Genomic DNA, 461,373 nt, shown 5'->3' on the forward strand with positions numbered 1-461,373 from the left:
TCTCCATTGTATGGCATGTTTTCATCCTTCATTGGCGCATTCCACTCAAACATATCCTTATCTTCCATTTGCCATGCAACAGAATAAATCTGCTGATCACCAACTAATAAATCACCACTGACTTTAACACTATAAATACCAGGTTCCGGATTATTGATAGAGACAAGTTCCCCATTATTCAAAGTGTCAACTCCAGTAGAAACATTCCTCTCCAAGATTTCGGATCCAGGGGTCGGATCAGGAACACCGGGATAATATAAGGCTCCGTCTGGTCCTTCTATCACAATATCAAGATCATTCACCAGGGCTTTGTAGTCTCCTGGATTTGCAGGGACATCAATCCAAGATAACGCTACTCGAATAGTATTTACATTAGCCGGAATTTCAAGTTGAAAAGTCCTTATTTCATTATCAGATAACGAATCAACATGAATATTTTCGTTTTCCACAATTTTAATCGCTTCATAGGCATTCACATTTCCATAACCCGAATGATAATCGGGCCCGGGTATTCCAATATCTTCAGCCGAAGCCATTAAAATAGATTTAACTGAAGAGAATGATGGAAGCTCATTGAATTTTTGCAAAAACCTCTGCTGGATAAGAATACAAACACCTGACAATAAAGCAGTAGAGTTTGAAGACCCGACATTGCTATATGTAACAAGTTCAGGCTTTATTCTCCCATCATAAGCCGGTCCTCTGGATACGAATTCAGGAAAATTAAATACTGTATCAGCCGATCCAATTGTCAGTACATTTTTTGCCTGCTTGTAATTTCCTGTAAGATTAGCAATCCCAGAAATGCCTTCATAAATACCCTCCGTTGCCGAATCAAAACCATTATTTCCGGAAGAAAAAACATGAATCAAGGTGTTGATATTATTAACGTTTTTATCATATTCGGCTGCAAATGCTCCGTAAAAATTTTCAATTTCTGTTCCGAAGGAATGATTTTGGACCGATACATTATAATCAACATAAAAAGAAGCCGGGTCAGGAATAATGTCTGAAAAATCTGATGAAACAAGAGCAGTTCCTTTAGCCACGCCCCTACCTGTAATAAAGCTATTCCCTTCACCGGCAGCAATAGTTGTCATTTCCGTAGCATGCCTTGAAATTTGATTGGATGCCCCTTCATATTCTATTACCCGGTTACTAAAATCAATATCATTGATATCAAATTTTTCTTCATGGATTGCCAGGGTTAAACCTTTGCCCGTTAGATCAGGATATTTTTGATGAAGTGTATTAACCAGGTTTGGCCTCAAATTCAAGTCAATAACCGGAGTTTCAACTTCCGGCTTTGTCGATTCAAGACCGACATAAAACACATTATTCAACGAAGCAATATTTTCGACTACATCATCTTTCCGGCCTCGAATTAATATTAATCCCCTTTCAATACCGGCTCATACCCAGAATCAATAAGCTTCATAGTGGTTTCCGGATTAGTTGACTTGACAACAAACCTCTTTACGCCGTTTACAGGTCCGATAATATTCGGACTTAGCTTCCATAAATCATTTACATAATACGCCTTTTTAACACCCGAAAAGTCTCCATGAGAATGGACAATTAGAATTTTATCAGAAATTTTCCGAATGACATTTATGTTTTTGAAATGATAACCTGTATGAGAATCGTTTAACTCTACTAGATAAAAATCTTCAGTTAATCTGGATTGACTTGTAAGTTCAACTTCACGCAAAACAAACTTTCCCCATGACGAATCCTGAGCGAAAAGCATACTTGAAAAAGTGATAAAAAGAATAACTCTGAGGAAAGCATCTCTCATATAAATCCGTCAATGATGGTTGATTCTACAAATATATAAAATATACTGAAAAGACATTGAATTTCATCTAAAACATAGAATAATATTCCGTCTTTTACGTCACGACAGAATTATTAATATGAAATAAATGCAAAATTATTTTTTTGTTAAAAAACTAATTTATACATTAGCGGCAATCTTTAACCAAATCAATTTTACAATGAAACAATTGAGAATCACTCTTTTATGTGCAGCAATGTTTGCTTTTGCACAAGTATTCTTCGTGTCATGTACAAACGAGGAAAATCTTTCACCAAACGACAAATTGGAAATTTCTGATGAAGTTAAAGCTCAATTTAAAGAGTTGGGTTTTGATGTCAGCGACATCAGAATGACTGATGATGTTGACCTTCTTGATCCTTCAAAGGAAGCAGGAAATTACCTGCTTGAAGGAGATATCGTTATTACTCCGGAAAACCTGGAAGCGATGCTTCAAAGTGACATTCATTATGAAGGTCCAAACTTTGAGCAGTACAGAACAAACAACCTTGTATCGTCTCCAAGAACCATCAATGTTATCGGTTATACCGGAAATAATTCCAACGGTTTGGATGGAACGATGAGAACTGCTCTACAGTGGGCGATCAACAATTACAACAGATTAAACACAGGTCTTACTTTCAACCTGACGTTTGGTACTAACTACAGTCCGTACGACATGGTAGTTTACCGAACTAGCGGTGGTGGCGGAGGTTCTGCCGGATTCCCTAGTGGTGGAAGACCTTACAAATGGATTCAAATCCAGTCTGGTACTTCAAACTACGGTACAAACGTTGTTGAGCATGTAATGACTCACGAGATCGGCCATGCAGTAGGATTACGTCATACTGATTACTTTGACAGATCTTACTCTTGTGGTTCTGGTGGAAACGAAGGTGACGGTGGTGTAGGTGCAGTTTATGTACCTGGTACTCCACAGGGAATTGATCCTAATTCAATAATGCTTGCTTGCTTTAGCTCAGGTGAGGATGGAGAATTTGGTCAGTACGACGTTGTTGCACTAGAGTATCTGTATTAAAAAATAATTAATACAGTAAAAAAATTAACCCTGGCGATTGCCAGGGTTTTTCTTATTTAAGTATATCTGTATTTATATTTTCTGCTCCGGCAAACTGTTCAAACCATTCGGCAGATTGCTTAAGCCAGAGTTCCAAATCGGCCTTTCCGTTAAAATCATAAAAAACCATTATCATTTTAGAGGTTGTAGGCTTAATACAAGTCCTGTCTGAATCAGAAGTCGGGGTACCAAAATAACCCAGATCATCTTTTAAAGCCGGAAGGCTACTTACATTAAGATCTCCTCTGCCGATAGCCTGGTAAGGCACACCCTCAGGAGCTATATCAAGATAAATATCACCGGTAACCTGATTTAAATCATAGGCACCAATTGAAAATCCCGAAACAAAAGAAAGCCAATTCACAATATCAACCGCATTGTTTACCTGGTATAAACCTTTTCCCTGCACGATTCTTCTGGATAATGCCTCAGCACTTGGTCTGTACCTGTTCGGGTCTTTTCCAAGGTTTTTATAGGCATTTCTCGTCGCCTCGATAATCGGCCTGTTTTTTATATCCTCAACTTCATATTTATTAAAAAGAATATCAATTTCCTGCTCCAGACGATCGTCCAGCTCGGAAATGCTGTTTACTACCCTGATTTCAGCTTCTAATAAGCCTAGCCTGATTTCCGGTAGTTTAGTTTTAATCTCATCACTTATAAAAATTCTTCTCATATCACACTGTCGTCTTACTTACACAACGGTAATTTAAATACCATATATTTTGATATCCACAAAAAAAATTGTTTTTATTACAAAAACATATTTTACTATGAAAAACATATTATTTGCAACAATTCTCTTATTCGGGATATTCAGTTGTACAGATAAAGATAACAATAACGATGCCGAAGAAGGGCTGATCAAGGAAAAACTTGTCGATAACAAAATCGAAACTTTAAGAGACAGCATAGAAGCTGTTTATAATGAAGATATTTTAAATAATGCCGGACACCTGACTTTTGATCTAAAATTGAACTTTGGTGGAAATGAACGATTTAACGGAAAAATCAGTCAGACACCTTCCTGTGATGTGGTTGAGATAGTATATAAAGATGGTAAAAAGGCAGTATTTAAAGATGACAACTTTTATATGTCCGTAGACAGTATGAATGCAAAATCATCTCGTTTTGATGTATTAACATGGTCTTATTTTTACATGCTTCCTTATAAATTGAACGACCCGGGAGTAATCTTTGAACCGATCGGTATAAAGGAAATGGAAGGTAAAGAATACAGGGTTGCTAAAATGACGTTTAAACCCGGTACCGGTGATGCCCCTGACGACTGGTACTATTTATATATTGACCCGGAAACTTTGCTAATCCATGCTGCTGCCTACATTGTTACCTATGGATCCGGTGATCAGGAAAAAGCAGAAGAAGATCCGCATGTCATCATTTATAATGATTTTGATAATTCGGCCAAACTACCCTATGCTAAAAATTGGGAATTCCGCTCATGGAAAGATTTTAAGTTTGGCGATAAACTTGGACAGGCTCAGATATCAAACGTAAATATTTTGGAAACACCACTAAATCCAAATATCGAAAACATGTCTCAGATCAATAAATAAAAAAATATTAATTTTTTAAGGGAAATACTTGCAAGAAACAAACAGTGTAACTACATTTACAACAGCTCTTTATTCATAGTTGATAAATTCCTAATAAGCGATCACGGCTCCCCGCCCTGATCGCTTATGCTTTTATAGGGGGTTAACTTTCCTGATTATTAGAAATTAGTTATTGGTTATTAGATGTTAGTTATTAGATGTTAGTTATTAGAGAATAGTTATCAGTTATTAGTTGTAAATCCCGAAATAAGATTGGCCGTTATTAGTATAGTTATTGATCATTTCAACGATTAGTCACATCCTTAAACTGGCGCCAGGGTCACGCTGGTGCCCTCTACCATTTATACTGCTGCTGTTCCAGAAGTTAGCGTAGCGTATCTGGAAGCATTGATAAACGAGATTTAAAATCCCGACTATTGAATAACTGTTTCGTGAGGACACGAACCAGGGCGGTTGATTTCGTGAGGACATGAAACAGGGCGGTAATTATATTGTAAGGAGACTAAAAATGGCCTACTAACAATTAATTCACCATCCCCAACTCCCATCTACTCCTTTAAAAGGTCCAACAACATCATCGGTAATCCAGCCACCGTAAAAACCTCCGGGTTGAGGAACTACAACCTCTTTATCCACAAGGCATTGATCCACTCTGCCTGCGTAAAAAGCAAGATAATTTTTAATCTCTTCAAATTCTTTTGTCGGATCATCATAATACCAGGCAGCATTTTCCGACCACTTCCCTCCTGCTTTCAAGTCATAATATCTTCCTTTACCTTTCCATTCGCAATGAGTTTCCAGATCTGAATCTAAAAGAAACTTTTTATTCACATCAGAAGGTGGAATGTAGAATTGGGGCGGATGACTGGTTTCCAACACCCTGTAACATTTATTGCTTCGGGCAATACATTCATTATTAAACCAGACTTCGATCAATTTACTCGTTCTTTCAAGCAACGGAGGCCTTGGGTAATCCCATACTGACTCCTGCCCCTTTCCCGTTTTTTCCGGATTTGGTTTCTTCATATTTCTTTAACAGGTTATTGAAGATTAAGTTATTGGATATTTGGGATTGATGATTGGTTATAAGAGATCAGTTATTAAGTTATTAGTTATTCGATTGACAGTGATGGGTCTGCTACATTTGACTGGACATTAAGATAAGCTAAAAAGATGGGTCTGCTACATTTGACTGGACATTAAGATAAGCTAAAATGATTAACTTACAGTCAAATGGCAAAACATCGAAGATAAATGCTTTCGCATTTTAATGCTATTCCAAATGTCTCATCTATAAACTAGCGCCAGCGTCGCGCTGGTGCCTTCTACAATAAAAAAATGATGCTATTACAGATGTTAGCGAAGCGCATCTGGAACTGAATAACTGTTTCATGAGGACACGAACCAGGGCGGTTTTGACTAATTCCGGATTCAAATCCGGCCTATTACCGGTTCGACATGCCCTGCGGAACATATCGAACAACTGCTTTTTTTAATGTGGCTACGTCTAATCAGGTTACAAATAAAAAATGATGCTATTCCAGATGTTAGCGAAGCGCATCTGGAATCGAAGATAAATAAGGATCTTTGATCCGTACCTTACTGATTCGAAAGGACACGAAACAAACTAAAACAATTTCTTAAAATACACCGCTAAGACGCAATGCACGCAAAGAAAAATGCTTTCGCATTTTGCTTGCTTCGTCCTAAAATAAGTTTACAGTTTAAAAGTATAGTCCAATTATATATTTACAATTTCACTGTAATCCTAAAATGGGTTGATTGTATTTTAGAATTTATAAACATTATGCTGTCTCTATTGTATTTAATACTATGATCTCACACGATGATAATTTCTGGATGAAAATGGCAATCGACATTGCCAAAGAAGCCAAATCTCCTTTTGGGGCTGTGTTAGTTGATTCGGAAGGACAGCAAGTGGCTATGCCAAATACTTCGAAATTTGACGGTCCAACAGCACATGCCGAGATGAATGTTTTAAGGAGAATGGATGAACTCGACTATGATTACCCGGAAGACCTGACCTTATACAGTACAGTTGAGCCCTGCCCGATGTGTATGGGGGCAATTATCTGGGCCGGAATCGGAACATTAATCTATGGAGCATCAATAAACGATGCAGCAAAACACGGAGATCAGATCATGCTTAGCTGTAATGAATTAGTACAAAGATCTGATACCGATATAGTCATTAAATCAGGACTCCTCTCAGATCAATGTCAGGCCTTATTTCACCAGAAATTATAGTCGGATAAGTGAGCTTAAGTCAATGATGTTTAATAACTTATTAAGTACCAAAACCAATAACTAATACTCGCATGAAAGCAGTTCAGATAGAAGAAGCCGGAGGTGACTTTAAAGTGGTTGACCGGGATGTACCCGAACCATCAGAAAATGAAGTACAGATAAAAATTGAAGCTTGTGGTATTTGCCACAGTGATATGTTCGTCAAAGAAGGTGCCTTTCCGGGTATCGAGTTTCCCAGAATACCCGGCCATGAAGTGGTTGGAAAAGTAACCAAGACGGGAAAAAACGTTGAACGTTTTAAAGAAGGCCAGAGAGTAGGTGTTGGTTGGCATGGTGGACATTGTTTTGAATGCGAACCATGCCGTAGAGGTGATTTTATCAGTTGCGAAAACGCTAAAATCTCAGGCATATCTTATGACGGAGGATATGCAGAGTACATGGTTGCTCCCCAGGAAGCAGTAGCGTCGATTCCCGATGAGATCGACTCTGTGGAAGCTGCACCTTTATTATGTGCAGGGATTACCACCTTTAATTCACTCCGCAACAGCCCGGCAAACCCCGGAGACGTGGTGGCCGTTCAGGGTATTGGCGGACTCGGCCATTTAGGCATTCAATTCGCAGCTAAAATGGGATATAGAGTAGTAGCAATTTCCACCAGTGAATCCAAAAAAGAACTGGCTGAAAAGCTGGGCGCGAAACATTTTATTGATACCAGTAAACAGGATCCAGTTGAAGAATTACAAAAATTAGGCGGAGCAAAAGTAATCTTATGTACAGCCCCAATACCGATGCGATTAGTAGCGTGGTAGATGGAATGGCTATTGACGGCCAGGTATTGATCGTTGCAGCTCCCGGAGATAGTATTTCGGTTGCTCCATTTTCTCTGATAATGGGAAGGAAATCAGTTGCAGGATGGCCAAGCGGTACTGCTCTCGATTCAGAAGATACTTTAAACTTCAGTGCTTTATCAGAAGTTAGGCCGATGATAGAAACGTTCCCGTTAGAAAAGGCGGCAGAAGCCTATGACAGAATGATTAATAATAAAGCAAGATTCAGAGTTGTATTAACGATGGATTAGAAAAGTATTTAATTCCAATTCAATTATAAGTTGCGCCCGGAGAGATTCGGGCGTTTTTATTAAACAAAACTCCAGGGATCAAAGTCTTTCATAAACTCCTGTTTATTAACTATTAAAACTTTCTTTATCCCCTTTTCATATTTTGGTGTAAAGGCATAATTAAAGCACAAATAGTAAACAGCACCATTCTTAGTTACATAAATACCGCTGAAATTTTCAAATCTGAAGCCCATACTATCCAGAACAGATTTACGCACAATAGTTTTTCCTTTGTAGCAGAGAGTCTTTAGAATACGACGATTATTTCTGACATAAGAAGTCAGGCTTCTGATCATCATTTCCTCATGATTATTATTTTGAAAATGATATGCACTTCTACAGTTGGCATCACAGAATAACTGGTCTGCACGGCCATGCAATGAATTGTTACATTGCTTGCATTTCCTGGTTTCAACAAAAGTTCCCGACATAGTATTAAATGATTGGTTGATATTAATAATAATCATTTTACAGATTAAAAATCAACCTTTAAGACTAATAATTACTAAGAAAAACATTCATAACCGTGAGATTATACGCATAATATACGTATATAAACGTTTAATCTTACAGCTAAGTCCAAAACATTTCGGTAATTAACAGCAGAATAATTTGACTATTTATGATTGAGATTCTGTTGAAAAAAATCGATGATAAAAATTGCCTGATATGTGAATTTGAATACGACAAAAGGATTATTGAATTAGTAAAATCGATTCCAGGGAGAAAGTGGCACCCGAAAAATAAATACTGGTATTTTGAAGACACCCCACGCAATTACCGGGAGATCAAAAAAGTATTAGCAAATTATCATTTACAAATAAGTCCTGAAATCCTTGAAAAATATGATTCAGATATGCTGAAAAGCAGTGTTTCACAAAAAACAAATACTAACAAAAAGAAAAATAAAAATCCTTTCACAAGAAAGAAGCGACGGGTCCCTGTACCTAAAGAATACATTCACAAACTGGAAACAGTACGATACAGTAAAAGCACAATTGATACATACATCTATTACTTTTCAGATTTTCTAACTTATTGTCAGATCGAAAATTCGGATACGATGACTGATGAGCAGGTTAAAAGCTATCTTTTATATCTTATTCATGATAAAAAGGCATCTCAAAGCACTCAAAACCAGGCAGTGAACGCCATAAAATTTTACCTGGAAAAAATAAAAGGAGAAGACCGGAAGTATTACTGGATAGATCGTCCCAGTAAGGAGAAAAAACTACCTGTGGTACTGAGTGAAGAAGAAGTGGTACGCATGCTTAAGACACCGATGAATCTGAAGCACCGGTGTATGCTGACGTTAATCTATAGTGCTGGACTACGAGTAGGTGAAATGATTGATATGAAAATTTCTGATATCGATGGTGATCGCATGTTAATTCATGTAAAAGGCGCCAAAGGCAAAAAAGACCGCACTACATTGCTGTCGGAGAAGACATTATTGCTATTGAGAGAATATTACAAAAAGTATAAACCCAAACGATGGTTGTTTGAGGGCCAGGGTGGGGAAAAATATTCTGCGAGTAGCTTAAGAAAAGTATTTCACAGGGCAAAAAAGAACGCTGGGATAAAAAAGGACGCAACTCTTCATACGTTGAGGCATAGTTTTGCAACGCATTTATTAGAAAGAGGGACAAATTTACGATACATCCAAAATTTGCTAGGCCATTCAAGCAGTAAAACAACAGAAATATACACCCATATCACAAGTAAAGGAATGAATGAAATTAAAAGCCCATTAGATAATTTAGAAATATGAAACCAGCCACATACTTGTTCAAACAGATTTTTGTAAATAGTGACTCAGGCATTATATTGCAAGGAAAACCAAATACATATATGGAATAAGAGCCACTGAGTGGCGCTTAGCCATTCGTTGTGGCGCATTATAGGAAACCAAGTACCATATGAGATTATTTAAACAGAATAAAGAAAGTTGGGGGAATTTTAGTGGGAATATAAACATCTACGATAATCTCAAAGATTCGGATATTCCAAAATTGATAAAAGAACCAAATATCCATTCAATTCAGTTTTATCAATTCAAGACCCCAAATGAAAAGACTTGGAAAGTTCTAAATAACTTCTACGAGCAATTTCCTGATATCAGATTGCATATTTTCTGGTACGATTTAGTGGACTTTGGATTCTTAAAACATTTACCAGCAGTAAAGAGATTTGCAGTTTCATCATTTATGACAAAGGATTTCACTCCGATTAAGGATTACCTTGATTTGACTGGGTTAAGTGTTGGAGAGACAAAATCTGTTGCGGTTGATTTAGGTTTTATTTCTGACTTTAAGGATTTGAAATACTTCTACGTTGATGGAATGAAAAAAGGACTTGCAAGTGTTTCACAGCTTAAAAACTTGGAGGTGCTAACATTACGTGGCGTAAAACTGCCAGACTTGGAGATAATTCAAGATTTAAGAAAAATTAGAGAGTTGAACCTATTGTTTGGCAGCTATAAAAACCTTGATGCTATTTCGACTCAAACTAATTTGCAAGAACTTGAGATTAGCAGAACACGACAGATTCCCAATTATGATTTTTTAAGTTCATTGAATAACCTTAAGACTTTGATTTTTGAAGGGATGTCGCAATTGGAATCATTGCCAAGTTTAAAAGGGCTTGATAGTTTAAGTAAAATCCAGATTGATAATAATAGCAGATTAGCTGACATTAATACTGTTCGGGATTTACAATCTTTAGAGACATTTTTATTGTTCTTTCCTGAAAATTTCAAGGCTGCATTAAAAAAGAAACTGATTGACCAAGCTTTCAAGATTATTTTAGACTCTAAAACGATTAATGCTACAAATATGTGGAGATTGGCTGATAATAAAACTAAACAGATTTTGAAAGACAAAAGATTGAATTTTGGGGTTATAATCCAGAAGTTGAATCGATATTTAATGAGAAATAACGACGCCACAACACGCAATATACGTAAGCCGGGGGATACGGGTATTTTAAAGTTTTGTACATTTACTCAAAATTGTAACGGTTTGATAGGTTGGAGCTCCGAATTCCCGGCCTCCGCATATTGCCATCCGTTAGCAGCAAGGTAAATAAATGAAATGGCAATAGATTACGAAAGACGACTACAGAATCTTCAAGCAAGACGATTCGATAAAGAATTGAATGAGTCTGTATTAACCAAATCATTCAGTTCTACCAGTATTCCAAAGAATATTAAGTATTTAATGGAATCTATGGTGAAAATAGATAAAAAATATAATGATCGAACTCTTGAAGCTGCTAAGAGAGTTCAAAAGCACCTAGAAAATGGATATGATTTGCACTTTTCTAGGGCTTATAGAACCCAAGGTTCGGTGACTACTTCTACAAATATTAAAGTGCATAGTGACTTTGATCTACTTACTATTATAGATCGTTACCATTTTAATGGAATTGGTGTTCCAAATAACAACCCATATACTGACTCTGAACCAAATTCTGATATAAAGAAACTCAGGAGTCAATCAGAGAAAATAATGGATAATATCTATGACGAAGTAGATAAGAGCGGGAAAAAGAACATTTCTATTTTCAATAAATCTTTGAACAGGAAAGTGGATATTGTTTTTTGCTTTTGGTTTAATTCCAAGAAATATGAAGATACACTTAACGAGTATTATCGGGGAGTTTATTTATTCGATTTTACTGAAGATGAAAGAATATTAGACTATCCCTTTGCTCACATAAGCCAGGTGAATACAAAAGGAGATAATACAAATGATGGTTCACGAAAAGGAATTAGGTTACTAAAGACTTTAAAAGCTGATAATGAAGAAATTGATTTAAGCAGCTTTCATTTAACAACGATTGTTCACTCGATTCAGAACAGTGAACTATATTTTCTTAAAGGTAAAGAAATTGATATAGCCAAAGCAATTAGCAACCAACTTCAAAAGTTAATAAATGATCCGGAATATCGAAGAAACGTTGAAAGCCCCAATGGCACTGAAAAACCTCTAAAAGATGATACTATTGATGGAATGAAAACAATTAAATCAGATTTAGATGAATTAATAGCTGATGTGCATAAGGAGCTTTACTTAGGCTATTTTCAAAAAGGAGAATTAATATATTCATAATGAGAAAGAAAAGAATTTTTATCGGCTCTTCTTCCGAAGAGTTGAAACTTGCCACTTCCGCAAAAGCAATTCTTGAAAAGGATTTTGAGGTAACTATTTGGAATGATAGTGTTTGGGACTCATCTATATTCAAAATAAATAATAATTTTTTAAATGACTTACTTAAAGCCTCTCTTCAATTTGACTTTGGTATTTTGTTAGGTACAACAGATGATAAAGTAGAATATCGAGAAAGTATTGTAATGCAACCTAGAGACAATGTTTTATTCGAACTGGGTCTTTTTATTGGACGGCTCGGACTTTCAAAGTGTGCATTTGTCGTAGATAAGGAATTAAAAGTTCTTTCAGATATATCAGGGATTTCATTAGCAAGATTTGAAAAAGGAGAAGTTTCAAGTTTTATCACAGCAATTTCTCAGGTTGCAGAAATGTTTAAAAGCCAAATTGATTCTGATATAAATTTTTTCCCTTCATCAACACTTGCTTCAGTATATTTTGAAAACCTTATTTCCCCAACATGTAAATTTATTATTGAGAATGGAGGATTTGAAGAAGATGGTAAGAAGTATTCCGAGTGTAAGATTCAAATCATCATACCAAAAAGATTAAATTCTGACGTTAACCTTCAGTTTGAACAGTTAAAAAGAGGGTTTAAGACTAAATCTGTATCTTTTAATTACGCAGGAAGACCCAGATTTATAAACCTTGAAACAGAAATTAAAGATGGGAAACTTATATTTATTGATTTCCCAACGGTTCTTTCGGGTATAAATTATGCGATTTCAAATTTACTTCCACAGGACTTCAATCAAATGAGTGCTGATTATGACCAAATAATTAATAGAGAGTTAGAAAGATTCATATATTCTATTAAACAACTTGCTTTAAGAAGCGGATTTGATGAATTTTTAGAAATTAAACGAGAGGACATAAAATAACAATCCCAGCTGCTAACATCATGTATGTAATCATAGCCGCGCAAGGCAATCGCACGAACCAAAGCTACAGATTCATACATTAAGCGTTATATGTCATTAGAGTTTAGTGCTCACCCGGGCTGTTTAGAGTCAAATTAATTCACTGCTTTTCTTTATTCTTTCCATAGTGGATTTCGGGGAAATCCACCACTTATACCATCAATTGAGTCCAGGAGAAAAATTTTTTTATTTTCGATCAGACGAATGATGGTTTTTATGAATCGGATTAAAGGGAATCTGAATTTATGATCTGGTACCTGCTTTTTGGCACTAAACTTTTTTCACCAGTTAGGGCTGTTTAAGGTAATGGATAGAGGATGAAACTAGCTGCCTGCCTCCTGCCCCGGCCTCTGCCATTCATATTGGATGATGTTCTCAGCCTTACCGGATGAAGAAACGACATATAACAATGGTTATGTCCCACCGTTTTGTTTTTCAGATGGAGCGATTATCTTTGAAGATCAGCTATGCGTTTTTTATGTAGCCGTATGTTTCGGCGGACACATAGCCTTGACGTTATAGATCATTAAAAATCAACTATGAAGAGATTATTTTTTATTTTTTTTGTGATAATAAGTTATAATTATTCTCATTCTCAAACACTAAAGGATATATTCATTCAATTATCGAAATATGACAATTTAAGTAAGGATGATAAAGAATTGATGATAAAAAACTTCTATTCTTATGAAAGGGGGTATGATCCAGGAGTAGGTTCACAAAAATATTATTTATCTATATATGAACCCAATAATGGATTTCTCTCATACGGTGGAGCAGGAGAATTTTATGTTGGACTTGTATATTGGAATTTATCAAATGGAGGGCAATTGATTGCTTATTATCATCAAACATGTGGACCAATATGTGATGAGAATATAAAGTTTTTTAGACGGCATAACTCAAAATTAATCTATCAAGAATTGTTCAATATTCTGCCTACAGTTACAATAAATGATTTTATAGATATTGATAAAATGATTAATGATGGTCTCAATGTTGACGAAATTATCAAATCATTTTATAGTTATGACTTGGGATTTATATTACCACAAAAAGGTAAAAATTTAATTATTGATTCTCAATATATTGAATTATTCTTCCCTAAAGAATACGAAGAATATAAACTTGGACAAACCATTGAATTGGTATGGAATGATGGAACATTTATAAAACAGGAATAAACGGATCTATAACAGCACCTAAGCATCATACCCCACCCCGAGGGATGGGGTACGCCGCTTAGCTTGAACGTTATGCTCAACATGAATTGACTCAAAATACGTCTTAATAGATTATTGACTTTTAACTTAAAATGGGAGCTCGTAAAATTTAACTGATAATATAGTTTTTGCTAAAACTTAAATAACAGTGGCACAAATTGATTTATATGGAGAAAGATCTTAAAAAAAATATAATTCGGATATTCTGCGACATAAGTATTCTTTTGTGCGGTTTATGGATTATCAATATTCTATTATTAGATGTGGAATCACACTATCTGGCTCCCTTATCTATTCTTATTATCCTCCCTTTAATAATATCACTTACTTTACTAAAGAACAGCATATTCAATTTAAATAAATCACCAATTATAAAACTCCTTAACATACTTGGGGGATTCATAATGACACTCCCATTAATCCTTTTTGTTTTTGGGAAATTAGGTAGATTTGATTGGTGGACTTTTGCGATGGTAGGGATTGCTCAAATATTTTTAATTGGACAATCAATATATTTATTTTTAAGTAAAAAATGATGAGCATAACAGCACCTATATGCCACCGTTTTGTTTTTCAGTTGCGGCTATTATCTTTGGGTGTCAGCTATGCGTTTTTTAAGTAGCCGTAGGTTTCGGCGGACACATAGCCTTGACGTTATGCTCAATGAAATAATGGATCAAGAAAAACATCTAACAAGCATAGTAGGATACCTAAGTGATTTCTTTGGAGTATTATCTGACGGATATAACCCAACGATAATATGGTTAAATATAGATTTAGAAAACAAACCTAACCCATCAGATTTATTTAAAGAACATTGGATAGGAGAAAATTCAATGGAAAATATTTTAGAAACTAAGACTGAACTTAAAAACAATTTTGAATCACATCTGAATCGCTATTTTGAATGGTCATTAGAACATCTTAAACTTGATAATAAAGCACCTGATATTTTCAAATCTGAATATCATTTAGAAAACTTGAACGAACTAATTAATAAGGTGAAATTGGAGATTCTTGAATACTTTGGAGAGAAAAAGTTAACCCTTACTGAATATACTATTGACAGTATTGATGGAAGCATAGTCAAATATCTATTTATAGACTTTGAAGATGGGAGTGCTCATTTCGCCTTTGGGAATTATGTACATTAAAAAGAGCATAACACGGTATATAGCAAATAGGGCGTTCAGTGGTTAACGAAAATTCTCTATTATTTACAACCACCGCCAAATCGTTGATTTGGCTTTTAAGAATGAATAAATTAAAAACAAAATACAACGTTTTGGCTCAGTGGAGACTTGAAAGTTTATTGCTTTCTACTGCCCTACTTGCCATATACTAAACGTTGATTTCCATTAGGATGAATAATATCGAATCACTAAATATAGAATTAAAAAACAAAGGATTAATTCAAACACGGAATATGGATCCTTTAGAAGTATTGGTGAATACAAATGTTTCTTCAAAACCTTATCAAACCATCCTGATAGAATTTATTGATTTATTATCAGGGAATGAATTAGAAATGGTAATTAGGGCTTTACCAGAAAAGGGGATTAAAGGAGTTTCTAAGAAATTAATAGATATTCTTAATAATTCGAACAATTATCCCAATTTGGATTTATGGACAGTTGGTAATGCCTTAAATATCATTGATGATAAATCTGTTTATAATGATATTCTTAAAATTTGTAGGAATAAGGATATCGGAATGGCTAGGCAAATGTTAATGAGTACTTTAAGAAAAATCAACACCGAAGAATCTTTTAATATATTAATAGAGTCTTTGCAAGATGAGTCTATTAGAGGTCATGCAATTGAGGAATTAGGTAAATGGGGAGATATCAGAGCAATTGAACCAATTCAAAATACAGAGGTTAAAAAGGGACTTTATGAAGCAAGGATAAAGAATAAAACAATTAAAAAACTGAAACAGGCAATCAACAATAGCTAAGAGTCATCCCCCACCCCGAGGGATGGGGTTCGCCGCTTAGCTTTTACGTTGCCAGCAATGCAAAGAGACATGAGAGTTCCAATAAACATATTGATATTTATTCTACTTGGTATTGGATTAAATTTAATAGCACAGGATAAAGAGCCGAATAAACTAGAAATGAATAATTTTCAGATTCTAGAAAATGCGGATATTAGAATAATAAATATTGACACTTTGTTCAATGATTCAACAGGTCTTGAGCGAATTATCGGATATGATAAGAACAACAAGATTGTGAAAATTACTTCTTTAAATAAGTATTCAAGCCTTGGATTAATGGGTAAAAGAATAGAGGTTTATAACATAGCCGAGAAAAAGGTTTTAGAGCAAAGTTTTGACTATAAAGGGATTTTATGGCATCAATATATTTACGAATATGACTCATTGAATCGGATAATAGCGAAAGAAGGATTTAGCTCAGGAGAATTAGGACATCGGATTGAATATATTTATAAGGCAGATACAATGGTCGGAGAAAATGAGTATAGAAATGGACAATTGGTTAACTCGAAAACATATTAACAATGATTAAGAAATTCATAACTGGTACACTATTGTCTGTTTTGGTATTCTTTTCAATTTCGTTCATAACCATCTTGACTCAAATAAATTCACCTCTTCATAGATACGAAAGCTTTGACCATAAAATAGGTTTCCCGTTTAACTACTATCATGAATTTATAGTAGATTGTCCAATCCCAAATTCAGGTTGGAATATTAATAACCTGATTATTGATTGTTTAATAACGTGGATTATTGTAACTGGATTATATTTGATAATAAAACATGAGAAATAAAGCACATGCTGGCAACACTAAATATAAGCAATAGCGGTTTCTGTGTGTGCTCGAGCGGTGGTGGTTTTAATCAGCCCCGCCAAATCTGCCGATTTGACTATTTAATTAAGGTGCAGCTTTGGCTACTTTGTAACTTGATACGAAACCGCTTTAAAGCCCGCTCTGCTCATATTATTACCGTTATGCACAACATGCTATGAAATCATTAAATTTAAAGCTGAGTCAAAAGATTCCAGATATTAAAAGTATCAGACTCTATGATGAGAATTTATGGGTTCATTATAATAATGGAGATCTAAGTTTGCTGAGTTTGAGTGGTTCACTTAACAAACACTTGTCTGATGTAGAATATTATGAAAAGTATGACAATAAAATATTCTACCAAAGCAAAAATCTGGAATCACTAAAATCTATTAACATAAAGACTTTAGAACGGAACGAAATAGAAGGGGAATTTTCACTTCTTGGATGTAATGTCTATGGACAGAATTTTTTCTACGTATTAAGCTTAGATTCATCTAAAACCAAGGTGCTTTCTGTTTTAAGTAAAGATTTAGTATTTCACAAACATATTCCTGGAGATTCAATTCCTGTATCAGAATTTGAAAATGGAATGATCTATTCTAAAAAAGGTGGTTTATCTTTTCTAAATATTGAAACAATGAGTACTGAATGGTATTTTGAGTTTTCAGAAAACGAAAAGTTTCAAAAATACCCTAATCAATTTCTAATTTCAGGAACCAACTTAATACTAAACATTAGTAAAAAATCTGGATTCGATACATCTCATTCACTATTAGCAATTGACTTAAAAAAAGGAGTCAAGAAATGGGTCCGTGATATTCCTTGGCTATTTTTTCAAGACAAGAACCGAATCTTTATTATTCAAGACAACAAATTAGTAGAAATAGATCCTGAAACAGGTAATGAAATTAATTCCTTGAAATTTAATTCTAAATCAAATTTTTCAATACCACTTACCAGTATTAAAAACGACAAATTAAACGCTTTTAGCAGATTTGATAAAAACCATTACAAAGACGAAATCCATTCAATTTCTCTGAATAACATGACTTACGAAGCGATTTACCAATTGGACAACATTGAAACATACAATTTCAAAAGTCCAATTATTGCTATGGATAAGGTATTTCTACACGAAACATTTACAAATCAACTTTTCGTTTATGAATGAAAAGTGCATAACACGCTGTATATTTCATGGCTGGTTAGTGGTTTCAGAGGCTTTGGTTCTTCGTAGAAATCCCGTCAATCTGCAAGATTGACTAGCTTTGGAGGATAAATTTAGGAAGTCAATCTTGCAGATTGACTCAGTGTTAAACCGAAATTTCACTACCTTTAATTCAGCCACGAAACATACAGTAATCGTTATGCCAAATTAAACTCAATTAATGGACACAAGAGTAAGATTATCATCAAACAATAAATTTCTAAATATATTTACCCCATTGTCATTATCAATATTTTTTATCTTTTACATTATAGAATTCAGTGAAGAATTAAAAACTGGGACCCCTTTAGTTGTAACAATAATAATTGGGATAATTCTGTTATTAACTATAATCAATGGATTTAAGGACAATAATGAAATTTACTATGATACTGATTACCTTTATATAACAAGAAATAAAGAGACCATTCAAATACCAATTAATAATGTACAGAATATTAATTGGACTACTAGGAAGCAAAAAATTTTGGGTATATTTTTATTTTACTTGTATGAAATTAATTATTTGAACAACAATGGAATTAATTCTGAAATCTCATTTTGGATTGGATCAGACTCTTCAAAAATTGATGATTTTAGAAACACAATATTGAATAGGAAAAAATAAACAACCTTGGCATAACAGCATGTATGCAGTTATGACGGCAGTAGAGTTAGCTCAAGCGACGGATTCTCGCTGGATTTCAATGTCCTATCGGACGCGAAATCGGCACGATAATCCGCCTCAACTCATACATCGAACGTTATGGGCAAGCTAAAATAAAATGAAACAGCTTCTAATTTCAATTATCATTATCATCACCTTAACCGGCTGTTCATACAATACAGACTTTTATATTTTTAACAACTCCGAACAGCCTTTACATGTGGAATATCAAACAAAAGAACATTCCAACTCCGAACCATTTGTAACGGACCCAAGAATTGTAGAATTTGATAAAGACATGAATATAATTGAAATAAAAAAAGCTTACGATTTCACATTTGAAAGTGAAACCAAAATAATTAGCTGTAAACTAAGTAGTGGTCAAGCATTGTGGATTGGACGTGATTTGAATTTTACATTAACAAATGAAGACGAAGCTAAAATATTGAAAGACAATATAAGGTATCTGAAATTACAGACTGATAATGAATTGATAAATGCAACTGAAGAAAATATCTTAGATCTATTTAAAACTTTTGATATTCAAACAGTTGGTATAGAAATTAAATAAAGCCACCCCATAACAATGGCGAGCATCCACAGCCCCGCAAGGGCCAGTACACTGACCCAAACTGCACAAGCTAGCCTGGCCGTTACCAGCAAGCTAAAAAGACGACACAACAGATAAAATGACACCTGAAGAATTTGCAAAGAATTTTTATTTAGAACGAAAATCCCTTGTGGACTTATATCTAAATTCAGACAGCGAAAGTGATGTTTCTAAACTGATTAAAGACTTAAAACTTGACGAGCAGAAGACTGAAAAAATTCGACAAATATTGAATGGCGTTCTAAGAGATGCATTTTATACAACTTTGTTAGGACTTGACGGTGAAGCTCAAATTGGAGAACGACAAGAAACATATAAAATTGAAGATGAAAACGGAAATGAATTGACAGGTGGTGAAATCGAAAGTTATGCTTGGGAATACTTCCACAACAACAAATTTGAGTCTGACCATTCAAAGGCTGACTTCATAGCAACATTAACATACAAGTCTACGGAACAAGGGGGACGAAAAACAGCAGCTAGATCAGGTTATAGACCGCAGGTAAAATTTGATTTTGAAGAAATGCAGACTTCGGGTCAACAAACCTTTATTGATAGAGAACTTGTTTTTCCTGGCGACACAGTCGAAGCAGAAATAAACATTTTATCAGCAGACTTTTTCGAAAATAAACTGAGTGAGAATATGGAATTTGAATTTAGAGAAGGAGCGACTGTTATTGGAACCGGAAGAATTAAGCAGATAATAAATGAAAAATTAAAAAAAGCCAGCAGGTAACACAGCATATAGCTTATGGCGGGTGAACGGCTGCCAGCAAGGTTTCGCTCCTTAGCTAGCATTGGTTTCGGCCGACAAGTAAGTGCTCCGAAACCGCCACAAGCCATATGCAAACCGTTAGGCTACATTAATTTTGACATAAGCAACTATTTACTTATCTTTAACGTTAGTAACGAATAGAGTAAGCATTGATAAAGACATTTGGAGATAAAGAAACTGAGAAAGTCTTTGATGGAGTAAGATCAAAAAAACTTCCAGAGGACATTCAAAGAATCGGCAGACGTAAGCTAAGAATGATTAACAACTCATTTTCAATAAATGATTTAAGAATTCCTCCTGCTAACAAATTAGAAAAACTATCTGGTGATCTTAAAGATTATCATAGTATTAGAATTAATAAGCAGTGGAGAATAATTTTCAGATGGGAAAACAATGATGCTTTTGATGTTTCAATTGTTGATTATCATTAATTATGAAAAAGCTACCTAATATACATCCTGGAGAAGTTCTTAAAGAAGAATTTTTAGAGCCTTTAAATATAAGTGCATATAGATTATCAAAGGAAACTTTTATTCCTCAGACAAGAATAAGTGAAATTATTCATGGTAGAAGAAGAATCACTGCTGATACTGCACTAAGGTTTTCAAAGTTTTTTGGGACCTCAGCTAAATTCTGGATGGGGTTACAGGACGATTTTGATCTAGAAGAACAAAAAGAGAAATCAAAACAAGAAATACAGGACATTAAAAATTATAGTAACGTAGCCTAACAGCATGTATGCAGTTATGTCGGCAGTACTGCCAGGTCAGGCACCGGATTCTCGCTGGATTTCACTGTCCTATCGGACGCGAAATCGGCACGATAATCCGCCACAAACTCATGCATCGGACGGTAGTAGTAATATAGAGCTATAATAGATGAGATTACTTTTATTAATTGGATTTTTTGCTTTTTATTCTAATTCCTATGCTCAGGATAAAGAAAATGGATCTTTATTTACTCGATTCGATTATTTCCATAGTGATATCATAAAAAATAGAATAAATGATATTATCAAAATTGATTCAACGAAAAAGGCTTGTGAGATAATTTTCAATTCATATGATAAAAATGACATTTTAGTGTCTCAGTTGAAATACAATCAATGTCAAAGCAACACAAAATTTGCCTATCATAGAAGGGAAATATATGACAAGAATGGAAAAATTCTTTTATAACAATAATGGACAAATAATAAAAAAATCTGGATTTGGTTCAGGAGAAATCGGCTTAACTATCAAGTATTTCTATTCAGATAATGGAGAATTAATTGATAGAAAAGCTTTTAGAATTGGGACTGAAGTGAAGGATTACTATAAATAAATAATACTACCAACACTACGTTAGCAAGCATTAAAAAACACTCGCAGATGAAAATTGCAAGATTATTGTTATTATTTATCATTTCATCAACAACATATGGACAGGAAGTAGATACACTAACTTTTTACTCAAAAGCATTTCAAGAAGTAAGAACCGTATATGTTCACAAACCAGATTTTTACAAATATAAATCGGATTCTGTAAAGCTTCCAGTAATATATTTACTTGATGGACAACATGAATGGTTTATAAATCCGATACTTTCAGACATAAAATATTTACAATATACGCACGAAATCCCAAATGCAATAGTAGTTGTTGTTCCTCATAAAAACCGGAAGAAAGAATGTGGAATTGTAGATTTAAAAAAAGAATTACCCCTTGATGCTTTCATTACGAAAGAACTTGACAAAAAGCTTTTAAAGTATAATCCAAGTAATATTAAAGTAATTATTGGTCACTCCTTTTCAGCATCATTTTCACTCTATTCATATTACAAACATCCAGACTATTACACTTCTGTAATAGCAAACACGCCACTTGATGAATTGGAGTTGTTAGTTACAAGTTTCCGAGAAAATAATAAAATTGAAAAAAGCAAAATTTTGATAAGTATAGGTGGAATATCACGAAGTAAAGACTACTATCATCGAAGAAAGTATAATGAACTAAAAATAAAGCATCCAGCCTTTTTTAATTCAATCAAAGTGTTTGAAGCCGACTATTCCGCACATAATGCTGTACCAATAGTATCAACACCAATTCTTCTAACAAGAGTATTTGAAAATTTTAGAGGTAGATTCTCGCATATTGCAAAAGTTAATGAAGAATATAAATTGATTTCTACACCCGAAAAGCCAGAAAATGAAGTTAAAAAAGTAATCGCAGCATCAAAAATTGGAAATTCTTTTTATCCAGCTGAAATAGCTGAAATTAATGGAATCGCTTCGAGATACTGGAATAGTGATTATATTGACATAACTACAGAAATATATAAATTGGGAATACAATATTACCCTAACTATTACGAATTTTATTTATCGCTCTACGAGTTAACAGCTAATAAAGACAAAGCAAAATCAAAAGAGTATTTAGAAAAGGCAGAGTTTCTTTTGGAAACAGTTGAAAATACTTGGGAAGGAAAGAGTGAAATTCTGAAAGAAATACGAACTGAAAAAATAAAAAACAGCTGGTAACAGCTTATATAATTTATAGCGGAAAAATTTTTAAATTTATGTTTTTTGCTTTTAAGTAAGTTTGTTGTAAGCCGAAAAGAAAGCACTCTAAAAACCGCCAAAGGTCATATACGCAAAACATTGTCTTTAATTATGCTAAATGATAAAGAAAAACATTTGATAAATTCCTTTGAAGGTAATAACAACCTTAAAAAATGGATAAAATCAATTAAAGAGTCTAACAACCCTTTTTTTCTCAAAGAAAGTGCTGAGACATACAACTGGGATGACGGATTTGAACTTCCCTCAATTATTGCAAATCATCCATATTGTGATAAAGGAACAGCTCTAACTTTGTTTTGGTTAGCGGAGGGTATTGTTTATCATAAAGGAGAAATAGCGAAGGATGAATACAATGGAGATTGGGTTAATTTTTGCGAAATGATTGGAGACAAATTAATAAATGAAACTTATAAGGAAGGCGCAGTTAGTTTCAATCCTGGACTAAGCAGGGTGTCAATATATAAATATAAAAAGTGTGGAATTCCAGAAGCACCTTATAAACCGGTAGAAGGAGTAAAAAACAGATAACAATGTATTACAAATCATGACTCCTTTCAAGCTACGCTTGTTATTTTAATTGTTGAACACACAGTAAAAAAATGAGTAGATATTTTTCAAATAGTAGAAAAGCCAGATATTCGAATGGACGAACGAACCTGATTGCAATAATAGTCCTCACAGCCATATTAAGTGGTATTCTACTCTATTTCACGAACGAAAGACAAAACAAACAAGTTCTTTACTCCTACTGCGGTGATTTTGGTTTTTATGGAAAGTCACTTGTCTTAATGAAAGACAGTACTTTCCGTTTCAGTTATCATGGTTGTAGCCAGGCGAATGGATTTATAGCAGGAAACTGGAATACAAATGGCAGGTTTTTAATCCTTTTACCAAAACAGACAAATGAACTCCTTGATAAAAAATACCAATTAAAGGATAACGAACTAATACCAATAAATAAACCAGAAGAGGATAAATTCACGCTTTGCAAGTATTATAAAAGCAAGTGGGAACGAAGTACCAAAATTAAGATCCCATAAAACAATAACAGCTTTTTGATTTTAAATTGAGGCTATTATTTTTGGATATCGTGCATTTTTTTCTGTTGATAAATAACCTGAAGGAAATAAAATCAATAAAATGTGAGTCTAAACGTATTAACAAAACCACTATTTATTTTTTCATTAGGGATATTGCTATTAAATGATCTTTATCTCAAATACGAATATTCAAATTTCTGGACAGGTAAATTTTCTGACCTTTCCGGACTTTTTTTGTTCCCTTATTTTTTATCTTCTCTTCGCATCAAATGGACGAAAGAAATTTACATAGGAACGGCGATATTATTTATTTTCTGGAAATCTGAGTTGTCTCAACACATTATTGATTGGTTTCAGCAGAATGGAATCGGTGTTAGCCGAATTGTTGATTATTCAGACTTATTTGCACTTCTTATTTTACCATTTTCTTATATCTATTTTAAAAAGCACATTGATGCCAATAAAAATATTCGCAAATCATTAGCAATACCAATAGTCGCGATTAGTATCTTTTCGTTTTGGGCAACGACTTTACCCAGGGAACAGGTCAAAATAGATTTTAAAATGAATCAAATATACCACATAAATAAGCCTAAATCAGAAATACTGGAATCGTTAAGTGCAGGACATCCATATAGTGAAAACCCGGACAAGAATTTAATTGATAGCCTTTTTTATATAAACTTTGATTTGATTGAAGATTACCGAGCTGATATTACTGTTTTATCTACCATTGTCTCAATAGATTCAAATAGAACTATAATAAAACTTGATTCTGTTTTATATGGTGAAATAACGGGCAATCTGGTAACAGGAGTTAAAAAAAGCTATTTGGAACACTTTAGATCATTGGACAAAAATGACTTTAAGGAACTTTTGATAAAACAGTAATATCTCCGATCAAAAATGAAGAATCACTGAAAGATGTTTATTTTGATAATAAAAGTATCCACGACAACTACTAATTAAATAACCTACTACCAATATTGTATAAGTTACTTCCCCTAATCTCAAGAGTTGAGAGTAGATGCTTAATCTTGAAGTCATTGATAATTAAAAAACACTAAATGAAAAATAAAGTAAATCTTTGGTTGACACTTGCGGGAATAATAATCGGGGCAATATCCTATTGGAGAATACCTTACGATGAGTTGAATTTATCAGAAAGCAATCTCTGGCTCATTGTTGGTACCGGAACTTTAATAGGATCTGTATTTTCAACCTTACTTTTTGATCAAAAGCCATGGAAAATCGCACTTCTAGTTACTCTTGGAGTCATTCTATCAATAATTCTTAGAATAATTTACGATGTGACATTTTGGGATCCATCATCACATAACTTTGCACCATTTGAAGTTATATTTTGCATTTTTCAGTCTTTACCCACAGCTCTTATTGGTGCTTATTTAGCTATGGCCATTAAAAAATTAAGAAAATAACTATTTCAACAATTTAAATACCACATTGCCAGGCTTTACAACTGTAACAGCATTCAAAAATATGAGACAAATAATATTTACTTTAATCGTAATCTCAATAATAATCGGATGTGATTCGAAACCATCCGGACAACGAAATTTTGAAAGTAAATCAATCCCTGAAGAAACTGGTAGAAATGAAAAGCCAGATAAAGAATACCCCTTTCAGTTCCCTGAATTACCAGAAAATGGCTTTGTAATAAAACCAAAAATTTACTCTGTTAAGTTTAGATCAAGGAGCCTTTACAAATCAGACTCAATCGAATTTGATGTATATGCTGAAATCGATACAACAGGAAATGGTCAAATAAAGCAAATAACTTTCTATCATGACGAAGATTCTTTTGATATAAGATATTTTAATTATCCTATATTTAGTATTGAGGATATTGTGAACTTTGAAAAGGGTCCTAAGGTCTATTTTGAAGACTATAATTTTGATGATTTCCCGGATGTAGCAATTCACAACAGGGAAGCAAGTGGTGTAAAGAATCAGATGTATACTGTTTACTTATACAATAGTGAAAGGAATAAATACTATAAAAATAAGTTTCTCTCAAAAGTCGTTAATCCATCTATAGATTACGAATCAAAAACCCTGACTACTTTCGGACAAGGAGGTATGGCAAGCCAGATATATTCTAAAAAATTATATAGATGGAATAACGGAGATTTCGAACTTATCAAATATGAAAACCAAACTTATTCAGACTCTTTGAATCGTTTTATTCGGACTACAAAGACACTTGAAGATTCAGGTTGGACTGTCAAAGTTGATACATTAAAAGATGAGTTGACCCGGTAATATTTTGATAGTATTCACCTTGATCTTAATGAGATAATCATATAGCTGAACAATTAAGGACAGACAAATATTCCCGAATTCACTTTTTCAATCAAAAAGAACATGAAAATTTAAATACGAGTAACCAAATGGTATATAAAAGACCATAAATTGCTCCTTAAATAGAATAGGATAATTATCCGGGATTTAGGAAAGTTAGTCCCAAGTGTTTAATTTCAAATAAGGTGAAGCTTTGTAGGATACAAAGATTAGTAATTCATAACCTTCGCTTTTTGTAGCAAAAAGTTACCAAGAATTATAAAAATGAATGATAATCAGAATAACCCATTTGAAGACTCAGCGCTAACTACCATTTTAGTGGTGTCTGATATCGACCAATCCAAAGCTTTCTATGTAGATGTATTAGGGGCAAAAATATTTCGTAAATACGGGGGTGATTCATTGGTCTTGGAGTTTTTGGGGAATTGGATTTTACTGGTGACCCCGGGAGGCCCAACAGAGGATAAACCCGACACTCATTTTGTAGTCCCTGTGAATAAAGATAAGGTAAGTCATTCTTATACCATTCGAGTGAAAGACTGCAATAAGTCCTACGAAATATTAAAAGATAAAGGAGCAGACTTCATAACACCTCCCTTTACCCGGGGAGCGGAAACCCGATGTTTCTTTCGGGATCCTGATGGCCATTTATTTGAGATAAGTGAATACAGAGGATAATAAAAAAACACTGTTGCTAGTCTCAGAATAAGGCAGACAAAACTCTACACATATACTTTTCAATTCATATATGCGATAAGGTGACAACTAAAAGACCAGCCCAAATCACATGCATTAATTAACCAATATCTACTTATTTTCCTGAAAAGTTATTCTTTAAAATCAGATTGACTTTAAAATTGAAGGGTTTGAAAAAATTATTATATATTAGTGATCATCAACTACACAACTATGAAATACATCCTACCAGCCCTTTTATTATTCACCTTATTTTCATGTGACGATAAGGAAGCAACACCCAAATATGAAACTCAAAATTACACCATCCTCTTTGGTGATAAGGAAGCAGGTTATTTCAATAGTTCAAAAACAGAAGACGGGAAGTACAATTTTGTTTATGAATTTAACGATCGCGGACGAGGTCCCCACCTGGAAGAAACTGTCATACTTAACGACTAGGGAATGATTAAATCTTTGGAGGTTCAGGGTCATAATTATCTGAAAGACACGGTAGCTGAAAGCTTTAAGATTAAAAATGGCAAGGCCAGTTGGGAAAGTAACTCCGAAACCGGACAAACGGAAAGTAAGAATGCCTTTTATATTGGGATCAATAGTACCCCGGGAAGTTGGGAACTATTGGTAAGAAAGTTATTAGAAGCCAATTCCGTTGACCTCTACCCGAATGGTAATACCAAATTGACTTCGGTTTCTGATCATTCAATTGGTGATACCCTCCAATTAAAGTTAGTTGAATTTGTCGGCATATCATTTGAGCCCAGCTATGTTTGGTTTGATGAAGACAATAGATTTTTCGCTTCCCCATCTTCGTGGCTTACTACTATAAGAAAAGGATATGAATCAATCGGCTCTCACCTATATAAGCTGCAAACTGCAAAGCAAAAAGAAAATTATAAAAGAATAGCAGATGAGCTTACTACCCAGCCAAAAGGAAAACTGGTAATCAAAAATGTCAATGTCTTTAATTCTGAAGACGGCTCAATGATGGAAAATAAAACTGTTATTGTTAACGGCAATACAATTGAACAAGTAACGGATGATGCTGATGTGGAAGAAAATGCTATGATAATTGACGGTAGTGGTAAAACACTAATGCCAGGTTTATTCGATATGCATGGTCACCTATCCCGATCAGACGGTATTTTAAATCTTGCAGGAGGTGTTACTTCTGTACGGGACATGGCAAATAATTTTGAGCTTCCCACTGTCAGAGATGAGTTTAATAAAAACACCGTGTTAGGTCCAAGGATTTTAATAATGAGTGGTTTTATCGATCAGGCAGGTCCTTATGCCGGTCCGACCGGTAAAATAGTGAAATCACTGGAAGAAGGATTAGAAGCTATACAGTTTTATCATGACCGGGGCTATCAGCAAATAAAATTGTATAGTTCTATTGATCCATCATGGGTGAAACCGATGGCAGAAAAAACTCATGAACTCGGCATGCGATTAAGTGGACATATTCCCTCCTACATGATTGCTGAACAGGCGATAAATGATGGATATGATGAAATCCAGCATATCAATATGATTGCCTTAAACTTCCTTGGTGACACCATTGATACCCGAACTCCGTTACGTTTTTCCATGCCGGGAAAATATGCTCATCAGATTGATATTGAAGGAGAAGAATTTCAGAAACTGGTTAAGCTTCTAAAAGAAAAAGATATAGTGATCGATCCAACAGTCTCGATTTTCGAAGGAATGCTTACCTCTAAGGCCGGTGAGCCCAATCCAAGTTTTGACACCATTTTAGACAGATTGCCTATTCAAGTAAAGAGAGCTTTCTATTCCGGTGGATTACCGATGACTGATGAAGAACGTCCGGTATATAAAAAGTCTTATGAACACATGTTAAAGATGGTAAAAGCGCTTCACGATGCCGGTATACGCCTCGTTGCCGGAACTGATTCGATGGTTGGCTTTGGCTTACATAAAGAATTAGAAAACTATGTAAGAGCTGGTATTTCTGTTGGCGACGTATTACAAATTGCTACAGTCAATGCCGCGAATATTACCGGTAATGATAATCTTGGAGTTATAAAGGAAGGCTATCTCGCCGATATGATCATCATAGATGGAAATCCCCTGGAAGATATTAGCAACATTCGAAGAATAGAAACGACAATTAAGGATGGTAAAGTCTATGATTGCAGTAAGCTTTATGAAGCAGTCGGTGTAGCACATTTTAAATAGGAAAACAACCGGAGCATTAAATAGAGGATATATCTTAAAAACAAAATATTCTAAATCTTTTATTACAGTAATGAAAAACTATCTATTAATATTAATTCTATCGACCCTATTAGGATGCCAATCAGATCAGGAAAAATCAATAGCTGAAAATCAAATGGAAAAGCAGACAATCTCTGAATTTGAATCAAATAATAGCGAAATATCCCGAGCGATAGAAAAAATCGCCTTAGAGTTATCAGAGGATGAGTTAGACAGCTTCTATGTGAGTGAAATCGACCAATCACCAGACTCTATAAAGATAATCCTTTACCATTACAAACTGATCTCGAAATTAAATTCAAAGGATCAGAGTGATAATGAATGGGTTGTGCTTCCTCCGTATAGCGCTATGCCCGAATGGGTCAAACAATATAAATATTCGATAGAGGAAGACGACTTAAGTAAAAATCCTATTAAATAGTTCTTTTACTTACATAAGAGAATAAGGGCCTGTGGCAAGGATTTTATTTTTTCCAAAAGGCTCAAAACATCCATAATATTATTTGTATTTACATGAAAAATTTTGATTTTAAAAAACGAAACCTGTCATCAGGCCCTCACCTACTCGGATTACTTCTAGTAGTGGCAGGTATATTTGTTTTGGTCAGTCCTTCCTTTCTGGAAAGTGGAAGTTCAACTGAAACAATATTAGCTGTAGGAATAGGAACATTGTTTATAGGCCTTTTAATTATCTCTTCTTATGGTGGAATAGTTATTGATCTTTCTCAAAAGAGGTTTAAAGAGTATTTATCAATTGGCGGTTACAAATTTGGAGAATGGACGGAACTACCTGAAATATTAAAAATAAAGGTGATTTCAAACAGCTACATAAATAGCAATACACCTAATGGAATAAGCCCGACTTTTTCAGGAAAAGTAACCGACTTCAAAACGCTCATTTACTCAAATTCCTCCAAACCAGTATTTTCATTTAAGTACTCAAATGCGGATGATGCAGTCAAAAATGCAAGGCACCTGGCTAATGATCTGAATGCTGACTTGGTTATAAATGTTAAATAAACAAACTGGAATTTATTACTTGAATAGTATTGATATATGTTAAATATACCATATATAATGACAGTGAATTTCAAAATAAAACAACGAAACAGCGAAAGTTCTATTCGTTGTTTCTGAAAATTTAATTTTACATACAAAAATCTTATTCCGGGTTAAAGAATTATCTTTCTATCTGCTTGAACATATCCTATCCCGTCAGTAATCTAATCGTCACAAATATGGCTCGTACCATTCGTAACAGTCAGATACCGTTTACATGGCAGTATGTAATACTGAAAAGGTTTAAGATTGGATTTTAAAAAGCTACTTTCGATTTTTATTAAAATATGAATAACCAAAAAAACAACCTTAAATAAGTAATTTTCAAAAGAATAAATCATGAGCAAATTAACTATCAACAACCTTTCTAAAACCTATCCCAACGGTGTTCAGGCACTTAAAAATGTTTCTCTCGAAATCGGCAATGGAATGTTTGGTCTCTTAGGTCCTAACGGAGCCGGAAAATCGTCGTTGATGAGAACTATTGCTACTTTACAAGATGCAGATACAGGGACTATTACCCTTGATGACCTGGATGTTTCTGAAAACAAGCAGCAAATCAGAGAGAAGCTGGGTTATCTTCCTCAGGACTTTGGATTATACCCTAGAATTAATGCCGAAGTAATGCTAGACCATATTGCTCAAATGAAGGGTATTGGGAATAAATCAGATAGAAAATATGTCGTTGAAAGTTTACTCAATAAGGTTAACCTTTATAGTCACCGAAAGAAAGGATTAGGTACTTATTCTGGCGGAATGCGTCAAAGATTTGGTATTGCCCAGGCCCTTGTTGGTGATCCATCTCTTATAATCGTTGATGAACCAACTGCAGGATTGGATCCATCAGAAAGAAATAGGTTTTACAACTTATTAAGTGAAATCGGAGAAAATACTATCGTTATTTTATCAACACATATAGTAGAGGATGTAACTACCTTATGTTCTAATATGGCAATTATTTGTGCCGGAGAAGTATTGATGCAGGGTAAGCCAAAAGAAGGAATTGAGAGTTTAGAAGGAAGAATTTATAAAAAAGCAATTCAGAAAGAAGACCTTGATGAATATAAAACGAACTACAATGTGATTTCCACGAAATTGATTGAAGGAAGTCTTAGTTTAAGAGTAGAAAGTGAAGAAGATCCTAAAAATGGATTTGAACCGGCAAAAGCTGATCTGGAAGATGTTTACTTCAGCTATATTTCAAAAAAAGTCGATCCTGTAACTCTTTAAACGAACTTAAACTTTTAACTCATGTTCTGGAATATTTTCACCTTTGAACTAAAATACAGGTTCACCAGACCTGCTACTTATATATATTTTAGCCTTTTAGCATTTGTTGCCTTTTTATTGATCGCTTCGGGAAACACACCCGCTTCAGAAAAAGTGTTTCACAATGCACCGGTAATGATTGCCGAATTACAATTACTCATTTCTTTATTCGCTATCTTTTTAGCCTCTGCAGTAATGGGAGTTCCTCTATATCGCGACCTTGAGCATAAAACAGGAACATTTATGTTTAGTTATCCGATTTCCGAAAGTGCTTATTTCATGGGCCGTTTTTGGGGATCTTTCGTCACCCTGGTTTTTATTTCATTGGGTGTGGCAGCGGGTATTTACCTGGGAAGTATAATCGGACCGGCTACCGGCTGGACTGAAGCCAGTCGATTTGGCCCTAATAGATTTGTCAATTATTTCCAGCCTTATTTTACTATGATGCTCCCTAACCTTTGGTTATCAGGAACATTATTCTTTGCATTAATCGTTTTTAAAAGAAATATCAAATCGATCTATTCTGGAGGTATAATTGTTTTTATAGTTTACCTACTGGCAAATTTTTTATCTCAGGATATAGAAAATAAGGACCTGGTGCAAATACTGGATCCATTCGCGCTTAACTCTTTTAATTACCAGACAAGATACCTGACAGCTTATGAGCAGAATAACTTCCTGCTAGCTGTTCAAGGCAATTTGTTAGCCAACAGGTTATTGTGGACCGGCGTAGGAATATTGTTCTTTGTAGCGGCTTATTTCAGATTCAGTTTTAATTACTTCTTTAAAACAAAGCAAAAGAAATCCAAGCAAAAAGAAGCCTCTAAATATACTGCCCTTAAAGAGCGTCTAGTAGGTGTTAGCTTCAAAGGTAGCTACCATTGGAACAGCTTAATTACATTGAGTAAAATAGAAGTTCGAAATGTATTAAAAGATGTTTACTTCAGATCGATCTTATTAGGAGGATTGGTATTTCTAGTCATTGACTTCTGGATTGGCCAGACTTTATATAGTGTTCCTTCACACCCGGTCACATCTGTTCTAATGGAGTATAAAGGATTTGATTACAGTATTTTTGTCTTTATCATCCTGGTATTCTTTACTGGTGAAACGCTTCACAGAGATAAAACAACCGGATACAGTAAAATTAATGATACTTTCCCGGTAAAAGATGGGGTAATAATCGGTTCTAAATTCCTGGGAATGGCATTTGTAGCATTTATATTAGCTACATTACCAATCATCGTAGGACTTGCAGTTCAAACTCTGAAAGGGTATCATGAATACCACCTGACAACTTATCTGATAGATTGTTACCTCATTACATTTCCTGATTACCTTCAAATGATAATGCTGGTATTTGCCGTGCACCTATTGGTAAATAATAAATTTGCAGGACATGCCGCTAGTATTGGAGTTTGGCTGATTATTATCGTATTAAGACAGTTTGCTGATTACAATTTCAACCTGTTTTTTTACTCCTATAAACCAAATTACAGGTGGTCAGAAATGAATGGCCTGGGTCATTTTGGTGAACCCCTATTCTGGTTTAATCTCTATTGGACGCTCTTTGGTATTTCCCTTGTCCTATTCTTTTCTATTTTCTACAACCGAGGAACAGAAAATAATTTTAAAAAGAGAATTCAAAATGCTAAAAGTAAGCTCTTCAACAAATCGACGGTTGTGGGTTATTTCTCATTCATTTTAGCCCTGGGAGTTGGTGCTTATATATATAATAATGTGGTATATGTAAATACTTATCTAACAGCCGATGAACAATTAGAAAGACAAGCGCATTATGAAAAGCAACTCAAAAAATATGAGTTTATCCCTCAACCAAAAATCATTGACATTAATTTAGCTGCAGACCTGTATCCAAAGAAAAGGGAAGCCTATTTCGATGCGCAGGTGACGATGGTCAATAAAACTGATACACCAATTGATTCAATTCACTTAGCTGGAGGGTCATTGTCTTCTTATGATTTAATATATGAAGATAAAGTATTAGACTATCGATACCCATTGAATTATAAAGCACCTAAATTCCAGGTTTTCGGTGAAGGAAATGAATATGAATGGTATAGAATATATAAAATGCCTTATACCCTTCAACCTGGTGACACGATTAAAATGCAGATCAAAAGTTCCATTACAAACAAAGGTTTTGCTAATAGTGGTTATAGCAGGGAAATAGTCTATAATGGTACCTTCATCGGTGGTGGAATACCGGATATAGGTTATTCTAGTCGATCAGAAATTAGCAGTGATGAAAAAAGAAGAGAATATAATCTTCCGGAAAAAGATTATGAATTACCACCTCATGATGATCCGTATGGTAGAAGAACACTCTTATTTTCAGATGAGGCTGATTTGATCAGTTTTGAAGCAACAATTAGTACTGAGCCTGATCAAATTGCCATTGCACCCGGTTATATTCAGAAAGAATGGACAGAAGGTGATCGAAGGTATTTCCATTATATCCAGGATACACCGATACAGGCGTTTTTTAATATTGTATCTGCAGATTATGAGGTTCATAAGGACGAAACCACTTTACCAAATGGTCAAAAGGTAGCGATAGAAATCTACTACCACGATAAACACGACTACAACCTCGATCGCTTCAAGGCTGCCTATAAAGATGGGTTAACCTACTTCTCAGAAACTTACGGTAGTTTCCAATTCAGGCAAATGAGATTACTGGAGTTTCCTCGTTATGCAGGTTTTGCACAATCATTCCCAAATACCGTTCCTTTCTCTGAAAGTTTTGGATGGCTGGCAGATTTTGATGATCCGAATAGTTTTGACTACACCTATTATGTAACGGCCCATGAGCTGGCACACCAATGGTGGGGTCATCAGATAACACCTAATTACACCAGAGGAGCCAACTTAATATCTGAAGCTTTAGCCGAATATTCAGCATTAGTGCTTACTGAAAGGAAATACGGCAAAGACAACATGAAACGCTTTCTAAAAGATGAGTTGGATGACTACTTAAGAGGCAGATCCGGTGAAAGTAAAAAAGAAAATACTTTTATCAACTGTAATAGGTCTTACCAGTGGTACAACAAGGGAAGTTTGATATTGTATGGATTAAGAGATCTCATTGGTCCGGTAGCTATAGATAGTGCTCTGAAAGAGTTCAGAAATGAATTCGCATTAAGAGAAGAACCTCCTTATCCGGGCAGTTCAGACTTATACAGACATTTAAAGAATCATACGCCTGATAGTTTACAGTATTATTTAGAAGATACCTGGAACAAAATCACCTTGTATGAGAATAAAACCAATGAAGCTACTGCTGAAATGTTAGCAGACAGCACCTATAAAGTAACCCTGGATATCTCTTCAGCTAAAATGTATGCAGACAGTCTGGGAATGGAAACAGCAGCGAATTATGATGCCGATTATATAGATATTGGTGTATTCGCTGAGGATGAATTAGACGAAAACGGCCGGACGAAGAAAGTCCCGTTATACTTGAAAAAACACAAGATATCGGCCGGGCAGCATACGGTGGAGATTATTGTAAATGAGGAGCCTGCAAAAGCAGGTATCGATCCATTAAATAAATTAATAGACCGAATTCCTGACGACAATCTCATAAGCGTATCTATAGATTAAAATCCATTTAATAAAAGAAAAAGAGGCAGCTTGAAAGCTGCCTCTTTTATTTTTACCCGGAGCAAAATAAACTGATAATGATATATCAAATACTATCGATTAAGGTCCGATCAATTCATCAACTAAAGTGTACTACCTATCTCAATATCATTGGTTTTGGAATGAAGATAAGATATGCCCTACCCTCTTGCTTTTAAAGACAAGCTCCGGGAAATTATGAGAATAAATTATAGAAGATAGAAGTTTAGATTTTTCAAGGTTGATCATTATCGAAAGATCATTGATTAAGCTGAAAAAATAAATGGCAAAATAGTCATTAGTAAACGGTAACAGACGGATATTAAAATATCCCGATTACAGTCGGTTACAAACGTTTACTAACGGGTATAAATAAAAAGGATCATTTGATTTTGAACTAGAAACAGCTATTTTTAGATTTTAAAGGAATTTATTAACTACCAATGCAACGGAAGCTATATAAGGAATAAGCGCGATAGAGTCGCGGTTAGCCATTCGTTACATGCAATGATATGTTTACCGCAGAAGAACTAAATAATGAAGGAATAAGAGAATGGAGAAATATTGAAAGTTTTTTCACCGACTGCCCTATTCTCCTAGGAAATGGATTCAGCTTAAATTTTAGTGAAACATTAAGGTATAAATTTCTGCATCAAAATTTTATTGAAAATTGCTCGGATGTAGCTAAAGAATTGTTTCAATCATTTGGCACACAGAATTTTGAACTCATCCTTCGGAATCTAGAAATAACTGAACGAGTTCATACAGCTTTAGAAATAAATGAACCAAGGATAATCGAATTTAGGAATGAGGTTAGACAAGGATTAATTGAATCTATAAGACGAATTCACCCAACACCAGCGAGTATTGATTACGAAAATTTGAGAGAGTTTAGTGAACAGCTCAGACCGTTTACAAACATTTATACTACCAATTACGATCTGTATTTATATTATCTAATTCTGGATACCAGAAAGTTTGGTGACTACTTTTTGGGAATCATGATGTTTTCTTTAATAAATTCCGAAGACCGGATGAGATGAAGAATAACCATATCTATTACTTACATGGTTCTTTATTCCTATTTGATAATGGTATAGATTCCTTAAAAATAAGAAGACTCAACGATAACTGGTTGCTTGATTTAATTACTCAACAAATTAATAGGTCAAATTATCCTCTTTTTATAAGTGAAGGCACATCCGAATCCAAACTAAAACAGATTAATTCAAATCAATATTTGAGTTACTGTTTCGAGAAATTAAAATCGGACTCTTCAGAAAATCTTATTATTTATGGACAATCCTTAGGCGAACAAGACAAACACTTGGCAGAATTAATTGATCATAAATTTAAAAAAGTAGCTATTTCAATAAAAACTGAATTTTATGATACAATGGGCTATCTAAAAGCTGAGAGGAATAGGCTTGCCTCGCTTTTTAATATAGCCGAAATCGAATTTTACAATGCAACAGATTTATTTAATTTCAACTAAAAGCATGTAACATCATGTATGAAATCATAGCCCCACAAGTCAAACGCACAAACCAAAGCTACGATTCATACATTAAGCGTTGTGGGTAATTATGGAGAAGTCAAAAGCTAAGATTGGACCAACATTATTAAAGTTGTTTTTGCTATTGCTAGGAACTGCATTTGCTATTTTCAGCACTATGATTTTAAATAACCTATTAGAAGATTTTGAATTTATTGGATTAACAGTGTTCCTTATGTTTTCTATAATTGCATTCATGGGGTTATATTTCGGAACAACTTCATTGAGAACAGTCATTATCGACCCAGAACGTAAACTGATAAACATTGTATATCTGTGGTTTTGGCGAACAACTCTAACAGAATCCGATATTAAAGGGTACATCACCTATCCTTTCTCGAACAACATCGGAACATATCAGGGTATTTTAATAGAACTTCAAAACGGCAAGCAATTTCAACTAAGTGAATTTGATATCAAGAACTTTTCGAATATCAAAGAAGCAATTTCAAAATTCATTCACCAGAATAGCCAACTGAAACTCAACATTTGGACGAATCTCAATAAGTTCGCTTTTGTCTACATGGGGATTTTCATAGCATTGCTAGGGTTAGGTAAACTTTTTGGATGGTGAAACTACCCACAACAAATATTATGAATGAACGGGGTTTTATCGGTCAGGATTATGGTGGGGATTGTAAAGTCCACCACAAGTTTTAAATTTAAATCAAGGCGTGACTATGTACGAGACGAGAGGTTAGTGCTTTCTAATCCCCACTCATCATAGCTGGACGTTGTGAATTTTTGATTGTTACTCGCTGCTATTGTGATTATTTTTTCTTGATTTTTGTTTTTTAGAAATTTAATTATCGGATCGCATAAACGACTTGCCATCACAAATGGGTGGCATGTCCGTTTTATGCTTTGTTATGTGCTTTCTTCTTATTCATATAAAAGTTTTCCTGCTGCATTCCCCATTAATTCATGGTTATGACCGACATTTGGAACAATTTCAATTTTCCATTTAAAATCAGCATTTAGGTCATTTGCTTTAACTTTTGAATATTCATAGAAATATTTAGCTCTCTCAAGTCTATTTGTCCCTTGTTTATCTGCAGTCTTTGATCTTAGAAGAGTTCCACCCTTTTCATTTTCGTTATCGAGTTCACCTATTAAAAGAATCAATTTGTTGTTAAATGATTGAATTAATTCTTCATCATGTGAATACAAACCTTGTATTCCAAAAGGCATTTTATTTTCAAAATCTGGAAGCGTATAAAACCCTGAATTTGATGATATTATATGATTTACTTTCATTTCACTTGTAAGTAAAGCAAGCCTATGCAGGATTTGTCCTCCTGCTGAATGTCCGAAAATATCATACTGGGTTTGGGAAGAATTTGTTGATTCAACAACTAAATCAAAAATTCTGTCAAAATCATAGAAAAGCCAATCATTTTGATTTGAATTTGTTTCAAAAGTGAATATTTCTTCATTTAAAAGAGCTTGATTTGTCCCCTTCATAAACTCTACAGACTCTATTAAGTTGGAGTCCTTGATTAATCCGCAAAGATGATATTCTTCGAATGGATACTGTTCTTCTTCATATATCGGTGATAGAATCAGAACATTGTATTTTTCAGATTCTTCTTTCCACGCATCTCTGTAACTGTCCCCATTTCTTCCCGCACCTGGGATTACCATTAATACTTTTGAATCGATAGTAAAATTTTTTGGTTTGTGATAATATACTTTGATTGTTTTTTCTTTTTTTCCTTCTGAACCTTCTATTAAGAATACACCAGAACCTGTTTTAATTTGAACATCATTTAATACTAAATCGGCCTCATTATTTAGGTCACTTTTTCTTATTAGGTTCATAGTACAATCAGGACAGATACCTGCTTTTTTAAACGATAATGTGTCACATGGTAAATCACATGGAGTACAGACATATTCTCCTTGTTTCTCATCACAAGAAATGAATATTACTATGCAAATTGCTATTGTTAAGATTTTCTTCATTTTTCGTTAATTGCACATAACTAATTAATATTTTCTGTTTTATTTATTTATTTTTTTAAGGAAAGACCGATTACCAAAAGGAAAAATTTAAAACCTTCACATACTTGGTTCCGGTAGGAGCTCTCTTAATAACCGTGCCTTCCCTTAAAATTTCGGAGATTAAACCCCTATACTGTAACTTTGAAATTTTTATCTGTAAGAAGTAGAGCCATACCAGCAATACAACAATATAAAGCTGTGTAAAAGTATTCATAGTCATTATGTGCAAAATGAGTTATCAATGCACCAATTGCAAATGGCAATAACCATAAAGTGGATAGGTTTTTAACTTGATGTATCCAAAACCCAACAACCAAACCAATTACGCCCAACAATTCGCCATAACCAATAGATAATGTCCATATTTTTCCAAAGCCAAAATTGCTCATGTTTTCCATCATACTTTGTTTTTGAAATACTTTAAAAAGACTTGCATAACCAAAGGCATAGATTAAATATCCATATGCTAACCAATGTGAAACTCGCACTAAATTTTTCATAATATTTAAGATTTAAATTATTTATAAAGTTTTTCGGTAATACACACCGAAAGATGTTTTTTCTATTGGATTGGGTCCATACTGGTTAAAGTCTGCACCAATGCCAAATTGGGTTTCCTTTGATAGATTACACCATACGGAATTGCTGAAAACTTCTTATATGCGTCTCGAATTTGCCCCATACGGTTTTAAACTGTCCGTTGACCCAAAGTGACACCTTATTATTCACCGGTATATTGAACTAATATTGTGCAAAGGCCTCGGCATAGCCAGCATCCATTTTTTCAGAATGGGCTACTGAAGGAATTACGACCAATAATAAGTGTATATTTTTAAGTATAAACTTTGTCGATAATCGTCTTGAATAACCTGCAATACTATTGTAGTATAAAGATGGACCAATTGAAATATGTTCGTTATTATTCCAGAATAAGGTAGGTTGGACACCTGCCTCATCAAAACCTTTATTTTCATCATCGTTATACTTCTGGAAGTAAGCCAATGTATTAATGCTTAGGGCTTTTCTTTCATTAATGAAGTAACTTGAGTTCGATGTGAAATCGGTTTTGTCAAAGCCTGAAATCAATTCAATCTGTGTGAATTGCGTCTGTAATGCATTTACGAGACCAACTGTAAATACAAATGAAATGATTCTTAACTTTTTCATGTTTCAAAGTTCCCATTTGAATACATGAAAAAAAATAAACTAGTTTAAGACTTTTACATTCTGTTGACCTTGGTAATGATTTTGCTCATAAACTCTGGCGTAATACCAATATAAGCAGCTAAATCTTTTAGGGTAATTCTATTGACAATGTGAGGATATTTCTTTTTAAACTTTATGTACCGCTATTCGGCCGGTAAGGATATACCGTGGTTAGAACGTCTTATGTAACTTATGAGCAATCTCTGGTAAAGTATGCAATAAAATCGTTCGAATTTTGATATCTCCTGGAAAAGTAATTCATAATTTGTTCTTGAAATTCCAAGTAATTCTGAATCCTCGGTAGCTTTAATAAAGTAACATGAAGGCTCTTTGGTCATAAAACTAGATAAATCTCCTGTCCAATAATCCTCAACTGAAAACATAGAGATATGAGGTGCGTCGTTTTCATTCAAGGTATATACTTTAAGGCAACCCTTTGTTATAAAGTATTCGTAATTAGTAATGTCTCTAGCTTGCATCAAAAATGCTTTCCTTTTAACGATAACTTTTGTAAGAAGGGAAAGTATTTCTGTTTTTCAATCTCGGTTAAATCGATAAAGTTGATGATATTATCAATAATGAGTTGATGCGAATATTCCAATGTATATTTAATTTCCTTAAAATTAAGCATTAGAGCATAACCACGAAAAAGCTTTGTGCCTTTTCTTAAGCACTTAAAACGTAAAAGCTTGCCTAAATTCAGGAAGGATATATCAAAACATAGATATATTAAAACTAAAAAACAACTGGAAATTATTTATACTCTAGAATCCAATCAGATATCTTTTTCAAGAAATCAGGGACAAAATTCTTTTCAAGTATGGCATATTCCTCACGCTTACCTGTTCTGGCTTCTTGAAAATAATGATTGGCCTTATCAAAGGTTATGAATTTATAAGGTGCTCCCGATTTAAGAAGGGCATTTTCCAATACATCTTTATTCTGGTGGATGGGTACTTGATAATCCAAACCACCGAAAAGACTTAAAACAGGAATGCTTAGTTTTTCCAAATCACTTGCCGGATCATAATAGAGATAAGAAGTTAACGATGGTAAGCCATAAATCATTTTATAGGTTTCTGCTTTTGCAATAGCCTGTTCTTTTATAGCTGAGGAATCCACCTTGGTTTCTGAATTTATTTCATATAGAATAGTTTCAGTGGTTTGAAGGAATAACTGATTGGCTTCTTTAATGGCCTTACCATCTTCAATAGCCCACATTAATTTGTTATGAGCGGATACATCGGCTTCAATCAATGAATTGGAAATATTAGTCTGATTATAGTCTTGTCTGACTTGATACAAAACCACCTCTACTAAAGGTACTGCTGGTGCAGCCATTAAAATTAGCTTTTTTACGGATGCATTTTCAACAGCAACTTTTCCAGCCAAGATTCCGCCTTGACTATGACCAAACAAAATAAAACTTTTAAAAGAATGTTTATTTTTGGTTTTGAAATAATCCATAATGCCTTCTAAATCCTTAGAGTGATTATCTAAAGTACTATTTACAAAGTCACCTGTACTTACACCTACCCCTCTATCATCATATCGAAACGAAGCAATACCTTTTGACGCCAAATGCTCAGCTATGACTTTAAAAATCTTAAACCCTTCTAAAGTTTCATCTCTATCTTGCGGCCCACTTCCTGAACTCATGATGACTAAAGAATTTGTCTTAAGATTTGATGGCATTATAAGTGTACCTCCAATGGATACATTTTCTAATTTTATAACTAAATCAATAGATCTTGAATCTTCATTAATTGCGTTTTCACTTGAGTGACAAATAAAAGTCACAATTAAAAACAGTATTAAAACGTGTAAATAAATTCGTGTTTTCATTTTGATGTATTATAATCATTTCGTATCGATACCTATAAACAATTGATCAACTTCTTGCTTCAAATAATCATTTGGTAGCACTCTGTAAAATTCTTCAAGTAAGTCTAAAGACGTTGGCTTTTTTGGATATTTGTTATGCTCTAAAAAACGTTTTAATGCTTCATTTACTTTATCCTCACCGATTAATTCAGATAATTCTACCATTGCAATCGCACCTTTGGAGTATGCTATATGAGTAGCGCCATAAGGTACTTTATATAAAGGTGGATCTCCGTAAAGTCCTTTTTCATTATCATAAATTTGTTTGTGAATCTGAACTCGTTGCCTCATGGTTTCTTTCCCATAGAGCTTTTTGTAAATCATCATCTCGGTATACATAGCCAAAGTCTCTGTGAGCATTGAAGCTCCTTCCCTTTCATCTGGATTTATTTGGCTATTTCCCCACCAAATATGAGCCAATTCATGGCCTGCCAATTCATTTATTACATCTTTACTTGGGTCACTATCTATATTGGTGTGAAAAATCATGTTTTCGGTCATAAAAATAGTGGCTGGATATGCCGTAGCCGCAAATCCACTTGTAAAAGATGAGACCTCAACAAAGCTTATCTTTTCAAATGGGTAAGCTCCAAAATTATCGGTACAATAATCTAAACTCAATTTGGCATTTTTTAGTAGTCGATCTACATTTTCTGGATGCTTTTCATCGTATAAAACTTCAATATTGATGCCTCTATGTGTTATGGATTTTTTTTGATACTTTGAAGATGCTACCGCAAATCGAAATGGAATACTATCAGCTTTATATTGTGTATATGTCCTATCGTTTTCAGTCCAAGTCTTAACTAAATCACCAATTCCCATTGGTGTTTGAGTACTTTCCGTAGAAACCACCATATCTAAATTGATAAAATCATTTTTAAAAACCCCTGGTGCTTCAAGTGTCTTTAAGGGTGTTGGATCCCCAAGTCCGTATGCTTCACGTTTTTGCTTGTCCTCTACCTCATTATACGGTTGGTACCCTAACGAAGGATAGTAATTACTAATTCTCATAAACGATCCATTTTCAACGATGGCATTAAAAGATTGATGCCCATTTACTGCATACCATTTATATGATAAATTAAACTCTAGAGTTGCTTTATCACTTGACATTAAAGGTTTATTCAGTTTAATCTCTGACACAATCCGATCTATTGAAATTTCATTATTGTGTATCCTGAGTATTGCATCCACAAATTCTAAGTCAGAATGAAAATTGAACAAAATCTTATATATTGGCTCATCTGATAGATTTTGAATTCTATATTTCCCTTTAATCTTATACGAATTTTCAGAAGGATACAAGTCTATTTTTGTATCCACATCTACAATCGTAGGCTGTGCTATAGTTTGATAATGACGGTAATTCTTTTCATAATGAACTGCTTTAATTAGTTCTGCATCCTCATTATTTGGTGCATAGCCACTCATAAAATTAAAGCCCCCAAAGACACCTAACCCCAAAAAAACAAGGACAACAACAGATTTTACTTTGGTCCATTGTTTTGATATCAAATACGAATTAAAAGTCCAAAATAGACCTAAAAGACCAATACCAAAAAGCAACCTATTTGAAAAGGCTGATAGGTATGCCCCATAACCATTTAGATCACTATACACTCCGTTGAATCCAGAGAACACGTGTAATAATGGATAGGACAACAACATCTTTATTAATGGTGTTGTAAAAACGACTACTGCTAATATTGAAATCCCTAAGGCTACATATTTGTTATTGATGATACTATTAATAAGAAGTAACAATGTACCAAAAAGAAAAAGCGGAATCGTATTGAATATGACAAAGCCAATATAAGCCAACCAATCAATTTGTTTATAGCCATAACCGATTTGAAACACTAATGCTAGTACTATAAGCAATACAGTTAAAAATACTAATAACACAGCCAATGACATTATGTGGCCTTTCAGCTTTGCTTTTGAAAAAAAAACACTGTCTTCAATGAGATAAAAATTGGCGGTACTACTTCTCCAGTACATATCATTAATAAAATACACCAACACAATTGCGCCTAATAAGTAAAAGCTCTGAGAAATGGAAGTCGCCAAAAGCCCTGAACTGGCATAATTATCTGGTAAACGTATACCTTTATCTATATCAGAATACATTTCCATACCAACAAAAAATATCATTAGCATGGAAACAGCCATTATAGTTACAGTTTTAAAAAGGTAAATTAAGTCAACCCTTGCAAAGGAAATAACTGAATTAAACTCTGACTTAAACCCAAAATTAAGAGTAGGTGTTTTAACCATTACCAATCTTGGTATTACCGCTTTAATTTTCCGTTGTTTGCGCTGCAATTCCTTTTTACTTGTCTTCTTATTGAAGGCATAAAAACGATAAGAAATAACCAAAAATAGTATCGACAATAACACATAAACGATACGATTGATAGCCCAAAACCCTTTAAACGAAACGATAAACTGATTTTTTTCAGTAACACTGTAGTCTTTAGCTTCAAAGAAATAAGCTGATGCGCCAAAAGGATCCAATAATGATGATATTTGTTGCACTTCTATAGATTGCGGAATGCTTCCAGCCATGAATGGTGAATTAGAAAACACCAATAAAACCATGTAAAGTACATATAGAAGTAAACCTCCAATAACCACCAATAACTTCTTACGGGTCGTATAGGCAACCATAAATAAAACGCTACAAACGAAAAAGCAGTTAATAACACCAAAAATCAAAAAGGGATAGAGATACGACCAAAAACTAAATCCTAACTGCATTTCGCTTCCGGTACGTAAGTTTTGACCCATGACAAAACCTATGATTAAAATTAAAAAGCTCAAAAATGTTTTCAATGTGAATCCAGCGAACTTCCCTATCAAATAGTGTTTAAGTGAAATTGGATATGAGAATAACATGATATCAAATTTTGTATCCCACTCTTCGAACAAAATCTCTAAGGCGAATAAAATAGCCAAAAATATCATGGATAGACTTAACAAAGCCATCATGAACCCTATGGTGTATGGAGAATTAAGATAAATACCTTCACCAGCAGTTAGGTTAAATTTATAACCACAAAACCAGCCAATAAAAAGTAATATTATACCTGATAAACTTAAAATATAACGGTTACCACTATGCTTTAATTGAAATTGAAGTACAGCATTCATAATTATTTGTTTTGAGAAAGCACATTAAAGTAGACGTGCTCTAGTATTGGATCAACTTGTGAAAACCCCTCAGGTTGGGTAGCTGCAAAAACTGTAATTTGAAGTTGACGCTCCATAAGTTGTTGACTAATAACTTTCAGACTTGATTGATACATTTCCAACTCATCATTTTCAATAAATTTTGACCACACTTTACCTTCTAATTCTTTGATTAATTCTTTGGGTTTTCCAGTTTTAAGAATTTGACCTTTATTCATTATAGTCATTTCAGAACACAGGTTTTTCACGTCTTCAACCAAATGAGTAGATAAAATCACAACAACTTCTTTACTAATATCACTGAGAAGCGTATTAAAACGATTACGTTCTTCTGGATCCAATCCTGCTGTTGGTTCATCTACAATGATGATTTTTGGGTTTCCCAGTAAAGCTTGGGCAACACCAAAGCGCTGTTTCATGCCACCCGAAAACTTATGTACCTCTTTATCTCTGAAGTCCAAAAGGTTGACTTTTTCTAATAAATATTGAATCTGTTTTTGACGTTCAGATTTGTAATTAATACCTTTTAAATTGGCTATATGATTTAATAAATCATAAGCATTTACTTTTGGGTACACCCCAAAATCTTGTGGTAAAAACCCTAGATTCTTTTTAATATAGTCCGTATGCTCAACAATATCTACATCATTAAATTCTATAGTCCCGGAAGATGGTTTCTGTAAACCTACAATAGTTTTCATTAAAGACGATTTTCCGGCACCATTAGGCCCTAATAATCCAAACATTCCGTTCTTAACCTCTAACGACATATTCTGTATGGCCTGATGACCATTTTTATAGGTAAGCTCTAGATTATTAATTTTTAAAATGTTCATGATTTTAAGTTTTAAATATTACTATTGCAATGAGTAGTTGTGCAATTAGATTTGTTTTCAACTTGGTAACTGTTTCAAAGTTTTATAGGATGTAGTAGTTACTTTTAGAAGCATTTAGAGCGTTAATCCGACTTCACCAAGTGCTGCAGCAACACCAACGATAAAGGCAGTGTTACCTTCATAACCCGGGACAATAAAATTCCCAGATAACCTGCAGCAGCATCTAGTAAAAGACCACCCAAGACTTTAGGAAATACATTGATTTTGTAAATGTGTATCCCAAGTAATTGACATTGTATCCCAAAAGAGGCTCCTGCAATGAGATAACCATAATGGTGAGCTTCCATAAAATAGATACTCCTGTCCTGAACTTGAGGTGTTCTAAATTAATTTGAAAAGCTACCATTTTCCAGTACTTTAAGCTCCATTTAGTGATTTAATAAATTTAAACTCCCTATATTGAGATTATAATCAATCTATTCAATAGCAATTTCAATAGAATCATGAAGATTAATCAATAGTTTTCTTAGCTTATTATTGGTAGCATAAATAATTCTATCAATAACTTCCTCCCCAACAACTATATAATCAGAAGAACTGTAATATTATACGGTATATTTTAAATAGAATAAGAACAACAAACGGATATGAATGAATAAATAGATTTCAATTCTATTCAAAATGATTTTATTTACCGATTTTAATTCCTTTAAAGATTAGATAGAATGTAAGCATCAATTCACCAAGGGCTGCAGAAATACCTACTACTAAAGCGAGCCATATTTCATTTCCGGGAAAAGAAAAGTTGCCAAAAGATTCCATCAGATAGCCAAGTCCACTACCCATAAGAAAACCTCCAAGAATACTTGGGAAACTCACCGAGCGATAAATTAGTATTCCAAGTAAAATACAGTGTACACCAAAGAATGCTCCGGCCAGTAAATACCCATAGTTATGCGCATCCAGAAATAACATCATGAAAGTTTCTTGCTTGCCATCAAACAATAACGAATAATTTTCTACCGAAATAACCTCTAAAGCAAGGTAATGATTGAGCAGATTTAAACTTGCAATAGCAGGATGAGCAATAAGCCTAAAAGCACTTGAAATTAATGCAAGCGTCTTTCCCGCAGGTTTTAATAGCTGATAGAGAAGAACAGAAATGACTGTGTCAAATATAAAAGCCAAAAGATCAGATGTGAGTCCAAGTCGAAAAAGACCAACATTATTCATGATATTTTGTGCTGTTGCATGTGCATCATCTGCAATAACTAAAGTACCTCTTACATATCCCTGGCTAAAACCGGCACATATTATAACCAGTAAATAAAACAGACCTGTTAATCTGGCGAGATTTTTTTCTTCTATTTCCATAATTTTCTTTAGAATGTTTTTAAACCATTGTTCGATTACAATAATTAGCCTTTTCAAAGTCTCTGATATTCATTGAAATAATAGGCACCTTGGGTAGCATGGTTTTAAGTGCTAAGACAATAGCTTTAGAGATTTTAAGTTTTTGTTCATCACTTCTACCTTCCATTATGTTACCAAATACATGGATGAAGCTATCCGAATCTCCAATGTTATAATATTTAAATTGGTTAATTCTTATCTTAATATCCCCTTTCGCAAAAAGATTTGATGCAACGGCAGTATCGTATACTTTTTGCATAATTATTTCCGGAGATTCCTGGTTCAATACATTTTCTGAACAATCAATTATAAAATGTGGCATTTGTTTTTTGTTTTGATTTGAGAATACAGCTATTGGACTTTTTCTTTTGTTTTTCTATTGAGTAACTCAGCGAAAGAAATTTAGTCTGATCAACCTATGATTATAAGTTATATAACTGTTTAAATATAAATTCTAAATAACTTTAAAATTGAAAGGCTATATAAAGCACATAATGAAATGGGTGCATCTTACTTTACCTGCACTATGCTATATACTGTCAGTTTGTTTAATAAAATCAACAATAACCTCACGTCTTGTGGCAATCAAATAAATATGCATCAACGCAACTCCCAAACCAGGTAAGATTCCGGGTAGATCCACCGACAGGTGAAACCCAAGAATACCAAACACTACTGGAATCATTGCAACTAACGCCACTATTACATATCGTCCTGATATCAGTAAAATTCCTGAAATAAATTCCACAACTCCTACAGAAGGCATAATAAATTTATTAGCCAATAAGCCATGGTAAGCAGTTATCAATTCTTCGGTCATAACATGACCATGAGGTACAAATTCAAAAAATTTGTCCAGTCCGAAAATTAGTAGGATGAGTCCGAGAATCACCCTCACGATAGTTTCTACTTTCTTTTTCATTTTATTATAATTAATTGATTTCTAATCATTTCCCATCATAATGAGAATAAGCATACCATTGGAGTATGCCATATTATTCAAATACACCCTTCTTCACTAGCTCAGCATATGTCTTATTGATCTTAATCTGACTAGTCAGCAAAGTATATTTAGAGGTATGTATGGAGCCTCTTCCAATCACCAAATCGTATTCAAACTTCTTCGCAGATCCCAATAAAAAGCTTGCACTGTGTTCTGAAGAAAATTCTACAGGTTGACTACCTTCTTGAAACACAATTAATTCTCCAACCGAAGCAAGGAGGTCGCCACTCAACTTTCCCTCATAAACTACCATCCATAAAACATCATGTGATTCAGGTGGTGTATAGGTCCATTTCTCATTTGGCCCCAGATTCACATCCAGGTAATTCATATCATTAGGAGATTCAATTTTACTCTTCAACCCTTCATGTTCTCCCAAAAGAACTTTAAAACGATCATTGCCAATTATATGGTCTGTAGTAAGATAAATACTCTTTGCATCAGCAGTTTCAAGTTCCGGTGGAAGACAAATCCAAAGCTGGAATCCAATAGTTGGTTGATCCTTTAATAGAATCCCCTTATGCCATGCCCCGGAACCGGCTTGCAGGTACTCAATATCCCCTGCTCTAAATGACACTTTGTTTCCGGTGCTTTCCTCAAGATCACTACCTCCTTCGATGTAATAGGTGAAAGTTGCAATACCGGAATGTGGGTGCCACCCAAAGCCTGCGCCTTGAGAGGGAACTCCATGTATATAGTCCAGAAATATAAATGGCTTAATATCCTGACCTATCCCGGATGGACCAACCAGATTGGTTATCATACCATGATGACCCTTACCTTTTGTTCGATATTCAATTGCCCTTTTCATTTTAATATCATTAAGCAGTTTTCACCATTTTAAATGATTTCTCAAAGAGGGCAATTTGTTCATCTAGCCTGGAGGCTAATTCAATGTTAGTAATTCCATAATTTGAGAAATTATCATAAAATGAGGGAAGTGAAAAGTCAGCCACAATGTTGCCATCCATAAATGGAAAATAAGATTTGGCTGCATTAAGCACGCTCTCGCCTCCACGTCCACCTGGGGAAGTTGCCATTAACAGCATAGGCTTTCCCTTCCATACTTTTATATCAATTCTGGACAGCCAGTCGATAAGGTTTTTAAAAACTGCAGTATAAGTGCCGTTGTGCTCAGCCAGGGATATCACTAATCCATCCGCAGTATTTATCAGCTCATTAAATTTATGGGCTCCTTCCGGTATACCATACTCCTCTTCTGAATCGACACTATACAATGGAAATACATATTCGTTTAGGTTGATCACAGTAATTTCAGCATCAACTAATTTACTTGCCGCATGAATGGCAAGCGTCTTATTAATTGATTTTTTACTACTACTTGCACCTAGTGTTATAATCTTTTTCATGACAATCTATTTTAATTGTTTACTTAATTGAGAATCTACTGCATACTTTCCACCTCCACTGAGCAAGACTGATACAGAGAGTCCAATAACCAACAGAGCATATTCATATCCTTCACCTGCTTGATTTCCAAACCAGTTCATAAAGAATCCATGCTCTAAGTGCGTTGTGAAAATTATTCCTGTAAATAGACCTGTAATAGCCAAAGACCATAATCTGCTTGCAAATCCAAGGATTAAGAAAATTGATCCAAAGAACTCTATCATGATTACAGCAAATGCAACTATCCATGGCAGATCCATTTGATTTGTAAAAGCATCCATCGTACCCAAATAGCCATATCCTCCGAACCAGCCCAACATCTTTTGAGCTCCATGAGGAAATAGAATGATTCCTAGCGTAAGGCGAGCGATTAGTGCTCCCCAATTACTTTCAGTGTTTAGAATTTTGTTAATCATCATATCATTCATTTTTTAATTATTTAGAAATATTTTTCGAATGAATACGCCTAGTGATGTTTTTGTTATAGGAGAATCACCATACTGGTCAAAGTCTATAGCCAGCCCAAATTGTGTAGTCTGTTTCTCAAATCCGGCTCTTATTTGTTGAAAGCTCCTGGTGTGATTAGAGAACTTTTCCCAATTAGAGAGCATTTGTGCGCTAAGCAGAAGTTTCCATTCAGTATTTAATGGTTGAGTCAATTGCATTTGTAAAAACATCTCACCATTAATCAACCCGGTCTTCTCAGCATGAGCGACTGTAGGAATTATAGTTAATATAAAATGTGGTGCTCTGATCGCATAGAAAATAGATAGCCTTTCTGAGAAGCCTGATACACTGTTATAATACAACCCTGGCCCAACCAAAATAGCTTTATTTATTTTCAGATAAAGCGTAGATTGTACACCTGCTTCATCAAACATTTGGTTTTCTTCCTCATGATACTTCTGAAAGAAGGCCAGCGTCCCAACACTAAAGTCCGAGTCTTGAGTAAGAGGCCTTAAAGAGAAAGATGTAAAGTCTGTTTTCTTAAATCCTGAGGCTAACTCCAGCTGGGTAATCTGGGCTTTACTCTCATAGCAAAGGACTATAAAAATAACGGTTATTAGGGTGGTTAACTTTTTCATAATACAAAAGAACGATCTTCTGTATCGAAAAAAATTAATCTAGTTTAAGAAAACTACTGTTTGCTCATCTTGCTACGAATCATACTTAAAAATTCCGGAGTAATACCGAGATAAGCAGCAAGATCTTTTTGAGTGATGCGATTAGCTATATGAGGGTATTTAGTTAGGAAAATTTCATAGCGTTCCTCTGCCGTTAATGAAATACCCTGATTAGCTCTTCTAATATAATTAGTCAATGATCTTTGATATATGTTTCTGTAAAAGCGCTCGAACTTTGGTATTTCCTCGAAAAGGCGCTCATAATTTTCTTTTGATATCATTAAAAACTCTGAATCTTCCAATGCTTTGATAAAGTAGGTTGAAGGTTGTTGAAGCATAAAACTTGCCATATCTCCGGTCCAGAAATCTTCAATTGCAAACATTGACACATGTTCAGCGCCATTTCGGTCGATAGAATATACTTTTAGACACCCTTTGGTTACAAAATATTCATACCTCGTAATCTTACCAGGTCTCAAAACGAATTCCTTTCGCTTGGCACTCCCTGATTTTAAAAGAGATTTATAGAGTTCTTTTTCTTCATCAGTTAGGTCTATAAAGCGACTAACGTTCTTAAAAATTAAATCATAAGCAGATTTGGAGTCATGAATTTTCATTAAATAAAAATAACTACATAATAGAATAAATCCCAATATGGATTAGAATTACATAGAGGAACTATTTTCTTTATTTACCCGGAAGTAAAGGCTTTTGGAGATGTGATAAAAAAAGCCCCCTAAAACATGTATCGTTTTGGAGATAGAAGAATTATTCCTTTTTTATGCAAAAGCCCTCGTTCGTTCAAAATTATGGAATATATCCGCCCAAATGGATCCGGAGGAATTCCCTTCAATTGGAAAAAAGCGAAACGGATGAAGCTCACCAAGCTTATTGGGATGTATGGAATAAAATGGAGAAATTCCAGGAACAGTTATAAACCTTTATTTAAATTAAAAAGTGATATGACAATCGATAACGAATCACAACTTAGAGATATCTATGGCTTTCCAAGTGGCAGAGCCAGTATCAAGGATATTGCATCACTTGACAAGCATTCTATAAATTTCATATCCAAGTCGCCTTTCGCCATTATATCCACTTGCAGTAAATCAGGAAAATTAGATGCTTCTCCCAGGGGTGGCGAACCGGGATTCGTTAAAATTTCAAACAACAATCTTCTGATTCCGGATTATAAAGGGAATAATCGATTAGACAGCCTGGTAAATATCACAGAAACTAATAGAATAGGATTATTATTTTTGATACCCGGAATAGATGAGACCCTAAGGGTTAATGGTAAGGCATCGATTACAATTTCACCAACCATACTAAATAAATTTAATACCGAATCAAAGACCCCTAAAACATGTATTGTGGTAGAGATAGAAGAATTATTACTTCATTGTGCAAAAGCCCTCATGCGTTCAAAATTATGGGATATATCCGCCCAAATTAATCCGGAGGAATTCCCTTCAATGGGAAAAATGCTAAAGGATCAATTAAAAAGTGAATCCCCAGCTGAGTCAAGACAAGACATGATTAATCGATATCGAAAAGATTTATAATTCTTACACTTGTACAAGATTAATGAGATTAAAGGATGAATAGTTCTATATAAATTGACTATCAAATAAAATAATTACAATAAATTCCCGAAATAGTTAAACATGTCTCGCTCATGGCTGTTGTTATCATGAGCAACAAAACAAAAGAAAAGGATGTAATCACCACTGTAAATCCTGCAACTGGCGAAAAGTTGAAGGATTACAATTTGATGAAAAAAGAAGAGGTTAACCAGGCCATCGAAGCTTGTCATAAAGCTTTTTTGGATTGGAAGTTTGTATCTCCTGAAGACCGAGCTAAAATCATTAAATCCATCGGTAAAAGCCTTAATGACAACAAGGAAGAGCTTGTTGAAATAATGGTTCAGGAAATGGGCAAATTAAAGAGACAGGGGAATTCTGAAGTTGAGCTTTGCGTTGGTATTTGCGATTATACAGCTGAGAATGGCCCGGATCAACTCAAAGATGACGAGCGGAAATTGCCAGATGGAGGCCATGGCTTGATCTCTTATTCACCAATTGGAGTTGTTTACGGAATCCAGCCCTGGAATTTTCCGGTGTACCAGGTAATACGATATACTATCGCCAACCTCATGGCTGGAAATGGAATACTTCTAAAGCATGCGAGTTCCGTAACAGGATCAGCATTATTACTCTCAGAAATCTTTAAAAAGGGAGGATTACCAGAAAATCTTTTTACGGTATTATTAATCGATCATGATCAATCAGATGCCGTGATTGAACATGATTTGGTTAGAGGGGTAACCCTTACAGGAAGTCCTGATGCAGGAACACATATCGGTAAAATATCCGGAGAAAATTTAAAGAAAACAGTACTAGAGCTCGGTTCAAATGATGCGTATATCGTACTGGAAGATGCGGATGTAGATGTAGCGATCAAGCATTGCGTAATGGGAAGGGTGTTTAATAATGGAGAAACCTGTGTCGCAGCCAAACGATTCATTGTGGTGGATAAACTCTATGAACAGTTTAAAAATGGATTTGTAGAAAAAATGAAAAACCTGAAATATGGTGACCCAACAGACGATGAAAATGACCTTGGTCCAATGGCTCGAGAGGATTTACGTGATGAATTACACGAACAAGTTCAAAACAGTGTAAAAAATGGGGCAAAAATACTTTGTGGTGGAGAGATCCCTGACCAAAAGGGCTTTTATTATCCTGCTACAGTATTGGGAAATGTAAAACCCGGTCAGCCTGCTTATGAAGATGAATTATTTGGCCCGGTAGCCTCATTAATTCATGCAAAAGATGATGAGGATGCAATACGAATAGCAAATGACAGCCGTTTTGGCCTTGGTGGCGGAATCTTTTCTAAAGATGAGAAAAAGCTTTCAAATTAGCAAAAGAGCATTTCGATACCGGAATGGTATTTATCAATTCTTTTGGATTAGCACAGCCTAATATGCCATTTGGGGGAGTGAAAAACTCAGGCTATGGACGTGAACACGGAGGTTTCGGTGTCAAAGAATTTGTGAATTCAAAAGCGATTATGAGTTTGTAAAAAAATGATTCGTATATACTGATTTATTCAATAATAAAATCAAAGGTGATGGATGGTTTTCAGAGATTTCGTTTTAAAAAAATCTAATAAATGAAATCTTTGAAAATTTCCCTCTTTGATCTTTTTGAAATTCCCCTTCAATAGTTCAATTAATAAACTATATTTATACTTTTCAGCACTTATAAATAGATGCTGAAATCATTTTTTTGTATATAAGTTATCATGAGTCTATTTACTTACCACCTGGTAAAAACAAATTACCTTTCTGCTCTTAAGGCATACCTCTTCCCTCCTACATCAAAGGAGGTCCCCGGATTGATTCATGCCGAATGCATGACCGCAATGACCCTGGGATCTAAAATATTTTCTCCTTCCAGAATGTTAATTCGCAAGGTAGCAGTATTTGCCCAATGGGAAAATGAAGCCGCACTGGAAAATTTTTTGGAACAAAATTCTTTTGGCAAATCCTTAAATAAAGGATGGCACACCCGGTTAATTTATTTACGACAATGGGGTAAGATTAGTGGTTTTGAAATCCCTGGTGCTCGTGATGAGGAAGACGATCCGGAAGCACCGGTAGTCGCCGTGACCCTTGCCAGGATGAAACTTCCCGAGGTACCAAGGTTCATTCACTGGGGAAGACCGGTAGAAAAACTAGTGCGTGACCATCCGGGTACTACTTTAGCCCTGGCATCAATCAGGCTCCCCAGGACAGTTTCTACCTTTTCTGTCTGGAAGAAGCAGGAGGATATGGTCAAAATGGTGCATGGTCATAGTGAGGTTCCCAGACCAAAACGTCATTCTAATGCAATGAAAGAAAAGGAACGAAAGGATTTTCATTTTGAATTCACAACATTGCGATTTAAACCGATCGCAGAATATGGTGTATGGGAAAACCGCTCTGATATAATTCCCGGCATTAAACAATCAGAACCAAAATGAGCCTGGCAGATCCTTTACAAAAGTTTCAGGACTGGTTTACCCAACAATGGGCAATCCTATGGGGAAGGAAAATAGATCCCGATTCTGTACCATGGTTGATGGGTCCATTTGGTAAAACAGACCTGGCGGGTGAAGATTTCATTAAACAACTGGCAGAGGACGAGGAATTAACAATACAAAGAAACACTACTTCCCAGGGTCTTATACCCTCAATCGACAAACTTAATCTACCAGATAAAGAACTTAAACGGCTCTCCCCGGAAGTAATTGATTTCTATGAAAACACAGCAAATTACTTTCTGAATTTTTCCGTAAAATGGAATCCTCCATTTAAATTTTTTGGTCATCTGGTTAATATATTATTTAGTAGCAGAATTAACCAGTTAAATGTTCCCATTGGCAATTTAAAAGCCTCAGAGCAGATAAATAGTGAAATAATAACCCTTTATAACCATAAGTCAGGTTTAGTTAAATACACATTTTGGTATCGTACCTTTAAATCTACCGGCCAGGTGCTATATTCAGGGATATACACTACCTGTATACTCCCGACTGGGGAAGCTTGTGTTAAGGCAATATTCCCTTTGCCAAAAGGCAACGCAACAGTTATTTTATCTCCAAAAGTAGGCTCAAATGGAGAACTTCAGCTTAAATCGTCTGGAAGAAATTTTGGCGATCCGGGATTTTATTTTTTACTTAACGACTCAAAAGGAAAGTTCTGGGCTCAATATGTGAGTTCGTTTCAGGATGAGCTAATCGTATTTGCACGGAATAATAAGATTTTTGCAGAACAGAAGCTTACTCTGTGGGGAATGCGTGTTCTTAAATTCAATTATGAAATTAATCATAAAAGTAAACAAGGGCATTCACTATCAAATCCCTCCATATCAGGTAAAAATAAATAAGAATGTATCCTCAATCTTTTCCTTTATTAATATACTTTTCTTCGATAAAATCGTCCTTCATGCCGAGCTTCACTTCGAAGCGGGGTTTTCTTTCTTCGTTATTCGGAGCTGAGATTTTTGACATATAAAGGTGTATTTCCGTAGTATCACGCTGACTTACTAAATAGTTCCTCAGGCTTTGGAAACGTGCACTATCCAGCATTGCCGACATTTCATCTACACTCTCCCTGTCAGCAAGACGAAGACAAGCTTCCTCTAATGAAAGTGTATCGGATTTTAATTGCCTTTCTACACGTTTTCTTAACCTCTTTTCATATTTATCATAATTCTTCTTTTCCTTAACACCCAATTGCTCTGCGACCAGATATTTAGCAATTTCCTGACGCTCGAGCAGTGAATCTTTATAATATATCAGATCGATCTTTAATTCCTCTTCATGATCCTCAAGCTTTAATAAAACATCTAATTGCTTTTGCCTGTGAGCGGTAAGAGTGGTATCCATATAGTCATATTTGATTCGTTTAATATCAGTATCAAAAACATTCAAGACTGCTCCGATAAACTTAAATGGTGTGGAAGCTACTTTCACTAATAATCCACTAAAAGTATCCCATATCATTTTACCTATCTCTGATCCAGATTCTCCCACTGGTCCTTCAATAGGCATTTCGATATTAACCACCTTGTCCTTATCTTTTAAAAGAAACATAGCAAATTTTACAGGTGGACCAATCATTTGCTGACGGCGACCGAATTTTATGTTATTAATTACTATTTCATTCTGACTTTTTATCGAGTCATTATGAACTACCGTTTCGGATTTCAAATACATATCTCCGTATAACAGTGGATAACCGGTTGCTTCCCTGCTGAACACGTCAAAATCTTCCAGCATCAAACTTGATATCGTAAAATTCATACTCATCTCCCCGGGATTGACCAGATCAACTAGTATATCACTCACCATCTTACCCCGATCGCTTAGATTCATACTTATATCTACATCGAGAGTAGGATCATCATTGCTTACAGAATCAGCGCTAACAAGGATATCAGAAATGTCATATTCAAATAATTTTTCATGGGTGCGGTCGACTACATCGATTTTTCCTTTCTCCAGTAAAAAAGTATTAATGCTTACGTAAAATTGTTGCGTAGTGTCATTTGAAATCGAGTCTTCCTCAATTTCCTCATATCGGGAACCATTTTCGGCTACTAATTCTTCTTCCTGTTGTACCGAATCTTGTTCTTCGGGTGCATGACACGATTTATAAATTGAGCTATATTACTTGTGGTATCATACGCCTCTAAATACAGCGTTGGCTCTAAAAAATGAATCGAATCAATCATAATCTTTTTTTCTTCAAGATTTAACTCCTTAACATCTATAAGTAAATGGTTTGCGCCTATCATTACATGATCCTTATCGTCATACAGAGCAAAGTCACTTAACTTAAAATTACTGGCAATCGTAGTTTGAAGCGGTTGATCAAGGTTGCCGTCAAAAATCATCTTTATATCCACTTTACCTTTGAATTTTCCGATTTCGACATACTTCTCCGCAAATTTCTGGTAGCCGGAAATATCATAATTACCCAATTCAAAATCTACTTTAAAATCACCACTTCCCGGATTGTAATCAACAACAGATTCGAAGTAACCTTTATTTTTGAAATCAAACCGGAGATCTGCTTTACTATCTTCCTCCTGATTCCAAACCAAATAAGGTAGAAAAAAATCAAAATTTTTCATCTCAATACTATCCTGTATTTCCGCATCCTGAATGATAAATTTCGCATCCCGTAGCTCCATATTTGACAATTCAAACTTCATTGGATCTTCATCTGTGGTGGGCTCCTCCTCTGCAACAGCTGTTGAATCATTTCCCAATTCCATCAAATCATCAAAATTAAAAGCAGAATCATACATAATCACATCGACGAACAAACCCTGCAGGTAAAATTGTTCTATCACAAAATTATTACCAATTAATCGATATGGCTCCGTATTGACAATAAGGGTATCAAAGCCCACAAAAACAGTCGAATCATCTTTTTCATATAAATCAAAATCATATAACCTAACGGTCCCGGTAAAATAATTGATTCTCATTTTATCAAGAGTAATTTTTCTACCTATCCATTCCTTACTGTTTTTCTCTATATAACCGGGAACAACAAAGGGAATTAATACAAGGACAAGCAGTATAATCGCAAAGAGTCCTGCAAGAGTATACAGAATGATTTTTTTTAACATAGGAATCTCTAAGGCTATTATATATAACAAATTTAAATTGATAAGCTACCCGGACTACCGTAGATCAATGTAAAAATTCCGTAGTAATGAAATGAAGATTCACATCAGTCAATAGCCAACCTAATTAAGTTAAGAATTCCAGGGTATAATTACAATGCTAAAGTTTAAAGGTTATTAATAAGAATTCGATTAATAAACTTATACTTTACTGGTGCTATATCAAACAATTGTACCATTATAAGTATGAAATAAATAATTAGTATCATTTCATTTCTCTTAGAACGCTATCGCCCTTCTATTTTTCAATTAAATCCATTATCAATTATATTTAAACAATTTAGAAATAGTCATTAATTGCAGATAAATATTTAATAAATATATACAATCGTATTAATGAATGTTATTCAATTTAAAAGTTAAGCGCTGAACGATTATATCAATTTATAATTAGATTATTTACACAGCTCCTCTTACAAAAAGACCTAACACATCAGGTGAATGAATTTAAAACCCATTATTACACAATCCACTGTAACAAAATAATATTTACAATTAGTTTTAACATAGAAATTATATTTATAAATATTCGTTGAATCCCAATATTACAGTAAGTAAAATTTATAAATAACTCCTTTTACTTAAAAAAATTTTATAATTTGATAAATAACGCAAAGGATAATCTGCTTTGCTTAAATAGTTTTACCTAAATAAACAACAAATGAAAAAGTTAAACCAAACTTTAACACCAAACAAAGCGCTGTATTATGGATTAATACTGGCTTTTTTATTTGCATTTACCGAAAATGTAAATGCACAAGATTTGAAGGAAATAACTGGTAAGGTAACTGATTTTGCTACTGAAGAACCGGTTATTGGCGCAAGTGTCCAGGTTCAGGGAACCACAAGAGGTACAGTTACTGAAACTGACGGTAGTTTTTCAATTAAAGCGAGCATAGGTCAGACTCTAGTTATCTCTTTCATTGGTTACGAAACTATAGAAGTGGAAGTCACCACAAAGAATAACTACAATATTATTCTGATAGAGGATATTTCTACATTGGAATCGGTGGTGGTTGTTGGATCACGTGGCAGACCAAGGACAGTTATCGAATCACCTGTACCAATCGATAATATCGATGCAAGTGAACTTATGGCAAGCGGTCAACCTAACATAGAAAAAATGATTGCATACCGGGTACCTTCTTACAACACCTCCAATCAAACTATTTCTGACGCAACTGCTCACTTTGACCCTTCTGAATTAAGAAACCTGGGGCCATCCAGAACCCTTGTTTTATTAAATGGAAAAAGGAAAAACCAGAGTGCCCTGGTATATGTTAATGACACTCCGGGTAAAGGTGAAGTCGGGGTAGACATGAAGAGTATTCCCACAGCAGCGATCGAAAGAGTTGAAGTTCTACGTGATGGTGCTGCAGCTCAATACGGTTCGGATGCGATTGCCGGTGTAATCAACGTCGTACTTAAAGATAACACCAAAGGTTCTGCTAATTTCACAACTGGAATTAGTGAACAGGGAGATGGTTTCATGTATGACCTTTCCATTAATAAAGGATTCAAATTCTCTGAAAATACCACTTTAAATCTTACTGCCAGTTATTATCATCAGGATGAGACAAACAGAGCAGGTGAACCGGGAGAAGATCCTTTATTTGGCATTGAAAGTGATGATCCGGACTGGAGTGACTGGCTGGAAGCTAATCCTGACTTAGGAATGATTGTAGGACAGCCGGAATTTGACAAGGCTTCTTTCTATGGTAATTTCGCTTCAAATTATGCTAATGACAAAGGACAGTTCTATGCTTTTGGAGGTTATACTTACCGCCAGGGAAAATCGTTTGCTCTCTACAGAGCACCATATTGGATTACGGACGATGCCGGACTATTAACTCCTCCCGGAGAAACTTATGATGGCTTTCAACCAACTTTCGAGACTGATATTGATGACTATACTTTCACTATCGGTAATAAATATGAGTTAGGTGAATGGAGAACCGATCTGAGTTTAACGACAGGTGGAAATAGTGTAGGTTATACAATTGGTAATACTATAAATGTAGACTTATTACCGAATAGCCCTACTTCTTTTGACGCCGGAGCCTATAGTTTTGGAACAACCATTGGTAACCTGGATATTTCAAGAACATTTGACAATCTGGAATTCTATTTTGGTACAGAGATAAGAAGAGAAGTATTTGAAGTAGAAGCTGGTCAACCGGAATCTTATGAAGGTGGCGGGGCTCAATCTTTTCCGGGTTTACAACCTGGCAATGCCCTTAAAGAAGACAGAAGTAATATTGGTGTATATGCCGGTGCCGACTGGGATGCCACTAAAAATTTCTTAGTAGGAGCTGCAATCAGATATGAGAACTATTCAGACTTTGGTAGCAATGTTTCATGGAAAGTTAACGCAAGACAACTTTTTGCTGAAGGTAACGGTGCGATCAGAGCTTCACTTAGTACCGGTTTCAGAGCTCCATCATTACATCAAATTTATTTAAGTAATGTTCAGACATTAGTATCCGGTGGTACTGTATCTAACCAGGGTACGTTTAATAATGTGGATCCGGTGATAAAGGCTTTAGGTGTACCAGCTCTTGATGCAGAAACATCATTTAATATTTCAGCCGGTATAACATACAGATTCTCTGAAAAATTCTCAGTTTCTGCTGATTATTATAACATCACTATTGATGACAGAGTATTGTTTACTGGTGAAATTGGCTTTGATGACGATGATGCAACAACCAATCCGGTAGAACAAATATTAATCGATAACAATGTTACAAGTATCAAGTTCTTTGTTAATGCACTAGATACAAGAACCCAGGGTGTTGATATAATTGCAGATTACACAAATATCATAATCGGAGACGGTACATTAGACTTGATTTTATCAATGAACTATAATAAAACTTCAATAGAAGGCTCTATTGAAGCTCCTGGTGTAATCGGTGAAGAAGGGTATGATATATTCAACAGAAAAGAGCAATCAAGAGTTACAACTGCCAGACCAAATACCAAAGTTCTTTTTGGTATAAACTATGAAGTAGGAAAATTTGGTGCCACTCTTAATAACACTTACTTTGGTGAAGTTACCTGGAGACACTTTGACAATGGACTTAATGGAGCTCCATTAGGTCCTGGAGGAACTCCTCTTCCAACTGAAGATGCAGCATATGACCAGGTTTTTGCCGGAAAGGTGATCACTGACCTGATACTGGATTACGATATCGTTGATAGACTAAATGTTAATGTTACTGTTAACAATTTATTAGATGTGTATCCTGATGAAATAGATACCAAAGGTGATTTTGTTACCGACCTTGGTGGAAGATTCAGATACCCCTGGGAAGTTAACCAGTTTGGTTTCATGGGACGCTTCTATAAAATCGGGTTTATTTACCAATTCTAATATTTGACATTATAAATTCTTATAAACCGGACTTTGAATAGGTCCGGTTTTTTTGTTTTTACTTTTACCCAGTTATTCAAATCACTTAATCTGAATTAAATTTTAACATTTTCTATTATTGCATTCAGAATATAAATCTTCTGTTTTTCATTAACACAATTAGGCTATTAAATTAAAGACCTAAGAACTTGTATAAAGTATTAGAAAAAAAATATCTTATATTAGGCAGGTAATTATTAACTAAAAAAAGACAGGATCAGCTAAATCATGAAAAACAATCTACTATTATCTTTAATTCTATTTTTATCAGTAATCTCATACGGACAAAGCCAGGAAGTTGCTGAAAAAGCAAAAATATATAATCTTATTGTTGAATCTTTCGATGGCATATGGTCTGAGTTAGACTCTGAAAACATAGAAAAATACTACACGGAAGATTTTCTCCTTTTAGAACATGGAGAAGTGTGGACAAATGATACGATTGCCCATTATCTGGATAAGGCGATAATGAGAAAGCCCATGCCTGAAAGAATTAACAAAATTGAAGTCATCGATATTAAGATTACCGGCAAAACAGCCTGGATCGCTTATCATAATCATGCAGAATTTATCGTAGATCAAAAGATAGTACGAAAAGCATATTGGCTGGAAAGTGCAACCGCTGTACTAACCGATGATGGCTGGAAATTAGACATGCTACACTCTACGAGGGTTAAGATGGAATAAGAAAAATTACTTCTGCTTGACTGTATCTCCACATTCAAGGTAATCTTTCAATTCGGATTACAAATCCTACGATAACAGCACGACATTACAAATGTCGAACAGCAGTATTTTAATATGAGAGCTCTTTGTATAAGTTATACAGATTTAATGATACTATTATGCTCCTTGGAATTTGCAATTCCGAAGCCTTATCCATGGATTTGTAATCCATTGTTTAATAATTAACACCAAAAATCCTTTTACATACCCAGAATAGTCAGGTAACGAATAAATTTAGATTCATACTACTTCAGTACAATTAGATTGATTATTTTACAAGTACACTCACTCATATCTGAGAGTATAACAATTAAAATTTATCCCAAAAGTAGTTGTATGATTTTTTGGATAAAATAATATGACCCACTTCTTATGAAAACACTGCAATTCCTCCTCCTGAGTTTGGTACTAACTACCATTATATCTTGTGGATCTGATCTATCAAATGAAAATACAAGCTATTCTACCATTTACAGTGGTGGAGACATTTTAACCATGAAAGGTGATTCTCCGGAATATGTCGAAGCACTGGTAGTACAAGATGGCGAAATTGTTTTTGCCGGAAGCCTTGATAAAGCTAGGGAGAAAGCAGGAAGAAACCATAAAGCTATCGATTTAAAAGGTAAGACAATGCTTCCGGGATTGATCGACGGTCATGCTCACTTTTCATCCTTTTCTTCCCAGGCAATTGGTGCCCAAATTCTTCCTCCACCTGATGCCGGGGCCAAAGACATTCCTTCGATGGTTAAAATATTAAAAGAATGGAATACACCGAAAAACAGAGAGTTAACTGGTTGGATCTTCGGAATGGGGTTTGATGATTCTGTATTAGAGGAAAACAGGTTTCCTACAAAACACGATCTGGACAAAGTATCCACAGAATTTCCAATCATGATCATCCATATTTCAGGGCATTTCGCAGTAGTTAATTCCAAAGGACTGGAAGAATTAAACATTGATGCAAACACACCGGATCCTGAAGGGGGAATTATCAGGAGAGAGGACAACAATGAGCCAAACGGCGTATTGGAGGAGTTAGCAGCGATCCCCTACTTTGCTAAAGCCCTCACCCCTTCAAGCAAAGAAGCAATGGATAAATTCTTTGAGGAAGGTCAAATGATGGCACTTTCTTACGGATATACCACTGCCCAGGAAGGCAGAACTATGCAAAATCATGAATCACTCGCTAAAAACGCTGAAGAAGGCAAACTCAAGCTGGATGTAGTCAGCTATATAGATTATTCCCTGGCGGACAATTATATGTCTTCAAAATGGAATAGTAAAACGTACGATAATCATTACCGAATTGGAGGTATGAAATTGACACTGGACGGCTCTCCCCAGGGTAGAACTGCCTGGAGAACTCAACCATATCTGATCCCTCCGGATGGCGCTGATAATGATTACAGCGGATATCCTGCTATCCCGAATGACACCACAGTTATGCTTATTTATGAAAAAGCATTTAAGAACAACTGGCAAGTCCTTACTCATGCTAACGGTGATGCGGCAATGGACCAAATGATCAGAACGATAAAGCCTGCAATTGAAAAATATGGAAACGATGATAGAAGAACTGTTCTTATCCATGGTCAGTACATCAGAAATGACCAAATCGATTCCTTAAAAAAACTGGACATTATCGCCTCTTTATTTCCGTTACATACTTTCTATTGGGGAGACTGGCATAAACAAATTATTGGAGATAGCCTTGGAAATAAAATCAGTCCCACCAGGACAGCATTAGATAAAGGAGTGAAATTGACGATCCATACGGATGCACCAGTTGCCTTGCCGAATATGATGCGCATGGTAGGAATTACAGTAGAGCGAAAATCCCGCTCAGGCGAAGTTATTGGTGCTGAAGAAAGACTAACACCTTATGAAGCTTTACAGGCAATTACCAGTTGGTCGGCCTATCAGCATTTTGAAGAAGACTCTAAAGGCTCCCTTGAAGAAGGAAAAATGGCTGACCTGGTGATCCTCGATAAAAACCCTTTAAAAGTTCCTGAAGAAGAAATAAAAAATATCGTTGTTCTCGAAACTATTAAGGAAGGAAATTCTGTTTACAGAAGGGAAATGGAAGCTGCTTTCCATTCGGATTGAGTAAGTAGTCAATAGTTTATGAAAATCTCAATCAAATCTTTTGTCTATTTTCAAGAGTGTTTTAAACTATTAAATTGCTTAAATTATATAGTACCCCACCTGGCGACCAGGTAAGTATTATTAATAATCAAAATTTTAAAAGCATGAATAATTCAAATCCCTCCGGAGTATTTCATGGCGTACACGATATTCGCGTGGATGAAAAAGAAGCACCAGTCATAAATGAAAACAGTATTATCGTAAAAGTAGAAATGACTGGTATCTGTGGAACCGACCTGCATATTTATCATGAAGGACTGGTACCCGAAGGATCAGTTTTAGGACATGAATTTTGTGGAGAAATAATAGAAAAAGGAAGTAAAGTCAAGGATTTGAACGTCGGTGAAAGAGTAGTCATAAATCCGATGGAAAATGGAATTGGTCTCGGAGTTAGTCCGGGAGGGTTTGCCAGGTATGTCAAAATCGATAATGCTGAAAAAAATACAAACACTTTCTCTATACCCGATAGCGTCAACAGTGAGAAAGGAGCTTTAATAGAACCCTTTTCCGTTGGATTGGCAGCTATCAATAAAACAAATCTGACAAAAGAAGATTCAGTTTTAGTTACCGGCTGTGGTACCATCGGACTTGTGACTATTGCAGGTCTTAAAAGTAAAGGAATAAAAAATATTATCGCTTCAGATATTAGTGATAAACGATTGGAATTAGCTAAGCAACTGGGCGCTAATTACACCTTCAATCCCTCCTCTGATGACAAACTTGATGACTTAATAATAAATAATTTTGGCACAGTTAATTCTCTCAATTATGCTGGAGAACTCCCCAACCTCAATGCAGCCTTCGAATGCTCTGGCGTTGGAGCAGTTTTTAGTCAATCAGTTAATCTATTAGCACCAGATGGATCCTTAACAATTCTGGCTATTTATAGCAAAGAATTATCTCTAGATCCAAACCTTGTCGTTTACAAACGGCTAAACATTCTGGGATCATTGTTTTATACTCCAAATGATTTTATAGAGGCAATAGATCTAATGGCATCAGGCGAGGTGGACCTGAGTCCGATTGTTTCTCATCATTTCCCATTAGATGAGCTACCTAAAGCTTTTGAAACACAAGCGGATAGCAGAAAATCGGTAAAGGTGATTGTTGACAGCATCTAGTATTTACGATTTTACCGGGCTAAGAATAATTTCAAATTCTAAAACTACAATTATTAGATCCTGAAAATTGAATTATAATCTTCATTAACTGTATGAAAACTAATTTGTTGTTTTGCATAATGATGAGGTTATTTATAATATCATGGTATTTAACTATAAAATGATTAAAAATAACTTTCTCAAATTAATAGGAGAATATTCAGCTAATCCGGATTATAATATGAATTGCTGGAAAGAAATTGAGAAAAACTATACTTCAGGCTCCCGTTACTATCATACTCTTGAGCATCTGTCAAATATGATTAATGAAATGGAAAATGTTGAGTCGGAAATCCAGAATAAAGATGCTTTACTTTTCTCCATCTATTATCACGATATAATTTATAAGGCTACAAAAGGCAATAACGAACATCAAAGTGCACTTTTATTTAAAAGAAGGGTATCTAAAACTTCATTCCCCCATATAGCTGAATGCATTGCTCAAATAGAAGCAACTAAAGAACATAAACTATCATCAGACAAGGACACAAATATTTTGCTGGATCTTGACCTTTCTATATTAGGTGCCAGTCCGGAAGAATACAAAAGGTATTGTCAAAACGTAAGAAAAGAATATTGGATATACCCCAACTTTATCTATAAAAAAGGCAGAAAAAAAGCTCTAAAACACATTTTAGAATTAGATCCTATTTATAAAACAGAATACTTTAAAGACAAGTATGAAGCTCGGGCAAAAGAAAACCTGAAGGATGAATTAAGTCAACTGAGTTAAAAGATTTTTAATATTAAAAAAAACCAATAAGAGATTTTCTAAACCCTCTCCATACATTCCCCTCCGCCAATAATTAATTAAATCCCATGGATACATTGCTTTGATTTAATTAGAAAAAACCATACATTATTTAACATAAGCCATCATTGATGGCATCGTACCGCTTAAAAACTATCTTCCATAAAAAATTGCGAATAAACTCCGAAGTCCCCACGTTGAGATGAAAGCTATAAAAGGCATACCTATAGTATCTCCCTTGCGATTTTATACCAATGCAAGGAGAATACTGGAAAACCCTTTGCCTTTTCATCATGAAAATTTTGAAGAATTGGGAGACACTTACCAGCTTGACCTTGGTTTTGGCAGAAAAATCATTTTCACCCGCGATTCGGCCCTGGCCGAATATGTGCTCCAAAAAAACCAAAAGAATTACAAAAAATCAGACATCCAGACAAAAGAAGTAGCAAAATACCTGGGCCACGGCTTATTGACTTCTGAGGGAGAACTCTGGAAGCAGCAACGAAAACTCATTCAACCCACATTTCATAAAAAGCAACTAGAAGGAATTTTATATAAAATAAAGTCCGCCATCATTGCCGAATTAGATAAGATCCAGACTGGTAAACCAACAGACATCTTGCCTGTATTTAATGATCTGGCTTTTCAAACCGTAGTAAAATCATTGTTTAGCAGTGCTATTGGACAAAAAGAAATTAACAGATTACAAAACACAACAGATTCAGCACAACAAATGCTGGCCAAAGAACTGCGCCAACCCTACTTAAACTGGTACTTTAAATTGAGTGGAAAAATAGAAAGGCACCTGGAGAAGACAGAGGAAGCCAGGGCAATACTTAAAAACGTGATCAGAGAAAGAAAGCAAAGCAGTGAGAAACAAGGTGACTTGCTGGACATGTTATTGGATTCAAGATATGAAGACGGTACTACCATTACAGAAAGCCAGTTAATTGACGAAATACTCGTTTTATTCACAGCAGGATATGAAACGAGTTCCAATGCGCTGACCTTCACTTGTGAGCTGCTTGCACAAAACAATCAGGCACAACAAAAAATTGTTGAAGAAGTAAAGGAGGCCAAAAAGATTTGCGGAGATGATCTTATGCAACTGTATATAAACTGTCCTTACACCCGGAAGGTGATCAAGGAGTCATTAAGACTTTATCCTCCTGCCTATTTTCTGGACAGGGTAAACATTGAAGACGACGAATTCCAGGGGAAAACATTCCCTGCCGGAACGAACATATTGTTTTCCCTCTTTGAAATTCATCGGCATAAAGATCATTGGATTGCTCCGGATTCGTTTAACCCGGATCGATTTGACGAATCTCGAACATCGAATTATTACCCTTTTGGGGCAGGCCCCAGGAAGTGTATCGGAAACAATTTCGCTATCTATGAGATGGTCATTGCAATTGCAGAGCTTATTACAAAATATAAACTTTCTATTACAGAAGAAGAAATTCAAATCCGCCCCCTAATCACACTGAAACCAAAAAAAGCATTTATAACTTTTACTACTCGCTAAACTTTGAGTTTGACATTCAATAAATTATTTTGAAATTTATCATCTTAGTATCAACCAGGGTTTGGTGAAGAGGATTTTGCTTATACAACCATGATAAAACAAACTAAATGAAAAAATATAATCCGGATAGACTCGTCAGCGTAACAGCAATAATTGTCAGTGTCGGAACGCTTTTTATGATTTTGTATCAAACAAACTTAATGCGCAAGGAACAAAAAGCTTCTGTGATGCCTAGTCTCATGATTGGGTACAGTGTAAATCAAAATGATGATGAATTAACAGAAAAAATATGGCTGGCAAACCGTGGACTAGGACCAGCTTTTATAGAAAAAGTAGCAGTGATCGATGAAGATAAGGTATATGAAACCGATCCTTACGGATATTTATATGAAACTAATGCGAATGAAAACACGGTAACTATAAACCGTTTGTACCCTGGTAGAATTATACCAGCGAATGATGGAATCGAGCTTTATGTTAAGGGAACAAATGCCAATTCGAAAATTGTCTTAAGTGATCTCTTCGAATTCCCCTATGACATCGAAAATATGCCTTCAGATAATGATAATAAAGTGGTAGTCGAAATAACTTATAAGAATATATATGATGATAAATGGACGATTCGATCTGATATGACATCTCCTCTTGTTATGGATTAATAAATTCTAGTCCATCGTTATATATTCCGGTAGTCTCTAAATGAGAATTAGTATTATGGCAATTTCTTCTCAAACGCAAATCTAAAATCCATATTCTTCCAACTAAGTATTTTAAAGAAATTATTTTATGAATTGGTATTTCAAACCCAGGAAAAAAGAAATCCCTTTCTATGAACTAATTGGTGTAAGAAAATTCAAAAAGCACCTACTAAATTTTTTTGGTGAAAATTACTCTCAAAAGCAAGGATGGCTTCCACTCAAAAATCGATCAGAAAACTATAATGAAGCATTTAAAAAGTTCATCAATAAAACAAAACAAAATGAGGTAGTTCATTTAATAGTGATGTTAATACTTCTGATTTTAAGTGTTGAAACCTTATTGGAGGGCAAATTTTTACAGGCATTGTCAGTTGTAATTATCAATATACCCTTTAATGTTTATCCTATAATACTTCAGCGATATAATAGGTTTCGTATATATCAAATACTTAAAATTGACCGTATTGAACAAACACCTGGTGATTAAAATCAAAACCAGTGCCCATCTATTTTCTATTTTCTTTAAATGGTAGTTTATAATCCTATAAAAGATTTGATATTGGCAGGTAAAAATCTATTTTCGCCTTCAAATATCGGCAAGCTTTTTGTTGTCAAAAAATAGCGAAATCTATTGTTAACCAAACCAAAGATCTTTATATAATAAGCAAGAAGTTTTTTTATGTTGAGACAACCTAAAAACAACTAAAAATGAGCAAGACTTTTTCAACTTTGAAGAAAGTTATCCTTTACACGATTTCTATCTTATCACTATTGGCCATTACAGGTTATGTTTATCTCTACGTACTTCCGAAAGGCCCTGAAATATCAGAAAAAAATAAGATAAATTCCGGCATAGATTCTTTTGTAATACATGCTTACAAAGAAAGTAAAAGAAAATCTATTCGGGTCTGGACATACAAACCTGAGGGATGGGAAGACCAGGATAAAATAGTTTTTGTAATGCACGGTGGAGGAAGAAACGCAGATGATTATCTGGATGCATGGACTGAGATTGCTGAAGAAAACAATCTACTGGTAGTTGCTCCCGAATTTGAGAATAAGTTTTACAAATACACTACTAATGATTACCAGGAAGGAAACTTATTCACCTTTTTTGGCACCAGTAATCCTAAGAGTGAATGGGCTTACACAGTCGTAGAAAACATATTCGATTATATCAAATCTACAAACAACATCACGAATGAGCGATATTATATGTTTGGTCATTCTGCCGGTGGTCAGTTTGTCCACCGAATGGTCATTTTGATGCCTGAAGCCAGGATAGAAACCGCTGTTGCCGCAAATGCCGGGTTTTATAGCTTTCCAGATGAAAGTATTGAATATCCATATGGATTAAAAAACACGGGAATCAGTTTAGAAAATGATTTACAAAAATCATATAAAAAGAAACTAATTGTTTTACTCGGTGAGTTAGATAACGATCCAGCATTAGGAACCTTTAGAACCACCGAATTAGCCATGAAACAAGGAGGGCACAGGTTAGAGCGAGGATCTAATTTCTTTAAAATGAATCAGGAACTATCAAATCAATATAGCTGGACATTTAACTGGAAAATTGATACCGTTAGCAATGTTGGTCACGACTATAGAAAAATGTCTGAAAATTCTGTTGGATGGATACTAGATTGATCTAATCCACTAACCTTCGATTAAATCTGTAATCAACTTTTTTTGCAGACACTCTCAAATTTCTCCGATTTTAATGCATAATTAGATAAACAAAGAATGCTCCGGGTTTTCCAGAGCATTCTCTTCCTCATTTAATAAAAAAACACCTTACCCAAATTTTTGAAATATTTTACTTTCAGCGTATTGAGTTCATGCTTAATTCATACACTGATTTAAGTTTGAGTTTTTAACTCCTTGGAATTCAAAACTGTAGTTAATTAACTTTAACTATTTTATTGAATAAAACTCTAGTCTTGAATCCAATTTATTATTTGCTCTGATAACGTGATTTAGATTGGGTGAAAAAACTGTGAGATCTGAAACACGCATTTCATCGACTTCTTTTTGATTATCTATACTGATCATATGGATATCTCCGGATCGAATGATGTTTCCCTCGGTAATTGCCAGCATATAGTTGTCCGTCCACAATCCTCTTTCCACATTATTGATTTTAATATTGCTTTCAAAGTTACCCTGGCGATCGTAAAAAGCAACACCCTTTTCTCCTACCATAACAAATCCTGTCGGTAAAAGATCCATGGCATAAACATCGCCGATTTTTGCTTTTTTTAGTTTCACATCTTTTTCTTCTTTAAGGGTTTCTTTATCAAGAAAATACAATCTCGTGCCATTATGAACAATATGATTTTCTGTGGTAAACAACCACGGTTTTCTGTCATCAATTAAAACGGGTTGTTTGATCTTAACCGGACCAGCCAGAATTTCTCCTGTGGATTTATCTATTTTAGTAAAAAAGTTTTTTCCAATTCCAAATTCTTTTATCAACAACCCTCCTTCTGTCTGATCTACAATACCCGTAGTTTTATCCATTTCATCGGTCTGCCATAATTTCTCTCCTGTTTTAATGTCATGCCCCATTATTCTTTTTTTAACAGTAGTAAAATCACTTCTCACATAATATATCCTTTCACCATCGTAGACAGATTTTGAAGGGTTAATCCAGTCTTTTTCAAGTTTTACGGTCTTGACTGTTTTATCCTCTGCATATTCTTCTTTTGATATAGCTTCGTAAATGAGTTCGTTGGTTTCAAGATCATAGGCTTCCGGGCCAAAATAATCCAGGATATAAATGTCTTTTAAAACATATACCCGACCTGGTTTAAAGCTACCTTTGAAATCAACTTTTGCTTTTTCCTCACCAGTATTTATATCGAGTCTGACTACATATCCTTGTTTTATAAAATAATTTGGATTGTAGTTTAATTCACTATTAGTCAAAAAAGCTGGATTGTTATTTACCAATAATATTTCATCGTGTTGAGAAATTACTTTTGCTTCGCCGATTTTCAGTGGTCTTTTATCATAGGTCCAATTTTTCTGACCTGTTTTTTTGTTAATACTGGTAATCCCATCCTTATTTGTTAGAAGAAAATCATTAGTACCAGGAAGGGGAGTAATAAAAGCCATAGCACGTTTGCTTCCTATTCCTTCCCTACTTGTCATATCAGTGTGGATTGAGGTAAAAGTAGCATCAGCCATAATTGCACCCATTGAGTATGACTGTGATGCAACCGCAGATACAGCAGTGGCGGCCATTATTGCTGCTAGCTGCTTATCCTGACCCGGCGTATAACGATAGTCGTCTGTTTCCCATAATTTTTCTCCCGTAGCCAGATCAAAAGCCATTACAAGGTTCTGTTCCAGATTCCAATCCAGTACCAGCATTAGGTTTTCGTCCTCATAAAGCCAGAACCCATTACCTTCATCTAACTTGATATTACTAATCATCTTACCTACTTCTCCACCAATTACATTGGATAATACAGATGAACCTGTGTTTGTTTTTGGTACACACCTATACTCAAATATAACATCACCGTCTCTATTTAAAGTTTTTACATATTCACTGGTAAGCATCATCACATAATCACCAGATGGCGATATTTCAAAGTCAGTTAACTCTCCATTGATCAATGTGCCAAGGGGTCGATCGATGTTATGCTCGTAAACTTTTACAAATTCCTGGGCGGTCAATCCTTGATTTAAAATCAGGAAAATAAAAATATAAATATATTTCATGGTCTTTTTTATTTTAATTTAGTTGATAAATACAATCGTTATTTTTGATTTAATTTTCAGATGCCTTCAAGGCAAGATCTAAATCAATTAATTGATCTGATGAGCCTATCCCTCCTTTTTCTAAATTATTGGCATCCAAAGTTATTTCTAATACATTACCTGATTTGGTTAGTACGAATTCGCCATCAGAAGAAGGATCAAAAAAGTAAGAATCCTCACTCGTATAAACCGATACATCATTCTCATCCATCGAACCACCTATAATGTAGGTGCCATCATCAGGTCCGGCTTCTGAAGAATTGGCTTCATTCTCCACAATCTGAATCCGAATATAATCTTCTGAAGTAGGACCTTCTAAAGTCACGATCCATCTTAGATAGGTTATTCCGCCCGAATTGATACTTGTAGTAGACTCCCAGGAAGCATTACCTGTCCAGTTCAAATTTAAAGATCCGGATGAAGCGGCTTTTCCCTGGCCGTCTGATACATTATCCAATGCTATCCCGTCTGGATTATTCGGTGTTAAGTTTTCATCTTCATCATCTGAGCAGGAAAATATTATAACACATACGCTCATTAATACTGCAATAATTCTGATGTTTAATAATTTCATAGTTTTTGATAGTTAAAAGTAAATAAAAGATTAATTGTCAGATATATTCTGATACTAAGGGATTTCCTTTTTGGTAAATACTCATAAATGATATTTCCTGTCAGAGGATACCTTTAAATCAGTTTTTATGTATTTTTTAAAATTTTCATATTCTCCATTTATCAACAGGTTATCACTTGATTTTATCATCTTTTTACTTTCACATTCGAAAAACATTTGAAAAAGGGCTCAATGTCGATTCATTTTTTTATATTTTGGTAGGATAAACTTGAACAAAACATGGATTTGACACTGCTGATACAGAAGTCAGGAGCGGATAATAAAGACGCGACAGATAAACTATTTGATTTGGTGTATAACGATCTGAAAAACCTTGCTCGAAAAGTTCGTTTTAGCTGGCGGAATGAAAACACTATTAATACCACAGCACTGGTGCATGAAGCTTATTTAAAGGTTCTTAACAGCAATGAAATTGAGCATAAAAATAAGCTGCATTTTTACAGAATCTGTGGCCGTGCCATGCGATATATTCTTCAGGATTACAGCAAGAAAAAAAATGCCGGTAAAAGAGGTGGTCAAGCCAGCAAAGTAGATGTTGAAATACATAATCAGATGCAAATTAGTGATGAAGCCATCGAAAATCTCGAGGAAATTTTTATAAGTCTCAGGCAATTAGAACAAAATAATAAGGCAACTTATGATGTTGTAGAATGTCGGTTTTTTTCCAATATGACAGTAAATGAAACGGCAGAGCTATTGTCAATATCACCTGCCACAGTAAAGAGAAAGTGGTCTTTCGCTAAAGCATTTATTACGCAATCATTAAAAAACCAAAATTAGGAGTGTATACAATTAATCAAATTGAGGACTGGTATAACAGGGCACTGGAAAAGCAGGAAGAAATAAGAGAATCGTTTCTAAAAAAAGAACTCGAGAATGATCCTAAATTACTTACAGCGGTGTTAGACCTTCTGCAATTCGAAAAAGTAGAAAAAAGTGCTTTAACTCGACTTGTAGAACAATTAAACCAACCAGAAATTCCCCAGGAAATACCAAAAATTGAGCGTTATGAAATCATAGAAAAAGTTGGTGAAGGCGGTATGGCTGTAGTCTATAAAGCGAAGCGGATAGACGGGGTTTTTGATCATAATGTAGCTATCAAAATATTAAAAAAGGGAATGGATAGTGAAGATATCCTAAGGCGGTTTACCCTGGAGCGAAACTTATTAGGAAGACTTAAACATCAACATATTGCCCAGATTTATGATGGTGGACTAACCACGGATGGCCGACCTTATTTCGTAATGGAATATGTAGATGGTACGGATGTGCTAACTTATGTACAAGGTAAAAGCAAAAAAGAAAAACTAAATTTCTTCCTGCAAATTTGTAGTGCCGTTGAATTTGCACATCAAAACCTGGTGATCCATCGGGATATCAAGCCTAATAACATACTAGTTAACCAACTGGGCGAATTAAAGCTTACAGATTTTGGTATTGCAAAGGTAATTGCTGATGAAAACCCTGAATATACTAAGCCTCATAATCGTCTGTTAACACCTGACTATGCGAGCCCGGAGCAAATAGAAGGCATACCGGTAGATCTTCGCAGTGACATCTATCAATTGGGTAAAATTTTACAGAAATTATTTGTATCCTCTCCTCCTAAAGAAATTAAAACAATTTACAACCAGGCCACCAGTCCCGATAGGCATAGGCGGTACGGTAGTGTAAGTGAACTACGTGGAGATATTGAAAGATATTTAGAGCGCAAACCGATTATTGCCAGAAAACCCAGCCTGGGATATCACCTTTCTCTTTTTGTAAAAAGAAATAAGATTCCAGTAACCATTGCTGTTATTGCTTTTATTTTAATCAGTATACTTTCTATAATTTATATATCTTCATTAAAAGAGGCCCAACTCGAAGCCGAACGTAAAGAAAGAAAAGCAGAAGAAGCATTAGTATTTTTGGTTGACTTATTTAACCAAAGCGACCCGACAGTTAACCTTGGCGATTCACTTAATATAGGTACACTGCTTCAGGAAGGTATGGCTAAGGCTGGCCAAATACAAGACCCATCAACCAAAGCAGCGATTTTGGCTACTCTGGGTAAGGTCAACGCTTCTCTTGGAAAGTACAAAGAAGGTGAAATACTACTAAACCAGTCATTAATAATATATAAAGATCTGGAAGATAAGCAGGCCACAAGCCAGGTATATTATGAAAAGGGAATGATAAAAAAACGGACTGCAGATAATCCGGAAGCTTTAATATTGCTCAAAAAAGCTTTACAACTCTCAGATGAGGTTGAAGAAAAAATTAAGATTAAAATTCACCTTGCAGAAATATTCGATTTATTCGATAACGATTCTGCCAGGTACTATTCAGAGCAGGCATTAGCGGATATGGCTAACGCAAAAATCAACCGAAAGCTTGAGATTCAAAATCGTTACAATATCACTGAAATCGGGCTGGGCCTTCTTAATAATCAACAGACCGACAGTGTAATGGATTATAAAATTGCATTGGTAAGAGAATTTAAAGCTAAATATCCTGAAGAGACATTACAACTTGCTCAGTTTTACAGCAACCTGTCTGTTAATTACAGGTGGGAAAATGAATATGATTCGGCATTAAAATACGCACGACTAAATTTAGATTTGTTAAATAAAGTCTATGGGAAAAATAATATAAATACTACAAGTGGCCTTTTACTGATGGCCGAAGGTCATAGCTGGAAAGGACACAGTGACAGCGCAAAATTCTATAGTAGTAAATCATTGGAAATTAAAGAAAACCTATTCGGTAAAAATCATCCAAGTCAAATTGAAGAATTGTCGTTAATAGCTAAAAATCAAATAAATAACGGCGAATACAAGAAAGGTGAAATTATCCTGAGGCAGGTTTATGAGCTAAGCTATAATACTTACGGCCTCTATAATAAAATAACGGGTGATCACTTATTTAATTTACTCCAGCACTATAACCGAATGGGTGATTTTAAAAAGAGTGTATTACTTTATCCCAGGTTAATAAAAGTTGATTCCAGCACTTATGGCATGACTTCTAACACTGCAACCACTTTTCTTGACTATGCCTGGGCACTCGGCAGTTTAGATAGCACACAAAAGGCATTAAACAATTGTTATCGCGCCAGAGAAATATATAAAAAAGATGTAGGAAAAGACCATTTCCTTTATGGTATGGCTTTATTTAACATTGGCGAATATGGAAGGGAATCTATGCCTGAAAAGTCTTTGCTATATCTAGACTCTGCCATAAATATTCTGGAAAAGAAAATGCCTGATAATCATCCTCGGGTTGGTAATTATATGCATACTTACGCGGAAGCATTAAGAGAAAATGAGCAAGACAGCTTGTCGAATATTTATTATGTAAAATCAATAAAAAACTATTCAACAAATTATTCAAAAGACGAACCAGATCGCGTAGTAGCTTTTCAAATTAATTACTCTCGTCATCTACTAAATCAAAATATGACTGACTCCGCCAGGACTGTGTTGCAGGAGGCCTTTATTTTGATCGATGATCATGATCAGTCAGAGCTTCAAAATGAGATATCCACCTTAATGAATTCAATATAAAAATTAGAGCTATTAAATAATTTATAAAGGAAAATATCTATTTGAAAATTAATAGATCTAACTATATCAGAACTTAATTCCTATAAATTGTCAAATTATTAAAAACTTAAATTATCACTGTTAGCCAGATGGGAGAATTACCTATCCAGAATTTTATTTATTACTTTTGATTAAATGTGATAAGCATCCCATTAGAAACCTCAGAAGAATTGTAATTTTTCCTTTAGTATGAAAAAAATACTGATAACAGGTGCTACCGGAAATGTCGGAATGGAGGTAATTGAATTTTTAACTAAGTCAGATGATGCAATTTCTGTTATTGCTGGTGTCCGAAATATTCAAAAGGCCCAGGCTAAGTTTGATGAATTTAAAAATCTGAGTTTTCGCCATTTTGATTTTGAAGACCAAGACTCTTTTAATAAGGCTTTTAAGGAAATAGATATTATATTTTTACTCAGGCCACCTCATTTATCTGATGTAAAAAAATTTTTTGAACCGCTCTTAGAAGCTGCGCGAAATAATGGGATAGAGAAAATAGTCTTTCTCTCAGTCCAGGGAGCAGACAAAACAAGCATAATCCCACATAGTAAAATCGAGTCTCTTATTAAATCTCTCGGATTTAAGCACATCTTTATTCGTCCGGGATACTTTATGCAAAATCTTACAACAACCCTCCTGCCTGAGATTAAAAATAAAAGTCAAATCACTCTGCCATCCGGAAAATCAAAATTCAATTGGGTGGATGTAAAGAATGTGGGAGAAGTTGCGGCGATATTGATTACAGAATTTAAAAATTATCAAAATGAAGCGTTGGACATTACTGGTGACGAAAGTGAAAGCTTCCAGACAGTAGCAAAATTGATTACAAAAATAACCGGTAGACCGGTCAAATTTAAAAGTATAAATCCAATTAGCTTTTACTTTAAAAAGCGTAAAGAAGGATTGAAAAACGGGCTGGCCATGGTAATGACATTACTGCATTTTGCCCCAAGAATTACGGGTACCCCTGCCCTATCTAAAAATTACAGCCAACTTACGGGTAAAAGTCCTGTAACCCTGGCACAATTTATAGAAAGAGAAAAAGAAAAATTTCAGTAAGCCGATAGATAGTGTGAAAGATAAACAGGATTGCTCTTCACTCGCATGTAAAAAACAAGGCGCTAAGGCCGCAAAGAAAAACAGCCAGCTGTTCTAAAATCAATCAAATTGGCAACATTCTTCTTAATAGCCACAGTTCAATCTGGCATTGAAGAATGGAGATCGTTGTCTGGAAGATTGGGACATACATAAAAGTTGATACCATAAGTTCGGAAAACGAGAAGCAAAAGGGTTACTATAATTACCTTTTATTCAAATGCAACATAGAACGGCGCGGCTGGAATGACAATATCACGAGGGTGGGTAGATTTGTGAGGCAGGAGATTTGATATTGTCTTGATTTTTTAGTCCATTTTTTATCAAGAAAAAAGGACAATAAAAATGATATAGAAGATTCAAAAGAGAAAGAACCTGCCAGCTGGTTTTTGACTAGAAATTGGAGAATCGAGATTAATTATAAATGATTAACAGGATTGCTTTCGATTCGACAATTAAAAAAACAAACAGCAAAGGCGCAGAGATCGCAAAGGAACAACAAGCTGTTTGATCATTAACACAGAGTACACAGAGAACATGGAGGAAATTGCTGACGCAATTTATTCTAACTATACAGCTCTTCGAAATGTTAGCATAGCGTATTTCCAAGTATTAATGATTCAGGATCTTAGATCCGTTTTGTTTTATCTTAATAAAATTAGATGTAGTCCCTGGTGCCAGAGCATCTCGCTGGTGCCTTACCAAAAAATATCTACCTCTATCAAACAGATTTCTCCTTGCTGCCACGCCTCTCGGATCACAGCACAAGACGAGCGAAATGACGCTGGGTGTGAGTTGAATAATGCTTTTAGTAAATAATTTAAAATACTGAGAAGCTAAAGCTGTGAGCATACAGGGAAATAAAGAGAAAAACTGTCTGAATCAGAATTAACAGGAATCAAAGATAAACAGGATTGCTCTTCACTCGCATGTAAAAAACAAGGCGCTAAGGCCGCAAAGAAAAACAGCCAGCTGTTCTAAAATCAATCAAATTGGCAACATTCTTCTTAATAGCCACAGTTCAATCTGGCATTGAAGAATGGAGATCGTTGTCTGGAAGCTTGGGACATACATAAAAGTTGATACCAAAAGTTCGGAAAACGAGAAGCAAAAGGGTTACTATAATTACCTTTTATTCAAATGCGACATAGAACGGCGCGGCTGGAATGACAATATCACGAGGGTGGGTAGATTTGTGAGGCAGGAGATTTGATATTGTCTTGATTTTTTGGTCCATTTTTTATCAAGAAAAAAGGACAATAAAAATGATATAGAAGATTCAAAAGAGAAAGAACGTGCCAGCTGGTTTTTGACTAGAAATTGGAGAATCGAGATTAATTATAAATGATTAACAGGATTGCTTTCGATTCGAAAATTAAAAAAACAAACAGCAAAGGCGCAGAGATCGCAAAGGAACAACAAGCTGTTTGATCATTACTACAGATCAATAGCCCCTGACATCGACGGTAGGAGATCGTCAGAAGAACACGGAGAACACGGAGAAAATTGCTGACGTTATTTACCTCACTGATAAAATAGGACCTTTACAGAATAGTTAAAAAAAAGATATTCCTAAAATTATCAATCGTCGGGATATAAAGAGTAACTTATTTACAACCACTATCTTTTAATCCTCTAATTGAGGATCATCAAAGTGATATGCGGTTAAAAATCAAACTACTTATAAAATTTATACCTATGGAATGGATTTATTCAACCACCGACCCACTATGGGAAACATTAATCTTATGCATCCTGGTCTTAGTAATAGTTATTATTGTTTCCAGGATTGTCGGACTCACCTCATTTAGCAGTATGACCAATTATGATTTTGCAGTTACAGTTGCTGTGGGTAGTTTGATCGCAACAATTCTAACTTCTTCGACCTCCCTGGCCCATGGATCTGTGGCTATTTGTGGCCTATTGTTACTCACATTGATCATGTCTAAACTTCAGCGAAAGTTTAAGTTTTTTAATAAAGTAGTAACAAATGATCCAATACTTCTTATGGATGGCAATAAGATTTTACATGAGAACCTGGAACACGAAGGAATACATATCAACCATTTAATGGCTAAACTTCGGGAGTCAAATGTGATGAACCTCGACCAGGTTAAAGCGGTAGTGCTTGAAACGACCGGGGATGTATCGGTACTACATAAAGATTCAGCGGATTCCGATGAACCATTTGACGAAATATTGCTCAAAGACGTAAGAAGAAAAGTATAATTGAATTATTAAGTTGTCTGAACTTTGAAAATGCTGTCAAACTTGTTTCGTCAGAGGGGATTTTTAGGATTAATAGGATGACAGGATTGTTCTTGACTCAAAAACAAAAAAATTACCGCAAAGGCGCTAAGATCGCAAAGGAACAGCAAGCTGTTTAAATCTTTACCACAGAGGACGCAGAGTACACGGAGGGAATTGCTGATGCAATTTATAATGCTGTCTCACTGGCGCTAGCGTCGCGCTGGTGCCGATTAATTATCCAAACAACTACCGCTATTAAAGTAGGTAGCTTTGTCGACATTCATAAATAATTTTCTAAATCTAGATTTACAGGATGGAAGGGTTAACAGGATTGCTCTTGACTCGTAAGAAAAAATCACCGCAATGGCGCTAAGATCGCTAAGGAACAGCAAGCTGTTTAAATCTTTACCACAGAGCCGAAGGCCCTGACAAGCGACAGCTTCGTCAGGGGATCACAGAGTACACAGAGAATTGCTAACGCAATTTATAATGCTGTCTCACTGGCGCCAGCGTCGCGCTGGTGCCGATTAATTATCCAAACAACTACCGCTATTAAAGTAGGTAGCTTTGTCGACATTCATAAATAATTTTCTAAATCTAGATTTACAGGATGGAAGGGTTAACAGGATTGCTCTTGACTCGTAAGAAAAAATCACCGCAATGGCGCTAAGATCGCTAAGGAACAGCAAGCTGTTTAAATCTTTACCACAGAGCCGAAGGCCCTGACAAGCGACAGCTTCGTCAGGGGATCACAGAGTACACAGAGAATTGCTAACGCAATTTATTATGCTGTCTCACTGGCGCCAGCGTCGCGCTGGTGCCGATTAATTATCCAAACAACTACCGCTATTAAAGTAGGTAGCTTTGTCGACATTCATAAATAATTTTCTAAATCTAGATTTACAGGATGGAAGGGTTAACAGGATTGCTCTTGACTCGTAAGAAAAAATCACCGCAATGGCGCTAAGATCGCAAAGGAAACAGCAAGCTGTTTAGGTTTTATACCACAGAGCCGAAGGCCCTGACAAGCGACAGCTTCGTCAGGGGATCACAGAGTACACGGAGGGAATTGCTGATGCAATTTATTTACATCACGACTATTATATGACTCTAAAGGTCTAATTTAAAATATTGATTCACCGCTCTCACTCCCACACTCACTCTGCTTTCTGGAGGATCAATTTTGTCTTGATTTTAGGCCCCTGCTGTCTGGAGTTTAGCTTCAGCATAACTTCAGACTTTTAATGAAATGCAGGGATTGTATCCCGGGCAAAGTAAAATATATCTGGCCCAAACTGGTTCATATAACTATTCCACTCTATTTTGATTTTAATGGGTGACTGCTATCTTTGGGATGAGCTGTGTGGGTTTTTAATTAATTATAGATTTTGACCAGCTATTACCAAACCATCTTCCTTAACGATCAGCAAAAAAATATGAAAAATATTATAAAGACTTTAGTAGCGTTCATAATTATAATTTCCGTTTCTGATTGTAAGCAAAAAGGACCAGATGATTTTGGAGGAATAAATTTATATACATTTAGAGAAGAACTTAAGTCTAATCCAAAAGAGGTTCTCAGGAATATAAAAGCTGTTGGATATAAATATATAGAAGATGCCGGATATCTTGATGGCAAGTTTTATGGGATGACACCAACAGAGTTTAAAGAATATCTAGATGAATTGAATTCAGTTCCTGTTAGTTCCCACCAGGGAGGTATTACATTTGATAACGCTGACCAGATCATTTCCGATGTCAAAACGGTAGGATATAAATATTTGGTCATTCCTATACCTCCAATGGGACTCTTTACTGTCGATAATGAATCCGGTACAATGGGAATGACTGGAGGTCTAGATAGTTTAGCTCAAATCTTAAACGAATTCGGCAAAAAATGTAATAAAGCCGGATTGAAACTTCTTTATCATAATCACGACTTTGAATTTAAAGAAAATGACAACGGTATTGTCCCGATGGATTACTTACTCGAAAATACCGATTCAACTATCGTGAATTTTGAAATTGATTTATACTGGGCAGTAAAAGCAGGAGCCGACCCAGTGAAATATTTTAAAAAATATCCCGGTCGATTTAAGGCCTGGCATCTAAAAGATATGGATAGTCAGGGACGGTTTGCTCCAGTTGGAGAAGGTCAGTTAGATTTCGCCCGATACCTATCTTACAAAGACCTTGCAGGCATGAAATACTATTTCGTAGAACAGGATGAGACTTATGATGGAATGACCCCATTAAAAGCAATTGAAATAAGCCATAAAGCACTAAAAGACCTTGGGTTTCAATAAAATTAATCCACCCCGCTAGCTGAACTATGATTTTTAGGATTAATAGAATGATAGGATTGATCTTGACTCGTAAGTAAAAAACACACCGCAAATCCTTATACCCGGACACTGACGACAGGAAGTCGTCAATGGGAAACAGTAGCCTAATTTTAATATAATACATTTATCCCAACAAAAACTCCCTTCATAGACCATTAACCTTTATTAATATAAAACCAACCTCAAGGTTGCCATTTATCGATTTAAGATTATTATCTTGGCATTTTTAAATTATCAACTAAACAATTTTTAAGAATGAGGAGATTACAATTAAGTTTTATCTTATTTTTTTCTGTTTTATTTATTAGCCAGGCACAAAATGACGGACCATTATATGCAACATCATTTAATACCGATGGAGCATTAATGTCTACACAAAACCTTAGTGGACCAAAAGATCTGACAGCATCAAATATTGAATTTTTCACCAGGAAAAAGGAAAACCCGGTAGCCTATTTCCCATTTGGAAATATCAGTGAGTTGGGTAACGATGTATTTAAGATGTTGAAGTTGTTTTCTAACAACATACCATTCCAGTATGATCCGGCAAAAACATCAGTCTACCTGGTATTTACAAAAGAACCTACAGCGGCCGGTAATTATGTGATCAAACTGGCTGAAAATCCATTAAGCAAAACAGTCGATGCTGAATCAGGATTTTTGTATTTACCAACCATTTACAAATCCTTTGACGAAGCGAAAGCAGGTGTATTACCACAGTTAAAAGAGCATTTTAGTGAGGATTATTACAACACCTACTTAACATTTGCTGAAGAACAATAAAAAAATAATTGCTTCATTTCTCCATGATTGGAGAGATGAAGCAATACTTCCCTCCCATTAATATTTCCAGAGTATTGCTTTGGGAAATGGTCTTTCAGAAAGCCAGTTCTAACCGGTTCTTATAAAGCTCCTATCCATTCGTAAACGGTTACAAACGGCTACCAAATTATCCGATTACAGTCGGTTACAATCGTTTACTAACGGGTATAAATAATAGAAAAAGTTTGAATTTAAGCTGCAAACAGCGATTTTTAAGATTTAAAGGAATTTATTAACAACCAAATCAACGATAGCTATATAAGGAATATGAGCCACAGAGTGGCGCATAGCCAATCGTTACCTTTCAGCAGATAATACGTATATAAAAGTAAATCATTTTTTACTTATTAGACTTTGAATTATATTGTAGATATGAACGAAGAAACGCTTAAGAAATATTTAATTCAAATTGCGGATCAACTTACACCTGAATCAACTTTAGAGGATGTATATGACCAATTAGCATTGCTGGCTGATATCGATGAATCTGAGGAACAGGAAAAAAAGGGTGAAATTTTTACTCAACAGCAAGTTCGGGATAAATCAAAAGAATGGTTGAGGTAATTTGGACAAAAAAGGCATTAGGACAATTAGAAAGAGCTGTTAAATATATTCAAGATGAACAAGGCACTTCGTATGCCAAGATTGTATTGAATAAAATATTAGATTCCACTGAGCTTTTAGAGAATCATCCGAACATCGGAACAATTGAACCGCTCTTAAAACATAAAAAATCAGAGTATCGATTTCTTGTTGTCTGGAGCTATAAGATAATATACAGGATGACAAAATCTAAAGTTGTTATCTCCAGGGTTTTTCATACATCGAGGGATCCTAAAAAATTAAAAGGAATTTAAGCCGAAAAGGTAACACTCACTATAACCGCATTTTTATGCCGCAGGGGACATAAAATCGCGCCATAGTGCAGACGTTGTAGGTAATGATTAGCACCGAATATTGCGTTTATTTATTTTCTGCCAAATGATCTTTTATTAACTGCTCACGAATCTCCTTTAAAAGATCATCTCGATGGTTGATAGCTTGATCCATAAATTCCTTTGGAGACTCTGTTAAATCGTCATTAAGTCCTCCCCAAATTATCATCTCTAATAACATGGGTAATAAATCAATTCCTTTTTGAGTAAGACTATAGCGTATACGCGATTTCTTGACTGCATCTTGTCCTTTAGAAATAATTCTCATCTCCTCTAGCCTCTTAAGTCTATCACCTAATACACTTGTTGAAACTTTTTCTCCTGCTTCCAAAAACTCATTATAATGTCTCTTCCCTTTAAACATTAAATCTCTAATAATTAGAAATGACCACTTATCTCCAAAGTGTTCTAAAGTGAAATTTATAGGGCAATGTGACCGTACTTCCATAATTCAAATTTAATAAAAATTTTCATTTAACTTGTATTTTCAAAGTTAATTTGTAATTTAGCTTCGATTTAACAAGTTAAATACTCAATTAAAATTTTAAAAAATGGAAAAAACACCAATGCAAGTAGTGCAAGGTTTTGGAGCAGGAATGGCTTCAGGAACAGATTCGTGGAAAGAATTCATTGCTGATACAATAACATTTGATGGTCCAGCTGCGCAAGTGAAAGGTATAGAAGAATTTATCGGACTAAACGAAGGCTTTATGTCTATGGTAAGAGGCAACAGAATGAAAAAAGCTGTTGAGATTGACAATTACGTAATCACTCAAGTGGAGATTGATGTAGAAATGCCAACAGGCAAAACCATAACCTTGGATATGAGTGAATGGTATGAAACTGAAAATGGAAAAATTATGAGCATCAAGGTTTACTATGATGCCGAAGAGTTCAGAAAAGAATCTGTTTAATTAAATATTACTCCAAGGAAGATTTATGCTTCTCTGGGAAAATTAAACTCTAGAATTATGAGGACATTAAAAAACGAAGTACTAATAGATGCTCATATCGATAAAATATGGAAGTCACTTGCGATTACCGATAAGTTGGACACTTACGACCCAACTGTTAAAAAATCAACTGCAACTTCTGAAATAAAATCAGGTATCGGTGCGAGCAGAAAAGTAGATATGTTGGATGGTAAAAACTGGTTTGAAGAAAAATGTACAACCTACAAGCCAAACAAAGCACTTGAGTACACATTAACAGCTTGCTCATTTCCTGTTCACAAACTCCAACATGATTATTCCTTTGAACAAATTGGTGATAAGGTCAAAGTAATACAGAAAATGAACATCGAAATGAAGTATGGATTGTTGGGGAAGTTGATGTTTGCAATGTTAAAATCAAAATGGAACTCAGGAAATAAGCAGTTTTTAGGTGGTTTAAAGATGGCATCAGAAAAGAAATAAAACTATGGCTTACAATGAACATCAAGCAGAACGTATTCGTCAACGCTTATCAAAATCTAACCTGACAGATGAAAAGAAAATGATGGGTGGCCTAATTTTCATGGTAAATGATAAAATGTGTGTTGGATTGGATATCGACAAAAAGACTGGAAAAGATAGATTAATGGTAAGGGTGGGAAAAGCCAAACATGATCAGCTTATTTTCAATAAAGGAAGTAGGGAAATGGATTTCACAGGAAAGGTGATGCGTGGATTTCTATACATAGATCCAGAAGGGTTTGATGTTGAGAACGACCTTGATTTTTGGATAGAAAAAGCTTTGCATTTTAATAGAGCGATAAGTTAAACACTACCTACAATCGAGTAGACGGCCGTGAGCCATAAGCCCACGGTGCGCCTCTCACACCACCGTACGTACGGGGGCAATGCCCTTCCCTTCGCACTCTCGTGCTCGTGAGCATATACGGCGGTTCATCAAATCAGATCTTTACTCTCTGATAATAGTTTAACATGCTTTCATAGCCTCTTCTTCGGAGTCGGGATTCGGTAATCGTTGTACCTAAGATGGGGCTTTATTCACTATTTCAATTGATTTTTTAAAGGAGTTCATGAATGCGAAGCATTTGAGCAACTGCCCACCCTCCCATTATTCATTGTATTGTTTAGTTTTCAATCGTATTCATGAAATCGTTGATTTGCTTCGTCAAATCAAAAATAGATTCGGCGAAGCCAATGCTTCGCATTTCTTGTCCGGCTCCAGGCATAGGCTTGCCCTTGGTTAATTCCTAATCTGATTAGGTTTTTACGCTTTCGCTCTCCTCCCCTTCACCCTGTCCCATCGCTAAAATTGTCTACCAGACAATTTCTCAACGCTCTGTCCTCCAGTCATGCCAGATACAGTATCTTAGTCGGCATCGAAGCCACTCATCGAGTTTCTTGAGTTTGGCGTTTATACTGCCCTGTCGGAAGTTATTTATCCAACCTCTGTATACTTCTTTGAGTTTCTGGATGCGCTCCTGAAAACTATATGGCAGAGTTTTTCTGGTAATTAGTTTGAGCTTGCGTTTCAAGGTCTGCCATGCTGATGATTTGGCCACTAACTGATATTTGCCTCGTTTTCCCTTTTCGTAGGTCGGCATAAAGCCATGACCCAATACTTCAAAAGTACCAGGTCGTCTTACCCCACTTTTCTGCCTGTTAATTGGTAGTTCTAATTTTCCATTTAGGAAGTTAGCTACATCCTTGCTGATCTGGTTTGCTTCGGCTTTCGATTTTGTATAAATACTAAAGTCGTCAGCATAGCGAATGAACTTATATCCTTTTTCTTTCAGATACTTGTCCAGTTGATCAAGCAGGATATTTGACAGCAGGGGACTAAGGGGACTGCCTTGAGGCACGCCCCTTCTACGCTTATACAATCTACCATTTATCTGTATCGGTGATCTAAGCCATTTTCTAATCAACCTAAGGGTTGTCTGGCATTTTACCCGATTGTAGATCAGTTGTAGGATTTTGTAGTGCTGAACTTCGTCAAAGAAACTCTTCAGGTCAATATCGACTATATCCTGATATCCATCCCTTCGCACAACCTGGCTCAAAGCTCTCGCTTTGCCCTATATTTCAGGTTTTGTCGAACAGTTTGTTGAGTATTCTTCTGTGGGCGGAAGCCATAGCTTTCTGGTTCAAAGGTCAATTCGAACTTGGCGGCTAGTTGTTGACTAACTGCCTGTTGAAGCCAGCGATCTACTACTGTAGGGACTCCGAGTAGTCTTGTTTTGCCCTTCTCCTTTGGGATTTCCACTCCTTTGATCGGGTCTGACAAGTATTTACGGTTTAGCACATCAAGGATAATTTCAGGTCGATGCTGTTTGAGGTAATCGCCCAGTTGATCTGTGCTCATACCGTCGATGCCCGCTGCGCCCTTGTTACTCACCACTTGGCGGTAGGCTTTTGTCAGGTTTCTCGCATGTAGTACTTTCTCTATCATTAAGTATTAATCTTGTCCGCTTAAGTGAGGGCTATCCCAGGTTACTGGCATTCCAACACGAATTGAGACACGTTTGACGTTCAGCCCTTCCCAACTTTGTGAGGCCTCTGTCGTTATCCGTTTCGGTGACAGCTCGTTTGCCTGTTGGTACTATGGCATCTGCTGACTTCTCAAACTATATTAGCTTGAGATCTCCCCGGGTAAGGGCAGATTCCTTCCTCCGATCCCTGCGACATCTACCAGATAAGGATTGTTGGTTACGGGCTTTGCAATGATCCCGAGAACGGGACAGGTAGTGCTTACTTACCCTCCTCGTCAGGCCTCTGTATGTCGTTTCCCGATGAATGCGGGACAGGCTCTGTTCGTCAGTACCGGATTTTGTAGTCTCGCTTCCTTCACTGCATACCTCACGGTAAACCAGCCCCGAAGAATCGGGACAGGCTTTGCGACTTACTAACAGGCTTCACCAACTCGCCTGTAAGGGATCCCGTGAAAACGGGACAGGCTATTGCACCCTCTGGAATATTATGGTATATTCAAAACCAAAAAAAAACTGCCCATGCCGGGCACACACACTATATAACAAAACATAGCTGCCCTTTAGGTCAGCAACGTTTGTTATATTTAACGTTACCTTAAATATTATTTAAATGAAAAATCTGTTTCTGGTATTGGTATTATTAAGTGCTGTGAGTCAGCAAATCTCTGCTCAAAGAACAATTAATTTTAGTGGAAAAATTAATAATTTTGATTCATCAGAATTAGTCTATTTACGATTGAAAGACAGCACAATCCCCCTAGAAATAAATACTGACGGAACCTTTTCAGTTGAACAAAATATTGATCAGAAAACATTCTTTTTTAGCCTTTCTAAAATTTCTAAAAATGGCAAATTAGAGCCTCAAACACCCTTAATTTGGTCAGACAAAGACAGCGTGTTTCTTGAGCTGGACTGGATTAATAAATCATATCAATTTAAAGACTCAATGCCCTTTCAGACAACTTCTGAAAAACTTGAAGGCGTGAATGATAATCAACAAATAAAACTCATACTAAATAATCCAAATACGCTACCAAGTCTCTACTTTGCCAGCAAGAATAAAGAAAACATTTCTTTGTCAGACTTGGAAAAAATTATGAAATCAATTGATCAGGAGTATAAAAATACTATTTACGTTAAACGCATAGAAAGTTATCTTTTGGCAAAGAAAAAGACTCCTTTGAGAAAAGGGGACAGAATTGAAAACTTTAAACTACCCAATAAAGATGGTGAGCTTATTTCAGTGGTAACTGACAGAAATAAGCCCCAGGTAATTGCCTTGTTTTCATCCGGCTGTTCATATTCGATTGCGAGTATCGATCTTCTGAAACAACTTTCGGAATTAAATACAAACAAAATTGAAATCGTGACTATTTGGGACGATGAAACCAAAGAAACCTGGCGTAATTCTCATCAAGATCAAAAAAGTAAAATATCATGGACAAACCTCTGGGATGAATTCGGATATGCAGCAACCTATCTGGATCGCAAATTGTGGCCAACCTTTTACATAATTAATGAAAATGGTGAGTTAACTCAAATATTAGAGGGCTATGATAAGAAAACTGCCAGGGGATTAAAAAAACTAGTAGAATAATATCGCATCAATCAATATTTAAATTATTAATGATTTCTGATTAACGTAAATTTTGTGCCTTTAAACCGATTTTAATCGTATTGGACTTTAAAGTAATTAAAAACCACAATTTTTACATTAGTTTAAAGGTCGCTATAACGAAAATTATATTTAAGAGTAAATGAAATACGTAGTTATTATCCTTTTTTTGACAATGTCACAAATAGCTATTTGTCAAAACACAATTATTTGGAAAGTTTCAGATACTCTAAATCAGAAAACCTCATTCATCATTGGGACCCATCATCAATTTGGTAATTCATTTGTAGATTCAATTCCTGTAATTAAAGAATTACTATACAGTTCTGAACTCGCAGTATTTGAATCAATAATCGACATAAAGAACACTCAAAAAATGATTAATTCCAGAGAATAATCTCTGGAAATCAAAAAAAACTAAAGAAAAAAGATTTTGAAAAATTAAAATCAATATCAGAAAGCTGGGAAATTGACCTATATAAGCTTCAACCTATAGAAATAAGCTTAAAATTACGACAAGTATTTATAAAAACTAAGTGTAAGACGGTACATGGTACTGATGACTTTAATCATTTTGATAATTACCTTATTCACCTTTCAAAAGAAAAAGGAATTAAAATATTTGGACTGGAGACAGATACTCTGCAATTAAGTTTAATAAAAAAAGAAAATAATCCTTCCTGGAAGAGTGAACGTAAAACAATTAGTTTTTGGATAAATCAACTAACAACAGAAACCCCTGATTTGAGTCCTTGTGCATTTACAAACCGATACAGGAATTTTGACTTAGATTACAAATTCGATGAAGAGTGTAATAAAGACATTTTGATATTTCAAAGAAACATTAACTGGATGCAAAAAATCCCTGATTTATTAAGAACCAACAATGTTTTTATCGCAGTGGGCTATTTACACTTAACCAGAAAATGCGGGCTTCTTGAACAGTTGAGATATAACGGATTTAAAGTAGAACCTGTAAAATTAAATTGAAATCTGCCCTGTTAGCGCCTACTAGCACAAGATTGATCTTGTGCTTTTATATTCTTCAAAAATCCTCCACTCTTCTTATCCATTAGTAAACTTATTCTAACAGGTATAAATTTAAGAAAAAGTTTGATTATGATTGGAAAGCAGGTATTTTTGACTTTTACAGGAATTTATTAACAACCAAAACAACGATAGTTATAGTAAGTCTTGAAAGTCACCCGGTGGCTTAGATACCCATGTTATAGCCAAATAGATCTACACAACATGAAGAGAATAATTATTTCTTTGTCGGCAATCCTCATACTGATGAGTTGTAATAGACGGGAACCGAACGACATTGAAAGAAAAATCACAGAAAGCATTAGGCTATCAATAAATGAGAGGAATTATGACTTAATCAAACCTTATTTATCAAAAGATTTTCATTTCGAAGGTAGTGATATCAACACCTCCTTTACTTCTCTATATTCTTACCTGAATTTTAAATTATCAGCTAGTATATCAAAAATAGATGTTAATTATGTCAAGGATATTAATGACTCGTTAGTTTTCATAAAGGGAGTGAAACATTATGAAAATTATGATTCAGATGATCTTGAAATCACTTATAAATTAACTAATGAAGGGGCAAAAATAACAAAGATAAACAGAATCCGTCCTCATAAATTTCCTGTAATAACAAGAGCCTCATATAAAAATGAAGAAATCTTTGGAGATGACCCTGTAAATAACATTGAGAACTTAAATGTTCTGGATAATTCAACTGCTGATTCAATAAGTAATGTTGGTTATACAATATACTATGATAAAGAACTAAAAAATGAAAGTGAATTATCTCTTATACTCTTCGAGCATCTGGATAGCCTACTGACTAACAAATTTAAAATCAACAATATTGAGCGGGAAAATCTTTTTTTAACGACAATCAATTCAAATAACACGGTAATCATAGGTAAAAACAGAGACATCCCCTGGACTATGGGTTTATACGAATCAGATAGTATCAATAATGTTAATTTGACCAGTAAGATAGGACACACCTTTTCGCATGAAATAATTGAAGGAACTTTAGTTCAAAAATATAATCTAAAAGGATACAAGTTTAGGTGGTTTAGAGACGGCTTGTCTGAATACATTGCCTATGAATACTGCAAAATTATTGCACCAAAAGAAGCTGAAAGTTATTTTATAGATAAAAGACTCACCGCTGCCTCCAGGTTTGCTAAAAATGGCAACCTTTTAGACTGGAGAGCTAATGGACCGATAGAGCATGTGGATAAAGGGAAATTGTACGGTTCGGAATTCATTTATTATAACGAAGTAGGTCAATACGGAAGAGCTTTTAAGTTTTTCAAAGATTTATTTGAAAATAACGATGAATCATTAATTAAAATCCTTAAAGAAATTGAGGAGCGTGAAGATATTTCTAATGAGGAGCTATTAGAAATCATGTCTGAGATCACCAATAAGAACATCACTAAGTTAATTAGTAATTATTAAACTGGTTTTAGAACTGTGGTTTGGCCAGAATTTAAAGGATGATAGGAATCCAAACGTATATTGGATAGAAATCAATCTCAACAGGACATGGGAAATTTTAATCAAAAAAAGTTTTATTCAAAAATAAAATCATTAGGGTAATGCAATCGTGCATTCAATTCAATTTTTAACGAAAATAGGAGTTTTATTACAGCCCCATTTTTTTCACTTATTATAAATCATAAACCTAAAGATTATTTGTTAAATTGTTTTTTTAGTAAAATCATAATTTTCAAAATACCTCAATCACAGAATTAATCCAATGTTTAAATCAGTAAGGATATTTTTTCTTCGATATGCTTTTACGGTAAGTATCGTGCTTGTAGGACTTCTAATCATCCAAAATGCTCTGATGACATTTTATGGAGACCAGGCATTTAAAGAAAAACGCGAAACAGAAGAGGCATACCGGGAGGTGAATGAAATGCTCGAAGCAAATACTCTTTTTATCAACCTAATGGATTTGGGTTTAAGGGGTTTTCATATGATGAAAAAAGAAAATTTTGCTGAGCCTTATGATATTGCAATGGAGCAATATCAAGACAATTTTATCACACTGGAAAATAAACTTCAAGAACTTGATTACCCAAATATGGATGAAGTTCAAACTCTTGAAAATCAGACCGAGCGATATGCCAGCTTAGTTAGCCGTGGGATCAACTTTGTTAAAAACGAAAAATATGATGAAGCGGTACAATTATTCGAGTCAGATCCCGGATTTGAGCTATATATTTCTTCTCGTCCAATCGTAGAAAATATTGAAAATTATATTAACGAGTTAAATGCGGAAGCCACAGCACGGTATAATCGCATTAAAAACATTACTACCGCCTCACAGATTTTTACAATTGCCCTGGGAATTCCCGTATTAATCATCGCATTAATAAGAATCATTCGACAGGAAAGAAGAATTTTAAGATTATTTAAAAATCTTGAACAAAGTAACCAACGATATATATTCAAAGAAAATGGGAACAGAAAAAGCAGCAAAAACATTCTTAAGCAAGGTGAAATAATAGATAGAATAGTGGCCAATCTAAAGAAAGCTTCCACATTTATTCAAAGTATCACCAAAGGAAATCTCGATGTAGTCTGGGAGGGAATGGACGAACAGGCACGAGCTGAAAATTCCGGCACCATAGCTGGTGAACTCCTTCAGATGAGAGATCAACTCATCGAGGTCAATAAAGAAGAAGAAAAACGCAAATGGGTCACAGAAGGTGTCGCTAATTTTTCAGACCTGGTTCGGGAACATAAGGAAGACTTTGATATGCTTTCAACTAAAGTGATCTCCTACATAGTAAAATATACTAATTCCAACCAGGGAGGGCTTTACCTGTTAAATGAAACAGAAGACGATCCTTACTTAGAATTAACAAGCCTTTACGCTTACGACAAACAAAAATTTGAAAATCAACGCATCCCTGTAGGCGTCGGGCTAATTGGCGAAGCATTCAGAGAGGGTGAAATCGCATTATACAAAGATATTCCTGATAATTATATCAATATTACTTCTGGGCTTGGTGAAGGCCTGCCACGAAATCTGATTATTGTCCCGATAAAAACAGATGAGAAAACGTTGGGAGCACTCGAGATGGCCTCTTTTGAGCTCTATTTAGATCATCATATTGAATTCTTGGAGCGTATTGCTCTAACTCTTGGATCAGAAATAGCCACGAGTAAATCAAATATTTTAAACAAAAAATTGCTGCAGATCAGTAAGGAAAATGAAGAGATTCTGCAATCACAGGAAGAAGAAATGCGGCAAAATATGGAAGAGTTACAAGCTACCCAGGAAGAGCTGGAAAGACAGAAAAAAGAGTTAGAAGATAAAATTACGGTGCTGGAAGAAAAGCTGGCTCAGAAATAGTCGGTGAAAATTCCAAATTAATCATTTTGATAATTTGGTAACATAAAATTTAAGAACAAGATGCTTTTTCACACTTATCTATATTTTTACCTCATTTCCACATTACTTCTTTTCCAATAAATAAGTATAAGCTTCCATACCTCTAGTATGCTCAAAAATAACTTTTAAAACTCCGGTGACCGGAAGGGCAATAATCGCTCCCACTATTCCCCAGATAGTAGAAAAGAGAATAATACAAAAAACAGTGATAAATGGGTTTAAATTGATTTCATCCCCGATAATCCAAGGTGTAAGAACATAACTTTCAAATAGTTGAGCCACAGTCATTACTCCTATTACAATCAGCGCCGGGGTGGTCCCTGAGTATAAAAAAGCCAGGATCACTGCAATACCTCCTCCAATAATATTTCCTATATAAGGTATAATTGAAAAAAGTGCAGCGAAAAGAGCTAGAAATAATGCATAGGGAACCGAACCAATTGTAAAGCCAAGATAATAGATACCGAACAAAAAAATCATGACCTTACTTTTACCCAGTAAATAGTTATTGATAGTACTTGAAGAGTTACTTAAAAGAGACTTCATTGCAGTTTCATTGGAAGAACTTTTTAGAAAAAAATTGATAAATGTCTGTTTCTGCATTAAAAAAAGCACAATGTACACGAGTACGAGGAGTGATTGAGACAATAAACTTGTGAATGACGAAAGGAAAGCACCTGCTAGCCCTTCCAGCTTATTGACCAAATTCCTGTTATTCTCAATGTAATTCTTAATATTCCAATTTAAAGTCTGATTAGCCCACTCTGTAAAACTATTCAGTTTTTCTGTTGCCTTTTCCTTTATGGTTGGCCAATCATCGGTTATCGTACTCACCTGCCAGCCTATCAACCAGGTTAATAAAGAAAAAACGACAATCATCAGTAAAATAGATATGGTTATGGCCAGCCAGTTTGGAAGGCCCCATTGTTTTAATTTTTTGGTTGGTATATCTAATAAAACAGCGATTATGGCAGCAATCAACACTGGCATCAACAGATCAGCACCCAGATAGAAAATTGCTGTAATTCCAACGACAATTAGTAAAGCCTTTATTAAGTAACTTCCGGAGATCTCTATTTTCGATTCACTCATGAGCCTGTTTTTTTAGTGGGTTTTGGTAAGCATAGAGATATTAAAGTTATAAAACAAATTTTATTAATAGTTCATATACTTATTATATCTCCATGACAGTGTTGCAAAATGAAAGGATTTGTATTCTATCCTTTGCAACACTTTCGCTACCCCCTTAACTCAGAATATTTTTTAATTAAAGGGTTAAATCTCTAAATGACATCTTACCAATGAAATACCCAACATTGGGTATTTATTCTCTTTAGAATAATCCTGATATTAAAAACTCATCAACGATTTTAACACCAGGACATATTCAAAAAAACAAGAATAATAAATATGCATTTTATACTATCTAAATGCATTAATAAAATCGCACCATACCTGATCACCGGGTAAAGAATAATCAAACCAAAACAAACATGATATTATGGCAGCCACAGGAAACAACTACATCGACTTTGTAAATGAGCTTGTATATGGAGATTTAGGCACCGGGGAACTTGGTGTTCCTCCAATAGCCGGAGCTAAAAACCATATACACTGGACCAGGGACAATATTCCAAACTCATTTTCGACCACAGTGACCGGAACTGAATTCCTCACTCATCATTTGGACTATATGCTGGCCAGGTACGAAGCCTGGAGAAGTAAATATTACCTCCCTCCTGTTCGCCCATGGGATGGTCAAAATGATATGGATACAGACCAGTCGGCAATCGTGCCGGGAGAAGGTTCCTTACCAGCTACAATTGATGAATTAGGCACAAGCATCAGAGAGTATTACAACGGTGATTTCAGAACATTTCTCGCTGTTGAATTAGACGACGAAGTGAAAGCCCCGCAGAGTTATCGTTACTGGGCATTTATGAAATGGGCAAGTGATTTGAGAAGACGGGTGCAGGGGCAGCCTGTGTACTATGTTCACAAGGTCTTTGATCGGGATGGCATTGAAAGCGCCTAATAATATTTAAGGATGATGATTTACAATAGCTATGATGATTGTGATGTCCTTCAGGATAGAAAAATCGTCATAGCTTTCATTGTATAGTTGGTAATAAGAAACAACATTTTTGCGAAGAATAAACCCAGTTCCTATTTAAACCCTCAGAAATTTACGATTCAGCCAACATTAACCGATTACTAACGGATAAACGGATAAGGAAAGTTTGAAATTGACCTTTCGATAATTATTTTTCGCTATTAATAAAGATTGGTCAACCTATTACATTAAAACGACTATACGAGTTCATCAGGATTAGAAGATAATTAAAATGAAAAACAAATTTGCCTTAATGTTTCCAATTGTCTCCTTGTTAGTTATCAATATTTTAGTTGTACTTTTTGTACTTACCGGAAAGTTGGCAACTACGAAACCTGGAGAATTTTATCATCAATTTGCGGTTTACTAATTATAGATGGCTTAATTTCATTTTTCCTGTTCAAGTTGTATTTGAAAGAATAAGTTTCATTTATTAAGAAAGGCATTAAATATTACCGGAGTAGAGTGATAGAGTAACGGCTGATTGATCAGGAAACGAAGTTATCTTCCCGCCTGTAAAATTTAATTACCTTCAGAACACACACGATTTTAATTTAAGCACAAAGGATCTAACATTATAAAATAGATTGCATCAAAGAAAAACGATCTTTGTTTATATATAAAGCAATGAGCGATTATAATACTATTGACATTAATTAAATGATTAAAAAGCTTTATTTTATCGCATGTCTATCAATATCAGCACTGAGCTGCGAAAATAAATCAGAAAATTTTAAGGTGGATTTTTTAACTGACAATATTCCGGAAGGTACCCCAATTGAATTTCAAACCTACAACATTCCTAATGATTTTATTATTCACAAGGGAATATTCAGTCCTTCTCTAGATGAATACTATTACACAATATCTGACAGGCAATTTGAACAGTTTGACGTTTACGTTCAAAGAAAGCAAAATGGTCAATGGTCTGAACCAGAAAAAGCATTTTTTAATAGTGAATATAGCGAACATGGAATGAGCTTTGCCCCGAACGGCAATACTCTTTACTTTAGTTCAACCAGACCAACTAAAGTTAAAGGAATACCTGAGACATGGCATATATGGAGATCCAGTAAAGTTAACGGAAAATGGAGCACTCCCGAGTTTATAAATATTCCCAACCTGGCAAATAAGCTAGTTTCTCACCCAACTATATCCAATTCAGGAACGATGTACTTTCATGCAAGTAATTTGGATTACAGTGATATGGATATATACCTTTCAAAAAATACAGATGGTGTTTTTGAACCGGCACAAAAAGCATCAATTATCGCTGATACACCTTCAGGGAAATGCACTCCCTATGTTTCTCCTTCGGAGGATTACCTGATTTTCGCTTCAATCGGTGAAGATCTCGATCTAATGATCACTTTTAAGGATGGCTCTGGTAAATGGACAAACACGAAAAAACTAAACGAAAATATTAATACTAAGGGTCAGGGAAATCCTTATGTAACACCGGATGATAAATTTCTTTTTTTCACAGTTATTGACGATAGAGATGATTCCTGGAAAATAAAATGGGTAAATATCGAATCAGAACTAGAAAATAATTGATAACCATATCAGATAATTGCTAAAGGATTTCCTCCAGGCTGGCCTTTTTATCTTTATTCTCAAACTATGTGATTGAGTAAAAGATTCATTTCCCATTTTTTATAGAATCAGTCATAGTTCATATCACCTCCGATCACCCATGTAGTTAACCCTGAGCCTTTAACTAATTACTCAATAAACGATTTCAACTGGTTACTAACATAAACCCTATAGTATAAACAAATAGATTTTTTGATTTTGAACTGGAAACAGCTATTATTGTCGCAGATTCTGACAAACGAAAGCTTCGTCAGCATTAAATAGGATTTATTAACAATAAAACAACGATATTTTTAAAAGTAATAAGAGACTCTGAGTTCCTCTTATGCTATCGTTTTAACCGATTACAAAGATGACAGAAACTATTGACTCTACAATTCCAACAGCAAAAGTATATAAAGACAGAGCTTTTTGGGTAGGAACATTTTTAGGTGGACCGCTAGTCGCAGGATATTTGTTTGCAGAAAATTTCAAAGCACTAGGACAACCTGAAAAAGTTAAGCCCACCTGGGTAATTGCTATCATTGTAACCATTATCTTATTTGGTGGAATATTCCTGGTTCCTGAAAACATCACTATTCCTAATCAAATCATCCCCATTGTATATACCGCAATTACATTCGCACTCTTTAAAAAAATACAGGAAGAAAAAGTAGAAGAATACACAAACCAGGGAGGTGTATTTTATGGCTGGGGAAAAGTAATAGCAGTTGGAATTATTGGAGCATTAATTACAATTGTACCAATATTTTCTATTGCTTTTTTAGCCGACTCAATAGAGCAGGCCAACATCACGACTAAGACTTACGGAGTTGCTGTTAAACACGAGATTGATTTTGATAACACTAATATCTCAGAAAAAGAAGTAGATGAAATTGCCGAAGCATTTTTCAACACCGGATTTTTTGATTTATCAGTAGCCAAATATGTTTACGTTGTAAAAAATGGGAGCAAATATGAAATCTCTATTTCAGTAATGGAGGGAATGGAAAATGACACCGAAGCAATTCAGTTTTTCAGGGAATTAAGAGATCAAATGGATAATTATTTACCAAATAACAAAATAGAAATAAAGCTGGTTGTCGAATACCTGGATAATGTAGTTAAAGTGTTAAAATAAATGGATTATAAAATTTATTAAGCGCATATCATAAAACCATTGACACCAATTTAAAATGAATAAAGCAGACCAGCGTGGCATATTTGAAACCCTGTTTTCAGAAGGCAAAAATTTGCTGACCTTCACAGGAATAATATTGGTCTTTTCAGGAGTATTTGTTACCGTTCAATCTTTTATTGGTGAATTCCTGCCTCATGATACCAGCTATTTAGGGATGGATGCCCAAACTTTAGGTAAAGTGAATCAAAACATCGTGAATTTCATGTTTCATGATAGAATATCCTTCGGAGGAACACTAATTTCAATTGGCGCTCTGTACATCTGGTTATCTGAATTTCCCTTGAGGTTAAAACAAGAATGGGCCTGGTGGGTATTCTTTATTTCCGGACTTTTAGGCTTTGCCAGTTTCCTCACCTATCTAGGCTATGGATATTTTGATTCCTACCATGGATATGCATCACTCCTGTTAATTCCCGTATTCTACTTAGGTCTATATAAATCTTACCAAAGTTTTGATAAAAAGCCTTCTTTTAATTCACTTAAAAGCACCACTAATAAAATTGATTTTAAATCAAAAACAGGGATTGGTTTTTTGTTCCTCTATATAACATCAATAGGGATCACACTTGGCGGTCTTGTTATAATGATTGTCGGGATGACGTTCGTTTACGTACCACAAGACCTTGAATATATGACAATGTGTACAGGTGATTTTGTTGAAATAAACCCAAGGTTGACCCCATTAATTGCTCATGACCGGGCATCTTTTGGCGGTGGGCTGTTTAGTATCGGACTGACTATTTTCTTTATAATTAAGTCAGGTACCCCAACAAAAAACCTATGGCAAATTTTGCTCCTTTCACTTTCAGTTGGATTTATTTCAGGTATAGGGGTTCATTTTCTGATTGATTATTTGAGCTTTACACATTTAGCACCTGCATATTTAGGAGCAATTATGGCCTTTATCGGATTAATCCTGACTCACCAAAGCATGACACAAAATAATGACAGACTCGAAACCAACAATTAATGAATTAGGGCGGGATCTATTGACCCTGAGCCGTTTTAAAGTAATTCAGACCATTGCCCAACCCTTGGTTTTCTTTGTTCTATATTTTGTTTTTGCATTTCATGGCTATTGGGTGTTAGCGGTTCTTTCTACCATTGCAATGAGTTTTACTACATATGGTTCGACATCGCACGACTTAGTTCATATGAACTTGAAGATCAATCCTAAACTAAATGATTTTCTACTAAGTTTTATCGAACTGATTTCTTTAAGAAGTGGACACGCTTATCGACAAAGTCATTTAAATCACCATAAGATTTTCCCCCATGAAGAAGATATCGAAGGACAAGCTTCAGGTATGTCATTTTTTAGAAGTTTGCTGGAAGGTGTTATTTTTCAGTTCAAAATTTACTTCTGGGCCTTGTCAAAAACATCGGGAAGAATTCGAAATATTATTCTGCTGGAAGGACTATTAATTCTAATTATTATTTCAGCTGGAATATGGTCAATGAAGTATAATTATGTATTCATTGTTTATATCGGTCTGATCATTGCAGGAAGCTGGATCATTCCATTCATCACTTCTTACCTTGTCCATAATCCCAAAGGGAAAGATGAATTGCATCAGACAAAGTTATTTAGAGGAAAGTTCTATTCGATAATCGCCCTCGATCATTTATATCATCTGGAACATCATATGTATCCGATGGTGCCTCATAAAAATTGGGTCAAACTTGCTCAAAGATTAGATCCCTATTTTGAGAAAAAGAATATAAAACCATTAAAATAAACAGGTATTTGGTGTACGTCTCATATCCTTACATAACACCGATCATACACAGAAAGTAAAATCTACAACTATGACAAAAAGAGATTTTTTCATCTTGATTATCAAAATATTTGGCCTTTACACTTTAATATCAACTTTATTTTCATCAACAGTATCTGCGTTTTCACTTATTCTTTTCCAAAGTGATTTTTACTCAGTCTCAATAGGATTGATATCAGTCATAATCATCGGGATGTTTTTTTATTTATTGATCTATAAAGCAAGTAAAATAGTAGATCTGTTAAACCTGGATAAACATTTTGACGATGAAAGAATTGACTTTTCTTCTTTAGATTCGGAATTGATTTTAAAATTATCAGTCTTTATCCTGGGTGGATTTTTAATTGTTGAAAATGCATCGGTATTGATGACAGAAGTATATCAAGCACTAAGAGAAGACACATATGGATTGAAAAGAGATAGTGGAGAAAACGTCTATTTAGTCTTAAGTTTCGTAAACATTCTGATCGGATACCTGATGATATCAAACCTAAAAGCCATATCAGGTTATTTCAACAGGTTGAATAGTAAATAAAGATCAGGCATGATATCATATGTTTTGGCAGAAAAGTCAATAAATAACATTCTGATAAAATGTAACGATCATTTCTTTGCAGGTTCGGCAAAGGAAAAAGACATAGATATTTGAATAGATTGCTTTTCCGACAGGATATTAAAAATTTACCCGGTAATTTTGGAACTGTAAATAACGTAACTGGAAAATAAAACACCATTTAAGGGATTTATATTTCAGAAAATCAATATAAAACCGTATTTCGAACAGACTTTATGCAAATGAAAGAGCAACCACTTGTAAGTATTATTATGGCAGTAAAGGATACTGAACCTTATTTGCGTACTTGTCTGGATTCTGTTTTGGCTCAAACCTATGAAAACTGGGAGCTTATAGCCGTAAATGATCACTCGTCGGATGATAGCCCGAATATATTAAAGGAATATGCCGAAAAAGACTCCAGAGTTCGGTTTTATAATAGTGATCAGAGAAAATTGATACCTACCCTGAGAGAGGGATATCGAAGGGCGAAAGGCACCCTGATCAACAGGATGGATTCTGATGATAAAATGCCTGATTATAAATTACAGGTTCTGGTAGATGAGTGGTTAAAATATGGGAAAGGAACAGTTATAGCCGGCGGAACTGAGCATTTTGTTGATGAAGGGGAAGTAGGCGATGGATTTATTAAATATGAAAACTGGCTGAATGAGGTTGCCAAAAAAAGCCTGCATTACCAGGAAATATATCGGGAGTGCGTCATTCCATCCCATTGCTGGCTTATACACAAAGATGATTTTGATGCTGCAGGAGCATTTAACTCAGATGTTTATCCGGAAGACTATGACCTGTGCTTTCGCTTCTATAAGCTGGGCTTAAATATTGTCGGGATAGATGAAATTTTGCATTACTGGAGAGATCGCTCAGATCGGATTTCCCGTACCTGGGAAGAATATGAAGACAACAGATATTTTGATCTCAAGTTGCGCTTTTTTTATGAACTCGATCGAGATTCAAACCGTCCGTTAGTGCTTTGGGGAGCGGGTAGAAACGGGAAAGATATGGCCAAGCTTCTACAATCTTACGGCGATGAATTTCATTGGGTGTGTGATAATGAAAGTAAAATAGGCAGAGACATATACGATGTCCGAATAGAACATTATGAAGATGTCCTTATTAAAGAAAATACTCAAATCATAATTGCAGTAGCGTCTCCTTCAGGGAAAAAAGAGATAGAAGAGCAACTTAAAAGATGGAATAAAAAACCTATCGATGACTTTTGGTTTTTTTCTTGAAAATTCAACTTGCTAATATGTGATTGTATCCTCACCATTAAAAAAAGGAATTATTATCAATAAATAACGATAGTTATGTAAAACATAATTTTCTATATGACTTATCATCCATCATTGTCTTTATTAATTAGAAATGAAATTATTTAAAAGAAAAACTACTACCATTTTAGGAACAATTGGATGGTGGGAGAAAAACAGAATAGTATACAATATTTACATGTTGTTTATTGGGTTTTTGAGTTTTTTTATAGGCTATATAACAATTCCTTTAATTTACATTCTAATTGGCCTGACTCTTAATATTATATTTACATTTTCCTGGATTGGTGAATTAATATTTATAAGGCATTTTAAATCGAGGAAATTAACATTGAAGTATACAAGGTTCTTTATTTTTATATTTTATGGATTTTCAACATTAAGTGTGCTATCCTACAGTTTTCTTCCAGAATTACTTGATTGGTCGATTGATTTGTGGTTAAAATAACTTTCTCTGACGGCCATAGTTTACCATTGTCAAAACTTCCGCTTTCATATAAAATATAAGATTGTAACCCGGCAATATTTACGTCCAAAACATTACTCATTTTTTGATTTTTGAGCTATAAACATATATTTTAAAATTATCAAATAAGGTATATCAACAATCAGAAGATATTCACTGAGATGCTCACTACATTATTGAAATAATTTGCCACTTTTTATCATGAATAAAGAAATTAATTATACCAGCGAAATAGAACAAGTATGCTTAAAAAACGGCAAGCATAAAATTTGGAAGTTCGTAGAAAAAAATGATTTTTCCTATACCACTGATATTCTTAAAAATCGCGTTTGTGACTTTAATTGGCTTAGCATTTCTAAGGACGGAAAAATCACAGTCAAGGGATCTTATAAAGATGGTTATGCCTGGGATGGTTGTACTCCTAAAATGAATTTATTTCATATAACATGGGGGAATTTTGATGGGAAGCTCAAAAGGTTTGGCAAGGGAAATTATAAACCCTATACTTATTATGCTTCGATGGTTCACGATGTGTTATACCAATACAAAAGATGTGCGCCAATAACTCGTAAAGAAGCTGATCGCATTTTTTATAATATGTTAAAAGAATCCGGGTTTATGTGGACACCAGTTTTTTATTTAGGAGTCCGGGCTTTTGGGTGGTGGTTTTGTGGATGGAAATATAAAACAACTAAAGAAGTTGAGGATGGATTAAAGGATGAAGCTGAAAAGTAATGAAACTACTATCTGAAGATAATTAATGCATAAATTATGACTATTAATAAAATGAAGAGATAGTATCATGGTCATAAAGTAATATTCACTTAAAAAGGACTCAAGCTTAAACAGATGAAAATTGAATTGGAAAAAAATACATGAGAATTGGAATTTATTTGTCAGGAAGTATAACCTAAAAGACGAAAGTAAGGAGAACAACTACTTTTATGGAAAGCAGGAGTTGTACAGAGCTTCCGAAGTTTTTGAAGGATTCAACATTTACTATGAAAACAAATTCAATAAATCTGCTGAAATTGGCTCATCATTCCGTGTAGGAAACAGACTTGCAATAGTCTCCCCTATCGAAGCATCTCATAAATGGACCTTGAAAGTTGAGAAAAACTCTTTATGGAAAAGATTATTTAATTCATCTGATAAATCAAAGATTGAATTCTCTGATCCTGAAATTAAGGAATACTTACCATTGGAAGAAATCAAAAATATAGCAACATTCTTTCCTGACTTGAGACTGTCAGTTAAGGAATTTAATAAACATCAAAATCAGTATATAAAATACGGACAGAATGTATTCATGATTCAAACCAAATATCAACCAAAAGAACTTGAGTATTTAACAAAACCCCGGGAAGTAATGATCTCAGTACTTCAGAAATTAAAAGAGAATGAATTTATTAATTCGATATAGAATGGTGAAAAATATAATCTATACAATGTTTCTAATACTTACTTTTTCATGTTCTTCCGTAAAATCGAAAAAAGATTTAGTTTTTGATCAAAAATTCGAATTCTGTACAAATGAAGCTTACAATAATTTAGTAAATAACTACCAACGAGATACTCTACTATATCAAAAAATTAACATCCATCACTTGCTCGAAAATAAACTTATTAGAGATGGTTTTTTAGAAGAAATAAGTAAGAGTGGGTATTCTAAATTGTTAGATAAAGAAATACCCAATGAGTTTTTTGAGGAATTCCAAACAGAAATTGGTTTTAATCCAATATTATTGTTTCCAATAAATTCTCATATAAATTGCTATGGAATTTTATACGAGAGACTAAAACTTTATGATAAAAAAAACTGGCAATATGATTTTGTGTTAGCATTTAATGAATACGAAGCAGGTGGTATGACCGATATTAAAAGTCCTCACCTAAAGAACTCAATAGATAAAATACCGGAAAATAAATTTCAAAATATTATATACAGAAAATTATTTTTGGATTTGATATTTACGTACTACAATTAAATTACCTCACTCTACTGTCTGGAGCTTAAAGACAGCGTAACTTCAGGTTTTTAATAAATAGCAGGGAATGTATCCCGATCATTTTATTTTTTAGAATAGCGAGTCACAGACTCTGCATTTCATAAAAAGATTTGAAGTTGCATTGCAGAACACTCTAAACAGGGGGTACTTTTTAATACTTTAGCCTTTTAATTATAAATATATTGGACACTTTTCAGAATATAATCTACTCTCTCCCTTGGTGGATATACTTTGCATTTGCCATTTTTTATAGATCCTACAAAATTCCACACTACCTTAAACTTGATAATAAGAATCTGCCTAAGATCAAAAAAGACATTTTGAATTATGGAATTCAACAATTATTAGTAGTTGGATTTTATTTTTTATCTACCTCGAATATGGATGTGAAGAATTTTGGCCTATTCAAATATTATTCTTTAATATTTATCCCGGGAAGCATCACAATTCTAATGCTAAGTGGATATATAATTGATAAAATGATAATGAAAATAAAATAGAAATTAATTCACAAATTGTTTTATACAGACATTTAAGATATTGCCACACACAATTTTACCATCCATCAAAATATTAAAAACTATTTATGATTAGAGATTTTTTTCGACTAAATGGTAAAAAAATAAAAAATTGGTTACTGCTTATCGTCATATTATTTTCGATAATGATGGCAATAATTTACAGTTTTGCCAAAATACCACAGGAACAGTCAACCTTTAAAAGCCTTTTAATTGCAGCTGTATTTGTTGTCACCATTACCTTGCTTATCTTCTTTTTATTTATCATTATTTGGATGACTAACCAAAAAAGAAGAAACAAAGCATTAACCCATTTCCCCTTTAATCAACTTACTTCTATCGGTTTTCAATCTTATGAAATCAATAAAAATAAAATTTATGATTTCACTAACATAATCCTATTAAATAGAATAAATGATTATCAAGTAATCGTCGATGTAAACCAAAACACTCCTAATAATATTGATTTTCAAATCCTATTTGAGAATAAAAATCCTAAATCTGACAATTACATAAAATGGAAAAAAGTTTTTAACAACGATAAAATCCTATCAGCTAAACTCTCTTTTAATATCAAAAAAAATCGTCTCAAAAGTATCGACGAATTAAATAGAGAATTAATTAAAATAACTAATCAACTTAAAAGAGAGAATTTCAAACCCTACATTGAACATCGTCAGGATTAACAAATTAGAATTTAAGAAACTACATTTCTCTTTATCGATAATCTCTCCACCCAGACTCGGCTGTTCGGAGTTTAACGTAAGTGTAACTTCAGACTTTTGAAGAAATGAAGGGATTTAATCTCTGCAATAAAACCCCTTACTTTCCATCAAATTTTCCATTCTCAATCAAAACCATATCTTTGTTATTTCATCCAACCAACATCAGTACCATGAAAATAGTAGACCTTTCCAAACCTATAAAATACAATAAAAACGACCCCTGGTTTATGAAGGTCAAAATCAAGCACAAACCGCATAGCAAAGCGAAGTGGTTGATCAGATTACTAGGTCTGCCTTTCAGGCTATTTCCAAAAAATTTTACCGGATGGGCTGATGACACCATTCAAAAAATGGGTATCCATTCCACCACTCACATCGATGCACCATGGCACTACTCTCCTACTGTTAATGGTGAAAAGGCTAAGACAATTGACGAAATACCACTCGAATGGTGCTATGGCGAAGGACTCGTCATCGATATGAAACACAAAAAAGACTTCGACCCCATCACTGTGGAAGACATAAAAACTTTTCTTGATAAAAATGACCTGGCAATAAAACCCGGAATGATCGTTCTTATCAAAACCGGCAGGGATAAATTCAATGGCACCAAAGATTTTCATAAAAAAGGAACAGGAATGAGTGCCGCAGCCACAGCATGGCTGATCGACCAGGGCATTAAGGTAATGGGTATCGATGCCTGGGGATGGGATCTACCTCTTCCATACATGATCAAAAAGGCAAAGGAAACCAATGATCCCGATCTTTTCTGGGAAGCCCACCTGGTAGGCCAGGATAAGGAATATTGCCATATGGAACAACTTGTAAATCTCGATGCTCTACCCTATACTGGTTTCAAAGTATCGGTTTTCCCATTAAAGATCGTCGGTGCTTCGGGTGCCCCGGCAAGAGTTGTGGCTATTTTTGAATAAATTGAATCGTCATTCTGTTTTACTAACAACATGAAATACATTTTACTTTTTCTTACCTGCATCTTTTCAGTGCTCACTGTATCGGCTCAAATCAATCCTGCTGATTCTTCTGTCCAGGTAATCAGCTACTGGAATCTTAACGAAACTCAGTACTACACGATCCATGAGGAAAGAATGACGCTAAAAGACGGTGATACATCTTCTTACCTGATCATCAAGTACGATGTAGCAATTTCAGTGATCGATTCATCTGAATCTGCTTACCTCATGTCGTGGAACTTTGAAAATGTTGAAAGCGGACCTGGTAATAAGGAAAACAAAATTCATGACTCAATGATGAAAGGCCTGACATTTAAATATTATACAGATGAATACGGTAAGCTAAGAAAGCTGATCAACACCAAAGAAGTTAAGGCTAACCTGATCAAAAAGGTTGATTCACTTGAAAAAATGAATGATATAGCCCTGTCTTACCAGGCTCTGTCGGATAGAATAGAAAAAAACACCCGTGAAAAGATCAATCAGTTTCATGAATTCCACGGCTCAGAGCTTATCTACAAAGAATCCTATGAATTTGAAGCCGAACTTTTAGGCTTCCACACTCTGGAAGAGGAAGAAGCCCAGGTCACTACCTATGTATGGCTTGATGATGTCGATCTGGAAGATTACACTTACATATTACAAAAAGAACAACAAGCGAATGAGGAACTAATCAAGAAAATATTTACCCAGAACTCTGATCAGCAACCCGTTTATTCCACCTGGACAGCTTCGAGAATTCACGATTCGGGATGGGTAATTTATTCTGTCAGGGAGATCGAGCAAAAGACATCCGAATACATCAAATCAGAAAAAACCATTATCGAACTCGACTAAGAATACTGGTTTAAAACACTCATTATCAGTATCCGACATTTTTGATTTTGTAACTAATAACCGTATATTATTTACTAAAAAGATCATGTCCCTACCTGATAGAAACAACCAATATAGCTTTGATGAGTACCTGCAATGGCGCGATAAATTTAATTACTATACTGATGACCACTTTTTACAGAAAGTGCTTAAGCATTTCGCAGGAACAGACTGGGAAGATGCGGATAAGGAAGCCCGTAATATATCTCAAAAGGTATCCTATCGGTGGAGAGACCTGTCTGAAAGAATCTCAAAACCGGAAAAACGTCCCTTCTTAACTCATTATGATGCTTACCATAACAGAATTGACCGGATCGTAAGGCCTCATGAAGTGGAAGAAATGGAAAAGGAGGTCTATGGAGAAAAACTTTTTTCTGATGACCAATCCGATTGGGTACGACTGATCAAAATGATGTTGATCTATGAAAATGGCGAATCATGCATTGCTTGCCCGGTAACTTGTACCGAAGGACTGGTCGAGCTATTAAACAAGTTTGCTGATTCACCGGAAACCAAAAGAATTTTACAACATTGCAAAGAAGGTATCGATGGAGAACTCGGTATCGGTGCACAATACATTTCAGAAAAGCAAGGTGGTTCTGATATCCCGGCTAACAAGGTTGAAGCTGTAAAAGAAGATGGTCAGTGGAAGCTTTACGGATCTAAGTTCTTTTGTTCTGCCACCCATGCAGATTATGTGGTGGTAACGGCCAAACCACGTGGAGAGGAGAAGGTTGCGGTATTTGTAATGCCTTCCTGGTTACCCGGTGATAAGGAAAAAGAAAAAAGAAATGGTTTCACAATAGACCGTATTAAAGATAAAATGGGAACAAGGGAACTCACTACCTGCGAAATAACTTTGGATGGTGCAGTAGCCTATCCTGTCGGTCCGATGGACCGAGGCCTGGCCAATGTGGTTGAGATTGTACTCACATACTCCAGGTTAACCGTCGGACTTTCATCGGCTGCATATATGGTCAGGGCAGTAAGAGAAGCCGTAAAATATAGTGAGTTTCGCGAAGCTTTCGGAATGCCTGTCAGTGAATTCCCTTTGGTCAAAGCTCAGACGAGAAAGCTAGAGCACTTTGCAAAGCGAACCACAGCAGGAGCTTTCAAGCTTTATAATGAATTTCTGGAAATAAAAGAGAAATCAAATTCAGGTAAACAACTCTCGATAGAAGATAAAAAGAAAAAGTTCAGAACCAGGGAATTGATCATGCTTCAGAAGATCACCGGTACTCAGGATTGTACTAATGTGATCAGGGAAGCCATGTCGTTTTTTGGTGGCCACGGAGTAATGGAAGATTTTTCTGCTTTGCCCCGGCTATTCAGAGATTCAGTCATCAACGAATTATGGGAAGGACCAAGAAATGTATTACTGACCCAGATATTCAATGACCTGAAAAGAGCACAGGAATGGTATCCGGCAAGTGAGTTTATCAATGACCTCCTACAACATTCTCCGGATAAAATTAAAAATGAGTTTTCCCGGAAAATTGAATCTTTTATGACTGTTTCATCTCTTATATCTAATGATGAATCGATCGTTGAAACAGCAGCAAACTGGGATAAGTTCTGCGAGGATCTTTTTCATCAATACCAGGATTTGGCATTAAAAGAAGTTAACAAGTAAAATCACATCAATAAAGACAAAATACCCATTTACTATCTAAAATCACTTAAAAAATAGATTCAAAACAGGACTGTCATACACTGTCAATTTAAAATTTTTAGTTTCTTAAGAATTCCATCACATCACATAATTTTCGATTATTAGAAAAGATATTTGCTTTTTATATAACTTTTAACTTATAATTGCACGAGCCAATAGGTTATTACAGATGATATTTTTTAAAAAAATAACCTTGTTTTGACAAAACATGTCATAGGCTTGGAGTAGAAAAAATTAATTTTTAGATTCGAAACCTCAACCATTCCAGATTCTACTTCATTTTTTAATTTTAATAGTAATGTGATGTTCCAGATAGATATAGAAAGTAACAAGATCGAAGATCTGAAATCGATTGCGACAACCCTGAGCCTTGATAAAAAACTACTTATCTCAGGAGATCAAATTGTAATAGAAGAAAAAGACCTTTCGATTCCAACTATTCTATTAGGTTCTGTCCTTTTATTTGCTCCGTGGATATGGTTATTCACTAGTTCTAATCCGGATGTGTTGATCGTATTAATGATTTCATTGTTTACAATATTAGACTTATGGGTCATTCTAAATAATATACTTTCTGACAGACGGGTAACTATCGATCTGAATACCAAAAACATTATTATTGAGAGAAAAAACACAGTTGGCGGCTTGATAAAACCAAAAACAGTCATCAGTTTTTCAGAGTTCGGCACAATTAAAAAAGAAGCTAAGAGTTACGAAGCTAAAAGGCCGGTTTTCAGACTTTACATGAATACAGAAAATCATAATTTCGGATTGATCAATGTACCCGGCGATAATGAGTCTGACAAGGTTAAATCTCTTTTGAAAGAAATCATTAGAAACAGCTAAACTCCTTAAAATTTTAAAATTCTATGCCCTAAAGGTTTACCAGGTAAAAAATCTTTCCTTGTTTTGCGGATATTTTTGGTAAAAAGAACGCTTAACAATGAATTGCCGGGTAGTAAAAAAGGATATAAACGATCTAAAGCCAACAAATGTCCTTCCTCAGACCTCCTTTTGGGGTAAGGTAAAAAATGACCAGGGATTTTTGCCTGCGGGATTTGAACTCACCGTTTCAAAAGACCTGATCAATTCTTTAGAAGAAAATATAACATATACCAATGACGATCTACTCATCCTGATCAAATACCTTGATGCCGATCATTGTTTCGCTTATGTTCCCTACGGACCAAAAATCGAACCTGAATTTGAAAACCACGGTACTTTCCTGGAAGAATTGTCAGAAATAATCAAAGATCACCTCCCATCGAACTGTGTATTCATCAGATACGACCTCCTTTGGCAAAATCAATGGTCGCAAGAAGAAGATTACTATGATGAAAATGGTAACTGGACAGGTCCTCCATCTGAATATATCCAGGAAATGCGTTTGAATTACAATACTCAAAACTGGAATCTTCGCAAAAGCCCCGGTGACATCCTGCCAATGAACACCTTTTTCCTGGATCTCAAGAAAGACAATGATGAACTTCTCAGAGGGATGAGATATCATACAAGGAACAGGATCAAAAAGGCGGGTAAAAAAGGAATTGAAGTCCGGGAATACGGATCTGAAAGAATCGACGACTGGTTCAAGTTGTATACAGAAACTGCAATCAGGAGCAACCTGCCACAGCAAAACCCTGCATATTTTGAGCAAATCTGGAAAAAGCAGGATGAAAGCCAGCAGGGAGTGAAAGTAAAGCTACTCATGGCAGAGCACGAGGGCAATCCGCTTTCGTCTATGTTTCTCGCCCTTTCTAAGAAAAGAGGAACTTATCTTTTCGGAGCATCAACCGCCATGCAGAATCAGATGCCTGCAAGTTATGCCCTGCAGTGGAAAGCTATCCAGATAGCCAAAGAACACGGATGCTCGGAATACGATATGTTCGGTTCGGCCCCCAATCTGGATCAGAGTCACCCATTAAGCGGTGTCCACCGATTCAAAAAAGGTTTCGGAGGTGAACTTTACCATCGAATGGGATGCTGGGATTATGTTTTTGATCAAAGCTCCTACCAAAGTGTACGAATAGTGGAAAGTAGCCAAAAGAATTAAAATAAAATATCTTTATTATAAATTCAGGTTTTCATTTTAAGGACAACTATATTTAGTTTTCTAGCAAAAATTTCAAAATGAAAACCTGGCTACAGCCCGTTACCCTTAATGGGAATCTGGTAAAACTAATTCCCCTTACTATAGACCATGCAAAAGACCTGGTCAATGCCTCATCCGATGGTCAGCTTTATAATCTGAGATATGCCAGCATACCTTCGGAGGAAACTGTTAATGAGTATATAGAAAAAGCTTTAACTGATCAGGATCAAAGCTTAGCTCTGCCTTTCGCTATAGTTGAGAAAAAAAGCAATAAAATAATCGGGTCCACCAGGTTGTATGATGCTAAGCCAGACTATCAGAGAGTTTCACTGGGTTATACCTGGTATTCACAAAGCCATCAGCGAACCGGCGTAAATACCGAATGTAAATATTTAATTCTCTAACATGCATTTGAATCATTAAATGCAATTGCAGTAGAGTTTAAAACCGATTGGTATAATTTCAGGTCACGTAATGCTATATTACGATTAGGTGCAAAACAAGACGGTGTACTTCGAAATGACCGAATAAATAAAGATGGCAGTTATCGGGATACCGTGATCTTTTCAATTATTGAATCTGAATGGCCAGCTGTGAAAGCAAACCTCGAATATAAAATGAATTCTTATTGAGATAATAATGACTAAAGATACCCCCATACTTGAAACTAAGAGACTGATTTTAAGTAAGCCACAAGAATCAGATGTTTCCGATATTGTCCTGGAAGCAAATAATAAAAAAATCGAAGCTCAAACCCTGAATATACCTTTTCCCTATACTCAAAAAGATGCAGAAAATTGGTTGAGTCAAATAAACGAAGGGTATAATAAGGGAGATCACATAGCATTTAAAATTCTATCAAAAAAGGATAAGTCATTTATGGGAGTGATCGGATTAAAAATAGCTCAACGATTCGACCATGCGGAAATGGGATATTGGATTGGGGAAAAATTCTGGGGAAAGGGATATATTACAGAATCGATCGGAGCAGTTCTTGAATATGGATTTGATCAGTTAAACCTTCATAAGATCTTTGCCCACTACATGGAGGGAAATCCAGCCTCGGGAAAGGTAATGGAAAAGAACGGAATGATCAAAGAGGCGATTCTAAAAGATCACGTTAAAAAAGGTGGCGAATATAAATCAATCATTCAATACAGATTAACAAAAAAGGAATACCATGAGTCTAAAAAATAATCTTAAATACAACTATGCGTAATAAGTTAATTCTATCATTTTTTATTCTTCTTAAATTCCTCATTCAATACTTTGCTATCCATCCGGTGTATGAATTACATCGGGACGAGTATTTACATCTTGATCAGGGCTTGCATTTAGACTGGGGGTATCTTTCCCTCCCTCCTTTCACATCGTGGATTTCAGCAATTATTTTTTTCCTCGGTAATGGGGAATTCTGGGTAAAGTTTTTTCCGGCTTTATTCGGAGCCTTAACACTCTATTTTACGTGGAAGATCATTGAAACACTGGGAGGAAATCTCTTTGCCTGCGTATTAGGAGCGCTTGCTATTTTGTTTTCAGTCCTCGTCCGTATTAACACCCTTTACCAGCCGAATTCCCTGGATTTTTTATTCTGGACCGTTTCTTACTATTTCGTAATCAAATACATTCTTAGTAATGAAAATAAATGGTTGTATTTCCTGGCTCTGTCTTTAGGGTTTGGATTTCTCAACAAATACAACATAGCCTTTTTACTACTTGGCCTTATTCCGGCATTTATTGTTACTCCGGAAAGAAAAGTTTTCAGGAATAAACATCTGTATTATGCTATCGGGTTAGCCTTGATCATCATTAGCCCTAACCTAATTTGGCAATACCAAAATTCATTTCCGGTCATCTATCACCTCAACCAACTTGCTTCTGTACAGTTGGTTAATGTCAGTATTACAGATTTTATTTTCAGCCAGTTTCTTTTCTTTTTTAGTTCTATATTTGTCATTCTGGCCGGACTGTATGCAACCATCTTTTTTCCACTTTTCACTAAAATACGAGTAATATTATGGTCGTTTATTTTCACCATAGGTTTGTTTATATTCTTCAGTGCCAAAAGCTATTATACCATTGGTTTATATCCGGTATTAATCGGGATAGGTAGTGTCTACCTGGAAAAGATCACATTGAGTAAATGGAAATTCTATTTAAGGCCGGCGATGGTGATTATTGTAATAGCTTTGGCCATTCCGGTATTGAATTATGCCCTTCCAATTTACAGTCCCGAGACAATCATGAACAACTCAGAAAAATATAAAGAATTAGGGTTATTAAGATGGGAAGATGGCCGGGACCACCATTTACCCCAGGATTTTGCTGACATGCTGGGATGGAAAGAAATGGCATCAAAAACAGATGAGGCTTATAAACTTATTGATGATCCTGAACACACCATTGTGCTGTGTGATAATTATGGTGAGGCCGGAGCGGTTAACTACTATTCATCCATTCCGGATATTGAAGCAGTAACATTTCATGCTGATTATGTGAACTGGTTTCCTCTGGAAAATAAAATAAAGCACGTCATACTAGTAAAGCCCCGAAACGATGAAGATCCTGACCGAAGTCGTGAAAGAGCATTCTTTGAAGAAGTCTTTGTTTCGGGAGAGGTAGAAAACGAAATGGCCAGGGAGTATGGTACTAAAATCTGGGTACTTAAAAATGCCTCGGTTGATATAAATGAAATTTTAAAAGAAGAAATAAAAAAAGAATTGAATGAACGGAGACAATAAGTTGCTATAAAATTAGTCCTGATTTATTCTGGAGATCAAAGAAAATATTAACCATCAAATTATAAGCGATCAATTTAAGTATTCTGTCAAGGATAATTACATAATAGTCACAGATCAGGACAACTGTATCAAGACAATTAAATTCTGAGTATAAAACACCAATAATTCAGAAAACAATTGTGCTGAAAATGAGGTTAATGAATTAATTTAGAAAGTGTTACAGTTTAAAAACTGTAAAAACTTTACTATCGACCATTAACCTTATCACCATGCTCACTGAAAATGATAAAATAAATATTATCAGGGAATACATTGCAGGGTATAACGAATACAATGTCGATAAAATGCTTAAGCATGTTTCCAACAACATACATTTCATGAATATTACCCGGGATCTGATTACTCTGAATATCCAGGGTAAAAAAGATTTCAGATCAGTGACGGAAAAATCAAAATCGATGTTCAAAAAAAGAAAGCAGGAAATTGATGGCGTCTCATTTCAAAACGATGCTGTGGAGATCGCGGTAAAATACTCTGCATTTTTCGGTGATGGCTTTTCCAATCAAATATCAAACGGAAAAAAGCTTAAGTTAAAAGGGAAGTCCGTGTTTAAATTCAATAAAAATGAAATCATTGAAATTCAGGATATCATATATCCCTGACTGATCAGAAAACAGGACTAAGTATATGAATAAGCTCTTTGCCTATGGTACTCTCCTTGAAGTTCCTATCCAGGAAAAGCTTTTTTCCAGAATATTAAAAGGCAAAAAAGACAGTTTAACAGGTTTCAGAAAATCTAATATCCATTGTCTTGAAAATATTGACGGTGAAGAAATCTATTCCACCTACCCGGCGATCTCCAAATCAGGTTCTAATAATGAGGTATTAGAAGGCTATCTATATGAACTTACTGATAAAGAACTGAAAATAGCCGATAAATATGAAGGATTAGAGTATCAGAGAATATCCATATTAACAAATAATGGTCATCAGGCGTATGTTTACATAAAAAAACCCGATTAATTATATAATATCATAGTCTATTGACGAATCAGGCATTTTTTTTGCGGATAATAATTTAAAAAAAGCCGTCATGAATAAATTCAACTTCTTCCTATTAGTACCTTTTATTGGAATATTATTTTCTTGCGATAATAATGATAAAATAATTCCTCCGAACAATAATTGCGATAAGGAATTAATAATGAGTAAAGATTTGTACGAAAATGCCCCATCAGATCCGCTGACAATCGAATCAACGGAGCTAAATGGGAATTGCCTTACTATAAATTTCTATGCAGGCGGTTGTGATGGTTCTACATGGAAATATGAATTAATCGGTGATCCCAGATCAATTCTAGAAGGCCCTGTACATCATAATATCAGACTTTCTTTAGAAGATAACGAACTGTGTGAGGCAATTATAAGAAAAGAAGTGTCTTTTGATCTGAATCCTGCCCTGAGTTCTGAAAATTTAGTCATTCTTACCTTAACCAATAATGATGAAGAAATAGTATATGATCTAAATAAATAGTACAATGATCGATTAATCTTTTTTCAAATCTGAATCTTCCAGTTCAAATATCTCGTTGACAGAAACTTCAAAGACATCAGAGATTTTTAAGGCCAGTACAGTCGAAGGCACATACTTGCCCAGTTCCATGGCATTAATAGTCTGCCTGCTAACATTAACAAGCTTTGCTAAATCAGCCTGAGTAATATTCTTTTTAGCTCGTTCAACCTTTATACTATTTTTCATGCCCCAGGGATTTTTTTAGTTTCATTAATTCCCAATTAAATCTGATTATAAAAAAGATCAGAATAGTAAACATATTGAAGATCATAACCCAAAAAAAGAAAAGTCATAAACAAAGACAATTGCTACTAATAGAACAGCATAATTTACATATGTTGCCCATACCAGGGAATTTAATCTGATTTTTGATATATACTCATCCTCATTTTTTTCTTTCGAAAATGCGACAAATAAACCACCAACAATTATTAAAATCCCACACAGTTCATCCAAGAAGTTACTTTCTACAATGCCTATTAATGCTTTCCTGGAATTAACGAAGTCATCGATAAAAATAGCCGGCAAATGTAAGTCCAGCCATTCCGGTTTAAAATCAAATGCAAGCACAAGAAAGCCAAGAATGCAGGAAGGTAGAAAAATAAACCATCCGATTCTTTTATATTGATGAGGTAACAAATAAGATATATTCATAATTGTAAAAATTAATTTTTCTTAAAAGTAAAATACTTCATTCATAATGACAAGTATTTTTTACATTTAGTATGGAATTTATTACTTAAATAAATTGATTATATTTAGATCTTAATTAATAAACTATAAAATGAGCAAGCCCACTATTTTAGGATTACGAACTTCCATTTACAAAGTGCCAGACCTCAATAAAGGAAAAGAATGGTACAGTAAGGCATTTAAAACAACTCCCTATTTTGATGAAGATTTCTACGTCGGATTTAACATAGGGGGATATGAACTGGGATTACTTCCCGGAAATAATGAAGGGTACCCTGCAGTTGACAATGTTATGACATATTGGGGTGTAAATGACATACAGGCAGAATATGATCATATGTTAAAATCCGGAGCAACAGAACATGAAAAACCTACTTCTGTTGGCGGAGAACTGATGGTTGCATCTGTTAGAGATCCATGGAAAAATGTAATTGGATTAATCTACAATCCGGAGTTCAAGACTGAATAGACAACCCTAACATTCTGATTAACAGAAAATTAATACTTATTTCTATTGAGAAATACTTCGATAAATGAATAATATCTTTATATTCGGAAATGATTAACTTCACCAACCTCGAATACCTTAAAGAAGGTACGATCCGACAAAAAGAGGCATATAAGGTATTAAATGAACTTAATATAATTGAAGACCTCGAACCCTACTCTCCTGTACTTTCGGGTACAATCCCGATAAATATTGATCTTCCCGATAGTGACCTCGATGTGATCTGTTATGTATCAGAGCTAAATATTTTCTATCAATTATTAATTCACCTCTATGGTGAGCAACCGGGTTTCAATATAAAATCGGTTATAATAAATGATATTGAATCCATAGTAGCCAGCTTTGCTTACCAGGATTTCCCAATTGAAATCTTTGGTCAGAATATTCCGACCACCCGACAAAATGCTTACAAGCACATGATAGCTGAATACATGATTTTAAAGGAAAAAGGAGATGAATTCCGTGAACAAATCATCTATCTCAAATCACAAGGATATAAAACAGAACCTGCATTTGCCAGACTTCTCGAGCTTGATGGCGATCCTTACCTGTCTATCTTACAACTTCACGACAAACAATTTGATATCTGAAAATTCATTAAATTTATTTTAAAAACTAATCCCATCATGAAAAATATATTTTTAATCGTCTTCATCAGTAGTTTTATCACGTTCTGTGGAATAAGTCAGGAAAGTTATCATAAGCAAGTCAATGAAGAAGTATGGACTAAATTTTATAAAGCTTTTGAAAAACTGGATGCGGAATTAATGGCAGAAATTCATTCCGAAGATCTGCTGAGGATCCCTGCTTCAAGTGGAAGAATATTAGGCTATGATGAATATATTAACAACTACAGAAATAATTTCAAAAGTAGAAAGGAAGCAGGAGGTAAAAGCCAAATAGAACTCCGGTTTTTTGAAAGAATAAACAATGGAAAAGCAGCTTCAGAAAGAGGGATTTATAAGCTTACTGTGACCAACAAATCAGGAGAAACCAAAAGTTATTATGGGCAGTTTCACGTTATATTACGAAACCAGAATGAGGAATGGAAAATAATTATGGACTACGACTCAAATGAAGGTGGCACAATAGATGAGAAAAAATTCAACAATGCTAAATCTATAGACGATTTCAATTTGTGATTTATATTTAAAGAATTCTAGACTAAAAAATTTCTTTAAATCTATCATTGAAAATGATCCAAACGGAAAATTACATCATAGACAATATTAAATCTGATGATATTAAAAATATCCATAAGGGATTGTCTGATCCCAGGGTAATTAAATATTATGGGGTGAGTTATGAAACCTTAGTTGAAACACAGGAACAGATGAAATGGTATGAGGATCTGGAAGCAAATGGTACGGGAAAATGGTGGGCCATTCGCAATTCGATATCCAATAAATTTGTGGGTGCAGCCGGTTTTAATAACCACGAAAAAGAACATAAAAAAGCAGAAATAGGATTTTGGTTATTGCCCGAATATTGGAATAAAGGAATCATGTCAGAGGTTTTACCATTGGTAATAAAGAATGCCCAGTCTGATTTGGATATACATCGTATTGAAGCATATGTTGAGGATGGTAATGAATCGAGTGCCAGGCTATTAAAAAGATTAAATTTCAAAAAAGAGGGGACACTTTATCATTCTGAAATTAAAAACGGTAAATTTATTGATGTACATATTTACGCACTTATCTCATAATGATTTGTTGAAATTATAAATGATAAATGTATTTAAAGTAAGATCTTAATAAATCAATATAATCCAATGATAATCAATATCTTAAATTCAAAAATCTAATCAATCAAATGAAGATACGTACAGCAGAAGTCACTGATTTAAAACCATTAAGTATCTTGTTTGATTCCTACCGGGTATTTTACAAAAAAGAAAGCAATTTGGCGGAGGCAGAACTATTCCTTAAGGATAGATTAAGTAATGAAGATTCACAGATTTATGTAGCTGAAACACTCTCAAATCAGGTGGTTGGATTTGTACAACTATATCCATTATTTTCCTCCACTAACATGAAAAGATTGTGGTTGTTAAACGATCTTTTTGTAGCCCCAAAATACAGGGGGCAGGGAATATCAATTGCTTTGATTGATCGGGCTAAGCAACTGGCTAAAGATACACATTCGGCTGGCCTGATGCTGGAGACGGAAAAATCAAATCTCATAGGAAATAAGCTATATCCTAGAACCGATTTTAAATTAGATACAGAACACAATTATTATACATGGGAGCCATAGTAGAAAATGAGGTTCGACATCATAAATTACTGAGAGACTTTTTAGGAACAGAACATCCAGAAAACCGGGAAGGCCTGGAAGAATTTATAAGCTCATTCAAAATCACCCAACATAATAAAGGAGAGATTTTACTTAAAGAAGGGCAAACCGATAAATCATTACGATTTCTAGTGTCAGGAAATATCAGAGAATATTATCAAACTGAAACGAAAGAATCGAATATATTTTTCTATACAATACCTCAGTTTTGTACTGACCTTAATTCATTTCAAAATATTACCCCTTCAAGGAAAAACCAGCAATGCCTGACAGCAGTTACTTTAATGTCTATTAGCAGATCCACATTTACTGAATTCATTTCTAAATATAGTTGTGGCAAATCATTTTTAGGTAGACAATTTGAAAAGATACTAGCTCACAAAGAAAAGTCCGAATATAACCGGACGATGAAAGATCCGGAAGAACTTTATAAAGAGCTTCTTACCGGTAAAGGTGACTGGTTAAATAAAGTACCTCAATACCATATCGCTTCATATTTAAATATTACTCCGGAAACACTTAGCAGAATCAGAAAAAGAATTTCTTGATTTGAATCAATGAAAAAATATGCGGTGGATTATTAATTGCAAATAAAAACTATGAAGATCCATCACATTAGAAATGCAACAATGGTAATTGAATCTGACAACAATTACATTCTCATTGATCCGATGCTAGGCCCAAAAGGAAGCCTGCCTCCTTTCTCCTTATTCAGAAGCAGACCAAGAAAAAACCCAACTATCGAATTGCCGGAAAATGCCTGGGAAATAATAAATAAAACAACCCATTGCCTTATCACCCATCTACATCCTGACCATCTTGACAATAAGGGAGAAAATTTCCTTAGGAAAAATAACATTCCGGTCATTTGTAGTGCAGGAGACTTAAATACCTTAAAGAAAAAATCTTTCAATATTACTCAGATAGTTGACTATCATAAAACGACTCCCTTTTTAAATGGAGAAATAACAGGCATTCCTGCAAAGCATGGTTATGGATTTATTGCCCGTTTAATGGGTAATGTTATGGGATTCCTAATTGATTTAGATAATGAACCCTCAGTTTATCTGAGTTCAGACACTGTTTATACAACTGATGTTAAAAGAGTGCTGGAGGAATTTAGACCCGGGATCAGTGTTGTTGCAGCAGGATCTGCACAATTTGATCTTTTTCAACCACTGTTAATGAATAAAAGAGAATTATTAAAATTCACGATTGATTCACCTGGACAAGTGATCGCTAACCATCTGGAATCAGTAAATCATTGTCCGACTACCCGAAAAGAACTTTTTCAACTATATAATAACTCAGGATTGAGTGAAAAAACATGGATACCAGAAGATGGGGAGTACAGGATATATAAAGTTTGAAAAAACGATTAATCCCTTGATAATCAACAAGTAGAGTAAATCAATAAAAATGAACGTTGATACTAAATATTATTTTTCAGTAAATTATTATTGTTTTACAATAATTTATTATTGATATTTGAAAAACAACAAACAAAACATCATGGAAAATAACATCTTAAAAATTGCTCTTTTCACTGCCCGCTTAATACGCATATTATTTATAGTCGGATTAGTTGTGGTCTTCGGAATGATGATCATATATACGATTGATAGTTCAGTATTCGAATTTGAAAATTTCAGAATGGTCAAAGAATCATTCACCAACCGATCACCGGGTCAGCTGGAGGAAAAAGGAGTACCAGTATCAGAAGTTCCTTCGATGTATATTTATTTGTGGTCAGTAAAATATATTTGTTACTATATAGTCCTTTTCTTTATAGTGACAATTGCGATTAAAATTATTAAATCAATTAAAAGCCTTTCCACTTTCAAATCTGAAAATGTACAGTCATTTAGAAAAATAGGCCTTTTATTCATTTTATTGATGCTTATATCTTCATTTTCTATTTTAGCGATCAACGGGGAAGTTTCTATAAAACTTGACTTCGATTTCAATTATTTGATATGGGCCCTCATATCATTTGTAATGGCTGAAGTGTTTTCAGAGGGAAATAAATTAATGGAAGAAAATAAACTTACAATTTAATATGGCCATTATAATTAATCTTGACGTAATAATGGCTAAAAGAAAGATCCGTTCCAAAGAACTGGCAAAGGAACTCGGTATTACTGAAGCCAATTTATCTATACTAAAGACTGGTAAAGCAAAAGCAATCCGATTTTCAACCCTTGAATCTATTTGTGAAATATTAGATTGCCAGCCAGGTGACATTCTTGAATATACCAATGAATAAAACAAATCGTTTTACAAATATTTTTACATAAGAACATTTCGCAGTATTAAAATTAAAAAACCGTTTGTGTAATTCTTTTTTGAAAAATCAACACGATACATTTATTTGGATTTATAAGTAAGCTAAATTATTTATATGAAAGCAGCAGTACTAACTGCATATGGCTCAGTAGAAAATATCCAGATAAAGGAGGTGCCTGACCCCATTCCAGAAACCAGTGAGGTTTTAATAAAAATTCATACCTGTACTGTATCAGCTGCAGATTGTGAAATTCGCAGATTTGATATTCAACCGCTGTTCTGGATACCATTAAGATTAGTAATGGGATTGTTTAAACCCAGAAAAAATAAAATTCTGGGACAGGAATTTGCCGGAGAAATAATAGCTACCGGACCCGATGTAAAACATTTTAAGATTGGTGACCTGGTATTTGGATCAGGTGGATTCCAAATGGGTTGTCAGGCCGAATATAAATGTAAAAATGAAAATACTGGCATTATACATAAGCCTGCAGGCATCACTTTCGAAGAAGCTGTAACTATCCCTCTGGGTGGATTGAATGCATTACACTATCTTCGAAAGGCTAAAATCACGTCCAGTGACCGCGTTCTCATCATTGGAGCAGGTGGATCTATAGGCACCTATGCTGTTCAATTAGCCAGTAAAACCGGGGCCCATATTACCGCTACTGACAGTCATGAAAAACTGGAAATGTTAAAAGGAATTGGGGCCAATGAAGTAATAGACTATAAAAAAGAAGATTTTTGGCTATCAAAGAAGAAATATGATGTGATATTTGATGTCTCATTTAAAACGGGGTATTCCAAATGTATTAGTGCGTTAGCTCCAAAGGGCAGATACATTCCGGCTGATTATTCCCTGTCTCTTCTATTACGAGGATTTATGACCACACTCTTCACTTCTAACAAAGTGATTATCACACTTGCAGGAGACAAAAATGAAGACTTGTTTGAATTGGCTAAGTTGATAGAAAACAAAAATATTAAACCGGTTGTTGGTAAAACATATACACTCGAAGAAATTCCGGAAGCAAATAGGCATATTGAAAAAGGTCATAAGCAAGGGAGTTTAGTTGTAAGAGTTTCATAAAGACGAATTTTAAAAAAATCAACTCAACACTTTGCAGATCCTATTAAGGAATGATTTTTGTGGTATATATTATAAAATCAAAAGAAACTATGAAGTATTTATTTCCCTTATTTTTCCTATTTATTTTTATTTCCTGTGATGATGGGAATGATCCTAATCGCACTGGAAGAGTTGTAATTCCTATTGTAGAAATGGTGGTACCCGAAACTACAGAAGCTTATTCTCAAGTATCGATCGATATACAGGCAATAGCTCCAAATGGTTGCCATAGCGACCTGGTAATTGAAGCTGACCTTACTGAAGCTAACCGTATACTGTTTACCGCAACAGCTTTTGATAACGGTAATGAAATGTGTCCTGATGTCTTAGTTATAGAAGACTCAACTTTTAAATTTAATATAGGAGCAAATTCTGAATACATTTTTCAGGCGAATGAAGCTCCATTTGACATTATAAGAGATACAACAGTTATCACACAATAGAGATAAATAAAGAAGAGTTGAGGTGATTATTTATTAAATTATACCATATCTATTCTGGTATAATCAATATGAAATTATCTAAAACCCTCCTTTTTCTTTTACTATTTATTTCGTGTAGCAAAAAGTCCATTGAAAAAGTTGAAAAAAGAACCATTCACGAACAGCTAACCAGCCTGAACAAAGCGGCAAACTCATTAGATATAGATAAGTTTATGGATCACTTTCTAAAAAGTGATTCCACTTTATTTGTTTTCAATGCAAACCCGGCATTTGGATGGCAAAACATTAAAATAAGGCGGCTAGAATGTTGGGATACTATAGACACCGCTTACTACAAAATTTACAATCAACACATAATCCCCTTATCTGACTCGGTTTTTACCGCAACTAATTTTGCTACTTCATGGGCGATTACTAAAGAAGGCACAGAGAAAAACGGAAGATTTACCATTTCTATGACGTGGATAAAAACTTCAGAAGGCTGGAAAATCATCGAGGCACATGAATCGGCAGCTGGATTTGACATTAAGTAAGCTTTTTCAACTTTCAAATACTAACTCAAATTATTGTATCATTAAACTATCCAAATACTATCATTTACTTCCGTTTACTAACGGGTATTGCTGGATATCTTCAAAATAATCGCTCAGTTTTCAGGTATAATTCTTCTCATTCATTTGAGATACACGGATGTTTTTTCAACTTTATACCCTGAATTAAAATGGAATTAATGGAATTGCAGACCAACAGCATTACAGAATTAGCTAACAGGTATATTAATAATACGAACAGGCACATTTTCCTTACCGGTAAAGCCGGCACCGGAAAAACAACATTTCTTCGGCAGTTGGTAAATAGCACAGCCAAAAAAACCGCTGTAGCAGCTCCTACAGGTATTGCCGCAATTAATGCAGGTGGTGTAACACTGCATTCGTTATTGCAATTACCTTTTGGGGTATTTATACCTGATCAATACTATTCGTCTGCTGAGTTCATTAATACACCAAGAACGGTTTTATCCGGTTTCAGACTAAACAAATCCAAGCGAAAACTACTTCAGGAACTTGAATTATTAATAATTGACGAAGTAAGTATGTTAAGAGCCGATCTGCTGGATTGTATAGATACGGTTCTCAGGCATGCAAGGAGAAAGAAAAACATTCCGTTTGGAGGTCTCCAGATTTTATTCATAGGTGATTTACTTCAATTACCACCTGTAGTGAAAGATCACGAGCAAGGACATCTGAATAATTATTATAAAAACAGTTATTTTTTTTCTGCTCATGCCCTTCAGGAAAATCCTCCGATCTACCTCGAGCTTAATAAAATATATCGCCAGGAAGATGACCGCTTTGTGAGTTTACTCAACCGATTCCGAAATAATGAAGTAACAAAAGAAGACATAGAATATTTAAATACAAACCATTATAAGGAAATAGATAAAGATACTTTATCTGAAGACCATGTCCGGATTACTACTCACAACCAGAAAGCAGACACAATAAATCTTGAAGCTTTAAATAAACTAACGACAAAACCCCGGACGTTCAACGCGGATATTTCAGGAGACTTTCCGGAAAGTATGTTCCCTGTTAATCCTGAATTACAATTAAAAGAAGGTGCCCAGGTAATGTTTACCAAAAATGATGGTGAGGATAGAAGATATTTTAACGGAAAGATCGGTACAGTTACTGAAATAAATGATGACCTGATCGAAGTAACCTGTCCTGATAATGATCTTCCGATTTCAGTAAGTCCATATGAATGGCATAATATCAGATATAAGCTTAATAAAGAAACAAATGAGGTTGACGAAAAAATCATTGGTAGTTTCAGGCAATTTCCATTGAAGTTAGCCTGGGCAATCACAGTTCATAAAAGCCAGGGATTAACCTTCGACAAGGCAATTCTTGATCTTTCCGATGCATTTGCACCAGGCCAGGTTTATGTTGCTCTATCACGCCTGAGATCACTCGAGGGTTTGGTACTCTCCTCCCCCATATCAGATCAGATGATCAGTAATGATGAAGCGTTAACTTCTTACAGCAACAATAAACCTGAAATTGAAATACTTGAAGAACAATTAAAAAAGGACTTCAAAGAATATCTGAGGATTCATACTTCTGATGCATTTGATTTTTCAAAATTGATGTACACTTTGAAAGATCATCTTAAAAGTTTCGAAAAGCTGGAAGGTGGATCAAAAAAGCTTCCTTATCGTGAATGGACTAGTGAATTATTTTCGGAAGCTCAAAAATTGAGTCTGACTGCTGACAAATTCATCCGGCAGGTTAGAATGATCACAGCAGAAGAAGGCGATGTTCTACCGAACCTTGAAGAAAGAGTAAGTAAAGCAAAAGAGTATTTTGAACCCTTATTAAAATCAATCCAGGAAAAAATCGGTAAACAAATTGATAGCTTAAAACTTCAAACCGGTGTTAAAACTTATACAAACGAATTGATCGAGCTGGAAGCATCAGTTTTTGCCCAGGTAAAAGACCTGGATAAAGCACTTCAGTTTATTAAGGAAACAGGAAAAGGCAATCTTTTAACCAGAGACAAACTAAATACAGAAGCAAAAATTCAATCCAGAAGAGCTACCTTGAACAAAATAAAAAGCAAAGTTCAGAAAAAATCTACCAGGGAGATATCATATGAGCTATACCAGGCAGGTTCAACTATTGAAGATATTGCAGAACAGCGGGGCCTTTCGCCTAATACAATAGCCGGACATATGTGCTATTACGTTGCTCAAGGTGAAGCGAATGTTGAGGACTTTATAGAAAAAGAAAAGATTGATAATATTCTAAAGGTTGTTGATACTATAAAAAGCTTTAAACTTAATGATATAAAAGAAAAGCTGGGAGACGAATATGAGTATGGAGATATTAAATTTGCCCTGGCATTTAGAGAAAGTCAGGAGATATAACAATCTCTTTAATAGTGTTTAAATTTCTTCCTTAAAGTAAGTTCTATCAGAAATTCCACATGATAATATGAGAATCTCAATTTAATAAGTAAATAAATAAAGAATTTTAAAAAAAATCAGATAATTTTTACCATAGCAACTTTTACTTTGTATTTTAATATTTAAATCAAAAATTAAGTTATGAGAAAGTTAAATTTTTTATTAGTGACATTGTTTGTCCTATCATTTACTGCGTGTAACGAAAGCAGTGAGTCAACAGAAGATACAACAACAGAAACCACTACCGAAGAAACTACTACTGAGGAAACTACTACCGAAGAAGAAGATAAAGTAGAAGTACAATTAGACGCTGAAGAAAAAGAAGTTGGCATCGAAACTGAAGATGTTGATGTAGATCTTGAAGGTGACGAAGAAGAAAGCGATAGCGAAAATAATTAATAAATAAATTATACATTTAATTAGTTCAGGCAATACTTTAATTAGTATTGCCTTTTTTGATGATATTTAAATCGAATAGGTTTACTATTATTGACTTAATAAACTTTCCGGACTTTGCATAACTAAAAAACTAAACAACACCAGTAACAAAGTTGGTCTTCCGGTCTTCAGAATATATTACCATAAAAAATATTTTAATAATTAGGTTACCTTCGATTTATTAGTTTCGTAATAAACAATTTGGCAACAATAAACTACATCTTATTAAAGTAAGAGTTTTCAATTCTGTCTTTAAAATTCTAACTTCCATGTTTTTTAAGAGCCTGGAAAATTCCAGATCTATATTGAAATACCTGTTTCTGGCAAACTTGTATGAATTATTCATTGATGATATTAAAAAATAAATTTCAACGCGTTTTTATATTAATACTTTTGACCTTTTTATTAAACGGTTGTATTGAACCATACGACTTTGTGATAGAAAACGAAGGGACTAACCTTGTTGTGGAAGGATATATTTCTAATGTATCAAGAAACGAATCTACCCTATTCCCAAGTGATGGCCGTTATTTTTCAGTAAAAATTTCATATACCAGTTCAGTAACAAACAGGTTAAGTCAACCTGTTACAGATGCCTTTGTTGAACTCGTCGATGACGATGGCAATAGCTGGAATTACACTGAAACACGAGATAATAATCCTGCATATTATCTTTATGATACCGATTTTGAGGCCCTGCCTGACCGAAAATACCAACTAAGAATTACTCTGCCTAACGAAGAAAAATTTGAATCTGAATGGGTATCATTACCTAGCACACAAATAAAGCCGATGGGTTCGATAGATTTTGAGGAAGCCAGTATTGATAAGTATGATTATGTGGATGGTAAAAAGGAAATTATAACAGAAGAAGGAGTTTTTGTTACCGTCGAAATACCTGAAAATGAATCAGGAGAATCCGTTTATTATAGATGGGAGTATGATCCTACCTGGATAATCAAAACGATTATAGATGCAAATTACACGCAAGAAACACTTCCTCCAACAACCTGTTGGGCTATCAATAAAAACTATTTGACCGGGTATAATTTATTAGAGGACATCATAGGTGGTTATGAAAAGCAAGTATTTTTTATGCCAACTCATGGAAACGAACGTATCTATGAAGAATTATCTGTATTAATAATACAGCAAACGTTAAATAAAGATTATTACAATTTCTGGAAGGAATTAAAAGAGTCCACCTCAAATAGTTCTATTAATGATCAGCAACCATTTAATCTAAACAGCAATCTAAAAAACTCAAAAACAAACGAGAAAATATCAGGTTATTTTGATGTAGTTCAGGAACAAGCCAAAAGATGGTATTTTAACAGATATGACCTTTCATACTTTGTTCAAAACCAAAGAGAATATATTTGTTACGAAACCTATGGTCCTGCAGGTCCTTTGCCTGAATGTGCTAATTGCCTTAAATATACCAATGGTGAAGCAGTAGATATAAAACCATCATGGTGGGGTGAATAAGGTAATGGAAATATTAAATTGACCTTACTGGAAAACTATTGTTGTCAGTACAAAAATGCACTTCATAAATCAGACGATAAAACAGTCTGATTCACACTTTTTACTCAGGTAAAATAACTATTCAACAAATTAGAGAATTGCTTTATGAATCTACCAGAGAATCAGGAACCCGAATGGATCTATAAAATCAGTGGCGACGATTCAGCCAGGTTTGTCCTGGGAGAAAAAGGTAATAACATGATTGCTTGCATTGGTTTAAATCCCGGTCAGGCTCGCCCGGGAGATCTTGAAGGAACCCTAAGTTTTGTTAAGCGAATTGCTAATTTCAATGGCTATGATGGCTGGGTTATGTACAATGTATATCCTCAGCGAGCGACAAATCCAAAAAACATTCATCATCAATTTGATAAAGATTTGATAAAAGAAAACATAAATATTATCAGGAGTAGTCTCTTAGATTTAAAAATTAATACTATTTGGCTTGCTTATGGGGACTTGATTGAGTCCAGACGACTATTCAAGCCTTCCATGATCGAACTTTATGAAGTTTTAAAAGATTTAGAATTAGAATGGAAAATAATTAGTACCCCTACAAAAAAAGGCCATCCTCGTCATCCTTTGTATAAGCCAACCAAAAGCTTACTTTATCATTTTGAGATGGAAGAATACGCTAGAAAGCTTCTTTTATAATATATTATTGTAAACCGATTCAACCCATGAACCATGTGAAGAGTTTAGTTGTTTTTCTTAGCCGCTGAAATATAATTAGTAGTCAGCCCAAATTTTAATACAGAAACGAAGATCGCACCACCAATCAAATTACCTAAAACCGAAGGCCATAGAAATTGCCAGTAATCTTTATAATCAATCGAATCACTTACCCACATTGCTGTAAGCACTTCAACACTACCCACTATACAGTGGTGCAATCCTGCCATTCCGATAATTATCGTAATTAATAAAATCAATACAATTCTTGAGATACTTTCCTGTACAGAGGTGATCAACCATCCTAATAATCCCATCATCCAGCCAGCCAGGATCGCACTTCCCATAACTATGCCAATCGGTTCTTTAATAAACTTTTCTCCAAGTTCGATAAGTGTAGATTCAGGCACAAATCCTTTAGCAGGGCCAAACCATGAAAAACCGTAAGAAAAGATTAATCCTCCTATTAAGTTTCCAAGCAGAACTAACCCCCACAACGTCAATAAACTAACAAAATTCTTAGATTTGTTTAATACAGGAATCATGGCCAGGGCTGTCTGTTCTGTAAACAATTCTGATCGCCCGATGATAACGAAAATAAACCCGATAGGATAGCCAAAACTAACTATCAACCCTAGTACATCTGGGGGATAAATATCTTTAAAAACTGTATGCAAATACCCCATTAAAACCAGGCTAAAACCAATTTCCAATCCTGCGATCAGAGCTGATAAAAACAGTTTCCAGTTTTTAAGTTCATAAATCTCAAAACCAAACCGGGCCTGTTCTTCTACAATTTCATCAGGATTCTTCTGGGAATTTTCAGACATTCTATTCTTTTAAATTAAAATATATTCAACCGATTAGCTGAAGTATAATAAATTTAACTTATTTCATACCATTAATGTTAGAACACATTAGAATAATTGTCAATAAAGTATTAGGTAGCCCGATTATATTAAGTTTTAACAGGTACAAGCACATCTAAAAATAAGTAACATTACTACAAAATTTGGCAATAAAAAATCCATTCACTTTTAGCTAAAAGAGAATACACGATAAATAGAAATGAAAAATTCAATGTATATTTCTTATTGGTCTAAAGTAAAAAGCCAACCAGTTTAGCTTTCCTTTTAAATGGACGTAATTCTTTTTTTACCTTCTTTTTATACTTTTTAAAATCATTTTCTCCCAATAAGTCCTTAAATACTTTTGCATTCTTTTCCTGGGCTTTACGAAACCTCCTGGTTTTTTCTTCCTTGCTATCTGAACTTTTGGCTATAGAGAAAATATCATTGACTACATTCCTGTTTGTTTCCTTGAGTTTTTCTTCTTTGTCAGAACTTAATCCCAGGCCTTCAAATTTATTCATGGCTTTTAGCACTTCATCTTTTTCTACATCAACATCCTGGGCGTAGGCAACAGGCATGGAAAAAAGCATTATTAAAACGATTGGCAGATAATTTTTTAATGTCCTCATTGTAATTGATAGCTAAATTAAACTTAAAATAAGTAAATAATTTCTTATTATAATTTAATTAATATTTAGATTATTTGTTTTACTAGCCATTAAAAAATTTTTCTTCGGTATGAAATCATAAGATTAGTTTTATCAATTAATGCCTGTAAAATATTAATACTATCTAATTATTAATGTTATGGTGAAATCACTGGTATCTTTATACAAACATTTAGAAATTTGAACCGTTCATTATTTATTATACACTTATCGAGCTTTAGAACTCTTAATATGGCAGAAACATCTTTTTGGACAGGATCAGAAAAATATCTTTGCGACCCGGCATTAGCCCAGGCTTTTCATATGGCCAGAACACTTGGAATGCCTTTATTGATTGAAGGAGAACCGGGTACTGGTAAAACAGAATTACCAATACATTACGCCAACGACCGAGGTCTGGATCTGGAAGTTTTTCCTGTAGGGTCTAAAAGTAATGTCGAACAATTTGTAGCCCGTTTTGATCATGTAAAATATCTTCGTGATTCTCAAATAGAAATCCTCAATGCCCAAAGAGAAGAAAAGGGACTGGAAAGCAAACTTACTACCGGTGGAAGAAACCCGGAATCATTAAAAGATTACGTTGTAAAAGGACCGGCAACTATTGCTTATGAAAAGCCTAATTCGGTCTTACTTATTGACGAAATCGACAAAGCACCAAGAGAATTCCCTAATGACCTGCTTTATGCATTAAGTCACCGAAAATTTATCATGCCTGAATCGGGTGAAGTAGTCGAGGTATCTGAAAAAGATATGCCGGCCATAGTGATCACTTCAAATCGTGAACAGGAATTACCAACTGCCTTTAAAGGAAGATGTATCTATCATTATATTGATTTTCCGGGTAAAGAAACCATGGAAAAGATCATAGAAAAGCATCATCCTGCACTTGATGAAAAAGTAGTCCGTGCTGCAATGGATGTTTTTTATAATTTGAGAAGACTGGGACTTGAACGTGCTCCGACAACTCGAGAGATCCTGAACTGGTTAAAATATATGAGTGAAGTTGCCCCTGAAGAAGCAATAAAAAAGATCAATGGCCTACAAGGCATCGGGGTGCTAATCAAAACTCAAAATGACATGGAAAAAGTCAATCGCATGATCGGTGCTGATGACTCATTTTACGGATCTAATTTGAATTAATATGTTTAGCTCATTACCAGAACACTTTCGCGCTTACGGCTTGAAAGCAGATGTCAGAACATTACTGCTTTTAAGAAAAGCTATGCAAAAAGAACTGGTAAAGACTCTTGGTGATATCCATAATGTTTTAAAAGGTATAATAGTCAAAGAACCAACCGATATCGGTCCTTTCACTAAAGCTTATTATGCTTATTTTTTACATATTCCTATTGAGCCAGGCCAGACACTTGAGGATGCCATTCTAAGATCAGAAACATTTGCTAAATGGAAGACCCAGTTTCTCGATGAGGCAGACCGTGATTATGATGATGAGGAACTCGTTAATACCTTCCTCGACGAAGTTCACCTTACCAGTTATGACATCAAAGAAATTATCAATGGTAAGGAGATCTGGGATCAGGATAATCCGGATCTCGAGGATAGCGATACGGCTATGAACGACCAGGATACTGAAAGAAGAGATCTGACCAAAATGGCTGACTATTCAGATCTGTCACTCGAAGAATTACTCGAACGAATGGAAAAAGTCAGGCAACAGCAAAAAACTAGGCACGAAGGAGGAAGTCACTGGATAGGAACCGGTGGTATTTCACCTTATGGTCATGGAGGAGCAGCTAAAAACGGAATACGAGTTGGAGGTCAGGGAGGTGGAAAGATGGCCAGAAAAGTGATGGGCGATGAACATTATTTCCCGATCGACCGTGATGCTCTGCTTAATGACAATAACGTCGATGCTGCACTGGCTTCAATAAAAGGAGTTATACAAGAAAGTGCCTTCGAAAAGCTCGACGTACCAAAAACTATTAAATCAGGCATTAAACGCGGGGGTTTGTTTATTCCGGAGCTAACCAGTGAAAAAAATGAAGAGCTGAAAGTCATTGTGCTAATAGACAATGGCGGTTATTCTATGGCTCCTTACGTGAGAAGTGTACAAAACCTGTTCCGAAAAATGAAAACCCGCTTTGCTCACGATCTGGAGACATACTACTTTCATAATACGATCTACGACAGGGTTTATACTGACGAGCGTAGAACAAAATCAATTACGATCGATCAGCTTTTAATGCATAGTAAAGATTACCGGATATTTTTTATCGGCGATGCAGCTATGGCACCATATGAAATGGATTCATTAAGCATTCGCACTCTAAAGTCTATAATTAATAAGTTTAAAAAGACAGTCTGGTTAAACCCGGAACCATTAAAATACTGGCCGTACACTTACACGATACAGGTAGTCCAGCAGATCATCCCCATGTATCCACTAACACCAGCGGGGATCGAACGAGCAGTAGTGGCAATGAATAAGAAAAGGTCAGAAGGAAGCTGATTTATTAATAAAACTACATCTGCTTGACTGTGTATCAACAGGCAAGTTAATTTTCTTTCACATTTCAGGTGGAGACACTTGAAATCAGAGGCTTCAATTTATGATTAACCTTCTGAGGATCCATTTATCAAAATAGGTGATCCTTAGTGCTTGGCTGTGTCTCAACAGACAAGATATAAATGACACGCTATAAAAACTACCTATGCTTGACTGTGTCCCCACAGGCAAGGTATCTGCTTTCACATTTCAGGTGAAGACACCTGAAATCAGATACTGCTTTTACAAATCAAAATAGTTTTATATATTTACATCGTACACGATATAATTGTAAGCGATTTATGTATATACACACTTCTAAAACACAAAAGGTACTAAGAATATTGCTCGGCCTGTTTATGGTGTTCGCTGCTATCGGGCATTTAACATTTGACAGGGCAGAATTTCAGGCTCAAGTGCCAAATTGGGTACCTTTGTCCAAAGACCTGGTAGTGATACTATCCGGAATAGCAGAGTTATCATTAGGGCTGGCAATGGTCTTTCTTAAAAAGTATCGAATTGAGACCGGTATCGCACTAGCAGTATTTTATGTTTTGATCTTTCCGGGAAATATTGCTCAATATGTTAATGGAACTGATGCCTTCGGGTTAGATACAGACCGAAAAAGGCTCATCAGGCTCTTTTTCCAGCCGGTATTAATTTTATGGGCACTTTGGTCAACAGGAGCATGGAAATATTTGTTTAATAAGAAAGAAACTAAAAAAAATCATGATTAATTCATTTTACGATCTGGAAGCAGAAGATATCAAAGGTCAGAAAATACCGATGAGTGAATTTGAAGGCAAAACTGTAGTAGTAGTTAATACTGCCAGTAAATGCGGTTTAACCCCTCAATATGAAGGCCTGGAAAATCTATATGAAAAATACAAGGATAAGGGTTTAGTAATCCTGGGTTTTCCGTGTAATCAATTTGCCGGTCAGGAGCCTGGTGATGAAAATGACATTCAGGAGTTTTGCCAGTTAAATTATGGAGTTAGTTTCCCGATGTTCTCCAAAGTAGATGTAAACGGGTCGGATACTCATCCGGTTTTCAAATATCTTAAATCTGAACTCGGTGGATTCCTGGGAAACAAAATAAAGTGGAACTTCACGAAATTTGTGATAGATAAAAACGGCAAGCCAGTAAAGCGCTTCTCTCCCACTACCAAACCTGAAAAAATGGAAGCAACAATTAAAGCGGTACTTAAATCTTAATTGGCATAAATAATTATTAAAACCAGGGTTATTATTTATTTAACCCTGGTTTTTTTAATGCAATAGTGGCTATAATTATTTTTTATTTTATTTGAATAGACACTCTAAGTCCCTTCGATTTTTTAAAAAATTGCTACCTGCCTTTTAGGCAAAAGAAACACTGACTTTCTTGATATAAGTTTAAACAGAGATAGAAAAAAAGAATATTTCAAAAAACTAATTCAAAGAAAACTCTAAAAATCGAATTATTTCTTTCTATTAGCTATAGTTTCGCCATTTTAAAACAATAACGAAAACAGATACTTTAATTTTTTAAATATCATCGGTTCTCCTTTTAGACCTTTGTTAAAAATCAATTTATGAATAAAGTTTTATTACCATTATTAGTATTACTGATTATTTCATGTTCAGTTAATCAAAGTAATGATGTTGAAAGCGATAAATCAGATTCTACAGCATCATGGATAGACCAACAAGTAACAGAAATCTTAGAAAAGGAAAATATACCTTCAATCTCAATCGCAACAATACAGAATGGAGAACCAGCCCTTCTCAAAGGTTATGGTGTATTAAACAGAAAAGGAACTGCAAATTCAAATGAAAATACAGTATATCAAATTGCCTCAGTTTCTAAAATGTTTACTGGTACTATTGCAAATCATCTTTTAAAAGAAGGAATTATAGATCTGGATGAAAAAATAGTCTCATACCTTCCTGAAGACTTATCTACATCTAATAAAGAGAAGTTAGGAGACATAAAATTACGCCATCTGATGCACCATCGTTCCGGGTTACCCAGGGATTCTAAAGTTGTTAAAAGGGTTGATGGAGAACCATTTTTAGGTGGTTATACAGAAGATGATTTATTAAAGGATTTAGATGTTTTAGAATTAGAATTTAATTCTAATGAAAAATATAGTTATTCAAACATAGGCTATGGGCTTTTAGGATATATTTTAGAGCGTGCAAGTGGAAAATCGTACGAAGTCCTACTAAACGAGTATATCACAGATCCATTGGAGATGAATAATACCGAAGCTAATCCAGCTAATATCGATAAGAAGATAACTGCTACTCCATATAGGAAGGACGATAGAAATACACCTACCAAAGCTTGGGAAAGTGGAAAATTAGTTCCTGCGGGAGGTTTATATTCTACGACCGAAGATTTATCTAAACTTATGGTGCATCAGATCCAAGATTATGCAGAATACGAAAAAACAGGATCTGCAAGTAATTTTATAATTACAGAATTTAAAGCACCAAGAAAGTCTGAAATCGAATCTTATGGATTTGGCCTGATTGAAGTAAATACAGAAAGAGGGAATATTTACGGTCATCAGGGAGACATGGATGGTTTTGCCAGTAGTTATTTATTCTTTCCAAAATATAAAGTTGGAGTTATATTACTAACATCCAGTGGTGGTGACTGGCTGGGGAAATTATCGAGTGAAATACTCAAAAAACTCGTAGAAGAAGCAAAACAGAAAGGATAAGACTCCTTTCAAAAGTAAAAAACAATTGAAGCGTTAGGGATTCCTTACGCTTTTTTTATTTGTTAAATATCAATTTCAAGAGTTCTAAGATAATTGTTCATGCCTAGAAAAGCGAGCAATAGTGATGCCCGCAAAATGACCCATGATTTTTTTTTAAAAATTATATAAAATGCCTCTGCTTGGCTGTGTCTCAACAGGCAAGGTAATCTTCTTTCACATTTCAGGTGGAGACACCTGAAATCAGAGGCATCAAGGTAGCAATGACCTCTATATAAACTACCTCTGCTTGACTGTGTCTCCACAGACAAGGTAAAAAATACCTTACTTCACATTGTTTCTGTTTTATTGTAACCTCAAAAAAAGTGAAAATTATTAATTGCATTTGATGAAAAAGCAACTAAAAAAAGAATCATCTAAGAGCTAGAAACAACAATCCCTTGATTAATAACACTTTACGAACTAAAATATTTTTACAGATCAGATATTTTCTATATATTAAGGTATTGTAAGCTCATTGTTAACCAGAACTCATGCAAAAATTACACTCACATACTCTGTTGATTGCTGTAAAACCTTTTAGCTTACAAGGTGTGCAACCAATCTTCGACAACTAGTCAATTCTCACTTTCTTATTAAATCAGTCCTTTCATTTTTTGACAGGTGTACTATCGTATGCGGAAGTCTACACCCAAGCTGTATCCAATAGGGGCTGAAATTACATTCATCTATCTATAACCAAAATCCAAAAGACCATGAAAATCTTTAACAAATTTTCTATGGCTGTACTTATAGCCATGCTCTCATTTTATTCCTCAGCCCAGCCTTCAAAGTATGATTACAGCCTGGAGGGAGGTACAGTTAACAACCATGGATCTATCTCTCCTAATAAAGCTACCATGTTAATAGGTGGTGCCGAAGCAGGTGCTTCCGGAGAAATAGAAGCAACTACCTGGTTCTTAAATAATGCTGCTGGCGGAGATTATCTTGTTATCCGGACAGGAGGCACAGGCGGACAGGCCGCGTGGGTTTGGAATAATTTCAGTTCTCTTATAAGTTCTGCTGCTGAGCTCTCCATCGACAGCCGAAAAGCCGCTAACGATGCTTCTGTTGCACAATACATATATGATGCTGAAGCTATCTTTATAGCTGGTGGTGATCAGACATCCTACGTTGAAAACTGGAAAGATACTGAGGTAGAAACAGCTTTAAATTATGTGATTAATGTAAAAGGCATTCCAATTAGCGGTACTTCTGCAGGAATGGCCATTCTTGGCAGTTCATATTACGCCCCCGCCTCAACAGGAGTATTGTCTTCAGAGATATTAAATGATCCCTACAATAATAACATGACCAATTCATTATTTTATGATGACTTTTTAGACATTCCCTATCTTAGTAATGTAATAACAGATACCCATCTTGATCGAACACATGGTTCTGGAAATGAAAATCGCTACGGACGTGTATTTGGATTTTTAGCTCGATCGGTGAACGATCAGAATTCTTTAAATCGTTACGCAATAGGTTGTGAAGAAGGAGCATTTGTTTGTATTGATTCCAATGGTATTGCTAAAGTATTCGGTAGTGGTAATAACAATCAAAGCCATGCCTACTTTTTGCAAGTTAATTGCCAGGCGCCTGAAACTGTTCAGAGCGGATCTCCTTTAGTTTGGAATAACAGTGGACAAGCTGTGAAAGTATACCAAATTCCCGGTTCTCAAGATGGATCAGGTAATAGTTTTGATTTAAATAACTGGACTACAGCTTCCGGAGGCGGGTGGATGGATTGGTTCACAACCGGCGGGTATTCGGGATTTAATTTTATAAATGGCAGCGGGACCTCTACAGGAGCAACATCTCCATCCGGTTGTTCAGGTAATCCGGAAGAATGTACAGCTCCTTCATCCTTGAATAGCAGTAATATCACATCAAATTCAGTTACAATCAGCTGGGCAGCCACAAACGCAAATAGCTATGACCTTCAATATAGAGAAAGTAGTTCTTCAATCTGGTCTACTATAAACACGACCTCAACGAGTGAAAACATCTCTGGTCTATCTTCCAATACGATTTATGAATATCGGGTTCGATCAATTTGCAGCTCAACTACATCAGTCTATTCGGCTATAGATCAATTTTCTACCTTAAGTGAAGGAGGTGGAACTGTGAATTATTGTACCTCCTCAGGAAGCAGTACTCAATATGAATATATCGATGAAGTTGCAATAGACAATACATCTAATATTAGTGGAAATGATAGTGGCTATGGAGATTATACAAACTTTACATTTAATTTGAATGCAGGTAGTTCTCACACCATGTATATATATCCTCAAACAAGCGATCGGGAAATTATTATTGCCTGGATAGACTTTAACCAGGATGGAGATTTTACAGATGCAAATGAAGAAGTACTCTATGCCCAAACCAGAAGAAGGGCCAGGGGAACTATCTCAATCCCATCAGATGCTAAAAACGGAACAACAAGAATGCGTGTATCTATGAAATATGCCAACGATGGGGCACCAACATCATGCGAAAACTTTCAGTATGGGGAAGTGGAAGATTATATTATAAATATAAGTGGAGGTTCAACTGCACGAATAACCTCCTCCTTAGAATCTATACCTTCGAAGGAAATAGATTTTAAAAAGGAGGAAATGATCGTATATCCAAATCCATCAAAAGGAAAATTTTCAGTTAACATTTCTCAAGACGAGTTGGTAGAGATCGTCATTCATAACATCACCGGAGAAATAATTATGACACAAAAAAAGAAAAGTATAGATCTCAGCCATGTAAAAGCTGGTGTATATTTTATGACAATTAAAACAACTAAAAGAAGCCAGGTTATAAGATTGGTGAAAAAAGAATAATAAACAACTATAAAGTAAAAATTGTAAAACATCATTCTATCAGGGATGGTGTTTTTTTATTTTACATTAGCAAGGATGATTTCATTTATTATTTGAAACATCGATTAAAAAAACACAAATCAAAAGCAAGATAATTACATCTAATTTGAAAAGAATCAAATTAATACATTAATTATAGCCATAATTGATTTCTATTGTCTTTTCTTAAAAAGAAAGACCTAAAAATTAATAGTTAGGCAGGAAATTTGAAGTAAACTTAATTATTAATTACAAATCACCACTTTCAACCAACAAGATATGAGGACCAATTTATTCTTTACTGCTTTATTTTTTCATCTCACTATATTTTCACAACAATATGAACATATAAAAGGCATAGTGTTAGATAATGAAACGAATAAGGGCATTCCATCAGTACATGTTTCTGTTAATAATGGAGAGTTAGTAACGATAACTAACTCCGATGGAGAGTTTATTATAAAATCAGACAATCCAATTAAGAGATTATTATTTTCTCACCTGGGGTATAATCCCAGATCAATTGATTCTCAAGAGATATCCAAATCAGTCAATATCAAATTAGAACCCAGAAGCCAGCAATTAAAAGAGGTAGTTGTGGTTGGCTCAACTGCAAGAAAAATTGTAGAACAGGCAATCGATAATATTAAAAACAATCATTTTATTGAACCTGTTAATTATGCGTTCTTCACGAGAATAATTCACTATACTAAAGATAGTTCTCTACATTTTATCAATGAGCACGTTGGTCATATTTCACAGAATAAAATCCACAATAGCAAATTCGGCTTACTAAAAAGCAGAATGAATTACTTTTCTGCTGTAGGTGAAGAATTATTAAAAAAATACCGGTTAATTTCTTTGACAGAAATGTACACTGACAATCTAGGTAAATACCAGGAAGATTATATTCATCATCGCCGCAATAAAGCTTATAGTTATACATTTAAAGATGACATTAATATCATGGGTAGAGAATGCTATCAAATAGCATTTACAACAGATGAAAAAACTTACTACAAAAGTGGAATTTTAGTAATTGATAAGAAGGACTATGGCATTCATAAAAAAATATTGACTTATGGAGATTATAAAGAAATTAATTTTAACAGGCATGCTGGCCACTACTATCTAAGTTCGACCCATTACATCAAAAAAAGATCTTCATATATTGAAGAAAGATATACTATATATAATAAAGGCCCGCAAAAAGATAATCTGGAATATGTAAGTAAAATGTCTTTAACACCAAAATTTACCAGGAAATATTCTAAAGAATTTGATGATGAATTCTGGAAAGAATTCAACTTTATACCGTTACCTGGATGGATTAAAACTCAAATAGAAACTACTCCATAATAAATAAGATTTAAAGCCCTGGTTCTTGTCTCCACGAGCCAGTTTTTTCAACTATCTTATACCATTAACTGATTTGCCTTCCTAAAAAGGCTTTACAATCAACCCTGCAACTAGGCTTTGTTCACAAATCAAAATCAACTAATTTGGATCAAAACAACCGGTTAAAATTCTAACACCATGAACCCTCAATATTTTAAAGTCAAAATAGAAAACAAAATTGCCAACGTAGCTTTCAACAGACCAGAAAAGTCAAACGCCCTGCATATGGATGCCTGGATTGAAATGAAAGATATATTTAATTTCCTTTCTGGTAATGAAGAAACCCGGGCGATCATCCTTTCAGGCGAAGGAAATAACTTTTGTGCAGGTATAGATCTGGAATTATTAATGTCAGTAAACGAACTGAGAAATATCGATTGCTCCGGAAGAAGAAGTGAAAAGATCAGAAGCTTGGTGTTAACACTTCAGGAAACAGTTACCGCTATTGAAAATTGCTCAAAGCCAGTCCTGGCAGCTATTCACAAGGGCTGCATCGGTGGTGGTGTTGATATCATATCAGCCTGCGACATGAGATATTGTAGTGATGATGCATACTTTACAATTAAGGAAATCGATTTGGGAATGGTCGCTGATTTAGGTACCCTGCAACGACTTCCAAAGCTAATTTCCCCGGGTATGGTTGCAGAAATGGCATACACTGGAAGAAAAGTCACCGGACAAGAAGCCCAGAATATCGGATTAGTAAATCAATGCTATTCATCAAAGGAAGAAATGATGGAATATGTACAGCAGACAGCTCAAAATATTGCGGCGAAGTCTCCCCTGTCAATTCGAGGAACAAAAGAGGTATTAAAATATACCAGGGATCATTCAGTTGAAGATTCGTTGAATTATATGGCTACCTGGAATGCAGCCATGTTTTTATCGGATGATCTCACAGAAGCTTTCAAAGCCACCATGGAAAAGAGGCAGCCAAACTTTAAAGATTAATTGCTCATTTAACTATTCGAAATAATAAATCTGAAATTGTATTATTCTTTAATACAATACTTTATGAATGATTCATTCGCAGCTCGTCCCGACCACATTGTTTTATTTCTAATCAAAACATATTATTTTCGGATTTCAATAAAAAATAAATGATGACTACAATACCCAAATTAAAACAACTTATACCGATCTTAATTGGTGTGTTTGCCATGGTCAGCTGTAACCAGGAAACCAATCAAACTGAAGAAAAGGACATGAGTGATATTAACAATCCTCTACTCAAAGAATGGACAGGCCCTTATGGTGGTGTTCCGGCATTTGACAAGGTTAAAATAGAAGATGTAAAGCCTGCCATGCTTAAAGGAATGGAACTTAGCCTCGAAGATATCGATGCCATTGCCAAAAACCCTGAGGATCCGACCTTCGAAAATACCATTGAAGAAATGGAAAGGTCAGGTAAAGAATTAGACAGAGCATTTGCCTATTATGGCATTCTTAGCAGCAATATGTCTACTCCTGAATTTAGAGAAATACAAACTGAGTTAGCTCCACTATTTTCAGAGTATCAATCTAAAATCACTCAGAACGACACCCTTTTCCAGCGAATTAAAGCAGTTTATGATGCTTCCCTGGAAAACCCGCTACCTGAAGACCAACAACGGGTTGTTGACCTTATTTATACTCGGTTTGCAATGAACGGTGCAGAATTGGATGCTGAGAAAAAAGAAAGATATGCTGCGATTAACAAAGAATTATCAGGGCTTTATACCAAATTTTCGAACAACGTATTACACGATGAAGAAAATTATGTCACTTACCTGAATGAAGATCAATTAGGCGGATTATCAGATGCTTTCATTAAATCTGCGGCTAAGATCGCAGCCGATAAAGGCCAGGAAGGAAAATACGCCATTACAAACACCCGATCTTCAATGGATCCGTTCCTGACATTTTCGACTGAAAGAGACCTGCGCGAAAAGGTATGGACGAATTATTACTCCAGAGGTGATAATGCCGACGAATATGACAATAATGAAATAATTGCGGAAATATTAAAATTGCGTCGGGAGCGTGTTGAGCTGCTTGGTTATGACAATTATGCAGAATGGCGACTACAGGACAGAATGGCTAAAAACCCTGAAAACGCCATGGATCTGATGATGGCTGTCTGGCCCGCTGCAATTGCCAGGGTTGAAGAAGAAGTTGCCGATATGCAGGCAATAGCTGACGAAAGAGGTGACAACATTACTATTAAGCCATGGGATTATCGATTTTACGCTGAAAAAGTCAGAAAGAAAAAGTATGATCTGAATTCTGAAGAAGTAAAACAATATCTTCAATTAGATAAGCTTACAGAAGCTATGCATTATGTAGCAGGCAGGTTGTTTAACTACAACTTCACTCCTGTTCCGGAAGGAAAAGTGCCTGTTTACCATGAAGACGTAAAGGTATGGGAAGTAACAGATAAAGAAACTGGTGAAAATATCGGCCTTTGGTATCTCGACCCATATGCAAGAGAAGGTAAAAGATCAGGAGCCTGGGCAAATACTTTCAGAAGCTACACTACCTTTGATGGTAAAGAAAATGTGTTGGCTACAAACAATTCAAACTTTATAAAGCCTGCACCGGGAGAGCCTGTGCTTGTTTCATGGGATGATGCGACAACGTTCTTTCACGAATTTGGCCATGCTTTACACTTCTTTTCATCAAACGTAAAGTATCCAACCCTAAATAGTGGAGTAAGAGATTATACTGAGTTCCAGTCTCAATTACTCGAACGATGGTTATCGACAGATGACGTCATAAACAATTACCTGGTGCATTATGAAACCGGTGAACCAATGCCAAAGGAGTTAGTGACAAAGATTAAGAATGCTGCAACCTTCAACCAGGGTTTTGCAACCACAGAATATTTAGCTTCAGCAATAATTGATATGAAATTACATCTCGCTGATCCTGCAGATATTGACGTAGACAAATTCGAAAAAGAAACACTCGAAGAACTTAATATGCCGGAAGAGTTGGTGATGCGTCATCGCACCCCTCATTTTGGTCATGTATTCTCAGGTGAAGGATATGCAACAGCTTATTATGGTTACATGTGGGCAGACGTTTTAACATCAGATGCTGCCGAAGCCTTTGAAGAAGCCCCTGGAGGGTTTTATGATGAGGAAATGGCTCAGAAACTCGTGAAATATCTTTTTGCACCAAGAAACTCTATGGACCCGGCTGAAGCCTACAGGTTATTCAGAGGACGGGATGCAGAAATTGATGCGTTAATGCGAGACAGAGGTTTTCCGGTTCCAGAGAAATAATAAATTATTTATTAATGCTTAATGCAAAAGGAGAGATCAAAACTATTCGATCTCTCCTTTTATATTTCGCACCCTCATCTATTATTTTCCTTTTGGAGGTATCGGATCAGGAACAATATTACTTACCGGTTCTTTACTTTTTAAATAGGCAAATATTGACTTTAAGTCTTGATCAGTAAAGTTTTTATAGTGCTCCCAGGGCATCGGTGGTAGTAATGGCCGGCTTCCTTCAACCCCTTTTAATATTCCCTTTTTAATGCATGTTAAAAACTGTTCTTCAGTCCAATTACCGATCCCTGTTTCATCAGGAGTTAAATTGGAAGCAAAAGATGTACCCCAAGGGCCGGTAGCTGATGTAAGCCCGACAGAAAACAAGACATATCCTTTTGCTGTTTCCTTATCATAAGGCGGTAATTTTTCATCGGCAGGATGACCGGATAATTCTCTTGTCGGGTCTACCTTAATTCCTTCCGGAGTGAAAATTTTCGGGGAATGACAGTCGTGACAACCATTAGTACTGACAAGGTACTCTCCTCTTTCAACAGGATTAAATGCCTCCGTTACTAATGGCTCTAATGATTCTACGATAGAGGCATTATCCTCTTTATTTGAATTGCATCCAGTAATCGAAATACACAATGCTAATCCAAAAATTGCGATTTTTGATTTTAAATGGTTCATCTGTGATGTGTAGTGGCATATTAGTGATGCTATTTATTATAAACATACTAATTAAACTAAGAATAATTATAATTCAACATAAATATAAATAAATAAATAATTCATTTAACTGCTTAGAGTCAATAAGAATTTAAAGAACTTTCGATCGGACAATAATTGAGTTAATAAAAACCAATTGCATCATCTGAAATAATATGGTATATTCGATTTCTATAATTATCCTGCTTACCACTTTTCAAATGAATAAGATGAATAGAATTATCCTTTCCCTTCTTTTCCTGACAAGCATCGGTTTATACGCACAAAAACCTGCAGATTTTCTTTCTTCAGACTTCCATAAAGAAAGAAGAGAGATTCTTCGGGAAAAATTGCCTGAAAACAGCGTCGCTGTCTTTTTCTCCAATCCGATAAGAAACAGGGCTAATGATGTTAATTACAAGTACCATCAGGATCCTAATTTTTATTACCTGACCGGCCACAGAGCACCTCATGCCCTTCTAATGATATTTTCAGAAGAACAGGAGATCAATGGACAAAATGTAAATGAATTGCTTTTTGTAAGAGGCCGAAATGCATTAATGGAATTATACGATGGTGATAGGATCAGCCCGGAAGAAGCGAGAAAAGAACTAAAAATTTCAATGGTCAAACAAACCCCTGACTTTAAGGACTTTTCGATAGATTTTAGTCAGTTTGACCATGTGTTATTCTATGAATTTAAAGATGATGTAAGAAACACGAAAGAGGAAGGAGATCTATATGATCTGATCGATCAATTTAAAACCAAAGTTAAACATCCGGATAAGCAGCCTCCAACCCTGCATATGGAAGACCTTCCCAATAATTTGAATACCACTTTACTGGACAAACTTCTGGCTCCTATGAGAGGCATTAAAACAGAAGAAGAGTTAGATCTATTGCGAAAAGCAGTGAAGATATCTGCTCTGGGACAATCTGAGGTAATGAAGGCTATGAGACCTGGAATGTCTGAATTGGAAGTTCAGGGAATGCACGAATTCATCTACAAGAAATACAAAGCCGAATACGAAGGTTATCCAAGTATTGTTGGTGCAGGACATAATGGTTGTGTTTTACATTATATTGATAACTACAACCCTTCTATTGAAGATGGCGAATTAATACTTATGGATCTTGGGGCTGAGTACCATGGCTATACCGCTGATGTCACTCGTACAATACCCGTTAATGGTAAGTTTACTAAAGAACAGAAACAAATTTATAACCTGGTATATGAAGCGCAGGAAGCGGCTATGGCAATAGCAAAGCCAGGTGTACCTTTTAAAGCTCTTTATGACACCACATTAGCAGTAGTAAACAGAGGCCTGCTTGAGCTTGGAATTGTAGAAAACTTAAGTGAGGAAGAACTAATTAATCCTGCAACAGGCAGACACTGGTACTACCCACATGGTTGTTGTCACCATATCGGCCTTGATGTGCATGACATGGGGACTTATGATGTTTTACAAGAGGGAATGGTTATCACGATCGAACCAGGTATATATATTCCGGAAGGAAGTCCATGTGACAAGAAATGGTGGAATATACCTGTTAGAATTGAAGATGACTACCTGATCACATCAGAAAGTATCGAGCTATTATCAGATGATGCCCCGAGAAAGAGCGAGGAGATCGAAGTATTAATGCAACAGGAAAGTGCTTTCAGTCAATTTAATTTACCGACCCTCGAAGAAGAATAACAATTCAAATTATAGGAGCAAACCAGCTATTTTTTTATGAAGAACTTGTTTTTCATCATATTAACTCTATCCGTATCATTTAATATTTTGAGCCAGCACACAGGCTTTGAAAATTATCCGGATACAATCAATAAAAAAAGACTCAATACTACAATTGGAATTGAAGTTGGATCATATCTTGCTGGCATTTCTTTCCTACAGTATGTCTGGTATAAAGATCATAAAAGAGTCCCTTTTCATTTTTATGACGATTCAAAAGGATACTTACAAATGGACAAATTCGGTCATGCATATGGCGCATACCGGTATAGTTATTCAGCATATTATGGTTTACGGATGGCAGGTGTGAGCAAGAAAAAAGCACTGATTTACGGAGGACCTGTCGGATTGATATTTCAAACCCCTATTGAAGTCTTTGATGGAATGTATGAAGGATGGGGATTTTCCTGGTATGATATGATAGCGAATACCCTGGGATCAGCACTTTTTGTAGTGCAAGAAGCTGCTTTTGATGATCAAATATTTCTAATGAAATTCTCTTATTCCCCAGTATCTACCCTTCTTATCATCCTACTCTGGGTGAAAATCATATTCAACGTTTTTTCATGGACTATAATGGACATACATATTGGTTATCCGGTAATCTTCACAAATTAACTGGAATCGAAGGTATCCCTCCATGGCTGAATATTGCTTTTGGATATAGTGCTAATGGCATGATCCACGAATTTGATAATCCTGAATATTACCAGGGGGAACCGTTTCCTCATTTGGACAGGTACAGGCAATTTATGTTTTCCCTGGATATTGACTTAACAAAAATCCACACCAATAAAAAATGGTTACGAGGTCTGTTCAGGGCGCTTAACCTGGTTAAAATACCTTTCCCTGCATTGGAAATAAACAGAATCGATGGGTTGAAATTCAGACCATTATATTTTTAGATTTAGGCGGAAAATAATTTACCAGTTATTATCTTTTGGAAGATTCCGTGAAAAATATAACCTAAAGCCATATTCCCCGGCATTAAAAAAAGAGATAGTAATTATGAAAAATAAATTCTCGATTTTCTCAAGCCTGATATTATTAATCGGAAATTTTTCTTTTGGGCAGGATATTTATGATAAAAATGAAAATGTAGATATTCAGCATTATGTATTTAACCTGGAATTGAATGATAGCACAAATGCGATAGCCGGAGAGGCATTTGTCACTGTAAACTTCAAAGAAGAAACAGATCAGTTTTCACTGGATCTTATTCAGAAATCAGGTAAATACGGGATGGAAGTCTCATCTGTCTTTGAAGGTGATAAGGAATCAACTTATCAATACATTAACAATAAACTAGTAATATCTCCGGAAGAAGGTGATTCAAAAACCAGAACCTATCGAATAAAATATCATGGTATTCCCGAGAGAGGTCTGGTTATCGACACAACTAAATATGGTCGCCGTTCATTTTTGGTGATAATTGGCCTAACCTTGCCAGACACTGGCTTCCCTCAGTTGATCATCCATATGATAAAGCCTCAATAACATTCGGTATTACGGCACCGGAATGTTATGATGTAGTAGCAACCGGTATAAAAATCGAAGAAAGTAATTTGGGTAACGGATATAAGCTTACCACCTATCACGAGCCTGCACCAGTTGCAATGAAAGTAGTAACGATTGGAGTGACAAAATTTGCCACCAGGTCACTCGGTATGGTAAATGACATTCCGATTTCAGCCTGGGTATATCCGGAAAACAGGCTGGATGGATTCAATGATTATGCAGTCGCTACTGATGTGATGTCTTATTTCATTGATAATATTGGTCCCTATGCTTATGCAAAACTCGCCAATATGCAGGCAAAAACTCAATGGGGTGGATTAGAAAATGCCGGGACCATTGCCTATTTTGAAAATTCAGTAACGGGAAATAAGGAAGTTGAAGGTCTGATCGCTCATGAAATTGCCCACCAGTGGTTTGGTAACTCTGCAACAGAAAAAAGCTGGAATCACGTATGGCTAAGTGAAGGATTTGCTACATACTTCACTATACTCTACCTGGAAAGCGTTTACGGCAATGAAAGAAGAAAAAAAGAGCTAAAAACGGATAAAAAAGAAATAATTGACTATTACAAAATTAACCCCTCTCCCATTATAGACCTCTCCATAAAAGATCCGATGAAGGTCTTGAGTAAGAACACATACGAAAAAGCTGGTTGGGTATTAAATATGTTAAGACATAAATTAGGTGATGAGGTCTTTTGGAATGGGATAAGGCAATATTATAAGACGTACGCTAATTCTAATGTTTTGACTGAGGATTTCAGAACGGTAATGGAAAATGTTTCAGGAGAAAATCTCGAGTCCTTCTTTAATCAATGGCTTTTTATCGAAGGTCACCCTGTTGTTAAATGGAACTGGAAATATAAAAACGAAAAAATAAAAATCTCGATTGAGCAAATACAAGACCATCACACATTTAATTTCCCACTGGAAATTGGCGTATTCTATGGGGAAACAATGAAAACAGAAACCCTACAGATCGATTCAAAATCAGAAAAACTTGATATATCTACAGATAAAAAACCGGATAAAATCCTTTTAGATCCTGAAAGCTGGTTGCTCTTTGAAGAAAACTGAATGTACAATCATCATTAGCTAAGCCATTTAATCAGCAATAATAATATTGAGATATACCATTAGAATGTTTTGGTATCTTAGATTATATCAAGATTGAAATATACACCATGCCTTTTGGATATATTGCCCCATATCCTTTCGGGGCTACATATATATATTTCGGAAGAGATAATAAAATTTAATCCTTAATGAAAACCCCCGATCTTAAACCAGAAATTATAATCGCACTCATAGTTAGTTTATTTCTATATTCTAATTGTACCAGTCCCACAGACAATAATGACACTTCAAACCAAAATAAAATCGATGTAAAGATTGATAGTATTTTAAACAAAATGTCAATCGATGAAAAAATTGGTCAACTAGCTCTAAGAGGCACTAGCAGTAGTGAGAAAGGAGCACTACCTGAAGAATTACTATCCAGTGTGAGAAAAGGAGAAATCGGTGCCTTTTTAAATGTAATGGATACTACAAATATTCGAAAACTCCAGGAAATAGCTGTCAATGAAAGTAAACATGGTATTCCATTGCTCTTTGCGCGAGATGTAATTCATGGCTTCAAGACAATTTTCCCGATCCCCCTGGGACAGGCTGCATCATTTAATCCCGAACTGGTCGAAGAAGGCAGCAGGATTGCTGCCCTTGAAGCGAGCTCCGTTGGAATCAGATGGACATTTGCTCCCATGTTGGATATTTGTCAGGATAGTCGCTGGGGAAGGATTGCGGAATCCCCGGAGAAGACCCTTACCTGGCCAGTGTTTTAGCCAAAGCATATATCAGGGGGTTCCAGGGCGAAGATCTTTCAGATCCGACCCGAATAGCGGCTTGTGCCAAGCATTTTATCGGATATGGTGCTGCAATTGGAGGCCGGGATTATAATACTGCCATCATAAGCACCGAACAACTTTATAACTTATATCTGCCTCCATTTAAAGAAGCAGTTGAAAATAATGTGGCAACCTTCATGTCTTCTTTTAATGAAGTGAATGGTTTACCGGCAACAGGTAACAGAAAATTATTAACTGATATCCTTCGTACTGAACTCGGTTTTGACGGATTCGTAGTATCAGACTGGAATTCTGTCACTGAAATGATTGCGCATGGTTTTGCAATGGACAGCAAACAGGCCGCAGAACTTGCCGCAAAAGCAGGCTTAGATATGGAAATGACTTCAAAGGGCTATGAAATATTCTTAAAAGATTTAATTGAAGAAGGAGTTATTCCTGAGGAACGATTAGATTTTTATGTCAGCAATATTCTGCGAATTAAGTTTAGAATGGGCCTTTTTGAAAACCCCTATATTCCAAATGATCACCCGGGATCTTTTTATGCTGAAGAAAATATGATAAAAGCAAAAAATGCAGCAATTGAAGGGTCTGTACTTTTAAGGAATGAGGGAATTTTACCGTTGAATTCTGATGCAAAAATACTTTTGACAGGCCCGCTGGCAGATCAGGGCCGTGAGCAATTGGGTACCTGGACCTTTGACGGAGAAGGCGACCCTTCTATTACTCCAAAAGAAGCAATAGAAGATGCAATTTTTATAGAAGGCCTGAGTTATAGTCGGGATAAAAGCAGAGAGAATTTTGATAAGGTAATCGCAGCAGCTAAGAAATCTGATGTAATCGTATTTGTCGGTGGTGAGGAAGCGATTTTGTCCGGAGAGGCACATTCAAGGGCAAATATTAAACTACCTGGTGTACAAGAAGAATTAATTTTAAAATTAGCTGAATTGAATAAGCCGGTTATCCTGGTATTAATGGCCGGAAGGCCAATAAACATTACCGATTATATTGACGATCTGGATGCGGTATTAATGATGTGGCATCCCGGAACTATGGGTGGGGCGGCTTTAAAGGAAATACTATACGGAACATCTGAACCTACAGGCAGGCTACCAGTGAGCTGGCCAAAAGCAGCAGGACAGCTACCCTATTTTTATAATCATAAAAGTACCGGCAGGCCGGCTAATCCGGACAAATTTGTAAGCATGGAAGAGATCCCCATTGGTGCTTGGCAAAGCAGTCTGGGAAATGAATCTCACTACCTTGACCTGGGATTTGATCCGCTCTTCCCTTTCGGTTTTGGATTAACATATGGAGATATTGAGTACGGAGCAATATCTATTAGTGATAGTGAAATTTCAAAAGATGAAGGATTTACTATTTCAATTGACATTACCAATACCGGAAATCGAAATACTTCCGAAGTAGTTCAGCTATATGCTCATGATAAGTTTGGTAGAATCACACGTCCGGTCAGGGAACTTAAAAGGTTTAAAAAGATCCAACTCAATCCTGGTGAAGGTCAAAGAGTTGAATTCAACTTAAATTACCGGGACTTCCAGTATTATGACAATGAAGGGAAATTATCTCTTGAACCGGGAGAAATTGATTTATATATTGGGGCTAATTCTGATACTCAAAATAAAACTACAATTAATATCCTTCAGGAAATCAAAGAATGAAATCCATTTATGTAACTCTGAAAATTTTTTGGTTAATTAATATAATTGGTTTTGTTTTATTTGTTTCCTGCTCATCAGAAACAAAAATAACATTACCTGAAACTGATATTACCAATGCCTCAGTTATTCCAAAGCCATTAAAAATAATTCGTTCAGATCAAGGTTTTGCACTTGATAAATATACAGCATTAATAATTGATGATCTCTCTCCTGATATATTGGAAACCGGACAATATTTGGTTGGTAAAATAAAATTAAAAACAGGATTAACTGTTTCATCGATACCTCTAAATAATACGAAGTCAATTATTAGAATATATAAATCTGATATTAAATCTGAAAATGATGAAGCATATGAGCTGGAAATAAAAAAGGACACAATAAATCTGAGTGCAAATACTGCTACCGGAATTTTTCGGGGTATTCAAACCATTAGACAACTTATTCCTGAAATGCCTAATGATAGTCTTTCAAGCCACAACATATGGATCATCCCCGGAGGGAAAATAATAGATGAACCTCAATACGAATACAGGAGTACGATGCTCGATGTTTCAAGGCACTTCTTCGATGTTGATTATGTCAAAAAGTATATCGAGGTTCTTGCCTATTACAAGATAAACATCTTGCATTTGCATTTATCTGATGATCAGGGCTGGCGTATTGAAATAAAATCCTGGCCTAAATTAACCGAAATCGGAGGAAGTACCGAAGTTGGTGGTGGACCAGGTGGCTTTTATACTCAGGAAGATTACAAGGATATTGTTGCTCATGCTAAAGCTCATCATATTACAATCGTCCCTGAAATAGATATGCCCGGACACACGAACGCTGCATCTGCTTCTTATCCTATTTTAAACGGTAATGGTCAGACTCCTAAACTTTATACTGGCACCAAGGTAGGTTTCAGTACATTCGACACCAGAAGCGATACGGTTTATTTATTTATTGATGATGTAATAAGAGAAATTTCCTCCATGACACCCGGGCCCTACTTTCATATTGGTGGTGATGAAAGTCATGTGACAAAAAAAGAGGATTACCTCTATTTTATAAAAAGGGTAGAAAGTATTGTCCAGAAATGCAACAAGAGAATGATTGGCTGGGATGAGGTAGCAAAATCAGATCTGGATTCTACAACGATTGTTCAATTTTGGAATAACCGGGAAAATGCTAAGTTAGCAGTAGAAAAAAATATGAAAGTAATCTTATCTCCTGCTAACAAGGCATATCTGGATATGAAATATGATTCATTAACAAAAATCGGTTATGACTGGGCAGGACTAATTCCATTAGATACTGCATACATCTGGAATCCGGAAGATTATATCCCTGATAAGTATATTCTCGGAATTGACGCACCATTATGGTCAGAAACTTTTGATACTACCAGTGATTTAGAACTTCTCGCTTTTCCACGTTTAATAGGCTATGCGGAACTGGGATGGACCACAAGTGGAAACAGAGATTGGAAAGATTACAGATCAAGACTAGCGGGTCAAGCTGATTTTCTAAAGAGAATGGATATTAATTATTATCGATCACCATTGATTGAGTGGTGAAATTGATAGCAGAAAATTCTAAACTTTATTTAAATATAAAAAATCACTGGTAACCAGTGATACTAATTTCAATTCAAAAAAAAGCTGATGATCTAATGTTCATCAGCCTAAAAATTCATAGTATTATATTATTACATTTCTTTTTCAACTTCTGCAGTCCATTGGCTTATAGTAACCAACTTTCCATCCTTAAAAGTAAATACTTCAAAAAGCCTTATATAAGAATCATCGCCCTCTTTTGAATTGATTGTTTCGTATGAATCAATAATAACTTTTTTAATGCTTGTATCTTCTACCTCAAGCGGTATAATCTCACTAACTGCCCAATCGACTGAATCTGCACTATCAAAAAAACCCTTCATAGAATCTTCCGTGAGCTTCCTGACATTCCCATCTGCTGCATACATTGTTACAGTATCAGCAGAATTCTCCCAGATGGCAGCGGCATCCATATCGTTAAAATCATCAATTATTTTCATCATCTGATCCATCTCGTTTCCTTTAGCAATCATCATTTCTTTACCTTTATGATCACCGGTAAATATCATCGCACCGTCTGGATTTCCATATGATGGGATAGCTTCAATTTCTTCATTAAGGTCAGCGGTCCATTGCCTGACTCCTGCCATTACTCCATCTTCGAAAGTAAATTCTTCAACAAGCCTCATTTTCATCGCTTCACCGTTTTTCATATATGCTTTTTCACGGGTTAAAACAATGATCTTCACGACATCTTCACCAACTATCTCTAGTGGTACCATAGCATCAATTACCCAGTTTACAGAGTCAAGGGATGAAAAATATCCCGTCATTTCTTCTTTCGTCAGCTTGGTTTTAGTTCCGTCAAACGATAATACAGAAACACTATCTGCAGAATTTTTCCAGATTTTCTCCACATCCATTTCATTGTAGCTCTTGATTACATCCATCATTTTATCGATTTCATTTCCCTGAGCTATCGCAAATTCTTTACCTCCATATTCGCCACCAAGGATCATTCCCCCGGTATGAACCTGCACTGAATCTTCCTCTGTTTCGGATTGATCGTCTTCTGATTGATTTTCATTTGATTGGCAGGATACGATAAACATGACAAAAGCTGCCATGGTGAATAGGCTTATATAATATTTCATAACGTGTGATAAGGTTTTATTATAATTTAAAGTTAAAATATAAGCATTCCAACTGTTACTTTGAATTAATAAATTACAGCTCATCAATAACGGTATCGATTATTAGTATTCATAATGGATACGTTTCTAAAAGTGTGGAACAGCTTTCAAGCAACCAATTATATAATAACAAAATGTACATGATCTAACACTCTTAATCTATTCACTAACATCTTTATTAACTCTATTCATATGTTAACTAACTTTTAAAAAACTAATAAGTGAATTATCTACTATAAATATAGTATATATAAAAACTTTATAGTAGATTAGCATAAGTTTAAAGAAATAAACAATGCAGGAGTTAACAAAAGCACAGGAAGATATACTCAAAGCGCTATGGAAAATCGATGATGGAGCTGTGAGTGATATATTGGACCAGATACCCGAACCTAAACCAGCATACAACACTGTTGCCACAGTTGTTAAAGTGTTAGAAAAAAAGGGATATGTCGACCATAAAACCTATGGAAAAACGAATGTTTATTTCCCTCTGATTTCTCAGGACACTTATGCAAAAAAGTTAATGAAGTCGACTATTGGTAGCTTCTTTAATGGATCAATAAAGCAAATGGTTTCTCATTTTGTGAAAGATAAAGATATAAATATCCACGAACTGGAATCACTTAAAGAAATGATTGAAAAGGAAATTAAAACTCAAAAGAAATAACATGTCATTTATATTTTATATTCTTATTTCTTCTGTAAGCCTCGGAATATTTTTCCTGATATATAAACTGGTCTTTAATGAAAAAACTCCATTAAAGATTCACAGGATGTATCTACTTATTGGGCTGATAATTTCCGCATTAATTCCACTACAACCCTGGACAATTGACTCGATAAATCCTGTAAATAATTTTGCACAAAACTTAAGTTTCTTGAATTCAATTGATGCCACAACCGGCTCATTGGATAGCACTGAGGAGTATGCAGAAATCAATATAATTGATATTTTATTCTGGATTTATATCACAATACTGGTAATTCTTCTATCAAAATCACTGATCAGTTTAGGAAGAATTCTTTACTTGTATCTAACATCTAAAAAAGAGGAGAACAAGGGCTATACATTAATCCATACGGAAAAAATCAACACTCCATTCTCCTTTTTTAAGTGGGTATTTATTCCCTGTAAGGGGCTAAAACCGGAAGAGAAACATAGTATTCTGATACATGAAGAAACACATGCTATAAATTTTCATTCAATTGATGTTTTACTATGTCGGGTTACCACAGCTGTTTTTTGGTTTAACCCTGTGATCTGGTTTTATAAAAGTGAACTTGAGCTAATTCATGAATACGAGGCTGATCAAGGAGTTATTAAAACAGGTGTAGATAAACTGCAATATCAAATCTCTCTTATAAATCAAATCTCAGAAGAAAAACTCATTAACGTGTCTTCTAATTTTAATCAATCACTAATCAAAAAAAGAATGATCATGATGAATAAAAATGTAAAAATCAAAAATTCAAATAGCTTAAAAGCTCTTATATTGATTCCTATTACCTTATTGTTAGTTGTTGGCGTTGCCTGTGCAAAGGAAGATCAGGTAAACTCTCCGTTACAACTTGAATCTGAGCTAATGGAAAATGCAGTATTTTATGTTGATGGTAAAAAAGTTCCAACTATCGGTAACATTGACAAATCAAAAATTTTATCGGTTGATGTAAGTAAAGAGAATGGAGAGAAAAAGGTATCAATTTATACAAAAGACACTGATAAACAACAAGATCCTCAAAAAGTATTATTCATAGTAGATGGAGAAAAAAAACCAAAAGGTTACGAACCTAAAGAACTTGATCCTGACCAAATTGAATCAATCAAAGTAATTAAAACAAAAGAAATAATTAAAGAATATACCGATGAGGAATACGATGGTATAATCTTAATTACGACTAAATAACTTTAACAATACTAGAGTAAATTTCCTCCTTTAAATTAAGGAGGAAATTTACTATTTTAGAGACTTTAGAAAGGGTCTATTCTCAAGCTAAAACTTTACCTGAATTTCATCTAGAGATGCAGTACAAAACCTGCTGAAACATTAAAAAAGTGCAACCAATTTTTGACATATCCATCACCGGGCCATTTTTCTTCATTATCCGAACCTTCAGCACCTCCTCCTAAATACCTTAAATTAAAAAACAAGTTAGTGGATTTGTTTACATAAGCTCCCATTCTTAAGCTAGCGTCCAGGATAGCTCCTACTGTTTCATTATCACTTCCATTTAAAACACTAATTGGTGCATACATACCATCTGCTTCCAGTTCGGTATAAAAACGTTCATTTAAATTTAACCTGCTACGAATTTTAAGTGCTGGCACAGGTCCTACTCCCCTATTGTCTGTGTACCTCGTACCATCTGTGGATTCAAACGATATTGTAGCATTTCTAATTTGTAATGACCCTCCTAATGCAAAATTAAATTTGTCGTTATTCTTCGTTAATACTCTTAGGTAACTAATTCTATAAAAAGGAAAATTATACAGACTTTTAATACTCGTTAGCGCCGGAAAAGTAGTTCCATTTGCTACCAGATCTTCTTTCAGTACAGCCTGTGTTTCAATTTTCAACGGTTGGTATAAAAGAATGATGGTGTTTCTATCATTCCAATCCATCTCAAGGGAAAACCTGACTGTAGGAAAAAGAACATCCTGACCTCCGTTATCAACATAATCGAAATAAGTTCCGGACTCTCCTAACTGAATTTTATGAGAAAGGACAGATATAAATCCTACTTCAGAAACCGCCCTGAATTGAAATTTAGACTCTTCTTTATTTTTTTCTGTTGTATTTTCCTGTGCTGATACTATTAAAGCAAATAACATCAGGCAAATAGATAATTTTATTTTCACGATTATAGCAGTTTGTTTAAATTTCTTATATAGAACCTAAAAATAGTATATGGAATTAACAAATAAGCTGACCATTATCAGGTATAGCCGATTAATTGGGCAATACTAATTTTTATTTAAAATTTGATTAAATACACACAATATCAGAAACTACTATAAAGTTGTAATCATTTTTATGCAATCACTAAAAAAGATAGGAACAGCTTGCTTGTATCTTAACAGGTAAAATAAAATTTCCCGTATTTTATTTACCAGAAATTTATAAAAAACATTTCTACTCAAATTTTTACGGTATCGTGCATATACTTCATGTAAATAAAAAAAGTCCCGAGATTTTCGGGACTCCTAAATTAATATTAAATAAACCTTACTCAATTTTAAATCGATGTTCCTGGTCAACTTCAACTACAACGTCTTTCCACTCTTCAAGAAAATTTTGCCATGAATTTTCACCATGAATACTATTATACGTCTCTACCAATTTACTATCACTTTCAAGATCAGCATAATTATTATATCCCCAGACTATTCCGCGATCAGGCCCACCTTTTCGATTAACCTCGCTATTAAAAACAAGCATGGTTCTATTTCCCATTTTCTCAAATGCTGCATGTAGTTTTTCTAATATAGCATTAAACCTGTACCCTTGCCATGGTTTGAGTTCTATTGCCCAGGCTTCATATCTCTTCTGAGTCTGAAATTTATCCATACCGAAGGATAAATTTTTATTAAAAGACCATAGATCTGTTTCTCCGTACTTTTCAACATACTTACCTACATTATCCTCCCAGTCTTCGCTATGGTCATCATCATCAGGCCTGTTGTCAAGTGATGCATAGGTGCCATTCATTACCCAAACATACCAGCCGGCTTTATTGCCGTATTCCACTCTTCTTAATACGGCCTCATTATCCTGACCTCTGGCATGATACTTTTGATTATGTTTAGCAACCCCTTCTTCCATTTGCTTTGCCATCCCGGGTTTTGGTTGCAAGTAAATTGTCTCTGTCAACGCTGCGGGTGATTCTTGTGGTAGAGCTTCAGTATGAAATAGTATACAAACTGCAGCTATCATGATTATTCTCTTCATGGTGTTATTAATTTGGTTTTAAAATAGATTAATTTGGCTCTAACTTAATTTAGTTAAATTTATTCATGTTTTACTACAATTTTATACTTATATTTTTTTTGCTATTCTATCAATAAAATGGTCTGCTAATAATATCAAAAGAAACATCGTTACAGGTTATTTCTATTTTGCTTTATAATTTTCTTTGCGTATTTTAAATTCATCAAACTAGTTGGCTCCCAATTATTTACAACTTAAAGACATGTTCCATGTTGACTAGACATTCTTACGCTGTATTATTAATATTATTACTTGCTGGAATAGCCTCCTTTTCAAAGATTAATCAGCAGCCTATTCATAAAAATAAAAAGCCTAACATTCTGCTAATAGTTGCAGATGACCTGGGTTATTCTGACCTTGGATGCTTTGGTAGTGATATAGAAACTCCGAACATTGATCAACTTGCCGGCAAAGGTATAATATTCAGCAATTTTCATACTGCCCCAATGTGTGCTCCCACCAGGGCAATGCTTCTCTCCGGAAATGACAATCACATTGCCGGAATGGGACGTCAGAGTATTAATTCGGAGTTCTTTGGGTATGAGGGTCATCTTACGAATAGAATTGCAACGATCCCTCAAGTACTTAAGCAGGCTGGTTATCATACTTATATGGCAGGCAAATGGCATCTGGGAATGAGGCCTGAAGATAATCCTCATAAAAAAGGTTTTGACCATTCTTATGTACTACTTAGAGGTGCAGGGAATCACTACAATGACCAGGGTATATTTAAGAACACTCCAACTTCTCTTTATACTGAAGATGGAAAACCAGCCAAATGGAGAGACGGAGATTATTCTACAGATTTTTACACAGATAAAATTATAGAATACATCGAATTAAATAAAAATGATGACAAAGCGTTCTTTGCTTTCGCTGCATACACTTCTCCTCATTGGCCACTCCAGGTGGATGAAAAATTCTGGAAAAAATATAAAGGGAAATATGATAAAGGATATGAAGAACTGAGAAAGAAAAGATTGAAAACCTTGAAAAAAGCAGGTATTATACCAAAAAACACACAGCTTCCACCCCTTCACCCTGATATCTCTCCCTGGGATTCTTTAACTGAAAAACAACAAAAGATCGAAGCAAGAAAAATGGAGCTCTATGCCGGAATGGTGGATAACCTGGATTATAATATTGGAAGACTGATCAATTATCTAAAAAGCATCGGAGAATATGAAAATACGATGATCGTCTTTATGTCTGATAATGGAGCGGCAGCAGAAGACTTTTATTATAATGACTATTTTGGTCCTTTTCTTAAGAAACACTTCGTTAATGATTATGAAAATATGGGCAAACCCAATTCCTTTATATCTTATGGACCTCAGTGGGCCGAAGCTGGCTCAGCTCCATATAAATATTTCAAAGGTTATACCACCGAGGGAGGTATGATAGCACCTATTATCATAACAGGTCCGGGTGTAAACCGTAAAAATGAAATTCACAATAACTTTACAACCCTGGTTGATCTTGCTCCTACATTTTATGAAATATCAGGTTCCACGTATCCTGACACCTATAATGGGAATAAGATCTACCCATTAAAAGGTGAATCATTACTTCCTTTTCTCAGTGGTAAAAACAATGAGACCCATTCAGAAGATTATGTATTTGCTTTAGAACATTCACTTCGGTCAATGGTCCGAAAAGGAGACTGGAAGATCACCAATATCTCCAGGCCATTCAACATTGATTCTTTTAAATTGTATAATATAAAAAATGACCTGGCTGAAATACATGACCTTAAAGAAAAAGAACCAGAAAAATTCCAGAAATTGATTGAGGAATGGAAAAAATATAAAGCTGAAACGAGATTATTGACCAAAAGACAGAATCAATCTGAATAGTTCATCACCTAAAATATTTGAGAAGCATTATATTTAATCAGGGACTATTTTATTAATTAGAGATTTAATATATACGTCAAAATAAAATATAACTTTTTTTATCTAGAGCAGATTGTTTCTGAACATCGTTTTATTTATACCTAGTTTTTTATATTACCCTTGTTTAAAGATAGCTCTATCCCTGTTTACATGACTTGAAAAATTGAAGTAACAGCAATTTTTAAAGAGATCGGAATTCACTCAACAAATTCAATAACAACTTTTTAAAGGATTTTGCCTTAATCCTGAAAAAGACTAGTTTTAGATGAATTAACTATGCTAATTGAATTTTATAAAAGTATTTTTTCAACTGGCAAATGACATCAATTAAAAAACATTTTTTTAGAAAGCCCCTAAAATTTAATCTCACAAGTTTACTTACCGGACTCATTATTTGGTTATTATCGGCTTACATTTTCTATGCCTTATTCCAGTTATTCAGGGAAGCGTTAAGATTGTTTACCGGCTATTTTGGAGACAAAACCTTAATTATACTCTCTCCTACTGAAAATTACATCTATAATGTATTTTATGCATCGATAGCCTCAGCATTGGGTTATTCATTTGCATTAAAATTTATTCTACAAACCTCATTATATAAATTCAATAGAAAAGCCAGGTTCCAGATCAAAAGAACATTAAATATTGAAGGATTTAATACCTGGTCATATTTGTTTTGGATAGGTAAAATGGGAAGCCTGCTTGGAGTCTGGTATCTCACTATAGCTTTTCAATATAATTTAAACCTGTTAGAGGAATTCCCCACTTTACTTGTCCTCCTTCCTATTGTTCTTTTTTACTCATCATGGCCAAATTTTAGCCGCGTGATCAGCAAAAACAAAGGTTGGTGGTTTATCAGCATATCGATGATTTTTTTAATTACCAGTTTTACCTATGGCACAAAGAATTTTCTTGATTATAAAAAAAATAACGATAAAATACTAAGCCAATCAATCCCACATGTATACAACCTGCAAGTACCCAAAAGCCAAAGTCAGCGCAGAATCACAAGAAAATGGAGTGTAATTGACATGTATGTTGTGAAGGACACTGCTGTTGCTTCTGATCCTGCTATCTTCTTTAAAGATATAAACAACAAAATCTATATTAATCAAATCAAAAATGAAATTGCAGACCTCGGATTTACACCACCTGATCAACCAATAATAAATCTACGCATTGATACACGTATTCCTGTAGGATTTGTCAAAAGTATAATTAAGGAAATTAGAAAAGCAGGCATATATGATATCCAATTATCAACAGCTGCTGAAAACTCAAAATATCCACCGGACTATCCCGACTTCAGATACTTTGGAATTCGGAAAGTATTACCCAGATATTTTCCTGAAATTGAGGCCTTTCTTGACTCTGCTGAGCAGATAGATTTAAGCGGTAAGCGCATCAGAATAAATGATTCTTATAAGTATAGAAATAATTTGATTAAGCAGTTTAATCGAATAGAAATCGCTGTATCGAAGGATTCGATAACACTTAATGGTAAAAAAACAGATAAAAAGAAACTTGAAGAAATAGTATATAAATTTATTAAAAAGTATTCACCAGGCTATGTGATAATATTTAATTCAGACAATAACATTTCTTATAGACGATACATTAATACTCTGGATATTTTACATTCCCAGGTTGACCGATTAAGAAATGAAAGATCATTGGTACAAAATGGCCGGACTTATGAATCGTGGAATATGAGCAATGAATTTGAGCTAATCAAAAGGCAATATCCTATTCGCATTCTTGAATGGACAGAAGAAGAACAAAGAATTAATGATTTAGCTGAATAGGCTGAAAATCAATGATTACAAAAGATCTAATGGTTACAAAAGATCTTAAATGTGTATTAACAATTAAGAGTTTATTCTAACCTCTACCGCAAATGAAATTAAAAATTTTAATCGGGTTATACTTCATCACTCAAATCGCCTTTTTGCAAATAAAAGAGGTAGATCCATCTTCGGTTCAAGAAATGAACTTTAGCCTGGAAGGTGAGAAAGCCTTTAATGAGAACTACCAGGCTTGTTTGAAAATATGGGACAAAATGTCTGATGGTGTTGATTATGATGATTTAAGCCAGGAAGAAAAAGATGCTTTAGCCAAAGTAGATGAAACCAGGGAAAGCTACTGGGATATCGAAGGTATGGCATGTAGCTGGTATTGTGGCGGTGGACCTAAAAGTGTGACCGCATCAAGTTATTTAAAACCCCAGGGTAAAAATAGTTATCAACCTATCAATGCGCATGACCTGAACTTTAAACATGCCTGGGTGGAAGGTGCACCCGGAAATGGTATTGGTGAATATTTAACCTATACTTTTGGTGCAAGAGCACCACGAATTACTGAGATCAAGGTAGTAAATGGATATGTCAAAAGTCATACAGCATGGATTAATAATTCCAGGGTTAAAAAACTAAAAGTTTATCTTGATAATAAGCCATTTGCTATTTTAAATCTGAAAGATATCAGAGGCATTCAATCTTTCAAATTTGACCCGATAGGTAAAGGCTGGGAAGCACCTGAAAACTCACCGGTTTGGGAGCTAAAATTTGAAATCATCGAAGTCTATAAAGGCAGTAAATATGACGATGTAGTTATATCAGAAATATTCTTCGATGGCATTGATGTTCATTGTTTTGCTAAAGGAACCAAAATCCAAATGGCAGATAATTCCATCAAAAACATTGAGAAACTGGAAATTGGTGATAAAGTAGCTCAAATGAATCTCGAAACTATGGAGATCACTTCAGCACGCATTGAGAAACTGGAAAAGGTTATTCATCATAGATTGATAACCTATCAATTTGAGAGTGGATTAAAAATAACTGCTACATTAGATCACCCCTTTATGATTCAAAATAAAGGATGGGCCTCTTTTTTACCTGAGCAATCAAGTCAATATAAAGGATTTGAGAATATTAAAACCATCGTTCCCGGGGACTTATTTATAACCTCCGATGGCATTGAAAGACTAGTTGGTTTAAAATTTGAGCAGGGAGATCAGGAAACTTATACCATTTCAAAATTAAGTTCCGGCAATAATTTCATTGCAAATGGATTAGTCGTTGGTGTCGAAGAGTTAAATGGCAAAAGCAGTAATCAATAATTATAATAAAGTGTGAATTAAATAGTTAAAAGCAGGTTTTGGTGGCCAAGTGAATATATATTTGAATAAATTAAGCACAGTTTAACTCCCCAACCTTCAAATGCCATGACTCTACCACTAACATTAAGCTTCATCTTTCTGATACTAGGCCTTATTCATCTTAACTGGGTAATCGGAGGTGAATTTGGGTTTGCCCAATCACTACCAACCAAAGAAAACGGAGAAAGAGTATTAAATCCAAAGAAAGCAGACAGTGCCATTGTGGGCTTAGGTCTTATATTTTTTTCCTTGTTTTATATATTCAAATCAGGAATGATCGACCATCAGATTCCTCAGTGGGTTATGAAATATGGAGGATGGATAATTCCGGCTATTTTTCTTTTACGAGCTATAGGAGACTTTAGGTATGTCGGTTTCTTTAAGAAAGTCAGGACAACGGAATTTGGAAAATTAGATACTAAACTATTTTCCCCATTATGCCTGGTGATTGGCATCGTAGGAATAATTATTCAGCTTAATTAAATAAAACTTTTGAGTGTCAACCAATCGTCCTCGTTTGCAAGTAGGATGATTGAAATTGGCAATTGTATCGCCATTAAATTTATCATAAAAATAAAAGCCCCGAATCTCCTCGGGGCTTTCCATTTTATTGAGCACGATTTTCTCTTTCCGGATAGCGAATGTCAAACCTGTCGAGCTTCATTACTTTGTCCCATGCTGCGACAAAGTCCCTGACAAATTTTTCCCTGGCATCAGCACTGGCATATACTTCTGAAATAGCTCTTAACTCTGAATTTGAACCAAAGATCAAATCTGCACGAGTAGCGGTGTATATTAGATCTCCGGTTTCTCTGTCATATCCGTTAAAGAGCTCTTTGCTGTCATCTGCCGGCTTCCATTCTGTACTCATATCCATCAAAGCAACAAAGAAGTCATTAGTTAACTGATCGTTAGTTTTAGCAAATATCCCATTCTTAGAATCATCGTAGTTAGTATTCAATGACCTCATCCCTCCTACTAATACAGTCATTTCAGGAGCCGTTAATGTTAATAGCTGGGCCTTATCAACTAACAATTCCTCGGTAGAGATCATATATTTTGTTTTCAGATAGTTTCTGAATCCATCTGCCATTGGCTCAAGTAGTGCGAATGATTCAACATCAGTCTGTTCCTGAGTAGCGTCCATACGGCCAGGCTCGAAAGGTACTTCTACGGTAAATCCTGCATTAGCTGCTGCTTGTTCAACTGCTGCTGCACCACCAAGAACAATCAGGTCAGCCATTGATATTTTCTTAGCGCCATTACTCTTGTTAAATTCTTTCTGAATTTTCTCATAAGCAGCAAGCACTTTAGCCAACTGTTCCGGGTTATTTACTTCCCAGTCTTTCTGTGGAGCAAGTCTGATACGGGCACCGTTTGCTCCTCCCCTTCTGTCTGACCCACGATAAGTAGATGCAGAAGCCCAGGCAGTTTCTACCATCTCACTGATCGTTAATCCTGAATTTAATAATTGACCTTTCAAATTTCGGATATCATTCTCATCAACTAACAGATGGTCGACCTCAGGAATCGGATCCTGCCAGATTAGGTCTTCCTCAGGAACTTCAGGCCCAAGATAAGTAGTCTTTGGACCCATATCTCTGTGTGTCAACTTAAACCACGCACGAGCAAATGCCTCATTGAATAATTGAGGATTCTCATAAAACTTTTTAGAGATTTTTCTGAACTCAGGATCTTCTATCAGAGCAAGATCGGTGGTGAACATGATCGGCTTGTGCGTTTTGTTTTCATCAAACGCATCAGGCACTTTCATTTTAGTTTCTTTTGGTTCCCATTGGTGAGCTCCTGCAGGACTTTTTGTCAACTCCCATTCGTGCTCAAACAGATTAAAAAAGTACAAGTGACTCCATTTTGTCGGAGAAGATGTCCATGCACCTTCAAGTCCTGAGGTAATCGCATCTGCACCTTTTCCGGATTTATACTCGCTTTTCCAGCCAAAACCCTGCTCTTCAATGGGAGCAGCTTCTGGTTCAGGACCTACATTTGATGCATCACCAGCTCCATGAGCCTTACCAAGAGTGTGGCCACCGGCAATCAGGGCTACTGTCTCTTCATCATTCATTCCCATTCTTCCAAAAGAAGTACGGATATCATCTGCAGCTAAAAGCGGATCAGGATTTCCATTCGGACCTTCTGGATTAACATAGATTAATCCCATTTGTACTGCTGCAAGAGGCTTTTTAAGTTCACCATCTTCTGAGTAGCGTTCATCATTGCTTAACCATTCTTTTTCAGAACCCCAATACACATCCTTATTAGGCTCCCATACATCTTCTCTTCCGCCACCAAAACCAAAAGTCTGGAATCCCATATCTTCAAGAGCTACATTTCCGGTTAATACCATCAGGTCAGCCCAGGATATTTTCTTACCGTACTTTTGCTTAACAGGCCACATAAGTCTTCTAGCCTTATCCAGGTTGGCGTTATCAGGCCAGCTGTTCTGAGGCGCAAATCTTTGCATACCAGATCGCGATCCTCCACGACCATCAGCGGTACGATATGTTCCGGCACTATGCCATGCCATACGAATGAACAACCCACCATAATGACCATAATCTGCAGGCCACCAGTCTTTTGAGTCTGTTAGTGCCTTTCGGATGTCGCTTTTAAGTGAATCATAATTTATCGAGTTAAACTCTTCCAGGTAATTAAAATCCTCATTCATCGGATCAGATAAGGATGAATGCTGGCGAAGGACTGCCAGATTTAACCTGTTAGGCCACCATTCGGCATTGCTGGTAGAAACTTTATTAGACCGGCTTTTCATAGTTGCACCGGAACTTCCGTCAGCTGATGTACTGTCCTCATTAGCACTGCTTTGCTGGCAGGCTGGAAGAAAAATCACGAGAACTATCAGCAGTAAAAATGCTGTTATCTTTTTCATTTGGCAATTAATTTATTGTGATTCCATTGCAATTATACAGCTTTAATAATCATAATTCAAATTGATAAAATCTATCAAACAATAGACAAAATCTATAAATAATTAAGTTATTGGTATCTAGCAACATACGACCTATTAAAAGCTAAAAAGCTAATTATATTTATAAAAAAACCACCTCAAAACGCCAGAAAAGTTTGAATTGTATAATTTTGATTAATCAATCAAAACCTAAAAACATCAATGAAAATAATTTTACTCTCACTTATTCTGGTCAGTATCAATCCCGATCAGTTTGAAAAGGTTGATCAGTTATTAGCAGATCGCCAGTATCATGATGCTTTTCTGTTATTAGAAGAAATAGACCCTGAAAACGAAGACCCTGAAGCCTTCAGAAGAAAAATCGAAGCTTGTATTGATGGATATTTATTTTCTACCGGTCATTATTTATTTGCATTAAAAAATCTTAGTCCTGATGAAGATATTGATGAATTAAGGGCTAAAGAGTGGTGTGAAAGAGATATGCAAATACTAAATGTAAAGCAGAGAGGCCCGGAATTAATGAGGGCTTATCCGGATAACTATAAGCTGAAGTTTGCGGTGGCTAATTTTTATCTAAGTATGCAGACAGATAAAGGATGTGCTCAATGCCCTGTTATAGATCAGGAATTCATGGATAATTATGAAAATCTCTTCATGGATTGCTACGAAAACAATATTTACGATTATAAAAGCTTTTATGCCATAGCCATATCCAATCACAATAAAAAGAATTATAAGAAAGCAAAAGAGTATTACAAAAAATCTATAGACCTTAATCCTGAATATGGATTAAACTATCTTAATTTAGCTATAATATCTGCTGACGAAGGCAAATTAGACAATGCCATTTCCTATTCAAAACTAGCAATTAATAAAAGTAGAACTGATGATTTAAAAGCAAGAGGCAATAATTATATTGCTTTAATTTACGTGGAAAAAGAGGACAATCAAAAAGCATTGGAGTATTTTGAAATGGCTAATAACCTGGTACCAGGAAATACAGAAAGATTATTAAATTTTTTAATTACAAGCAGGAAAACGGGATATCCAAAAGAGCATCAGATCAGGAAACAGTATTTTGATTCTGCACCAAATAATTTAAATACCTACATCAATCTTATGTTTTTATATAAACAGGAGATAAGTAATCTTATAACCTTCTTCAAAGATCAAAGAGACGAATATCATAGTAACACTGAGGCCTTAGGTTTTCTTTCATTAATGATTGCAAAAAGTCATTTGAATTTAGGCAATCTAGATGAAGCATCTATTGAATTTGAACAAGCAAAAAATCAGCTTATTAAAAGCTGGGGAAGCAGCCAAAGTGTTTTAAAAAATATAGATGATATTATTTCTCAGCTTAAAACTAAGAATCTATAACTTCTCTATTATTTGCAGGTGATTTTGATCGAATCCAGATTATATTAAACAGTTACCAATTGCACTCGTTTATATAATAAATGCATGTTTAATCAAAACCAACCAACAAATGTCAAGTCCGGAACACAAACAAAAGATTTGGAATCTTATAAAAGATATAAAAGTAGGGATGCTCGTTACCCAGGAGAATAACGAGAGCGATCGGCTAAGAGCACGTCCAATGTCATTAGTTCAGGATGCTTACGATGGCACATTGTATTTCTACACTCCTAAAAGTGATTCAAAGGTTTACGAAATTAAAAATGATCGCGATGTGTGCATCACCTTCTCCGATCCTGAAAATCAAGTGTATGTTTCATTAACCGGTAAGGCAAAACTTACCCAGGATAAGGATTTAATTGACAAATATTGGAATGCCTGGGCCAGCGCCTGGTTCAAAGAAGGAAAAGAGGATCCTGAAGTAGCAATGCTGGAAGTCAAAATCAACAAAGGAGAACACTGGGTAACTGACGAAAATAAAGTCCTTCAACTTTATGAAGTTGCCAAGGCTAATATAAAAGAAGAGACCGTTCCCGACATGGGAGAAAATGAAAAATTTGGAAATTGATAAAAACAGCCCGGTTAGCGCCGGGTTATTTTTTTTATATTTTTTATTAATATCCTACCATTTAATAACTCTCAATCTTATATTTAAATCCTATTAATTTATCAACTATAAGGGAAGTGTATAAGCCAGGATATAATGCCGGTAATATTATTCACTTCTTTTTTTTTAAACCAGACTGAGAAAATGAGAATCATTACCACTATTGTGTTCCTACTGTCATTTAGTAACACTTTATTCTGTCAGAAGCAGTTTAACATTCCTGACATTCCTAGGATTCATAACTTTATTGAGAGACTTCCAAGATTGATCAAAACCCATAATTTAGAAGAAATAAGAGCTTCAGAAGATTCCTTAAATATCCGAATATGGCAATCGAATTCTGTCATGACTGTCAGCGTTGATGAAGAGACAGTTTCTGAATATCAGGTTTTCACTACTGGAAGTGATCCGGAAATAAAAGACACCACTTTTAGCACAGCAACTTCAAAGAGAATTTTAAAATCTATTTTGCAAAATAAAGTAATGACAGTCAAAGATGATCCATCCAGTGGTATTGATGGGGCGATGGTCTACATAGAAATTTCAACCCCTGAAAGCTATAAAATTGTTAGTATGTGGTCTCCATGCGACGAGAAAGATCAAAACAAGAAAAGAGTAGTCAAAATACTAAGGGATATCAATGAAGAAATTGATACCAAAAAGATCATCGATGACTTTCAAGTTTCCCTCGATCCTGGAGGTTACAGTTGGGGAATGACCTCCTTCTCAATCGATAGATTTTTAGATGATGAACAGGAAAAGACAGATTTTTACAAGAGAGCTGAAGCAAAAATCAAAAATGAGTTAAATATCAATGAACAAACTGATCCCAGACATTTTCCACTAGTGGTTATTAATGGTATACCTCGTACAGGTATTGCAGACTTAAACAAGTATACTGACAGTGAAGTTGAAAGTATTAAAGTACTTTCTGGTTCTGATGGAAAAGGTACCGAATTATATGGTAGACGGGGAGAAAATGGAGTAGTCCTTATAAAAACCATTAATTAATACAGAGATTTAAAAACAACACCTGAAATAAAAGGCCCTGAAAATTGCTTTAACAGTCAATTTTCAGGGCCTTTCTCAATTAAAAACACCATTACAAAAAAACTCATAAACCAGCTGAATTTCAGCAATATAAAAAATCATTTTCGCTAATGATCCTTATCATTAACAAATCATATTTTGATATGTATATTCATATCATGATATGGGTCATTTACATAATATTGGTAATTATAGTATTGCTGGCCGTTATGGTAGGTTGGGTTTTATTAACTACACTGATTATTAATGTAAACACCAGGCAAGATGAATATTCTCTTCACCTGACTGGACTATTTAAAGCAAAACTGGAAATAAAAGAACTCAACCCGATAATTCATCTGAATACTTTAGTTGGCAATTTTAACGTAAAGCCTCTTGAAGTAAAGAAAACACAAAAAATTCAGGAACCGGAGAAAAAGAAAGAAATCAAACACTCTGGAAAACGAAAAGGTAAATCACCTCGTGCGATAAAAAGATTCGCAATACATGCGCTCAATACTTTTAGAATTAAACACTTAAAGGTAAATATTGACACCGACGATTATGTCATGAATGCTCAGTTGTTCCCTTTATTTTATTTAATAAGCAGTCCTCGGAGGCAAACAGAAATAAATTTTACGGGAAGAAACGAATTAGAATTAATTATCCAGAATCGCTTGATCAGATTGGTCAGGCCAGCCTGGAAATTTATCAGAAGCAAATAATCATTAACTAAAGTCTATACAGCCATGGAAGTAAATTTCGATCAGTTATTGAACAAGATTACCGAGTTCATCAAGGATGAAGCAAATACAGAAACTATTATTGGTAAACCATTCGAATTGGGCAAGTTCACTTGTGTACCCGTTGTCAGAATCGGTATGGGATTCGGCAGTGGTGGAGGATTCGGAGATTCAAACAGAGCCGGAAAAGGAGAAGGCGGTGGTGCCGGGGTCGGTATGGGTATTGAGCCAATCGGATTCCTGGTTACCCGTGATAATGAAATATCATTTCTATCTGCAAATAAAGGTAGTAAAGGAATGTCTGCCGCTTTTGAAAAGATTCCGGATATGGTAAGTAAAATTCTTGACAAAAAAGAAAATGCGAAACACTGAATAAAAAGCTTAATACATTTTTCAATCCTTTAAAATCGCTTTTTTAAGATTTAAAATCCCCCCGACCTCCTCATGTACCCCATGAGGGGTCTTTGTTTTTAAATTATACCCTCATAATTATAAAAGATGTAACATCTTATTGACTTTTTGACACATTAAATTATCTTGGCATTCTTTTTTATCAACAATTGAATAAATAATATAATATCTTTAACCCTATAGTTATGGCATTTGGATTTGGACCAGGAGCTGAATTGCAAAAAGATTACAACCGAAACAATTCTCCGGTTAAGAAGAGCAAATGAATTGCCTCCTCTTTGATAACTACAGAATAGTAAAATAACAATATACTCTCCATATATATTGATGTCTCTCCGGTCTTAAGAAATTAAAACCATTAAAATAATTATAGCCCAATCATAGTAATAATTATTTATCTTAGAGCTTTGAATCTAAACCACACCAAAGTCCTATTTAAATGAATAGAAGATTACTCCCACTTTTTTTAATTCTATTTCCATTATTAATAAATGCTCAAAAGGTGACCGACATTTATGTTGACACCTCTGATAATGGTAAATTATTTACGGAATTTCTCGAAGAGCTAAAAGAGGAACATGGCGTAGTAATAGCCTATGAAAAGAATGATTTTCCCCATAAATTAGTTTATGGAATTCAATCACCATGGCGTTTAGTCAGTTGGCTTGAAGAATATATACCGGAATATCATGTTTTCACCCTGGAGAATGATCAATTAGTCATAATTAGCAGAGAAGAAGCAGGGTATTATGCCAAAAGAAAAGAAAATTACATTTTACTAAAAGGCAGTCCCGGAAAGCAGACTACTGTTACGGGAACTGTAATTGATAAGAGCACTAATGAGACAGTTGTTGGTGCCCAGGTTACAATTCCTTCGAAAGGCAAGGGAAAGGTCACTGATGTCAATGGCAAATTCTCTCTTAAAACAACTCCCGGATTTCAGATTCTGAAAATTAATTTCGTTGGTTTTGATGAAGTGTCATACATTCTGTGTTTTGATGAAAATGCCCCTGAGAGAACGATCACTACCGAGATATTCCCGGAATCTATCGAATTGGATGCCTTTGTAGTTACTGCCTCAAGACCTGATCAAAATGTTCGTAGTGAGATGACAGGTATCCAAAAAATGACCATTGAGTCGATCAAGTCATTACCGACCTTCCTGGGAGAAGTCGATCCAATCAGAAGCATGACCTCGCTACCCGGTGTTAGTACTACCGGTGAGTTGGCTTCAGGATTTAATGTAAGAGGTGGAGAAACTGGTCAAAACCTGATTCTTCAGGACGAAGCTACTATCTATAACCCCGCCCATTTGTTTGGTTTTTTCTCAGCCTTTAATCCGGACATGGTAAGTAACGTTTCACTTTACAAAGGTGGCGGACCGGCAGAATATGGTAGTCGTATATCTTCTGTACTCGATGTTTCACTTAGAAATGGTGATGCAGGTAGATTTAAAGTTTCAGGTGGTGTAGGATTGGTCTCATCAAGGCTGACATTAGAAGGCCCAATCGTTAAAAATAAATCATCTTATATTGTAGGTGGGCGAATGTCCTACACTAACTGGTTATTAAGATCAACCAATGATGTTGACCTTAATAACAGTTCAGCTCAATTTTATGATGTTACTGCACGGATTTTCCATACAATTGATGAAAATAACATTATAACTTTAACTTTATATAATAGTTATGACGATTTCAGCCTGGCTAGTGATTCTGTATTTAGCTGGCAAACGTTTAATGCCTCTGCAGTTTGGGATAGAACCTACAATGAAAAAATGAACTCATCACTAAGCCTGGCAAGCAGTAACTACAATAGTCAGGTTACTAATGTCGACGAATTAGAAGGGTTTACCTATAAGAATAAGATCAGAAGTTTACATGCTAAATATAAAATTCAGTACGAAATGTCTGAAGATGTAACTTTTAGTGCAGGGGCTGAAACTGAAAGAGTATTCGTTGAACCTGGTATTTTAAGTCCGTTAAAGGAAGAAAGCAACGTGCTCCCTGCTGATATGCAAGACCAGAGAGCGTTGGAATCAGCTGTTTTTGTACAGGCTAATTTTCCTCTGACGGATAAACTCTCGATATCAACAGGACTTAGATATTCTCACTTTTTAAGATTCGGTCCTGAGGATATTTATGAATTTGATTTCGATAATATGAATGGGCGATACCCTTCCATAAGTGATACTCTTAGTTATTCAAATGGCGAAGTTATAAAATCTTTTGGAGGGCTGGAACCACGTGTTTCATTCAGATACCTACTTACTGACGATCTTTCATTAAAAGCAAGTTATTTCAGAACCATACAGTATTTGCATATGGTCTCCAATACGACATCCACTACGCCCCAGGATTACTGGATATCGAGTGGACCTTATTTAAAACCTTCTACCGGAGATCAGTTTTCGTTAGGTTTCTTTAAAAATTTTGGCGGCAACATGTATGAAACTTCTGTGGAAGGATTTTATAAGACAACAAAAAATGCTGTTGACTATATAGATGGAGCTGAAATCACGCTAAATCCTGCATTGGAAGCAGGGCTTTTACAGGGTGATGGACTGGCATATGGTTTAGAAATGTTAGTAAAGAAAAACAAAGGGACAGTTTCGGGATGGATAGCATATACCTATTCAAGGAGTTTAAGAAGGTTTAACGGCCAGGTAGAAAACAGGATTTTAATAAATGATGGAAAATATTATGCTGCAGTTTATGACCAGCCACATAATTTATCCGTTGTTTCCAATTTCAAACTAGGACCAAGAACCACACTATCAGCTAATTTTAATTACAGCACCGGAAGGCCAATCACTATTCCAGTTTCTAAATTTTCCTATGGACCATATCTTTCTGTATTAAATTATTCCGAAAGAAATAAATACAGGATTCCGGATTATCACAGACTTGATCTATCATTGACAATAGCAGACAATCCGACTAAAAATAAAAGGTTTCATGGCGAATGGGTATTTTCAATTTATAACGTGTATGGAAGAAAAAATGCATATTCTATCGTATTTGACAAATATGGTAAAGCAAAGAAGATATCAATTCTTGGAAGTGTCTTCCCTTCCATAAATTATAATTTCAATTTCTAATCAGACTTTAATATCAATATCAAATGATAAAAAGAAATAATAGATATAAGAGACTAATTTTTTTACCGCTTTTTATATTATTGGTTGGTTGTGTAGAGTTGTATGATTTCGTTATCGAAGATGAAAGTCCCTATCTAGTAGTTGAAGGTTATATCTCAGATGCTTCATTTAATGAAACACTCACATACCCTAGTGATGGACGCTATTTTACCGTTAAATTATCATATACTAGTGAAGTAACGAATGTTTGGGGTCAGGATGTTAGTGGAGCAATAGTTAAACTGATAGATTCTGAGGATAACACCTGGTATTACACGGAAGTTTATACTGATGACAGACCGGTCTACCAATTATTAGACAATACTTTTGAGGCTGAATCCGGAAGAGAATATAAGTTGCACGTCACCCTGCCTGATGAAAATATTTTTGAGTCGGAATGGGTTAGCCTTCCATCGTTATCTCCCGAAGTAGGTGAGGTAAATTTTACTGAGGAAGATAAGGACGGATATGATTATATAAGGGGAGAAAAAGAAGTAGTTACCATTAAGGGGATCACTGCTTCCGTAGAGTTACCAGAGCATAATCAGAATGACACCTATTTTTATAAATGGACTTTTGACCCAACTTACATAGTAAAAACGCCATATGACATTCCTGATGGAAGTCCTATACCAGCATATTGCTATGTTACTAATAAATACTTTTTGAATGTTTTCACCCTTCAGGAAGATATAACCGGTGGTTACCAACAAGACCTCTTTTTCCTGGAAGTTATAGGAAATGAAAGTATGGATGATTGGTTATCAGTGCTTATAGTTCAACAGTCATTAAATAAGGAATACTTTTTCTTTTGGCAGGAATTAAAAGAATCAAATTCAGGAAATCCAATCATTGAAAAGCAACCATTTAATCTTGCTACTAATTTCAAATCAGTAAATTCTGAAAGTCAGGTAGCAGGATACTTTGATGTTGTATCAGAAAAAGCTACCAGGTGGTATTTTAATCACGATATGTTATCATATGATACGGAGGATGCCTGGGCAAGTATGTGTGCATTAGCAATAGGCCCCGGGCCTCCTCCGGACGGTTGTGAAAATTGCCTGGAGTACCCAAAAGGTATTGTAACGGATCAAAAGCCTTCATGGTGGAATCCAAACTAAACAATATAAAATTCGAATCCCTGGTATGTAATTTGTGCCAGGGATTTAATTTTTATAGTGATTAAATCGCCTTTCCTTCTTACTGTATAGATTGTAATTCATTAATAATTTAATTAAATTAATAAATAGTATTATACCCTCCGGTTTGTACTATTCAATTAACATACAACTCTTTCTACTAAAATTATGAGGCTGGCAAAATTTATAAAAAACCATAAGGAATTGATCATAGATGAATGGGTCAATTATGCTCAAAATTACATTGAACCAGCCTTAGATATGGGACCTGGAATGATAGAAGACCATATCAGTGAAATGCTCGATCAGATTCCACAGGAAATGGAACAATTCCAGACCAAAGAAGAAAGAGAAGAAAAATCAAAAAATCTGGAAAAAGTACTGGAACCGGATAACAAACCGTCCAAACTTCATGGAGAACAGCGAGTAGACATCGGTTTTGATATCGTACATGTAAGTTCGGAATTTCGTGCATTAAGAGCCAGTGTATTGCGACTTTACGATGAGAAAATCGGTGTTGAAGCAGGTGAACAAAAATTTCAGGATATAATTCGATTCAACGAAGCGATAGACAGAGCCTGGATGCATTCCGTAGCTCGTTATCATAATTTAATGGATCAAAGTAAAAACTGGTTTTTAGGGATTTTAGGACATGATCTGCGCAGCCCCCTGGCCAGTATAGCTTCAATACAGGAATTGCTTTCTAAAACTGAAAACCTTTCTCCCGATGGAGAAGAGCTTTTACAACACTCAAGAACAAGCATTAGACGGATGAATGACCTCATCAGCAATTTGCTTGAATTGACCAATTTACGACTTGGAAGTGGAATTACTGTAAATAAAACCAACTGTGATTTAACCTCACATTGTAAACATATTATTGAAGAATTTAAAATAACTTATCCAAAAGCTGATATTCAAATAAATTCACCAGGCCCCATAAACGGGCAATGGGACGATCTTCGAATTGGACAGGTCGTAGCCAATCTTATAACTAATGCATTGCGTTATGGTCGACCTGGAGGTCCAGTGGTTGTAAACCTGTCAGCAAAAGACAAAGAAGCAACGATTGCTGTACATAATGAAGGGGAGCCAATACCTGAAAACAAAAAAGAAATAATATTCAACGGTATGTTTAAGGATACTGAAGAAAATGAAGATTCCAGGCAGAGTAGCTTTGGATTCGGGTTGTTTATTGTCAACAAAATTGCAGAAGCCCATGATGGATCAGTAGACCTGGAGAGCACAAAGGAAAAGGGTACAACCTTCATGGTAAATCTGCCTCGATATTAATTAGATTAAGTTAGCAGGATTCAAGTAAAGTTATTTACCTATTCCACTAACTAACTTAATACCTCGCTTAAGGCAATTTCATTCCTTATCAGTATATTCTCATAATACTATCAGGCTTTCTATCCATATATTTAGATAGACTATACTTAGGAACATCAATTTTAAAAATTATATTGAATCCGGAGTATAAAATAATCCATAGAATGGAATGAAATCATTCCGGTATCTTTAAAATCTCAGGCCTGTAAGCAAAATATTTTTCTCATATAATAAATCTGCTTCAATTTAATTGAAAGTGAATACAACCATAGGAACGCCATTATGCAGAAGCTCAGGCACACCATGGTAGATTTGTTTCCTGATAAGCAATGGAAACACCGCCTGATGGATTTTAATAACATACCCGAAACCGACTGCGGTGTTTTGATGGATTTGCTCGATTGTGTAGAAAAAGAAGTAATCCCTGAATTGGAACAAAAAAGCAGCTAAGCTTGCTTTATAGCCTAAAACCATTAATTTCCTATAACTTAAATACTACATAATCTGTCAAAGCCACAAATCATGAAAAACACATTTCTTATCTCCATATTCATTTACGGAATTTTTTTTTCGCAAATTATCTTTGGTCAAACCATCGACAAAAAAGACCTGGAAGTTAAAATTGACGCCATGGTGCCAAGCCAGGTAAATGATTCTACCCCGGGAGTAGTAGTTGGAGTTGTTCATAATGGTGAGCTGATATTTAGCAAAGGATACGGAATGGCAAATCTAGCTTATGGCATCCCCAACGATCCTAAAATGGTATACAACATAGGATCGGTAAGTAAGCAATTCCTTGGCTATGCATTTGCTATGCTACATGTTAAAGGCGATTTAAATATTGATGATCCTGTAAGTAAATACCTGGAAGAATGGCCGGAATTTGATCATCCCGTCACACTAAAACATTTACTCTCCCACACAAGTGGTTACCGGGAAGCATATACCATGTCTCATCTTGGAGGCAGAAGAATTGGTGTTGATCATCTCTCCAGGGAAGAATGTCTGAATGTTGTCAGAGCTCAACCTGATTTAGAATTTGTACCAGGATCACGATGGACTTATAATAGTACCGCCTGGGTAATCCTGGCTGAGGTTTTGAAAAAAGTAACCGGAGAGGAAGCGGATACCTGGGTTGAAGAAAACATTCTCAAACCATTGGATATGCATAGCACTCAAATTGAAAGTTATGTCGGAGAGGTAATTAATAATGCGGCAGAATCATATTCACTGGAAAAAGATAATGGCTTTAAAAACGAAGAAAGTAACCGGGCTATATTTGGAGCAGCCGACATATATACAAACATACCGGATTTGGTCAGGTGGATCAACAATTATCGAACTGCAGAAATCGGAGGTAGTGAGGTGCAAAATCTCTTTTTTGATCCATTTATTCTTAATAATGGGACTAATTCTGAATATGCATTAGGAATAAGGTCTCAAAAATACCGTGGTTTAAGACGATACGGGCATACAGGCGGTCATGAAGCTTTTTCCACTCAATTGAGCTATTTTCCTGATCATGACTTAGGTATTATTATCATTTCAAATTTTGGTGGCAATGGTTGGTTTGCATCATCAAAAATTGCAGACCTTATGCTCGAAGAATTTATGACCTCCTCTTCTGATAAAAAGAGAAAACCGGTTGCTTTAAATAAAGATGCGCTGAAAAAATTTGAAGGCCTATACCTCTCCCCTGCTTCAAACAGCACGATAGAGTTTATTATCTCTGATGATACACTAACAATCGACGGACAAAGAAAACTTATACCTATATCGGAAAACATGTTTACAATGGACGGATGGAATGGAAGCATTCAGTTTAACGAACTGGAAACCGGAGAAACTCAATTAACTATTATTAATGGCACGGAAGAAAAACTAAGAAAAGTTAAAAAATGGGAGCCACAAGTAGAAGAATTGAAAGAATTTGAAGCCAATTACTGGAGTGAGGAACTGGAAACTGTTTATCATATTGTAACGAAGGATGATAGTCTCGTTATCAACCACCGTTGGATGGAAGAAATAACATTAGAGCCAGTGACCAACGACCTGTTTAAATCCGATAGAGGGATGAGCCTGAAATTTGCCAGAAATAAGAATGGAGAGATAAAAGGGTTGAGTATATATAGTGGCCGAACTATGAATGTGTATTTTCAGAAACAGTAAGTCTGATAAAGCATGAAATAAAATCTAACTGCAAATTGGCAGCCTTTTTATAACAATAAATTTATTTGATATGATCTTACAATTCATCAGATTGAAGACAAATCTTCCGGAAGAAGAATTGCTTAAAAGGGCAAAAGACAGACAGCCTCAATTTAAAGCCATTGATGGTCTTCTTCAGAAATATTATGTTAAAACCAGTCAGGAAGGAGAATATGGAGGTATTTATATATGGGATTCTCCTGAGTCACTCCAGTCCTTTAGAAATTCAGACCTGGCAAAAAGCATTCCCGGGGCTTATGAGATTACAGAAGCCCCGGATGTTGAACTTATGGACATTCTTTTTCAACTAAGGGATTAAACAAAACTAGTTATGAAAACTGAATTCCTTGAAATTTCTCCTGTTTTACCCAGCCAGGATATTAACAGAGATGTAGATTGGTATAAGAAAAATGTAGGTTTTACTTTGTTGCATAAAGACAATATGTATGCAGTTTTGAAGAGAGAGAATTTATGCATTCACCTGCAATGGCATGCAGACACAGACGATGATCCTCTTCTTGGAGGGTCAGTCATAAAAATTTTTGTCAAAAATATACATCCGATATTTAATGAGTTATTGGAAAGGGGAACTGTTTCAAAGGAGAAATTGAGATTAGAAACTCCCTGGAAAACCAATGAATTTGGGTTTTATGACCTAAATAAAAATTCTGTCTTTTTTGTAGAAGATATCTAACACATTTTAGCCATGGTCAAATACTTCATTCTTTTTGTTTCCATTTTTAGTTTATACAGCACTAAAATAAATGAAGAAAAGATTCTTTTTTCATCCGGAAGAAATGGAAACTCGGACATTTTCATCATGGATGCTAATGGTAAAAACCAGATAGCATTAACTCAAAATCAGGAAGAAGATTGGGCACCAACATGGATAGATAAGAATAATATTAGTTTTTTGAGGCAAAAGGGAGACTCAATTGTCAGAGTAAAATTAAATTTAAGAAACGGGAAAGAGTCAACATTAAGTCATCCTGTGGATTGCAATTTAACAGATAAAAACACCCTTTATTCAAGTAATAAAACCCATGAATTATATTCCTGCAAGGACGATATCTTCATTTTAAACCCCGAAAATGGTAAATCAATTAATATTACAATTAATCTTAAAGGAAAGGCTCTATATCCGGGCTGGAGTAGCGACGGCAATAAAGTCTTATTTACCAGTAATCACTCAGGCACAAATGAAATCTACTTGTATGATTTGAACTCAAAAGATATAATTCAACTAACAGATTCAGATTCAAATAATGAGAGAGGTGATCTTTCTCCGGATGGTAAACTTTTAATTTACAGTTCAGATTATTTTGAAAAGGGAAATCAGGATATTCTGATTAAGAATCTGGATACAGGTGAAATTAAACATATATCTAACAGTCCGGGGATGGAACTTATCGCTCGATTTTCATCAGACGGAAATGATATCTTTTATGGAAGCAATAAAGACGGAAACTGGGAAATTTATTCTTATAATTTAAATTCAGAAACTCATACAAGGCTCACTAATAACAAAGAGTTTGATGGTGACCCTCGGGTGTTAAAACACTAATTTTTAAGTTCGGTTTGTAGTCGATTTAATCCTTCATCCCTGTGTTTAATACCTATTAGCAAATCAAGTTTTTAAATCTATATAGTTAAAAAAGAGGATTCTCTTTAAAAAAGCTAAGTTTAAGGATTAAACTAATAACAAACATGCAAGATTTACGATTAAACGATTTTCCCATTAAAAGCTATGATAAACTCCGCTATGCTGATACAGACAAACTAGGGCATGTAAATAATGCAGTGTTTTCTACATTTTTAGAAACGGGTAGGGTTGAGTTTTTCTTTAACAGCTCAAATCCTATTACAAGTGAACATACCAGTTTCGTCATTGCATCATTAAAGCTTGACTTTGTAAATGAAGTTCATTGGCCTGGCCAGGTAGAGATTGGTACGGGGTTCTTAAAATCGGTAACAGCTCCATTGTTCTTTTTCAAATGATCTTTCAAAATGATATATGTGTTGCAAAAGCTGAAACCGTCATCGTTCAAACACATAAAGAGAAAAAGGGGAGTCATCCATTAAGCGAAAAGGCAAAAGAAGCAATTGGTGAAATGTTATTGAAGAAATAGCTTATCACTTTCTAAGAGATAGAATAGAAAATCAAGGTAATCAATTTAATATACGATCTGGTGTTTATTAACAAAATGGCAACAAATAAAAATAGGGTAAAGAAATACATTGCTGAATCTATAAACCTGGAAGATATTTATTATGAATCAATCTTATCAAAAACCAAGACTACAACAATCCGAATTGGATATGTGATATTCAATGATATAACAACTAACTTAACCTTTAACAGTAAACCAACAATAAAAGCAATAATTAAAAAACTGGATTATAGTAAAACCTTTAGAGCCCTTGATAAAAATGATGCTGTCAACGATGGATATGAATCAGTCGATAAGCTTAAAAATGATTTAAAGAAGTATTACCCTGATATAGAGGATGATTCACCGTTAACGATAATAACCTTTCTTCCTTTATAGGAAAAATAACTAGCAAGATAAAAAATAGGGCTAAAAACAACTTATTCAATCCTAATACCAAAAGGTTAATATTGTTTTTCCAATCTAAATAATTATTTTAGCATCAGGAATTAATAGAGCATTAAGCAATAAAATTCACAATGAAGGTTTATTGCAAAAACTTAATCTAACAACCAATTATATTTATCATTTATGAAAAAAACAGCATCACTTTTAGTAATTGGATTTCTTTTTGTTTCATGTTCACACAAAGAATGCTGTACAATTGTTGATACAGAAGTCCTAATAATGTATTTAAATGATAGCGGTGAAAACTTATTTGAAATAGAGGATGGCTATACTGAATCAAATGTAAGGGTATATTATAATATCGACGGATCATGGAAGAGGGAATATCAAGGAGGTGGTATGGTAGAATATGAGGATGGAACATATTTAAGCGTGTCCCCAAGTTTGTATATCTTAGAAGATGGTTATTCCGAAACCAAAATTGAATTTTCAAATTCTGAAATTGATATCATGAGAACAAAAATCAGTGACGGTCATAATACATATGTAACTGAGGTATATTATAATGGTGAATTCAAATGGGAAAGTGGAACCTTCAGGTCATTTGAAGTGGTAAAATAATTTGATGTGCAAAAAGGTTTGATTTATTCAATCTGAAATCTAGGCATATAAATAAAAAATAACCAATCTCCCTCGTTTCGAATAAGAACGTATGTGGTTACGATCGAATTGCTGAAATGTAATTTTTAATTGTTTTTTCAGTATTACTAACGCTGATCTCAGTCCCCGCTCGCTACTCTGCGCTAAACAAGTGGAATAGATATTAGCCGGATTAAAGATTCTTTGAAAACAGTAGGTAATTGCAAATGTGGTACAGCATTATATTATAATTAAACTTCCACGGAGAATTATTACAGGTTTCAAGATACTTTAATGCTCTTTGGAATTTGTAATTCCGAAGTCCTATCCTTGGATTTTTAATCCATAATTCGAAGTGAACGGCTAAATAAGCAGCCTATTATATAAATTCGGCCATCGTCTTCATTTGCAATGAGGATCTACGAGGTTGGCGATTGTATCGCTATTTAAATCAATCCCTTTTAATTGACCAATATCACCTCCTCAAGTGAAAATGATCATTCCTTTTCACCTGATTATTTCCTTTCTTAAGCGGAGTAAAATCTACTACCCGCTATGAAACTGCTGCAGCTAATCATCTTTGTGATATTAATTTTTCTGTTTCCAATTCTCATAAAAGGTCAGGATGCTAAACAAATTGTACAAAAAGCTGATCTGAAAAGACGTGGAGACACTGGCAAAGCGACTATGACCATCACCATAAAGCGACCTACCTGGAAGCGTGAAATGAAATTAAAAAGCTGGTCTCATGGTACAGATTATTCTCTTATACTAGTTACTTCACCTGCACGCGATAAAGGAACTGTTTTCTTAAAAAGAGATAAAGAAATATGGAACTGGATCCCTTCCATCGAAAGAAACATTAAGCTCCCTCCTTCTATGATGATGCAATCGTGGATGGGTTCAGACTTCACTAATGACGATCTAATTAAAGAATCCTCAATCGTAGAAGATTACGAACATTCCCTTGTTGGTGATTCCGTAATACTGGGAAGACCTGTTTACAAAATACAGCTTATCCCCAAACCCAACGCACCAGTGGTATGGGGCAAAATTTATAGCTGGATAGACAAAAATGATTTCATGGAACTCAAAACTGAACTCTATGACGAGGACGGGTACCTTGTTAACAAGGTCATTTATTCTGATATAAAAGAGCTCGGAGGAAGACTCCTTCCGGCAAAAATGGAATACATCCCAGTAGACAAAGATGGGCATAAGACCATCATAGAATACGAATCCGTAGCCTATAACATTCCCATAACAACAGACTTTTTCTCCTTGCAAAACATGAAACGTGTAAAGTAAGATGTTACTAAAACTGGCCTGGCGAAACATTTGGAAAAACCGTAAACGCACTCTGATTTCAGCTACCAGTATTGTATTTGCAGTAGTTTTAGCCACTTTGATGAATTCGGTAACGGAGGGAGTTCTTTACAAATTACAGGAAAATGTGGTTTCCTTCTATTCCGGTGCTGTTCAGGTACACAAAGACGGTTACTGGGACGACCAGTCCCTCGATAACTCTATGATGACAAATGATACCCTCATCAATCAACTAACCTCACATGAAGGCATTAACGGAGTTATACAACGATTAGAATCCTTCGCCTTATCTGCCTCTGAAGATCATACCCGTGGATGCATGGTGGTTGGAATAGAACCTGAAAACGAACCCATGGTTACCGGAGTAGATAAGAAAATAACCAAAGGCGAATACTTAAATAAAGGTGACAATCAGGTTCTTGTTGCTGAAGGCTTAGCTCAATATTTAGGATTGGATGTTGGTGACACGCTTGTAATTATCGGCCAGGGATATCATGGCATTAATGCTGCGGACAAATTCCCTATTAAAGGATTGCTTCATTTTGCCAGTCCGGACCTCAATAAACGAATGGTCTACCTCCCTATAAAACTGGCCCAACATCTTTTTGGTGCTCCGGACAGGGTCACTGCATTAGTTTTAGCTGTTGATAATGTGGTCGAAGCCGAAGAACTGGAAAAGGAACTCAGTCGAACGGTTTCTGCTGAATATGAGGTGATGGGATGGAAAACAATGATGCCCGAACTTCATCAGCTTTTACAAAATGAGCGTGGTGAAAACCTGGTTTTTCAAATGGTCCTTTACATCCTTATTGCATTCGGAATTTTCGGTACTGTTTTAATGATGACCCTGGAGCGACAGTATGAGTTCGGTGTCCTGGTAGCAATCGGGATGAGAAGAATTAAACTCTCTGTACTGATAATCCTGGAAAATATATTAATCACTCTCATTGGAGCAATATCGGGTACACTATTAAGTATTCCGGTGGTTATGTATTTTCATTTTAACCCTATCCAGGTAGGAGAAAGTTTGCAAAAAATATATGAAGAATGGGGGTTTGAACCCATCTTTTATTTTTCTGTTGATCCTGTGATTTTCATCAGGCAAACAGTGATCGTTCTCATCATTGCTTTAGTGATATCCATCTATCCACTATTGAATATTCTTAGACTGGAACCCGTTACGGCAATGCGTAAATAACTTAAATTAATATTAAGATGCTGTTTACTATAGCATGGAAAAACATCTGGAGAAATAAAGTAAGAAGCCTGGTAGTGATAATCGCAGTAATGCTAGGGATGTGGGCGGGGTCATTCATCCTGGCTTATATGTATGGTATGATAGACCAGCGTTTACAAGATGCTATTGGTAATGAGGTTTCCCACTTACAGATTCATCACCCGGATTTTGACCGCGATAATGACCCGAAATATTTCATAAAAAAAGCGAAGACATTCTGGCCGAGATCTCCAGAGATGAGAAAGTCAAAAATATCAGTGGAAGAGTACTGGCTTTTGGAATGGTAGCATCTCCCGGCACCAGTTCCGGAGGTAAATTCATAGGCATTGATCCAGCGTCAGAAGATAGTGTCACCCAACTCAGCCAAAATGTTACCGAGGGAGAATATTTATCTCCACAAGATAAAAACAAGGTAATTATCGGTAAGAAACTAGCTGAAAAACTTAAAGTAAAAGTACGATCAAAAATTGTCCTGACATTTCAGGATATAGATGGAAATATTGTGGCCGGAGCATTTAGGATTGTTGGTATTTTCCAAAGTTATAACTCCACACTTGAGGAAATGAATTTATATGTCAATCAGGCTGACCTTGCCGGGTTACAAAACACAGAAAACAATGTACATGAAATAGCCATTCTTTTAAATGATGCTGACGAAGTACCGGAATACAAAAAAGTGCTTTTTGACAGATATCCATCATTGCTCACTCAAAGCTGGAAAGAACTAGCCCTGAACTTGGCTTTATGATCGACTCACTGGACCAGTATATGGTTATCTTCTTCGTCATCATTTTACTGGCATTATCCTTTGGTATCGTTAACACTATGCTTATGGCTGTACTTGAAAGAGTAAGAGAAATAGGCATGCTCATGGCAATTGGAATGAACAAGTGGAAGCTATTTGCTATGATCTCACTAGAAACGATCTTCATGGTAATGATTGCAGCTCCTCTGGGATTGCTTTTAGCATACATTACAATTGAATACCTGGGAACTCATGGCCTGGACATGACCGGACTTTATAAAGAAGGTTATTCAGCCTATGGATTTAAACCCATTATCTATCCTCAGCTGGATATGAGGTATTATTTTAATATCCTTATTCTGGTTGCAGTAACAGCCGTGCTGGCATCAATATACCCTGCCATCACGGCATTGAGACTTGATCCCGTAAAAGCCATTAGAAAAATATAAGTTATGAAAGAAGATAATCATAGCAATTGTGTAATCCACACCGAAGAGCTTTCTAAAGTATATGATGAAGGGGCTGTTCCTGTGAAGGCAGTTAACAATGTTCATCTCCACATCGAAAAGGGAGAATTTACTGCTCTTGTTGGACCTTCCGGATCCGGAAAAACAACTTTACTGAATTTGCTGGGTGGCCTGGACTCACCAACTTCAGGAAAAGTGTGGATCCACGGAAAGAATATCTCCACACTGAAGAAAAACCAGATGATCGATTTTCGCTTGCACAACATCGGTTTTGTTTTCCAGGCTTATAACCTGATACCGGTTCTCACTGCCAAAGAGAATATCGAATTTGTCATGCTATTGCAAAAAGCAGGTAAAGAGGAACGAAAGCAAAGAGTCGAACAATTATTACAGGAAACAGGACTGGCAGATCAGGGTGATAAAAGGCCGGGTGAACTTTCCGGAGGCCAGCAACAAAGAGTTGCCGTAGCCAGAGCACTTGCATCAAAACCCCAATTTGTATTGGCTGATGAGCCAACAGCTAATCTAGATTCTAAAACTGCCGGAAACCTGCTTGACATGATGGCCAGGCTTAACAGAGATGAAGGCATGACCTTTATATTTTCTACCCATGACCAGCGAGTAATAGACAGAGCCAGAAGAGTGATCACGCTGGTGGATGGTGCTATTTCAAAGGATGAAGTCCGGGAAACCAAAAACGTAAGTTCTTAAACGATGCTTCGGTACTGGATATTTATATTATTTACTATCGCAATTCCTTCAATATACGCACAAAAAGAATCAGAAGAACAAAAAAACTGGACCTTATCAGGGTATGTAAAAGACATGCTCACGATAAACATCGCAGAAGACTCTACCCTGGTTGATAACCTCATACACAACCGACTCAACTTTGATTGGTATCCCGATGATCAGTGGCACTTTCAATTTGAATTACGCACCAGGCTATTTTACGGTAGCTTAGTGAAAGCTATCCCGAACTACGGAGAGTTTATCGATCAAAATAATGATTACTTCGACTTCTCATTTTACGGTCCCAAAAATGAATCCTGGTTGTTTCACACGATGATCGACCGGGTTTATATCGAATGGTACAATGAGAAATGGGAAGTTCGGGCAGGAAGACAACGAATAAACTGGGGTGTCAACCTGATCTGGAACCCGAATGACATTTTTAATACCTATTCATTTTTTGACTTTGATTATGAAGAACGACCGGGTAGTGATGCAATCAGAATTAAAAGATATTTGGGATTTGCATCAAGTCTTGATATAGCTGTTACCGTGCATGATAACTTTGATGAAATGGTTATGGCCGGCATGTATAAATTCAATAAGAAAGGATATGACTTCCAGGTTTTTGCAGGAAAAGCAAGGCAGGATATTACTATCGGTTTGGGTTGGGCAGGTAACCTGGGAAATGCCGGATTTAAAAGTGAGATAAGCTACTTTAAACCATATACCAATAAAAAATTATTTAACAATGCGTTACTGGCTTCGATATCAGTTGACTACAGCTTTGAAAATTCATTATACCTCCATGGATCATATCTTTATAATTCTGATGGAGATAAAGAATTATCGTCAGAACTACCGATAGATAATTCCCGCCAACGGCTAACGGTTCGGGATCTCTCACCACTCACCCATTCAGTATTTTTGCAATCCTCATATAACATTCATCCATTACTTATCGGGGATTAGCAACTATCTACTACCCTACTACCCAGGCGATATTCCTCAATCCGTCAATTACCTATTCTATCAAACCCAACCTTGATCTTGACCTTATCGGGCAACTGTTTTACGATAATTACACAGGTAAATTTAAAGCCCAGGCAAAGCTATTATATGCTCGTTTGAAGTGGAGTTTTTAGTATGTAAATCTTCATCTTAAGCTAATTAAAAACTATCAGAATTTATTATTATTGCAAATCCATCTTGGATGTGCATCTGTAGATTGGACTGCAATTGGAGCACCAATTTGTCACGGAGCTGTACTGGTAGCTCAAATAGAAGCATCTGATAATTGTAATGCTGAAGCTGAAAACTGTAATAATGATTGTGATGATTAAAATACTGAAATTTACACCTTTTATACTATTGATCTTATATTTCACTTTCATTCATAAACTTGATATTTCTTGGAATGTGAAATTATCAATTATGGCTACCATGATTATGGTAAGTATTATCAGCCTCTTTCAAATAAGAAAAAAATATAATTCAAAGAAAAGTATTTATATTTTAGCATTTGGAATTTTGAGTGTCCTTCTGACATCCATAAATTTTACTATCCTACCATAAACACCCCCGCCGTCTGGATTTTAGCCATAGCATAACTACAGACTTTTAATAAAAAGCAGGGATTGTATCCCGGTCTAAATTAAAAGTATATCCATTCGTAAACGATTACAAACGGTTATTAAATCACCCGATTACAACCAGTTACAAACATTTACTAATGGATATAAACAATAGAAAATAGTTGATTTTGAGCAAAAAACAGGTGTTTTTAACTTTTTAGGAATTTATTATCAACCAAAAACAACGATAGTGATATAAGGAATATGAGCCACAGGGTTGCCCATAGCCAATCGTTCGGTGTAAGTTGAAAAACTTACCAAAATTTGGTACTTTTAATAAAAAGTGAATTCATGAATAAAAATACATCCATATCATTAGGAGAATACTTTGATAAATTTGTAAAAGATAGCGTCTCCCAGGGAAGATTTAAAAATGCCAGTGAAGTTATTCGTGCAGGATTAAGACTGTTAGAAGAGGAAGAAAATAGAGTATTAGCTTTAAAAAATTCAATTAAAGAAGGAATAAATAGTGGACATGCTGTGGATTTTGATCCTGATAATCATTTAAAATCCTTGAAAGCAAATAGAAAACTTAATGGCTAAATATATATTAACCAATAAAGCCGTTGAGGATTTGACTGATATATGGAACTATACTCTTAATGAGTGGTCAGAAAATCAAGCAGATAAATATTATAATATGCTAATTGAAGCAATTAAACAGATTGCAAAAACTCCTCAAATTGGTAAGAACTATGAAATGGTAATTCCTGACCTAAGTGGGTTTAGAGTGTCAAAGCATATTATTTTTTATAAAATTCTTAATGAGGACTCAATTGAAGTCGTTCGAATTCTACACGAAAGAATGGATTTAAAATATAGAGTAGAAGAATAAAAACTACACCCCACTGTCTGGAGCTAAGCGATAACCTAACTTGGACTTTTCATGAAAAGCAGGGATTGTATCCCGGTCTAAACTAAAAATTTATCCATTCATAAACGATTACAAACGGTTATTAAATCACCCGATTACAGCCAGTTACAAACATTTACTAACGGATATAAACAATAGAAAATATTTGATTTCGAGCTGAAAACACGTGTTTTTAGCCTTTTAAGGGAATAATTATCAACCAAAAACAACGATAGTTATATAATGAATATGATCCACTAAGTGGCGCATCGTCAATCGTTAGGGTTAATGGAATTATACTATCAATGAATCATCCAATTATGATGCAATCCAAAAAATAATTAAATTTGGTTTATGAGATCATTACAGGATATAAAATCTAAGTTGGAGAAACACAAGCAGCACTTGTTTGCCAATTATCCTATTAAATCAATGGCGATTTTTGGATCGTATTCCAGAAAATCGCAAAATGCTGATAGTGATCTTGATATTCTTGTTGAATTTAATGACAAAATCGGCATTCGATTTATTGATTTAGCTGATGAAATCGAAAAATTAGTCGGTTTTAAAGTCGATCTGGTTTCTAAAAATGGAATCAAAGACAAATATTTTGAATCAATAAATTCGGATTTAATTTATGTCTAAGCGTGATACTTTTTTACTTCTCGAAGACATGCTTGAATCATGCAGGAAAATCCAAAAATACACTAAGGACCATAACTATGAATCATTTAATTCAGATGATAAAACTGTCGATGCAGTTGTAAGGAATTTTGAAATAATTGGAGAAGCAGCAAATAGAATTGATTCTGAATTTAAAGATCAACATCCTTAAATTGAATGGAATAGAATAAGAGGATTTAGAAACAGAATAGTCCATGAATATTTTGGGATAGATAATTCAATTGTCTGGGCAATTATAGAAGATTATTTAGAGGAGCTTACAAATTGGATAGAGAAAATAATAAACGAAAAGACCACTTAATCCTAACATCATGTTCCATGAATAATCCCTCTCTCTAAACTTAAACATAATTCACTGATAGTCATTAACTTTTCTTTTTGTCTTTATCGCTCTTTTTCTTTTTCAAATGAATGATAGCGGTCAAGGCCGGGCATAGCAATCCCAGGCATATTGATAGGTCCGCTGCGTAAAGCCAAACCTTTACCTTATTAAGCAAAATAGCAGGTTAACACTAACCGCTATTTCTAGATATTATTGTTTTGTTTGGCACCAAATACACCCCCAATGAACAGACTTAGGTGCATTGAATAACTACCTTTCCCCTCACTTTACGATTCATCTTTTCTTCCAGGGCTTCGGAAGCCTCCGCTAATGGGTATACCTTATGAATATGTGGAGTAACTTTTCCTTCTGCCAGCCATTGCATGAGTTGTTTGGTGTTTTCCATATTCTTTTGTGGCGTTTTCATGGCAAAATTCCCCCAAAACACTCCAACTATAGAACATCCTTTTAACAGGGTTAGGTTTAATGGAATTTTGGGAATGTCACCGGCAGCAAATCCAACGACTAAATAGCGGCCTTCCCAGGCCATGGTTCGTAAGGCCTGCTCAGAATAATCACCTCCTACCGGATCATAAATTACATCGGCGCCGCTACCCTCAGTCAATTCTTTGATTCTTGCCTTTAAATCTTCTTGTGTATAGTTAATCAGTTCATCAGCACCATATTGCTTGCAAAGCTGTAATTTCTCATCAGTGGAAGCAACGGCAATCACTTTAGCTCCCATCAGCTTGCCGAGTTCTACCGCTGCCAGTCCGACTCCACCGGATGCACCTAATACGACCAGTGTTTCTCCCGGCTGTAAATTTGCCCGGTCCTTTAATGCGTGGTAAGAAGTTCCATATGCGATCATAAAAGATGCAGCAACCGAAAAGTCCATCTTATTCGGTTTTTTAAAGCAAACATTGGCCGGAACTGCAACCTCCTCAGCATATCCGCCTTGCATGACAAAACCAAAAACTTCATCGCCAACTTCCAGGTGTTTGACACCAGCACCCACTTCCTTAACTACGCCCGCTACATCACTCCCGGGAATGAATGGCAACTCGGGTTTAAATTGGTACAATCCCTGGATGATCAAGGTGTCCGGGAAATTAACACCACAGGTTTTTACGGTAATTAATACTTCTTTGTCTTTAATCTTTGGTGACTCAATATCTTCTACCATGAGCTTCGATGGTGGACCAAATTCTTTACATACTACTGCTTTCATATTAGTCTTCGATCACTTTTAATACCAATTTACCCATTTTCTCTCCTGAGAATAAGCGCAAAAATGTCTCGTGAAAATTTTCTATTCCTTCATACACATCTTCTTTACTCTTCAATTTCCCTTGCGCGATCCAACCTCCCATTTCCTGGGCTGCTTTTCCATAATCCTTCGCATAGTCCATGACCACCATCCCCTGCATAGTTGCCCGGTTTACTAACAAAGACAAATAATTACTTGGGCCGTTGACGTTTTCTTTATTGTTATACTGTGAAATAGCTCCGCAGATAACCACCCTGGCGTGCATTCGCAGCCTGGCTAAAGCAGCATCCAGAATTTCTCCTCCAACATTATCAAAGTACACATCAATCCCTTTAGGGCATTCCCGCTTAATTGCAGTGTGTACATTTTCTGATTTATAGTCGATAGCACCATCAAAGCCTAATTCTTCTTTTATATAATTGCATTTCTTTTCACCACCAGCAATACCAACTACTTTGCATCCTTTGATCTTAGCTATTTGCCCGACGACACTACCCACTGCTCCAGCTGCTCCGGAAACAAGCACGACATCTCCTTCTTTAATCTTTCCCACTTCTAAAATGCCAAAATAGGCAGTCATCCCCGGCATTCCCAGGGTGCCAATATACGTGGGTAAAGATGCCAGGTTAGGATCTACTTTGTACCAGTTATCACCATTGGAAACGGCATACTGCTGTACCCCACCCCAGCCAGTCAAGACATCTCCTTCGTTAAACTTTGGGTGGTTGTTGGATTTAATTACTTCCCCTATCGATCCTGCACGCATAACATCATCAATTTTTACAGGTTCAATATATGACTTGCTATCGTTTATCCATCCCCGCATGGCCGGGTCGAGTGATACATAATGCTGCTGAATTAACACTTCGCCATCGCCGGGTTCCGGAACCGGATTAGATTGTAGTTCCCAGGTATCTTTTTCCGGTAGCCCTTGAGGGCGCTTTTTTAATATGATTTGCTTATTCATGATTATTTAAGGTTTTGTGTTTATAGTTTTTTACAGGGAGGTTCCACCATCTAAGGTGATGGTTTGCCCGGTAATAAATTTAGTGCTTTCTGATGCTAACCACACGATGGCTTCTGCTACTTCTTCTGCCTGGCCATAGCGCTTCATTGGGATAACGCTTTTAAGCATCTCATCCATATCGGGTCTTACAGCTAACAGCTTATCTAGCAGGGCTGATTCTGTATAACCGGGACACACGGCATTGATTCGGATATTTTTTGTAGCATATTCTAATGCTGCCGATTTTGTCATGCCTACTACGGCAAACTTACTGGCGGAATAAGACAAGTTATTGAGCGATGCCTTAAGTCCTGCCAGGGAAGCCACATTGACAATATTGCCATGCCCTTGCTTCATCATCTGCTGCAAGGCGAGCTTCATGCCATAGAATACGCCCGTTTGATTGACAGCAATCACACTGTCCCAATCTTCGAGGGCATAATCGCCCGTTTTGGCCATCGTTTTTGGACCGATACCAGCATTATTGACCATTACGTCTAATTGCCCATACTCTGCTACCGTTTTGTTTACCAGTTCTTCTACTTCATCAAACCTGGCAACATTGGCTACGATCGCTTTTGCCTCGCCACCTTTTTCAATGATTTCATCAACTACTTTTTGTGCTTTATCTTCTCGTATATCGGAGACTACCACTTTCGCCCGGTGGTTTGAGAAATGCTTTGCCGCAGCCGCCCCGATGCCAGATCCTGCCCCGGTAACTATTACTACTTTATCTTTTACTTCCATTGGTCTGTTTTCTTATTCCGGGTATCTAAAAATTTCTATTATTATCGGAATGCTTCCTGATTACACTTTTACCCAATTGATACATGTGCACTTCATCGGGGCCGTCGGCTAAGCGCAACACTCTTGCCGCAGCATAGAAATGCGCGAGTGGCGTATCCGGGCCAACTCCCATACCTCCGTGAATCTGAATGGCTCGGTCTATGACTTTTAGCGCCATATTTGGAGCAACTATTTTTATCATAGCGATCAGGTCTTTTGATGCTTTATTACCAAGCTTATCCATTTTATCGGCAGCAGAAAGCGTTAATAACCGGGCTTGCTCTATTTCGCATTGGGATTGGGCAATCTCCTGGCGGATACTACTGTAATCTTTCAATGTTTTGCCAAAGGTAGATCGTTCTGTAGCGCGCCTGGACATTAGTTCCAGCGATCGCTGGGCCATTCCTATCAATCGCATGCAATGGTGAATACGTCCGGGACCTAATCTACCTTGAGCAATCTCAAATCCCCTTCCTTCTCCAAGGATCAGGTTTTCTTTAGGCACTCGTACGTTTTCTAATTCAATTTCTGCATGACCTTCCGGCGAATCGTTGAAGCCAAATACCGATAATGCCCTTACCACCTTTACCCCCGGAGTGTCCATCGGAACTAAAATCATGCTCTGTTGCTGATGTCGTGGTGCCTCAGGATCAGTTTTACCCATTACAATAGCAATTTTACACGCAGGGTTCATTCCTCCGGAAGACCACCATTTGGTACCATTAATAATATAGTCGTCACCCTCTGGAGTAATTGTCGTTTCAATATTGGTGGCATCAGAAGAAGCAACCTGAGGTTCAGTCATTAAAAAAGCTGAGCGGATTGTACCATCCATTAATGGGTCCAGCCATTGTTTTTGCTGTTCCGGTGATCCATATTTTGCCAGCACCTCCATGTTTCCCGTATCCGGGGCATTACAATTAAAAATCTCTGATGACCACAAAATACGCCCCATTATTTCTGCCAGGGGGCATACTCAAGGTTTGATAATCCGGAACTTAAATCTCCATAGCTTTTGGCAAAAATAAGTTCCATAACCCTGCAGCTTTCGCCTTTTCTTTAAGATCTTCCATTCCCGGCCAGGGCTTCCATCGATTATCAGGATTGTAAAGAAACGCATTGACCTCCCCTTCTACCGGGAGTATATGCTCTTCAAAAAAACTGGTTAGCTTCTTTTGGAGTTCAAGTGTTCTTTCTGTGTACTCAAAATTCATTTTTTATGTATCTTATTTCGTTTTGGCTTTACAACAGTTTGCAGCAGGAGCCATCGCTTTCTTTATGTTCTTTATGTAAGGATCATGAGTGGCAAATCACGACAACCTAAAAACATAAATGGGAAACCGTAAGGATATGCCTTTATGAACGAATAAATCCTTATTTAACCGGCTATTATATAGCTTTTAGGCTTGCGTTTTTAATTCGTTAACTACCTCATAAACTGCGTCTTGCTATTAATTAAAAACCTCTTTTTCCCCGGCAATGGTCAATACCTCTTCATTTAGCAATACTTCGGCCAGTCCATTAGTCTTAGGCAGTTCGTATTTAAAATAGAATTTCATTGCGTGAATTTTGCTTTCGTAAAACTCCTCTGAATATGTTTTCTTTCCGGTAACTAACGCATTTTTAGCATTTACAGCCATCTCTAACCATATCCACGATAATGTAATGGTGCTTAGATACTCCATAAATGGGGTAGCATCTGACAGGAAACGTTCATAATCGCCCTTTTTGGCAAAACCAATCAAGTGCTGTATCACTTTGGATGCTTCTTGTAGTTTATCACCTAATTTCCCGGCATACTTTTTCAGATCATCATATTTTAAAGCGCTATTAATGGTCTGTTTAATCTCCTCCGTCAACAGTTGCAAGGCTTTACCATTTTCTAATAGCAATTTTCTACCTAATAAATCTTGTGACTGAATTCCTGTGGTTCCTTCATAGATAGAAAAAATACGGATATCGCGATGATATTGCTGTAAGATAAAGTCAGTACAAAATCCATAGCCACCTAACACCTGCAATCCGTTAGAAACTGATTGTGCTCCCATTTCAGACGGATAAGTTTTAACCATTGGTATGATTAACTCCAACAATAAACCATACTTTTCCTTCTCCTTTTCATCGGTCAGGGTGTGTTTTAAATCATAGTATTTAGATGCCAGTAAAACCAGGCCCAAAGAGCCTTCTGATACAGTTTTCTGGAAGAGCAACATTCTTCTAACATCCGGATGATTGATAATAAAGGTTTGTCCCTCCTCCGGGTCTTTTTTACCGGTGCTGGCTAATTTTCTACCTTGCGGACGTTCTTTGGCATATTCTAATGATGCATGATATGCAGCCGTAGCAATGGCAGCGCCACCCCTTCCTACTGCAATACGAGCACCGTTCATCATTAAAAACATATATTTTAGTCCCTTATTGGCCTCACCGACCAAAAACCCCTGACACTCGCCGGCATCGCCAAAACCTAGATGAGTGGTACAATAGCCCCGTTGGCCCATTTTCTGAAAGTCTGCGACCGTGGTAACATCATTGGAAACCAGATTCCCCTCTTCATCCGGACGTTTTTTAGGCACGACAAATAAGGAGATCCCTTTAGTTCCTGCCGGAGCGCCCTCTATTCGTGCCAAAACCAGGTGTACAATGTTATCGGCATATTGATGGTCTCCACCGGAAATAAAAATTTTCTGTCCGGATATTTTATAAGAACCATCGCTTTGAGGAATGGCTTTGGTAGTAATATCAGATAACGAACTTCCTGCCTGGGGTTCTGTCAGACACATGGTTCCACCCCAGTCTCCCGATAGCATCTTGGGTACGTAAATATCCTTTAATTCCTGGCTTCCAAAATTGATAATCAGTTCTGCTGCCCCTAAGGTTAACCCGATGTACCCGGTCAAATGATTATTGGCAGCCTCCTGTATAAAAGAAGAGGCCGTATAAAGCATCATCGGAAGTTGTAAACCTCCCTCTTCATAATCGAAGGGTCCTGAGATAAATCCCATTTCTCCTCCCTGCTTCATCATTACGCCAACCTGTTTATGTACTTCTACCCCACCATCTTTATAGTGGGCCGGTTGTTCGTCCATTTCTTTTAAATAAGGATACAACTCCCTGTCAGAAAAGTCCTTAACAGAATCTAAAATTAAATTCATTGATGAGATATCATGATCCTCACATCGATCCTGATTTAACACCTCTTCTAATTGATACACATCATACAAAAGGTATTTTAACGTATTTATATCGACATACTTTTTTGCCATCACTACAGGTTTTAAAGAATTGATTATTAACTATTCAATAAATTACGGAGATATTTATTAAATAATAATTAAACTGGTTTAATAAATCATTTTCTTAGGAATGCGCATAAAGAGAACCTGAAAAAAACGGTGGGAATAGCCTTTATTTTTAGCAGCTTCCCATACCCGTAAATATTTAAATGAAAGTATTAAGAACTGATGGAGTTGTTAGGTGATCGGGTTAAACTAATCGAAATGTAATTTTAGTTTTTAATTTCCTCCTTGCTCAGTCTTTTTCGAATTTTAGAAAGACCAACAGGAGTCAGGCCGAGATAAGATGCTATGAGATATTGTGGTACCCGTTGAAAAAGGGACGGTCTTTTTTCTAACAGCTCCAGGTATCGTTCCTGGTTTGATACATTTTTAATTTGGTGGATGCGTTGAAAATTATTGATAAACGCCTTTTGCATGGACAACCTGCCAAACCGCTCGAGCTGATGAGAATAATCAAAGATTTTTTCAACATCCTTTTTAGAGACTGTATACAGGGTCGAATCTTCCATCACTTCGAGGTAAGAAAGCGACGGGACTTCCTGGATATAGGCATATAAGTCCGTAAAAAAATACCCTTCGGTAAATAACTCCATCACTTGAGATATGCCATCATCTACGGTATAATAAGAAACGCAACCTTCTTTCATGAAGTAGAAAGAATCGATATACTGGCCGGGTTTTAATAGAAAAGAACCTTTGGGAACCGATTCCTTTTTATAAAACTGCAAAGCAAACTCCATATCAGCGTCGCTAACAGTAGTAAATGATCTTATTTTTTGTTGTAAATCCTCCAAGTCAGTAGTTTAGATAAGTGCTACTAAAAAACAAAATATTCAATGATTGAGCAAGTTTAGCCATGGCAATAAATAGATTAATCTTATGCTTTTATACTCCCCTGGCGCGCGTTGCTTTTTTCAGCAAAACGCGTGCCCTATACTAACCCATTTACCCATCCTAGCTTATCATTAATTTTGGAATAAATATTTTCTAATATACATTTACACTATCAAATATAAACCAGAAATTATAGTGATCATAAAAAGGGATTGTTATAGGTGGATTTTTTAATATAAGCACGCGTATTGCTTCGCTACGCGCGCCAGTGGAAACAGGCATAAAAGAGGGGGAAGTTTGATTTTGACCTGTAAACAGCTATTTTTGGTTTTTAAAGGAATTTATAAACGACCAGAACAACAATGGTTATATAATTGATATGGGCGACTGAGTTGCGCATAGCCAATCTTTAAAAGTAAAATATGTATATAGTTCAACTAATTATTCTTTTATTCTTTTTAGACCCGGATACTGAAAATCTTGGAGGTAACGAACTTGTTAGAAATGAGAATCATGTTATTACTTACGAATGCTTCGAGGATAGAATAGAATTTGTAATTGATGTTATTGGAGATAGAACAGATAATACTAACGGTAAGTGGCCAAACCTTGATTATTTCTACTTGTGGGTTGATTTCAATAATAATGGCAAATTAGACTCGCTTATTGATAGAAACTTTGGTCCGAAGTTTTACAATAACAAACTCCAAGTTTGTAAATCTTTATTGTACAGTAAAACCAGACAAACTACCTGTTTTTTCAATTCAAATTCAACTTGTCATAGACAATTCAAAAAAACACAAAATTTAGAAATTGATCATGTGGTTTTTGAAATATCGATACCTAAAAAAGAACTTTCTAAGTCCAATTCTTACAATGTTTACTTCATGATCGCAGATAAATATTCCAAAACATACTATCCAATCAACAATATAAAATTTGAGGCAACATTTAAGATTGAATGCAATAATATAAGCACAGAACAAATGCTAAAATGAATGTACAAACTGAGCATTCCCCCCTGCCTGCAGTTTAGAGAATGCTTAGCTTCCGACTTTTTATGAAAGGCAGGGATTATATTGCCATCAATATAAAAATTATTTTAAACTGTAAACTTATTTTAGGACGATACATTTTAATATAGCCACGCGTATTGCTTCGCTACGCGAGCCAGTGGAGTTGCGCATAGCACTTCATTGTGTAGTATTTCAACCAAGAAACAGCTAATGTTTGATTATAACTTTTTTGATATGAATAAAATGTATGTATTACTTATTTTAACAACTATTATATCCTGTACCCAATTGAAGGGGCAAGATCCCTATGACGAATTGATACAGACATTCGATGACTATAGATCTCTAATAAAACAAAAAAAATATGACAAAGCTTTTGATTATTATCAACAGACATTTCTAAAATATGTACCGAGAGAACAGTTAAAAAAGCAAATATCAGAAATACACAGTAATAAGAATTTTAAAGTTCAGGCTTCCAACTCAGAAATAGTGTTTCTTTCTGAAATAATTAAAGACAGTGCTAATAATCAATATGCATTCCTTAGATATACTTCATACAATCAATTTAAATTTACAGATGAAGCTAGCGAAGAATACAAAACAAGAATAAAAAAAATGTTTCAAGACAGTTTTGGGGAAAAAGCTTCCTACTTTGAAAATGAAGATAAAGTTAGTTTTTCAAGAGACGGAGAATTTGTTGCCGTCAAAATAGATAATGATTGGCGCTTTGTTCTTTACAAAAAGAAACTTAGACCCTATATGCATTTGTGGATTCCACAAGAAATATTAAACATGTTGGTTTTTATTAAGAATGGAAAAAATATGGTGAACCGGAAATAGATTATAACAAAAAATAATATAGGCTAGTAGCAATAATCAGCCATTAGCACAAGATTATCCCCCGGGCGCTTGTTGCTTTTTCAGCAAAACGCGTGCCCTGAAATGATCATTTAAATCACCCCTATTATCTGAAGTTTAGCGACAGCGTAACTTCAGACATTTTATAAAAGGCAGGGATTGTATCCCAGACAAAACAAAAAATATATCCCCCCTAGCTAGGGCGGGTTAGCGATAATTGAAGAGCATGCAAAAACAGGCTTTACACATTTAAAAGAATGACTTCAGGTTAAAATGGAAATATCAAGGCTCTAACATTGATATTTATTTGCCTATCAAAACGAATATATGAATAATTATAAAGAAGAAATTTTAAACAAGATATGTTATACCGAACTTGTTTATGACAGAATAAATAAGAAATTAAAATTAGAACTTCCAAAATAAGAAATTGAAGCCCTTATTTATACAATTATATTAGAAACAGAAAAATCTAATTTTCAAAAAAAAGGTAAAAACATTTATATAATTAACAAGAAAAGAAATATCAGGCTTACGATCAATTCCTTTACGAATAATATCATTACAGCTGACAAATTGAACAAAACACAGGCCACCTACAATGTGTAAAAAGCATATGCTTGTTGCCCCCGCTGTCTGAAGTTACGCTATCGCTAAACTTCAGACTTTTATGAAAGTCAGGGATTGTATCCCGGATAAAACAAACAATATATCCATTCATTGACAATTACAAACGGCTAGAAAATCATCCGATTACAGTCGGTTACAAACATTTTCCAACTGGTGTAAACATTAGAAAATATTTGATTTTGACCAGTAAACAGCTATATTAAGGAATATATAGGGAATTATTAATAACCAAAGCAACGATAGTTGTATAAAGAATAAGCACGACAAAGCATCGGTTATCCATTCGTTGTTTATAATTTGACAAATGGCAGATAAAGAGCATAAAATAGAAATTGAATTTTTAGACCATGTAGCAATTCGAGTTGCTGATATGGAGGCTTCTACTGCTTGGTATGAAAAAGTATTGGGACTAAAACGATATCAGCTGCCCGAATGGGGTGATTACCCGGTCTTTTTACTTTCCGGAAAATCGGGTATCGCAATTTTTCCTGCAAATGTCAATGATTCCAAACTTGACTCTACCTCAAAAAATGTAAAAATTGATCATTTTGCCTTTAATGTCACAAACGAGAATTTCGAGAAAGCTAAAAAACGATATACTGAATTGAATTTAGATTTCAATATTCAGGATCACCATTACTTTGATTCGATTTATACGAAAGACCCTGATGGGCATACTGTTGAACTAACTACCATCAAAGTGGATGAACGCGATTTTTACAAATAATTAATGGGTTGATTTAAAGATACCGGGAAATACAGGAATTAAATTCTTAAAACCATTATTGAGTTTAATAATCAACTGCCAGTAATTAATTTGTATCGTCCTAAAATAAGTTGACAGTTATGAAAAAAACCGGAAGAATAATATTCCTACTACTCATCGCATTAACCTTTATGCAAGCCGGGGCAAGCCTGTTTGCAATCACCGTTAACATTTCTTCTCTCATAGAGGCCCCTCCTGCATCTCTGACCAATGCGCAGGGACCTTATGCTTTTAATCCCGATATATTCTGGGAGAAGTTTCCACCATTAGTATTCCTTACTCTTCTTCTTGCCTTAATCTTAAACTGGAAAACTTATTTAAGAAAATGGATCATAAGCGGTGGAGTAATTTGGGTGCTTTCCGGGTTTGTAGCCATAGTGTTGTTAGGCCCGGTACAAACAGAATTTTTATCCACTGATTACTCGGATACCGTAAACCCGAACCTCCGGAAACTCGGTGAACTTTGGAGAAATTACAGCCTTTTATTTATGGCCCTTTCAGCTTTATCGGGAATAGTATACCTGCTTGGAATAAGCAGGCTAGCTGATAGATAAATAAATTTATAACACAATCAAATTTTATTATACTAGGATCATAAAACCGGGTTTACAATATCCAAAAAAATGACCAAGACATTCCTTTATATCTCTTTTATCCAGATATTTTTTATATCCTTTTGCAATGGACAAACAAGTCAGTCAGCAGATACAATAAAAATCAAAGACTTTGAATTTAACTCCTGGTTCGGGCATAAGAAAGATTCAAAGAGTAATCATAATTACAGTCTTCTTGGAACAGGCTTTTTCAGAACTCCCAGGGCAGAAAATATCGACTCGTTGATTTCAACATGGATAGAAAATCATCCAAATGCTAAAGTTATTCCTGTTTACACTTTTGGACCGACAATGAATGATGATCCAAATTCAAAACAAACATATTGCTGGGTAGTAAACAATTCCGACACGCTGAACATTTACCTTGTTAAAAAAGGAGCTATTCCTGGAGGAACCATGCAGCGTCCAAAAACGTGGAAAGAAATGTCAGGAAAAGAAAGAAAATTATATGAAGACAAACCAGATGAAGAAGTTCATGTAACCGACAAAGAATATCAGGACTTCATTACTAAAATAAAAATTGCTGCCGAGTTTGCTCGCCAAAACAAGATTGGAATTTATGATAGTCAGGAATAAAAATAGAATATCTCTGCGTAGGCCATGACCTTGTATGTTATAAATTCAAAAATTTACAATAATTGATAGGTTCAATGACTAAAACAATCAAAATATTATCTGGGTTTTTCATAATTATTTGCATGTTCGGATGTAGCAATTATGAAGATAAAATCATTGATGACATGAATTCCAATATTGAAAACTATGATTCAATTATAAATATTATTAACAATAATGATTTCAAAAGATTTAAATACGGCCAATATATAAGCCGTGAATATTTCCCGAAATCACTTATCCAGGCGCTTAACAAAACTGCTTTAAAAGGCAGAGTTCAATACCTTATTTTAAATAAAGGTTTCAATTGTAATAGTAAAGCAATTGAATTTATATCAAGTAAATTTCATATCAGATATACCCCATGTCCGGGACCAGATTTTCCGAAACCCGGCTCCTATGAAGAGGTTGGCTTAATAGAAACATGGGGAATAGACGAGAACTGGATGATTTGGAAAGATAATGATTACATTTAAATTCATCCTTAGGTCATATCCTCCTGGATCATTCCAATCATAATCTCTGCCAATATATTTCCTAGCTCAACTTCTTTTTCAAAATTTTACCCGTAGCACTTAAGGGCAACGCATCCATAAATTCGATAATGCGAGGATATTTATAGGCTGCGATATGGTCCTCTGTCCAGTCTATTAGTTCCTGCTCGGAAATATCCTGTCCGTTTTTAAGTACCACACAGGCTTTGATCTCCTCCCCTGCCTCATCATCCGGAACGCCAATCACTGCCACCATTGAAATGGCATCGTGCTTCATCATGACTTCTTCGATCTCACGAGGATAAACATTTAATCCCTTTCGGTTGATCATTTCCTTGGTACGGTCTACGATATAGAAAAAGCCGTCTTCATCTTTTACAGCCACATCTCCGGAGTGTAGCCAGCCGTTTTTCAATGTGACTTTATTTGCTTCCGGTTTATTGAAATAGCCTTTCATCACATTATGTCCACGGTAGACTAATTCTCCCTTTTCTCCTACAGGAACTTCATTATCATTTTTATCGACGATCTTTACTTCCACACCCCACACAGGAGTACCTACTGAACCTGGCTTTTTGCCAAATTGCTCCTGGTTAAATGTCACCACGGGAGAACCTTCCGACATTCCATACCCTTCCAGAATCTCCACTCCAAATTTTTCTGCAAAACTCTCCAGCACCTTAACCGGTAACGCTGCGCCACCTGAAACACAAGACTTCAGATTAGCGGCAATTGCTTTAAGATCAAATTTGGTGTTTTCATAATGGAGTAACCCCCAATACATAGTCGGCACTCCGGCAAATATGGTGATCTTGTGCTTTTCCATCAGGCCCAAAACAGTCTCGGCATCAAATCGAGGTAAAAGAACTGATGTTATACCTTTATAAAGACCTGCATTCATTAATACCGTCATGGCAAAAATGTGAAACAGGGGTAAAACGATTAATGATTTATCTTCGCTGTCAGCTTCGACAATTTCAGTTGAAATAATAGCGTTGATCAGAAGGTTTGAATGGGTTAGCTCGGCTCCTTTTGGCTTGCCCGTCGTACCGGAAGTATAAATTATCACAGCTGTATCATCGGATGAGGTGACTACATTTTCAAAAAACGGATCCTCGTCTGCCATCAGCATACCAAGGGTTTTGGTGCCTTCTATTGGAGATGGAGACGTAGGGTCACCTGTTATTACATAAAATTGCTCACAGACATCTGTCTCATCAAACCCGGCTTTCCCTTCTTTACCCATGGGCAATTCAGGTGTGCCTTCAAAACAAAAGTAAGCAGAGGCTCCGGAATCCTGTAAATGATAGGCGACTTCCTCTCTTTTCAATAAAACCGATAACGGAACTACTATCGCTCCGGCTTTAAGTATACCAAAATAGACCATCGGGAAATAAGGCAAATTCAGGCAGCTTAAAGCAACCCGATCTCCTTTTTTATTCCTGCTGCTATTAGTCCGTTAGCAATTTGGTTTGCTGCTCCGTTGATTTGGGAAAAACTCAAATGCTTTTCCATAAAGATAAAAGCATCCTTGTCCGGAAACTTACGGGCGCTATCTTCTAATACCACTGAAAGGTTAGTCATAATTTGTTCTATTTAGATTCTTAACCAGGCAAATATTACGGTGACGACTAGACAAATTATGTATTACAATATACAACTAAATAAGCTTTAGCTTCTTGAAATTTAAAGGAATTTTACCTTGAAAAATCAGGCATGGCTAAGGTAAATAAAACTAACACAAATGAGAGAATTGGCGAAAATCGGGATTATTTATCAAAACATTTGTTTTAGAAATAAAATCTACTACACTCCTGTCAACGCTACTGGCAAAGCTAACTTTTGCCATTGCCAAAAATACTCACTAGCTTTGCTTTGTTTGTATTAAAGAAAATTTTTTAACAACCAAATCAACACTACCGACAATATGAATTTCAACCTCGAAAGATTACTCTCGATGATGTTCATACAAATTTATATAGAAAATAAGCTAAAATACCCAGCCAGGTATCTTTATGCTTTCAGACCAAAAGCTGGTATTTAATGCCAGATCTTCAATTTTAAAAAAGGCTTTCATTTTCATTTTGATGCCTGATCCTTTTTTGATCAGTAAAAATCACCATTTCACTATACGATAACCATCGCCTTGAACTCTACCTATTTATAGTGTTGGTCAGTGAAATCAAAAACAGTTAAAACAGGATGAGTAAAAAAATCTTGATGAAAATGTTAATGTTCAGGAATTACAATCACTAATCTATAAACCATAAATAATTTACAAATGACAGCATTAAGATTAACCAAATCAATTTTGTTTAAAACCATTTTTTTAATGACACTTTTTGTTGGGTTAACATCCTGTGAAGGACTTGAAGGGCCGGAAGGACCTCCGGGACCACAAGGTCCGGAAGGACCACAGGGTGTCGAAGGACCAGAAGGGCCACAGGGACCGGCAGGAGAAGACGGCAATGCTGAAGTACTGTATAGTGACTGGATTCCTGCAAACTTTGAAGGCACTTCATCATCTGCCAAATTCATGAATATTGATTTTCCGGAAGATATCCCTAGTGCCTTTAGTATTAAAAATACTCACATAATACTGGTTTATTTTACTGGTTTTGGAGATGGTAATGTATATCAGCTACCGGTACTTAATTTCAGAGGGGCTCAATTTACATTCGGGTTTGGGAGCGGTAGTTCCGCTGTTGAAGATATTATAATCCGTGCAAGGGCATTAAGTGGTGATTTAAATGAATTTCAGATCGATCCTGCCAGAGGGAATAAATTTCGATATGTCATTATCCCCCTAATGTCCCCGTAGGAAGATCTACAATGGACTTTTCAGATTATGAAGCGGTAAAAGAACATTTTAATATTGAAGACTAGTAAAAGACATTTTTAAAAACACTCAAAACCTCTGGTAGAACTCTGCCAGAGGTTTTTTTATATACTGTATCATTGATTGATTATATTGTTTTTTAAAGCTGATAACTCAAGTTAATTAATTAGTAAGCTTGATTATCTGATCAATAAATACTTATTTAATTTGATAACTAAACCAGGACATGAAGAAAAACTCAATTCTGCCCTTACTGTTATTATTAATACCGTCTATAATCATCGCACAAGACTCAAAGGAGAGCTTCACTTCTCTCTGGGGTGAAAGTGCTAAAACTGCACTCGGCTTTTTCTGGAAATCCGGTTGGGCATTCGTTCTGGGATATATGATCAGTGGTGCAATCCAGGCTTTTGTTCCTAAAAGAAAGTTAACCCGTCATATGGGTGAAGGTGATGCCAAAAGTGTATCGTTATCTACCTTTTTTGGAGCCATTTCTTCTTCCTGCTCATTTGCAGCGCTTGCAGCAGCAAGGTCTCTATTCCTGAAAGGTGCTCACTTTATCAGTACCGTGGCATTCATGTTTGCTTCGACTAACCTGGTTATTGAATTGGGAATATTAATATTTATTTTCCTCGGATGGGAATTTATAGTGGCAGAAATTATCGGTGGTATACTATTGATCATCATCAGTTCAATTATCATCAAACTCACCTATCCTAAAAAATGGATCAAAGCAGCTCGTGAAAGACTTGAAGAGCAATCTGAAGAAGAGGAAGATTTTAACTGGAGAGAACGAATCAAGTCTAAAGAAGGCTGGTTTTTGGTCGGAAAAAAATTCGTGATGGAATGGAAAATGGCCTGGGAAGACATTTTGATTGGCTTTACCATTGCCGGATTTGTCTCTGTTTTAGTACCTCAATCTTTCTGGGAAGCCATTTTTCTAAATAATATGCAGGGCGAGTTACCTGAATTTGTGATTCGTCTCGAAAATGCACTGGTTGCTCCATTTGTTGCAGCAGCAACCTTTATCGGATCGATGGGTAATATTCCCCTAGCCACCGTTCTTAATGAAAATGGAATCTTATTCGCCGGACTAATGGGTTTCATTTATTCTGATCTGATGGTACCGCCATTAGTAAACATGAATCGCAAATACTATGGTGTTAAGGTTGCCTTTTATATTGCCGGGGTTATGTATGTCAGTATTGTACTAACCGCTTTGATCCTAAATTACAGCTTTGATTTACTCAATGTATTACCGGAAGGAAGCCGAAAAGTAAAGGAAGTAACTCAGTTTAAAATTGATTACACTTTTTATTTCAATATTGTATTCGCAGCATTTACTGGTTTGATGTTGTACTTCAACTCAAAAGCTCAAAGTAAAAGCCACGGACATGAACACAACCATGGAGGTGGTGGTATTTCCTTTAAACGAATAGTGGTATATGTTTTTGCAGCAATCGTGCTTATCGGTTTGATAATTCACCTAATCTAAAGAATACGCAAAGCATTTGCTTTTCCTTAAAATTAAAATCAATAAAGGGAGATTTGATTTTGAAATAAAAACAGCTATTTTCGCTTTCTGTTTTTATATATAATTGGTCCCGAAAACAGCTATATTCCGGGGTTCTTTTATGTCTGATTTTTTTAAGGGATTTATTAACAACATAATCAAACAAGATATAAGGTTTAATATAGCCAGAAGGCTTTGAATAAATAGATTGGTTTGATAAGAATAGAAGAGCAAATGAAACTACACCTGATACTTTTAACAGGATTTTTTTTAAGTATAATAAATATTCACGCTCAAACTGATTTCAGGCCGGGATATGTCATTACATCTTCCGAAGATACTTTACAGGGTGAGATTGATTACCGGGGCGATTTGTTAATGAGTAAAGTCTGCAAATTCAAAAATAAATCAAATAACGTCACTGAGTTCTCTCCAGGTGACATTATCGCTTACCGGTTTATCGATAGTAAATATTATGTATCCAAAGAGGTAAACCAAAAAGATGTTTTTCTTGAATACTTAATTCAGGGAGAAATGAATATTTACTATATGCGCGATGAATCGGGAGATCACTATTATATCGAAAAGGATAATACCGAATTCACCCGCCTGCCCTACGAAGAAAAAATCATGCACGTTGATGGCAAGAGAGTTCTGTATGAAAGCACCCAACATATAGGTTTACTAAAATATTATACCCGCGACGCTCCTGATTTTGTATCCCGTGTTAAAACCATAAAAAAACCAGAGCATCGGAACCTAATTAAATTAGCAGAAGACTACCATAATGCTGTTTGCAAAGAGGAAGAAAAATGTATTATCTACGAAAAGAAACTTCCCCTGATAAAAATTGCTGTAACACCTTACTTAGGCTTGACAAAATATAAAGGGTACGATGGATTTGTGAATGAAATTGGAGGGTATTTATCATTTTGGGCACCCCGAACAAGTGAGAAATTATTTTTCAAAACAGGATTAATTTACAATAAGTTATCAGAAGAAGAAGGGGAAGATATTACCGTATATAAAATTCCACTTCAGGTTCAATATATATTCAGGGCTCATAGAATTCAGCCAAACTTAAGTGCAGGCGTTAATTTTTTAACAGCAAGACTGAATAACTATAAAGAGATCAGCCATACATTAACTCTGAATGCCGGCCTGGATTATAAGATATTTAAAAATGCTTATTTATCTACCATGCTTAATTCCGAATTCACCCCTCCAAGTAGAGTGGCTGTAAGTGATTCAATGGGTTTTGGCTTAATATCTTATTCATTTATCGTTGCAATGAGATTTGATTTATAGAATTTCCTTTTTTGAGGGAAAGGGCAAGAATCTTAACAGACCGACCTTAAAAAGACAACCAATTTGGATAGCGGTGTATTATTAGAATTCCACTATTTGTTTTCGGATAAAAAACAGCTATTTTTAAGATGCTGCCCGGAAGATCTTAGAATTTGATAATTACTAATTTCAGAAAAAACCAGGCAGGTTTACTCTGTAAGGGATTTATTAATCAACCAAAACCAAATAGCAGTATTTAATTGAATTCTGAAATTATTCGAATACTTAAGAGCATAACAACCCAAATAATATTGGAAAAGGAATTATATCAATGGCATTATTCCTTCGAATCTAACAGTAATTAATCAAAACTACCTGACCTACACCAATGATCAACCTTTTTAGAAAAATCAGAAAACAACTTATATCGGAAAGTAAAATAGGACAATTTTTAATCTATTCAATTGGTGAAATCATATTAGTTGTCATTGGTATTTTATTCGCTCTTGGAATAAATAATTGGAATGAAAACAGAAAACTTCAAAAAAAGAAATTTAGACTATCCAGAACCTGATCGAAGAAATTGAATTCAACAATGCTGTTTTAAAGGCGGTAAATGATGCCGATTCACTGGCAGTTAATAATAACAAAGCACTTTTAAAAATCTTAAAAAATAAAAACTCTCAATACAATGATTCAATGAGTTATGCCTTTAAATCTATGTTGAATAATAAAATCTTTGTCATACGTAAAATCATTTATGAAAACCTGAAATCAAATGATTTCAACGTGATAAGATCAGACTCTATTCGCGCACAACTTTCAGTGTATTACGACGGCATTTACTCCTACCTTGAAAACCAGCAAAACGAAAGAAAACTATATGCCCGTAAAACATTTAGTGTACTAATAAATAAGAATTTCGAGCAGATTGCATTAGATCGTTTTGTCCCGAATGATTACGATAAATTAAAAAATGACAGGGCTTTCATAAATGCATTTTCATTCTACACTCACAATATCCAAGCTAATTACAATCAGAATATAGCATACTATTACTACCTGGAAAGCTTCAAAAATGACTTGGATGACTACCTATCTGAATTAAAAATCGGAGAGGACAATCAAGGCCTGTTTTCCTCTTATTAGTCAGTTTTAAAATAAACATTTGATTCTTTAATATTTCTGAAAATATCTCCATCAATCTTTCCTGACATCCACCTTTATCACACTTTGCAAGTGATTGACTATCCTGCTATTTATTAATTAATTTCATCACAAAACGCTATAAAACAATCACTTAAATTCCTTATATTGAAATAATTCAATTATACGCCTCGAAAATGAGAAAACATTTTTACCTGGTCGTAAGTGTAATACTCTGGCTAATAATGATTATCGGGTTTTCTGATAATTGGTTAACTGATGTTGGACAACCCAGTAATTCTCAACCAAAATTTTTAATTCATGCCTTTTTTGCATTTAGCTGGTTTACCATTCTGGTAATTCAAAATGGTTTTATTGAAAAACAAGACTTCAGCACCCATATAAAGGTGGGCAAGCTGGGATTTCTTATTTACATTGGATTCCTACTTTCTACCTTACCGCTTTATCTGAAGGAATTCGAACCTCTTTCTTTAATGGTTTTTAGCCAGCTAATATTTGGCAGTATCCTGATTGGGCTTTCTTATTATTATAGAAAGAAAGACGTGCAAATCCATAAAATGAATATGATGTTTGGTTCCTTTCTATTAGTTCAGCCCGCATGGGACCGGGCTGCGGGACACCTGTTTGGGTCTCAGGGTATAGAATGGCTTTTACTCTATCTAGTATTCTTCGGGCTATTTATATGGTATCATAAAAAGCTTAAGTGGCAAATTGCCACCGGTATCCTTATTTGGGCTGCAGGATTAACCAATATAATTTTAAATATGAACTAAAATGTAGTGTTGAAAATTTACTTGACCTAATAATAAGCAGATATGAAAAACCTAACCCACATTAAGCTTGGTGGTTTCTTTTTAATTCTTGGTTCTTTAATTTTACTGACCACAATATACTTCGAGTATCAAACGGGATGGATCGGTGTGGAAAGAACAGATCAGGATGTTCCGGTTTTTATCTATGAAAACTGGCCTGCACTGGAGAGCATCTGGGGCTGGCAAATGCTTACCCATGTATTTTTTATTATCGCCTACATAATGATCATCAAAATATCAAAACCGCTGATGTCACTAATATGGTCTCTGATGCTTATAGGTTCGATGATGGCTATAATCGGTTATGGCATAACACTTGGTAGCTACTACCCTGCCCTGGAGATCTTCGATACTCAACCGGCATTATTTAACTCTGTAAGAGGAGCTGTGGGCAATCTATTTGGTACAGGAATGATGGGAATGCTTTTATTTATTATCCCGTTTTGCTATGATTCATTTACTTCTGAAGGTACGATCAACAAGACTTTTGGTATCGTCGCTTTGGTTATCATCGCTTCATCAATAATCATCGGATTGGCTACAAGCCTTGATATTAAAGTTACCGCTGTAACATGGTTTTTCTTACCTCTTTTCCTGGGCTTTTCATACCTGAAAAAATAAAAATAACCTATTTTTCTTTCATCAATTTTATTGCTAAAACACGAAGAAACTGGTATCCAGTCAATTACATAATTCAACTAGATTTCAACATTTATTTTATCTGAATCTCTCATTTTCAAACCCACTTTTGGAATAAAATTTGTGGAATTCAAATCATCGTAAACAGTGAATTAAAATATTTACAGATATTGCCTTTAAGCGAAAATAACGGATTCAATTTTTGTCTTCCTTCTGTTAATTTAAATTTGCTTTAAGGTGCTTTTTTTAATGAATTATTAACTATTAAATCAAAAACCCTGAGAGTTAAGTTCTAAGAGCAGAGTTTACCCTTGGGTAATCACAACATGAAAAAACTTTTTACTTTTCTTACCACACTATTTTTATTAACTGCCTGCAACAACGAAGATGATATTAAAATTCATCTAACTGAAAAAAATATCAGCCTCGAGCGGATTGAAACAGATTTTGGAATAAAAGAGATCGACTTCCTCGATAATAACATTGGATATGTAATTGATTTTGAAGGTCGGATTTTAAGTACAGATAATTCTGGAACTGACTGGACTATACTTTACAATACGGATTATGAATTACTTGACATCCAATTTCTAAACAGTCAGACAGGATTTATACTTGCAAAAACTCCTGAAGAAGAATTATTTCATCTTTTAAAAACAACTGATGCTGGCGACTCTTTCATGGAAACTGAAATTTCAGGAGGTATAAACTTAAGGGAAATTCATTTCATAGATTCCAATACAGGTTTCACCTTAGGTGATCATATTTTGAGAACTTATGATAGTGGAACCGGGTGGACCGAGCTTGATATCAATTCTCACTTTTGGGGAGATTTAATTGAAAAAGAAAATGGCGACCTTTATGCCTGTGGGAGTGGAGGTGAATTCATTAAAAGTTCTGACGATGGTATAAACTGGAAACAAGTAAATTTAAATACTTCATCCCATTTATATCAGGTAACTGCATTCCAGGAAAATTTTTATTTCATTGGCCAGAATTTCTTGAAAAGTAATATTCAAACTACCTGGGAATATGAAATCCCCGCCTATATTAACGATATTAAAGTATACAATAATGATATTGTAATCGGTTTTGGAAAGCAATATCCTGAAAAAGGATTTTTTCCCTATGGAGCTCTATATATAACTAATAATTCAGGAAAGGATTGGGAAACTACTATTTTTCATGATATAAGCGACATGAGAGCAATCGATTTCATTGATTCAAATTCAGGCTTTGGTATAGCTTATACCGGAATGACGGGCATTGAATATCTTATTAAAATAAAAATTGAAGAATAATCAATTTAAACATAAACACCCTATAACGTTTACGTAAGTGTTTAATGATCCTGACCCTGCATGTATCACAGGCAGGGTTTCTTCTTTTTATCTATTTAAAAATCATTATTCTGCGAATAATTCTTAGTTTATTTCTTCAGTAGTTTTATTCAACAAATCGATAAAACCCAAAAATCCAATACTTTCAATCATTTATTGTTAAATTAAGTAACAGTCACTTACTCAAGTAATTGAGTACCCGAAACAATCTGATTTCACCACTTAACCGCAGACAATCATGCCTTCCTGTCTTACCAAACGCCTTTATTTAGTTATTGTATTTATTTTTGTTACCTGTGTAATCAACATTCAGGGACAAAACGGTTCTTCAACAGATAACAGTCCTAAACTCAGTCTACAGCATGTAACTATAGTTGTTACTGATTTTGAAAAAAGTAAACATTTCTACACCAAAGTACTAAAGCTAAAAGAAATAAAAGCCGACTGGTTACCGGAAAAACAGATGTTTATCTCACTCGGTGACAACCTGGAGCTCCACATGGGTGAAGTTGAAGGGGTTAAAGTCAATCCGAATAGTTTTAATCATTTCGCACTGGCTGTTCCGAATTTTGATGAGTTTTTAAAAGACCTTAAAGATCGAGGCTATACTTATGGTAGTCTGGGAAAAGGAAACGATGATTTTATCAGTGAAAGACCGGACAATGTCAGGCAAACATGGATAAAAGATCCTGATGGATATTGGGTAGAGATCAATGACTTGTATAAATAATTTAGTGTGAGTAAATTCCTGAATTCCCTAATCAATAATCTTTATTGGAAAATGATAAAATATTGATGAAAAAATATTTTAAAGTTCTGTTTTATATACTTTTGTTAATACTTCTGGGCTGCAGTATTCCTAATGAAAAAAATATAAACGTATTAGTAGTTACCGGCGGAAAAAAGATGGATACTTTGGCTGTAAAAACTATGTTTGATCAGTTCAATCATATATCGTATGCCACTAAATCTCAACCGGAAGCTAATAATATTTATCTGTCTTCTGCAATCGATAGTATTGATGTAATTGTATATTATGACGTAGTACAGGAAATCAATGAAGAACAAAAAGAAAAATTCCTTAAAGTCTTAAGTAAAGGAAAAGGCCTGGTTTTTTTACATCATGCCCTGGTTTCTTATCAAAAATGGAGTGAATATGAAAAAATAATTGGTGGAAAATATTATAAGATTCTCGATGATGGTGACTCACTAAAAGTCACCCCTTCCACTTATAAGCATGATGTTAAAATCCCCATCCATATAGTTGATAATAACCATCCTATCACAAGAGGAATCAAAGATTTCACTATTCTTGATGAGGTATATAAAAAATATTCAGTATCAGCAGATGTAAACCCAATACTAACTACAAATCACCCTGATAATGAAAAGATCATGGGGTGGACTCATATGTATAAAAAATCGAGAATAGTGTATTTACAATTAGGTGACAGAGGAGAAACCTTCTCAAACCCTGTTTTTAGAAAATTGGTTAGTCGTTCAATAGAATGGACAGCCACTAATGATGTTAGCATTTTAGAATAAGTAGACATTAATAATAATATTGAAAGGAATATCAACCTGTCATACAATTTACTTCCTGATTTTTAATTGATTAATAGTTAGGAGAGTTTTAATTGGATTCGGAAAAGGTTATTTTACAATAACCCTTGAAACTTATAATACCACTATAAGGGATGAGAAATATGGAGTAAGAGTTCCTGTGAAAATTCTTCTTCATAATTGTAACCAAAATATTTAAACAACAAAAATTAACACACCATGCAGAACGGACACGACAAAGGAGGTAGTTATCTTAAGTTTTTTGCAATGATCGCTACATCGATGATTGCAATGTTTCTATTAATGTACACTCATTCTTACCAGGTGATCGATCATTTTTGGTATAGTGAAACCAGGCTTTTTATGACTATTATAATGGGTGGGGCAATGATCATTATCATGCTTTCTTATATGCTTCACATGTATAAAGATAAAAGCAAAAATATGGCAATCTTCGCTCTGGGATTTTTAATGATCGGAGGATCTATCTGGCTGGTAAGAAGCCAGGTAACTGTAACAGGAACTGACTATATGGAAGGAATGATTCCACACCACTCAATCGCTATTTTAACGAGTGAAAGGGCTCAAATCAAAGATGTCCGAGTCCGGGAACTTGCAAATGATATAATCAAAGCCCAGCGTAAAGAGATCATGGAAATGCAGTGGCTGATCGACGATATAAAGAAAAACGGGATAGTAAAAACAGAAGAAGAAAAAGAAGCACGGCCCATCCCAAAATTTGAAGGTAAACTTGATGAAAAAACAAGAAAAACTGAAAGTGTTAAGGCTAACTAATTAAGAAACCATTCACTGATGCTCTTCGGGATTTTTAATCCATAGTTTACATTTCAGGTGGAGACACCTGAAATCAGAGGCAGATTTGATATGATGATTCTATTGAAGCAGCAAGGAGTATTTTCCTTCAATTCAGAATACTGCTTCTGCTTGACTGTGTCTTCACAGGCAAGGTAATCTATCAATCCGGATTACAAATCCTATGATAACAGTTCGACATTACAAATGTCGAACAGCATCTTTCTTTTACGAAAATACTTCAGGAATATGTAGCAGATTTTATGATATACAACTGCTCTTTGGAATTTGCAATTCCGAAGCCCTATCGATGGATTTTTAATCCATAGTTTACATTTCAGGTGGAGACACCTGAAATCAGGGACAATTGTGATATAATGACTCTATTGTAGCAGCAGTGAGTATTTTCTTTCAATTCAGAACACTGCTTCTGCTTGATTGCGTCTTCACAGGCAAGGTATTCTATCTATTCGGATTACAAATCTTATGATAACAGTTCGACATTACAAATGTCGAACAGCATCTTTCTTTTACGAAAATACTTCAGGAATATGTAGCAGATTTCATGATACACAACTGCTCTTTGGAATTTGCAATTCCGAAGCCCTATCGATGGATTTTTAATCCATAGTTTACATTTCAGGTGGAGACACCTGAAATCAGGGACAATTGTGATATAATGACTCTATTGTAGCAGCAGGGAGTGTCTTCCTACAATTCAAAATACTGCTTCTGCTTGACTGTGTCTTCACATGCAAGGTAATCTATCAATTCGGATTACAAATCCTATGATAACAGTTCGACATTACAAATGTCGAACAGCACCTTTCTTTTACGAAAATACTTTAGGAATATGTTGCCGATTTCATGATACACAACTGCTCTTTGGAATTTGCAATTCCGAAGCCCTATCGATGGATTTTTAATCCATAGTTTACATTTCAGGTGGAGACACCTGAAATCAGGGACAATTGTGATATAATGACTCTATTGTAGCGGCAGGGAGTGTCTTCCTACAATTCAAAATACTGCTTCTGCTTGACTGTGTCTTCACAGGCCAGGTATAGCTATCTACTTTTCATCAACTTCTACCAGCTCATCATCCTTCCAGATGCCACTGGCTACTACATCACCATCTGCACCATAAAAGATACCCCGTCCGTTTCTGCCATCATTAGCCCATTGACCAACAAACTTTTCACCGTTAGGCCAGTAGTAAGTTCCCTCACCGTGACGCTTATCATTTCTGTACTCTCCCTTATAGTATTCTCCATCAGGCCAGTAGAAAGCCCCTTCCCCATGACGCTGGTTATTTTTCCATTCACCCTCATAGCGGCTACCGGTCTTTAAAAGGGCAACACCTGTTCCATTTGCCTTTCCCTCTTTTACCTGACCAACGTAATGCACAGTACTTCCCTTGCTACTTTTAAAAGTGATATACTGTCCAAAAGATTTTTGCCTTAATTGTCGCTGTAAGTTATTCACTTGTACTTTCACTTTCCTTAAAGCAAAAGAAAGAGAATCATATTGCCTGATCTCTTCAGGAGTAGCAATTCTTGTCGATTGTTCAAGTGAATCAATATATGCCAGGGTAACACTATCTGTATCTGATTCAACCTTCGTCTGTGGCTCATACATTAAACTTTGCACTAGTCTAATACGTTTTCTTATCGCTTCTGCCTCTTCATCATTAACTCCCTCAAGTTGCTTTTCGTAAGCCTTTAATGCAGCAGAATAATCACCTTCTATCAATATTGAATCAATAGAAAGAATTTGCTGTTGCTTTTCAACATTCTCAAGAATCTGTGCTAACTCTTCATTACTTGATTCAACCTTATTTTTAAGGCTTTGTGTCCTGAAAAAATAATATGCAGCCAGTGCTATTGATATTGCAAGGGCGACGTATGTTAGTATTTTAATGCTTTTTCGTTTCATTGAAAACAATTATACCTTTAAAAAATCAATCATCCTTATGGATTGAAGGAAGTTTGTGCTTAACCTTTCGGAAATCTGGTGAGAAATAAACGTGAAACCTCAGGCCCATTTTCTGTTTATAGTAACCACCGTTGTGAAGTTCCTGACCAAGAGAATACAAAAAGCCCGTTGCCATGGTTAATCTGGGGCTAATAATATATCCAAAAGAAGTATGCAATCGCAGATCTTCCAATGGACTGTCGATAACCGGCTCACCACTTTGCATGATCAACTCAGCCTCAGGAGCTATATAAAAGGTATTTGAAGCGAGTTTCGGCTTATTAATTGGTATTTTCATCCTGAACATATACCTCCACCGATTACGATAAATATAGTCGCTATCTTCCAGGTATCCTTTAGACCATCTTTGCTCAAATCTAAAGCGGTGATAGATCATAGATCTACCCAATGGCATAGCAAACTGGGCTTGTTCCCAAATACGCCATTCAGGAACAGCAGACTTTTCGCCAGACTCTAGAACATCACTGGTATTAAAATTTATACGCAGGACACCCCCTACTGCCACGTTAAATTTCTTAGAAAACAGGTACCCAAGGGCATGCCGGTTATAAACCTGGGCAATCTGCCCAACCATTGGGGTTCCGCCCTTTTCCTGGAACCTGAAGTGAGTTTGAGCTACCCAGAACAATCGTTTTGATAAACGAATATTCCCATAGGTGTTGATCCAGAATATACTAGTTGGTTCTTTGATCTTGGACTTCTCCGGTAAAACATTGTCCTGAGAAAACGCCGGAAAAGAACAAAACATCAATAAAAGGATCAATATACTGGTATAGGTTTTATTTACTGTTCTCATCCGTCAATCTCATTATTTACTGCCTGAACATTAAGCAACTGAAGAACTTCCTGTGGGTCCTTCTCCTTCTTCAACTTCCTTTCGATGCGGGAAGTATCTTCTTCTTTCAATTCCATTACTCTTAAGTAGGCGTTATTGAGAAGATTATTAATTTCTTTTGTGTTGTCACATGTCAGACCAGACTGTACTTTATTTAGAAAGTGAGGAATAAGCACAGTATTATATGCATTAGTAATTCTTTTCTTTACTTCTTCATCCATTAATGTGGCGGTAAATGGATTAAACACTTCCTCTGTATATTCTTCTTTTATTTCCTGTGCTCTCGCCGGAAGATTACCAATTGTTAATGATAGTTGAGTCAGATCACCAAAACATGTGATCAACTCACGTGCCCTCTTCATTTTCACATTAGGATCCTTAATTGAAGAATAACTTTTTAAATCATTATTAACCTTATTTTTTATACTTAATATGGCCTGCTTTTCAGGACCTTCGAGTATTGCACTCAAAGAATCTGTTGCTTCATTAGCAGCATTCAGTCCCATGATAAGTTCTTCTTCCAGGTTTGCAAGTTTTTGTTCCTGCTGACGCTCTGTGAGTTTATTACTTAACTGATCTTCGATATACTCCAGACTCAAATAAGAATATTCTGCTACCTCGGCAACAAGTTCCAGTCCTTCTTTATTAAAATTAAAATTACCCTCTTGAGGACCTAAAAATGAACCGGTTAGCATTTCATCTTGTCCCTGGTAATTGACTTCAAATTCAGTTCTATAATTGTGTTCTCCTTTAAATTCATTGCGAGGCACAAATTCAAGAATATCGGATTCATTGTAACTAACAACATCCTTAACCAGTGAAAGATATGTTTCATTAATCTCTTTAATTGCTGCCACCAAAAATGCAACATCCTCATCGGAAAGCTGAAGGATTTTCAATTGTGAACTTTCAATTAAAAATTCATTGATTTCATCTGATTTTTCAACGTACTCATTAATATTATCCAGCAATTGATTTTCCCGATCAGTCAGCGGAAAATAAGCTGCTTTGACCTTAAATTCAGGCATAAATGATGATTTGCCCAGGCTGGAAAGAATGTCGTCTATCTTTTTATAATTATCGGCATTTTCAGCCAGAAGATCTCCCATTTGACTATCGTTAAGAATAGTATCGCCTTTATTGATCAACTGCTGTCTCAGTTGCAAAATTTTAATAAAGCGTTCATCGAGATTGATAACCTTAGGGTTATTCATGTTTCGTGGAAAACCTTTAAGCGTACGGGTTTCATTATCCTGCTGAATAATTATCTGTTCCAGTCGGCCATCCTGAAAATACCAGTTTTCAGTAGCTCCTAGAGCATCGGAACTATATAATTCCCACACATCATGCGCCAGTCCATCACGAAGAAACCTTCCTATTAGTGTCAGGTTCTCATTTTCAATATTGAAACTCCTTTGTGGTACTCCATATTCGAAATTTATTGAACTGTTAAACAGGACACGTTCAACTTCTGAACCATTCAATTCTTCAATTTTATGGTTCCATTTACCATTGGGTTTACCGCTATAAAGATTTCCCGTTGCAGTATGAACAACACCATTAATCTTTACATGGTATTCATTCTTATCAAATTCAGCTTTATTATTGGTTGAGAGTTGACCAAAAACAAATTTCCAGAATCCATCAGGATAGTCATTTTGAAATCCCCCTTTAAAAAGAAAATAATCATCTCCACCCTGAAGTAATGAACCGGGATTTATTTGTCTTAATTGAAATGGACCATTTAAGATTGTATCTCCATCTTCAATTATATATTCAAATTCTGCATCGCCTGCATAACCTGAGACACTGAAATTTCCAGAATATTCTGTTTCTCCCTGCCCAGCCATTGTAAAAGGCACAAATGGCAGGACAAAAAGACAAACTTTCAGGAATAATGAAATTTTATCTTGTAAAAAGTACTTTCTAAACATTTAGAGCCGGTTTCATCTTTACGAAAAGCGCAAAATAACATCAATAAAATTAATAAAAAAGCTTATCAATGATTATGCATTGATAAGCTTTATTACTTAATGAAGTAAATGACATTAAAAATTAATCACCTATTTCAATTATCAGAATCATTTTCCATTATAGTAAATTCAACCCTTCTGTTGGTAGCTCTGTTCTCGCTACTATTGTTTTCGACTAATGGTTTGGATTCTCCCCAGCCCAAAAATTCAATTCTGCTTTCCATAATTCCATTTGAGATCAGGTAATCAGCAACAGACTCAGCTCTCCTCTCTGAAAGTTTAATATTGTATTCTTCAGTCCCCACATCATCAGTATGGCCTTCGATCTTAACCTGTAGAGATGAATCGCTTTTCATTAACTCAACCAACTCATCAAGAGTCTCCTTATCTTTTTGCTGGAGCTGTGCCTGGTCTGTAGCGAAATTGAAATTAAAATATACTTTTTCATCTGTTCGGATATGTTCAAAATCTCCGGCAATAGCATCTCCTTCTGTTCCGGCCTTATCATTTTCAGATCCGGGACCTTCTTCACTGGCAACCACTTCTTTTGGATCCAGCTGATCTATCTCCTCATAGTTATCGCGCGGATCAATCGGAGTTTGCTCTGTTGAGTTATCATTTACCACTTTTTTATCATTTCCGGATTTATTTTTCTCCTTACTATTTTTCTTTCTGTCCTTCTTTTTTCTGCGTTTATTTCTTCTCTTCTTATTTATATTACGGGATTTTCTCTTATATCGGTACCTTGATTTAATTTCCTTACCCAACTGAAATCCAAGTTCAATAGCCCCCGGTTAGCTAATCTGTTATTGACAGGTATCTCATAACTTACCCCCGCAGAAACAGGTCCTTTATGCCATTGAAACCCAAGTAATATCCCCTGGTTCGAAAGATATTTGGTATGCAATTTTATTTCCTGATCGGTTAACTGATAATAATATTTATCCAGTTTATAGGTTGTCACCATTCCAACGCTTAAAATCCCCGTTGAAGCAGAATGTGAATAAAGCACCTCCGGATAAACATTGAAATAATAATTTTCATATGCCCTGAAACCAAACTCTCCGACATAAGTTACAGGCAATAAAGCTTTCTCTCCGGAAAAGCTTTCATTCGGACGGTTAAAATCCTGAATCGCAATTCCCCAATGCAGTAGTCTTTCATCATCTCTGTTCCTGGACTCGTACATCAATCCGGACCCAATCGTAAAGTAATTAGCTGTTAATGCACCAAGGTCCTCTCCGGAACTGATACCCGGATCAAAACCTCCCGGTTTATATTGATTTCCGGTGGTGAGATTATCCATATTAAATCCTGACATATGAAACCCTCCTCTGACACCCCAGCTAAGTACTTTTCTTTTACTCCTGTCGAGAAAAAAATTAAAAGCATAATTAACCCCGAAATTCATCTTTTCTAATAGCCCGTCATAACCGGTCTGATCATGGCCAATAGTTACCCCGATTCCAGACCATCGATCACCTCTCCTGCCAAGAATCGGATATTTCGCTGAAACCAAAAGATTATTAAGCTCAATTCCGGGCTGACTTCTTTGAGAACGGTATATAAATGAGGCTGTAGCAAAATTATCGAGTGAAACAGAAGCCGGGTTGACTTGCTGCATTGAATAATTATATTGACTGAACTGATATTGCTGCCCTTTTACTATTAAAGGCACAAATAAAAGCATCAAATAAATGTATATAAATTTCCTCATCATCTTATTAAATGAACTGCGCCTGATTCTTTACCATCATTGAGTAGCAAAGGCTCACCGTTAATGTATGTGCCCGTTACCTTCCAAAAATAAATTCCACTTGGTTGCTCTTTACCTCTCCACTTTCCATTCCATCCGGAACTGCTGAGTAAGGAAGGGTTATCAGATTCGAAAACCAGGCTGCCGGTTCTATTAAAAATTCTAATTTGAATATCTCTTACTCCTTCAAGACCATATACTTTCAACTGATCATTTTCTCCATCTCCGTTTGGTGTAAAAAGCTCAGGGATATGCGCTGTTGTAATAACAAATACCATCACTTCTGCAGTATCAGAACAACCGAGACTATCTAATCCTTCAACTGTATATAAAATCGGATCCTCAGGAGTTGTTCTGGGTGAAGAAATAAAAGGATCATCTAACCAATCAGGTGGTGACCAGGTATATGTTGAGGCCCCTCTTGCAGAAAGTCTGGCACTCCCTCCTCTTTCTACCTTTAATACCGAATCTGCTACAGAAACCTCCGGCTTGCTCAAATGAACTTGTAAAGTATCATAGTATTCACATCCATAAATCGTTTTAACAGACAGAACCACAGTATCCGGACCATTAAAATCATAGCTCACAGGATTACCGTAACCAAGATCTCCATTATTATAAGAATACCATCCTGCAGAATCGATCTCCTCATTATCTAACTCCAGGAAAATTTCTGAGCCCAGACAGGCCCATCTGTCTTCTGCAAATCGTAGCGAGTCGATTTCAAAAGATAAATGATCAAAGTTGTTATCGTATTTTAATTCGGCATAGCCGGTTTGAGGATATTCAGTATTGAAACTATAAACATTTTCATCAGGTCGGGGAAATGTTACGGGAGGACTTGTCTTTCCACTATCATTAAAAACAACAAAAATATCATTCTCCAGCTTCTCTTTCCCTATAACAAAATGGTAATCAGCACTATCAAATCCGTAAACAATTTCCGGCAACCCAAATACTGCCAGTAATTCTGCGTCAGTTTGTTTTGGATCTTTATTATATAAAGCCACTGGAGTTCCCACATTGACGGTATCATACCCATTATTATATACTCTGAGTTCAACCAAAGCACTATCCTGATTGAAACAATTGACATCCATAATCGAAGGGATCCCATCTATTGTCGGGTCATCAACACCCAGGATAAATGTATTTGTTTGATCAACACAATTTCCATTAAAAGCTTTGAGAGTAATATAATAGTACCCGGGTTCTTCAAACAAATAGTTAAGATCAACAGAGTCTGTCGTGGTATATGTTGGTAAATCGGGTCGTCCGGCTGGTCCACGATGTACTATCTCCCATTCATAGCTATTCGCTCCAGTTGATATGTTTTTGAAAGTTACAGGTTCAGTAAACCTGGATAAAGGTAATTTTGAGGCTATAAATCTCTTGTCAGGGTAAAACCTGGCATCCACTCCACACATCACATTAACAATTCGTTGATAGGAAGAAAAACAAGTTGGATCATCCTTCCAGGCTTTAAGATATACCCGGTATTTACCTGTTTCATCAAAAGAGTAATTTAAAACAGAATCAGTTTCTGTGGCTAATGAATCAGGAACATACCCTTTTTCCCAGACCACAGAATAATTGTGACTCCCATTGCCGAGGTATTCAACGTACCATTCATAATTAATGAATCCATCACCAAAGGCATTAAATTCGACTGTATCATCGGGAGTCGGGAATTCCATTTTCTGATCGAAATACAACTCTGAAACTTCCGGACAAGGGTCGTTACAAGTTAACGGATTACCCGGGCTCTCCATGTAAAGGTCTATACGGTAAGTTTCAAGGTGGAATCTCATTCGTTCTGCCTGTCCCTCAGTAAAAGCATTACCACAACCCGATGAATAATCCATAAAATTTGAATTCATATCAGGAACGTCCTCGTAAAAATTGCCATTGCTATAATTTGACAAGGTATCTGTGTTACAGGTATTCGTTTCACAACCTTCGAGCATACTGTCATCCGGAGGTGTATCACATACCATATCGCCATTTACAGTACAATCCTGATTGTAGCATCCACCGGTGAACGTATGTAATAACCCCAGATAATGTCCACATTCATGAACGAGTACGTCAGGACTTCTAACCCCGATAACTATCCCGTCACTTTTATTATATACCTGGGTGGTATCATAAGGAAGGGTTGCATAACCAGCTGCAGGAATTCTGGTCCACCAGGTTCTCCCTGTATAATTGCTGATCACTTCTGAGTATATCTTATCGACAACCCATATATTCAAATAATATCGTGGATCCCACTGAACTTTGGTTTTTAATTCAGGATCTTCCAGATCCATGTCGTAATCTGAATAATCACTGGACATTCGCGTGATCCCATTAGTTTTAGATCCATCTGGTGCCTTTGAAGCCAGGCAAAACCTGATTTTAGTGTCCACACCTTCGGTCACAGAATTAAACATTCCAGCATTGGCAAAACCATCATTCAGATTATTTAATAAGGTGATTATCTCAGCGTCAGAGATGCTGTCATTCTCTTCGATTAAATGAAAAACCACCGGTATGGTATATTGCTCATTTATGTTCCTCTGCCCTGCTTTACTATTTTGCCACTGAGCAAATCTGGAAGCCTGAAGCTCCCTAGTTTCAAGATCGGGAATTTCAATACCACACTCATCCACTTTTTGCTGTGCGACGGTATTAAATAATCCAAAAAATAAACACCCGAGTAGCAATATCTTTTTTAGAATATTACCCCTGATTTTAAAAAATCTACGATGAATCATTATTTATTGCTCAATATTAAAGTTAAACGGGATTGAAATTTCACTACGAACAGGCTCTCCACCTGAAGTGGCCGGAATCCATACCGGCATCTCATTAATTAATCGAATTGCTTCCTTGTCAAAAGCTTCCCCAAGCGAATTAATTACTTTAATTTCAGTAATGGAACTATCAGGCATTATGGCAAATTGTACTTCAACCACTCCTTCGATACTATCTTTTAAAGCTATTTCAGGATATTTCAGGTTTTCTTCAAAGTATGAATACATATGCTTCACCCCATTTAAAGGCTTTGCATTTACATAATGCTCTGTGTCAATTTCTCCCTTTATTTCCTCTTTGTTTTTCGGTTTACTTTTAATCGGTAATTTTTGTTCTTTAATCACCTTCACCTCATTAGATTGAGAAAAAAATTCTTTATTTAAACTCTCAGTATTATCATTTTTATCAATACCGGGTGTGGTTTTATCTTTAGAACTTAATTCTTTACTTCTAAAAGCAGAGTTTAATGAATCAGCAGAAGAATCAGTCTCTTCTACGAAATTGCTTGAATCAATTGCCATTTTGTTTATATCTGAGGGGTTATCCTCAATAACAAAAGACTCCTTATTGGTTTCTAATTCCTGGTTATTATCAGCGTTTTGGACAACCAGGTAACCAATTATCAAAGAAAGCACTACTATCAGTGCAGCTGAAAACCTAATCGTAAGCTTTCTGGTTACTTGTTTATCTATCTTTTCAGTCCTGTATTGTTCTAATACAGCACCAAAGTCCATCTTTGATTCGATCTCTCTATCTGAGATCTTGTGGGATTTATTCTCTATTTTGATCTTTGATCTCATGATCCCATTAATTTTTTAAGTTTTTCCAAAGCTCTGTATAGACGCATTTTACAACTCCCCTCATTCTTGCTAATTACTTCAGCTATTTCCTGAAATTTCAATCCGTCAAAAAATCGCAATTCGATTATTTGTAATTCTTTTTCAGAAAGTTTTTCAAGGGATTTCTTTAATCGGATATTCTGTTCGTCAGAAAAAACAGAGATCTCATCAAAAAGACCGGATGCATTTTCTATTTCCACATGACGTACTTTACCGGTCTTCCGGAAATATTGCATGCATTCATTAACAGCGATTCTATACAACCAAAAGTAAATTGATTTACCTCTGCATTCAAAAGAAGGTAATTTATGAAGTGCTTTACAAAACACACCGGACAGGATATCAGCTGTGATATCCGGATCACGGGTTTTGCTTATGACCATGCGAAATAGAGGCTTATAGTACTTCTTATAAATAGGCTCAAATTTCTGAGGATTCTTTTTTGCCTCATTAATTATCACCTCCTCCGATTTCTCGTCGATCAGCTTGTTGGTATAGGTTATCAGGTCCGTCAATTCAAAGCTCATTTACTCATAGAAATGCAGAACACAACAAAAAGTAACAAATGTTGTAAAAAAATATTCCACATTAAAATCAAGGGTCCAATTTAACAGGTTAAATCATCATTATCCATAGAAAAAATAAAAATCTGGAGGTTCATAAAAATCAAATAAAAAAAGGTGACTTAATAAAAAGCCACCTTTTCAAAATTAATTAGCTAAAACTGATTAATTAACGTCAAATCGATCTGCGTTCATTACTTTATTCCAGGCTGCAACAAAATCCTTATAAAATTTATCTTTAGAGTCTTCTGTAGCATATACTTCGGCAAGTGCTCTCAGTTCAGAATTTGAACCGAAGATAAGATCCACACGGGTTCCCTTCCACTTTGCCTCTCCGGATTTTCTGTCTTTTCCTTCAAAAAGATCATCAGCTTCCGAAACAGATTTCCAGGTTGTCCCCAGGTCTAAAAGGTTGACAAAGTAATCATTAGTCAGCTTACCCGGAGTTTTAGTAAAAACTCCATAATCAGACCCATCAAAATTTGTGTCCAGAACTCTCATTCCTCCAATTAAAACAGTCATTTCCGGAGCTGTCAAGGTCAGAAGCTGGGCTCTGTCCAACAGCATTTCTTCAGCTGTAACAGAATACTGTTGACTCAAATAATTTCTAAAACCGTCTGCTTTTGGCTCAAGCGGCTCGAAATTCTCAACATCAGTTTGTTCCTGCGTCGCATCAGTTCGACCCGGTGTAAATGGAACTGAAACATCTTGTCCGGCATCTTTAGCCGCTTTTTCGATTGCAGCGTTACCTCCTAAAACAATGAGGTCTGCAAGTGATACTTTCTTATTACCTGATTGACCGGAATTGAAATCTTTTTGAATTTCCTCCAGCTTACCAATTACCTTAGATAATTGTTCAGGATTGTTTACAGCCCAGTCTTTTTGAGGAGCCAGTCTCACTCTTGCACCGTTTGCACCACCTCGTTTATCTGATCCACGGAATGTCGATGCTGATGCCCAGGCAGTAGAAACTAATTCAGAAACTGATAATCCTGAATCAAGAATTTTCCCTTTTAAGGTATCTATATCCTTATCGCTAACTAACTCAAAATCCACCTCAGGAACCGGATCCTGCCAGATCAGATCTTCTTCAGGAACTTCAGGTCCCAGATATCTTGATTTTGGACCCATATCTCTGTGGGTAAGTTTGAACCATGCACGAGCGAACGCATCGGCAAACTCATCCGGGTTATCCATAAACCTTTTTGAGATCTTCTCATACTCAGGATCAAACCTCAAAGAAAGGTCCGTTGTCAACATAAAAGGAGCATGTTTTTTATCAGGATTATGCGCATCAGGAATTGTTCCTTCTCCCTCTCCATTCTTTGGTTTCCACTGGTGAGCTCCCGCCGGACTTTTAGTTAGTTCCCAGTCATATTTAAATAAATTTTCAAAATATTGATGACTCCATTTTGTTGGGGTCGATGTCCAGGCACCTTCAAGACCACTGGTGATTGTATGTTCTCCTTTACCACTTTCGAAGGTATTTTTCCATCCCATTCCCTGTTCTTCTATTGTCGCTCCGGCTGGTTCCGGACCAACAAATTTTAATGGGTCTGCTGCTCCATGTGTTTTTCCAAAGGTATGACCACCGGCGATTAACGCGACGGTCTCCTCATCATTCATAGCCATACGGCCAAAAGTTTCTCTTATATCATGGGCGGCAGTAACAGGATCCGGATGACCATTCGGACCTTCTGGGTTAACGTAAATCAAGCCCATCTGAACAGCTGCCAAAGGATTTTCAAGTTCTCTGTCTCCGGTATATCTTTCATCACCAAGCCATTCTTCTTCCGCACCCCAGTATACATCCTCCTCAGGTTCCCACACATCTTCTCTACCTCCGGCAAAACCAAAAGTTTCAAATCCCATTGATTCTAATGCCACATTACCTGCAAGGATCATAAGGTCTGCCCATGATAATTTACGACCATACTTTTGTTTTATTGGCCATAATAATAAACGGGCTTTATCAAGGTTGGCATTATCCGGCCAGCTATTTAAAGGGGCAAATCTTTGAGTTCCTGCACCTGCTCCTCCTCTACCATCACCAATACGATAGGTTCCGGCACTGTGCCATGCCATACGAATGAAAAAAGGACCATAGTGACCATAATCGGCAGGCCACCAGTCTTGCGAGTCGGTCATCAGATCATTCAGTTCTTTTTTAACTTGTTTCAGATCAAGTTTTTTGAATTCTTCAGCATAATTAAATTCATCATCCATTGGGTTAGACATCGATGAATTCTGTCGAAGAATACTTAGTTTCAGTTGGTTAGGCCACCAGTCGCGGTTAGATGTACCTGTACCTGCAGTATGTTTGACCACGCCACCCATAAACGGGCACTTACTTTCTTTGTCAGCATTCACTTTGTAAGTAGTTGCTCCGGCCAGCGTGTTGGGGTGTTTTTTATTTTCCATACAAAATTATGTTGAGTTATTTAGATTCTAATTTAATCAAAAATACCGATAATTTTTATCGATATTTTCTATGAATACATAGATAAAATCTATAGATATTTCAATCAGATAGCCTATCTAATTTAAGGAAATAAAAAATGTAAACAAAGTGAATCAATTCACTCTGAGAGGGTTAAAATATCTATCTCCCAAATCATTTTTTTTCGATTCAATTTTAAAAGTGGGCTTACCTACTTGTTCGAGCCTGTTTTATTTTGATATATTTGTCTACCAATAATTAACTATCAACTACAATGACTGATTCACTTATTTTAATTCTTGTTCCACTGACATTAATACTTTGGTTTTGGGCAATTCTGGATATTACCCGATCAAGGTATAGAAATAACAACCAAAGATTAATCTGGTTTTTCATTGTTTTAATCTTTCCTGTTATGGGATCTGTTATTTACTTTTTGTTCAAAAGAAAAATAACCCTGAGAGGAAGAAGGAAATTTAACCCTGATTTTTAATCCTCAGGAATTCTCCCTCTTAACCTGTTTATAGTCCCCTTCTTTTATTTGATTCTCAGTTATTGACCAATAAACTGTAGGTGCCTTATAGTTTGATATAATATATCTTATCATTAAATTATTAAAAACGGCACTTGACAATCATTTGTGTCAAAATCAAACACCGGATTATCGGTCTGTGATAATGGTAGAAGCAAAGCCAAATTCCATCAAAATAGCTGGTATTATCATCATTGTTATATCAGTATTTACGATCCTATTAAATTTAATCGGAGGTGGTATCATCTTATTCCTTTCGGATTTAAAAGATAGTAGTTATTCTAATATCGACTCACTGAATAATGAGCACTCTTATACTGGAGTGATAATCGGGATCGCAATATTAATGACTTTTATCGGAATTCTACTTTTATTCAGTGGATTAAACATCCTTAAATATAAGATGTGGGCTAACAGACTGGCTACGTTTATATCAATTTTCTACATCGTATACATGTGGGTCGTAATGTGGTGGATTTCTTTTTATCTAATGAATGATCCGAATAATGAAATTGATGCGATGAATTACTGGGGTTTATTTACAGCAATACTCTGGACAGTACCTGCAGTGATCCTGATTTGGTTTCTTAACATTAAAAATATTAAGAGGCATTTTGATGGGTAAAAAAGCTTATTCACTTTACCGATAAATATAATTTAATTCACCATTTACCTTCTTAATACTTTTCCTCCCTTTCCCTTTCTTATTGCCATGTACAAACCAAGCATTACTACAATTCCTAAAACGATGTACCATATCTCATTTTTATTATTCGTTAGTGGTTGAGCATTACCCTGAACGATAAAAGCCGACCAGTAATAGGGATGATTGAAATATTTATTAGCAGGGTCAGATAGAAAATCTTTTTTTGCCATAGCGAGGGCTTCATCTTTCGCCCTTCCTTCATTAAGGTATTCAAAAAATCTCTCCATTATTGTGGAAGAAGACTTATCGCTAATATTCCACAAGCTCATTGTAACAGAAGGGCAACCACTACTTTGAAATGCCCTCCCCAGGCTAATTACTCCTTCACCCCGGGCCCATCTTCCGAAACCTGTTTCACAGGCACTTAGTACGGCCAGTTCAGAATTAAACTGATAATTATACAATTCGTAGAGGTGAAGTGACCCGTCTAATTCAAAAAGTTGCTCATATTTTGCCGAATCTGATTGGTCGATAAAGTAAACCGCACTATAATTTGGATTTTCACTATCGACTATCGCATGAGCACTTAAATGTAAAATTCGTGCGCTTTCTGAATATTTATAGAAGTTATATTCTGTCGCATCGCTACCGGTAAATGTTCGGCCTCCAAGCATACTTTCTACCGTTTCCACCTCTTGATTATTATATGCCAGCGGTGCGAGATCTTTTCTTATATCGGAATAACCCTGGCCATCCATAACAGAATAATCAGGAGCAAATCCTAAATAATCGATGATGTCGGATTTACTTCTTTCAGATGTTGAAGACTTAAGCAGCAACCTGATGGCAGAGGAATAATAGATGCTTTTACTTTCTAATAACCATTTTTTCTTTTTAGCCACCATTGCTCCAAAAGGCAAATATGAAAGTGGCCCATCGGGAATAATAATGATAGAGTTTATCCCGGAATCTTTAATTCCTGAAGCTGAAGAAAACAATTCGTATAGTTTATTTCCTTCCCGGTACAATTCTTCTGAAACAGGACCCGGACTTTCAGGAGGAGTTCTAATCAATTTTAAATATTGAAATAAACTCTCTTGTAATGCTGTGGTTTCTGAGATCAGATGCAATGCAGCCCGATCATCCATCAATTCGAGGCAATAAACATTTTCATCTCCCCAGAAGAATGATAAAAGCGACGTGTTACCTTTAATTTCAGCAATGATATCATTAAAAGAGACCAGTTCAGTATCTGGCATCCAGTCTTCATAATTGGGATTACTCTTTTTAAAGACTGTTGAAAATCTTCATAATCTGTATATAGCTGATCAAGAATTAACCGATGCTTTTCCGGAGATCTATCCTCTGTAATTTGACGCTTATTAAAAGCTATCTTACTCTTATATTCTTGTTGTTTATTATATAATTCTTCTGATAAGATCCCTGCTTCTACGGCTTCAATATCCCTGACTGCATTAAAAAGTTGAATTGCTCGGTTCTTTTCAAAAAATAGACCAGGTCATCTTCCTGATTATTCAACTTTTTATCATTCTTTTGTAATTTAAATAGGGTATTTATTCCCTTTTCAAATACTTTGTAGATATCTGATGACAGATATTGCCTGGACTCCCAGGAAAGAAAATCCCTTGAGGTCTTTTCGGCTAATTCTACAGTTTTTTTATACCAATTTATCGCCTGCTCAGGATTTGCCGATTGATAAGCATCGCCTCTGAGAGAATATATTTCCAGAACTTCATAGTTGTTTATCACTTCCTGTTGGCCATTCTTATTGCCTGTGACAAAATAGGTTTCTGCCTGATCAAGGGCTATTAATGCCGAATCAAATTTATTTTCTTTAATATATTTTTTAGCTCTTTGTTTATTTATCAGTCCGAAATATCGATGATCACTATCATAGTTTTCACCTGACACGGAATAAGCAAGCTTTATATATTTACCAGCTTTATTTAGTTCACCTGTCTTCAGAAATACTTCTGACGCATGAAGGTAATTCCTGATTTTGTCTGAAGCTGACCGGGTTGGCCTTTCAAGTAATAGAGAAAGGTAATCTTTTGCCCTTTCTGTTTCGTTACTTTCAAGATAACAGGACGATAAACTTCGGTAAATTGTATTTACAAGACTCCAGCTTCCTTTTTCAATCATTATTGGTTTAATGATTTCAAGTGCCTTCTTATACTTTCTTATAGCTTGTTCAGGTTTAATACTGGTTTTGTTTGCCTTCCATTGTCTGAAGTTCACATGCCCTAATTGTGTGTTTATAAAGGCCAGCTGATATTCATATCCTCTACCGGCACTGTAAACCGGATGTTGGCGGGGCACCCACAAATAGGCCAGGTCAAAGTGATGTTCAGCCAGCGTAAAATCGGCCATATTTAAAGCACTTTGAGCAATCGATACGTGGGTATCAAAAAAGAGCAGGGAATCTTCTTCTATTTCCGGCAGGCTAATGATATTTGTGAAGGATTTTATCGCCTCCCGGTAATTAAAGAGCTCATAGTAATATCTCCCCTGGAAATAGTAAAAATTAGACCTCAAAAAACCGGTGGAATCAAACTTTAAAATGTAGTCAGCGTGTTGGTCCAGGGCTTTCTGTCCTGACTGTAGGTAATTATCCAGCAGTCTGAGACTATCGAGGTGACTGGAAACAGAAGCAAGACTAATAATGGCATGCAGATATTGATCCCACATCTGAATTTCCTCTGCCTTATCGAGATTTCTTTCATACAAAATTGCCGCAGTATCCGGCCTGTCAAAATAAAACTTCTCTCCTATTTCCTGAAAATCTTTTTCAAACTGACTGCGTACACTATCGTCATTTTGACCAAAAAGAAAGGCAGTGATCTGAAAAATCAGAAATACTGCCAATGTCTTAGTATGCATATATAAAAATTATATAGAACAATTATTCACTGAAAAATCCTACCCCAAGTTCTCTTTCGTATTGCAAGTTGTGGGTGCTTTCATCCTGAAGGGTAACTACCGAACTTACTTTTAAAGTTAGAATTTCTTCACTCGGATATCCGTCTACCCAGCCCAAGCCAGCTTCGACACTTCCCGATTCTTCATCAAAGTCAATAAAGCCACCATTGGTAACATCCGTATTTGCATATACTGCACCATTATCATTGACGATTTGAACCACGGTAGAATTGAATTCTGCATTTGGAATGATAAATACAAGGTCTTCAAGAGCGGGAGGGTTTGGAAAGCAATCTTGTCCTATGTCGCATCCTCTTCCTCTGATCACTGTTGCTGTAGCAAAAGTTGAGTTTTGATCTGCACATATCAATTCGCAATAATCAGGATTATCTGCCCTTTGGCATTCACAATTTATAAATGAAATTTGCTGGATTTCCTGCTGGGCTACATCATCTTCGCAACTAAGAAATAAAAAAAGTAAAAATAGCGTGGTAATTGGTTGAATAGGTTTCATAATGTTTAATATTTAAAACACTAAAATAATAAATTAATTTATGAATTCTAATTCCTTCAAAATCAAAACACTTATAAAATTATTGGTGGTAGAATACTAATAATTTGATAAGCTGATTCTTATTTAAGATATTCCATAAAATTTTGGGTAACCTTTTATATTTTCATCCCACTAATGAATAGACAAGACGTAAAGATCAGTAACAATGATTTGCTATTTTCGATCAGAAATGGTGATGAATCATTATTAAAGAAACTTTACGAAGATCACAGGTCTAAATTCATTGGCTGGTTTATGAAAAATCATTCACTGGAGCGAGACATCATACTGGAAATATATCATCGTGCTTTCACGATATTTTATTTTAATATTAAGGATGATAAAATCCGAACTCTTGACAGTACGATAGAAACTTATTTATTCGGTATCGGAAAAAATCTTGTCAAGGCTGAATACCGGAATTTAAAAGTATCCAGTCCACTGGATGATGTTTCAGGAATAGACCTGTCGATTAGAGACTATGATGATAATGAAGAAGAAATAGAAAGAAAGAATTATATAAAATCTGTTTTAAACAAACTAAAAGACCCTTGTAAAAAAATTCTGCAGTTATATTATTTCCGAAATTTTTCCATGGAAAGTATAGCCAATGAATTAGGCTATAAAAATGAAGCAGTTGCAAAGAAAAAAAAGTGTCTTTGTCTTCAAAAGATCAGGGAAGAGTTAGTTAATAACCAATAAATAAGAGCAAGTGGAATACGATAGCGAAATATTACTTATAGAAGCTTACTTTGAAGACAGGTTGACTCCTGACGAAAAAAAAGAATTTGAGCAAAGAAGGCTGGAAGATTTTGACTTTCAAAAGAAGGTTGAAGATTATCTGTCTATATTCAGATCGATCAAAGAATCAGAGAAGGAAGATTTTCAAAACAAACTCAAAGACTGGGATGATGAAATCGGTTCAAAATCCAAAACAACAAAATTCCCTGCTTATATGAAATATGCTGCAATTATTATTCTATTGATTATTCCGATAGGTCTTTGGCAGTTAGGCTATTTCTCAAATGACCTGAGTACAAATGAAGCCTATATCACTTATTATTCTCCTTATGAAGATGTGATTACCCAAAGAAACGGTGATCAGGTCTCCTTATTTTTGGAGGGAATGGAAGAATACAACAATAAAAATTATGAAAAAGCCATTGAAATCTTATCTTCTTTCACTGCAGAGAATCCACAATCTGACATGGCTAAAATTTATTTAGGCATCAGTTACTTAGAAACTGATGAAAATAATGCAGCTATATCTATATTCAGTGATCTTAAATCGAATGCAAACGGACTTCCAAAAGAACTATCTCATTGGTACCTGGCTATGGCCTATCTAAAAACAGACAATATAGTTGAAGCTAAAAACCTACTCAACTCTATTAGCGAAAGCGATCATATTTTCTCCGGCAAAGCAGATAAACTCCTTTCCAGGCTGGAATAATCACCTTTATAATATTTTTTTTCAATTGTTGGTAACCTTTTGATTTCAGCCTTCACTAAGGGTGTAATTAAAACTATTAACACTATGAAAAAGGTATTAAAACCAATCAGTAAATTATGGCTTTTATCGCTCATTGCGATACTTTTTGCCTGTGATGAGGAATTTGTTGAACCACCGGCTGTGGACAATTCAGACTTAAGAGTTGACTTAAGACCTCAACAAACCAGTATCAAGAGTCAGGGAAGCAGAAATACCTGTATCACTTTTGCGGCAGTAGCCGGACTAGAAGCTGCATATAAAAGATTTGGATATGGTGATATAGACATGAGTGAAGAATTTATGAATCACTTTGGTAAAACATTTTGGATACACCCAGATTGGGATGATATTTTAGCTAAAGGAGAAGATGGCAGTGAAACCCAGGTTGGTGCTTTTGGCGGCGGCGGTGGTGCCGGTTATATCAATGACATGATGAATACCGGTCTTAAAATCCCTCTTGAGTCTTTAATGCCGTACAGATCTGTCAATATCACTCCCGCTATTGATCCGACCCTGGCAAGTGAGGACTGGCAGGATGATGTTTATAAAAAACAACGGGTTAAAAGTGACTACAATCTTGATCCTAATAAACTTACCCGTGAGCTTCTGCATTCAGATAAGTATTATGGAGTTGCCAATGGAAAATTTTTCGGACCATCTACCGGTAAAGCAAGGGATACAGACTTCATTGAGCAAATCCTTAAAAGAGAGATCGAATTAGTATGGGATTTTAGTGGAAACGCACAATATGGAGAAATATGGAGGCCATGTACTTCGGGAGATGCAGGTTGCAACACAATAGCCCATAGTATGCTTATAGTAGGATTTGACAAAACCAGTGAAAACCCCGACGATCACTATTTCCTTATTAAAAATAGTTGGGGAAGTAGCTTTACCGGTACAGATGATAATTTCACTAAAGTCTCTTACGATTTTATCAGGCAAAACGGTAATGCAATAGCCTATATCGAAATCCCAATCCTGGACCCGCAACAATGGCAGGAGTTTAAGTTTGTCGGAAGATGGAACCTTGTATTTGATGGCCACGACGGAATATTAGATATCTATCACCTGCCTGGTTACTGGAATGACAAAATTGATGATAAGCGAATTGGTTCTTTCTACACACCTGATGGTTCCGCATATAAAATCAATGGTTCGATCGAGGGTAATAAAATAACATTCTATTTAGACGGTTCTAATCCGAATGCCCACTGGGGTACGATCGGTGATGGTCGCAAGTTTGAATATTACTTAAGTGATGACGATTATATGGCAGGTTTCCATACCGATCCCGATGGAAAAATGTATGCAGGATATGCGAAGAAAGGATCCTTGTTTAGCGAAGGAGCTACTACACCACGTCCTTATCTACCGGAAAGTTATGAGAATTCTACCTGGATATTGTAATCGGTGAAACGAAAGGTACAGTTACCATTGGAGAGTATCAACTGGATCCCGGAGTGGAGTTTCCTGAATACTATGACCTTCCCGGTACGTTTACTGATGAGTCAGGTGCAGAAAGTGCGTTTCAAATGCGCATCCCTCAAACTGTTTATAGCCACTTTTATATGCAAATGATGGTAAATGGGGATGCTATATCTTTTGAAGGCAGACACTTAAACCATACCCGGGGAAATATTTCAGGGCACACCACCGGGGCTGATTCTGTTAAGCACCCATTTATTATGACCAGAAAATAACCTTTATACTTAATTTCATAGCCTGGGCCCGGTAATTTGTTACCGGGCTTTTTTTATTTGACTATGGTAATAAGTGCCCTTTCTCAAATTCATGATTAATATTTATCACAAAACGATCACGATACACAATTATAACACTGACTAACAGTTAGTTAAGTAATTTTTAAATTATACAGTTTCGTTAAATTCTCGTGACCAACAGGTAATACTTCGTGGCTAGCTTGCAAATAACATTAAAAGAACTAGCACAATGAAAAAGCATTTTATTTTATTAATTATTTTCGGTTGTCTTTCAGTCATAACAACCAGTTGTGATGATGACGATGATGATGTAACCATTAACCCGGAAGCAGGTACATTAGATGGTGGCCCTTTTAACTTTGTCGTGGATGGTAATCCGGACATGGTTAGTGGAATCACTCTATCAGGCGATATGAGGGGTTCTAATTCAAGTTTTGTAATTACGGATGACGCAGGAAATATCCTCGGACTTCCTCCAACGATGAGCGACCTTGAAGGGGTGAATTTTGATGATGCCGGGCCCGGTGTTTGCCTGATCTGGTATATCAGGTATGAAGACGGACTTGCAGGCTTAGCTCCCGGAGAAAACGCTTCCGATCTAACTGGTAATTATGATCTATCCAATTCTATTACTGTAAACAGAGATGGCCTGAATGGCGGTATGATTACAGGAGGGCCGTTTACATTTATTGTTGATGGCGAAATGGATATGGTTAGTGGTATCAGCCTGGACGATTCTGAAGTCAACGGTCCCAACACAACATGGGTGATTACCGATGATCAGAATAATATATTAGGGATACCTCCTACCCTTGCGGATGTTGAAGGTGTCAATTTTGATGGAGCAGGCGGAGGTGTTTGCCTGATCTGGCACATGACCTTCGGGCTGACCTGATGGGGGCTGAAGTAGGGAATAATGTTTCCGATCTAACCGGTAGCTATGGTCTTTCAAATTCTATCATGGTGACGAGAGCTACGGCAGGAACCCTGGATGGTGGACCATTTAACTTTGATATCGATGGAACACCGGACATGGTAAGTGGTATCACTGTTTCAGATAATTTTGATCTCGCTAACACCGGCTACGTCATCACTGATGATCAGGGCAATATCCTGGGACTGCCACCAACAATGGACGACCTGGAAGGTGTAGATTTCGATGCTGCCGGAGTGGGTGTCTGTCTGATCTGGAGAATAACCTATTCAGAAGGACTTACCGGACTCGAAACAGGGCAGAATGCTGCCGATCTTGAAGGAACATTTAGTTTGTCTAATTCTATAACCGTGAACAGAAATTGATTTAGTTGATTTTTTCGGTTACATGGAAAGCCTCTGCAGAAATGCAGGGGCTTAATTTTTTATTTAGTGTTAGAATAAATATTTATCACGGAATATTTTCTCTTAAATTCTGTCTTGAGTGAATGAAAATCGTTTTATTTAAAATTGTAACCAAAACATTTTAACTTAGGAATCGCTTTTTTCCATTTTTTTAAAATATGAATATCAACATCAACCTTAAGGAACTGACTGAAAAAGAAGTGATTTCAGATGAGATTGCTGACAATATCAGAAACTACTATGATTCCAAAAAGCCAGAAAGCCCAAATAGATTAATATTAGCTTTTAGTATTCTCGGCTCATTGTTAGTTGGATCGGGAATTATTCTCATAATTGCCCATAACTGGGATGAGTTTTCAAAATTTACCCGAACGGTTTTCGCTTTTCTACCACTCGTTACAGGACAGTTAGCTTGTTTATTTACCCTTGCAAAAAAACCGGATTCTCATAGCTGGAGGGAAGCCAGTGCAGTTTTTCTGTTTCTTTCAATAGGGGCAACAATTTCTCTGGTCAGCCAGATCTACCATATTGAAGGTGAGCTTTCAGGTTTTCTCCTGATATGGGTATTATTGGGTTTGCCGATCGTTTACCTGATGAAATCTTCTATTACTTCATTATTTTATATCATCGGTTTTACCTGGTATGCCTGTGAACTTTCCTACTGGAACTACCCTACCACCCCATCCTATCTATACTGGCCTTTACTGTTAGCAATAATTCCATGGTATGTGTATTTATTCAGATCAAGAGAAAATAGTAATGGTTTTTATTTTCATAACTGGTTTATACCACTTTCGATTTCAATCTGCCTGGGAACTGTATCTCAACGTTATGAAGAGCTTTTATTCTTAAGCTATATATGTTATTTCGGGTTGATCATTCTCATTGGAAATCAATTTAAAAACCTTAAACCCAGAAATAATGGCTTTGAAATTTTAGGTGTTATCGGATCTCTTGTGGTATTATATTTTTTGAGCTTTGATGAATTCTGGAGTCATTTAAGAAGTGAAAATTTTAGTTTTGATGGAGTCAGTACTTCTACTGAAGCTTTCACATCATTAATCCTGTTAATTATCTCTGCTGCTTTCCTTAGCTGGAAAATCAAAACAACTAAAATTAAAGAGTTACCCTATTTTTCATTTGTATTCCCACTGGTTGTATTGATTTATCTGATCGGCCTTTATTCTCCAATCGCAGTGTTTTTAATAAATATTTTAATTCTGATTCTGGGAGTTATATATGTCAATGATGGTGCTAAAAAAGACCATCTCGTTATAATGAATTTTGGGATGTCTATCATAGCATTCCTGGCTATTTTCCGGTTTTTTGATTCTGACCTTCCATTTTATATCCGCGGAGGACTTTTCGTGATTGTAGGAGCAAGCTTCTTTGCAGCTAATTATTTTGTACTAAAGAGAAAAAGCAAAAATGAAAAATAAAAAAATATTCATTCCGCTATTTATCCTGGTAGCCTTGATTCAATTATACATTCCGGCTAAAATGATCATGGAACAGGAAAAAATACTTGATGAGGGACAAACTTTTAAGTTTAAAACTCAACCAATAGATCCTACCGATCCGTTTAGAGGTAAATATATTGTATTGAATTATGAAGCTAATTCTGTAGTAATTGATACCTCAAAACAATGGAATTACGGAGATGAAATTTATGTTACCCTATCACAGAATAAAGAAGGGTTTACAGAACCAGTTGATGTCTTTAAAGATAAACCAGAAACCTTAGAACCATTTATTATTGCAAGAATAGGTGGAATTCACGACTACGAAAAGCCGCCTACACTGAGAATCGAATATCCTTTTGACAGGTATTACATGGAAGAATCAATGGCTCCGGTAGCCGAAACAGTTCACAGGGAGTCGCAAAGAGATTCGTTAGTTGAATCTTATAGTGTTATTAAGATATTAAATGGTGAGGCCGTACTCGAAGATGTAATCGTCGGCAACAAATCAATCAAAGAAATAGTTAAAGAAAGACAAGCGAAATCAAACCAAGACGATTGATTAATTAAATAATGTCTGTTTACAGAAAAATTGCTGAAATAGGAACGAAATTTATGAGTAAAGCCAGCCTTTTCAAACATGGCTTTAACCTTTCACCAATGTACCGGCGCAGTACAGGAAGAATAAGCCATGTTTCAGATGATCTCCTCAATATCAGTATAAAGGTTCCGATCAGCTATAAAAATAAAAATTATGTTAATTCCATATTTGGTGGAAGTATGTTCTCAGCTGTGGATCCAATTCCGATGGTTCAGCTAATGAATCTACTGGGAGATGATTATGTAGTATGGGACAAATCTGCTGTTATTAGATTCAAAAGGCCTGCTAAAGAAGATCTGTATGCTGACTTTCAATACACTACTGAAGAGCTGGAAAACATCAGAAAAGCGATCAATGACCAAAATGAAATAGAGATCACTAAACATGTTGAATTGAAAAATAAAAACCGGACTGTCATTTTCTGTGAGGTAAAAAAGGTACTATATATTTCTGATAAAGAATACTTTAAAGAAAAAAGAAAGCGGTCAAAGAAATAGATTATCGGATATACTTTCTATTAATTAACCGTGAAATTTATTCTCATAGAAAATTTCCATTACAAAAGCATGTGGAATTGTGATACAAGAAATTAATACAATCCCTAAAAATGGGATGAGATCAGGCCTTTCAAAAAAGGAAACAATAATAAAGATCAGTATAATTCCCAGTATTGAAATTAATGTAAAGGGCAATAACAATTTCATAAACTGAAATACATTTTTCAGTTTGGACTTGATCTTAAAATATGAAAACTCCTGCCTGAGTACCTTTAATGAGTGTAAAATGATAAAATACAGGGTAAATCCTAATAGCAGATCAAACAATTTAAAGGATATGCCGATCAGGGCGATCAGGTACAATTCTCTTAAGAGTTCATTGTTAGAAATAAATCCATTTAAACGGTTCTTTATCAACAAAATCAATGTTACTGTTAAAAACCCGGCTGTTAGGTAACCTGAATATTCTATCATCAGGATAAAAGAACTCAGAGATTTAAAATATTCTTCAGCAAAAGCACTTGCCTCAGGAGCATTTAAATAAATAAGTCCTGAGATGAGGCTTAATCCCCATAAAAAATCTAATAAAAACCCACCAATCCCCTTATCCGGGGTCAGGTCTACAAACTGTGATTGACCAAAATGATATGCTGAAAACAAAATAAATAATATAAATGCCAGGTTGGGCACAAACCACCAGATAACTCCGAATCCGATAGCTATCAGGATATAATTAATAATGAATCGAATATTCTGCTTTTTACCTTTTGCTCCATAAAGCAAATTATCCACTGCACCATGAGAGATTCCTAAAGTCAGAATGGCAAATAAGCACATACCTGTTAACATAGAATCAAACAGATCATTTTGAATCTGTATCAGGTTCAGGAATACAAGATTAAATGCTATGTAAATAAATACAGAAAGATTCATATCTGAGGGTAAAGAAAACCGGGTACTTACCCGGCTTTCTGTATCAAATTTTTTTTATTGTGTGGATTCAGCGAGCCTTTCGGTATCTGACGCAGCAAGGTTATAAACAACCAAACCAAAACCAATTTTGTTGATCGCATCAGCAATGTTGTAGAAAAGGTCTACGCTGCTTGGCTCCCATCCGAAAGCAATATTTAACCATCCTCCTGGCATACACATATAACCAATCGGATAGACTGCCCATCCAACTAATACGAACCAGGCCAATATTCTCACACTCTTCTGGATCAATGGATTATCAGATTTCTTTGATAATTGGGCCACCTCTCCTATCCATGCGGTGTAAAGGATATAAATATAACCAAGTGTTGATAAAACTCCGTAAATCACACTGTGAGAAGTACTACCTCCTTCTGGATTGAATGCCTCTCCTATGTAACCGAATACAAGCATCCATACCGAAGCAATAATCAACTTGACTAAAAGACTTTTCTTAGCACCAGCCGCCTTTGTAAGCAGATAAAATTCAACACACATTAACGGAACCGTAAGTGTCCAGTCAATGTATCTTAATGCGGTCGGATTATCTCCTGTTGATAGGTAGTAATCTCTCATATAATAATAATGAACTGCTGCAATGAATGTAATCAAACCAGAAATTAATAGTGATAATTTCCATTTGCCCGTTACTCTGGATCTTTCAAAAAAGAAAAATACCGAAGCAGCCATCATTGCCATATACCCAGTAAAAAACGTGAACGCTACCGGATCATCTACTGGAATAGTTAAAACTTCAAGAAGTATCATGGTTTTATTGGTTTAAATTAAAAATCAAAATGAAAACAGGCATCGAGATTATTTTGTTTAATTTTTATTAAAAATAGTTAAACAAAATAATGAGTTATAATACTGATATCTAATAGAAATCAGTATTATAATTGCTTAAAACCAATAATTAAGGTTAGTAAAGGACCAAATTGAAAGTTTGAATTTTCTACCAATATTCAAATAGCGAGAAAGGTCTATATTTTTAATTCACTAATTGCGCTTAATATTTTTACCTAAACTATGTTAATACAGCCGAACTCAAAAGGAGGAATAATTATAAGAATTCGGATCGTATAGAATCAGATATTTTATAATTTCACCTTGAAGTAAAAATCTAAATTATGCTACAGACTATTTTGGGATCAAATGGACAGATTGGTGAAGAACTTGTAAAAGAGTTAAACAAGAAATACTCTTCTGATATTCGACTGGTAAGTAGAAAACCGCGAAAAATCCGTGAATCTGATACTTTATTTCCTGCAGATTTAATGGATGCTCAAGATACCGAAAAGGCTATTGAAGGATCAGATATAGTTTATTTCTGTACAGGTTTGCCTATGGACACCAAAATGTGGGTTGATCAGTGGCCTGTGATGGTTGAAAACACAATAAATGCCTGTAAGAAATTTAATGCTAAGCTCGTTTACTTCGATAACACCTATATGTATCCCCAGACCAGTGAAATTCAAACTGAAGAAATTCAATTTCAACCAAATGGTCCGAAAGGAAAAGTCCGTGCTGAAACTGCAAACAGAATATTAGAAGAAATTGAAAACGGAAGTTTGACTGCAGTAATTTGTCGTGCCCCGGAGTTTTACGGCCCCGGAAAAACAAAAAGTATTACTAATAATACCATCATTCAGAACATCAAGGAAGGTAAGAAAGCCAAAGTCTTTTTAAGAAACGATACGTTAAGAACCTGGATATACACACCAGATGCCAGTAAAGCGATGGCTTTGATCGGCAATACACCTTCTGCGTATAATCAGACCTGGCATTTACCCTGTGATGATAATAGAATTACATTTAAAGAATTCATCGGGATTTTCGGCAAGTATTATAATAGAAATATTAAGTATACAATACTCAAAAGGTGGATGCTAATAGCTGCAGGAATTTTTAACCCGGTTATCAGAGATGCTGCTGAACTCCTACCAAGGTACGAGACTGACAACAAATTTGACTCCTCAAAATTTAAAAATCATTTTCCTGATTTTCAGGTTACGTCTTACCATGAGGGAGTAGAGAAAATAATAAAAGAAAGATAAAACCATTCATAGCGTTTTACCGATAATACTTCAGTTATGTTTTTAATAAGGTCTGTTTTTTTAACAGTCTTGTTAAATCCATATTTACCGCACACCACCCAAATTGAATTATTAAAAGAATTAATATTCTTATTTGTAAGTTTTAATTCTTATATTTATTAAAATAAGCCGTTAAACTGTCTTTTAAAATTAAAAGAGCCAAACAGTTTTACTGCATTGCCACTACCAAATTTTATAATAATTATGAAGGAAATATTTGGATATTATTCCATGATCATCGTGTTGATATTCTTCATCAACTTTCAAAGTAAAGCCCAGGAAATAGATCCCCTAACTTTAGTATGTGACACCGAGAATATTCAGAGTCCTGCATACAAATATTGTTATTTTAGCGGCCAACAACCTGGCACGGATATTCGCGATCATGTAGATACTGTAAAAGTTGGAGATATTGTGATCTGGAACGGGGTTTCATCTACTTCAGCGAATCATAAAGTAAAAATCACCACTATCAGACATCAAAGAGGAGATAACATCTTCGAATCTAACGTCCTGAGGGAAAGAAATGGCAATGGAAAAGTCAGGGGAAGAGTGAAAGAAGGAACCGCAGGAATGGAGGAAAAGTATATCATTACTTTCAAGGTTATAAAACCAGGATCAGGTACTGAAACATTTGATATTGATCCGAAACTCATGGTTCGATCAAATTGATATAATGGTTGAGGACATTAAAAAATACAATTTGAACCTGAATATCACTTTAATTAAAAGTGCTATAATATTTTTTATATACTTTTTTTTCATTCCATCTAATATATATTCACAATATTCCGACAATATTGATAGTGCCAGGGTAATCTATGAATCCGGCGAAGTATCAGGTAAAGACTTATTACCTGCATTAAAAATACTTGCAGAATATTCGGATATGCCGGAGAAATTAAGTTTCAGTAATGAATTGATCAAATTATCGTTAAAGTACGAGTCTCCGGAATACCTTTACATTGGTTACCTGCAAAAAGGAAATTCATATCGAATTACCGGTGAATTAATCCCTGCTCTGGAAAATCTATTCGAAGCGGGAAGAATTGCTGAATCAGAAAACATGAGTGTAAAAGCCGGACGGACAAATATAGCCATTGCTGATGTTTATTCTGTAAGAGATGACCATATCAATGCTGTTCGATACTATTTTAAAGCAATATCCCACCTTGAAGAAGAAAATGATTCTGTAGGACTTGCTACTGCTTATGAGAATTTGGGTGATGAATACCTTACAGAAAAGCAACCGGACTCCGCTTTGATATACTTTGAGAAATCAGGTAATATTTTTAAAGACCTGGATTTTAAAGAGGGAATATCCTATAATAATGGTAACAAGGGAATTGCCCTTGCCATGATCGGTTCAAATGACTCGGCCAAGATTATGCTTAATAAAGCCATCACTCAACTGGAAATGATGGAGCACTATTATCCGATCCCCATTTACCTGAGTTATATGTCTGATGTTTATATGGATCAGGGTAACGAGGTTGTTGCGATAAATTATGCTAAAAGAAGTCTCGAGATTGCTAATAAATATGGCCTCACTGATCAAATTAGTGATGTAAACCTTAAAATATCTGAATTATATGAGCAAACAGGTGACTACGAAAATTCACTTGCTCATTATAAACAATTTAAGGCTTACAGGGATAGTGTGAACGATCAGGCATCAATACAGGAGATGGCTAACCTCAGGACTGATTTTGAGATTGACAAAAAACAGATGGAAGTCGATCTGTTAAATCAGCAAAAAGAAAATCAACGGATAATATTTATCGCTGTAGTTGTCGCACTATTACTGATGATCGTGATTGCAGTTGGCTTATTCCGCAGAAATAAATTCATTGCCCGGACTAAAGAGATTATTGAAAAAGAAAAAGGACGATCTGATAATCTGCTTTTAAATATATTACCCGGAGAGATTGCCGATGAACTTAAAGAGAGTGGCAAAGTAAAAGCCCGAAGATTTGAAGAGGTTTCTGTACTCTTTGCTGATTTCATCGGATTCACCAGGCATTCTGAAAGCCTTTCTCCTGAGCAACTAGTGAATACTGTTGATTTTTACTTTTCAAAATTTGATGAAATAATCGAAAAAAACGGACTGGAAAAAGTTAAGACAATCGGCGACGCTTATATGTGCGCTTCCGGATTGCCCTTTCCGGATAAAGATCATGCACTTAAAGTGACCAGGGCGGCTTTTGAAATTGCAGAATTTGTGGAAAACACAAAAACTTTAGAGAACGACGGAATTATTCATTTTGATATACGAATTGGAATTAGTTCCGGTCCCGTGGTCGCTGGTGTAGTGGGCATTAAGAAATTCGCCTACGACATCTGGGGTGATACTGTTAATATTGCTTCAAGGATGGAATCAAACTCTCTCCCGGGTAAAATAAATGTATCAGAAAAAACATGTGTGCTTATTTCTGATCATTATCATTGTGAGTCCAGAGGGGAACTGGAAGTAAAGAATAAGGGTAAAATGAAAATGTATTTTGTAGAACCTAAGCCTATAGATAAAAACAAAGATGTCACCAGCAACCAGATCAAAGAATCTAATTATTAATTTCTATTTATTATTCTTCAAAAATTCCCGCTCCCGCTGAATAACATACCCGATACTGTGTTGACGACTAATATTTTCAAGACCTCTCGTATAATAACACCTATTAAGCTAAATAATCTTCTATAAACTTCTTTATTTCAATTACTTACCGGCATTCTATTTTGGAGTTGTGAAAAACTATAATTAAATTATAAGTATAGCCACTAACATACTTTAAAAACTATGCCAGAGGATCATAACGTCAAAATTCTGCAATGGCCTAAGGATAAAGCTAAACTAGAGCATTATTTTCAACTTGATAAGCCATGCCCGGTATCTATTATTTTTGATGAGAAGCCTGCTAATGTAAATGTCGGCAACAAAAAAGGGGACTCTTTTAAGGTCGATATGAACATGAATTTAAAAGCGGTTGAGGATATCCCCGTCTGCATCAAAATATGTGAGCCTATTTGTGCAGTCAGTGATTATACCGTGGGCATTGAATTACTTGGCCAGCCATTAGCCAGCATAAGATTAAGAGGTAAAACAAAGATCGCTCACTGTGATGATAAGCCTCCTTCCAGGCCTGTATGTGTTGATTTTGCCGAGGTAAATTCAAAAAGAGAAAAATCTCCATTTACCTATGAGCAATTACAGTTTGGATCTCTTGATGATTCTGGAATCATACAATTCACCACCCTTGGAGAACCTTCCGGACAAAACAAAATTGCCATTCCTAATGAAGGTTTGCGAATTGATTTTCCTTTCCCTGTAACAAATACCTCATTGACCATTGTCAATTTTGGAAATCCCGTAATTCAGGTCAATGCTTTTATGAATGCGGAACTGGTTTCAGAGCAATCAGTTATGATACAAAATAAAACCAGTGAAGTTAACATCGAAGGAAATAAAATTAATTCGATTGAGATTAAAGGCGGCTCAAATGAAGCAGCATTGGTACAGGTATGTTACAACAGGGCAACTGATTCTCAAAACTCACCAGTAATAATCACCTAGAAAAATCAACTATGAAAAACAAAAAGGAACCAAAAGAGACGATCAAAGGCAGATCAAAACAGCCTAAATCAAGATTAGCTGGTTTAACACCAAAAAAAGCCGTCAATGAAGCTCAAAGAATTATTAAAGTAGCCACAGATATTCTTGAAGAAGAAGTAGCAGCAGGGATTATTGCCGCTAAAGAAATGGAAAAGAAGGTTATTGACGTTGATAAAGCTCGAAATAAAGACAACGACCATGTAATATCAAGGTTCAGAAGTGACGCCCATGAGGTGATAGATATTTTTATGGACGTTGTATCAGCGGCATCTTCACAATTGGAAAACATCTCTGATAGGCTGGTGAATATATCACCTGAGAAAAGTAATTCAAATTCAGTTGATCAGATTCCGGTTATCAGTTCCGACGTTGAGCTAGAACCCGGAAAATCGGTCGCTATAAAAATGCAGCTGCAAAATGACAACGCAGAAAAAAGTATGAAGGTGGAAATGATAGCAGGTGATTTTACTTCTCCTTCAGGTGGTAAAATTCTTTCAAGAAACATAACTATCAGTCCCGAAACCTTAAAAATCAAACCGGGAGAAAAAGAGATGGTGGAAATCATGGTCAATGCACCTAAAAGCACTAAAAAGGGTAAATATTCAGCTTTTATCCAGGATAAAAATATTGACAATTTACAAGCGATGCTTAAAGTTGATGTGAAAGATAATGAATAGATCTCCTGGCAATACATCTTTCAACTATGGAAACAAGCGTATTAAAATCAAAGCTGCAATCATACCGTGAGTTAGCTCTTAAAGGAATCAATCACTACGTTCCGAAATCAGAACCGAGAAAACACTTGTATGATCTAGTGATGGATTATCCAAGCCGGGGCGGAAAGGGGTTCAGGCCGGGCTTATGTATCAGCACATGTAAAGCCTGGGGAGGAAATGAAGAAACTGCAATAAACTCTGCTACCGCTTTAGAATTATTCCACAATGCCTTCCTGGTCCATGATGACATTGAAGATGGAAGCGAATTCAGAAGGAATAAGCCTACCATGCATGAATACAATAATATCGGCATTGCCATAAATGTAGGTGATGCGATGAATGTATTGAGTATTAAACCCTTGATGATGAACATCAACATTTTGGGTCCGGAGTTAACCTGGCAGATTTTCAGCGAAATAGAACACATGGTGAGACAGTCAGTCGAAGGCCAGGCCATGGAGTTAGGCTGGAGAAAGGAAAATTCAAAATGCCTGACGGAAGATGATTACCTGCGAATGATATTAAAAAAGACTTGCTGGTATACCACCATACACCCGATTCGGATCGGTGCAATTATCGGCAGCAAAGGCAAAGTCAATCCGGATATGTTTAACCGCTTTGGATTCTTTATGGGAACTGCCTTTCAAATACAGGATGACGTCCTCAACCTGATCGCTGATGAAAAGGCATATGGAAAAGAAATTGGCGGGGACATTCTGGAAGGAAAGAGAACACTCATGCTCATTGACCTGATTCAAAAACTGAAAGGCAGTAATAAAAGCAAATTGATCAATTACCTGGCCAATTGCAGGAATGAAAATCAACTGGATAATGCCAGCTGGGTTCTTGACAAAATGCATGAACATGGTTGCATTGAATATGCCCGAAAAGTGTCCAAACACATGGCGGGTGCAGCATTAAAAGAGTTTTATACCTGCTTCCAAAATGTTGAAGATTCTGAAGATAAAGATATGATCGAAGCATTGATCATGCACATGATAAGTAGAGACTATTAATTATGATCAAGATTAAACCGGTAATAAATTATGACCATGACATCCTGATAGTTGGTGCCGGCCCCGGAGGTGCTGCTATGGCGGCATATCTCGCAAAAAATGGCATCGATGTTCTTTTAATTGATAGCAGTGAATTTCCAAGGGACAAAGTCTGTGGTGATTTTGTCGGGCCTGTGGCAATTGCAGAGCTACAAAATCTTGGAATTGCCGGATTGGATGAGTTCCCGAAAACAAATCTTATCAACCAGGCCTCGGTATTTCTGGATGGAAACGAAATAATTAATCGACCCATCCCAAAAGTAGAAGGCATCCCCTATTATGGACGTGTTATCCCCCGTATTATCCTGGACAAATGGATCGTTGACAAAGCAATTGAGAATGGAGCCACCCTGTCTGAAAACACACGACTAACTGACTTCAGCATTACCGATGAAAAAGTATCAGCAGTTATAAAAAAGAAAAACACTAAGACGACTGTTTCTGCAAAAATAATCATTGGTGCAGATGGTAGCAACTCCACTGTAAGCCGGATCTTTCACGGTGACAAGCCATTGGAAGAAGACCGGATACTGGCTGTAAGGGGCTATTTCAAAAATATAAAAGGACCTGAAGATCGATGTGACCTTTATTTCACCAAAGATAGCTTCCCGGGATATTACTGGTTATTCCCAACCGGTAAAGGCAATGCCAATGTAGGTGTTGGAATGGTGCTTAAAACAATGCCAAAAAATGAGACCCATTTAAAAGATCTTCTGACTGATTTGATCGGGAAAGACCCCGGACTTTCTCAAAGAATTGGTTCAGGAGAATTATCCGGCAGAATATCCGGATGGCCATTATCGACCTATAACCCCGAAAAAAACATCATTAGTGACCGTCTGATATTAATTGGTGATGCCGCAGGATTAATTAATTCTCTTAATGGTGAGGGAATTCAATATGCCTTATTGAGCGGCAGATGGGCTGCAGAAACCGTATTAGAATCCATTCAACAAGATGATTTTTCATTTTCTTCTTTAGGCAGTTATGAAACGATGATCAATAACCACCTGAGTTATGACCTGGCGTTAAGCAATATTATCATTCAGTTTATTAGAAACAGAAACTTAAATTCTTTCTGGCTTGAATTACTAACCATACTGGCTTCACGAGCCCGAATCGACAATAAGTATGCAGAAACAGCCGGTGGGATTCTTGCCGGAATGCTTCCGGCCTCAAAAGCAATAAGGCCGGGGTTTATTGCAAAATCAATCGCACAGGGCTCTTTGCATTACGGCATTAAAACATCAGAAGGGTTACTCAAAGGGCCTGCTCACTGGAAAGCAGTTTTCAATAATTTCGAACATTCATTCCGCTCATTGAACAATGATTTCAAATCTAATTCAGAAGAGTACAACAACTGGTTTTCAGGAATATTAAAAAACGGATATCAGATTAGCGGTCATATCCTCAACGATTTAAAAACCGGCATATTAAAAAGCAAAAACAACAAAGATCATGGCTAAAAAAGAATCAATAAAAAGTCTTAAAGAACTCCAGGTAATGATGCCGGAACTGGTAAAGAAGTACGGTAATGATCAAAAAATAGTATTAGGAGCTCTGGCAAATCCCATTCTCGCACTTGAAGAACTTGGGTATTCAATTTCCGCCAAAGCAAAAACGGAAATAGAAGAACGCATCAAATACGGTCCTGAAGGAAAAAAGGAATTCGAAAAAATTGAGAAAAAGATCCAAAAAACAGCAGGTAAATCTATTGACCCAAATTCAAATAAGGACCTGTCTAAATACTTTGAAAAAAAGCTGGGTGATGAATTCAAACTCAACAAAAAGAAAGTCAAAACGGCTGACCTGATCAGGTTAATAAATAAGCCACCGGATAAAAGAGCTATTTTAATTAAAAATAGAGACCCACTCGAAAAATATAAGAAAGCAGATGATTTAATACCATTGCTCATTGAATACCGGGAAATGAAAGCCTCAGTTCCTGAACTGGCTCCAAAACCCTTATATAAGAAAATCACTGCCGGAAAGATGAAGTCCGGAATCTCCTTTTCTAAAATGAAGATAAAAATGAATAAATCAAGCAAAGCAGCCACCAGGAAAACGAAAAAATAATTTTCCTTATCAATACCACTAATAACCCATACAACCATGCCAAATACTCACGGATTCGAAATTATAGCTGAAGTAACTGAAAATGTTCTGAATGAAATTTTACTGGCCGCCTGGAAGTCTGCGGACGATGAAAGCGGGGAAGGCGTAATACCGGAAAAATTTGAGATCCCCCGGGATTACCCTTTGGGCCATTCAGTATAAAAGAAGGAACTGTTCAAATCCCAAAAGATCAGTTAGGATTAAAAATGGAACCTTCAGTCAATGGTGTTGATATAAACCTGGGTACCATTGTCCACGTCGAAATAGCTGACCCTCCCATTCCATCAGCTACATTTTTTGACCTGACAGCAGATATTTCAGTGAAAGTACCCATTATTACTCTCGAAGATGGAGTAAATGTTGGCGCACAGTTAGAAAATCTACCTCCCGATGCGATCAATGCGACAATTACCAGTGGGGACCCCATAGGCCCTGTTACTGATGCAATGATCGAAGAATTCATTCATGAAAAACTACGTAATGACCCTGCTGTGCAAATGCAGTACAATGATATCCCGATCAGCTTCACTGTTTTCTCCATGAAGGCTAACTTCGAAATGTATGATGATGAATCTGATCCTACAAAAACCGCCAAAGTATCCTTCCCTTCCGGATCACAAGTAAAAATTGATATTCCCTGTTACCTGTATTTCTACGATATCACCGGTGAATTTGCCGGCCAGTCCCTGGCTAGTCCAATGGGGATTTTAGGTACAGTGCAAATGATCTCTGAATACAGCATAACAGGAAACAAAGTGGTCGCTAAGCTTAGTGAAGCGACAGTTACTCTGGAAAACCTGACCCCGGCACCGGGACAGGAAGGTATAAATTATTCAACCAATGTAACACTCTCAAATTTTGTTTCTAACGGAATTCTTGAAAGTACGATTAAAACTCAATTTTCAGCATTAGCAGAATCAGAATTACAACAGATCGGAGATTTGGAACAAGATGTCCCTTCGCAGGAAACTATTGAAAAATTTATAGAAGATGAGGTGAGAAAGGAACTTGCTTCAAGGAAACAAATTCTGATATGGGAACCGGTACCACCGGATGGTGTAGATGTGACTATTAATGATGTCACCATTAAATCATTGACCCAGGGACTGGCCATTGCCATCAACAAATTTAATGGCTCAAACGCAAATGCAATAACATTTTTTGTACCCGCAGGCAGAGATTTTGCTACAGCCATCTCTGAAAAAAAGGTCCTTGAAGAAATAAATAAAGCAGTAAACGAAGAATTTGGTTCACTACCCACCACGCTGGATGAAAAAGTAAAGGGTAAAACGGTCAAATTAAATAGTCTTGATATTTCCCTTAAGACAGGAGCCATCGATATTGAAGGTGATGTGACAGTTGTTGATGCCATAGCAGGTAGTATCGACGTAGATGCGGACTTTGATGCTGATGCAGGTTTAAAATGGATAGATGGCCCCGAGGGCGGACAGATAATTGAACCCTTTGTTATTGGTGAACCGGATGTCGACCTCTCCCTACTTGCCTGGATTCTCTCATTTCTTATTGGTTTTTTATTTGGAATCGTAGGAATTATTATCGTCGCGGTGGTCATGACCCTGGCAGAAAATCTGGCAGAAAGCATTGGTGCGTCCATTATTAAAGATGATGTCAGTGATCAACTCACAGGCATCGGGGCATGGCCAAACAGCCTGACAGATATTGGTGATATACAGGCAAGATTTGAAAATCCGATTTCGATCGATCCTCATAGTATTCTTTTTTCAGGCAATATGCTGATCACCAGTATGCATGCCCTAACCTCCGAGGATTTTGCAAATTCAAATGGTCCATATTCTGTGGTTGGAAACCAGGCTGTATCATTTATTGGTGGAGCAGAGAAAATGACATCAAAAACATTGTGGGATTTTGACAATGGAAAATCAACAATTACGAGGAACCCAAATCACAGTTATGGTAAAAGTGGATTATATATTGCCAAATTTAAAGTTTCAGTCGAAGAAGATGGCGGTGTTACTACCCGGCATTTCGCAGAAGTAAATGTTAAAAACGTAGCTCCCCAGGTTTTTATGCCTGAGGATATCACAGTTGATGAAGGTGAACAATTTACCATCGAAGTAACCTTTATTGACCTCAACTGGCTGGATAAACATACAGCCTCTGTAACCTGGGGAGATGATTCCCCTCCGGAAATACTCGAAGTTTCCGAAACTAATGAAGAACCCCAGGCTCAGGGGAAGGTAACGGCCTGTCATACTTATTGTGATAATGGGAATTTTGAAATTAAAGTTACCATACGAGACGATGTTGGAGGAATAGGAATAGGTATTATGTATGCAAATGTTAACAATGTTCCTCCTTTGGTGATGCTTCCGGAACTGATGTATTCACTCAAAAACCAATGTGTCCGACTGGATGGCTTGTTTGAAGACGAAGGCTGGTGCGACACGCATACCGGATTCTGGAAGATGGGTGACTGCACTGTCCGTAATGCTTATATTGAACAGACAAATGATCCGCCAAAAGCACAGGGAATCGCCTCTGTCGCTCATTCTTACGATTGTTGCGGGCCAAAAGAGATTACCTTAACCATCACAGATGATGACGGAGGGGTTGGTGAAGCCAGCATGATCGTCCATGTAAATGAATTATTGAATGCCGATATGGAGGGAGGATTCCATAAACTGGTTTTTGACGACCTGGATAGTGAATTAACAGTAGCCAATCACTGGATACCGTATGCTTCTACCGTGGAAACCACTGATAAAAGAGCCCAGGCTGCCGGATTCCAACTTGATTTTAACTTTGAAATCGGGATCGTTTCAGATGGCCGCAGAGCTCAACGGATCATTCTTAATGGTGCAGTGCAAACCGGATTAATGCAGCAGATCGCTGTGAACGTTGGATGGGAATATGAGTTTACGGGTATGTTTCAAATTGCCACTACAACCCAGGCACAAGGGTGTATCGGAATAGATCCACTGGGTGGCACCGATCCGGATTCCTCTTCCATTGTCTGGAGGCAACTTGAAAAAGGAACTGAATGGCAAAATATCACGGTACGGGCTATTGCCGAAAGAGATAATATAACTGTTTTCTTTGGAGCGTTGCAGCGTACTGCGATCACCTCTGAGCTCTATCTTGACCAGGCGGCTTTGCATCAGATTCAGCCTCATTGTATTGAAAGTGAGGAATGCGAAGAGATTTGTGTTGATTTTGAGGAAATGACCGGAGATACGGTAATCACGGAGCCCTTTGAATACGATACACTTAGGTTCATCCCGCCAAAGATTGGTTTATTTATCACACAAATCGGAGATCCACAGGGCCAGAATAAACTTGGGTTTCATCCTGCAGGAGTTAAAATTGAATTCCCTCACAGCATAACTACAGTAAGAATTACAATAGCTAATTATGCCGGCAGAACCATACAGTTGGCAACCATGTACGACGATGAAATACTCAGTTCTTTTGATGAGATTATTTATAATGAAACAAAAACACTGCAGATCGAAGATGAATCCTTTAATGGTTTATTTGTAAGAGGTGGAGATAGTGAATCCGCAATTGTAAAAATCTGCTATTGCTATAATGAAGAATAACTTTAAGATTAATAATAATCACTGGAATTGACCCTGGACCCACGTGAGATTTCTTCTTTAACAGAAAACATTTTGCCGAACCTTAAACACAACCCCTGCATAAGCAGTTAGTGAATTATGGCTGGTTTAATAGATCTCTCAAATTCTTTATCTGATATTAAAAGTATTATACTCAGGGAACTTCAAAGAGGTGGTGCAGACACTCGCTCTCAGTTTCATTTTGTCATACTTTCAACGGTCAACAACGACAATCCTGATCAGCGGTATGTTGTATTAAGGAAGTTTATTCCGGAAGAAAAAAAGGCTTTCATTTATACTGATATCCGGTCTGATAAGATCGAACAAATAAAAGTCAACTCTAATGTTTCAGTATTGACTTATGGAAAAAGCAACAAATGCCAGGTGAAGCTTACCGGTACCTGTAGCATACATCATAACAATGATATCAGTAAAATGCATTTTGTTAATCTCAATGGCGGAAAGGAATCGTATAATACTGAGAATTCACCAGGAGAAAAGAAAGATAAATACGATTCAACACAAAAGTTTAAATCTGAGTTTGATGACGAATATTTTGCTGTTCTGGAAGTGAATGTGAGTGAAATGGAAGTGTTACAATTAAATAATGATGGTCACATCAGGTGCCTATTCAATTTTGATAATAATGAACAAAGCTGGCTGGTCCCCTAGCCTCCACTCAAACAGTATAAGAGACACTAAAACTGTAATTAATCCGTCGATATAAATATCCCCACGACTTTCTCGTTTCATGCATCTTGTAAAAAAACGCAATTTACATGAAACACATTTTTACCCTCTTAATCATTATTACAAATCCTTTTTTAAACGCTCAAGATTATAGCAAAAATATCGATTCCCTGATGAATGCATCATTTAAAACCGGTGTATTTAACGGAAATATCTTAGTACATAAAGGTGGTAATCTGATTTATTCCAATTCTTTCGGCTATGCTGATAATCAGAAATCAAACTTAACTATTAACCACAGCATGCCCATCGGATCTATCATTAAGGAATTTAGTGCGGTTAGCATTATGGTTTTATCTGAGCAGGGAAAACTAAACATTAATGATCCATTAGGAAATTACCTTGATTTTTTACCCTCATACTGTCAGGCAATTAAAATAAAGCATTTACTGAATTATTCAAGTGGTATTATCTCAACAGAAGGTTTTGACATAACAAGCCTTAAAAAGTCTCTGTCGGAATCAACAGAGTTAAAATTCACACCTGGAACTCAGTATGACTATAATTATTCAAACATAATTTTACGAAGAGCATTAATAGAAAAAATATCAGGACATCAGTTTAAAGTCTTTCTTAAAAATGAATTATTGAAGCCTTTAGGCATCGATCAAATTAGCCAGCCATCAAACAGTGAACTACATGGGCGAATGGCCGAGTCGTTTGATAACGATGGAAACACAACCACTTTCATTCACGATTATACAAAGGCATATTATCTGACTGCAGATAACCTGCATAAATGGTTGAATGGATTATACTCAGGTAAACTGATCAATAAAGCATCGCTTATAACTTTAGGCAAAGCCTTCAGCAATAACAAACAATCAGCTTTAGGAAATATTGAAATCGACTCTGCAGGTGTATTGCAACACTATCACCATGGGTCGGGCAATAACTACGAAGCAATAATATATTACTCCAGGGAAATTGAACTGGAAATAATCCTGATGACAAACAACCAAAATTTTAAATTGGGAGAAATAGGAAACGCTATAATAAACATCGTCCAAAATCAGCCTTTTGAAATCCCTAAACGATCGATCTATTTAGATATCCGGGAAAAACTAAACCAGGATTTTGAATCCGGAATTGCTTATTACCTTAAAATAAAATCTGATATGCAGGATGTTTATGATATGGATAACGAGGTGAACGATCTAAAAAAAACTGCGCAGTATCTGATCAGAAGAGAAAAATACACCCAGGCAATATCAATCTTAAGCATAGGTTTTATAACCTGTTCAATTTCTGACGACCAAAAATCAGCGTATTATGAATTACTGGGTGACTGCTATACTTCATTAGGCAAAACTGAGTCTGCTAAAATTTACTTCAAAAAATGTCTTGAATTAGATACCGGCAATCGAAATGCCCAAAGCAAATTAAATGAACTGATCTGATTACAATAACTAAACTATTTAGAAGACGATTACTTTGCTTAATCGTCTTCTATAATTTTTTTATACTCTTCACTCCCCTCCCCGCTTTTAAGGTCTTCGTCTAATTGCTTTGTATTGACAGGGTATAAAGAATGCTGAAAAACGTGTCCGTAAATCTCCCATAAGGCTAAAAATAAAGCGGCTACCAACGGACCAATAATAATACCGGCAATTCCAAATACTGCTAATCCACCAAGTGTACCAAATAAGATCATCAGGTCTGGTAAGCCTGCATCCTTACCGACCAGCTTAGGTCTGATGAGGTTATCGATATTGCCCACCACCACTACGCAATAGATACCTAAAATGATAGCAGGAGTGGTATCTCCAACAATAAAAAGATAGATCACCGCAGGGATCCAGACGATCGCTGTACCAAGAGCCGGAATGATTGAAAAGATCACCATCACTACACTCCAGAATATCACATTGGGTATTCCTGCTATGGCCATTCCAATTCCTCCAAGCACTCCCTGGATTACCCCAATAAATAACGTCCCTTTTAAAGTTGCTTTAGTAACCTTTACAAACTTGGTCAACAGTGTTTGCTCCTCATCATTTTTTAACGGCAGGTAGTATAAAAACTGCTCAAGATACTTCTTACCATTAATAAGGAAATAATAAAGAGTAAAAAGGAAAATAAAGAAGGAAAAAATAAAATTAGCTGTACCTGAAGAAAAGCTCTGAAGTCCGTTGATAATGAAATTACCAAGTTCTTTCACCACATTCCCAATTGAGTTAGCCAATTTTTCCTGATCTGGGAACACCTTATGAACAATCGGAATTTTCTCAAGTTCGGTTACGATTATATTAGGCTCCTTTGCATACTTTGTTAAGAATGGCTCAACTAGCCTGACTGCATTTACTGCCTGTTCAATTACCACAACCATTAACCCGGCTAATGGCAATAAGATAACCAACACAAAAAGTATTAATGTCACTCCGGCACTAGCCGATGTACGCCCACCAAATTTATTGGCTAGTCGCTTGTAAAACGGGTACAACATCCCGGCAAAGATCGCTGCCAGGAAAATAGCCATTAAAAAACCCTTGACCATAACCAGGAATAAAATCGTTATTCCTAGTGTAAGAATTAAAACAGTTGCTCTATTCAGGCTTTGATCTTTCATTGAGGTATTAATTTAAAAATCACTAAGTCAACAGGAAAATTATATTTCCGACAAATTTTTATGCTTATTATATTAATTTTGAGCTGATTTTATTGATCTTTTATCCTTTGATCAGTTAAAAACTCAAATAAGATATTCACAAATTTTTATTATTAAAAATCAATAATGATATCAACTATAAAAAAGCACAGAAAAAAGATCTATTATGGCCTATTGGTGGTATTTGCGATTGCCATGGTCTTCTTTTCAATCAATAAAACTGAAAAGAATATTGACGTCGGATCTGATTACTTTGTTTTCTGGAAAGCAGGAGTGGATTATTTTGAGGGAAACGATCTGTATGATCCGATTGAAGGAGCAAGAGATTATATCTACCCTCCTTTTGCAGCATTTCTGTTCCAGTTATTCGCGATCTTTCCGTTGAAACTTTCAGCAAATATATTCCTCCTGTCAAATGTATTTGTGCTTTTACCGCTATGTGTTATCATTCTGATTCGAATTTGTAAAACACTCAATCTGTCGGTAGATCAATACAAGATACCAGTAATTCTTACCGTCGTCTTCTCTCTAAAATATTTCTGGAATAACCTGATTACTTACCAGGTCAACTTTTTACTGCTTACGATTACCCTGCTTGGGATCTATTATTTCTTTAAAAACAAGCCGGTGGCAGCTGTTATCTTTATTGCGATTGCGGCTTCGATCAAAATCATACCTGTGGTGATTCTTGGTTTTATAGTCGTTTATCACTGGAAGAACATCAAAGTATGGCTGGCCGCTTCAGGCACGGTTCTACTCTGCTTTTTAATTCCTTTGGTGACGAAAGGATGGCAGGTTTATATAAACTACTATGATTTTTTCCTCAAAAAAGCTCAAAACCAGGCTGCAGAAGGATTGATTTCATATACTAACCATTCATTAATGGCACTGATCGTGAAATTAATTGCCACGGAAACAATTAATAACGCAGTGAGTCCGGAAGTTATGGAACAAGCTGCCCTTTACAGGAACATTATTTTACTGGCATTGATCATTCTGATTTCCATAGTCATTTTCATATCAATCAGGAGGAGAAACAATATTGACAACCTTTTTGTCTTTGCCATCTTGTTTTGTTTTACTCACCTGGTCTCAACGATCACCTGGACGGCGCACTTAGTGACGTTCATGTATATTCTTCTGCCCTTATTTCTTACCCATAGAGAATTTGTGAGGTTAAAATGGGAAAAGGTATTCGTATACTTCCTGATCATTATTGCGTTCGTGCTGGGAATCGAAGGCAGTGACACGACAGGAAAGTTGCTCTACAATGTTTTGAGAACTTATGATATTTTTACCCTGTATCTGGTCGTTATCTTATTGTATTTCAGTGGAAAAATCTTCTTCTCAAAGGATTTGAAAAAGGACAGGTTATCTAAGGTGTATTAAATGTCAGGTACCGGATAAAAATAATGATATACTTTATTTCAGGATATTGACGTTAGAAATACTCACGGATAGGCTTTATATAGTTATCACCTAAATGGAGGTCTTAATCAAATCATTTCTCTATCAATTAAATTAGTATTCATGATTAATTACGATAATAAAAGATTTAGCCCGGTAAACAATACAGATAACTCAGAAACATCAGAAGAAACCATATTCCATTATTTTCAACAAGGAACCATCGTTACTGCCTATTATCGGGGTGGTAATATAAAAAAGGGTCATTTGATCGGTATCGTAGATAGTAAAGGAAATATCGATATGAGATACCACCAGGTTAATACAAATGGACAACTGATGACCGGAGAGTGCAAATCAACACCTGAGATACTTAACAATGGGAAGATCAGGCTTCATGAGAAATGGACCTGGACTTCCGGTGACCAATCATCCGGTGAGTCTGTTATAGAAGAAATTTGATACTCCAACCTGGGGGATTTTGTGAAATCTGAAGATTGAATGGTTTTTTCAATAGCCGTAAAGGGTTAAATTATACCTGTTCACACTAACCCTTTCCTGAATCATGAAAAAATTCATTGTACTCTACCACATGCCAAACGATGTGCTGGCCAAAACCCAAAACACACCTCCTGAAGAAGCAAAAAAAGGCATGGAACGCTGGCAACAATGGGCTGAAAAATGCGAAGACCATTTAGTCGACCTGGGCAATCCACTGGCCAACGGTGAAAAGATCAATGTCGATGGATCAACAGAAAAAAGCGAGCGGGAAGTTGTTGGCTACTCTATCCTCCAGGCAAAAGATATAAATCATGCCAAAGAGTTACTCAAAGACCACCCACATTTATCCGGATGGGATGATTCCTGCGAGATTGAAGTGCATGAAGCGATGGATCTACCGGGATAAAATTAAATCTAAAAGAGCCATTGATGGATTTGACTTAAATTTTGAGCCAGTTCGGTTAAACATCGTTAACTTAATAGAGTTCTATTTATTAGAATTCTATCAATCACTAACTATCTGCAAATGACTGTTTCAGAACAACTACTCAATATTTTAAAAAGTATTAATGTAAAACACATCTTTGGCGTTGCCGGTGATGCACTAAATCCATTAGTATGTGCAATTGGAAACCAGGACCAGGTAAAGTGGATCAAAGTAAAGCACGAGGGCAATGGAGCCTTCGCTGCTTTTGCACAGGGTGAACTAAACGGTAAGCTTGGAGTCTGCGCCAGCACGGTTGGCCCCGGAGCCCTGCATTTGATTAATGGTCTTTACAATGCAAAAAAAGAACGATCTCCCGTATTGGCTATTACCGGACAGGTGCCTGTTGAGTATATCGGAACTCGATTTCACCAGGAAGCTGATCTAAAAAAAATATTTGATGATGTATGCGATTACCAGGCCATCATACGCAGCCCGGAGGAAGCCACCAGGGTATTTATCCGGGCATTGAGAATAGCAATCAATAATAAAACGGTCTGCAGAGTGGAGCTGCCTGCAGATATCGCAGAAATGGAAGCCAAAAATGACTATTTTCTTCAGGATATATTTGTTTCTGATTCCATCGTAATCCCTCCCGAATCAACTATCGATCAGGCAGCGAAACTCATTAACGAAGAAAAAAAAATCGGTATTCTTGCCGGTGCCGGTTGCCGGGATGGAAGAGACGAAGTACTTAAATTTGCTGACAAAATAAAGGCAACCATCACCCATACCGTTCGCTCCTCAGATATATTCGATCACGATGCCCCGGGTGTGGTAGGTTTATCCGGGTTAATCGGAAATTCTGCCGGCTATGATGGCATTATGGAATGCGACCTGCTGATTATGCTGGGTACTGATTTCCCTTACTTCGAATTCCTGCCGAAAGATACTAAGATCATACAGATCGATATCCGACCGGAAAGCATCGGCAATCGCGCGTCGGTCGATCTCGGTATTCACGGCGATGTGAAATATGTGGTACATGAACTTTTAGAAAAGTGCAACGAAAAATCTGACAGCAGCTTCCGTGACAAACTGGTCGACTCCTTTAACAACTGGAAAAGCGGCAATAATAAAAAAGCTGATCCCGAGGGAAAATTATCACTCGTCCAGGCTTCATCAGTCTCAAAAGGAATGAGTGACATTGCTTCTGATGATGCGATTTTTGTCGTTGATACCGGAACATCGACTATCTGGTCGACAAACTTCATGAACTTCAGAGACCAGCGCCGTATGATCGGTTCGTTTAACCATGGATCAATGGCAGTAGGTTTACCGGCAGCGATCGGTGCTCAACTCCAATATCCTGATCGCGAAGTATGGGCATTAGTTGGCGATGGTTCTTTTCACATGACCCTCAATGAATTTTCCACTGCAGTAGAATACGGACTACCGATAAAAATAATCGTCTTTAATAATTCAGAATTGGGCTTTGTTAAAATCGAAATGGAAGAAGCCGGACTGGCACCTAATTATGATGCGCTAAAAGTTCAGAATTTTGATTTCGCAAAATACGCAGAGATCGCCGGGGGAATTGGATACACCATCGATAAACCGGATGAGATCACCGATATCTTAAATAAAGCTAAGTCTTCTACCCTACCCTGCATCATTAATGCGAAAGTAGCGTCCGGAGAGTTGTCACTACCACCAAAAATAGGATTCGAGGAAGCGAAGAACTTTGGTACATCAAAAATCAAAGAAGCATTACAATCGATTAGAGGAGATAAAAGGCAGTGGGAAAATATCAAAAATGAGATCAACTCATTTATCGATAAAGAAATAAATGGAAGAAAGGAATGATATCAAATCATTCCTCTTCATCCTGAAAAATTTCTTCAATTGGTTTATTAAATAACCTTGAAAACTTAAAAGCCAGGGGCAAACTGGGATCAAACTTCCCTTTTTCGATGGCATTGATCGTCTGCCGGGAAACATTAGCCGCATCGGCAAGTTGAGCCTGCGTCATATTATTTTCTGCTCGTAATACTTTTAGACGATTTTTCATTTGTATCTGAAGTTTCCGATGATAATTGATACCATGTATGTGATTCCGATCATCATCACGACTATAGATATTTCAGCATCGCCTTTAATGATATTCGTAATATCCATCATTGAATAGGCCAGACCTCCAACTACTGCGACACCAAGCGCCATGGCCATTGCATCCATAAAGATCTTGCGTTGCAATTCATCAAGTTCCATAATGTATCGTCGGTTGGCCAGGATGAGTCCGATACCCGTAATCAGATTCAGAATAATCGCCGCAATAGAGATCGTTTCGTTAAAGTCCCACAGGAATTTAGCTCCGAAAGATACGAGGGCAACGGTGATTACCCATGCGAAAGTCCAGATAGCCAGGTTTCTCGTGTTTTTCTTCACCCGGTCTTTAAGATTAGTATGTTCTGCATTCATAATTGTAAAGTGTTATTTAACAAATGTAAAGTTTTATTGACACAAATATACAAAAAGAAATGATAATGTAAACTAAACTTTACAAAAAGATTATAAAGTTTTACTTTTAGTAAACTGGGATTAAAAGATACCTTTTCCCTGGCGCGCGTAGCGAAGCAATAAGCGTGCCTTCTATCATTCCAGTATATTAATATAGATTAGAAGTGAGTTTTAGACGGTACGCGTTATGCTGAAAAAGCAACGCGCACCAGTGGAGAAATCAGGTAAATTTGATGTTCATTAGATAGAATAGTCGGCATGGGTGCCCCAATATCAATGTCAAACCCTTCTTTTATCTGTTCAATTTTCATTCTATTAGTGAGTTTTTTTACTTTAATATTTTCTCAATTGAGTCTCTGTCAATTTTTCCCTGGCGCGCGAAACGAAGCAATACGCGTGCCTATAGTAACAGCTCCACTTTTAACAATCCTTTTTTATAATCATAATAATCTCTTGCGGAATTGTATCGGTAATTTTCTGGTTCATCAACAATTTCTGATTCTACAGGATTATGATGAAATTGTAAATTTATTATAGGACTATCCTTTTAAACTGTCAACTTATTTTAGGACTGTATGTGCACGCGTTTTGCTGAAAAAGCAACGTGCGCCAGTTGAGAGCATTTTTAATAAAAGCGGAAATGCTCTTCAAAAAATTTAGTGCTTGTCAATTCCTTAGAGTCATCTTCTAAGTATATAGAAATGACATATTGCTCACAGACCCAATAAATCAAGGTAATTGTGCCCTGCGGTACTTTTACCTGCAACTTCAGCTTTGTGTTGCCTTTTACATTGCTAACACTTTCATGTAAAATATTGGCATTTTCATGCCCCTCAATTTGCTCTTTTATCGGATTAAATAATCGCTCTGTAATATTTCTTTCTGATGCTAAAACCGATGGCTCAAAGGCCACCACACTTACTGTACAATCGAAACCTTCAGTATTGCTACGGTACCTTAGTAGTGGATAGCTTTTTGTATCAGGAAAAAGTTTCGAAATCTTATTGTATCTGTCGAGACTGGATAAACTACTCGTTGTGGTGTAAGGCATCATAAACTCAAAACCTATATTGACGAATTTTCGCCACTTATCGGTCTGAATTTCATTGGCTTGCCCATACCCTGGAAGGGTCCAGCAAAAAATAAATAAGAGAAAAAATGAAAAATATTTAAACATGAAAATAGGGTGTAAAATTTAATGGTTATTGATCGGATAAAAATTTTCTTATTCGGAAACTGATTTCGTTTTACTTTCAAAAAGGCTTTAACTTATACCTGCTGTATTTTGGTTAAATAAAGATAGGCAATGATTGTCTATGCGCCTCTTTATGTTCCAAAAATATATGTGGGTAAACCTGGTAAGTCTAGGACTATTCTGTACTGACAAAGCATACTTCATCACAGATTCAGGTTTAAACTTGAACCAATATTGTCAGAATTTCTTAATGCTGACATTTCCCTGGCGCGCGTAGCGAAGCAATACGCGTGCCTATAATAACAGCTCCACTTTTAACAATCCTTTTTTATAATTATAATAATCTCTTGCGGAACTGTACAAGTAATTTTCAGCCTCGTCTACGATTTCTGCATCTACCGGATTATTATGAATATAATCAAGTCTTTGCTCAATCATTTTATTATTATCCAATTCTATCGGATGGTTTCCATCCATCCATATCTTATTTGTAGTTATTCTTTTTAATTTGCTTCCTACACGGTTAAAGGCTCTTAATAACCACTCACTTCTACTTTCATTAATTCTGCCTATTTCTGATAATATCCGTTTATTACTAAGTTTTTTAAAATCTCGCATTATCGCAGACAAGGTTTCCTCTTTTCTTGAAGAACTAATTATCATATGAATATGGCTTGGCATTATACAATAGGCATGAATGATAAGTCCTCGCTTTTCCTGATAATATCCTAATGTGTCTAATAGTACGTGCTTATATTCTTTTCTGGTAAATAGATCAATCCAAAATACCACTGTACATGTGACAAAATAGATCCCTTCGGGATTATTAAATTTATACTTTTCAGACATCAGTTTTGGTTATGCAATAGTTGATGCTGAAAAAATATATCAGTTAGAGATTATATCAAAATAAATGTTGATTGAGATGACAATTGTACGGCACGCGTTATGCTGAAAAAGCAACGCGCGCCAGTGAGATTTTCAGGATTTAAGGATAAACAATACATATGGAAACCTTTAAAATAATTATGGGCTTTTTATTTGATGCTACTTTCAATGTCAAGCATTGTTCAAAAATTTGCTTATTGACGATGGCACAAGAGCATCCTTGCGCCAGGGGGGCTACAAACCTTGACATTTAGCACTTTCCATGCCATTACTTATACAAAATGTTGGCAGTATGTTGTTTTTAGTTTTTCAAATTTCATCTTCTCAGGAAGGTCACACATTATTAATACTCTTTCTCCTTTACTTTCATTAATATCAAATCCAATTGGGAATCTTTCAATTTTATTATTTCGAGAAATCAAATTTGAGTAGCCTGACTTGTATTTCGCAACAGATGGAGAATTAATTACTTTGTAAGGTAGATTTCTTTCTGTTTTATAACCTGAGATTTTCAAGATTTCCTTGTATGCTATATGCTTTAACATTGAATCATTTTGAGGAAAGACATTATCATAAAATTCCAAAACCCAATTATATGCTGAAACACTAGATGTTAATGCATAGCAAAAGAGTTTGTTTGTATTACTCCTTTGTTGCTGATATAAATATTCAAGATGCCTAAACATTAAGGCACCAATTTCAAGTTTGTTTTTGGAATTAGAGACAAGTAAACCTAAATATGAAAAAATAATTCCATTAAGATTATGAGTCTTACAGGTAAGTATGGATGAAATTTTATTTTGATTATCAATTGCCATGTAAACTTTTCTTTCTTGACTTATCATCTCAAGAACTTCTTTGGGATTATCATAGTATTCTCCAATTAAATCTAGAATACTACTTTCATATTTTAATAATGAATTGCTTTTAACTTCTCTAAAAGTCATTTTTCCTTAGTATTTCTGTACTTAATGATATAGACAATTGTAATTCCCGAAGCCAATATCCCAACTCCTTGCCCTAGATAAATAACATAGTCATTTTTTAATATACCATAGGTTGTCCAAAGCACATATGAAATAAAAGAAATGGAAAATAATAGAAGTGATAGGGAATCTGAGTTTTTAGTCTTAATGAGTTTTCGAATCTGGCCAGGAAATCCTAAGAGTTTTAAACTCCAACTTGCTACTAAAGTTAATATTCCTAATAATTTTATCATTTTCAAGGATTTTTCAATTACTGCCAAAGAAATGCTAATCGCGACTCCGTCGCGCTTATTCCTTATATAACTATCGTTGTTTTGATTATTGTTAAATTTCGAAAACTTCGAAAATAGATGTTTCTATCTAAGTTTCAAACCTTTTCACTTTTTAATACCCCTTAGTAAAAAAATGTAACCGATTGTAGTCTGATAATTTAATAAGAGTTTGTAATCGGTTACTAATGGATATTTAATGGAGGTGGCTAAGTTTGGTAATTTTATTAATTTTGAATTTTATACTTTCACCAATGTAAATGTCATTGAATTTGCCACCTTTTGATTTTCTATATTCTGATTTCCCTAAAAACCAGCCATTAAAAATCTATGACTATAGATGGTCGCAATAAAACAAACAGCTATAATACCCAAATTAATAGATGCCCGGACCAGCCATCCCTGCTTTGAAAAGTTATGCTTTAGGATCCTGGTCATCAAAACCGCCAGAGCCATAAATAAAAACCAAATTGAAAAGAAAAATGATATCTTTCCACGATAGACGGTTGTAACAGCATCGTGTATCAGTCCACAAAAAATAAAGGTGAACAGTAATGAAATGGCCTCCGGAAAAACTTTCTTTAATGGTTTAAATATGAACTTCCCCAAATAATATCCAAATATCGGATTCCAATAGTTCCAAAATGTAGAAAAGTTTTTTGATCCAAGTGAGCGGTAAAGATTATTTCTTAATGATTTCGGACTTCCAATTGATACTCCATTTCTTTTTTGATATAGTCCCCCAAAGTAATATTCATTCGTAGCTTGTTTTGCTTGCTGATAAAGTGGTAATAAGTTTTACGCTATTGCTCTTATTCCTTTTAATTTGTTATTTGAGTTTGTTGATAAACTTTTTAATAAAAGTCCCAAAATAGCCCTTCCCTTCTAAAAATCAAACTGTTCTACAATCGGCACGCATTACGCTAATCGCAATGAGCCAGAGAAGGCAGTTAAATACAATTACCCTCTATACTTCAGTTGGAGTCCTTTGAGAAACTTTCTTAACACCTGGTCACCGGCAGGTTTGTACTGCCCTTGTCCGGGTTTTCGGAAAAAGGCACTGAGCTCATGCTTTCCTATTGAAAAATTTGCCAGGTTTAATATCTCCAGCATATCGGTATCCTTCAAATTAAGTGCAATTCGTAGCTTTCGTAGTATCAGATTGTTATTTAAAAAATCTTCTGCTTCGTGTTGTGGTCCGTCCTTGACCCCACGCTTTAAATTGATCAGTCCATTGAGAAAAAGAGCCAGTTCCTTATCTGACATCGGCTGAAAGTATTCATCCTCCTCTTTGAGCATCCAATTGACGACTTCAGAACGGTTCACAGAATATTGTGCAAGTTCAAAAATCTCAATCACCTGATGATCATTCAAATCAAAAGTATAGCGTAGCCGACGTAAAATATCGTTGTTTGTCATGATTGCAATTTATCGAACAACAGATATAAATTAAACAGATCTACTTTATTCTTTTGTATGGCTATCAAATTGGCTGTATTAAACATTCTAACTGAATTTTTTTTATAAACCAAATTCATGACAAAGGCTATATAAAGGTAAGTAAACGTTTATTTCTTTATTAAAATGGCATTTTCAGTTATTTTCATGAATCTTTTCTTTGTCTGAATCTTGATTTACAGGATTAAAGGATTTTGAAGATTATCAATGATAAAAATGAAGAATAAAAACCTCGATGAAATAACATATTTAATTAATGGATGTGCAATTAAAGTACATAATCAACTGGGTAATGGTTTTACTCATATGGTATTTATTTCAAAGGAATTCGTGAATGCTACGCATTTCAGGAAGTTATATACCAAAGATGTTTAGCTCTGGAATTAGAGAATGCAAATTTATCCTTTGAAAGGGAGAAAGATCAAACAATCTATTATAATGGCATCGATGTAGGTACAAGAAGAGCCGATTTCATTGTAGAAAATGAAATCATAGTTGAGATCAAAGCTTTAATTTCTCTGGAAAATGTACACTTAGCTCAAGCAAAGAATTACCTGGTAGCATATGATAAAGCAATTGGGTTATTGCTAAATTTTGGTTCAACCAGTTTAGTAATAAAAAAAGTCTTTAACAATCATCCTGTTAAATCCTAAAATCTTCTAAATCCTGATTCAGACAATAAGCGTTTTCAATCAATGCTTACATGTAGCAAAGCAACTTTTACCAGCGGATATCCAATATTTTTTCAATTCAGATCTCCATTCTCATCTCCAGCAAGTGAGGTTTGAACCCTACCTTCTCGTACGCTTTTTTTGCACTGGTATTTTCATCGTAGACATCTAACTGTACCTCTGTCAAATCTCTACTCTTAGCCCATTCGATTAAAGAATCGATAATCATTTTATTTATCCCCTTACCTCTGTATTCAGGTTTTACGTACATAAATCCCAGATAGGCAAATTCCTTAAACTTCCGATAGGGTTTTGCCTCCATAATCTTGGCATATCCCGAACCTATTATCTCGTTATCGCTTACAGCGACCAATACTTCTGCTTTGTCGCTTTTAATCAGGTCGATGATGTCATAATAATGGATTGTACCATCTTTTAAGGTAGTAGTAAAAGGTCTTTCTGCATCAACGACTCCTTGTTCGAAGCCTAACAGGATATCAATTTCTGCTTCAACTGCTTTTCGAATGGTTATATTCACGGCCTAGATTTATTTATGATGACAAAGGATACATGACTGCTTGATTAGCAACATTCCAAAATACGCTATTTGAAAATAATTTCGCAATAATTACTAATGGTGTAATTCCCTAATCTACTTGCTCTGCATACTCTTTTTTTAGAACAATACATTTTGTTTACATCAAATTGTGTAAACCTATTTCAGGAAAAGTCATCCACACAATGACGGTAAAATCTCAAATAGATAAAAAAATAAATTAAGAGGTGAATTTTTATTAAATTAATATAGGTCTTGAACCATTAAATTATAAATTCCATGGCAGAAGACGATGGTTTAGAAGTGAAAATCGATGCTGAGGCATCAATACATGATATTGATGGAAACTGGTTACATGTTGTTAAGGTATGTAATCTAACGAGCCAACAAAAGGACCTACTCGTCACAAGCTGGCCTTATTATGAAGGAGAAGATGAAAAGACTGGTAGACCGATTGAAGAAGTTGTCATTTTACCACCCGGTGAATGCCAAACTGTTATTTTTCGTATTCGTGCCAGGCCCCGCCAATATTATACAGATGTATACTCCTTACAAATACCAACCGGATATTCTACTCGATACAGATATCATTATACGGTAACCGGGGTAGGAAGAAGTGGTATTATCGATCTAAAATCGATGTATGAACATGTATTTCGCCCGTTAGGGCATGTCTGGTATACTATGGTTAATGCATCTATACCTTATCCTCGTTCTTTAGAACCCGAAGGCATTCTTCGTGAATATTATATAATGAAAATACGTGGTCTACCTGAGGGTATTGAGCTGGAGGCCTCATGGCCCCATGTTGATGAAACATTTTCAATGCTCCCTGATGAAAAATCACGCCAACTAAACTTACTGTTAAAAGGAAAAGAAAGAAATCATAAAGATGGAATTTTTCCGGTATCGGTTGATGTAGGGCTTCGAGGAAAAGATTTTTCTCCTCCTTATACCATTCCTATAAAATTTCATCTTATTCATATTGAGAATATTAAAACTGAAATAGAAGTTAATATTAGTTGGGATAATGAGCGCCCATGGATCCTGACCACAGTAACTTTAAATCAAAAAGCTGGTCTTTTAGATACACCCCAACTCAGATACTCTAAAGATAATGGTCAAACATGGAAAACTGAGTACATGCAGCTTCATAAGGCAATTGATTTCACCTCTTTAGGACTATCTAAGGCTTCATTCCAACTTGCAGTGCCTGTTTCAGGATATGACAAATCTATTTTAGCTTCCTTAATTGTAAACGATCAGCTTGGCCATTCTTCCTATTATCCTGTTAAAAGTTACCCTGATAAAGCTCCTAAAAGAGATAGAAAGCAGAAAAAAGTTATGTGATCTATTTTCGGGAAATTAGTAAATACAATCGATGTGCTCATTGAATCCAAACACTTGACAAACAAAGAATAAACACAGATCATGTTAATCATTAAACTCACCGGATAAATGTTCACTGGCGCGCGTAGCGAAGCAATACGCGTGCCTATAATAACAGCTCCACTTTTAACAATCCTTTTTTATAATCATTATAATCTCTTGCGGAACTGTACCAGTAATTTTCAGCCTCGTCTACGATTTCTGCATCTACCGGATTATTATGAATATAATCAAGTCTTTGCTCAATCATTTTATTATTATCCAATTCTATCGGATGGTTTCCATCCATCCATATCTTATTTGTAGTTATTCTTTTTAATTTGCTTCCTGCACGGTTAAAGGCTCTTAATAACCACTCACTTCTACTTTCATTAATTCTGCCTATTTCTGATATTATCCGTTTATTACTAAGTTTTTTAAAATCTCGCATTATCGCAGATAAGGTTTCTTCTTTTCTTGAAGAACTAATTATCATATGAATATGGCTTGACATTATACAATAGGCATGAATAATAAGTCCTCGCTTTTCCTGATAATATCCTAATGTGTCTAATAGTACGTGCTTATATTCTTTTCTGGTAAATAGATCAATCCAAAATACCACTGTACATGTGACAAAATAGATACCTTCTGGATTATCTAATTAATACTTTTCAGATATCAGTTTTGGTTGGTCAATAGTTGATTCAGGAAAAATATATCAGATAGAGATTATATCAAAAATATAAATGATGGAATTGAGATGGTAGTTGTACGGCACGCGTTTTGCTGAAAAAGCAACGCGAGCCAGTGAGACTATATTTCCACCCATCGAAACAAAGGGGCCATTTTTAGAAATCCCTTGATTCCATTGTACAACATCTATTTTTTTATTGTTCCAACTTATCATTGAATCTTGTTCAAAATCATAAGTCAATAAGAGCTCTCCTTGTAAGTTAAAGTATTGCCAATTACCAGTTTTTTTTGAATCAGTATATTCACCTTTTATTATGGTATTCCCCTTAAACATTAACTCATAAGGACCATCTTTTACTGATTTGTCTCTTTTCAACACATAATAAACCTCAGAAAATGTGCTTGAATATTTCTTTTTCTTTTTTCTCTTAACTTCCTGCCCATAAGACAATTGTGATACTAGTATTAATACCATTATCACGATTGATTTAATGTTCATATTTTAAAATATTGTCATATTCTAAAAAAAATTTTTATTTAAATGTGTTAACTTAATCACAAAGAGTAAGTGATGTTGACCAGGAACATTTTAAATTTTATTAAATGTTATTTTGCCTGTTAAATTCTCAGAATCATCTATTCTTCTAAATTTCAGGTTGTTTAATGTATCCTGGCAAAAATCCATATATGACTTACCTCCTGCACGTTTAGTGAGTGAATAACCAATAACATTGCCCTCAACATCAACTTGAAATACAAATTCAATGGTGCCAAATGCATCCAGTTTATTGATATCAGGTAAGTTTCCTTCTACTTCCCATCCTTCGATTTCTATTTCAATCTTTGAATAGTTCTCTGATTTTATTTCACCTGACTTATCATAGCTTTTCTTACCAACAACAACTCCATCCTTATAGATATACTCTGTTTTACTAAAATAATTGACTGAATCCTTAGCACCATAATATGTTCTATATTTCAAAAGGTCATCTGAACCGTATTCCAGTATAAAATGACCTAATTTATTTGTTTCACTGGTCCATCCTGATGAATAGATTTCCAGGTTCTTTTCATTGTACCGGTACTTTTCGATTGGAGCGCCTGCCATATCCAAGCCTGCTAAAGATCCATCTGGTTTAAGCAGTCTTTTTTCAACCATGTTATTATCATTGTCATAAATGCGTTTAATTGTTGAGGCACCATAAAATGAACCTGATAACTCACCTTTTGAATTATATGAATTTGTTTCAATTAAATTCCCAAGAGAATCATATATATAAGTAGTATAGGCCATTTCTACAATGTCTTCCAATAATTCCCGCCTATCGTTCAATTGACTTTTCTTAATCAATTTCCCCTTTGAATTATATTCATACTTTATGATCGCAGGATTATAAGGGTCATTTAACAATTGATTCTTTTTTGAAAAAAATTGTTCTTCTAATAAATTTCCCTTTTTATCATAAATATATTTTTCAATACAATCTTTGGGACCTCCGGTTCCGAAAAAATCTCCTGATGAAGAGGCACAAAATCCAAACACATCATATCGGTGAAATTCTATTAAGTTACTATCCTTATCATAGTAGTAAGCCTGAGGTCTTATGGTTTTGTATGAAATTAACTCACCCTTTTTATAAGTTTCTATTCGAATTAACTCACCCAGTTCATTGAAGTATTTATACTTTCCTGATTTTTTCTCTTTAGCATTAGGCCTTTTACCCTTTACCACTGCCTTATTGTAAGGGAATTCTGTTTTAATGTCAGGCTGGCCATTTGAGTATGATGAAGCAAACTGAGCATTTGTATGATAGAAGCTCAGTCCAAGGAGAATAAAAAAAATGTATTTCATGTGTTATTTCTTAATTATTACTGTATTTAAATTCCAGGGCGACTCTCCACTGGTTATATTGCAAATCTAAACGCGTGAATACTATTACATATCATTGAATAGGCACGAGAATGCTAATTGCAAATAATACGATAAGACATACTTGTTATCTAAATGTAATCGGAAAAACCATCCGTTGTCTGACTGGTTTACCCCGTTGATATCCCGGTTTCCAATCTGGAAGGCTATTAATAGCTCTTAATGCTGCTTCATCACATCCGTGCCCAATACCTCTAACCACCTTAGCATCTGTTACTGATCCGTCAACATCTATAACAAATTCAACCAGCACTTTACCTTTAACTCCCGCTTGCCGGGCCTCTTTAGGGTACTCAAGGTAGACAGATAAAAATTCACCTACTTTTTGAATTCCTCCCGGGAATTCAGCTCTCTCTTCCGCAATTTTAACATTGTCACGACCTAAAGAATCAACCATTTTGGCATCTGAAGAGTCTAAAAAATAACCAATAGGGAGAGGAGATAGTTTATCTTTGATCTCTTTATAATCATTTTTACGGATATACTCTGCTTGAACGAAAGCATGTTTATTTTCCAGAACAACCCTGGCAGCATCATCAAGATCATTCAAGTCGACTTGCTTCTTTTTCAGATATATACCAGTTAGTTTTCCGTTATCATATTCATAGGATCTAATTAGCTTATTATTTAAGTCGTATTCATATGATCTTCCATCAAAATTCTCGTATAATGAATCAAAAGAAGCAACACGATAATGTGTGGCTAGAATAGGGATTGTTAATTCACCGGAATCATTATAGTATAGAGTTAATTCCTTACTAAATACAAATATTGAGCTAAACGAAAAAATAAATAAAAATAATACTCTCATAGTTACAGTATCCTAATTCTATAAAATGACTAATCTTGTGGTTGATTTAAATCTCAAAAGTAAATTGAGTAATCTCAATTTCAAAAAGAATTGTTAATTATCCCACTGCTCCTTGTATACCTCATTACAGGAATGCAATATAATCGGCTTTCTTAATTCTAATCACCAATCGCGACACAGGAAGAATGTTTTGGAATTATCGAATTGCTATCAATTATTCCTCTCACCATTTATTTTATAATAATTTTCAAAAAAGCTCTTCATTTCTTCAGCGGTTGACCTGGCTTTTAACCGAATGGCAATGGCTGTATTTTTGTCTGTTTCATCAGCTACGGTGATTTTATAATAGGAAATAAGTCCCCTTTCATTTGAACTGGTGCGGGTGTAATCTTCAATGTTAATTTTATGAATGGAGGATGCTGGTATATTTTTATTTTTAAAGGAACGACCTAACCATTTATGTTCGGTAGTGATCTTATGGGGACTTAGTATTACGTATAGAGTATAACCTCCTTCAAATGCTGCCAATCCGAAGAAAATTAAACCGAAAAAACTCATAAATAGCAACATTATAATGGGTATTGAACCATACAAAATACTAACAATCACAGCTCCTAATAACGCAGCTCCTATAGCCAGGCCAATGGCTACCTGCTTTTTCAAGATTCGTAAAGCTGGAAACCTTAATAAATATTCTTCTCCTCTTTTTGTAAATTCAGTAACCTCGTTAATGAGCTCTGAAGCATGCTTTTTGGTATCCGGATGATTTTTTGAATCAACATCAATAGATGAGTTTTCATTTGTCCGATAGACAGGGATTTTAAAATGCCGGGAAAAATGATCATCATCATAAGACACTGTACAAATAGCATTCCAGTGAATACCTGTGCTGCTTATTGATGATTCTTTTAAATGATCTGGTATTTCTAATCGGATCTTTGCCTCATTTTTCCTCATTGACAGGTAGGCAAATCCTGTAGTTTCCCATAATAAAGTTTTTCTTTTCTTTCTGTTTTTACCACTTCCGGAATACTCTACTTTGACACAGGTTAATTTAACTTCAATTGTGCTTTCATCGGGCAACGTTTTTTTAAACTTTATGATTCCTCCGAAATGACCTCCTATCGAAGCAGGAAAGGGATCTAACTCTATACAGGCTGTACCATACTTTTTAAGGTTCTTAATTTCCGAAATAGCTCCGTACAGTAAAAAAATACCGATCACAGGAAAAATTCCAACCAGTAAAAAATATGGATTTTCAAATCCCTGTTGTGAAATAAATAGTCCAAAGGCTGTAAAAGAAAACAAAATCCAAAATACTGCCATAGTCATCGATCCTTTTTGCCTGGAAATAGTATCACAATTTATATTATTTTCTTTCCAGGCAGGGATTTCCATCCAGGGACGACTCAACTTCTTCTCAATCGGTTTTTTACTTTTTAATATTCGGAAGGTAACAAAGAGTCCGACAAGTATAAAAACTGCTGGAACCAGGATAGATACCATAAATTCATTTGTGTCGATTTGATTAAATCCCTGGTAACGTGTAGGATTATTGGGATCAACAGATAAAGTAATTATACGTGAGTTATTTAAATTATTGACAGCTTGTTCTTTGCGACTTTTAGTTAACTCATGATTGCTTAAATCACCGGTTTCAACTATTTCACGCTCTATTTCATAGATATTTCCATTATTTTCATATTGATAGATAACATCAATCGTATACTTGATACTATCAGACCAACTCTCTTCCCATTTCAAATCTGCTTTCTTCACTGATGCTTCAACCTGGATAAATTGCTGCTGCCTGATATATTGTTTTATGGTTGATAACCCCTGTACATACAAGAAACCCGCTCCCACTAAAACGAACATCATAGGAAAAATAACTGAAAGAATCTTTTTAATCGACATGAACTATTTTGTTAACGGATTGATTTTAAATTACGCAAAATAAACCTATCGATCATATACGATAAAGAAAATATCTGAACTGGAAGAGAATTTGGACAGTCTAACTGAAGACTTTGGTTGTGAAAGAGTGATTTTTATATCTTCATACCTATCGAGTTTTTTGTAGTATTTATTCTAATTCCTTTATTAAAACCTCAACCTGTGGCCAGGGTCCAAAACCACTTTTAGGTTCGATATGTCCGGCATCCTCCAGCATAATTAATTTACTTCCCCAATTAGCTGCAAACTCTTTGGTTCTTTCAACTGTAGTGACGTGATCATTTGTGCTGCCAACTACTAATGTAGGAAAGGGAAGTTTAGATTTTGGTATCGGGGTAAAACCTTTAATATAGGATGGGTAATTTTCGTTTTCAGAGTCACTTGGAGCTACAAGTAAAGCGCCTTTAATAGCGTGTCCGAATTTCTCAACCCATTTTACAATAGCAATACAACCTATCGAGTGACCGATTAATATTAGGTCTAAGTGATTTTTTGTCAATAAGTCTCTCTCAATTTTATTTATCCAGGCATTACATTCCGGCTGGTCCCAGTTTTCCTGATTGATTCTGATAAAATCTTCGGGATGAGTCTTTTCTAATAAAGTTTGCCAATGGTTTTCATCTGAATTATGTAGCCCTGGAATATTTACTTTCATCTTTTTTTTTATTATTTATATCGTTTTAAAGCCATTCCCGACCCAAAATATCAGATGGATAATTGCAGGAAGAAAAACCCAAAACAAAGTAAAATACAGACCAATTTTAAAACATTTTCGGACTATATTTTTTGGTTTTTTGAATAAAAAATTTCTGTTAGCCACCGTAACGAATATCCTAAATTACAAAGAATGGCAAATGAAATAATTGCAAGAGGTTCCTGCAAATCCTAACCTGGCTCTAAATCTACAATAGTTGAAATAATTGTGAGAGAAAATATACCGCAAATCAATACTATAAGATTATAAAGTATTCTTCTAAGTTCCCTCCATCCAATTATTTGAATTATGCTTCTGTCTTTCTTCTGAACTCTTAAGAATTTATATAATATTTCATTTCTAGTGATAATAGATGTGATTTTTAATCAGCCTTTAAAAAGGATAAAATAATCTTAAATGAAAAATAAACAATAAATCTTCTTGTATTACAATATTTCTATATAATTATTTTTCATTTCGTCTTGAACTATTACATTTGCCTTCCAATATTTTTTAAGGTTAATCAATAATCGCAACCAGGCATTATTTAGTTTTTAATCCAATAAAACTGCTTTTATACTATATCAACAATAATTAAAAACCAAAACAATAACATTAATGAATAAGTATTACATTTTTTTATTTGCTCTAATATTGGGTGTATCAAGCTGTAAAAATGATGAAGTTGTTAAATCTTTCACTTTAACAGCACAGGTAGATGGACCAGGAACTGTAACTCCTTCTTCGAGAGAGGTTAAATCTGGTGAAACCATAGAAGTGATCGCAACACCAGATTCTGGATTTGACTTTACGGGTTGGACGGGAGACATTGTCTCAAGTGAAAATCCGTTGTCTTTAACTATGGATAAAGATCTCAACATCACGGCTAATTTTGTAGAAACCACCCATTTGGTTACAGTAGAAGTAGAGGGTCCGGGCTCAGTATCTTTAACTACAAAGGAGGTCTCTCCAGGTGAAACAATTGAGATAACCGCTACCCCTAATGGAGAGTTTGTGTTTAATGGCTGGTCAGGAGATGTTAATTCTATTGACAACCCGTTGTTTGTCACTGTCAATCAGGATATGAATATAAAAGTTCAGTTCGTAGATGGCAAAGATATGATCAAATTGGCCGAAAATGGCGTTACCCTATATTGTGTGCCAGAGGCTAAAGTTGGATTAAAATACCCTTACAACGGTGAGATGTACGAAGTCGTAGATTATTCCAGATTAAAATCCTTAGCTGATAATTATCAGGATTTGACGAAAGTGATTACCACTAAAATCACAAATATGAATAGCTTATTTCTCGAGAATTCTTTATTTAATTCAGATATATCAAATTGGGATGTAAGCAACGTAAGAGGCATGAGTAAAATGTTTGAAGGAGCAGAATCTTTCAATCAGGATCTTTCATTTTGGGATGTAAGTAAAGTAAACAACATGAGTGCCATGTTTGAAAATGCGAAATCTTTTAATCAGGATTTATCTACCTGGAATGTAAGTAGTGTTACTACAATGTACCACATGTTTTCTTTTGCTATTAATTTTAATGGCGATGTTTCTACCTGGGATGTTAGCAACGTAAAAAATATGGAACATATGTTTTGGCAGGTCAAATATTTTAATTCAGATATATCGAACTGGAATGTAAGTAGCGTAACTGATATGAAAGGCATGTTTAGAAATGCAAACAACTTCAATAGTGATATTTCTTCATGGGATGTAAGTAACGTTGAAAAAATGGATTTAATGTTTTACCAGGCAAATAAGTTTAATCAAGACCTATCATCCTGGAATGTAAGTAAAGTAACCACCATGATTAATATGTTTTGTGCCGCTTCAATTTTCGATCAGGATTTATCTGCCTGGGACGTAAGTAATGTAACCAATATGAGATCAATGTTTGAAAGATCAGGTTTTAATAGCAATATCTCTACATGGAATGTAAGTAACGTTACAGATATGCAGGGTATGTTTAGGGATGCGTTTACATTTAATCAGGATATTTCAAATTGGGATGTAAGCAATGTAACTTCTATGTGGGGTATGTTTTTTCGTGCTTTTGATTTCAATCAGGATATCTCTTCCTGGGATGTAAGCAATATTGAAAGCATGGGATCTATGTTTTACCTGGCAAAAAATTTTAATCAGGATATTTCCCCATGGAATGTCAGTAAGGTCTCAGTAATGTCTAAAATGTTTTACGGAGCATCAACTTTCAATCAGGATTTATCTACTTGGAATGTTGACCTAGTTGAAGACTGTGAATCATTTGCTTTGAATGCTTCAAATTGGACGGAACCAAAACCAAATCTTACTTGCACTCAATAATTCTGATTTATATTAATAGCGATTAAATTATCAAAAGAGAAATTTGATTTATAGCTCCATAATAAAACAGGCTACCTAAATAGACAGCCTGTTTTATTTTTTTATTCTCTTGTTAAAAACAAACGTTACTAGTCTCGGAAGCTCATTCCTCGTTTTATCATCAAACCATTCGTTTACTACCAAAAGCTTAAAGCCATTTCTTAATGCATTGTCAAGATAATCTGATAAATGATGTGTATAAACTTCCAACTCCTCTTCCCCGCTTTCTGTCTTATATTTTGCTTTACTTCCTGTATATTGTTTGAAGGGATGTAATTCACTGATGAAAAAAATTCCATTTTCAGACAGTTTCTGATATGCCTGGTTAAAAATATGATTCAAATCGTCGATGTGTTCAAGAGTAAGGCTTGAAGTTACCAGGTCTGCAAATTGATTTTCTATATCCCACTCTTTAGTAAGATCAGCTAGTTTGAACTCAACCCTCCTGTCTGTTATTTTTCTTTTTGCATGGTTTAACATTTCCAGAGAGAAATCAAGCCCGATAATTCGTTCAGCCTTGGTCAGTAACCACTGAGTATTTTTCCCTGTTCCACAACCTAATTCCAGCACATTTGTAAACCTGTATTTTGACAGGGTCTCAATTGTTGCTTTTGCATCGAGATCACGAGTTTTATTATCGTTCGAATCGTATTGGTCAGCCCAGGAATTATATGCTTTTTCTATGCTCAATTTGATTTAAATTCACTTTTAACTTACCTACTTGAAAGCCTTTTCAGGTTTAAGGATGTTTGTATTTAAAGATATCATTTTAATCTAAAAGTCATTCATATATTTAACTCCATTAATTAAAGATTAAAAATTTCTCGGTTTTAATTAGAACGTTCGTTCCAAAATACCTACATTTGTATTGGAACGAACGTTCTGTTATTCTATAAACTAAAATTATTAAAGATGAGTACATTAAATAGCAAAGTAGCTGTGGTTACAGGTGGTAATAGTGGAATAGGCTATGCAACAGCCAAAGAACTTAAAAATTTAGGAGCGACTGTGATAATAACAGGCAGGAATTCGGAAAAAGTTAAAAATGCAGCAGATGAACTTAAGGTTAAAGGTTTAGTTGCCGATGTCAGTGACCTTGAAGCAATTGATAACCTGATAAACCAGATTAAAAATGAATTTGAAAATGTGGATATCTTGTTTGTTAATGCAGGTATTTTTCAGCCAGCTCCAATAGGTCAGATTAGTGAAGAAATGTTTGATCACCAAATGGGAATTAATTTTAAAGGTGCTGTATTTACTATCGAAAAATTCTTACCTATTATAAATAATGGTGGTTCAATAATTAACTTATCTTCTGTAAACGCCTATACAGGAATGCCTAATACAGCTATCTATGCTGCTTCTAAGGCCGCCTTGAATTCATACACACGAACAGCAGCTACTGAATTAGCTCCAAGAAAAATTAGAATAAATGCAGTTAATCCAGGTCCTGTATCAACACCTATTTTCTCAAAAACAGGAATGCCTGAAGAACAACTAAATGGATTTGCGGAGGCTATGCAAAACAGAGTCCCCTTAAAGCGTTTTGGTAAACCTGAAGATGTATCAAAACTAGTTGCTTTTCTCGCATCTGATGATGCTTCGTTTATTACTGGAGGAGAATATAATATCGATGGTGGAATAAATGTCAATCCTCTACTCGCCTAATTTTTTTTGAGTAATTTTGGAATGATAGTTCCAATATTTTAATTTTGTGGAAGTGTATAATCACTTCCACTTAATTTATTATGCCAAGAGTAAAATTATTTGATGAAAACGAAGTGTTAACTAAGGCAATTCAATTGTTTTGGAAGCAGGGATATTCTGCTACTTCTATCAGCGATTTAGTAAATCATTTAGGCATTAATAGAGCGAGTATTTACGATACTTATGGTGATAAAGAACAACTATTCCTTAAAGCCTTTGAGCATTACCGTAAGACAAATACTGAGCGAATCAGTGAATTTTTTGAAAATGAACCAAATGTAAAATCCGGAGTTAAACAACTTTTTGAAATTGCTATCAAAGAGTCTGTGTCTGATAAAGATAAAAAGGGATGTTTCGTGGTAAATATTACTACCGAACTAATTCCTGGTGATGATATTGTACAAAACCTACTAATAGAAAACAGAAAAACTTTTACCAACCTATTTTATACTTATTTGAAGAAAGGTGAAGAAGAAGGACAAATCAAAAAAGGTAAGGATCTTAAATCAATCGCTTCACTTTTATTCACATTATACAATGGGCTAAAAGTGGTTTCAAAAATTAATCCAGATAAAAAGGAATTAATGAATTCGCTAAATATGGCTCTTACTTTGTTAGACTAGTATTTATCTAAAACAAAAGATATAAGTGCCTTCCTCAATTTTCTTTTTAATGAAGTTATTATGGATTTATATAATGTTAATATTATTTTAAATGATAATATTATTCAATCACAATAACCTATTAATCCATAGTCATCTTCTTTTATAACATTCACTATTCGAGCGAGAATTATAATATCTGAATCATTTTCAAAATTTGTTAGTTTATTTTTTATCTGTTTAATAACATCCGATCCCCATCTAAAGTCAGTGAAGTAATCAAATCTCTTGTCAATAATTCCTTTCTTCACTAACCTATTAAAAACATCATGTTCGATTTCACCAGCAAACATTGAATCTTTAAGATGATTTTGATTATTTCTGTTTTCTGAATCAGCAATTTTGTAAAACTCAAGCATTATCTAATATATAGAAATTGAAATTCGGCTTATTAATTATCATCTACGTTTAAATCTCAACAGCTTTATCCGATCACCATTTAATATTAAATCTCCATCCAGAAATTCGATACTGTAAAAGTCCACTATCATTTTATTATCAGATACAAGTAAACCATTGGTCTTATAATCTTCCCGAAATGTCACCTGGTAATTCACCCCTTCAAGATGATTTAAAGAAACAGTAGTGTTTGTTTCCGGATTAAAATATTCGCCATTTAACATTTTAAACTCATAATCTTCTTCTACCTGACTTGTCTTAGTCAAGGAATAAGGCGCATGATTGATATAGTAAGCTGTTACTTGCATATCACCCTGAGAATTGGTCGTAAATTCCTGCTTAAAATCAGGATCGAACTTCTGTCGAAAGATATTATTTGCTTCTCGTTCTAATTCAACATCACTTCTACCAACTCTTCTCAAGAATACCTTATCTCCTTTTTTAACGAATGTGAATGCAAAATCATTCTCAGTCAAATAGGTCCCCAAAATTTCCTCCTCACTGACATATTCACCAATTGAGGATGGTTTAGTGGCAAAGTAGGAGTCTTCTGAACCCAATTCAAATACCACATCAGCCATTTGTCTTGTCTGATTAGAGGTAATGGCTTTACCTGTATTGGTCAGGGTCAACATCGAAATATTTCTTTTTGGAAACCTGATCACCGTCGCTTTCCAGGCACCTGTTGCTCCTTCGTGAAATCTATATTCCATGTATTTATATTCGCCAAACTCTAGACCGTACCCGTAATTTTCAAATTGTGATCCTTCGATAACTTGCTGACTCTTCGAGATAATTTCCCTGTCGAATGTTGTTTCACCTTTTCCCTGGATCAATTTTTCCCATTGAATCTGATCTTCCAAACTTGAAAAAATATTGCCGTCACCGCAAACATTCCAGTTCCAGTCATAGGTTGTCCAGGTTCCAAAATTAAAATATGCCCTGGCTATTTGTCCTTGTATTTTGGAAGCATCACACTCAAAAGATGTGTTGGGCATATTTAGTTGCTCAAACATCTCGTTAGTGTATTCCACAAAAGTTTTATTCGAGACTTTTTCTACTATTAATGCCAATAAAATGTAATTCGTATTGCTGTATAAATATTCAGTACCAGGCTTAAAGTTCAGTTCAGACTGTTTTCGCATTAACTGCAATACATCGGCATTATCAAAAGACTCTTTCCACCAGGTATAACCTTGTAAAGACCATAAATCATAACAATCTCTAACACCGCTCGTGTGATTTAGTAAATTTCGAACTGTGATCTTCTCCTTTATATCAGGATAAAGGTCTGGAATCCACTTTCGGACATCATCTGATAGATTTAGTTTATTTTGATCAATCAGTTTGAGGACCGCTAATGCGGTAAATTGTTTTCCGTTTGAAGCAATATTAAATCGAGTAGAATTTTTGATTCTTGTGCTATCTGATAAATCTGCTAACCCTGCATACTTTTCGTAAATCACTTCCCCATCCTGGATGATCGCTGTAGCAATTCCAGGTGCGTTTTCAGGTACATCCTTTGTAGCAATGCTATCAAGCAATTTAATCTGATAGTCAGTCAGGGAGGTTTGTCCAACCAGGATAATGTTGGAAATTAATGCCAAAATTGTTAGAACAAATATTCTCATGGTTTGGTTTTAAAGGCTTTTTAGTTTTGAATAGTACTACATATCAATCCCACATTACCAATAACTGGTATATAAAAACATGACTCCCGAAATAATTTTTACGGCACTAAATAAGCTATAAGATCAAACTCAAATCATTCCTTATCTCTTATCATCCTTCGATAATGGCGAAATCATGATGTGCGCTCTATGGGTTCCCGGCTCCATGATCCACGGATGGTTTGGAGCAGATGGAGATTTAGGTAATCCTGTAGATTCTTGTGTAGCATACGGCATATATACCACATAGCGAAGCTTTGCATCTTTTACCTCGTATGTTTCCGGATCATACATTTCATCAGGACCGTAATAGATGTGTAAAGTTAATCCCGGAGTGATCTTCAGTTTGCCTGATTTCATTTCTTCTCCCCGAATTTCAAACACTTCATCACGGTTCTTACCTTCCGCTCTTAATTCTCTACCTCTTGCCATAAATGGCTCCAGGTCCTTGTGGTAACATGCAGCATTAAATCCTTCTTTGTTTGGATTATCCGCTAATACAATAAACTCATTATCTCCTTCTCGCAAAGTGACAAATTCTCCCTCCATGTTATACCCGATAACTTTACTCCCTGAACGGGCATCTTTCGGTGCCGCCATTAACGATGTAGAAATTAGTGCTTCCTCGGTATCAATTGGCTTAAAATTTTTATCGGCATCAGTTGATAATTTGTCCTCAACCAATTCTACCGATGTAGATTCTTCTGTTTCATTCGAAGCATCATTAGGTGATTTACAAGAAATCAACAATCCTGTAATTAAAATAGGTATAAATATGTTTTTCATCGTATTGGGCATTTTCTTTTAACTTAGTAATTCTACCGATAAAAAGGAAATAAAGAATTCTGATAATCTCACAACATCTCTTCAATTAATCGTGTAATTTCTTTATCGGTTTTATCCTTTTGATATCCGACGATAACTTTTTTAATAACCTTATTCTCGTCGATAATAAAAAATGAGGGAACTCCATCTATTTTATAATCATTCTTTGTTTCTTTATTTGATACTAAGAAGCTATAATTCATTTCATTTCTATCCTTATACCGTTCGATTCCAGCAATATTATTACTCCAGGTTTCAATACTTATTAGTTCAAAATCTTTATCACTATAATCCTCCGCTAACTTTTTTAGAAAGGGAATGGATTCATGGCAGGGTCCACACCCAATTCCGGTAAACTGAATCAATATTACTTTTTGTTCAATATCATTCAGCGAAATACTATCACCATGACTTTCTTTAAGTTTCCATTCAGGTGCTTTAACTCCTTCGAGGGCATAAGATTTTGGTGTTTCCATCTGTCTGCCTTTTATTTTAAAATCAGGAGGAATCTGTAGCAGAGAACTAAATTCAAAGTCTTTAATTGCTGAGGTTCGGATATCCGTACAAGCTTCCCAGCTTGTCTGGTGTGGCATTTTTCTAATCAGTTTAAAAGGCAGATAGTTTTTATCGACGACCAAAATATATTTTGAAACCTTTCCTTTAGCTTGCCTTACAAAAGGCTTTAATCTCATAACTTCAACCATCTTATCAGTGAAGGTAAAATTGATTTTTATCGAATCCTGGTATTCTGTATATTTTACTGAAGCACTATCAATATTTTCTTCGGTATATTGAATTAACGATTTTACTTTTATAAAGAAAGGCGCCATAGGAACCATATTGGCATTTGAAGTCAGCGTATCGATTTGTGCAATTCTGTTTTCCCAGTCAAATCTCACCATGTATTGACCATCATAACAAAAATTATATTTATTATGGTCATCTAAGGCTGATGTTCGGAATGAAGCTCCTACAAGAGAATCATTAGAATTCACATGCATATTCACAAACCTTTTGAAAGTATGAAAAACAAGTGTGTCTCCAGGTGCGCTAGATGATGTCTTGCTATTATAAGAAGCCGTTTCTATTGCATCTAATCGTTCTAATATTTTATCAAAAGTTTCGATATGCTCCTGACTAAAAACCAGACTAAAGGTCATAAATAATATGAAAGAGAAAAATGATTTTTTCATGGTAGAATAATTTTTGCACTATGATAACATATGCTAAAATCGATTCCTAATATTATTATATAACAATAGAGTTTTATTATTAAGTATTAATAGTTAGTAATTAAATCAGAAACTAAAATGATAAGGCATATCGAATCATTTTATCCTTTCTTTTTTTAGATAATAGTTGAATCCTTATGTTTAACATAAAAAATAAACAGGATTTTCATCATTTAATAAAGGTAGTGGTAGATCTTAAATGATATGATATTCTAAAACCTACCTCCACTATACAAATCCACATCCATGTGTGGCCTTACCCTGGGTCCATTAGGACCAAAGTCCATACTTATTCCGGCACTAGTCCCCCACCTCATATTAGAACAGCCACTTAATGCGAAAACCAATAATAAAATTGATGCATAGACTATTCGTTTTTTCTTCATTTTCATAATTACGTTATTTTAATTTTCTAATGGCCACTCCTGGATAGTTAACTGTGCTCCCAGCGGATCGATCAATACGGCGACCTTTCCCTTTCTTATATCTTTATTCGGCTTCATCATAATATACGCTCCTGCTGCCTCAGCTTTTGCTACAACCTGATTGACATCTTCTACCTTGATGTAGGGCATCCAGGCACTTCTTCCTTCCTCTATGGGGTTTTTAATCACCCCAGCCAGTTTATTTCCATTTCTTGAAAAAATGAAATACGGAGCCTTCCCTTCTTCTACTTTCTCAGTTTCATATTGCACCAACCCTTTGTAAAAGCTCAACGAGCTATTGAGATCCGTTGTCCAGAGTTCATTCCATAGCCATCCATTATCCATTCCGGGTCCGATATCCGGGTCACCGGTAGACGATTTTAAAAGGGCAACAATGGCTCCCTGTGGATCTTGAATCAAGGCTGTTTTTCCCCTCCCATCAAATTTAGCAACCTGAAATATAGTCTTACCTCCATTAGATTCATTAAATGTAATAGCAGCATCTATATTTGGTACCGAGATGGATCCCAGCCATTCACTTTTATCACCATATTCCTGAGCTAATTGAAAGATCCCTCCAATGTATTTTTCCTGATTCTTTATAACATGGTAGAGATTATCACCACTACCCCGGGTCTCAAATTCCCAACCAAAGACATCGCCGTAAAACTTCATGGCTCCTACCGGATTTGAGGTAGCGAGGTCGTGCCAGACGAATTGACCCGGGTTGTAATTTTCTGCTTCAGTTTCTGATATTGGCGGATAATTAATACTGCTTCCACAGCCTGAGCTTAAGACAACTATTATTGATAGACACAGGACATTATACATCTGATTGATATTCATGATAATCTGATTTAAGTTTCCCTAAATAACAGGTTGTAACTAAATGATTTTATATAAACAGAAATCCATTTTTTTAGTGTTCGAAAACCATATTACATTTAATATCCGGCTTAGATATAGTAAATAGATTTCGTATTATAGAATTTGATTATCATTTAAAATAATAAATTTTGGGCAATTCCACGGTATATTCTGGTGTAATTATTACTTACTAAATAAATAACGGTTACGTATATATTAATTAGAAGATGATTCTTTTAAGATTTACTAATACTTCCGGCAAAACAGGATTTAAATATTTTGTGAAAGTCATATGTATTTAATACAAGGAAAATGATACTTGTATAAATAAATATTCACATCATAATAACCTGGTAGATTTCACAAAGCCATTTTTTTCTCTTTTATTTGCTGAGTATTAATTTATCAACCAAAACTATGATTATGAGAGGAACATTATTGATTTTACTACTGTTACTTTGTGTTACTATTCCAAATATCCACGCTCAATCTGAATCTCTACATCCTGCATTAAAAAATGAAATAAAAGTCGGTGTGGGAATTAGTTCTCAGGATGGACATCGTGAAACGGGCCTGGCATTTTCTACGCAAATAGGTTATTCTCGGTTTTTAACTAACAATGGAAGGCTAAGACTCAGTGGAAATTTTATATTTGGAAATTATAAACCATTTGGTACTGATCTGCCAGAACAATACTTTAGATCTTCTGCCCTGGAGATATCACTTTCTGCCGATTTATTTAGAATAGACAGGTTTGCATTCATAGCAGAACCCGGAATTTTCGTTAATTACTCAAGAGGAATAATCGAAACTCGTGAAGATGGCTTTACATATGTTGATACTGAATATTTCAGAGAGTATTATTATGGAGGTTCTATCATGGCCGGATTCAGACTCTTAGGTAAAAATGGAAAAATGACTTACCAGTTTTTACCTTTAGGATTACTTCTGGGCAACAATGAATTTCTAGGATACCAACTCTCCCTGGAGTTTGGTTACAGGCTTTAATACAAGAAAAAATCAGAAAGTTAGGTTTCAATCAATAACTTGACTATCAATCAGCCAGATCGTATATTAATTTAGAAAAAACGATCTGGCTGTGTCTTACAAATCTTTACAAATCAGAAATACTTTTTATAAAAATTCATTCGCTTTTCTTTCACTAGGGCTACTTGCTGTGATAATTGGTTTTTCACAATCAGTCACCTCAAGATTTTCTACTTTTACCTGGATATACCATGTACATGGTGTAAGTGCCACTCTTTGGATGGTCCTTCTGATCATCCAGCCTCTAACGTATCGATATAATAAATTAAAAGTTCACAGGGTGATCGGTTGGACATCCATACTAATTGTATCTATAATCGTTGTTGCAGGTATTACAATGATGAAGAATATGATTATAAACCGGGCAAGCTACCCTCCTGGCACAGTCTATAAATTAGCTTTTATCGATGCAACAACCCTTATTGCCTTTATTTCTTTTTATTCACTGGGAATATATTATAGAAAAAGCCTGAAACTTCATGCCAGATTTATGGTATGTACTATTTTTGCTCCCTTCATACCGGCTCTAACCCGTGTGTTTTTCGTGTTTAATCTTGCAGATGGGTTTAATACTGCGTTAACATACTCTTACCTGTTAATTGAAATAGCAATCTTACTGATTCTCTTTACTGAAAGAAAAAGTAAAGAAATAAAATACACTTACTTGCCTGCATTGATCATTATGCTATGTCAACATTTATTGATGTATTCATCTAATGACTGGCAGTGGTGGGTTCAAATTATGAATAATTTTGCCGGAACAAATGTTTAACTCAAAAAATAATATAAAATAAGCCTTAATTGATTAATTTATATTGTAATCACCTACCCACATCATGAAATACACCATTGAAAAAACAATAAACAAACCACTCCATGAAGTTGTCGCTAAATTTGACAATCCGGACAACATGGATAAATGGATGGACGGGTTAAAAAGTTATGAACATATCAGCGGAACACCCGGCGAAGAAGGAGCAAAAGCGAAATTAGTTTTCAACATGAACAACCGGGAAATTGAAATGATCGAGACGATTACCAGAAGAAATTTACCAGATGAATTCTCAAGTATATATGTTGCAAATGGGGTTGTTAATAAAAACACCAACCGGTTTCAAAAAATATCTGAAAACAAAACAAAGTATATTTCTGAACAGGAATTTCAATTAAAAGGCTTTATGAGGTTGATGGGATGGTTTATGCCGGGTAGTTTTAAAAAACAAACTGCAAGATATATGGACAGCTTTAAAAATTTCGTAGAATCGACCAATTAAATCATGACTGACAAACTACCCGCAGAATACCTCGAATTCATTGATAAGAACTCTAAAGATGGCTTCAAAATTTATTTTAAAATTGAAGACTGGCACTTCTGGCCGGTTAGTGAAGCAGTAAGAAAAACGGAAGAATTAATCCGCGATAATATCCTTGGTAAAGATGAGTTTGCGATTGCAGATAATGAGGACGGTCAATACTTATTCTACAAAACCAATCATCAGCCACCACATAATATTTTCATGGCTGATGAAAGTTTTGGTAAACCCTTTTTTACATTTTCCATTCATGACTTTGAAAAGTTCGAGAAAACTATCGAACTGGTATCGCAGACAAATAATCAGAATTATAAATCAATTGATATTTCAGCTATTAAGGATCATCCAGGATCTGTGTATTGGTATGCGTTCAATTTGATGACTTCGCCTTATGATGATGACTATTCTGAAGATCTGAATCAATACGCTGCTGAATTGTTAAAAGAAGCTGCTGAAGCCGGACATCCTGAGGCTGCTGCTGAACTGGCTGATTATTATTCATTCCAGGATGATATTGATATTGAAGAAGTAATTAAGTGGAGAAAGAAATCAATCGAATTAGGTGACCATGACGAAAAATACGAATTAGCAGATTTTATTATCGACAACAAGCCTGAGGATATCACTTTTGCTACTTCCCTACTGGAAGAACTCACTCAAAACGAGCGTTTTTCAGACAGAGCCTATCTAAAATTATCTAAGGTTTATATGTCCGAAGATAATGGATCTCATAATCCTCAAAAAGCTATTGATGCTGTTAATAAAGCCATCGAACTTGGTAACTTCGTTGCTAAAGCTGACCTGGCTTTTTATTACTACAATGGGTTTGGTGTAGATAAAGATAAAAAGAAAGCAATGGAATTACTCATCGAAGCTAATAAGGAAGCAAAAAAAAGAATGGGTGAAGAGCCATGGAATGAAGTGATCCATAAACTAAAAAAGGAAATGGATTAATGTTGCTTACATGTAAAGCACTTTCGCAAGAGTAAATGCTGTTGGACATTTGTAATATCGAACTGTTATCATAGGATCTGTGATCCGAATTGATGGATTACCTTGCCTGTAAGTACACAGTCAAGCAGAAGCAGTAGTTGATAATGTGTTTGAGGTTGATAGTGTGAAGAAACAAAAAAGAGGCCGAATTTCGCTCTCGTTTCTTTCGTCCTCTTTTCTTATTCGTGAGCCCCATCGCCCTTGTTTAGCGAAGCGTAACGAGGGTGGATCGAGATCAGCGTTTGTAACGCTGTATAATAATTCATCGATTCCCTGGACAAACAATTTACCCTTTTGGTAAACAGTTAATTTTTGAAAGTCAAACATTAGTAAGTATGAAGTTTGAGGTTGAAAGTTGGAAGAAATAAAAAAAGAGGCCGAATTCCGCTCTCGCTTCTTTCGTCCTCTTTTCTTATTTAGGAGCCCCATCGCCCTTGTTTAGCGAAGCGTAACGAGGGTGGATCGAGATCAGCGTTTGTAACGCTGACTTTTTTAAACGTTTATATTTTCTAGAATTTCATAATGAGGATTAAATTAAGAACGGTATTTAATACAACCTGTAATTTTTCTTTATTTATGTCTGGGGATAGATATGTGATCGATAATCAAAATGGTATTTATTTTTGCACGATGACAGTCGTTGATTGGATTGACGTCTTTACAAGAAGAGAATATAGAGATATTATTATTGAATCACTTCAATATTGTATTTCGAACAAAGGATTAGAATTATATAGCTGGGTAATAATGTCTAATCATATCCACATAATTGCATCCGTAACTACACCATATAAATTTTCTGATTTTCTAAGAGATTTCAAGAAGTTCACTTCAAAAGAAATTATTAAAGAGATAGATAGAATAAATGAGAGTAGAAGGGAATGGTTATTAGACAGATTTAATTTTCAAGCAAGGAAGACACAAAGAGCTAAAAAATACAAGGTATGGAAAGATTCCAATCATTGCATTGAAATAGATTCTACTATTGATATTTGGGAAAAAATTCATTATATCCATGAAAATCCTCTTAGAAATGGTTTGGTAGACGTACCAGAAGATTATCGATATAGCAGCGCAAGAGACTACACCAAATCTAAAGGCTTATTAGATGTAATTGTTATTTGAATGGCGATACAATCGCCAGCCTCAAGCATCCTCGTTGCAAACGAGGACGATGGCTGCTTTGTCTTTTGTTAGTACTTTTTTATTTTAAACCGAAATAGCTACATCAATTACAAATGTTACATACCATAATAATGCCCCATCGCCCTTGTTTAGCGAAGCGTAACGAGGGTGGATCGAGATCAGCGTTTGTAACGCTGTATAATAATTCATCAATTCCCTGGACAAACAATTTACCCTTTTGGTAAACAGTTAATTTTTGAAAGTCAAACATTAATAAGTGTGAAGTTTGAGGTTGAAAGTGTGAAGAAATAAAAAAAGAGGCCAAATTCCGCTCTCGCTTCTTTCGTCCTCTTTTCTTATTTAAGAGCCCCCAGTCGGATTACTCATACCCACAGGCATGCCGCACATCCCCTCGTGAATCTCGTACCTCGATTTCAAACCAACTTCGTTGGTTCTCATCCGATAATGGTTACAAAAGAAAAAAGACCCACATCTAATAGATATGGGTCTTTATAACTTTATGAGCCCCCAGTCGGATTCGAACCAACGACCTACTGATTACAAGTCAGTTGCTCTGGCCAGCTGAGCTATGGGGGCGTGCCTTGTTGCTCAAATGCGATGCAAATATATGTAAGCTATTCTTAACTGACCAACCTTTTTTTTAAAAAAATTAAAGTATTTTTTTGATCAATCAGGATTAGCCTCATTTTCAAGATCTTGTAAAACACGAAGCTGTTCCTTTAATTCTATAATCTTTTCTTCAGCTTGTTCGATCTTATCTTCAAAGTCTTTTAATAACTTATCTGCTGTCTTTGAAGAAGCAAAAAACGACATGTTATTTTTCCAATTCACTATGTCATCCTGAAGTTTACTGATCTGCCTTCTGATGGCTCCTTCTTTTCTGACCATCTTTCTCTCTGCCTTATCGCCTTTCATGTTTCCAAAGCGGGCAACCATCTTCACTCTGGCAGCCTCCTCGGAGTCTACTTCAGTACTTTCATCAAGATATTGGTCTACAGCATGAATAAATTTATCGAGAGTGGCTTTTATATCTTTCTTAGGGACGAATCCGATATCAAAGAAGTCATCCATTTTATCTTCAAGCTTATCGATGTCATTAAGATCTTTCTCTCTCATATCATGAATCTCAGTAATGACCTTTTCTTTCGCTTCAAGATTCTTTTCGTAATTCTGATCGAACTGCTTGTTTTGCTCCCTTCTGTTCTGGAAAAAGGTATCACAAGCTGCCTTAAACTTTTTGAATACTTCTTCTCTTACCTTTTGAGGAACAGGACCAACTTTTTTCCACTCTGCCTGCAACTTCTTCATTTCTGCAGCAGTCTCGTGCCAATCGGTACTGTCTTTTAATTGCTCTGCCCTTTCTACGAGTTCTTCCTTGAGCTTAAGGTTTTCTTTTCTTTCCTTTTCGAGTTCTTTAAAGAACTTACCCTTACTGTTAAAAAAGGACTTAAAAGATCCCCAGAATTCTTTATTTACTTCTTTAGCCTTATTTCTAGGCATGCCACCAATTGAATCCCATTCTTTTTGAATGGCAAGAATTTCCTTGGTCTTGGCATTCCAGTCATTAATTCTGTCTGAACTAAACTCAGCAAATGGCTTAACCTTTTCAACAAGCGCCAACTTTTTCTCCAGGTTTTCGCTAAGGTCCTTTTTAAGCTGTTCAACATAATCCTTACGACGCATGTAAACCTTATCTGAGGCAGCTTTAAATCGAGTCCAAAGATCTTCCTGTACTTCTTTTGGCACTGGACCAACATGTTTGTACTCCTCGTGAAGTTCATTTAATTCTGCAATGGCATCCTTCAGAATCTCTACATTTTCAAGTGCCTCTGCCCTTTTAATAAGATCTTCTTTGAGCGTTTGGTTCTTTTTTCTGTCAAGTTCCTTAAGCTCAAAATAAATACTTCTGTTATCGTAAAAACGATCGATTAGTGCATTATAATTTGCCCAGAGTGACTTTGCTGATCCACCCGGCACCGGGCCAACCTCTTTCCACTCAGTTTGAATTTCCTTTAATTGATTGATGCTGACATTGGTCTCTTCACTATCAACGATCTCCCTTAATCTCTCCAGGATCTCATTTTTCTTATCCAGATTTTTCTGCTTTTGTTCTTTTTGAGAACGGTAATGTTTAGACCTGCGGTCTTTAAGTAACTGGACTGTTGCATCAAATTCTTCAGTTACCTTATCAAATTTATAATCAAAGCCGTCTTCTTCGCCTCCCTCTTCAATAAATTTATCAAGGGCTTCCTGTCGTTCTTTATCTTTATATTCTTCATAGATAGGAACTACTTCTTTGAGAACACGGCCTATTTTAGCCATATTATCAAGTGCTGCAAGATCTTTTACCACTTTAAGAAGCTCTTCTTTTGAAAGATTGTGATAATCGATCTCCTCATCGTGATCATCATCATCTTCATGATCCTCGTCGTGATCATCTTCCTCATCGTGATCATCAGAACTTTCCGGTTGATCTGATTCAGCAGATTCAGTCTCGCCTTTTTCACTTTCTGAAACAGGCTCCTCTTTCTGCTTTTCTTCAGGTTCGGAAACTTCCTTCTCCTCTTCTTTTTGATCTTGATCTTCAGCTTTAGTTTCTAACGGACTCTCAGGAGTCTCATTCACAGGATTCTCTTGTTTTGAATCCTCACCAGCTAGCTCATTTTTTTCTTTATCTGTCATGACAGTGTTATTATTCTATAAAACCACTTACCCCAAAATTATAAAATCCAGCTTAATTTAATCTCGGGTCTTGTGGATAATTTGCAAACATCTTGAATTCTCCTCCCATCTTCTTCAATATATCTCCCCAGATCTGATCAGAATCGTGATTAAATACGATCTCAGGATCTGTTTCCTCAGATACAATCCAGGATGTTTCTTCGAGTTCTTTTTTTAGTTGACCTTCCGACCAGCCCGAATAACCAATAAAAAACTTAAAATCTTCATCAATGAATATCCCGGACCTTAACAAAGCAACTACCTGCTCAAAGTTTCCACCCCAAAAGATACCATTCCCAAGGGGCACTGCTTCATCTACCAGGTCAGGCCTTCGATGAATAAAATGAAGTGTGTCTTGCTGAACTGGACCTCCGACATACAAAGGTATATCAATGGCCGTTTCCTCATCAAGCACTTCACTTAAGGTAAGTATCGAAGGTTTGTTAAGCACAAATCCGAAGGACCCATCCTCATTATTCTCACAAAGCAATACCACCGAACGTTCAAAATTCGGATCCGGAAGGAAGGGTTCTGATAAGAGAAAAGAACCTTTTTCCGGATTAACTGATCCTGGTTTGGGGAAGAATTCCATAATTATCTTTTCATTACTATTTTAATAATCTTTTTAAGGAGCTATTACTTTTAATTTAACCATATTTTTTGATATAATCAATAATATTCTAATGTAAAGCTGCCTTTATTGGTAATTCTTTTAATATTTCCCCTTCAATTTTATTCAGCTCATCCAGCCTTGAATAAACCTCATCTTCAGGGAAATACAGCAAGGCCATCTTAACAAAAATATTACCATGTTTAGCTTCTGAGGCCCATAAACGATGATAAAAGCTTTTCAACTCTCCTTCAGGAAGTGCTTCATAGATCAACCTGAATCTTTCCGCGCCCCGGCATTCGATAATAGAGGCAAGCAATAATCGATCTCTGAATCTTTCCTCTCTCCCACTATGGCATTTATCTACTAACTTTTTAACGTAAATATCCTGACTTATTTGATGAGGCAGCTGAATATTCCGTTTTTCCATAACTTTATACACATCCTCAAAGTGCTCAAGCTCTTCGATCGCCGTTTCAATTAATTCAGGAATTATTTCAGTTCTATTCGGATATTTAGCCACGAGGCTCATCGCCATCGATGAAGCTTTCCGCTCACAATTAGCGTGGTCCTGTAAAAATGAATCAAAATCATTCATGACAGCTTCAACCCATTCCGGGCTGCTTTCCACAGACACCTCTAAACTTAACTTCATTTGTATAAAAAGATATTTCGATATTATTTTTAACCAACCTAAAACAAACCAGTTATTATTAAACAACCAAAGAATAATTGATTTTATATTGGTGATTTACAAAGGTATTCTCAATTTTACCCTCTCTATAACTAGAATTCGTTTATCATGGATATAGCCGATATCAGAAAAGAATATTCAAGACATTCCCTAAATATTGATGGCGTTGACAAGGACGCTGTAAAGCAATTTGAAAAGTGGTTTGAGGAAGCTGCCAAATCAGAAGTTCTGGAACCAAACGCCATGTCATTATCAACAATTACTGCCGATGGAAGGCCTTCATGTCGAATTGTTCTCCTGAAGGGAATTTCTAATGGAGGTTTTGAGTTCTTCACCAATTATCAAAGTAAAAAAGGCCTGGAAATAGATGAAAACCCGTGGGTTGCTCTGACTTTTTTCTGGGGTGAGCTGGAAAGACAGGTCCGAATTGAAGGAATCGCTGAGAGGCTAACTGAAAAAGAATCTGAAGATTATTTTAATAGTAGGCCCGAAGGCAGCAAGATCGGTGCATGGGTGTCACCTCAGTCTCAACCAATCGCTAGCAGAGTTATCCTGGATGAGCGACATGAACAGGTTAAACAAAAATTTGATGGTAAAACGGTAACTAAACCCAAACAATGGGGCGGCTACAGAGTAAAACCGGTAATGCTGGAATTCTGGCAGGGAAGGCCAAATCGTCTTCACGACCGAATTTCATATAACCTTCAAAAAGACTTTTCCTGGAAAGTAACCAGACTGGCTCCCTGATGAAGGTTGAAAAAACGTTTTCAACATACCTGAACAGATATGCTACTGATGAATATCAAATTGAAGGAGATATTCATCAAGACACCGACGCAATTGTTGTCCTACCCTCCTTTTATGAGGAGAATCTGCTAAAAAGTCTTCAATCTCTTTCTAATAATATTACTGATTTCAAAGTTTGCATTTTCGTAGTTATCAATGAACCGGAAAATGTTGATAATAAAATAGCTCAGTTTCACGTAAACCAATTTCAGGAAATAACATCCTGGATTAAAAACAATAAAAATCAAAACCTTAAGTTCTTTGCAGGCAATATTTGCAGAATAAAAAATAAGATTGCCGGCGTCGGAATGGCCAGGAAGGCCGGGATGGATGAAGCTTTCAGGAAATTACAAAATATTGACAGCCTGGCAGCACCAATAATTTGTTTTGATGCTGATGCCACTTGTCAGGACAATTTCCTGGAAAGTGTGATCAGCTATTTTAAAGAAAACCCAAAATCACCCGGTGCTTCAATTGCTTTTGAACATCCTCTTTCAGACAATGACCTGATCAATAAAGGAATCATTCTTTACGAAAGTCACCTGCATTATTATATAGCTGCTTTAAGATACGCACAATACCCTTATGCTTACCATACGGTGGGAAGCAGCATGGCTTGCAGAGCTAATACTTATGCTACTATTGGTGGAATGAACAAACGGAAGGCCGGAGAAGATTTTTACTTTTTGCATCGGATAATCCCGATGGGAAACTTCGGACAAATTCATAATACCAGAATTTTTCCTGAGGCCCGAATATCAGACAGAGTTCCTTTCGGAACGGGCAGAGCAATGATCGAATTCACCAATGGAAAGGAAATTGAAACATACTGCCCTGAAATCTTTTACATCTTAAGGCCTCTATTTGAAATACTCAATAGTGGAAATGCCATCAGTGAATTTCATTTAACTCACCTCAGGGAAATCCTTCATCCTGATTTGATGGAATACCTGAATGAAAATGATCTGATCGAAAAAATCAAAACAGCATCATCAGCCGCAACTAACAACCATTCCCGTTTTAAAAAGTATTATGAGGTATTTGATGGATTAACTGTATTAAAAATTGTCCACCATTTAACCGATCATCTTTATCAAAAAGTGCCGGTCGAAAGTGCTTCTAAATTTATTTTTCAGAAGCAATATAGGCTCCAAAATATCCCACAAAAACCATTAGAAATACTTGAAACCTGGAGAACTCAGTTTTATAAAGAAAAGTATACCATGCCATTTGACTCATAATATTTCCCTGGCAAACTTCAATGCTCTTCTTTCAGACCAGGTATATTCATCACCTCGCTGCATAAATCCTACGTGGCCTCCTGTTTTGGGAGTTTCGAGGAAAAAGTATTGATGACTTTCTGCCAGTTTATACGGATAACATGAATCAGAAAGAATCGGATCATTTTTCGCATTTACTAAAAGCGAGGGAACTTTTATCCCTTCAATGAAATTCCCGCAAGATGCATTTTCATAAAATTCATCAACCGAATTAAAACCACTGATGTTTGCAGTATAATGTGCATCAAAGTCCTGAAAGTTTTTTATCTCATCGATTTTAGAAAAATCGATCAATCCATCAAATTGATCTTTTTTCAATAAGAGCTTATTCTTCAACTTATTCAGAAAGCGCTTTCGGTAAAATCCATTTCCTTTTTCATTCAATGTAAGACTGCTTCCTCTCAGATCAGTCGGTACGCTATAGGCTATCACTCCTTTTAAGGATTTAATTTTCTCTTCCCTGTCTTCGCCGGCATACTTTAAGCTCATCGCGCCTCCCATACTTAACCCGGCAAGGATAATGTTTTTATGATTGTAAAGTCTTTGTACCTCTGCCAGTACGTAATGGAGATCATCAGTATCCCCATGGTGATACAAACGAGGAAGCCGGTTAATCTCTCCGCTACAACTTCTGCAGTTCCAGGCACAAACGTCAAAACCATTTTCGAAAAATAATTTCGCAAGCCCCATTACATAAGGACGGTCAGAGCTACCTTCAAGACCATGAGAAATCACTAGAATGCTATCTTTTCTTTGATCGTGAAGCAGGAAATCGAGGTCCAGAAAATCACCATCATCTAACTCAAGACGTTGCCGGTCATAATTTACACCATCAACTTTCCGGAGAGCGGATGGAATAATTGTTTCCAGGTGAGAATTAAATAAATAAAATGGTTTTTTATAGTCGGATCTGATTATTGGCATGAATTCACTAGCTGCTTATTTCCAAAGTTATTAACAGCCGGGATATTGACACTAATAATTGAAAATTTTAAGTAACATTCGGTTAACGACCTCTTTTTATACATATTTGTGCTTATGAAAAAAGCACTTCTGTCTATTACATTAGTTATATTTTTTCTTCGATATCTGTATTTTCACAGAATGTTAAAACAATAAATAAAGAAACGGGATTACCGGTTCAGGGTGCTACGATTACATCTGTTGATGGCACCAGCCAGGTGATCACGGATGAATCAGGTATAGCAGATCTGTCTGTTTTCAAACAAGATGAACTGATCAACATTAACCATTCTTCATATTACCCGGTCACCCTGACCAAGCAGGATATGCTGAAGGGTAACAAAATCATCTACCTGGAGGAAAAAGTAATCAAGATCGATGAAGTCGTGGTGTCTGCAAACAAATGGGAACAACCTAAATCAGATGTTCCTCAACAGATGGCATCTATTGATGCTCAGGACATAATGGATATACAACCTCAAACCAGTGCTGATATGCTTGCTGCCACAGGCCAGGTATTTGTACAGAAAAGCCAGCTTGGTGGTGGCAGTCCGATGATTCGTGGTTTCGCAGCCAATTCAGTGCTTTTAATAGTTGATGGTGTAAGAATGAATAATGCGATTTTCAGAAGTGGCAACCTTCAAAATGTACTCAATATCGATCCGTTATCATTACAAAGTGCTGAGGTAATATTTGGCCCTGGTTCTCTTATCTATGGTTCTGATGCACTTGGTGGAGTAATGGATTTTCATACGATCAATCCTGAGTTTAGTATTGAAGGCACAAAAGTATCTGGAAGTGTTTCAGGAAGGTATAGCACTGCTAATAATGAAAAAACAGGCCACATTTCTCTGAATATCGCCGGAAAAAAGTTAGCATCTTTTACCTCATTATCTTATTCTGACTTTGATAACCTCAGAGCCGGAGCTAATTATCCCGATGGATATGAAAACTTCTTTAAAAGAGACTGGTATGTAAGACCTTCAGCTGATGCTAATGACGAGATTATTGACAATCCGGATCCGGAAAAGCAGATTCCTTCTGCTTACAATCAATATTCTTTCATTCAGAAATTTAAACTTAAAATTTCTGACAGAATCGATGCCGGCATAAATTTCTACTATAGTTCAACAAGTGATATCCCCCGTTATGACAGGCTGATTCTGGAAGATAATGGCAGTCCGGAAAATGCAGAGTGGTATTACGGACCGCAGCAATGGATGATGAATAGTATTAAACTAAAATTCAACACTCCAACTATTGCATTTGACAGATTCAAACTCACATTAGCCTACCAGGATTATGAAGAAAGTAGAAATGATCGGAAGTTTCAAAATGAAAGTCTTAGAACACGAACTGAAAACGTAAAGGCTTATTCATTAAATGCTGATTTTGAAAAGAATTTTGAAAAATGGGTATTGTACTATGGCTTGGAATATTTCCATAATGATGTTTTTAGTGATGCAGAAAGAAAAAATATTGTTTCAGGTGAAATAACACCTAGCTCCACGAGATATCCATCAGAAGGTTCTGATTATTTATCAGCTGCTGCTTATTCATTTGCAAAATATCATCTTTCTGAAAAACTGCTAATAAATGCAGGTTTAAGATATACTTATATTGAAACTACAGTTGATTTTGGAGATGCAGGCTTTCCGGATAATGGGTTTACTAATAAAAATGGTGCACTTACCGGATCAGCCAGCTTTATATTTCAGCCTAATGATATTCACAATCTGAGTATAAGCTATGGTTCAGGGTTCAGGGCACCAAATGTAGATGATGCAGCCAAAGTATTTGATTCAGAACCCGGTAATGTGGTCGTACCGAATCCCGATCTCGAACCAGAATATAACCATAGTTTTGAAATAGGGTATAAAGCCTATAATCCTGATAAATTCACTTTTGAATTTGCTGCTTTTTATAGCTTCCTTGTTAATGCAATGGAACGCAGGGATTTCACATTTAATGGACAAGAATTTATTCCTTACGATGGCATTATAAGTAGAGTTCAGGCAGAAGTAAATGTCGGTAAAGCGCAGATTTACGGATTATCCATAAATGGTTCATATCTTATCAATGACAATTTATCCCTTGCCGGTACCCTGACAATTTCTGATGGTGAAACTTCCGATGGTGAACCTGTTAGACATGTCGTTCCACTTTTTGGAAGAACTTCACTAAAATACGACCGTTCTAAATGGGATGTTTATATCGACTTGAGGTATCAGGGTGGTATCGATTTTAAGGATTTAGCCCCTTCTGAACAAAATAAAACTCATCTATATACAGAAGATGGTGCTCTGGGATGGGCGACAATCAACTTAGGGGGATCAGTAAATGTTTTAAATAACCTGACAATTAATTCCGGATTGGAAAATCTGGCAGACTTGCATTACCGACCGTACTCTTCGGGAATTAGTGCACCTGGAAGAAACTTTTATTTTGGTTTACGATATTTATTTTAAATACAATAGAGGCTAATTAAAGCCTCTATTGATCACTAATCCTCCCTTTATATAAAGACCACGCAGGCAGGTTTAACAGATAATCTTTATGGACACGATTAAGTGCTAAAGGGAAGAAGAATATTTAGTTATTTTTTGCCCCTGCATCTACCCAGCAGACAATATCATCTCGTTGTTGCTGAGTAAGATCATATCCGGAATTTTGTGGAGGCATTACTCCTGTACTTACTCGTTGCCTGATATTATTTGCATTTGATTGGATATCATTATAATCTGCTAAAACAACTCTGCCCGTCCCTGATACGTGACAACCGGACACAGCACAATTATTCTGGATTAATGGCTCAACATCAGTACTAAAAGAAACTGAAGCGTCTATATTAAAATTCACGGTTGCGGCACATCCATTATTATCTATTATTGTTGCCGTATAATCTCCAAATGTCAGTCCCTCAAAAGACCCGGTCTGGTTTGTAGAACCGTCAACATCATAGGTATAAGGCTCAGTACCACCTGAAGCAGAAAGCGAAACAGAACCATTATCTACATCGCAATCTGTTGCGTTTATCTGATCTAATGAAGCCGTCAGTCCACTTTCTGAAGGAATAGTAATATTTACTGTCGATTCACAACCATCCTCAGCAACCAACACCAGTTCATATATACCGGCAGCCAGATCAGCAACTGTTGATGACACCGTTACACTTTGTCCTCCCACTGTCATAGAAGCAATATTTTTTGTCGGATTAGTGGTCCACTCAAATGATCCATCTTCCGCATCACAATTTGCCGGCATTATATTACTAACCGTGATATCAAAAGGTTCCTCACAACTCCCTCCCGGAGCTGGATTTTTTTCTGACTTACAACTGATTATAATCGCTGTCATTAATAAAATTTTACCAAGATTTTTCATCTTTATTTCTTTTTAAATTAAAAGCTCTTGAAATATTAAACCCGAAGTGAATATCTCCGGAGAAAAAATCATTCACTGTACCAGGGATAATGGTATTTTCAACCATACCGAGATTATTAGTGAAGATTAATTGAAATACATGTCCTCCTGTTTCCAATTCCCAACCAATTCCAAACGCGTTATTTGTATTATCGGGGAAGGCAGAATCATTTAATCTTGCAAAATATTCAGCGGTGATAGCCATTCTTTTGGTAATCTTTACCCTGGTAGCAAGATTTAATGCGAACGCCTCATTTTCTTCATTATATTCTACTACATTTCTATGCAACCAATAGGGAGCAATCTGTAAGGAAAATGCGGAATTAAACTTTCTGGCAATTAAAACGCCAGTCGCATAGCTCATTCTGTCCTCAACAGGGGGCTGCTGCTCTCTGATATTTATATCTAATGCAGCACTACTAATTACAGTCGCACTAAAAGGGAATTGATCGGGAGTTTGCTTGAGGAATGAATACTTGATGTATCCGTCGAGATATTTAGGACTACTGCTACGACCGATTCCTATACTGACATCATCTGAAATCGCATAATCCAGAGCTAGCCTGATTACTGCCTGATCTAATCCAAAAAACTCATCAATACCTGAATTTAGCCTTCCAAATCGGTGCATTATGACAAAATCCAGATTACCGGCTCCTCTGGTTTCAATAGTATGGCCGTTAATAAGCCGGGTACCTTTAAAAGTAGCCTTTACAGGATATACCTCATCATCCTTCGAAAGTTCACCTAATAAATCATCCTGTGCATTAATGTTGTAACCAGATATAAACATGATTACAGCCAGAAGTATTTGAATTTTACATTTCATCATAAACAAAATTGAGGTTAACTTCTATTTTATCAGCGATATTGTAAAAAAGCACTTTAGGCTTTTCGATATCGAAAGTTTCCAGAAGCACGAAAAATGTTGTTTCCAAATAGATTTTTCCGTTCTCAACACGCATTTTCCCTTCTGCATTCCACTTTTCCCTGACTCCATGAATAAAAATTTCTCCGCTAGCCTTAACATTTTGTTTTCCGGAAGCATTTATATCAAACCCTGAAAAAGTTCCCGAGAAAGTTGCCTTCGGATATTTATCAGATTCCATATAATTCTCATTAAAATGCTCCTGCATCAGGTCTTTTTCAAACTGGAAACTTTTAATTGGTACTTCAAAAGCAATTCTGTTTGATCCTACATCAACGATACTTTGTCCTTTCTCTGAATGTGCTTCAATATCTTCTACCGGAGCTTTAGAATAAAAGTGAACTTCACCATCTCTTTCAACATACTTTTGAGCCTGGCTTGAAACTGATATCGAGGTTAATAGTGTAATTATATATATCCATTTCATGATCCTGTTATTTAATTTTCGATGATGGCTGTTGATTTTAAAAAAATTATACACAATAAAACCTTTAATTAAGCACATAGTTATCCCATACTCATGTTTTTTGTAAACTGATTACAACATGAGTTAATCGTTATTTTAAAATCAATATTTAATCTGGGATAAGTATAAAAAGCCGGGGGTTTAATCCCCGGGCTTTTGTAATTCTATCTTCTACTGGGCACTAGCTCCAATGTTAGTTTGACTTACTACAGATAAATCTTGTGCAGAAAGGTGCACATTTATATAACCTTCATATGTTGTGGTTAAGTCTTCGTAAGTGATTGGGTCACCAGCATTTGTCTGATCAATATTTGTCATACTCATGCCTGACCCACCCTCAACAGAACTTAGATCTATAGCAATTCCACCAGGACTTGCGACAGAACCTGAATGAATATGCGAAGGATGAGTATTACCTTGCGCAGTTCCGGTCATCTCCAGAACTAACCACGTGCTTCCATTCAATCGCTCATTAAACGTTGCTGTACCTTCTACTCCTGATCCATCCACAGCTGCAAAAGCATATTGAGTAGTAGAACCAGTAAATACATTACCTCCGATATTTGACTGTGATACCACTGTCAGATCTTCACCAGATAAATGAACATTTAAGTAACCATCATAACTCGTAGTTAAAGAATCGAAAGTTACAGCACCATTTTCATCTTCTCTGATGGTAGTTAATGCCATTCCTGTCGTTCCATCTACTGATGTTAATGGGATGGCGATTCCTCCACCTTCTTCAGCTGAGTTAAAATGTATATGAGAAGGATGCGCTGTTCCCTCAATGGTTCCGGTTAGGTCAACCATTAATAAAGAATGACCTCCGGCTCTTTCATAAAATTGAGCTACTCCTGACACTCCCGTATTATTCCTTTCTGCCATCGTATATTCAACAAAAGTTCCGGTTAGTGCGTTGGACCCTATATCGCCCTGAGCAACAATATTTTGAAGATTATCTGCACTCTCATGAATATTTACATATCCATTGTATGATGAAAGCGTAGCAAAATCCTGATCTTCAATTAACGTAGCTGAAAAATCAGTCGTACCGTTAAGATCATTTAAAGTAATTGCAATTCCTCCTGTCTCAGCAGCTGAATTATCATGAATATGCATTGGGTGCATCATTCCTTCGACTCCGGGTTCTGCGCTTACTGCTACCCATACGTTTCCGTCACCTCTCTCCACGAAGAATATTCCTCCGTTTATTTGATCAAGAGTATTAGGTACATATAAAGGATAGGTAGCAATATTTCCGGTAACCTCATTCGGACCTAAATCTGCTGTGGCTGCAACTGTTAAGTCTCCGGGACTCACATGAGCAGCAACGTAGCCATCTAAATTGATGAGATCAGCATATGTAACTCCAGTCCCATCGTTTAGTTCTGAAATAACAGTTACACTTGTCCCATTCTCAATAGTTGTAAGATCTACAACAATTGATCCTTGTTCAAAAGTACTTCCTGAATGGATATGCGCCGGATGCGGCCCGGTATTATCATTCAAATTAATAGTGACCCTGGTAGTATTATCATCTAATTCTTCAAATAATACAGTTCCAAACGGATCGAATGAATTATCGTACAAAATAAACGATTTTTGATCACCCGTTGGTAAAGGACCTACCGGATCTTCATCGTCATCATCACAGGAAATCGTCATTCCTGCTACTGCGAGAATCATTAATAAATAATGTAATCTTGAAATTAATCGTGTTAGCATCATTTTAGTGTTTTTAATTAGAAATTGGATTTAGTTGAATTTTAGACCTACTTTCAGACCATTGCTAAGTAGTCTGACCTGCCCGTTACCTACACCTTTAAGAGGTAAATTAAAATAAGGTGAAGCTGTAATTGACCATTTATCTGTTAGCCTGCGTTCGAGGCCGGCTTCAAAATTCAGAACACCAAACCAATGGTAATTCTCATTTTCGCCGTACCATCCTGTTGGGTTTTCATATTGATTATAATCGTAGAAATAATCATATCTTTCTTCAAGCATTAACCAACTTGAAATACCTGAAGAAACGAACCAGTGTGTTTTACCACTTGTATTAAAATAATATCTGACATTTAAAGGAATATCCAATACCTCACAAACACCATAAGTTTGATCAGGATCTGAATAATAACCTCCGGTCCTATAACCTCCTTCATCTGCCCAATAGTATTTATTACTGATATTAGCCCCAGTTTCGATAGACCATTTACTATTTAAATTCAGAAAAATAGAAAAGCCCAATCGATCGTCAAACCTATCAAATCCGCTAAAATTCACTGTAGACATATCCGCTGCTACATATGCAGCTAATGAAATAGCCGGATGAAGCTTATCCTGTGAATCAGGATCGACAAAATCGTTATTTACCCCATAAAGTATCATTTGAGGTTTTTCATGAATTAAATCGTTATAATGATTGGTTTTCTTTTTTGTATAAATGAAGTCCGAAGAGGCTTCGAGCATTTTCACGTTACTTCCACTAACAACCTTTGAATCACCAATATTGCTATTTTCAACCCCTCCGGACTTAATGCTTTTTGCATCTCTTTCCTTTCCGGAATCGTCGTCAATTCCGGTATTATTATAAACAGGGGAATTACCATATTGTTTATGCAGGTCACCTGCAGTTGAATTCTTAAATGATTGATAAGAGTTATTGCCTTCTATATATTCCTGGCTTCCGGAAGTAGAATTATTTTCTAAAATTGGCTCTGATATACCTTCAGAGTAATTTTGATTATTTGATATTGATTCGTTGTCCTGATAATTCTCTTCATTATTGGCATTAAGCACTGCTAAATTTTCCTTATAAATGGAATATTCTCGTCCTCCCAGGTACATTAATAACAAAATGATGATCCCTGTGAGTACATATGAAATCTTCTTCCACTTATTAACCTGAGCCTCAGGTGCAGCATCTAATTTCGCAGACATACCCTCCCAGTCAGACTCTCTATAGTCTGTCGGTTCATAGGCCAACCCCTTTCTGAACAATTCTTCCAGATTATCTTTATTTTCCATAATCCTCATTAAAAATTTTACTAACTGCCTGCTTTAAGTATTTCTTAGCCTTAAATAAGTTAGACTTTGACGTTCCTTCTGATATATCGAGTAAAGAAGCTATATCTGAATGTTTATATCCTTCGATAACATATAAATTAAAAACAGTGCGATAAGATTGAGGCAATTCTCTGATTACCTTAAGCATCTCCTGATATGAAATACCGGTAACGATTTCTTCCTGCCCACCAATATTTAAAGCGTTATCAAGTTCCTGGTGATTAGCGTGCTTACTATATTTCTGAATATGATTGAGTGCAGTATTCACCACGATCCTGCGGAACCATGGCTTAAAAGGTTTATTCTGATCAAATGATTTTATATTCTGAAAAACTTTTAAGAAAGAATCATTCAGGACCTCAACAGCTTCATCCCGATTGTCTACGTAGCGAAGACAAATGCTCATAGCATATCCATGGTACAATTGATACAATTGCTTCTGGCTGTCTTTTTTCCATTTGCCACAGCCTTTTAGGATTTTCCTGAATTCACTTTTAGATTCGAGTTCCAAATTTCACTGATTTATTACCAGTACAGTAGGATATAAGAATTGGTTGCCTTACTAAGTTAATTAATTTGGAAAACTTTAATGACTGTTAGTATTGATTAATGGTAGAATAAGTAAAATCCATGGCGGGGAACCATGGATTTGGATAGATAATATACTATGTAATCAACTGTTAAAAATATATATTCAAGCTCTTATCATTTCTATTCTCAGTATTAGTCTGATCTCTCAGCGCTGGATCAATTAGAAGTATTTCTTCCGCCTGATTTTTTTTCTCATTAAAGAATGAAGCTACTTCTTTTTTCTCTCCTTCATCAGGAGTCAAAAACAATGTCAAGAAGGAAAATAATAATTTAGCCATATAAATAATATTTGGTAATCATATAAACAATATCATACCAAAAAACACAAATAGCTAAATATCAATTACTTATAAAAAAACGCTTGTTTATAAAAACAAAAAAAGTGTATCGTTTTGATACACTTATTTGTTTTTTTCGAACAGTTTAAGAAAAATTCTTACTCGTATCTGAGGGCATCTATAGGATCTAGCTTAGAAGCTTTATTAGCTGGTATAAAACCGGCGAGTAACCCTACTAGCATACAAACTGCAAAACCTAAGAAAATCCAGACTACAGGTAATACCACTCCCCCTTCACCAATAAGGGACCCAACAATGTTTCCAACCAATGCACCGGCAATTATCCCCCCAATTCCTCCTATCAGACATATTAATATTGCTTCCATCAAAAATTGCCATCTTATAGTACTGGGCTTAGCTCCCAGGGCTTTTCTCAATCCTATTTCTCTTGTTCGTTCTGTCACAGAAACCAGCATTATATTCATAAGAGCTATAACTGCCCCCAATAAGGTTACTCCTCCAAGGGTAAATCCTCCAACTCTCATATAGCTGGCAATTTCTTCCAGCCGCTCAGCAACAGTTTCATTTTTCTCAATTGTAAAGGAATCATCTGTCCCTATGGGATCTTCCCGGATCAATCGCATGGTCTGTCTGGCATTCGCTATTATATCCTGGGTTTCGGTAGGATCAGTTACATTGATGGTCGCTTCATACTCAGGACTCTGGGTGACGAGTAATCGAGCAGTAGTAATTGGAATAATAATCCTCCGGTCCTGACTATTGTTACCTCCAAATCCTCCTTGTTCTTCAGTTGTTCCTATGACCTTAAACCTCTTACCAAGAACAAAGATGTAAGAGCCTACTGCTTCTTCATAATCTTCAAATAAAGATTCCTTTATCGCATAACCGATTATCGCTGTATTAGTACCCCGCTCGACATCGAAAGTGGTGAAATTTCTTCCTTCAGCTATATTTAAGCCCCTTAAGCCAAGATAATTTTCATCTCCCCCGGTAACCCGGGTATTTGGATTAGTCTTTTTCGATCCTCTTTTAACCTCCGCTGTCCAGGTAGCTACTACTGAAAGACCTACCCTTTCCTCATCGCCGAATCTATTTTTAAATTCTTCAACTTCAGCATAAGTAAGTTTTGGATAAGATTTCTCTTCTTTGCCTCTTGAGCTGCGGTTGTAATTTCGCTTAGAACTTATCTCGATCGAATTTGCTCCAAGACTACTAAATGAGTTAGTAATACTGGATTTCATTGCTTCGATTGCCGTAAGCACTCCTACTAATAGCATGATTCCTACTGTGATAATCGCAGCAGTAATGATAGATCTTAAAAGATTAGACTTTATAGAATCCAGACTAACAGAAATATTTTCACGAATGTCCATAGTTCGCAATTGTTTTATTAAATTAAATATAGTTAATGCCCGGTATTCACATTAATCTTATTACGAAGACGGATAAATGGTTATACAGGCGGTAATGAAACTGGATTCTTGTAACCGTTGGATAATATTTATCGTCTTAATTTTAAAGAAAGAGATATGCGCGGAGTTTTACTATATATATTTTTAATTTTTATTGGTTTTCAGGCATGGTCTACGACCTTACTTATCCCAATGGATGAGTCACAGAAAAACCATCTTAAAGCTTATGGAATCACCTTCTGGGTTCTTGAAAAAAAGATTCCTACTGATTGGCTTCTCAATTACAGAGGCGGAAGTTTTGCGATAGAGTTTTATCCTTCTATTGAAAATGAATTGATTATCCGGGGCGTAACCTATGAGAAGATTAGTGCTTCGCAATATAAAAATATTTTAACCGAGATTGGTAGTCCTGCTTCAAATATGGATATAATGAAGCTCGAGAAAGCTCCAAAGGTAGCTGTCTATTCTCCCAAAAGTAAGCAACCCTGGGATGATGCTGTAACCCTGGCTCTTACATATGCAGAAATTCCGTACGATGTGGTTTTCGATACAGAGGTGATGGAAGGCAAACTCTCTGAATATGACTGGTTACACCTTCACCATGAAGATTTCACCGGTCAATATGGTAAGTTTTACAGAAATGCCCGTAATCAACCCTGGTATATCGAGCAAAAAATGGAATATGAAGAGCTAGCAGCAAAATTTGGATTCAAAAAAGTATCTCAATTAAAACTGGAGGTTGTTAAGAGAATACGAACCTATGTTTCTACCGGAGGCTTTATGTTTGCAATGTGCTCAGCTACTGATACCTATGACATAGCTCTATCTGCAGACGGGGTTGATATGATTGATTACATGTTTGATGGCGACCCTCCGGAACCCGATGCTCAAAATAAGCTCGACTTTACGAATACCTTTGCTTTCGAAGATTTTAAAATTAGTAAAAACCCATACGAATACGAGTATTCCAATATTGATATGCAACCTGAGTCTAGAGGTGTAACTGAAAAAAATGATTATTTCAATCTATTTAAGTTTTCGGCCAAATGGGATCCGATACCGACTATGCTAACTCAAAATCATACAAGGGTTGTTAAAGGATTTATAGGTCAGACTACTGCATTCAGATTAAGCCTTATTAAACCTGATGTTGTAATTATGGGATCTAATGAGGCAATCGGAGAAGCAAGATATATTCACGGAGTGTATGGAAAAGGATTCTGGACTTTTTATGGAGGTCATGATCCGGAAGACTATCAACACTTTGTTGGAGAAGAGCCTACTGATCTGAATCTACACCCAAACAGTCCGGGATATCGATTAATACTTAATAACATCCTGTTTCCTGCAGCTAAAAAGAAGAAACAAAAAACCTAATCAGACATCATTTATATTGATCACCTGAGGTAGATAATTGCTCCGAGAGATAAATTAAATATAGATAATGGTGAAAAATATTCGGTATTTTGAATATAACTCACTATTTCAAGATCATGAGCTGAAAAATCGTAGTAGAAAGAGATGAAGTCTTTACTTGTATTGCCTTTTTTTATGTTTAATCCTCCCCCCACAAATATTCCAAAACGGACTGAGGGGGTCCACCAGTAATATCCATCAGGGTACTGAGAGCTCCATCTGTTAAAATAATTATCTCCAAAAGCATAGTTTATAAAAACCCCGGTACTAAAAAAATTCAGATCGATCTTATCGTTTATATCAATCCTGATATCTGGAATATAGGTAAGTTTTGTGTTCAATGAATACTCTTCAATACCCCCGATTTTCTCAGGTAGATAACCAAAATAAAAGCCTAAGTTCAGATGTGCTGGTTTCTCGGGCTTCAGTAGGTCATATCCCCCGCCGAAAGAGATAAATCCAAAATTACCGGCATACTGAAAATTCACAAAATCCGGTTGCAGATCTATCTGTGATTTTGACTCAAAAGGAATCATAAAAAATATGACCAACAAGTATTTCGATATAGTTTTCAAAATTCAATTTTTTTAAAATCGTATCCCTCTTCCCATATTCTGACCTTTGTAAATGCTCTTTTATCCATGCTCGTGGTTACCCAAAAAGGAATATCTGTTTGTGGGTACATTCCGTTTTTAAACTCATGGCTATGACCGTGCAGTGTAAAGAGCAAATTATCTCCGGCAGATTTTAGAATAGACCGGTATCCGGCAGCAAGTTTAGGATCAAACTCGCCACTTTCAGGCCCCATATGAGATATTAATATTATTTTTTCTGATGGTTTTCTTTCAGATATCTGTTTTTGAAGCCATCCCAGGTCGGGAACTAATCCATTATAACCATATTCGAGAGAATTGGTATTGAGAAAAATAAACCGATGATCATTCCATGTAAAGGTATAGTTATCCGGACCATATATTTTTCTATATGCTTCATGACCATAAACAGGAATATCGTGATTTCCAATTACCGTTAAATAAGGCACTTCAAGCCTTGAAAGGATATCATTAATCCATAAAAATTCTTTCGCTAATCCGAAATCGGATATGTCTCCACCATGAATAACAAAATCATATTCTTCTGAAACAGTATTAAAATAATCTACAAAGATTTCAGTCTCATCATAAAATCGCTGAGAATCACTAATAAAAGCTATTTTTAATGTATCTGAGACTGGTAATGAAAGTATTCTATCGATGTTTTTGAGATTAACATCCTTTTCATCCTGATCGGGAGTGATCTGATGTGCACTATATTCGAAAAGATCGCATGCCGTTATAAAAATGCTTAATACAGCATAAAATAAGTAGTGGAGTCGCATATCTGTTTAAACAGCATACAACCCCACAAAGTTATATTTTTTCGATATTAAATATAAAAGTGTCGTTAAGACTACATTTTATTACAATATCAATAATAATATTATGATTAATATTAACACACCAGCACCAATATAGATACCTCCACTAGCGTGCTGCTTCATTTCTTTTTTAATTCCTCTCAATTCCTTCTTGATATCCTTTCGCTCTGGCCTTTTCATTGATTTGAGATCCATATTTTCGATCTCCTTGATTCTTTCTTCTAATAACCTGACACGTTCAGTTCTTTGCTGGTCAGTCATATTTTTGATTGTTTCCTTATCTAGTGGTTTTATTTCTCCTGCAAATAATATTGTCGAAAAGGCAGTGAATAAAATAATTAAGATAGATTTTCTCATAGCTTATTATATTTATAAGTGATAGATACAATAATTTAATATATATTAAACTTAAAGCCAACACTTTATAAGCTTATAATCAAAAAAAGGCTTCAATATGAAGCCTTTCATTGGTTAAAATCAATTAATATTCTATTTTTTTAAGGGCGCTTCTATCTTTTTCTCTGCAAGCATCACCGCTTTATAAATATTCAACACACCTCCTGTGCGACTTAGTTCTCCAAATTTAACTTCATCTTCCGAACCAGGGAGAGTAACACTATTATCGGAAAGATCTGTAGCTGTTTCAACTAAAATATCTTTTACCTCTGAAGCTTTAAGATGTGGGAAGTAAGACATCAAAATCGCAGCAGCACCGGAGGTAACAGGGGCTGAAAAAGATGTTCCCGATGCTACTTTATAACTATTATCAGGTGAGGTACTATAAATATCTACACCTGGTGCAAAAAGATCTACTGTTTGATCCCCGTAGTTACTAAAACTTCCCACCATTTCCTTCTCTGGTTTCCAGTTTAATGCACCAACTTCAAGCCAGTTTGATGCTTCAGTTCCATCCAAATAAAACCTGGTTGGGAAATTATCCTTTTCATCTATATCTTTTGAACTATTACCTGCAGCATGTACTAAAAGAACATTATTAGCTTCTGCATATTTTACTGCATTTTCTACTGCTTCCTGATTTGGAGAAAACGATTTACCAAAACTCATATTAATAATCCTGGCACCATTATCAACTGCATAATAAATCGCATTAGCCACATCCTTATCTCTCTCGTCTCCATTAGGAACTGCTCTTACTGCCATTATCTTTACATTATCAGCTACACCATCAATCCCAATATCGTTATTTCTAACTGCTCCAATTACTCCTGCGACAAAAGTACCGTGAAATGCAAAACCACCCTCTACATCATTATTTCCATAATACTTTTCATTAACATTCTCGATGCTATCACCAACAATATCTCGTGAATTATATTCGGTATTGTATCCATATTCGATCGCTGTGGTGAAATAATCTTTAGCTTCTTCAAGTTGATCCTGGGAGATTTCCTGGGAATATACGTATCCCATGAAATTTTTTGCCATTAAAAGAGACTCATCTTTTGTTTCTAAAGACATCACCATTTCACTGGTGAGGCTGTCTGTATCAAAATGCTTTTTCAGAGCCTTGCTATATCTTTCATAACTTGAATAAAAGCCTTTAAATCCTTCGTATTGCTTTACTATTTGTCCCTTTTGAGCTTCAAACTGTTTCTTAATAGCTAAAAAATAATCGTATTCCGGATCGTTTTCACGATCTTTATCAGAGATATTATCAAATTTTTCAGTCAGCCTTTTGTATTCTCGGGTTAGCTCATAGGTATCCCGGATTACATTTTCATCTTTACCTCCGATGAAGTTCCATCCATGAATATCATCAATATATCCGTTACCATCATCATCAATGCCATTTCCTGCAACTTCATCTTCATTAATCCATATAACTTCTGAAAGATCCTCGTGATCAGGATCCACACCGCTGTCTATTACTGCTACAATTACAGTGGTTGATTTTTTTCCTTCTAGAATTTTATATGCTAATTCTGTTTCAACACCTCGTACAGCATCCATCCCATAAGATTTATTAAACCAATTGGCAGGTGCTTCAGAAATATAAATAGAGGTATCGTTTTTCGTGTTTTGGATTTGGCCAAACACGATAAAAGAAATGGTTGTCAGGCCAAAAAAAGCTGCATTTTTGAGAGTAATTAAATATTTCATATATGTGATCGTAATTCTATAAAATAAACGGAAGAATGCCGGAAACGGTCAGCGAAAGTAATATTTTTGGCAATTCTACACATTAATTAACCTCAATAATACCAAAAATTGAGGTTAACTGATAGATTTATCTATTAAAAGAGACATACATTCATCAACATCGTTCACCCATTTTACTGAAGTGTAGATACTTTTTGACAAAAAGCCTTCTTCTACACATTTTTCAATATGGGCCTTCAGGTGATCGTAGAAACCTTCACTATTGATCACCACGATAGGCTTGACATGATACCCAAGCTGAAACCAGGTATATATTTCAAAAAATTCATCTAAAGTACCAATACCTCCGGGGATGATTATAAAAGCATCTGAAAGATCATACATCCTCTCTTTTCGCCCATGCATGGTATCTGTCATATACAGTCGTGATAAGGACATATGGGCCACTTCCCTTTGCGCCAGACTCCTTGGTATAACTCCTTCAACTTCCCCCTTATTTTCCAGGACAGCATCAGCAATTACTCCCATCAACCCAACTTTACCTCCTCCGTAAATTAATTTTATATTTCTTGTAGCTAGAGACTTTCCCAGATATCTTGCATATCTTGAGAAAAGAGGATTATCTCCGGGGCGAGATCCACAAAAAACTGCTACACTATTTATTTGCATATTGGTAAATTAAGATTAATGCATTCTGTCTGATCTTATTTCAAGATTCTTAATGATCTCTGCTTCCTCGTTGAGCAATTCCTGCCACCTTTTTAATACCATTTCTTCAGGTTTATATTTCTTCGCCAATTCGAGAAAATTTCTGTAATGGCCGGCTTCAGAGATCATTAGCTGGTAATAAAACTCACTTAGTTCCTTATCTTCAATGTTTTTATGAAGCATTTTAAATCTTTCACAACTACGTGCTTCTATTAATGCATTCATTAGTAGTTTCTCTACGAGCTGATCCTCCCTGCTTCCTCCTTTCCTTATTTTCTTGGCAAGGGCAGCAACATATTCATCCTTCCTCATTTTCCCAAGCTTCATCCCTCTCTTTTTTAACTGCTCAATCACCATTTCAAAATGAGACCACTCTTCCGTCACCACCGGTGTAAGCATTTCAACCAGTTCTTCTTTATCAGGATACGTTACTATCAAACTAATACAAGATGAAGCTGCTTTTTGTTCACAATACGCATGATCAATTAAAATATCTTCGATATTCATCCCTGCTATATCAGCCCATCTCGGATCTGTTGGTAAATGAAGCCCTAATACACTTTTATCTATATTGTCATTCATAACTTAATCAAAAAATAACCAGCTAACTCCAAAGTCAAACACTCGTCCTTGTAGTGGATAAGCAGGTGTTATATAATATCCGTCATTCATTAACCCTTGATTAAAATGCTTTAACTTAAGAGAAAAACGCCAGCGATCTACCTGAAAATTTACGAAAAAATCTGCGATAATATAATCTTTACTCTTGTACGCGTTTTGTATAAAATACCTTTGTATTGCAGGATCGTATGCCATAGCATAAAAACCTGAACGATAATTTGCACTAAAACCTGTCCTTAAAAGAAGTGATCCCTGAAATAAAGAGTTTTGGTAGAATATAGATGCATTTCCAAATAAATCAGGCACCCTGTACACCTCTGAAGCATTATCAGACAAGATAGAATATTTACCATCTAATTCAATTCCGACATTCTTAAATACTCTGAATTTGAAACTTAATCCGGCATTTAGAACTTGAAAATTTTCAGAAAATTGAGCGGGAAGGGTATCTGCCGAATAATAAACGTAGTTATTGTAATTATTCACACTCACATACGGTGCAATTAACTGCTCGCCAAGATTAATTTTTAGCTTACCATATAATTTATCTGCTGATACGTCTTCAAAATTATTTTCCCACCCCCTGTGATTTCCCAGGTATTTTTGAAAAACGTAATCCGGTTTATAAGTAATTCTTTTAAAACCAGCGTCAATCCAATCAGTTTCTAGTAAAGCGTCGATGTTATACGTTTGACCAAGAAGATATTCTACTGTTCCCGACAACTTATTTCGCTGATTTAAATCATAAGATAGATATCCTCCCAGAAAAAGTTCATTTCTAGTAGCAGTACCTCCTATTTGTTCAGAGTCAATTATCAAATAACGATGCTTGAAAAATGCTCTGTAGAAAACTCTGTTCGTGCCCCCTGTAAGGCCTGCTTCATTTTTCATTGTTGTGAAAAATACTCTGTCAAATGTATTTTCTTCATCCAGATATATATCATTAAAAAATCCTGAAGCCAGATTTCCATCTGTAGGCTCTACTGTAAAAGTATTTCTCTCCTGGTTGTATTCCAGCTCGTGATAAAACCTCAAAATACCTGTTGGTCTGAAGGTTTGTAATAAATATCCATTTACTACCCTGTAATTCGAACCAGCTCCCTGAAGGGCAGGAGTAATACTTGATTGATCGTTTAAGCCTTGAAGAGCTGTATTCTCATCCAGAAAATTGGCCACCCCACCTGACTCTGCAACTTTATGAGAATGACGGAATAACCTGGTCATAAAGCTATAAGTACTATCTTTATTGATAAAATTAGCATTTAGATCATAGGCAATCCCCACTGCTTGATTATCAAAACGCCTCACAGGACCAAGATTCTTATCTGCTGCGATTCTGAAAAGATTAAATCCCAGGTTAAATCGCTCATTTACATTTCTGGAAAAAGCAATATCAACTTTGTTTCTATTCCCCCGCCAAACAACACTTCAACTTCAGTAAAAGGTCCCTTGGTGTTAAAGAACCGTTGTTGATACGGGGTTCGAACATATGGTTTATAAGCGGTGAATCCGGAGCGCAATCCCGGTGTGGAAGGTAAGTCAGGATACAAATCAAATATTGCGGTAGCCAGATTACCTAGGTTCTGAGCCTCGTAATTCATTATTTCGAGCATCTCAAATTTGCCGAAATTGCCGAGGGTGGTATCTATCCTGTAATGAATTTCCTTACTGTTCTTGACATCTTCAGCTTTTATGTAATATAAAGTGAAAGGTCCATAAGGATTTTTGGCTGAATCAAGCTTGAGCTTCCCATCATCTTCTTCAGGAACAGAAACAGTATCCTCATTCATATCAAAGTACTCGTCCCTTCCCATTCCGCTACCCCGTGGAGTACGAATTTGCGAGAAGGAATCATATCCCTGAAAAATAAGAATTAATAAAAAAATAAATTTCCCCAATCTCATAACTGTTGGCAAAAATAACCATCGGTGCATAACTACCCTATAAAAATCATCCTTTATTGATACCATTTATTCGGAAGTCTAATAAATTAAGAAATTCATCTTCCTCTGATTTATCAATAAACATCATTGAGATAGGCTGAATTATAAAATTCACATTTTCACTATTTACATCAATAGTATGTGGTTTGATTCTCATCCAGTCCTTCTCGCTTACAACGATATCTGAAAGGTTATTCTCATTGCAATAATCCAGCCATTTTTTCACATCCGAAGCTTTGAAATTATAATGATCAGGATAATTATAATGTTTACGAATATCCGTAATACCATCCAGATGTTTTTTAAAATGTAATGGATTGGCTATTCCGGTCACTAGTACAGCTTTTTTATTATATGACCTTACCAGACCCTTTTCATTTACCGGCTGACTATAACCAACTGTTGTGAAAAAGACAGGAACTTCTTTTTTCGTATACTTAAGTATATTTTTCTTGAAATGAATTTTATTCTGTTCTGATAATTGTTCCGGAGATTTTGTCACTAGAACTACATCGGCTCTTTTAGCGCCAAATCTTGACTCCCGCAACCTTCCAACCGGAAGAATATAATCATCAAAAAATGGCTTATCATAAGTGGTTAATAATACGAGGAAATGAGGATTTACGTGCCGGTGCTGAAATATGTCATCTAAAAATATAAGCGATGTTTCCGGTCTGTGATATAAAATTTCAGGAATACCATGAATACGTTCTTCGTCGACAGCAACTGTGATTTCCTGACCAAATTTAGAATAAAACTGTAAAGGTTCATCTCCAATATCAACAGCTGTACTGCGATAATCTGCCATTAAAAACCCTTTAGTTCTTCTGCCATACCCCCGGCTTAATGTGGCAACTTTCTCTTTTTCTTTAAATTTTGAAATTAAATATTCTACAGCTGGAGTTTTGCCGGTTCCACCGACTGACAAATTACCCACACCAATAGTTTTAACATCAAACCTGAAAGATCTCGAATATCCGATATCGAAAAGATGATTTCTAAGTTTAATTATCAATCCGTAAATTAGTGCAAATGGCCAGAGCAAATGCTTTAACATCATTGGGTATGGCAATTAAAATATTGTAGTTTTGAATTCAACTGCAAAGTATTTACAATATGACGAAAATAAAAGATGTCATCAACTATTTAGAAACCTGGGCCCCACCTTCACTTCAGGAAGGCTATGATAACAGCAGGCTAATTGTTGGTAATCCTTCAGATGAAATAAGTAATGTTCTGATCACATTAGATTGTGTTGAAGAGGTAGTTGAAGAAGCAATAGAAAAAGGTGCAAATCTAATTATTGCCCATCATCCGATTGTTTTTAAAGGACTGAAAAGCCTTACCGGTAAAAACTACGTGGAAAGAACTGTTATAAAAGCTATCAAAAATGATATTGCTATTTATGCGATTCATACTAACCTCGATAACGTTGTGACCGGTGTTAATGCGAAATTAGCAGAAAAAATAGGGTTAAGTAATTTAAAAATCCTTCAGCCTAAAAATAACAACTTACAAAAGCTGGTAGTTTTTGTTCCCGAGTCTCATGCTGAAAAGGTATTAACCGCGATGGGTGAAGCAGGAGCCGGACAAATCGGTGATTATAAAAATTGCAGCTTTTCTGTAAAGGGAACAGGAAGCTTCCAACCTACTGACAATGCCAATCCTTACATTGGGGAATCTGGCAAATTAGAGAAAGTAGAAGAAAAAAGAATAGAAGTTCTTGTCCCCAGGCATTTAAGTGGAAATATTCTTAATGCTGCGAAAAATGCTCATCCTTACGAAGAAATGGCATACTACTTAAATGACCTTTCAAATGTTAATCAGGAAACCGGTTCAGGTATGATCGGTACCCTTGAGGAAGAAATGGATTCGAAGGAGTTTTTGTTATTGCTTAAAGAAAAATTAAATTTAAAAACAATCAGGCATACTAATCTCGTTAATAAAAAGGTGAGGAAGATTGGATTGTGCGGAGGGGCTGGTAGTTTTTTATTAAGCAGAGCAAAGAGTTCTGGGTGCGATATTTACATTACAGGAGATTTTAAATATCATGAATTCTTTGATGCTGAAGACAAAATAATTATTGCTGACATCGGCCACTATGAAAGTGAAGTATTTACAAAAGAATTAATAAAAGAGAAATTATATAAAAAATTCACTAATATTGCATTCAATTTATCCGAATTTAATTCGAATCCGGTTAATTATCTATAAATGGAACGTACAGTAGCTCAAAAATTAGACGCTTTAATCAAGCTTCAAACAATAGACTCAGAATTAGATGAAATCAAGAAAATCAGAGGGGCACTACCTGAAGAGGTTGGTGATCTTGAAGACGATCTTGAAGGTTTAAAAACCAGAAAATCTAAGCAAGAGGCTAAAATTGAAGAGCTTGAAGCAGAAATCAACAAAAGAAAATCTGGTATAAAAGAATCAGAAGCTCTTATCACAAAATATAAAGATCAGCAGAACAATGTTCGTAATAACCGCGAATATGATGCGATCACTAAAGAGCTTGAACTTCAGGAATTAGAAATCCAGGTACACGAAAAGAAGATTAAAGAAGCTTCAAACAAAATAGAGCAAGTGAAATCTGAAATAGAAAACACTACTGCTTTAATTGAAGATAAAGAAGCGGACCTTCAGGAAAAAAAGAAAGAACTTGAGGCTTTAACTTCTGAAAGTGAGGAAGACGAAAAGAAATTACTGAAAGACAGAGAAAAAGCAGTAAAAGATATTGAAGACAATCTATACCGTTACTATGAAAGATTACGTAAGCACCTTACAAATGGTCTTGCTGTTGTAACTGTAAAGAATGGCGCTGCTCAAGGATGTAACATTGTAATTCCTCCGCAGAAAATTGCTGAAATCAGAGAAAGAAAAAGATTGATCATCGACGAGCACAGTGGCAGAATCCTTGCAGGTGTTGATGATGATCCTGAATTCCAGTCTGATACCATCAAAAAACCTAAAAGAAGAACAACTAAGAGAAAGACAAAAACAAAGACTACGAAGAAAAAGTCTTAAAAGTGTTTTTCAATTTTACCGATATTACAAAACAGGCATGCCTTATATGGTTATGCCTGTTTTTTTTATTTAATTTCAATACCTTCTCTCAACCCTCAGATGCATTTTTTGATCTGAAAAAAGATCAACCAACAGAATATAAAAAACTATATTCTGAGGGTATCAAAGTTTTATTAAATCCACAAATAGATAAGGCAGAAGAAACAATTGAGGAAATTGAGGAATTCATCGATGCGCCTGGTACTTCAGAATATCTTAAATGCAGAGCATATCTGTTGATTTCAATGATAGAAGCCAGGTATGAAAATAATTTTTCGGCATTCAGGAATTTCAGAAAAGCTCATTCTATTTATAAGGAAAATAAAGATCTCGACGAAAAGTATGCTTTACCTGGAGGATTAATGCATCTAACCTTATCTTCAGTTCCTAAAAAATACGCATGGATATTAGATATTTTGGGACTTAACGGAAGTAAGGAAACTGGTATTAAACTCATTGATCAGGCTTCAGAAAATAAAGAAAGCTTTGAAGGCAGAGAAGCCAGGTTGATATACCCATTAATAGCTAACTATTTTTTACAAGATCAGGCCTTAGCCAGGAAAAAGGCAGACCAGTTAAATCTGGAGTCTAATCTGGATCTTATTGTTTTCCTTATTAGTAATTCGAAAGCCAGAGGTGGAAATGCAATTGTTGCTAACATCAATAAATTTGATGATGAAGTATTTAAACTTTTCCCTCCCGCTTATTTTCTGATTGGTGAAACGTTTTTAAGAAAAGGTGATTATGCCATGGCAAGAAATCACCTTAACATATTCAGGAATAAGCAATCATCTAATGAATATTTATCCGCTGCTAATCTGAATATATTCCTTTCTTTTTATTTAAATAATCAAATCGATGAAGGAAAAAGATTTTTATCTACCGTTGATTATTATAGTGAAAAAACTGAAGCTGACAGATATGCAAATGAATATTTAAAAAATTTCGATTTTGATTCCGAAAATTATAAAATGATCTGGAAACTCAGGCTTGCTACTGATGGAGGTTTCGACCGATTCGCCCAAAATATAATAGATAAAGATCCCGACTTTAAAAAAAGAGAACACCAGACGGAATGGATTTACAGAAAAGCCCGCTTTTTTCATAATACTGGTGATATAGAAAAGGCAAAAAATGACTATCTCTCTATCATCAGTCTTCAAAAAGACAATAATTGGTATTATGCCCCCAACTCCTGCATACAGTTAGCACGAATATATTTGGAAGAAGACCATCCAGATAAGGCAAAGCTATACCTCAATAAAATAAAGTCTTACAACAATTATCCTTACCAGGAATCAATCGAATATGAAGCTAATCTAATATCCAGGGAAATTAAAAATGAACAATAATTAACTCTTAAGGTGCTCATAGTCATTACTTTTCAGTAATCTGAACCTCTTATTATGATACAGCAACTTATATAATTGCAGATTTCCATGCTTAAAGATATCCATATAAGAAAGTGGGTAATTCAATAAATGGCTCAATAAAATCCGCATTGCTCTACCATGAGTGCAAACAAGTATTTTAGTATGACTACTTTCTAAAACTTTATTAAATCCACGCGACATTCTTTCTCTTACTTCTTCAGGGCTTTCTCCTTTATCAAATTTCAGGTGAGTATTTCCCTGATACCATTCTTTCATAAGATTAGCATAATCTGATTTATCTTCCAAAGAAACCTTTTTCCCCTCTTTTGAACCCCAATTAATTTCCCGTAGATCACTAACTATTTCGTGATCAATACCCAGATTTATAAATCCCGTTACTGATTCTATGGTTCTTACAAGATCAGAAGTATAAACTTTTTCAAACCCCTCATCTTTATAATGATCGAAAAATGCCTCCGCCTGGGCTATTCCAAGCTCATTTAATGAGGCATTTATCCCGCTACCCTGGACGATTCCATTTTTATTATAATCAGTTTCGCCATGACGTATTATATAAATGGTTTTAGTGCTCAATTTTTTTAATTATTTTTACTGCAAATTAAATCTTTATTTCTTGACTGCTACATTTCACCCCGATATTAAAATCGCAGACCTGAATGAACAAATTCAGGATACGATGATTTCAACAATAGGTATTGAATTCACGCAAATTACTGAATCATTTCTTGAAGGTAAAATGCCTGTAGACTCAAGAACCGTTCAACCTATGAGGCTTTTGCACGGAGGCGCATCTGTTACCTTAGCGGAAACATTGGGAAGTATGGCATCTCAACTCGTTACTGATCAAACAAAACAATATTGTGTAGGTTTAGAAATTAATGCTAATCATATCAGATCGGCTATTTCAGGATTTGTATATGGTAGAGCTAAAGCCTTGCATATGGGAAGAAAAACCCATATTTGGTCAATTGAAATTAAAAATGAAGAAGAAAAATTAGTTTGTGTGAGCCGACTGACTGTTGCGGTGATCGATAAATAATTATGGAACAAAAAGCGGAATTAGGTAAAGATCTGGAAATCGATAGAATTATTCATCTATCGCTCAACTATTGCATCGAAAATAACTATGGTTTAGCAGTTTATCGACTTCCGGCTTCGAAAACGATTCATCTGATTGCAAGTAAACATCACCAGATAGCTGATCATAATAACCTTAATCAGCTTAAACCTGGCTATATCTCAGCACCTTTTTATGATGCCTTTGATAATTTAAAATATATACCGGCTGATCTTCATCTAACCTGCGAGCTTAAAAATGATAAGTTTACATTAAATAATATTATTTCTGGAGAAGAAGAGTTAGAAGGATATCTATTTGATGAACCAAAAAAAGTCTTGTTAGAAGAGCTCCCATCTCCTTCAACTTTAATCTCTCAGGAAAAAGACAAAACTCAATATATTGAATATGTTAATCAATGTATCGAAGAGATTAAAGATGGAAGATTTAAAAAGGTAGTGCCATCCAGGGCTAAATACACTTCATTACCAGATAACTTTGATATTGCTGATTTATACTGTCGCCTGGAATCTTCTTTTCCCAATGGGATGATCAACTTAATTTATTTACCTACTGAAGGTCTTTGGATCGGTGCAACGCCAGAAACATTAATAGAGGTAGATAACAGAGAAACATTTAAGACTATGTCTCTTGCAGGTACTCAGAAAGCTCAGGAAGATATTGAACTAAAAAATGTACTCTGGAGAACGAAAGAAATAGAAGAACAAGCCCTGGTTAGTCGATACATTATAAACTGTCTGAAAAAAATAAGAGTACGCGAATTTGAAGAAGAAGGCCCTAAAACGATCAGGTCTGGAAACCTTTTCCACTTGATGACCGGGTTTAAGATTGATATGGAAAAAATCAATTTCCCCGAACTTGGCCAGGTAATGCTCGAATTACTTCATCCCACATCAGCTGTTTGCGGCATGCCCAAGGACGAGACTGAACAATTTATTTTGGACCACGAACCAATAAACAGAAAATTATTTGCAGGGTTCATGGGACCGGTAAACATCGATGGCAACACAAATATTTTTGTCAATTTAAGGTGTGCAAAAATCTATAAAAAACATATCCTGACTTATGCTGGAGCAGGCGTAACAATCGATTCAGATCCTGAAAAAGAATTTGAGGAAACAGAATTAAAGTGTCAATCAATCTTAAGACATTTATAATATATCTTCAATCAACATCATTACAATTTAATTTTGGTAAATTGATATACATATGCTAATTTAATATACATTAGTAGCAATTCACCATTTCATGAAGGTTAGATTTTGTCCCCGTTGCGATTCTCCACAAACTGTTAAAAGCGGTTTCATTAATCAAAAACAACGCTATAAGTGCAAAAAATGCAACTATTATTTCACTGTTAACAAACTCGGCAAAAAGTTAGATAATGATAAAATAACTAAAGTTCTTCAACTTTATTTAGAGGGAATTTCTTATCGAGAAATAGAAAGATTACTGGGAATCAGTCATGTCACGGCAATGAATCTCGTGAAAAAATTCAAAATTAAAAGGCCGGAATCACTGGAATACAGACCTACCTATAAGATACTCAACCACAATGAATTATTAGCATTTATAGCGGATAAACCAAATATTTCAAACAAAGGTTTAGTAATATCTACAATAGGAGACAAGTACATGATTATTCAATGGAAGAAAATTTTGTAATTTCCATATATATCAATTACCGAAAATATATATACTAAATAGCAGTTAGGAAGATATATTCTCTAATTCATAGGAGTGTTTGAACACTGATTATAACCAACTCAAATTAACTCGTATGAAAAACTCGCTGTGTTTAATCCTTTCTGCAGTAATACTGGTGTTAACACACCCTTCAGGTATTGCCCAGGATAAAGATGAACAGGTTCAAACTGTCGATGACAGTTATAAACCTTTGAAAATTAACATAGATGAATCAGGTAAAAAATATATCAGATTCATTATATGGAATCAATTCTGGCTTAATATGTCAGAAAATGCTAATGAGGAAACAACGATTCAACCCTTAATAAGGAGGTCAAGAATTCTTTCCTTTGCTCAAATATCTGATAGGTTCATGATTCTTACGCACTTTGGCCTTAACAACCTGACTGCTAACAACATGGGACCACTTGGGCAAGAAGCAAGTACTCAACTCTTTTTACATGGTGCCTGGGGAGAATTTAAAATCATCGATCAGATTGCCATTGGTGGAGGCCTTCACTATTGGAATGGATTATCTCGCATCACCTCTGCCTCTACCTTAAATTTTATGACCCTGGATAATTACAGGCAGGGATGGGCTCAATTAGGGCTCTCAGATCAGTTTGCAAGACATATGGGCGTTTACATAAAAGGTAGATTTGGTAAACTCAATTATCATTTTGCAATTAACGATCCAATAACCAACAATCTGGAAGAAGGTAGAACTCCAGGTATTGGCACTGCCGTTTACCAGGGTAAGGAGATTCAATCTCAAGCAAATGGCAACGACGCAAACACGGTATACCAGGGATATGTAGATTATCAATTTCTGGATCAGGAATCAAATAAGCTTCCTTACAGGGTAGGCTCCTATCTTGGAAAAAAAACTGTTTTTAATGTAGGTGCTGGATTTTTTTCTCATCCTAGCGGGTCGGTTTCCCAATCCCCCTCTTCACCTACTGATTTTGTGTATCATGATGTAAATCACTTTGCTATCGATGCGTATTATGATGCTCCCGTTGCAAGGGGAGCAATTAATGCATACCTGGTTTATTACAATTTTGACTATGGCCCGAATTACTCCTTTGGTCCTTATGGAACTGGTAGTTCTGTATATGGACAGGCAGGTTTTCTACTTCCAGATGTTTCTAATAAAATCAGGCTAATGCCTTACGTCGCATATAGCACAAGAAATTATGAAGCTTTCGAAGAACCAGGAAATACATTTCAGGTCGGTAGCAATATTTTCATTACCGGTCATAATGCAAAACTTACATTCGAGTATAATTCAACAAGAGCCAATTTTACTGGTAATGAGCCCGACAGAACAGACAGGTTTGTAATCCAGGCTATGGTATTCTTATAATTTTTAACCCTAATAAATCATGGAAAAAACAAATTTGGAAAAATACTGGTCCAGAAACCTGAGGTATCTGCTGATATTACTCTCTATCTGGTTCCTGGTATCATATGGATGCGGAATCTTATTTGCTGACGCACTGAACGAAATCAGAATCGGTGGATTTAAGCTTGGATTCTGGTTCGCTCAACAAGGATCGATTTATGTTTTCGTCATTCTCATTTTCGTATACGTGCGATTGATGAACAAACTCGATAAAAAACATGATGTTCACGAAGATTAAATTAACGAATTATGGATATTAAATTATTAACATATATTATCGTTGGTGTCACATTTGCTATTTATATAGGAATCGCCATTTGGAGCCGTGCAGGCTCGACAAAAGACTTTTATGTTGCAGGAGGCGGAGTTTCTCCTCTGGCTAATGGTATGGCCACAGCAGCCGACTGGATGTCTGCGGCTTCCTTTATTTCGATGGCCGGATTAATTTCTTTTATGGGTTACGACGGGGCTGTTTACCTCATGGGCTGGACCGGAGGGTACGTCCTCCTCGCTCTTCTTCTCGCTCCTTATCTTAGGAAATTCGGAAAATTCACAGTACCAGATTTCATCGGAGATCGTTATTATTCTCAAACTGCCAGGACAGTCGCTGTTATTTGTGCCCTTTTCGTATCATTCACCTATGTAGCAGGTCAAATGAGAGGAGTAGGTGTGGTTTTTAGTAGATTCCTGGAGGTAAATATAAACACCGGAGTAATAATAGGGATGATCATCGTTCTTTTCTACGCAGTTTTAGGGGGAATGAAAGGAATAACATATACTCAAGTTGCCCAGTATTGCGTGCTAATCTTTGCTTTTATGGTGCCGGCAATTTTTATTTCTATTCAAATGACCGGAAACCCCATACCTCAAATAGGGTTTGGAGGTACATTAGAAAACGGAACATACCTTCTGGATAAGTTAGACGGACTTCATCAGGAGCTGGGATTTGCCGAATATACTGATGGGTCAAAATCTGTAATAGATGTCTTTGCCATTACAGCAGCATTGATGATTGGCACTGCTGGACTACCTCATGTAATTGTACGCTTCTTCACTGTACCCAAAGTAAAAGATGCTAGAATATCTGCTGGTTATGCTCTTGTCTTTATAGCAATACTCTACACCACCGCTCCGGCCATTGCAGCCTTTGCCAGAACAAATCTGATTGAAACGGTTAATAATTCATCATATGAAAAACTACCTGAATGGTTTAAGAACTGGGAAAACACATCTTTATTAGCATGGACTGATAAAAACAATGATGGGATCATTCAATATCGACAGGGTGATGCTGTTAAAGGCAATCCTGAATTTGCTGGCGAAAGAGGAGAATATGGCCAGAGATTAGTTACTAATCCTGCTCCACAATCTGAAAATGAATTGTATGTGGACCGTGATATTATGGTTTTGGCAAATCCGGAAATAGCTAACCTTCCTAATTGGGTTATTGCACTTGTTGCCGCCGGCGGACTTGCAGCGGCTCTATCTACCGCAGCAGGATTGTTACTTGTTATTTCCACATCCATCGCTCACGATTTGATTAAAAAACAAATAGCCCCGGATATTAGTGAGTCTAATGAACTTTGGGTCGCTCGTGGCGCTGCAACTGTAGCTGTTGTAGTAGCGGGGTACTTTGGAATTAATCCTCCAGACTTCGTCGCTGCAGTAGTTGCCCTGGCTTTTGGTCTGGCCGCAGCCTCTTTCTTCCCTGCAATTATCATGGGAATATTCTACAAAAGAATGAACATGCAGGGAGCTGTCGCTGGAATGATCATTGGCTTAGGTGTAATGATGTTTTATATACTTAAATTTAAATTTGGCCTGCTGGGAGGCGGTACAAAAGAAGATTGGTGGTTTGGAATAAGCCCGAAGGCTTTGGATTTATAGCCATGATCATCAACTTTCTGGTATCCTTGATAGTATCTTCAATGACTCCCCCACCTCCTGCTGAGGTTCAACAGATAGTGGAAGATATAAGATACCCAAGAGGTGCTGGCGAGGCTACACATCACTAAACAAATCTATTGAAGACCGAAACTAAATTTTTGTTTCGGTCTTTTCAGATTAAATTAATGGCATGGAGAAAAACATCAGATTACATCAAAAATTAATCTTCATATTTACACTATGCTGGGTTTTATTCAGCTATCCTGTAATATCGATCTTTAATTTGAACAAGCTGATTTTTAACATCCCCGTGCTTTACATTTATCTGTTCGTCCTTTGGCTGATAGCGATATGGTGGATATATATTCTGTCTAAAACGATTATGCGGAAAAACAGAAAAACTGACGAATGAAATACTGGGTGATCATAGTGAGCTTTATTTATATCGGGCTTTTATTTATAATCGCTTTTTATGCAGAAAAAAAAGCAAGGAAGGGAAAAAGCCTGTTAAGAAACCCATATATATATGCGCTTTCCCTGGCTGTCTATTGTACAGCGTGGACTTTTTACGGAAGCATTGGCCGGGCAGCTGAAAACGGGCCGGATTTTATGACAACATACCTCGGCCCTACTCTATTAGCCCCTTTATTATGGATTCTCCTGAGAAAAGTTATTAGAATTTGTAAAGTGCAACGGATCACTTCCATTGCAGATCTTGTTTCCTCACGATATGATATGGATGCTGGGTTAGGGAAACTTGTAACAGTAATGTGTGTTCTGGGAATCATTCCTTATATGTCTATACAGATTAAAGCAATATCTGATAGCATAAATATAATTTCGGGCACAGGGATAATCAATAAAATACCTTTTTATAGTGATACTGCATTTTATGTTGCCATTGCAGTCGGTATTTTCAGTATTCTGTTTAGTACAGCTAAACTTGACACTACTGTAAACCAGGAAGGCTTAATTACTGCGGTAGCTTTTGAATCTCTCATTAAATTAGTAGCATTTATTGCCGGCGGCATATTTGTTTGCTATTTCGTCTTCGATGGAATGGGAGATATTTTCATTCAGGCCCGTGAGTCTGAAACCTTAAGAAACCTTATGACATTGGATACTTCTCAATCGGGTTATTTTAATTGGACAATAATGAATATCCTGGCAATGTTTGCTTTTATGCTTTTACCAAGACAATTCCACGTTGCCGTGAAGGAAAATACAGATGAAAAGCATGTATTGAAGGCTATGTGGCTTTTCCCTTTGTATCTTTTAATCATAAACATTTTTGTATTGCCCGTGGCACTGGGAGGAAATATAATCTTTGAGAACACCACTGTAAAAGCTGATACTTACCTATTAAATTTTCCACTCATTTATGGAAATGAAATTTTAGCACTATTCATTTATCTTGGTGGTTTTTCTGCTGCGACCGGTATGATTATCGTTTCTACTTCAGCTCTTTCAATAATGATATCTAACCACCTCATCATGCCTTTGCTCATTAAAAATTCAGAGGAAAAAACCATCAGAAAAACATCTATTGCTCCATTAGTAGTTTTTGGACGTAGGATAACTATTTTCCTGGTCATTATTATTGCATACGGCTATAACAGTATTGTAGGAGAAAGATTTAGTCTTGTATCTATAGGATTGATAAGTTTTGTGGCGGTAGCTCAGTTCGCTCCAGGTATTATAGGAGGAATATTGTGGAAATCAGCTAATAGAAAAGGAGTGAAATATGGTATGTGGGCAGGCTTTATAATATGGTCATATACTTTGGTTTTGCCTACAATTATTGAGGCGGGAATTTTGCCATATTCTATCATGACAGAAGGTCCTTTCGGCATCAAAATATTAAGACCATTTAATCTTTTCGGAATAGAAGACTTGAGTTATATTAACCATGGATTCTTATGGAGCATATCTTTCAACTCAATTATCTTCTTTGCATATTCAATCTATTCTCCACAATCTGGTAAAGAAAGAAACAAGGCTGAGATATTTGTGGATATATTTAAATATTCGACAATAATCGAAAGTAGTATCGTATGGAAAGGCCGTGCTATGATCAAAGATCTCGAAGAAGTATTAGCACTTTTTCTCGGTAAACAAGAAGCAAATAAATCCCTGGCTCAATTTGCCACTGATAATAATATAATTTATGACAAAAACAGCTCTGTAGATTTCAGATTAGTAAATCACGCCGAAAAAATTCTGACAGGAGCAGTAGGCTCATCATCTGCAAGAACGCTTATATCCTCGGTAGTTAAGGAAGATGATATCATACTAGAGGACGTTTTGTTGATATTAAAAGAATCACAAGATCTAATTAAGCTGAATAATAAGCTAAAAATTAAATCCTTAGAATTAGAGGAAGCAACTCAAAGGTTAAAGGAAGCTAATAAAAAATTAAAGGTTTCCGATAAATTAAAAAATGAATTCATATCGACAGTAACTCATGAAATGAGAACTCCTCTTACTTCTATAAGGGCATTTTCAGAAATAATTCAGGATCACGAAGACTTATCAAAAGAAGAAATTGATCAGTTTCTCAAAACGATTACCCAGGAATCAATCAGAATGGAGAGATTAATATCCCAGGTGCTGGACCTTGAAAAATTCAAATCAGGAAAGAGAAAACTCAATAAAGAATCAACAAATGTTAACACAATAATAAGGTCAGCACTTAAAAGCACTTCCTCTATCATTCGCGATAAAAAAATTAATATGGAGATGGATTTAACCGAAGAATTGCCTGAAGTGTTTGTTGACAGAGATATGATCTTACAGGTCATTATAAACCTGATTTCAAATGCCTCGAAGTTTCAACAGGGAAAGATGAGAGTCTCTTCTTCATTAAAAGCTGGAAATATAATAATCGAGGTTTATGATAATGGTGAGGGAATTGATGAAAAATACCATAAATTGATATTCAGGTCTTTCTTTCAGGCAAGTGATCAAAACATAAAAAAACCTGAAGGAAGTGGCCTTGGGCTTACAATATCGAAAAGAATTATTGAAGCTCATAAAGGCAGTATAATGGTAGAGAGCAGACCCGGAAAAGGTGCGAACTTTGTCATTTCTTTACCAGCAAATATTAAAAAACACAAAATTAAAGAATCAATATAATAGTGAAGAAGAAAATTTTAATAGTTGATGATGAACCAAACATTCTAATGTCGCTCGATTTTCTAATGAGAAGAAATGGATATGATGTGTTCGTTGCCCGTGATGGCAACGAAGCTTTAAGCATATTTCAGGATGAAAAACCAGATTTGATTATTCTGGATATTATGATGCCAAATATTGGTGGTTATGAAGTTTGCAGAGCAGTCAAATCTTCAGATAAAAAAACTAATACCCAAGTACTAATTCTAACAGCTAAGGATAAAGAAGAAGATATCAAAAGAGGTTATGAAGCTGGCGCTGATCATTATATGACTAAACCATTTTCCACTAAAAACCTTGTTGCAAAAGTAAAAGAATTAATAAATTGATTAACTAATAAAAACCAAATAACAACCATGAGAATCCAAACTTTAAGCGGTTACATTCATGAATACCAGAAAAGCATCATCAATCCGGAGCAATTCTGGGCCAGAATAGCTGATGAATTTTACTGGAAAAAACCGTGGTCTAAAACTTTAAATTGGAATTTCGATGAACCAAAGATCGAATGGTTTGTCGATGGTAAACTAAACATTACTGAAAATATTCTGGACAGGCATCTTTACACAATGAAAGACCGTCCAGCTATAATCTGGGAACCTAACGACCCAAATGAGGATAATCGTATATTAACCTATAAAGACCTATACGAACAAGTCTGTCAGTTTTCAAGTGCCATGAAAGCGCAGGGCATACAAAAAGGAGACAGGGTAATCATCTATATGCCAATGGTGCCTGAAGCAGCAATTGCTATGTTGGCATGCGCTCGAATAGGTGCAGTTCACTCTGTTGTTTTTGCCGGTTTCAGCTCTTCATCACTGGCTGACAGAATTAATGATTGCCAAGCCAAAATGGTTCTTACTTCTGATGGAAACTTCCGTGGCTCAAAAAAAATACCCGTTAAGGATGTAGTTGATGAGGCATTGGAAAAAACTTCTTCCATAGAAAAAGTGATTGTTTATAAACGAACCGAACAGGAGGTAAAATGGAATGATGATATTGATATCTGGTGGCATGATGCGATAGACGGGCAGCCAAAAGAGTGTGAAGCTGAAGAAATGGATGCAGAGGATATGCTCTTCATTTTGTACACTTCAGGTTCAACAGGTAAACCCAAAGGTGTAGTTCATACTTGTGGTGGTTACATGGTCTGGACGGCATTTACCTTTCAAAATGTCTTTCAATATATGCAGGGAGATACTTACTGGTGTACTGCCGATGTCGGATGGATAACCGGCCATTCTTATATTGTTTATGGTCCATTATTATCAGGAGCAACCTCTTTAATGTTTGAAGGAGTACCAACATGGCCTGATGCAGGACGCTTCTGGGAAATTGTAGATAAATATAAAGTTAACCAATTCTACACTGCCCCTACTGCTATAAGAGCGTTGCAGGCACACGGACTGGATCCGGTAAAAAAACACAAACTGGATTCTTTAAAAGTAATTGGAACTGTTGGTGAGCCGATTAATGAAGAAGCCTGGAACTGGTATCACACGCATATAGGTAAAACCAGCTGCCCGATTGTAGACACGTGGTGGCAAACAGAAACAGGGGGAATTATGATCTCTCCTATTGCCGGAATAACCCCTAACAAACCGAGTTACGCTACTTTACCTCTTCCTGGCGTTCAACCTGTCATTGTGGATAACGATGGAAATGAGCTAAAAGGTAATGGCGTTGAGGGTAATTTATGTATAAAATATCCATGGCCGGGAATGCTTAGAACAACCTATGGAGATCATGAACGATGTAAACAAACCTATTTCAGTTCTTTTAAAGGTATGTACTTCACCGGTGATGGGGTAAAAAGAGACCATGACGGCTATTATAGAATTTTAGGACGTGTCGATGATGTCATTAACGTTTCCGGGCACAGAATGGGAACAGCTGAAGTTGAAAATGCAATTAATGAACATCCAAGGGTAGTAGAATCAGCTGTTGTTGGTTACCCTCATGATATTAAAGGGCAGGGAATCTATGCATACGTAATCGCCGACCTGTCTACGAGGACAGAGGAAAACCTCACTAATGAAATTCGTGATATGGTGGCAAATATTATCGGACCGATCGCAAAACCGGATAAGATCCAAATCGTTCCCGGTTTACCTAAAACAAGAAGTGGTAAAATTATGAGGAGGATTCTAAGGAAAATAGCTGAAGGAAATACAGATAACTTTGGTGACACATCTACTTTGCTTGATCCTTCTGTAGTTGAAAAAATAATCGAAGACAGAAAGTAACTTATTAAAAAGCAGGGAAACCTGCTTTTTTTTTATGAAACCTAAAAACCCTGCTGTACTTAGAGTTGCAGAATTTATGAGCAACTATGCACCATTTTCTTTAATACCTAAAGAAAATGTAGAATTTTTTGCCCAACACACAGAAATTATATATCTGAAAAAGAATTCCTCAGTTTTTAAGAAAGGTGAGCCTGCAACTGGTTATTTATATCTTCTAGAAAAAGGATCCGTCAATATTTATACTGAGGAAGATAAACTGTCTGATACCTGTGCCGAGGGAGATATCTTCGGTGTGCGGTCCGTACTTTCAGGGAACAATTTCGTCCTTACAGCTAAAACGCAGGAAGAATCCTTTATTTATGCAATTCCGGGATCCCTTATAAATGATGAACTTAAGCAAAACGCAGAGCTGGCAGCTTTTTTTGCCTCGGGACTTGCAGGTGGCTCAACTATTATTCGGAGTAACTTTTCAGGTTCTCAGCATGGTTTATTTGATGAGTTAAATAAATCAAAACCATCGCATTTATTTAGAATACAAGATTTACTGGAACTAAGAGTGAAAAATGATCTGATTTCCGTGGATCCACAACAAACTATTAAGGAAGTGGCTGAAATCATGCTGAACAAAAAAGTCGGTTCGGTAATTGTGACAAATAAAGACTTATCTCCCGCTGGGATATTTACTGATCATGATTTCAGAAATGTAGTAGCCAGTGCAATTTCAGTTGATTCCAGGATTGAGACAGTCATGTCCTCCCCTGTAGTAACTATAAAAGCTGAGAAAATGGTCTCAGACCTACAACAGTTAATGCTTGAAAAAGGATTCCATCACGTTGCAATAACAGAAGATGGAACGATTAATAGTAAGGTAAAGACCGTGATATCACAAAAGGATTTAATGCTTTTTGAAGGAGATAAACCAGATGTAATTCTAAGAAATATCAAAATCGTAGAATCGATTGAGCAATTAAAAAATATTTCAGAGAACGTTTCTAACCTTTCACATCATTACGTTAAAGCAGAATTCCCTATAGATCAGGTTAGTAAAATAATCACCACATTAAATGATGAATTAACAAAAAAAGCAATAGAATTAGCTTTAGAAGAAACTGAGGATGTTCCTGATAAAAAATATTGGTGCTGGTTTTCATTAGGTTCTCTTGGAAGAAAAGAACAATTAATAAAAACCGATCAGGACAATGCCTTAATATTCAAGGACTCTATATCCGAAATAGAAGCCAGGGCTTTAAAAAATTTTGCTAAAAAGGCAGTAGAAAATTTATTTCAGATTGGATTTGAATATTGTCCTGCAAATATGATGGCCTCAAATCCAAAATGGAATAAAAGTGAATCAGAATGGAATGATATTTTTAGATCCTGGATCAAGACTCCTGTTCAGGACGCTTTGTTACATTCTACTATATTTTTTGATTTTCGACCCATCTATGGTGAAAATGATTTAATAGAAATTTTATACAATAATATAAACGGGTTGATTGAAAGAAATGAATCATTCTTAAACCATTTGGCAGGAAATGCTTTAAGAAACCCTCCCCCACTAAGCTTCTTCAGAAAATTTATAATTGAAAAATCCGGCGAACATAAAGAAATGTTTGACATAAAAGCTAGGGCTCTAATGCCATTAGTCGATGCAGCCAGGGTTCTGGCCTTTTCTTCCTTTCAAAATAAAGCAACAAATACCAAAGAAAGATTTGAAATAGCCGCTGAAATGGATAAAAAAAATGCAAAATTATTAAATGGTGCGGGAGAAGCGCACGGATTCCTGCTCAAACTAAGGGCTGAATTTGGACACAAAAATCAGGATAGTGGAAGGTATATTAATCCTGATCAACTTAATCAGTTTGAAAGAACAGCTTTAAAAGATTGTTTTAAGATAATTAATGAAATTCAACGTATACTGGAAGTGAGGTATAACCTTGGTTTTCTGGCTAAATAAATATGTGGTCCTTTTTTAAAAATTTATTAGAAAAAAAAGAATTAAAGAATATTGAGAAGGAGGCTTCTGATTACCTGGATCTTTTTAAAGACAGAAGACCGGTTCCACCCAGTCAATTTATTGTACTTGATACAGAAACCACGGGACTCAATACGGGCACCGACAAAATTTTAAGCTTTGGGGGAATCAGGATAAACAGAGATCGGATAAATGTTGGAGACTCACTTTATCTTTACATTATTTCTGATGAAGAATCTGAAAATAAAAAGCAATCAGCAATTGTTCATGGAATAAGTAAAAACGAAATAAATCAGTATGGAATTCCTGAAAAGGAAGCTGCTATTGAAATAATAAATTTCATTTCAAATTATACCATTATTGCTCATCATGCTTCATTTGATATTGCTATGCTCAATAAGTTAATTTTTAATAACCTGGGTATAAAAATTCAAAACAAAGTAATTGATACTGTTGAATTAGCTTTAAAAAAAGATTTCGGTAGAGTTCATAATATAGATTACAACCCCTACATGTATAGTCTGGATGTCCTGCTAAAGAAATATAGCATAAGGCCTTATGATAGACATAATGCCTTAGGAGACTCTCTTTTAACAGCAAGACTATTTATGAAATTAACATCATAATAATTATTCATACTCATAAAAAACAGTCCACGATCTAATTTTTGGCCTGATTATTGGTAAATTATTTACAATAAAATTTTAAGCCTATGAAAACTACAATAAAACTATTTATTCCAGTATTATTTTTAATTATCAGTGCTTGTGAAGGTCCACGAGGACCAGTAGGACCTCCCGGCCCGCAAGGACCTGCCGGTCAGGACGGAAGCGGTACTCTTGCCCAGGTATTTGAAACGCAGCCAGCAGACTTTATCGAAAGTGAGCAGTGGGCAATATTTTTTGATATTCCGGAAGATTTTGAAATATTCGAATCAGATATTATCGCTGCTTATATCCTTTGGGAAACAGATAATGGGTTAGATATATGGAGACCATTACCTCAGTATGTGTTCGAAACTCAACCTAGTTTCGCATATAATTTTGACTACACTTTAGCTGATGTTCGGTTTTTTCTCGATGCTGAAAATCTTTCTAATTTAAATAATCTTCCTCCTGGATATCTAAATGGCCAAATATTTAGGTTTGTTGTTATCCCTGCTGAATTTGCTTCAGCCAGAATGGATTTAACCAATTATGAAGAGGTAACTAAAATGCTTAATCTGGATGAAGATGATGTAATCAAAATCAAAAAATAAGTTTCAAAAATAAAAAAAGGGTAATCCAAAATTCAGGATTACCCTTTTATTCTATAGAATTAAAGATTATTTCATGGCAAAAGATGTAAGCATCCAATGCCTCTTCTCGAAGTATTTTATCATTTCATTAAACATTCTTTCTCCTGCCAGGTCGCCAATCTCGATTGACTCGTTAACGGCATCGACAAAATAACCTAACATTATTTCCATATCGTGGAGTATATCTGCCAGCATTTCATCAGAAGAAAGATCTGTTCCAGTTTCTTTAATCTCCGAAACTTTAAGATAATCTTTCAATAAACTCATCGGTTTTTTACCATAAACCCTAATTCTTTCAGCGATATCATCTATATCGATGATTGCCTGATCATAGAGTTCCTCGAACTTTTCATGGAGATCGAAAAAATCTTCTCCAGTTACATTCCAATGGTAATTTCTGAGCTTCTGATAGTACACATGGTAATTAGCAAGGGCTGAGTTCATGGATTTCACCATTTCATCAGCTTCAGTGCTGTCATACCCTAATTTTTTGTATACTTTCTTTTCAGTAATTTCTTCACTTTTCATCAACACTTAGATTTTTGAATTTTAAAAATTCTTAACTTTTTATTGATTTCTTAGCCGTATCGACTAAATCTTTTGTTGAGCTGGCTAGTTCATCAAGTTTGCCATTAAAAGATGACATTGCTTTATCTCTGTAGCCTTCAGCTTCTTTCGCAAGTTTTTTTCTAGTTTTATCACCGGCTTCAGGTGCTAAAAGTAGTCCTGCGGCTGCACCAGCCATAGCTCCTACAATAAATCCTGCTACTAATTTTACATTTTCGTCCATAGTGTAATTAAATTTTAGGTTTCAAATAATTTATTGGTGAATAACATTTGGAACTGCCATAATATATTGACTGGCATCTTCCAAAACTTCCTCGGTTGTTGTACTTAAAAAGAACCGGGATAAATAATTATGGTGATTCGATAACAATACTATTGTATCTACCTTTAATTCTTTAGCTGCAAGGGCAATACCCTTCGCTGTGTCTTTATGATAATAACTAACGATCCTGCAGTTGTTTAAGTCATGATCGTGGGCAAACCTCTGAAGTTTTTCTTCCATTTCCTTCTCAGATTTATCCGGATCATCATAAATGTGAATCAGGTAAATTTCCATTCCGAATGAATCAGCAAAATCTTTTGCTTTCATAATAACTTCACGATCGTGATTGTTTAGATCATATGTTAACATGATTCGCTGAAACTTCTTATCGGGTAAATTTTCTTTCACTATCAATACAGGACAATGCCCATATTCTACTGCTCTTTCAGCGTGGTTCCCTTTAAACTTCTCGACAAATGTTCGCTCGGCACTTGAACCCATCACGATCATATCAATATCGTAATTCTTACATATATGTTCTATACCTGCGCGGAAACCATTTTCATTTAGCAGAGAAACAATCTTAATTCCTTCATCAGCATACGAATCAATCATTTCATTCATACGCCTGTTGCTTGATCTAATCATTTCAGCTTTATAGCGATCTGCTTCCGTCATGCCCCCCTGGTGAAGTGAGGTATCTCCAGTTACTGTAAATGAATCTGTAGATGAAGGAAAAAAGTGCACCAGATAGATTTCAGCCTGATGCTTTTTAGCTATTCTAACAGCTGCATCAAGTCCTCTCCTGGCTATTTTCGTGAAATTAGTGGGTACAAGTATGCGTTTCATATGATTAATATTTTAGATTAATAATCAATTTTTACTTTATTACGGCCAACTAAAATGAGTTAACCTTTCTTTAGTAATTTCTATCTCCTGATTAACATGGGCTTTTATAGCATCTAATTCTTCTATCAATCCATCTTCGGAATCAACCCCTACCTCTTTGCGACATTTACTGATCGTTTCATCTAAAACTTCGTCAGCTCGAATAACATGCTTTAAGAGAGTTGGAGTATTTTTTTCAATAAATAGATCACTGATAGTTATCTCTAAATTTTCATACCATGAGTCAAGATCAAAATTTGTAGATGACGTTACTTTCATCCCTCTGTCATCTAAATATTTTTTTAATCGAATAGCATATTCATCTCTTTCCTTAGACAATTCCTTCAAATCTTTTCTCAAAGAAGGATTATGCGCAGATTCTGCAGCTTTCTCATAGATTGATTTGGAATGGCAAATTGCTGAATATACTTCTTTTATTGATTTTTCTTTTGATGTCATTTTGTCTCTGTTTTAAAATATTTTTCTCTGAATTCTAAAAGTCTTGAAGGTGTATCAACAATGAAGCTTTCATTATTTGATAAAACTATCGGTGTCTTTAATAATTCACTCTTTTCAGATAACACTTTTAACCAGTCATCTTTTGAAAGATCAACACCCTCATATTCATTTTTAAAAAGATCTGAGTCTCTATCGACAATATCATTTATCTCTATTCCCAGTTCATCGACAATTTCTTTTATCATTCTGGGAGTTAATTTAGTTTCATCGAGATTTACCTCTTGAACGGCGTTAGGGGTTAATTTTGCATACCCCATCGCTTTTTTATCGAAAGACTTTTTATGATGTGTGATTAACTTAATCTCTTTACTGTGCTTCTCCATAAAAATTTTTTTATACCATACCATATGTAAAAATCATTCCATCTACTTATAAGGCGTTTTTAACCATTTTTTCATGGTTTTTGTAGTAATTGTGGGGATTTTTTTACACATTATATGTAGAAAAACAGTCTGTTAGATTAACTCTTTTGACTAATAATCTTAAAAGAAAGCTTCAATTCCCTTCGGAATGAAGTTTGAACATTACTAAATAAATTTTTTAACACATAAACAGAGCTGTAATGGATATAAGGAGAAGTGTTTTAGTGGTGGATGATGAGCAGGATATATGTCTTTTGTTATCTGCAATGTTAAAAAAGAAGGTTTTAGAGTTACAGTTGCTAACTCACATAAAACTGCAGAAAAAATAATAGATGAGATTGATAATGACTCAATTGCTTTTATAGATATTAATTTACCAGATGGGAATGGATATGTATTAGCAAACAAATTGAAAAGTAAAAACCAGGATTCTACAGTATATTTAATAAGTGCAAGAGAAATACCTGGGGACTTAGAACTAAGAAATTCAATGGCAGATGGCTTTATACCAAAGCCATTTTCCAAAAAAGAAATTTTTGAAGTGGTTAATGAAAATTAAAGATTTTATTAAAATTTAAATATCCCTCAATATTATATGGCCAACGAATCAATATTAATTGTTGATGATGAACAGGATTTATGCACTATACTTACATCTTTTTTAGAGAAGAAAGGATTTAATTGCCATGCTTGTCATAATGCAGCCGAAGCTGTAGAATATTCAAAATCAAATCACATTGATCTTGCTTTAATTGATCTCAGATTACCTGATGAGGATGGAATAACTTTAATGAAAAAAATAAAAATTTTTCATCCGGATATTGCCGTTCTTATTATTACTGGTTACTCTGATGTAAAAACAGCTGTGAGTGCAATAAGGCTTGGTGCTTCTGATTATGTTTCAAAACCGTTATATACTGACGAAATATATCAATCAGTCAAACAAGCGCTGGAAAAGAAAAAAGAAATTCCTGCCACAAAAAACAAAGAACCAAAGAAAGGCTCTAACTCTACTAGTTCTAAAAAGTCTAAAAACAAAAAGACTCCTAATGAACCCACCATTAATAAGGATTATGTCCTTGGTTCTTCTGAGTATTCTAAAACAGTTTTTGACCACATAAAACTCGTTGCTCCGACAGACCTAAGTGTAATAATTAACGGCGAAACCGGTACAGGTAAAGAAGTTGCAGCCAGGCTTATCCATCAAAACAGTAAGCGAAAAGATAAAAGTTTTGTCGCAATTGATTGCGGTGCTCTACCTGAAGAGCTGGCGGGATCCGAATTATTCGGTCATATTAAAGGGGCATTCACCGGTGCCTTAAAGGATAAAATGGGTTCATTCGAAGTTGCCGATGGAGGAACCCTCTTTCTTGATGAAATCGGAAATCTCTCATATGAAAACCAGGTAAAGCTTCTCAGGGCTATACAAGAAGGAGAAATAAAAAGACTCGGAAGTAATGACAAAATTAATGTTGACGTTAGAATTATCGTCGCTACCAACGAGGATCTTTCAAAATTGATATCTGATGATGGTTTTAGAGAAGATCTATATCACAGGTTAAATGAATTCACTGTTACGATGGCTCCGATTAGAGAACGAAAGGATGACATCCCCGAATTTGCAGAGTTTTTTCTTCAACAGGCAAATGAAGCGCTAAATAAAGAAGTAAAGGGAATAAGTAACAAGGCAATGAAAGCTTTAACCAGATATGAATGGCATGGAAATTTGCGTGAAATGAAAAATGTAATTAAAAGGGCTGTTTTACTGTGCAATGATGAAGAAATTCATGAAAAACACCTTCCGCAAATGGTTGTCGAATATATCCCCGATCCGCCGGAAGAAAATTTCATGAATAATCTTCCCCTGGATTTAAAAGCTGCTGCTATGGAAGCTGAAAAGAGTGTTATCATCCAAGCTCTAAGAAAAGTGGGATATAATAAATCAAAAGCGGCTGACCTTTTAAATATAGATAGAAAAACCCTTTATAATAAACTAAAGAACTTTAATCTTGCCACAGATTGATATATGAAACACCAAAACTTTACCTGCCTGCTAATTTTAAAAGAAAAAGACAATTCAATTATAGATAACTGGGCGGAACATGAAAACATTAAATTAACAACTGACTCCAATCAAAAATATGATTTTTATATATCTGATCATTTTCTGGATCCTATAATTAAAAACCAAATAGAAAAACCAGGATTATTAATTGGTAACTATCGAAATAATAAACTTTCAGAAAAGCAATTCGAAGTACAACATGAAGATTTGAATCAATCTTTATTGAAGATTTTTATTTCAAAAATTTCTGATGAAATCGATTATAGATCAAAAATACAGGAGGAAGAGGTATTATATAAAAATCTTTTCCATGAATCACTCGATCCAATTCTTATAGCTGATATTGAGGGAAATATAAAATTAGTTAATAAAGCATTTAAAGAACTTTTCGGTCCGGGAGCTAAACCGGGCAAGATCAAATTTGAAGACCTTTTCCCACCTAGTATTGTCAGTAAAGTGATTAACGCCATCAAAGTAGGATTACCCATTGATAAAATGGCAGTCGCGGCTGAATTTGAAAGCCTTAAAATGGAAGGATTATTAAACGTGGTCCCAATCAAGGATAATATGAAAAACATTACAGGATTTCATGCCCTGTTTCATGATTCTACTATTGCAAAAAAAGCCGAAAAAATTATAAACAGAGCAAAAAAACTATCTATGACGAGTAGAATGGCCAGAGCAATGGCTCATGAAATCAGGAACCCGATTACCAACGTTAACCTTGCCCTGGAACAATTAATTGAGTCAAATCAAAATCATGATGATGAGTTTGAGCTCTACACTAACATGATTCAAAGAAATACAAACAGGATAAATTTATTGATCGACAAACTGTTGAAATCGTCAAATCCTGAAAAGATTGATTCTACAGAACTAATTAATCCGGAACAAACTATCATCAATGCTTTTGACACGATTAAGGACAGAGTTCAACTTAAAAATATAGTTTGTGGAATAGACCTCGATCCTGAAAGTCAAACAAAGCGAATTAAAGGTAATGAAGAACGACTTGAGATGGCTTTCACTAATTTATTATTAAACGCCATTGAGGCTATCGAACATACTGAAGGAAAAGTTGGTATTTCTTGTGATGTCTTTGACAGCAAATTCTTCATTATTCTGGAAGATAACGGAAAAGGCATGACAACAGAAGAACAAGAACATATCTTCGACCCTTTCTATACAAACAAAAGTTCAGGTGTTGGACTTGGTATGACTACTGTGCATACCATAATACAGGAACACAACGGTTCGATAGACCTTAATAGTGATTATGGAAAAGGGACGAAGTTTGTTATCAGTTTTCCTGTTGCCAATTGATTTTATTGCAGTGATTTTTCAATCAGCTCATCAGTTTCTTCCCAGTTTTTCTGTGCAGGCCTGATTATTAACCTGATGCCTCTGTCGTAATTCAAATAACTCCACATCCAGTTAACAAAAACTACCATTTTATTCCTGAAACCGATCAAATACATTAAATGAACAAACATCCAGGTTATCCACCCCATAAATCCGGATAACTTAATATCTAACGGAAGATCTGCCACCGCTTTATTTCTTCCTACGGTAGCCATTGTGCCTTTATCCAGGTAATTGAAAGGACTGATCTTTTTATTTTTTGCAAGTCTGTTAAATGTTTTACCCAGGTATTCTCCTTGTTGAATAGCAACCGGGGCTACCCCTGGAAGTCCTTTGGGGAATTGCTCAGTTACCTGGTAAGCAACATCGCCAAGTGCATAAATATTGTCATAAGTAGATTGTCCTTCAGAAGTGTAAACCCTGTTAAATTCATCTACATGGAATCGACCTTTAAATTGATCAGCCTCAATCCCTTCTATGATATTAGGCATTACTCCTGCTGCCCAGATAACTGTATCAGCATAAATTTCCTCACCGTTATCTAACACAGCTTTTTTACCATCATAATCTTTCATAAATGTTTCCAGCCTTACATCTACTCCTAAGGTCTCAAGATATTTTTTAGAAGATTCTGATGAAGATTCAGTCATTGCAGGCAATAATCTTTCAAGCCCTTCCAGCAAATAGACCTTCATTCTTCTGAAATCAATCTCCGGATAATCATGAGGTAAAACGTGATTCTTCATTTCAGCAAGTGCTCCGGCCATCTCTACTCCGGTAGGACCACCTCCCACCACCACAAAAGTGAGTAATTTATCTACTTCGTCCGTTCCCCGACGCAATTCTGCCTTCTCAAATAATTGAAATAATTGAGACCTTAACTCTAAGGCATGAACAACTTGCTTAAGCGGAAAAGCATGCTTTTCGATATTTTCATTACCGAAATAATTAGTCTTGGCTCCGGTGGCAACTACTAAATAATCATATTTTATAGAACCGAGTAATGTATATACCCGACGCTCCTTTGTATCTACTTTCTGAACCTTCAGCATTCTGAAATAAAGATCTTTTTTGGTCTTGCATATTTTTCTTAACGGACCACAAACACTATCAGGCTCCAGGCCCGCTGTAGCGACCTGATAAAGTAGAGGTTGGAAAGTATGATAATTATACCGGTCAAAAAGTACAATCTGATATTCTTTAGAATTTATCTTATCTACGAAATTTATCCCGGCAAATCCTCCGCCGATCACTACAATTCGCTTTTTATGAGTAGATGGTACTGAAAGACTGTTTTTTTCGAAATGATCTTTCTCTCGATTAGATTGATTCATAGATAAGTTTTTAAATTAAATCTTTAATTATAAACGTAGTCACTACAATCATGTTCAAGTTAAAATAAAAAAACCGGCTTTTGCCGGCTTTTTCATAATAGAATAAAATTCTTGTTTCTGACTCTTTAGTTTATTGTTATCTCTCCACTCCAATTGTCAGCATTAATAAAAACTTTAGAATCACATTCTCCCTGTCCATAGTCAACAACAAAATCTTTCATTTCATTATTAGCTCTGACTCTGGAAATGGTTTTTATACCGGAAACAGGAAAATACTTTCCGTTAGGCTGACACCCCTTAACGAAAACAACCGGAGTTTCAGAAGAAGCCTGAATATTGTATGAAGTCCCTAATCGATTTACACCTTCTGCTGTTCCGTAAATTTTCATTTCAAGATTATTGAAATCGTAAATTCTATATCTGGTTGAAGTTCGAGTAGCTACTTTCCCATCCTGAAAAATTAGTTTCCCACCAGTCAACGATATTTTAAAAGTTGGAACTGCTCCATCAGTTATATTTTCCACTACTCTGGTGCCTTCCACCTTTACGTCATTAACATAGTATTGGTCCACAGTGGTAGTAATTACAGACCCGGTTTCCCAGTATCTCCCTGTATAGGATATATTCACTATACCTTTTCTCACCCGGCCATATGGACCTACACACCCATCAGTTCCAAAATCAATAGAAAAGAATCCCTCTCCTGTTTCAGTATTGTGTTCCCAGGTAACTTGGGCACACTTTAGAGTAGTTTGATCCTTATCAGTAGCTACTACCCTGCCATTATCAGGTCCCATTCCATTAATGTCAAAGGCATCATAAATCACCTGGTCAAGATCCATGTATTGCTCCTCAAAATCACTTTCTGCCGAGAGAGCTAATTCCTGGTCGGTAGAATCCACATTTTCATTGTCCTCGCATGCTGTAAAAGTTACAGCTAGTACAGTTGTTAAAAAAAGTAATTGAAGTTTTCGCGTGTTAAGTTTCATAATAAAAGTTTTTTGTTCTTTTGTTCTTAGAGCATGATCAATTAAAAAGGTTTAATCCGTTGTGAATTTTATTCCAAAAAAAATCAGAAAGTAATCAGGATGCTTCAATACGAACACTCGTTTTATTGTCAAAATAATATTTGCCCATATCAATTTTAAACAATATGAAAATTCTCTATTCTTTTATATTACTCATATTATCAATAAATCAATTTTCGTTTAGTAACTTATTATTACTATCATACCAGATAAATAATTTCTATTTTTGTACGTCCAGTAAAAAAGATAAATATTTAACCTGTGAAGAATTTTGTAATCGACTTTGATAGTACTTTTACTAAAGTAGAAGGACTCGATCTTCTAGTAGAGATAGCTCTTAAAAATCATGAAAATAAAGAAAGTGTTGTTAAGAAAGTCAAAGACATCACTGATAAAGGAATGAGTGGTCAGCTTGGTTTTGAAGATTCTCTCAAGCAAAGAATAGCTCTACTGAAAGCAGATAAAAAAGATGTAAAAGATCTATCAGAAAGGTTGAAAAATGAGGTTTCTAAGAGCTTTAGAAGAAACCAGGAATTCTTTGACAAATATGCTGACAATATCTACATTGTCAGCAGTGGATTTAAAGACTTTATTATTCCTGTTGTAGAAGAAATGGGAGTTAAACCAGAGCATGTTTATGCAAATGAGTTTAAATATGATGAGAATGGAAATATCATCGGTTTTGATGAAACCAATGAATTGGCCAAAGACAATGGGAAAGTTAATTTGCTTAAAAACCTTAAAATAAAAGGAGACATCTATGTCATCGGAGACGGATATACCGATTATGAAATCAAAGCCTCGGGACTCGCAAATAAATTTTATGCATTTACTGAAAATGTTCAACGGGGAAATGTATTAGAAAAAGCCGATCACATTGCTCCCAGTTTAGATGAAATACTTTATTTAAATAACATGAATACAGCGATTAGTTACCCTAAAAACAGGATCAACGTTCTCCTTTTAGAAAATATTCATCAGGATGCTGTCGAAAGCATGAAAGAAGAAGGATATAACGTAGAAGTTTATCCCGCAGGTCTGGATGAAGATGAGCTATGTGAGAAGATTAAAAATGTCTCAATATTAGGTATCAGGTCTAAAACACACGTAACCAGAAGGGTACTGGAAAATGCTAACAGGCTGATCGCCGTGGGTGCATTTTGTATTGGCACCAATCAAATAGATCTTGAAGCATGCCTTGAAAAAGGAGTAGCCGTGTTTAATGCTCCTTATAGCAACACGAGGTCTGTGGTTGAGCTTGCTCTTGGTGAGATTATTATGCTCATGAGAAATATTCCGGATAAGAATATAGCTATGCATAATAAGAAATGGAATAAATCTGCTAGCGGTAGTTATGAAATAAGAGGAAAAAAACTGGGAATAATTGGTTACGGAAATATAGGTGCTCAACTTTCAATTCTTGCGGAAGGTGCCGGGATGGATGTTTACTATTATGATATCGTGGAAAAGCTTGCCCTTGGAAACGCAACCAAATGCAATAGTCTAAATGAATTATTAAACAAAGCAGATGTAATTTCATTGCATGTTGACGGCCGACCTGAGAATAAAAACATCATTGGAGACAAGGAATTCAATCAGATGAAAGATGGGGTGGTATTCCTTAATCTAAGCAGAGGCCAGGTAGTAGATATACCTGCATTGGCAAGAAATCTTAAATCAGGTAAAATCAGAGGTGCTGGAGTTGATGTTTTTCCGGAGGAACCAAAAAGCAATGAAGAACCTTTTAAATCAGATTTGCTTGGTCTTCAGAATTTGATCCTTACCCCACATATTGGAGGTAGCACACTGGAAGCACAGGAAAATATTGCTGATTTTGTTCCCAATAAAATTATGCAATACATAAATACTGGTAGTACAACGAATAGTGTCAACTTCCCGAATTTACAATTGCCTACACTTGAAAACGCACATCGTTTAATTCATATCCACCGTAACAAACCTGGTATTTTAGCAAAAATGAACAACGTGCTTCTTGAACATGACATCAATATTGTAGGGCAATACTTAAAAACGAATGAACAAATTGGTTATGTAATCACCGATATAGACAAACAATACGATAAGGATGTAATAAAGGCCTTAAAAGCCATTGAGGGAACAGTAAAATTCCGGGTTTTATATTAAGAAAGACACCGGGGAAAGTTGCAGACCTTGCTAAATTAGCAGGATTTGGGCTATCCCTTTCCGGTCAACCTTCCACTGTTAACTTCTGAACTAACAGAAGACCTACAAAGTAGGTTGAGGCCCGGTTTCGCGGTGGGATTCACCCGGTATTGTTAATAGTGTTCAAAGTCGCAAAACGTCCCGATGCCTTATATGCAAAGTTAGGAAGAAAAATATTAACGGCATGATTTGTAGCTTTCAAATTATTTTCGACTTTTGTTCAAAATTTGATCGGATATGCATCAACTATATTTTACACCAGGACCATCAGCATTATACCCAACAGTCAATCTGCATTTAAAAGATGCATTGAGTAAAGGATATCTGTCTGCTTCGCACAGGTCTGCTGCATTTAAAGATATATACAAGGAGACTGAAAATAATTTAAGAACCTTATTATCGCTACCAGATAATTTTTCAATATTATTTACTTCTTCTGCTAATGAAGCATGGGAAAGACTGATCCAGAATACAGTAGAAAACAAATCTCTCCATCTGGTAAATGGCGCTTTTAGTAAGCGATTTGCTGATATAGCTTCTGCTTACAATAAGGATGCAATAGTTTATTCAGCAAAGGAAGGCGAGGTTGTTCATGTCGATGAAATAAAAGAAGATCAAGAGGTCGAACTTATAGCTATCACTCACAACGAAACTTCCACGGGTGTTTCCCAACCTCTTGAAGATATTAAGAAACTTAGAAATAAATTTCCGGATGCATTAATAACTGTTGATGCTGTTTCATCTTTACCTATAGTCGATCTTCCTTATGATTTAATAGATTCTGCTTACTTTTCGGTACAAAAATGTTTTGGGCTTCCTGCCGGCCTTGGAGTTTGGATAGTAAATCAAAACTGTATCGAAAAAGCAGAAAAACTGGAAAACAAGGGGATAATTACCGGTTCATATCATAGGCTACTGGCTATGTATAAAAAGGGAAAAGATTTCCAAAACGTGGAAACACCAAATGTTTTGGGTATCTATTTATTGGGCAAAGTTGCCGGAGATATGTTAACTAAAGGCATAGGACAAATCAGAAACGAAACGATATATAAAGCGGGCGTTTTATATTATGGTTTACAAACGCATCCTTTACTTAATCCTTTTGTAAATGATGAAAAAATTCGTTCCCAAACTGTATGTGTCTTTAACACCAACGGAGAGTCGGAAAGAATTATCAATGAATTAAAGAAAAAACATATGGTTATTGGAAGTGGTTATGGTAGCTTTAAAAGTAATCATATAAGAATTGCTAACTTTCCTGCTACCGGTAAGGAGCAGATAGAAATGCTGGCAGATAAAATAAATGAAATACAATAAAGTATAGATTTGCTATATGTATAAAATAAATAAAGTTTTAGTTGGTTTAGACCTTTCAAAACTTGACGAAACATTGATCGATTACTCGGACTATTTCATGAGACTAAATGATGCCGAGGAGCTTAAATTCGTTAAAATAACTCCTGTCATTGCTGTGCCAGATGAAATAAAGAAAGAATTTCCTGACATGGTAAAAAAGGCTATAAGCGATAAAAAAGCCCAGATGAAGGAGGAAATTACCGGGAGAATTGGTGCAAAGCCTCCATTCAAACTATCATATGAGGTTTCAAAAGGACAGAAAGCCAAAAGATTACTAAGGTATTCACATTCTGGTGATACTGACCTGATTATAGTTGGAAGAAAGAAAAAGAGAGAAGGTTCAGGTATAATGGTAAATCGCCTGGCTAGAAGAGCAGACTGTAGTCTACTTATTATCCCTGAGGGCACTAAACCAAAAATAAACAAGATTCATGTCCCGATAGACTTTTCAAATAATGCCCAGGACGCATTAGAAGAAAGTATTCAGATAGCGTCAATGATAAAGAGTCACGAAGGCAGGGACATCGAAATTGTTTGTCAAAATGTGTATTCAGTTCCATCAGGTTATCATTATAGCGGAAAATCTTATGAGGAGTTTTCTGAAATAATGCGTTCAAATGCTAAAAAGGATTTCACGAATTTCCTTAAGAAAATAGATACAAAAGATGCAAACATCAGGGCTATCTACTCACTTGACACTAACGAAAACCCAATTGAGGATATATACAATTTGGCAAAAGGAATTCAGGCCGACCTGGTAGTCTTTGGTGCCAAAGGTCGCACAGCTTTGCCTTCATTATTTATAGGAAGCATGGCAGAAAGATTAATACAGTTCTTAAAAGATGTTCCTGTAATGGTAGTTCGTCGAAAAGGCACAAACGCAGGAATACTGGAATCTTTAAGGGAATTTTAATTATTTCTCGGTCAGATTAAACCTTTATCAACTTTTGATATCTAAACCTTAGATACAAAATTATTTTTTGAGTGGAAGAAGCATTGACCAAAAAAAATCTGACCGATAACGAATTCACTTCTATCCTTAAAGAATATAAGGAAAGAGTTTATTGGCACATAAGAAAAATGGTCATAGATCACGATGATGCTGATGATATAACTCAGGAAACATTTATTAAGGTTTATGAAAACTTAGATAAATTCAGGGGAGATTCAGATTTGTTCACCTGGATATACCGAATCGCAACAAATGAGTGTTTGAAATTTCTCAGGAAGAAAAAAAGAACCAGCTTATTTTCTTTTTCAAGTTTGGAAAGCGAACTGGAGAATTCATTAACATCTTCAGCTTACATTGATGGTACTGAAATCGAAATAAAACTTCAGAAAGCATTATTAAAACTTCCTGACAAACAAAGGTTGATTTTTAATATGAAGTATTTCGATGATTTATCATATGAGGAAATATCTTCGATAACCGAAACCTCTGTCGGAGGATTAAAAGCTTCATATCACCATGCTGTGAAGAAAATAAAAAAATATATTTCATTACCTGATTAAACCTTTAAGAGTTTAAAGCATCAAATAAAAAAAGGGATATGGGAAATACATCGAAAAAACATCCTTTTAAAGTACCTGAAAATTATTTCGGTGACCTGGAAAGTCAAATTAAATCAAAGGTCGAAAATAAAGATGGGGCGATTAAAATTAAATCCATTAGAACGGATTTATTTAAAGTGGCAGCATCTGTTTTATTTATCATGGCTATTGGAATTGTACTTTATAATACAACAAATGATGATCAGGTTCAGGTTGCTGAAAACACAGAAGTAAAAGAAATTCTTAAAGAGATACCTGATGAGGCTATAATTAAATACCTGGCCGAGTCAAATATGGAAATAGAAGAACTGATAGAATTTGCTGCCACTAAAAACATTAATGATGCAGAATTAGATGACAAAAGTGATATTGAAGAGGAGATATTAAAAGATTATATTGATAATTACCTTTAATAAATATGAAAAGATCTATAATATTTTTTGGATTGCTAATGCTGGTTTTTGTAGCCAGCGCACAATCAGGTCCGGCAAAAGAAAGGATAGAAAGTGCTCGTATAGCTTACATAACTAAGAAAGTAGAGCTAACCCCCGACCAGGCTCAGCAATTCTGGCCGATATACAATGAATTTTTGGCCAAACGAGCAGAGATGAGAAATGAACTCAGGGAAATGAGAGGAAGTAAACGATTAAAAGAGATGTCAGAGAAAGAGCAAACAGCTATTTTAAATAAAAGCCTCGAAATCAAGGAAAGGGAAGCAAAACTGGAAAAAGATTACAGCAAAAAATTACTTAAAATAATATCTCCTGCTCAATTGATATCATTGCAACAGGCTGAGAGGGAATTTAAAGAACTATTGCTGGAAAGAATCGGAGACAGAGCAAATAAAAGAAGGCGTAATTAAACTGTTTTTACACAATGAAATATTCAAACCTGGCTTTTTAGTCAGGTTTTTTAATTTTTCTAATAAAATATAACGTTTAAATTATATGAGCCTTCTTTATATAGTTTCATTTCTAAGTTCTTTATCGTAGTTTAGAGACTGCAAAAAAAATTAACCATTTTTTTTACATTTTTTTGTAATTACTGGGTTACATTTTATTTTCAACACGTATAAACCATTGAAGCGCTTTAGATGAAGGATCAAGAGATTCTTGAAAGAATAAGTAAAGGTGATGAAACTGCCCTGGATTATCTGTACAAAAAATACTACAGAATGATGTCCAGGATAGTCATTACAAATAGTGGTACTGAAGAAGAAGCAAAAGATATCTATCAGGAGGCTTTGATAGTATTTTGGCAAAAAGTCGTCAGTGGAAATCTGGTGCTAACTTCAAAAATTAGTACTTTTCTATACAGCATCTGTTTGAATCTATGGCGTAAAGAGCTTGATCGGAAAAGTAGATTAAGCAGAGAAGAAAAAGATAATCCTGAGTCAATGGATTTTGAACAGGAAGAACGGTTGAGAATAATCACAGAATGTATCAACGAATTAGGCGATACATGTAAAAAAATATTGACATACTTTTATTTCGATGGGATGTCAATGCAAAATATAGCTTTAAACTTAGGCCTGGCAAATACTGACACAGCAAAAACAAAAAAGTACAAGTGTAAAAAAAGGTTAGACGAACTGGTGAAATCTAAATATTCTGCCGGTGACTTTTTAGACTAAGAATTATGAACTTAAACGAATCAAATATCATCGATGATTACCTAATGGGTAATTTGTCTGCAGCTGACCGAATGGCCTTCGAAAAGAAAATGGCAGCTGATCCGGAGCTACAAAATCAGGTATCCGTTCAAAAAGATATTATAAAAGGTCTTGAGCAAGTCAGGACACAACAGCTTAAAGCTCGTTTAAATAAAATCCCGGTATCGTCTTCTGCGTGGTATCAAACCACTTCCGGAAAAGTTGCTCTGGGTGTTTCTCTTTTAGTGGCTATGCTATTAGGCGCACTACTTTTTAATATGGGAGATAATGAAAATATTACTTCCTCAGACCCGGTAGTTATAAATGATCAAATTGTTGGAGATCCGAAAGAATCCAATGAACTTACTACTAAAGAGGAGGAAAAGACAGATATAACAACTGATGAGGTTGAAACTGAAACTCCTCAATTAGCTGAAGGAAATGAGAAAGAAAGAAAAGAAGAAATTATTCAAAAACCAGTAATAAAACCTGAAGCTGATAAATCAGAATCTTTGATTACCGAAAAAGCTGAGAATGAAATCTCAGAAACTGAGGATCAATCTATCGTTGAATCTGAAAATACTGCTTCAGAAATTACTGAAGCACCTTCTGAAACATCAAGCTATAATCCTTACAGATTAATTGAAATTGAAACTACAAAAGGAAGTCGCTTTGGTTTTCACTACAGGTTTTACGAAAACAAACTTTCACTTTATGGTGATTTTGGTGGTGAAAGACCTTATGAAATTCTTGAAATCAATAATGATAATATCAGAGGATTATTTCTTTATTACGAAGGACAATTCTTTGAACTGGACACTACTCAAAATGCAGTTCCACTCAAGCCGCTCGACAACACAGAAGTTGTGCAGGATCTGATGGAAATCAAAAATCAAAAATAATTCAAGGGACTCTTCGGAGTCCTTTTTTATTTGTTCTTTTTAATACTTTTTAACCTCCCATAGTCTAGGAACTCTCAATTCATGATGCTAGATTTACATTTTAACTGGAACAACAATTCGATATATGAGTGGAAAAAGCTCAAATACAAAAAGAAAAAGAAACTGGGAGCATTTCCTTTCCTTAGTATTATTACCTCAAACACATTAGCATTGACAGCAATCGGACTTTTTGCTTCAATGATTTTGTTTGGTAATTACTTCGCTACTGTAGTCAAGGAAAATTTCGAAATTCAAGTCATTCTTGAAAGGGATGTATCGGATAACGATAAAAGAAAGATTCTTAAAACCCTCGAATCAAAACCTTTCATTGCTGAAAAAGAAGATACTCTAAGAATTAATTTTATAAGTAAGGAACAGGCTGCAGAGAAATTAACAGCTGAAATTGGTGAGGATTTTGTTAACATCCTTAACAATAATCCTCTTAGAGATAGTTATCAGATCCATATCAGTGAAGAATTTCAAAGCGAGCAAAAGCTGAAAGAAATAAAATCAAATTTAGAGGAAATTTCAGGCATTCACGAGGTTAGTTATGTTCCAAACCTACTGGAAGAAATCAATGAAAATATTTACAAAATCAGTACAGTTTTTTTGGCTATTACTTTATTAATGCTGATCATCTTTATTTTACTGATCAATAATACCATAAAGCTGGCTCTATTCAGCCAAAGATTTCTCATCAGATCAATGCAATTAGTTGGAGCAACTAAAAACTTTATTCAAAAACCATTCTTAGGACGGGCGTTTGCTTATGGATTGGTTTCAGCACTCCTTGCGTCAGGTCTTATTTATGCAATTATCTACGGATTAAATTCTCAGTTTGCTCAAATTAATCTTGAACCCTTTTATGATGGGTTGCTTATAGTGACCGGAATATTAATTGCAGCTGGTTGCCTGGGATGTGTTTTAAGCACATGGTTTGCTGTAAATAAATATCTTAAACTTTCACTGGACGAATTATATTAATAATGAAAAATAACAACTCACTTCCTTTCGATAAAGCAAATTATATCTTATTGATTGCCGGAATTTTAATAATTGCCGCAGGATTTTACATTATGACTTTAGATACTGAACCATATGGTTTTGGCACCTTAGGTCTGACTGTTGGTCCACTAACTGTTTTAGTTGGATTTGCTGTCGAGTTTGCAGCAATTTTTTATAAGCAAAAAAATACTTCTAAAGATCAGTAAGTAAAAAATGACCATAATTGAAGCGCTGATCCTTGGTATTATCCAGGGTTTAACCGAATTTCTCCCCGTAAGTAGTAGCGGACATATTGAGTTGGGAAAAGTTTTATTAGGAGTTAAGGCTAAAGATAATCTTCTGTTTAGTATTCTCGTTCATGGAGCTACAGCTTTGAGTACAATAGTAGTATTCAAAAATGATATTTTTCAAATACTTAAAAACGGATTCCGGTTTCCTCTCAACAATTATTCACGGTTTATAATTTACATTTTAATATCTATTATACCGGTAATGATCGTTGGCCTTTATTTTGAAAAAGAAATTGAGGCATTTTTTACCGGAAATGCCCTATTGGTTGGAGGAATGTTATTACTTACCGGGCTGCTTTTATTATTTGCTTCTTTCACCGGGAACCCCGAAGGTGACCTCTCCCCTTTTAAAGCCTTTATTATCGGTATAGCTCAGGCCATCGCTATATTACCCGGGATATCCAGATCGGGAGCAACGATTGGAACTGCATTACTTCTAAAAGTAAACCGGGAACAAGCTGCCCGATTCAGTTTTTTAATGGTGCTTATACCTATTCTTGGTGCTGCTTTTTTAAAATCGCTGGACCTCTTCTTTTCAGAAGAATCGATAAGTATTTCGGAAGTCAACATAACTGCAATGATTGTCGGATCAATTGCTGCTTTTTTTTCGGGATTACTCGCCTGCAAGTGGATGATTAAGATTGTCAAAAAAGGAAAGTTGATATTCTTCGCTGTTTACTGCTTCATTGTCGGTTCACTCGCAATCATTGGCGCTTTTATTCAATCTTGATATTATTAAAGTCTTCTTTTTAGTATTTTCGCACGAGATAAAATTTAAAATTTCTTTTAAGTGAGAAAAGCTATCCCTACTCCATATTTTGACGATGGTCAGGTAATTTGTATTGATAAACCATATGAATGGACTTCCTTCGATGTTATAAAAAAAATCAGGTTTGGCCTGAAGATCAAAAAAGTTGGCCATGCTGGTACCCTTGATCCTTTAGCAACAGGATTACTGGTGATATGCACCGGAAAGAAAACCAAAGAAATAGAAAAATACCAGGCCGAAGAAAAAGAATACATCTGCGATATGGTCCTGGGTAAAACTACTCCTAGTGTGGATCTGGAAACTGACTTCGACTCTGAAACTACGACTGACCATCTCTCAATTGAAAAAATAATTGAGATAGTTAATTCCTTTAAAGGTGAAATAGACCAGGTTCCTCCTATATTTTCTGCAATTAAAGTAGATGGGGAAAGAGTTTATGAAAAAGCCAGAAAAGGTGAAAGTGTAGAATTAAAATCCAGGAAGGTAACTATCAGGGAGATTGAAGTAATTAAATTAAATAATCCTGATATTCAGATACGAATTGTTTGCTCAAAAGGCACTTATATTCGAAGCCTGGTAAGAGATATTGGAGAAAAACTTGATGTTGGTGCTTATATGAAAGGCCTGGTTAGAACCCGGATAGGCAACTTCACTTTAGATGAAGCAGTTTCTCCTGAAAAATATGTTGAAAAAAATAAATCAAGAGTAAACTTCCCTGATAAAAATAGCTTTATGGATACGATATCAAGGTATTACAACTAAGGCTTATTAAATTGAACTTTTTAAACCCAAATTACCGTTTATGAAAATATATGAAGGTCTGACCAAATTTACCCCACCTGACTTTCCTGTTGTAACCAGCGGTACTTTTGATGGTGTTCATAGAGGTCACCAGAAAATAATTGAAAGAATCAAAACCATTGCCGATAAGAATAATGGCGAAACAGTTCTGATTACATATTGGCCTCACCCACGATTCGTGCTAAACCCGGATGACGATTCCCTTAAGCTACTCAACACTTTTGAAGAAAAAGCATCTTTACTCGAAGAAATGGGTATTGATCATTTGATAAAATTCACTTTTGATAAAAAATTCAGTAGCCAGACTTCTGAGGAATTCATCAAGAATATTTTGATCGATGGGTTAAAGACAAAGAAACTGGTGATCGGGTATGACCATAGATTTGGTAAAAACCGGGAAGGTAGCTTTGAACATCTAAAAGAAAATGCAGGTAAATATGGGTTTGAAGTTGAAGAAATACCCGAGCAGGATGTTAACAATGTTGCTGTTTCCTCAACTAAAATAAGAAAAGCCTTAGACGAAGGAAAGGTTGAGGTAGCCAGAGAATATCTCGGTAAAGACTATAGTATAACCGGTTTTGTAGGAGAAGGGGAAAAAAGAGGACGGGAACTAGGTTTTCCGACTGCTAATATCACAATACCTGAGAAATTTAAAGAGATCCCGGCTAATGGTGTGTATGGAGTTCATGTAAATACAAGGGGTAAATCATATAAAGGGATGATGAACATAGGTGTTAAACCTACCTTTAGCGGAAAACAGAGAAGCATTGAAGTTCATCTATTTGATTTTGACGATAATATTTATGGAGAAAAAGTGACTGTTTACTTTGATAACTTCGTCCGAAAAGAAAAGAAATTCAATAATACTGAAGAGCTGATCTCACAGCTTCAAAAAGACAAGCAGGTTGTACTTAACCGATTAAATCAGTAATTTCGACTGCAACATTTAACCCGATAATAAAACATGATAAACAAAGTTGTAAAAGACGCCATTAAAGCGACCGAAGATATAAAAGACGGATCTGTTTTAATGCTTGGGGGATTTGGCCTCTGCGGAATTCCGGAAAATGGTATTCAGGCTCTGTTAGATATGAAAATAAAAGACCTGACATGTATATCCAATAATGCCGGAGTTGATGATTTTGGAATAGGCTTACTTCTTCAGGAGAAACAAGTGAAAAAAATGATCAGCAGCTATGTTGGAGAAAATGCTGAATTTGAAAGGCAATTATTATCCGGTGAGCTGGAAGTTGATCTTATCCCTCAGGGAACTCTCGCTGAAAGAATCAGAGCTGGTGGCGCAGGAATCCCTGCCTTTTTCACTCCTGCCGGATATGGCACTGAAATAGAGGAAGGAAAAGAAACCCGGGAATTTGATGGTAAAATGTACTTGATGGAAAGATGGTTGAAAGCGGACTTTTCTCTTGTGAAAGCATGGAAAGGCGATACAGCTGGAAATTTGATTTTTAAAGGCACAGCAAGAAACTTCAACCCGATGATGGCTGCAGCTGGAAATATAACTATTGCAGAAGTAGAAGAATTAGTTCCGGCTGGTGAACTTGATCCTAATGAGATTCATACACCCGGGATTTATGTTCAGCGAATTTTTGAAGGAAAAAATTACGAAAAGAGAATTGAACAAAGAACAGTTCGTAGCTAATCCACCATCAACTAAAAGAACACAATATGTCACTAGATAAAATAGGTATAGCCAAAAGAATATCTAAAGAAATAGAAAATGGTATGTATATAAACCTGGGTATAGGCATTCCTACCCTTGTAGCAAATTACATTCCTGATAACTTAGAAGTGGTTTTACAATCAGAAAACGGTCTATTAGGAATTGGCCCCTTCCCTACTGAGGATAAAGTAGATGCAGACCTGATCAATGCTGGTAAGCAAACAGTAAGTATGCTTCCGGGTTCTGTTTTATTTAACTCATCAGAAAGTTTTGCAATGATCCGGGGTGGCCATGTTCACCTTACAATCCTTGGTGCAATGGAAGTATCTGAAAATGGAGACATTGCAAATTGGAAAATCCCAGGTAAAATGGTAAAAGGTATGGGAGGTGCGATGGACCTTGTGGCTTCTGCCGAAAACATAATTGTTGCCATGCAGCATACCAGCAAATCAGGAAAGTCAAAATTATTGAAAGAATGCTCACTACCTATTACAGGGATCAGATGTGTAAATAAAATTGTTACCAATCTGGCTGTAATGGATGTGCATCCTGAAGGAGGCTTTATATTAAGAGAAAGAGCCCCGGGAGTAAGCGTTGATGAAATAAAAGAGGCCACCGAAGGAAGACTTATAGTTGAAGGGGATATTCCCGAAATGAAAATTGATTAAAAACAAGCCCGCTTTTGCGGGTTTTTTAGTTTTTATAGTAGAATTCATTCTTGTTGTTACTACTTTTGCAATGGTAATATTACACTCAGAAACCTGATAGAATACAAGGATAATGAAAAAATCATCTATAAAATTCAACGTCATTCTTGATGACGAAAATGTTCCTGAAAAAATTGAATGGACAGCTGACGATAAGCCGGGAGGTGGGCTTGACGAAACTAACGCAATAAGTGTATCTGTATGGGATCAAAGCCAGAACAACACCCTCAGAATCGATCTTTGGAATAAAGAAATGCCGGTTAATGAAATGAAAAAATTTTATATCGATATTATCGGAGGACTGGCTCAAAGTCTACTTACCTCAACTGCAGATGAATATATGACCAATGAAATGAATAGTCTCTGCGACAGATTGATAGAACACGTCAGGAAAGAATCTCAGGGGAAATAATTAAAAGCAGCATGCGCTGCTTTTTTTTATCCTTTAAAACAAATAATAAACCGCTAAAAGTATTTTAAATGAAAATTAAGCGTTTTATTTTAGGATTAAATTTTTAATATATTATTTTTGACAGAATAATAGTAGGCATGCCTACTAAATAACCCAACGATAAATAACCAATTTTTGAAAACTTATATGATCTTTCGATTATTTTAACTTGAATGACAATTAATTAAAATTTTAACTAAACCTTAACCAGAATCCTTAAATACAAATAAACATGACATCTATGCAAAAGATTCTTAAGCGGGGTCTTGGCATGCTGGTGCTGTTCTTTATCACCTCAGCCATAGCATTTGCCCAGGACAAGACAACTATCACAGGTACGGTAACCGATGAATCCGGTGAGCCACTTTACGGTGTGAACGTAGTTGTAAAAGGAAAAGTTATCGGAACTATAACCCAGGCTGATGGTTCTTACGAACTAACTGTTAATGCCGCTCCCCCGATGACACTTATTTATTCGATGGTTGGATTTACTTCACAAGAAAGAGAAGTAACCGAAAACAACCAGTCAATCGATGTAGAACTTGGCGAGCAAAGCCTGGTAGGTAATGAAGTGGTAGTTTCTGCATCCAGAGTAGAAGAAACTATTCTTGAGTCACCGGTCTCTATTGAGAAAATGGATGTCCTTGCGGTGCAAAACACATCTTCTGATGACTATTACAAAGCAATCGGTAATCTTAAAGGTGTCGATATGACTACTTCCAGTGTTAACTTCCAGATTGTTAACACTCGTGGATTCAACTCTACTGGTAATGTTAGATTCGTACAGCTTATAGATGGAATGGATACTCAGGCACCGGCACTTAACTTCCCGATCGGTAGTTTGAATGGACCTTCTGTACTTGATGTTGAAAGTGTGGAATTACTACCGGGTGCAGCATCTGCACTATACGGACCCAATGCTTTTAACGGTATCCTATTAATTAATTCAAAAAATCCATTTGATTACCAGGGGCTTAGTGCTTTCGCTAAAGTTGGCGTAAACCATATTGGCGGTACTTCTAGCCTGAATTCATTCGGTAATGAAATAGGTCCAGGTCAGGCACAACCAATGTATGAAGGAGCTCTTCGATATGCGAAAGCATTTAATAATAGATTTGCATTTAAGGTAACTGCGTCATTCTCAAAAGCAGAAGACTGGTGGGGAACTGACATGAGAGATAATACACCTCAGTTTCAACCATCCGGTTTCGAACCTTATACCGGTGGCGACCTGGGCTCACAGGAAGATCTAAACACTTTATATCCTTTCTTTTACGAAAATCCTGGTGCAGACTTAATTCATGCTTTCGGAGATGAAGTACAAATTAGCCTTCCACTGGTAGGTCTTAGTTCAACTTTCCAGCAGTTACTACAATCAAACGGCTTGTCTGATTACGCTGGTGATATTCCTAACCAAACTGTTTCAAGAACACCATATCTGGAAAAAGATCTTGTCGATTATGGAGCTGAAAACCTAAAATTAGGAGCTTCACTTAATTATAGAATTACTGATGAGCTAGAGGCTTCTTACCAGTTTAATTACGGATCAGGTACTACTGTTTATACTGGTGCTCAAAGATACTCTCTGGCTAACTTTAATATTCAACAACACAGATTACAGTTAGAATCGGATAATTTTTATGTTCGTGGATATACAACAATCGAACAATCCGGAGATTCTTATATAGCTGATCTTACAGGGGTACTGGTTAACGATAACTGGAATCCAAATTCTCAATGGTTTGCACAATATACTTTAGGCTACCTGGGATATTTAGCCGGAAATGGAATCGCTCCTGGAACTTCTACTGTCGACCAAAGACAGGCCGCTCACCTTGCAGGACGTCAAACTGCTGATCAAAACAGAATTGCTCCTGGAACTAATCAGTTTGAAACAGTCGCTAACAGAGCTAAATCAGAGTCAATCCCTAGAGGATCAAAATTTGATGATGCAACAGCTATGTATATGGCTGAAGGAATGTACGACTTCACTAAAGACATTAATGATGCATTTAATCTTCAGGCTGGTTTCCAATATAGACTTTATGATTTAGAATCTAATGGTACTATCTTTCCTGACACAGTCGGAAACGATATTACAATCCAGGAAGTTGGAGCTTTCGTTCAGGCAGGTAAAAGGATCTTTAACGAAAAAGTTAAACTTACCGGTAGTTTAAGATGGGATAAAAACGAAAACTTTAACTCTCAGCTTAACCCAAGAATATCAGCTGTTTGGACTTTTGCTGAAAACAACAATTTCAGAGCTTCTTTCCAGACTGGTTTCAGAAACCCAACTACTCAGGGACAACACATTGACCTTAACGTAGTTTCTGCGAGACTCTTAGGTGGATTACCACAGTATGCTGAAGCAAGAAACATATATGATAATGCATATACCCTTAATTCAGTAGATACATATATTACAGAAATCACTGAGGCTATTGGAGAAAATCCTGAGTTGGGTGGTGCTGTAATTGCAAGACCTGACTTACTTGACATTTTAGAGCCAGCAGATTTTGATCCTGTAAAACCTGAAGAAATCAAGGCTTTTGAAGTGGGTTATAAAGGAATAATCGGAAAGTATATATATGTCGATTTTGCTTATTACTACAATATCTATAACAACTTCATTGTACAGCGATTATTAAGAAAAGCTGCTGGTGAAATTGACTTTACTACAAATGAGATCACTGAGCAAAATATCAGAAACGCACAGACTCTTTTAAGCCCGAACACTACTCCTGGAGAAGAAAACACCTTCCAGACTTATACAAATGTAGATAGAGAAATTACTGCTCAAGGTATGGCTCTGGGTGTAGATTATAATTTCAACAGAGGCTATACTTTATCGGCTAACTATAATTGGAACAAGCTTAGTGAGGATCTTGGGGAAGAGTTTGTCGAAGGATTTAATACTCCTGAACACAAATACAATGTTTCTTTCAGCAACAGAAAAGTTACAGACAAACTTGGATTCAACGTTACTTACAGATGGCAGGAAGCATTTATGTGGAACTCATCATTCGCTAATCAGGAAGTACCAGCAGTAGGAACATTAGATGCTCAGGTAAGCCTGAAACTTAAAAGCATGAAATCAACCTTAAAATTTGGAGGTTCTAATATCCTTAATGAGCGATATGTGATGAATGCAGGTGGACCAACTCTTGGAGCCATCTATTATCTATCAATCACTTTTGATGAATTGATGAACTAAAATCTGAATAACCATGAAAAATATTAAATTTTCTATATATACAATTCTAAGTGCATGGATGTTATTTTCATGTACCTATGACTTCCCTGAGTCTACAGAACCTCAGGAACCTACATCCGGTGAAGCAGACTTTTCGAAAGTCGTTGCCATTGGTAATTCTCTTACCGCTGGTTATATGGACGGTGCGCTTTATCTAAGCGGCCAGCAAAACAGCTACGTCGCAATAATGGCTGAGCAAATGCAGGATGGTTACGGAGGAGGAGATTTCAATATTCCTCTGGTCAATAGTGACCATATTTCCGGAAAATTAATTCTGGCAAATCAACCTGGTGGATCACCGGCTCCTACTCCTATTGATTTCATTCCAAATTATCCTTATGAAATTCAACAAATAGGACCTTATGATGGAGATATTTCCGCATTAAATAATTTCGGAATTCCGGGTGTGACGATCCAAACAGCTCAGACGCCTGCGTTAGGTACTCCTGGAAACGCCTTATTTAATGGATTATATGCAAGAATAGCTTCTTCTCCGGGGTCTTCTACGTTATTGGGAGATGCTGCTGCAGCTATGAGTGATGGTGGTACTTTTCTTGTATTTTGGTTAGGTAACAACGATGTATTGGGTTATGCTACAGGCGGAGCTTCAAACGAAACTATTCTGACCGATGATGCTGTTTTCCAGGGCGCATTTAACAATGCATTGAATACTATGTTAAGTGCTAATCCTGAGGCTAAAGGAATCGTTGCCAATATCCCTTATGTTATTGACATCCCTTATTTCACAGCAATACCTTATAATTCAATAGGATTTACCTCAGATGATGAAGCAACTATTGGCGCATTAAATAATGCATTTGAGAATTTTAATAACCTAATGGATTTACTATCACAAAATCCTGAGCTTGCTCCATATCAATTACAATCGAGAAAAGTTTCCTATGAAGTAGGAGAAAACCCAATTCTTATTGCAGATGAAGATTTATTGGATCTGGGTCCTATTTTTGATCAATTGCAGCAAAATGGTGATATCGATCAAAATACCAGACAGGCATTGATCCCTTATGAACAATCCAGACCTGCAACATCAGATGACCTTTTCACATTAACTTCTGGTGCGGTATTAGGAACATTAGCTAATCCAAATAATCCTCAATCTATTATTGGTGTAGTGGTACCATTGTCAGACCAATATGCATTAACTCCTGAGGAAAAAGCAGTAATTAAAGAGAAAGTAGATACTTTCAACGGAGTAATAAATGCTGCAGTGAACGATAATAGTGACAGACTGGTTCTGGCAGATGTGAATGCTCAATTGACTCTACTCCGAACTTCTGGAGTTAACATTAATGGATCCTCATTAAATGCTACTTTTGTTCCTCCTAATGGTGGATTTTCAGTTGATGGAGTTCATCCGAACCAGAGAGGTCATGCGTGGTTAGCCAATTACATGATCGATCGAATAAACTCTAAATTTGGATCGAATATTGAAAAAATAAATCCAAATGATTACTCAGGTAATTCATTACCTTTCGTGATTCAATAAAGTAATCAACAACCTGATATATGTAAAAGCCCCGGCAAATTGTCGGGGCTTTTTATTTATTTAATATTATCAAAATTTATAACTTGCTTTAAAATTGATCACCAATGATAAAGAAAAACACTTTTATTATAACTGCACTTTTACTCGGCCTGATTATACTTACTAACTTTTTTCAAATCAATTTCAACAGAGGAGTTATCAGTCAATTAATTAACAGCAACGACAGTCTCTCAGTGGTAGTAAAGGATTTATCCGATAAGAAAGGATTTAATGTACATGTAAACATGCAAGCACTACAAAGACGGCAATACCTTTTAAATACGTCTTTAAGAGAAGAAAAATGGGAATTATCAAAATATCATTATGAGCGTCTTACAGAGTTGTTCACGCAATTTGAAAGAGCTAATTATGTGACCGACGGAAAAAATGTTAGTGAACTAACAAGAGAACTTGTCGACACACCGTTAAAGAATATTTCAGAATCTATAAACTCAAATGATAAGCAATCAGCTCTTGATGGGTCTGTTTCTCTTGAAAGATCGTGTAATGCCTGCCACTCATTATCGGGCATGGATTATCTTAATGAATTAAATAATTAACCATGCTTTTCAAGATCACGATATTTCTTTAACTCATAAAATAATACCAGCTGTAATACAAAAGAAGCCAATAAACCAAAAAATAATTTTACTCGTCCCAGCATAACCTCATTTCTATCTATATTGGGAGAGACTCCATCATCAGACAACCAATAAATTACATCCGGAAGGATAAAACCTGCACATATTAGTGTTATAATTATCCCTGCAATAATCAATACTCCTTTAAACTGACCTTTTATTACAAGTACCGAAATGATACAAGGGTAAAGAAAACAAAGAGACCACCAATTACTAACCGGTAGCACGAAGACAAGGCCTCCCAGTATTATCAATATTAAACAAATAAAATATAAAAAGTATTTAATCATACGATTAACCTATTCCTCATCTACTTAATTTAAGTATTAAAGCTCATAACAAAAATAGTAGCCGTCATTGAAAACGGATAAATCAATTCCAAATTATAGTTTAGACCAAAAAAAAAACGTCGGAGAATTCCGACGTTTTTGTAGCCCGTAGGGGATTCGAACCCCTGCTACCAGGATGAAAACCTGGCGTCCTAACCCCTAGACGAACGGGCCGTGCTAAAAGGTGATGCAAATATAATGACTCAATTTAATTTTTCAACACCCTGGCAAAATATTTTCTACTATCCCTCCTTCATCATAACGTTACTACCTGATTGTTAAGGAGAAAAATTTTTTATGCTCCAGAAAAAAATTAATAAAAAAAATCCCTTGCTCTAAAAAGAACAAGGGATTTACTCAGTAGCCCGTAGGGGATTCGAACCCCTGCTACCAGGATGAAAACCTGGCGTCCTAACCCCTAGACGAACGGGCCGTGCTAAAAGGTGATGCAAATATAGATTATCATTTTAAATTTTCAACACTCTGATAAAAAAAAATCACATTTTTTTAATCCAAATCAAATAACTATTTGATATTTAAGGGTTTAAATTTCAACATAATTTTTAATTCAAAATACCATTTATTTATAACGATAATCAGCTTTTAAAATGTGATATTCTTAATTGAATTTCTGAATTATTGCGAAAAAAACATTTCAATCGATTGCAAGAATAAAAGGTGTCCGTCAATTCATTGTTTTTCCATGGTTAACATAGTATTTTTACCCTTTAATTACTTACACACTAATATTTACACATAAAAAAACCGTAAAAAATGGCTATCAAAGTTGCAATTAACGGATTTGGAAGAATAGGAAGGCTTACATTCAGAGCCCTTCTTCAAAAAGATAATGTGGAAGTTGTCGCGATCAATGACCTTACTGACAAAGCAACACTTGCACATTTATTAAAGTATGACACAATGCATGGCAAATTTCCTGGAACAGTTGAATCAACTGAAGACAGCATCATTGTCAATGGAAACTCTATTGCAGCATATGCTGAAAGAGATCCTGAGCAATTACCATGGAAAAAGCACGATATAGATGTTGTTCTTGAATCTACCGGTCGATTTGTAGATGAGGAAGGATCCGGAAAACATCTAAAAGCTGGTGCTAAAAAAGTATTAATCTCTGCTCCGGCAAAAGGTAACATCCCTACAGTTGTATTGGGTGTAAATGAAGATACACTGACTGGTGATGAGAAAATCGTTTCTAACGCATCTTGTACAACCAATTGCCTGGCGCCTATGGCAAAGGTTATCAATGATGCCTTTGGCCTAAAGAAAGGTTACATCACTACTACTCACGCTTATACTGCAGATCAGAATATTCAGGATGCACCACATAAAGATTTAAGAAGAGCTAGAGCTGGAGCAGTTTCGATAGTTCCTACATCTACAGGTGCTGCTAAAGCTGTTGGTTTAGTTCTTCCTGAACTTAAAGGTAAACTTGATGGTATAGCTATGCGAGTCCCTGTACCTACTGGGTCAGTTACTGATCTTGTTGCTGAAGTAAGCAAGGAAGTTTCTGCTGAAGAGATTAATAAAGTCTTAAAAGAAGCTGCTGATGGTCCTTTAAAAGGAATACTGGAGTATGTAGATGAACCAATCGTCTCTGCGGACATCGTTGGAAATCCTCACTCTAGTATCTTTGACTCATTATTGACTTCTGCACAAGGAAATATGATCAAAGTAGTTAGCTGGTATGATAACGAAGCAGGTTATTCTAACAGATCTGCAGATATGATCGTTAAACTTGGATCATAATTTAAATTACTGAATAAATTAAAAAGCTTTCCGGATAACCGGAAAGCTTTTTTTATATAATAAAATATAGATTTTTACATTAAGATGACTCCATCAGCCACCAATGAATATACTATTTCATCCCCTTTAATCTTTTCAATATCTTCTTCCGCTTTACCCTCATCCATAGCATAGTGCTTTCTCATATCTTCAGATTGCACTTCCTTTTTTAAAACACCTTTTACAATTACCATTCTGCCCTCGATATTTTTAGGTACAAAAAAACTGTAATCTTTAAATGTCACTCGTAATGGTTTAACCTGTCCCGGAATGTCCAGGGTCATCCAGCAACCTTTTTTCTTACAAACACTGGATACCTCACCGGTAACTTTTACAATTGTACTATCTTTTCCCTCCAGTAAATCCTCTGGAGAGGATAACTCTGAAGACCCTGATTTAGTAATTTCCTGGCCATAAAATGAATAATCTTTTGGAGTATTCTCTACATTCTCTGAATCCGCCTGATCAGATTCACTTTTTTCCTTATTTGAATTGCAAGAAATGGTAATAAAACCGGTAACAAAAACTAAAAACAATAACCTTTTTTTCATTTTATAAATGATTTTGAATTTCTAATACTGAACTTTGACGTATGATTATGCAATTGTAAATTTATTTACACCTTTGATCATACTTATAGTTTAAAAATACTTATTCCATTGGAAAATTTTTCGCTTTTAGAATTAAATCATAAAATAAAAACAATATTAAATGATAACCTGGAATCAAGTTACTGGGTTGTTGCTGAAATAGCTGAACTAAGAACCAACTATAAAGGTCATTGCTACCTGGAACTGGTAGATAAAGATGAAGATCAGGTTCTGGCTAAAAACAGGGCGACTATCTGGGCTTACACATTTCGAGGACTCAATGCCTGGTTTTTAAAAATCACGGGCTCTGAATTAGCCCAGGGAATGAAAGTTTTGTGCAAAGTCAAAGTTACTTTCCATGAAGTATATGGAATGTCTTTAAACATAACTGATATTGATCCAAAGTTTACCCTGGGTGAAAGAGCAGCTAAAAAGCAGGAAATTCTTCAACAGCTTGAAGAAGACGGGGTCATTAATATGAACAAAGAAATCCCACTACCTGTTGTACCTCAAAAAATTGCCATCGTCAGTAGTGAAACTGCAGCAGGATATCAGGATTTCATAAGTCAGTTGCATTCTAACCGGTTTGGATATAAGTTTCATACTACTCTTTTTAATTCTGTAATGCAGGGAAATCAAGCTCCTGAAAGCATCATCACAGCTCTTCACAGTATCCATGCCTCTTCTAAAGATTTTGATCTGGCAGTGATTATAAGAGGTGGTGGAGCACAACTGGATCTTGAATGTTTCGACAATTACGAAGTTGCAATGCATACAGCCCAATTTCCCATTCCTGTTTTAACCGGTATAGGTCATGAAAGAGATGAAACTATTACTGACCTGGTTGCCAACACTGCCCTAAAGACACCAACTGCTGTTGCTGAATTTCTAATCAGTGGAATTTATAGCTTTGAAGAAAAATTATTCAATGCTCAAAATACATTATCTGACAAATCCAGAGTCTTTATCCAGTCAGCTCTTGAAAAACTAAATTTTTATACTCATAATATTCAAAAAGCATCTGAAAATCTCATAAAAGAACATTATTATTCTTTAAATGACTTTAGAAATAAAATTGAGTTTAATACCAGAAATATTATAAAAAAAGAATCAGATTTTCTTAATTCTAGTGAGAAATTACTCTCAAGCATGAACCCGAAAAAGGTGATTGAACGTGGGTATACTTATACGGAGATTAATGGTGAAAACCTCAATAAGACTAATCAAATAGATAAAGGATCAAAAATCAGAACAATAACCAAGAAATTTGATATCCTAAGTACCATCGATAAAATAGAGAAAAATGCCAAATAAAAAGAAATTGAGTTACAAAGAGTCAATTGACAAATTGACATCCATTCTGGAGAAACTGGAAAACCAGGAAGGTGATATTGATGAATTGATGAAAGATGTGGATGAGGCAACAATGATCATTAAGCAGTGTAGAGAGAAACTAAGAGGAACAGAAGAGCAATTATCCAGTAAATTTGATGAAATCGATAATTAAATAATCAAAAATTGTTATTTTCTTATTATAAAACACCATTAAATACAATTAAACAACCTTTTCTCATACAAGATTATAAATTCAACAAATAACACACTTAAATAAGTGTGTTTTTTTTATATATCTGAATAAGTCAAAATATTAATTAACATTATCTTAATTCCACTATAAGATCATGTAATAAAAACCTGTTTTAAGCAAATTTTCGCTCATATTTCGGTAGATTAGAAGGCTCATATTTTTGAATAACAGGTAAAGAATGAACATAGCACAGGAATTTAAAGATAACTGCGGCTTCGGTATGATGTCGCAAATTAAGAATATTGCGTCCAGACAAATGGTTGATGACTCGATCGAAGCATTAAAAAGAATGATGCATCGAGGAGCTATTGCAGCTGATGGAAAAAGTGGGGACGGATGTGGATTCCTGTTTTCAATGCCACATAAATTTATGAGAAAAATAGCCTCAGTAAATGGCTTCGATCTCCCTTCGAGATATGCTGTGGCAATGACCTTTTATACTGACGATGAACAAAAAATAATCTTCGAAGAAGCCTGTAAAAGAAATGATCTAAAAATACTTTTTACCAGATCTGTCCCTACTGAAGAAGCTAACCTTGGAGAGCAGGCTAAAAAAATAATGCCAGAAATTGTCCAGACCTTTGTCATTCCCAATTCGCCAATGGCACAAAGAAGGTTTGAAGCATTGTTATACCTGACAAGAAAAGATGTTGAATCTGAAATTGAGGACATCAATTTTACAATAGCTTCCTTTTCTGATAAAATGATTTCCTATAAAGGACTTCTTTTACCTACGTTGATCGATGAATTTTACACTGACCTTAAGGATAAGGATTTTGAAGTGAGTTTTGCTGTATTTCATCAGCGATTCAGCACGAATACAATGCCCAGGTGGCCTTTAGCACAACCTTTTAGATGTGTAGCCCACAATGGAGAAATCAATTCCATAAAAGCCAACAGGTATAATGTCAGGGTTAATATGGAAAACATGGCTGGAAATATTTTTGACGATGAAGAAATGAAAAGGCTAATGCCAATTCTTCAAAAAGAAACCAGTGATAGTGCCTCATTTGATAATTATTTTGAATTTCTTATCCAGAATGGTGTTGATTTTTTCAAAGCAGTTCGTTCAATGGTCCCCCTCCTTTTCAAAATGCACCACACCTCGATGCCGGATTAAGAGCATTTTACGAATACACTGCCTGTAATTTTGAGGCATGGGATGGTCCAGCTGCATTGAATATAACCAATGGAAGGTACGTAGGCACTGTATTAGATAGAAACGGCCTCAGACCTGCTAAATATATCATAACTCATGATGATCGTCTGATTATCGCCAGTGAATATGGAATTATTGATCTCGAATCGGAAAATATAAAGGAACAGGGTAAATTAACTTCCGGACAAATGATTGCTGCAGACCTGAAGTTTGGCAAGATTTACAAAAATCATGAGATCAATGAATATATCACCAACACCATTCCTTATGAAAAATGGCTAAATGAAAGCTCTTCTTATTTAATGGAGCACACTGAAAATAATTTCAGTGATTTTTCCGACTTAAGGCATCCCAACCTTGTGGAAATGCAACGCTACCACAATTACACCAATGAGGTTATGTCTTCTATCATCGAACCGATGATCAAAAATGGTAAGGAAGAAACTGGCTCCATGGGAGATGACACTCCGGCTGCCTGCTTTAGTGATCACCAAAGAAATTTTACTGATTTTTTCAGACAGAAGTTTGCTCAGGTAACTAATCCGCCAATTGATCCACTACGTGAAAAGATCGTCATGTCAACGGCAGTATCTTTCGGAAGCAGAAATAATGTTTTAAAAGAAACACCGCATCATTCTCACAGATTAATCTCCATGTCACCGATAATGTCCAAAGAAAAAATGGACATACTTACTTCGTTTGGTGATGAAAGCCATGAATTATATGATCCTCACTATAAATATGAATCCTTCGAAACTTGCTTTACTGGTGATCTTAAAGACTCCCTGGTTACATTAGGAGACAAAATAATCAAATCAGTAAAAGATGATGGAGTCAGGCAAATTATTTTAGATGACAGATGTCTGAGTGAAGAAAATATGCTTATGCCAATGCCATTGGTTGTAGGTTATTTAAACACGCTATTTCTAAAAGAGGGAATCAGAAGTAAAGTTAACTTTATTGCTATATCGGGTGAGGTATTAGATTCTCACTCTGCAGCCGTACTTCTTGGATTTGGGGCAACAGCAGTATATCCTTACCTTCTTTATGCTTCTGCATTATCTGTTATAGAAAGACAGAAAGATTGCAGACATAACGCAAGAAAGATCGGATTAAAAAAGGTTCAGACATCGGTTAATAATGGCCTTTTAAAGATCATGTCGAAAATGGGGATCAGTACTGTAGAAAGTTATATTAATGCTGCTCTATTTGATGTGATCGGTTTATCAGAAGAAATAACTGAAGAGTGTTTCCCGGATGCATCGGTGATTATACCAGGCCTGAATTACCTGGACATTGAGCATCGATTAAGAAAAGCACATAAAAATGCTTATATCAGCCATTACAGAAAGAAACTCTATCCGCTGGAAGTAGGCAGTTTCTATAAATACATGGACAAAGGAGAGTACCATGACTTTTCTCCGGATGTAGTACACCATGTACATAAATTCGCAAGGTCGGGTAAGCCGGTTGACTATGATGAATACAAGAACAGGATCAACAACAGAGGTTTAAAAATGATCCGGGATTTCTTTGAATTCAATCCGGATAAAGAAAAAATTGAAATCGATAAAGTCGAACCGATTGAAGAAATAACCAGGAGATTTACTTCAGCAGCCATGAGCCTTGGATCTATCTCCCCTGAAGCTCATGAGGCAATCGCCGAGGCGATGAACACTCTTCATGCAAAATCTAATTCAGGAGAAGGTGGAGAAGATAAAGCGAGATATAACACCATTAAAAACAGTAGCATAAAACAAGTTGCCTCAGGTAGGTTTGGTGTTACACCGGCTTACCTAAGGAGTGCATCAGAGATACAGATCAAAATTGCCCAGGGAGCTAAACCTGGCGAAGGCGGTCAGCTTCCAGGCTCCAAAGTCACACCTTTGATAGCAACCCTAAGATATACTATACCCGGTGTAACCCTTATATCTCCTCCCCCACATCACGATATATATTCAATTGAAGATCTTGCACAACTTATTTTTGACCTAAAGCAGGTTAATCCTAAGGCGAGGGTAAGTGTGAAATTAGTTTCAACTGCAGGTGTAGGAACAATTGCATGTGGAGTGGCTAAAGCGTATGCTGACAGAATTGTGATCTCCGGAGCGGATGGTGGTACAGGAGCAGCTCAGCTTGGAAGCATAAAGTTTGCCGGTAATCCGTGGGAACCTGGCCTGGCTGACGCACATCAATCTCTAAAAGCTAATAATCTGCGCCAAAATGTTCAGCTAGTTACTGATGGAGGGCTAAAAACCGGTCTTGATGTTGTAAAAGCTGCTATTCTTGGTGCTGAAGTTTATGGTTTTGGTACTGCATTACTATCAACTGTAGGTTGTAAAATCTTGCGTGTCTGCCATCTTAATAAATGCAGTGTCGGTATCGCAACTCAGAATGAATTACTCAGAAAATATTATGTAGGAACAGTTGAAGGTGTTATTAATTATCTCAAAGCTGTTGCTCAGGAAGTGAGGGAAATCCTTGCTGAACTGGGATATAAAAAGCTCGATGATATAATTGGAAGAACTGAACTATTAAAAGTTGTAAATGATGAGCTGGCCCTAAAGTTTAATTTTGACAAATTACTCCGAAGAGTTGAGGGATGCAACACCTGTCAAAAAGGCTTCAATGAACCCTATGATAAAAACGAATTTGAAAAGTCTATTTATAAAGAGGTTGCAGAATTAATAGAAAATAATTCAGGACCTGTCACCCTTCAAAAAGAGATAAGAAATACTAACAGAAGTTTTGGAGCATATATCAGTGGTTTTATTGCTGAGAAACATGGCGATATTGGAATGCCAAAATACTCCATCAATTTTGATCTGAAAGGAACGGCGGGTCAGTCGTTTGGAGCCTTCTTAATGAATGGTATGAGCTTAAACCTGCTGGGTAGCGCGAATGACTATGTCGGAAAAGGGATGCGAGGCGGACAAATCATTGTTAAACCTCATAATCCTGAACAATTACTAAATCTTGCCGGAAACACTTGTCTTTATGGGGCTACCGGAGGTAAATTATTTGTAAGCGGATCTGTGGGTGAGCGTTTTGCGGTCAGAAATAGTGGAGCCCTGGCAGTAGTCGAAGGAACGGGTGATCACGCCTGTGAATACATGACCGGAGGAACAGTGGTTATCCTGGGTAATACGGGAATAAACTTCGGTGCCGGTATGACTGGAGGTGTAGCATTTGTTTATGACAAAGAACATGCTTTTATGGACAAAATGAATCATCAGCTAATTCATGCTCAGAGAATTGATACCGATGAAAATGACGAAGCAAGATATTATCTTAAAAGCATCCTTAGTAGTTATTTAAGGAAAACCGCTAGTCCAAGAGCAGAAAAAATACTCGAAAATTACCGTGAGGAACTAAGGTATTTCTACATGGTAAAATCAAAAGACATGAATAACGTTCCATTGAACCCATTTGATGGTAACTAAGAAATTAAAAAGGAGGAGAAATTGCAGGAATTCACAAAGATAGAAAGAATCAATCCAAAGGTTAAACCCGGTGATGAAAGGGTTAACAACTTTGATGAAATATACGAAATCTATTCTGAGGAAGAAGCTGGTACACAAGCTGACCGATGTATTCAGTGTGGCAATCCTTATTGTAGTTCTACAGGCTGCCCATTGAGCAACAATATTCCTCAGTGGCTAAAGTATATTGCTGAGAAGGACCTTGAACTTGCTTTTGAGATAAGTAATGAAACTTCACCGTTTCCTGAAATCCTTGGTAGAATTTGTCCACAAGACAGGTTATGTGAGGGAGCTTGTACTTTAGATGATGGCTTTGGAGCGATAACAATAGGTTCAATCGAGGTTAGTATAACGGAAAAAGGATTCGAAAAGGGTATGAAACCCGAATATCCGGGAATAACCTCTGATAAAAAAGTAGCAATAATCGGCTCAGGTCCTGCAGGTATATCGTGTGCTACCTTTTTGCTAAGAGCCGGAATCAAACCTGTTATTTTTGAAAAAGCAGATAAAGCAGGTGGGCTTCTTACTTATGGAATTCCAGGATTCAAACTAGAAAAGGAAGTAGTAGACAAAAGAATGGATCAGCTTTATCAAGCAGGTCTGGAAATTAATTTGAATACTGAAATTGGTAAGGATGTATCATTTGAAAAGTTAAAAGAAGAATACGACGCCATTTTTATAGGGATAGGGGCCATGGAAGGCAGACTTTTAAATTATGAGGGGTACAGTGCGAATAATGTATTTATGGCTGTTCCTTTTCTGACCAATATCCAAAAGAAAATTTTCGACCAACAATATGATAAGAAATACTCTGTCAAAGGAAAGAATGTAATGGTCATAGGTGGTGGAGACACTGCGATGGACTGTGTTAGAACTTCGATAAGAGAAAATGCGACTAGTGTTCGCTGTGTATATCGAAGAGACGAGGAAAATATGCCCGGCAGTGCTAAGGAAGTTCAATCAGCCAAAGAAGAAGGCGTAGAATTTATCTGGCAAATGCAGCCGAAAGGATTTGTGGCAGATGACAGAGGGTATATTATTGGTGTCAAATTCATTAAGACAAAGTTAATGCCATCTCCAGAGGGCGGACGTATGCAGGTAATTGAGGAAGAAGGCACTGAGGAAATCAAATATGCAGATGTGATTATTCTTGCTTTGGGCTTTAACAATGAGAAGCTTACCTTTTTAGAAGAAAATAATATAAAAACCAATAAATGGAATGCAATTGAGGTCACAGACAAATGTGAAACTAATGTAGAAGGGGTCTTTGCAGGTGGTGATGGTAGCAGAGGTGCTGACCTGGTAGTTAACGCCGCTCTTGATGGTCGTGAAGCTGCTTTTGCAATTATGGATTATATATACGAGAATGAAAATAAGGAAAATAAAGCGCGATCATTCCCCGGCTAACCCAAACATGAAATAAAAGCCGATCGCGAGGCTGTTTGATTTCCAAACAGCCTATTTTTATGCATAAAAAAACCTCTGTGAAATTTACAGAGGTTTAACTTATAAATCATAAATATCTTAGTTCCCGAATAGCCTGTTAAAAAATCCTCTTTTATTTCTTCCTCCAAAGCTTCCAGGATAATTTGTTCTATTTTTATAATTGCCACGCTGGGATTTAGCTTTATTCCTGTTGATACCAAGATAATATTGCAATTTCAACTGAATAAACATATAGCCATCATTTTCACTGGGATTCCCTCTGATATGGCCTTCTTCCCAGGCAGGCTGACCAAACAATGGTCTTCTATCTGCAAGTAATTTATCAATGGGATCAGCAAAGTTTGATTGATCTATATATTGTGTACTTACATCATCAATATAATCGGTCGTTGTTATTCTCCATCCGGCCTCTGCCATCAGACTCAAATTATAGGTGATTTTGGCAGTAACACCTAGTCCTCCATTAAAATTAGCATGAATTGGAGAGTAACCAACACCTTCAGTCTCAACTGGCCTTAATGCATACCACTGTCCATCAATTTCAGATTTTGGATTACTGTAAAATGCGCCAATACCTCCAAAAGCATAGAGATTAACTGGTGGTCTGATATAATATGATAGTCCATTATTAAAGAAATAAACTACAGCCTGAACATTTAACTCAAAATTATCAGCTCTGAAGCTTAAATATCTTTCCCTAATAGAAGTTTCATTTTTACTATCCCTGTCATCCCCCGACAATCTGAAATAAGTTAATTCAGAACGTAGTGAAAGATGCTGATTGATCTTATACATCCCTCCTACTGAGATGTTAATATTATCGTCGATCCAACGACCTTCTTTCATATCTCCATAATAGGTGCTAACTCCACCTCCGAACGTTACCTGCCATGGTCTGTCTCTACGAAGCCCATAGAAACTTTGAGCATCTAATTCGATAGCGATAAATGATATGAAAAGAATAAATAATAAGACCCTTTTTATTTGCATAATAATTGTTCTGCAGGTTTTAGGTAAAAATATGAATTCTACTAGCCTATTCATAGCAATTAAACAAAAAATTATGAAAACATAACGTATGTTTTCGATAAACAATTAAAATATTAATAAGTTCAGATACTTTTATTAATACAGATATAATATAGTCTCCTAATTCCTTTAATTTAAAAATTGAAATAGTACAAAAATATCTTACTTCAAAATCAGACTTAACTAAGTAATATAACAATAAAAAAAGAGGTCTTCAAAAAATTTGAAGACCTCTGTGCACCCGGAAGGATTCGAACCCTCAACCCCAGAGCCGAAATCTGGTATTCTATCCAGTTGAACTACGGGTGCTTAAATATTACTTATCTTATGATAATACTTCTTTTACTTTTGCAGCAGCATCTTTAAGAACGATTGCTGAAGATACTTTCAATCCAGAATCTTCAATAATCTTCGCTCCTTCTTCTGCATTCGTACCTTGCAGTCTTACAATGATTGGAACGTCGATATCTCCAATCTTTTTATATGCTTCAACTACACCATTAGCCACTCTGTCGCATCTTACAATACCACCAAAATGTTAATTAGTATAGCTTTTACATTTGGATCCTGAAGAATAATTCTGAATCCGGCTTCAACTGTTTCAGCATTTGCTCCACCTCCAACATCAAGGAAGTTTGCCGGCTCACCACCTGAAAGCTTGATAATATCCATTGTTGCCATTGCAAGACCGGCACCATTAACCATACAGCCAACATTACCATCAAGCTTCACATAGTTCAATCCGGCAGCATTAGCTTCAACCTCTAATGGATCTTCTTCAGTGATATCTCTGAATTCTGCAAGATCCTTGTGACGGAATAATGCATTATCATCAAGATTAACCTTTGCATCAACGGCAAGAATTTTATTATCTGAAGTTTTAAGAACAGGGTTGATCTCAAACATCGAAGAATCAGTTTCTTCGTATGCTTTGTAAAGCGACATGATGAATTTCACCATTTCTTTAAAAGCATTGCCTTCAAGTCCGAGTGCAAAAGCAATTTTTCTTGCCTGGAAACCCTGAAGTCCAGCTGCAGGATCTACCCATTCTTTAAATATCTTATCCGGTGTTTCTTCTGCGACATCTTCAATGTCCATTCCACCTTCGGTAGATGCCATAATTACATTGCATCCTTTCGCTCTGTCAAGTAAAACTGAAAGATAAAATTCTTTTGGCTCTGATTCGCCCGGATAATATACATCCTGTGCAACCAACACCTTGTGAACTTTTTTACCTTCCTCACCAGTCTGATGAGTAACCAATGTACCACCAAGGATACCTTTAGCTTTTTCTGGTACTTCATCAAGGCTTTTAGCCAGAACTACTCCGTTAGAGTCAGTTTCCTGTACTTTACCTTTACCTCTACCACCTGCGTGGATCTGAGCTTTAATAACGAACCATTCGGTGCCTGTTTCAGCTTTAAGTTCTTTAGCTGCTGTCAATGCTCTGTCAGCTGACTCTACAACTAAACCTTCCTGAATTCGACAACCGTACTTTTTTAATATGGATTTTGCCTGATATTCGTGAATGTTCATGTCTCAAAATTTTGCACGAATCTAGCCCTTTTAAGATTATATTTCAAGCAGGATAAACTTTTTTATATTTTATGCAATCGATGGAATAGAATCTTTTGCGAGTATTTTCAAGCTATTATCATTAAATGATTCTTAGCTTTTGATTGAAAATGAGGTATTTCTACCAATATAGAAGCATAATACGATTACATATCGACTATTTTTTTATTAAAATTCATATCTTGCGCCAGTATGCTGCAAGCTGAACAAATCAAAAGAAATATGGTACCCTTGAGGTACTTAAAGGAATAGATATTACTGTAAAATCTAACGAGGTAGTTTCCATTGTGGGAGCTTCCGGAGCAGGAAAAAGCACCCTCCTTCATATTTTGGGTACTCTAGACACTGCAGATTCCGGTAGAGTGACCATGCAAAACAAGGAAATCAATAAGCTCAATAAAAAAGCAATGGCCAGGTTCAGAAACGAAAATATTGGGTTCATTTTTCAGTTTCACAATCTGATGCCAGAATTTACTGCGCTCGAAAATATCTGTATACCAGCTTTCATTAATGGAAAAAAGAGTAAGCAGGAAACTGAAAATGCAGCAAAAGAATTAATGCTAAAGCTAAACCTTAAAGACAGGTTTCATCATAAACCTTCACAAATGAGTGGTGGTGAGCAGCAAAGAGTGGCTGTAGCCAGGGCATTAATCAATGAACCAAAAATTGTTTTTGCTGATGAGCCTTCAGGAAACCTGGACTCTAAAAATGCTGCAGAATTACACCGCCTGTTTTTCGACCTGAGGGATGAATTTGGAAGAGCTTTTGTGATTGTTACACATAATAATGAATTAGCATCAATGGCCGATCGATGCCTTGAAATGAAGGATGGTCTTATAGTGTAACTTCAAGTTCTGCTATAATTCTTTTCATTTCTTCGATATGCTTTTCAGCTCCGAACATATTTTCATAGGAATACCTGATCACATGATCGTGATCAAGTAGGTAAGTTATGCGTCTAGTCATATTCAGAAAAGGAACCTTCGCCCTGTACATCTTCGAAACCTTTCCAGTCTCATCAGCAAGCAGATCAAAAGGAAGATCAAATTTATTTTTAAAATGTATATGAGTAACCAATTCATCCCGGCTTATACCATACACAGGGATTTCAACAGAACTGAAATATTCAAACTCATCCCTGAATGAACAAGCCTCTTTTGTACACCCGGGGGTGAAGTCTTTAGGGTAGAAAAATAAAATACATGGCTTTCCTTTTAAGGTCTCTTCCAGAGAAAATAAATTTCCCGCTGTAGATGCTAAACTAAATACCGGTGCTTTCGTTCCTTGTTTTAATGGCATTTTTAACAGACGCTAAAATCTTTAACAATCAATATGTATTTATCTAAGGGAGTACGTTTTATGTTACTGTCAGGCATTTGCTTTTCATTAATGAATGTACTCGTCAAGTACCTTACTAACATACCTGCAACAGAAATAATTGTTTTCCGGTCCCTCATTTCTTTTATTTTAAGTGCGATGATCCTGCGAAGGCAAAAGGTATCTGTCTGGGGTAACAATAAAAAGTTACTCATTGGCAGAGGTCTTGCCGGAGCGATCGCATTAACAATTTATTTCTATACTTTACAACGCATTCCACTGGCAACTGCTGTCACTTTGCAGTTCCTTGCTCCTGTTTTCACTGCGATTTTGGGCATTTTTATTGTAAAAGAAAAGCTTAGCCCCTGGCAATTTTTATTTTTCATGGTTTCTTTTGCCGGAATACTAATAATTAAAGGGTTTGATGAACGAATTTCAACAGAACTTCTCGTTCTTGGTATACTTTCTGCATTTTTTGCAGGACTGGCCTACAACATTGTTCGTAAGCTAAACACCTCTGAACATCCTTTGGTAATTGTTTTCTATTTCCCACTCGTAACATTGCCTTTAGTTTCCATCTATTCAGCATTTCACTGGGTAACTCCTCAAGGCATAGAATGGCTCCTCCTTCTGGGCGTCGGAGTACTAACTCAAATTGCCCAATACTACATGACTAGAGCATTTCAGGAAGAATCTATTGCAAAGGTAGCAGGATTAAAATATCTGGGTATAATTTATGGCCTTGGATTTGGATATCTTATTTTTGATGAAACATTCAATTTTTACACCTATGTTGGTATGGGAGTTGTATTAGTGGGCGTAATTTTGAATGTCTGGTTTAAAACATGGTCAGATAAAAGAAAAATAGCCACTCAAAAGAGTGAATAGAAAGCTTGTATCAACAAGGATTTTTTCAGGCTTTTATTTAAGAAATGATATAATTATTTTTGTAAAAAAGAGTTTTTTATGGCAGGACACAGTAAATGGGCGAACATAAAGCGCAGGAAAGGTGCACAAGACGCCAAGAGAGGAAAGATATTTACCAAACTAATCAAGGAGATCCACATTGCAGTAAAAGAGGGTGGAAGTCCTGATCCGGATGCTAATCCTCGTTTGAGACTGGCAGTTCAAAATGCTAAGGGTGTAAATATGCCCAAAGACAATATTGAAAGAGCTATCAAGAAAGCTGCCGGGGAAGATGCTACTGAATATACAGAACATACTTACGAAGGATACGCACCGCATGGTATCGCAGTTTTTGTTGAAACGATGACCGATAACCTTAACAGAACAGTCGCAGCTGTAAGGGCTGCCTTCACCAAATACGGTGGTTCATTAGGCACAAATGGTTCTTTGGATTTTATATTTGATAGAAAGGGTGTGTTTATATTTAAGAAACCGGAAGGAATGGATAAAGAATCTCTTGAACTTGAAGTAATCGATGCCGGTGCAGAAGAAGTCGAAGAACATGATGAATTCATTACTGTTTATACTGCAATGGAAGACTTTGGATCCATGCAATCGAAACTTGAAGAACTGGAGATAGAAACTGAGACTTCAGAACTTCAAAGAATTCCAAAAACGACTACCGAACTGGGTGATGAAGATCTTCAAAGCGTATGGAAACTAATTGAAGCATTAGAAGATGACGACGATGTTCAAAAGGTATATCACAACCTGGATATAAATGAATCTCAATACGAATTAATATAGTTTAACATCTTAAAAAAAGCACTGGTATAACACTTGTGCTTTTTTTTCGTTAATTACACACCCATCAGCCAGCCATCATAATAATTTACCATTTTTAAAAATTGTCAGGTTCACTAGAACCCGGGATAATATATTTGTGTGAAAAACCCAATTACTAATATTGATGAAATACTTTAATAAACTTTTACTATTCATTTTTGTGCTGTCGCCATTAACATCAATGGCTCAAAAACCAGGATACTGGCAGCAAGAAGCTGATTATTCAATGGAAATTGATATGGATGTTGAAAAAAATCAGTTTACTGGAAATCAGACTCTAGAGTACACCAACAACTCTCCTGATACTCTGACCAGGGTATTTTACCATTTATACTTTAACGCATTCCAACCTGGTAGCCAGATGGATGTGCGTTCATTAAATATTCAGGATCCGGATCGTAGAGTTCAGGATAGAATTTCAAAATTGTCAGAAAAAGAAATTGGTTATCATAAAATCAATGAATTAAAACAAAACGGCAATAAACTTAAATATCAAATTGAAGGTACTGTTCTTGAGGTAATCCTTGACGAGCCTATTCTACCGGGTCAGACAAGCACTTTCGATATGAAATTTGAATCTCAAGTCCCACTTCAGATCAGAAGATCAGGAAGAGACAGCAAAGAAGGAATCAGATATAGCATGTCTCAATGGTATCCTAAAATGGCCGAGTACGACCAGGATGGCTGGCATCCCGATCCATATATAGGTAGAGAATTCCATGGAGTATGGTCTGACTTTGATGTAAAAATCACTATTGACAAGGATTATGTCCTTGGAGGTTCAGGAAATGTTGTAAATGGCAATGAAGTTGGCTTTGGCTATGAAGATGAAGGAGCAAAAGTATCTTCAAAAGGCAAAACAAAAACATGGCATTTCAAAGCAGAAAAAGTCCACGATTTCATGTGGGCAGCTGATCCGGATTACGTTCATAAAACGCTAACCACTGATTTTGGATTAACTCTTCATTTCCTTTACCAGGATGAAATAGATAGCGTGAAAAATAATTGGGAAAAGCTCCCTGAATTTACTGCAAAGGCTTTTGAAGTGATGAACGAAAACTTCGGAGTTTATCCTTATGACGTTTTCAGTGTAATTCAAGGTGGTGATGGAGGTATGGAATATGCGACTTCTACGTTGATCACCGGTCGTCGTACTTTTGGTTCTCTTATCGGAGTTACGGTTCATGAATTAGTACATAGCTGGTACCAGGGTGTTTTGGCAACTAATGAAAGTCTTTACCCATGGATGGACGAAGGATTTACTACTTTTGCTTCTGACCTGGTAATGTCTGAATTGTTTAATAAAAACGGACAACCTTTAGCAGGAAGCTACAGAGGGTATTTGTATCTGGCTAAATCAGAAGCTAATGAGCCAATGTCAACTCATGGTGATCATTACGAAACGAATACTGCTTATGGTATAAACTCTTACAGCAAGGGAGCCATATTTTTAAATCAATTAAAATATATCGTAGGTGAAGAGAATTTCTGGAATGGTATGAAAAGATATTTCAATACCTGGAAATTTAAGCACCCAACACCATGGGATTTCATCAGAATAATGGAAAAGGAATCCGGTTTCGTTCTTGATTGGTATCTACACGATATGCTCTTCACAACCAAAGTAATTGATTATGCTGTAGAAGGAGTAAATGAAAAAAATGGAAATGCAGAGGTAATCCTTACCAGAAAAGGAACAGCAATTATGCCTGTTGAATTTACCGTAACATTAAAAGATGGAAAAGAAGAACAATATTATGTTCCTCTGGCTGTTATGCGTGGTGCAAAAGATTTCAACAATGACGATGTCACTATATTACCTGACTGGGGCTGGACCCATCCTACTTATACAGTTGAATTGGATATTGCTCCTCAAAACATCCTCAAAATTGAAATTGACAGAGACAATTACATGGCCGACATCAATCGGAATAATAATACATTCACAAAATCAAATCAATAAATTAAAGGCGTCTAAAAGGCGCCTTTTTTATTTTGCTTTTAAATTTTAAAAGCAATACAAATAATTCACATCACCTATATTTAGGTAAGCTAATTTTAAGTTAGATTTGTTGCTTTACAGAATCAGACGACAATTATGACGAAACAAGAAGCTCAGGATAAAATTCAGGAACTAACAAAAGAACTCAACTATCATAATCATTTGTATTACGTTGAGCATAAAACTGAAATATCTGACCGCGAGTTCGACATAAAAATGAAAGAGCTTGAAGATCTGGAAGATAAGTTCCCTGAACTTAAACAACCAGATTCTCCATCTCAGCGTGTAGGTGGAGAAGTCACCAAAGAATTTGAAACTGTAAAGCACAGATTCCCCATGCTCTCTCTTAGCAATACTTATAGTAAAGAGGAGATTATTGAATGGGAAAACCGCATCAAAAAGCTAATTGATCATCCGCTAACTTACGTATGCGAATTAAAATATGACGGAGTTGCTATTTCGGTAAGATATGAAAATGGCATCATCAGTCAGGCAATAACGCGTGGAGATGGTGTCCAGGGAGAGGATGTAACAACCAATGTTAAGACTATCCGAACAATCCCTCTAAAATTAAAAGGTGATCACCCTGATGATTTTGAAATTCGAGGTGAAATATTTTTTCCCCTTGACAGGTTCCGGAAGTTAAATGAGGACAGAGAGGAAGCTGGTGAAGAAACTTATGCTAACCCAAGGAATACGGCATCGGGAACCTTAAAATTGCAAGATAGCAGTGTAGTTTCAGATCGTGGACTGGATTGTTATTTATACAGTGTAACCGGAAACGACCTCGATATAAACAATCATTTCCAAAGTCTTTCAAAAGCATTAGAATGGGGATTCAAAGCTCCTAAGGAGTCTGAAAAAATGATCAAAAGGTAAACTCTATAGATGAAATAATGGAGTTTGTTGATTATTGGGATTCTGAAAGAAATAAATTGAATTTTGAGATTGATGGCATTGTAATAAAAGTTAATAGCTACGATCTTCAGGAAGAGTTAGGTAGCACTGCAAAATCACCGAGGTGGGCCATAGCATACAAGTTTAAAGCAGAACAGGTAACTACGAAGTTGAAAAACATCGTTTACCAGGTTGGAAGGACAGGTGCAGTAACTCCCGTAGCTGTGTTAGATCCGGTGCTTTTAGCAGGTACTACCGTCAAAAGAGCCTCTCTCCATAATTCAGATCAGATCGAAAAACTGGATGTTAGAATCGGGGATACTGTTAAAGTTGAAAAAGGAGGAGAAATCATTCCTAAAATTGTTGGAATTGAAATGTCCAAAAGACCTGAAGATAGTCAAAAGGTTGAATTCATAAAAAATTGTCCGGAATGTGGTAGCGAATTAAACAGAAAAGAAGGTGAAGCCCAGCATTATTGCCCGAATGTTCATGGTTGCCCTCCGCAAATAAAAGGTAAAATGGAACATTTCATTTCCAGAAAAGCAATGGATATCGATGGAATGGGTCCTGAGACTATTGAGCTATTGTACAGTAATGATCTTGTGAATAATATTGCAGATCTTTATACCTTAAAGAAAGAAGATGTTCTTCCATTAGAACGGATGGCTGAAAAGTCTGCTGATAAATTAATAAAAGGCATAGAGCAATCTAAAAATGTGCCGTTTGAAAGAGTATTGTATGCAATAGGCATTCGTTATGTTGGTGAAACGGTTGCAAAGAAATTAGCGAAGGCATTCAAGTCTATCGATAATTTGCATAAAGCCACCTATGATGAATTAATTGAAGTAGAAGAGATCGGAGGCAAAATAGCTGAAAGTGTTATTGAGTTTTTCAGCGAAGAGGATAATAATAACATAATTGACCGGTTAAAATCTTACGGATTACAAATGAGTCTTTCAGAGAAAGAACTGGAAGGTCAAACTGATACGCTTAAAGGACTGAATTTTGTGGTTTCAGGGGTCTTTCAAATTTATTCCCGTAACGAACTGAAAGAAACAATCGAAAAAAATGGCGGTAAAGTAACTGGTTCAATTTCTTCTAAAACAAATTATATTGTAGCAGGAGAAAATATGGGACCAAGTAAACTGGAAAAAGCTAAAAAACTGGATATCCCTGTCATCACTGAAGAGGATTTCAATGAAATGATATAAAAAAATGTTAGGCATAAACATAAAATTACTTCAAATAAGAAATTCCCAGCTGGTTAAATCACAATATTCAAACCGGCCAAATCCTTCGTTCAGAAGTGCGAAAAACATTGGAGTAATTTTCACAATGGAGGGAAAAGAAAAGTTCACTGCTGTAAAATCTTTTGTCAAACAGTTGAATGAAATGCAAAAAAACGTAGAAGTATTGACCTTTGTTCCTAAAACTGAAGAGAATTACGAATTTAAATATGACTACTTTTCTGAAAATCATCTATCATTTACTGGTATAATAGAGGCAGAAGAAGTTAAGAAATTTGAAAAGCAACCCTTTGATTATTTATATTTGCTTGATTTTAGTACTAATCCCTTTGTTAAAAATGTGGTGTTAAAATCAAATGCCGTTTCAAGAGTAGGTTTTTACACTGATGAAAACAGTCAGATTCTTGATTTTATGATCAATGTATCTGATAAGAATTACCCCAGGGAATTTGAAGAATTATTAAAGTATACAAAAGATTTAAATCATCAATGAGCGATCAATTAAAAGGCACAGGTGTAGCGCTGGTAACGCCAATGACCAGTGATAAAAAAGTAGATTTTGAAGGGTTAGGGAAATTACTTAAATATACTCATAAACGAGGCGTCGATTACTGGGTAGTTATGGGAACTACCGGTGAAACAGCCACTCTAAATTCAGATGAAAAAGCATCTGTACTCTCTTTTGTAAAAGAAAATAATCCGGACAATGTACCAATAGTTTATGGGATTGGTGGCAATAACACTTCAGATGTTATACAGGAAATCAGAGATACTGATCTTAATGGTGTGGATGCTATTTTATCTGTCAGCCCTTATTACAATAAGCCTTCCCAGGAAGGTATATTCAGACATTATTCTGCCATAGCAGATGAAAGTCCTGTACCGGTAATCTTATATAATGTTCCCGGTAGAACATCATCAAATCTGACATCTGATACAACTTTAAGGCTTGCTGATCATGACAATATAATTGGCGTCAAAGAAGCTTCAGGAGATCTTTTCCAATGTATGAGGATAGCAAAACATAAACCTGCTGACTTCTTACTCATATCAGGAGATGACGGCCTGACCCTGCCTATTTATAGCATTGGAGGAGTCGGGGTAATAAGTGTGCTTGCGAATGCCTACCCTGGAGTATTTAAAAGAATGAAAGAGGCCTATTGGAATTGTAATTTTGAAGCTGCCCAAAATGAGGCTTATAAATTAACTGAAGTAAGTCCATTAATGTATGTAGAAGGAAATCCGGTTGGAGTTAAACAGGCCTTAAAAATATTGGGAGTTTGTGATAATTATGTCAGGCTACCATTAGTTGAGTGCTCTGAATCACTTGCTGAGAATATAGAGCAGGCTATGAAAGATGCCGGATTACTTGAGTAATAGTATGCTAAGAAAGTTATTATAATAAACTGGAGGTTATCATAAAATGATAGCATCTATTGTTTATATTTTGACCCAAAACTTAAAATGCCGTGGTACGTGTCCTCACGGACCACATCAAGTACTAGGAGGGTACGTTCCAGGTTTAATGTTCCGTTTCGTGAAGACACGGACCAGGGCGTATCACCACAAAGCCGTGGTACGTGTCCTAACGGACCACTTCAAGTATTAGAATGGGATGTTACATGTATGTTCTGTTTCGTGGAGACACGAACCAGGGCGTATCACCACAAAGCCGTGGTACGTGTCCTCACGGACCACTTCAAGTATTAGGTAAATATGTTCCTGGTATGTTCCGTTTCGTGGAGACACGAACCAGGGCGTATCACCACAAAGCCATGGTACGTGTCCTCACGGACCACTTCAAGTATTAGGTAAATATGTTCCCGGTATGTTCCGTTTCGTGGAGACACAAACAGGGGCGATGGTTAATTACGCTTGCCTGGTGCAAGAACACTCTAAGGGCTCGATATAGACACTCTCGATTCAATTACTTACCACCAATACCGTAACCACTTCAAATAACAGGCTAGATTTCACTTAATGTAGAAAAGAAATGAATGAATCCATCCTTACTCTATACTATCACAATTCATCTCGAATATCTTTTAAAAAAGAGAATTCATTAATTCCTTCTAAATAATATCTTGCTGAACTATACTTATAATCTGCTGGATTTTGTACTAAAGCATAATTTTCAGTCACCGGGTTATTATGAATGTAATCCAATTTCTGATTTATAACATCTATTGAATATACTGGTACAGCCAAAGGATCCCTTTGCCAAAACTCGTAAGACTTATTCACTTTTTTGACCTTGTACTTATTAAGCTCTTTACTGTTTTCAACAAGTAACTTCTTTTTAAATTGATGAGCTGTATACTTTAAAAAAGAACCTTTAACTGATTCCTTTCCATTGTCTTCATTGATTCTCCAAATTAAATGGATATGATTTGGCATTATTACAAAGGAAAATACGTCAATTTTATTATGTGAACTTAAAAAGCCCAGAGAATCAATAATAATTTCTTTATAACCATCATGTAATAATAGATTTTGCCACTTATTTATGGAGGCAGTCCAAAAATATATTTCTCCTAGTTTGATAGTTGAATTTCTTTGAATCGAAGACATTTTATATTGAAGGTGATAGAGGTAATTAGATATTTGAACTGAAAATAATAATCATTGATATGTATATGAAGCAATAAACGGCTAAGTGAAATTAATTTGATGTCTTGGTTCATGCATTACTACTTTAAACATTAGAATGATATGTTACATATGTATTCCGTTTCGTGGAGACACGAACCAGGGCGTATCACCACAAAGTCATGGTACGTGTCCTCACGGACCACTTCAAGTATTAGGTAAATATGTTCCCGGTATGTTCCGTTTCGTGGAGACACGAACCAGGGCGTATCACCACAAAGCCGTGGTACGTGTCCTCACGGACCACTTCAAACATTGGAATTAGATGTTACATGTATATTCCGGTTCGTGGGGACACGAACCAGGGCGGTTGGGGTTGTTTCCGTTTCGTGGAAACACGAAACAGGGTGGATGTTAATTCCGTTAGTCCGCTTCAAGAATACTTTAAGGACACAAAAGATACTCTCCATACACCTACTACCATGAATGCCGTGGTACGTGTCCTCACGGACCACTTCAAGTATTAGGTAAATATGTTCCCGGTATGTTCCGTTTCGTGGAGACACGAACCAGGGCGGTTAGGGTTGTTTCCGTTTCGTGGAAACACGAAACAGGGTGGATGTTAATTCCGTTAGTCCGCTTCAAGAATACTTTAAGGACACAAAAGATACTCTCCATACACCTACTACCATGAATGCCGTGGTACGTGTCCTCACGGACCACTTCAAGTATTAGGTAAATATGTTCCCGGTATGTTCCGTTTCGTGGAGACACGAACCAGGGTGTATCACCACAAAGCCGTGGTACGTTTCCTCATGGACCACTTCAAACATAAGACTTTATAAACAAAAAAAGGACATCAAATGATGTCCCTTTGCTATATCTACTATTTTTAATAGTATCAATTTATATTCAATCGATAAGAAATATCTTTTCTATCAAGAATTTCAAATTTGGAAGAGTTACTCTTGTATTCGGGTACGATCGCTTTCATCATACTAACTACGAGCATATCGTTCCTTTGATCTACAGCCATCTTTAGCTTTTTAAACTGTGTTTCTATACGATCAAAGTTATATTCCCTCACTTTAGCGATCATGATTTTCTCATGGTGAGTAGGAAGGGTATTTTCTTTAGTATTTAATAATTCTTCATAAAGCTTCTCTCCTTCTCTCAAACCAGTATAAACAATTTCGATATCAACATTTGGTTCAAAACCTGAAAGTTTGATCATCTTTTTAGCCAGATCCACTATTTTTACGGACTCTCCCATGTCAAATAGGAAAATTTCTCCACCATGACCCATCACTCCCGCTTCCAATACAAGTTGGCAAGCCTCCGGAATTGTCATAAAATACCTGGTAATATCAGGGTGTGTAACTGTTACAGGACCACCTTCCTTAATCTGTTGTTTAAAAAATGGAATTACAGAACCATTAGATCCAAGCACATTGCCAAATCGAGTGGTAATAAATGCTGTATCAGATAAGTCATTCTCCTTGACATGATTGCTCAAGGACTGAACATAAATCTCTGCCAATCGCTTACTTGCCCCATAACTGATGTTGGATTCACAGCTTTATCTGTGGATACCATCACAAACTTTTCAACTTTATATTTCACGGCGAGATCAGCAACATTCTTAGTTCCAAATACATTGGTAAATATTGCTTCAACAGGATTATTTTCCATTAAAGGCACATGCTTATAGGCAGCGGCATGAAATATTATCTCAGGATTGTGTTCATCAATCACATCCTCAAGCCTGTCGATATTTGAAATATCACAAATGACCGAACAAGCCCTGTTAAATTTATTTTTATCCTTTATCTCTCTTTCGATTTCGTAGAGCGGTGATTCTGCCTGATCTAATAAAATTATCTCTCTCGGAGCTAACCTGGTAAGCTGTCTGACAATTTCAGAACCAATACTACCCGCAGCCCCTGTTACAAGAATTTTTTTATCATAAATAGATTCTGCTACTTTACCATTATTCAGTTTAATACTGGCTCTTCCTAACAAGTCTTCGATCTTAACTTCCTTGATCTGTTTTACAGTCAATTCACCTTTCACCCATCTTTCGACCGGAGGAATTGTCATCACTTTAAGATCATTTTTTAAGGCCAGATCAACAATGTGGTTCTTTCTTTCAAGAGGAAGATTTTGAATTGCAATGATCAATTGATCATATTTATGTGCTTTAAATTCCGCAGTTTCGAAAAATTTGTCGGGACAAAATACCCCTACTCCATTGATAACCTTATTCCACATATAGGAATCATCATCAAGAAAAGCCCCTACCCTTGTGTTTTGCTTTTTATCATTGACCAGCAAATCTTTAGTAGTACGACCCAGCTGGCCGGCACCGAAGATCACAACATTTCTGATTGAAGATTGCTTTGTCGAAAGTATTGTAAAGATATTTTTCACCAGTAATCGGTAAAAAAACAAAAGCAAAAACGAATTCAGAAAAGTTATAATGATTACCGAAATGGGAATCACATTCGTGGTTTTACCAAGAAATGTTTGATATATGAAATTAAAAAGGAATGAAATACCCAGATTAATCAGGACAGCATAGAATATCCTTAACCCATCATGCAGACCGGTATATCTTACGATTCCGGCATAACTGCGGGTAAGAATTATAGCCACACATGCTCCAGCAACGGACACTAATAGTCCTATTGTGAAATCGTGTGTGAGTAGTTGTTCAAAATCAAAATTGAACCTTAATAAGTAAGCTGAAAATGCGGCGATGGCTACTAAAGTCAAATCAATGAACAATATGATCCATCTAGGCAATATTCTCAGCCTATCAAACAGAGTATAAACGTTTCGCATAGCATGCGTTTTATAAGAAAAGAACTATCCTTTCTTTCTGTAGTCGACAAACTTCTTTATTCCTAAAGCTGCACCGGCCGCCAGTAATAATTCCAATCCCCCAAAGGGCACGGCAGTAGGAGGTGGTGGTGGAGGTGGTGGTCCTCCCCCGGGTTGCGCTGAAACAACATACACCGATAAAACCATCATGAAAATCATGATAGTTATTATAAAATATTTGTTCGACCCTTTTTTCATGCAATAAGTATTTGGTTGCAAGTTATGAAAATCACCCATATAAGCCAAACGGGTGATTTTCATTTATGCATTATACCAATTAATTTTTATAAACCTGAACGATACTGATTCAGAACCAAGGTCAATATTTAGAATATAGGTTCCGGCTTCGAATTCAGCTACATTGAGCTGTGTATTCCATGACCCGTTCTGAAGATCAAGTCTAGATTTTCTTATTCTTTTTCCATCTATCGTGATCACTTCTGCCTTCACATTATAGAAAGACTCATGATCATCAATGTGTACATTCAATACATCAGTTGTTGGTACCGGATAGAGATCTAACTCAAGATTTAATGCTTCATCATCTATACCTGTGATAACGAATACTTCCTCGATTTCCCCTGTACACTCACCATTATTTACTACCAGCTTGTAAGTACCACTTTCATTAAATTCAAGATATTTACCAGTTTCACCAGTTAATAACTCTCCATTGAAATACCATTGGTTACCATCTTCGTAGTTTGATACTAAATATCTGTCTTCAACCGTAATGGATGGAGTGATTTGATTACGAGGTACTGATACTGTTTCTAACTGTACCCATTGATCACAACCAGGTCTTCTTCCTTTTATTACGAAAGAGTTTTCGCCAGTTTGAAGATCACTACCGTTTACAGCAACCATCAATTCGTTACCTATTCCCTGAATCTCATCACTATATAGTGAGTCATCAGCAAATAATGCATAAACTGCATCAGATTCAGTTGCGAACGAAACAGAAGCTTCTGAATCATTGCAAGCTGAAGAAACAGTGTAATTCAATGTCTCGCTGAACGAAGAAGGTGCTAACCTGATCTCAAATCGATTGTCTCCATATGAAGTTCCCTCTTCAGTTACATCAAAACTAAACGAAGTTCCTTCTTCTATATTTTCTGTGCTTCCGGTGTAATTATCAACTAACTCAACCGCATAACCGGCTGCAAAGTCACTGATTCCATTAAAGGTTAATGTATATGTTCCCGGATCTGCATTCCATACTGTTAAAGGAATTGATCCGTTACAACCCGGTTCCGGAGTATTATTTACCGCAAGATACTTTCCTTCCGGAGTAAGTGTCGATAGGTTAAATATCGAGTTGGATAATTTCCAGGCATCTATTGATGTATCAAACTCAGGAGTAGATTCTGCATCCAGTCTTAAGATAGTTTCATCTGTATTTTCCCCATCAGTCATAGTGATCATCAATTGACCTTCAATCTCTGCAGACCTTTGGAATTGGCCTGAGGTAGTTGATGATTTATGAGATTCTTTTAGAGTCATTGAAGGTGTACCTGATCCATCAGTATATACCCAGAAGCCTTGCGCTTTTGCAATATACTGAGATCCACCGTTGGTTGAACTTCCACCTGCAGTATAAGTAGAGTAGCTACCTGCTCCGGGATCCCAAACGTAAATAGTATTGGCAACGTCTGTATCACCATCGGCAGCAATAAGTTCCCAGTCAAGAGTAGCCGGAAAAGAGTTACCAACCATATTCCATCCGTCTGCATCTACATCTCCGGTATTCGTATAAGTGATATTAACGGGTAGTGCACCGGAATGAACAGTACCTCGAGAATCAGCAATAACTGCACTGGAATTACCATATACAAACGTTGCGTATCCAACACCTTTCTCTAATACTTGTGTATTTGAACCCGTTGGGTAAGGAATATATCCTTGTTCTTTAGCTCCGGTAACAGTTTCATCATAATAATATAATGAAGGATTACTGGTGGTAGTACCCGATCCTGTAAAGTTTCCGGTGATTTCAAAATCATCCTGCCATTTAGCTACCGTATTATTATTGGTAAATGCAGTCATGAAATGATAATAATCAGTTCCTCCGTTACCAGGTATATATCTTTGAACTGTCACTTCTCCTACTACAGAAGCTCCTGTAGGTAGGGTAGATAACTCAGATTCATTAGTACCATCAGAAACCATGATGAAAGTTCCATTTCCGGCGGACCCATCTGCATCAACCCTGTCGTTTTCAGAAAGAGTCAACCTTCCCAGTAATTGATGGGTTCCTGATTCTATAAATAAGTCTGTCGTGGAAGCAGTAGTCCCTCCGGCAACCTCAATATTTGCAAAAGATGTTTGTGATGTTCCGAGAACCTGTTGCCCTCCTGTAGTGCCATTAAATAAAACAGTATTCCCACTTGCATTAAAAGTTCCATTGTTTTCAAAGTTACCTGCAATTTCAAGAGTAGCCGCCCCCATTAAAGTTCCCTCAATTCTTATATCATGAAAAGTTGGTAATGTTGTTCCACCGAAGCTGGTTCCACCATTGAATACCACAACTCCATCTAATGGATCAAAAGAACCACTATTGATAAAGTCCCGGCAACCTGAAGTTCTCCCCCATCGGCTTCGGGAATTGCGGATAAAGAACCTGTGATTTCTAATCTATTTAAAGCAGCAGTTCCCGGGCCACTCATTAATGTTGTGCCTGTGAAAGTTGTTGTTCCGGCTACTGTTATCGTATTATTCACTTCAAAATTACCTGCTATGGTTATATCAGTATCATTTGAAGGTATGTCAACCGGAGAATATACATTTAGCTGTCCGAAATTAACCACTGCCTGTCCAGTTACTGTTGATAATTCAGCATCACCACCAGCAAATTCAAAAACTCCATCGATAAAGTCAGTTCCCGCTGTAATAATCAAATCTCCTCTTAACCTGGCATAATTAGTAGTTATATCAAAAATACCATTGGTGATTTCAAGATTACCATTTACAGAGAAAGTCTTGTTAGTTGATAACCTTGCAGACCCTTGTTTAGTAAGGTCATTTAATGCCAAGGCATTACCTGTCAATTCAGGTCCTGTAACAATATCAAGTGAGTTATTGTAAATAAGATTATATACTCCATCAAATAATGGAGCAGTAGTGATAGAACCATTTTCCCATCTTTCAATATAACCCTGATCAGAAATGTTATATGTAGCTGCAGAATTATCAACTATACCAGCATATAAATTAAGTGTATCAATCGTTATTGAAGCATTAGTTGCAAGAGTAGCGCCATCTCTGCTCATTGTTAGAGTATTCAAAGACTGATCTGTACCAAATGCCAATTCAGCAGGCAATGAGCCAGCACCAGTTATTCTTAAATCAGTATTTGCGTTAGAAAAGAATGTACCGCCAGTCCTGGTATAATCTCCATTTATATTAAAGGAAGCATCATTAATCACGAAATTACCTGCTAACTGATCGAAAGTTCCTAAAACTGTTAGATCCCCACCCAGAGTCACTGAACCGGAAGAAGTTCTATTAACTGTAAAATTATTTAATTGAGAAGTTTCTATAAAAGGAATCGTACCTAATGCACCGGTTCCTCCTATTATTAAGTTTGATGTGGCTCCACCTCTTAAGAAACCATTTGTTGTTTCCACATTTCCATTAATAAATAAAGTATTAGGACCAATATCAAGAATTCCATTTGTCAATGAAAGCATTCTATTACCACCTATGGTAGTAGTTGCATTTAAACTAACATCTGTAGGATTATCAATTTCAAGGTTAGAATCTGTAGGAAAGCCATTCCCAATAACCTGACTGGAAGCACCATCATATACAATTAACGAACCTGCGGCATAAGTCCTGGTTCCAGAAGTTCTAATATTACCACCAGCTGTTCCTGCCTGAAGAGCTCCTGAAGCATTTGTTGAACCTAATCTTAAAGTAGCTACATTTAATGTGAAATCTCCCGATCCATTAAAAGCACTTTCATTTAACATTGATATATCTGACCCTGCTGAAATGACAAAATCAGGATCATTGGTTCCATCGAAAGAACCTCCTGTAATATTTACTGATTGTGTACTCGTACCATCAAATATTAAACTACCATTACCTGAGGGATCGAAGATGCTCAAATTCCCTGATGTAAATGTAAGGTTACCGGCTAAATTGATATCACCTGTCCCTACATTTGAAAAATAGGAGTTTTGAGTCGAAGAATAATTAAAATCACCATCTATGTCTAAAATAATATTACCGGTATTAGTTAGTGCTACTACTGAAGAACCAGTAATTGTTAAATTTCCTGACACTAAAATTGTAGTTGAGGCATCAGAAAGAACTAATAAATCTATGCCAGTGCTTTCTATTAAAAATTCACCTCTTATTTCAGTTGCAGAGGTCATTCCCACGTCATAAAGTCCCCCAGTATTTAGTGATGGGGTATTCCATGTTAAATTACCGAATGATTGACTAAGCCCTGTCGGACCCGCAGTAGAACTACCACTTACAATACAAGTTGAGGAAATATTCCAATTAGCTGTAGGGATAACCCCATTATTAACCTGATGATCATATATAGAATTAGCACCAAAGGTTAATGTATTTATAGAAGCACCTGAAATTGTACCCTGATTATTTAATGTACCATTAACTATTACCTGTGCTGATCCTCCAAATCCACTTGCGATACTTAAAGACCCTTGATTTAATAGAGTTCCTTCAAGCAATAAATCTGTAAAACCACTTCTCCTAATAGATAACGTATTACCAGTTAATATAGTAATTTGAGCTCCTGTCTCCACAATAGTCTCATCAGTATTGATATTTGAAGCCACATCAATTATATCTCCACTTAAGATTGTTATTTGGCCATCTGCATTACTCGGAGCCGTACTAGCTGCCACCCAAGTAGCCCCATCATATGTTTCCCAGGTTGAAGCATCACTCCAGTTACCCGATTGGGCTGAGCGATAATCCCCAGCTGTTTGAGCTTCGATTGTAGCAAGTGTAATAAAAAGTAAAAAAGTAAATAGTATATGTTTCTTCATAAGGCCCTATTATAATAGTTCTTAATATTTATATACTTAACAGGTCTTCTTAGTAACCTAAATTAATATATAATAACCAATTATGTCAATTTTTTATAATAATCTTACAATTGTTTGATGTATCCGCTCTTTTTCTTTTTCGTCTAATGACGAACAACTAGGCAAACATACACCTTTTTCAAACAAATATTCAGAAGTTTTATCGCCATAATACGGAGCTCCCTCGAAAACCGGTTGTAAATGCATCGGTTTCCATAAAGGACGTGCCTCGATATTCTCCTTTTCAAGTTCTAATCTCAATTCTTCTCTGTCAAATGGTGTATCTTCTAATAATGCTGTGGTCAACCAGTAATTACTAAAATAACCTTCCGGTTCTGTAAGAAAATCAAACCCATTCCCTGAAAACATATCCTTATACCATGAATTTACTGCTCTTCGTTGTTTGATACGCTCATCAAGAACTTCCATCTGACCTCTACCAATTCCTGCACTGATATTACTTAAGCGGTAATTATACCCTATCGTAGAATGCTGATAATGAGGAGCCTGGTCTCGCGCCTGGGTTGCTAAAAATTTAGATTTTTCTATCTGCTCTTTATCCTTGCTCATTAATGCACCCCCACCACTTGTGGTAATGATCTTATTGCCGTTAAAGCTAAATACTGCCAGATCTCCAAATGTGCCAGTCTTTTGACCATTTAAAGAAGCTCCAAGTGCCTCAGCAGCATCTTCTATCACCGGAATTTCATATTCCCTGGCAACCTTCATGATTTCCGGCATGTTTGCGGGCATTCCGTATAAGTGAACCGGAATGATTGCTTTTACTTTTTTACCTTTAGCAAGCCTGTCTTTTATCGCTTCTTCCAATGCATCAGGATCCATATTCCAGGTTTCCTTTTCCGAATCGATAAAAACCGGGGTGGCTCCCAAATACATTATGGGATTACAGGTACCTGCAAATGTGAAAGATGAGCAGATCACTTCATCTCCTCTTTCTACTCCTAAAAGAATCAAGGCAAGATGGATTGCTGCTGTACCACTTGATAATGCTGCTGTATGATATCCTTCTCCATGATAAGATGAAATACTTTCCTCGAAAGCCTGAAGGTTTGGCCCTACTGGAGATATCCAGTTTGTTTCAAATGCTTCATTTACATACTCTTGTTCTTTGCCCCCATATGAGGGGCAGATAGAAAAATCCTACTTTTCGTCATTCTCTTTCTTTTGTTTTATATATAAGGCCGGAATTAAAAGAATCATTAATACCGGATTTAATATTAAGCGATGTATAAAATTAATCAGTGGTCCATTATAAGTCGGGAAATAAATCTTCAAGATAACATAAGGAATAAAAAACACGATAAAACCTGCTATTTGAACCATTACAGCAAAAATCACAAAGTCTCTTCTGCCAAAAATTCCTGCTATGATCGCAATAGCGAATATATCATTTAAAACAAAGCGAAGTGCCCTGTTAACCAGAAAATGAGATAGTTTATCCCAGTTTTTTGTTTCAATGCCAATTGACCCCCCTATTAGATCTACCCAGCCATATTTTTGAGTAATGTAAACAACTGCCAGACCGGCAATCCCAGTCAATATCCAGATAACCCGCCAGATAAGAGAAATTTTAGTCTCTTTACTCATACACTTTCTTTGCGCTTAGGGGAAGAATGTTGAAATCGTTTTTCTGTCACCCACCACCACCATAATGCAAATACTGACACGTAAATTATTGCTGTAAAACCGAATTTGTGCATAAAATACATTTGATCAGGATAATGCTGAGATATAAAAAAAAGTAATCCTATTCTTCCTAAATTAAATAAGTGTATTACTATCATCCCCAGCGGAATAAACCATATCCATTCTTTTTGCGGTGGTCTGAAAGATAAAACAAAAGAGATAAATACAATAAAAACATTCAATCCATTACAGCCCTCATAAACTGAGAGAATGGCTCGTTCTCCTTTTTGTATAAAAACATATTGGCCACTATCACTGCTTTCAGTTCCTATTTCTTCACCGGTCTGATTAAAAAGTGCAATCAATTTACTGGTTTGCATACTAACAAATTCAGTCATAGCATCTGGCTTATTCTCGAAACTCTCTACAAAGTATCCGTAGATAATATTAAATACAAAATAGAGTACTAAAAATTTCCCCAGGAACAGTATAACGGGCTTAAACTCTTTTATCATATTAGATTTCTTTTGCAGGAATTCCTATTACGGTTTTTCCTGAAGCTATGTCTTTGGTAACGACCGCTCCACTGCCAACCTTTACTTCAGCAGCTATCTGGCAACCATTGATCAAATTTGCTCCGCTTCCTATCAGGCATTTCTCTTCTATTACAGTAATACCTGCTATATTAACTCCTGGCATGATAGAACAAAAGTGACCAATTTCCACATCATGTCCAATAGTCGTATTTAAATTGATCAGTACAAATTCACCGATCAGTACATCGGTAGTAATTCTTACTCCTGAACAAATAATAGATCCTTCCCCTACCTGTACATTTTCATTATCAGAAATATCGGCTCGTGGATGCACAAGATTAGGAAAATATAAGTGCGGCTGTCCCTTTAACCGATCGAATACTTCAAACTTTACAACCGGGTCACCAATAGCTAAAACAATAGCAAGGGAATGGTCTATTTCATTTAATTCATCAATGCTACCCAATACATGTAACCCGGCAACCTCCGTACCCTTTGTTATTCCATCATCATAAAAACCAATAACATCCCAGGTTTTACTAACCTGGTTTATATTTTCAATAAGGGAATGAATTTCTTTCCCTAATCCTCCTGCACCGATTATTGCCAGTTTACTCAATTTTCAGATCCTTTAAATTTCTCCATTGTCACTGATGTATTACTATTGATTCCCTCAGCAACAAACACTTTCTTTATTGTTAAAATAAGAATTTTAAGGTCTAAAGTAAAGGATAAGTTTTCAACGTAGAAAACATCGTATTCAAATTTCTTTTCCCAGCTAATTGCATTCCTTCCATTCACCTGTGCCCATCCTGTTATTCCCGGCCTTACCTCATGGCGTCTGGCCTGTTCGTTACTATATAAAGGTAGGTATTCTATTAATAAAGGTCTTGGACCAATCAAAGACATATCTCCTTTTAAAACATTCACTAATTGGGGTAATTCATCAAGTGAAGTTTTTCGGACAAATTTACCGAGCCCATGGAGACGTTGTTCATCAGGTAATAAGTTTCCTTCCTGATCTGTGGCGTCATTCATTGTTTTAAACTTGATCAGCTTAAATATTTCTCCATTCTTACCGGGTCTGGGTTGAACAAAAAAGGCTTTGCCATTTTGACTTAAAGCAAGAAGAATCCAGACGATGAGAAATATCGGTGAGGCAATAATGAGTCCGATCAGACTCAGTGTAAAATCTATTAATCTTTTGAAAAAATCCCTGTACATGTTCAGGACAAAAGTAATTAATTGGGGGGAAAGTGTACAGTTATTCGTTATTAAGTTATTGGTTATTGGTTACTAGGAAATTAGTTATTAAGGATTAGTTACTGGTTGATTTTTCAATTTTTTACCTTGATAGGATTTTTCTTTATTGATTTGACTATTAAGGAATTTAATATATCCATTTAAGACTTTTAAAATTTCCTGGATTTTATTCCTGACTTCTACTAATTGTTCATCACTGATATAATCACAAGATCTTGCTTCAATTAGATGATCCAGACATTCTGCCATAGAACCTCTCGCATTAAATAAAAACTTGGTAATATCCTTATAGTGATACCCCCCATCCTTCTGCTATATTAGCATTGTAAGATCTAGCAGCTCTGATAAGCTGTGATGTTAATAAGTATTTTTCATCTGCTGGAAAGTTTTTCAATATCTCTTGCCTCAGAAAGACCTTAAAACTATATCCTTTTTTCCAACACTCCAGGTCTTCAAATCCTTTGTAATTCACATTAATTTCCTTTTGGTCGAATTATAGATGATCCAATATAATTATTGTTCTTTCATAAACCAATAACTTAATAACCATTAACTAATAACTAATAGCTACTAGCAGTTATTCGACATATTCCGCAGGGCATTTCGAACGAAATTATTTGCGATTTAAAATCGCATTCATTTATTATTCCAGATGCGCTGCGTTAACATCTGGAAGAGCAATATTGCATATTTAAATATCTTGTAGGGGCATAGCATGCTACGCCCCTACAAGATATTTAAATCGTAATTCTTATCTTCATTTAGGTATTTTTCAAGTATTACAATACTAATCAGGAATGCTCATCTAATCACAAACAACCAGAAACTAATAACTATTCCCTATTTTCTAATCACTAATAACTATTTACAAAAACCTTCCTTATCTTAGCATCATGAATAGAAAACCTCGTATTCTAAGAGTTACCACTGTAGCACTATCGCTGAAAACCCTTCTGAAAGGTCAGATGAAATTCATGGGTGAAAATGGTTTTGAAGTGCTCATGACCAGTGCGCCTGATGACGATATAGATTCCCTGGAAGAGTACGAGAATACCAGGCATATTTCTATACCTATGACGAGGGAGATCACACCTCTTCAGGACTTAAGGGCTCTTAGAGAAATGGTCTCACTTATCAGGTCTTACAAGCCGGATATTATTCATACTCATACCCCGAAAGCTGGATTAATCGGGATGCTGGCAAGCAAAATTTCCGGGGTCCCTGTTAGATTACATACTGTTGCGGGAATGCCTTTAATGGAAAAGAAGGGCATTTTAAAGAAGGTTTTAGTAGCTGTTGAAAAGATAACTTATAAAACTGCAACACGGGTATATCCTAATTCAAACACCCTTGCCAAATATATAATCGACAATAAATTCACTAATAGCAATAAGATCAGTGTGATCGGAAATGGTTCGAGTAATGGAATTGACACCGAACACTTTAGTCCTTCCACTGAAATTAACACTGAAGCCAGAATACTTAAATCAAAGCATGAATTGGATGGGAACCTGGTATTGGGATTTGTTGGCAGAATAGTTGGAGATAAAGGTATAAACGAACTGGTAGCTGCTTTTGAAGCTATCCACCGAGAAAACCCAAGGACTAAACTTTTATTAGTTGGCCCTTTTGAGCCAGAGCTTGATCCACTAAAAACAGAAACTGAGAACTTAATTAAAAATCACCCATCTATAATTACTACCGGATTTCAAAAAGATATCCGTCCTTACCTTGAATTGATGGACATATTTGTTTTTCCTTCTTATCGCGAAGGTTTCCCTAATGTGGTTATGCAGGCAGGTTGCTTTAATCTACCCTGTATAGTCTCTGACATTAATGGTTGTAATGAAATAATCGAAGATGGGATAAATGGAATTATCGTTCCTCCAAAGAATACAGAACAATTAAAAAAAGCTATTTTCAAACTTATAAATGATCCTGATCTTCGAGATCAAATGACTTCTAAAATAAGAGAATCGATTGTTTCAAGATATGATCAAAAAGTAGTTTGGGAAAAGATATTGGATGAATACCATGAAAATTTAAAAAGTATTAATCTAACCTACAAAACAGGAAGTAAAAATCAATTTACTGCAACCTGATTCATCTTCTCTATCAGAATTGATGTTTCATTCATATTCAGACTGATCATTCCTTCTGTTTTCTTCAATTCAAGGAAATGCTCCAGAATTTCTTTTAGATCTCTCATATTTTCTTTGGGATGATGCCCGAAATTATGAGGATGCCACCACAAATGGTATACCTCTTTGTTCTTCGCAGCCGTAGTCATTTCCTTTTTGATCTTATCGATCTTCAATCTGTTCAGTTTTTCTTCTTTTGGAGACCAGGCTCTAAGTAAGCGACTGGCAGGCAGTAAATATGGCTTTTCAGAATTCGCAATAGATTCTAGTTTATAACTGGCCTTTTTACCAATAGGAAAAAACGCATCCAGTCCTCTTACCAACCGTTTTATTTTCGGTTCTTTATGAGTATTAATATTCCAGAACCAGTCAACCGGATTTGAACGAACGCTGGTTATCCCCTCCTCCCTACAAATTTCAAGATACTCTTCATTGAACTGATTACGAGGAAATACCAGGCTTTTTAATTCAATTCCCAAATCAGAGGCTATGGCTTTATGAGCTTCGAGATCAGCTCTGAATTGTTCTGGCTTTTGGCCAGGTTCATTACAATAATAGTGCGCGAAGGAATGGGTCGCCATTTCCTGGCCGGGGACATTATTAATTAGTTTAACCAGGCTTTGAGCAAAATGAATAGGATCTTCCATTTCTGATTTCCCCGGTTTATTTTCTTTTATATAGTTATACGCTGAGAGAGCCTGATTTTCATACCCGGGAAGATTTGAAGGAGCAAACTTTTTAATATCCTTTAACCCATCGGCAAATAACATCCCTACGGTTGCCCAGGTAACATGAGTTTCATGTTGCTCGAACATTTTAAGATAGTCAGGAATGATCCTGCGGGTTACCATAAAATACTTTTGAAGCTTATTTAGATCCCATTTTTCGAACCCTCCCCAGATTAATTCAAAGTCGAGGCTTATTGTGAAGATACCATTATTTACCATGATGCAAATATGGAGAAAATGGTGGTTAGTTACTAATGTTGGGGATTGGTTATTGGTTACAAGTTATTAGTTACCAGTTATTAGTTATTGATTGTGAATCCCCTCATTCAAATAGGAATTACTCTTCTAGATTAGAACCGCTTAACTTCTAAACAAGGATTGACCAGGATTAAAAAATAATTAAATGAATTACATTTGACTCAATTAAGGCAATTTAATAACAATTCTCTAATAACGAGTAACCAATTTCCTAATAACTATTCTCCAATAACCATTCTCCAATAACTAATAACTTAATTTCCTAATAACTAATTCATCATCGACTCCATCCGTGCCCTCATCCTTGCTTTACGCTGTTTCTCTTTCCACGCAGCATAAGCAGCTTTCATTTTCTTATCATCGAGCATTTTTACTATAACGAATAAGAACAAAAGCATTACCTGGCTTTTTTGTCGGATGGCAATACCCAGATTACCAGATATTTGGGCAAGTGCGATGGAAACTGTTATGAAGCTGAGAAAGGCGGTTTTAACTGTAAAGTCCCCGGTAAATAGATATTTAAGACCTCCTTTAGCAAAAAACATAATAGTCACAGCAAGAAGGAATACATTTTCAAAAGACACAATGAGCCCAAGCATTCCCGGAGCATCAAAGAAGAGTGGTCTGTATAAAAATGTAAAAACCTGTAATGGAAGAGAATAACTCGAAATATCAATTCCAGAGGTGGCCTTTGCTAATTCCGCGGCTCTATGATCTAAGTTCAATCCCGAGGCAATTTCTTCGCCTTGTTCTATACCAACCATCGCAAGTACATCCTGGTAAATAAAAGCAAATGCCCCAGCTGCAATAATAATTACCCCTATTTTCATTCCTGTAGTCACCCCTTTATTACTAAATGTAAATCCAATTATTGCCGATATTAACATGACAAACATAATATGAGGACGAATATGATATATTAACAACCCTGCCAATAGCAATATTTTCCATCGTCCTTTTATATTATTCAGACCATAAAAGAAAAGCCCGATACCAAAAAAATTATTGAACCTTTTCCAAATGATCCGGACCAGAAATGCAGGTTAGGTAATAGGAAAAATAAAGTAACCAGATCAAACCCAAAAAAGAATGGTTAAACTTTATTCTTTCTTTAAAAAAAGGTAAAAATAAATAAAGCCAAGCATCCCAAAAAAGGAGAAAAGAGCCATCATGGCTTCATAGCTAAAACCAAACCATTTCACAAAAGGATACCCGATCCATTCGATAAATGTAGTACTGGTTCCGTAAAAATCCATCCATTCAGGCCCTCTAAAATTATACAATATTTTTTTGTAATAATATTGCGAATCTGATGGATTAAATACTGCATACAAATAATATGCAAAAGATAGAAATAGATGATAAGGAATTAAGTTCTTTAAAAAATTAAGATCAATTTTAGGATTATTGCTTTGATAATTATTAATAATACTCAAGCTAATCCCCCAGGTTATTGCTATGATCAGTAATCCGTATATCATTTAAAAAAGTTCAAGATCTCCAAGTGACGGACTCCATTGATTAAAATCCAGCCATTCCTTTTCATTCACCTCCTGAATATGTCTCCAGGTCACTATGGGGCCAATTGATGGATTCATCGTCGCACTAATTAGTTTTTTACCAGGATAGTGTTCTACGCTGCCAAAAGTTATCGCTACTGCTTTAATATTTTTTGCTTCTGATTTTATTGCCTTATTGATATCAGACTTGTTGACACCTTTTGCTGCAAAGATATCACAAATCCTTAACTCTTTACCCCATCTGTTTTCTTTAACTCGATAATTGATATATAACCCACTATCAGTAATCGAAAAATATTTTGCAACCGGAACCTTTGCGTATCTCCACTTAATATATTCATTTGAATAAACAGTTCTCCATATTCCTGGCAGGTATCCTGTTAAACCAATATATTTTTCAGGATTTGAATGATCGATCACATCAATCAATTCATTATTTTCTTTACCCAGTAATTCATATCCGGATCCGGATGCTTTTTTATTCTTTATATAATTGAAGGCCATTTTAAAAGGGGAAAGAATTTTGATCCCAATAGGAAGCTTTCCTGCTTTTACCCATCCCATTTTAATATAACCAGGCATGCTTTTTTCATTGGGAGTATTAAATACCATATTGATCCCCATTTCTTTGCAATGATCTAATGCAGCAAGGGTTAGTTTTTTAAAGATACCTTTACCCTGGTGATCAGGATGAGTAGCTGTATCTACTGCTCTTATCGCTTCAACAGTTTCTATTCCATTCGTCCATCTCCATCTCATAAAGGCCCTCACACCCACTAATTCTTGACCTTCAAAGGCTAATAATACCGGTGATTCACCAAAAGGATTATCTACATGCTTCCATTGCCAGTATTTTTCAGATTTTGGCATTAGGCCCTCACCGAGGGATAGTTTGAGTAACTTGATAATTGCTGGGATATCTGAATGGGTACCGGGGCGAATTGTCATTTTTTAAACGTTATTAGGGATTGGTTATAAGTTATTGGTATAGTTATCTGTTTAATTTTTAAAATAATACTTAAATATGAAATAAAACCACCTTCTATTAAAAAATAATTGCCATAGCATTATCTTTTACTACAAGAGGGAAAAGTAACAAGCAAGCGGGTTTAAAAAAGTCAACCGCAAAGGCGCTAAGAACGCAAAGTAATCAGCAAGCTGATTATTAATTGGTACCAAAATCCCTATAATGAACTATTTCATCATTGATAACAATGAAAATGCAACATTTTATTTTCTTAGGGCCCTTTACTCCCTATAACAATGAATGTCAGGGACTTAACTTTGCAGTGTGTTTAATAAAAAGTTTTTTTTATAATTGATTCACTATTCTTTTAATTCCATCCTTTATTAATGGAACATTGAAATTAATAAGCAAACCTAATTTTGTATTAGTCAATCGCAAATATGACAATAGTTGGGCAGTATGAATTGGTTCAAAATCCTGAACAGATTTTATCTCCAATATCAATTTATCTTCTACAATTACATCAAGCCTAAGACCGGAATCCAATTGTTGGTTCTTATAAGACAGGGGTAAAGAAATTTGGCTTTTAACGAATAATCCTAGTTGTTGCAATTCATAAACCAGGCATTTTTCATAAACTGATTCCAAAAGTCCTGGGCCTAATTCTTTATGCACCTCGATAGCAGCTTTAATTACTACATTTGATAGCTCATTTTCGTTCATAAATAATAGTATTGGTTGTATTGTAAACAATGTGTAAGCATTTTCTTAGCGCCCCTTATTCGCCCTGGAGGAAATACTATCATCATTGCCAGGATCAATGATTTAGAGATACTTTCTCTTCAATTCGATTTAAATCTTTGCGTCCTCTGCGTCTTTGCGGTGTATTAAATTAAAAAAGCGAAGCTTTTATATACTATTCAGTGTTTCTAAGTAGAGCTCCTCGAGTTGATTAACCATAGTCTGCAAACTAAAACTCTCCACTACTCTTTCCCTTGCTCCTTGTTGAAGTGATTTAAGTTTATCCGGATTATTCACCAGCTCATTAATTTTACCCGATAATTCCTGCCAGTTCTCAACTTCAACCATACTACCTGACTTTCCATCTTCAACCACTTCCTTAATCCCTCCGGCATCAGTAGTTACTATTGCACATTCCATGCTCATTGCTTCTAGAAGCGCTATTGGCAAGCCCTCAAATTCTGAGGTCATCATAAAAATATCCATAGCTGAAAACCAATCAATTGTATTTGTCTGAAGACCGGGCATAAAAACCTTATCTTCAAGCCCAAGACGTTTCCTTTCTTCCAGGATCTCCTGTTTTAATGGACCGTCTCCAACTATAACACCATAAATATCTTGATTTTCTTTAGAAGCTTCAGCAAATACTTTTAACCATTCTTTCAATCGCTTTTGAAATCTGAATACTGCGACGGTTCCTATCAATATTCCTGACTCAGGCACACCAATCTTTATCCTAATTAAATTAGCAGCATTACTATTTCTTTGAAATTTCTCCGTATTAACACCATTCAATATTGTTTTAACAGGAATGGATGGTGAGATATTATGTTTAATAGATTCTGCAACATCTCCAGATACGGCAACCCCAATATTATGCCAGTTAAAAGTAAGTTTATTTAAAGAATATGTAATTCTATGATATCGTTCTTGCTTATTATGTTCTGTGTAAAGAACAGGAATATCGGAGATCTTATGAACTACCCGGCCTAAAAATCCTGCCCAGGGTAAGTGGCAATGAATAATATCAATATTATTTTCCTGACAATAATTCATGACGCTCTTTGCCTTTAACATTATCTTAATATTATTGGAAGCATCAAAACAAGTTACTTTTCCTTCTGCCCCTTCTATAGCACTTACCATTTGATCTTTCCAGGGAAGAAAATAGATATAATGAAATTCAAACTGTTCTTTATTGTGAATCTTCAAAGTTTCAGGAAGAAGCATTTCCGCTCCGCCCCTACCTAAAGACTTAATTATATGCAGGACTTTAATTTTCATTTAGCGAAGATAAATAATGAGTTCTTGCGCTAAAAAGAAGTTTAGCTAAATATTCTTTTTACTAAGATATTATTCCATCTATATGTTTTTCTATTTATTTTATATTCTATTTTTGCACGAGAGATAATAGCAACCCGTTCAGGAAAATAATGATTTTTAATTCTTTAGAGTTTGCAATTTTTTTACCCCTGATTTTTTTTCTTTATTGGTTTGTTTTTAACAAATCTCTAAAAGCTCAAAATATATTATTAGTTGTATCTAGCTATGTGTTTTACGGTTGGTGGGACTGGCGATTTCTTTCCTTAATTCTTTTTAGCACACTAGTTGATTACTCTATTGGATTACAACTTCGAAAAGAAGAGGTGAAGACTAAAAGAAAGGTTCTTTTATGGACAAGCATATTAGTTAACCTGGGATTTCTTGGGTTTTTCAAATATTTCAATTTCTTTCTTGACAATTTCAAACAAGCATTTACTTTTTTCGGATATCAAATTGATGGCTATAGCTTAAATATCATACTCCCCGTCGGGATTAGCTTCTATACTTTCCAAACATTAAGTTATACCATTGATGTTTATAAAAGAAAACTTGAACCTTCTAAAGACTTTATCTCTTTTACTGCATTTGTTTGTTTTTTCCCGCAATTAGTAGCCGGACCTATCGAACGTGCAGTTAATTTACTTCCTCAGTTTTATAAAAAAAGAACCTTTAACTATACTAAAGCAGTAAACGGATTAAGACAAATTTTATGGGGATTATTTAAAAAAGTGGTAATCGCAGATAATTGTGCAGTGGTTGTAAACAAAATATTTGCTAATTATGAAAACTATAATGGCAGTACTCTTATTTTAGGAGCTGTATTTTTTGCTTTTCAAATTTACGGAGATTTCTCTGGTTATTCAGATATTGCTATAGGCACTTCCAGATTATTTGGATTTGACCTGATGAAAAACTTTAACTTCCCATACTTCAGTAGAGATATAGCAGAATTTTGGAGACGATGGCATATTTCGTTGTCAACTTGGTTTAGAGATTATCTTTATATTCCATTAGGAGGTAGTAAAGGAGGAACTTGGATGAAAGTCAGAAATACATTTATTATCTTCCTGGTAAGTGGATTTTGGCATGGTGCTAATTGGACTTTTATAATTTGGGGTGGATTAAATGCGTTATACTTCCTGCCATTACTATTAACTAAAAGAAACAGAAAAAATACAGATGAGATAAGTAAGGGACGTATATTACCCTCAGTTAAAGACTCTGTCTCGATATTATTTACATTTGCCATTACAGTTTTAGCCTGGATATTTTTCAGAGCTGATACTGTGGATCACGCTTTAAATTATTTGGCTAACATTCTTTCTTATGATCTTTTCTCTCTGCCCCAAATAGCCCCATATAAAACTTTAGGATTACTTTTTGTATTTCTAACTATAGAATGGCTGGGTAGAAATAATAATTTCGCAATTGAAAAATTTGGTGAGCGTTGGTATAAACCTTTGAGATGGGCTACATACTACTTGTTAATTTTTTCGATCTTTTATTTTGCCGGAGATCAACAGGAATTTATTTACTTTCAGTTTTAAAAAACTATGAATAAATTTATAAAGCAAGTAATTAATTTTCTACTAATTCTAGTGATATATTGTACATTCACAGGAGGATTCAACTATTACCATGCTTTTATTAAACAATTAAAATTTGAACAAACTAATATACTTATAGCCGGAGATTCTCATACTCAAAAAGCCTTAAACCCATCTTTATTTAAATCAGCAAGAAATGTTAGTCAACCTGCTGAACCATATGTGATCACTTATTGGAAATTAAATAGAATATTTAAAAGCAATATTCCGGATACCTTAATTTTGGCTTTCACTCATCATAGTATTTCTGGTTTCAACGATATTAAATTTTCGACTAATAAATGGGCTGCTAAGGAAATGTTCAATAGATCTTATTCAATAGAAAGATTTGCAGAAATTCAAAACGATGTTAAAATTGACTGGCACCTTAAAAATATAATTAAACTCAAAAACATATTACTATTCCCTAAAACAAACCATCATTCTAATTTTATTGGAAAAGGTTATAATAATTTTTCAAAAAGCGATATAAACGACTTCAAAACTGCTATAAAAAGACATTTTTATAATAATGATTCTATATATAGCTTCTCTAAAACATCTATTGAATATTTAAATAAAATCATTCATCTATGTAATGAAAAAAATGTGAAGATTATTCTGGTTTCACCTCCAGTACATGAAAAATATTTTAATCTAATCCCGGATATATATCTCAAAAAATTTGATAGCCTGAAAACTTCATTTAAAAATCAACAAATAAGTGTTTTTGACCAATCTGATATTTCCCTTCCAGAATCAATGTATTTAAATTCAGATCATTTAAATAGCGAAGGAGCTGTATTTTTCACAAGTAAAGTGAAAGATTACATTCAAGATTAAATAAGAAATAACAATAAGTATTATAAATTTCATACAATTCCCTACACTACTAAAAATTCATTTAGTCGGAAATCATATTGAATTTTATTAATGACCAACCCTATCAGAAAAGTGGCATGATTTTGGCCAAGTAACCTAAAAAGAGATAATTATGAGAATTATATTAATATCATTTATAACAACATTATTGATCATCTCCTGTAAAGCTCAAAAAGGAGTTTCATTATCAAAGAATTCTGATCTACAAGAATTTATTACCGAATTAGAAAACGGGACAGAATACACATTTGAAAAGCAATCTTTCAATAGAGAAGAACCTTTAATAATAGAAGGTAAAGAAGGGTTAGTACTTGATTTTTCAGGATCAACAATCATATCAAATACCAGCGGTGAAAATGTAAAGCCTTTGCACAAAAAAGAAAGAAATTGGCCTCGAAACCGATCCCACGTAATAATAAAAAATTCAAAAAACATTAAGATTTTGAATTTAAATATTGATGGACCACATTCAAATGGTGGAACAAGTGAAAAAGCATATGTTAGAAGGTTAGAAGCTCAACATGCGTATGAAATTATTAATTCTAAAAATATAGTTATTGAAGGAGCTAATATTAAAGAAATTTATGGTGATGGCATTTACATTAGTAAAAGATCTTCGCAAATTTTAATTCAAAATTGCAATATCTCTAAAAATGGAAGGCAAGGTATAGCAATTACTGAAGGATTTAATATTGAAATCAAAAACAATGAATTTAATGAGATTAGAAGAGCCCATATAGATCTTGAGTGTAACCATAATTCGGATACCATAAAAAATATTACAATATCAGGTAATGTTTTCGGGAGTAAAAGATTAAAATGGATTGCTGCAGCTTCTTCAAAAGGTATTGTTACCGAGGTGACGGTTAAAAATAATAAGATTAATTCTACGGCTGACATCTACTTGGGAAATGTTAAAAATAAGAGAAAGCAAGGCCCTTACTACTTTTACGATAACAGTTCTCATAAAGGATATGGAAATCCACAAGGAATCATTTGGAAATTATTTAATGTTAACGGATTTACAGCAGAAGGAAATCAAATTAGAGCACAAGCTTATAGAGATATGCATCTAGTAGGTGGTAGAAATGTTACAAATTTACACCTAAACAATAATTTTGTTTCACATGGCTCTCCAAGTTTTAAAAAATTAGGCAATTAATAACTTTATAATTACACTTAAAATTGATGACACTAAGCCTTACTTATCAATTTTAAGTGTAATTGTTTTTATATTAATTAACTTTTAAATGTCGTTGAATAAGAAAGAATACTTTTATTTTAGTTGAAATTTAATTTCTATAGATTTTATTTTAGAGAGTCTTATTAAATATAAGTTTTAATATTAGAAAGAATCTAAATCAGATAATTTTATTATCATCATTCAATGCCTTGAAATAAAAGCTGATAAATTCATCAGAGATTTTATAATTATTGTATTTCAATTCTATTAATGCTTTTGCATTAGAAACTATTTTGTTTCTTAATTCAGGGTTATTCATGAGGATAATTATACTTTCAACAAAAGTCTCCTCATCATTTTTTTTAATTAATTTCCCGGTAATATCTTCTTTAATTATTTCTTTAATTCCTCCGACATCGTATGCAACTACAGGAATATTACAAAACATCGCTTCAAGTATAACGCCAGGTAATCCTTCAATTATACTTGGCAACACAAATATATCACCTCCTGAAATATAATCTAATGGATTATTTACATAACCATAAAAAGTAACACTTTGTTGTAGGTTCAATTTCTCAACTTTTTCCTCTGTTTTTTTTCTCAAGGGACCATCTCCAATAAGGTGAAGATGGGAATTATTCTTTTTCAATAACCGATCAAAAATTCTTATTAAACCTTCATGATTTTTTTCAAATGTAAATCCGCCTACGTGGATGATGTTGAATTGCTTAGTTTCATACTTGGAAGGTGTAAAATTGATTTTATCTATATCCAATCCTATAGGAATTACTTTTGTCTTTGGCGTTGTTGAAGGAAATAAATTATTAAGATCTTCCATGGAAGACTTAGATACAGAAGCTATAATATTGGTATATCTATAAAAAAATGAATTGATAAATTTTGTGATTGGAGAATTAATATAATTACTAACCATACTGGCGTTTCTAAAACAGATTGGTTGTTTCCAGCTATGCAACAATTTTGATAAAACAGAATATTTTAATGTATCACCTGCATTTGCCTGTACAATATCAGGTGCGAATTCAGAAATTATTTTATTTAATGCTTTGTATGCTTTAAAGTCCCACCATCTTTTACTCTTTTGACCATTTAAGGGAATCAATAATTTTTCAGAAACAGGCATTTCTGCATCCCCATCAAATAAATAAACTATTAAAACATCATGACCTGAATTAATTTGATACTGTGCTAATTGACAGGTAAATATTTCAGCTCCCCTTAGTTGCTTTTTTTGTATAAGGTGAAGGATCTTCATCTTCTACTTGAATCTATAATTTCCTGATAATAAGTAAATACTTTCTCGTGAATATCCTCAATCTTGAACTTACTCCTAAATCTTTGAAGACTTTTCTTCCCCATTTCAGCTCTCAGCTTTTCATTATTTATTAAATGACAAAGCTTATCTGACAAATCCAAATGGTCATTCTTTCTAAACAGCAATGCATTACCATCCTTATCTACCACCTCATTTAACACTGGAATATCAGTACAAATTATGGGTAAAGCTGCTGCCTGAGCCTCTATTAAAGATCCACCAAGACCTTCATAAAAAGAGGGAAAAACAAATATATCTGTAACTGCTAAAAATTTTGCCACATCATTTCTATGTCCCATCCAGTGCATATCTGCACCAAGTCTGTTTGCCTTTAGAAATGATTTTATATCTTCACTCACATTACCTTCCCGACCAAAAAACAAAAAAGAGACTTTTGATTTTTCTTTAATATTAAGGCTCTTTATTGCATTTAATAAAACAAGATGTCCTTTCTGAAACTCCTGTCGCCCAACATGGGTTATTATAATATTGTCTTCCGGGATATCTAACTCTTTAAGAACTTCTCCTTTTAATTCTTCTTTTGATTGAATTAATTGATTTTCTTGTCTCCCTCGATAAATAACCTTCATCTTCGTTGGATGAATTCCCAATTCTTTTTGATAATGATTATGAACAACTTTAGTAATGGGAATAAATTTATCCGTAAACAACTTACCTGTGATCATATCAAGATACTTATAAAAGTAAAATGCTTTTTTTGATATCCTGCTATCAGTTAACCTTACCGTGTCATAAGTACAATTTACAAGACTTTCTATATGGACAAAAGAAGTGAATAGTTTAGCAATTCTTGTTCTCAGAGATGCTTTAAACAATACTGTATGCACCAAATCGGGATTAAACTCCCGGATTAAGCCGGCAATTTCTTTAGACTGGTTAAAAAATCCTTTTTCTTTAACAAAGTGCACATCAAAACCAGCCTTTAGTATTTCTTCTTCAATTCCAACTTGTCGATGTTCCAGTACAGCTATTTTTAAATCAACGCCTTTATCTCTTAGGTAATACCATAAATGAGCATTTGATCGTTCAGCCCCTCCAGTGCCCAGGCTGTCCTGTATAAAAAGAATCTTCATATTATTGCTTTACCGGTTTGAAATATCCGAATTCTTTTAACTCTTCGCTGGCTAAATCATTTATTACTTTCCAATCATTTAAGTCCAATCGATTATAACTTTTCTGATTTTGATTAGATATTTTAGCTGACTTACCATGAACTTGAAAAGTATCTGAAAAATCACTTTCATTTAAATTTGAGACACCCAAAAACTCTGTCACCTTATTTACTTCGCTTTTGGGATCGGCGGTTAAATCTTCGTAAGTTATTTCGATAAAATTAGGTATCTGGTTTTTAGCTTCATTCACTTTGTTAACACTCCGTTTCCATTGTTCAATAGCAAAAGAGATATCGTATTGATCTCCAACCTCGCCTTTTATTTCAGGCATCACTTCAGCTTTTCGCCTAATTCCTTCAGCGGAAGCATATCCATCTCTAACTAAGTGAATTACAAAAACATTATCTAAATTTCTGGTGAAGAATTCTATTCGGGCAGTGTTAGAGATAGATTTCTCTACAATAATTTTGTTTGACTTATTAACAAAATGAGACCAATGCCGTATCATCCTTTTAATAATCCGATTTGAATTATTTGAATGAACCTCCATATCCTTTTCACACTTCACCCACATTCTTCTCCAGCCAAAGTCTTCAGGCCTGGGAAGCACATCAGTCAGCATCACACCCTCGTCAGGTAAAACCGTAAGTTCGCTTGATTTGGATAAAATTTCAGTTAAAAGAGTGGTTCCGGAATTATAACAACCAACTATAAAAACCCACTTTTCAGGATTAACGTCAAATCCTGTATGATAAAAGATATCACTGACTATTTTATTCTTCCTGAAACGAGTGAAAAATCTATGTTTAATTGTCTTTTTAGCCACTAATTTAAAAGCTTATGTCCGGCTTTTATCAAAGGTAATAATTTACTGTGCCACCCCGATAAAATAAACTTAAACTTAGTCATTGGGGTTGAATCATTCACACTTAAACGAGATATTCTTAACGGATCAGGGTTTTTACCATTTACTTTATGATCAAAAAGAAAAGCATACTTAATACCGAATTCCTTTAGAATTGATTCGGCCAGTTCATTGAAATTGCCATTCGGGTAGGCAAAAGTCTCAAACCCATTCAATTTGTTTCTATCAAAGAAGTCTTTGGTTTTACTTAGTTCTTCCCTTAATTCATCTTCTGTGCATTGATCAACCATCGGGTGAGTATAACTGTGATTTGCTATTATCACTCCGTTATCCTGCATTTCTAATAATTGATCAATTGTTAGTTGTTTCTTCTTGTAAACAGGTTTATCACTATTTTGCTTTAATGTTTCTAAAAAGCTTAGACGGTCTTTATTGGGGATTGATTTTAACCAATTTAATTCGTTATTATTACCTTGATTATCTGAATAATAAAAATATTCATCCCACCAAAAAGGTTTATCCGTATCGATCAAGGAAGGAATTATAAAAAGAATAGAGGGAATATTATATTTTTTTAAAAGAGGAAAAGCATTATCATAGAATGACATATCACCATCATCTACAGTAATGAGAACATCAGTTCTATTACTAATTAATTTCAGGTGTTTATTAAACTCATTTTTAGCACTAAACTTATGATAAGCTAATATTTTAGATTTTAAACTGAAATCAAAATTCATCTTTCAAATTTAAAAGTTGCAGGATTCAATGATTTCCCCTTAACACCTAGAATTCCATCTAATAAACCAATTAACCGATATTTAAACTTTTTCAAATTTCCCTTTAATAAGGTCCCGATAATTCTCTTAGACTCTATTACTAAAAAATCAAAAACCTCAAATGAATTAGCGTGCAATTTCAAATAATGCACATGATTTCTAGTCTGGTAATAGCCACGCCATAATGAACTAGTTTGTCCCATAGCACCCGAATGATCAATTTCATGATAAATATTTTCAATACAATGAATTTTATATCCGGCCTTTCGAATTCTTTGACAATACTCAATGTCATCATACATCATAAACCAATCTTCAACAGGAGTACCAACTTTTTTAATGATTTCAGCTTTAAATATGCAACCATCAAAAAGACCAAAATCTAATTCAACTAGTTTTGAATTAGAAAAATCGGGTTTAGTTCTTTTTCCAAGCTTAATACTAAAACCATCCAAGCACAAAAAATCAGAAGAATATTTATAAAAATTCTTTATTACATATTCACTCAACTCCGGGCTGGGAACGCTATCGTCTTCAAACAACATTAGATTATCAGAATCGATAAAACTATCAGATAAATAATATTTAAAACCATAAGCTAGTGCAGCACCGTGTCCAATATTATTTCCTGTATTTAATATTTTAAGGTTATCAAAATTGCGATAATAATTAAGCACTTCGTCTGTACTATCTGTACTCCCATTATTAATAATATATAAAATTGAAGGCTTAATTGTCTGATTCAGAATAGAATCTATGACATTGCTCAATCTATCGCTACGATTAAATGTTACTAAAAACGCTTTATATTTTATTTTATCCATTATATTCTTTCCAGGGAACTGAAACAATATTATTCAATGAACTAATATCATTACTAAATATCTTTCGATACTTTTTCTTTTCAGAAATAGATAATGTTTCCTTCTTAGTCCCTAATGTTTTAATATTTGTATTATAAAAATGAAGAATTTTTGTCTTTGTCTTTTTAGGAAAGGAATTCCAGATCAGTTGCAAAGGTTTAAATTTGCTTAATACAGGAACAAGTCTATTGAAAAACTTTCCATCCTTTGATTCAAAATGTTTTTTAGTTACGTCAACTTTTGATCTTGAATTGATATTTAGAAAACTATATAATTTTTCCATTTCAAAGTGAGGATTCGCTTCTAATTCCTCAAGAAACATAAAATGGAAGTTTTCGATCGGAAAAAAGTCTAAATATTTTTTAATATTGGAGTAATATAAACTATTCCCTAAAACTCGTTCTTTTATTTTATTAAAAGATTTTTCAGACGATTCTTTATAAAGTACATCATCCAGGGTCAAACTTATTTCATCAATCCTTTTTATCATTTTATAATGAGAAAATGCTCTTTCAACAGGTTCTCTCATAATAACAATCAATTTAAGATCTGGATTATAATTGTATAATCTTTCAGGAACAAGATCATTGACAAAATACCTTGAAGCTACTTTACCCTTTAACCCTTCAAAATTATCAAAATAATTATTATGATAAACATCAACTTTATCCGGATCAAAATCTTCAGCATTAAAATAATGCAATTCTTTTTCAAATGGCATTTGAACCTCTGGATTACCCTTTAGATAATGAAAAAGACTTGTGGTTCCTGACTTAGGAGCACCTAAGCAAATAAAGTTCATTTTATTACTTTTCATTTTATAAAATCCTTAAATACCATTTAAAAAAGTATTTTAACCTGGTAATTCTAAAATTAATTGAATTTGGATAATCGGCCTTTCTTATGTTAAACAAAGCTCTCCTGTAAGCTAATATATATTTTGATTTATAATCCAGGCTGCTTTTAATATTGGAAAAATACTCATACTGAATATTAGCTAAAAATGATTTTGTTTTAAAATTACTTGTTGAGATACGGTTTTCATCATGAACTCTTATCATCGCTGTGGGTTTTTCCCATTTACCAGGAACAACATTATAATGAAAACATAATCTACCCCAAAGTTCAGAATCTTGATGCAATCTTAAATCTTCTCGAAAAGCCTGAATTTCATTAAATATATCTTTCCTGATTGTTATACAATTTGTACAAAATGAACCAGCTCCTGGTATTAATAATTTATGAAATAAGTTAATTCCCGAATAAGGTTGATGAAATCTTGCAAATTTATTTAATGATTTGACTTTCTTTTCAGAATAATATTGCGCACAACTGTAAACTCCATAGACATTCGAATTATTAAATAATTCAGCCTCATTACTGAATCTTCCTGGCAAATACCAATCATCAGCATCTAAAAAGGATATATATTCACAATTAGAATATTCAATCCCCAAGTTTCTACTTGGGCCTGCTCCTTTGTTTTCTCTATTTGGATGTGTGAATAATTTTACTTTGTCATATCTATCAGCCAAACTTTTACAAAGTTCTAATGCATTATCAGGACTTCTATCTTCTATTAATAATATTTCTCCAACTTCCTTTTGGTTAATTGCAGATTTGACAGCATTCTCTAAATACTTTTCTGCATTATAAACTGGAATAATAACAGAAACTTTAAAGTGGGACATAGCTAAATTTAAAGGATGAAACAGTACTATTTATTAATATCAATTTGATTTACAGGGAGTTCAAATAAATTTCTTTTCTTTAAGATCTTCTCTGTTGACCAATTCCACCATTCAAGTTTTTCTATCCTATCTATTGTTTCCTGATTAAATCTATATTTTATGACTTTGGCAGGGGATCCCACGGCTATAGCATAAGGAGGTATTTCACCGTTTACAACGCTATTTGCAGCAATTATTGCTCCATTCCCAATTTTGGCTCCGGATAAAATAACACTTTGAGTACCTATCCATACATCATTTCCAATGATTATATCTCCTTTAGAATAAATATCATCTTCAACCTTACCACCCAATATATTTGTATTTATATAATAACTTGTTAATCTATCAAAATGATGATTAAATTCTTGAATAGAAACATTTCTTGCTATGCTACAGAAAGAGCCAATATTTACAGAGTTTACACTTGCAAGAATATCCATGTTAGGCCCATTAAGTGAAGTATACCTGCCAATGTTAACGGGAGATTTACCAGTAATTTTAACTCCTCCTATTATTTTACAACCTTCTGCAATATTAACCTTACCCTTTATTTCAGATTTTCTTATAATAGCATTTTGGTCTATGGAGTATCCTTTTTCTAAATTTATATGGTTAAATCTTTTAAATTCAAAAAACAATTTATTTATAATCCGGTATTTTATTTTAGCTATTAATCTCATCTAATATAACTTTATAATCTTTTTCTGTATTCGTTTCCTTTCTATCATTTTTCCCAAGACTAATAACAGTATCAATTAAAGATAAAACTTCATCACTATTTTCAAGACAGCCATTAAATATAGTCTGATTGAGTTCAAGATCTTTATATATTTCCAAACCTATTTCATCACATATTATTGAAGGTACACCTACCATTGATGCTTCAGATATTGAACCGCTATAACGTGAAATATGAACGGAGGCAATTTCTAATAATTGTGGCAACTCAAGTTCATTAGGGATATCAAAATTAACCTTTTTTAGAATATTAAATTCCTTCAACTCCTTTTCAAAATCGTTTTTCTCAGACAAAGTCATTCTAGGATGATACCTAATCCACCATTCATACCTATCACTACTTTTATAAATAACTTCAAGAATATCTTTCTCTAGAACAGGATTAAGAGGTTGAACCGTGATTAATATTACCGGTTTATCAACATTAATTGAAATAGATTTCTCTTTTAAAAAATCAATCCATGGATTTCCACCATAGATTACCTTTTTATTTGGTCTAATCCAATTTTCAATATTTTTTCCAGAAACTTTATCCCAAACCCAATAGATATCAGGAAGCATTTCAAAATCACTTAAAAGTTTACGATTATAAGTGTACATTGGATGAAGTTCTCCCTGTGCTCCATGCTGCATGTCAATTGACATTACCCCCAGACGAGAGGCCGCTAGATTCATACCCAACATTTCATTATTATAATAACATAAGCCAAAACTTAATTCAGGATTAACCTTTTTAAAAATAAATGAATAAATCTTGGCCCAAACAATTACAGTAAAAAGAATACTTAAAATTTTATTTAGAAGTAACTGTTTATCTAGATCATATCTTTCTTGGACTTCTAATAAGATATTATTTAAATCCGTTTCATCATTTTTTAAAGAAACAGAAGGGAAATTTGTGAAAAATTTAAAAAAGGGAAACAAATAAGTTAGTTTAAAAACCCTTTCTCTTCTATAAAGTTTTGAATTATTGGTAACTGAATACTCAAACAAATAACCTCTTCCCCCATGAATTTCCAGTTGATCAATAATTGGATCAAAATACCTGTTAACAGAATGTTTATTGTAAAATACGCGATGCCCTTTCGCTCCAGAGAATACAACTTTTGATTTACTCAAATTGTAATAAAACAGGAGATTAAAAATTGAGTAACAAAATCTAATTAGCGACAGGAGCTTGTTTCTAAATTTTCCGTATAGAGTATTTCTTACTTTTTTTTGAGAACTCTTTTTTTTGTTTCTATTGAACTGAAGAAAAAAAATCGACTTCTTAATAATTGGCCATATTTTAATCCCCTCAATTTCAATTCTTTCAACTTTATACTTTTGTTCGAGATTTAAAAGAAACTTCACTAATGCAATCCGGTCTTTATATTGCATGTATTTTATTGTTAATTTTATAAATAAATAACGTGCCTATACCAAGAGTTATGAAGGAAATAAAAATTTTGTATTGCTGCTCAAACTCAACAGTTATTTTAGCAAAAACAGTTAATATAATTGTTAAGAGCAACCAAAACATAGGATAAAATTTAGCATCAGAATTATCCGAAAAAACTTTGAAATAATACCCTGAATAACCCATTACCATATAAGAAACAAAGGTTGTATATGCTGCAACCTCAAATCCGAAAATTGGTATAAAACATATGTTCAATAATAAATTAATAATACCTGCTCCAAATGTCACTCTCCAGAGTAAATTGGTTTTTTCTATATACATTAGTTTTGCGTTAGCTCCAAAATACATTGGCCTGTAATTATAAGCCATAACAATTATGACCCCCAAATAATACATCGATGCCAATTCTACATTTTTAATTAGTAATCCGAATAACTCTTTCATCCATATTGAAAGAATAAAAGTTATAATCAGGAATGAGATCTGAAGAATAAATATTAAGCCTGCGGCTGACTTATCATCATTTTTTTTATAATATCCATTTAACAGTGGACCAACGGCTAATCCACTGGCGGTACCCAATGAATTTGTGAATTTCCCTACAGTATATGCGATATTATATCTTCCAATATTTGCAGTAGGAACTTTCATCACATCCATTATCAATTTGTCACTACTTTCCAGTAAATACGAAGAATAGTAATGAGGAACCATGGGTAAACTTATTTTCAAAGCAGAACGAATATATCTCCATTTAAAATTAAATATTGGAGTTAATTTCAATATATAATTCAGAGGAAAAAAATAGGATAAATTACGTAATACACCAACTATAAATGATGACCAGAACCATCCCATATATCCCAGCTTATAATGAACTATAAATAAAATGTTAAGCCCCACAGATAAAACACCTAAAATAATTGTTCTGATAGCTATTTGTAAAGGCATTTGCTTTAGCTGATAGTATGTGCTACACAAATTTGATGTTGGACCAAAGAATAAAATTGGACCAATGTTTAGAAATACAATTAAATATCTATTATTATGGGCTTCCTCTGGAACAATAAAATATATTAATGTGGCTAATAAAAAAGAATATATGATATTCCATAAAGAAAGAAACCCATATATTTGTCTCCACCCCCATTTATAAAAATTAGGTGATTTAAAAAAGAGTTTACTAAAACTACCCTTAATCCAATCATGGAAAATACAGATAATGCCGCAGTATATGCTGTTAATATTCCAGCCACTCCATAATCTATATCTGTTAATTCTTTTGTTATTAATGGTAGCGAAAAAAAAGAGGCCACTTTCGTTACCTGGGGAGCTAATCCATAAATTGCTGTATGTGAAAATAGCTTTTTAAGCATTTGAAAGTTTTTCCAAAATTAATTTATAAATATATCTTTGGCCTTTAGAATTTAGGTGAATAGAATCCGACATAATAAACTCTCTAGGAATATCATTTAGGTCAATAAATTTATCTAAATAAAGTTCCTTCAAAATAGAATTATATTTTGCAATGCTTTGAGTTATACCAGGAACTTTCTTTTCATATTTTTCAGATGCGGGCAAAATTGATAGTGCATATATATTACTATCTTTTAAACTCATTTTTATACGACCATTTTTTTCTTTAAAATCTTCTGGTGATGTATAGCTGGTTTTACGAATTTTACGTAATGATTTTGAATTTTTCTTTATTAGTTTAAGAAGAACATTTGATATAAAAGGAATTCTTTTTATTAAATCAAGCTCAAAATGTTTCAATGACCTTGGAGCACAATCAACTATCCCACTTTGAATAATTACAATATCTGGCTTAAACATTTTATGATAAGAAACCTGCCTTAATAAATCGCCTATTGTTCCTCCACCTATAGAAACTTGATGGACTAAAAAAACCTCTTTCAATAGATATGGCCAAGTTTCCTCAAATTCACAGGTCTCAGGTAATTCTCTTGGTAAGCCTAATGAATCTGTAAAAACCAAAATTCTTTTTACCATCCAACTATAGTTAAATTTGATTTTTATAAATCTTTTCCTTCCGCTTTATTATTTGGTCATGATTTTTCCTATAAAAATCATTTATCCTTTTGATTACTAAATCATCAACAGTTGCTTGGACCTTATCTGAATTAATGAATTTCAAATTTGGATTTTTTTCAAATAAGGAATCAACATCATAAATATTGGGAATATAATTAGATGAAAAGTTTTTAAAAATTTCATTCATAAGAATAAAATCTTCCTGATAATCTATGGTTAATCTAAAATTTGATTCAATATTTTTCAAAGTTTGGTCAATACATTTCACATTAAATACCTCCGGTCTATTTATTAAGTACCCCCATATTTCTGTATCAACTTCCTCTTTAATCTCACAAATTAACTCCAAAGCTTTAACATTAAGCCCATATACAGAACAACCAATAGGTAGACCCTCAGTATAAATAAAATCCGTATTTAGGTTATTTTTAAATTCATTAACTACTAGATTTGCATTTTCAATAGAAAACAAGGGATTCTCACCAGTTATACTCACAATATAATCCAACCCATAAAATCTAGCAGCATTATACATCCTACCCAAAACATCTTCCTCTGATCCTAAAAAATAATGAATATTATTATCCAGGCATATATCAGTTAGAATACTATCCTGAGAATTAGTTGAAGTACATAATACTGCCTTATCAATATTTTTGATTTGCTTAGCTCTGTTGATTACATGCTCGACTACAGATTTACCATTTAAATCCATGATTAACTTAAGTGGTAATCTCGAAGATTTTAGTCTTGCGGTAATTAATACACCTATTTTCATTTCTCTTTTACAAAAAATTGTGACACATCTGGTTTTTTAAATTTATAATCTACAAGATTATAATTGATAGGAGTATCTTTATCTATTTTTTGATTGGTAACTTCTCCCAAAAAGGAAAAAATTTCATTTTGCTTTACAGGTACGCTATTGTTTGTTCTTTTATATGCTAGATCAGTGATTTGAATTTCATGACCTTCTTCTAAGTCTTTTGCAACTACTAGTGCTTTTTTCATTGGTCCAACATCACCATAAGCCTTTTCACTATCACTCATATCCAATCTTCTATCAAACGAAAAAGCTTCATAGGCAACATTCATTAAGTTTCGAATTTGTTTTAATTGATCTAAACTTACGGCTGCCTGAGAATCAATTCGTTTTTTACTAGTATCTAGTGTAAAATGTTTTTCAAGAATATTAAAACCTGAAGCTACTCCCATTGTGCTGATAAACGAATTATACTCATCTTTTGGATCCGTATGATCAGCGTATCCTACAGGCAATTTATATAAGTCTCTTAATACAGATAATTTTGATAAAATAGCATCTTTATAGTTTGTTGGATAAGATTGAAATCCATGCATTAATATTATGTTTTGCTTACCTTTATTTTTCAAATATGATATAGCAAATTCTATTTCATCAAACGTAGAACCACCTGTACCAAGAAAAACTGAGGATGTGAATTTTGAAGCTTCCTCTAATAAAAATATATCATTAATTCCAGTTGCATGTATTTCAATGCCTAATACACTATTTTTGTCCTTCTTATTTACCCATCTTATTGCTTTTACATCATTACACAAGTAAATAGGATTAATACCTTTTTTTAAACAATAAGAATGAATTTCATTCCAATCATTTTCTGGAATAATCATATTATCAAGCACCTCATATGCTTCATGATCTTTAATGAAATAATCATCAAGATCAAATAATAAATGAAATTTCAGTGTATCTACCCCAGCTTTGATTCCCTCATCTATTAACTTAAATAAGTAATTCACATCTCCTTGGTGATGAAATGCAGTTTCTCCTATTAAATATGGTTTTTTATAAAAATGCATTATATTTTCAATTTCATAATATCGCTTTGAGCTTTATTGTAATCTTCATGTTTACCTATATCCAGCCAATACCCTATTAATGGATATGAATGAACTTTATTGGAGCTTTTTATCAGTTTTTCCATCAAATCAGTCGCATTGAAAAACTCATTTTCAGGAATTAAGTCTAATACATTTTTTTTAATTAAATAAATCCCCCCATTTGAATAGTATGTATATGTTGGTTTTTCTTTAAAATCATGAACCTGGCTATCATTCGTTTCCAATACTGCATAAGGGATATCTACCTTGTATGGAATTGTTACAACAGACATATCAGCCCCCGACTCTAAAAATTGTATATAAAAATCTTCATAATCCAGATCGGTTAATAAATCAGAATTTGTTACTAATACGGTATCATGTTTGAAATTTTTTATTTTTTTTACAGCCCCAATGGTGCCTAATGGCTCATCCTCTGTTACATATTGAATGGTTACACCTTTATAGGATCCATCCTCGAAATATTCCTTTATCTGATCTCCAAGATATCTAATAGATAACCACAAGTCATCAATACCAAAACTATTTAACCTATCAATATTATGTTCAATAATTGGTTTTTCACCAACTTTCAATAAAGGTTTTGGAGTATTATCAGTAAGTGGCCTTAATCTAGCCCCTCTGCCACCGGCCATGATCACGGCATCAATAGGAAGGTAAGATTTCTTTTTTCTAAAGTTAACGACATTAACAACCGTATGATCTTTTTCTACAACAGGAATTATTTTATAATTATTTTTTCTATAATCAATAACTTCAGAAATATTATTCTCACCTTTTTTGAAAAATTTCGGATTTGATTGAATAATATCATCCACCTGAGCATCAATCTGTATCCCTTTAATTAACCCCCTTCTTACATCTCCATCAGTTAAAGATCCGATCAATTTATTACTTTCGTCAACTACGAACAAAATTGCATCACTTGCTAAATCATTTAGCTGTACTAACGCATCTTTTATTTTTGTTCCTTTAGTAATTAAGTGCCTTCTAAAATCCGTCATAGTCTTTTATTATATTGATCACTTTTTGGATAGAATTTTCCTGAAAGTATTCATTATTACCTTTAAATTCACCCTTTGGTATAATTTCTTTCACTTTAAAAAGTATATCTTTATAATCAAAGTCAACATCGATAGTATTTAAACTTCTAGCTCTCCCCTTTTGTCTATCTCCAATATTAACAACATATTTATTGAAAGTAGCAGCTTCAATTATACCGCTTGAACTATTCCCCAATAATAATTTAGCGTATTGCATAGCTGCATAATAGTTTTCTGAGCCAAAATTCTCTATTAAAGAGACATCAGTGGGAAATTCAGATTTCAGCTTTTTCCACATATTTCGAAAAATAGATCCTTTAGTATCACTATTTGGCATCGTTATTACCAGATGAAAACCTTTAATTAGTTCAAATGCTGCTTTATAAATTTCTTCAGCAAAAACTTCATTACTATCAATATTTTTAGTTTCAGGATGAATTGTAATTAATATAAACTCCTTTTCAGGAATATTATATTTGGTTCTAAAATCATTTTCAGATATTAAAGAAGATTTATTTATTTTATCCAGAGCAATTGATCCTACATTATAAACTCCTTGTGAAGAGCCAATTAATTCAATAACTCTTTTACAATATAATTCGGATGAAGTAAAATGAATATGTGAAGCGAGAGTTATTTGATGCCTGTAAATATTATCAATCGCACCAAGAGATTCTTCTCCCCGTGAAAATGAGCGAATCTAATATTATAGGGTATTCCTGCTTGTACTGCCGCATTCATTTCATATCTATCCCCTAAACAAAGTACAATATCAAAGTTATTATTATCCCAAAAATCTACGAACTTCTGAACCGTTAATCCATATGATGTTGAGATTGAATTCATATCATCATTTGCGATAACAGTATTAATCTCATGAATAGGAACTGAAAATTCTGATTTTATTTCATCTATAGTAAAACCATGAAATTTTGAAAGATGAGTACCAAAGGCAATTATTTCAAAATTTATTAGCTCCGAAATCTCCTTAAGCAATTGTTTATATATTCCAAAGTCGGCTCTTGAACTTGTTAGTACGCCTAATTTCATAAATTTCAATTTTTGAAATCAATTAGATATATCTCTCCACTCCAACATATGATTTGCTTCAAGATCAGTTGTAACCCTTTTACCGACTATCCGCTCCCATTCCATAGGAGAAATCCCATCGCCTGGTCTAAGGCTAATTAAGTTAGATTCCCGTATTTCATCTCCTTTTTTTAAAGGCCTAATAATATGAATACTTTTGCGAGCAATCTTTTTATTTTCCAATTCACTTGGAGTAACCTCTTTTATCCCTGATCCTGAAGTGGCTAGTTCTATATTTCTAATTGCATGCACCATACTTGTCAATTCATTTGGTTCAAGTGATGCAACATGATCAGGGCCATCCATTGTTCTATCAAGGGTAAAATGCTTCTCAATAACTGAAGCACCTAAAGCTACAGCAGCTGTAGGAACCTCAATCCCCAAGGTATGATCTGAATATCCAACATTGACTCCAAAAGCAGTTTTTATAGCATTCATTGCCAGGAGATTAACATCTTTCAATGGTGTAGGATATTGAGTATTGCAATGCAAGACAGTTAGTTTATCTTTTTTTAAACCATTCTCCATTAATAGTTGAATGGCAGCTTCGATCTCGCCGTAATTAGCCATACCTGTTGACAATATCAATTTTGCCCCTGTTTGAGCAAGAGCTTTCAAATAAGGGTAGTTTGTTATTTCCCCACTTGGACATTTAAATAAATCAACTCCTATTTTCTGTAAATATTCTATACTCTCAACATCAAAAGGACTTGAAGTGAATTTTATACCGCATTTCTCTGCAAACCCTTTTAGTTCAATATGATCAGAATGAGAAAGCTCTAACTTCTTCAACATTTCATATTGTGAAATTTGATCATCATTAAGATTCAAAGATTGATAATCAGCTTTTTTAGCCTTAAAACTAACAATTTTTTCAGCTTTAAATGTCTGAAACTTAACATAATCAGCTCCTGCTTCAGCTGCAGTTTCTACAAGTTTTTTAGCAATCTCAATATTACCGTTATGATTTACTCCTGCTTCAGCAATTATCAATGTTCTCATCTAGATTATTCTAAATATTATAAATATCCGCTTTATAATTTTTTAGGTTTTCTGTTTGAGAAAACCAGCTTATTGTTTCAGCCAATCCTGTCTCCAAGGTATAATTCGGCGTCCAATCAGTAAGTTCTTTAATTTTCTTCGCCGAACCAAACAACCTGAAAACTTCACTTTTTTCCGGTCTTAATCTCTCATTATCTGTAACAATTCTAGCTTGAGGATTAATTTGATCAATCATTGTCTGAGCTAATTCCTGCATTGATATTTCAGATTCTGTCGCTATGTTTACGTGCTCACCTATAGTTTTATCAGATTTTGCTATTTCTATAAATCCTCTTGCAGTATCCTCAACATACAATAAATCCCTGGTTGGCCTTAAATCACCAAGTTTAATTTCTTGCTTTTTATTCAATAATTGTGAAATAATTGTTGGGATGATAGCCCTTGCTGATTGTCTGGGGCCATAGGTATTAAATGGCCTGACAATGGTGAGAGGAAGATCAAAGCTTCTGTAAAAAGATTCTGCTATACAATCTGCACCAATCTTTGATGCTGAATAAGGTGATTGGGGTTGTTTGGGATGATCTTCTGTTATTGGAACAAACTGGGCCGTTCCATATACTTCAGAGGTAGATGTAACAAGTACTCTTTCTAAACCTAGATCCTTTGCTGCTTGAATGATGTTAAGGGTACCCTTAACATTCGTGTCAACATAAGAATCGGGAGAATGATAGCTAAAAGGGATTGCGATTAAAGCAGCTAAATGAAAAACCATATCCACACCTTTCATAGCAGTCCTAACTCCATTTGGATCTCGAATATCCCCGGAGAATATCTCTATTTGAGATAAAGTATCCCTTGACAAAGTCTCAAGCCAGCCCCATGAATTAAATGAATTATAATAAACAAATGCTTTTACTTTATAGCCTTCTTTAATCAGTAATTCAGTTAAGTGGCTGCCAATAAATCCATCTGCCCCAGTAATTAAAACTTTTTTTTCTTGCATATTTTATTCTTCGTAATAACCTCCTTGTGATGATTTCTTATTCCCATAGCCATAGCCATAACCATAACCATAGCCATAACCATAGCCGTAGCCATACCCCATACCACCTTTTCTAATATCATTAAGTATGATACTCACATTTCTTAGCAATCCTTTTTCATAAATTTCCTGAGAGGTTCTAAGCACATTTTTTGGAGAATAACCCTGCCGGACTATATAAAGAGTATGATCAGCATGTTTAGTAATTTCCAATGCATCTGCAACTATTCCAACTGGTGGTGTATCAATTATGATATTATCAAAATCATGATGTAATTCTTTTAATAAGCTACCGAATTGCTTGCTCATTAACAATTCACTTGGGTTTGGTGGTACCGGTCCACCTGAAATAAGGAATAAATTTTCAATCTCAGATTCCTGAATAACATTTTGCATTTCAGACATTCCTGACAAATATGTACTTAACCCCTGGTCATTGGATAAATTCAAATCATCGTAAATCCTTGGTTTACGCAAATCAGCTCCAATTATCACAGTTTTTCTTCCCGCATAGGCCATAATAGTCGCAAGATTTAAACTGGTAAATGTTTTCCCTTCTCCCGCAATAGAGGAAGTCACCATGATAACCTTTTTATCTTTCTGACCTATAAAGTAATTCAAGTTCGTACGAACTGATCGAAAGGCCTCGGAAATGGCTGACTTAGGTTTTTGAGCAACCACCAAAGATCCTTCAATATCTGTATGACCAATACCTCCAATAACAGGGATTGTTGTTATTCTATCAATATCTTCTTTAGACTGAATTTTATTATCTAATAATTCCAGTAATACAAATAAAGCTAATGGAAGAATTAGCCCGATTGTTCCTGCTATTGCATAATTTCTGGTAGGCTGAGGTACTATCGCGCCTCCTCGTTGCATAGGTGGGTTAACCATATCTACATCAGCAGTTGTACTAGCTACTGAAATCCCTGCTTCTGCACGTTTCTGCAGAAGATATGTATATAAACCTTCCAGTAAGTTATAATTACGTTGAATATTAATCAGCTTTCTCTGGGCAATGGGTAACTTATATAATTCTCTTTCTAAGCCTGAAATAAGTGTATTTAAATGATTGACAGTAATATCATTTGTCTGCCTTAAATTTCTTACACTTTCAATAATATTTGATTGTATATTTTTTATTCGCTGTTTGCCTTGAATGTATAAAGGGTTTTTTTCACCTCCATTAACCAGGGCAGTATTCATTTCTAACTGAATGTCTACAATCTTATTAACAAGATTTGTTAACAAAGCGTCTTCAATCCCCACAGATGATGGTAAAATAATCTGGTCTAAATTCTCTCCGTTTTCAATGTATTTCACCAAGTAATCATAATAGGTTTCTTTGGCTATAATTTCAGTTTTTCTTGATTCCAGATCATCAATTTTTTGATATATCCTTTCAGCTTCTGCATCAAGATTGGTTATTCCATTGCTTTGTTTAAACCTTTCCAATTGCCCTTCAAAAAACACAAGAGAATCAGAAATATTTTCCAACTGTTCATCAATAAATTGAATAGATCTGCTTGCTGCCTGGCTCTTTTTCTTTATTGAATAATTGACATAATTCTCAACTATGCCTCTAATAAATGCAATATCTTTATGGGGATAAGGGCCTGTCATAGAAATATCAACAACACCACTACCTTGCTCAGCCCAACTCACCTTAAGCCTTCTAACATATCCCCAGACCATACTAGATGGTTTTTTAAAACTTAGGGTATAGTTAATATTCTTATAAGAATTTATTGAAACATTCGTTTTACGCCCAACTAATTTAATTCCCTTATAGCTAATTGTATCACCAATTTGAAATTGGGTGAAATCTGAATTATCTAATTCTTCGCCTGAATTATTAGCAAGTCCAAAATATCGATCATTAATTATTGATAATTTTAAAGATTTGCCATACGCTTTATTTTTATTGCCTACCAGGTAAAATTCAAAGGGGAAATTATTATAGAAATCTTTGGTTTTAAAATCACCTACTCTCAAAACTGAAACTTCAAAATTAAGATTTTCAAGGGTTTGATTTACGAGAGGATAAGAACGTAAAATATATAACTCATTCAGGTAATTTTTATAATTATTTACAAATGGATTATTATATAAAAGCTTAGCTCCATTTAATTCACTTTGAGTCTCCTTTATAATTACGGAAGAAGTGACGTTATATATTCTTATAGTATATAGATTGATAAAATAAGCTATTGTTAAGGCGGCTAGTACTGATAAAATAATCAAATACCAGAATTTTAAGGACCTAGAAAAAACTCTTTTTATATCTATATGAAATCCTCCTCCGGGTGATTTTACAGTAGTATCTTGTTCACTTTCGAAATCTTTAAAATCTATATCAGCCACAGAATTAATTAATTAAGTTAATAGCTAACAAAACAACTGACACAGTAGAGACAAACAATGCCAAATTTTGACCGAAATATCTTCTCATTGGACGTTGCCTTAATGGTGGAATTATTAAAATATCCCCTTGATGAATATAGTAATAAGGTGAAGTCATAATATCCTCCTCAAGCAAATTGACATATACCACTTTAGTTACACCCCCATTAGATCGTATTAATTTTACTTGACTTCTATCAGCAAGTTCACCAAGCCCACCTGCTAATGCTATAGCTTCCGGTAAGGTGACTCTATGGTTCTGTACTGTTATCGTTTGTTCATTATCTACTTCTCCTAAAATTGAATATCTAAAATTTAAAATACGAATTCTCACTACAGGTTCAGCTACGTATTGTCCAGCTAATTCTTTAATTTCATCTTGTACCTCAAATATTGTTTTACCGGAAACTTTAAGCCTACCCACTACAGGATAATCGATCATACCTTCCGGATCGACTAATTCACCTATCATACTCTGATTTCGATTTGCTGCACCTTGATTTCCTTGATTTTGAGCTCTGGCAAAAAAGTCATATTCTTCGCCTGTCAAACTTTGAATTCGGATAGACAACACATCCTCTGGCTGAATTAAATAAGTATATTCAGGAAGATTGTAGGTTCGTACTACCGTATCCGTGGGAAGTGAATGTTGTCTTGCATTCACATCATCGTGTTGCATGTATTGTACCTTCTTATTGGTAACACATGAACTCGTAATTATGATCAAAAATAAAAATGCCGTATTAAAAAATTTCATTAACGGTTTTATTCGTTTGACAATGACCAAATGGTCTTTAATTGTGTTAAAAATTTAGCCATCTCTGCAAGTGGAACCATATTTGGTCCGTCACTCAATGCTTTTGATGGTTCTGGGTGCGTCTCGATAAAAAATCCATCCACCCCAGCAGCAGCCGCTGCTTTTGCTAAATATGGAGCAAACTGTCGCTGACCTCCACTCTTACCTCCAAGTCCTCCCGGTTGCTGTACACTATGTGTTACATCAAATACTACCGGAGCAAACTGCCTCATTACAGGAAGTGAACGCATATCCACTACCAGGTTATTATATCCAAAAGTAGTTCCTCGCTCTGTTAAAAATGCTTTGTCGGAATTGATCGAGTTTACTTTTTCTGCAGCAAACTGCATACCCTGGGGATCCATAAACTGACCCTTTTTGATATTAACAGCCTTACCACTCTTACCGGCTTCCATCAACAAACTGGTCTGCCTGCATAAAAAGGCCGGAATCTGAAGAACATCAGCAACCTCAGAAACAGGTGCTACTTCATGGGTTTCATGGATATCAGTAACGATAGGAAGATCAAATTCGTCTTTAATTCTTTGTAAGATCCTGAGAGCTTCATCTACTCCAATACTTCGAAAAGAATCTGCACTGGTCCTGTTCGCTTTATCATAAGAGGCTTTAAAAACATAACTGAACCCGGTTTCTTCTGAAACCTTTTTCATGTGTTCGGCCACCTCTGCGCAAATATCCCAATTCTCAACAGCACATGGGCCTGATAATAATACAGGCTTTTCCCCTCCTAAAATTACTTTATCTGTTATTTTTACTGGTTGCTTATATCTCTCCATGAAGACTTATTTTGAGCAAATCTAACTGTTTTTGGCTTTAAATACTAATAAGCCTAACGACAGTATTCTATATGAAATATAATTATTTAGCTCCTTTTTTGAAAATTATGAAATTCTGACAAACACTTTCAGGAATACTTCTCAACATACCACTGATAAACCTTTTCGAGTCCTTCCCTGAATTTCACTGTTGGTTTATAATCCAGATGATCGCTGATCTTTGATATATCTGCCTTACTATGCTTTACATCTCCGGGTCTTTCCGGTCCGTAAATCGCTTCGATATCTTTTCCTGTTATTTCCCTGAGCATCTCGACCATTTCATTTAATGTAGTCTGCTCACCACAGGCCATATTGTAGATTTCGTTTAGAGCATTTTTATTTTCGGTAAATATCCCTCGAATATTAGCCTGTACCGCATTATCTACAAAGGTAAAGTCCCTTGAAGTTTTTCCATCACCATTGATCGTTGGCTCCTTTCCCTCTATAAATGCTTTACAAAAAATCGGAATAACCGCAGCATACGGATTATCAGGATTTTGCTTTGGCCCAAACACGTTAAAGTATCTGAATCCGATGTAATTCAATCCATAAGCTTTTTGAAAAACATCAGCATAAAGTTCAACTGCATATTTTGTTACTGCATAGGGACTTAAGGGCTTGCCGATGTTATCTTCAACTTTAGGAAGTTCTTTGCTATCTCCATAGGTACTGGAAGAACAAGCCAGGATTACCCGATCAATATCATTCTTAACCGCAGCATGAAGGATATTAATTGTTCCATCGACATTGACTTCGTTGGAAAGCATCGGATTTTCAATCGAACGTGGAACTGATCCTAAAGCTGCCTGGTGTGAGATCGCATCATATCCGGCAGTCAGTTCGACCATCTTATCGTAGTTCCTTATGTCTTCCTTTTGAAATTCAAATTTTGGATTTGATTTGTAAGGTTCTATGTTTTCATAATAACCATTTGACAGGTCATCAATTACCAAAACTTTAGAAACTCTTTCATCTTTGAGAAGTGCTTCTACCAGGTTTGAACCGATAAATCCGGCACCACCAGTAACAACGATTTTCTTTTGATTCATTCTTTAGCTTATTCCTAAAAAGTAATTCCCGATCCACACCTATCAACTTCACTTCTATTCAAAAAGCAAACTTATTAATTATTAATGAAAATGTGGGTATTGATTAGGGGATTAGTTATTGGGGGTTGGTTATTCGTTGAGCATTGAGCATCCCTGATTAGTGTTGTATTTCTGAATAGATATCTAGAATATAATTAGTCTCAAAATTTAAATGTTTTGTAGGGGCGTAGCATGCTACGCCCCTACAAAACATTTAAATCGAAAATTCGCTATTCGAGATGTTAGCGATAGCGTATCTCGAATCTAAGATAAATGCAGTTTGGAATTGCTGATATTGAGGTTGGACATGCCTTGTGGAATATGTTGAACAGCTGGTTTTTCAGTGCTTTCTGATTGTCTTTGTCTGAACTAGGATTTATAGGATGTAAGGATTGTAGGATGAATTTTCTTCGTGGTTGGTATTAAAGATTCTTATGACATTAAATAAATAGATAATTTTTCTATTTTGATTCCTCTATAAGAAATGGGTTTAAAATATTATTGTCCTTTTTTCTTGATAAAAAATGGACCAAAAAATCAAGACAATACCAAACCTCCTGCCTCTCAAAGCTCCCCACCCTCGCGATATTGTCATACCCACCGCGCCTTTCTAAGTTGCATTTTATTGGATTGTAATTTCAGTATTCCTTTTGCTTCTCGTTTTCCGAACTTTTTGTGAAAACTTTTCTTTATGTCCTAAGCTTCCAGACGACAATCTTCAATCTTTGATGTTTGAATGAACTGTATCTATTGAGAAAAATGTTTCTACTTCGATTAATTAAAGCATCTTGATGAATTCTCTCATGTCCTCTGTGGTAAAGATTTAAACAGCTTGCTGTTTTTCTTTGCGGCCTTACATCTTTGCGGTGATTTTTTTTATTCGAGTCAGGGGTAATACTTTTAATTTTTAAAATCTGTATTTAGAGAATTAGATAACAACCCATACCCGTCATTTCGCTCGTCTTGTCCTGTGAGCCGAAAGGCGTATCAGCAAGGAGAAATCTGTTTGTAAGGGGCAGAACTTAATAAAGTTATTTTGTTATAATTATAAGGCACCAGCGCGACGCTGGCGCCAGTGAGAGAGTATTATAAATTTCCTCAGCAATTTCCTCCGTGTTCTTTGGGCTATCCGTGGTGAAAAATCAAAACAGCTTGCTGTTTTCCCATGACGAAGCTATCGCTTGTCAGGGTCTTTGACTTTGTGACCTTAGCTTCTTTGTGGTGTATTAATTAGATAATTAGCGGTGTATTACAAAAAAACCCGGTCATTGCTGACCGGGATATGATTGGTTGTTAATTTTAATCTGGTTCGTGAAGACACAAACCAGGGCGACAGAGTTCTGGTTCGTTAGGACTCAAACCAGGGTAACAGAGTTTCATCGTGGTGTGCCCAAAAATGCTAAACTTATTGTCACTGAACTTCAGTATTTTCATTTATTGCCAGATCAATAACCTTTTGAAAATCTTTCCAGTCATAGATCTGAAATGTCTTATCATCTGACATGGCAACGAAAAATCCATTTTGAAATTCCTCATTGACAGCGACAGATGTCACCTCATTGCCATCACTTTCTAAATTCATTGTCGGTATTGCACAGATTTTTTTATGGTTGTGTGGATCACTTAATGTTCCTTCTCTTGGAAAAACAATGAATCTTCCTGCCTGCTGATCACTTAAAATCAAATAGCCGGTTTTATCACCTTTTTTATAGATGCTGATTCCCTCGTGATCATCTTTTATACCTTCGGTGGCAAAAAGTGCGAGTTCTGTATTGCTGCTATCCGGATGGGCGTAATATTTTCTTACACCAACATTTTCATCTGAGTAGTAAACAAATCCCAATTCATTATCCACTGCAATCGCTTCAATCTCTTTAACCCCACTAAACTGACCGAATTTCCTAACTAACTTCCCTTTTACTACTCCACTATCGTTGACAGATAGCTTATATTGCCACAAATAATCATTTTTAGGACCTGATTTTCTTCCCACTATTGCATAAATCTCCTTTGTTTCAGGATTTGTATATAAAGCAATTCCCATTGGATCTTTTAATGTATCTCCTTCAAAAACAGGGATACCACCTTTGTCGATTGGCTTCATTTCCGGAAGAGAAAATACCCGGATCTTATTTGTATACCGCTCTGTAGTGACAGCAATATCCAATTCATTACCAACATACTCTAATCCATAAGCTATATCAACATTATTTGGTCTTTGAATACCTGTAACTGTTTTAATAGTATCAAGATTTCCCTTCAGGTCAAATACAAATAATCCTCCATCTCCTGCTTCTCCACCCTTATCAGTACCAATAATCAGGCTTTTAGATGGGGCTTCCTGATTGATCCAAATAGCAGGATCATCAGTATCATGTTTAACTGTATCTGTAACATAAGTGGGTTTTAATCTGGTTGAAATCGAATCTGAAACTTTTTCTTCAGTAATATTTGCTCCGTTAGATTTACCGCAACTCATTAATGAGGTTATAATCAGAAGGATCCATCCTGCAAACAAATAAATCCTGGTGTGTGTCTTGATCATCATGATTTTAATTCTTCTTTCTTTCCCAAATAAAAATGCGTGAACCGGTCACCCGGTCCACACTCATTCATTAAAAATTAATTATTGGCTTTAAATAAATCGTATTTAACACCTAAAGTGAATCTCGAATTGTAATATTCTACCTGCATCGTTCTGGAAGGAATTCCCTGATAGTATCTTAGTGGTTGATTTGTCAGATTATTCGCTTCTGCAAAAACTCTCCAATTCTTATTAAAAGCATATGAAGCATTGGCATCAAGGAAAAATTGCTTATCGTAAAATCTATCCTCGAAAGAGTCTCCACCTAATTCGTCAATATAGTCATCAGCATAGTTAGCTGAGATTCTCAACACCAACTTGCTTGTTTCATAGCTTAATGATCCATTGAACATATGTGTTGCAGTACCTGGTAATTCAAGATCATCATCTTCTCTTCCCTCAATTCCTTCTGTAGATGATTGAGTGTATGTATAATTCACGTACAAGCCCAGTCCTTTCCATATCTGTTTTTGAAAAGCTACTTCAACACCAAATACCTGTGCATTTCCGCCGTTATCAAAGGTTGTGTATTCCAGACCATCACCAAATTGAGGATCATCATAATTATCAATTGATCTGCTATAGTTAAAGTCATCTATATTCTTATAAAACAGACCTCCTGACATCATACCAATTGATTCGAAATATCTCTCAGCCATCAAATCAAAATTCATTGCAGTTGCTGGTTTTAAAGCAGGGTTTCCTCTTACTAATTCTTCATCATCGGGAGAAAATTCAGCATAAGGAACCAAGTCATAATAGTTTGGTCTGGCAAGGGTATTTGTCCATGCGAATCGAAGAACTGTCTTATTATTCGGGTCATATTTCACATGTATACCAGGTAGGTAGTTTGTATAACTATCAGATCCATTCGTCTGGAAAAAAGTTTCCTCATCAACATTGAGGGCATATCCGGTATAATCAATCTCTGTATGTTCAACTCTGAACCCAAAGATCACTGAAAGATTCTCCGTAAACTGCTGATCGACCATCGCATAAGCTGCATATAATTGCTCATCAGCAGTATAGTTACCAGGAAGATATTCATCTAAAGCATCTTCTTTGTTAAATAACGCCGGGTTATTCAAATCTAATCTTGCTAGAAAATCTTGCGATACAAAATCACCTGGCTGGTATTTGCTTCCAGGAAGAAAATCAGGATCATTTAAATTTCTTAGTTCAGAAATTGCTCCCAGAGTGCTTCCAAAAGCTTCCATATCTACAGGTTCATAGAAAAAGAAATTATTTTCTCTCTCTTTATGCTTATTCCTGTATCTAAGTCCTGATTTTACTACTGATTTTTTTCCAACAGGAAATTTGAAATCTAATCTTGAATTGATATCTCTGTCAAATGTATATTGATATTCTTCAGAAATCTCTCTGAATTCGATTCCGTACTGATCATTAATATCATTTAAGGATACAATCGGGAATTCAGGGTTCGTTACATTCATAGTTACGGGCAATCCACTAGATCGATAGCTGATGTAGCGCTCGTTTGGTCTCTCTTCAGAGGCTTTCGCATAATTTACCGACCAATCGATGATCAATCCATTTAATATATGCTCACCTCTTAATTGAATATTTCTATTTCGCTGATCTTCTAATCTTCTGTTCTTATTTCTACTGCTATTATCACCTCCTTTGGTTTCGTATTCAACACGTCCTGGTAATTGATAAACTCCGTTTGATATTTCCGTAACTAATCCATCTTGAAATGCCTCATCAAGATCACTGTATCCATTTGCGAACCTGTTTTCCCAGTCATCTCTCCAATTGTACATTGTAGAAAGGAAAATAGTATTGTTTTCATTTATCTGGTAATCCATATCCAGTGAAACACTTCTTCGCGCTCTTCTTACGAAGTAATTTCTTGATTCAAACTCTCCCAGAACGGCATCTCCCTGCTCATTTTCAAACCATTCACCTTCTACATTCTCAGAGCCAAAGTCATTGTCGTAATAAGAAGCGGAAAGCACTGCTCCAAGCTTCCCTCCTGCAAAACGGTCTCCAATTACCAGGCCTCCAGTGTAGATCGGCTTTTCAGTAAGAAAATTTAAACCACTACCTGCAGTTAATGAAAGCCTGAAATCTTCAGGAGCCTGTCTTGTGATCAGGTTAACGGCGCCTCCTATTGCATCAGCATCCATATCAGGAAGTACTGCTTTGTTTACCTCTACAGTCTGAATCATATCTGAGGGGATTAAATCAAGCTGAATCTGCCTGTTATCTCCTTCTGCAGAAGGGATACGTTCTCCGTTGATCATTACTGAATTCAACTGAGGAGCCATACCTCTAATGATAATATCACGTGCTTCACCCTGATCATTCTGAATAGTTATCCCTGGAATTCTTTTAAGTGCATCTCCCATGTTGGCATCAGGGAAACGTCCCATCTGATCGGCAGAAACAACATTTGTGATGTTAGAGTTATTTTTCTGCTTATTCAGAGCCTTGGCCTGTCCGCGAAGTCGGTCACCGATGACTACAACTTCATCTCCTACAGTAATCGAAGGAAAAAGTGCGTAGGTAAGAGTGGTCGTTTCACCTGATTCTATTGATATATCCTCTTTAATTGACTCATAGCCAATATAAGTTAGAGTAAGCTGGTATTTCCCTTCCGGTAATGCCTGCATGATCAGGTCACCTGAGGCATCAGTTATGTTTCCTTTTTTTATTGGTCCTTCGAGCAATACGGTTGCTCCAGGCATTGGAAGGCCAAATTCATCAACCACTTTTACCTGTACTCTTCCATTATCCTGAGCGATAACAGGAAAGCACAGAATGAAAGTCAGTGCTGTTAAAATTGATTGTAGAAATGTTTTCATATTCGGTTTTGTTGAGTGTTTGTAATTGTGCTGCAAGTTATACTCGTGCTTTTATCCGAATATGAAATAAATTTTAAGTCTCCTATACTTTAATTTATATCGTAGGACTGAATATTTACAATGAAGAAATATTTGGTTGTTGATTAATTAACAATGGAGGGGGGGGTGAATAGTTATTAGTTAATGGTTATTGTTTGAGCATCCCACTAATAACTATTCTCTAATAACCAATAACCTATCTTCAAACTGCCATCATTGTCTTCGTCCTTTGGAAACGGTAAAAACAGATCTAAGATCCTTTTACATTTTAACTTACGAAATACGCTATCGCTAACATTTCGAAGAGCAGTTAAATTGCGTCAGCAATTTCCTCCGTGTCCTTTGCGTTCTCTGTGGTAAAGATTTAAACAGCTTGATGTTTTTCTTTCAGACCTTAGAGTCTGTGCGGTGATATTTTGTTTTAGGTGGTGTGAATAATTATTGGTTAATGGTTATTGTTTGAGCATCCCACTAATAACTATTCTCTAATAACCAATAACCTATCTTCAAACTGCCATCATTGTCTTCGTCCTTTGGAAACGGTAAAAACAGATCTTAGATCCTTTTACATTTTAACTTACGAAATACGCTATCGCTAACATTTCGAAGAGCAGTGAAATTGCGTCAGCAATTTCCTCCGTGTCCTTTGCGTTCTCTGTGGTAAAGATTTAAACAGCTTGATGTTTTTCTTTCAGACCTTAGAGTCTGTGCGGTGATATTTTGTTTAAGGTGGTGTGAATAAATATTGGTTAATGGTTATTGTTTGAGCATCCCACTAATAACTATTCTCTAATAACCAATAACCTATCTTCAAACTGCCATCATTGTCTTCGTCCTTTGGAAACGGTAAAAACAGATCTTAGATCCTTTTACATTTTAACTTACGAAATACGCTATCGCTAACATTTCGAAGAGCAGTGAAATTGCGTCAGCAATTTCCTCCGTGTCCTCTGCGTTCTCTGTGGTAAAGATTTAAACAGCTTGATGTTTTTCTTTCAGACCTTAGAGTCTGTGCGGTGTATTAATAAGATAATTAGTGGTATATTAAAAAAAATCCCGGTCATTGCTGACCGGGATCTGATTGGTGGTTAATTATATTTTATATTAAAAGTTATTATCTCCATCCAGTAGGTTTCCGATTCCGCCAAGGATACTACCTTCTCCTTTTTGCTTTCCTCCTCCTTGAGGTGCCGCTGCAAATACTCTCGATGCAAGACGACTAAATGGCAGAGATTGAATATAAACTGCTCCAGGTCCTCTCAGGGTAGCATAAAAAAGTCCTTCTCCTCCGAAAATAGAGTTCTTTATTCCGCCAACGAACTCAATATCGTAATCTACTGTTTGTGAAAAGCCTACCAGGCAGCCTGTATCAACCTTTAATACTTCGCCCGGTTGTAGCTCTTTTCGAACGATCGTTCCTCCTGCATGCACAAACGCCATACCATCACCTTCCAATTTCTGCATAATGAATCCTTCACCTCCAAAGAATCCTCGACCTAATTTCTTAGAAAACTCAACACCTACGGTTACTCCTTTTGCAGCACAAAGAAAAGCATCTTTCTGGCAAATAAATTTACCTCCTTTTTCTGCTAGATCGATAGGAATTATGCGACCTGGATATGGCGAGGCAAAACTCACCTTTTTCTTTCCGCTTCCCTGGTTTAGGTAAGCAGTCATAAATAAACTTTCACCGGTTAAAAGTCTTTTACCAGCTGAAAATAATTTACCTAATACTCCTGAGTCCTGGTTAGAACCGTCTCCAAATATGGTTTCCATCTGGATACCAGTTTCCATCATCATAAAACTTCCTGCTTCAGCAACAACAGCTTCCTGAGGATCAAGTTCGATCTCGACAAACTGCATTTCCTCACCGAATATTTCGTAATCTATTTCGTGCGATCTCATATCTAGTTTTGGTTTGGTTTGATTTTCAACTTATCTTAAAAATAATAATCAAGGAGAAAATTTGATAATATTGAGGTGGTTTTTACATGAGTGGTTAAGCAATCACTTAGGCAATTGTTGAAGTATATGAAATAACTTCTCATTCATTTTTGTCTTGACAGTATTTCTGCTTGGCTGTGTCTCCACAGGCAAGGTAATCTATCAATTCGGATCACAGATCCTATGATAACAGTACGACATTGCAAATGTCGAACAGCTGCTTTTTATTGAGAAGATTCTTAAATCAACTAATATAACATAATTATTCAATGCTCTTTGGAATTTGCAATTCCGAAGCCTTATCCTTGGATTTGTAATCCATTGTTTACATTAAAATTTTGTTTTTTTCACCTTCCACCATAATACACATTATCTTTTCTGCGCTTAACGATCATTCTTCGGAAAGAATATCCTAAAAAGCCTCCCAGTATACCACTAATACCGGCAATCAAGGCTGTGATAACATGTAAATATATTCCAGAGGTCAAACCAAAAATCCCTGCAATTCGATTACTAAGAATAGCTTCGTTAGCACTATCAATCAGAAAAGTCATTAACAATGAGGCTAAAACAGAACCAAAAAATGCTGCGGTGATCACATTTCCAAGTTTCAATTCGAAGATGGCAAAAACGAGGATTGAAAAGATCATCGGACTATACCATGGCAAATATGAATGCAAAAAATAAATTAATACTCCAACTAAGACGGTTAATCCAAATGTCTTCATTTTGTTTCTTGTTTAATGTCTAGCTTTAAAGTTTTTCCAATCAGATTTTCCTCTGTCTCTGCAAAATTCAATCGGTAATACTTACCCTGTGCCCAGTCTCTAATGTATTGATTATATCGTACACTTCCCGGATTCCCACTTTGACCTCCTGCGATGATGGCATATGCTTCGATATTTCCAGGCTCAAGAGAAACAATCATTCGCCATGCAGGACCATGATTTTCACTGGTTGCATTTACAATATTTTTACCTCCACCGATATTCAGGTGTTCTTCATTGAAAGATTTAAACATCGGAACCAAATGCTCAGCATAGGTATCTTTATAGGAAGCCCAGGTAAGAGAGTCATTTCTTTGAGATCTTAATGTATCAATTACTGCTATCGATCTAATAAAACTTTCCCTGATCGAATCACCTAGTGATATATTAAATGTGTCAAGGTATGGCTCTATTGTTCCATTAATTAATAAAGAGGATATCACACCGTACTCAGGCATTTTTGTCGGACCCTCAAAATTCTTTATTGGCTTCCAGATCATATCATCGAGCGTATCATACCAGATATCAAAGTAAACCGGTGCTACTTTCTCCGGGTCAGCCATAAAATTCCATTCCTTGAGAGTATTATAAACCTCCAGCTGCCTTTCATTAAATCCTGACTGGTCAAGTGTATCTAATAACCATGGCAATATTTCTCTGGCTTTCAAGTCCAGATTATTTTTCTGAAGTTCTTTCATGTCTTCAATGGTGATTTCCTCCATCGAAGAAAGCTTATCATTGATCACCCTATTTCTATAATATTCAAAATCACCTCCTAAATACCAATATGGATAATCAGGAGTAGTCGGAACCTGGTTAGCAGAACTTACAAATCCCCTATCAGGATTTAATGACGATGCATTATATTCCATAGGAATGTATTCAGACCAGTCATATATACTTGAAGTACCGTCCATTATAAACTTGCCCTGTTCAGGAAATTTAACAGGAAATTTGCCTTGAATGGTCATGGCAATATCACCATTAGTGGAAGCAAAAACGAAATTCTGTGCAGGAGAAATATAATGCTCTAAAGACTCCCTGTAGTCATCATAATTTTCGGCTGAATTCAATCCGAGAAAGGTTTTTAATTCATTGCTTTTTTCATGAGCAATCCATTTCATCGCAAAACCGATTCTCGTACTGTCTCCTTTGAAGGATTGATCATACATTACAGGTCCGTGATGAGTGTAAATAACAGTATCTTTAAAATCGTCTTTCCCTTTAATTTTAATTGTTTCTATTTTAGATCTTGTTGGGTAGTATTTTCCCTGGTGGTAGTATTGCTTTCTTTCTTTGTTTTTAAACTGAATAGAATACCAATCCACTAAATCTCTCCTTGCATTAGTTACTCCCCAGGATATATCCCTGTTAAATCCGCTAATTACAGTCGGAGCCCCGGGTAATGAAGCTCCCATAACATCGTATCCCGGTGATTTTAAATGGACCATATACCAGATAGCTGGAAGTCTGAGTTTCAAATGCGGATCATTTGCAAGGATAGGATACCCTGACTTTGTTTTCGAACCCGAAACTGCCCAGTTATTCGAGCCATTATCCTTATCGGGTTGATCAAGCATATTTTTAGGATATACCTCTGCAAGTGAATCAATAGTTGACGACTCATATTTATAGCCCTCAAAATCCCATTTTCTATCAGGATTAATTACAGGATCCTCATTCTCCATTCTATCTGGATACAACAGATCAAAGAGATCTTTACCCAGCTTACTATATAAATTTGTGTATTGAAAATCGTTATTTCTATAAGCCAGGTCATTAGCCATCATTTTGAGTAATAGGGCAGTTTTCAGCGGGGACCAATTTTCAGGCTCATAATTTAATATTTTATACTCAACGGGATAATCCTTTTCTTCCAGTTCAGAAATATATTGATTTACCCCCGATGTATAAGCTAGAACTGCCTCACGGGTTTCGGGATCACTAAGAAGTTCTTGAACAGCATTTTCTGCAGAACCTGGCAAGCCCTTTCTCCTTATTGAACGATCATAATCTAATGCTACATCACCTACGATTTCAGATATTCGGCCTGCTGCCCCTCTAACCTGGAAATCCATTTGCCATAGACGGTCACGGGCAGTAACATAACCCTGGGCAAAAAACATATCGTACCTATTGTCAGCGAAAATATGAGGAATATTCAAACTGTCATATACTACTGAAACGGACCCTTTTAAAGAATCCACTGTTATTTCAAAACTCTTTTCGTTGGAATCCACCGGTTCGGAATTTTGCCAGAAACCTTCATTTACAGACATTATTTTACCGGGTGGAGGAATATTAGTATCTCCTAATGAAATTGGATTTGAAAGAAAATATACCCATGCCAGGCACAGGGCTAGAGCGAAAAAAAATCTTAGCCAGTTCATAATGTTCTTTGGTCCCTCATTAAATTGCGTAAGAATTAACAAAAAACAAAAAAATCTTATTTTGCTTTTACAAACTCTTTGATAAGTATCACAAAATATTCATTTAATACATCATAAAAAAGTGTATTGATTTTTATAAAGAGTTAAACTACTTATTTTCTATCAAAACAATAAAAAATGAATAATTCGATTTACTCTAAGGCAAGAAAAATAAAAGTTGTACTATTTGATGTTGATGGCGTACTGACTGATGGTGGGATTATTTATGATAATGATGGAATGGAGTATAAACGATTCCATGTTAGAGACGGGCAAATAATCCGATTTTTAAAAGAATCTAATATCACAGTCGGTGCAATTACCGGGAGAAATTCTAAAGTAGTGAAAAACAGATGTGATGAATTGAAGCTGGACTTTCACTCTCATGGAGCCAAAAATAAACTGGATATTTATAAAAAAATCAAGCTTGATCACAAGGCCTCAGATGATGAAGTTTGCTTTATTGGTGATGATGTGATCGATCTGCCTATACTAACTATGGTCGGGCTTTCAGCTACCCCAGCAGATGCACCATCTTATATGGATAAGTATGTGGATTACAGATGTGAGACTAAAGGAGGATACGGCGTATTGAGAGAAGTAGCTGACCTGATCTTGCTCAGCCAGGGCAAACTTCACGATATTTTAGATCGAATGGCGACTAAAGGAGAGTAAGGAACAGATTTGAGAGTGAGGGTGAGAGTGTGAAGATCCGGTTTACTTGCCTATGCTTGACTGTGTCTCCACAGGCAAGATGATTTAGAAGGCAGGAACATTTGAAACCAGAGACTGCTTTTATACATTTCAGGTGAGGACACCTGAAATCAGAGGCTGATATGATATGATAATTCTATTGAAGCAGCAGGAAAATATCCCTCTTCAATTCAAAATACTGCCTATGCTTGACTGTGTCCTCACAGGCAAGGTGATCTATCGATTCAGATCACAGATCTTTTAATAGCAGTTACACATTGCAAATGTCTAACAGCTGCTTTCCTTTATGAGATTACCCTGATTCATTCGAAGTTCCTACTTTCAGCGTTACAAACGCTGTTCTCAATCCACCCTCGTTACGCTGCGCTAAACAAGGGCGATGGGGCATTTTATAGATTGTATCATCTATAATTGATGAATCTCTATTCGACAGATTAAAATATGCACATTCATATAAAGAATTGCTAAAAAAATAAAAGCTGTTATCGTCCTCGTTTGCAACGAGGATGTGTGAGGTTGGCGATTGTATCGCCGAAAAAAAGGTCTACTTTCACATTTCAGGTGAGGACACCTGAAATCAGAGGCTGATGTGATATGATGATTCTATTGAAATGGCAGGGAGTATCTCTCTTCAATTCAAAATACTGCCTATGTTTGACTGTGTCTACACAGGCAAGGTGATCTATCGATTCGGATTACAAATCCTATGATAAAAGCACGACATTGCAAATGTCGATCAGCTGCTTTTAATTATGAAGATTCCTAAATTAACTGAGATTACATAATTCTTTAATGCTCTTTGGAATTTGCAATTCTGAAGCCTTTTTCATGTTGACATTTCATGTGGAGACACATGAAATCAGAGGCTGTGTTTACATTTCAGGTGAGGACACCTGAAATCAGAGGTTGATGTGATATGATGATTCTATTGAAGCAGCAGGAAAAATCTCTCTTCAATTCAAAATACTGCCACAGCTTGGCTGTGTCTCCACAGGCAAGGTGATCTAATGAAATCAGTAACTACATTTAAAATTATGCAACAAAAAAGGCGACCAAATGGTCGCCTTATATCTTTGAATGCATCAAAACGATTACGCTTTGTTTTTGATGTCCTGAACTTCTACTCTAATTTCTTGAGCTAAATTCTTTAATTCCTGCATTCCTTTTCTAACTCTAGTTCCAGCCGCTTGATTGCTTTTGTCATAGAATTTCTCAAAGTCTCCTTCTAACGATTGAACCAAGTCTAAAAGTTGCTCGTATCTTTTCATTTTCTTTTGTTTAAGGTTGTTGATAAAACAATTAATTAATGATTTACAGTGGGCAATATAGCTGAATTCTGCCTGAAATCAAGGAAAAAGCCGTTTTTTTTGAAATTAAGAATTAAACTCGGCAAATTCTTTGATCTGATGGTACTCTCCGGAGTCAATTTTGGATTTTACCGCTTCGAATGCAGCGATAGTTTTCTCCACATCATCCAGTGTATGTGCTGCTGTAGGGATAATCCTAAGCATTATCACATCTTTTGGAACTACCGGATATACTACCACAGAGCAGAAAATCTTAAAATTCTCTCTCATATCATGAGTTAACCCTGTTGCATCTGGTAATCCACCTTTTAGAATTACAGGAGTAACCGGTGATTGAGTAGTACCTATATTAAACCCTCTCTCTTTAAGACCACCTTGCAATGCATCAACGATCTTCCAGAGATTTTCTTTTAATTCTGGTCTTGTTCTTAATAATTCAAGTCTTTTCTTTGCTCCGATCACCAATGGCATTGGTAATGACTTAGCAAAGATCTGAGATCTTGTATTATATCTTAAAAAGTTAATTATATCTTTATTACCTGCTACGAAAGCACCGATACTCGCCATTGATTTTGCGAATGTTGAGAAATAAAGGTCGATTTCATCCTGAACACCCATCATCTCTCCTACTCCGGCACCTGTTTCACCCATCGTCCCAAAACCATGGGCATCATCGACAAATAATCTGAAATCGTATTTCTTTTTAAGATCTGCTATTTCTTTTAACGCACCACAATTACCTGACATACCGAAAACACCTTCAGTAATAACAAGGATTCCTCCTCCGGTTTCATTCACTAATTTAGTAGCGCGATTAAGTTGAGTCTCCAGACTCTCCATATCATTGTGCTTGTAAACAAATCGTTTCCCCATATGAAGACGAACACCATCTAAAATACAAGCATGGCTTTCCGCATCATATACAATAACGTCTTTTCTATCTACAACAGCATCAATAATTGATAGTACACCCTGGTATCCGAAGTTTAACAACATAACAGCTTCCTTCTTAATGAAATCAGCTAGTTGCTCTTCAAGTTCTTCATGGTGCTTAGTATTTCCTGACATCATTCGGGCTCCCATTGGATAAGCAAGGCCCCACTCCTGAGCTGCTTCAGCATCAGCTTTTCTTACTTCAGGATGATTAGCAAGACCTAAGTAGTTGTTCAAACTCCAGGTCAAAACTTCTTTACCCTGAAAGCGCATACGTGGCGCAATCTCTCCTTCCAATTTCGGGAACATATAATATCCCTCACTTCTCTGCCCGTGCCTTCCTAGAGGCCCCATGTCAGCCAGTAATTTCTCAAATAGATCCACAGCTATTTATATTTAGATTGTTAAATCAAGCTTCAAAATTAGTAAAACACATCCGTAAACCAAAAATTGCCCCCATATTTTAGTGCTTTTGGGGATAGATTAACAAAATTTCGTTAATTAGCATATGCTTTATCAAAAGCTCATTTATTTTACTTTATAACCGTAAACCTTAACGATATTCATCTATTAGGGTTTTCACTTAACATATTGACCCAGTTACACCTGTATGAAAAAGATAAATAAAGTACTAATTGCAAATCGCGGGGAAATCGCCCTTAGAATTATCCGTTCTCTTAAGGAAATTGATGTAAAAACAGTAGCTATTTATTCAGAAGCTGACAGAAACGCTCTTCACGTAAGAGAAGCTGATGAAGCTGTTTTACTCGGGCCTCCTCCATCCAATCAGTCTTATTTATTAGGAGACAAGATCATTGAAGTTTGTAAAGACCTGAAAGTTGACGCAATACATCCGGGGTATGGTTTCCTTTCTGAAAATGCCAATTTCGCAAGAAGTGTCAATAGTGCTGGAATCATCTTTATTGGCCCGTCTCCAGAATCAATTGAGGTAATGGGTGATAAAATCTCTGCAAAAAATGCAGTTACAAAATTTGACATCCCATTAGTGCCGGGAACAAAAGATGCTATTACTGATGTAGAAGAAGCTAAGAAAAAAGCTGAAGACATCGGATATCCTATCCTAATTAAAGCCAGTGCCGGTGGTGGTGGTAAAGGAATGAGAATCGTTGAGTCTGCAGATGATTTTGAATCTCAAATGAAACTTGCGGTTAGCGAAGCTACTTCTGCCTTTGGCGATGGTTCTGTTTTTATTGAAAAATTCATCACTTCGCCTCGCCATATCGAGATACAGATACTGGGTGATACACATGGAAATATTGTCCACCTCTTCGAACGGGAATGTTCGATCCAGCGAAGACACCAAAAAGTCATAGAAGAGGCTCCTTCAGCAGTCCTTACCCCTGAAATAAGAGAAAAAATGGGCCAGGCAGCCATAGGAGTTGCCAAGGCATGTAATTACTTCGGAGCAGGAACTGTAGAGTTCATTGTTGATGATAAATTAAATTTCTATTTCCTGGAAATGAACACTCGTCTCCAGGTTGAGCATCCGGTGACAGAAATGATCACAGGAATTGACCTGGTTAAAGAACAGGTAAGGATAGCAGAAGGTAACGAACTACCATTTAAACAGGAAGATCTTTCTATTAATGGACATTCTCTTGAAGTAAGGGTGTATGCTGAGGATCCGAAAAACAACTTCCTTCCTGACATTGGAAAGCTTAAGTCGTACAGAAGGCCCCAGGGTCCCGGTGTTCGTGTAGACGATGGGTTTGAAGAAGGCATGGATATTCCGATCTATTATGATCCAATGATCGCTAAACTAGTCACTCATGCTGCAGACAGGGAGAAAGCCATTGAACGAATGATCAGGGCAATTGATGAATACAATATCACTGGTATTGAAACTACACTTGGATTCTGTAAATACGTATTAAAACACGATGCTTTCACGTCAGGTAATTTCGATACAAAATTCATCGATAATCATTATACCCCGGATGTCCTTGAAAGTGAGTTGACTGATGAGGAGATCGAACTTGCATCAGCTTTCGCAGCAAAGATCATGAACGAAAATAAAAAGAAATCGACTGAAAAGACAGCCGGCCAAAACGGAAATACGATTAGTCCCTGGAGAAAAAGAAACCAACAGTTTTAATGGCAGACATACTTCCTATCCGTGCCTGGAGATACAATGATGCAAAGGCTGCTGATCTTGAAGATTTAAGTGCTCCTTTGTTTGACGTTGTTTCTAAAGCACAAAGAGAACAGCTATATAAAAATCCGTATAATAGTATTCACCTTTCGGTTCCTTTAGGACCGAACCCTGCAGCTAATGCACTTAAGAAATTAAATGAGTGGAAAGCAGAGGAAGTGATTAAACTGGATACTGTTCCGGGAATCTATGTTTATTATCAATACTTCAAACTGCACGGAGAAAATAAGGAATACGTACGAAAAGGCTTTATTTGTAATATCAGGATTTATGACTGGGATGACAAAGAAAACATCAATAGCCCCGATGCAATTCTAAGGCATGAAAACACGATTCCCGATGCAGTAAATGACCGGATCGAATTGCTGGAAGCCACAGAAATACAGGCCAGTCCTACACACGGATTGTACTCAGATAAGGAGTATCAACTGGAAAAATATATGGATGAAGCTATCCAGCATCCAATTGCTGAAACTGAAGATTACCAGGGTGTTAAAGATGTGCTTGGGGTAATTCACGATTATGATATCATTAAAAAATTTGTGGAAGTTTTAAAAACTCGTGCGGTTATCCTGGCAGATGGTCATCATCGGTATGAAGGCGCTTTATCTTACTACAAAAAGAGAAAGGCAGAAAATCCAAATCATGATGGTAGTGAACCTTATAATTTCCACATGATGTATCTAACTAACATAGAGTCAGATGATTTAAGGATACTCCCAACCCATCGGTTGATTAGTGGTTTGCAAAGTTTTGATAAGGAAGAAATTCTTGAAAAAGCGGCCGAATGGTTTATCATTAAACCAGTAGATAATGCATTTGATATTGGTGAGGTAATCCTCGGAAAGCCCTGGGCATTTGGCCTCGTTTTCAAAAATCAGACCGTAAAAATCAGGTTAAAACCTGAAATGATAGATAAAATCGAATGGAAATTCCCTGATATCGTAAAAAAACTGGATCTCACCGTTCTGCATTATTTCTTTATTGAAAAAGTTCTCGGTATCCCCGGAAAGGAACAAAGAAAAAGTCCAAACATCACATTCGAAAGAAATTTCACTTCCTGTATCAATTCCGTCACTACGGGTCAAGCTCAATGCGCATTAATCACTCAGGAACTTTCTGTGGAAGATGTAAAAAAAGTATGTTATAGTGGATATACACTCCCACAAAAGTCAACATATTTTTACCCTAAAACAGTCAGTGGTTTTTTATTCGGCTCATTAAAAGAAAATGAATTTTACACGACCCCTCGTATTAGCTTCTAGATCACCAAGGAGGAAACAACTCATCGAAGACCTGGGGTTGAAAGTTATTATCAAACCCACAGATATCGATGAGTCTTATCCAGCGGATCTGGATCCGTTTCTGGTTCCTGAGTTTCTGGCCAATAAAAAAGCCGATGCCATCTCTGAGGTAAATAATGAAGAGGTAGTTCTCACTGGTGATACGGTAGTAATACTTGAAGGGGAAATTCTGGAAAAGCCTTCTGATAAAAAACACGCTATAGAAATGCTTCGGCTACTATCCGGAAAAAAGCATTATGTGGTGAGCGGAATTTGTTTAAAAGATAAAGATAAAAGAATTTCTGCCTCATCAGTTACTTCTGTCTGGTTTAAAGAGTTATCTGATGATGAGATTCATTATTACATCGATAATTACGAACCATTTGATAAAGCAGGAGCCTATGGAATTCAGGAATGGATAGGAATGGTTGGTGTAGAAAAAATCGAAGGTAGTTATTTTAATGTGGTTGGGTTTCCGGTACATCTCATCTACGAAATTCTCAGTGAATTTAAATAAAACTGAAATAGCAAGAAATATTCAGCATAAAAAAAGCCTTGCGAAAATCAACGCAAGGCTTCCAAAAGATGATCAATCTTTATATCTATCAATTATTCATCCACCTTTGCTAAATTTTTATCATCCTTTCCACCTTTATTGCTTACCGCTACCAGGTCTCCATCTTCAAGATTCTTAGACACAGCAATAAATGGGCCGCTTACTACTTTCTCTCCCTTCTTCAGGCCCTTTGTTACCTGGATAAACTCGAAGTCGCTAATGCCCGTTTCTACCTGACGTTTGGAAACCTCATTGGTAGTTTCATCATAGACAAAAACGATCTCTTCTATTTTTTTAGACTTTTCTTTTTCTTCTTCCTCTTTCTTGCTTTCCTTTTCTTCTTCCTTTTTCTTGCCATATTTTGGCTTATCACTTCGTGTAGTTACTGCAGCGATCGGAATACTTAATGCATCATTTACCGTTTCAGTAATGATTTCAACGGATGCGGTCATACCAGGCCTGAATGGAGACAATCCTTCAGCTTCTACCGGTAAATCATCATAAGATTCATTAAGGATCAAAATCCTCACTTCAAATTCTGTCACAGCATCAGCACTCACTTTTTCTTTTGCTGTATTCGCAATCTGAGTTACCACACCATTAAACATTCTGTCCAGGTGAGAATATGCATCAACCTCTATTTCAACTGTATCATTTTTAGATATTCTAATAATATCATTTTCATTCACATCTACCCTGACCTCCATATTATTGAGATTGGCAAGGATCATCATTTCGGTACCTGCCATCTGATTAGTACCTACGACAGTTTCTCCTTCTTCAACACTTAACTTAGAAATAGTACCATCTTGTGGAGCAAAGATCTTGGTAAGACTAAGGTTTTCACGTGCATCACTAACTGTAGCCTGAAAACTTGCCACATTATACCGTGCAGCTTCTACATTTTTTTGTGCAGCCTCATAATCCTGGACAGCAGCCTGGTAACTATTTTCCGCATTTTGCCATTCTGCATCTGAAATCACCTGCTGATCATATAACTTTTTATTTCTTTCGTAATCCTGCTTAGCGCGATCGAGATTAGCCTTGGCTTTAATCATATTTGATTCAGAAGCCTTTAAACTAGCTCTTTGTTGATTAAGATTGGCTACGGTACGGTTAAGTGCTAACTCAAAATTATCTCTACGTAATTCAGCCAGGAGATCACCTTTTTTCACTTTTTGACCTTCAATCACGTGTAGTTCGATAATCTCTCCTGAAACTTCAGGGCTTATTTTTATTTCCGTTACAGGTTGAACTACCCCTGTAGCTCCTACTCGTTGAGTAATAGTTCTTTGTTCAGCATCAGAAACTTCTACTTTTTCAGCATCAGGTCCACCGATGACATTAAATTTCTTTAGGAGAATAACTACTCCTATCACGACAACCAGTAGTACCAGTAACCTGATTATCAGTGTTTTGTTGTTAGTGCGCTTTGCCATATCTATTAAAGTTCAATCCTTTTACCCTGGTAATAATCCAGGACTTTGAGTTTAAAAATGTAGTCGTATTTATTTCTTGTCAGGTCATTTTGAGCCTGAACATAATTGCTTTGTGCTATTGCCAGGTCTACCGCATTGATTGCTCCCGCTGATGCCTGATTTTGTGCCATTCTATATGCTTCCTCTGCAGCTGCTCTTGCCTTCTCTGCTGCATCAAAAGCTAATCGTGCTGCCGCAACATCATTCGATGCTTGCTCTATTTCCTGTCTTATTCTTAATTGTTCATTCTGATAAGTTAACTCAGCCCTGTTTTTAGCTATTTTTGATCGTTGAATATTAAACCGGGTATCCCAGTTACTAAATATCGGGATGTTTATACTCGCTCTTACAGCATAATTTCTAAATTCTTCAAACTGTCTTCCAAAATCGAATTCCGGAAATTGATCCTGAAAGCTACTTGAAAAGTTAGTACCATAATTAGCACTTAAGCTTAATGTCGGATGAAGTCCTCCTCTTGCAATTTTAAGACCGTATTCAGCTGATTCTAAAGACAATTCAGCAGATCTAAGATCAGGAAGGCTATCAACAGCAGCCTGGTAGATCTCATTTTTATTCACTATTGCTGTTTGATATCTGTCTGCATCCAGTTCCGGAACAACAATATCAAAAGGCACATCACTTTCGATTCTCAAGGCCTGCTTCAATAATAACTTACTGTATTGAAGATCATTTCGGGCCTGGATCAATTGCAATTCATTTGTAGCCACCTGTGAAGCAAGTTGGAGCTCTTCAGATTTGGCGACAGACCCTACTTCAACCATCCTTTTTGTTCGTTCATACTGCTGTTGTGAACTTTCCAGAACAATTTCGGCAGACTCTACTATTTCTTTATTGAAAATCACATTCAAAAATAAATTAGCCACATTAAGACTTAATTCATTTTTGGCTCTTTCATAATCATATTCACTGACCTGTAGGTTCGTTTTGCTTTGTTGATAACTACGCATAGTGCGCAGGCCCGCATAGATTATCCATTGAGCATTTGCGCTTACCCCCGCTGTATTTAACTGGTCTGTTGTAAATTCGTTAGTAGTCGGGTCAATTGAACGCCCCCATTGTGAACCATAACTTCCACCAATACTTAGCGATGGAAGATTATCATACCAGATATTTTTCACAGAAGCCTCAGACTCAGCAATATTAAGCCTGGATATCTGAACATCTATATTGTTTTGAACTGCATATGCTATACATTCCTCTAATGTCCATAACGTATCAGACTGGCTTTGAGCCCGACCAGCTACAGTTAAAGAAAATAAAAATAACAGGGTAAGTATCCTTTTCATATTATTAAAAGTTCACCTATTTAAAGGTCGATATTTGGTATATAAACTACTTCATGCACCCATTTCAGGTGTCTTATATATTCAATCGATATCGGATTGAGAGGTGAATCCATCTCGATCACCATACAGGCAAGGTCACTTCTGCCTTTCCTTGATACCGACATCGTTGCAATGTTACATTCATCGTTTGCAAGCACATTCGAAATAAATGCTATGCTTCCTTTTTGATCGTTATTTGTAAGTATAAGTGTATGGAGATTAACACTGAAATTCGCACTAAAACCGTTAACCTTAGAAATATTTATAAGGCCTCCCCCAAGACTTTCTCCGATTACTTCTACTGTTCTGCTCTTTCTTGTCAAAACAAGCTTTACAGTGTTTGGATGATAGATAGAAGCATTGCCTACTGATTTGAACTTATACTTCAAACCGTTTTCTTTGGCTATATCCAATGACTTTTTAATTCGTTCGTCATCAGTTTTAAAATCCATAATACCTGCCAATATTGCTCTGTCACTTCCATGTCCCTCGTATGTTCTGGCAAATGAATTATAAAATGTTATTTCAGCCTCTTCGGGCATACCTCCCAAAACACGATTTGCAGCACGACCTATTCGCACTACTCCTGCGGTGTGTGAACTGCTGGGACCAATCATCACAGGTCCTATCATGTCGAATATGCTACTACGTTCTCCCATTTTCTTATATCAAATTTTAAAAGTAAAGACTACAATACCTTATGATTATTTACGAGTGGTTTATTTTTTATTTAAAGACCGTTTAAATCAAGATAGTATTAAAGGTGCGAATTTACTGATACAGATTTTTCCGACCACCTAAAATAAAAAAAGAGCAATCGATGATTGCTCTTTTATAACAGAATAAACTTATTATATGTCCTAATTTTTTAATACTTCTATCTCAACCCGCATGTTATTTATAGCATCCTTGGAATCTTCGTCATACAACGGTTTATCACCTCCCCAGCCTTTTGTTGTTATCCTTGATGGATCGATCCCATTATGAACCAGGTATCGCTTAATGATTTCGGCACGTTCTTCACTCAATCGTTTTGCTGTACCTAAGAAAGATTTATTATTCGCAGTCAGACCAAAAAACTTATTATCATCATCCTTAAGTGTTTGAATTTTCCCAAATGAATCTCCATTTGTATGACCGTTGATCTGAATCTCAAGGTCCTCCTCTTCATTTAACAATTTTATTAATTCATTTAATTGCTTTTTGGAAGGGGCTTTCATTATTGCCGCATCAGAGTAAAAATATACAGCATACATTATAGCTACATCACCCTTAGTATATCTTTCCAGATCATATTTCATATACAAGGTATCTTCGTTGATCTCCGCCTCTGTCTCTGCTAGAGTCTTATTTAAGTTACCAGGATAAATTTTCTTTTCAACAGATTTATATCCAAAGGTACTTACCCTGGTTAAAATTTCATCCTGTGAAAAGTTGTAGAGCTCAAATGGAATTGCCTGATTAGAATTCACTCTCATCAACTCATCCTCACCTAATATATCTCCATAAACATAGATTGTGCTTTCAACCGGCTCGCTTCCTTCTTTCGTTTCTGTAATAAACCGAACAAATAACTCACCTTCTTCAGCTTTTTCCTCAAGGGACATTTCTTCTTCAGGTTCCTCGGAAATTTCTGTTCCTCCCTCAGGTATTTCATACTCTTGTTCATCAGCCTCCTTATTATTTGACGTTGCTGAATAATATTCATTTGTGTATTCCTCTACCTGCTGATATTCAATTCCACTTGTCGGTATCTCTTCAGATTTATGAGAATAGACCCAGGCATCGTAATATGAACGTTCTCTTACATCCTTAACAAGGTGCTTTGCATGTTTTTCTTTTTCCAGTTGATATGCATAAATGTAAAAAAGATCGCGCTCAGGAACATATCCATAGTTATAGTTAATAAGCCGTCTTCGTAACCAGGTCATCATTGTCACGGCATTCTCAGGTTGCCTGAAGGCTCCTACAACAACATAATACCCTGGCCCTAAAGTTTGATTCTTATTAGGCTCAGGAATCGGTCTGTCATAAGGTAAAGGCTGAGACTGACTGTCTAAGCTGGTAAAGATGGTAAGCAGTATAAATATTGCTCCAAAAATGATACTTCTTCCTCGCTCCACTATTGAAAAACTGTAAAAAATCATACCTTCTATCGTTGATATATGATAAAAATACGCACTTTTATTAAAAAAGTGCAAATAAAGTGTGATTTTTTACCTTTTTATACTTTGATTATACGGCCACAGCAGCTTTTATATGAGGATGCGGGTCATAACCCACTAGTTTAAAGTCCTCATACTTGAAGTCAAAGATATTCTTTACTTCCGGATTGATCTTCATTTTCGGTAATGGACGGTGGTCTCGCGAAAGTTGGAGTTTTGCCTGATCGAAATGATTGGAATACAAATGCGCATCGCCAAATGTATGAATAAACTCATGCGGTACGAGATCACATACCTGGGCCATCATCATAGTAAGTAAGGCATAAGAAGCAATATTGAAAGGTACGCCTAGAAAAACATCTGCACTACGCTGGTATAACTGGCAGGATAATTTACCATCAGCAACGTAAAATTGGAACATAGTATGGCATGGAGGTAAAGCCATATTTTGAATATCACTTACGTTCCAAGCGCTAACTATTAACCTTCTGGAATCCGGATTATTTTTGATCATATCTACCAACTGACTGATCTGATCAACAGTTCCACCATTCGGAGTTGGCCAGCTTCTCCATTGATGACCATAAACCGGGCCGAGGTCACCATCTTCATCTGCCCATTCGTCCCATATCCTCACACCGTTTTCTTTGAGATATTTGATATTTGTATCCCCGCTTAAAAACCAAAGCAGCTCATGAATTATCGACCTTAAATGAAGCTTTTTTGTAGTTACTACAGGAAAACCTTCCTGCAGATCAAATCTCATTTGATGACCAAATACCGATCTGGTACCAGTTCCTGTCCTGTCACTTTTATCTACACCTTCGTTGAGAATTCGCTCCATCAAAGCATGATACTGCTCCATAAGTCTCTTATTTAATTACTATGATAATTTTCAAAACAATATACAAATTTATAAGATTATATCGGAATAACATTAACTTGATACCTGAATACAAAATCGAATTTTGATCTTTTTGCTTTATGTATAAAAAGCTCGCTCGTTATTTTCTGTTTACCGCTTTATTATTTACCATCTTTTTTGCCTACAGCCTTAAAGATGTTGGGTTTGATTACGATTTTGAAAGATTTTTCCCCGAAAAAGATCCAGACCTGACTTACTACAATAAATACCGTGAAGTTTTTGGAGAAGATAATGACTATTTCCTCCTCGGCTTAATTTCAGTTTCAGGAGATTTTCAGGATAGCTCATTTTTAAATAAAGTTGATATTCTAGCTGATTCATTAAGAAATATACCTGAGATCAATGAGGTGCTCTCACCGCTGGAATACAGGAAGCCGGTTAAAACACCCTTAGGCCTGGTTCAGGTACCATATTTTCATTTGAATAATCCTGAGAAATATGAAAATGATATCAAAAGATGGAAAAAAGAAAAGCCAAAACCCTACTATGATTTAACTAATATTGAAAAAGGTTCTGTGGCTCTTTTGATTACCCATGAATCGATAAATGACAATATAAAAGGTTCCAGAGAACTCTATCAAAGAATCGAAACGCTGACCAAACAGTATTTCCCGGAATATAGACTGGCAGGAAAACTTAAAGCCCAGCCTGTTTTTGTTGATAAAATGCAAAAGGAATTACTCTTGTTTTTATCCATTTCCATTGTGTTAACTACGTTGATACTTTTTCTGGTCTTCAGAAGTTTTAAAGGGATCATCTTCCCTCTAATGATTGTGGTCATTTCAGTACTATGGACAATTGGCTTCATGACTGTAACAGACAAAAAACTCGATCTCTTGATGGTGATGTTACCGACCATATTATTTGTTGTGGGAATGTCTGATGTTATTCATTTTTCAAATAAATATATCGAAGAGCTGAGGCATGGAAAATTAAAGTTAAAAGCTCTTTTAAAAACTGTCAAAGAAATCGGGCTGGCTACGTTTCTGACTTCCCTTACAACAGCTATAGGATTTTTCACACTTTATACATTGAATATAGCACCCATTAGAGAATTTGGTGTTTATACAGGTATTGGCGTTTTTATGGCTTATATGGTGACTTTATTAGTTCTGCCTTCCCTTTACATATTCACCGATAAACCCAAACAATCATATAATAAAAAGAATAAAAGGTTCTGGTTAAATACTATGAGCAGAAGTTTTCGATATGTTTTTAAAAACAGAAGAGCAATTCTTCTTTCATCGATACTTTTAACCTCAATATGTATTATCGGAACCTATAATATCAAGGTTAATGCCTTTCTGATAGATGACCTTCCGGAACAAGACCCACTCAAACAGTCATTTGTCTATTTTGATCAAAATTTTGGAGGTGTACGACCACTTGAAATAGCAATAAAAAGTAAAAGTGATAAGTCATTTTTGGAAAAAGAGACTCTCGGAGAAATTGAAAAGCTCACTAACTATCTGGACACAGCATACCATGCCGGAAATATTCTATCCGTTAATACCATAATCAAAAATGCTAACCAGGCATACCATTCGGGCAATTTTGACTATTACAGAATACCAGAAACTGAATCTGAAATGAAGCAGATTCAACCAATAGTTAATGCAATTGAGAAACGCGGTGGATTCGATATGCTTTTAGACAGTGCAGGTTCCTATGGAAGGATTACGGCTAAAATAAAAGATATTGGAAGCGAGTTGACCACTCAAAAAAATATGGCCCTTAAAGAATTTGTCGAAGAAGAGATTAACACTTCTTTAATTGATGTCAGGCTTACCGGTACTTCAATACTCATAGATAAATCAAATAACCTCCTCATCGGAAATGTACTTAAAGGGATGGCTATTGCGTTAATAGTTGTCGCTTTATTAATGGCATTACTTTTCAGAAGCTGGAAAATGGTGATCATCACATGGATACCCAACCTTATCCCACTTCTTTTTATGGCTGCCATTATGGGATTCTTTGAAATTAACCTCAGATTAAGTACCGGAATAATTTTTACTATTGCATTTGGAATAGCAGTAGATGACAGCATTCACTTTTTATCTAAATTCAAATTGGAGCTCGATGAAGGAAAAAGTGTTCTTTACTCATTGAAAAGAGCATACCTGAGTACCGGTAAAGCCATTATTCTAACATCATTAATTTTGATCACAGGTTTCCTTAGTTTATTACTATCTGACTTTGGGGGAACTTTTTATACAGGCTTACTCATTGGAATCACTTTACTTATTGCAATGATCATCGATCTGACGCTATTACCAGTATTAATTTTACTAATTTTCAATGATGAAGATTCCAGAAAAAAAATAAAAAAAAGTAGGTCTTAATGCCTACTTATTACCGGTTATTCCCATAATATTGTCTTTCAGGCATAATAATCCAAAGAATGATATACACAATCAACCCTGGAAATGCTGCACTAAATAATGATACCAGAACATAAATAATTCTCAGTAGACTCACATCCATATTAAAATATTCTGCCAGCCCGCCAATTACTCCTGCAATCATTTTATCTTTAGATGACCTTTTTAATTCTCTATCGTTATATGAATCCATAGTATATTATAAGTTTAAATTTAACAATTAATAAATCATTCATGTATGTTGGAATATTCCCTACTTCAAAAATGAAGCACTCCTTAATTCCTGCTTATATAACTACAGATATCATTCCGATTACATTAAGTGGCTGAATAACAGAATATTACATAAAAACACCCTGTACATAATTGTCCATAATCGTACACACTATTTGAATCTTCGAACACAGTAAAAGTACTTTTTCTTATGAAGCGGAAAAAATTACTTTATCACATTACAAAGAACTTTTAAGCAATAGTCAATATCAAATTCTTAAACTAGTCTTCCTAAAACTAAATTTAAAAATAAAAAATTGATAAAAATTAAATTAACAAAATATTATTTCTAAAAACACTCGTTAGGTAAAATTATTACTGCTAATCATTTGACAAAACCTTACATTTCTCAGATTTAAACTAAAAGTAGGTGTTTTATTGATAGTAACATGCATACCTTTGAATCACTAGCTAATATAAGAAGAGAAGAAAAGATATGGATTTGTTGAGTATTTTAATTTTTGTGGTAGTAGCAGGTGGGCTGATGTTTAGTAAGTCAATTAAGCATGACATAAAACACAGTAAGTAACTTTTGGTATTTCTTACGGGACTATTTTTTTATCAGCATGCTCCCGTAAGAATAACCACCTCCAAATACGCTGAGGGCAACCAAGTCATCTTTCCCAAGTTTATCAAACCTTTCGGATAATCCGATAGTACAACCGGCACAACCGGTATTTCCAAGATACTGAACATTCGATACCGTTTGTTCAGTTCTTAAACCTAATTTCTCACCAACGTTTAGTGTGATCCTTAAATTTGCCTGATGTGGAATAAAATAAGTCAGGTCACTCGCCTTTACTTTATTCTTATTTAAAATCTCTTTCGTAATCTCCGCCATATATTGACAGGCATTGATAAAAACATCTCTCCCATTTGGCATATATAAACCATCGATAAGATTAAGATTCACACTTTCATTTGCCTTCCCTACAGTTCCACCGCCACGAGTAATAATATCCAGAACCTCAACACTTTCATCAGATAGCTTTTCCCTGGTTATATAGAGAGCTGCTGCACCATCGCCCCATAAATGACCTGCCTTTTTATCTGTAACGTCCGCAAATCTGGAATTATGATCGGATACGATAGCTAGAGCTTTATCAGCTTTACCCATTGCAAAATATCCCTGTATTACCTCCATTACATTTAAGAAGGAAGAACAGGCTGAACTTAGAGACAAAGCAGCTGCCTTTTCCGCATTAACATGCCTTTGAACAGCATGTGCCAGGGTAAAAATTGTATCAAAAGGGGTATAAGTTCCTGCTACAATAACATCTACATCTGAAAAGTTTTCACCTAGTTTCAATTCAAGGTGTTTTACAGCTTCAACACCCATTGTATTAGTATTTTCATTATCTTCGGCTTTACGACGCTCACGCATACCAGTTCTTTCCGTGATCCAATCATCTGAAAGCCCTGATTTATCGAGAAAATAATCGTTATTCACTACTGCGTGAGGCAGATAATGAGCAATTTGATTAATGTACATTTGTTGGTTGGGTTATATCGGTACCAAATATTTAAATTTATAAGCAAAATTCCTTTTAAATGAGACTATTTTTTAAAAGTTTAAGCATACTTCTTATAACACTCATTTTTACTTTAAAAAGTTACGGTCAACAACAAAGTAATTCTGAGAATTTTTACAAAGACTGGACTTTAGCCAATTCACTAAGTGAAAAATCAACAGCTAACGACCTGGTTTTTATTTATAATGATTCCCTTTCAAGCGAATATATAAACGGAAAAAAAAGAATAATCATTGCTCTTCCCCCAACTTATTTTAATTCAACAGAAAAGAATTACCCAGTACTCTATCTTATGGATGGCCAAAATCTTTTTGATTCAAATACATCTTTTGCAGGTGAATGGAATGCAGACAAATCTTTAGAAAACACTCAGTCAGATATCATTATTGTAGGAATTGACAATGGTGGAGAAGAGCGAATCAATGACTATACTCCAAGATCACATGAAAAATATGGTGGCGGAAATGGCAGAAATTATTTGAAATTCATTAATAACGAAGTTAAACCTCTTATAGATAAAAAACTTAGGACTAACCCCGGCAGAAATCACACCTACATTGGAGGAAGTTCACTGGGTGGTTTGATTAGCTTGTATGCAATCATAAATCACGAAGAACAATACAGTAAAGGAATTATTTTTTCCCCTTCATTCTGGTTTGATGAAAAAATCATGGAGGAGTTAATTGAATGGCAGCCAAAAGAAAACGTTAAGCTTTTTATGCTTGTAGGTGGTAAAGAAGGAGAAACCATGGTACCCGACACCGAAAAAGCCTATGAAATTTTAAAGCAAAAGGAAAATGTATTCGTCAGGCACATTACAGATCCTGAAGGAGAACATAAAGAAATTTTCTGGAACAAATATTTTGAGCAGGCATTAGAGTTTTTAAAATAAAAAAACCCTCAATAGGAAGATCCAATTGAGGGTACCACACATAAAAGAAACCAAAAAAAACTAATCGTTATTTTTACCACGGCTCGTTTTAGCTTCATCAGCTACAATCTCACCGTTTTTAATTTTTTTAATAATTACCTGCTTTTTCTCATATGCAGCTTTTGCTGCTTCGAAATAATTTATATTTTCTACTTCCTTTTCTTTTGATTTTTTAATCTCAGAATTCGAAGCTTCATTTCCACCATCAGGTGTTGCCTGACCATTTGCGCTATCCTGGGCCTTTAAACCACAAAATGAAATAATTCCCATTAAAACGATTCCAAAAATTTTCTTAATCATAATAAACTTCCTTTCTGTTATACTTTGAACAATTTAGCTGGTCAGGGAATAATACAAATGTATACATTCCCGCAGATTTAAAAACGCGGCTATTACCTGATATATTACATGTGTTAACATTTAAAAAAGAAACTAAAAGATTTCACTATCCGGGAAAATGATAGATATATCATGGGAAATGTTTTATTAAAAAAGGTATTTTTGCTGCAAATCGGAAATAATTAAATAATTATGCCTCAATATGATCATAAGGCCATAGAGGCCAGATGGAAAAAATTCTGGAAAGAAAACAAAACTTATCAGGTTACTGAAGACACTTCAAAACCAAAGTTCTATGCACTAGACATGTTTCCCTATCCTTCAGGAGCAGGATTGCATGTCGGTCACCCGCTAGGGTATATTGCATCAGATATAGTAGCCAGATATAAAAGAAATAAAGGATACAATGTGTTGCATCCTATGGGGTTTGACTCTTTTGGCTTACCTGCTGAGCAATATGCCATTCAAACCGGTCAGCACCCGGCAATCACTACTGCTAAAAACATCAAAAGATATAAAGAGCAGCTTGAAAATATAGGCTTTAGCTATGATATGTCCAGGGAAGTTCAAACCAGTTCTCCGGATTATTATAAATGGACACAATGGATCTTCATGCAATTATTCAATCATTACTATGATAATGATGAGGACAAAGCTGTTCCTGTAAGTGTTCTGGAAGAAAAATTATTGCAATCAGGTTCGGCGGGAGTTAATGCTACCTGTGATGAAGATACCCCTCATATTTCTGCTGAGGAATGGCAGAAGATGGATGAAGCAGAGCAGCAGAAATATCTTTTGCATTACCGATTAACCTTTCTTTCTGATGCTGTGGTAAACTGGTGTCCGGGTCTGGGAACAGTTCTTGCCAATGATGAGGTTAAAGACGGTGTTTCCGAAAGAGGTGGCTTCCCTGTCGAAAGAAAAAAAATGCAGCAGTGGAGTATGCGTATCACTGCTTATGCAGATAGATTGCTAAATGGTCTTGAAACTATCGACTGGCCAGAGGCTGTGAAGGAAATGCAGAAGAACTGGATCGGTAAAAGTATCGGTGCCCAGGTATCTTTTGACCTTGAAAAATCTGATCATGAAATAAAAGTTTTTACTACCCGTGTTGATACCATCTATGGTGTTACATTTCTAGTGCTCGCTCCGGAAAGTGAGATCATCGATGATATCGTGACTGATGATCAAAAGGAAGAAGTTTCCAGCTATGTTGAGGAAGCTAAGAACCGATCTGAGAGAGAACGAATGTCTGATGTGAAGAACATCTCCGGAGTTTTCACAGGAGCTTACGCCTTACATCCTTTTACCGGCGAAAAAGTTCCGGTATGGATTGCTGACTATGTATTAGGCGGCTATGGTACAGGGGCAGTAATGGCGGTACCTTCAGGTGACCAGCGCGATTATGAATTTGCTAATCATTTTGATCTCCCTATAGTTAAGATAATTGATTCCCAGGATATTTCTGAAACTGCTGATGCAACTAAAGAAGGGAAGATGGTCAACTCAGGCTTCCTGGATGGACTTTCAGTGCCAGAGGCAACTAAAAAGGCAATAGAAGTACTTGAGGATAAAGGAAAAGGCTTTGCAAAGGTAAATTACCGTATGCGTGATGCTGTATTCAGCAGACAGCGATACTGGGGAGAACCAATACCTGTATATTTTAAGGATGACATTCCTTACCTAATCGATGAAAGTGAACTTCCGTTAGAACTTCCGGAAGTAGATAAATACTTACCGACTGAAGATGGAGAACCACCTCTGGCGAGAGCTGAAGACTGGAAAACTCCTGAAGGATACGAGTATGAAAAAAGTACTATGCCCGGTTGGGCAGGTTCAAGCTGGTATTTATTCAGATATATGGATCCTAAAAACGAGGATGCCCTGGCTGATAAAGAAAAGCTTAAATACTGGGAAAACGTAGATCTTTACATCGGAGGTTCAGAACATGCAACCGGCCATTTATTATACAGCCGATTCTGGACTAAATTCCTGAAAGACATTGGATACTTAACTGTTGAAGAGCCATTTAAGAAGCTAATCAACCAGGGAATGATCCAGGGAAGATCTAATTTTGTGTATAGAGTAAAAGATTCAAATAAGTTCGTTTCTCTAAACCTAAAAGACGAATATGATGTAGCAGCTATGCACGTTGATGTGTCTTTAGTTCACGGAAACGATGAATTAGACATCGAAGCTTTTAAGAAGTGGAGACCGGATCTTGCTGGTGCAGAATTTATCCTGGAAGACGGTAAGTACATCTGTGGATGGGAAGTAGAAAAAATGTCAAAGAGTAAGTACAATGTTGTAAACCCTGATGATATCATCGAGCAATATGGTGCTGATACGCTTAGAATGTATGAGATGTTCCTTGGACCACTTGAGCAATTCAAACCATGGAATACTCATGGTATTGATGGTGTGGCTAAATTCTTAAGGAAATTCTGGAGGCTATATTTTAATGATGAAGGTGAGCTAATTGTCACTGATGACACTGCCGACAAAAAGGCGCTCAAAGTAACTCACGGTACTATTAAAAAGACTATTGAGGATATCGAAAGACTTTCATTCAATACAGTAGTAAGTGCCTTTATGATCTGCGCTAATGAGTTAACAAGCATGAAGTGTCACAGCAGGGAGGCACTTGAGCCTTTAGTTGTTGCATTATCTCCATTTGCTCCTCACATCTGTGAAGAAATATGGGCAGGATTAGGACATAAAGAAAGTGTTACAAAAGCTGAATTCCCTTCATACATTGAAAGCTACCTGGTTGAAGACAGTCACGAGTATCCGATCATGGTCAATGGTAAAATGAGAACAAAGATTTCATTTTCGCTTGACACACCAGTTCCGGAAATGGAGGCGACAGTTAAAGCAAATGACATTGTTCAGAAATGGCTTGACGGAAAGGATCCCAAAAAGATCATCGTTGTGCCGAAGAAGATCATCAACGTAGTAGTTTAAAGCAAAGCTGAATTAATCTATGACTAGTCCTGAATAAACGTTACAGTTTTTACAAGGATAAATAATTAAGTAGCATCGCACAATTTTGCGGTGCTATTTTTTTTATAGGTTCTTATTTTAATTTTTTCTTGTCCATGCATAAATTCTGGAGTCTTCATATAGCAGCTGTAATGAGGACGTTCTCTGTTATAAATATCAATAGATTGTTTGATCAATTTATTCATTAGAACTATATCATTTACCAGTATGCCCTTAATAAATTCTTGCTTTAAAATACCATTCACTCGTTCTGCAATAGCATTTTGGTAGGGATCATACTTTTCTGTCATACTACACAACAGATTACCTTTATCAAGTTCCTTTTGGTAATCATCACAACAGTATTGCAAACCTCGGTCTGAATGATGAATTAGTTCTCGATCATAATACTTTCTATTTTTAATCGCTTGTTTTAATGCCTTGATTGCCCCTTGCGCATGGAGGCTGTTAGATACATTAAACCCCATTATTTTCTTTGAATAAGCATCTGTCACCAGAGATAGATACATTGGATTTTGTCGGTTCCCTATATAGGTAATATCACTAACCCACAACTGCTCGGGCCTATTAAGGGTTAAGTTCTCAACCAAGTTGCGATGTTTTCTGAATCTATGATGGGAGTCGGTCGTGATGTGGTATTGCCGTTTTGGGAGTATTTGCATGTGATTAGCTTTCATAATGGCAAACAACCGGTCTCTACCAACCCCAAGTTCCCGAAGCTCATCATAAAGCTTTTCGTAGAGCTTTCTTGTGCCTAATTCAGACATTCTCATCCGCACTTGTTGAACCTTTTTCTCTACTACAGAAGCTGTTTCTCTTCTTTTAGCCTCAGATTTCTTTGCTCGATAATAAACCTGCCTACTCTTCCCAAACAATCTACAGGTAGCTGTTAAGCTTTCTTTGTACTGTTCTTTGAATCGTTCGATTGTTCGGGTGAGTACTTTTTTCTAATAGGAATCTTTAGCTCTTCTTCTGCAATATCGATCATCATATCAAAGAAAATAGCCTTTTTATCAGTAAACTCTAGTTTCTTTTCCAATGAAGCTTTCTGTTTCTCCAAGAGCTTGACTTTTTGTTCAAGCTCCAATAATTTCTGTTCTGGGCTCTTTGACAAGTTTAAATGGGTTTTGTTGTACCAATCAAAGGTACCATATTTTCTTAACCAATTTGTAATGGTAGAGTGAGATTGTATTCCATACTTCCTTGATGCGGCTCTTATGCCAAGCTCTCCTCTTTCTATCTCTTCGACCACTGATAATTTAAAAGTGTAACTGTAGTCTTTTTGTGTTCGCTTAACGTGCTGGTTCTCATCTTTTTGCTTCATAACATTACTTTTTGTGTAACGCTATTTCAGGACGAGACACTAACCACAAATAAAAACCCCTGCCTCAAATGAAGCCGGGGTTTATTTTTATGCTTAATTCTTTATTTAATGGACATTAGCCATCCATCGCTTCATCAGAGGAGCGATGATTAATGCAATCAACGCGGCTCCAAATGAATAATATGCTATCAGTTCAAATCCATCTGCATAGACCGGAAGAGATACTACCGGATCGATTTCCTGGCCAGGGTTTTCTTCAATTGCCAATTGCTTGGCGACGAATCCCACAACCTGGAACGCAAAAGCAGAAGACAGGAACCATACACCCATCATGAAAGCTACGAACTTAGCAGGTGATAGATCTGTGATCTTGGCTAATCCAACAGGTGACATAAATAATTCGCCGGCAGAAATCAATAAATACATGATTAATAAATAAGCCATTGGCACCATACCTGCATTAGCACTTCCTCTCGAAAGTGAAAGAATATAAAAACCAACACCCAGTAAAGCTAATCCCATAGCAAACTTAAATGGAGTTCGTGGATTTGCATTGCGTTTACTTAAAACACCCCATAATCCTGACATTGGAATGGACAATAAAATTATAAATGCCGGATTTATAAAATTCGTTTGTGCTGCATTAAGCCAAACTAAATCAACATTTCGATCTGCAAATAAAGTTAAAACAGAACCACTTAGTTCATGGAATCCCCAAAATACCGTCATGAAAATTGTTAGCAGCACAGCTGAAATCAGCTTCAACTTAGCTTCCAGATTAACCTGGTAAAT

General features: G+C 35.6%; 444 protein-coding genes, 4 tRNA genes and 10 pseudogenes (2 of these 458 only partly in view). 277 read left to right on the top strand and 181 right to left on the bottom strand.

The window, feature by feature from the left end:
- Window positions 1-1,334, bottom strand: partial view of a S8 family peptidase gene (locus DCC35_RS12660; RefSeq protein WP_246070244.1) — the 5' portion only. It extends 1,000 nt beyond the left edge of the window; 1,334 of the gene's 2,334 nt are visible here — the first part of the coding sequence; its start codon is at window positions 1,332-1,334; the stop codon falls past the left edge of the window.
- 56 nt (window positions 1,335-1,390) lie between these two features.
- The gene (locus DCC35_RS12665; protein ID WP_137091154.1) at window positions 1,391-1,798 is read right to left on the bottom strand and encodes a hypothetical protein; all 408 of its coding nucleotides are present in this window, start codon (window positions 1,796-1,798) and stop codon (window positions 1,391-1,393) included.
- A gap of 199 nt (window positions 1,799-1,997) precedes the next feature.
- Here DCC35_RS12665 and DCC35_RS12670 point away from each other — a divergent pair, with 199 nt between their 5' ends.
- The gene (locus DCC35_RS12670) at window positions 1,998-2,855 is read left to right on the top strand and encodes a M57 family metalloprotease (protein WP_137091155.1); all 858 of its coding nucleotides are present in this window, start codon (window positions 1,998-2,000) and stop codon (window positions 2,853-2,855) included.
- 52 nt (window positions 2,856-2,907) lie between these two features.
- Here DCC35_RS12670 and DCC35_RS12675 read toward each other — a convergent pair whose 3' ends face one another.
- Window positions 2,908-3,570, bottom strand: coding sequence for a B3/B4 domain-containing protein (locus DCC35_RS12675; protein ID WP_137091156.1), 663 nt, complete (start codon window positions 3,568-3,570; stop codon window positions 2,908-2,910).
- A gap of 97 nt (window positions 3,571-3,667) precedes the next feature.
- Here DCC35_RS12675 and DCC35_RS12680 point away from each other — a divergent pair, with 97 nt between their 5' ends.
- Window positions 3,668-4,471, top strand: a complete 804-nt coding sequence (locus DCC35_RS12680; RefSeq protein WP_137091157.1) for a DUF6503 family protein — start codon at window positions 3,668-3,670, stop codon at window positions 4,469-4,471.
- Window positions 4,472-4,999: 528 nt separating this feature from the next.
- On the opposite strand, the gene DCC35_RS12685 is transcribed toward DCC35_RS12680, so the two are convergent.
- Complete coding sequence (locus DCC35_RS12685; RefSeq protein WP_137091158.1) at window positions 5,000-5,497, bottom strand: DUF427 domain-containing protein; 498 nt, start codon at window positions 5,495-5,497, stop codon at window positions 5,000-5,002.
- A gap of 807 nt (window positions 5,498-6,304) precedes the next feature.
- On the opposite strand from DCC35_RS12685, the gene DCC35_RS12690 reads away from it, so the two are divergent.
- From DCC35_RS12690 to DCC35_RS20950, 3 genes are all read left to right on the top strand, one after another.
- Window positions 6,305-6,739 (top strand): nucleoside deaminase, encoded by a 435-nt coding sequence (locus DCC35_RS12690; protein WP_137091159.1) that lies wholly within the window; start codon window positions 6,305-6,307, stop codon window positions 6,737-6,739.
- A 71-nt stretch (window positions 6,740-6,810) separates the two neighbouring features.
- Window positions 6,811-7,548, top strand: a complete 738-nt coding sequence (locus DCC35_RS12695; RefSeq protein WP_217495830.1) for an alcohol dehydrogenase catalytic domain-containing protein — start codon at window positions 6,811-6,813, stop codon at window positions 7,546-7,548.
- Window positions 7,509-7,817 (top strand): MDR/zinc-dependent alcohol dehydrogenase-like family protein, encoded by a 309-nt coding sequence (locus tag DCC35_RS20950; protein ID WP_217495831.1) that lies wholly within the window; start codon window positions 7,509-7,511, stop codon window positions 7,815-7,817. Before DCC35_RS12695 ends, DCC35_RS20950 begins: the two co-directional genes overlap by 40 nt.
- Before the next feature lie 59 nt (window positions 7,818-7,876).
- On the opposite strand, the gene DCC35_RS12700 is transcribed toward DCC35_RS20950, so the two are convergent.
- Window positions 7,877-8,323 (bottom strand): hypothetical protein, encoded by a 447-nt coding sequence (locus DCC35_RS12700; protein ID WP_137091160.1) that lies wholly within the window; start codon window positions 8,321-8,323, stop codon window positions 7,877-7,879.
- A gap of 155 nt (window positions 8,324-8,478) precedes the next feature.
- Here DCC35_RS12700 and xerA point away from each other — a divergent pair, with 155 nt between their 5' ends.
- From xerA to DCC35_RS12850, 32 genes are all read left to right on the top strand, one after another.
- Window positions 8,479-9,627: a site-specific tyrosine recombinase/integron integrase gene (xerA, locus tag DCC35_RS12705; RefSeq protein WP_217495832.1), complete on the top strand. Its 1,149-nt coding sequence runs from the start codon at window positions 8,479-8,481 to the stop codon at window positions 9,625-9,627.
- Between the two features lie 148 nt (window positions 9,628-9,775).
- Entirely contained in the window at window positions 9,776-10,939 is a 1,164-nt protein-coding gene (locus DCC35_RS12710) for a leucine-rich repeat domain-containing protein (RefSeq protein ID WP_137091161.1), read from the top strand.
- A gap of 9 nt (window positions 10,940-10,948) precedes the next feature.
- Window positions 10,949-11,968 carry a hypothetical protein gene (locus tag DCC35_RS12715; protein WP_137091162.1) on the top strand — a complete coding sequence of 340 codons (1,020 nt, stop codon included), beginning with the start codon at window positions 10,949-10,951 and terminating at the stop codon, window positions 11,966-11,968.
- Window positions 11,968-12,906: a CBASS system CD-NTase-associated NAD(+) hydrolase Cap12 gene (gene cap12 / locus DCC35_RS12720; protein WP_137091163.1), complete on the top strand. Its 939-nt coding sequence runs from the start codon at window positions 11,968-11,970 to the stop codon at window positions 12,904-12,906. Before DCC35_RS12715 ends, cap12 begins: the two co-directional genes overlap by 1 nt.
- A gap of 578 nt (window positions 12,907-13,484) precedes the next feature.
- Window positions 13,485-14,129 (top strand): hypothetical protein, encoded by a 645-nt coding sequence (locus DCC35_RS12725; RefSeq protein ID WP_137091164.1) that lies wholly within the window; start codon window positions 13,485-13,487, stop codon window positions 14,127-14,129.
- A gap of 710 nt (window positions 14,130-14,839) precedes the next feature.
- Window positions 14,840-15,322: a hypothetical protein gene (locus tag DCC35_RS12730; RefSeq protein WP_137091165.1), complete on the top strand. Its 483-nt coding sequence runs from the start codon at window positions 14,840-14,842 to the stop codon at window positions 15,320-15,322.
- 209 nt (window positions 15,323-15,531) lie between these two features.
- Window positions 15,532-16,125: a HEAT repeat domain-containing protein gene (locus DCC35_RS12735; RefSeq protein WP_137091166.1), complete on the top strand. Its 594-nt coding sequence runs from the start codon at window positions 15,532-15,534 to the stop codon at window positions 16,123-16,125.
- Between the two features lie 69 nt (window positions 16,126-16,194).
- On the top strand, window positions 16,195-16,689 hold the full coding sequence (locus DCC35_RS12740) for a hypothetical protein (protein ID WP_137091167.1): 495 nt from the start codon (window positions 16,195-16,197) through the stop codon (window positions 16,687-16,689).
- Between the two features lie 471 nt (window positions 16,690-17,160).
- Window positions 17,161-18,159, top strand: a complete 999-nt coding sequence (locus tag DCC35_RS12745; RefSeq protein WP_137091168.1) for a hypothetical protein — start codon at window positions 17,161-17,163, stop codon at window positions 18,157-18,159.
- 217 nt (window positions 18,160-18,376) lie between these two features.
- Window positions 18,377-18,823, top strand: coding sequence for a hypothetical protein (locus DCC35_RS12750; RefSeq protein WP_137091169.1), 447 nt, complete (start codon window positions 18,377-18,379; stop codon window positions 18,821-18,823).
- A 157-nt stretch (window positions 18,824-18,980) separates the two neighbouring features.
- Window positions 18,981-19,433, top strand: coding sequence for a hypothetical protein (locus DCC35_RS12755; RefSeq protein WP_137091170.1), 453 nt, complete (start codon window positions 18,981-18,983; stop codon window positions 19,431-19,433).
- A gap of 118 nt (window positions 19,434-19,551) precedes the next feature.
- Window positions 19,552-20,208, top strand: a complete 657-nt coding sequence (locus tag DCC35_RS12760; protein ID WP_137091171.1) for an EF-Tu C-terminal domain-related protein — start codon at window positions 19,552-19,554, stop codon at window positions 20,206-20,208.
- Between the two features lie 188 nt (window positions 20,209-20,396).
- The gene (locus DCC35_RS12765) at window positions 20,397-20,678 is read left to right on the top strand and encodes a type II toxin-antitoxin system RelE/ParE family toxin (protein WP_137091172.1); all 282 of its coding nucleotides are present in this window, start codon (window positions 20,397-20,399) and stop codon (window positions 20,676-20,678) included.
- 2 nt (window positions 20,679-20,680) lie between these two features.
- Complete coding sequence (locus DCC35_RS12770) at window positions 20,681-20,977, top strand: HigA family addiction module antitoxin (protein ID WP_137091173.1); 297 nt, start codon at window positions 20,681-20,683, stop codon at window positions 20,975-20,977.
- A 148-nt stretch (window positions 20,978-21,125) separates the two neighbouring features.
- Window positions 21,126-21,425 (top strand): hypothetical protein, encoded by a 300-nt coding sequence (locus tag DCC35_RS12775; protein ID WP_137091174.1) that lies wholly within the window; start codon window positions 21,126-21,128, stop codon window positions 21,423-21,425.
- Window positions 21,406-21,570 (top strand): hypothetical protein, encoded by a 165-nt coding sequence (locus DCC35_RS20715; protein WP_175402816.1) that lies wholly within the window; start codon window positions 21,406-21,408, stop codon window positions 21,568-21,570. Before DCC35_RS12775 ends, DCC35_RS20715 begins: the two co-directional genes overlap by 20 nt.
- A 47-nt stretch (window positions 21,571-21,617) precedes the next feature.
- The gene (locus tag DCC35_RS12780) at window positions 21,618-22,766 is read left to right on the top strand and encodes an alpha/beta hydrolase-fold protein (RefSeq protein ID WP_137091175.1); all 1,149 of its coding nucleotides are present in this window, start codon (window positions 21,618-21,620) and stop codon (window positions 22,764-22,766) included.
- 132 nt (window positions 22,767-22,898) lie between these two features.
- Window positions 22,899-23,336, top strand: coding sequence for a DUF4274 domain-containing protein (locus DCC35_RS12785; RefSeq protein ID WP_137091176.1), 438 nt, complete (start codon window positions 22,899-22,901; stop codon window positions 23,334-23,336).
- Window positions 23,337-23,407: 71 nt separating this feature from the next.
- Window positions 23,408-23,848, top strand: a complete 441-nt coding sequence (locus tag DCC35_RS12790; RefSeq protein ID WP_137091177.1) for a hypothetical protein — start codon at window positions 23,408-23,410, stop codon at window positions 23,846-23,848.
- Window positions 23,849-23,950: 102 nt separating this feature from the next.
- Window positions 23,951-24,739 (top strand): hypothetical protein, encoded by a 789-nt coding sequence (locus tag DCC35_RS12795; RefSeq protein ID WP_137091178.1) that lies wholly within the window; start codon window positions 23,951-23,953, stop codon window positions 24,737-24,739.
- 176 nt (window positions 24,740-24,915) lie between these two features.
- The gene (locus tag DCC35_RS12800; protein ID WP_137091179.1) at window positions 24,916-25,287 is read left to right on the top strand and encodes a hypothetical protein; all 372 of its coding nucleotides are present in this window, start codon (window positions 24,916-24,918) and stop codon (window positions 25,285-25,287) included.
- Between the two features lie 61 nt (window positions 25,288-25,348).
- Complete coding sequence (locus DCC35_RS12805; RefSeq protein WP_137091180.1) at window positions 25,349-26,131, top strand: XAC2610-related protein; 783 nt, start codon at window positions 25,349-25,351, stop codon at window positions 26,129-26,131.
- 303 nt (window positions 26,132-26,434) lie between these two features.
- On the top strand, window positions 26,435-26,848 hold the full coding sequence (locus tag DCC35_RS12810; protein WP_137091181.1) for a VOC family protein: 414 nt from the start codon (window positions 26,435-26,437) through the stop codon (window positions 26,846-26,848).
- Between the two features lie 231 nt (window positions 26,849-27,079).
- Window positions 27,080-27,307, top strand: coding sequence for a hypothetical protein (locus tag DCC35_RS12815; protein WP_137091182.1), 228 nt, complete (start codon window positions 27,080-27,082; stop codon window positions 27,305-27,307).
- A gap of 3 nt (window positions 27,308-27,310) precedes the next feature.
- Window positions 27,311-29,062 (top strand): amidohydrolase family protein, encoded by a 1,752-nt coding sequence (locus DCC35_RS12820; protein WP_137091183.1) that lies wholly within the window; start codon window positions 27,311-27,313, stop codon window positions 29,060-29,062.
- Between the two features lie 70 nt (window positions 29,063-29,132).
- The gene (locus DCC35_RS12825) at window positions 29,133-29,522 is read left to right on the top strand and encodes a hypothetical protein (protein ID WP_137091184.1); all 390 of its coding nucleotides are present in this window, start codon (window positions 29,133-29,135) and stop codon (window positions 29,520-29,522) included.
- 92 nt (window positions 29,523-29,614) lie between these two features.
- A complete protein-coding gene (locus DCC35_RS12830; protein WP_137091185.1) occupies window positions 29,615-30,121 on the top strand; it encodes a hypothetical protein in 507 nt (168 codons plus the stop codon).
- 378 nt (window positions 30,122-30,499) lie between these two features.
- Window positions 30,500-31,390 carry an ABC transporter ATP-binding protein gene (locus tag DCC35_RS12835; RefSeq protein WP_137091186.1) on the top strand — a complete coding sequence of 297 codons (891 nt, stop codon included), beginning with the start codon at window positions 30,500-30,502 and terminating at the stop codon, window positions 31,388-31,390.
- 21 nt (window positions 31,391-31,411) lie between these two features.
- Window positions 31,412-35,056: an ABC transporter permease/M1 family aminopeptidase gene (locus DCC35_RS12840; protein ID WP_137091187.1), complete on the top strand. Its 3,645-nt coding sequence runs from the start codon at window positions 31,412-31,414 to the stop codon at window positions 35,054-35,056.
- Between the two features lie 530 nt (window positions 35,057-35,586).
- On the top strand, window positions 35,587-36,117 hold the full coding sequence (locus DCC35_RS21540) for a DUF4917 family protein (RefSeq protein WP_217495833.1): 531 nt from the start codon (window positions 35,587-35,589) through the stop codon (window positions 36,115-36,117).
- Window positions 36,114-36,569, top strand: coding sequence for a DUF4917 family protein (locus tag DCC35_RS21545; protein ID WP_217495834.1), 456 nt, complete (start codon window positions 36,114-36,116; stop codon window positions 36,567-36,569). Before DCC35_RS21540 ends, DCC35_RS21545 begins: the two co-directional genes overlap by 4 nt.
- 91 nt (window positions 36,570-36,660) lie before the next feature.
- Window positions 36,661-37,203, top strand: a complete 543-nt coding sequence (locus DCC35_RS12850; protein ID WP_137091188.1) for a hypothetical protein — start codon at window positions 36,661-36,663, stop codon at window positions 37,201-37,203.
- Between the two features lie 308 nt (window positions 37,204-37,511).
- Here the strand turns inward: DCC35_RS12850 and DCC35_RS12855 are convergent, their stop codons facing one another.
- From DCC35_RS12855 to DCC35_RS12930, 16 genes and pseudogenes are all read right to left on the bottom strand, one after another.
- Window positions 37,512-38,594 carry a hypothetical protein gene (locus tag DCC35_RS12855; RefSeq protein WP_246070010.1) on the bottom strand — a complete coding sequence of 361 codons (1,083 nt, stop codon included), beginning with the start codon at window positions 38,592-38,594 and terminating at the stop codon, window positions 37,512-37,514.
- Between the two features lie 167 nt (window positions 38,595-38,761).
- Window positions 38,762-39,133, bottom strand: coding sequence for a DoxX family protein (locus DCC35_RS12860; RefSeq protein WP_137091189.1), 372 nt, complete (start codon window positions 39,131-39,133; stop codon window positions 38,762-38,764).
- A 241-nt stretch (window positions 39,134-39,374) separates the two neighbouring features.
- Window positions 39,375-39,800: a hypothetical protein gene (locus tag DCC35_RS12865; RefSeq protein WP_246070011.1), complete on the bottom strand. Its 426-nt coding sequence runs from the start codon at window positions 39,798-39,800 to the stop codon at window positions 39,375-39,377.
- 182 nt (window positions 39,801-39,982) lie between these two features.
- The gene (locus DCC35_RS20965; RefSeq protein WP_217495835.1) at window positions 39,983-40,318 is read right to left on the bottom strand and encodes a Crp/Fnr family transcriptional regulator; all 336 of its coding nucleotides are present in this window, start codon (window positions 40,316-40,318) and stop codon (window positions 39,983-39,985) included.
- Between the two features lie 274 nt (window positions 40,319-40,592).
- A complete protein-coding gene (locus DCC35_RS12875; RefSeq protein WP_137091190.1) occupies window positions 40,593-41,684 on the bottom strand; it encodes an alpha/beta hydrolase family protein in 1,092 nt (363 codons plus the stop codon).
- 15 nt (window positions 41,685-41,699) lie between these two features.
- The gene (locus DCC35_RS12880; RefSeq protein ID WP_217495836.1) at window positions 41,700-44,879 is read right to left on the bottom strand and encodes a M1 family aminopeptidase; all 3,180 of its coding nucleotides are present in this window, start codon (window positions 44,877-44,879) and stop codon (window positions 41,700-41,702) included.
- Window positions 44,880-44,881: 2 nt separating this feature from the next.
- On the bottom strand, window positions 44,882-45,754 hold the full coding sequence (locus DCC35_RS12885; protein ID WP_137091191.1) for an ABC transporter ATP-binding protein: 873 nt from the start codon (window positions 45,752-45,754) through the stop codon (window positions 44,882-44,884).
- A 122-nt stretch (window positions 45,755-45,876) separates the two neighbouring features.
- A pseudogene (locus DCC35_RS22090) lies at window positions 45,877-46,119 on the bottom strand (DUF4386 family protein); the annotation flags it as partial.
- A gap of 322 nt (window positions 46,120-46,441) precedes the next feature.
- Window positions 46,442-47,128 (bottom strand): DUF4386 domain-containing protein, encoded by a 687-nt coding sequence (locus DCC35_RS12895; protein ID WP_137091193.1) that lies wholly within the window; start codon window positions 47,126-47,128, stop codon window positions 46,442-46,444.
- 19 nt (window positions 47,129-47,147) lie between these two features.
- Entirely contained in the window at window positions 47,148-47,489 is a 342-nt protein-coding gene (locus DCC35_RS12900) for a 5-carboxymethyl-2-hydroxymuconate Delta-isomerase (RefSeq protein WP_137091194.1), read from the bottom strand.
- A gap of 207 nt (window positions 47,490-47,696) precedes the next feature.
- On the bottom strand, window positions 47,697-48,089 hold the full coding sequence (locus DCC35_RS12905; RefSeq protein ID WP_137091195.1) for a DoxX family membrane protein: 393 nt from the start codon (window positions 48,087-48,089) through the stop codon (window positions 47,697-47,699).
- Window positions 48,090-48,162: 73 nt separating this feature from the next.
- Window positions 48,163-48,981 (bottom strand): pirin family protein, encoded by an 819-nt coding sequence (locus DCC35_RS12910; protein ID WP_137091196.1) that lies wholly within the window; start codon window positions 48,979-48,981, stop codon window positions 48,163-48,165.
- Window positions 48,982-48,991: 10 nt separating this feature from the next.
- On the bottom strand, window positions 48,992-49,540 hold the full coding sequence (locus DCC35_RS12915; RefSeq protein WP_137091197.1) for an NADPH-dependent FMN reductase: 549 nt from the start codon (window positions 49,538-49,540) through the stop codon (window positions 48,992-48,994).
- Between the two features lie 6 nt (window positions 49,541-49,546).
- Window positions 49,547-49,999: a DoxX family protein gene (locus tag DCC35_RS12920; protein WP_246070012.1), complete on the bottom strand. Its 453-nt coding sequence runs from the start codon at window positions 49,997-49,999 to the stop codon at window positions 49,547-49,549.
- A 12-nt stretch (window positions 50,000-50,011) separates the two neighbouring features.
- Window positions 50,012-50,665: a hypothetical protein gene (locus tag DCC35_RS12925; RefSeq protein WP_137091199.1), complete on the bottom strand. Its 654-nt coding sequence runs from the start codon at window positions 50,663-50,665 to the stop codon at window positions 50,012-50,014.
- Window positions 50,666-50,718: 53 nt separating this feature from the next.
- Window positions 50,719-51,321, bottom strand: a complete 603-nt coding sequence (locus DCC35_RS12930) for a Crp/Fnr family transcriptional regulator (protein WP_137091200.1) — start codon at window positions 51,319-51,321, stop codon at window positions 50,719-50,721.
- Between the two features lie 192 nt (window positions 51,322-51,513).
- On the opposite strand from DCC35_RS12930, the gene DCC35_RS12935 reads away from it, so the two are divergent.
- The 4 genes and pseudogenes from DCC35_RS12935 to DCC35_RS12950 all read left to right on the top strand — a co-directional run bounded on the left by DCC35_RS12935 (window position 51,514) and on the right by DCC35_RS12950 (window position 55,638).
- On the top strand, window positions 51,514-52,269 hold the full coding sequence (locus tag DCC35_RS12935) for an MSMEG_1061 family FMN-dependent PPOX-type flavoprotein (RefSeq protein WP_217495837.1): 756 nt from the start codon (window positions 51,514-51,516) through the stop codon (window positions 52,267-52,269).
- Between the two features lie 209 nt (window positions 52,270-52,478).
- Window positions 52,479-53,791 (top strand): annotated as a pseudogene (locus DCC35_RS12940) (NAD-dependent succinate-semialdehyde dehydrogenase).
- A 222-nt stretch (window positions 53,792-54,013) separates the two neighbouring features.
- A complete protein-coding gene (locus DCC35_RS12945) occupies window positions 54,014-54,733 on the top strand; it encodes a hypothetical protein (protein ID WP_137091201.1) in 720 nt (239 codons plus the stop codon).
- Window positions 54,730-55,638, top strand: coding sequence for a hypothetical protein (locus tag DCC35_RS12950; protein WP_137091202.1), 909 nt, complete (start codon window positions 54,730-54,732; stop codon window positions 55,636-55,638). The genes DCC35_RS12945 and DCC35_RS12950 overlap by 4 nt, the downstream gene beginning before the upstream one ends.
- 10 nt (window positions 55,639-55,648) lie before the next feature.
- Here DCC35_RS12950 and DCC35_RS12955 read toward each other — a convergent pair whose 3' ends face one another.
- On the bottom strand, window positions 55,649-56,914 hold the full coding sequence (locus DCC35_RS12955) for a DUF748 domain-containing protein (protein WP_137091203.1): 1,266 nt from the start codon (window positions 56,912-56,914) through the stop codon (window positions 55,649-55,651).
- Window positions 56,854-57,894 (bottom strand): DUF748 domain-containing protein, encoded by a 1,041-nt coding sequence (locus tag DCC35_RS12960; RefSeq protein ID WP_137091204.1) that lies wholly within the window; start codon window positions 57,892-57,894, stop codon window positions 56,854-56,856. The genes DCC35_RS12955 and DCC35_RS12960 overlap by 61 nt, the downstream gene beginning before the upstream one ends.
- A gap of 718 nt (window positions 57,895-58,612) precedes the next feature.
- Here DCC35_RS12960 and DCC35_RS12965 point away from each other — a divergent pair.
- The 9 genes from DCC35_RS12965 to DCC35_RS13005 all read left to right on the top strand — a co-directional run bounded on the left by DCC35_RS12965 (window position 58,613) and on the right by DCC35_RS13005 (window position 70,024).
- The gene (locus tag DCC35_RS12965) at window positions 58,613-61,327 is read left to right on the top strand and encodes a TonB-dependent receptor (RefSeq protein WP_137091205.1); all 2,715 of its coding nucleotides are present in this window, start codon (window positions 58,613-58,615) and stop codon (window positions 61,325-61,327) included.
- 267 nt (window positions 61,328-61,594) lie between these two features.
- Entirely contained in the window at window positions 61,595-62,053 is a 459-nt protein-coding gene (locus DCC35_RS12970; protein ID WP_137091206.1) for a nuclear transport factor 2 family protein, read from the top strand.
- A gap of 411 nt (window positions 62,054-62,464) precedes the next feature.
- A complete protein-coding gene (locus tag DCC35_RS12975) occupies window positions 62,465-64,198 on the top strand; it encodes an amidohydrolase (protein ID WP_137091207.1) in 1,734 nt (577 codons plus the stop codon).
- A gap of 143 nt (window positions 64,199-64,341) precedes the next feature.
- Window positions 64,342-65,358, top strand: a complete 1,017-nt coding sequence (locus tag DCC35_RS12980) for a zinc-dependent alcohol dehydrogenase (RefSeq protein WP_137091208.1) — start codon at window positions 64,342-64,344, stop codon at window positions 65,356-65,358.
- A 160-nt stretch (window positions 65,359-65,518) separates the two neighbouring features.
- Entirely contained in the window at window positions 65,519-66,130 is a 612-nt protein-coding gene (locus DCC35_RS12985) for an HD domain-containing protein (RefSeq protein WP_137091209.1), read from the top strand.
- 220 nt (window positions 66,131-66,350) lie between these two features.
- The gene (locus DCC35_RS12990) at window positions 66,351-67,676 is read left to right on the top strand and encodes a cytochrome P450 (protein WP_137091210.1); all 1,326 of its coding nucleotides are present in this window, start codon (window positions 66,351-66,353) and stop codon (window positions 67,674-67,676) included.
- Between the two features lie 107 nt (window positions 67,677-67,783).
- Window positions 67,784-68,335, top strand: a complete 552-nt coding sequence (locus tag DCC35_RS12995) for a hypothetical protein (RefSeq protein ID WP_137091211.1) — start codon at window positions 67,784-67,786, stop codon at window positions 68,333-68,335.
- Between the two features lie 127 nt (window positions 68,336-68,462).
- Entirely contained in the window at window positions 68,463-68,861 is a 399-nt protein-coding gene (locus DCC35_RS13000; protein WP_137091212.1) for a glycosyl-4,4'-diaponeurosporenoate acyltransferase CrtO family protein, read from the top strand.
- Between the two features lie 221 nt (window positions 68,862-69,082).
- Window positions 69,083-70,024: a hypothetical protein gene (locus DCC35_RS13005; RefSeq protein ID WP_137091213.1), complete on the top strand. Its 942-nt coding sequence runs from the start codon at window positions 69,083-69,085 to the stop codon at window positions 70,022-70,024.
- Between the two features lie 267 nt (window positions 70,025-70,291).
- Here the strand turns inward: DCC35_RS13005 and DCC35_RS13010 are convergent, their stop codons facing one another.
- Both DCC35_RS13010 and DCC35_RS13015 read right to left on the bottom strand, forming a co-directional pair.
- Complete coding sequence (locus tag DCC35_RS13010) at window positions 70,292-72,106, bottom strand: PQQ-binding-like beta-propeller repeat protein (RefSeq protein WP_137091214.1); 1,815 nt, start codon at window positions 72,104-72,106, stop codon at window positions 70,292-70,294.
- A gap of 49 nt (window positions 72,107-72,155) precedes the next feature.
- Complete coding sequence (locus tag DCC35_RS13015; protein WP_137091215.1) at window positions 72,156-72,719, bottom strand: hypothetical protein; 564 nt, start codon at window positions 72,717-72,719, stop codon at window positions 72,156-72,158.
- A gap of 279 nt (window positions 72,720-72,998) precedes the next feature.
- Between DCC35_RS13015 and DCC35_RS13020 the strand changes: the two genes are divergently transcribed.
- The 8 genes from DCC35_RS13020 (at window position 72,999) to DCC35_RS13055 (ending at window position 83,735) form a co-directional block, all read left to right on the top strand.
- Window positions 72,999-73,559 carry an ECF-type sigma factor gene (locus tag DCC35_RS13020; protein WP_137091216.1) on the top strand — a complete coding sequence of 187 codons (561 nt, stop codon included), beginning with the start codon at window positions 72,999-73,001 and terminating at the stop codon, window positions 73,557-73,559.
- A 2-nt stretch (window positions 73,560-73,561) separates the two neighbouring features.
- Window positions 73,562-76,327, top strand: a complete 2,766-nt coding sequence (locus tag DCC35_RS13025; protein ID WP_137091217.1) for a serine/threonine protein kinase — start codon at window positions 73,562-73,564, stop codon at window positions 76,325-76,327.
- A 228-nt stretch (window positions 76,328-76,555) separates the two neighbouring features.
- Window positions 76,556-77,425, top strand: coding sequence for an NmrA family NAD(P)-binding protein (locus DCC35_RS13030; RefSeq protein WP_137091218.1), 870 nt, complete (start codon window positions 76,556-76,558; stop codon window positions 77,423-77,425).
- A gap of 1,734 nt (window positions 77,426-79,159) precedes the next feature.
- On the top strand, window positions 79,160-79,690 hold the full coding sequence (locus DCC35_RS13035; protein ID WP_137091219.1) for a DUF421 domain-containing protein: 531 nt from the start codon (window positions 79,160-79,162) through the stop codon (window positions 79,688-79,690).
- A 1,457-nt stretch (window positions 79,691-81,147) separates the two neighbouring features.
- The gene (locus DCC35_RS13040) at window positions 81,148-82,017 is read left to right on the top strand and encodes a sugar phosphate isomerase/epimerase family protein (protein WP_137091220.1); all 870 of its coding nucleotides are present in this window, start codon (window positions 81,148-81,150) and stop codon (window positions 82,015-82,017) included.
- Between the two features lie 294 nt (window positions 82,018-82,311).
- Window positions 82,312-82,839: a hypothetical protein gene (locus DCC35_RS13045; RefSeq protein WP_137091221.1), complete on the top strand. Its 528-nt coding sequence runs from the start codon at window positions 82,312-82,314 to the stop codon at window positions 82,837-82,839.
- A gap of 411 nt (window positions 82,840-83,250) precedes the next feature.
- Complete coding sequence (locus tag DCC35_RS13050; protein WP_137091222.1) at window positions 83,251-83,442, top strand: hypothetical protein; 192 nt, start codon at window positions 83,251-83,253, stop codon at window positions 83,440-83,442.
- Window positions 83,430-83,735, top strand: coding sequence for a type II toxin-antitoxin system RelE/ParE family toxin (locus DCC35_RS13055; protein WP_137091223.1), 306 nt, complete (start codon window positions 83,430-83,432; stop codon window positions 83,733-83,735). Before DCC35_RS13050 ends, DCC35_RS13055 begins: the two co-directional genes overlap by 13 nt.
- 106 nt (window positions 83,736-83,841) lie before the next feature.
- Here DCC35_RS13055 and DCC35_RS13060 read toward each other — a convergent pair whose 3' ends face one another.
- Entirely contained in the window at window positions 83,842-84,261 is a 420-nt protein-coding gene (locus DCC35_RS13060) for a winged helix-turn-helix transcriptional regulator (RefSeq protein WP_137091224.1), read from the bottom strand.
- A 118-nt stretch (window positions 84,262-84,379) separates the two neighbouring features.
- Here DCC35_RS13060 and DCC35_RS13065 point away from each other — a divergent pair, with 118 nt between their 5' ends.
- From DCC35_RS13065 to DCC35_RS13075, 3 genes are read left to right on the top strand one after another with little or no spacing between them, the layout of a single operon-like run.
- Complete coding sequence (locus tag DCC35_RS13065; RefSeq protein ID WP_175402817.1) at window positions 84,380-84,727, top strand: nuclear transport factor 2 family protein; 348 nt, start codon at window positions 84,380-84,382, stop codon at window positions 84,725-84,727.
- A gap of 57 nt (window positions 84,728-84,784) precedes the next feature.
- Window positions 84,785-85,228 (top strand): SRPBCC family protein, encoded by a 444-nt coding sequence (locus DCC35_RS13070; RefSeq protein ID WP_137091226.1) that lies wholly within the window; start codon window positions 84,785-84,787, stop codon window positions 85,226-85,228.
- A gap of 4 nt (window positions 85,229-85,232) precedes the next feature.
- Window positions 85,233-85,574, top strand: coding sequence for a TfoX/Sxy family protein (locus tag DCC35_RS13075; protein WP_137091227.1), 342 nt, complete (start codon window positions 85,233-85,235; stop codon window positions 85,572-85,574).
- A gap of 520 nt (window positions 85,575-86,094) precedes the next feature.
- Here the strand turns inward: DCC35_RS13075 and DCC35_RS21550 are convergent.
- Together DCC35_RS21550 and DCC35_RS21555 are read right to left on the bottom strand one after the other, a co-directional pair.
- Window positions 86,095-86,826 (bottom strand): reverse transcriptase domain-containing protein, encoded by a 732-nt coding sequence (locus DCC35_RS21550; protein ID WP_262710343.1) that lies wholly within the window; start codon window positions 86,824-86,826, stop codon window positions 86,095-86,097.
- Window positions 86,823-87,215, bottom strand: a complete 393-nt coding sequence (locus DCC35_RS21555; protein WP_262710344.1) for a reverse transcriptase domain-containing protein — start codon at window positions 87,213-87,215, stop codon at window positions 86,823-86,825. The genes DCC35_RS21550 and DCC35_RS21555 overlap by 4 nt, the downstream gene beginning before the upstream one ends.
- Window positions 87,216-87,465: 250 nt before the next feature.
- Between DCC35_RS21555 and DCC35_RS13085 the strand changes: the two genes are divergently transcribed.
- The 6 genes from DCC35_RS13085 (at window position 87,466) to DCC35_RS13110 (ending at window position 93,266) form a co-directional block, all read left to right on the top strand.
- Window positions 87,466-87,672, top strand: a complete 207-nt coding sequence (locus DCC35_RS13085) for a hypothetical protein (protein ID WP_137091228.1) — start codon at window positions 87,466-87,468, stop codon at window positions 87,670-87,672.
- 193 nt (window positions 87,673-87,865) lie between these two features.
- Entirely contained in the window at window positions 87,866-88,852 is a 987-nt protein-coding gene (locus tag DCC35_RS13090) for a TlpA family protein disulfide reductase (RefSeq protein ID WP_137091229.1), read from the top strand.
- 160 nt (window positions 88,853-89,012) lie between these two features.
- The gene (locus DCC35_RS13095; RefSeq protein WP_137091230.1) at window positions 89,013-89,267 is read left to right on the top strand and encodes a TraB/GumN family protein; all 255 of its coding nucleotides are present in this window, start codon (window positions 89,013-89,015) and stop codon (window positions 89,265-89,267) included.
- Window positions 89,267-89,860 (top strand): TraB/GumN family protein, encoded by a 594-nt coding sequence (locus DCC35_RS22095; protein WP_394347729.1) that lies wholly within the window; start codon window positions 89,267-89,269, stop codon window positions 89,858-89,860. Before DCC35_RS13095 ends, DCC35_RS22095 begins: the two co-directional genes overlap by 1 nt.
- A gap of 261 nt (window positions 89,861-90,121) precedes the next feature.
- A complete protein-coding gene (locus tag DCC35_RS13105) occupies window positions 90,122-91,357 on the top strand; it encodes a hypothetical protein (protein WP_137091231.1) in 1,236 nt (411 codons plus the stop codon).
- Between the two features lie 301 nt (window positions 91,358-91,658).
- A complete protein-coding gene (locus DCC35_RS13110; RefSeq protein WP_137091232.1) occupies window positions 91,659-93,266 on the top strand; it encodes a GAF domain-containing protein in 1,608 nt (535 codons plus the stop codon).
- A 102-nt stretch (window positions 93,267-93,368) separates the two neighbouring features.
- Here the strand turns inward: DCC35_RS13110 and DCC35_RS13115 are convergent, their stop codons facing one another.
- Window positions 93,369-94,397, bottom strand: coding sequence for an AI-2E family transporter (locus DCC35_RS13115; protein WP_137091233.1), 1,029 nt, complete (start codon window positions 94,395-94,397; stop codon window positions 93,369-93,371).
- Between the two features lie 409 nt (window positions 94,398-94,806).
- On the opposite strand from DCC35_RS13115, the gene DCC35_RS13120 reads away from it, so the two are divergent.
- From DCC35_RS13120 to DCC35_RS13225, 22 genes are all read left to right on the top strand, one after another.
- A complete protein-coding gene (locus tag DCC35_RS13120; protein ID WP_137091234.1) occupies window positions 94,807-95,340 on the top strand; it encodes a ferredoxin reductase domain-containing protein in 534 nt (177 codons plus the stop codon).
- An 816-nt stretch (window positions 95,341-96,156) separates the two neighbouring features.
- On the top strand, window positions 96,157-96,975 hold the full coding sequence (locus DCC35_RS13125; protein ID WP_175402819.1) for a TolB-like translocation protein: 819 nt from the start codon (window positions 96,157-96,159) through the stop codon (window positions 96,973-96,975).
- 391 nt (window positions 96,976-97,366) lie between these two features.
- Window positions 97,367-98,134, top strand: a complete 768-nt coding sequence (locus DCC35_RS13130) for a hypothetical protein (RefSeq protein ID WP_137091236.1) — start codon at window positions 97,367-97,369, stop codon at window positions 98,132-98,134.
- Window positions 98,135-98,189: 55 nt separating this feature from the next.
- Window positions 98,190-99,164, top strand: a complete 975-nt coding sequence (locus DCC35_RS13135) for a hypothetical protein (RefSeq protein ID WP_137091237.1) — start codon at window positions 98,190-98,192, stop codon at window positions 99,162-99,164.
- Window positions 99,139-99,933: a fatty acid desaturase family protein gene (locus tag DCC35_RS13140; RefSeq protein ID WP_137091238.1), complete on the top strand. Its 795-nt coding sequence runs from the start codon at window positions 99,139-99,141 to the stop codon at window positions 99,931-99,933. Before DCC35_RS13135 ends, DCC35_RS13140 begins: the two co-directional genes overlap by 26 nt.
- A gap of 70 nt (window positions 99,934-100,003) precedes the next feature.
- Window positions 100,004-100,507, top strand: coding sequence for a hypothetical protein (locus DCC35_RS13145; RefSeq protein WP_137091239.1), 504 nt, complete (start codon window positions 100,004-100,006; stop codon window positions 100,505-100,507).
- A 260-nt stretch (window positions 100,508-100,767) separates the two neighbouring features.
- Entirely contained in the window at window positions 100,768-101,781 is a 1,014-nt protein-coding gene (locus DCC35_RS13150; protein ID WP_137091240.1) for a glycosyltransferase family 2 protein, read from the top strand.
- A 706-nt stretch (window positions 101,782-102,487) separates the two neighbouring features.
- On the top strand, window positions 102,488-103,021 hold the full coding sequence (locus tag DCC35_RS13155) for a DUF1353 domain-containing protein (protein ID WP_137091241.1): 534 nt from the start codon (window positions 102,488-102,490) through the stop codon (window positions 103,019-103,021).
- Between the two features lie 121 nt (window positions 103,022-103,142).
- Window positions 103,143-103,709: a hypothetical protein gene (locus DCC35_RS13160; RefSeq protein ID WP_137091242.1), complete on the top strand. Its 567-nt coding sequence runs from the start codon at window positions 103,143-103,145 to the stop codon at window positions 103,707-103,709.
- Window positions 103,710-103,893: 184 nt separating this feature from the next.
- Entirely contained in the window at window positions 103,894-104,274 is a 381-nt protein-coding gene (locus DCC35_RS13165) for a hypothetical protein (RefSeq protein WP_137091243.1), read from the top strand.
- Between the two features lie 607 nt (window positions 104,275-104,881).
- Entirely contained in the window at window positions 104,882-105,499 is a 618-nt protein-coding gene (locus DCC35_RS13170; RefSeq protein WP_137091244.1) for a hypothetical protein, read from the top strand.
- A 209-nt stretch (window positions 105,500-105,708) separates the two neighbouring features.
- A complete protein-coding gene (locus DCC35_RS13175; protein WP_137091245.1) occupies window positions 105,709-106,470 on the top strand; it encodes a cyclase family protein in 762 nt (253 codons plus the stop codon).
- Between the two features lie 30 nt (window positions 106,471-106,500).
- On the top strand, window positions 106,501-107,346 hold the full coding sequence (locus DCC35_RS13180; protein WP_137091246.1) for a hypothetical protein: 846 nt from the start codon (window positions 106,501-106,503) through the stop codon (window positions 107,344-107,346).
- Window positions 107,347-107,431: 85 nt separating this feature from the next.
- Complete coding sequence (locus tag DCC35_RS13185) at window positions 107,432-109,018, top strand: acyl-CoA dehydrogenase family protein (RefSeq protein WP_137091247.1); 1,587 nt, start codon at window positions 107,432-107,434, stop codon at window positions 109,016-109,018.
- A 342-nt stretch (window positions 109,019-109,360) separates the two neighbouring features.
- A complete protein-coding gene (locus DCC35_RS13190; protein ID WP_137091248.1) occupies window positions 109,361-109,903 on the top strand; it encodes a hypothetical protein in 543 nt (180 codons plus the stop codon).
- 97 nt (window positions 109,904-110,000) lie between these two features.
- Window positions 110,001-111,110 carry a lipid II:glycine glycyltransferase FemX gene (locus DCC35_RS13195; protein WP_137091249.1) on the top strand — a complete coding sequence of 370 codons (1,110 nt, stop codon included), beginning with the start codon at window positions 110,001-110,003 and terminating at the stop codon, window positions 111,108-111,110.
- A 77-nt stretch (window positions 111,111-111,187) separates the two neighbouring features.
- Window positions 111,188-111,553 (top strand): GNAT family N-acetyltransferase, encoded by a 366-nt coding sequence (locus DCC35_RS20975; RefSeq protein WP_217495840.1) that lies wholly within the window; start codon window positions 111,188-111,190, stop codon window positions 111,551-111,553.
- A 235-nt stretch (window positions 111,554-111,788) separates the two neighbouring features.
- On the top strand, window positions 111,789-112,346 hold the full coding sequence (locus DCC35_RS13205; RefSeq protein ID WP_137091250.1) for a GNAT family N-acetyltransferase: 558 nt from the start codon (window positions 111,789-111,791) through the stop codon (window positions 112,344-112,346).
- Window positions 112,347-112,360: 14 nt separating this feature from the next.
- Window positions 112,361-113,890, top strand: coding sequence for a glycosyltransferase family 39 protein (locus tag DCC35_RS13210; protein WP_137091251.1), 1,530 nt, complete (start codon window positions 112,361-112,363; stop codon window positions 113,888-113,890).
- 269 nt (window positions 113,891-114,159) lie between these two features.
- Window positions 114,160-114,552, top strand: coding sequence for a nuclear transport factor 2 family protein (locus DCC35_RS13215; RefSeq protein WP_137091252.1), 393 nt, complete (start codon window positions 114,160-114,162; stop codon window positions 114,550-114,552).
- Between the two features lie 25 nt (window positions 114,553-114,577).
- Window positions 114,578-114,913, top strand: a complete 336-nt coding sequence (locus DCC35_RS13220; RefSeq protein WP_137091253.1) for a gamma-glutamylcyclotransferase family protein — start codon at window positions 114,578-114,580, stop codon at window positions 114,911-114,913.
- 70 nt (window positions 114,914-114,983) lie between these two features.
- Window positions 114,984-115,424, top strand: coding sequence for a hypothetical protein (locus DCC35_RS13225; RefSeq protein ID WP_137091254.1), 441 nt, complete (start codon window positions 114,984-114,986; stop codon window positions 115,422-115,424).
- Window positions 115,425-115,436: 12 nt separating this feature from the next.
- Here the strand turns inward: DCC35_RS13225 and DCC35_RS13230 are convergent, their stop codons facing one another.
- Both DCC35_RS13230 and DCC35_RS13235 read right to left on the bottom strand, forming a co-directional pair.
- Window positions 115,437-115,649: a helix-turn-helix transcriptional regulator gene (locus DCC35_RS13230; RefSeq protein ID WP_137091255.1), complete on the bottom strand. Its 213-nt coding sequence runs from the start codon at window positions 115,647-115,649 to the stop codon at window positions 115,437-115,439.
- 81 nt (window positions 115,650-115,730) lie between these two features.
- On the bottom strand, window positions 115,731-116,117 hold the full coding sequence (locus DCC35_RS13235) for a hypothetical protein (RefSeq protein WP_217495841.1): 387 nt from the start codon (window positions 116,115-116,117) through the stop codon (window positions 115,731-115,733).
- Between the two features lie 130 nt (window positions 116,118-116,247).
- Between DCC35_RS13235 and DCC35_RS13240 the strand changes: the two genes are divergently transcribed.
- The 16 genes from DCC35_RS13240 (at window position 116,248) to DCC35_RS13315 (ending at window position 128,404) form a co-directional block, all read left to right on the top strand.
- Window positions 116,248-116,625 carry a VOC family protein gene (locus tag DCC35_RS13240; protein WP_137091256.1) on the top strand — a complete coding sequence of 126 codons (378 nt, stop codon included), beginning with the start codon at window positions 116,248-116,250 and terminating at the stop codon, window positions 116,623-116,625.
- Window positions 116,626-116,714: 89 nt separating this feature from the next.
- Window positions 116,715-117,254: a DUF4269 domain-containing protein gene (locus DCC35_RS13245; protein ID WP_137091257.1), complete on the top strand. Its 540-nt coding sequence runs from the start codon at window positions 116,715-116,717 to the stop codon at window positions 117,252-117,254.
- 36 nt (window positions 117,255-117,290) lie between these two features.
- Window positions 117,291-117,806, top strand: a complete 516-nt coding sequence (locus DCC35_RS13250; protein ID WP_137091258.1) for a YybH family protein — start codon at window positions 117,291-117,293, stop codon at window positions 117,804-117,806.
- A 53-nt stretch (window positions 117,807-117,859) separates the two neighbouring features.
- Window positions 117,860-118,372 carry a GNAT family N-acetyltransferase gene (locus tag DCC35_RS13255; RefSeq protein WP_137091259.1) on the top strand — a complete coding sequence of 171 codons (513 nt, stop codon included), beginning with the start codon at window positions 117,860-117,862 and terminating at the stop codon, window positions 118,370-118,372.
- 107 nt (window positions 118,373-118,479) lie between these two features.
- Window positions 118,480-118,923: a GNAT family N-acetyltransferase gene (locus DCC35_RS13260; protein ID WP_137091260.1), complete on the top strand. Its 444-nt coding sequence runs from the start codon at window positions 118,480-118,482 to the stop codon at window positions 118,921-118,923.
- A complete protein-coding gene (locus tag DCC35_RS13265; protein WP_137091261.1) occupies window positions 118,911-119,510 on the top strand; it encodes a Crp/Fnr family transcriptional regulator in 600 nt (199 codons plus the stop codon). The genes DCC35_RS13260 and DCC35_RS13265 overlap by 13 nt, the downstream gene beginning before the upstream one ends.
- Before the next feature lie 51 nt (window positions 119,511-119,561).
- On the top strand, window positions 119,562-120,332 hold the full coding sequence (locus DCC35_RS13270; protein ID WP_137091262.1) for an MBL fold metallo-hydrolase: 771 nt from the start codon (window positions 119,562-119,564) through the stop codon (window positions 120,330-120,332).
- Window positions 120,333-120,474: 142 nt separating this feature from the next.
- Window positions 120,475-121,020, top strand: a complete 546-nt coding sequence (locus tag DCC35_RS13275; protein ID WP_137091263.1) for a DUF2975 domain-containing protein — start codon at window positions 120,475-120,477, stop codon at window positions 121,018-121,020.
- Between the two features lies 1 nt (window position 121,021).
- Entirely contained in the window at window positions 121,022-121,228 is a 207-nt protein-coding gene (locus tag DCC35_RS13280) for a helix-turn-helix domain-containing protein (protein ID WP_137091264.1), read from the top strand.
- 135 nt (window positions 121,229-121,363) lie between these two features.
- Entirely contained in the window at window positions 121,364-122,338 is a 975-nt protein-coding gene (locus tag DCC35_RS13285; protein WP_137091265.1) for an NAD(P)-dependent alcohol dehydrogenase, read from the top strand.
- Between the two features lie 89 nt (window positions 122,339-122,427).
- Window positions 122,428-122,820 (top strand): hypothetical protein, encoded by a 393-nt coding sequence (locus DCC35_RS13290; protein ID WP_137091266.1) that lies wholly within the window; start codon window positions 122,428-122,430, stop codon window positions 122,818-122,820.
- Between the two features lie 68 nt (window positions 122,821-122,888).
- The gene (locus DCC35_RS13295) at window positions 122,889-123,353 is read left to right on the top strand and encodes a nuclear transport factor 2 family protein (RefSeq protein WP_137091267.1); all 465 of its coding nucleotides are present in this window, start codon (window positions 122,889-122,891) and stop codon (window positions 123,351-123,353) included.
- A gap of 197 nt (window positions 123,354-123,550) precedes the next feature.
- Window positions 123,551-125,749 carry a helix-turn-helix domain-containing protein gene (locus DCC35_RS13300; RefSeq protein WP_175402820.1) on the top strand — a complete coding sequence of 733 codons (2,199 nt, stop codon included), beginning with the start codon at window positions 123,551-123,553 and terminating at the stop codon, window positions 125,747-125,749.
- A 180-nt stretch (window positions 125,750-125,929) separates the two neighbouring features.
- Window positions 125,930-126,187 carry a hypothetical protein gene (locus tag DCC35_RS13305; RefSeq protein ID WP_137091269.1) on the top strand — a complete coding sequence of 86 codons (258 nt, stop codon included), beginning with the start codon at window positions 125,930-125,932 and terminating at the stop codon, window positions 126,185-126,187.
- Window positions 126,188-126,574: 387 nt separating this feature from the next.
- The gene (locus tag DCC35_RS13310; RefSeq protein WP_394347730.1) at window positions 126,575-127,714 is read left to right on the top strand and encodes a DUF4249 domain-containing protein; all 1,140 of its coding nucleotides are present in this window, start codon (window positions 126,575-126,577) and stop codon (window positions 127,712-127,714) included.
- Between the two features lie 144 nt (window positions 127,715-127,858).
- Entirely contained in the window at window positions 127,859-128,404 is a 546-nt protein-coding gene (locus DCC35_RS13315; RefSeq protein WP_137091271.1) for a DUF1643 domain-containing protein, read from the top strand.
- Window positions 128,405-128,448: 44 nt separating this feature from the next.
- Here DCC35_RS13315 and DCC35_RS13320 read toward each other — a convergent pair whose 3' ends face one another.
- Together DCC35_RS13320 and DCC35_RS13325 are read right to left on the bottom strand one after the other, a co-directional pair.
- Window positions 128,449-129,252, bottom strand: coding sequence for a formate/nitrite transporter family protein (locus tag DCC35_RS13320; RefSeq protein ID WP_137091272.1), 804 nt, complete (start codon window positions 129,250-129,252; stop codon window positions 128,449-128,451).
- A 269-nt stretch (window positions 129,253-129,521) separates the two neighbouring features.
- Window positions 129,522-129,902, bottom strand: coding sequence for a hypothetical protein (locus DCC35_RS13325; protein ID WP_137091273.1), 381 nt, complete (start codon window positions 129,900-129,902; stop codon window positions 129,522-129,524).
- Window positions 129,903-130,172: 270 nt separating this feature from the next.
- Between DCC35_RS13325 and DCC35_RS13330 the strand changes: the two genes are divergently transcribed.
- The 9 genes from DCC35_RS13330 (at window position 130,173) to DCC35_RS13370 (ending at window position 142,716) form a co-directional block, all read left to right on the top strand.
- Entirely contained in the window at window positions 130,173-131,081 is a 909-nt protein-coding gene (locus DCC35_RS13330; protein ID WP_137091274.1) for an AAA family ATPase, read from the top strand.
- Between the two features lies 1 nt (window position 131,082).
- Window positions 131,083-132,411, top strand: coding sequence for a hypothetical protein (locus tag DCC35_RS13335; RefSeq protein WP_137091275.1), 1,329 nt, complete (start codon window positions 131,083-131,085; stop codon window positions 132,409-132,411).
- Between the two features lie 338 nt (window positions 132,412-132,749).
- Window positions 132,750-133,184, top strand: a complete 435-nt coding sequence (locus DCC35_RS13340) for a DoxX family protein (protein ID WP_137091276.1) — start codon at window positions 132,750-132,752, stop codon at window positions 133,182-133,184.
- The gene (locus tag DCC35_RS13345) at window positions 133,177-133,662 is read left to right on the top strand and encodes a glutathione peroxidase (protein WP_137091277.1); all 486 of its coding nucleotides are present in this window, start codon (window positions 133,177-133,179) and stop codon (window positions 133,660-133,662) included. Before DCC35_RS13340 ends, DCC35_RS13345 begins: the two co-directional genes overlap by 8 nt.
- A gap of 359 nt (window positions 133,663-134,021) precedes the next feature.
- Window positions 134,022-135,158, top strand: a complete 1,137-nt coding sequence (locus tag DCC35_RS13350) for a serine hydrolase domain-containing protein (protein WP_137091278.1) — start codon at window positions 134,022-134,024, stop codon at window positions 135,156-135,158.
- Window positions 135,159-135,934: 776 nt separating this feature from the next.
- Window positions 135,935-138,034 (top strand): GEVED domain-containing protein, encoded by a 2,100-nt coding sequence (locus DCC35_RS13355; protein ID WP_137091279.1) that lies wholly within the window; start codon window positions 135,935-135,937, stop codon window positions 138,032-138,034.
- Window positions 138,035-138,331: 297 nt separating this feature from the next.
- A complete protein-coding gene (locus DCC35_RS13360) occupies window positions 138,332-139,411 on the top strand; it encodes a carboxypeptidase-like regulatory domain-containing protein (RefSeq protein ID WP_137091280.1) in 1,080 nt (359 codons plus the stop codon).
- Window positions 139,412-139,588: 177 nt separating this feature from the next.
- Window positions 139,589-140,401, top strand: coding sequence for a crotonase/enoyl-CoA hydratase family protein (locus DCC35_RS13365; protein ID WP_137091281.1), 813 nt, complete (start codon window positions 139,589-139,591; stop codon window positions 140,399-140,401).
- Window positions 140,402-140,550: 149 nt separating this feature from the next.
- Window positions 140,551-142,716: a M3 family metallopeptidase gene (locus DCC35_RS13370; protein ID WP_246070014.1), complete on the top strand. Its 2,166-nt coding sequence runs from the start codon at window positions 140,551-140,553 to the stop codon at window positions 142,714-142,716.
- Window positions 142,717-142,797: 81 nt separating this feature from the next.
- Here the strand turns inward: DCC35_RS13370 and DCC35_RS13375 are convergent, their stop codons facing one another.
- Complete coding sequence (locus DCC35_RS13375) at window positions 142,798-143,397, bottom strand: diheme cytochrome c-553 (RefSeq protein WP_137091282.1); 600 nt, start codon at window positions 143,395-143,397, stop codon at window positions 142,798-142,800.
- A gap of 248 nt (window positions 143,398-143,645) precedes the next feature.
- Between DCC35_RS13375 and DCC35_RS13380 the strand changes: the two genes are divergently transcribed.
- The 8 genes from DCC35_RS13380 (at window position 143,646) to DCC35_RS13405 (ending at window position 151,777) form a co-directional block, all read left to right on the top strand.
- The gene (locus DCC35_RS13380) at window positions 143,646-145,115 is read left to right on the top strand and encodes an aminopeptidase P family protein (RefSeq protein ID WP_137091283.1); all 1,470 of its coding nucleotides are present in this window, start codon (window positions 143,646-143,648) and stop codon (window positions 145,113-145,115) included.
- A 36-nt stretch (window positions 145,116-145,151) separates the two neighbouring features.
- The gene (locus DCC35_RS13385; protein ID WP_137091284.1) at window positions 145,152-145,772 is read left to right on the top strand and encodes a DUF2279 domain-containing protein; all 621 of its coding nucleotides are present in this window, start codon (window positions 145,152-145,154) and stop codon (window positions 145,770-145,772) included.
- Window positions 145,721-146,059, top strand: a complete 339-nt coding sequence (locus DCC35_RS13390; protein ID WP_137091285.1) for a hypothetical protein — start codon at window positions 145,721-145,723, stop codon at window positions 146,057-146,059. Before DCC35_RS13385 ends, DCC35_RS13390 begins: the two co-directional genes overlap by 52 nt.
- A 103-nt stretch (window positions 146,060-146,162) precedes the next feature.
- Window positions 146,163-146,651: a gluzincin family metallopeptidase gene (locus tag DCC35_RS20980; RefSeq protein ID WP_217495842.1), complete on the top strand. Its 489-nt coding sequence runs from the start codon at window positions 146,163-146,165 to the stop codon at window positions 146,649-146,651.
- A 68-nt stretch (window positions 146,652-146,719) separates the two neighbouring features.
- Window positions 146,720-147,748, top strand: coding sequence for a M1 family aminopeptidase (locus DCC35_RS20985; protein WP_217495843.1), 1,029 nt, complete (start codon window positions 146,720-146,722; stop codon window positions 147,746-147,748).
- A gap of 188 nt (window positions 147,749-147,936) precedes the next feature.
- On the top strand, window positions 147,937-148,512 hold the full coding sequence (locus DCC35_RS21560) for a glycoside hydrolase family 3 N-terminal domain-containing protein (RefSeq protein WP_217495844.1): 576 nt from the start codon (window positions 147,937-147,939) through the stop codon (window positions 148,510-148,512).
- A gap of 11 nt (window positions 148,513-148,523) precedes the next feature.
- Complete coding sequence (locus DCC35_RS13400; RefSeq protein WP_262710392.1) at window positions 148,524-150,215, top strand: glycoside hydrolase family 3 C-terminal domain-containing protein; 1,692 nt, start codon at window positions 148,524-148,526, stop codon at window positions 150,213-150,215.
- Window positions 150,212-151,777, top strand: coding sequence for a family 20 glycosylhydrolase (locus tag DCC35_RS13405; protein ID WP_137091286.1), 1,566 nt, complete (start codon window positions 150,212-150,214; stop codon window positions 151,775-151,777). Before DCC35_RS13400 ends, DCC35_RS13405 begins: the two co-directional genes overlap by 4 nt.
- 131 nt (window positions 151,778-151,908) lie before the next feature.
- Here DCC35_RS13405 and DCC35_RS13410 read toward each other — a convergent pair whose 3' ends face one another.
- The gene (locus tag DCC35_RS13410; RefSeq protein ID WP_137091287.1) at window positions 151,909-152,910 is read right to left on the bottom strand and encodes a hypothetical protein; all 1,002 of its coding nucleotides are present in this window, start codon (window positions 152,908-152,910) and stop codon (window positions 151,909-151,911) included.
- Between the two features lie 334 nt (window positions 152,911-153,244).
- On the opposite strand from DCC35_RS13410, the gene DCC35_RS13415 reads away from it, so the two are divergent.
- Together DCC35_RS13415 and DCC35_RS13420 are read left to right on the top strand one after the other, a co-directional pair.
- The gene (locus DCC35_RS13415) at window positions 153,245-153,619 is read left to right on the top strand and encodes a BlaI/MecI/CopY family transcriptional regulator (RefSeq protein ID WP_137091288.1); all 375 of its coding nucleotides are present in this window, start codon (window positions 153,245-153,247) and stop codon (window positions 153,617-153,619) included.
- 1 nt (window position 153,620) lies between these two features.
- Complete coding sequence (locus DCC35_RS13420; RefSeq protein ID WP_137091289.1) at window positions 153,621-154,856, top strand: M56 family metallopeptidase; 1,236 nt, start codon at window positions 153,621-153,623, stop codon at window positions 154,854-154,856.
- A gap of 110 nt (window positions 154,857-154,966) precedes the next feature.
- On the opposite strand, the gene DCC35_RS13425 is transcribed toward DCC35_RS13420, so the two are convergent.
- Window positions 154,967-155,809 carry a hypothetical protein gene (locus DCC35_RS13425; RefSeq protein WP_137091290.1) on the bottom strand — a complete coding sequence of 281 codons (843 nt, stop codon included), beginning with the start codon at window positions 155,807-155,809 and terminating at the stop codon, window positions 154,967-154,969.
- A 367-nt stretch (window positions 155,810-156,176) separates the two neighbouring features.
- Window positions 156,177-156,899, bottom strand: a complete 723-nt coding sequence (locus DCC35_RS13430) for a hypothetical protein (protein WP_137091291.1) — start codon at window positions 156,897-156,899, stop codon at window positions 156,177-156,179.
- 248 nt (window positions 156,900-157,147) lie between these two features.
- Here DCC35_RS13430 and DCC35_RS13435 point away from each other — a divergent pair, with 248 nt between their 5' ends.
- The 4 genes from DCC35_RS13435 (at window position 157,148) to DCC35_RS13450 (ending at window position 162,476) form a co-directional block, all read left to right on the top strand.
- Window positions 157,148-158,794, top strand: a complete 1,647-nt coding sequence (locus DCC35_RS13435) for an arylsulfatase (protein WP_137091292.1) — start codon at window positions 157,148-157,150, stop codon at window positions 158,792-158,794.
- A 356-nt stretch (window positions 158,795-159,150) separates the two neighbouring features.
- A complete protein-coding gene (locus DCC35_RS13440; protein WP_137091293.1) occupies window positions 159,151-160,638 on the top strand; it encodes an ExbD/TolR family protein in 1,488 nt (495 codons plus the stop codon).
- 92 nt (window positions 160,639-160,730) lie between these two features.
- Complete coding sequence (locus DCC35_RS13445; protein WP_137091294.1) at window positions 160,731-161,954, top strand: NADase-type glycan-binding domain-containing protein; 1,224 nt, start codon at window positions 160,731-160,733, stop codon at window positions 161,952-161,954.
- Window positions 161,955-162,059: 105 nt separating this feature from the next.
- On the top strand, window positions 162,060-162,476 hold the full coding sequence (locus tag DCC35_RS13450) for a DUF3995 domain-containing protein (RefSeq protein ID WP_137091295.1): 417 nt from the start codon (window positions 162,060-162,062) through the stop codon (window positions 162,474-162,476).
- Window positions 162,477-162,600: 124 nt separating this feature from the next.
- Here the strand turns inward: DCC35_RS13450 and katG (DCC35_RS13455) are convergent, their stop codons facing one another.
- Window positions 162,601-164,898 carry a catalase/peroxidase HPI gene (gene katG / locus DCC35_RS13455; protein ID WP_137091296.1) on the bottom strand — a complete coding sequence of 766 codons (2,298 nt, stop codon included), beginning with the start codon at window positions 164,896-164,898 and terminating at the stop codon, window positions 162,601-162,603.
- A 240-nt stretch (window positions 164,899-165,138) separates the two neighbouring features.
- On the opposite strand from katG (DCC35_RS13455), the gene DCC35_RS13460 reads away from it, so the two are divergent.
- The 28 genes and pseudogenes from DCC35_RS13460 (at window position 165,139) to DCC35_RS21275 (ending at window position 188,140) form a co-directional block, all read left to right on the top strand.
- Complete coding sequence (locus tag DCC35_RS13460; RefSeq protein ID WP_137091297.1) at window positions 165,139-166,317, top strand: tetratricopeptide repeat protein; 1,179 nt, start codon at window positions 165,139-165,141, stop codon at window positions 166,315-166,317.
- Window positions 166,318-166,426: 109 nt separating this feature from the next.
- On the top strand, window positions 166,427-166,924 hold the full coding sequence (locus tag DCC35_RS13465) for a pyridoxamine 5'-phosphate oxidase family protein (RefSeq protein WP_137091298.1): 498 nt from the start codon (window positions 166,427-166,429) through the stop codon (window positions 166,922-166,924).
- A 183-nt stretch (window positions 166,925-167,107) separates the two neighbouring features.
- Entirely contained in the window at window positions 167,108-167,974 is an 867-nt protein-coding gene (locus DCC35_RS13470; protein ID WP_137091299.1) for a hypothetical protein, read from the top strand.
- 149 nt (window positions 167,975-168,123) lie between these two features.
- The gene (locus DCC35_RS13475) at window positions 168,124-168,717 is read left to right on the top strand and encodes a hypothetical protein (protein WP_137091300.1); all 594 of its coding nucleotides are present in this window, start codon (window positions 168,124-168,126) and stop codon (window positions 168,715-168,717) included.
- 24 nt (window positions 168,718-168,741) lie between these two features.
- Window positions 168,742-169,107, top strand: a complete 366-nt coding sequence (locus DCC35_RS13480; protein WP_137091301.1) for a GerW family sporulation protein — start codon at window positions 168,742-168,744, stop codon at window positions 169,105-169,107.
- A gap of 478 nt (window positions 169,108-169,585) precedes the next feature.
- The gene (locus DCC35_RS13485; protein WP_137091302.1) at window positions 169,586-172,246 is read left to right on the top strand and encodes a TonB-dependent receptor; all 2,661 of its coding nucleotides are present in this window, start codon (window positions 169,586-169,588) and stop codon (window positions 172,244-172,246) included.
- Between the two features lie 23 nt (window positions 172,247-172,269).
- Window positions 172,270-173,406, top strand: coding sequence for a DUF4249 family protein (locus tag DCC35_RS13490; protein ID WP_137091303.1), 1,137 nt, complete (start codon window positions 172,270-172,272; stop codon window positions 173,404-173,406).
- A gap of 186 nt (window positions 173,407-173,592) precedes the next feature.
- Complete coding sequence (locus tag DCC35_RS13495) at window positions 173,593-174,717, top strand: sensor histidine kinase (RefSeq protein WP_137091304.1); 1,125 nt, start codon at window positions 173,593-173,595, stop codon at window positions 174,715-174,717.
- A 321-nt stretch (window positions 174,718-175,038) separates the two neighbouring features.
- On the top strand, window positions 175,039-175,206 hold the full coding sequence (locus DCC35_RS20720) for a hypothetical protein (RefSeq protein WP_175402823.1): 168 nt from the start codon (window positions 175,039-175,041) through the stop codon (window positions 175,204-175,206).
- 72 nt (window positions 175,207-175,278) lie between these two features.
- Window positions 175,279-176,925, top strand: a complete 1,647-nt coding sequence (locus DCC35_RS13500) for a serine hydrolase domain-containing protein (RefSeq protein ID WP_137091305.1) — start codon at window positions 175,279-175,281, stop codon at window positions 176,923-176,925.
- 70 nt (window positions 176,926-176,995) lie between these two features.
- Complete coding sequence (locus DCC35_RS13505; RefSeq protein ID WP_137091306.1) at window positions 176,996-177,283, top strand: YdhR family protein; 288 nt, start codon at window positions 176,996-176,998, stop codon at window positions 177,281-177,283.
- 12 nt (window positions 177,284-177,295) lie between these two features.
- Window positions 177,296-177,658, top strand: a complete 363-nt coding sequence (locus DCC35_RS13510) for a VOC family protein (protein WP_137091307.1) — start codon at window positions 177,296-177,298, stop codon at window positions 177,656-177,658.
- A 12-nt stretch (window positions 177,659-177,670) separates the two neighbouring features.
- Window positions 177,671-178,528 (top strand): TolB family protein, encoded by an 858-nt coding sequence (locus tag DCC35_RS13515; RefSeq protein WP_137091308.1) that lies wholly within the window; start codon window positions 177,671-177,673, stop codon window positions 178,526-178,528.
- A 143-nt stretch (window positions 178,529-178,671) separates the two neighbouring features.
- Window positions 178,672-178,962 (top strand): acyl-CoA thioesterase, encoded by a 291-nt coding sequence (locus DCC35_RS13520; RefSeq protein ID WP_217495846.1) that lies wholly within the window; start codon window positions 178,672-178,674, stop codon window positions 178,960-178,962.
- Between the two features lie 206 nt (window positions 178,963-179,168).
- Window positions 179,169-179,513, top strand: a complete 345-nt coding sequence (locus DCC35_RS13525; protein WP_137091309.1) for an ASCH domain-containing protein — start codon at window positions 179,169-179,171, stop codon at window positions 179,511-179,513.
- A gap of 192 nt (window positions 179,514-179,705) precedes the next feature.
- Entirely contained in the window at window positions 179,706-180,143 is a 438-nt protein-coding gene (locus DCC35_RS13530; RefSeq protein ID WP_137091310.1) for a hypothetical protein, read from the top strand.
- A 573-nt stretch (window positions 180,144-180,716) separates the two neighbouring features.
- A complete protein-coding gene (locus DCC35_RS13535) occupies window positions 180,717-181,469 on the top strand; it encodes an outer membrane lipoprotein-sorting protein (RefSeq protein ID WP_137091311.1) in 753 nt (250 codons plus the stop codon).
- 1 nt (window position 181,470) lies between these two features.
- On the top strand, window positions 181,471-182,685 hold the full coding sequence (locus DCC35_RS13540; protein ID WP_137091312.1) for an ABC transporter permease: 1,215 nt from the start codon (window positions 181,471-181,473) through the stop codon (window positions 182,683-182,685).
- A 17-nt stretch (window positions 182,686-182,702) separates the two neighbouring features.
- Window positions 182,703-183,011 carry a hypothetical protein gene (locus tag DCC35_RS13545; RefSeq protein ID WP_137091313.1) on the top strand — a complete coding sequence of 103 codons (309 nt, stop codon included), beginning with the start codon at window positions 182,703-182,705 and terminating at the stop codon, window positions 183,009-183,011.
- Complete coding sequence (locus DCC35_RS13550; protein WP_246070015.1) at window positions 183,005-183,472, top strand: ABC transporter permease; 468 nt, start codon at window positions 183,005-183,007, stop codon at window positions 183,470-183,472. The genes DCC35_RS13545 and DCC35_RS13550 overlap by 7 nt, the downstream gene beginning before the upstream one ends.
- Window positions 183,469-183,918 carry an ABC transporter permease gene (locus DCC35_RS13555; protein WP_137091315.1) on the top strand — a complete coding sequence of 150 codons (450 nt, stop codon included), beginning with the start codon at window positions 183,469-183,471 and terminating at the stop codon, window positions 183,916-183,918. The genes DCC35_RS13550 and DCC35_RS13555 overlap by 4 nt, the downstream gene beginning before the upstream one ends.
- A 3-nt stretch (window positions 183,919-183,921) precedes the next feature.
- Window positions 183,922-184,647 (top strand): ABC transporter ATP-binding protein, encoded by a 726-nt coding sequence (locus tag DCC35_RS13560; RefSeq protein ID WP_137091316.1) that lies wholly within the window; start codon window positions 183,922-183,924, stop codon window positions 184,645-184,647.
- Between the two features lie 3 nt (window positions 184,648-184,650).
- Window positions 184,651-185,640: a hypothetical protein gene (locus tag DCC35_RS13565; RefSeq protein ID WP_137091317.1), complete on the top strand. Its 990-nt coding sequence runs from the start codon at window positions 184,651-184,653 to the stop codon at window positions 185,638-185,640.
- Between the two features lie 224 nt (window positions 185,641-185,864).
- On the top strand, window positions 185,865-186,011 hold the full coding sequence (locus tag DCC35_RS20725; RefSeq protein ID WP_175402824.1) for a hypothetical protein: 147 nt from the start codon (window positions 185,865-185,867) through the stop codon (window positions 186,009-186,011).
- 582 nt (window positions 186,012-186,593) lie between these two features.
- On the top strand, window positions 186,594-186,845 hold the full coding sequence (locus DCC35_RS13570; RefSeq protein ID WP_137091318.1) for a type II toxin-antitoxin system ParD family antitoxin: 252 nt from the start codon (window positions 186,594-186,596) through the stop codon (window positions 186,843-186,845).
- Window positions 186,838-187,137, top strand: a complete 300-nt coding sequence (locus DCC35_RS13575; protein WP_137091319.1) for a type II toxin-antitoxin system RelE/ParE family toxin — start codon at window positions 186,838-186,840, stop codon at window positions 187,135-187,137. Before DCC35_RS13570 ends, DCC35_RS13575 begins: the two co-directional genes overlap by 8 nt.
- A gap of 372 nt (window positions 187,138-187,509) precedes the next feature.
- The gene (locus tag DCC35_RS13580; protein ID WP_137091320.1) at window positions 187,510-187,800 is read left to right on the top strand and encodes a nucleotidyltransferase family protein; all 291 of its coding nucleotides are present in this window, start codon (window positions 187,510-187,512) and stop codon (window positions 187,798-187,800) included.
- Window positions 187,801-187,828: 28 nt separating this feature from the next.
- A pseudogene (locus DCC35_RS21275) lies at window positions 187,829-188,140 on the top strand (HepT-like ribonuclease domain-containing protein).
- A gap of 274 nt (window positions 188,141-188,414) precedes the next feature.
- On the opposite strand, the gene DCC35_RS13590 reads toward DCC35_RS21275, so the two are convergent.
- The 7 genes from DCC35_RS13590 to DCC35_RS13615 all read right to left on the bottom strand — a co-directional run bounded on the left by DCC35_RS13590 (window position 188,415) and on the right by DCC35_RS13615 (window position 195,316).
- Window positions 188,415-189,392, bottom strand: coding sequence for an NADPH:quinone oxidoreductase family protein (locus DCC35_RS13590; protein ID WP_137091321.1), 978 nt, complete (start codon window positions 189,390-189,392; stop codon window positions 188,415-188,417).
- A 1-nt stretch (window position 189,393) separates the two neighbouring features.
- The gene (locus tag DCC35_RS13595) at window positions 189,394-190,398 is read right to left on the bottom strand and encodes an NADP-dependent oxidoreductase (RefSeq protein WP_217495848.1); all 1,005 of its coding nucleotides are present in this window, start codon (window positions 190,396-190,398) and stop codon (window positions 189,394-189,396) included.
- A gap of 30 nt (window positions 190,399-190,428) precedes the next feature.
- Window positions 190,429-191,184, bottom strand: a complete 756-nt coding sequence (locus tag DCC35_RS13600; RefSeq protein WP_137091323.1) for an SDR family NAD(P)-dependent oxidoreductase — start codon at window positions 191,182-191,184, stop codon at window positions 190,429-190,431.
- A 25-nt stretch (window positions 191,185-191,209) separates the two neighbouring features.
- A complete protein-coding gene (locus DCC35_RS13605; RefSeq protein WP_246070016.1) occupies window positions 191,210-192,178 on the bottom strand; it encodes an acyl-CoA dehydrogenase family protein in 969 nt (322 codons plus the stop codon).
- Window positions 192,179-192,221: 43 nt separating this feature from the next.
- A complete protein-coding gene (locus tag DCC35_RS21280; protein WP_246070017.1) occupies window positions 192,222-192,437 on the bottom strand; it encodes a hypothetical protein in 216 nt (71 codons plus the stop codon).
- Window positions 192,438-192,674: 237 nt separating this feature from the next.
- On the bottom strand, window positions 192,675-194,489 hold the full coding sequence (locus DCC35_RS13610; protein WP_137091324.1) for an acyl-CoA dehydrogenase: 1,815 nt from the start codon (window positions 194,487-194,489) through the stop codon (window positions 192,675-192,677).
- Window positions 194,490-194,731: 242 nt separating this feature from the next.
- The gene (locus DCC35_RS13615; protein WP_137091325.1) at window positions 194,732-195,316 is read right to left on the bottom strand and encodes a Crp/Fnr family transcriptional regulator; all 585 of its coding nucleotides are present in this window, start codon (window positions 195,314-195,316) and stop codon (window positions 194,732-194,734) included.
- A gap of 462 nt (window positions 195,317-195,778) precedes the next feature.
- On the opposite strand from DCC35_RS13615, the gene DCC35_RS13620 reads away from it, so the two are divergent.
- The 7 genes from DCC35_RS13620 to DCC35_RS13650 all read left to right on the top strand — a co-directional run bounded on the left by DCC35_RS13620 (window position 195,779) and on the right by DCC35_RS13650 (window position 200,334).
- Entirely contained in the window at window positions 195,779-196,354 is a 576-nt protein-coding gene (locus tag DCC35_RS13620; RefSeq protein WP_137091326.1) for a hypothetical protein, read from the top strand.
- A 228-nt stretch (window positions 196,355-196,582) separates the two neighbouring features.
- Window positions 196,583-197,215: a hypothetical protein gene (locus DCC35_RS13625; protein ID WP_137091327.1), complete on the top strand. Its 633-nt coding sequence runs from the start codon at window positions 196,583-196,585 to the stop codon at window positions 197,213-197,215.
- A gap of 447 nt (window positions 197,216-197,662) precedes the next feature.
- Window positions 197,663-197,842, top strand: a complete 180-nt coding sequence (locus DCC35_RS22100) for a DUF3781 domain-containing protein (protein WP_217495960.1) — start codon at window positions 197,663-197,665, stop codon at window positions 197,840-197,842.
- Between the two features lie 325 nt (window positions 197,843-198,167).
- On the top strand, window positions 198,168-198,590 hold the full coding sequence (locus tag DCC35_RS13635; RefSeq protein ID WP_137091328.1) for a VOC family protein: 423 nt from the start codon (window positions 198,168-198,170) through the stop codon (window positions 198,588-198,590).
- 119 nt (window positions 198,591-198,709) lie between these two features.
- On the top strand, window positions 198,710-199,183 hold the full coding sequence (locus DCC35_RS13640; protein ID WP_137091329.1) for a hypothetical protein: 474 nt from the start codon (window positions 198,710-198,712) through the stop codon (window positions 199,181-199,183).
- Window positions 199,184-199,252: 69 nt separating this feature from the next.
- Window positions 199,253-199,819 (top strand): hypothetical protein, encoded by a 567-nt coding sequence (locus DCC35_RS13645; protein ID WP_137091330.1) that lies wholly within the window; start codon window positions 199,253-199,255, stop codon window positions 199,817-199,819.
- Window positions 199,820-199,893: 74 nt separating this feature from the next.
- Entirely contained in the window at window positions 199,894-200,334 is a 441-nt protein-coding gene (locus DCC35_RS13650) for a hypothetical protein (RefSeq protein ID WP_137091331.1), read from the top strand.
- Window positions 200,335-200,395: 61 nt separating this feature from the next.
- On the opposite strand, the gene DCC35_RS22105 is transcribed toward DCC35_RS13650, so the two are convergent.
- Both DCC35_RS22105 and DCC35_RS22110 read right to left on the bottom strand, forming a co-directional pair.
- Window positions 200,396-200,809, bottom strand: coding sequence for an AMP-binding enzyme (locus DCC35_RS22105; protein WP_394347731.1), 414 nt, complete (start codon window positions 200,807-200,809; stop codon window positions 200,396-200,398).
- Window positions 200,810-200,854: 45 nt separating this feature from the next.
- Window positions 200,855-201,936 (bottom strand): annotated as a pseudogene (locus DCC35_RS22110) (AMP-binding protein); the annotation flags it as partial.
- A gap of 748 nt (window positions 201,937-202,684) precedes the next feature.
- On the opposite strand from DCC35_RS22110, the gene DCC35_RS20730 reads away from it, so the two are divergent.
- From DCC35_RS20730 to DCC35_RS13710, 11 genes are all read left to right on the top strand, one after another.
- Complete coding sequence (locus DCC35_RS20730) at window positions 202,685-203,173, top strand: hypothetical protein (protein ID WP_175402825.1); 489 nt, start codon at window positions 202,685-202,687, stop codon at window positions 203,171-203,173.
- 244 nt (window positions 203,174-203,417) lie between these two features.
- Window positions 203,418-204,686, top strand: a complete 1,269-nt coding sequence (locus DCC35_RS13670; RefSeq protein WP_137091334.1) for a permease — start codon at window positions 203,418-203,420, stop codon at window positions 204,684-204,686.
- Between the two features lie 231 nt (window positions 204,687-204,917).
- A complete protein-coding gene (locus DCC35_RS13675; protein WP_137091335.1) occupies window positions 204,918-206,012 on the top strand; it encodes a hypothetical protein in 1,095 nt (364 codons plus the stop codon).
- Window positions 206,013-206,379: 367 nt separating this feature from the next.
- On the top strand, window positions 206,380-206,565 hold the full coding sequence (locus DCC35_RS21290; RefSeq protein ID WP_246070020.1) for a DUF6090 family protein: 186 nt from the start codon (window positions 206,380-206,382) through the stop codon (window positions 206,563-206,565).
- Between the two features lie 146 nt (window positions 206,566-206,711).
- Window positions 206,712-207,140 (top strand): hypothetical protein, encoded by a 429-nt coding sequence (locus tag DCC35_RS13680; protein WP_137091336.1) that lies wholly within the window; start codon window positions 206,712-206,714, stop codon window positions 207,138-207,140.
- 194 nt (window positions 207,141-207,334) lie between these two features.
- Entirely contained in the window at window positions 207,335-207,931 is a 597-nt protein-coding gene (locus DCC35_RS13685) for a hypothetical protein (RefSeq protein ID WP_137091337.1), read from the top strand.
- A 42-nt stretch (window positions 207,932-207,973) separates the two neighbouring features.
- A complete protein-coding gene (locus DCC35_RS13690) occupies window positions 207,974-208,591 on the top strand; it encodes a hypothetical protein (protein WP_137091338.1) in 618 nt (205 codons plus the stop codon).
- A gap of 344 nt (window positions 208,592-208,935) precedes the next feature.
- Entirely contained in the window at window positions 208,936-209,910 is a 975-nt protein-coding gene (locus DCC35_RS13695; RefSeq protein ID WP_137091339.1) for a WD40/YVTN/BNR-like repeat-containing protein, read from the top strand.
- Window positions 209,911-210,187: 277 nt separating this feature from the next.
- Window positions 210,188-210,679 carry a VOC family protein gene (locus DCC35_RS13700; protein ID WP_137091340.1) on the top strand — a complete coding sequence of 164 codons (492 nt, stop codon included), beginning with the start codon at window positions 210,188-210,190 and terminating at the stop codon, window positions 210,677-210,679.
- Window positions 210,680-210,744: 65 nt separating this feature from the next.
- The gene (locus DCC35_RS13705) at window positions 210,745-211,494 is read left to right on the top strand and encodes a ThuA domain-containing protein (RefSeq protein ID WP_137091341.1); all 750 of its coding nucleotides are present in this window, start codon (window positions 210,745-210,747) and stop codon (window positions 211,492-211,494) included.
- A gap of 237 nt (window positions 211,495-211,731) precedes the next feature.
- Window positions 211,732-212,307, top strand: coding sequence for a DUF305 domain-containing protein (locus DCC35_RS13710; RefSeq protein ID WP_217495849.1), 576 nt, complete (start codon window positions 211,732-211,734; stop codon window positions 212,305-212,307).
- Between the two features lie 1,089 nt (window positions 212,308-213,396).
- Here DCC35_RS13710 and DCC35_RS13715 read toward each other — a convergent pair.
- The 10 genes from DCC35_RS13715 to DCC35_RS21295 all read right to left on the bottom strand — a co-directional run bounded on the left by DCC35_RS13715 (window position 213,397) and on the right by DCC35_RS21295 (window position 225,921).
- Window positions 213,397-214,260, bottom strand: a complete 864-nt coding sequence (locus DCC35_RS13715; RefSeq protein WP_137091342.1) for an MORN repeat-containing protein — start codon at window positions 214,258-214,260, stop codon at window positions 213,397-213,399.
- A 25-nt stretch (window positions 214,261-214,285) separates the two neighbouring features.
- Entirely contained in the window at window positions 214,286-215,116 is an 831-nt protein-coding gene (locus DCC35_RS13720; RefSeq protein ID WP_137091343.1) for a DUF2490 domain-containing protein, read from the bottom strand.
- The gene (locus tag DCC35_RS13725; protein ID WP_137091344.1) at window positions 215,113-217,089 is read right to left on the bottom strand and encodes a hypothetical protein; all 1,977 of its coding nucleotides are present in this window, start codon (window positions 217,087-217,089) and stop codon (window positions 215,113-215,115) included. The genes DCC35_RS13720 and DCC35_RS13725 overlap by 4 nt, the downstream gene beginning before the upstream one ends.
- A gap of 134 nt (window positions 217,090-217,223) precedes the next feature.
- Complete coding sequence (locus DCC35_RS13730; protein WP_175402826.1) at window positions 217,224-217,895, bottom strand: OmpA family protein; 672 nt, start codon at window positions 217,893-217,895, stop codon at window positions 217,224-217,226.
- Window positions 217,841-218,845, bottom strand: coding sequence for a PorP/SprF family type IX secretion system membrane protein (locus DCC35_RS13735; RefSeq protein WP_175402827.1), 1,005 nt, complete (start codon window positions 218,843-218,845; stop codon window positions 217,841-217,843). Before DCC35_RS13735 ends, DCC35_RS13730 begins: the two co-directional genes overlap by 55 nt.
- Complete coding sequence (locus tag DCC35_RS13740; protein WP_137091347.1) at window positions 218,845-221,643, bottom strand: M43 family zinc metalloprotease; 2,799 nt, start codon at window positions 221,641-221,643, stop codon at window positions 218,845-218,847. The genes DCC35_RS13735 and DCC35_RS13740 overlap by 1 nt, the downstream gene beginning before the upstream one ends.
- A 3-nt stretch (window positions 221,644-221,646) precedes the next feature.
- Window positions 221,647-222,483: an energy transducer TonB gene (locus DCC35_RS13745; RefSeq protein WP_137091348.1), complete on the bottom strand. Its 837-nt coding sequence runs from the start codon at window positions 222,481-222,483 to the stop codon at window positions 221,647-221,649.
- On the bottom strand, window positions 222,480-223,049 hold the full coding sequence (locus DCC35_RS13750; RefSeq protein WP_137091349.1) for an RNA polymerase sigma factor: 570 nt from the start codon (window positions 223,047-223,049) through the stop codon (window positions 222,480-222,482). The genes DCC35_RS13745 and DCC35_RS13750 overlap by 4 nt, the downstream gene beginning before the upstream one ends.
- A 201-nt stretch (window positions 223,050-223,250) precedes the next feature.
- Window positions 223,251-225,506, bottom strand: a complete 2,256-nt coding sequence (gene katG / locus DCC35_RS13755) for a catalase/peroxidase HPI (RefSeq protein WP_137091350.1) — start codon at window positions 225,504-225,506, stop codon at window positions 223,251-223,253.
- A 277-nt stretch (window positions 225,507-225,783) separates the two neighbouring features.
- A complete protein-coding gene (locus tag DCC35_RS21295; protein WP_246070021.1) occupies window positions 225,784-225,921 on the bottom strand; it encodes a hypothetical protein in 138 nt (45 codons plus the stop codon).
- Here DCC35_RS21295 and DCC35_RS22115 point away from each other — a divergent pair.
- The gene (locus DCC35_RS22115; protein WP_394347732.1) at window positions 225,869-226,018 is read left to right on the top strand and encodes a PLDc N-terminal domain-containing protein; all 150 of its coding nucleotides are present in this window, start codon (window positions 225,869-225,871) and stop codon (window positions 226,016-226,018) included. The two genes, DCC35_RS21295 and DCC35_RS22115, sit on opposite strands and share 53 nt — an antisense overlap.
- 184 nt (window positions 226,019-226,202) lie before the next feature.
- On the top strand, window positions 226,203-226,682 hold the full coding sequence (locus DCC35_RS13765) for a hypothetical protein (protein ID WP_137091352.1): 480 nt from the start codon (window positions 226,203-226,205) through the stop codon (window positions 226,680-226,682).
- Window positions 226,683-226,726: 44 nt separating this feature from the next.
- Here DCC35_RS13765 and DCC35_RS13770 read toward each other — a convergent pair whose 3' ends face one another.
- The 3 genes from DCC35_RS13770 to DCC35_RS13780 form a co-directional block, all read right to left on the bottom strand.
- Window positions 226,727-227,962 (bottom strand): CHAT domain-containing protein, encoded by a 1,236-nt coding sequence (locus DCC35_RS13770; protein WP_137091353.1) that lies wholly within the window; start codon window positions 227,960-227,962, stop codon window positions 226,727-226,729.
- Between the two features lie 190 nt (window positions 227,963-228,152).
- Window positions 228,153-229,604 (bottom strand): tetratricopeptide repeat protein, encoded by a 1,452-nt coding sequence (locus DCC35_RS13775; RefSeq protein WP_137091354.1) that lies wholly within the window; start codon window positions 229,602-229,604, stop codon window positions 228,153-228,155.
- 22 nt (window positions 229,605-229,626) lie between these two features.
- Window positions 229,627-230,157 (bottom strand): hypothetical protein, encoded by a 531-nt coding sequence (locus DCC35_RS13780; protein WP_137091355.1) that lies wholly within the window; start codon window positions 230,155-230,157, stop codon window positions 229,627-229,629.
- Window positions 230,158-230,331: 174 nt separating this feature from the next.
- Here DCC35_RS13780 and DCC35_RS13785 point away from each other — a divergent pair, with 174 nt between their 5' ends.
- The 9 genes from DCC35_RS13785 (at window position 230,332) to DCC35_RS13825 (ending at window position 237,308) form a co-directional block, all read left to right on the top strand.
- Window positions 230,332-230,898 (top strand): RNA polymerase sigma factor, encoded by a 567-nt coding sequence (locus DCC35_RS13785; protein ID WP_137091356.1) that lies wholly within the window; start codon window positions 230,332-230,334, stop codon window positions 230,896-230,898.
- Between the two features lie 10 nt (window positions 230,899-230,908).
- Entirely contained in the window at window positions 230,909-231,649 is a 741-nt protein-coding gene (locus tag DCC35_RS13790; RefSeq protein WP_137091357.1) for a tetratricopeptide repeat protein, read from the top strand.
- Window positions 231,650-231,733: 84 nt separating this feature from the next.
- Window positions 231,734-233,098: a C1 family peptidase gene (locus tag DCC35_RS13795; RefSeq protein ID WP_137091358.1), complete on the top strand. Its 1,365-nt coding sequence runs from the start codon at window positions 231,734-231,736 to the stop codon at window positions 233,096-233,098.
- 53 nt (window positions 233,099-233,151) lie between these two features.
- Entirely contained in the window at window positions 233,152-233,391 is a 240-nt protein-coding gene (locus DCC35_RS13800; RefSeq protein ID WP_137091359.1) for a hypothetical protein, read from the top strand.
- A 250-nt stretch (window positions 233,392-233,641) separates the two neighbouring features.
- Window positions 233,642-234,307 carry a hypothetical protein gene (locus tag DCC35_RS13805; RefSeq protein WP_137091360.1) on the top strand — a complete coding sequence of 222 codons (666 nt, stop codon included), beginning with the start codon at window positions 233,642-233,644 and terminating at the stop codon, window positions 234,305-234,307.
- Entirely contained in the window at window positions 234,271-234,711 is a 441-nt protein-coding gene (locus tag DCC35_RS13810; protein WP_137091361.1) for a hypothetical protein, read from the top strand. The genes DCC35_RS13805 and DCC35_RS13810 overlap by 37 nt, the downstream gene beginning before the upstream one ends.
- A 197-nt stretch (window positions 234,712-234,908) precedes the next feature.
- Window positions 234,909-236,189 (top strand): DUF2157 domain-containing protein, encoded by a 1,281-nt coding sequence (locus DCC35_RS13815; RefSeq protein ID WP_137091362.1) that lies wholly within the window; start codon window positions 234,909-234,911, stop codon window positions 236,187-236,189.
- A complete protein-coding gene (locus tag DCC35_RS13820) occupies window positions 236,179-236,772 on the top strand; it encodes a GDYXXLXY domain-containing protein (protein ID WP_137091363.1) in 594 nt (197 codons plus the stop codon). The genes DCC35_RS13815 and DCC35_RS13820 overlap by 11 nt, the downstream gene beginning before the upstream one ends.
- 11 nt (window positions 236,773-236,783) lie before the next feature.
- Complete coding sequence (locus tag DCC35_RS13825) at window positions 236,784-237,308, top strand: DUF4442 domain-containing protein (protein ID WP_137091364.1); 525 nt, start codon at window positions 236,784-236,786, stop codon at window positions 237,306-237,308.
- A 24-nt stretch (window positions 237,309-237,332) separates the two neighbouring features.
- Here DCC35_RS13825 and DCC35_RS13830 read toward each other — a convergent pair whose 3' ends face one another.
- A complete protein-coding gene (locus tag DCC35_RS13830; RefSeq protein ID WP_137091365.1) occupies window positions 237,333-238,241 on the bottom strand; it encodes a Brp/Blh family beta-carotene 15,15'-dioxygenase in 909 nt (302 codons plus the stop codon).
- Window positions 238,242-238,295: 54 nt separating this feature from the next.
- Window positions 238,296-239,048: a bacteriorhodopsin gene (locus DCC35_RS13835; protein WP_137091366.1), complete on the bottom strand. Its 753-nt coding sequence runs from the start codon at window positions 239,046-239,048 to the stop codon at window positions 238,296-238,298.
- Between the two features lie 362 nt (window positions 239,049-239,410).
- Here DCC35_RS13835 and DCC35_RS13840 point away from each other — a divergent pair, with 362 nt between their 5' ends.
- The 12 genes from DCC35_RS13840 to DCC35_RS13890 all read left to right on the top strand — a co-directional run bounded on the left by DCC35_RS13840 (window position 239,411) and on the right by DCC35_RS13890 (window position 253,618).
- Window positions 239,411-240,337 (top strand): NAD-dependent epimerase/dehydratase family protein, encoded by a 927-nt coding sequence (locus DCC35_RS13840; RefSeq protein ID WP_137091367.1) that lies wholly within the window; start codon window positions 239,411-239,413, stop codon window positions 240,335-240,337.
- 243 nt (window positions 240,338-240,580) lie between these two features.
- A complete protein-coding gene (locus DCC35_RS13845) occupies window positions 240,581-241,048 on the top strand; it encodes a hypothetical protein (RefSeq protein ID WP_137091368.1) in 468 nt (155 codons plus the stop codon).
- A gap of 4 nt (window positions 241,049-241,052) precedes the next feature.
- Window positions 241,053-242,948 carry an adenylate/guanylate cyclase domain-containing protein gene (locus tag DCC35_RS13850; RefSeq protein ID WP_137091369.1) on the top strand — a complete coding sequence of 632 codons (1,896 nt, stop codon included), beginning with the start codon at window positions 241,053-241,055 and terminating at the stop codon, window positions 242,946-242,948.
- Between the two features lie 222 nt (window positions 242,949-243,170).
- Window positions 243,171-243,944: a hypothetical protein gene (locus DCC35_RS13855; RefSeq protein ID WP_137091370.1), complete on the top strand. Its 774-nt coding sequence runs from the start codon at window positions 243,171-243,173 to the stop codon at window positions 243,942-243,944.
- 11 nt (window positions 243,945-243,955) lie between these two features.
- Complete coding sequence (locus DCC35_RS13860) at window positions 243,956-244,660, top strand: COG1470 family protein (RefSeq protein WP_137091371.1); 705 nt, start codon at window positions 243,956-243,958, stop codon at window positions 244,658-244,660.
- 26 nt (window positions 244,661-244,686) lie between these two features.
- Window positions 244,687-245,715, top strand: a complete 1,029-nt coding sequence (locus DCC35_RS13865; RefSeq protein WP_137091372.1) for a polyprenyl synthetase family protein — start codon at window positions 244,687-244,689, stop codon at window positions 245,713-245,715.
- Window positions 245,716-245,717: 2 nt separating this feature from the next.
- Window positions 245,718-247,220 carry an NAD(P)/FAD-dependent oxidoreductase gene (locus tag DCC35_RS13870; protein WP_137091373.1) on the top strand — a complete coding sequence of 501 codons (1,503 nt, stop codon included), beginning with the start codon at window positions 245,718-245,720 and terminating at the stop codon, window positions 247,218-247,220.
- Window positions 247,213-247,830 carry a hypothetical protein gene (locus DCC35_RS13875; protein WP_137091374.1) on the top strand — a complete coding sequence of 206 codons (618 nt, stop codon included), beginning with the start codon at window positions 247,213-247,215 and terminating at the stop codon, window positions 247,828-247,830. Before DCC35_RS13870 ends, DCC35_RS13875 begins: the two co-directional genes overlap by 8 nt.
- Window positions 247,831-247,866: 36 nt before the next feature.
- Complete coding sequence (locus DCC35_RS20735; RefSeq protein ID WP_175402828.1) at window positions 247,867-248,031, top strand: hypothetical protein; 165 nt, start codon at window positions 247,867-247,869, stop codon at window positions 248,029-248,031.
- Window positions 248,032-248,075: 44 nt separating this feature from the next.
- The gene (locus tag DCC35_RS13880) at window positions 248,076-251,450 is read left to right on the top strand and encodes a PKD domain-containing protein (protein WP_137091375.1); all 3,375 of its coding nucleotides are present in this window, start codon (window positions 248,076-248,078) and stop codon (window positions 251,448-251,450) included.
- Window positions 251,451-251,567: 117 nt separating this feature from the next.
- Window positions 251,568-252,140 carry a pyridoxamine 5'-phosphate oxidase family protein gene (locus tag DCC35_RS13885; RefSeq protein ID WP_137091376.1) on the top strand — a complete coding sequence of 191 codons (573 nt, stop codon included), beginning with the start codon at window positions 251,568-251,570 and terminating at the stop codon, window positions 252,138-252,140.
- A gap of 107 nt (window positions 252,141-252,247) precedes the next feature.
- A complete protein-coding gene (locus DCC35_RS13890; RefSeq protein WP_137091377.1) occupies window positions 252,248-253,618 on the top strand; it encodes a serine hydrolase in 1,371 nt (456 codons plus the stop codon).
- A gap of 38 nt (window positions 253,619-253,656) precedes the next feature.
- On the opposite strand, the gene DCC35_RS13895 is transcribed toward DCC35_RS13890, so the two are convergent.
- On the bottom strand, window positions 253,657-254,787 hold the full coding sequence (locus DCC35_RS13895) for an AI-2E family transporter (RefSeq protein WP_137091378.1): 1,131 nt from the start codon (window positions 254,785-254,787) through the stop codon (window positions 253,657-253,659).
- Between the two features lie 165 nt (window positions 254,788-254,952).
- Here DCC35_RS13895 and DCC35_RS13900 point away from each other — a divergent pair, with 165 nt between their 5' ends.
- The 4 genes from DCC35_RS13900 to DCC35_RS13915 all read left to right on the top strand — a co-directional run bounded on the left by DCC35_RS13900 (window position 254,953) and on the right by DCC35_RS13915 (window position 259,024).
- A complete protein-coding gene (locus tag DCC35_RS13900) occupies window positions 254,953-256,215 on the top strand; it encodes a glycosyltransferase family 87 protein (RefSeq protein WP_137091379.1) in 1,263 nt (420 codons plus the stop codon).
- A 141-nt stretch (window positions 256,216-256,356) separates the two neighbouring features.
- A complete protein-coding gene (locus DCC35_RS13905; RefSeq protein WP_137091380.1) occupies window positions 256,357-256,695 on the top strand; it encodes a n-acetylglutamate synthase in 339 nt (112 codons plus the stop codon).
- Window positions 256,696-256,798: 103 nt separating this feature from the next.
- Window positions 256,799-257,140 (top strand): YciI family protein, encoded by a 342-nt coding sequence (locus tag DCC35_RS13910; protein WP_137091381.1) that lies wholly within the window; start codon window positions 256,799-256,801, stop codon window positions 257,138-257,140.
- Between the two features lie 120 nt (window positions 257,141-257,260).
- Window positions 257,261-259,024: a thiamine pyrophosphate-binding protein gene (locus DCC35_RS13915; protein WP_137091382.1), complete on the top strand. Its 1,764-nt coding sequence runs from the start codon at window positions 257,261-257,263 to the stop codon at window positions 259,022-259,024.
- A 7-nt stretch (window positions 259,025-259,031) separates the two neighbouring features.
- On the opposite strand, the gene DCC35_RS13920 is transcribed toward DCC35_RS13915, so the two are convergent.
- The 8 genes from DCC35_RS13920 to DCC35_RS13950 form a co-directional block, all read right to left on the bottom strand.
- Window positions 259,032-259,229 (bottom strand): helix-turn-helix transcriptional regulator, encoded by a 198-nt coding sequence (locus tag DCC35_RS13920; RefSeq protein WP_137091383.1) that lies wholly within the window; start codon window positions 259,227-259,229, stop codon window positions 259,032-259,034.
- Window positions 259,226-259,639 carry a hypothetical protein gene (locus tag DCC35_RS13925; protein ID WP_137091384.1) on the bottom strand — a complete coding sequence of 138 codons (414 nt, stop codon included), beginning with the start codon at window positions 259,637-259,639 and terminating at the stop codon, window positions 259,226-259,228. The genes DCC35_RS13920 and DCC35_RS13925 overlap by 4 nt, the downstream gene beginning before the upstream one ends.
- A gap of 224 nt (window positions 259,640-259,863) precedes the next feature.
- Window positions 259,864-259,989 carry a hypothetical protein gene (locus DCC35_RS21565; protein ID WP_262710346.1) on the bottom strand — a complete coding sequence of 42 codons (126 nt, stop codon included), beginning with the start codon at window positions 259,987-259,989 and terminating at the stop codon, window positions 259,864-259,866.
- A gap of 314 nt (window positions 259,990-260,303) precedes the next feature.
- Window positions 260,304-260,855 carry a hypothetical protein gene (locus DCC35_RS13930; protein WP_137091385.1) on the bottom strand — a complete coding sequence of 184 codons (552 nt, stop codon included), beginning with the start codon at window positions 260,853-260,855 and terminating at the stop codon, window positions 260,304-260,306.
- A gap of 312 nt (window positions 260,856-261,167) precedes the next feature.
- Entirely contained in the window at window positions 261,168-261,722 is a 555-nt protein-coding gene (locus tag DCC35_RS13935; RefSeq protein WP_137091386.1) for an REP-associated tyrosine transposase, read from the bottom strand.
- Window positions 261,723-262,033: 311 nt separating this feature from the next.
- Window positions 262,034-262,708 (bottom strand): hypothetical protein, encoded by a 675-nt coding sequence (locus DCC35_RS13940; RefSeq protein WP_137091387.1) that lies wholly within the window; start codon window positions 262,706-262,708, stop codon window positions 262,034-262,036.
- Window positions 262,705-262,980 (bottom strand): SemiSWEET family transporter, encoded by a 276-nt coding sequence (locus DCC35_RS22120; protein ID WP_137091388.1) that lies wholly within the window; start codon window positions 262,978-262,980, stop codon window positions 262,705-262,707. Before DCC35_RS22120 ends, DCC35_RS13940 begins: the two co-directional genes overlap by 4 nt.
- Window positions 262,981-263,976: 996 nt before the next feature.
- Window positions 263,977-264,435, bottom strand: a complete 459-nt coding sequence (locus tag DCC35_RS13950) for a YehS family protein (protein ID WP_137091389.1) — start codon at window positions 264,433-264,435, stop codon at window positions 263,977-263,979.
- A 255-nt stretch (window positions 264,436-264,690) separates the two neighbouring features.
- Between DCC35_RS13950 and DCC35_RS21860 the strand changes: the two genes are divergently transcribed.
- Window positions 264,691-264,849 (top strand): hypothetical protein, encoded by a 159-nt coding sequence (locus DCC35_RS21860; RefSeq protein ID WP_317128943.1) that lies wholly within the window; start codon window positions 264,691-264,693, stop codon window positions 264,847-264,849.
- 2 nt (window positions 264,850-264,851) lie between these two features.
- Window positions 264,852-265,127, top strand: coding sequence for a GxxExxY protein (locus DCC35_RS21865; protein ID WP_317129024.1), 276 nt, complete (start codon window positions 264,852-264,854; stop codon window positions 265,125-265,127).
- Between the two features lie 97 nt (window positions 265,128-265,224).
- Here DCC35_RS21865 and DCC35_RS13960 read toward each other — a convergent pair whose 3' ends face one another.
- Window positions 265,225-265,683, bottom strand: a complete 459-nt coding sequence (locus tag DCC35_RS13960; RefSeq protein ID WP_217495850.1) for a GNAT family N-acetyltransferase — start codon at window positions 265,681-265,683, stop codon at window positions 265,225-265,227.
- A gap of 297 nt (window positions 265,684-265,980) precedes the next feature.
- Between DCC35_RS13960 and DCC35_RS13965 the strand changes: the two genes are divergently transcribed.
- On the top strand, window positions 265,981-267,051 hold the full coding sequence (locus tag DCC35_RS13965) for a hypothetical protein (protein ID WP_137091390.1): 1,071 nt from the start codon (window positions 265,981-265,983) through the stop codon (window positions 267,049-267,051).
- Between the two features lie 145 nt (window positions 267,052-267,196).
- Here the strand turns inward: DCC35_RS13965 and DCC35_RS13970 are convergent, their stop codons facing one another.
- The 6 genes from DCC35_RS13970 to DCC35_RS13995 form a co-directional block, all read right to left on the bottom strand.
- Window positions 267,197-267,715 carry an REP-associated tyrosine transposase gene (locus tag DCC35_RS13970; RefSeq protein WP_137091391.1) on the bottom strand — a complete coding sequence of 173 codons (519 nt, stop codon included), beginning with the start codon at window positions 267,713-267,715 and terminating at the stop codon, window positions 267,197-267,199.
- Window positions 267,716-267,790: 75 nt separating this feature from the next.
- Entirely contained in the window at window positions 267,791-268,264 is a 474-nt protein-coding gene (locus tag DCC35_RS13975) for a hypothetical protein (RefSeq protein WP_137091392.1), read from the bottom strand.
- A gap of 90 nt (window positions 268,265-268,354) precedes the next feature.
- Entirely contained in the window at window positions 268,355-269,617 is a 1,263-nt protein-coding gene (locus tag DCC35_RS13980; RefSeq protein WP_137091393.1) for a hypothetical protein, read from the bottom strand.
- Between the two features lie 145 nt (window positions 269,618-269,762).
- Window positions 269,763-270,506: an energy transducer TonB gene (locus DCC35_RS13985; RefSeq protein WP_137091394.1), complete on the bottom strand. Its 744-nt coding sequence runs from the start codon at window positions 270,504-270,506 to the stop codon at window positions 269,763-269,765.
- A gap of 210 nt (window positions 270,507-270,716) precedes the next feature.
- A complete protein-coding gene (locus DCC35_RS13990) occupies window positions 270,717-272,423 on the bottom strand; it encodes a DUF3592 domain-containing protein (RefSeq protein ID WP_137091395.1) in 1,707 nt (568 codons plus the stop codon).
- A gap of 169 nt (window positions 272,424-272,592) precedes the next feature.
- A complete protein-coding gene (locus tag DCC35_RS13995) occupies window positions 272,593-273,117 on the bottom strand; it encodes an RBBP9/YdeN family alpha/beta hydrolase (RefSeq protein ID WP_137091396.1) in 525 nt (174 codons plus the stop codon).
- Window positions 273,118-273,774: 657 nt separating this feature from the next.
- Here DCC35_RS13995 and DCC35_RS14000 point away from each other — a divergent pair.
- Complete coding sequence (locus DCC35_RS14000; RefSeq protein ID WP_137091397.1) at window positions 273,775-275,490, top strand: BspA family leucine-rich repeat surface protein; 1,716 nt, start codon at window positions 273,775-273,777, stop codon at window positions 275,488-275,490.
- Window positions 275,491-275,583: 93 nt separating this feature from the next.
- Here the strand turns inward: DCC35_RS14000 and DCC35_RS14005 are convergent, their stop codons facing one another.
- A complete protein-coding gene (locus tag DCC35_RS14005; RefSeq protein ID WP_137091398.1) occupies window positions 275,584-276,219 on the bottom strand; it encodes a class I SAM-dependent DNA methyltransferase in 636 nt (211 codons plus the stop codon).
- Window positions 276,220-276,441: 222 nt separating this feature from the next.
- Between DCC35_RS14005 and DCC35_RS14010 the strand changes: the two genes are divergently transcribed.
- Both DCC35_RS14010 and DCC35_RS14015 read left to right on the top strand, forming a co-directional pair.
- Window positions 276,442-277,197 (top strand): SDR family NAD(P)-dependent oxidoreductase, encoded by a 756-nt coding sequence (locus DCC35_RS14010; RefSeq protein ID WP_137091399.1) that lies wholly within the window; start codon window positions 276,442-276,444, stop codon window positions 277,195-277,197.
- A gap of 80 nt (window positions 277,198-277,277) precedes the next feature.
- On the top strand, window positions 277,278-277,859 hold the full coding sequence (locus tag DCC35_RS14015) for a TetR/AcrR family transcriptional regulator (RefSeq protein WP_137091400.1): 582 nt from the start codon (window positions 277,278-277,280) through the stop codon (window positions 277,857-277,859).
- A 104-nt stretch (window positions 277,860-277,963) separates the two neighbouring features.
- Here the strand turns inward: DCC35_RS14015 and DCC35_RS14020 are convergent, their stop codons facing one another.
- From DCC35_RS14020 to DCC35_RS14045, 6 genes are all read right to left on the bottom strand, one after another.
- A complete protein-coding gene (locus DCC35_RS14020; RefSeq protein ID WP_137091401.1) occupies window positions 277,964-278,257 on the bottom strand; it encodes a hypothetical protein in 294 nt (97 codons plus the stop codon).
- A 39-nt stretch (window positions 278,258-278,296) separates the two neighbouring features.
- A complete protein-coding gene (locus DCC35_RS14025; RefSeq protein ID WP_137091402.1) occupies window positions 278,297-279,928 on the bottom strand; it encodes a serine hydrolase domain-containing protein in 1,632 nt (543 codons plus the stop codon).
- A 141-nt stretch (window positions 279,929-280,069) separates the two neighbouring features.
- Window positions 280,070-280,753, bottom strand: coding sequence for a hypothetical protein (locus DCC35_RS14030; protein WP_137091403.1), 684 nt, complete (start codon window positions 280,751-280,753; stop codon window positions 280,070-280,072).
- A gap of 68 nt (window positions 280,754-280,821) precedes the next feature.
- Window positions 280,822-281,985, bottom strand: coding sequence for a TlpA family protein disulfide reductase (locus tag DCC35_RS14035; RefSeq protein WP_137091404.1), 1,164 nt, complete (start codon window positions 281,983-281,985; stop codon window positions 280,822-280,824).
- Between the two features lie 251 nt (window positions 281,986-282,236).
- Window positions 282,237-282,416 carry a hypothetical protein gene (locus tag DCC35_RS14040; RefSeq protein WP_137091405.1) on the bottom strand — a complete coding sequence of 60 codons (180 nt, stop codon included), beginning with the start codon at window positions 282,414-282,416 and terminating at the stop codon, window positions 282,237-282,239.
- A 12-nt stretch (window positions 282,417-282,428) separates the two neighbouring features.
- On the bottom strand, window positions 282,429-283,295 hold the full coding sequence (locus tag DCC35_RS14045; RefSeq protein ID WP_137091406.1) for a VOC family protein: 867 nt from the start codon (window positions 283,293-283,295) through the stop codon (window positions 282,429-282,431).
- A 444-nt stretch (window positions 283,296-283,739) separates the two neighbouring features.
- Between DCC35_RS14045 and DCC35_RS14050 the strand changes: the two genes are divergently transcribed.
- The 5 genes from DCC35_RS14050 to DCC35_RS14070 all read left to right on the top strand — a co-directional run bounded on the left by DCC35_RS14050 (window position 283,740) and on the right by DCC35_RS14070 (window position 287,794).
- Complete coding sequence (locus DCC35_RS14050) at window positions 283,740-284,324, top strand: hypothetical protein (protein ID WP_137091407.1); 585 nt, start codon at window positions 283,740-283,742, stop codon at window positions 284,322-284,324.
- A 91-nt stretch (window positions 284,325-284,415) separates the two neighbouring features.
- Window positions 284,416-285,135, top strand: a complete 720-nt coding sequence (locus DCC35_RS14055; protein WP_137091408.1) for a hypothetical protein — start codon at window positions 284,416-284,418, stop codon at window positions 285,133-285,135.
- Window positions 285,136-285,199: 64 nt separating this feature from the next.
- Window positions 285,200-285,637, top strand: a complete 438-nt coding sequence (locus DCC35_RS14060; RefSeq protein WP_137091409.1) for an SRPBCC family protein — start codon at window positions 285,200-285,202, stop codon at window positions 285,635-285,637.
- Window positions 285,638-285,640: 3 nt separating this feature from the next.
- Complete coding sequence (locus tag DCC35_RS14065) at window positions 285,641-286,630, top strand: tetratricopeptide repeat protein (RefSeq protein WP_137091410.1); 990 nt, start codon at window positions 285,641-285,643, stop codon at window positions 286,628-286,630.
- Between the two features lie 615 nt (window positions 286,631-287,245).
- Window positions 287,246-287,794 (top strand): REP-associated tyrosine transposase, encoded by a 549-nt coding sequence (locus DCC35_RS14070; RefSeq protein WP_137091411.1) that lies wholly within the window; start codon window positions 287,246-287,248, stop codon window positions 287,792-287,794.
- Window positions 287,795-288,317: 523 nt separating this feature from the next.
- On the opposite strand, the gene DCC35_RS14075 is transcribed toward DCC35_RS14070, so the two are convergent.
- The 4 genes from DCC35_RS14075 to miaE (DCC35_RS14090) form a co-directional block, all read right to left on the bottom strand.
- Window positions 288,318-288,391, bottom strand: a tRNA-Thr gene (locus DCC35_RS14075).
- A 90-nt stretch (window positions 288,392-288,481) separates the two neighbouring features.
- Window positions 288,482-290,497: a DUF349 domain-containing protein gene (locus DCC35_RS14080; RefSeq protein WP_137091412.1), complete on the bottom strand. Its 2,016-nt coding sequence runs from the start codon at window positions 290,495-290,497 to the stop codon at window positions 288,482-288,484.
- A 52-nt stretch (window positions 290,498-290,549) separates the two neighbouring features.
- Entirely contained in the window at window positions 290,550-291,128 is a 579-nt protein-coding gene (locus DCC35_RS14085; protein ID WP_137091413.1) for a YqgE/AlgH family protein, read from the bottom strand.
- Window positions 291,129-291,216: 88 nt separating this feature from the next.
- Complete coding sequence (miaE, locus tag DCC35_RS14090) at window positions 291,217-291,801, bottom strand: tRNA-(ms[2]io[6]A)-hydroxylase (RefSeq protein WP_137091414.1); 585 nt, start codon at window positions 291,799-291,801, stop codon at window positions 291,217-291,219.
- A gap of 147 nt (window positions 291,802-291,948) precedes the next feature.
- On the opposite strand from miaE (DCC35_RS14090), the gene pdxH reads away from it, so the two are divergent.
- On the top strand, window positions 291,949-292,587 hold the full coding sequence (pdxH, locus tag DCC35_RS14095; protein ID WP_137091415.1) for a pyridoxamine 5'-phosphate oxidase: 639 nt from the start codon (window positions 291,949-291,951) through the stop codon (window positions 292,585-292,587).
- Window positions 292,587-293,867, top strand: coding sequence for a hypothetical protein (locus DCC35_RS14100; RefSeq protein WP_137091416.1), 1,281 nt, complete (start codon window positions 292,587-292,589; stop codon window positions 293,865-293,867). Before pdxH ends, DCC35_RS14100 begins: the two co-directional genes overlap by 1 nt.
- Here the strand turns inward: DCC35_RS14100 and DCC35_RS14105 are convergent.
- Window positions 293,862-294,830 (bottom strand): YheT family hydrolase, encoded by a 969-nt coding sequence (locus tag DCC35_RS14105; protein WP_137091417.1) that lies wholly within the window; start codon window positions 294,828-294,830, stop codon window positions 293,862-293,864. The genes DCC35_RS14100 and DCC35_RS14105 overlap by 6 nt on opposite strands.
- Before the next feature lie 257 nt (window positions 294,831-295,087).
- On the opposite strand from DCC35_RS14105, the gene DCC35_RS14110 reads away from it, so the two are divergent.
- Window positions 295,088-297,337 carry a TonB-dependent receptor gene (locus DCC35_RS14110; RefSeq protein ID WP_137091418.1) on the top strand — a complete coding sequence of 750 codons (2,250 nt, stop codon included), beginning with the start codon at window positions 295,088-295,090 and terminating at the stop codon, window positions 297,335-297,337.
- A 124-nt stretch (window positions 297,338-297,461) separates the two neighbouring features.
- On the opposite strand, the gene DCC35_RS14115 is transcribed toward DCC35_RS14110, so the two are convergent.
- From DCC35_RS14115 to DCC35_RS14150, 8 genes are all read right to left on the bottom strand, one after another.
- Window positions 297,462-298,226: a hypothetical protein gene (locus tag DCC35_RS14115; protein ID WP_137091419.1), complete on the bottom strand. Its 765-nt coding sequence runs from the start codon at window positions 298,224-298,226 to the stop codon at window positions 297,462-297,464.
- A 10-nt stretch (window positions 298,227-298,236) separates the two neighbouring features.
- A complete protein-coding gene (locus DCC35_RS14120; RefSeq protein ID WP_137091420.1) occupies window positions 298,237-299,124 on the bottom strand; it encodes a DUF5777 family beta-barrel protein in 888 nt (295 codons plus the stop codon).
- Entirely contained in the window at window positions 299,111-299,647 is a 537-nt protein-coding gene (locus DCC35_RS14125) for a YceI family protein (protein ID WP_175402829.1), read from the bottom strand. Before DCC35_RS14125 ends, DCC35_RS14120 begins: the two co-directional genes overlap by 14 nt.
- A gap of 210 nt (window positions 299,648-299,857) precedes the next feature.
- Complete coding sequence (locus DCC35_RS14130) at window positions 299,858-301,414, bottom strand: CHRD domain-containing protein (RefSeq protein ID WP_137091422.1); 1,557 nt, start codon at window positions 301,412-301,414, stop codon at window positions 299,858-299,860.
- A gap of 27 nt (window positions 301,415-301,441) precedes the next feature.
- Complete coding sequence (locus DCC35_RS14135) at window positions 301,442-302,710, bottom strand: porin family protein (protein WP_137091423.1); 1,269 nt, start codon at window positions 302,708-302,710, stop codon at window positions 301,442-301,444.
- Window positions 302,700-303,260 carry an RNA polymerase sigma factor gene (locus tag DCC35_RS14140; RefSeq protein ID WP_217495851.1) on the bottom strand — a complete coding sequence of 187 codons (561 nt, stop codon included), beginning with the start codon at window positions 303,258-303,260 and terminating at the stop codon, window positions 302,700-302,702. Before DCC35_RS14140 ends, DCC35_RS14135 begins: the two co-directional genes overlap by 11 nt.
- Window positions 303,261-303,429: 169 nt before the next feature.
- On the bottom strand, window positions 303,430-303,618 hold the full coding sequence (locus DCC35_RS14145) for a hypothetical protein (RefSeq protein WP_137091424.1): 189 nt from the start codon (window positions 303,616-303,618) through the stop codon (window positions 303,430-303,432).
- A 158-nt stretch (window positions 303,619-303,776) separates the two neighbouring features.
- The gene (locus DCC35_RS14150; RefSeq protein WP_137091425.1) at window positions 303,777-305,012 is read right to left on the bottom strand and encodes an ABC transporter permease; all 1,236 of its coding nucleotides are present in this window, start codon (window positions 305,010-305,012) and stop codon (window positions 303,777-303,779) included.
- Between the two features lie 156 nt (window positions 305,013-305,168).
- Here DCC35_RS14150 and DCC35_RS14155 point away from each other — a divergent pair, with 156 nt between their 5' ends.
- Complete coding sequence (locus tag DCC35_RS14155; RefSeq protein ID WP_137091426.1) at window positions 305,169-306,428, top strand: asparagine synthetase B; 1,260 nt, start codon at window positions 305,169-305,171, stop codon at window positions 306,426-306,428.
- 20 nt (window positions 306,429-306,448) lie between these two features.
- Here DCC35_RS14155 and DCC35_RS14160 read toward each other — a convergent pair whose 3' ends face one another.
- The 8 genes and pseudogenes from DCC35_RS14160 to lpxK form a co-directional block, all read right to left on the bottom strand.
- The gene (locus DCC35_RS14160) at window positions 306,449-307,042 is read right to left on the bottom strand and encodes a hypothetical protein (protein WP_137091427.1); all 594 of its coding nucleotides are present in this window, start codon (window positions 307,040-307,042) and stop codon (window positions 306,449-306,451) included.
- On the bottom strand, window positions 307,039-307,845 hold the full coding sequence (locus tag DCC35_RS14165) for a metallophosphoesterase family protein (protein ID WP_137091428.1): 807 nt from the start codon (window positions 307,843-307,845) through the stop codon (window positions 307,039-307,041). Before DCC35_RS14165 ends, DCC35_RS14160 begins: the two co-directional genes overlap by 4 nt.
- 81 nt (window positions 307,846-307,926) lie before the next feature.
- Entirely contained in the window at window positions 307,927-308,241 is a 315-nt protein-coding gene (locus DCC35_RS14170; protein ID WP_137091429.1) for a hypothetical protein, read from the bottom strand.
- A 132-nt stretch (window positions 308,242-308,373) separates the two neighbouring features.
- Window positions 308,374-310,005, bottom strand: coding sequence for a S8 family serine peptidase (locus DCC35_RS14175; RefSeq protein ID WP_137091430.1), 1,632 nt, complete (start codon window positions 310,003-310,005; stop codon window positions 308,374-308,376).
- 114 nt (window positions 310,006-310,119) lie between these two features.
- Window positions 310,120-310,674, bottom strand: a complete 555-nt coding sequence (locus DCC35_RS14180; protein WP_137091431.1) for an LOG family protein — start codon at window positions 310,672-310,674, stop codon at window positions 310,120-310,122.
- A gap of 15 nt (window positions 310,675-310,689) precedes the next feature.
- A complete protein-coding gene (gene miaE / locus DCC35_RS14185; protein ID WP_137091432.1) occupies window positions 310,690-311,295 on the bottom strand; it encodes a tRNA-(ms[2]io[6]A)-hydroxylase in 606 nt (201 codons plus the stop codon).
- Between the two features lie 3 nt (window positions 311,296-311,298).
- A pseudogene (locus tag DCC35_RS14190) lies at window positions 311,299-313,304 on the bottom strand (putative porin).
- Window positions 313,285-314,337: a tetraacyldisaccharide 4'-kinase gene (gene lpxK / locus DCC35_RS14200; RefSeq protein ID WP_137091435.1), complete on the bottom strand. Its 1,053-nt coding sequence runs from the start codon at window positions 314,335-314,337 to the stop codon at window positions 313,285-313,287. The pseudogene DCC35_RS14190 and the gene lpxK overlap by 20 nt, the downstream one beginning before the upstream one ends.
- A gap of 56 nt (window positions 314,338-314,393) precedes the next feature.
- Between lpxK and DCC35_RS14205 the strand changes: the two genes are divergently transcribed.
- From DCC35_RS14205 to DCC35_RS14215, 3 genes are read left to right on the top strand one after another with little or no spacing between them, the layout of a single operon-like run.
- Window positions 314,394-315,491, top strand: a complete 1,098-nt coding sequence (locus tag DCC35_RS14205; protein ID WP_137091436.1) for a Nif3-like dinuclear metal center hexameric protein — start codon at window positions 314,394-314,396, stop codon at window positions 315,489-315,491.
- Window positions 315,492-316,304, top strand: a complete 813-nt coding sequence (locus DCC35_RS14210) for a zinc ribbon domain-containing protein (RefSeq protein WP_137091437.1) — start codon at window positions 315,492-315,494, stop codon at window positions 316,302-316,304.
- Window positions 316,305-316,306: 2 nt separating this feature from the next.
- A complete protein-coding gene (locus DCC35_RS14215) occupies window positions 316,307-317,695 on the top strand; it encodes a tetratricopeptide repeat protein (RefSeq protein ID WP_137091438.1) in 1,389 nt (462 codons plus the stop codon).
- On the opposite strand, the gene DCC35_RS14220 is transcribed toward DCC35_RS14215, so the two are convergent.
- Entirely contained in the window at window positions 317,696-318,310 is a 615-nt protein-coding gene (locus tag DCC35_RS14220) for a histidine phosphatase family protein (protein WP_137091439.1), read from the bottom strand.
- A gap of 40 nt (window positions 318,311-318,350) precedes the next feature.
- Here DCC35_RS14220 and DCC35_RS14225 point away from each other — a divergent pair, with 40 nt between their 5' ends.
- The 12 genes and pseudogenes from DCC35_RS14225 (at window position 318,351) to DCC35_RS14280 (ending at window position 332,446) form a co-directional block, all read left to right on the top strand.
- Window positions 318,351-318,776, top strand: coding sequence for a hotdog fold thioesterase (locus DCC35_RS14225; RefSeq protein WP_246070023.1), 426 nt, complete (start codon window positions 318,351-318,353; stop codon window positions 318,774-318,776).
- A gap of 2 nt (window positions 318,777-318,778) precedes the next feature.
- Window positions 318,779-319,972: a chorismate-binding protein gene (locus DCC35_RS14230; RefSeq protein WP_137091441.1), complete on the top strand. Its 1,194-nt coding sequence runs from the start codon at window positions 318,779-318,781 to the stop codon at window positions 319,970-319,972.
- A gap of 91 nt (window positions 319,973-320,063) precedes the next feature.
- Window positions 320,064-320,480: an IS1/IS1595 family N-terminal zinc-binding domain-containing protein gene (locus tag DCC35_RS14235; protein WP_137091442.1), complete on the top strand. Its 417-nt coding sequence runs from the start codon at window positions 320,064-320,066 to the stop codon at window positions 320,478-320,480.
- Window positions 320,481-320,595: 115 nt separating this feature from the next.
- Entirely contained in the window at window positions 320,596-321,867 is a 1,272-nt protein-coding gene (locus DCC35_RS14240) for a hypothetical protein (protein WP_137091443.1), read from the top strand.
- A gap of 19 nt (window positions 321,868-321,886) precedes the next feature.
- On the top strand, window positions 321,887-322,144 hold the full coding sequence (locus tag DCC35_RS14245) for a DUF4212 domain-containing protein (protein ID WP_137091444.1): 258 nt from the start codon (window positions 321,887-321,889) through the stop codon (window positions 322,142-322,144).
- 11 nt (window positions 322,145-322,155) lie between these two features.
- Window positions 322,156-323,921: pseudogene (locus DCC35_RS14250) on the top strand (sodium:solute symporter family protein).
- Between the two features lie 280 nt (window positions 323,922-324,201).
- Window positions 324,202-326,928, top strand: coding sequence for an ATP-binding protein (locus DCC35_RS14255; RefSeq protein WP_137091445.1), 2,727 nt, complete (start codon window positions 324,202-324,204; stop codon window positions 326,926-326,928).
- 2 nt (window positions 326,929-326,930) lie between these two features.
- Complete coding sequence (locus tag DCC35_RS14260; RefSeq protein ID WP_317128944.1) at window positions 326,931-327,296, top strand: response regulator transcription factor; 366 nt, start codon at window positions 326,931-326,933, stop codon at window positions 327,294-327,296.
- Between the two features lie 27 nt (window positions 327,297-327,323).
- The gene (acs, locus tag DCC35_RS14265; protein ID WP_137091447.1) at window positions 327,324-329,213 is read left to right on the top strand and encodes an acetate--CoA ligase; all 1,890 of its coding nucleotides are present in this window, start codon (window positions 327,324-327,326) and stop codon (window positions 329,211-329,213) included.
- Between the two features lie 34 nt (window positions 329,214-329,247).
- On the top strand, window positions 329,248-331,170 hold the full coding sequence (locus DCC35_RS14270; RefSeq protein WP_137091448.1) for a DUF294 nucleotidyltransferase-like domain-containing protein: 1,923 nt from the start codon (window positions 329,248-329,250) through the stop codon (window positions 331,168-331,170).
- 2 nt (window positions 331,171-331,172) lie between these two features.
- Window positions 331,173-331,814, top strand: a complete 642-nt coding sequence (locus DCC35_RS14275; protein WP_137091449.1) for a 3'-5' exonuclease — start codon at window positions 331,173-331,175, stop codon at window positions 331,812-331,814.
- Between the two features lie 86 nt (window positions 331,815-331,900).
- Window positions 331,901-332,446 carry a collagen-like protein gene (locus DCC35_RS14280; RefSeq protein WP_137091450.1) on the top strand — a complete coding sequence of 182 codons (546 nt, stop codon included), beginning with the start codon at window positions 331,901-331,903 and terminating at the stop codon, window positions 332,444-332,446.
- A gap of 66 nt (window positions 332,447-332,512) precedes the next feature.
- On the opposite strand, the gene DCC35_RS14285 is transcribed toward DCC35_RS14280, so the two are convergent.
- From DCC35_RS14285 to DCC35_RS14305, 5 genes are read right to left on the bottom strand one after another with little or no spacing between them, the layout of a single operon-like run.
- Window positions 332,513-333,013 (bottom strand): Dps family protein, encoded by a 501-nt coding sequence (locus DCC35_RS14285; RefSeq protein WP_137091451.1) that lies wholly within the window; start codon window positions 333,011-333,013, stop codon window positions 332,513-332,515.
- Between the two features lie 31 nt (window positions 333,014-333,044).
- Complete coding sequence (locus DCC35_RS14290; RefSeq protein WP_137091452.1) at window positions 333,045-333,275, bottom strand: YtxH domain-containing protein; 231 nt, start codon at window positions 333,273-333,275, stop codon at window positions 333,045-333,047.
- A 30-nt stretch (window positions 333,276-333,305) separates the two neighbouring features.
- A complete protein-coding gene (locus DCC35_RS14295; protein ID WP_137091453.1) occupies window positions 333,306-334,163 on the bottom strand; it encodes a universal stress protein in 858 nt (285 codons plus the stop codon).
- A 39-nt stretch (window positions 334,164-334,202) separates the two neighbouring features.
- Window positions 334,203-334,661, bottom strand: a complete 459-nt coding sequence (locus tag DCC35_RS14300) for a hypothetical protein (RefSeq protein WP_137091454.1) — start codon at window positions 334,659-334,661, stop codon at window positions 334,203-334,205.
- Entirely contained in the window at window positions 334,658-335,044 is a 387-nt protein-coding gene (locus DCC35_RS14305) for an arsenate reductase family protein (protein ID WP_137091455.1), read from the bottom strand. The genes DCC35_RS14300 and DCC35_RS14305 overlap by 4 nt, the downstream gene beginning before the upstream one ends.
- 286 nt (window positions 335,045-335,330) lie before the next feature.
- Between DCC35_RS14305 and DCC35_RS14310 the strand changes: the two genes are divergently transcribed.
- The 3 genes from DCC35_RS14310 to DCC35_RS14320 are packed head-to-tail and all read left to right on the top strand — an operon-like array spanning window position 335,331 to window position 338,471.
- On the top strand, window positions 335,331-335,642 hold the full coding sequence (locus tag DCC35_RS14310; RefSeq protein WP_137091456.1) for a response regulator: 312 nt from the start codon (window positions 335,331-335,333) through the stop codon (window positions 335,640-335,642).
- Between the two features lie 36 nt (window positions 335,643-335,678).
- Complete coding sequence (locus tag DCC35_RS14315) at window positions 335,679-337,106, top strand: sigma-54-dependent transcriptional regulator (protein WP_137091457.1); 1,428 nt, start codon at window positions 335,679-335,681, stop codon at window positions 337,104-337,106.
- A 3-nt stretch (window positions 337,107-337,109) separates the two neighbouring features.
- Window positions 337,110-338,471, top strand: coding sequence for a two-component system sensor histidine kinase NtrB (locus tag DCC35_RS14320; RefSeq protein ID WP_137091458.1), 1,362 nt, complete (start codon window positions 337,110-337,112; stop codon window positions 338,469-338,471).
- Window positions 338,472-338,473: 2 nt separating this feature from the next.
- Here the strand turns inward: DCC35_RS14320 and DCC35_RS14325 are convergent, their stop codons facing one another.
- Both DCC35_RS14325 and DCC35_RS14330 read right to left on the bottom strand, forming a co-directional pair.
- Window positions 338,474-339,844, bottom strand: a complete 1,371-nt coding sequence (locus tag DCC35_RS14325) for an NAD(P)/FAD-dependent oxidoreductase (protein ID WP_137091459.1) — start codon at window positions 339,842-339,844, stop codon at window positions 338,474-338,476.
- 125 nt (window positions 339,845-339,969) lie between these two features.
- A complete protein-coding gene (locus DCC35_RS14330; protein WP_137091460.1) occupies window positions 339,970-340,833 on the bottom strand; it encodes a hypothetical protein in 864 nt (287 codons plus the stop codon).
- Window positions 340,834-341,133: 300 nt separating this feature from the next.
- Here DCC35_RS14330 and serA point away from each other — a divergent pair, with 300 nt between their 5' ends.
- From serA to DCC35_RS14425, 19 genes are all read left to right on the top strand, one after another.
- Window positions 341,134-343,017 carry a phosphoglycerate dehydrogenase gene (serA, locus tag DCC35_RS14335; protein WP_175402830.1) on the top strand — a complete coding sequence of 628 codons (1,884 nt, stop codon included), beginning with the start codon at window positions 341,134-341,136 and terminating at the stop codon, window positions 343,015-343,017.
- A gap of 276 nt (window positions 343,018-343,293) precedes the next feature.
- Window positions 343,294-344,373 carry an aminotransferase class V-fold PLP-dependent enzyme gene (locus DCC35_RS14340; protein WP_137091461.1) on the top strand — a complete coding sequence of 360 codons (1,080 nt, stop codon included), beginning with the start codon at window positions 343,294-343,296 and terminating at the stop codon, window positions 344,371-344,373.
- 16 nt (window positions 344,374-344,389) lie between these two features.
- Window positions 344,390-345,325, top strand: coding sequence for a universal stress protein (locus DCC35_RS14345; RefSeq protein ID WP_137091462.1), 936 nt, complete (start codon window positions 344,390-344,392; stop codon window positions 345,323-345,325).
- A gap of 83 nt (window positions 345,326-345,408) precedes the next feature.
- Window positions 345,409-345,924 (top strand): RNA polymerase sigma factor, encoded by a 516-nt coding sequence (locus DCC35_RS14350; RefSeq protein WP_394347733.1) that lies wholly within the window; start codon window positions 345,409-345,411, stop codon window positions 345,922-345,924.
- Window positions 345,925-345,962: 38 nt separating this feature from the next.
- Window positions 345,963-346,376, top strand: coding sequence for a hypothetical protein (locus tag DCC35_RS14355; RefSeq protein WP_137091464.1), 414 nt, complete (start codon window positions 345,963-345,965; stop codon window positions 346,374-346,376).
- A 5-nt stretch (window positions 346,377-346,381) separates the two neighbouring features.
- The gene (locus tag DCC35_RS14360) at window positions 346,382-346,825 is read left to right on the top strand and encodes a Spy/CpxP family protein refolding chaperone (protein ID WP_137091465.1); all 444 of its coding nucleotides are present in this window, start codon (window positions 346,382-346,384) and stop codon (window positions 346,823-346,825) included.
- 231 nt (window positions 346,826-347,056) lie between these two features.
- Complete coding sequence (locus tag DCC35_RS14365; RefSeq protein WP_137091466.1) at window positions 347,057-347,596, top strand: RNA polymerase sigma factor; 540 nt, start codon at window positions 347,057-347,059, stop codon at window positions 347,594-347,596.
- A gap of 5 nt (window positions 347,597-347,601) precedes the next feature.
- Window positions 347,602-348,516 (top strand): hypothetical protein, encoded by a 915-nt coding sequence (locus DCC35_RS14370; protein ID WP_137091467.1) that lies wholly within the window; start codon window positions 347,602-347,604, stop codon window positions 348,514-348,516.
- 81 nt (window positions 348,517-348,597) lie between these two features.
- Window positions 348,598-349,539: a cell division protein FtsX gene (locus DCC35_RS14375; protein ID WP_246070024.1), complete on the top strand. Its 942-nt coding sequence runs from the start codon at window positions 348,598-348,600 to the stop codon at window positions 349,537-349,539.
- A 2-nt stretch (window positions 349,540-349,541) separates the two neighbouring features.
- Window positions 349,542-349,766 (top strand): DUF3098 domain-containing protein, encoded by a 225-nt coding sequence (locus DCC35_RS14380; protein ID WP_137091468.1) that lies wholly within the window; start codon window positions 349,542-349,544, stop codon window positions 349,764-349,766.
- Window positions 349,767-349,773: 7 nt separating this feature from the next.
- Window positions 349,774-350,580, top strand: a complete 807-nt coding sequence (locus tag DCC35_RS14385; protein WP_137091469.1) for an undecaprenyl-diphosphate phosphatase — start codon at window positions 349,774-349,776, stop codon at window positions 350,578-350,580.
- Between the two features lie 60 nt (window positions 350,581-350,640).
- Window positions 350,641-351,381: a tRNA pseudouridine(55) synthase TruB gene (gene truB / locus DCC35_RS14390; RefSeq protein ID WP_137091470.1), complete on the top strand. Its 741-nt coding sequence runs from the start codon at window positions 350,641-350,643 to the stop codon at window positions 351,379-351,381.
- A 40-nt stretch (window positions 351,382-351,421) separates the two neighbouring features.
- A complete protein-coding gene (locus DCC35_RS14395) occupies window positions 351,422-352,351 on the top strand; it encodes a bifunctional riboflavin kinase/FAD synthetase (RefSeq protein ID WP_137091471.1) in 930 nt (309 codons plus the stop codon).
- A 33-nt stretch (window positions 352,352-352,384) separates the two neighbouring features.
- On the top strand, window positions 352,385-353,080 hold the full coding sequence (locus DCC35_RS14400; RefSeq protein WP_137091472.1) for a CoA transferase subunit A: 696 nt from the start codon (window positions 352,385-352,387) through the stop codon (window positions 353,078-353,080).
- Between the two features lie 26 nt (window positions 353,081-353,106).
- A complete protein-coding gene (locus DCC35_RS14405) occupies window positions 353,107-353,769 on the top strand; it encodes a 3-oxoacid CoA-transferase subunit B (RefSeq protein WP_137091473.1) in 663 nt (220 codons plus the stop codon).
- A gap of 112 nt (window positions 353,770-353,881) precedes the next feature.
- Window positions 353,882-354,220: a gliding motility protein GldC gene (gene gldC / locus DCC35_RS14410; RefSeq protein ID WP_137091474.1), complete on the top strand. Its 339-nt coding sequence runs from the start codon at window positions 353,882-353,884 to the stop codon at window positions 354,218-354,220.
- A gap of 280 nt (window positions 354,221-354,500) precedes the next feature.
- Window positions 354,501-357,473, top strand: coding sequence for a TonB-dependent receptor (locus DCC35_RS14415; protein ID WP_137091475.1), 2,973 nt, complete (start codon window positions 354,501-354,503; stop codon window positions 357,471-357,473).
- A 13-nt stretch (window positions 357,474-357,486) separates the two neighbouring features.
- Window positions 357,487-359,019 carry an SGNH/GDSL hydrolase family protein gene (locus DCC35_RS14420; protein WP_137091476.1) on the top strand — a complete coding sequence of 511 codons (1,533 nt, stop codon included), beginning with the start codon at window positions 357,487-357,489 and terminating at the stop codon, window positions 359,017-359,019.
- Window positions 359,020-359,123: 104 nt separating this feature from the next.
- On the top strand, window positions 359,124-359,618 hold the full coding sequence (locus DCC35_RS14425) for a hypothetical protein (RefSeq protein WP_137091477.1): 495 nt from the start codon (window positions 359,124-359,126) through the stop codon (window positions 359,616-359,618).
- Here DCC35_RS14425 and DCC35_RS14430 read toward each other — a convergent pair.
- The 3 genes from DCC35_RS14430 to DCC35_RS14440 all read right to left on the bottom strand — a co-directional run bounded on the left by DCC35_RS14430 (window position 359,615) and on the right by DCC35_RS14440 (window position 360,461).
- Window positions 359,615-359,953, bottom strand: coding sequence for a hypothetical protein (locus DCC35_RS14430; RefSeq protein WP_137091478.1), 339 nt, complete (start codon window positions 359,951-359,953; stop codon window positions 359,615-359,617). The genes DCC35_RS14425 and DCC35_RS14430 overlap by 4 nt on opposite strands.
- A 177-nt stretch (window positions 359,954-360,130) precedes the next feature.
- A tRNA-Glu gene (locus tag DCC35_RS14435) sits at window positions 360,131-360,202 on the bottom strand.
- Between the two features lie 187 nt (window positions 360,203-360,389).
- Window positions 360,390-360,461, bottom strand: a tRNA-Glu gene (locus DCC35_RS14440).
- Window positions 360,462-360,802: 341 nt separating this feature from the next.
- Here DCC35_RS14440 and gap point away from each other — a divergent pair.
- The gene (gene gap / locus DCC35_RS14445) at window positions 360,803-361,795 is read left to right on the top strand and encodes a type I glyceraldehyde-3-phosphate dehydrogenase (protein ID WP_137091479.1); all 993 of its coding nucleotides are present in this window, start codon (window positions 360,803-360,805) and stop codon (window positions 361,793-361,795) included.
- Between the two features lie 74 nt (window positions 361,796-361,869).
- Here the strand turns inward: gap and DCC35_RS14450 are convergent, their stop codons facing one another.
- Complete coding sequence (locus tag DCC35_RS14450; RefSeq protein WP_137091480.1) at window positions 361,870-362,385, bottom strand: DUF4920 domain-containing protein; 516 nt, start codon at window positions 362,383-362,385, stop codon at window positions 361,870-361,872.
- Window positions 362,386-362,493: 108 nt separating this feature from the next.
- On the opposite strand from DCC35_RS14450, the gene xseA reads away from it, so the two are divergent.
- The 4 genes and pseudogenes from xseA (at window position 362,494) to DCC35_RS14470 (ending at window position 370,060) form a co-directional block, all read left to right on the top strand.
- Window positions 362,494-363,738 (top strand): exodeoxyribonuclease VII large subunit, encoded by a 1,245-nt coding sequence (gene xseA / locus DCC35_RS14455; RefSeq protein WP_137091481.1) that lies wholly within the window; start codon window positions 362,494-362,496, stop codon window positions 363,736-363,738.
- Window positions 363,728-363,931: an exodeoxyribonuclease VII small subunit gene (gene xseB / locus DCC35_RS14460; protein ID WP_137091482.1), complete on the top strand. Its 204-nt coding sequence runs from the start codon at window positions 363,728-363,730 to the stop codon at window positions 363,929-363,931. Before xseA ends, xseB begins: the two co-directional genes overlap by 11 nt.
- A 337-nt stretch (window positions 363,932-364,268) precedes the next feature.
- Window positions 364,269-368,614, top strand: a pseudogene (gene gltB, locus DCC35_RS14465) (glutamate synthase large subunit).
- A 21-nt stretch (window positions 368,615-368,635) separates the two neighbouring features.
- The gene (locus DCC35_RS14470) at window positions 368,636-370,060 is read left to right on the top strand and encodes a glutamate synthase subunit beta (RefSeq protein ID WP_137091483.1); all 1,425 of its coding nucleotides are present in this window, start codon (window positions 368,636-368,638) and stop codon (window positions 370,058-370,060) included.
- A 117-nt stretch (window positions 370,061-370,177) separates the two neighbouring features.
- On the opposite strand, the gene DCC35_RS14475 is transcribed toward DCC35_RS14470, so the two are convergent.
- The 3 genes and pseudogenes from DCC35_RS14475 to sucC all read right to left on the bottom strand — a co-directional run bounded on the left by DCC35_RS14475 (window position 370,178) and on the right by sucC (window position 372,664).
- Window positions 370,178-371,089, bottom strand: coding sequence for a DUF6089 family protein (locus tag DCC35_RS14475; RefSeq protein WP_175402831.1), 912 nt, complete (start codon window positions 371,087-371,089; stop codon window positions 370,178-370,180).
- A 275-nt stretch (window positions 371,090-371,364) separates the two neighbouring features.
- Window positions 371,365-371,437, bottom strand: a tRNA-Arg gene (locus DCC35_RS14480).
- 16 nt (window positions 371,438-371,453) lie between these two features.
- A pseudogene (gene sucC / locus DCC35_RS14485) lies at window positions 371,454-372,664 on the bottom strand (ADP-forming succinate--CoA ligase subunit beta).
- Window positions 372,665-372,990: 326 nt separating this feature from the next.
- On the opposite strand from sucC, the gene DCC35_RS14490 reads away from it, so the two are divergent.
- Entirely contained in the window at window positions 372,991-373,548 is a 558-nt protein-coding gene (locus DCC35_RS14490) for an ABC transporter ATP-binding protein (RefSeq protein WP_394347705.1), read from the top strand.
- On the opposite strand, the gene DCC35_RS14495 is transcribed toward DCC35_RS14490, so the two are convergent.
- Window positions 373,538-374,002 carry a peroxiredoxin gene (locus tag DCC35_RS14495; protein WP_137091486.1) on the bottom strand — a complete coding sequence of 155 codons (465 nt, stop codon included), beginning with the start codon at window positions 374,000-374,002 and terminating at the stop codon, window positions 373,538-373,540. The genes DCC35_RS14490 and DCC35_RS14495 overlap by 11 nt on opposite strands.
- A 33-nt stretch (window positions 374,003-374,035) precedes the next feature.
- On the opposite strand from DCC35_RS14495, the gene DCC35_RS14500 reads away from it, so the two are divergent.
- The 7 genes from DCC35_RS14500 (at window position 374,036) to dapA (ending at window position 381,295) form a co-directional block, all read left to right on the top strand.
- Window positions 374,036-374,908, top strand: coding sequence for a DMT family transporter (locus tag DCC35_RS14500; RefSeq protein ID WP_394347706.1), 873 nt, complete (start codon window positions 374,036-374,038; stop codon window positions 374,906-374,908).
- A gap of 78 nt (window positions 374,909-374,986) precedes the next feature.
- Window positions 374,987-375,733: a YebC/PmpR family DNA-binding transcriptional regulator gene (locus DCC35_RS14505; protein WP_137091487.1), complete on the top strand. Its 747-nt coding sequence runs from the start codon at window positions 374,987-374,989 to the stop codon at window positions 375,731-375,733.
- Window positions 375,734-375,896: 163 nt separating this feature from the next.
- Window positions 375,897-377,735: a M1 family metallopeptidase gene (locus DCC35_RS14510; RefSeq protein ID WP_137091488.1), complete on the top strand. Its 1,839-nt coding sequence runs from the start codon at window positions 375,897-375,899 to the stop codon at window positions 377,733-377,735.
- A gap of 135 nt (window positions 377,736-377,870) precedes the next feature.
- Window positions 377,871-378,653 carry an NAD-dependent DNA ligase gene (locus tag DCC35_RS21870; protein WP_317128945.1) on the top strand — a complete coding sequence of 261 codons (783 nt, stop codon included), beginning with the start codon at window positions 377,871-377,873 and terminating at the stop codon, window positions 378,651-378,653.
- A 17-nt stretch (window positions 378,654-378,670) separates the two neighbouring features.
- Window positions 378,671-379,882, top strand: coding sequence for an NAD-dependent DNA ligase LigA (gene ligA / locus DCC35_RS21875; protein WP_317128946.1), 1,212 nt, complete (start codon window positions 378,671-378,673; stop codon window positions 379,880-379,882).
- A gap of 4 nt (window positions 379,883-379,886) precedes the next feature.
- Window positions 379,887-380,411, top strand: coding sequence for a DUF6913 domain-containing protein (locus DCC35_RS14520; RefSeq protein WP_137091489.1), 525 nt, complete (start codon window positions 379,887-379,889; stop codon window positions 380,409-380,411).
- Window positions 380,408-381,295, top strand: coding sequence for a 4-hydroxy-tetrahydrodipicolinate synthase (gene dapA / locus DCC35_RS14525; RefSeq protein ID WP_137091490.1), 888 nt, complete (start codon window positions 380,408-380,410; stop codon window positions 381,293-381,295). The genes DCC35_RS14520 and dapA overlap by 4 nt, the downstream gene beginning before the upstream one ends.
- Window positions 381,296-381,940: 645 nt before the next feature.
- Here the strand turns inward: dapA and DCC35_RS14530 are convergent.
- The 12 genes and pseudogenes from DCC35_RS14530 to DCC35_RS22235 all read right to left on the bottom strand — a co-directional run bounded on the left by DCC35_RS14530 (window position 381,941) and on the right by DCC35_RS22235 (window position 394,371).
- Window positions 381,941-382,489, bottom strand: a complete 549-nt coding sequence (locus DCC35_RS14530) for a transposase (protein WP_246070028.1) — start codon at window positions 382,487-382,489, stop codon at window positions 381,941-381,943.
- A 919-nt stretch (window positions 382,490-383,408) separates the two neighbouring features.
- Window positions 383,409-385,351, bottom strand: a pseudogene (locus DCC35_RS14535) (polysaccharide biosynthesis protein).
- A gap of 24 nt (window positions 385,352-385,375) precedes the next feature.
- Complete coding sequence (locus DCC35_RS14540; protein ID WP_137091491.1) at window positions 385,376-385,588, bottom strand: hypothetical protein; 213 nt, start codon at window positions 385,586-385,588, stop codon at window positions 385,376-385,378.
- Between the two features lie 63 nt (window positions 385,589-385,651).
- On the bottom strand, window positions 385,652-387,916 hold the full coding sequence (locus DCC35_RS14545) for a T9SS type A sorting domain-containing protein (protein WP_137091492.1): 2,265 nt from the start codon (window positions 387,914-387,916) through the stop codon (window positions 385,652-385,654).
- A gap of 8 nt (window positions 387,917-387,924) precedes the next feature.
- Window positions 387,925-390,414 (bottom strand): beta strand repeat-containing protein, encoded by a 2,490-nt coding sequence (locus tag DCC35_RS14550; RefSeq protein ID WP_137091493.1) that lies wholly within the window; start codon window positions 390,412-390,414, stop codon window positions 387,925-387,927.
- 93 nt (window positions 390,415-390,507) lie between these two features.
- Window positions 390,508-391,605: an aminotransferase class I/II-fold pyridoxal phosphate-dependent enzyme gene (locus tag DCC35_RS14555; RefSeq protein WP_217495964.1), complete on the bottom strand. Its 1,098-nt coding sequence runs from the start codon at window positions 391,603-391,605 to the stop codon at window positions 390,508-390,510.
- A 9-nt stretch (window positions 391,606-391,614) separates the two neighbouring features.
- A complete protein-coding gene (locus DCC35_RS14560) occupies window positions 391,615-392,061 on the bottom strand; it encodes an exosortase F system-associated membrane protein (protein ID WP_137091494.1) in 447 nt (148 codons plus the stop codon).
- Window positions 392,058-392,615 (bottom strand): exosortase family protein XrtF, encoded by a 558-nt coding sequence (gene xrtF, locus DCC35_RS14565; RefSeq protein WP_137091495.1) that lies wholly within the window; start codon window positions 392,613-392,615, stop codon window positions 392,058-392,060. Before xrtF ends, DCC35_RS14560 begins: the two co-directional genes overlap by 4 nt.
- A 1-nt stretch (window position 392,616) precedes the next feature.
- Entirely contained in the window at window positions 392,617-393,255 is a 639-nt protein-coding gene (locus DCC35_RS14570) for an acetyltransferase (RefSeq protein WP_137091496.1), read from the bottom strand.
- Window positions 393,252-393,860, bottom strand: a complete 609-nt coding sequence (locus tag DCC35_RS14575) for a sugar transferase (RefSeq protein WP_137091497.1) — start codon at window positions 393,858-393,860, stop codon at window positions 393,252-393,254. Before DCC35_RS14575 ends, DCC35_RS14570 begins: the two co-directional genes overlap by 4 nt.
- An 87-nt stretch (window positions 393,861-393,947) precedes the next feature.
- Window positions 393,948-394,184: pseudogene (locus tag DCC35_RS22230) on the bottom strand (four helix bundle protein); the annotation flags it as partial.
- 1 nt (window position 394,185) lies between these two features.
- Window positions 394,186-394,371 (bottom strand): four helix bundle protein, encoded by a 186-nt coding sequence (locus DCC35_RS22235; RefSeq protein WP_217495852.1) that lies wholly within the window; start codon window positions 394,369-394,371, stop codon window positions 394,186-394,188.
- Window positions 394,372-394,792: 421 nt separating this feature from the next.
- Here DCC35_RS22235 and DCC35_RS14585 point away from each other — a divergent pair, with 421 nt between their 5' ends.
- Window positions 394,793-396,001: a glycosyltransferase family 4 protein gene (locus tag DCC35_RS14585; protein WP_137091498.1), complete on the top strand. Its 1,209-nt coding sequence runs from the start codon at window positions 394,793-394,795 to the stop codon at window positions 395,999-396,001.
- Here the strand turns inward: DCC35_RS14585 and DCC35_RS14590 are convergent.
- The 6 genes from DCC35_RS14590 to DCC35_RS14615 form a co-directional block, all read right to left on the bottom strand.
- Window positions 395,983-396,987 (bottom strand): polysaccharide deacetylase family protein, encoded by a 1,005-nt coding sequence (locus tag DCC35_RS14590; RefSeq protein WP_246070030.1) that lies wholly within the window; start codon window positions 396,985-396,987, stop codon window positions 395,983-395,985. The genes DCC35_RS14585 and DCC35_RS14590 overlap by 19 nt on opposite strands.
- Before the next feature lie 308 nt (window positions 396,988-397,295).
- Window positions 397,296-397,913: a hypothetical protein gene (locus tag DCC35_RS14595; RefSeq protein WP_137091500.1), complete on the bottom strand. Its 618-nt coding sequence runs from the start codon at window positions 397,911-397,913 to the stop codon at window positions 397,296-397,298.
- Window positions 397,914-398,126: 213 nt separating this feature from the next.
- Complete coding sequence (locus DCC35_RS14600; RefSeq protein WP_137091501.1) at window positions 398,127-398,507, bottom strand: hypothetical protein; 381 nt, start codon at window positions 398,505-398,507, stop codon at window positions 398,127-398,129.
- Entirely contained in the window at window positions 398,508-399,494 is a 987-nt protein-coding gene (locus tag DCC35_RS14605) for a GNAT family N-acetyltransferase (RefSeq protein WP_137091502.1), read from the bottom strand. It abuts the gene before it with no gap.
- Between the two features lie 364 nt (window positions 399,495-399,858).
- Window positions 399,859-400,236: a GxxExxY protein gene (locus DCC35_RS14610; protein ID WP_137091503.1), complete on the bottom strand. Its 378-nt coding sequence runs from the start codon at window positions 400,234-400,236 to the stop codon at window positions 399,859-399,861.
- 186 nt (window positions 400,237-400,422) lie between these two features.
- Complete coding sequence (locus tag DCC35_RS14615) at window positions 400,423-401,538, bottom strand: glycosyltransferase (protein WP_246070032.1); 1,116 nt, start codon at window positions 401,536-401,538, stop codon at window positions 400,423-400,425.
- A 149-nt stretch (window positions 401,539-401,687) separates the two neighbouring features.
- Between DCC35_RS14615 and DCC35_RS14620 the strand changes: the two genes are divergently transcribed.
- From DCC35_RS14620 to DCC35_RS14630, 3 genes are all read left to right on the top strand, one after another.
- Complete coding sequence (locus DCC35_RS14620; protein WP_137091504.1) at window positions 401,688-403,124, top strand: MBOAT family O-acyltransferase; 1,437 nt, start codon at window positions 401,688-401,690, stop codon at window positions 403,122-403,124.
- Window positions 403,125-403,130: 6 nt separating this feature from the next.
- Window positions 403,131-404,006, top strand: coding sequence for a hypothetical protein (locus DCC35_RS14625; RefSeq protein ID WP_137091505.1), 876 nt, complete (start codon window positions 403,131-403,133; stop codon window positions 404,004-404,006).
- Between the two features lie 151 nt (window positions 404,007-404,157).
- Window positions 404,158-405,207 (top strand): right-handed parallel beta-helix repeat-containing protein, encoded by a 1,050-nt coding sequence (locus DCC35_RS14630; protein ID WP_137091506.1) that lies wholly within the window; start codon window positions 404,158-404,160, stop codon window positions 405,205-405,207.
- A gap of 199 nt (window positions 405,208-405,406) precedes the next feature.
- Here the strand turns inward: DCC35_RS14630 and DCC35_RS14635 are convergent, their stop codons facing one another.
- From DCC35_RS14635 to DCC35_RS14765, 28 genes are all read right to left on the bottom strand, one after another.
- Window positions 405,407-406,507, bottom strand: coding sequence for a glycosyltransferase (locus tag DCC35_RS14635; RefSeq protein WP_137091507.1), 1,101 nt, complete (start codon window positions 406,505-406,507; stop codon window positions 405,407-405,409).
- A complete protein-coding gene (locus tag DCC35_RS14640; RefSeq protein ID WP_137091508.1) occupies window positions 406,504-407,661 on the bottom strand; it encodes a glycosyltransferase family 4 protein in 1,158 nt (385 codons plus the stop codon). The genes DCC35_RS14635 and DCC35_RS14640 overlap by 4 nt, the downstream gene beginning before the upstream one ends.
- 1 nt (window position 407,662) lies before the next feature.
- Entirely contained in the window at window positions 407,663-408,526 is an 864-nt protein-coding gene (locus DCC35_RS14645; protein ID WP_137091509.1) for a sulfotransferase family protein, read from the bottom strand.
- A complete protein-coding gene (locus DCC35_RS14650) occupies window positions 408,526-409,305 on the bottom strand; it encodes a polysaccharide deacetylase family protein (protein ID WP_137091510.1) in 780 nt (259 codons plus the stop codon). Before DCC35_RS14650 ends, DCC35_RS14645 begins: the two co-directional genes overlap by 1 nt.
- Complete coding sequence (locus tag DCC35_RS14655; protein WP_137091511.1) at window positions 409,302-410,168, bottom strand: glycosyltransferase; 867 nt, start codon at window positions 410,166-410,168, stop codon at window positions 409,302-409,304. The genes DCC35_RS14650 and DCC35_RS14655 overlap by 4 nt, the downstream gene beginning before the upstream one ends.
- The gene (locus tag DCC35_RS14660) at window positions 410,161-411,024 is read right to left on the bottom strand and encodes a sulfotransferase family protein (protein WP_137091512.1); all 864 of its coding nucleotides are present in this window, start codon (window positions 411,022-411,024) and stop codon (window positions 410,161-410,163) included. Before DCC35_RS14660 ends, DCC35_RS14655 begins: the two co-directional genes overlap by 8 nt.
- Before the next feature lies 1 nt (window position 411,025).
- A complete protein-coding gene (locus DCC35_RS14665; protein WP_137091513.1) occupies window positions 411,026-411,898 on the bottom strand; it encodes a glycosyltransferase family 2 protein in 873 nt (290 codons plus the stop codon).
- A 26-nt stretch (window positions 411,899-411,924) separates the two neighbouring features.
- On the bottom strand, window positions 411,925-412,620 hold the full coding sequence (locus tag DCC35_RS14670; protein WP_137091514.1) for a CatB-related O-acetyltransferase: 696 nt from the start codon (window positions 412,618-412,620) through the stop codon (window positions 411,925-411,927).
- Entirely contained in the window at window positions 412,604-414,058 is a 1,455-nt protein-coding gene (locus DCC35_RS14675) for a glycosyltransferase family protein (RefSeq protein WP_137091515.1), read from the bottom strand. Before DCC35_RS14675 ends, DCC35_RS14670 begins: the two co-directional genes overlap by 17 nt.
- Complete coding sequence (locus DCC35_RS14680; protein ID WP_137091516.1) at window positions 414,048-415,031, bottom strand: MATE family efflux transporter; 984 nt, start codon at window positions 415,029-415,031, stop codon at window positions 414,048-414,050. Before DCC35_RS14680 ends, DCC35_RS14675 begins: the two co-directional genes overlap by 11 nt.
- A 134-nt stretch (window positions 415,032-415,165) precedes the next feature.
- On the bottom strand, window positions 415,166-415,456 hold the full coding sequence (locus DCC35_RS14685; RefSeq protein ID WP_137091517.1) for a hypothetical protein: 291 nt from the start codon (window positions 415,454-415,456) through the stop codon (window positions 415,166-415,168).
- The gene (locus DCC35_RS14690; RefSeq protein WP_137091518.1) at window positions 415,449-416,093 is read right to left on the bottom strand and encodes an SGNH/GDSL hydrolase family protein; all 645 of its coding nucleotides are present in this window, start codon (window positions 416,091-416,093) and stop codon (window positions 415,449-415,451) included. The genes DCC35_RS14685 and DCC35_RS14690 overlap by 8 nt, the downstream gene beginning before the upstream one ends.
- A 10-nt stretch (window positions 416,094-416,103) precedes the next feature.
- Complete coding sequence (locus tag DCC35_RS14695; protein ID WP_137091519.1) at window positions 416,104-416,913, bottom strand: cytidylyltransferase domain-containing protein; 810 nt, start codon at window positions 416,911-416,913, stop codon at window positions 416,104-416,106.
- Window positions 416,910-417,977, bottom strand: coding sequence for an N-acetylneuraminate synthase family protein (locus DCC35_RS14700; protein ID WP_137091520.1), 1,068 nt, complete (start codon window positions 417,975-417,977; stop codon window positions 416,910-416,912). The genes DCC35_RS14695 and DCC35_RS14700 overlap by 4 nt, the downstream gene beginning before the upstream one ends.
- Window positions 417,977-419,023 carry a nucleotidyltransferase family protein gene (locus tag DCC35_RS14705; protein ID WP_137091521.1) on the bottom strand — a complete coding sequence of 349 codons (1,047 nt, stop codon included), beginning with the start codon at window positions 419,021-419,023 and terminating at the stop codon, window positions 417,977-417,979. The genes DCC35_RS14700 and DCC35_RS14705 overlap by 1 nt, the downstream gene beginning before the upstream one ends.
- Window positions 419,010-419,762, bottom strand: a complete 753-nt coding sequence (locus DCC35_RS21570) for a UDP-N-acetylglucosamine 2-epimerase (protein ID WP_217495966.1) — start codon at window positions 419,760-419,762, stop codon at window positions 419,010-419,012. The genes DCC35_RS14705 and DCC35_RS21570 overlap by 14 nt, the downstream gene beginning before the upstream one ends.
- On the bottom strand, window positions 419,696-420,112 hold the full coding sequence (locus DCC35_RS21575) for a UDP-N-acetylglucosamine 2-epimerase (protein WP_217495853.1): 417 nt from the start codon (window positions 420,110-420,112) through the stop codon (window positions 419,696-419,698). Before DCC35_RS21575 ends, DCC35_RS21570 begins: the two co-directional genes overlap by 67 nt.
- 18 nt (window positions 420,113-420,130) lie before the next feature.
- On the bottom strand, window positions 420,131-421,153 hold the full coding sequence (gene neuB / locus DCC35_RS14715) for an N-acetylneuraminate synthase (protein ID WP_137091522.1): 1,023 nt from the start codon (window positions 421,151-421,153) through the stop codon (window positions 420,131-420,133).
- A gap of 10 nt (window positions 421,154-421,163) precedes the next feature.
- The gene (locus tag DCC35_RS14720) at window positions 421,164-422,156 is read right to left on the bottom strand and encodes an NAD-dependent 4,6-dehydratase LegB (protein WP_137091523.1); all 993 of its coding nucleotides are present in this window, start codon (window positions 422,154-422,156) and stop codon (window positions 421,164-421,166) included.
- A 3-nt stretch (window positions 422,157-422,159) separates the two neighbouring features.
- Entirely contained in the window at window positions 422,160-424,562 is a 2,403-nt protein-coding gene (locus tag DCC35_RS14725; RefSeq protein WP_137091524.1) for a GumC family protein, read from the bottom strand.
- A gap of 4 nt (window positions 424,563-424,566) precedes the next feature.
- On the bottom strand, window positions 424,567-425,358 hold the full coding sequence (locus tag DCC35_RS14730; protein ID WP_137091525.1) for a polysaccharide biosynthesis/export family protein: 792 nt from the start codon (window positions 425,356-425,358) through the stop codon (window positions 424,567-424,569).
- Between the two features lie 8 nt (window positions 425,359-425,366).
- Entirely contained in the window at window positions 425,367-426,194 is an 828-nt protein-coding gene (gene kdsA, locus DCC35_RS14735; RefSeq protein ID WP_137091526.1) for a 3-deoxy-8-phosphooctulonate synthase, read from the bottom strand.
- 128 nt (window positions 426,195-426,322) lie between these two features.
- Window positions 426,323-427,285 carry an SDR family oxidoreductase gene (locus DCC35_RS14740; RefSeq protein WP_137091527.1) on the bottom strand — a complete coding sequence of 321 codons (963 nt, stop codon included), beginning with the start codon at window positions 427,283-427,285 and terminating at the stop codon, window positions 426,323-426,325.
- Between the two features lie 1,450 nt (window positions 427,286-428,735).
- Window positions 428,736-429,872, bottom strand: a complete 1,137-nt coding sequence (locus DCC35_RS14745) for a phytase (RefSeq protein WP_246070034.1) — start codon at window positions 429,870-429,872, stop codon at window positions 428,736-428,738.
- A 74-nt stretch (window positions 429,873-429,946) separates the two neighbouring features.
- Entirely contained in the window at window positions 429,947-432,736 is a 2,790-nt protein-coding gene (locus DCC35_RS14750; protein WP_137091528.1) for a TonB-dependent receptor, read from the bottom strand.
- 1,143 nt (window positions 432,737-433,879) lie between these two features.
- Window positions 433,880-434,680 carry a TIGR00266 family protein gene (locus tag DCC35_RS14755; protein ID WP_137091529.1) on the bottom strand — a complete coding sequence of 267 codons (801 nt, stop codon included), beginning with the start codon at window positions 434,678-434,680 and terminating at the stop codon, window positions 433,880-433,882.
- A 386-nt stretch (window positions 434,681-435,066) separates the two neighbouring features.
- Window positions 435,067-435,447, bottom strand: a complete 381-nt coding sequence (locus DCC35_RS14760; protein WP_137091530.1) for a hypothetical protein — start codon at window positions 435,445-435,447, stop codon at window positions 435,067-435,069.
- Window positions 435,444-437,876: a penicillin acylase family protein gene (locus DCC35_RS14765; protein WP_137091531.1), complete on the bottom strand. Its 2,433-nt coding sequence runs from the start codon at window positions 437,874-437,876 to the stop codon at window positions 435,444-435,446. Before DCC35_RS14765 ends, DCC35_RS14760 begins: the two co-directional genes overlap by 4 nt.
- Before the next feature lie 177 nt (window positions 437,877-438,053).
- On the opposite strand from DCC35_RS14765, the gene DCC35_RS14770 reads away from it, so the two are divergent.
- On the top strand, window positions 438,054-438,590 hold the full coding sequence (locus DCC35_RS14770; RefSeq protein WP_137091532.1) for a KdsC family phosphatase: 537 nt from the start codon (window positions 438,054-438,056) through the stop codon (window positions 438,588-438,590).
- 1,130 nt (window positions 438,591-439,720) lie between these two features.
- Here the strand turns inward: DCC35_RS14770 and DCC35_RS14775 are convergent.
- Together DCC35_RS14775 and DCC35_RS14780 are read right to left on the bottom strand one after the other, a co-directional pair.
- Entirely contained in the window at window positions 439,721-439,897 is a 177-nt protein-coding gene (locus tag DCC35_RS14775) for a histone H1 (protein WP_137091533.1), read from the bottom strand.
- Between the two features lie 105 nt (window positions 439,898-440,002).
- Window positions 440,003-441,253, bottom strand: a complete 1,251-nt coding sequence (locus tag DCC35_RS14780; RefSeq protein ID WP_175402832.1) for an aminotransferase class I/II-fold pyridoxal phosphate-dependent enzyme — start codon at window positions 441,251-441,253, stop codon at window positions 440,003-440,005.
- Window positions 441,254-441,479: 226 nt separating this feature from the next.
- Between DCC35_RS14780 and accC the strand changes: the two genes are divergently transcribed.
- Genes accC through DCC35_RS14795 form a run of 3 tightly spaced genes read left to right on the top strand, consistent with a single transcriptional unit; the run spans window position 441,480 to window position 444,842 of the window.
- Complete coding sequence (gene accC / locus DCC35_RS14785; RefSeq protein ID WP_137091534.1) at window positions 441,480-442,985, top strand: acetyl-CoA carboxylase biotin carboxylase subunit; 1,506 nt, start codon at window positions 441,480-441,482, stop codon at window positions 442,983-442,985.
- Complete coding sequence (locus tag DCC35_RS14790; RefSeq protein ID WP_137091535.1) at window positions 442,985-444,307, top strand: DUF1015 domain-containing protein; 1,323 nt, start codon at window positions 442,985-442,987, stop codon at window positions 444,305-444,307. The genes accC and DCC35_RS14790 overlap by 1 nt, the downstream gene beginning before the upstream one ends.
- Window positions 444,273-444,842 carry a Maf family protein gene (locus DCC35_RS14795; RefSeq protein ID WP_137091536.1) on the top strand — a complete coding sequence of 190 codons (570 nt, stop codon included), beginning with the start codon at window positions 444,273-444,275 and terminating at the stop codon, window positions 444,840-444,842. The genes DCC35_RS14790 and DCC35_RS14795 overlap by 35 nt, the downstream gene beginning before the upstream one ends.
- 92 nt (window positions 444,843-444,934) lie before the next feature.
- On the opposite strand, the gene DCC35_RS14800 is transcribed toward DCC35_RS14795, so the two are convergent.
- The 5 genes from DCC35_RS14800 to DCC35_RS14820 all read right to left on the bottom strand — a co-directional run bounded on the left by DCC35_RS14800 (window position 444,935) and on the right by DCC35_RS14820 (window position 450,735).
- Entirely contained in the window at window positions 444,935-446,320 is a 1,386-nt protein-coding gene (locus DCC35_RS14800) for an efflux RND transporter periplasmic adaptor subunit (RefSeq protein ID WP_137091537.1), read from the bottom strand.
- 5 nt (window positions 446,321-446,325) lie between these two features.
- Entirely contained in the window at window positions 446,326-447,666 is a 1,341-nt protein-coding gene (locus tag DCC35_RS14805; protein ID WP_137091538.1) for a TolC family protein, read from the bottom strand.
- A gap of 20 nt (window positions 447,667-447,686) precedes the next feature.
- On the bottom strand, window positions 447,687-448,364 hold the full coding sequence (gene sdaAB, locus DCC35_RS14810; protein WP_137091539.1) for an L-serine ammonia-lyase, iron-sulfur-dependent subunit beta: 678 nt from the start codon (window positions 448,362-448,364) through the stop codon (window positions 447,687-447,689).
- 201 nt (window positions 448,365-448,565) lie between these two features.
- Window positions 448,566-449,852 carry an OmpA family protein gene (locus tag DCC35_RS14815; protein ID WP_137091540.1) on the bottom strand — a complete coding sequence of 429 codons (1,287 nt, stop codon included), beginning with the start codon at window positions 449,850-449,852 and terminating at the stop codon, window positions 448,566-448,568.
- A gap of 88 nt (window positions 449,853-449,940) precedes the next feature.
- Window positions 449,941-450,735 (bottom strand): thymidylate synthase, encoded by a 795-nt coding sequence (locus DCC35_RS14820; RefSeq protein ID WP_137091541.1) that lies wholly within the window; start codon window positions 450,733-450,735, stop codon window positions 449,941-449,943.
- 119 nt (window positions 450,736-450,854) lie between these two features.
- On the opposite strand from DCC35_RS14820, the gene DCC35_RS14825 reads away from it, so the two are divergent.
- Window positions 450,855-453,140: an efflux RND transporter permease subunit gene (locus tag DCC35_RS14825; protein ID WP_137091542.1), complete on the top strand. Its 2,286-nt coding sequence runs from the start codon at window positions 450,855-450,857 to the stop codon at window positions 453,138-453,140.
- A 10-nt stretch (window positions 453,141-453,150) separates the two neighbouring features.
- Here DCC35_RS14825 and DCC35_RS14830 read toward each other — a convergent pair whose 3' ends face one another.
- Window positions 453,151-453,372, bottom strand: coding sequence for a PspC domain-containing protein (locus tag DCC35_RS14830; protein ID WP_137091543.1), 222 nt, complete (start codon window positions 453,370-453,372; stop codon window positions 453,151-453,153).
- Window positions 453,373-454,002: 630 nt separating this feature from the next.
- Window positions 454,003-454,944 (bottom strand): 3-oxoacyl-ACP synthase III family protein, encoded by a 942-nt coding sequence (locus DCC35_RS14835; protein WP_137091544.1) that lies wholly within the window; start codon window positions 454,942-454,944, stop codon window positions 454,003-454,005.
- A 59-nt stretch (window positions 454,945-455,003) separates the two neighbouring features.
- Here DCC35_RS14835 and DCC35_RS14840 point away from each other — a divergent pair, with 59 nt between their 5' ends.
- Window positions 455,004-455,876, top strand: a complete 873-nt coding sequence (locus DCC35_RS14840; RefSeq protein WP_137091545.1) for an alpha/beta hydrolase — start codon at window positions 455,004-455,006, stop codon at window positions 455,874-455,876.
- Window positions 455,877-455,936: 60 nt separating this feature from the next.
- On the opposite strand, the gene DCC35_RS14845 is transcribed toward DCC35_RS14840, so the two are convergent.
- Window positions 455,937-456,215 carry a hypothetical protein gene (locus DCC35_RS14845; protein ID WP_137091546.1) on the bottom strand — a complete coding sequence of 93 codons (279 nt, stop codon included), beginning with the start codon at window positions 456,213-456,215 and terminating at the stop codon, window positions 455,937-455,939.
- A gap of 231 nt (window positions 456,216-456,446) precedes the next feature.
- Between DCC35_RS14845 and leuS the strand changes: the two genes are divergently transcribed.
- Complete coding sequence (gene leuS / locus DCC35_RS14850; RefSeq protein ID WP_137091547.1) at window positions 456,447-459,218, top strand: leucine--tRNA ligase; 2,772 nt, start codon at window positions 456,447-456,449, stop codon at window positions 459,216-459,218.
- A 65-nt stretch (window positions 459,219-459,283) separates the two neighbouring features.
- Here the strand turns inward: leuS and DCC35_RS14855 are convergent, their stop codons facing one another.
- From DCC35_RS14855 to DCC35_RS14860, 3 genes are all read right to left on the bottom strand, one after another.
- The gene (locus DCC35_RS14855; RefSeq protein WP_246070037.1) at window positions 459,284-460,132 is read right to left on the bottom strand and encodes an IS3 family transposase; all 849 of its coding nucleotides are present in this window, start codon (window positions 460,130-460,132) and stop codon (window positions 459,284-459,286) included.
- Window positions 460,133-460,146: 14 nt separating this feature from the next.
- Complete coding sequence (locus DCC35_RS21025) at window positions 460,147-460,581, bottom strand: helix-turn-helix domain-containing protein (RefSeq protein ID WP_217495808.1); 435 nt, start codon at window positions 460,579-460,581, stop codon at window positions 460,147-460,149.
- Window positions 460,582-460,686: 105 nt separating this feature from the next.
- Window positions 460,687-461,373: the end of a peptide MFS transporter gene (locus DCC35_RS14860; protein WP_137091548.1), read on the bottom strand. 864 nt of this gene lie beyond the right edge of the window; the window shows 687 of its 1,551 coding nt (coding positions 865-1,551); its start codon lies off the right edge, out of view — the gene reads right to left on this strand; its stop codon occupies window positions 460,687-460,689.

It is taken from the genome of Mangrovivirga cuniculi, assembly GCF_005166025.1.
Lineage (GTDB): Bacteria > Bacteroidota > Bacteroidia > Cytophagales > Cyclobacteriaceae > Mangrovivirga > Mangrovivirga cuniculi.

Bases quoted from the DNA above. Each gene is read 5' to 3' on its own strand.
- DCC35_RS12665 (WP_137091154.1), bottom strand. From the start codon at position 1,798: ATGAGAGATGCTTTCCTCAGAGTTATTCTTTTTATCACTTTTTCAAGT.
- DCC35_RS12670 (WP_137091155.1), top strand. From the start codon at position 1,998: ATGAAACAATTGAGAATCACTCTTTTATGTGCAGCAATGTTTGCTTTT.
- DCC35_RS12675 (WP_137091156.1), bottom strand. From the start codon at position 3,570: ATGAGAAGAATTTTTATAAGTGATGAGATTAAAACTAAACTACCGGAA.
- DCC35_RS12680 (WP_137091157.1), top strand. From the start codon at position 3,668: ATGAAAAACATATTATTTGCAACAATTCTCTTATTCGGGATATTCAGT.
- DCC35_RS12685 (WP_137091158.1), bottom strand. From the start codon at position 5,497: ATGAAGAAACCAAATCCGGAAAAAACGGGAAAGGGGCAGGAGTCAGTA.
- DCC35_RS12690 (WP_137091159.1), top strand. From the start codon at position 6,305: ATGATCTCACACGATGATAATTTCTGGATGAAAATGGCAATCGACATT.
- DCC35_RS12695 (WP_217495830.1), top strand. From the start codon at position 6,811: ATGAAAGCAGTTCAGATAGAAGAAGCCGGAGGTGACTTTAAAGTGGTT.
- DCC35_RS20950 (WP_217495831.1), top strand. From the start codon at position 7,509: ATGTACAGCCCCAATACCGATGCGATTAGTAGCGTGGTAGATGGAATG.
- DCC35_RS12700 (WP_137091160.1), bottom strand. From the start codon at position 8,323: ATGATTATTATTAATATCAACCAATCATTTAATACTATGTCGGGAACT.
- xerA (WP_217495832.1), top strand. From the start codon at position 8,479: ATGATTGAGATTCTGTTGAAAAAAATCGATGATAAAAATTGCCTGATA.
- DCC35_RS12710 (WP_137091161.1), top strand. From the start codon at position 9,776: ATGAGATTATTTAAACAGAATAAAGAAAGTTGGGGGAATTTTAGTGGG.
- DCC35_RS12715 (WP_137091162.1), top strand. From the start codon at position 10,949: ATGGCAATAGATTACGAAAGACGACTACAGAATCTTCAAGCAAGACGA.
- cap12 (WP_137091163.1), top strand. From the start codon at position 11,968: ATGAGAAAGAAAAGAATTTTTATCGGCTCTTCTTCCGAAGAGTTGAAA.
- DCC35_RS12725 (WP_137091164.1), top strand. From the start codon at position 13,485: ATGAAGAGATTATTTTTTATTTTTTTTGTGATAATAAGTTATAATTAT.
- DCC35_RS12730 (WP_137091165.1), top strand. From the start codon at position 14,840: ATGGATCAAGAAAAACATCTAACAAGCATAGTAGGATACCTAAGTGAT.
- DCC35_RS12735 (WP_137091166.1), top strand. From the start codon at position 15,532: ATGAATAATATCGAATCACTAAATATAGAATTAAAAAACAAAGGATTA.
- DCC35_RS12740 (WP_137091167.1), top strand. From the start codon at position 16,195: ATGAGAGTTCCAATAAACATATTGATATTTATTCTACTTGGTATTGGA.
- DCC35_RS12745 (WP_137091168.1), top strand. From the start codon at position 17,161: ATGAAATCATTAAATTTAAAGCTGAGTCAAAAGATTCCAGATATTAAA.
- DCC35_RS12750 (WP_137091169.1), top strand. From the start codon at position 18,377: ATGGACACAAGAGTAAGATTATCATCAAACAATAAATTTCTAAATATA.
- DCC35_RS12755 (WP_137091170.1), top strand. From the start codon at position 18,981: ATGAAACAGCTTCTAATTTCAATTATCATTATCATCACCTTAACCGGC.
- DCC35_RS12760 (WP_137091171.1), top strand. From the start codon at position 19,552: ATGACACCTGAAGAATTTGCAAAGAATTTTTATTTAGAACGAAAATCC.
- DCC35_RS12770 (WP_137091173.1), top strand. From the start codon at position 20,681: ATGAAAAAGCTACCTAATATACATCCTGGAGAAGTTCTTAAAGAAGAA.
- DCC35_RS12775 (WP_137091174.1), top strand. From the start codon at position 21,126: ATGAGATTACTTTTATTAATTGGATTTTTTGCTTTTTATTCTAATTCC.
- DCC35_RS20715 (WP_175402816.1), top strand. From the start codon at position 21,406: ATGGAAAAATTCTTTTATAACAATAATGGACAAATAATAAAAAAATCT.
- DCC35_RS12780 (WP_137091175.1), top strand. From the start codon at position 21,618: ATGAAAATTGCAAGATTATTGTTATTATTTATCATTTCATCAACAACA.
- DCC35_RS12785 (WP_137091176.1), top strand. From the start codon at position 22,899: ATGCTAAATGATAAAGAAAAACATTTGATAAATTCCTTTGAAGGTAAT.
- DCC35_RS12790 (WP_137091177.1), top strand. From the start codon at position 23,408: ATGAGTAGATATTTTTCAAATAGTAGAAAAGCCAGATATTCGAATGGA.
- DCC35_RS12800 (WP_137091179.1), top strand. From the start codon at position 24,916: ATGAAAAATAAAGTAAATCTTTGGTTGACACTTGCGGGAATAATAATC.
- DCC35_RS12805 (WP_137091180.1), top strand. From the start codon at position 25,349: ATGAGACAAATAATATTTACTTTAATCGTAATCTCAATAATAATCGGA.
- DCC35_RS12810 (WP_137091181.1), top strand. From the start codon at position 26,435: ATGAATGATAATCAGAATAACCCATTTGAAGACTCAGCGCTAACTACC.
- DCC35_RS12815 (WP_137091182.1), top strand. From the start codon at position 27,080: ATGAAATACATCCTACCAGCCCTTTTATTATTCACCTTATTTTCATGT.
- DCC35_RS12820 (WP_137091183.1), top strand. From the start codon at position 27,311: ATGATTAAATCTTTGGAGGTTCAGGGTCATAATTATCTGAAAGACACG.
- DCC35_RS12825 (WP_137091184.1), top strand. From the start codon at position 29,133: ATGAAAAACTATCTATTAATATTAATTCTATCGACCCTATTAGGATGC.
- DCC35_RS12830 (WP_137091185.1), top strand. From the start codon at position 29,615: ATGAAAAATTTTGATTTTAAAAAACGAAACCTGTCATCAGGCCCTCAC.
- DCC35_RS12835 (WP_137091186.1), top strand. From the start codon at position 30,500: ATGAGCAAATTAACTATCAACAACCTTTCTAAAACCTATCCCAACGGT.
- DCC35_RS12840 (WP_137091187.1), top strand. From the start codon at position 31,412: ATGTTCTGGAATATTTTCACCTTTGAACTAAAATACAGGTTCACCAGA.
- DCC35_RS21540 (WP_217495833.1), top strand. From the start codon at position 35,587: ATGTTTACCGCAGAAGAACTAAATAATGAAGGAATAAGAGAATGGAGA.
- DCC35_RS21545 (WP_217495834.1), top strand. From the start codon at position 36,114: ATGAAGAATAACCATATCTATTACTTACATGGTTCTTTATTCCTATTT.
- DCC35_RS12850 (WP_137091188.1), top strand. From the start codon at position 36,661: ATGGAGAAGTCAAAAGCTAAGATTGGACCAACATTATTAAAGTTGTTT.
- DCC35_RS12855 (WP_246070010.1), bottom strand. From the start codon at position 38,594: ATGAAGAAAATCTTAACAATAGCAATTTGCATAGTAATATTCATTTCT.
- DCC35_RS12860 (WP_137091189.1), bottom strand. From the start codon at position 39,133: ATGAAAAATTTAGTGCGAGTTTCACATTGGTTAGCATATGGATATTTA.
- DCC35_RS12865 (WP_246070011.1), bottom strand. From the start codon at position 39,800: ATGAAAAAGTTAAGAATCATTTCATTTGTATTTACAGTTGGTCTCGTA.
- DCC35_RS20965 (WP_217495835.1), bottom strand. From the start codon at position 40,318: ATGCAAGCTAGAGACATTACTAATTACGAATACTTTATAACAAAGGGT.
- DCC35_RS12875 (WP_137091190.1), bottom strand. From the start codon at position 41,684: ATGAAAACACGAATTTATTTACACGTTTTAATACTGTTTTTAATTGTG.
- DCC35_RS12880 (WP_217495836.1), bottom strand. From the start codon at position 44,879: ATGAATGCTGTACTTCAATTTCAATTAAAGCATAGTGGTAACCGTTAT.
- DCC35_RS12885 (WP_137091191.1), bottom strand. From the start codon at position 45,754: ATGAACATTTTAAAAATTAATAATCTAGAGCTTACCTATAAAAATGGT.
- DCC35_RS12895 (WP_137091193.1), bottom strand. From the start codon at position 47,128: ATGGAAATAGAAGAAAAAAATCTCGCCAGATTAACAGGTCTGTTTTAT.
- DCC35_RS12900 (WP_137091194.1), bottom strand. From the start codon at position 47,489: ATGCCACATTTTATAATTGATTGTTCAGAAAATGTATTGAACCAGGAA.
- DCC35_RS12905 (WP_137091195.1), bottom strand. From the start codon at position 48,089: ATGAAAAAGAAAGTAGAAACTATCGTGAGGGTGATTCTCGGACTCATC.
- DCC35_RS12910 (WP_137091196.1), bottom strand. From the start codon at position 48,981: ATGAAAAGGGCAATTGAATATCGAACAAAAGGTAAGGGTCATCATGGT.
- DCC35_RS12915 (WP_137091197.1), bottom strand. From the start codon at position 49,540: ATGAAAAAGATTATAACACTAGGTGCAAGTAGTAGTAAAAAATCAATT.
- DCC35_RS12920 (WP_246070012.1), bottom strand. From the start codon at position 49,999: ATGATGATTAACAAAATTCTAAACACTGAAAGTAATTGGGGAGCACTA.
- DCC35_RS12925 (WP_137091199.1), bottom strand. From the start codon at position 50,665: ATGAAAAAGTTAACCACCCTAATAACCGTTATTTTTATAGTCCTTTGC.
- DCC35_RS12930 (WP_137091200.1), bottom strand. From the start codon at position 51,321: ATGAAAATTCATGACTCCAAATCTGCTTATGATTTAATTTTTAAGAAC.
- DCC35_RS12935 (WP_217495837.1), top strand. From the start codon at position 51,514: ATGGAATATATCCGCCCAAATGGATCCGGAGGAATTCCCTTCAATTGG.
- DCC35_RS12945 (WP_137091201.1), top strand. From the start codon at position 54,014: ATGAGTCTATTTACTTACCACCTGGTAAAAACAAATTACCTTTCTGCT.
- DCC35_RS12950 (WP_137091202.1), top strand. From the start codon at position 54,730: ATGAGCCTGGCAGATCCTTTACAAAAGTTTCAGGACTGGTTTACCCAA.
- DCC35_RS12960 (WP_137091204.1), bottom strand. From the start codon at position 57,894: ATGTTAAAAAAAATCATTCTGTATACTCTTGCAGGACTCTTTGCGATT.
- DCC35_RS12965 (WP_137091205.1), top strand. From the start codon at position 58,613: ATGAAAAAGTTAAACCAAACTTTAACACCAAACAAAGCGCTGTATTAT.
- DCC35_RS12970 (WP_137091206.1), top strand. From the start codon at position 61,595: ATGAAAAACAATCTACTATTATCTTTAATTCTATTTTTATCAGTAATC.
- DCC35_RS12975 (WP_137091207.1), top strand. From the start codon at position 62,465: ATGAAAACACTGCAATTCCTCCTCCTGAGTTTGGTACTAACTACCATT.
- DCC35_RS12980 (WP_137091208.1), top strand. From the start codon at position 64,342: ATGAATAATTCAAATCCCTCCGGAGTATTTCATGGCGTACACGATATT.
- DCC35_RS12985 (WP_137091209.1), top strand. From the start codon at position 65,519: ATGATTAAAAATAACTTTCTCAAATTAATAGGAGAATATTCAGCTAAT.
- DCC35_RS12990 (WP_137091210.1), top strand. From the start codon at position 66,351: ATGAAAGCTATAAAAGGCATACCTATAGTATCTCCCTTGCGATTTTAT.
- DCC35_RS12995 (WP_137091211.1), top strand. From the start codon at position 67,784: ATGAAAAAATATAATCCGGATAGACTCGTCAGCGTAACAGCAATAATT.
- DCC35_RS13000 (WP_137091212.1), top strand. From the start codon at position 68,463: ATGAATTGGTATTTCAAACCCAGGAAAAAAGAAATCCCTTTCTATGAA.
- DCC35_RS13005 (WP_137091213.1), top strand. From the start codon at position 69,083: ATGAGCAAGACTTTTTCAACTTTGAAGAAAGTTATCCTTTACACGATT.
- DCC35_RS13010 (WP_137091214.1), bottom strand. From the start codon at position 72,106: ATGAAATATATTTATATTTTTATTTTCCTGATTTTAAATCAAGGATTG.
- DCC35_RS13015 (WP_137091215.1), bottom strand. From the start codon at position 72,719: ATGAAATTATTAAACATCAGAATTATTGCAGTATTAATGAGCGTATGT.
- DCC35_RS13020 (WP_137091216.1), top strand. From the start codon at position 72,999: ATGGATTTGACACTGCTGATACAGAAGTCAGGAGCGGATAATAAAGAC.
- DCC35_RS13030 (WP_137091218.1), top strand. From the start codon at position 76,556: ATGAAAAAAATACTGATAACAGGTGCTACCGGAAATGTCGGAATGGAG.
- DCC35_RS13035 (WP_137091219.1), top strand. From the start codon at position 79,160: ATGGAATGGATTTATTCAACCACCGACCCACTATGGGAAACATTAATC.
- DCC35_RS13040 (WP_137091220.1), top strand. From the start codon at position 81,148: ATGAAAAATATTATAAAGACTTTAGTAGCGTTCATAATTATAATTTCC.
- DCC35_RS13045 (WP_137091221.1), top strand. From the start codon at position 82,312: ATGAGGAGATTACAATTAAGTTTTATCTTATTTTTTTCTGTTTTATTT.
- DCC35_RS13050 (WP_137091222.1), top strand. From the start codon at position 83,251: ATGAACGAAGAAACGCTTAAGAAATATTTAATTCAAATTGCGGATCAA.
- DCC35_RS13055 (WP_137091223.1), top strand. From the start codon at position 83,430: ATGGTTGAGGTAATTTGGACAAAAAAGGCATTAGGACAATTAGAAAGA.
- DCC35_RS13060 (WP_137091224.1), bottom strand. From the start codon at position 84,261: ATGGAAGTACGGTCACATTGCCCTATAAATTTCACTTTAGAACACTTT.
- DCC35_RS13065 (WP_175402817.1), top strand. From the start codon at position 84,380: ATGCAAGTAGTGCAAGGTTTTGGAGCAGGAATGGCTTCAGGAACAGAT.
- DCC35_RS13070 (WP_137091226.1), top strand. From the start codon at position 84,785: ATGAGGACATTAAAAAACGAAGTACTAATAGATGCTCATATCGATAAA.
- DCC35_RS13075 (WP_137091227.1), top strand. From the start codon at position 85,233: ATGGCTTACAATGAACATCAAGCAGAACGTATTCGTCAACGCTTATCA.
- DCC35_RS21555 (WP_262710344.1), bottom strand. From the start codon at position 87,215: ATGATAGAGAAAGTACTACATGCGAGAAACCTGACAAAAGCCTACCGC.
- DCC35_RS13090 (WP_137091229.1), top strand. From the start codon at position 87,866: ATGAAAAATCTGTTTCTGGTATTGGTATTATTAAGTGCTGTGAGTCAG.
- DCC35_RS13095 (WP_137091230.1), top strand. From the start codon at position 89,013: ATGAAATACGTAGTTATTATCCTTTTTTTGACAATGTCACAAATAGCT.
- DCC35_RS13105 (WP_137091231.1), top strand. From the start codon at position 90,122: ATGAAGAGAATAATTATTTCTTTGTCGGCAATCCTCATACTGATGAGT.
- DCC35_RS13110 (WP_137091232.1), top strand. From the start codon at position 91,659: ATGTTTAAATCAGTAAGGATATTTTTTCTTCGATATGCTTTTACGGTA.
- DCC35_RS13115 (WP_137091233.1), bottom strand. From the start codon at position 94,397: ATGAGTGAATCGAAAATAGAGATCTCCGGAAGTTACTTAATAAAGGCT.
- DCC35_RS13120 (WP_137091234.1), top strand. From the start codon at position 94,807: ATGGCAGCCACAGGAAACAACTACATCGACTTTGTAAATGAGCTTGTA.
- DCC35_RS13130 (WP_137091236.1), top strand. From the start codon at position 97,367: ATGACAGAAACTATTGACTCTACAATTCCAACAGCAAAAGTATATAAA.
- DCC35_RS13135 (WP_137091237.1), top strand. From the start codon at position 98,190: ATGAATAAAGCAGACCAGCGTGGCATATTTGAAACCCTGTTTTCAGAA.
- DCC35_RS13140 (WP_137091238.1), top strand. From the start codon at position 99,139: ATGACAGACTCGAAACCAACAATTAATGAATTAGGGCGGGATCTATTG.
- DCC35_RS13145 (WP_137091239.1), top strand. From the start codon at position 100,004: ATGACAAAAAGAGATTTTTTCATCTTGATTATCAAAATATTTGGCCTT.
- DCC35_RS13150 (WP_137091240.1), top strand. From the start codon at position 100,768: ATGAAAGAGCAACCACTTGTAAGTATTATTATGGCAGTAAAGGATACT.
- DCC35_RS13155 (WP_137091241.1), top strand. From the start codon at position 102,488: ATGAATAAAGAAATTAATTATACCAGCGAAATAGAACAAGTATGCTTA.
- DCC35_RS13170 (WP_137091244.1), top strand. From the start codon at position 104,882: ATGATTAGAGATTTTTTTCGACTAAATGGTAAAAAAATAAAAAATTGG.
- DCC35_RS13175 (WP_137091245.1), top strand. From the start codon at position 105,709: ATGAAAATAGTAGACCTTTCCAAACCTATAAAATACAATAAAAACGAC.
- DCC35_RS13180 (WP_137091246.1), top strand. From the start codon at position 106,501: ATGAAATACATTTTACTTTTTCTTACCTGCATCTTTTCAGTGCTCACT.
- DCC35_RS13185 (WP_137091247.1), top strand. From the start codon at position 107,432: ATGTCCCTACCTGATAGAAACAACCAATATAGCTTTGATGAGTACCTG.
- DCC35_RS13190 (WP_137091248.1), top strand. From the start codon at position 109,361: ATGTTCCAGATAGATATAGAAAGTAACAAGATCGAAGATCTGAAATCG.
- DCC35_RS13195 (WP_137091249.1), top strand. From the start codon at position 110,001: ATGAATTGCCGGGTAGTAAAAAAGGATATAAACGATCTAAAGCCAACA.
- DCC35_RS20975 (WP_217495840.1), top strand. From the start codon at position 111,188: ATGAAAACCTGGCTACAGCCCGTTACCCTTAATGGGAATCTGGTAAAA.
- DCC35_RS13205 (WP_137091250.1), top strand. From the start codon at position 111,789: ATGACTAAAGATACCCCCATACTTGAAACTAAGAGACTGATTTTAAGT.
- DCC35_RS13210 (WP_137091251.1), top strand. From the start codon at position 112,361: ATGCGTAATAAGTTAATTCTATCATTTTTTATTCTTCTTAAATTCCTC.
- DCC35_RS13215 (WP_137091252.1), top strand. From the start codon at position 114,160: ATGCTCACTGAAAATGATAAAATAAATATTATCAGGGAATACATTGCA.
- DCC35_RS13220 (WP_137091253.1), top strand. From the start codon at position 114,578: ATGAATAAGCTCTTTGCCTATGGTACTCTCCTTGAAGTTCCTATCCAG.
- DCC35_RS13225 (WP_137091254.1), top strand. From the start codon at position 114,984: ATGAATAAATTCAACTTCTTCCTATTAGTACCTTTTATTGGAATATTA.
- DCC35_RS13230 (WP_137091255.1), bottom strand. From the start codon at position 115,649: ATGAAAAATAGTATAAAGGTTGAACGAGCTAAAAAGAATATTACTCAG.
- DCC35_RS13235 (WP_217495841.1), bottom strand. From the start codon at position 116,117: ATGAATATATCTTATTTGTTACCTCATCAATATAAAAGAATCGGATGG.
- DCC35_RS13240 (WP_137091256.1), top strand. From the start codon at position 116,248: ATGAGCAAGCCCACTATTTTAGGATTACGAACTTCCATTTACAAAGTG.
- DCC35_RS13245 (WP_137091257.1), top strand. From the start codon at position 116,715: ATGATTAACTTCACCAACCTCGAATACCTTAAAGAAGGTACGATCCGA.
- DCC35_RS13250 (WP_137091258.1), top strand. From the start codon at position 117,291: ATGAAAAATATATTTTTAATCGTCTTCATCAGTAGTTTTATCACGTTC.
- DCC35_RS13255 (WP_137091259.1), top strand. From the start codon at position 117,860: ATGATCCAAACGGAAAATTACATCATAGACAATATTAAATCTGATGAT.
- DCC35_RS13260 (WP_137091260.1), top strand. From the start codon at position 118,480: ATGAAGATACGTACAGCAGAAGTCACTGATTTAAAACCATTAAGTATC.
- DCC35_RS13265 (WP_137091261.1), top strand. From the start codon at position 118,911: ATGGGAGCCATAGTAGAAAATGAGGTTCGACATCATAAATTACTGAGA.
- DCC35_RS13270 (WP_137091262.1), top strand. From the start codon at position 119,562: ATGAAGATCCATCACATTAGAAATGCAACAATGGTAATTGAATCTGAC.
- DCC35_RS13275 (WP_137091263.1), top strand. From the start codon at position 120,475: ATGGAAAATAACATCTTAAAAATTGCTCTTTTCACTGCCCGCTTAATA.
- DCC35_RS13280 (WP_137091264.1), top strand. From the start codon at position 121,022: ATGGCCATTATAATTAATCTTGACGTAATAATGGCTAAAAGAAAGATC.
- DCC35_RS13285 (WP_137091265.1), top strand. From the start codon at position 121,364: ATGAAAGCAGCAGTACTAACTGCATATGGCTCAGTAGAAAATATCCAG.
- DCC35_RS13290 (WP_137091266.1), top strand. From the start codon at position 122,428: ATGAAGTATTTATTTCCCTTATTTTTCCTATTTATTTTTATTTCCTGT.
- DCC35_RS13295 (WP_137091267.1), top strand. From the start codon at position 122,889: ATGAAATTATCTAAAACCCTCCTTTTTCTTTTACTATTTATTTCGTGT.
- DCC35_RS13300 (WP_175402820.1), top strand. From the start codon at position 123,551: ATGGAATTGCAGACCAACAGCATTACAGAATTAGCTAACAGGTATATT.
- DCC35_RS13305 (WP_137091269.1), top strand. From the start codon at position 125,930: ATGAGAAAGTTAAATTTTTTATTAGTGACATTGTTTGTCCTATCATTT.
- DCC35_RS13310 (WP_394347730.1), top strand. From the start codon at position 126,575: ATGATATTAAAAAATAAATTTCAACGCGTTTTTATATTAATACTTTTG.
- DCC35_RS13315 (WP_137091271.1), top strand. From the start codon at position 127,859: ATGAATCTACCAGAGAATCAGGAACCCGAATGGATCTATAAAATCAGT.
- DCC35_RS13320 (WP_137091272.1), bottom strand. From the start codon at position 129,252: ATGTCTGAAAATTCCCAGAAGAATCCTGATGAAATTGTAGAAGAACAG.
- DCC35_RS13325 (WP_137091273.1), bottom strand. From the start codon at position 129,902: ATGAGGACATTAAAAAATTATCTGCCAATCGTTTTAATAATGCTTTTT.
- DCC35_RS13330 (WP_137091274.1), top strand. From the start codon at position 130,173: ATGGCAGAAACATCTTTTTGGACAGGATCAGAAAAATATCTTTGCGAC.
- DCC35_RS13335 (WP_137091275.1), top strand. From the start codon at position 131,083: ATGTTTAGCTCATTACCAGAACACTTTCGCGCTTACGGCTTGAAAGCA.
- DCC35_RS13340 (WP_137091276.1), top strand. From the start codon at position 132,750: ATGTATATACACACTTCTAAAACACAAAAGGTACTAAGAATATTGCTC.
- DCC35_RS13345 (WP_137091277.1), top strand. From the start codon at position 133,177: ATGATTAATTCATTTTACGATCTGGAAGCAGAAGATATCAAAGGTCAG.
- DCC35_RS13350 (WP_137091278.1), top strand. From the start codon at position 134,022: ATGAATAAAGTTTTATTACCATTATTAGTATTACTGATTATTTCATGT.
- DCC35_RS13355 (WP_137091279.1), top strand. From the start codon at position 135,935: ATGGCTGTACTTATAGCCATGCTCTCATTTTATTCCTCAGCCCAGCCT.
- DCC35_RS13360 (WP_137091280.1), top strand. From the start codon at position 138,332: ATGAGGACCAATTTATTCTTTACTGCTTTATTTTTTCATCTCACTATA.
- DCC35_RS13365 (WP_137091281.1), top strand. From the start codon at position 139,589: ATGAACCCTCAATATTTTAAAGTCAAAATAGAAAACAAAATTGCCAAC.
- DCC35_RS13370 (WP_246070014.1), top strand. From the start codon at position 140,551: ATGATGACTACAATACCCAAATTAAAACAACTTATACCGATCTTAATT.
- DCC35_RS13375 (WP_137091282.1), bottom strand. From the start codon at position 143,397: ATGAACCATTTAAAATCAAAAATCGCAATTTTTGGATTAGCATTGTGT.
- DCC35_RS13380 (WP_137091283.1), top strand. From the start codon at position 143,646: ATGAATAGAATTATCCTTTCCCTTCTTTTCCTGACAAGCATCGGTTTA.
- DCC35_RS13385 (WP_137091284.1), top strand. From the start codon at position 145,152: ATGAAGAACTTGTTTTTCATCATATTAACTCTATCCGTATCATTTAAT.
- DCC35_RS13390 (WP_137091285.1), top strand. From the start codon at position 145,721: ATGGACTATAATGGACATACATATTGGTTATCCGGTAATCTTCACAAA.
- DCC35_RS20980 (WP_217495842.1), top strand. From the start codon at position 146,163: ATGAAAAATAAATTCTCGATTTTCTCAAGCCTGATATTATTAATCGGA.
- DCC35_RS21560 (WP_217495844.1), top strand. From the start codon at position 147,937: ATGAAAACCCCCGATCTTAAACCAGAAATTATAATCGCACTCATAGTT.
- DCC35_RS13405 (WP_137091286.1), top strand. From the start codon at position 150,212: ATGAAATCCATTTATGTAACTCTGAAAATTTTTTGGTTAATTAATATA.
- DCC35_RS13410 (WP_137091287.1), bottom strand. From the start codon at position 152,910: ATGAAATATTATATAAGCCTATTCACCATGGCAGCTTTTGTCATGTTT.
- DCC35_RS13415 (WP_137091288.1), top strand. From the start codon at position 153,245: ATGCAGGAGTTAACAAAAGCACAGGAAGATATACTCAAAGCGCTATGG.
- DCC35_RS13420 (WP_137091289.1), top strand. From the start codon at position 153,621: ATGTCATTTATATTTTATATTCTTATTTCTTCTGTAAGCCTCGGAATA.
- DCC35_RS13430 (WP_137091291.1), bottom strand. From the start codon at position 156,899: ATGAAGAGAATAATCATGATAGCTGCAGTTTGTATACTATTTCATACT.
- DCC35_RS13435 (WP_137091292.1), top strand. From the start codon at position 157,148: ATGTTGACTAGACATTCTTACGCTGTATTATTAATATTATTACTTGCT.
- DCC35_RS13440 (WP_137091293.1), top strand. From the start codon at position 159,151: ATGACATCAATTAAAAAACATTTTTTTAGAAAGCCCCTAAAATTTAAT.
- DCC35_RS13445 (WP_137091294.1), top strand. From the start codon at position 160,731: ATGAAATTAAAAATTTTAATCGGGTTATACTTCATCACTCAAATCGCC.
- DCC35_RS13450 (WP_137091295.1), top strand. From the start codon at position 162,060: ATGACTCTACCACTAACATTAAGCTTCATCTTTCTGATACTAGGCCTT.
- katG (WP_137091296.1), bottom strand. From the start codon at position 164,898: ATGAAAAAGATAACAGCATTTTTACTGCTGATAGTTCTCGTGATTTTT.
- DCC35_RS13460 (WP_137091297.1), top strand. From the start codon at position 165,139: ATGAAAATAATTTTACTCTCACTTATTCTGGTCAGTATCAATCCCGAT.
- DCC35_RS13465 (WP_137091298.1), top strand. From the start codon at position 166,427: ATGTCAAGTCCGGAACACAAACAAAAGATTTGGAATCTTATAAAAGAT.
- DCC35_RS13470 (WP_137091299.1), top strand. From the start codon at position 167,108: ATGAGAATCATTACCACTATTGTGTTCCTACTGTCATTTAGTAACACT.
- DCC35_RS13475 (WP_137091300.1), top strand. From the start codon at position 168,124: ATGATCCTTATCATTAACAAATCATATTTTGATATGTATATTCATATC.
- DCC35_RS13480 (WP_137091301.1), top strand. From the start codon at position 168,742: ATGGAAGTAAATTTCGATCAGTTATTGAACAAGATTACCGAGTTCATC.
- DCC35_RS13485 (WP_137091302.1), top strand. From the start codon at position 169,586: ATGAATAGAAGATTACTCCCACTTTTTTTAATTCTATTTCCATTATTA.
- DCC35_RS13490 (WP_137091303.1), top strand. From the start codon at position 172,270: ATGATAAAAAGAAATAATAGATATAAGAGACTAATTTTTTTACCGCTT.
- DCC35_RS13495 (WP_137091304.1), top strand. From the start codon at position 173,593: ATGAGGCTGGCAAAATTTATAAAAAACCATAAGGAATTGATCATAGAT.
- DCC35_RS20720 (WP_175402823.1), top strand. From the start codon at position 175,039: ATGCAGAAGCTCAGGCACACCATGGTAGATTTGTTTCCTGATAAGCAA.
- DCC35_RS13500 (WP_137091305.1), top strand. From the start codon at position 175,279: ATGAAAAACACATTTCTTATCTCCATATTCATTTACGGAATTTTTTTT.
- DCC35_RS13505 (WP_137091306.1), top strand. From the start codon at position 176,996: ATGATCTTACAATTCATCAGATTGAAGACAAATCTTCCGGAAGAAGAA.
- DCC35_RS13510 (WP_137091307.1), top strand. From the start codon at position 177,296: ATGAAAACTGAATTCCTTGAAATTTCTCCTGTTTTACCCAGCCAGGAT.
- DCC35_RS13515 (WP_137091308.1), top strand. From the start codon at position 177,671: ATGGTCAAATACTTCATTCTTTTTGTTTCCATTTTTAGTTTATACAGC.
- DCC35_RS13520 (WP_217495846.1), top strand. From the start codon at position 178,672: ATGCAAGATTTACGATTAAACGATTTTCCCATTAAAAGCTATGATAAA.
- DCC35_RS13525 (WP_137091309.1), top strand. From the start codon at position 179,169: ATGGCAACAAATAAAAATAGGGTAAAGAAATACATTGCTGAATCTATA.
- DCC35_RS13530 (WP_137091310.1), top strand. From the start codon at position 179,706: ATGAAAAAAACAGCATCACTTTTAGTAATTGGATTTCTTTTTGTTTCA.
- DCC35_RS13535 (WP_137091311.1), top strand. From the start codon at position 180,717: ATGAAACTGCTGCAGCTAATCATCTTTGTGATATTAATTTTTCTGTTT.
- DCC35_RS13540 (WP_137091312.1), top strand. From the start codon at position 181,471: ATGTTACTAAAACTGGCCTGGCGAAACATTTGGAAAAACCGTAAACGC.
- DCC35_RS13545 (WP_137091313.1), top strand. From the start codon at position 182,703: ATGCTGTTTACTATAGCATGGAAAAACATCTGGAGAAATAAAGTAAGA.
- DCC35_RS13550 (WP_246070015.1), top strand. From the start codon at position 183,005: ATGGTAGCATCTCCCGGCACCAGTTCCGGAGGTAAATTCATAGGCATT.
- DCC35_RS13555 (WP_137091315.1), top strand. From the start codon at position 183,469: ATGATCGACTCACTGGACCAGTATATGGTTATCTTCTTCGTCATCATT.
- DCC35_RS13560 (WP_137091316.1), top strand. From the start codon at position 183,922: ATGAAAGAAGATAATCATAGCAATTGTGTAATCCACACCGAAGAGCTT.
- DCC35_RS13565 (WP_137091317.1), top strand. From the start codon at position 184,651: ATGCTTCGGTACTGGATATTTATATTATTTACTATCGCAATTCCTTCA.
- DCC35_RS13570 (WP_137091318.1), top strand. From the start codon at position 186,594: ATGAATAAAAATACATCCATATCATTAGGAGAATACTTTGATAAATTT.
- DCC35_RS13575 (WP_137091319.1), top strand. From the start codon at position 186,838: ATGGCTAAATATATATTAACCAATAAAGCCGTTGAGGATTTGACTGAT.
- DCC35_RS13580 (WP_137091320.1), top strand. From the start codon at position 187,510: ATGAGATCATTACAGGATATAAAATCTAAGTTGGAGAAACACAAGCAG.
- DCC35_RS13590 (WP_137091321.1), bottom strand. From the start codon at position 189,392: ATGAAAGCAGTAGTATGTAAAGAATTTGGTCCACCATCGAAGCTCATG.
- DCC35_RS13595 (WP_217495848.1), bottom strand. From the start codon at position 190,398: ATGAATAAGCAAATCATATTAAAAAAGCGCCCTCAAGGGCTACCGGAA.
- DCC35_RS13600 (WP_137091323.1), bottom strand. From the start codon at position 191,184: ATGGAAGTAAAAGATAAAGTAGTAATAGTTACCGGGGCAGGATCTGGC.
- DCC35_RS13605 (WP_246070016.1), bottom strand. From the start codon at position 192,178: ATGGGGCGTATTTTGTGGTCATCAGAGATTTTTAATTGTAATGCCCCG.
- DCC35_RS21280 (WP_246070017.1), bottom strand. From the start codon at position 192,437: ATGAATTTTGAGTACACAGAAAGAACACTTGAACTCCAAAAGAAGCTA.
- DCC35_RS13610 (WP_137091324.1), bottom strand. From the start codon at position 194,489: ATGGCAAAAAAGTATGTCGATATAAATACGTTAAAATACCTTTTGTAT.
- DCC35_RS13620 (WP_137091326.1), top strand. From the start codon at position 195,779: ATGTATATAGTTCAACTAATTATTCTTTTATTCTTTTTAGACCCGGAT.
- DCC35_RS13625 (WP_137091327.1), top strand. From the start codon at position 196,583: ATGTTTGATTATAACTTTTTTGATATGAATAAAATGTATGTATTACTT.
- DCC35_RS13635 (WP_137091328.1), top strand. From the start codon at position 198,168: ATGGCAGATAAAGAGCATAAAATAGAAATTGAATTTTTAGACCATGTA.
- DCC35_RS13640 (WP_137091329.1), top strand. From the start codon at position 198,710: ATGAAAAAAACCGGAAGAATAATATTCCTACTACTCATCGCATTAACC.
- DCC35_RS13645 (WP_137091330.1), top strand. From the start codon at position 199,253: ATGACCAAGACATTCCTTTATATCTCTTTTATCCAGATATTTTTTATA.
- DCC35_RS13650 (WP_137091331.1), top strand. From the start codon at position 199,894: ATGACTAAAACAATCAAAATATTATCTGGGTTTTTCATAATTATTTGC.
- DCC35_RS22105 (WP_394347731.1), bottom strand. From the start codon at position 200,809: ATGAAAGGCTATTTCAATAAACCGGAAGCAAATAAAGTCACATTGAAA.
- DCC35_RS20730 (WP_175402825.1), top strand. From the start codon at position 202,685: ATGACACTTTTTGTTGGGTTAACATCCTGTGAAGGACTTGAAGGGCCG.
- DCC35_RS13670 (WP_137091334.1), top strand. From the start codon at position 203,418: ATGAAGAAAAACTCAATTCTGCCCTTACTGTTATTATTAATACCGTCT.
- DCC35_RS21290 (WP_246070020.1), top strand. From the start codon at position 206,380: ATGATCAACCTTTTTAGAAAAATCAGAAAACAACTTATATCGGAAAGT.
- DCC35_RS13680 (WP_137091336.1), top strand. From the start codon at position 206,712: ATGTTGAATAATAAAATCTTTGTCATACGTAAAATCATTTATGAAAAC.
- DCC35_RS13685 (WP_137091337.1), top strand. From the start codon at position 207,335: ATGAGAAAACATTTTTACCTGGTCGTAAGTGTAATACTCTGGCTAATA.
- DCC35_RS13690 (WP_137091338.1), top strand. From the start codon at position 207,974: ATGAAAAACCTAACCCACATTAAGCTTGGTGGTTTCTTTTTAATTCTT.
- DCC35_RS13695 (WP_137091339.1), top strand. From the start codon at position 208,936: ATGAAAAAACTTTTTACTTTTCTTACCACACTATTTTTATTAACTGCC.
- DCC35_RS13700 (WP_137091340.1), top strand. From the start codon at position 210,188: ATGCCTTCCTGTCTTACCAAACGCCTTTATTTAGTTATTGTATTTATT.
- DCC35_RS13705 (WP_137091341.1), top strand. From the start codon at position 210,745: ATGAAAAAATATTTTAAAGTTCTGTTTTATATACTTTTGTTAATACTT.
- DCC35_RS13710 (WP_217495849.1), top strand. From the start codon at position 211,732: ATGCAGAACGGACACGACAAAGGAGGTAGTTATCTTAAGTTTTTTGCA.
- DCC35_RS13715 (WP_137091342.1), bottom strand. From the start codon at position 214,260: ATGAAACGAAAAAGCATTAAAATACTAACATACGTCGCCCTTGCAATA.
- DCC35_RS13720 (WP_137091343.1), bottom strand. From the start codon at position 215,116: ATGAGAACAGTAAATAAAACCTATACCAGTATATTGATCCTTTTATTG.
- DCC35_RS13725 (WP_137091344.1), bottom strand. From the start codon at position 217,089: ATGTTTAGAAAGTACTTTTTACAAGATAAAATTTCATTATTCCTGAAA.
- DCC35_RS13735 (WP_175402827.1), bottom strand. From the start codon at position 218,845: ATGAGGAAATTTATATACATTTATTTGATGCTTTTATTTGTGCCTTTA.
- DCC35_RS13740 (WP_137091347.1), bottom strand. From the start codon at position 221,643: ATGATTCATCGTAGATTTTTTAAAATCAGGGGTAATATTCTAAAAAAG.
- DCC35_RS13745 (WP_137091348.1), bottom strand. From the start codon at position 222,483: ATGAGATCAAAGATCAAAATAGAGAATAAATCCCACAAGATCTCAGAT.
- DCC35_RS13750 (WP_137091349.1), bottom strand. From the start codon at position 223,049: ATGAGCTTTGAATTGACGGACCTGATAACCTATACCAACAAGCTGATC.
- katG (WP_137091350.1), bottom strand. From the start codon at position 225,506: ATGGAAAATAAAAAACACCCCAACACGCTGGCCGGAGCAACTACTTAC.
- DCC35_RS21295 (WP_246070021.1), bottom strand. From the start codon at position 225,921: ATGAAAAACCAGATTAATCTTTGGTTGTTATTTCTATACCTTGATCGG.
- DCC35_RS13765 (WP_137091352.1), top strand. From the start codon at position 226,203: ATGGTAGAAGCAAAGCCAAATTCCATCAAAATAGCTGGTATTATCATC.
- DCC35_RS13770 (WP_137091353.1), bottom strand. From the start codon at position 227,962: ATGCCAGATACTGAACTGGTCTCTTTTAATGATATCATTGCTGAAATT.
- DCC35_RS13775 (WP_137091354.1), bottom strand. From the start codon at position 229,604: ATGCATACTAAGACATTGGCAGTATTTCTGATTTTTCAGATCACTGCC.
- DCC35_RS13780 (WP_137091355.1), bottom strand. From the start codon at position 230,157: ATGAAACCTATTCAACCAATTACCACGCTATTTTTACTTTTTTTATTT.
- DCC35_RS13785 (WP_137091356.1), top strand. From the start codon at position 230,332: ATGAATAGACAAGACGTAAAGATCAGTAACAATGATTTGCTATTTTCG.
- DCC35_RS13795 (WP_137091358.1), top strand. From the start codon at position 231,734: ATGAAAAAGGTATTAAAACCAATCAGTAAATTATGGCTTTTATCGCTC.
- DCC35_RS13805 (WP_137091360.1), top strand. From the start codon at position 233,642: ATGAAAAAGCATTTTATTTTATTAATTATTTTCGGTTGTCTTTCAGTC.
- DCC35_RS13815 (WP_137091362.1), top strand. From the start codon at position 234,909: ATGAATATCAACATCAACCTTAAGGAACTGACTGAAAAAGAAGTGATT.
- DCC35_RS13820 (WP_137091363.1), top strand. From the start codon at position 236,179: ATGAAAAATAAAAAAATATTCATTCCGCTATTTATCCTGGTAGCCTTG.
- DCC35_RS13825 (WP_137091364.1), top strand. From the start codon at position 236,784: ATGTCTGTTTACAGAAAAATTGCTGAAATAGGAACGAAATTTATGAGT.
- DCC35_RS13830 (WP_137091365.1), bottom strand. From the start codon at position 238,241: ATGAATCTTTCTGTATTTATTTACATAGCATTTAATCTTGTATTCCTG.
- DCC35_RS13835 (WP_137091366.1), bottom strand. From the start codon at position 239,048: ATGATACTTCTTGAAGTTTTAACTATTCCAGTAGATGATCCGGTAGCG.
- DCC35_RS13840 (WP_137091367.1), top strand. From the start codon at position 239,411: ATGCTACAGACTATTTTGGGATCAAATGGACAGATTGGTGAAGAACTT.
- DCC35_RS13845 (WP_137091368.1), top strand. From the start codon at position 240,581: ATGAAGGAAATATTTGGATATTATTCCATGATCATCGTGTTGATATTC.
- DCC35_RS13850 (WP_137091369.1), top strand. From the start codon at position 241,053: ATGGTTGAGGACATTAAAAAATACAATTTGAACCTGAATATCACTTTA.
- DCC35_RS13855 (WP_137091370.1), top strand. From the start codon at position 243,171: ATGCCAGAGGATCATAACGTCAAAATTCTGCAATGGCCTAAGGATAAA.
- DCC35_RS13860 (WP_137091371.1), top strand. From the start codon at position 243,956: ATGAAAAACAAAAAGGAACCAAAAGAGACGATCAAAGGCAGATCAAAA.
- DCC35_RS13865 (WP_137091372.1), top strand. From the start codon at position 244,687: ATGGAAACAAGCGTATTAAAATCAAAGCTGCAATCATACCGTGAGTTA.
- DCC35_RS13870 (WP_137091373.1), top strand. From the start codon at position 245,718: ATGATCAAGATTAAACCGGTAATAAATTATGACCATGACATCCTGATA.
- DCC35_RS13875 (WP_137091374.1), top strand. From the start codon at position 247,213: ATGGCTAAAAAAGAATCAATAAAAAGTCTTAAAGAACTCCAGGTAATG.
- DCC35_RS20735 (WP_175402828.1), top strand. From the start codon at position 247,867: ATGCCAAATACTCACGGATTCGAAATTATAGCTGAAGTAACTGAAAAT.
- DCC35_RS13880 (WP_137091375.1), top strand. From the start codon at position 248,076: ATGGAACCTTCAGTCAATGGTGTTGATATAAACCTGGGTACCATTGTC.
- DCC35_RS13885 (WP_137091376.1), top strand. From the start codon at position 251,568: ATGGCTGGTTTAATAGATCTCTCAAATTCTTTATCTGATATTAAAAGT.
- DCC35_RS13890 (WP_137091377.1), top strand. From the start codon at position 252,248: ATGAAACACATTTTTACCCTCTTAATCATTATTACAAATCCTTTTTTA.
- DCC35_RS13895 (WP_137091378.1), bottom strand. From the start codon at position 254,787: ATGAAAGATCAAAGCCTGAATAGAGCAACTGTTTTAATTCTTACACTA.
- DCC35_RS13900 (WP_137091379.1), top strand. From the start codon at position 254,953: ATGATATCAACTATAAAAAAGCACAGAAAAAAGATCTATTATGGCCTA.
- DCC35_RS13905 (WP_137091380.1), top strand. From the start codon at position 256,357: ATGATTAATTACGATAATAAAAGATTTAGCCCGGTAAACAATACAGAT.
- DCC35_RS13910 (WP_137091381.1), top strand. From the start codon at position 256,799: ATGAAAAAATTCATTGTACTCTACCACATGCCAAACGATGTGCTGGCC.
- DCC35_RS13915 (WP_137091382.1), top strand. From the start codon at position 257,261: ATGACTGTTTCAGAACAACTACTCAATATTTTAAAAAGTATTAATGTA.
- DCC35_RS13920 (WP_137091383.1), bottom strand. From the start codon at position 259,229: ATGAAAAATCGTCTAAAAGTATTACGAGCAGAAAATAATATGACGCAG.
- DCC35_RS13925 (WP_137091384.1), bottom strand. From the start codon at position 259,639: ATGAATGCAGAACATACTAATCTTAAAGACCGGGTGAAGAAAAACACG.
- DCC35_RS21565 (WP_262710346.1), bottom strand. From the start codon at position 259,989: ATGAAAATTGAACAGATAAAAGAAGGGTTTGACATTGATATTGGGGCA.
- DCC35_RS13930 (WP_137091385.1), bottom strand. From the start codon at position 260,855: ATGTTTAAATATTTTTCATTTTTTCTCTTATTTATTTTTTGCTGGACC.
- DCC35_RS13935 (WP_137091386.1), bottom strand. From the start codon at position 261,722: ATGTCTGAAAAGTATAAATTTAATAATCCCGAAGGGATCTATTTTGTC.
- DCC35_RS13940 (WP_137091387.1), bottom strand. From the start codon at position 262,708: ATGACTTTTAGAGAAGTTAAAAGCAATTCATTATTAAAATATGAAAGT.
- DCC35_RS22120 (WP_137091388.1), bottom strand. From the start codon at position 262,980: ATGATAAAATTATTAGGAATATTAACTTTAGTAGCAAGTTGGAGTTTA.
- DCC35_RS13950 (WP_137091389.1), bottom strand. From the start codon at position 264,435: ATGACAAACAACGATATTTTACGTCGGCTACGCTATACTTTTGATTTG.
- DCC35_RS21860 (WP_317128943.1), top strand. From the start codon at position 264,691: ATGAAGAATAAAAACCTCGATGAAATAACATATTTAATTAATGGATGT.
- DCC35_RS13965 (WP_137091390.1), top strand. From the start codon at position 265,981: ATGGCAGAAGACGATGGTTTAGAAGTGAAAATCGATGCTGAGGCATCA.
- DCC35_RS13975 (WP_137091392.1), bottom strand. From the start codon at position 268,264: ATGAACATTAAATCAATCGTGATAATGGTATTAATACTAGTATCACAA.
- DCC35_RS13980 (WP_137091393.1), bottom strand. From the start codon at position 269,617: ATGAAATACATTTTTTTTATTCTCCTTGGACTGAGCTTCTATCATACA.
- DCC35_RS13985 (WP_137091394.1), bottom strand. From the start codon at position 270,506: ATGAGAGTATTATTTTTATTTATTTTTTCGTTTAGCTCAATATTTGTA.
- DCC35_RS13990 (WP_137091395.1), bottom strand. From the start codon at position 272,423: ATGTCGATTAAAAAGATTCTTTCAGTTATTTTTCCTATGATGTTCGTT.
- DCC35_RS13995 (WP_137091396.1), bottom strand. From the start codon at position 273,117: ATGAAAGTAAATATTCCAGGGCTACATAATTCAGATGAAAACCATTGG.
- DCC35_RS14000 (WP_137091397.1), top strand. From the start codon at position 273,775: ATGAATAAGTATTACATTTTTTTATTTGCTCTAATATTGGGTGTATCA.
- DCC35_RS14010 (WP_137091399.1), top strand. From the start codon at position 276,442: ATGAGTACATTAAATAGCAAAGTAGCTGTGGTTACAGGTGGTAATAGT.
- DCC35_RS14015 (WP_137091400.1), top strand. From the start codon at position 277,278: ATGCCAAGAGTAAAATTATTTGATGAAAACGAAGTGTTAACTAAGGCA.
- DCC35_RS14020 (WP_137091401.1), bottom strand. From the start codon at position 278,257: ATGCTTGAGTTTTACAAAATTGCTGATTCAGAAAACAGAAATAATCAA.
- DCC35_RS14025 (WP_137091402.1), bottom strand. From the start codon at position 279,928: ATGAGAATATTTGTTCTAACAATTTTGGCATTAATTTCCAACATTATC.
- DCC35_RS14030 (WP_137091403.1), bottom strand. From the start codon at position 280,753: ATGAAAAACATATTTATACCTATTTTAATTACAGGATTGTTGATTTCT.
- DCC35_RS14035 (WP_137091404.1), bottom strand. From the start codon at position 281,985: ATGAAAAAATCATTTTTCTCTTTCATATTATTTATGACCTTTAGTCTG.
- DCC35_RS14040 (WP_137091405.1), bottom strand. From the start codon at position 282,416: ATGAAAATGAAGAAAAAACGAATAGTCTATGCATCAATTTTATTATTG.
- DCC35_RS14045 (WP_137091406.1), bottom strand. From the start codon at position 283,295: ATGAATATCAATCAGATGTATAATGTCCTGTGTCTATCAATAATAGTT.
- DCC35_RS14050 (WP_137091407.1), top strand. From the start codon at position 283,740: ATGAGAGGAACATTATTGATTTTACTACTGTTACTTTGTGTTACTATT.
- DCC35_RS14060 (WP_137091409.1), top strand. From the start codon at position 285,200: ATGAAATACACCATTGAAAAAACAATAAACAAACCACTCCATGAAGTT.
- DCC35_RS14065 (WP_137091410.1), top strand. From the start codon at position 285,641: ATGACTGACAAACTACCCGCAGAATACCTCGAATTCATTGATAAGAAC.
- DCC35_RS14070 (WP_137091411.1), top strand. From the start codon at position 287,246: ATGTCTGGGGATAGATATGTGATCGATAATCAAAATGGTATTTATTTT.
- DCC35_RS14080 (WP_137091412.1), bottom strand. From the start codon at position 290,497: ATGACAGATAAAGAAAAAAATGAGCTAGCTGGTGAGGATTCAAAACAA.
- DCC35_RS14085 (WP_137091413.1), bottom strand. From the start codon at position 291,128: ATGGAATTCTTCCCCAAACCAGGATCAGTTAATCCGGAAAAAGGTTCT.
- miaE (WP_137091414.1), bottom strand. From the start codon at position 291,801: ATGAAGTTAAGTTTAGAGGTGTCTGTGGAAAGCAGCCCGGAATGGGTT.
- pdxH (WP_137091415.1), top strand. From the start codon at position 291,949: ATGGATATAGCCGATATCAGAAAAGAATATTCAAGACATTCCCTAAAT.
- DCC35_RS14100 (WP_137091416.1), top strand. From the start codon at position 292,587: ATGAAGGTTGAAAAAACGTTTTCAACATACCTGAACAGATATGCTACT.
- DCC35_RS14105 (WP_137091417.1), bottom strand. From the start codon at position 294,830: ATGCCAATAATCAGATCCGACTATAAAAAACCATTTTATTTATTTAAT.
- DCC35_RS14115 (WP_137091419.1), bottom strand. From the start codon at position 298,226: ATGACAGCGATTATAATCAGTTGTAAGTCAGAAAAAAATCCAGCTCCG.
- DCC35_RS14120 (WP_137091420.1), bottom strand. From the start codon at position 299,124: ATGATGAAATGTAAAATTCAAATACTTCTGGCTGTAATCATGTTTATA.
- DCC35_RS14125 (WP_175402829.1), bottom strand. From the start codon at position 299,647: ATGAAATGGATATATATAATTACACTATTAACCTCGATATCAGTTTCA.
- DCC35_RS14130 (WP_137091422.1), bottom strand. From the start codon at position 301,414: ATGATGCTAACACGATTAATTTCAAGATTACATTATTTATTAATGATT.
- DCC35_RS14135 (WP_137091423.1), bottom strand. From the start codon at position 302,710: ATGGAAAATAAAGATAATCTGGAAGAATTGTTCAGAAAGGGGTTGGCC.
- DCC35_RS14145 (WP_137091424.1), bottom strand. From the start codon at position 303,618: ATGGCTAAATTATTATTTTCCTTCTTGACATTGTTTTTGACTCCTGAT.
- DCC35_RS14150 (WP_137091425.1), bottom strand. From the start codon at position 305,012: ATGGACATTCGTGAAAATATTTCTGTTAGTCTGGATTCTATAAAGTCT.
- DCC35_RS14155 (WP_137091426.1), top strand. From the start codon at position 305,169: ATGCGCGGAGTTTTACTATATATATTTTTAATTTTTATTGGTTTTCAG.
- DCC35_RS14165 (WP_137091428.1), bottom strand. From the start codon at position 307,845: ATGCGACTCCACTACTTATTTTATGCTGTATTAAGCATTTTTATAACG.
- DCC35_RS14170 (WP_137091429.1), bottom strand. From the start codon at position 308,241: ATGAGAAAATCTATCTTAATTATTTTATTCACTGCCTTTTCGACAATA.
- DCC35_RS14175 (WP_137091430.1), bottom strand. From the start codon at position 310,005: ATGAAATATTTAATTACTCTCAAAAATGCAGCTTTTTTTGGCCTGACA.
- DCC35_RS14180 (WP_137091431.1), bottom strand. From the start codon at position 310,674: ATGCAAATAAATAGTGTAGCAGTTTTTTGTGGATCTCGCCCCGGAGAT.
- miaE (WP_137091432.1), bottom strand. From the start codon at position 311,295: ATGAATGACAATATAGATAAAAGTGTATTAGGGCTTCATTTACCAACA.
- lpxK (WP_137091435.1), bottom strand. From the start codon at position 314,337: ATGATGTTAAAGCATTTGCTCTGGCCATTTGCACTAATTTACGGATTG.
- DCC35_RS14205 (WP_137091436.1), top strand. From the start codon at position 314,394: ATGACGAAAATAAAAGATGTCATCAACTATTTAGAAACCTGGGCCCCA.
- DCC35_RS14210 (WP_137091437.1), top strand. From the start codon at position 315,492: ATGGAACGTACAGTAGCTCAAAAATTAGACGCTTTAATCAAGCTTCAA.
- DCC35_RS14230 (WP_137091441.1), top strand. From the start codon at position 318,779: ATGGAACAAAAAGCGGAATTAGGTAAAGATCTGGAAATCGATAGAATT.
- DCC35_RS14235 (WP_137091442.1), top strand. From the start codon at position 320,064: ATGAAGGTTAGATTTTGTCCCCGTTGCGATTCTCCACAAACTGTTAAA.
- DCC35_RS14240 (WP_137091443.1), top strand. From the start codon at position 320,596: ATGAAAAACTCGCTGTGTTTAATCCTTTCTGCAGTAATACTGGTGTTA.
- DCC35_RS14245 (WP_137091444.1), top strand. From the start codon at position 321,887: ATGGAAAAAACAAATTTGGAAAAATACTGGTCCAGAAACCTGAGGTAT.
- DCC35_RS14255 (WP_137091445.1), top strand. From the start codon at position 324,202: ATGAAATACTGGGTGATCATAGTGAGCTTTATTTATATCGGGCTTTTA.
- acs (WP_137091447.1), top strand. From the start codon at position 327,324: ATGAGAATCCAAACTTTAAGCGGTTACATTCATGAATACCAGAAAAGC.
- DCC35_RS14270 (WP_137091448.1), top strand. From the start codon at position 329,248: ATGAAACCTAAAAACCCTGCTGTACTTAGAGTTGCAGAATTTATGAGC.
- DCC35_RS14275 (WP_137091449.1), top strand. From the start codon at position 331,173: ATGTGGTCCTTTTTTAAAAATTTATTAGAAAAAAAAGAATTAAAGAAT.
- DCC35_RS14280 (WP_137091450.1), top strand. From the start codon at position 331,901: ATGAAAACTACAATAAAACTATTTATTCCAGTATTATTTTTAATTATC.
- DCC35_RS14285 (WP_137091451.1), bottom strand. From the start codon at position 333,013: ATGAAAAGTGAAGAAATTACTGAAAAGAAAGTATACAAAAAATTAGGG.
- DCC35_RS14290 (WP_137091452.1), bottom strand. From the start codon at position 333,275: ATGGACGAAAATGTAAAATTAGTAGCAGGATTTATTGTAGGAGCTATG.
- DCC35_RS14295 (WP_137091453.1), bottom strand. From the start codon at position 334,163: ATGAAACGCATACTTGTACCCACTAATTTCACGAAAATAGCCAGGAGA.
- DCC35_RS14300 (WP_137091454.1), bottom strand. From the start codon at position 334,661: ATGACATCAAAAGAAAAATCAATAAAAGAAGTATATTCAGCAATTTGC.
- DCC35_RS14305 (WP_137091455.1), bottom strand. From the start codon at position 335,044: ATGGAGAAGCACAGTAAAGAGATTAAGTTAATCACACATCATAAAAAG.
- DCC35_RS14310 (WP_137091456.1), top strand. From the start codon at position 335,331: ATGTCTTTTGTTATCTGCAATGTTAAAAAAGAAGGTTTTAGAGTTACA.
- DCC35_RS14315 (WP_137091457.1), top strand. From the start codon at position 335,679: ATGGCCAACGAATCAATATTAATTGTTGATGATGAACAGGATTTATGC.
- DCC35_RS14320 (WP_137091458.1), top strand. From the start codon at position 337,110: ATGAAACACCAAAACTTTACCTGCCTGCTAATTTTAAAAGAAAAAGAC.
- DCC35_RS14325 (WP_137091459.1), bottom strand. From the start codon at position 339,844: ATGAATCAATCTAATCGAGAGAAAGATCATTTCGAAAAAAACAGTCTT.
- DCC35_RS14330 (WP_137091460.1), bottom strand. From the start codon at position 340,833: ATGAAACTTAACACGCGAAAACTTCAATTACTTTTTTTAACAACTGTA.
- DCC35_RS14340 (WP_137091461.1), top strand. From the start codon at position 343,294: ATGCATCAACTATATTTTACACCAGGACCATCAGCATTATACCCAACA.
- DCC35_RS14345 (WP_137091462.1), top strand. From the start codon at position 344,390: ATGTATAAAATAAATAAAGTTTTAGTTGGTTTAGACCTTTCAAAACTT.
- DCC35_RS14355 (WP_137091464.1), top strand. From the start codon at position 345,963: ATGGGAAATACATCGAAAAAACATCCTTTTAAAGTACCTGAAAATTAT.
- DCC35_RS14360 (WP_137091465.1), top strand. From the start codon at position 346,382: ATGAAAAGATCTATAATATTTTTTGGATTGCTAATGCTGGTTTTTGTA.
- DCC35_RS14365 (WP_137091466.1), top strand. From the start codon at position 347,057: ATGAAGGATCAAGAGATTCTTGAAAGAATAAGTAAAGGTGATGAAACT.
- DCC35_RS14370 (WP_137091467.1), top strand. From the start codon at position 347,602: ATGAACTTAAACGAATCAAATATCATCGATGATTACCTAATGGGTAAT.
- DCC35_RS14375 (WP_246070024.1), top strand. From the start codon at position 348,598: ATGATGCTAGATTTACATTTTAACTGGAACAACAATTCGATATATGAG.
- DCC35_RS14380 (WP_137091468.1), top strand. From the start codon at position 349,542: ATGAAAAATAACAACTCACTTCCTTTCGATAAAGCAAATTATATCTTA.
- DCC35_RS14385 (WP_137091469.1), top strand. From the start codon at position 349,774: ATGACCATAATTGAAGCGCTGATCCTTGGTATTATCCAGGGTTTAACC.
- DCC35_RS14395 (WP_137091471.1), top strand. From the start codon at position 351,422: ATGAAAATATATGAAGGTCTGACCAAATTTACCCCACCTGACTTTCCT.
- DCC35_RS14400 (WP_137091472.1), top strand. From the start codon at position 352,385: ATGATAAACAAAGTTGTAAAAGACGCCATTAAAGCGACCGAAGATATA.
- DCC35_RS14405 (WP_137091473.1), top strand. From the start codon at position 353,107: ATGTCACTAGATAAAATAGGTATAGCCAAAAGAATATCTAAAGAAATA.
- gldC (WP_137091474.1), top strand. From the start codon at position 353,882: ATGAAAAAATCATCTATAAAATTCAACGTCATTCTTGATGACGAAAAT.
- DCC35_RS14415 (WP_137091475.1), top strand. From the start codon at position 354,501: ATGCAAAAGATTCTTAAGCGGGGTCTTGGCATGCTGGTGCTGTTCTTT.
- DCC35_RS14420 (WP_137091476.1), top strand. From the start codon at position 357,487: ATGAAAAATATTAAATTTTCTATATATACAATTCTAAGTGCATGGATG.
- DCC35_RS14425 (WP_137091477.1), top strand. From the start codon at position 359,124: ATGATAAAGAAAAACACTTTTATTATAACTGCACTTTTACTCGGCCTG.
- gap (WP_137091479.1), top strand. From the start codon at position 360,803: ATGGCTATCAAAGTTGCAATTAACGGATTTGGAAGAATAGGAAGGCTT.
- DCC35_RS14450 (WP_137091480.1), bottom strand. From the start codon at position 362,385: ATGAAAAAAAGGTTATTGTTTTTAGTTTTTGTTACCGGTTTTATTACC.
- xseB (WP_137091482.1), top strand. From the start codon at position 363,728: ATGCCAAATAAAAAGAAATTGAGTTACAAAGAGTCAATTGACAAATTG.
- DCC35_RS14475 (WP_175402831.1), bottom strand. From the start codon at position 371,089: ATGCAAATAAAAAGGGTCTTATTATTTATTCTTTTCATATCATTTATC.
- DCC35_RS14495 (WP_137091486.1), bottom strand. From the start codon at position 374,002: ATGCCATTAAAACAAGGAACGAAAGCACCGGTATTTAGTTTAGCATCT.
- DCC35_RS14500 (WP_394347706.1), top strand. From the start codon at position 374,036: ATGTATTTATCTAAGGGAGTACGTTTTATGTTACTGTCAGGCATTTGC.
- DCC35_RS14505 (WP_137091487.1), top strand. From the start codon at position 374,987: ATGGCAGGACACAGTAAATGGGCGAACATAAAGCGCAGGAAAGGTGCA.
- DCC35_RS14510 (WP_137091488.1), top strand. From the start codon at position 375,897: ATGAAATACTTTAATAAACTTTTACTATTCATTTTTGTGCTGTCGCCA.
- DCC35_RS21870 (WP_317128945.1), top strand. From the start codon at position 377,871: ATGACGAAACAAGAAGCTCAGGATAAAATTCAGGAACTAACAAAAGAA.
- ligA (WP_317128946.1), top strand. From the start codon at position 378,671: ATGGAGTTTGTTGATTATTGGGATTCTGAAAGAAATAAATTGAATTTT.
- DCC35_RS14520 (WP_137091489.1), top strand. From the start codon at position 379,887: ATGTTAGGCATAAACATAAAATTACTTCAAATAAGAAATTCCCAGCTG.
- dapA (WP_137091490.1), top strand. From the start codon at position 380,408: ATGAGCGATCAATTAAAAGGCACAGGTGTAGCGCTGGTAACGCCAATG.
- DCC35_RS14530 (WP_246070028.1), bottom strand. From the start codon at position 382,489: ATGTCTTCGATTCAAAGAAATTCAACTATCAAACTAGGAGAAATATAT.
- DCC35_RS14540 (WP_137091491.1), bottom strand. From the start codon at position 385,588: ATGAAAAAAGGGTCGAACAAATATTTTATAATAACTATCATGATTTTC.
- DCC35_RS14550 (WP_137091493.1), bottom strand. From the start codon at position 390,414: ATGAAGAAACATATACTATTTACTTTTTTACTTTTTATTACACTTGCT.
- DCC35_RS14560 (WP_137091494.1), bottom strand. From the start codon at position 392,061: ATGAGTAAAGAGACTAAAATTTCTCTTATCTGGCGGGTTATCTGGATA.
- xrtF (WP_137091495.1), bottom strand. From the start codon at position 392,615: ATGATAAAAGAGTTTAAGCCCGTTATACTGTTCCTGGGGAAATTTTTA.
- DCC35_RS14575 (WP_137091497.1), bottom strand. From the start codon at position 393,860: ATGTACAGGGATTTTTTCAAAAGATTAATAGATTTTACACTGAGTCTG.
- DCC35_RS14585 (WP_137091498.1), top strand. From the start codon at position 394,793: ATGAATAGAAAACCTCGTATTCTAAGAGTTACCACTGTAGCACTATCG.
- DCC35_RS14590 (WP_246070030.1), bottom strand. From the start codon at position 396,987: ATGGTAAATAATGGTATCTTCACAATAAGCCTCGACTTTGAATTAATC.
- DCC35_RS14595 (WP_137091500.1), bottom strand. From the start codon at position 397,913: ATGTTAATATCGGCAATAATTGGATTTACATTTAGTAATAAAGGGGTG.
- DCC35_RS14600 (WP_137091501.1), bottom strand. From the start codon at position 398,507: ATGATATACGGATTACTGATCATAGCAATAACCTGGGGGATTAGCTTG.
- DCC35_RS14605 (WP_137091502.1), bottom strand. From the start codon at position 399,494: ATGACAATTCGCCCCGGTACCCATTCAGATATCCCAGCAATTATCAAG.
- DCC35_RS14610 (WP_137091503.1), bottom strand. From the start codon at position 400,236: ATGAACGAAAATGAGCTATCAAATGTAGTAATTAAAGCTGCTATCGAG.
- DCC35_RS14615 (WP_246070032.1), bottom strand. From the start codon at position 401,538: ATGAAAATTAAAGTCCTGCATATAATTAAGTCTTTAGGTAGGGGCGGA.
- DCC35_RS14620 (WP_137091504.1), top strand. From the start codon at position 401,688: ATGATTTTTAATTCTTTAGAGTTTGCAATTTTTTTACCCCTGATTTTT.
- DCC35_RS14625 (WP_137091505.1), top strand. From the start codon at position 403,131: ATGAATAAATTTATAAAGCAAGTAATTAATTTTCTACTAATTCTAGTG.
- DCC35_RS14630 (WP_137091506.1), top strand. From the start codon at position 404,158: ATGAGAATTATATTAATATCATTTATAACAACATTATTGATCATCTCC.
- DCC35_RS14635 (WP_137091507.1), bottom strand. From the start codon at position 406,507: ATGAAGATCCTTCACCTTATACAAAAAAAGCAACTAAGGGGAGCTGAA.
- DCC35_RS14640 (WP_137091508.1), bottom strand. From the start codon at position 407,661: ATGAAGATTCTTTTTATACAGGACAGCCTGGGCACTGGAGGGGCTGAA.
- DCC35_RS14650 (WP_137091510.1), bottom strand. From the start codon at position 409,305: ATGAATTTTGATTTCAGTTTAAAATCTAAAATATTAGCTTATCATAAG.
- DCC35_RS14655 (WP_137091511.1), bottom strand. From the start codon at position 410,168: ATGGATAAAATAAAATATAAAGCGTTTTTAGTAACATTTAATCGTAGC.
- DCC35_RS14660 (WP_137091512.1), bottom strand. From the start codon at position 411,024: ATGAAAAGTAATAAAATGAACTTTATTTGCTTAGGTGCTCCTAAGTCA.
- DCC35_RS14665 (WP_137091513.1), bottom strand. From the start codon at position 411,898: ATGTCCCACTTTAAAGTTTCTGTTATTATTCCAGTTTATAATGCAGAA.
- DCC35_RS14670 (WP_137091514.1), bottom strand. From the start codon at position 412,620: ATGAGATTAATAGCTAAAATAAAATACCGGATTATAAATAAATTGTTT.
- DCC35_RS14675 (WP_137091515.1), bottom strand. From the start codon at position 414,058: ATGCAATATAAAGACCGGATTGCATTAGTGAAGTTTCTTTTAAATCTC.
- DCC35_RS14680 (WP_137091516.1), bottom strand. From the start codon at position 415,031: ATGCCTTTACAAATAGCTATCAGAACAATTATTTTAGGTGTTTTATCT.
- DCC35_RS14685 (WP_137091517.1), bottom strand. From the start codon at position 415,456: ATGCTTAAAAAGCTATTTTCACATACAGCAATTTATGGATTAGCTCCC.
- DCC35_RS14690 (WP_137091518.1), bottom strand. From the start codon at position 416,093: ATGGTAAAAAGAATTTTGGTTTTTACAGATTCATTAGGCTTACCAAGA.
- DCC35_RS14695 (WP_137091519.1), bottom strand. From the start codon at position 416,913: ATGAAAATAGGTGTATTAATTACCGCAAGACTAAAATCTTCGAGATTA.
- DCC35_RS14700 (WP_137091520.1), bottom strand. From the start codon at position 417,977: ATGCATTTTTATAAAAAACCATATTTAATAGGAGAAACTGCATTTCAT.
- DCC35_RS14705 (WP_137091521.1), bottom strand. From the start codon at position 419,023: ATGACGGATTTTAGAAGGCACTTAATTACTAAAGGAACAAAAATAAAA.
- DCC35_RS21575 (WP_217495853.1), bottom strand. From the start codon at position 420,112: ATGAAATTAGGCGTACTAACAAGTTCAAGAGCCGACTTTGGAATATAT.
- neuB (WP_137091522.1), bottom strand. From the start codon at position 421,153: ATGAGAACATTGATAATTGCTGAAGCAGGAGTAAATCATAACGGTAAT.
- DCC35_RS14720 (WP_137091523.1), bottom strand. From the start codon at position 422,156: ATGCAAGAAAAAAAAGTTTTAATTACTGGGGCAGATGGATTTATTGGC.
- DCC35_RS14730 (WP_137091525.1), bottom strand. From the start codon at position 425,358: ATGAAATTTTTTAATACGGCATTTTTATTTTTGATCATAATTACGAGT.
- kdsA (WP_137091526.1), bottom strand. From the start codon at position 426,194: ATGGAGAGATATAAGCAACCAGTAAAAATAACAGATAAAGTAATTTTA.
- DCC35_RS14740 (WP_137091527.1), bottom strand. From the start codon at position 427,285: ATGAATCAAAAGAAAATCGTTGTTACTGGTGGTGCCGGATTTATCGGT.
- DCC35_RS14745 (WP_246070034.1), bottom strand. From the start codon at position 429,872: ATGATGATCAAGACACACACCAGGATTTATTTGTTTGCAGGATGGATC.
- DCC35_RS14750 (WP_137091528.1), bottom strand. From the start codon at position 432,736: ATGAAAACATTTCTACAATCAATTTTAACAGCACTGACTTTCATTCTG.
- DCC35_RS14755 (WP_137091529.1), bottom strand. From the start codon at position 434,680: ATGAGATCGCACGAAATAGATTACGAAATATTCGGTGAGGAAATGCAG.
- DCC35_RS14760 (WP_137091530.1), bottom strand. From the start codon at position 435,447: ATGAAGACATTTGGATTAACCGTCTTAGTTGGAGTATTAATTTATTTT.
- DCC35_RS14765 (WP_137091531.1), bottom strand. From the start codon at position 437,876: ATGAACTGGCTAAGATTTTTTTTCGCTCTAGCCCTGTGCCTGGCATGG.
- DCC35_RS14770 (WP_137091532.1), top strand. From the start codon at position 438,054: ATGAATAATTCGATTTACTCTAAGGCAAGAAAAATAAAAGTTGTACTA.
- DCC35_RS14775 (WP_137091533.1), bottom strand. From the start codon at position 439,897: ATGAAAAGATACGAGCAACTTTTAGACTTGGTTCAATCGTTAGAAGGA.
- accC (WP_137091534.1), top strand. From the start codon at position 441,480: ATGAAAAAGATAAATAAAGTACTAATTGCAAATCGCGGGGAAATCGCC.
- DCC35_RS14790 (WP_137091535.1), top strand. From the start codon at position 442,985: ATGGCAGACATACTTCCTATCCGTGCCTGGAGATACAATGATGCAAAG.
- DCC35_RS14795 (WP_137091536.1), top strand. From the start codon at position 444,273: ATGAATTTTACACGACCCCTCGTATTAGCTTCTAGATCACCAAGGAGG.
- DCC35_RS14800 (WP_137091537.1), bottom strand. From the start codon at position 446,320: ATGGCAAAGCGCACTAACAACAAAACACTGATAATCAGGTTACTGGTA.
- DCC35_RS14805 (WP_137091538.1), bottom strand. From the start codon at position 447,666: ATGAAAAGGATACTTACCCTGTTATTTTTATTTTCTTTAACTGTAGCT.
- sdaAB (WP_137091539.1), bottom strand. From the start codon at position 448,364: ATGGGAGAACGTAGTAGCATATTCGACATGATAGGACCTGTGATGATT.
- DCC35_RS14815 (WP_137091540.1), bottom strand. From the start codon at position 449,852: ATGATTTTTTACAGTTTTTCAATAGTGGAGCGAGGAAGAAGTATCATT.
- DCC35_RS14820 (WP_137091541.1), bottom strand. From the start codon at position 450,735: ATGGAGCAGTATCATGCTTTGATGGAGCGAATTCTCAACGAAGGTGTA.
- DCC35_RS14825 (WP_137091542.1), top strand. From the start codon at position 450,855: ATGTATAAAAAGCTCGCTCGTTATTTTCTGTTTACCGCTTTATTATTT.
- DCC35_RS14830 (WP_137091543.1), bottom strand. From the start codon at position 453,372: ATGGATTCATATAACGATAGAGAATTAAAAAGGTCATCTAAAGATAAA.
- DCC35_RS14835 (WP_137091544.1), bottom strand. From the start codon at position 454,944: ATGTACATTAATCAAATTGCTCATTATCTGCCTCACGCAGTAGTGAAT.
- DCC35_RS14840 (WP_137091545.1), top strand. From the start codon at position 455,004: ATGAGACTATTTTTTAAAAGTTTAAGCATACTTCTTATAACACTCATT.
- DCC35_RS14845 (WP_137091546.1), bottom strand. From the start codon at position 456,215: ATGATTAAGAAAATTTTTGGAATCGTTTTAATGGGAATTATTTCATTT.
- leuS (WP_137091547.1), top strand. From the start codon at position 456,447: ATGCCTCAATATGATCATAAGGCCATAGAGGCCAGATGGAAAAAATTC.
- DCC35_RS21025 (WP_217495808.1), bottom strand. From the start codon at position 460,581: ATGAAGCAAAAAGATGAGAACCAGCACGTTAAGCGAACACAAAAAGAC.